The organism is Amycolatopsis sp. TNS106, from assembly GCF_019330265.1.
In the GTDB taxonomy this organism is placed as follows: Bacteria; Actinomycetota; Actinomycetes; order Mycobacteriales; family Pseudonocardiaceae; genus Amycolatopsis; species Amycolatopsis lurida.
This window is the reverse complement of record NZ_CP024972.1, coordinates 678,645-1,140,017: the sequence shown is the minus strand read 5'-3', so window position 1 is coordinate 1,140,017 and position 461,373 is coordinate 678,645. Positions and strand designations below refer to the sequence as shown.

Below are 461,373 nucleotides of genomic sequence, written 5' to 3'. Positions count from 1 at the left end.
CCGGTCGACGCCTTGACCAGCCCGGCTTTCGTCCCGATGGCGAGGATCGAGCCGCGTCTGCGGTCGACGGCCGAAGCGGAGAGCGGCAGGGAAGCCGATTCCTCACGGGTGACCGCGTATTCCCGCACACCGAGAACCGTGGTGAGGTATTCCCGCAAAGCGGTTCGCTGTTCCTGCGGATACGCCACACCCCGCGACCGGGGCGGCGCGAAGGACGTGTACTCGACCAGGGCTTCTCGCGGACCTCGCGGCAAGACGTAGACGAAGCTCGCGGCGCGGTTCTGGGAGGTACGGAAGTCGAAGAAGGTGGGCACGGCCGAGTCGAACGCCGGTTCGGCCGTGCGCACGTGCCAGCCGCGGAAGATCAGCCAGCCGTCCACGCGGGCCGGGTGGGGCCGATGAACGCTGTCGAAGATCCAGTCGGCCCTCGACACTTCACCGTCCACAATGGCTTCCGCGCCTTGACCCGCCTGCCGGATGTCGGTGATCCGGCCGCGGCGGAAGACGACGTCACCGCGTCTCGCCGCGGCCTTGCCGACCGCCGCCGCCAGATCGTCGCCACGGACGAAGCGGTACTTGTACCGGCCGAGACCGACGACCCGGCTGCGCCCGGCCGCGTGCACGTGGAACCGGTCGAACGTACGCGAAACCGCTTCATCGAGGAGTCCCGGCTCGACGGACCAGGACGCCCAGCCCGCGGTCGCGAGCGGCCGGCGACCGTCGTCCACGACGATGATCGGCCCCAAGGGTTCCGGCCGCGCCACCAGATGGGCCGCGAGGCTGAGGCCGCTGAGTCCTCCGCCTGCGATGAGGATCGTCATCGATCGAGTGAACGGCTCCACGGGCCCGCGCGCCAGTGACCAGAGGCGCACCCGAGGTCCCGGGAATCCGGGACCAACGGCACCGGACCGCGTATCCGCCGCAGCTTAGCGTTGCCGTGCAGGGCCGTTGCGAGTGGAAAGAGCCGATGATGAACCGAACCCTCCGGCTGGCCGGGCCGATCGTCGTCGGCGCCGACGGATCCACCGGCGCCCGTGCCGCCGCCACGTGGGGTGTGCAGGCCGCCGACCGGCACGAGACCTCCCTGGAACTGTGGCACGCGCTCGGGATACCGGACTACTACCTCGGCAGCGTTCCGCCGTCGGACGAACTCCTGCGCAAGGTCAAGAACCGCGGGGAGACCATCCTTCGTGAAGCAGCGGACACCGTGGGGCGCGCGTACGGCCCCGTCGTCCGGACTCACCTCTCCGACGACTCCGCGGCCCCAGCGCTGATCGAGGCCTCCGGCATCGCCCGCCTGATCGTCCTCGGTGCCACCGAGCACAACCGCTTCACCGCGCTGTTCGGCGGATCGGTGACGACCACGCTCGCCGGGCACTCGCACTGCCCCGTCGTGTCGGTACGGGGCCACACGTGGGATCTGCCCACGGCGTGGAGACAACCCGTCGTGGTCGGCGTCGACGGAAGCCCCACCGCCGGAACCGCGATCGCCGCCGCCTTCGACGAGGCTTGCGCCCGGGGAGCCGATCTGGTCGCGGTGCACGCCTGGGAAGACGTCTCTGCTTCCCGCTCCTTCGGTGATCCCGCGGGCAACTACGGCTGGGACGCGTTCACGGAGTCCGCTCGGCGGATGCTCACCGAGCAGGTGTCGAAGTTCCGCGACGGCTATCCCGACGTCGAGGTGCACCAGGTGGTCGTGCACGACGAACCCCGCCAGGAACTGCTGCGCTGGAGCGGCAAAGCGCAGCTGATCGTGGTCGGCGACCGGGGCCGCGGCGGGTTCCGCGGTCTCCTGCTCGGCTCGACCGCGCAAAGCCTGATCCACCACGCCGCCTGCCCGGTGCTGATCGCCCGCACCGCGGCTTCCTGACAACGAAGGAGCGCCCCCATGTGCACCACCGTTTCCGAAGTCATGACCACCGACCCGGTCACCGTCGCGCCGGACACCGGGTACAAGCAGATCGCCGCTTTGCTGGCAAGGCGGCGGATCAGTGCGGTGCCCGTCGTCGACGAGGGCGGAGCACCGGTCGGCGTGGTGTCCGAAGCGGATCTCCTGGCCCGGTTCCGCGCTCCCCGGCCCGCCCTGTTCGCCGGTCACCATTCGAGGGGCGAGGCGCGCAAAGCGAGGGCGTCGCGCGCCGAGGACCTGATGACCTCACCGGTCGTGACGATCGACGCGGGCGATTCCGTCGCGGCCGCGGCGGTACGCCTCGCCAAGAAGGACGTGCGGCGGCTGTTCGTCGTCGCGGACGGGAGACTCGTCGGTGTCGTGTCACGCCGGGATCTGCTGTCCGGGTTCCGGCGTGCCGATGAGGACATCCGCGCCGAGATCGACCGCGACGTCCTTGCCCGCACCCTGCGGGTCGCACCCGGGCAGGCGTCCGTCACGGTCGCCGACGGGGTGGTGACGCTGCTCGGCAGGCTGGACAACCGCGGCGCGGTCGAACGCGCCGGCGCCCTCGCCGGTGAGGTCCCCGGCGTGGTCGACGTGCGGAACCGGCTCGACTTCGTCTGGGACGACGACGCCATCCGGCCCGCTTCCCTCGGTAGCTGAGCCGCGGGACCTTCGGCCTGTGCTCCGGGGAATCCCGGCGGACCGAAGGGCCACTTCGCCCGGGGCGTCCGCCTCATTCGCGTCTCCGACGAGGCGAGCACGCTGGGCGTACAGGTCGGAAACCCGCGGATCGGAAGCGAGGCGCCTCCCATGTCGGCCACGAACAACCACCAGGAACCGACTCCCCTCGCCCGCTATGCGGATCTGAAGGATCGACGGCTCGCGCTCACCTTGTCGCGTGAAGACCTCGAGGAAGAGCACGACCGTGATCCCCTGGAGCGGATCACCTGCCGGACCCATCGCCGCTGGCTGCACCAGTGCGTGTCCTCGCCGCTGCACGTCATCATCGTGACCGGCCACCGCTGGTGCCGCTCCTGCTCTCTCGCGCTTTCCGTCGCGGTCGACGAACTCGCCGGAGACGTCACCTTCTCCTGCCCGGGCTGTGGGCGGGCGGCGCCGACCAGGGCCACCCGTCAGCTGATCCGAGCATGCCGGGCGAGTCTTGCCGCGGCGCATGACGATGGCCTCGCGTACCCGGGCCTTTCGGCCCCAGAGCCGCGTGCCGTGTCGTAACACACTCGAATCGACCTCGAAACACCGATCAGAGGAGAGTTCCATGACCACCACCGAAAGCGGGCATCGACGCAGTGTTCCCGTCGAACATCCGGAAGTCCATGATGGACGGTCACGGGGCGCCGCGAGTCTCGCCGTGCTCCGCGTCGCCACCGGTCTGCTGTTCCTGTGGGCGTTCTTCGACAAGACCTTCGGTCTCGGTTACGCCACTGCCTCCGGCAACGCCTGGATCAACGGCGGTTCGCCGACGAAGGGTTTCTTGAGCCGGGTCGACGTCGGCCCGTTCGCCGAAACCCTCCGCTCCTGGGGCGGCACCTGGTGGGCGGACTGGTTGTTCATGGCGGGCCTGCTCGGCATCGGGCTCGCGGTCACCGTGGGCGTGGGACTGCGGCTCTCCGCCATCACCGGCAGCGTGATGATGCTGCTGATGTGGGTCGCAGAGTGGCCGCCCGCCCGGACGAACGGCGCGGGCGAGCCGACCATGTCGACCAACCCGATCATCGAATACCACGTGATCTACGCGCTGGTGCTCATCGCGCTGGCCGCGACGGCCGCCGGGAACACCTGGGGGCTGGGAAAGCAGTGGCGGCGCCTCTCCTTCGTGGACCGTAACCACTGGCTTCGATGACCTCTCCGAACAGCCGTCCCGGCACCGTCGACCCCCCGGTGCCGGGATTTCGTTCGCTCACAGCCGGCGAAGATGGTGATCGTTCCATGGCCGTTGCCGGACGAGGACCCGGACGGCGCCCGGGTCGGCTCCTTCCCGCGACACGAATACCGGGTCGAGGTCCACGTCGACGACCTCCGGCACCAGCTCCATGATCCGGTCGGTCCGCAGGAGCAACTCCGAGAGCGCGGCACGGTCGAGGGCGTTGCTCGCACCGAACAGCGCCTTGCTCGCGTGCAGGCTGTCGACCAGAGCCTCGGCATCGGTGGTGCTGAGCGGTCCCAGACCGGTCGACCGGTCGTCGAGCAAGGCTCCGTCGATACCGCCGAGTCCCAGGACCACGACCGGGCCGAACACGTCGTCGGCCTGGCCGCGGATCAGCAGCTCGCGATCACCGAACCGGCGCCGGGTCACCCGGATCCCGAAACAGGCGAGCAGATCCTCACCGTCCTTCCGGGACAGCCACCCACCACCCGGATGCGCGGCGAGGTACTCACCCACCAGCCGGGTCGCCGTCGCGAGATCGATACCGGCGAGATCAGGCCTGCCCCTCTCCCCCGCCTCGAGCCAGCGGGTTCGTTCGGACAACTTCGCCAAGACGGCGGCGGCTTCCTCGACATCGGCGTAGCAGGGAATCCCGTGGTGCGGGACGACCGACTCCAGCTGGCCGAGCCGCACGGCGAGGACGGTCTTGCTCTCCGGCACCGCGACCAGCCCGGCCAGCGGATCGCCGACGCCGGTGGGTACGCCGGCGGCGATCACCGCGTCCACACCTTCGTCAGCCAGGACCTCGGAGACGCAAGAGGCGAAGGTGTCGGCCGTGACTGCGGCGCTCGTGTCGAGCGGGTTGCCCACGCTCGCGTGTTCGGGCAGCAGCCGCCGGAGAGCATCCTGAGTCCGCCGGTTCAGTCCGGGCAGGAGCAGGCCATTGCGAACGCATGCCTCCGCACCCAGGACCGCGGCGCCGCCCGCGTTGCTCACGACGACCACCCGTGAACCGGATGGCAACGGCTGCCACGAGAGCGCGGCGAGCAGTCCGAGTACCTCGGTCACCGTGTCGACGACGAGGACACCCGCCTGGCCGAACAACGCGAGTTTGGTCGCGGCCGGGACCGCTCGCGCGGCCGTGTGCGCCGTTGCGGCCCGCTGCGCCGCCGCGGTGGCGGCCCCGCGGATCGCGACGACCGGCTTATCCCTGGCGAGAGCGCGCGCCAGCCTGCTGAACTTCCTCGGATTGCCGAAGGATTCCAAGTACAGCACGGCGATGTCGGTTTCCCCGTCACCGCGCCACCACCGCAGGAGATCATTGCCGCTCACGTCGTACTTGTCGCCGGTGGAGACCAAAGTGGACAGACCGAGTCCGAGGCAGGCGAGCGCGTCCATCAGCGCGATCCCGAAACCGCCGGACTGGGTCACCACCCCGACGCGGCCTCGCCGAGCGGCCCGGTGAGCGAACGTGGTGTCGAGACGGGCCGACGGAGAGGTGTTGGCCACGCCGAAGCAATTGGGGCCGACCAGGCGAATCCCGTACCTGGCGACGAGCTCACGGACACGGTGCTCCAGCGGCGTCCCGGTCAGCCCGGCCGTGACGAGCACGATCGCTCGCACGCCGGCGCGCCCGCAGTCTTCGACGACGCCGGGAACCGACTCCGCGCGAACACAGATCACCGCCAGGTCGACCGTCGCGTTCAGGGCGGACACCGAGGGACCACAGGGAACGCCGAGGATCTCCTTGGCGTTCGGGTTCACCGCGTACGCGTCCCCGGTATAGCCGGCGTCGAGCAGGTTCCGCAGGATCGCCCTGCCCACCGAGTCGTCACGCCTGCCCGCCCCCACGACGGCCACCGAGGCCGGGGCCAGCACCGTACGGAGGCTCGCCACGTCGGCGAGTCGTTCCCGCTCCTCGATCCGCTCGAGGTATCGGTCGGGCTCGCCGAGTTCGATCTCGACGTCGAGCTCCGGCCCTCCCCGTCCGATGACGTACGGGAGGCCGAGGTCGGAGAACACCTTGATCATCCGGGTGTTCTCCGCGAGCACCAGCGCGACGAAACGGTGGATGCCCTGCGCCAAGGCCAAGGACACGAGATGTTCGAGCAGCAGGGTGCCGACCCCGTGTGCCTGGGCCGCGTGGTCGACGACCAGCGCGATTTCGGCCGAGTCGTCCTCGGACCATGGGCGATAGTGGGCGATCCCGATGAGTTCGTCACCTCGGAACGCTCCGATACCCGGGCCGTCGATCGCCAACCGGCTCAGCAGATCCAGCCTCCCCGGATGGGCGGTGAAGAAGCGCAGATAGCGGTCGCGCTCGTCCAGCCGCTGATGCAGGTTCAGGACGGCGTCGAAGTCCTCGGTACGCAACCGGCGGACGGTGACCATGTCGCCGTCCGCCAGCAAGGCACTCGTCCCGGCCGTCATGTCGCCGCCGGATTCCCGGTGACCAGCACGACGGCGACCACGCCCGGCACCGTGCGGGCGAGCGCGTCGAGCACCCGCCGTTCGGCCTCGTCCCGGAACTCACCGGCGATGTTCACGTAGCCGCCATCGACCTTGACCGTCCACTTCGGACGATGTCCGGCGTAGTCACTGATCAGGCCGTGCACCTGTGCGGCGATCGCGTCATCGGGCCGGACGAGCGGCCGGAGCAGGTCACGCCTGCTCACCACACCGACCAGGACGCCCTCCTCGACGACCGGCAGGCACCGCAGCCGGTCGGCCAGCATCCGCCTGCCGATCTCCGCCACCTCGGTCGACGGCGAGATCACCTCCACCGGCGTGGACATCAACGCCCCGACCGTCATCCCGTCACCGCCCGCCCGGATTCCCCGCAACGCGTCGAATTCGGTGAAGGTCCCCAGGACCCGGCCTTCGTCGTCGACGACCGGAAGGCCGGCGAAGCCCTTCTCGGTCAGCACCGCCACCGCCTCGCGAAGTGGTGTCGCGGGAGTGGTCGCCACTGCCGGACTGGACATGATCTCCGAAGCACGCATCGGATCCTCCTTGTGTTCGTTCGTCAAACGCGGTTCCGCAGGAACGCCCCGCACGCGTCGAAGAGGTCTTCCGGCGGGCAAGCCGTGGCACGGTGTTCGAAACCTGGTGGGACGACGGGGGCACCCGTGCCACCCGATGTGGTCATCACGACCGGGACCCGCGCCCGGAGTGCGCACACCACACCGAATTCGCGTGCGGTCAAGGCGGCCTCGGTGCCGCGGACGTCGACGGCGAGATCCGGCCGATCCTCCTCGTCCAGCGGGCAGGTCCCGCCGGACGCAAGAGCCCGGCACACTCCGGACCGGACGTGGCACGGGCTGACCCGGCAGCCCAGGTCCCGCAGCGCGGCCGCGATCTCGCGGGATTCGTCGAAGCCGGCCTCGGTGAGCAGGATTCTCATCTTCTTCTCCGTTCAGGCGGTGGGCCGGTCTTGGGTCATCCGTTGCCATTCGCGTGCCCACTCGGCGGCACGGCCGCGGGCGAGCGCCGCCCGGCACACCAGGAAGACCCCCGTGACCAGAGCGAGCCAGCCCAGCCACAGTCCGGCGCCGACGCCGATGCCCCGGCTCAGGGCATCGGCGTCAGTGGCCGGCGCCTCGACGGGATGCCCGCTCGCGTCGAGCCAGATCCGCACTTCGTTCCCGGTCGCCGACCCGGCGTCGACGGTCACCACGCCTTCACGGATCAGCCCGCCGGGCGCGGCCCATCGGGCGATCGCTTCGACCTTCTCGTCCAGGGGCACTCCGTCGAGACGCACTCGTACAGGCGGGGCGTCGGCGAGCAGGACGGCGGTCGTCTCCTGCCGGTTCGCCGCTTCCTCCGCCGCACGTTTCCGCCCTTCGGCGTAGGCCTCGGAACCCACCGCCGCGGCGAAGGGGATCGCCAGCAGCGTCAGCAGGACGACACCGATCACGAGCGCGGCTTCGAGCCGGTCCGACCACCGGATGAGCGGATTTCGCGTGAACCAGAGTCCGTGACGCGCTTTCATGGCTTTCTCCTGTGTCCGGGTTCGCTCAGATGATCGGGCCGGGCTCGTACGCGACAGAGGTCAGCAGCCGGCCGAGCCTGTTTTCCGGAGCCGTGGCGGGCGGCGGGATCACCACCACCGGGCAGGTCGCGTGCCGCAGCGCCGTCTTGCACACCGAGCCGACCAGCAGTTCACGGAGCTTGCCCGTGCCATGGCTGCCCAGCACGAGCAGCGAAGCGCCGTTCGACCGCTCGACGAGCGTTTCACCGGGGTCTCCCTGAGGAACGTCATAGGTGACATCGAGCCCCTCGTGGGCATCGAGGACCTTGGCGGTCGCGGCTTTCAGCGCCTTCAAATGGACGTCTTTCGCCTCTGCCACGGTCCGGCCGGCCGACGCGTCGTCCAGCATCTCGTCATGGACCCACACGGTGACCACCTGCAAGACGGCGCCCTGCCTGACCGCCTGGTCGGCCGCCCAGCGCACCGCCGCGGCAGAACCCGCCGAACCGTCCATGCCGACGACGATCCGGTTCTCCGTCGCACTGTCCGTCATGACGTCCTTCCCTTCTGTGCCGGTGTTTTCCGAGGTTCTTCGACCACGACGACCGCTTGGGGGAAGCCGGGCACACCGTCGATGCCGACGAGCGCCCCACGGATCGCGGGGGCATCGAAAGGCTCGCTGAACGCCGTGGCGGCCAGGCTGTACTCGGTGGCCGCGAGCAACAACCGCTGTGCGGCCATGCCCGCCCGGACCAGCTGTTCCCGGGTTTCCGTGGCCGTGGCGACGAGGAAGGCGATCCAGGAGGCTTCCGGAGTCACTTTCCTCCTGATCTGCCCGCCTACCTTGGGCAGCTGACGGACCCGAGAAGGCGTGAGCACCCGGACTCGGATGCCGTCGCCCTCGTTCGCCTCGGCGATCTCCCGCCCCCACGTCTCCACCGAGCAGGGAGCCGGCCTGGTCGGCCGCCCCGGCAGAGCGGCGAAACGGGCGAAATCGGCCGCCACGGGGCGGATCCGGCGCCGCGATCCGAGCCGGGCGATCCGGTCCAGGGCGAGAACATCGCACCTCAGGTCGATGAGCGGCGCCCAGCCCAGGATTCTGATCGCACAATCGAGATTCGCCAGCACGGCACCGCAGACGATCAGTCGCGCACGCCCACCCCGGTCCCGTACCCCGAGCAGGTTTGTGACTCGTTCGTACAAGTCGAGTGAGTCCTCATGGACCGACAGCGTCCACACGTCGTCGATCCATCGCTTCGGTACCTGGCGCGCGGCCGCCACGAGGATCCGTTTCTCCTCAGTCGACCAGACATGCGCCGGGATTCCGGTGAGAGAAGCAGTCATGGCTGCTCCTCCTCGCTCCGGTCGCGGGTGACCGCTTCGATCGGGCGCCGTGGCGTCTTCACGCCCGGACAGCCGTAACCGAGCCTGAACACGGTCTGGGGATGACCGGCGCCACCGAGCAGGTCACGCAGTTCGTCACGGATGGCGGGGATCTCGATCGGCTGGGAAGAGAACGAGGCGCTCAGTCCGGCGTCCGTGGCGGTGAGCAGGACCCGCTGCATCGCGCATCCCGCGCGGACCTGGGAGATCGGCGCGTCGTTCGGCATCGTCAGCACCGCGACGAGCGGGTCCTGCTCGAAGACGCGAGGAGCACCGTCCTCGTTGACGTACCGCCCCGGGAGCAGCCCACCCGCGGAGCGAGGGCCGCCCGCGGAGGCGGGAACACCGTCGTCCTCACTGGTTTGCCTGGTCCATGCCCGGAGTTCTCGCTGGAAAGCCGCGTCAAGGTGCTGGATGTGGTCGGCGCGGCGAATGAGCCCCGCGGTCGCCTCCAGAAGCCCGGCCTCGTCGAGCAGGACCAGCCGCGCCCCCTCCTCGCGGGCGGCCTCGCGCACGGCGGTCCGCAGGCGGAGCGGCACCGGCTCGTCCGTGAAGGGGCGGCGGTTGCTGTAGCGCCGCGGAATCGCCGCGGAGAGACGGCGTTCGGTCGTGGTGGGACGGTGACGGGGACCCAGCGTGACCCGCGCCAGCAAGGAAGGCCTCGCCCGTTCGGGCGCCAGCTCGACTTCGCTGATTCGGCCCGCGGCGGCGATGGCGAGCCGCAAGTTCAGCAAAGCCGCCCCACAGGCCAGCCGGGCCTCACGCGCTTCCGGATCGCAGGCGCCGAGGATCCGGCTTTCGTCGAGCACCACGTCGATCGTGTCCGGCGCCAGCTCGAAGATCCACGGCTGGGTGTTGTGCGGCGACGGCGCGCGCACCGCGGCGCGCAGCGCGTCCGCGACGACGGGCGAACGAGTGAGGACCATCCTGCTACACCTGCCTTTCGACGATCTCAGCGTCTCGCTTGGCGGACGGGGACGGCAGTGGCCGTGGGCCCGGTGTGCCGGGACCTTCGGCACCGCTAGCGGGGCGCGAACTCGCGCCATTCCTCCTGCCACCGCGCCCATCGGGCCCGGTCGAGCAGGAGCCGGCCGCAGCGCTGGGCTACCAGCACGACCACGCTGGAGGCGAGCCAAAGGCCCACCCCTGTGCCGACACCGAGAAGACGGGCGTCGAGGACGGTGGTGGGCGCGTCGACCGCGTTCCCGGACTCGTCGAGCCAGACCGGCACCTTCGCGCCGGCCAAGGTCCCTCGCGTTGCTTGGACCTCGCCGACTCGGGTGCCCCTGTCACGAGTGACCCACATGGCCTCCGCGGGCGAGGTGTCTTGCACGGCACCCGCCCGGCCCCCGATGGCGATGGGCGCGCCGTCTTCGAGCAGGGTCGCTTCCCCGCGATATCTGGTGGCCTGCTCGGTCGCCGCCTGCTCGGAACGGGCCGCGAAGACACCCGAAGCCACCGCCGCGGCGACCGGCAGGGCGACGATCACCAGCACGATCGCGAGAACCACCGTGAACGCCTCGACGCGGTCTTCGCGGCGAGCGAGCGGGTTTCGCCCTGGACGGACCAGACGCCAGGCGCGCGACCAGTGAGACGACGTGTTCATGACCTGGACCTCCGCTGTGGATCGCCGGGAATATGCCGCCACCATCACCCGGCGATACCGCCCCGCAGGAGAGGCGACGGTCCCGCCCGGCCGGGACCTCCAGCCGTATTCCCGGCCCGCCCGCCGGATCGAGACTGGCTGCATGCGAGTACGTGATGTCATGACCACCCCGGTCGTCGCGGTGACCCCGGCGGCCACGATCGGCGAAGCGATCGCCGTGCTGACCGGCAAGGGAATCACCTCGCTACCGGTCGTCGGCGACACCGGCGAACTGCTCGGAGTGCTGCTCGAAGAGGATCTGCTCCGGGCGCGTTACCTTCCCGGCGGTGACCCGGACAGCGGCGTCATGCTCAGCGGTCACACCAAAGTGAGCGCGCTGATGCGGCGGACGGCGGCCGGTGCCCATCCCGATGGCGACCTGACCGAACTGACGGCGAAGATGCTGGAGCGACGGCTCCGGTCCGTCCCGGTCCTCGAACACGGCCACGTGATCGGCGTCATCACCTGGCAGGACCTGCTCCGTGCCGGGCCATCCGCGCAAAGGAATGAGCCATGAACACGAATCCCGGCAACACCCGCCACCTGCTCGTCGGCGCCGACGGCTCTGCCGAAAGCGAAGAAGCGATCCGATGGGCCATCGCCGAAGCCGCCGCCGTCGGTGACGACGTCGAAGTCCTGATGGTTCTTCCGAGGGAAGAACTCCTTCCCGGCACATCGTTCGCCCTCCAGCCCCACGGCAGGGTTCCGGTGCGGAAGAACTACTCGCTCGACGACGCGGTCGCCCGGATCCAGAGCGAGCTTCACACGGACGTCGAGGTGAAAACCTCGCTCAGGCAAGGAAACCCGACGTCGGAACTGCTCGCGGCGGCACACGAAGCAGACCTTCTCGTGCTGGGCACCGGCACGAAGAGCGCGGTCGGCAGGCTCGTCTTCGGCAGTGTTTCCACGGCGTGCGTCAGGCACGCGATGTGTCCCATCGTGCTGGTGTCGCCGCAGGCGATCCACCGGTTCAGCCCGGCCGCTTCCTGACAAGTCCGTGAAGGCCTCCTTGAGGGACTCTGGGTCTCTCAAGGAGGCCTTCACGGACTTGTCATACGTGCTCCACCGAGAGCACCGCCTCGGCATCCCGCGCCAGTTCGACGTCCTCACCCGTTCCCATGGCGAAGACGGTCACCGGCGCGCCGTCCGGGCTGAGCACCCGGTCGCCGTCACCGAGACAGCGAACCGGATCGACGGTGATCCCGAAGACGCCCAGCCGCACGGCCAGTCGCGTGATCAGGTCGGGTTGATGCTCGGTGACCCCGCCGGTGAACACGACGGCGTCGATCCGGTCGAGGCTCGCCGCCATCGCGCCGATCTCGCGGCGGATCCGGTGCAGATAGACGGCGACAGCCGAAGTCGCGTCGGGATCCCCCGCCGCCTCGCGTGCCAGGACGGCTCGAAGGTCCCCGTTCGTCCCGCTCATCCCGGCGAGACCGGACCGGTGATACAGCGCGTCTTCCATCTCGTCGACCGACATCGGCGCGGTTCGCATGACGTGCAGCACCAGCCCCGGATCCACCGAGCCGGACCTCGTCGCCATCGCCGGCCCTTCCAACGGGGTGAAGCCCATACTCGTGTCGACGCTCCGGCCGCCGCGGATCGCGGTCACCGAGACACCGGCGCCGAGGTGGCAGCACAAGAGCCGTGGCTCGCCGTCACCCAGCAGTTCCGCCACCCGACGCGCCGCGTGACGGCAGGAAAGACCGTGGAAACCGTAGCGACGCAAGCGCCCTTGAGCGGTCCATTCCCGTGGTAGCGCGTATCTCGACGCTTCTGCGGGAAGATGGGAGTGGAAGGCCGTGTCGAACGACGCGATCACCGGCAGGCCAGGGCGCAGCCGGAACACCTCCCGGGCGAGACGGACGGCCTGCGGCTGGTGAAGCGGCGCGAACGGGCCGAGCTTTTCGAGCGCGTCCACGACGTCCGGGGTGAGCCGGACCGGGCCGGCCCTGGAACCCCCGTGCACGAACCTGATGGCCACCGTGTCCACAGTGGACCATCGATCGAGAGCCTGTCGTGCTGCGTCGTCCAGTGTCATGGCGGCCCACCCGACCGGCGTGCCGTCGACGACCAAGGACGATTTGAGGCTCGAAGAGCCGGGATTCAACGTCAGGACACGCATGAAGACTCCTTCGGGCACAGGGCCGGGCGGGCGCGCCCTGGGGGCGGCGCGCCCGCCCGGCCGGAGAGGGTCAGCCCTTGCCGACCTCGATCTTGACCTGCTTCTCCTGCGGTTTGTCCTCGACCGGCATGGAGATTTCCAGGATTCCGTCCTTGTACGCCGCGGTGATCTTCGCCGTCTTCGCACCGGATGGCAGGGAGACGGTCCGGCTGAACTTGCCGTAGTAGAACTCACTGCGGCCATGCTCCACGGTCCTCGCCTCGCGTTCGGCGGTGATCGTCAGCAGCCCCTCGTGCGCGGTGACCGAGATGTTCTTCTCCGGGTCGAAACCGGGAAGCTCGGCCCGGACGAGGTACTTGCCCTCCTCGACGGACTCTTCGATGCGCACCGGGTTGTGTTCGGCGAACGGCCACGGATTCTCCAGCCAGGCCGCGATACTGGGCAGGGTCAACCGGGAACCGGGTACGAGAGTTGTCATATCCGTACTTCCTTTCCTTGTCATGCTTCCCAAGTCCAGTCACGGATTTCGGGAAGATCCTCGCCGTGTTCGACGATCCATCTCCGGTGCCGTTCACGCGCGTCCGTCATCCGTTGCCGGATGGCGCCTGCCCGGGCGAGCAGTCCGGGCACCCGGTCGATCACGTCGGTCACGAGCTGGAAGCGGTCCATGTTGTTGCGCACCAGCATGTCGAACGGTGTCGTCGTGGTTCCGTGCTCGATGTACCCGCGCACGTGCATGTCGTCATGGTTCGTTCGCCGGTAGGCCAGCCGGTGGATCAGCCAGGGATAGCCGTGATAGGCGAAGATCACCGGCCGGTCGGTGGTGAACAGCGCGTCGAACTCGCGGTCGGTCATCCCGTGCGGGTGTTCCGCGGCGGGTTGCAGGCGCATGAGGTCGACCACGTTCACCACCCGGACCGCCAGTTCGGGCAGGTATTCCCGCAGCAGCTTGGCCGCCGCGAGCACCTCGACCGTCGGCGCGTCACCGGCACAGGTGAGGACGACGTCCGGTTCCCGGTCCGGATGGGTACCCGCCCATTCCCACATTCCGGCGCCGCGCGCGCAGTGCACCGCGGCCTCTTCTTCGTCGAGCCAGACGGGGCTGTCGTTCTTCCCCGCGACGATCACGTTGACGTAGTCCCGGCTGCGCAAGCAGTGGTCCGCGACCCACAGCAGGGTGTTCGCGTCCGGCGGCAGGTAGACGCGGACCACTTCCGGGCTCTTGTTGGCGACATGGTCGACGAAGCCCGGATCCTGATGGGAGAAGCCGTTGTGGTCCTGCCGCCAGACGTGCGAGGTCAGCAGATAGGTCAGCGACGCGACCGGCCGCCGCCACGGGATCTCCCGATGTACCTTGAGCCATTTGACGTGCTGGTTGAGCATCGAGTCGACGATGTGCACGAACGCCTCGTAGCAGGAGAAAAGCCCATGCCGGCCGGACAACAGGTAGCCTTCGAGCCAGCCCTGGCAGAGGTGTTCCGAGAGCACCTCCATGACCCGGCCGTCCGCGGCGAGATGCTCGTCGACGGGTTCGGTCTCGCACAGCCAGGTCTTGGCCGTCACGTCGAACACCGCGTCGAGCCGGTTGGAAGCGGTCTCGTCCGGCCCGAACAACCGGAAGTTCGCGGCCTTTCGGTTCAGCGCGAACACGTCGCGCAGCCATCGTCCGAGTACGCGCGTCGGTTCCGCCGTCGCGCCGCCCGGCCGGCCGAGCGGGATCGTGTGCGGTGGCACCGCCGGCAGCTCCAAGGGCCGCAACACGAGACCGCCGTTGGCGTGCGGCGACGAGCCCATCCGGAGATCGCCGTGCGGGATCAGCGCGATGACCTCGGACGTCGGCCTGCCGTCCTCGTCGAAGAGCAGCTCCGGCCGATAAGAACGCAGCCATTCCTCCAGCTGCCGCAGATGCTCGGGGTTTCCGCGCGCGTTCGGGACCGGGACCTGATGCGAGCGCCAAGTGCCTTCGACCTGCTTTCCATCCACAATAGACGGTCCAGTCCAGCCCTTGGGGCTGCGCAACACGATCATCGGCCAGCTCACCGGCCCCGTCGGCACACCGGCGGAGCGGGCGCGCACCTGGATTCCGTCGATCTCGTCCAGCGCCCCGTCCAGCGCCGCGGCCATCGCCTGGTGCATGACGGCCGGGTCGTCGCCCTCGACGTAGTGCGGGGTATACCCGTAGCCGCGAAGCAGCTCGTCGAGTTCGGCGCCACTGATCCGCGAAAGCACGGTGGGATTGGCGATCTTGTACCCGTTCAGATGCAGGATCGGCAGCACCGCACCGTCGCGCACGGGATTGAGGAACTTGCCCGAATGCCAGCTCGTCGCCAGCGGGCCGGTTTCGGCCTCACCGTCGCCGACGACGCAACCGACGACGAGGTGCGGGTTGTCGAACGCGGCACCGTAGGCGTGCGCGAGGGAGTAGCCGAGCTCGCCGCCCTCGTGGATCGACCCCGGGACCTGTGGCGCGACATGACTGGGCACCCCGCCGGGGAAGGAGAACTGCCGAAACAGCGTCCGCAGGCCGCCCTTGTCGTAGGGGACCTCCGGCCACGCCTCCGAGTAACTGCCTTCGAGCCAGGTGTTCGCGTAGAGGGCAGGACCACCATGACCGGGTCCGGTCACGAACATCGCGCTCAGGTTCCGCCGCACGATGGCCCGGTTGAGGTGGGCGTACACGAAGTTCAGCCCCGGGGAAGTCCCCCAGTGCCCGAGCAGACGCGGCTTCACGTGCTCGGGCTTCAGCGGCGATTCCAGCAGCGGATTGTCCATCAGGTAGATCTGGCAGGCGGCGAGATAGTTCGCCGCCCGCCACTGAGCGTCCACTTGGGACAACTCGGCGCGAGTCAGCACCGCGGGCGCGGCGGGAGCACTGAGAACGGTCACCGCGACTTCTCCGGCCGGACCACCAGCACCGGGCATTCCGCGTGGTGTGCGAGCGCCTGGCTGGTCGAGCCGAGCACCTGACCGGTGAACCCGCCCCGGCCCCGACTGCCCACGACCACCAGCTGCGCCTGGGCACTCCATTCCAGCAGGGCATGCCTCGGCCGGTCCTGGACGAGAACCCGCTCGACCTTCACGTCCGGATACTTCTCCTGCCAGCCCGCGAGCCGCTGCGCCAGCAGGCGGCGCTCCTCGTCTTCGATCGACTCCCACTGCACGACGAGCCGTGCCATGCCGTAGGCGTCGTCATAGGTGACGTCCCGCCACGCGTGGACCACGACGAGGTCGGCCTTCCGCCACGCGGCCTCTTCGAAGGCGATCTCCAGTGCGCGCTCGCTCAGCGGGCTGCCGTCGATTCCCACCACGATCGGCCCTTCCGCCGGATACGCGGTGGTGTTCTTGCGGCCACGCATGACCACCACGGGGCAGTGGGCGTGGGCGACGACCGCCGACGCCGTCGAACCGATCGTCATCTCGCCGAAGAAGCCCTTCCCGGTGCCGCCGACAACCACCATCGCCGCCGACTTCGACGCGTCGATCAAGGTGGGCACCGGCGAGTCCGCCGGCATCCGCGTGTCCACGTCCACTCCGGGAGCCACCGAACGCGCTTCCGAAACGGCCTCGTCCAAAACCCGCTGACCTTCCTCGGCCAGCACGTCGTACCAGGGCGTGGGGCCGCCCAATCCGGCTCCGTAGGCCAGCTTGTCGACGCGAAGCGCGTGCACGACGAGCATCTTCAGCAGCCGTTCTTCCGCGACGGCGGCGGCCCACCGGACGGCGGCCCGTCCCGGCTCTGTCCCGTCCACCCCCACGACGATCTTCCGGTCCGGCGCGTTCATCGTTCGTCCTCCTGATAGGTCACTTTCGCTTCCACCACACCCGGAACCGCCTCGGCCAGGAGCCTGGCCACATGACGATCGGTGTCGTTGTCGTAGGCATCGCCGATCCGCACGACCCCGTCGCGCGCCTCGACCGTCCACCGGCCCGGGCCGCCGTAGATCGCCAGGTGGTGGCGGACGTCCGCGGCGATCGCCTCGTCGGAACGGGCGAAGGCGCGCACGAAGTCGCCTCGCGTGAGGATTCCGACCACCCGGGAACCGTCCACGATGGGCATCGCGCGAATACGTCCGTCGAGCAGAGCCCGGCCGACGTCGGCGGCGTCCGCACCGGTACTCATGCCCGTGGCCGGTGACGTCATCACCTGGGCGACGGTCAGCCCCGGCCTCGGGCGTGCCTCGTGGTCCGGTCCCGAACGCAGGTCGTGCGGGAACCGGTTCCGGATGAGATCCGCCTCGGTCACGATGCCTATCAGCCGGTCGTCCTCGTCCACCACCGGCAGTGCGGTGAAACCCTTCTCCGTCAGCAGTTCGGCCGCGTGTTTCGCGGTGGTCCCGGGCGTCACCGTGACGACCGGCGCGGACATCAGATCCCGTGCTCGCATGGTGCGCTCCTCACTCGCTTTCTCGTCCGCTCGCCGCCGGCCGAACGACGGCCACCGGGCATTCCGAATGCGCGACGAGCGCCTGGCTCGTCGAACCGAGCAACATCCCCTGGAACCCGCCGCGACCTCGCGACCCGACGACCAGCAGCTGGGCACGTTCGCCGAAACCGAGCAGGGCACGAACCGGGCGGCCGCGGGCGACCACCGTCTCGACGCTCAGGTCCGGGAACTTGGCCAGCCAGGGCGCGAGTTGCTCGTCGACCGCTCGCCGCTCCGCCGACTCGACCGTGTCCGGGTCGACCGCCAAGGCGTGCGCCCGCACCGACTCGTGGTCGGTGACCTCGTTCCACACCCGCACCACGATCAGGTCCGTGCCACGGAGCGACGCTTCGTCGAAAGCGAAGGCCAGGGCCGCGTCACTCGATTCGGAACCGTCCGTGCCCACGACGACGGGGCCGTCCTCCGGTGGGACGTCTTCCGGGCGTTTCCCTCTGGCGACGACGATCGGGCAATGACCGTGTTGCGCCAGCGCCACCGCCGTCGATCCGACCAGCAGGCCGGTGAAACCGCCGAGGCCGCGCGAACCCAGCACGATCAGGGTCGCCGTCTTCGATTCCTGGATCAGCGTGGCCACCGGTGCCCATTCGCGTGCCGCGGTCTCGACGACCAGGTCCGGATGGCGCGCGGCCACCGCCTCGCAAGCTTCGGCGAGCCATCGCGCTCCCTGTGCCTCGAACGCCGATCGGATCGCGTCGGCCGACGGCACCACTCCTGGCATCCTCACCGGCGGAACCGTGTACACGTGCACCAGCCGAAGCCGTTTCCCTCTCTTCGCGGCCTCTCCCGCCGCCCACACCGCGGCCCGCCGGGCGGACCCCGAACCGTCGATCCCCACGACGACAGCGCCTTCAGCCACGCTCGACATGTCCGCTCACCTCACTCGTCAGGGCAGGCTTCAAGGCGGCCGCGACCTCGCCCGCCCAGGCCCGAACCGCCGGCCAATCCCGGTAGTCACCGTCTTTGACCCGGAGCGCCGTCACGACCGCTCGTTCGGCGAACCGCAGCAGGCTCCGCTCGATCCGGCCCGGGAACACCACGTGCCCGCGGGCGCCGGAGAGCGTCATCAGCCGGGTCACGTCCACCGGATCCTCCGCGGGCTTCGGCGGCGTCCCCACCGGGCCGCTGGAGAACAGCCACACCTTCTTGGTCCTGAGGATCTCGGCGCGCCCGCCGATGAGATCTTGCGCCGCCTCGAGCCACTGCCCCAGGTACACGCCGCTGCCCACCAGAACGACGTCGAACTCCTCGACCGTCGTGACATCCTCGGCCCGCGACACCCGCACGACGGCATATCCGCGTAGCTCCGAAGCGAGGGCGAGGCCGATCTCGTCCGCGATCTCCCAGGTCCCGCCGTGGCGGCTGGCCGCCGCTACGAGGATCTTCATTTCGTTCTCCTGTCTGGTCTGTTCCCAGCTTCGACCAGTGAGGAGCCCAGGAGGAGAGACCGAAGTCCCGGCCGGCCGGGCCCACAGTCCCGGCTCGATCGCTCGGCGGCCGTTAGCCGGTTCGAGGAAGGACCTTCGTCTCTACGACGCCCTCGATGCCGACCAGATCATCGGTGGACCGAAGGACGACAAGGGAGACGATCATGACGGTACGGCTCGGGATCAACGGCTTCGGCAGGATCGGGCGCGACATCCTCCGCTGTGTACTGGAGTCGCCGGAAAGCCCGATCGAAGTGGTGGCGGTCAACGACATCACCTCGCCCGAGATGCTGGCGCACCTGCTGGTCCACGATTCCACGTACGGAAGGCTCCGGACACCGGTCGAAATCGTCGACGGCGAAGCGCTCCGCGTCGGCGACCATCTGATCCAGGTCAAGGCGGAGGCCGATCCGGCCCGCCTGCCGTGGGGCGAGTACGGCGTCGACGTCGTCGTCGAGTCCACCGGCAAGTTCCGGACTCGTGAAGCCGCCGGCGCGCATCTGGCCGCCGGCGCCAGAAAGGTCGTGATCTCCGCGCCGGGCAAAGACGTCGACGCGACGATCGTGCTTGGCGTCAACGAAGGCGACTACGACGCCGCGGACCACCACGTCATTTCCAACGCGTCGTGCACGACCAACTGCGTCGCACCGATGGTTAAGGTTCTTCACTCGGCTTTCGGTATTCGTCGCGGCCTGCTCACCACCATCCACAGCTACACCGGCGACCAGGCCCTGCTGGACCGTCCGCACAAGGACCCGCGCCGAGCCCGGTCTGCGGCGGTCAACGTGGTGCCCACCAGCACCGGCGCCGCCAAGGCGATCGGACTGGTCATCCCGGAGCTGGCGGGCAAACTCGACGGGGTCGCCGTGCGCGTGCCGGTCGAGGACGGCTCGCTCACCGATCTCACCGTCGAACTCGATCGCCCGGTGACCCCCGAGCAGATCAATCACGTGTTCGCCGAGGCCGCGGACGGCGCGCTCAAAGGGATCCTGCGCTACACGGAGGCGCCCGTGGTGTCGCGTGACATCATCGGCGATCCCGCTTCGTGCGTGTTCGACGCCCCGCTGACCAAGGCCGACTCGCATCTGGCGAAGGTCTTCGGCTGGTACGACAACGAATGGGGCTATGCCACCCGAACGGTGGAACTGGTCGAGCTGATCGCGCGCACACTGCCGCCGCGATGAAGCGGCTGGGTGTCGCCGACGCCTTGGTGGACGCGAGCCATCGCGCCGGGATCGACGCGGATCCCGGCCTGATCGCCGATCCCAGCCACCTGGCTCCCGAGGCGATTCAGCCGGCGTTCCGGGCGGCTGCGGGCCGGATCGTCCTGGTCACTGACGGCGTCACCCGCCGTGCCGACAGCACGCCGGCCGGTACGACCATCACCTTGCTCGATGCCGTCCGGCACGCCTGCGACATCGGCATCACCACCGAGGCGGCCGTCAACGCGGCCACCCGCACTCCCGCCAGGTTGTATCCGGGAGCAGGCATCGGCCTGTTGCGGCCCGGGGACCGCGCTGATGTGCTGGTTCTCGACGAAGCCATGCGGCTCCGGAGCATCTTTCACCGGGGAAGACCGGTCGAGCCTCGGGCGCCGTCGTCGAGCCGGATGAAGGAAAGGGGCCGATTCTCGTGAAGAAGTCCTGGTGGATCGCGTCGACGGCGGGGGCTTTGGTGGTCGTCGCGGCGGTGGTCTTGGTCGTGCGGCAACTGTCCGGCCCGGCGAACGGGACGGACCCGGATCCGGCTCCGTCGTCCAGCGAAGCCGCCACCCCCGATCGCCGGGCGGTACTGGCCGTCAAGATCGACAACGTGGCCGCCGCCCGGCCGCAGACCGGTCTGAGTGCCGCCGACCTCGTGTACGTGGAACCCGTCGAGGGCGGGCTGACCCGGCTGCTCGCGTTGTACCGGGGCCGCCCGCCCGCGGTGATCGGCCCGGTGCGCAGCGCGCGAGCCACCGACCTCGGCCTGCTGGCGCAGTACGGACGACCTGCCCTCGCCTATTCCGGCGCCGCACCCGAGCTGCTGCCGTCTCTGCGTTCGGCCTCACTGACGAGTGCTTCGCCCGCGGAAATCCCGAACGCGTACTTCCGCGACGATTCCCGGCCGTCACCGCACAATCTCTACCTTCGCCCGCATCAGGCCCCCGACAGCGAGGTCGCGCCCGAAGGCGCGTTTCCCGCGGCGGGCGCAGCACCGGAATCCGGCACGGCGGCCGCCACCGCGGCGATCCGCTATCCGGCGGCCGCGTTCACCTTCACCTGGTCCCAGACCATCGGCAGGTACCTGATCGGCCTGGACGGCACGCCGCTGACCACAGTGGACGGTGGCAGGCCCGGGGCGGCGACGATCGTCGAACAGCGGGTCGCCGTCCGTCTAGGCGAACGCGGGGAGACCGGGACGGTTCCCGACTCCCCCATCGCGCAGACGGTCGGCAGCGGGCAGGCAAGGGTGTGGCGCGACGGAGAGCGTTTCGAGGCCACTTGGAACCGTGCGTCGGCGACGGCGCCGACCCGGTTCACCACCGTGTCCGGGCAGCCGCTTCCGGTGTCCGATGGTCCTTTGTGGATTCTGCTCGTTCCCGCGTGAACGGCGCGGCGGTCAGCTCACCCGCAGCACGGCCGCGCCGTCGACCCGGTCCGCCGCCAGATCCGTGAGCGCTCTGTCCGCCCTGGCCAGTGAGTACGGCACCGTACTCACCTCGAGGTGGTGGGCACCCGCGAACGCCAGGAACTCCCGTGCCTCGTCGCGCGTGTTGGCCGTGACGCTGCGCACCTGGCGTTCCTGGAAGAGGTGCCGCTGGTAGTTCAGTGACGGGATGTCGGAGAGGTGGATCCCGGCGAGTGCCAGCGTCCCGCCCCGATCGAGGGCCTCGAGGGCGGGCGGGACCAGTTCGCCGACGGGTGCGAACAGGATCGCCGAGTCCAAAGGCTCGGGCGGCGGTTCGGCGGCCGCGACCGCAGACGCCGCTCCGAGCGCCAAAGCCAGCTTCCTGGCTTCCTCACTGCGGGTCATCACGTGCACGATGGCACCACGGGCGATCGCCACCTGGGCGGTCAGGTGGGCGCTCCCGCCGAATCCGTAGATCCCCAAGCGTCCACCTTCGGGTACTTGCGCCCGCTCCAGCGCGTGGTAGCCGATCAGCCCGGCGCACAACAAGGGCGCGAGCTCGTCGTCGGTGTAGCCATCGGGCAGAGGGAGAGCGTAAGCGGCCGGTACGACCGCGAATTCGGCATATCCCCCGTCTACGTCCCAGCCGGTGTAACGCGACTCAGGGCAGAGGTTCTCCCGGCCGCGAAGGCAGAACCGGCACCGGCCGCAGGTGTCGCGCAACCAAGCGATTCCGACCCTGTCGCCTGCACGGAAGGCGGAGACGTCGTCTCCCACGGCGACCACCTCACCGACCACCTCGTGGCCCGGAATCACCCCCGCCCGATGAACCGGCAGGTCACCCTCGGCGACGTGCAGATCGGTGCGGCAGACCCCGCACACCAGCACCCTGACCAGCACCTCGTCGCCGGCCGGTCGCGGGACGGGCACTTCCGCCCAGTCGAGCGGGCCCGACGACATCGGGCCGGGCCGGGTGACCTGCCATGCGCGCATCTTCACGATCGGCCTCCTCCGTCCGAAAGTCCTCCGTCCAGGATCGTGCGCCTTTCGGCCGCGGGGAAGGACCGAAGGTCACTGCCGCTCGGCGAGCCGAAGCCTCACCGTGGAAGCGGAAGGGAGAGAGAACCATGACCGTGCAGAAAGAAGAGCAGCAAGTGACCGCATCCGCGGCACCGAAGAAGCCGAGCGAAGTGTTCACCGAAAAGGTGCACCGGCTGGTTCGCGAGGGCAACGCCCGGCGCATCGTCGTCAAGGACACGCAGGAGCGGGTGATTCTCGATGTCCCCGTGAACGCCGGCCTCGTCGCCGCGGTTTTCGCACCGGTCGTGACCGCGGCCGGCGCGATCACCGCGCTCGCGGGCCCTTGGTCCATCGCGGTCGAACGCCGCGGCGACCCGGCGCCGGAAGAGAAGCCGTCGTGAAACCCGTTCGCTTCTGGGTCGGGCTGGTCTTGGTGGCTCTGGGCGTGTTGGGGATCCTCGACGCGACCGGCGTCCTCGAAACCGGCGGCTTGCTCAGCGCCTGGTGGCCGGCGAGCTTGGTCGGCCTCGGCATCGTCGCGATGCTGTCCCAGCGGCGGATGTCGATCGGACCGGCCGCCGTGACGGTGATCGGGCTCATCCTGCTCGCGGGCACCCTGGACCTGGCGGAAGGCGGCCTGTGGTGGCCGGCCCTGCTGGCGGTGGCGGGATTCGCCGTGCTCGCCGGGCTGCGCCGGGAGCACAGCACCAGGACGCCGCTCGTGATGTTCGGTGGAGCGACCACCAGGGAACAGTCCCGCCACCTGCGGCACACCGACGTATCGGCGATCTTCGGCGGTTCGACGCTCGACCTTCGTCAAGCCCGGATCGACGAAGGTGCGACGGTGGACGCCTTCGCCTTGTTCGGCGGCGTCAAGGTGCTGGTGCCGCGGGGCTGGCGGGTCTCGCTCGGCGGTCTGCCGTTCATGGGCGGCCTGGAGGACAAGACCGACGGGACAGGTGATCTCCCGGCGGACGCTCCTGTACTCGCCGTGAACGGGACGGCGATCTTCGGCGGCGTCGAGGTCACGAACACACCGGAGAAGTGACGAAGTGACTGCGCGGTGCCGTCGCGGCCCAGATGTCGCGCCGGTACCGCGGCAGCCGAGCCTTCAGGGGGACAGGGTGGTGGACGCGCCGCCGTCGGCCTGGGTCCCGGTCACGAACCGGCCGTCCTCTCCGGAATGGACTCCTCCCCCGCTCCCACCACGGCCCGCCGGCCCTCACCGCAGGTCGTGATCGAGTTCGATTCCGGTCAGCAGGGAAATCACCCTCCATCGACGCTGGGGCTTCCACCGGCCACTTCGGACGGCCTCGACCGACCGCGGATGCCATAACTTCGTCCCTCGCGCTAACTCCACAACGGACGAAGAGCACCGCGGAGATCACGCCAGGCCCTCGGCAGCTCGTCCACACATCGATCGGCGTTGGCCGTCTCCTGCGTCCGTACCGCCGTCAAGATCCCGTTCGCGACCTCCAAGGCACTCAAGAGGTCGCGGGCGACAACAGCGTCTTGGAATTCTCCGAGAAGGTTCTGGAAGGCGCGCGATGCGGGCTTGGCGTCGACCGGCAGTGCTTCGGCACCGGCCTCCAGCGCGTACCGCAGCCGCTTGGCCGCTTTCCGCACGTCGTGAACGGCGCGGTCGCGTTCCGGACCGGCTGGTAGCGCGGCGACCCGGGACACGCGAGCGTCGACCTTCTCGGCCACCGTGCGAGCCAGGTGAGGGAGTATTCGCGCGGCGGGGCGTCGCGCCACCGCGGGCCAATGCCGACGGGGTTTCTCACTCAGCACCACCTCGAGAACGTCCAGGGCGGTGAGCAGCTGGAGGTATCGACGACCGTCGAGCGCGCACCGGACCCGCTCGCGCGCCTCTTCCGAGAGAACGGCGAAGCAGGCGTTCGCCCGCTCTCCGGTCCATGGCCGTGCGCGAGCCCACTGGACCTCGACATCCCGCGCCGGGCCGAGTTCCCCGCCGAGCCAACGCAATTCGTCACCCACCGCTCTGAGAAGCCGCCGTCCGCCCAGCACCCGGGCGTAGGCGGAGAACACGCCGCGCAGCCGACGGGTTGCCACCCGCATCCGATGCACCGCGTCCGGCTTGTCCTGCCGGACCGCCAGATCCGCGGCGGCGAGCGCCGCGATCTGCGCACGCACGTAGCGGAGGACCATCCCCCGTGCGGAGTCGTCGGGAGGTCGGGGCGATCGCACGATCCGGTGATCGAGCACCGCGTGGAGTTCGCTCGTCCCGCCGTCGCCGACGCGCGCGACGGGCACCAGGTCGTCATCACGGGTATACGCACGAACCAGCCGGGAAAGGGTCGGCGGGACGGCCAGGCTCGAACCGGCGAAACGGATCGGGCCATCGGGTGTTTCGAGGCACCAGGATCCGTTGTCGACACCCAGCGTCAGGTCATTTCTGAGCAAGCGCAGCGAAGCCGTGTCGAAGTACACGGTATCGGGTGCGGTCGCGACGGTCGCGCTCATGGACTTGCCTCCTTCAAGGTCGCCGCGTGGTCCGGGACGTAGGTCTGCAGCAGCCGGTCGGGACGGCAATAGCCGTTCGATTCCGGACGCGAGGGGAGCGAAATCGCCTCATGGAAGACGTCGTGATAGGGCACGCTCGAGAGAAGGTGCGCGATCATGTTGAGCCGCCCGCGCCGCTTCTCCTCGCTTTCGACCACGTACCACGGAGATTCGGCGGTATCGGTATGCACGAACATGTCGTCCTTCGCCCGCGAGTACTCCTCCCATTGCGTCACGGACCGCAGGTCCATCGCGGAAAGTTTCCAGCGGCGCATCGGATCGTCGATCCGGTTTCGGAACCGCCGCTCCTGCTCGTCACGGCTGACCGAGAACCAGTACTTGCGCAAGAGGATTCCGTCGTCGACGAGCAGCCGCTCGAAGATGGGGCACTGCTGCAGGAACCGCCTGTGCTCTTCGGGAGTGCAGAAACCCATCACCCGCTCGACGCCGGCGCGGTTGTACCAGCTGCGGTCGAACAGCACGATCTCACCGGCCGCGGGTAAGCATTTGATATAGCGCTGGAAATACCACTGCGTCCGTTCACGATCGGTAGGCTTCGGCAGAGCCGCGATCCGCACGACGCGCGGGTTCAGATGTTCGGTGACCCGTTTGATCGTGCTGCCCTTCCCCGCCGCGTCCCGGCCCTCGAACACCACCACCAGCCGGGCGCCCTCGTACCGCACCCACTCCTGGAGCTTGACCAGCTCGGCTTGCAGGCGCAGCAGTTCCCGTTCGTACACCACGCGCGGGATCCGCGCCCTTTCCCTGCCCGCCATGGCCTCCACGGTACGAATCCAGGCGACATGGGGCTTCGGCCGTACGTCGACGCGGCAGAGGTCTTTGGTCATCAGCGACCAGAGGCATCAGACCCTGTCTTCACTCTCCACTGTGGACGGTACCGGTCCACGTCTCGCCCCCACGTGCGGAAGGGGCAAAGGACCCTCGGCTCCGTCACGCCCAGTGGGGTCGTTCGCCCCTGTGCTCGCGCTTCGGAGCCGGTGAGCATGAAAACAGTCCGATCCGAGGAGGAGAGCGATGGATCTGCCCGACGCGTACACGGTGAGGGCGGCCGTCGCACTCGCTGTACGCGCCCCTTCGGTGCACAACAGCCAACCTTGGGACTGGCGGTTCAGCGGCCGCATGATCGAACTGCGCGCGGACACGGGCCGCAGGCTGCGGCAGGCCGACCCGGAGGGCCGCGATCTGCTCATCAGCTGCGGGTGCGTGCTCCATCACTTCAGGACCGCGGCCGCCGCGCTCGGTTGGGCCGCCCGCGTCGACCGGGTACCCGAGCCTGACGTGCTGGCCCGGATCGAACTCGTTCCCCATGAACCGAGTGAAGAGGACATCGCGCTGGCCACGGCGATACCGCGACGCCGGTCGGATCGCCGCCGGTACACCACTCGGCCGCTGACGACCTGGGAGAAGAACCGTCTCGCGAGAAGCGCGGCAGACCACGACTCGATGTTGCGATTCGTCGACGACGCCCCGCGGCGTTCGGCGTTGACGACCGCCGCGGCGGAGGCTCAAGGTCTGCACCGCGCCGACCCGGACTACGGAATCGAACTCGCGTCCTGGAGCGGACGGCGGTACGCGACAGACGGCGTACCCGCACGAAACGCGGTCCTGGCCACCGCGGCACCGCTGGTACGAGACTTCTCCGACGCCCTGCTCACCGACACCGAGGCCCGGGACGGCGCCGCACTGACCGTACTGTCGACCGGGGACGACACCCCGCTCGACAGGCTACGAGCGGGCGAAGCCGCCAGCGCCGTAGTGCTGACGGCGACCCGGCTGAACCTTGCGTCCTGCCTGGTCACGGAGCCGTTGGAACTTGCCTGCACCCGTGGGCTGATCCGTGACTGCGTCGTCACCGAGAGAGCCGAGCCTCAGGCCGTCGTGCGAATCGGTCACCTGCCCGACGGCGCTCCCCCGCTCCCTGCGACTCCACGACGTCCGATCGCGGAAGTCCTTCGGCCACTGGGCCACTACGGGATCGGCCTGCCGATACCGGTACCGGAGCACAACAGCTGACACCTGCCGCACCTCGACCCCGGGAGCACATCATGAACGTCGACGAACTGCTGAAGAAGGCCAAAGACGGTCTCGAAACCAAAATGGTCTACGGCGAGCCGTACCACGCCGATGGGGTGACGGTGATCGTGGCCGCCTCGGTCGGCACTGGTGGCGGCGGTGGCGACAGCCGTGACGAGAAGGGGCGTTCAGGCGAAGGTGGCGGGTTCGGCCTGTCGGCCAAGCCGGTGGGCGCGTACGTCATCAAGGACGGCAAGCTGCGCTGGGAACCCGCCATCGACATGAACCGCCTCTTGGCCACGTTCGGCATGATCGCGGTGGCGGCACTGTTCGCGGCCACGCGTTTCGCGAGGCTCAAGCGGGACAACGAGCCGGAGCTTCGCTGACAGCCGTATCGGTGGCAGCGCACAGCGCGCAGCCTTGCGACCAGCATGGAACAGCGGAAAGCCGACCAAGCCGAGATATCTTTCTCGGACCGAGTACACACAGCACTGACGACGCCGGGGCCGGAGGCGGCACTGCCACCTCCGGGCCCGGCAATCACGAAAGGCCGACACGGCCCTGGTTCGTCAGGAGCATTTCCAGGTGGCGGGCAGCCACGTCCGGCCGTCCGCCGAAGGGTGTTTCCCGGCGAGTTCGTCGGTTTCCGTCACCACGCGGACCCCACGTTCGGTGGTGATGTTTCCGAGGAACGTCGCCCCGCGCCACACACCCAGTTCCCGCTCGGTGCCGCCGATCGGAGTGTACGAAGCGACCATCAACCCGTTCGAGTTGACGCTCCTCGGAGACGGACGATCCTTCGCCTCGTACCGGTGCACCAAAGCCCCCGTGGTGTCCCACTTGTGCAGGCCGGTGTAGTCACCGAACGCCTGACCGAGCGCGTAACCGCCTTGGAAGACCCGGACTTGGAGATCGGGCGAACCGGCGAGCCGGCGGGTGGTGCCGTCCGGCGACCACACCGAACCCTTCTCGGTCACCACGGTGCCCGCTTTGTCGATGCCGATCGCCACGCCGTCAGCGACGATCTGATAGGTGCCCGGCTGGTTCCGCTTCCACACGACAGTGCGGTAGGGATCGGGGAAGGCGTAGGCGGAACCGACGACATCACCCGAGTCGTTGACGCCCGCGGCGTAAACCACGGTCCCCGCGGGGGCGGGCAACGTCTGGAACGCACCGTCGCGGTACACGAAAGCCGAGCTCGAACGCCCGTCGTACCCGACGATCTCACCGCTGCCGTTGACCCCGGCGACACTGATGGACGTGCTGACCGGGGCGTTCACGGCGACAGGCTGGCCGTTGCGCCACAGCAGCAACCTTCCGTCGGACGCCTGACCCGCCAAGTAGCCGTTCGAGCCCGCCGCGTCCACCGACCCGCCGGTCACCCCTGCGGGCAACGGGAGATACGACGACGTCCAGGTGCACTGGTCCTGCGTTGGCGCCTGGGCGAAGACCGGCGACGCCGCGACGATCCCTCCGCCTGCGATGATCACACCGACGACCGCCGCTCTCGCCAGCCGCGCTCGAAACCTCAACCCCATGGGTCCTCCAGTCAGAAGTTCGATCTTCATCCAGAACACGCCACGCACCGCACGGAGTTGTCCCGACCCCACGAGCGTTACCTATTAGATATGCGCCGGTCGCATCACCGCAGGTTCCATGCGAGCAGGTCGATCTGCGCGCCGGCCATGGTCTTTCTCGGCTGGGACGCGGTGGCGAGGCCTGAAGTCACGCGCCCGAATTGGTCACCGGCGTCCGCGCGCCGTTTCCCCTCCACTGGAAGAGATCCTGTTCTTTGTCGTGATCCCGATCTGCGGGATGCCGACCTCCCGGTCATGCGGATCGGATCACCGCGCGGCGCCGCGACATCTCGAGCGACACCGCCTAGGCGGTGTCCTGTAAGTCTGTTCGATGGGCTCCGTGATCCAGGTGGTTCCTGGCGGTGCGGGCGGATCGGCCTCGTACCGGGTCGTACTCGGCCGCATCCGCCCGTGCCGCCAGGGGCCGCCTGGGCGCGAAGACCGCGAACACGACTTGCAGGACACCGCCTAGGCCGTACGGGCGCATCGACCGGCAGTTTCCTGGCTTTCGGTCGCGTCGGCGACTGGGGGTCACATAGTTTGCAACCGGCGCACTTGTCCGTCCACAAGTAACCGGCGAGAGCAACTGGTCACCCCAGGCGCATCGCAGCGGCCGGGCTTGCCGCCTCGACCGTGGGTGGCCGGGTGCTCCTCCTGACCGACACCGCTCTCCTTGCCCAGTAAGGGATTCAGCATGCGCAAGTGGATGACCAGATTACTTGTGGCGGGCGTGCTCGCCACGACCACCGCGGCCGCCGTCACGGCGGTCGACACGGCCGTCGCGGCCGACGGTGTCTCAACCGCGGCCGCCGAGTCGACGTTCCCGCTCGCCGACCCGGACACCGTCCAGGCGAAGGACGGCTCGTACGTCACATACGGCACCACGGTCGGAGCCGACGTCGGCGCCCGGTGCGGCGTGACCGGCAAACTGTTCGTGCCGGTGCTCGTCCACGGCTCCGGCAACACCGTCGGCGTGGGGACCTGCGCGTCGGCCGACGCACTGCCCAACGGGCCGGGCAGCTGGGCCGAGGGCAACATCTGGGCGCCCGGCGTCGTCCGCTTCGGCGACACGTACTTCATGTACTACACCGCGTCCAAGCGGGGCAGCGGCCAGAAATGCCTCGGCCGCGCCGTCTCGGGCAGTGCACGGGGGCCGTTCACCAACCCCGTCGAGTGGGCGTGCCCGGGCAACGGCCGCTGGGCCATCGACGCGAACCCGTTCGTTTCGGGTAGCGACATGTACGTCGCCTACCGGGACGACGCGATCACCTCGTACCCGGAGACCGGCATCTCGGTCGTGCGCACCCACTCCAACGGCATGGCGGACTGGGCCACCCGCCGGGACGCGTTGAAGAGCACCGACATCGGCTGGGAGACCACCCGGATGAGCGGCGGCACGCACGTGGTCGAGAACCCGTCGATGTTCAAGTCCGCCGACGGTTACTGGTACCTGGCCTACTCCGGTAACAACTGGGACAGCGTGCGGTATGCGACCGGCATCGCCAGGTGCGGCACCGGCCCGCTCCCGTCGACGCGCTGCACACCACGGCAGAACGGGGCCGAGCGGCCGTACTTCGGTTACACCGGCACCGGCGGCCTCAACCCCTACCGCGGCATGCCCGGCAACCACCCCGGCCCGGGCGGGATGGACTTCTTCCAGGCGGCCAACGGCCAGTACCACGCGGTCTACCACTGGTGGAACGGCACCAGGCGATTCCCGATCGTGGCGGTGGTCCTCCGCAACGACGGTGGGTTCTACCTCAATTAAAGAGCTCCCCGATCCGGACGTGGATTGAAAAGGGTTTCCACACCACACCCCCGGTTTGTCGTGAACGGCGCGTTCAGCATGCCCACCACCCTGAACGCGCCGTTCACCTATACCGGCCACTGCCGTATCCGGGCGTGTACCGAAAATGCTCGTAGTACGGTGAGCAATCCTCACCAATCGCGGTATCCGGGACATCGGGTAGGTGCGCTCCGCGGGGAACAGCCGCTGAGCCTTGGTTGCACGCCCGGTCTGTGAGCGCGTCGAAGATCTGACGCACCAACCCCGCAGCGACCGGTCGCGTCACCTACCCCACGACCACGCCGTGCTGATTCACGGACTCGGCTGCCGGAGCGGCGATCAAACCGAGGCCGAGTGGCGTGCACCAATGCAGGACGGCCTTGCCGTCGCGATGGGTGGTGATCAGCCGGGCGTCGCGCAGGGTCCTGGCTTGCATCGAGGCCGCGGGCACGGAGACGTGCAGGGTGCGCGCGAGTTCGGTCGTGGTGTGCGGCTTGGTCAGAGCACGCAAGGTGTCCGCTCGCGTGCCGCCCAGCAGGGCTGCCAGAGGATCGCCGGCCGTGTCGGCGTCGTGCAAGGGAAGCGGCGTGAGGGCCGGGTAGATGACCAACGCCGGCCCTGCAGGCTGCGGCGCCACGAGAACCCTGCCGGTCCAGAACAGTGACGGCAGGAGCACCACACCTTCGCCGCGCAACGTCACTTCCCTGTCAACGCCGGGCGAATCGATTTCCAGGCTCATACCGCGCCACCGCAACCCGGCGGACAGACCAGTGAAGGTGCGCTCGAGTCCGTGCCGGGCAAGGAAATGCGCGCGCCAGGCCGCTTCGGCGTGAAAGGCGACCTGGAGCCGTGGCCACTCCACGGCCAAGATGTGCCTGTGCGCTTCCCTTACGGCGTGCTCGAGGATGTGCCAAGCGTGGCGATCCCGGACGGCAAGCTGCCGAATCCAGGCGGTCCGCGGCCGGTCGACCGCGCAGATCCGTCGCAATTCCGCCTCGACGACCGTTCGGTCGGTAGCGAGGACCCGAGCCAGGCCATCCTCCAGCCCGGCACTCGGCGGATCGAGGAACAGCGGTCCGATACCGTTGGGAGCCAACAACTGCAGTAGCGGCTCGGCCTGTACGGGCAGACCGCGTGCCGTCCGTCTTCGCCAGCCACCGAAGACGTGGCGATCGTCGCGGCGCTGCAGCGTCATCAGCGCGAGGACCAGTTCCATCAGCGGAGCGGGAGTGTCCGCCACGGTGACCTTCAGCAGGTCTTCTGCGGTGAAAAACACCTTCAGCACGTCATCCCCCAGACGCGGCTCCGCCGCACGTTTCAGTTGTGGTTGAACACATGGCAGCACAGTCGAGAGTGCCAGACACTGGTCATGCGATCCACTGGATCGAGTTCCCAAGATGGGTTACGCCTCTACTGGGGCCATCGAATGATTTCCATTGCGCCTTCACGGCGCCGCATTCACATCGGAAACGAATGATCGCGAGGGAGAATGATGAGAAAATCGCTGAACCGCGCCTTGCTCGTACTGCCTGCCGTGGTCGCGGCGACACTGGTCAGCGTCAGCGGGACAGCCACGGCCACATCCGCAGGAACGCGAACCGACCCTGTTCCGACCGTGGACTGCAGTCACTCGCATTCGAACAAGGACAGCGGCTCGGGCCGGACGACAACGGTGCTGCGCTACCGGACCGGGCCGCACACCACCTGCGAGGCACTGGGACAAGCCGGTGACAACACGCTGATCTACTACCACTGCTGGACTTCCGGCGAATCGGTCGGCGGCGTAAGTACCTGGACCTGGGGACGTGTCGCGGGCACACAGCGCGCGGGCTGGTTCTCCGACAAGTACCTCAGCAACGGCGGCTCCACGAAGAAGTGCTGAGCTGAGACCGTGGTGCCGAGCCTCCGCCCGGCACCACGGTCACCCCCCGGCACGGCAAAGTTCTGGCTTCACCCGGAACGCGGCCCATCGGTCAGGTAACTGCCAAGGCCCAAGATGCCTGCCCGGTGGCCAGGCCGACCTCGGGTGGGCGCGCGACTCGGCCGCTCCGTCCGGTTCCGAGCTTCCGGAGACTGGGCTGACCGTGACAGGCGACATCCTCGACGATCGTCGGCCGCTCGGTCCCCTCCGCGCTTGCGGCTGAGGACCGGCAAGGCGGCGTCCGGCCTCTCGGTCGTGACAGGCGCACTTTGCTGGTCACTCGATCCGGTGGTTCTCGCGAGGAAGGTCTTGATCTGCTCGTAGCTCGTGGCGGCCGGCTCGCCGGTACCCGGTGGACGCGGCGCCGGCGTAGAAAGCGGTCCCGCGTACGTTCTGTCTTCGTCGCGGATCGCATCGCGCGGCGCGACTGCCCGGCCTCGAAGGGCACGCCGATGGTGGGACGCACGGTGGAGCCTGTCGAATTGACCACCGTTCTGCGCGATGATTCGAGATGTGACCGACGACTCCACAGGAACACCTCCGTCGTTGCCGCGCTCCCGCCCACCCGTGCCGCGGCCGTTGTTGTCGCCCTGGACGGTGCCAGTGGTCTCTGTGGTCGTACTGGCGGCGGCAGGGGTGGTGGGGTGGCTGCTGTGGAGCTGGATCGACAGCCTTGCCCTGGCCGACCCGGAAAAGAAGGCCGCAGCGCAGTTGGACGCGGTGAAGATCTCGGCGTCGGTCCTCGTGGCCGGGGGCGGCTTGTTCGCCCTGTACCTGGCAGTTCGGCGACAGCGGACACAGGAGCTGGAGCTGGAGGCGCGACACGCCGAACTACGCCATCGACAAGCCGAACTCAGCCAGCGCGATCGCACCCAAGACCATGCCGAGCAGGTCGCCGAGACCAATCGATTGCACTCAGAACGCGTCGCGGACGACACGAAGAAGGATGCCGACGCACGACGGGTGACCGAGCTGTACAGCACGTCGGTCGGGCAGTTGGGCTCGGATCACGCGGCGGTCCGGCTGGGCGCGATGTACGCCCTGGAACGCCTGGCCCAGGACGACCCGCCACAACGGCAGACCGTAGTCAGCGTCCTGTGCGCCTATCTGCGCATGCCTTATGCCGCGCCGACCGACACGCCGCCCGGGGTGAGCGATCAGGATCATCTCCAGGAGCGTCAAGTTCGACTCACCGCTCAGCGCCTGCTCCATGGCCATTTGATTCCCCACTACCGTGGGCAGGACGGGGCCACCTACCCCATGCCGAGCTTCTGGGCCGGCATCGATCTCGACCTCACCGGCGCGACTCTCATCGATTTCACTCTCACCGGATGCGCCGTCCGCACTTTTCTGGCCGACGGGGCGAAATTCACCGGAGACACCCTGTTCGACTGGACGGCATTCAGCGGCCCCGCCCAGTTCAACAAGGCGACGTTCACCGGACCCGCCCGGTTCAGCAACGTCATGTTCGCCGGGCCGACCAGCTTCACCGGATCGGCGTTCGAAGATGACAGTCCCTTCGGATTCGGCGACGGAGGCCACGCCAAACCCCGCGGCAACAGTTTCAGCGATGCGACGTTCGCCTCCGACACCTGGTTCAACGAGGCGACTTTTGCCTCTTTGACCTCCTTCACGAGAGCAACGTTCATCGGATCAGCACAGTTCGACAAGATCACCTTTTCAAGTCATGCCACTTTTACCGAAGCGACCTTCGGCGACATCGATTCGCCGTTGAGAAGCAAGTCATTCATACTCGGAACAAAAGTCGACCACTCTTTCCGTTCGGTCACCTTCGCCGGGGTCGCCGACTTCCGCAAAGCAAGGTTCGCGGATCTCACCTGGTTCACCAAGGCGACGTTCGGCGAAACCGCCCTCTTCGACAACGCCTTGATCGCACAGGCCGTTGTGTCCCACCATTCCGAGATTGCCGAATCACTCGAGCGGATCCAAGGTGTCGACAGGACGTTATGGCCGCCGGGATGGCGCCTCTCGCCCGACCACGCCACCGTCAAGGGCCTGAAGGACACGTGGCATACCTTTCAGCGCACCGAACCCGAGCCCGACGATCGGCACTCGGCCTGACCGTAGCGATGTGCACTGCGAGCGCTCAGCGGCAGATCACTGCGGCGCCGGTTCTTTCGAGTGCCGTCCCAGACTGCCGATCGCGGCCATGATCAGCACGACACCCACGACACCGGCCACCGTCAGCCTCTCCCCCAGGAAGACGACGGCGATCACGACGGCGGTCACCGGCTCGAGCAGTGTCGCCACCACCACCGCCCCGCTGGGTGTGGTCCTCAGGCCGGCGAACAGGAGCGCGTAGGCGAGCGCCATCGTCACGGCCCCCAGATAGCCGATCAGCGCCCATGACCCGATGTCCGTCGTCAAGATCCGCTCGCCGCTCGCCCAGGGTATGACCAGTCCGGCGGGAACGAGGACCATCGCGGCGACACAGGTTGTCGTCGTGGTCATGGTCAGCGTGTCGAGCCTCAGGGACAGCGGCGCGGCCGCTTCGGCGGAGAGGGCGTAAGCGGCTCCTGACACAAGTGCGGCGAACACGCCTAGAACCGGATACGGCGCTTCGCCGACAGGACTGCCGAGGACACTGACCAGCAGGAGCCCTGCCACCGCGACCGCGACCGTGAGGAACTGGCCGGCGGAGGGACGGCGACGACGCCGGACGCTGCCGGTGATCAGCAACAGCACCGGCGCGAACCCCAGGCACACCACGGTGGTGATGCTCACCCCGGTCCACAGGACCGCCACGAAGAAGAACAACTGGAAGATCGCCGTCGAGACCCCGACCACCGTCACTCGCCGCCAATGCCGCCTGCCGAGCCGCGCGCAGTCGCGCGACCGCCGCATCACGGCGGCGGCGATCACCAGGACGACAACGGCGAAGAACGCCCGGTACCCGCCGATGGCCAGCGGTGAGAGGTCCGAAGCCTCGTGGACGACGGGGATCGCCGGACCGATCGTGCCCCAGAGCACGCCGGCCAGGCACACCAGGACCAGCCCTCTGCCCTTGCCCGCGGCCGCCTGAACAGGCTCGGTTTTCGTTGTCGCCATGCCGGCAGCATGCCAAAGCGGTTCACGGCGGTCCGCGTTCGGCAAGCAGTCGCCCTGCCCTGCTGTCCACGTCGGTCAGCGCCCCTCAACCGGGCAGCCGGCCCGCCGTGATCGAGGTGCAGGTGGCCACGACCGGCGGGCCGGTGCTGCTGTACATGACTTCCTCCTCACAGGCGAGGTCGCGGCCTCAGGGCGCGCAAGCGTTCGGGTTGTCGAAATGGCCGGGCGTGGTCGGGAACGCCGGTCCCGTGCCGTGGTCCTTCATATCCGGCTGGTACACCAGCGCCAGTTCGTCGTAGGCCGACGTGCCTTTCGTGGTCACGTCCCCGGCCGCCTGACCGGCGCCCAGCGAGTACGCCCACCGCTGCAGGAACTCCTGATGCGTCGGACTGTGCTGCCGGACGTCGTTGTAGCCGCCGTAGGCCGCGTTGCAGTGCGTGTAGAGGTTGTACGCACCGCCCCAGTCGAGCAGCCGGTCGCCCTGGTTCGGCCCGTTGTCGGCGACGTCGGCCTGCAGCACGTCACGGTCCCAGCCGCCGTAGATCCAGTCGATGCCCTGGTGGTGCTGGTTGTCCGCGACGTCGGCGTTGTCGAGATTCGTCATCTCGAACCACGAGCACGGGTCGACGGTGACCGCGTTCTTGCCGTTGCCGAACGTCTGCGGCCACGCGTTCGCGGCGCAGGTCGTCTGTCCCGGTGCGCCGTAGGTGCCACGTGGGCGCCAATCGAGGAGGTCCGAACCCAGCGCGCCGGTGTCCGGGTCGACCGACGGACCGGACGTGGCGCCCTTCCCGCCGATGAGGTGGTCGACGAGCGAGTCGTTGACACCCCGGTCGTTCGGGTTGGCCGGGTCGGTCCCGCCCTTGCCGCCCCACAGTACGTCGGCGCCGTCGTCGCCGAAGACGATGTCACCGCCCGAATCCCCGTTGGCCAGGTCGTCGCCGAAGCCGCCGTGGATCGAGTCGTGGTCGTCGCCGCCGCGGATGCGGTCGTCGCCGCCTTCGAGGTCGCCACGGTGCGGCATCGCCGGGGCGTTGCCAGGTGCCGCGAAGGTGTCGCCGTTGACGTCGTGCTGAAGATCGACCTGCCGCGTGACCGAGCCCGCCAGGAAGCCCTCGTAGTGGATCGCGGGCACCTGCGGGTTGTCGATCACGAAGTGGTTCGACCCGTTCTGGTAGACGTCCACGATGCCGCCGCGGTCACCGACCATGGCGTCTTCGCCGCCGGTGCCCCACATCCGGTCTCCGCCCAGCTCGCCGTACATGTCGTCGGCGCCGTCACCCGGAGCCGTCGTCGTGCCGGTGTCGCCGTACATCAGGTCGTCGCCGTCCTGGCCGTACTGGGTGTCCTCCCCCGCGTCGCCCCACAGGTTGTCGCCGCCGGAGGCGCCGAGTGCCTCGCAGGTGGCCTGCGTGGTGGTGCAGAAGCGGGTCGGTGCGCCGTTGACGCCGTGGCGGACGAACGCCGCGCCGGCAGGCGGAGACGCCGAGTAGCGCTTCGCGTAGATCCGGTTCGTCAGCGGCAGCGAGACCTTCGACAGGTCGTCACCGAGCACCACCGGTTTGCCGGTCTGGTCCACGATGTCCCGCACCGCGGTGCCATTGTCGCCGAGGATGAAGTCGGCGGCGCCGTCACCGTGCACGTCGTCGGCCGTGTCGCGGAAGAACTCCAGCGAGCTGCCGCCGATCAGGTCGTCCTGACCGTTCGGTGCGGAGACGTCGCCGAGGTCGTCCGACGCCGCACCCGGCCACGCCGGCTCCGGTGAGGTGATCGCGATCCCGGCCTCCGCGAGGGTGCGGTCGCCGAACATCGTGTCGTGCCCGCCGTTGCCCTCGGCGTAGTCGTCGTGCGCGCCACCGGAGATCTGGTCGTCGCCGTCCTGGCCGAACATCACGTCGACGCCGCCACCACCGGACAGCTGATCCCCGCCCGCCACCGGACGGGCCGGCGCACCGAGGAATCCGTTGCTCCACGAGAGATCGAGCAGCCGCAGCGAACGCTGCGTCTCGAACGTCCCGTTGCTGCCCACGCGCAGCAGATACGGCGAAGGCGACGCGATCCGGTCGGTGATGGCGTTGTCGCCGAGCACCACGTCGTCGCCCGTGCCACCGAAGACCACGTCGGCGGTGTCCGGCTGGCCCTGGGTGGTCAGCGCGGTGTCGTCGCCGTGGATCGTCGAGCTGCCGCCGACGAGGTCGTCGTCGCCGTTGTTCCCTTCGATCCAGTCGCGGCCTGGGCCGCCTTCGGCGTGGTCACCGTCGTTGCCGCCCTTGATCCGGTCGTTGCCGGACTGGCCGAGGACCGCGTCGCACCCGTTGTCACCGGTGATGTCGTCGCCGCCGGAGGTGTTCGGCACCGGCGTGTCACCGAGGTCGTACAGCTGGATGCTGCGATGCGTCATCGGGAGCGCGCCGGGCAGGTCCGTGTCGAACCGGCCCTGGGTGATCGGGCTCTTCGGAAGGCCCGCGTCCCTGGTCACGAGCGCGTTGTCGCCGGTGATCACGTCCGCGTCCTCGCCGCCGGAGATCACGTCTCCGGTGTCGAGCTGGCCCACGGTGCCCTGGCCGCCGCCCATCTCCACGGCGGAGGAACCGCCGATGAGATCGTCCTGCCCGGAGTCGCCGAACAGTTTGTCGGCGTCCTGATCGCCTTCCACGTAGTCGTCCCCGGCGTCGCCGTGCACGGTGTCCGTTCCGGACTGCGCGTAGACGACGTCCGTGGCGTTGCCGCCGGAAATGGTGTCACCGCCGGAGTTCACCGGGTTCGGGGCGTGGCCGAGGTCGAACAGCACCACGTGCCTGCCCGCCGACAGCCCGCGGCCCCGGGTGACCGGGTCGCCGGAATCCGCGCCACCGGTACCGGTGATCGTGGCGTTGTCACCGGTGATCACGTCGTCGGCGTCGCCGCCGGAGATCGTGTCGCCCGCGTCCGGATAGCCCGCCGCGTTCTTCGCCGCCGGGTCACCGGGCGTCTGGTGGCTGCCGCCGATGATGTCGTCGGCCTCGGTCTCGCCGTTCAGCGTGTCCGCACCGGGGTTGCCTTCGATACGGTCCGGATCCTTCCCGCCGGAGACGGTGTCGTTCTCCAGCCCGCCGTACAGCGCGTCGGTGTCCAGGCCACCGCCGATGGTGTCGTCGCCGCCCAGCGCGGCGTCCGCGCTACTGGCCAGGTCGAACACCGGCCCGCCGGCCGCCGCCGGATCGCCGTTGTCACCGAGGATCGTGTCGGTGCCGCCGTCGCCGAACAGCTTGTCGCCGTCGTCGGGCTGCCCGGCCGCCCGGGTGCCACCGACGATCACGTCGCCGGCCAGGCCACCGGAGATCCAGTCCTTGCCGTTGTTCCCTTCGATCGTGTCGGGGTCGTCGCCACCGAACATCGTGTCGACGCCGTCGTTGCCGTACAGCGTGTCGGTACCGGTGTCGCCGTAGACGGCGTCGTCGTCCAAGCCGCCCCAGACCTGGTCCGCGTCGCGGCCGCCGTGCAGGACGTCCCTGCCCTTCTCTCCGCACACGAGGTCTTCGTTCGCCTCGGCGTCGACATTGTCGTCACCGCCGCCGGCCCGCACGTTCTCCACTCCGGCTCCGCCGATGACGCGGTCGTTGCCGTCGAGCGCGTCGTTCACCGTCTCGTCGACCGGGGTCGACGGGAGCGGCGCACCGGCCTTGCACGGTGTCGTCTGCTTGTCGCCGTACACGTCCGCACCGCCGTCACCACCGATGATGTGGTCCCGGCCGAGGCCGCCGACCAGCGTCTTGTGCGACGGGCTCACTCCCTGCGGGAGCGGTGTGTGCGTGACGAAATAGAGCGGCCCGTAGTCGTCGGTCTTCGCCGGGTCCGGGAAATCCACAGTGGACGGTTCGGCGATCACGTAGTCGTCGTCCGGCCCGCCGTAGAGGGTGTCCGCCCCGTGGCCGCCGAACAGGATGTCGTTGCCGCCACCACCGCGGAAGTCGTCCTTCTGCGTCTTCGTCGAATGGCCGGTCACCCGGTCCTGTCCCTTGCCGCCGAACACCTTGTCGTCACCGGAGCCGGTGTCGACGGTGTTGATCGGCCCACCTGCGGGGCCGCCCGTGGTGTTCGCGTCGTCCGAGCCGTGACCGTCGACCCCGGGGTCGAGCTTGCCTGCCGTGTAGATCTCGTCCGCTCCGGTGCCGCCGGCGAAGCGGTCGCTACCGTCGCCGCCGATGAGGATCGCTCCCGGGGAAACGAAGAGCGACCTCGGAAGCGTCGGCACGTCCTTCAGCGGATCGTCGGCCGCGACACCGAGCGTGTCGTCACCGCCGTTGCCGAAGGCGGTCGACTTCGCGAGCCCGACCTTGATCGTGTCGCCTCCGTCGCCGCTCCCGGTCCCGCCCGCCGGATCGGGCAGGATCGCCCAGTTCGGCACGGAGACCGTCGGGCCGCCGGCGCCGTCCGCGAGCGGGTCGCCCCCGTCGCGGCCGTCGTTCTTCAGTTCCTTCAAGCCGATCGAGGTCAGCGGAGGCGCGCCGAGACTCGAGTCGCCCGCGACGATGTCCTCGCCGTTTCCGACGGTGATGCTGTCGACGCCGGGACCGCCGGCGACCCGCGCCTTCGCTCCATTTCGGACATAGCTCTTCCGGTCCGCGGCGAGCACGGTGCGGTCGCCGGTGACGATGGTGTCGTCACCCTTGCCGCCATCGACCCACGAGTTGCCGATACCGGTCTTGATCTGGTCGTTCTTGTCGCCGCCGAACACGATCGCGTCCCGGTCGAACTGCGCGGTCGGCGGCGGTGGGCCGTCCTTCGCGGTGTCCGCCTTGGCGTCCCCGATGAACGTCACGCTCATCGGCTTGCCGTAGCCGCGGCCGTCCACGACCACCCGCTCGATATTCGCGTTCCGGAACTCGCGCCGGATCCCGAGCATGTCCACGGCCACGCCGGTGAACGCGGGGTTCGCCGGGTTCGCGTAGTCGTGCAGCGACGTGATCTTGACGGTGTCCTTCTCCTGCTTGTCCGACTCGTACGGGTCACCCGCGCCGCCACCGCGCTGGGCGGTATGGCCGAGCGCGGCCGCGTACACCACGAGTGTCTTGCCGTCACCGCTGAGCCCGCCGAGTTTCGGTGGTGGTGGCGTGCAATTCGGTGTCGCGGTGAAGTCGAGCAGCGTGACGTCGACGATCGTGAAGCTGAACGACACCGAGAACGGGCCGAAGCCGACCGTCACGTAGAGCTTGAGGAAGACATAGAGCCGCCCCGACACGGTGAACAGGCATATCGGGTTGTTCAGCGCCGTTTGCAGGAACTCCGTGATCCGGAACTTCCCGTCGTGGTTGGGATCGTTCCACAGGAACGAGACCGTGAGCCCCACCCCGCCCTCGATGCCGACGGTGATGACCACCGCCGTGACCGCCGCCCCGGCGGCGAGTTCGCCGGTGAACGACACCACCGGGATCGGCTTCCCGTTTTCGGTGGTGTAGAAGAACAGGCTCTGCAGGAACGCCTGCCCCACGGTCGCGAGGTCGAGTTCGCCGGCACGAGCCGCTTCGAACGCCTTGCGGATGCCGAAGGTGTCGAAGCCCGCGACGATGCGCAGCGTCACCGACGCTGAACCGTGCAAGGTGATCACCACCGGCGGCGGCGCGTACACCGGCCCGAACTGCTGACGCCAGTCGAAGCCGAGGCGCAGTGGACCGGAGTCGAACTTGACCAGATCCACGTCGCCGCCGAGCAGCACGTTGAACAGCGAAGCGGGTTTCTCGAACACCGGGAAGCTGAACCCGGCCGCCGACGCCTGTGTGGTCATCGGGCCGACCGACTTCGGGTTGGAGTTCTTGCCGTTGATCGCGCCGAGGATCGGCGCGAACCCGGTGCCGCCACCGGCGTCCTTCTTCGCGCTGATCAGGCTCTCGGTGTTGTCCGGTGTCACCGTGGTGTCGAGCGCCTTCTGGCCGCCGAGTTCGAACGACCCGAGCGGGATGAGGCATTTGTCGGTGCAGGTCGGGAAGTTGTTGATGAAGTTGACGACCCCGGCGATGGTGTCGACGAACTTCAGATCCGGGCCGCCGGCGATCGTGCTGAACGCCTTGCCGATCGACACCATCGTGACGTCACCGCCGCCCGCCAGGTGCGACAGGTCCGAAAGCACCGGGATCGGCGCGTACAGCGTCTTGATCACCGGGTCGAGCGGGCCGGTCACCTGCTTGATCTTGTTCACGATCGGGCCGAGGATCTTGCCGAAGATCTCGCCGCTGTCGATGGCCACCTTGTCGAAGGCCAGCGTCAGCGGGGAGTTGCCGCCGTCGGCGCTGTTGGTCCCCGGTTTGACGTTGTTCCACGCCCAGTGCAGCCGGAAGTTCGCCTGGATACCGGGGAATCCGGCGTCGTCACCCGGCCGGGCCTTGAGCAGCCAGTTGATGTCCGCGCTCGCGTGCAGCTTGACGTCGGCGAGGCGGTCCAGCCCCGCGTTCTGCAGATCGGTCAGCCGCAGTCTGCCGTTGGTCGGGTCGTCCGGTGCGATCAGGTCGATCTTGAACGCGCCGCCGAACAGCGGCGGGACACCCGCGTCGTTCGCCGGGGCGGCCGCGTGGTCGCAGTCGTCCGCGCTCTTCTGCTTGGTGCAGTTCTCCGCGGTGATGTTGATGAACGCGAGCTGCGCGTCGATCTTGCCCGGCAGCCTGACGTTCAGCCCGACCGCGAATTCGGGTTGCGGGGAGTCCTTGGTGCTGACGAAGAATCCCTCGCTCCGGCTGATGCCCATGGCCAGATGCAGCCGCCAGCCGAGCTGGACCTCCGGGCCGGCGCCGCCGTCGGCCTTCAACGAGAAGCCGGGGATGCCCAGGTCCAGCGGCACGGTCTTCTTGAGGCATTCGTGGCCGGACGGCAGCCCGGCGCAGTTCAGCAGGTCGCCGCTGAAGTCACCTTGGCTGACGTTCAAGCTGATCGTGACCGCGTCGAGGTCGTTGTACGAGCAATCGTGCGGCCGTGGGTTCTCGGCAGGGTTCTCCGGCGCTCCGCCGATCGAAGCGGCACCGACGTCGGTGAACTTGGCGTCGGTGACGTCCGCGATCAGCTTGAAGGCGCCGCCTTCTTCGCGGAACACCTGATAGCCGGACGCGTTGGTGACCGGTTCCCAGGCGATATCGAGTGAGTCCGTTGTGGACAGTGCGGCCGGGCCGGTGGTGATCTGGCCGGGATCGCTCGCCTTGGCCTGTTTCTTCGCGCCCTCGATCGTCACATAGGACGCGACGACGTAGCGGTAGGTCTTGTCCGCCGCCGTGGCGCCTTCGTGCAGCTTGACCGTGGGCGCGCCGACGGTGCCCAACGGCGTCTTGCACACCGTGTCCACGGTGACCGTGTCCGGGTTGAGACCCGCGGCGGCGAGCTTGCCGCCGAGCTGGTCGTTGACCCAGCCGCGCACCGCCGCCATGTCGGTGAAGTGGCCGTTCGCCGGCAACTGGTCCAGCGCGTTGTGGATCGCGGTGCGCAGTTTCCCGATGAAGTCCGCGCCCTGCTGGAGATCGTCACCGAGCAGCGGCAGCTTGCCACCGAAGCTGGCGGTGTTGAGCGCCTGCTCCACCAGGTTGAGGTAGCTGTCGAGGCCGTCGAGCCTGCCGAAGTCGATCAGCTTGGCCGCGAGCGCGTCCGCCAGCAGCGCCGGATCCGGGGTCTCCAGCCGCGGATGCCCGTCGATCGCCGCGCCGCCGAGGTTGAAGTAGTCGTCGGCCGCGGTCGCCTTGGGCAGTCTCAAGGCGAAGTTGTTCGACTTCGTGGCGTCGGTGATCACCTTGCTGTAGGTCGTACCGCCGTCCTCGCTGATGTACAACGGCAACTTGGCGCACAGGGCCAGCGGTGTACCGCCGTCGAGCCCGCAGCCGACCGCGGTGCTCCCGGCGTTGATCGTCGGGCCGACAGCGCCGAGGAAGTCGGTGAAGCTGACCGGCGCGCCGGTACCGCCGCCCTTGGCGAGGTCGATCGAGTAGGACGCCTTAGCGGTCGCCTTGTCCGCCGACTTGGGGTCGCCGAGTGACACGCTCAGCGGGCCCAAGGTGGTCGCGATGGTGGTGTTCTCCACGGTGGCGTCCAGTTTCACGCCGATCTTCGAGTCGTCGAGCACGCGCAGCGCGTTCGCGTCGGCCGGGCCCGCACCGGGCTGCAGCGGGACGACCAGGCCCATCTTGACCTGACCGCCGACGCCGAGCGAGACCGAGCCGTCGCCCTGCACGCCGGCGACCCGCTGGCTGCCGGACGGCAGGCTGAAGTCGAACTGCACCGGGGTGCTGGTGTGGTACGCGCGCTTCCAGTCCAGCCGGATGATCAAGGACGGCGTTCCGCCGGGTTCGGCGTACTCGAACGTCACCGGGACGCTGTCCTTGAACCGGGTGTTGATCGTCTGGACGAGACGTTGCAGGTTGTCGGACGGTGCCGCCTCCAGCATCGAGATCACGTCGTCGAGTTCGGACCGGATCACGTACGCCGTCGCCGGGGCGGGCCGGCTAGCCCACGGTCCGGCCAGGACGAGCGTGTCCGGCGTGACACTGCCGACGATGCCCACCTGGGTGCCGGCGACGACCGTGCGACCGACGAGGGAGGGCGGGAACGCGTTGCCCTTTTCGACGGTGCGCGCGGTGTCCTTCACGGAATTCGGGCCGTAGCTCACGGTCGGGCCGGAACCGGATTGGTCGGCCTTCAACAGGTCCTTCAGCGAACGGCCGACAAGGGGGATCTTGGTCCCGAACACCGCGGCGCCCGACGGTGAGGCGTCACTGATCGACGCGTTGAGGGTCTGCAAGGTCTTGAGGAGGATCGAGAAGAGCGCCTTGGGGTTGGCCGGGTCGAAGTCGAAGTTCACCAGCTCGGACAGGTCGCTCGTGCTGAACTGCGGCCCGTCGGGACCGGTGAGCTTGGTGAGGTCGTTCCAAGTGAATCCCGCGTGGGCGGAGGCGCCCTTCAGGAAGTCCCCGGTACCGGGCGCGCCGGCGTCGACGCCACCTGCACCGCGGACGCGCACCTGGAAGTCGAGCAGCGCTCCCGGGTCGTGCAGCAATTTGTCCACGACCGCGCCGAAGGTCAGGTCACCCAAGTCCTTGAGTTTCACCTGGACCATGTGATCGTCCGCGCCCGGTGTCCCGGCACAGTCGGCACCCGCGTTCGGATGGCAGACGTGTGCCGCGCCCTTCAACTGCACCTGGAGGAATCCGGCGTTGGCGAACAGGTCGATGCCCGCGTCCATCGGGAAGTCGGCGGTGAACAGCGACGGAGCGCCGGAAGTGCGCAGCAGCACCCGATCCGGCCCGGTCGGCGTCGCGCCGACCACTATCGTGCTGCCGTCCGGGTTCTTCTGCTCGATCGGCGGGTTGTGCACGGTCGGGTTCCGCAGGTCGAGCACGAGGGTGACCGCGGCGTCGTAACTGGGCTTGACCTTCGCGGTGGCGTTGACGGCGTTGGCCTCGCCAACGCCGCGCCCGCCGGTCTTCAGATCGTTGCCGAGTTGGACGATGCCGACGTCACCCTGCATCCCGGAAATCGTGTACGGCGCGTTGGCGGCCGGGATCACCGGTGTCCAACCCGGAGCCTGCAGGAAGAGCGTGTTCCCGTCGTTGTTCTCGACGGTCGCCCCCGCCGCACCGGCGACGACGCGCCGTCCCGCGAACTCCCCCGGCTTCCAGGTCTGGTTCTCGTCCTTGAGGGTGGTCTGCGTGTAACTGGTCTTGGCCGGGTTTCCCGCCGGCCCGGACGCCGCGGCCGCGGCCGCGTTGAGGTCCACGGCCGTCGCCGGAGCCTTACGGGACAACGTGATCTTGAAGTCGAGTTTGGTCGAACCCGGCGGGAAGTGGACGTCGGAGATGCCGATCTTGCCGCCGCCGGGCAGGTTCGCCGCGGTGTTGAGCTTGTCGAACATCTGCTGCAGCGACACGAACAGCGGTTCCCCCGCCTGCGTCGGGTCCGCCGCGGACTTCGTGTTGTCCTGCAGGAACTTCTTGATCGACTCGTTGAGCTGGATCGCATCGGCCAGGGTGCCCTTGAGGAACGGCAGGTCGAGGTTGCCGATCGGGTTCGCGGCGTCGCCCCACTTCGCGCGCTGGATCGAGGTCAGCGTCGTCGCCAGCTGCGCGAGTCCGGTGGCCAGGTCGCGTGGGGTCAGGTTGAGGAACGGGCCGACGGTGCCGATGCCTTCCGGCGTGATCTGCGGCGAACCGGTGGCGATATCCGGCCAGCTGAGGCCGATCTTGGCGTCCACCGCGGGCAGGTCGAGGGAGAAGGAAGCGGCGGGCGCGGCCGCCAGGTGCAACGAGCCGTTCAGCGAACCCGCCGGGCTGGCGAAGCCGAAGCTGACCAGACCGGCCAGGGAACCGTTCTGGGCCAGCTCGCCCGCGGTGCCGTCGTTGTTGACGAACGCCAGCCGCCCGTCGTTGTCCGGGTCGTTGATCGTGGCGGCGAAATGCGCCTTCATGTCCAGCGAGGTGTCGGTCTCGACGAGCCTCACCCCGAGGACACCGATGGCGGCGTTGACGGACTTGATGGCGTTCGCGTCGGGGAAGCCGGCGGAGGCGTCGACGGTGAACGACGGCGTCGTACCGTCGTTGAGGATGTAGGCCTTGTCGTGCGCCTTGTCCCAGATCAAGGTCAGCTTCACCGTGGTGCCGACGGTGAGCCGCACGCCACCGGTGGAGGAGAACGCCGACTGAGGGGCGTTGCCACCCTCCCCGATCGGGACCGGGATGTTCAGCGCCTGGTTCTGCAGCACGCGGGAGACGGTCAGGGTGAGGTCGAGTCGCTTGTCCTCCCCCACGGTGCTCAGGGTGGTCTTGAGCGTCCCGGCCCGGTCGGCCGACAGCGTGATCGGCTGATCGATGTCGAGATCGGCGTCGTCGACCGCGGCGGAGAGCTTCTTGGCGCCGGTGGTGAACGCCTCCTGGGCCAGGGTGTCGAACCCCAGCGCGGCGCCGGGGCTGGTCTGCACGGCGGGCAGCGCCTTCGCCAGCTGCCCGATCGTGCCGAGCCCCTTGCTCCAGGTGGCGAAGCTGTTCGAGGGCCCGGCCAACGCGTTGACCAACGTGCCGACGCCAGGGCTCGCCGCCCGCGCCGGAGCCGGGGTGACCACCACGCCCATGCCGACCGTGACGACGAACGCCGTCGCCAACGCGAGCAACCTGGAGCCGGCACGTGAGCCCATCGGGCACCTCCCCGTTCACGGGCGCGCGACGACGCGCCGTTCACTCGGAGAAGGCTGACCAACTGTGAAATCCACGTGAAGAGGGTGGTCCGCTCAGCGGACTGGTGACTTCCCGGCCGTCAACGGGCGGATTCGGTCAACTCGCGACCGGCTTCCAGCGCGGCGGCGTCGACCAGCCGCCGCATCACCGCGAGGTCGTTCCCCGCGATGGACAGCAAGCCGATCGCGGCCACGGTCCGGCCTTCCGGGCATCGGATCGGCGCCGCGGCACCGTGCTCGACACCGCCGAGCAGCACCCCGGCCACCGCGGCCGAGGACGGCAGCACCGCACCCGGCGAGACGGCGGGCACGCTCGCGGAGTGGCCCGAGACCGCCGCGACCACCACGACGTCGGACCCGGACAGCACGCAGACCGCGACGTCGGTCCTGGTCAGTTTCGCCAGCCGGATCGCCGGTCGCCCCACCGCGGCGCGGATCCTCGCGTGCAGCCGACCCCGGCCCTGGACGAGCCTGCCCGCCAGCGGGCCGACGACGTACCCGCGGAACAGCCGTTCGACCGCGCCGATCCCGCACATCTGCTCCAGGAGCCGATGGGCCGTCGACTTGGGCAGGCCCGCGCGATGAGCCGCCTCCGTCAACCCCAGGCCCGCACCGGCGTCGGCGTCGGCGAGCACCTCGAGCAACGCGAACGCACCCTCGAGCACCGAGCGACCGGGCACGCGTGCCATCCCCATCGGGAGACCCCCGACGGCGCCGGTCACATCGTCCGTAAGCATTCAGTGACCTCCACCGCGGTCGCCTGCACCGATCGGCTCTTCGTGCCTGAGTTGTCGTCCACCCGCGACAAGGCGTTACGGCGAACGGCCGTATCGGCCGCACCAGGTCAGAGGTCCGGGGCGTTCTCGATCAACTTTCGCACGGGTTCGCTCAGCGCGGCGCCGCTCAGGTCCAGGGTCACGAGCTCCTCGTTCATCGTTCCCCGGCTCGTGACGCTGAAGATGGTCCCCTTCCCCGTGGCGGGATCGAAGTTCCGCAGCCACGGACCCCCGCTGGAACCTCCGGCGAGGTCGCAATCGGTCTTCCACGAAATGCTGACCGAGTTCGCGTCGAGTGTGGCGGGTCGTGCGCAGGAGAACAACGCCTCACCGCCCGCCGCCTTCGACACCGGGTAGCCGAGGAGCGTCGCGTCCACAGGGGACGGTGGTGCCTCGAACGAGATGTCCTGCGTGCCCGCGACCTCGGCGACATGGCGGCCGCCGACCGGGTCCAGGGCGAGCACCGCGTCATCGTCGATTCCGCTGGAGGGGCCGGGATAGGTCGCGGACCAGGCGAACGCACGCGCCGCGAACACCCCGTGCGGCGCCTCGCCGTGGTCGTAGCCCGGAACGAACACGACGTTGAGGATCTTGATCGGATTGTCGTGGCGGTCGAATCCGCCGTTGACGCAGTGGCCCGCGGTGAGCGCCACATCCTTGGTGGCACTGGGGATCACCGTCGCCGTACACGATCCGTCGACGCCCGGTTCCGCGGTGAAGAACAACCGCCCGACCCCGGCCGGTACCGGTCGCTCCCATTCGCGGCCGATCTTCTCGGCAGGCGGCAGCTCGTCGTCACCCACCCACTGGCGCATCCGCTCCGGAGTCCAATACGCCAACGCCGCGGCCCGCTCGGCCTCGCTCACCCGAGTCACCACCTGATCGCCGGCCGCCGACGCCGGCACGGCCACGGCGGCCAGTACGGCGCCGAGGATCCCCGTCGACGCGACGATTCGGCGACATACGAGCTTCAAGTCCATGATCAGGGGACGCGCCGGCGGCAAGGAAGGTTGTCCGGCAGGACGCCCGAAGATCATCCGGCAAGCCCTCTTCCACGCCGACCACATCGACGGCGAGCCCCGAGCAGCCGCGCGTTGACCTGATCCCGGCGGCTCAATCGTGGTCGGGGATCCCGTGCAGGTGATGGTCGGCCGCGTTCATGACCTCCGCCAAGAGACGACGGACGTGTCCGCCGCGGGCCCGGTAGAGGATCCGACGGCCGTCCCGGCGTTGCGAGACCAGCCCGGCCAGCTTGAGCTTGGCCAGATGCTGGGACACCGCCGGGCGCGCGATGGCGACCGCGGCCGACAAGGACGCGACGTCGTACTCCTCGCCGCTGAGCAACCACAGCATCCGCATCCGGGTCGGATCGGCCAGCATCCGCAGCGACGTGGACGCGACCTCGATCCGGTCATCGGGTGGCAGCCGGGTCCACTGATCGCCTGATTCGTCATGTGCGTACATGAGCACCTATCATGGAAGGAGGGGCGGCCAAGAGGAGCGGCGGAGCGTGTCGTTGTTCGGTCATCGGGACTACCGGCATCTGTTCGGGGCACAGCTGGTCGCGCTGTTCGGCACTGGATTGACGACCGTAGCGCTCGGCCTGCTGGCCTACGACCTGGCGGGCGCCGGCGCCGGCGCGGTGCTGGGCACCGCGCTGGCGATCAAGATGATCACCTACGTCACGGTCGCGCCACTCGCCGGGGCCTACGCCGGCCGGGTGCCACGGCGGCTCTTCCTCGTTTCCCTCGACGCCGTCCGCGCGCTCGTCGTCCTCGCCCTGCCCTTCGTCGACCAGGTCTGGCAGATCTACGTCCTGATCGTGGTCCTGCAATCCGCGTCGGCGTCGTTCACCCCGACCTTCCAGGCCGTCCTGCCGGACATCCTGCCCGACGAACGCGACTACACGAAGGCACTCTCGCTCTCGCAGCTGGCCTCGACGATGGAGAGCCTCCTCAGTCCCCTGCTGGCCGCCGCCGCGCTCAGCCTCGTGTCCTTCTCTTGGCTGTTCACCGGGACCTCGATCGGGTTCGCCGCCTCCGCCGCGCTCGTGCTGAGCACCCGCATCCCCGAAGCGACCCGCAGCCACCGTGGCGGACTCCGGGACCGCACCCTCGCCGGGATCAAGATCTTCACCGCGACCCCGCGCCTTCGCGGAACACTCGGCCTCGACGTGACGGTCGCCGCCGTCGGTTCCGTCGTCATGGTCAACACGGTCAACTACGTCCAGGACACCCTCGGCCGATCCCCGGCCGACGTCGCGCTTCTCCTGGCGGGCAACGGCGTCGGCACCATCGTCGTCGCGCTCCTGCTCCCCCGCGCCCTCGACCGGATCCCCGAACGCACCGTCATGCTCACCGGCGGCGGAACCCTCCTCGCCGGAATGACCGGCGGGATCGCGTTGTCCACCGCCGAGACCGGCGGCTGGCGATGGGGCGCCGCGCTCACCGTCTGGGCGATCATCGGCCTCGGCACCGGTCTCGTCCTCACACCCGTCGGCCGGGTCCTGCGCAAGTCCAGCCACCCCGGCGACCGGCCCGCGATCTTCGCCGCCCACTTCTCGCTGTCACACGCCTGCTGGCTGCTCGCGTACCCCCTCGCCGGCTGGCTCGCCACCACCGCCGGATTCACCACCACCTGGCTCTTCCTCGGCGCCCTCGCGCTAATCGGACTCACCGTCGCGATCCGCGCCTGGCCGCGCCGCGACCCCCTTCTTCTCGACCACACCCACCACGGGCCCGTCGATCCCGCACACCTCGCCGACGCCGTCCGAACCGACGACGGCACGTGGCGGCACAGCCACGAGTTCGTCATCGACCAGAACCACCACCGCTGGCCCGTCGACGTTCGTAATTGAGGCGAGTCGACCGTGGCGTGGCTTTCGCGACGTCAGCGGACTGCCCAGGTGGGTTGAGCGCGTGTTGCGAAAGCCACTTTCACAGCACTGAACGTTGGCAAAGCCACTTTCGCAACCCCAGCCGCCACCCACGCGAACCGAGCACATGTCGCGAAAGCCACTTTCGAGACGCGTGATGTCCCGAAAGCGGCTTTCGCGACACCAAAGCCGCCGACGGGCCGGGAGCGGACTGCCCACCCAGAAGACACCATTCCTCAACAAGTGTCCGGCTTGAGCATATGAAAGCCCGCACGGCCGCCGGGGTTCCTTGAGCCTTCGTCACGGCCGGCGTTGCACCCCGGCCCCGAGGGCGACCGGCACCGGCCCGTCGCCCTCGAGCGCCGAGCCGGCTCAGGTCATGGCGACCAGGATCCGCCGCTTGCCGGTGAACGGCTGGCGTCCATGCGCCATCAGCATGTTGTTGATCACCATGATGTCGCCCTGCTGCCACGGGAACGTGTAACTGACCTCGTCGTACGCCGCCTTGATCGTGACGAGGTCCGCCTGCGGGATCGGCGAGCCGTCGGCGAAGAACGCGTTGCGGGGCAGGTCTTCCTCGGGGTACAGCTCCAGCAGCGCCTCGCTGACCTCCTCCCCCAGGCTCGAAACGTGGAACAGGTTGGACTGGTTGAACCACACCGTCGCGCCGGTGTGCGGTTCCTCGACGAAGGACGGACGCACGTGCCGCGTGCGCAGGCCCTCGTCGGTCCACTCGTACGTCTGCCCGTTGCCGGTGCAGTAGTCCTCCACCACCTGGCGGTCGTCGGTCTGGAACGCCTCCTGCCAGGTCAGCCCGAGGCCTTCGCGGAACGCCCGGGTGTAGGTGACGCCGCCCGCGAACCGCTCGCGCAGGTCCGGCGGCAGCAGGCGGTACATCGCACGGCTGTCGGCGATCGGCGTCGCGCCGCCGGTTTCGGCCGCCGTGTCGCACAGGAAGAACAGGCGGTCCGGCCAGTGCGCCGAGTACGAGTTCTCGTTGTGCATCGGGATCGACTCGGCCGCCGGGTACTCCGTCGAGGTGTAGATGTTGCCCGAGACCGCCGAACGCGGCGTCGACCGTTCCGTGTATGTCAGCAGCGAACCGCCGATCTCCTCGGTGACCTGGTTGAACACCGCCAGGTCGGCGGGCATCCCGCGCAGCAGGATCGCGCCGTGCTCGCGCAACCGGTCCTGGAGCACTTCGCGGTGCTCGCGCACCCAGTCCAGGCCCGTGGCCGCGTATACGGTGATCTTCGTGTGTTCGTTGCCCTCGACGTAGTGGGCGCTGTCGAGGTTCGCCGCGAGTTCGGTCATGACTCCTCCAGTTCGAATCGGATCAGCTTGGCGGCCTCGGCGTGCAGCGCGGCGAGGTCTTCGGTGTCGGCGAACCCCGCGGCGAGGACGTTCACCGCGTAGATCTCCTGGTCGTCGGTGAGCAGCTGGCCGGGGCGCACGATGGTGACGACCTCCAGGACCTCGGGCAGGTCGGCGACCTCGTCCGTGCCGTCGACGCGGACCAGCCGCCCGGTGCCCTCGGCGTAGAAGATCAGGTAGCCCACCGGCACCGGCAGGCCCACACCTCGCGCCGGCGGTGGCGTGCCCAGTGCCAGCGACACGGCCTCGGCGATGACGTCGATGCCGGTCGCGAGCTTCAGCAGCACCGGCTGGGCGCCGCCTGCCGGGCGGCCCGCGTTCACCTCGACGATCGTCGGGCCCAGCTCGGCGTCGTCGATCAGCTCCAGGTGCGCGCAGGTGTTGTCCAGGCCCAGGGCGAGCGCGGCGGCCGTCGCCGCCGCGAACAGCCGTTCGGTGTCCTTTTCGGACAGTTCGAGCGGTGGGCAGACCATGCCCAGTTCGAATTTGCGCTCGTCGATCAGCGGCTTTTCCACCACGGCCACCGGCTCCGCGACGCCGTCGCGAACCAGGACGTCGACCGCGTATTCGGGGCCGCGCAGCAGGCCTTCCACGAGGAACACCTTCAGGGGGTCGATCGGTGACGGTCCGCCACCGACGAGCCGGTGGTACCGGGCGTCCTCCGACAGCGGCAACCGCTCGGCCAGCAGCCGGTACGCCGCCGCCAGCTCGTCCACAGTGGACACCGTACGCACGAGATTGCTCGCGGCGCCGTTCACCGGCTTGATGATCGCCGGGAGCCCGACCGCCGCAGCCACCGACGCCGCCTCGTCCGCCGACGAGATCAGCGCGCAGCGCGGCCCCGGCAACCCGGCCGCGGCCAGCACCTGCCGGACCGCGAACTTGTTGTGCGTCACGGTGAACACCGACACCGGGCAGCGTGCGACGCCGAGCAGCTCGGCCGCACGCGCGACGCTCGCGATGATCCCCTCGGCGGCGGTCACCACCCCGGCCGGCCGCGCGGTCCGCGCCCGGATCGCCTCGGCGACGGCTTCGGCGTCACGGACGTCGTCGACGAAAACGAAGCCGTCCACGACCTCCGTCAGTTGTGCCTGCTCGGCCGGCTCCAGGGGCTGCGTGACCAGCTCGGCCCCCAGCCCGGCCGCGCGTACGGCGGCCACGAAGTCGGCGATCCACTGCCCGGTGGTCTCGCAGACGACGAACGCGGTGTTCACACTTCCTCCAGTTCCAGCCGGACGAGCTTGCTCGCCTCCGCGTGCAGGGCGGCGAGATCGTCGTGATCGGCGAACCCGGCCACGACGAGGTTGACCGCGTAGGTCTCCTGTTCGTCGGTGAGCACTTCCCCCGGCGAGACGGTGGTGACGACGTCGATCACCTCGGGCAGCTCGGCGATCTCGTCGAGCCCGCCGATGCCGGTCAACCGGCCCGAACCGGCCGCGTAGAGGATCAGCATGCCCAGCGGGATCGGCAGTTTGGCGGGTTCCCGCACCGGCGGCGGAGCGCCCACCGCGAGCGTCGCCAGCTCGGCGAACACGTCGATACCGGTGCGCAGCTTCGCCAGCAGCGGCATGATCGACCCGGCAGGCCGTCCGGCGTTGACCTCGACGATCGTCGGGCCGTGGTCGGCGTCGTCGATCACCTCGACGTGGGCGCAGGTGTTGTCGAGACCCAGCGCCCGGACGGCGGCGACGGCCGCCGCGGTGACCAGCTCGGCCCGGTCGCCGGTGAGCCCGGCGGGCGGGCACGACAGCGCCAGCTCGAACTTCCGCTCGTCGATCAGCGGCTTGTCGAGGATCTCGACCGGCTCGGCCACCCCGGCACGGACCAGCACGTCCACCGCGTACTCCGGGCCGGACAGCAATCCTTCGACGAGGAACGTCGCCGAAGGGTCCAGTGTCCCCAGTGGACGGTGGTAGCGCGGATCCGCGGACTCGGGCAGTCGCGCGGCAAGCAGCTCGTACGCGGCCGCCAATTCGTCCACAGTGGACACGGTGCGGACGAGGTTGCTGCCCGCCCCGTTGACCGGTTTGACGATCGCCGGGAGCCCGACCGCCGAAGCGACCGATGCCGCCTCGGCGGCCGACGAGATCAGGGTGTGTGCGGGGCCGGGGAGCCCGGCCGCGGCCAGCGCCTCCCGGACGGCGAACTTGTTCGCGCACAAGGCGAACACCGACGCCGGGCACCGTGCCACCCCGAGCAGCTCCGCAGCACGGGCGGTGCTCGCGATGGCGCCGTCCGAGCCGGTGAAGATACCGGCCACCGCGTCGCCGGCGATCTCCCGGACCTTCGCCGCGACGGCTTCCGGGTCGTGGACGTCGTCGAGCGCGACGACGTCGTCCACCAGGCCGTCCAGCGCGGCCCGCTCGGCCGCGTCCATCGGCGGGGCGAGCAGCACCACGCGGTGCCCGGCCGCCCGTATCGCGGGCGCGACCTCGCCGACCCAGTGCCCGCGGGCCTCCCTGACCAGCACTGCCGTACTCATGCGGCTTCCTTCCCCGCGAGCTTGCGCTCTCGTTCCTGCGCCCCCACCAGGTCGTCAGGCAGCGAATCGGGCACTTCGGTGTCGAAGCGGCGCAGCAGCCGCATCGAGAACCCGCCCACGTTGATCAGCAGCAGGATCAGCGCGAAGACGACGTAAGCGAGCCCGATACCCCGGGTCTCCCCTGTGCCGAGCACGGCGCCGACCGAACCGGTCAGCGCGCCGCCCGGCGCCAGCAACGGCGAGAACCAGCCGACGGCCAGCGGCGCCAGCACGGCGAACCCGATCGGCAGCGTCGACCACGTGATCGTCTGGTTGATGGCGAACACCCGGCCGTGGAACCGCTGCGGCACCTTGACCTGCACCAGCGTCGCGTAGATGCCCTGCGACACGGACATCGCGGCGGCGAGGAGGAACACCCCGGCCGCGACGACGATCAGCGACGGCCGCAGGCCCATCACCAGGCTGCCGAGCGCGATCCCGACGTTGCCGACGAGCACGCCGACCATCCGCCGGTGCCGCGGGCCGCCCCACAGCGCCATCCCGATGCCGCCCGCGACCGCGCCGACGGCCTCGGCCAGCGCCACCTGCGCGACGTCGGTGACCGAGCCGAACGACAGCACGAGCGGTGAGAGCAGCACCAGCGCTGGGGCGAGGAAGACGTTCGCCAGCGCGAAGTACAGCAGCATCGTGCGGAAGCCGCGGTGGTTCCACGAGTACCGCAACCCGCCCGCGATCGCCGTCAGCAGCGGTTCGCGCGGGCGCCAGCCCAGCATGTCCGGGAACCGCACCAGCAGCAGGCCCACGATCGCGAACGCGTAGCTCGCCATGTCCAGGATCAGGATCCCGGACAGCTGGATCGTCGCCAGCAGCCCGGCCGCGATCACCGGCATCAGCAGCTGGGCGAATCCGGTGGACAGCTGGGCGAGACCCATCGCGTGTCCGAGGTACTGCTTCGGCACCAGCTGCGCCACCGACGACTGATAGGCGATGCGCTGGAACGAAGCGGCCACCGACCCGAGTGGGATCAGCACGTAGAACAACCACAGCTGGACGTGCCCGGTGATCAGCAGCAACGCCAGTATCAGCTGGATCCCGCCCGCGACGCTGCTGGCCGCGATCATGATCCGCCGCCGGTCACCGCGGTCGACCAGTGCACCGGCCACCGGCAGGACGAGCACACCGAACAGCAGCGCGAGCGCCCACAGCAGGCCGAGGTCGGCGACCGACCCCGTGCGGGTGTAGAGCCAGATCGGCACGGCGAACGACGTCAGCGCCGAGCCGGTCGAGGACACCAGCTGCCCGATGGTGATCGTGACGAACCGGCCCATGCTCGGCCGCACCGCGGGCTTGTCGTCCACGGTGGCCCGATGGGTCTCGTGCACCGCCCAGCCCGCGTCTTCGCCGCGGACCCGGACGTCGAGTTCGCCGGGATCGTCCAGCGCCGGATGCACGCGCGTGACGATCTCCGCGAGTTCCTCGGCCCGGTAGCGCAGGAAGAAGTGCCCCGCCTGGTCGAGCACCACGAGCCCGGTGGTGTCGGTGAGGAACTCCCATTCCCGGTACCGCTCGGCGTAGAAGTCGGTGACCGGGTCCTCGGAGCCGACCACCGACACGATCGGCGCGCGCAGCTTGGCCACGCGGGCGTCGAGCAGGCCGCTGAAGTACTCCTCGGCGGCGCGGCTGTCGGCGCGCATGTTCGTGATGATCCGGTCGGCCTGCGCCGGGTCGAGGTCGTCGGTGTCGACGCCCATGCCCTTGAGCCAGTTCGAGTAGTACCGGTTGCTGCGCAGCTTCTCCAGCCGGGTGCGCAGCGTGCCCACCGGACCCTTCATGCGGGCGAACGGGAAGATCGCGCCGATGTAGACGACTTCCAGCTCGCGGCCGCGCTCTTCGAGCAGCCGGGCGACGGCGACGGCGAGCGCGTTGCCGACCCCGCAGTGGCCGTAGATGGCGAGCGGGCCGTCGACGCGGTCGAGGATCTCGTCGGCCAGCCGCTCGACCAGGTCGTCGAAGGGCAGGGCCTCTTCGGACAGCCCGACGTCGTGGCCGGGGATGGCGACCGAGTAGAGCGAGTAGCCCTCCGGAAGCGCGTCGGCCAGCGGCTGGTAGACGATCGCGCTGCCGCCGCCGTAGGGGAAGCAGACATAGGTCAGCGTCCGCCGCGTCGTCGGCTTGGTCAGCTCGTACAGCAGGTGGCGCGGCCGGTCGGCGTCGTCACCGTCCATGAAGGACGCCAGTTCGCGGATCGTGCGGTGCTGGAACAGGTCCATGACGCCGACCTGGCCCGCGCCCGCCTTGCCGATCCGCGCCACCACCTGGGTGGCCAGCATCGAGTGGCCGCCGAGATCGAAGAAGTCGTCGTCGACGCCCAGCTCGTCCACTTTGAGCACGTCCCGCCAGATTTCGGCCAGCAGGGTCTCGACCGGGGTCGACGGCGCGACCAGTTCCTTGGTCGCGTCCCGTGCCGCGACCGGGGCGGGCAACGCCTTGCGATCGAGCTTGCCGTTCGGGGTGAGCGGCAGCTCGTCGAGCGCGGCGAACGACGGCGGGACCATGTAGTCCGGGAGGCCCTGCTTGAGCGCCGTCCGCAGCACTCCGGGCTCGGCGTCGCCGACGATGTACCCGACCAGCCGTTTGTCTCCCGGCGTGTCCTCGCGGACGATCACGACGGCGTCGCGCACACCCGGCTGGGCGCGCAGGGCAGTCTCGATCTCCCCCAGCTCGATGCGGAGGCCGCGCAGCTTGACCTGGTGATCGATCCGGCCGAGGAACGCGATCGTCCCGTCCGGGCGCCAGTGCGCGAGGTCACCGGTCCGGTACATCCGTCCACTGTGGAACGGATCGGGCACGAACCGCTCCGCCGTGAGCTCCGGGCGGTTGTGGTAGCCCAGGGCGAGGCCGACGCCCGCGATGTGCAGTTCACCGGGTACGCCGACCGGGCATGGCCGCCCGGCACGGTCGAGGACGTAGATCCGGATGTTCTGGATCGGCGCCCCGATCGGCACCGACGCGACCTCGGCGAGCGCGGCGGGGGTGCAGTGCCAGGCGGTGACGTCGATGGCGGCTTCGGTCGGACCGTAGAGGTTGTGCAGCTCGCAGTCCGGCAGGCGCCGGACGAACTCGCGGGCGGCGTCGAGCGGCAGTTCCTCGCCGCTGCACACGACCCGCCGCAACGCCGTGCAGGTCTCGACGCCTTGTTCGGCAAGGAAAAGCGTGAGCATCGACGGCACGAAGTGCGCCGTGGTGATGCCTTCGGACGCGAGCAGCTCCCGCAGGTACGCGGCGTCCTTGTGGCCACCGGGTTCGGCGAGCACGAGCCGCGCACCGGTGATCAGCGGCCAGAAGAACTCCCAGACCGACACGTCGAAGCCGGCCGGGGTCTTCTGCAGCACCGAATCGGTGCCGTCGAGGCGGTACGCGCGCTGCATCCAGTCGAGCCGGTTGGCGATGCCGCGGTGACCGTTGGGCACGCCCTTCGGCTGCCCCGTGGAGCCCGAGGTGTAGATGACGTACGCCGGGTCGTCCGGACCGGCGAGCGGCTCGGGCGGCCCTGCCGTCTCGGCGAGGTCGGCAGTGTCGTCTACGACAACGACGATCGAGTCACCCGGCGGCAGCGTTTCGCGCAACGCGGCCTGCGTCACCACGACAGGCGCGGCCGCGTCCCGCAGCATGAACGCCAGCCGGTCGGCCGGGTACTCCGGGTCGAGCGGGACGTACGCGCCCCCGGCTTTCAGCACGCCGAGAAGCGCGACGACCAGCTCGAACGACCGCTCCGCGAACACCCCGGTGAGCACACCCGGCCCGACGCCGAGGCCACGCAACCGGTGCGCGAGCCGGTTGGCCCGCTCATCCAGCTCGCGGTAGGTCAGCGACGCGCCGCGGAAGGCCACCGCGGGCGCGTCCGGCGTCCGAGCGGCCTGCTCCTCGACGAGCGCGTGGAGCGTGGTCTGCGGGAACTCGGCCGTCGTGGCGTTCCAGCGCTCCAGGACGAGTTCGCGCTGCCCGGCGTCGAGGATGTCCAGTTGGGACAGCCGCCGCTCCGGGTCGGCGACGATCGCGCGCAGCAGCGTGACCAGCCGCCCGGCCATCCCGGCGACCGTGTCCTCGGTGAACAGCGCGGTGTTGTACACGAGCTTGCCGATCAGGCCGCGTTCGACCTCGATCGCGTGGAACTCGAAGTCGAACCGGGTCGCGGGCAGGTCCATCGGCAGCCAGCGGAAGTCCACTTCGGACTCTCCGGCCGTGCCCATCCGGCCCATCTCGTAGTTCTGCAGTACGAACATCGCCTGGAACACCGGCGAGCGACTGACGTCGCGGGGCACGCCGAGCGCGTTCACCAGCCGCTCGAACGGGACGTCGGCGTGCTCGAACGCGTCCAGCACATGCCGCCGGGTCCGTTCGAGCAGCTCGGCGAACGTCGGGTCGTCCGCCAGCTGGGCACGCAGGGGCAGCATGTTGATGAACATGCCCGCCACACCCTCCAGCTCGGGCAGACCGCGCCCGGCCGACGACGAGCCGATCGCGAAGTCCTCCTGGCCCGAGTACCGCGCCAGCAGGACCTGGTAGGCGGCCAGCAGGGTCATGAAGAGCGTGACGCCGTTCCCGCGGCTCAACTCACCGAGTGCGCCGGCGAGCTCACGCTCGACGAAGAACTCGTGGATCGCGCCGTCGAAGCTCTGCTTGGCGGGCCGGGGCCGGTCGGTGGGCAGCTCCAGGGGCTCGACGCCGGCGAGCTGCGCCTTCCAGTGCTCCAGCTGCCGGTCGAGTTCGCCACCGGTGAGCGTGCGGCGCTGCCAGTGCGCGAAGTCGCCGTACCCGATGCTCAGCGCGGGCAGCTCGGCCGTGCCGCCGGTGCTCAGGGCGTGGTACTCCGCGGCGAGGTCACGCAGCAGCAGGTCGACCGACCAGCCGTCGCCCACGATGTGATGCGTGCACAGGACAAGCAGGTGTTCCTCGTCGGACACCCTGGCCAGGGTCGCCCGGAGCAGCGGACCCGTTGCCAGGTCGAACGTCTCGGCCGCGGCGGCGTCGACCGCGGCGCGGGCGGCTTCCTCGCCGCCTGCGTCCACTATGGACAGAGTGACCGATACCGACGATTCGATGTGGACGGTCGGCTGCCCGTCCTCCCCTTCCGGGAAACGCATCCGCAGCGCCTCGTGCCGCGCCGGGAGGGTGTCCAAAGCGGACTGGAGCGCGGCGACGTCGAGCCTGCCGGTCAGCCGGATCGGCACCGGGATGTGGTAGGACCCGGTTCCCGGCGCGAACTGCTCCATGAACCAGACGCGTTCCTGCTGATAGGACAGCGGGACGACGGAGTCGGCGGGGCGCGGCGTGATGGTCGCGGCAGGCTCCGCGCGCCGTCGCAGCCGTCGTTCGAGCAGCGCGCGGCGCGCGGCCGCGCTGGTCTCGTCGATCGCGGTCATGAGAGCTCGCCTTCGGCCAGCTGGCGCTGGACCTCTTCGTCGCTGAGCTGGTCGAGGTCTTCGGAGAGCCGCCGCTCGATCTCGGCGGCGAGCCCGGCGACCGTGGTGAGGGTGAACAACCCCCGCACCGGGATGTCGACCTCGACCTGTTTGCGGATCCGGGCCATCGCGCGGATCGCCAGCAGCGAGTTGCCGCCACGGGCGAAGAAGTCGTCGTCCGCGCCGAGGTCGTCGATGCCGAGCAACTCGCCGAGCACTTCGGCGACGAGTTCTTCGGCCGCGGTCCGGGGGGCGACGTAAGCCGGCGCCTCTCCGGGTTCGGGATCCGGCAACGCGGCCCGGTCGAGCTTGCCGCTCGCCGCCATCGGCAGCGCGTCGAGCGACACGAACCGGGTCGGCACCAGGTAGTCCGGCAACGTCTTCCGCAGGGCGTCGGCCGCGCCCTCGGCGCCGCCGACGACGTAGCCGACGAGCGTGTCGCCGCGAACCGCCACGGCCGCGTCCCGCACTTCCGGCAGCTCACGCAGCGCCGCTTCGACCTCGCCGGGCTCGATGCGGTAGCCGCGCAGCTTCACCTGCTCGTCGATGCGGCCGAGGTAGTCGAGCGTGCCGTCGCGACGCCAGCGGACGAGGTCGCCGGTCGCGTACATCCGGCCGGACGGTCCCTCGACGAACTTTTCGGCGGTCAGGTCCGGCAGCCCGAGGTAACCGCGGGCGAGCTGCGGGCCGGCGACGTACAGCTCGCCCGGGACGCCCGGCGGCACCGGCTGCCGCCGCTCGTCGAGGACGTACACACGGGTGCCGGGCACCGGACGGCCGATCGAGACGGGTCCGGACGGCAGCGTGTCCCCCGGTTCGATCCGGTGCACGACGCAGCCGACGGTGGCCTCGGTCGGGCCGTATTCGTTGACGACGAGCGTGCCGGGGTGCCGCTCCCGCCACGGCTGGACGGCCTCGGCGGTCAGCGCTTCACCGCCGAGCACAAGCTCACCCGTCGGGAACAGCTCCTCGGCGAGGACGGCGAGGTGCGTCGGGGTCGCCTTGACGAACGTCGGGCGGCCGCCGTCGACCACCGCGCCCCCGGCGGTGAGGGTGCCGAGCAGCGTCGTCACGGTGAGGTCGAACGACGCCGACGTGTGCAGCAGCGCCCGTCCGGCCAGGCCGGGGTACGCCTCACGAGCCCACGCCAGATACGTGTCGACGGCCTGGTGTTCCACCTCGACGCCCTTGGGCCGCCCCGTCGAGCCCGACGTGTAGATCACGTAGGCGACATCGCCCGGTCCGGCCGCCGGTTCCGGATCCTCGGTGGCCGCGACCGACCACTCCGCCGGGTCGTCAAGGGCCAGCGTCTTGGTGTCCAAAGAGGACTCACCGGTGACCAGCACGAACGGGACTCCCGCGTCGGCGAGGATCAGCGCCTGCCTCGGGGCCGGGTTGGCCGGGTCGAGCGGGACGTAGGCTGCGCCGCTCTTCAGCACACCGAGCACACCGGTCAGCAGCTCCGCCGAGTTCGGCACGCACACGCCCACGACAGTGCCGGGACCGGCGCCCAGCTCACGCAGCCGGTGGGCGACGCGGTTGGCTCGCGCGTTCAGCTCGGCATACGTCAAGCGAACCCCGCCGAAGTCGACGGCGGGTGCGTCCGGGGTCCGCCGCGCCTGGTCCTCGAATCGGGCGTGCACGGTCTTCGCGTCCGAAGTGGACACTGCCGGGTTCCACCCGGTCAGGACCAGTTCACGCTCGGCGTCCGACAGCAGCGGCAGTTCCGCGACCGACTGTGCCGGGTCGGCGACCGCCGCGCTCAGCAGCCGCACGTAGCGCTCGGCCACGGCTTCGGCGGTCTCGCGGTCGAACAGGTCGGTGCGGTAGACGAGCCTGCCGTCCACAGCGGTCAGGTCGATCGCGATGTCGTCCTTCGCGGTGGCCGAGCGGATCGGTTCCAGCCCCGAGTCGGGCAAAAAGTTGAACCCCAGCTGGTACAGCGCCTGCACGCCGGGATCTCGTTCGGCCCCGACCGCCTCGGCGACCGCCTGGAACGGCACCTGGCTGTGGTCGATCGCCTCCAGCACCGTGGTCCGCACCCGGCCGACCAGCTCGGCGAACGCGGGCGCGCCCGAGCAGTCGACGCGCACGGCCATCTGGTTGACGAACATGCCGATCAGGTCGGCAAGCTCGGGCAGGTCGCGGCCCGCGACCGGGACGCCGACGACGATGTCGTCCACTCTGGACAGTCGTGACAGGAGCGCCGCGTAGCCGGCCAGCAGCACCATGAACGGCGACGCCGACAGCTCCCGGCTCAGCTCGCCGACCCGGTCGATGAGACCGTCCGGGAGGGTGAAGTGCACCTGGTCCCCGGCGAACGTCAGTTCCGACGGCCGCGGCCGGTCGGTGGGCAGACCGTGCACCGGCGGCAGCCCGGCGAGCTGCTTTCGCCAGTAGTCCAGCTGTCCGCTGGACGTTTCGAGCTGCCCGCGCTGCCAGGCCGAGTAGTCCGGGTACTGGATGGACAGCTCGGGCAGCTTCGGCTCACGGCCCTCGAACACGGCATCGCACGCCTCGCCAAGTTCCGTGCCGAGCACCAGCACCGAGCCGGCGTCGAACACGGTGTGGTGCACGACGAACGTGAGCACCCACTCGTCGTCGGCCATGCGGCACACCTGGGCCCGCCACGGCGGCGGCGAGTCGAGCGGGATGGCCTCGCGCGACACCTCACCGACGAGTTCGGCGAGCCGGTCGTCGCGGGCGCCGTCGGGCAGGTTGCGCAGGTCGTGCACCTCGGGCTCGATCGGCACCTCGGCGTGCACCACCTGCAGGAGCGCGCCGCCGTCCATGCGGAACGACGTACGCAGCGCTTCATGCCGCCCGACGATGAGGCCGAGCGCGGCGCGCCACTGCTCCGCGGTCAGCGGGCGGTCCAGCCGGGCCTGACAGTGCAGGTTGTACACCGGGGACGCCGGGTCGAGCTGGCCGGACAGCCAGATCCGCTCCTGCCCGAACGAGGCCGGGAACGTCCATTCCTTCGTGTCGCTCATGATTTCCTGTTCTCAATGTCTGTTGGTGAACCCGCGCTCGCGATCGAGAGGTGAGTCAAAGGTGACGTCGATTGGGGGGTGTGTGGAAACAGGGACGTTGAGTGTCCCTATTTCCACACACCTCTCCTGAACCGGTCGTGACAGGGACGGTCTCGCCGGACCGTGTGGATTTCGGGTCGGCCAACGCACCGAAATCCACACAGTCCGGCACCGCACCCGAACACGAGACCTTCGCTTTACCCTCGATGACCTTCATCGCTTCAGCGTTCGAGCTTCGGGATGGTGGCCCGGGCGGATTCGACCGGCGCCTCGGCCTTGTCGGCGCGCAACTCCTCGATCCGCTCGACCAGGGTGGCCACTGTGGACGCTTCGAACAGCGTCTTCATCGCCAGCCGCGTGCCGGTGGCCTTGCGCACCTGGGCGATGAGCTGGATGGCGACCAGCGAGTTGCCACCGAGGGCGAAGAAGTCGTCGTGGATGCCGATCCTCTCCACGCCGAGCAGCTCGGTCCACTGGCGGGCGATCTCGGCCTCCAGGTCGGTGCGCGGGGCGACGTAGTCGTCCTCCGACACCTTCACCGCCGCTTCCTCGGGTTCGTCCAGCTCCTCGACGGTGACTTGCCGCTCGATCAGCTCCCGCACCGGCAGCGTGCTGATCACCACCTGACCGCCGAGACCCGGTGACAACGCCCGGACGAACGCCTCGGCCCCGTCCACCGGCCGGATCCCGGTCGACGTCTTGTCCACAGTGGACACAGTGGTCACTGTCGACGTCGCGGCCAGGCCGCCGCCGACGGCCTCCTGATCCACTTGCCGCAGCACGAAGTCCTCGATCGTGACGAGCACGCGGCCGGTCTCGTCGCACAGCGAGAGGTCGGCCGCCACCACCTGGTCGCCGCCGGAGTCGCGGTAGCGCAGGTGGCTGCGGAAACTCGCCGGGAGCGCATCGTGCACGACGATCCGGCCGTAGCTCATCGGCAGGTAGGTGCCGCTCCCCCGGCCGCGGCCGAACGCGGTCGCGACGTCCAGCAGTGCCGGGTGCAGACCCCACGAGCCGACGTCGCCCGCCGCCGCGCCGGGAGCCGTGATCGTGGCCAGCTCTTCCTGTGCGCCGATGCGGTGTTCGCGCAGCGCCGCCCAGCGCGGGCCGAAGGTGACCATGCTGGTGCGGCCGGAGCCGAAGCCGTTCCCGTCGTCGATCGGCTCGGTCCGTCCGGTCACCGCCTCGATGTCCACTGTGGACGTCGAGCCGCCGGCGACCCATCCCGCGGAACCGCGCACGTGCGTCCGGCTCGCGCCGGCGACGTGGCTGGTCACGGTGAAGTCGTCGCCGTCGAACTCCACGCGGTACTCCGCGGTGGCACCGTCCGGGACCCCGAACGGCTCGAGGAACGCGACGTCCCGCAGCTCGACGACGTACCCGTCACCGGGCTTCGGCAGCGCCGCGGCCACCGCCGCGCGGACGATCTCCAGGTGTCCCGTCCCCGGCACCACCGGCACCCCGGCGATCCGGTGCTCGTCGAGCAACCAGTGCGTGGCCGCCGAGACGAGCCCGTGCGCGCCGTCCTCGGTGCGCGTGGTGAGCACCGGATGCTCGACCGGGCCGAGTGCCCGTGACCGGGCGGTGCGGATCGTGGTCGGCGCGGCCACTTCCGCGGCCATGCCGACCTCTTCCCAGCCACCCCAGGCGTGCGAGACGAGCCGCGCCCGCCAGCCGTGGCCGCCCCGCGCGTAGGCGTCGAGGAAGTTGTTGGCGGCGCAGTAGTCGACCTGCCCGATGCCGCCCGCCACCGCGGTGATCGACGAGCACAGCGCGACGAAGTCCATCGGCAGGTCGGCGAACGCCTCGGCCAGCGCCAGCGTTCCGGCGATCTTCGGGGCCAGCACGGCCTCCGCCGCGGCCCGCTCCTTCACCTCGGCGACACCACCACCGGGCAGCCCGGCGGCGTGCACGATCCCGTCGAGGCCGCCGAACTCGCGCTCGGCCAGCTCACGCACCTCGCGCAGGCGCGCCGCGTCGGTGACGTCGGCGGCGGCGACGTGCACCACCGCGCCCGCGGCCTCCATCCGCCGCACGGCGAGCATCGTGCGCCCGGCGCGGTCGGTGCCGCCGTGCGCGGCGAGGTGCGCGTCCCACTCCTCCCGAGGCGGCAGCCCGGTGCGGGCGAGCAGCACGAGCTTCGCCCGCACCCGGCGGGCGAGATCCTCGGCGAGCGTGATGCCGATGCCGCCGGTCCCGCCCGTGATCAGGTACCGGCCGCCGTCCCGCAACACCGGCTCGGCGGCCGCGGGCAGTTCGAGCTGGGTGTAGTCCAGCACCCAGCGACGGCCGGAGCGCAACGCGACCTCGGCCGCCGCGTCGGCCGGGCGGAACAGTTCGGCGATGGTGTCCGGCACGCGGTCCGCATCGATCCGGCGCACCACGGTGCCGGGGATCTCCAGTGGCACCACCCGCGCGATACCGGCGAGGGTCGCGTGCTCGGGGCGGGTCAGGTCGGTGCCGGTGACATCGGCGGTGCCGGTGCTCACCACGTCGATCCGCACCGGCTCGCCCCAGGCCTGGACGAGGTTGAGCAGGCTGAAGAAACCGTGGTCCTGTGCGGCCATGCCGCGCTCTTCCCCGGCCAGCGTCCAGGCGTGCACGACCCGCTCGGGCCGGGCGGGCAGCGCGGCCACGAGCGCGTCGTAGTCCTCGCGCACCCCGGGCCGGACGGTGAACCCGGTCTCCGTCGCGGCGAACCCGTCACCGGGACGCACCTCGGTGACCGTCACGCCTGCGTCGCGCAGCAATCCGGGCAGGACGTCGTCGGCGGCGAAAACGAGGGCGTTCGCGAAGGGCTCGCGTCTCAGGTCCGGTTCCGCCTGCCGCCACGCCGGGACCGCGAACCACTCGGACAGGGGCAGCGGACCGCTCCGCCGCGCGGGCTGGGTGGCCGTGGCCGGGTCCGGATCGACCCAGTACCGCTTGCGCGCGTACGGGTAGCCGGGCAGCGGTACCCGATGGCCGGGTGCGCCGAACATGCGCGGTTCCAGGGAAACCCCGTTCGTCCACAAGAGACCGGCGGCGCCGTACAGCGTTTCGACGTCGCCGATCCGCTCGGTGCGGCCCGGCAGGCTCGGCTGCGGCGCGGGCATGCCCTTCGGCACCTGGCCGCGGGCCAGCCCGGACAGCTGATGGCCCGGGCCGCATTCGAGGAGCGCCCAGCGGCCGCCGCGCGCGAACAGGTTCTTGACGCAGTCGCCGAACCGGACGGCCTGACGCAGGTGGGACGCCCAGTAGGCGGGGTCGGTGGCCTGGGCGTCGGTGATCCAGTCGCCGGTGACGTTCGAGAGGAACGGCCGCGCGGGCGCGGTACGGGTGACGGCGGCGACGGCCGCGGTGAACTCGGCGAGGATCGGGTCCATCATCGGCGAGTGGAAGGCATGCGACGTCACCAGTTCGCGGCACTGGACGCCGCCGGCCTTGAGCGTCGCCGCGAAGTCCGCGACCGCGTCCGACGGCCCGGCCACGACGCACGTGCCCGGCCCGTTCACCCCGGCGACCGCGAGGGTGTCGGGCAGCCGAGTAGCGACACTCTCCTCGTCGAGCTGGACGGCCAGCATCGCCCCGGCGGGCATCGACTGCATCAGACGGCCGCGCGTGGCGACCAGGTTCAGCGCGTCCGGCAGGGTGAAGACCCCGGCGACGGTGGCGGCGACGTACTCGCCGACCGAGTGGCCGATCATCGCCGTGGGCCGCACACCCCAGCTCTGCCACAGCCTCGCCAGCGCGTACTCGACGACGAACAGCGCGGGCTGGGTCACGCGGGTTTCCCGCAGCGCCTGCTCGCCACCGCGACCGAAGATCAGCTCGCGCAACTCCGGCAGCTCGGATTCGAGCAGCCGCAGGCACTCGTCGACGGCCGCGGCGAACACCGGCTCGGCCTCGTACAGCTCCGCGCCCATCCCGGCGTATTGGGAACCCTGGCCGGGGAACAGGAAGGCCACGTTCGTCTCCGCGGCCTGCGCGGACACCAGGCGCCGCGGATCCCGCAGCCCGTCGACCGCGTCCTCCGTGTCACGGGCGACGACGACCGCGCGGTGCGGGTACTCGGTGCGCCCGGCGGCCAGCGTGTGGGCCACGTCGGCGAGGTCGAGGTCGACGTCCCCGGCCAGCCGCTCGGCCAGCCGGTCGACCGCGGCGGAGAGCGCTTCCGCGGTGTTGGCCGACACCCGCAGCAGGTGCGCCGGGTGCGGTGTCCGGGACCAGTCGAGGACCGGCGCCTCCTCCAGCACGACGTGCGCGTTGGTGCCGCCGACGCCGAAGGAGCTGACGCCCGCCCGCCTCGGTGCCTGGCCCGCCTCCCACTTCGTCACCTCGCGCGCCGGGTAGAACGGGCTCGCCGGGAAGTCGATACCCGGGTTGGGCTCGTGGTAGTTGATGGTCGGCGGGATCAGCCCGTGCTCCATGACGAGTACGGCCTTGATCAACGAGACCACACCGGCCGCCTGCGACAGGTGCCCGATGTTGGACTTCACCGAGCCGATGGCGCACCAGCCGGTGTCCGCGACCCTGTCCCCGTACACAGTGGACAGTGCGGTGATCTCCATCGGGTCGCCCAGCGCGGTCCCGGTGCCGTGCGCCTCGACGTAGCCGATGGTGCGCGGATCGACACCGGCCATGCCGACGGCCTGCGCGATCGCCTCGGTCTGCCCGGACACGCTCGGCGCGGAGAAGCCCACCTTGGTGGCGCCGTCGTTGTTGATCGCGTTGCCCAGCACGACGCCCCGGATGTGGTCACCGTCCTCGATCGCCTGGGACAGCCGCTTCACCAGCACGACGCCGACACCGCTGCTCCAGACCGTGCCGTTGGCGCCGGCGTCGAACGTGCGCACGTGGCCGTCCGGCGAAGTGAAGCCGTCGACGCCCATGTAGCCGACGCCGTGCGGCATCTCCAGGTTGACCCCGCCCGCCAGCGCCATGTCGCATTCGCCGTTGCGCAGCGCCTCGCAGGCCAGGTGTACCGCGACCAGGGACGTCGAGCAGGCGGTGAACACCGCGAGGCTCGGGCCGCGCAGGTTGAGCTTGTACGACACCGAGGTCGTCAGGTAGCTCGGCTGGTTGCCGGTCGAGATGCCGATACCGCCGTGCTGAGAGGCGAGGAGCCGCTCGTTGCGCATCAGGTTCTCGGTCAGGTATCCGGTGCCCCCGGATCCGCCGTAGACGCCGATCGCGCCGTCGAACCGGGCCGGGTCGTAGCCCGCGTCGGTCAGCGCGGCGTGGCACGACTGGAGGAACAACCGATGCTGCGGGTCGGTGATCTCGGCTTCGCGGCTGGTCATGCCGAACAGCTCGGCGTCGAACTCGTCGAAGCCGTCGACCATCGCGGTGGCGTTCACCCAGCTCGGATCGTCCACGGTGTCCGGTGCGGCGCCGCGGGCGATCATCTCTTCACGGGTGGCGGGCACGATCGACTCGACACCGTCGACGAGGTTGCGCCAGAACTGCCGCGCGTCACGCGCGCCGGGCACGCGAATGTCGAGTCCGACGATCGCGATCGGTTCGGCTCCGGGATCGCCGGCGCCGGTTTCGGGAAGGTGGGTCACGGTGGTGCTCCTATCAGGGGCCGGCCGGGCCGGCGGTGCGACGGGGTCTTCTGGTCTGGGTCCGGCCTCGGCGAGCGGCGACGCGCTCGGCGGCGCGGGCCAGTTCCGGGACGGCGGCGCCGCCGGAGTGCAGGTGCGCGGCGAGGGCGCGGACGGTGGGGTGGGTGAACAGGTCGACCAACGGGATCCGGCGGCCGAGCCGGGCGCAGACCTGGGCGTGCACCCTGGCCAGGGCGAGGGAATTCCCGCCGACGTCGAAGAAGTTGTCGGTGTGCCCGACTTCGGCGACGCCGAGGACGTCGCACCAGGCACGCGCGATCACGGCTTCGGTCGCGGCCGCCGCCGGATCCGCGGCCACCGACGGCGGCCGCGCCCTGGCGCGGGTCGACGCGGCAGACGCGGCGGTGCGGACTTCCGCCCGCGGCAGCTCCGGCACGCTCGTCCCGACCGGTGCGTCCGGTGCCGCGGCCAGCGCGCCGAGCAGCGCGACGTAGTCCTCGGCGAGCCCGGCCATCCGGGCGTGGTCGAACAGGTCCGGGTTGTACAGCAGTTCGACGCCGTCGTCGTGGACGTACACCGTGAGATCGAACGGCGACCCCGGTTTGTCGACCGGCAGCCACGCCGACCGCACACCGGGCAGGTCCAACCGGGGCTCGGTGAAGTTCAGGACGTTGAACATCACCTGCACGAGCGGGGCGTGCGCGGGATCGCGGGGCACGCCGAGCGCCTCGACGAGCCGCTCGACCGGCGCGGCCGGATGCGCGGTCGCGGCGAGGAGTTCCGCACCGCCGTCGCGGACGTGCGTCGCGAAGTCCGCGGCGTCGTCGGCCCGCAGCCGCACCGGGACGATGTCCACGAAGAATCCCGCGATCTCCTGGCATTCGGCGAGCTGCCGGTCCGCGACGACCGTGGCGACCAGGTGGTCGGCGGTGCCGGTGAGCCGCCTCAGCAGCTGGCCGAACGCGGCGAGCAGCACCCCGGCGCGGGTCGTGCCGGTGCGGGTGGCCAGTGCCCGGACCGACTCGGCGACACCGTCCGAAAAGGACTGACGCAGGCTCGCGCCGCGGTAGGTCTGCACAGCCGGGCGCGGCCGGTCCCGTGGAAGGTCCACCGTCGTCGGCGCACCGGCGAGATGTTCGTTCCACCACGCTACGTCCACGGCCTCCCGGCGTTCGTCGCGTCCTGCCCGCCACACCGCGTAGTCCGCATAGGACGCCACCGGCGGTGGCAGCGGTTCGCCCCGGTAGGCCGCCGACAGGTCGGCGCACAGCAGGTCCTGCGACCAGCCGTCGAACACCGCGTGATGCAGCGTGAAACCGAGCACGTGTTCCGTCTCGCCGAGCCGGTACAGCCGCACGCGCCAGGGAGCCTCGCGGTCGAGACGCACCGGCGTCGCGGCGTCGGCGGCCAGCCTGGCGCTCAGACCGTCCTCGGTCACCGGCGCCACCGGCAGCGGGACATCCGACGGCGGCAGGAGATCCGCCAGCGGCGCGCCGCCGACGGCCCGGATCCGCCAGCGGAGCACGTCGTGCCGCTCGGCGACCGCGCGCAGGGCGCGGCGCAGCGCGTCGACGTCCAGCGCGCCGGTCAGCCGGAACGCCATCGCGATGTTGTACGGCGCGGCGTCCGGGGCGAGCTGGTCGAGGAACCACAGCCGCCGCTGCTGCGGGGAAAGCTCGGGCGCGTGCCCCGTGGTCAGCCCCGGCCCGGTCAGTGGCGGCGCGGCCGCGACTCGCCGGGTGAGCCCGTCGAGCGTGCCGCTCGCGAGCACGTCCTCCGTGGCGACGTCCGCGGCCAGCTCCGCCCGCAGCGCCGCGACCAGGCGCATCGCGGCGATCGAGTTCCCGCCCGAGGCCAGGAAATCCGTCCCCGCTCCGTCGCCGAGCACTCGCCGCCAGATGGCCGCGACCGCGCGTTCGGCCGGGGTGCCGAGCGGGCCGAGGTCCTCTCGGCCTTCCGCCAGTGCCGTTTCGGCCAGATCGCGCAGCGCGGGCCGGTCGATCTTGCCGGTGACCGGGTTGACCGGCAGGCGGTCGAGCACCCGGACGGCGGCCGGGCGCATCGCCGCGGTGAGCAGGCCCTGTCCCAGAATGTCCACATCGGACGGTGCGGACGCCGGTGCCAGGAAGGCCACCAGCCGGGTGCCGCCCGGCCCGGGGACGGCCTCCACGGTGGCGGCATCGACGCCGGGATGGGTCGCGAGCGCGGCCTCCACCTCGCCGAGCTCGATCCGCTGGCCGCGGACCTTCACCTGCCGGTCGGCGCGGCCGGCGAACTCGAGACGGCCGTCGGGCAGCTCGCGGGCCAGGTCACCGGTGCGGTAGAGCCGCTCCCCCGGCATCATCGGGTCGTCGACGAACTTCGCGGCGGTCAGCTCCGGGCTGCCGAGGTAGCCCCGCGCGAGGCCCGGGCCGCCGATGAGCAGCTCGCCGATCTCGCCGGGGGCGACCGGCCGCAGCTCCGCGTCCACGACGTACGCCCGGTGGTTCGGTGTCGGACGGCCGAGCGGCAGCGGATCGGCGGGAATGCCGGTGACCTCGTCGGTGACGACCACGACGGTGGTCTCGGTCGGGCCGTAGGCGTTGAAGAACCGCCGTCCCGGCATCCAGCGCGCGGCGAGTTCCGCGGGCACCGGCTCGCCACCGCAGGCGATGACGCGCCAGCCGGGAACGGCCGCGGGATCCACCATGGACAGCAGCGTCGGTGTGACGAAACCCCACTCGACGTCGTGCTCGACGAGGAACCGCCGCAGCCGTTCGGGGTCGGCCCGGTCGGCGGCACCGGCGAGCTGGACCGATCCGCCGTGCGCCAGCGGGACGAACACGTCCATGGTGAAGGCGTCGAAGCCGGGCGAGGAGATGCCGAGCGCCCGGGCGCCGGGCCGGATACCGAGGGCGGCGGCGAACCCGGTCACGAACGCGACCACGTTGCGGTGACTCGTCAGCACGCCCTTGGGCCGCCCGGTGGAGCCGGAAGTGTAGAGAAGGTGGACGAGGTCGTCCGGACCGGCGGGGCACTCGACAGGGCCGTCTGCGGGCGGGGGCACATCGAGCGCCTCGATGCCTGCCGTGGCACCGAATTCGGCCCGCGCGCGATCACCGACGACAAGGGAGATCCCGGCGTCGGCGGCGATCTCGGCCAGCCGCGTCTTCGGGCCGCCGGGTTCGAGCGGCACGTAGGCGGCCCCGGACAGCAGCACACCCACGACGGTCGGGATCAGCTCCGGCCGCCGGTCGGCGCAGACGCCGACGCGGGTGCCGGGCCCGGCACCCCGGGCCCGCAGCAGCCGCGCGACACCGGCCGCCGACGCGACCAGCTCGCGGTAGGTGAGCCGGGCGTCACCCTGCCGGACCGCTACGGCGTCCGGCGTACGCGCGGCCTGGGCGAGGATCAGCCCGGTGATCGTGGTGTCCGGATAGGACAGTGGCGGGCCATGGCCTCCCACGACGGGCAAGGTGTCGGTCACCGAGGGATCTCCTGGTCGGTTGTGTGGTGATGCGGTGGCTCGATCCAGTGCCGCTCCCGCTGGAACGGATAACCCGGCAAGGGGACGCGGCCGGGATCGCCGTCCGTTCCCCCTGCGATCTCGCCGCCTGCGGCCCAGTGGGCGGCCAGGTCTCGCTCCGCCCCGGCCGGGCCCTCGACGTCGGTTCCGTTCGCCAGCAACGCGTCGAGCGCGGCGACCGCCGACGGGACCGAGTCCGCCACCACGGCGGCCCGGCACGCGAAGGCCCGCCGCGCCGAAAGCGTGAACGCCGTGTCCCTGAGGTCCGGCGCGTCCGTGGCGAGCCGGTCGCGCAGCCGGGACACCGCCTCGCGTAACGCCTTCGTGTCACGCGCGGACACCGGCAGCACGAACGGGCCGCTCGCCGCCTGCCGTGGCGGGACGGCCGGGGCCTCCTCCACGATCACGTGCACGTTCGTGCCGCCCATGCCGAACGAGCTGACCCCGGCCACCCGTCGCTCGCGGACGGGCCAGTCGGTGGCCTTCGCCGGGACGTACCAGGGGCCGCCCGCCAGGTCGACCTCCGGGTGGGGGGCCGTGAAGTGCAGGCTCGGCGGGATGACACCGTGCCGCACGGACAGCACGGCCTTGATCAGCCCGGCGATACCGGCCGCCGCGTCGAGGTGCCCGATGTTCGTCTTCACCGAGCCCAGCGCACAGGTTTCCGGCGGTGTGCCCCCGTAGACGCGGTTGAGCGCGGCCACCTCGATCGCGTCACCCAGCGGGGTGCCGCTGCCGTGGGCTTCGAGCAGCGCGATCTCGTCCGGGGCGACCTCCGCGACGGCCAGTGCCTCGGCCACCGCGGCCGCCTGTCCGGCCGGACCCGGCACGGCGTAGCCCGCGCGGTCCGGGCCGTCGTTGGTGATCGCCCAACCCGGTAGCACGGCATAGACGTGGTCGCGGTCGGCGAGTGCGTCGGACAGCCGTCGCAGCACGACCACGCCGGCGCCCGAGCTGAACCCGGCGCCCGCCGCGGCGACGTCGAACGCGCGGCACCGGCCGTCCGGTGAGGCGAGCCCGCCACTGCGGTACCGCGGCCAGGTCACGCTCGCCCCGCCTGCCAGCGCGACGTCACACCGGTAGTCCGCGAGGCTCTGCGCGGCCAGCGCCACCGCCGCGAGCGAGCTGGAGCACGCGCTCTGCACGGCCACCGCCGGCCCGGTCAGCCCCAGCCGGTAGGCGACCTGGCCGGGCAGGTGGTCGGTGAGCTGACGGCCGGTCAGCCGCCCCTCCCAGTCGTCCGGGTCGACGTCGCCGGTCACGGCCGGATTGCCGAACAGGTGGAACAGGAAATAGCGGTTCACCGAGGCGGCCGTGAACACCCCGACCGGCCCGGTCTCGGCGGCCGGGTCGCGTCCCGCGTCCTCGAGTGCCTGCCACGCCGTTTCGAGGAAGAGCCGGTGCTGCGGGTCGGTTCGCGCGGCCTCGTCGGCGGTGAACCCGAAGAACCCGGCGTCGAACTCTTCGACACCTTCGATCCGGCCTCCGGCACGCACGTACGCCGGGTCGGCACGCAGGCCCGGTCCGATGCCCAGCGCCGCCAGTTCTTCGTCGGCGTAGTCGTGGATCGAGTCGACGCCCGCGCAGAGGTTCCACCAGAATGAGGCGGCGTCCGGCGCGCCGGGGAACCGGCAGGCCAGGCCGACGACGGCGATGAGATCCCCGGCGGGCTCCTCCCCGGTGACCGGCGGCGGAGTGTCCGAAGTGGACTCCGTGAACCAGGCGGCCTGCCCGGCGATCGTCGTGCGCTCGAACAGGGCGAGCAGCGGGACGTCCACGCCGAACTCGTCGGCCAGTCCCGCCTGCACCCGGCCGAGCCGCAGCGAGTCGCCGCCGGCGTCGAAGAACGCCTCGGTGCGCCCGACCCGGTCACGGCCCAGGACCGCGCACCAGATCCGGTGCACGCGTTCCTCGTCCGGGGTCAGCCGCTCGGCCGGGACGGTCGCCGCCGACCTCGGGTCCGGCAGCGCCAGTTCGTCGAGTTTTCCGGTCACGGTCAGCGGAAAAGCGTCCAGCACCGCCACCGCCGAGGGAACCGAGTGACCGGGCAGGACGCCCGCCAGCGCGGCGCGCAGCATCCGGCCGTCCGGACGCGGCCCGGCCGCGGTCACGTAGGCGAGCAGGTCGCCGTCGCGCACGATCGCGCGGGCCTCGGCCACGCCGGGCTGTTCGGCGAGCCGGGCCTCGATCTCGGCCGGCTCCACCCGGAAGCCGCGGACCTTGACCTGCCGGTCGAGCCGTCCGAGGCAGACGACGTTGCCGTCCGGCAGCAGTCTGCCGAGGTCGCCGGTCCGGTAACGCCGGTCGCCGTCGGCGGTCACCCCGAACGCCGGGCTCGGCTGGTCGAGGTAGCCGTCGACGAGGTGCCGTCCGCGTACCTCGATTTCGCCGCTGTCCAGCACGGACAGCCTGAACCCGGGGAGCGCGCGCCCGATCGGCAACGGCCCGTCGGCGTCCGGGGCCAGCTCGGCGGCGGTCGTCCGGTAGTGCGCGGCGAACGTCACCTCGGTGGCGCCGTAGCCGTTGACGAACACGCACTCCGGCGCGAACCGGCCACGGCGGACGTCGGCGTGGGTCGCCTGCTCGCCGCCGAGCAGTACGGTCCGCACGAACGGGAGGCCGGTCTCGCCGAGGACGTCGAGCAGGTGCCGGTAGACCGTGGGCGTCGAGTGGTAGACGGTCACCTCGTGCCGGGCCAGCTCGCGCGCGGCATGGGCGACGCCGTGCGCACGCAGGTCGATCGGTACGAGCGCGGCGCCGGTGAGCAGCGCCGGGTAAAGGTCCGGGATCGCCGCGTCGAAACCGAACGACGCGAGCAGGCTGAGCCGGTCGGCCGCGGTGATGCCGAGCGCGGCGATCTGGTTGTCGACGACGTGCAGGAGGTTGCGGTGGGTCTGCGCGACCGCCTTCGGCCGTCCGGTGGACCCGGAGGTGAACAGCACGTACGCCAAGCCGTCCGGATCGGATTCGGGCACCGGGAGCGGCGCGGTCTCCGTACCCGAGCGCACGAGCCGCGCGGATCCGGTGCTGCACAACGCCTCCGCGAGCTCGACGTACTCGGGATCCGCGAGCACGACGGTCACCCGCGCGGCCGTGAGCTGGTACTCGAGACGCTCGCGGGGGAAGGTCGGGTCCAGCGGGACGTAGGTGCAGCCCGCGGCGAGGGTGCCGAGGATCGCCGCGATCGCGGCGCTGCCGTGTCCGGTGACGAGCCCGACCCGCTCCCCCGGCCGGACACCGGCGTCGCGCAACCGCAGCGCGCGGCCGCCCGCGAGGCCGGCGAGCCGGGCGTAGGTGAGCTCGGTGCCGTGCTCGAAGACCGCGATCCGGTCGGGCGACCGCCGGGCATGTGTATCGAATCGGCCGACGCAGCCGGAATGTGTCATCGGGCGTCGAGCAGTCGCTCCGAGGTTTTTCGGGCGCGCGACAACAACTGCGTGGACTTCATCTTGCTCCCCAGTGCAGATTCAGGTGAAGAATCACGCAAGGTTATGACGACCGGCCGCGCCGAGGAATACGATTTCAGCGGATTTAGTCCGAACGATCCATCCATATTGGACCATACGCCGCAGTTCCCCACGATCCAGGCCCGAATCCGTTCCCTGGACGGTACTTCGCGACCATCGTTCGGCCACCAACGACACTCGGTCGATCACATTCGGTGACACGTCGGATATTAACCGACACCGTGTCATCGAATTCGTTCACGAACAACCGCAGGGCAGATTTCCGCAATCGATTCAGAAATACGACATTCAATACCGCGGCGGTGACGTAAAGCGTTCAGAAGATTGCCCGGCGTCCACTGCCGGCCTTGAGGTCGCCGACCGCGGCCCGGGCCGTCATGCCGACGCCGATGAGCGTGGCCGAGGCGGGGCCGGTCCAGTCGCCGTAGCCGAGCAGGTGCAGCCGGGGCTCCGCGACGGCACGGGTGCCCTCGGTGGGGATGCGGCCGCGGGTGGTGCGCAGCCGCAGCGGGGCGAGGTGGCCTAGCGCGGGCCGGAAGCCGGTGCACCAGATGACCGCGTCGGCGTGCCGGCGGGTGCCGTCCGTCCACACGGGACCATCGGTGCCGAGTCGCGCGAACATCTCGCGGGGCCGCAGCAGGCCCGCGTCACGGGCCTCACGGACGGACGGGACGGCGACGATGTCGCCCAGCCCGGCGACGCCCGCGGTGTCGGCCTGCCCGGTTTCGAGGGCTCGGCGGCGCCGGGTGGCGACGTCGAAGAGGGCCTTGCCGTCGATGTGGTCAGGCAGGTAGCGGGGTGGGCGGCGGGTGACCCAGGTCAGGTTCGCCGTGCCGGCGAGGTCGGCGGCGATCTGAGCGCCGGAGTTGCCGCCGCCGACCACCACGACATCCTGGCCCGCGAACTCCTCCGGACCGCGGTAGTCCACCGTGTGCAGCTGGCGGCCGGTGAACCCACCGGGCATCAGCGGCAGGAAGGGACGCCACCAGGTGCCGGTCGCGCTCACGACCGCCCCGGCGCTCCACTCCCCCGTATCGGTGCGCACCGCGAATCGGGTGCCGTCGTGGGACACGGCGGTGACCGTCTCGGCTCGGCGGATCGGCAGCTCGTAGCGTTTCTCGTACGCGGCAAGGTACTCGACGACATGCCCGGCGGTCGGATACCCGGGTCCCGGAAAGGGCGGCATCGGCCACCCCGGCAACGAACTGTGCCTCGCCGGGGAGAACAGGCGCAGCGAGTCCCAGCCGTGGCTCCAGGCACCGCCCGGCTGGGCCTGGGCGTCGAGAATGACGAAGTCCAGGCCGGCGCGGCGCAGGTAGTAGCCCGCGGCGAGACCGGCCTGTCCCCCGCCGATGACCACTACCTGCGCGGTTCCGGTCACTCGGTGGTCCAGCGTTTCCGCAGCCAGAGGCTGACGTAGACGAGCGCGACCAGCACCGGGACTTCGATCAGTGGCCCGACGACCCCGGCGAGTGCCTGCCCGGAGGTGACGCCGAAGACGCCGATGGCGACGGCGATCGCGAGTTCGAAGTTGTTGCCCGCGGCGGTGAACGCCAGTGTCGTGGTGCGCTCGTACGACAGCCCGGACGCCTTGCCCAGCAGGTAGCCGCCGATCCACATGATCGCGAAGTACACCAGCAGCGGCAGCGCGATCCGGGCGACGTCGAGCGGGCGGGAGGTGATGTTGTCGCCCTGCAGGGCGAACAGGATCACGATCGTGAACAGCAGGCCGTAGAGCGCGATCGGGCCGATCTTGGGCAGGAACGTGCCCTCGTACCAGTCGCGGCCCTTGCTCCGCTCCCCGACGCGGCGGGACAGGTAGCCGGCGGCGAGCGGGATCCCGAGGAAGATGACCACGCTGAGCGCGATCTCCCACGGCGAGAAGTCCAGCGTCGTCGTGTCCAAGCCCAGCCAGCCCGGCAGCAGATCGAGATAGAACCAGCCGAGCACGCCGAACATGATCACCTGGAACACCGAGTTCAGCGCGACCAGCACCGCGGCGGCCTCGCGGTCACCGCAGGCGAGGTCGTTCCAGATGATCACCATCGCGATACACCTCGCGAGCCCGACGATGATCAGCCCGGTCCGGTACTCGGGAAGGTCGGGCAGCATCAGCCAGGCGAGCGCGAACATCAACGCCGGGCCGAGAATCCAGTTGAGCACCAAGGACAGCACCATCGTGCGCTTGTCCTTGGTCACGGTGTCGAGCTTGTCGTAGCGGACCTTCGCCAGCACCGGATACATCATCAGCAGCAGACCGAGCGCGATCGGCAGCGACACCTGCCCGATCTTCACCGCGTCCAGCACGCCCTGCAGGCCGGGGATCACGCTGCCCAGCAGCAGTCCGGCGCCCATGGCGACGATGATCCAGACGGGGAGGAAGCGGTCCAGAAAGGACAGTTTGTGCAGGACGTCGGTGTCGGCCGGGGTGCCGGCCTTGTCGGCGGTTTGAGTCACGGGCTGGGTCTCCAGAGGTCGGAAGCGAGAGGTCAGGCGTCGAGGATTTCGGCGACCAGGCCGCGGACGCGGCGGTCGATCTCGTCCCGGATCGGGCGAACGGCCTCCACACCCTGCCCGGCCGGGTCCTCCAACGGCCAATCGAGATACCGCTTGCCGGGGAACACCGGGCACGTGTCACCACACCCCATGGTGATCACCACGTCGGACGCTTCGACGTCCTCTGTGGACAGCTTGCTCGGCACCTCGGCGGTGATGTCCAGGCCCCACTCGGCCAGCGCCGCCGCGGCCGCCGGGTTCACCTTGTCCGCGGGCTCGGACCCCGCGGACCGCACCGCGATCCGCCCGAGCGAATAGTGCTGCAGCAACGCGGCGGCCATCTGCGAGCGGCCGGCGTTGTGCACGCAGACGAACAACACCTCGGGCGTGCGGGTCATGGCTCTCCTCAGGGCGGGGGCGAGATCTGGATCGAAGTCCGTGAATCCAATTCAACGGCCTGTATCGACGTTTGTCAATCCAGTGGGTACGCTCGTCGTCACAGGTCACACGAACCGAGGAGGGCACATGGCGACCGAGAACGGCCGCACCCGGAAGCCGGTGCCCATCACCCTGCTGATGGCCGAGCCCGCGGCGGTCGTGGCCCAGGACGAGGCGGAACACGCGGCGAAGCTGTTCAAGGCACTGTCGGACCCCGTGCGGATCCGGCTGCTCTCCCTGGTCCGCTATTCACCGGGCGGCGAGGCGTGCTTCTGCGACCTCGCCGAGGAGTTCGACATGCCTCAGCCGTCGCTCAGCCATCACCTGCGCGTCCTGGTCACGGCGGGCATCCTCGAACGGGAGCGCCGGGGAACGTGGAGCTGGTACAGCATCGTTCCCGAGCCACTGCGGACCTTGGAGGCCTTGCTGACGACCGGCGGGCCGCTGGCCGACCGGGCCGCACCGCTGTCGGCCGGGCAGCGGGCCACGCGCTGCTAGCGGCACTTGCCGATCGGAAGAACGATCGGCCGCACCATCGGATTCGGTTTCGCCCTGACGAAAAGGCGTGTACGTGGTCCCCGCCCAGCGGAACAGCGGGCGAAATTCCGCGAAGACGGGGGATCGACCATGTTCAACCTGCGATATGGCGGTTTCGCGGCCGCGGCGCTGATGACGTTGGGCGCCGGATCGGCCTCGGCAGGTACGACATCGGCGCCGGCCGGTGAACCGGAGGGGCAGACCGAGGCCTCCGTAGCCCAGCGCCGCGGTCAGACCTTGCGTCCGACCCCGGCGTAGACGTCGTCCGGTTCGACGTCTCGGAGGCCGGGTTCCGGGTGCCACAATGGCGCGCTCACCACACCGGGGTCGACCAACTCCAGTCCGTCGAAGAGAGCGGCGACATCGGCGTAGGGGCGGAAGTACATGGGGTCCCTGCTGTTCTTCATCGCCTCGGTGACCGCCGCCATCTCCCGTGGCGCGTGGTCCGCGGTCAGATGCGACAGCGCGACCAGGCTGCCTGCCGGCAGCGCCTCCCGATAACGGGCGACGATCTCGGCGGGGCGCAGGCTGTCCGGGATGAAATGGAACACGGCCACCATCAGCAGCCCGATCGGCAGCCCGGCGGCCAGCAACGCCCGCACCGCCGGTGAATTCAGGACCGCCTGAGGCTCGCAGAGGTCTTCCTCGACAACGGCGGCGTTCGGGTTGCCGTCCAGGATGAGGCGGCTGTGGGCGACGGCGACCTTGTCGTAGTCGACATAGACCACCTGGCATCCGGGATCCATGTCCTGGGCGATTTCGTGCACGTTGCCGACCGCCGGGATCCCCGATCCCAGGTCGAGGAACCGGGTGATGCCCTGCCCGACCATGTACCGCACGGCGCGGCGGAGGAACGCACGGTTGGACGCGGCGACCTGACGGCCCGACGGCAGGACCGCCATGACCTTTTCCCCGACAGCGCGGTCGGCGTCGAAATTGTGGCTGCCGCCGAGAAGCCAGTCGTAGACCCGTGCCGCACTGGGCACCCGGATGTCGACACCCTCCGGAACCCGTCCACCCGCCACGGACACCCCACACCTCGCACTGTCTCGGCTCGGCACACCCCTGTCGCCAGTACGGTACCGACTGCGATGCCTCACTCGAAACCATCGACCCCGCCGGCCCACAAAAGCATCGTTTTAGATGTATCGTTATCGATGTGAAGGCCAGTGAGTTGTATCTTCTCGGCAAGCATCTGATGGAGCTCGCCGCCCGGGGCATGCGTGACGACGCGGATCCGGAGACCCCGGAGATCTATGACGTGCTGATTTCGGTACTCGTCGGGGGGCCGGGTATGTCGATCGGGGAATTGACCGCCCGTACCGGTTTCGCGCAGAGCCACGTCTCCGGCGCCGTCGCCCGGATGCGGGCGGAGGGCGCGGTGGTGACGCGCCCCGACCCGGCGGATCGCCGCCGCACCTTGGTCGTCCCGGTCGACGCGTTGGTCGAGGCGGTTGCCCTGCGCCAGCAACGTGCCGCCGAAGAGATCCTCGCCTCGGCGCTCGCCGAACTCGATCCGGACCGGGATTCGGTCGCGGACCGCGCGGCACGGCTCACCCGGGCGGCGGAGGAGCTGTACCGGCTGCTCACCGCTCGCGCGCTGGGGGTGGACGAGGATGCCGCGCTGACACCGTTGCACTCGCTGGCCGAGAAGACGACCGGAAGACCGAGGAACGGAGAGAGAACATGACTGGGGCAGCCGAATACCCATTCACGGACACGGAACCCTTGCGGTGTCCCGTGGAGTTCATCCGCCGTCAGGACGAGGAGCCCGTCGGCCGGGTGCGCCTGGCCACCGGCGAGGACGCCTGGCTCGTCACCCGCTATGCCGACGTCCGGGGATTGCTCAGCGATCCACGATTCCGCCCCTGGATGCCCGGGACCGGCTCGGCCGACGGCGGAGGATTGCTCTTCACCATGTCGGGCCCCGAGCACGCGCGGCTGCGGCGCATCGCCGCCAAGGCGCTCACGCCGCGCCGGATCGAGCTGTTGCGCCCGAGCCTGGAAGCCGTCGCGGCGGAGTCGGCCGCGAACCTGATCTCGCAAGGCCCGCCCGCCGACGTGCTGAACGAGTACGCGATCCCCTTCGCCCTCACCGCGCTCAGTGAACTTCTCGGTGTCCCGCAAGCGGCTCGCGACGAGCTGCAGGGTTGGACCGACAGCATCGTCGCGGTGTTCACCGCGCCGAACTACGAGGAAATGGCCGAAGCGGCCCAAAAACTGGGTGCCTACTTCGCGGAACTGGTGGAGGCCAAGCGGAACGCACCCGGCGAAGATCTGCTGACCGGCCTGATCGAGGCCCGCGACGACTCCGGCGACTCGCTGCGCCCGGAGGAGATCACGCAGCTCGCCTTCGCGATCATCATCGCCGGATACGTCCCACCGGCGAACGCGTTGGCGCAAGCCGTACTGCGGCTGGCCGTCGAACCGGCACTCCCCCGCGATCCCGCCGGGATCCCCGCACTGGTCGAGGAACTCCTGCGACAGGACCAGGGTTCGGCCGCGGACCAAGGGCGGGTCGCCGTCGAGGATGCCGAGATCGGCGGAATTCCCATCCGTGCGGGCGAATTCGTCCTCGCGCCCTTGCGGGCAGGCAACCACGATCGCCGGCGCTTCCCGGAACCGGACCTCGTCGATCTCTCCCGTAAGCCCGGCCACCTCACTTTCGGGCACGGCCCACACCATTGTCTCGGCGCCGCACTGGCCCGCACGGAGCTTCAGGTGGGTATCACCGCGTTGCTCGCCGCCGCACCACGGCTGCGGCTTGCCGTGCCGTTCGACGAACTCGCCTGGCGGCCGATGTTCCTCACCCTCCGCGGCCCCGTCACCGTCCCGATCACCTGGTGACACCCTCGTCGCCGACGGGTTGCCCCTGACGCAGGGTCAACCCGTCAGCATGCTGCCATGAGCACGCACGACAGCCATTTCACGGTCCACCACGACGGCGTCACGATCCAGGTCTCCCGCGGCGGCCAAGGACGTCCGCTGGTCCTGTGTCCCGGGCTTCTCACGACACAGGCCGACTTGTGCGAGCTGATCGAGCTCCTGCGCCGCGACCACGATGTGGTGGCCTTCGACCTCAGGGGCCATGGCCTCTCCTCACCCGCCGACCGGTACACCTTCGAAGCGTTCCTCGGCGATTTCGGCGCCGTCGTGGCGGAGTCGGATCACCGCGCGCCCCTGCTCGTGGGACATTCGCTGGGCGCGGACCTGGCCGTGCACTACGCCGCCGACCATCCGGACGCCGTCTCCGGGCTCGTCCTCGTGGACGGCGCGAACCCGGTGCCCGAACCGTTCCTCACCGAGGCCGATCTGCCGGAGTTCCGTGCGATGGCGGAAGGACTGCGACACGAGTTCGAGCGGGTCGCGGGCACCGCGCGTCAGGTGCTGCTGACTCCTCAGGACTTCCTCGACCTGAACATCGAGATCGAAGCGGTGCGTTCCGGCATCCTCGACCGGTACCGGGAGATCGGCTGCCCGATCCACCTGATCATGTCGACGTCGATGGCCGGGAACGGCGACGACGATCGAACGCGGTGGCGTAACGAGAACTGGCTGGCGGGAGCCGAACGGCTCGCCCGCGAACGACCGCACCTCTCGACGTCGTGGCTCGACGCCGATCACCGGCTCGTCGTCACCCACGCTCCGGAGATCGCCCGGTTGATCCGCGACGCCGGCGAGGTGCCCTTCTGACCGGCACGCCGGTCGAGGACACTGGGCGGATGTTGACCATCGGTGAGCTGGCGTCGTACGCGGGGGTGACGGTGCGCGCGGTACGGCACTATCACGCCAAGGGCCTGCTGCCGGAGCCCGGACGCGACCACTCCGGCTACCGGAGGTACGACGCCGGTGCCGTGGTCGAGCTGGTCAGGATCAGGACTCTCGCCGAAGCCGGGGTCCCGCTCTCGCGAGTGCGGGAACTGCTCCGGGCCGGGGAGGAGGACTTCGCCGCGGCGGTCACCGACATCGACGAGCGGTTGCGAGCCGAGATCCGGCAGCGGCAGCGGCATCGCGAGCGGATCGCCCGGCTCACCTCCGGGGACGGTCTCGTACTGCCCCCGGAGGTGGTCGAGATCCTCGATCGGCTGCGGGCGCACGGTGTCGACGAGCGGATCGTCGAGGTCGAGCGGGACGGCTGGATCCTGCTGGCGGCGCACTCACCCGAGCGGGTCCCAGAGTGGGCGGCGCGCAAGCGGGAGCAGATCGCCGACCCACCGCTCATCGCTTTCTACCTCACCCTGGGGCAGGCTCTCGACCGGCCGGGCGACGATCCCGAGCTGGTCGAACTCGCCGACGAGCTGGCCAGGTACATCACGCGGATGGCCGACGAGCGGAACGAGGCCGATGTCGGCGATACCGAGGTCGCCCCACCGTTCGCCGAACTGATGGACACCCTGGCCTTCGACACCGCCCCGCCGGCCCGCCGCCTGATCGAGCTGTTGAGAACGCGAGGCTGGACCGGCTGGACGAAGCTCGAACGCATGGCAGTTCACCCCCGCGAGTTCGGCCCCGGATAGCTGTCGCGAACGGCGAAGGTCACTTCGCCGACCAGCGCACGAGCCGCGCCCAGGGCGCTGTGGAGCGTGTCGACGTCGCATTCCGTTCCGCGCCGCCGAAGTTCGATCAGGGAGACAGCACAGGTGAGGGCGCTGTCGACCGCGGCCATCAACGGATCACCGGACACTCTCAGCACGCTCCGTGCCCGTTCGACCGCGTCGAGGGCACGTCCTACCTCGCCGCCGGTCTCGACGAGAATCTCCCGCCGCAAAGCCGATTCATCCTGTCGTACGACCACACCGTCACACTCCCACCAAGGCGATGACTCCGAGTCCCAGCAAGATCACGCCCACGACCGAGTCCAACGATCGCTTGACCCGCGGCCGATTCAGGAACGGGTGGAGGCTCCCAGCCGCGAACGCGAACCCGAACAGCCACAGGGCGCTCACCGTGACATAGATGGCGAAAAGCACGAGCTCGGCGCCGAGGGCCGACGCCGACGAGCCCGGGAGGAACTGCGGAAGAATCGAGAGATAGAACAGGCCGATCTTCGGGTTCAGGCAGTTCATGAGCAGCCCGCGCAGGAAGAAACCCGTGTTCCCCCGCTCTTCCCGTTTCGGCGCGGGAGCAGGCGGCGAGAACGCGGACCGCAGGGCCATGATCCCGAGCCACATCAGGTAGGCCGCTCCGATCACGGTGACGACCCGGAAGGCCACACTGCCGTTGGCCAGCAACGCCGACAGCCCCACCACCGAAGCGACACCCCATAGGACGATGCCGAGCAGGACCCCGGCGGCGGTGCGCACCGCCGCCGGGCGTCCGGCGGCGGCACTCGTCTGGAGCAGCAGCGCCTGATCCGGCCCCGGAACGATGACGATGACCGCCGCCGCGGCCGTGAAAGCGAGCAGAGTGAAAAGGGTCAAGCGGTCCCCCACGTCGTTCAGTCGAAAATGTTCACCGAGCCGATTGCCCGGAATCCCGGTAGATCCATTCCAGGATCGCGACCGCGCTGCCGTACTTCATCCGCGCCTGCTCCCAGGCGATCGAACGTTCTCCGTCGAGCACCGATCCCTTGACCTCGTCGCCACGGTGCGCGGGCAGGTCGTGCATGAAAACCGCCTCCGGCCACCGGGCCATGACCTCGTCGTCCACATGGAACGGACGGAAGTCCTCCCGCCAGTCCGCGCTCGGCTTCGCCGTGCCCGTGGTCTGCCAGCGAGTCGTGTAGACGACGTCGGCCGTGATGCCGACCGTATCGAGATCGTGGGTCTCGACGAACCGTGAACCCGACTCCGCGCCCTTCTCGCGCAACGAATCGAGCAGCGCGGCGTCGAGCCCGTATCCCTTCGGGGTGGCGAAAACCACCGTGACATCGCGATAGGTGCTCAAGATCTTGCCCAACGCCACGGCGGTGTTGTTCCCCTCGCCGACGTACAACACCGACAAGCCGTCCACCCGGCCGAAGTGCCGGAGCATCGCCGCGGCGTCACAGACACCCTGAGTCGGGTGTTCCTGGGCGGCCATCGCGTTGACGACGGGCAATCCCCCGCTGCGGGCCACCACCCGCATGTCCTCGAGCGGGCCCGCGGTGCGCATCACCAGTCCGTCGAGCATCGCGCCGAACATCCGGCCGGTGTCGTGCAGGGATTCACCGGTGTTGAGCTGGAGATCGCCGGGACCGTATTGGACGATCGAAGCCCCGAGCCGCAGCGCGGCCGTCGAGAAAGCGGTCCGCGTCCGCGTCGAAGTCTTGGCGAAGTAGACACCGAGTACCTTCCCGGACAACCTTTGCTCCAAGGGCTCCGGCTGGTCGAGCACAGCGGCCGACCGTCCGACGATCTCGTGCAGCTCGTCGGTGTCCACGTCATCGAGAGAAAGAAAACCCACCATGCGAAGTACCCCTGTCTTCAGAGCAAGACCAGCGAATTGTCCACGACCCGCGCCGAGCACACCTCGGGGAATTCCATGTCCGCCCGCGCGGTGAGCTCCTTCGCTCGGCGCCAGCCAGGTGAATAGATCGTGTCCTCGTATCGGTCGCCGCCGTCCGGACAGACGACGACCACGTGCTCCGCGCCGAGCCCCTCGCGGATCCACCGCACGGCACCGGCCACGGCGGCTCCCGAGCTGCCGCCGACCCGGACACCCAGTTCGCTCGCGACCCAGTCGCACGCGGCCACCGCTTCGGCGGCGGTCACCTTCACGTTCAGGCAGGCCCGCCCGTCGACGAAGGACGAGCTCCGGCTCGCGCCGATCCCGTTCAGGCAGCGAGTCGCCGGCGGACCACCGAGCGCGACGGATCCCACCTCGTCCACCGCGACGCACCGCCAGGACAGCCTGTTCCGCTCGACGTAGTCCGTGAACCCGCGAACGGTCCCACCGGTCGACACACCGAGGAAGACATCGAGTTCGCCCCGGGGAACGGTGGAGAAGATCTCCGGCGCGGTCCCTTCGGAATGCGCGCGGGGGTTGGCCGGATTCTCGTACTGGTTCGGCCACACGAGCAGATCCTCGACGGCCATCCGGTCACGGATGTAGGCGAGCCGGGAAAGCAGGTAGCCGCCCGTCTCGTCGGGTTCGGTCACTTCCACGATCTTCGCGTCCGCGCTCCGCATCTGCCGCACGAGCTTGCGCGACGTCCGCGGATCGACGACGGCCGTGAATTCCACGCCGCAGATCTGGGCATACCTCGCCAGCGCGACGCCCAGGTTTCCGGACGTCGACTCGATGATCCCTCCGCAGAGCACACCCGACTCGAAGATCGAGGAAAGCAGCGAGTACGCCACTCTGTCCTTGATGGACCCGAATGGATTCTCCTGTTCCAGTTTCAACCAGAGATTCGTCGTCCTGCCGCGATACCTCGTCACGGCGTTCAACGTCGGGGTTCTGCCCGGCACCGGGCCGTGCAGTTCAACGGGCAACGTCATTTCCTCCCCCTCGTACCAGGATCACTGGTCACGTCCGGTTCGTTCGATCTCCATTGCCGACGCCCTTCGCCCAGATATGGCTGCCGTCGCAGAACGGCTTCTGCAGTGAACGTCCGCACCGGCAGAGCGCGATGGTCTTGCGCTGCGGATCTATCGGTTCGTCGGTCTGGCTGCGCAGGTCGTAGTCCCCGCGGATGATGACCGGGCCGTCCTGGCACACCACGACGGTGGCCGGCGCGGGCCGCCGCCCTCCCTGCCCGTCCATCAGCCGGCGGCCACGGAGGCCGCGCCGCGGAGAGAGGACTCACCGCGTTCCCAGGACGAAAGCATGTGTTCGTTGGCCCGCGCGCCCAGCTCGGCCGTCACGACGGCACCGAAGACCATGTCGGACACCTCGCGCGGATTGTCCCGTACGAAACGGCCGCACATGTCGTAGGCGGCGAGCTGCTCGTGGACGGCGTCGGCCACGATGTGCTCCTGGAAGAACAGCCACGAATCGTCCGAGCCGTTCAGCCGCTGCAGCCCGTTCCGGAAATTGCGATTCACGTAGTGCGAGCCGATTTCCGTCATCGCGAGATTTCCGAGCATCGCACCCCGGTGCCGACCGTAGGTCCCGAAATACGATATCACGTTCACCGTCGTCAGCGAACAAGCCGGGACGTCCTCGAAGTACGAGCCGAATTCGGTGAGCATTCCGAGCTCGTTCAGCGTCAGCTCGAACAATTGGGAATGCAGGCGGCCGGGGATCCCGCCCCCGTACTCGTCGGCCTGGATCTCCACCAGTGCCGGTTTGCCGCCGCCGCGGACGCGCGGGATGACGAGGCTGTGGTGGTCCGCTTCCATGAGACTGTAGACGGAGCGGTGCATGAGGAACTCTTGGAACTGCTCCATCGTCGCGTCCTGCTTGAGGTAGCGCGAAAGAGAACGGCCAGGGCTCGGCTTCCCGAGGTCCATCAGAAACTCGGGAAGCTTCTCCACGTCCACCACCGGGAGCTGTCCCGCGGTTTCCCTGAGTTCGCGGGCGAAGCGGACTTCCAGCCGCTTCCGCAACCCGATCAGGGAGGTCTCCCATTCCCAGTGTTGCGCCGTTTCGCCGAACAGGCAGTACTGGAGCCCGTAACACAGGAACAGACTCAGCTGCAGATCCTCGTCGGAGAGGGATTCGATCTCGCTCGCCGAAATCGCCTCCAGAGCCGATTCGTCCTCCGCCTCCGGCGGGTGATGGAAGGCACGGATGAGGATTTCGCTCACCGGGCCACGTTGGTTGGGCAACCGCACCTGAACTCCCCTGTGAAATCGATGACGGTGAAGGTTCCGACGGGCCACGACGGCCCGGTCAGACGAGCTCCAGGACCTGGCCGATACTCGCGCTGCTCGCCCGGCGCAGTACCGCACCGAACAGCGCGACATCGAGAATGCCGAGCCCGAAAGGATTCACGACGACGTAGCCGGTGTCCGGCCGCTCCGAGAGCATGTCGCCGGAGAGCAGTTCGCCGATCGTCGCGGTGATCGAGGGCCGGTCCGCCTGCGCCTTCGCGGCGATCCTTCCCTCGTTGATCAGCCGCCCCAGCGGCCGCCGCGGATTCTCGACGATCAGCTGAACGTCGTCGACGACGAGGGCGGAGGCGCCGGCGAGGACCTCGTCGGTCAGGTCGCCGAGCGAGACGTTGAGCAGAAGCGATCCGGGACGCACCCAGTCCGGCCGCACATACCCCTCGGAGACGGTGGTCAGGAACAGCGCCATTTCCGCGTCGGCCATCGCCTCGGCGGGGGTGGCCGCGACGGAGAACGAAACTCCCGGGTGCCGGGAAACGAGTTCACCGGCGAGGTTTTCGGCCACCGGCCGTCGCACGTCGCACAAGGTGATCCGCCTCAGCTCCGGGCATCTCGCGAGCAGCAGGGCGAGATGCACCCGCGCCTGCGTTCCGCACCCCACGACGGCCAGCGAGCGAGCCGACCCGTACCCGGTGGCTTCGACGGCGATCGCGGTCACGGCGGCCGTCCGCACGGCGCTGAGCACGCCGACCTCCATCACCGCGGTGACCCGCGCCGTCCGCGGATCGAAGCAGAGCCCGAGGCCACCGGCCCGTTCCAGGCCGAACTCCGGATTCGACACACTGGCGTTGATGATCTTCATGCCGTAGGCGGCTTCGCCGCCCTGTTCGAGCACCGCGCCCGGCATGCCGATCGAGCGGCTGTAGGCGCCGTGCTGATTGGTCCAGGACAGGTACGCCTCACTCGGCAGGATCGTCCGGCCGTGGTGATGACTCACCAGCGCGTCCTTGACCGCGGCCACGACGTCGATCCGTGCCAGGCATTCCACGACCTCGGCCCGGCCCAGGAACCGCACCGACTCCGGAACGGGCCTGGCGAGTACGTCCGCGAGCCACCGGTTCTCCATCTTTCCTCCCGTCGGGACGATCACGAGTTCCACTGCTCCCGGTACCACTGGGCGAGGCTCAAGGCGGTTTCCAGCGGGTTGCGCCGGAGCTGGGTGTCGAAGTGGCCCTCGGGCCTGCTCAACAACTCGCGGAGGGCTCCCGCGTCGACGATGTCCAGCGCCGGTGACCGGTTTTCCGCGAGCAGGGTGCCCACCCGCCGTCGCAGATCCCGTTCGTACCGGGTGTCCGCGGTGGTGGGATACGGGCTCTTTTTCCGGTTCAGGACCGAGTCGGGCAGCAGTCCCGCCGACGCGCCACGGAGCACACTCTTTTCCCTGCCGTCGTAGGTCTTGATCTTCCACGGGATGTTGTGCACGTACTCGACCAGCCGGTGGTCGCAGAAGGGCACCCGCACCTCGAGACCGGCGGCCATGCTGAGCCGGTCCTTGCGGTCCAGCAGGACAGGCAACCAGCGCGTGAGGTGCAGATGACCGAACTCGCGCATCCGCCGATCCTGCGCGTCCTCTCCCGGCAGGTACTCGACTTCGCCGATCGCCTCCCGGTAGCGATCGGCCCGGTACTCCCCGAACCTCGTGTGCTCGCGGAACTCGGCGGTCAGCATCCGCTCCGGGACGAACTGCATGGTGCTGAGCCAGGGAAAGTCCGCCGTACCGACCACGCGCGGATCGTGGAACCAGTTGTAGCCGCCGAACACCTCGTCCGCGGATTCGCCGGACAGCGCGACGGTCGACTGTTCGCGGATGGCCGAGAAGAGCAAGTACAGCGAAGTGTCGACGTCGCCGAAGGTGAGCGGAAGGTCGTGCGCGCCGAGGACGGCGTCGCGATTTCCGTCCTCGGTAAGGGCTTCGTCCGCCAGTTCGATGGTCCGGTGTGCCGTACCGAGATGGTCGACGACCTGGAGCGCGTACGGATTGTCCCGTTCCGGCCGGAATTCACTGGCCCGGAAGTGGTCCGCGCTGCCGACGAAGTCCACGGAGAACGAACGGACCGGCCCCTCCCCCGCTTTGCCGAGGACGTCGGTGGCGATGGCCGTCAGCGCACTCGAGTCCAGGCCACCGGACAGCAGGGTGCACAGTGGTACGTCGGTGATCAGCTGCCCCCGCACGATGTCGAAGAGCAGTTCTCGAACGTGGGCGACCGTGTCCACGATGTCGTCTTCGTGCGGAATGGTCGGCAATGCCCAGTAGCGGGTCAAGCGGCTGCCGTTGCCGTCGACGGTGAGGACATGACCCGGCGGCACCTCGTACAGGTCGCGGAACGGGGTCACGCCGGGAGTCTTGACCAGCCCCAGCAGATCGGCGAGCCCCTGGTGGTCGAGCCGGGCGGTGAACTCCGGGTGGGCGAGCACCGCCTTCGGCTCGGACGCGAACAGCACCGCGTCGCCGGTCCGGGCGTAGTACAGGGGTTTGATGCCCAGCCGGTCCCGGACGAGGAGGAGCCTCCGTGCACGGGGGTCCCACAACGCGAAGGCGAACATCCCGGTGAGCCGTTCGACGAAGCTCTCGCCCCACTCCAAATAGGCGTTGAGCACGACTTCGGTGTCGCCATGGGTTCGAAAGACGTGCCCGCGCGCCGCCAGTTCCGACCGCAACTCACGGAAGTTGTAGACCTCTCCGCTGTAGCAGAGCACGGCGTGGGGCTGCTCGGCCGAGCCCGCGATCATCGGCTGGACGCCCCTGCGCACGTCGAGAACGGCCAGCCTGCGGTGGCCGAGTCCCACATGCTCGTCCGCCCACAGCCCTTCGTCGTCCGGGCCGCGGCGGACAAGCGTACGGGTCATGCGTTCGAGATCCGCTTCCTTCCACTCGGTGGGACGGCTGAGATCGATCCAGCCGGCGATTCCGCACATGACGCTCCCTGTCTTAGAGGCATGCTGGGTCTGTTCGATTCGCCTGTACGCAGCCACGATGAGTCGTTCACCTTCGCGACACGTCTTATTGGCTCGGCGCGACCGGGCGAACGAAAGTGGGTGTTTCACCGACCAGGGCGGCGATATAGTGCAGACGAGCGCACGCCGACGACTGCCGGTAATTCATCTGGCGAGGACTGTACTCAGCGCCCAACAGGGCCCGTACCGCCACCAGAGTGACGTCGGCGGTGATTGGGACAACCGGCGATGACTCGCCGGACAACTTGCGACAGTTCGGTGTTTAGTGCTAAACTCGACCGGCGATTGAATCGCCATGGGGACACGAGCGGATCATCGATTGAGCTTTATTTCCTGGGGAGGAATTGTCCTTGATCATCAACAGCAGCGATCGCTTGCGGCTGATGGAGCAGGCAGGGAACGAGATCCGCGAGCAGCAGCGGAGCCTGCCGGAAAAAGACTTCTACCTGCGAAAACTCGCCGAAACCTGGCGGCGGGCAGGACAGACCGAAGCCTACGCCGGCCTGCCGGCGTACTCCTTCACCAGGTTCGAAGAACTCGGCACGACCAGCAAGCGTCACCTCAAGGAAAACCCGCATGAATTCCTTGCGGCCTCGGTCGACGCGGCGGCGAAGTATTATGAAACGACCGGCACCACCGGGCTGCCGACGCCGACGCCGAGACTGGCGGAGGACATAATCTGGAACACCGTTTCGGTGGCGGAAGCATGGCGAGATCTGTTGCCGGAAAATGAACGTGTATTGATTATGCTGCCCTCGGACATCGTGCCGGTGGCGGACCTTATCGTCGGTGTCTGCGAGTACCTCGGGCGGCCGCACACCCGGGCCTATCCCTTCGCGACCGGGATCTCCGACTGGGACCGGCTGATCGGACTGTGCCGGTCGTTCCGGCCGACCACCGTTTTCGCCGCGCCCGGAGTGGCACTGCAGTTCAGCAGGCTGGTCAAACAACGCGGGCTATTGGCGGAACTGAGCGCCGACGTGCACCGGATGATGCTGCTCGGCGAGGTCAGCACCGCGCCGTTCCGGACCCGTCTCGGCCGGTGGTGGGACGCCTCCGTACTCGACGCGAGCTACGGCAGCACGGAGACCGGCACCCTCGCCGCCGGCTGTACCCGGGATCGCTTGCATCTGCTGACCGCGACCAACTACTTCGAACTCGCCGACGACGACGGAACGGTCCGCCCCCTGCCGGAAAGCGGCACCGGGCGACTCGTGGTCACCCCGCTCAATCTTCATGCCCGATGCGTGTTGCGGCTGGACACCGGGGACGACGTGCGGATGGGCGTCCGCTGCGGCTGCGGTGACGAGGCCCCGGTGATCGAAGTCGTCGGGCGCGGTTCGGACGCCGTGGCCGTACGCGGCGCGAAACTCACCGTGCGCGCGGTCGAAGAGGTGGTCTACGGCGAGACCGAGGCGACCGGCTACCTGATGGAGACCGACGCGCCGGGGGCGTTCGCCCGGTTGATCCTGGAACGGGACGTGCACTGGGACCGGGCGGGGGAAGCGACGATGGCCGACCGGCTCCAGCACTCTTCCCGCGAGGTGCTTGGCCTGGAATGGGACGAAGTGCTCTTCGTCAACCAGCTGCCCGCCAGTACCAAGAGCGGGGCGTCGCAGAAGAGCTGGAAACGGTCGAACTTCCGGGTAGTGGGGGCGCGCGGATGACCGTGCGCCTCGCTCCCCACGCACCGATCGGGAGCGCCGTCACCACCGGTGAAGCGGATCTGTGGTGTACCTACGCCGCCGTCCGCACGGCTTCGTGGCTGGATCGGACCGCCGACCTGCCCGGCCGCGCCGCCACGCTGGACTATCTTGGCAGCCGCCGCAACACCGACGGCGGTTACGCCTGGAGCAAGGGCATGGCGTCCGACGCGTGGGCGACGTTCTACTGCACCCAGGCGATGGCCGAGCTCGGTGCCGAGATCCCCAAGCTGGGCACGACACGCGACTGGCTGCGCCGGACCTGGTCCGGTGCCGCGTACGCCATGCTGCCCGGCCAGGCCCCCGATGTCTGGGCCACGCATTTTTCGGTGCGCACCATGGTGGAAGTGTGCCGGGAGGCGCCGCCGGACCCGGATCGGCTGGTGAGCTGGCTGCGAGCGCTGCAGGCGCCGGACGGCGGTCTCGGCTGGTCGCCCGAGCACGCCGGAACGATGGCATCCGACGTCCGAGCCTGCTTCTACGGCGTGATGTCCTGGCGGGCTTTACGGGCCGTGGAACCGGATGTGCCCTTTCCCTGGGACCGTCCCGCGCTGGTGCGCTGGCTGAGGGAACAGCAACAGGCCGAGGGCGGATTCCGGTTCGGCCCGTCGGCGGACACCCCGTGCCTGTGGGCCACCTACCGGGCGACGGCCGCGCTCGAAACGCTGGGCGCGGCCCCGGCCGAGCGGCAACGCTGTCTCGACTGGATCCTCGACCGCCGGTCGTCCGACGGCGCGTTCGTCCGATGGGCCGGTTACGACGTCGCCGACGTCTGGGCCTCCTTCTGCGCGATCGGCTCGCTGCGGGCCCTGGGCGCGGACACCGGCCCGCACGCCGGCCCGGTACTCCACCGGCTGCGCGAGCTGGCCTGCCCCTCCGGTGGGTTCACCTATCGCGAACCGGAACACGCCGGGGACGCGTTGAGCACCGCGGCCACCGCCTTGCTGTCGCCGGGTGAAGACCCGCGACAGCACGAGTGGCGTACCTGGCTGGCCGGCTGCCGTCTGCCGAACGAGGGCGGGGTCATGTACATGCCCGCCCGCGGCAGCGAAGTGCGATGCACGCTGTGGGCGATCGCGGCGGGCGCGGCCGAGGCCGATCCCGCCGCGCCGCGCGAGATCGCGGACTGGCTGGCGACGCTGCAGAACCCGGACGGTGGTTTCGGCTACTGGGAAGGCCGGGGATCGGATCTGGTCTCCACCGCGGCGGCGGTGGAGACCTTGCGGCTGCTCGGGATCCCGGTCGCCGAAGTGCTGTCCGCCGAGCGGCTGGCGGAGTTCGTCCTCGGCTGCCGTGACGAACACGGGTATCGGCACGTGCCGGGCGCGCTTCCCACGCTCCGGGCCGGGTTGCAGGCGTCGCGGGTCCTGGAACAACTGGGCCGGACCACGCCCGGCGAACTGGCCGACCTGCTCGACCGGCACCGGGTGCGCAGCGGCGGATTCGCCAACGAGGGTTCGCGGATGCCGGATCTGCTGAGCACCTACGAAGCGGTGGTGACCGCGGACCGGCAGCGGGTTCCCGTGGATTTCGCCCGGCTGAACGTCTTCCTGGACCGGCTCACCAGGCCGGACGGGACCGGGTGGACGCCGCTCGCTCCGGCCGGTGGCGGAGTGCTCGCCGACTGTCTCGGCGCGCTGCTTCGCGAACGGAGCACCGGGCGGCGGGCGGACCTTCCCGCGCTCACCCTGTCCTGAGGGAAATCCTTCCATCCTGGGGAAATCATGCCCACCATCACCATTCGCACGACGGCGCTGTCCACTGTGGAACGCCGGGCCATCGCCGTCCGGCTGACCCGATGGTTCGCCGAACACGACAGCGACCGCAGGCACGTGGTCGTGCGGTTCGAACGGACCGAGGAGGGCACGGTGTTCGTCGGCGGCCTGCCGATCGAAGCCCTTCCGCACGAAGACGAAGGTTTGCACCACGCGAGTGTCGTCTGCTGCGTGTCCGTCGGACGCGACGAAGCCTTCTACGAGGAACTGGCCGCCGTACTCGCCGACTCGCTCGGCATGACCACCGGAACTCCGTTCTTCTACCTGGAATTCCGGCCCACACCCAAGGAATCCGTGTACTTCGGCGCCGAGGGACGACTCCGTCGCGCGGACGCCACACTGAGGGGAAACCGATGACCTTATCCTCCGTGCCCACCCTCGAAACCCTGCAGACCCGGACGAGGGCCGTACTGGCCGCTTTGTTCGGCCCGGAGATCAACGACCTTCCCGCCGACGCGCCGCTCCCGGAAACACTCGGCGACCGCTACGACAGCCTCGGCGCGATGGAATGCGTCACCGCGATGGAAAAGGAATTCGACATCGAGGTCGACTTCGTCGAACACGATGTCCGCTACACCTTCGCGCAACTGGACCGCATCGCCGAATTCGTCCACTCCCAGCTGGAAGACCAGGCCGTGTTCGGAGGGCCTCGATGACCTCGACGGAAATCGAGTTCCGCACCTCCGGGCACACGGGTTCACCAGCCGTGTGGCTGCGCACCCCCGGCCAGCTCCGGGCCGAGGCGGAGCTCATCGCGGACGAACTCGTCGGCGAGATCGAGCAGATCGTCAGCTTCGCGCCGGTAGAGCATCTGTTCGGCCGGTTGTTCGCGCAGGTCCTGCCGGAGATCCGCGGCGTTCCCGTGCATCACCTCACCCACGCGCCCACCGGATTGCCACCGGAGGTGGAGAAGAAGCGGACGCTGTTCGTCTGCCTGCCGTCGAGCTGGCTGGTGCTGCGTCATCTGCTCGGCCAGCTCGAGGCGCTGCCCTCGGCGGTCGCCCTACACGGGACCGGGCCGACGGTGCAGGCCACCGGCGAGGTGGTGTCCGCGTTGTCCGGCACCGGTTTCCGCGCGGTCGAGCTGTTCGGGTCGACCGAAACCGGTGGGATCGCGTACCGGGACATCGCGCCCTCGGGCGCCGAGGCGGGGCGCTGGCAGCTCCTGCCCGACGTCGAGTTCGCCGATCCCGGTGAGAGTCCCGGACAGTGGCTCCACATCCGGAGCCCGCGGCTGGCCCGCCGCAGCGACATGACGGTCCGGCCGGAAACGTGGCGGCTGCCCGACGTGATCCACCGTGACGAGCGCTCGTTCGAGTTCCACGGACGGGCCTCGGCGCTGATCAAGGTGAACGGGGAGCGGGTGAACCTGGAAGAACTCGCGACCGCGCTGCGGAACTCGGTCGACGGCCTGGACGTCGCCTGCCTGCCTGTGCACGATCCCGTCCGCGCCGAGCATTACGAACTGTTCTACAGCCTCGATCGGGAGCTCTCCCGCCGTCAGCTCGTCGAGCGGCTGCGGACGGTCATGCACGACGTCACCCCACCGCGCGCGATGCACCAGGTCCGGCGCATCCCCCGGACCGCGACCGGGAAGATCGCGGTCACCGCCTTGTACGCGCTCACGCAGCAAGAACCCGTGGCGGCGCTGGAAGGGGCGAGCCGATGAGCGCGGCGTCCCGGCCGCTCCCGTCCGATCCCGCCTCGTCGCTGAACGGCTACGCGGAGAACGCCGGTATCACCTACCCGGACGACCGGCCGGAGCTGCCCGATCTGCTGGAGCTGCCCCTCGCCGAACGATGTGAGCTGCATGACCGGGGCGAGTGGGACGACCGGAAATGGACGGAGCAGAACGAAACCTGGTACTCCGTGGCCGACGCCCGATACCGGGCCGTCACCACGAGGCGGACGCCGAGCGCGGGTACGCCGCTGATCCGCGTCGGCGTCAAGGACACCATCGACGTCGCCGGCCTGCCCACTTCGCTGGGGCTGCGCCACTACCGGCACCATCCGGCCGCGACGGCACGGGCGCTCTCCCGGCTCGCCGGTGTCGAGGATCTGGTGATCGGCAAGGTCGTGAGCACCGAACTGAACATCGGCGTCGGATCCGGCTGCGTGAACCCCTGGTTCCCGCATATCGACCCCGCCGGTTCGAGTACCGGCGCGGGTGTCTCCGTCGCCGCCCATCTGTGTGATCTCGCGATGGGCACGGACGTCCTCGGATCGGTGCGGTGGCCCGCCGGGCACTGCGGCACCGTCGGCTTGCGCATGACCCACGATCCTGGGCTGCTGCACGGCATCTTCCCGTTGTCACCGCCGATGGACGCGGTCGGCTGGGTGGCGCGCACGGCCGAAGACCTCGCGTTCCTGTGGCAGCGCCTGGGTATGGGCTCCCTGCTCGGCTCGGCCGGGCAGCCGACGCCCGCCCGGTACCGCATCGGCGTGCCCGCCAACGTGCGAGACGGCTCATGCGCCCCGGAGATGCTGGAAACCCTCGATCTGGTCGGCGCCGCGCTGGCCGACGACGGCCACGACCTGGCCGACCTGCGGGTGGACGACGAACTCTGGCAGCGCCGGGGCGACGCCTGGCAGCTGTGTGCGCGGCAGGCGTGGGACGGCTACCGGGAGTGGCGGCACTGGATCACCGTGCCGGTGCACGAAAGCACCGAGCAGGCGCTGGAAGTCGGCGCACGGGTGTCCGACGGCCAGTACACGGAGATCCTCGACGCGATGCACTCCTGCCGTCAGCGGAACGCCGCCCGCTTCGGTGAGCACACGCACGCCTGGCTGCTGCCGCTGGATCCCTCTCCCCCGCCCGATCTGCGGACCGGCCGTCCCGTGGCCACCACCATTCCCGCCCCTGGCGAAGCCGATTACGACCGGCGGATCGGGTACACCCCGATCGCCAGTTTCGCCGGATTGCCCGCCGTCGCCGTGCCCGCCCGGCTCAGCCGGGTGAACCGCGCGCCGCTCGGGGTGCAGATCGTCGGCCCGCCCGGCAGCGAAGAACGGCTGATCGAGCTCGCCCGGCGGGTACAGCGGCGCCTGAAACCGCCCGGACTTCGCCCCGCGTGATCACCACCCACCACATCAGGAGACCGTGATGCTCCCCCACGCAGTGCTGGAAATCGCCGCCGCCCACCAACCCGACTGGTCCGCGCCGGAGGAGCTGGCCGCCGTGCGGACCGCATTGCGCGCCAGGCCGCCGCTCGTCGACGCGCATTCGTGTTACGCGCTGGCAGGCGAACTCGAGTTCGTCGCCCGCGGGGAAGCCGTGGTGATCCAGGCCGGGGACTGTGCCGAGCTGTTCTCCGACTCGGCGCGGCACCGGGTCCAGGCCAAGGCTTCCCTGCTGCACCACCTCTGCGAAACCGCCGAATCCGCCGGAGTGCCGACCGTCCGGATCGGCCGGTTCGCCGGACAGTTCGCCAAACCCCGTTCCTGCGCCACGGAAATCCTGCCGGACGGCACGGAAATCCCGGTCTACCGCGGCGACGCGGTGAACGGCGTGAGTCCCACCGCCGCGGCGAGGCGAGCCGATCCGGCGCGCATGCTGACCGCCTACGACCTCGCGGCGAAGGGCCTGGACGCGTTGTTCATGCGGCAGCTGCTGCTTTCCGAAGGCGGTAGCGGAATCAGCTCGATGCTGGCACCGACCTACATCAGCCACGAAGCCCTGCTGCTGGATTTCGAGCACGCGCTGCTCCGGCAGGATCAGGCCCGCGGCGGCATCTACGCCTCGTCTGCCCACATGGTGTGGATCGGTGAACGCACCCGGCAGCTCGACCACGCGCATCTCGCGTTCGCCAAAGGGATCACCAACCCCGTCGGAGTGAAGATCGGCCCGAACGCGACCCCGGAGGAACTGATCGCGATCGTCGACCGGCTGACCACCGGGCATCGCCGGGGCAGGCTGAGCCTCATCATCCGCATGGGCGCGGAGAAGATCGCGGGCAGGCTCCCCGCGCTGGTGGCCGCGCTCGGCACGGCGGCCGGGCAAGTGACCTGGCTCTGCGATCCCATGCACGGCAACACCAGGAAGACGGCGGCCGGGCAGAAGACCCGGGTGGTGACCGAGATCCAGGCCGAGGTCGGGCACTTCTGCCGGATCTTGCGAGAGCACGGGGTCCACCCCGGCGGGCTCCACCTCGAAGTGAGCCCCGATCCGGTGACCGAATGCGTGGACACGGCGGCCGAGCTGACCGGCACGCTGGAGCTGGACAGGTACGAGTCGGCCTGCGATCCCCGCCTGAACCCGGTTCAGGCGCAGCAGGTCGTCCGGCATTTCACCCGGTTGCTCTGAATCCCCTGCGTGGCGGGTTCAGAGCGCCGTACCGACATCGCCGACGTGGGAGACGCCGTGATCGTCGCAGCGGCTCTGGACCTCGGCGAGCAGCACCCGCAACAGTGAGGCGAGCTGGGCCCGCTGCTCTTCGCTCAGCCCGGAGACCAGTTCGAGTTCCCGCTCCAGCACCCGATCGACGGTCTGCTCCACCAGTGCGTGCCCGGCCGGGGTCAGTGTCACGTACACACTCCGGCCGGGCGGTTCGGTGTGCCGCTCGACCAGTCCCTCGCGTTCCGCGCGGGCCACCCGCTGCGAGATCGCTCCCGCCGTGACCAGGGTCAACCTCGCCAGCTCCCTGGTCGTCAGCGAGTACGGCGGGGAACTGCGCCGGAGCACGCTCAGCAGGTCCAGGGTGGCCGAATCGACATCGGAGTCGAGAAGGACGCGGCGACGGTCCTCGCCGAACAACTTGGCGAGCTGCCACACCCTGGTCACGATGCCGATGGATTCCGTCGACGTTCCGGGCCGCTCGCGCTGCCACGCCGCCTCGATCTCGTCCGCGGCGTCCGGCGTGGGGTCCATTTCGGACGCTGTACTCATCCCAGACCTCCACCGCGGTTGTCGGCTGCTCGGCGCACAGCCTATCATTTAGGCCTAAACGTGAGTTTGGACCGGCGAACACGAAGGAGGCTAGATGACTCGGACAATCCTGGTCACCGGTGGGGGCACCGGCATCGGCAGGGCCGTGGCGGCGCGATTCGCGGCGTCGGACGCCGTCGTGCACATCACCGGACGGCGCAAGGACGTACTGGTCTCGGCTGCGGCCGAGCTGGGCTCGTCGGTCCGGCCGCTCGTCTGCGACAGCACCGATCCCGAACAGGTGACCACCGCGCTCGCCGAACTGGACGGGCCGATCGACGTACTGGTCAACAACGCGGGCGGCAACACCGATTTCGATCTCCCCGACCAGGAGGGACTCGCCGGAGTCCTCGCGCACTGGCGGGCCAATCTGGATGCCAACCTGATCAGCGCGGTGCTGACCACCACCGCGGTGGAGAGCAGGCTGGCCGAAGGCGGGGCGGTGATCCACATCGGGTCCATCGCCGCCGACCAGGGCGCCGGATCCTACGGCGCGGCCAAGGCAGGGCTGGCGTCGTGGAACGTCGACCTCGCCCGGCGGCTCGGCGCCCGCGGGATCACCACGAACGTGGTCGCGCCCGGCTACATCCGGGAGACCGAGTTCTTCCGGGACAAGCTCCCCGCCGAACGGGCCGGGCAACTGGTCGACGCGACCTGCACCGGCCGTGCCGGGGTTCCCGTCGACATCGCCGAAACGGTGTACTTCCTCGCTTCCGCCGGCGCCCGGCACATCACCGGGCAGACCCTCGGGGTCAACGGCGGCGCGCACACGACCAGGTAAGGACGAGAATGGTTGCCGTCGCGGACACCTCCCCCTCCACCGTGCCGAGTCCTCGTGACTGGGCCGGGATCGGGGTGGTCCTGCTGGCCACGTTCATGGGCCAGATCGACATGTTCATCGTGAACGTGGCCAGCCCGCCGATCCAAGCGGATCTGGGCGCCAGTTTCGGCCAGATCCAATTCGTCATCGACGGCTACGTGATCGCCTACGCGGCCGGCATGGTGACCGGCGGGAAGCTCGGCGACCGCTTCGGCCGCAAGAAGGTCTTCCAGTACGGCGTCGCGGCGTTCACCGTCGCCTCGGTGCTGTGCGCGGTGTGCCCCACGGCGAATCTCCTGATCGTGGCGCGGGTCCTGCAGGGCGCGGCGGCGGCCGTCCTGATGCCCCAGGTGCTGTCGATCATCCAGGGCACCTTCGCCCGGCGAGAGGACCGGCAGCGGGCGATCGGCGCCTACGGGTCGGTGATCGGGCTCGGGGTCGTCGCCGGGCTGATCGGCGGCGGCCTGCTCCTGAACGTGGACGTCGCCGGGCTGGAATGGCGGACGATCTTCCTGATCAACGTGCCGATCGGGTTGCTCATCCTGCTGGCCGCGCCGTCGACGGTCCGGGAGAGTCGAAGCGAGGTCGCCGCGCCGCTGGACATGGTGGGGACGGTGCTCACCGCGTCCGTGCTGCCGATCCTGCTGATCCCGTTGTCGCTCGGCCCGGAACACGGCTGGCCGCCGTGGATCTGGCTCTGCTTCGCCGCCGCCGCGCTGCTGACGTTCTGCCTGTTCCGCTACGAGAACAGGCTGGCCGCGCGCGGCGGGGATCCGCTGCTGCCGGCTCGTGTCCTTCGCGGGCGCGGGTTTCCGGCCAGCATGGCGACGGTGACGGTGTTCTTCGCCGGCAACGCGGGCTACTTCCTGGTCCTGACGTACTACCTCCAGTCCGCGCTGCACCTGGACCCGCTGGCCACCGGCGTGGTGTTCGTGCCGCTGGGCGTCGGGTTCGCGGTGGCGTCGGTGGCCGGACGCCGGCTGGCCGAGCGCTACGGAACCCGGGTGCTGATCACCGGCGCGCTCCTGATGACCGCGAGCTTCCTGCCGATGCCGTTCATCGTGCAGACCGGCGCCGGCACCCAGGCGATCGCGCTCGCGGTCACCATCGGGCTGTCCGGGATCGGGCAGGGACTGGTGGTCTCACCGCTGGTCGGCATCGCCATGGCCCAGGTGCCCGCCGATCTGACCGGGGCGGGTTCGGGCGTGCTGAACACCGTCACCCAGGCCGCGATGGCCGTCGGGATCGCGGGTATCGGCACGGTCTACCGCGCCGCGCTGGGGCGCAATCCGCAGGACACGGCGTCGATCCCCGCGGCCGAGTTCGGCGACGCGTTCGTCGTGACCTGCGCGGTGCTGGCGATGCTCGCCGTGGCGACAGCGGTGCTGAGCTGGGTGCTCGGCCGTTCGAGGACGGCGGCCGAGCTGTGACGGAGGGAGCGCGACAGGTGGTCGAACTCGACGGCGAAAGCCTGGACCTGGCCGGTGTCCGCCTGATCGCCGAGGGCGGAGCGCCGTGCGCGGTGCCGCCGTCCGCGCTGGCCACCGTCGAGGAGAACCGGAAGTCGTTCGAGAAGCTGGTGAACCAGGGCGTTCCCGTCTACGGCGTCACCACCGGATACGGCGAACTGGTGCACCATCCGGTCGGGGCGGGCGACGAGGTCGCGTTGCAGACGAACCTCGTCCGCAGCCACAGCACCGGCGTCGGACCACTGTTCGCCAGGGACGAGGTCCGGGCGATGCTCGCGGCCAGGCTCAACGCGCTCGCCAAGGGCTACTCGGCCGTGCGCCCGGCCGTCCTCGAACGGCTGGTGTCCTACCTGAACCTGGACATCATCCCGGCCGTGCCGGAGATCGGGTCGCTGGGAGCCAGCGGGGACCTCGCGCCGCTCTCGCATATCGCCTGCACCTTGATCGGCGAGGGCCATGTCCTCGAAGACGGCGTACGGACACCGGCAGGCCCCGTCCTCCAGCGGCACGGGCTCGTGCCGCTGGAATTGCGGGCCAAGGAAGGTCTCGCGCTGATCAACGGCACGTCGGCGATGACCGGGCTCGGCGCCTTGGTGGTCGGGCGCGCGCTGGACCAGGTTCGGCAGGCCGAGATCATCGCCGCGCTGGTCGTGGAGGTGCTGCGCGGCTCGACGAGCCCGTTCCTCACCGACGGGCACGAACGAGCCCGGCCTCACCGCGGTCAGATCGACACCGCGGCGAACCTGCGCCTGCTGCTGCGGGGCAGCGGGCTCGCGGTCGGCCACGCCGAACTGGCACGGCAGGCCCGCCGCGGTGACGGCGAGGTCTACCTGCAGAAGGCGTACACCCTGCGGGCGATTCCGCAGGTGCTCGGCGCCGTCCGCGACACCCTCCGGCATGCCGGAACCACCCTCGAAGTCGAACTCAATTCCGCCAACGACAATCCCCTCTTCTTCGGCGAATCCGGCGAAGAAGAGATCTTCCACGGCGCGAATTTCCACGGCCAGCCGGTCGCTTTCGTGCTGGACTACTGCACCATCGCGCTCACCCAGCTCGGCGTGTTCTCCGAACGCCGGACCCATCGGCTGCTCAACCGGCATCTCAACGACGGGCTGCCCGAGTTCCTCATCACCGCCGATCCCGGTCTGCACAGCGGGCTCGCCGGAGCGCAGTATCCGGCGAGCGCGCTGGTCGCCGAGAACCGCACGATCGGCCCGGCGAGCGCCCAGAGCGTGCCCGCCAACGCCGACAACCAGGACGTGGTCAGCATGGGCCTGATCGCGGCGAGGAACGCCCGCCGGGTGCTGGCGAACAACAACTGGATCCTGGCGGTGGAACTGCTCGCGGCCGCGCAGGCCGTCGACGTGTCGGGCCGGTACTCGCGCCTCGGGCCGCTCGGCCGGATCACCCACGATCAGGTCAGGGCGACGGTCCCGGCGCTGGACCGGGACCGCTGCCTGAGCGACGAGATCGGAGCGCTGGCCGCCGCGCTCTCGCGCGGGGACTTCCTCGACGCGGTCGTCCGTCACGGAGCCACGCCTCGGTGACGGTGGCTCTCTTTGCGGAAGAGGTTCGCGGGCAGGACCGATGACCAGCCGAAGGCGCCGGCCGCACCCTGACTGTCCACAAAGGACACTTTCCGCAGGTTATTGTACGATTGATGAATTTATGTACGGTTTCACGAGGGGGTCGTGAGTGGCAGGTGTCGTTTCTAACCGCACTTACCACTCACGACCCCCTTCGCAAAGCAGGCGCCGGTCCGGCAGAGGCGTCCCTTGTGGACAGCCGAGAACGTCGCGGCCGCTTCGACGAGTCAGAACCTGGCGGCGGAGCCACAGGTGCGCCGGGGAAACGACCGAATGTGCGAACCCGCCAGACACTCAGTTCGCTCCGACCAGAGAGGGGTCTCGGTGCCGTACGACGATGTTCTGCCCACCCGCGTTCTGGGGGCCGACGGCCCCATCGTGTCCGCGCTCGGGCTCGGCTGCTTCGGGATGAGCCAGGCCTACGGCTCCGCGGACGACGCCGAGTCGATCGCCACCGTCCACCGGGCGCTCGACCTCGGCTGCACGTTCTTCGACACCGCGGAGGTCTACGGCCCTTTCGGCAACGAAGAACTGCTCGGCTCCGCGTTGCGCCACCGGCGCGACGAAGCGTTCATCTCCACGAAGTTCGGCTGGGAGTACGCCCCGGACGGCACGCGGGGCGCGCTGAACAGCAGGCCCGGCCATATCCGCCGGACCGTCGACGCGATGCTCGTCCGGTTGCGCACCGACCGTATCGACCTGCTGTCCCAGCACCGGGTCGACCTCAAGGTCCCGATCGAGGACGTGGCCGGCGCCGTCGGTGAGCTGATCGCCGCGGGCAAGGTCCGGTATTTCGGTCTTTCCGAAGCCGGAACGACCACGATCCGCCGCGCGCACGCCGTCACCCCCGTGACCGCCCTCCAGACCGAATACGCCCTGTGGGAGCGCCATATCGAGGCCGAGATCCAGCCTCTCCTGCGCGAGTCGGGCATCGGTCTGGTCGCCTACTCCCCGCTGGGCCGCGGTTTTCTCACCGGAACCGCCAAACCGGCCGAGGAGTACGCCTGCGACGACTACCGCAGGCGGGATCCCCGGTTCCAGGGCGAGAACTTCTCCGCGAACGCCGCCGTAGTCGAAGTGGCCGCGGTCGTCGCCACCCGTGTCGGCGCGAGTCCCGCGCAGGTGTGCTTGGCGTGGCTGCTGGCCAAAGGCGACGACATCGTGCCGATCCCGGGTACCAAACGCCGTCGCACGCTCGAAGAGAACCTTCGAGCGGCTTCCCTGCGGCTCGGCCCCGAGGACATCGCTCTGCTCGACGCGGCGGTACCGGCGGGCACCGCGAAGGGCGAGCGGTACCCGGAAGACGCCATGCCCTTGAACGGCCTTTGACGGTTCAGGTACCCCGGTACAGGCCGGCGGCGAGAGCGGTCAACGTGCGGTGGCAGGTCTTGCCGGTGCGGCCCAGCGGAAGCTCGGGACGGTGACCAGGAACTCCGGCAGCTTGCGCACGGCGAGGCCTTCGACCTGCTGGTTTACCTGGCAGCGGGACGCGAACCGGGGTGGCCGTCCTGACCGGCAAGTACCCGAGCGGAAGCGCGTACCCCGGGGTTCATGTCGCGAAAGTGGCTTTCGCGACATGCCCGTTCCCGCTCTCGAGGCGCTCCCGCACCGCGCTACGAAAGCGTGAAGCCCAGTTCCCTGCCCCGCGTCACGAGTTCGTCCCGGGCCGTCGGATGCGCGACGTGGTCGATGATCTGCTGCGCCTGGTCACTCGAATCGTTGCCCCAGATGGTCGCGACACCGTGTTCGCTCACCAGGAAACTGTGCTGGAACGACGTCACCGGCCCGGCCAGCCGCGGCACGACCGTCGAGACGTCGGCCTTGGGATGCCAAGACGGCAGCGCGATGATCGCCCGCCCGCCGGGTGAATGCAGTGCCCCGACCACGAAGTCGGTCTGCCCACCGAATCCCGAGTAGATCGCCCCTCGCACCCGGCTCGCGTTGGCCTGCGCGAACAGGTCCACCTCGAGCGCGCTGTTCACCGACACGAGACCGCGCTGGCGGGCGATCACGGCGGGATCGTTCGTCTTTTCCGTGCGCAGCAAGCGGACCCGCGGATTGCGGTCGAGCCATCGGTACAGCTCCGCGGTACCGAACACGAACGACGCCGTCACCGGCACCGCCGGGTCTAGAGCACCGGCGCGGTCGAGCGCGAGTACGCCGTCGCTGAACATCTCGGACCAGATCGCGAGGCCGCGTCGTCCGGTCACCGCGGCCAGTGTCGCGTCCGGGATCCCGCCGATGCCCAGTTGCAGGGTCGCGCCGTCCTCGACCAGGCCGGCCACGCGCTCACCGATGGTCCGCGCCGTGTCACCCACCGTCCGCGGAGCCGGCGACAGGAGCGGCTCGGCGGCGTCGAGGGCGTAGTCGATTTCGCTGACCGGAAGGAGCCCGTCGCCGTGGACGAACGGCATCTCCGGATTGAGTTGCGCGACGACCAGGCCACCGCGCGCCCGGACCGCCTCGACGGCCGCGGGCAGGATGTTCACCTCCGTGCCCAGCGACACCACGCCGTCCACCGGCACCGAGGTGTGCACCAGGACGACGTCCGGCGGCAACGCGGTCTTGAGCAGTTGCGGCACCAGCGACAACCGCGAGGGGAAGTACCGCAGCCCGGCGCGGCCGCGCATCCCCGCACCCACGAACGGCGTCTCCAGCAGCACCCCTTCGCGGTCCGGCAGTCCGGCCTGCGCGTTCAGCGCGAACAACCGGTACTCCGCCAGCGCCGCGTCCAGCACCTTCAGCGCCCGCATGGGGGTGGCGAAGTTCCCGCTCACCACCACCCGGGGGCATGCCGCGGGAACGCCCGCGAGGACGGAACCGAGCTGACTCTCCGACAGAACACGCATGAGCCGATCATGCCCGAGGGGTCGTGCGGCGGGTCCGGAGGATGTCCCGCACGGCTGCGTCACCGGCGCCTGTCACCTCCGCGGTCCCGAAAAGGAACGGGAACGGCCCGCCCGCGGGAGAACCCGCGGCCGGGCCGAGCTTCACGGTGCCCGCCGGGTCACTCCCGGACGGCGGCCGAGGCCGTGTCCCGCGCGGGTTCGGGATCCACGGGCATGGACGGCACCCCGGCCGCCGGCCTGCCCCGTCGCCTGCGGATCTCGAATCCGACGAGGATCAACGCGAGCGTCACCGCGCTGAGCCAGAACTGCGAACGCGTCGACGGCAGGAGCGCCATCGCCAGGATCACCGCGGCCATCAGCGCGATGGTCGCGTAGCTCAGCCACGGGAACAACCACATCTTGAGCGTGAGCTTGTCCGGATCCTCTCGCTCCAGCCTGCGGCGGAGCCGCACCTGCGCCAGCGCGATCGACAGGTACACGAACAGCGCGACGGCGCCGTAGGAGTTGACCAGGAACTGGAAGATCAGGTCCGGCGAGGTGTAGGCGGCGATGACGGACACGTACCCGATCGCGGTCCCGGCCAGGATCGCGCGCCGCGGCACACCGCTGCGGGAAAGCCTGGTGAAGGCCTTCGGCGCGTCACCGTTGCCGGTGAGCGCGAACAGCATCCTCGACGAGGTGTACAGCGCCGAGTTCAGGCAGGAGAGCACCGCGGTCAGGACGATCGCGTTCATGATCGTGGCGACGGCCGGGATGCCGAGCACCTCCAGCACGGCCGCGTACGGGCTCACGGCGGTCGCCGGATCGTCCCAGGACTTGATCGCGACGACGAGGAACACCGAACCGACGTAGAACAGCACCACCCGGAAGATGATCGACCGCATGGCCTTCGCGATCGCCTTCTTCGGTTCCGCGGACTCGGCGGCGGCGATGGTGACGATCTCCGCGCCGGTGTAGAAACCGATGCACGGGACCACCGCCGCGAGTACCGCGCCGATACCGAGTGGCGCGAAACCGCCGTGCGAGACCAGATTCGACACGCCGCCCTGAGCGCCCGGCCAGAATCCGAAGAGGTATAAGGCTCCCACGACCAGGAAGACGACGATCGCGACGACCTTGATCGAGGAGAACCAGTATTCGAACTCCCCGTAGGACCGCGCCGAGACCATGTTGGTGCCGGTGAGGATCAGGAGCAGGCCGAGGCTGAGCACCCACAGTGGCACGTCCGGTACCCACAGCTGCAGGATCCGGCCGCCCGCGACGGCTTCGACCGCCACGACGATGACGAAGAAGTACCAGTACATCCAGCCGACGGCGAAGCCCGCGCGGTTGCCGAGTGCTTCCCTCGCGTAGACGTAGAACGAGCCGAGCGCGGGTTTGGCGATCGTCATCTCCGCGAGCATGCGCATGATGAGCACGGTGATCAGGCCCGCGATGAGGAACGAGACCACCGCGGCCGGACCGGCCGACTGGATGACCACGCCGCTGCCGACGAACAGCCCGGCCCCGATGACGCCGCCGAGGGCGATCAAGTTCATATGTCGCTGCTTGAGCCCTGGTTTCAGGCCGCTGCTCTGTGCCGGGTCGGACGCTGAAGTCACGTCTCCTCCTTCTCGCACCCACCGCCGGGGCGGTGGCGCTGGGAGCTCCATTGTGGTTCCGGTCACCGTAGGAACAAGTCGGGCGCTGAGCGAGTGCCAGTTACGATGTGGGAAAGGGGTCCAGTTCCACTCAGGACGGCTTGCGCGTCGCCAAGGCCAGCAGTTCCGCCGCCGGGCCGTCGAGACGACGTCCGGCGGGCCACACCGCGCGCAGAACGCGACCGAAGTGGACACCCTCCACCGCGACGACCACGAGACCGTGTCCCGGACGTCCAGTGCGCTGATCACCGCGGGGCCCGCGCCCGCGAGCACGGCGTTGCGGACGGCGGACGCGGACCCCAGCTCCAGCAACGGTTCCACCGGGCCCACCCCGGCCTCGCGCAAGGCGGCGTCGACGGTTTTCCTGGTCCCGGAACCGTGTTCCCGAACCACGAGCGGTGTGCTCGCCAGCTCCGCCGGGGTCAGCGGCCGACGGGCACGCGCCCAGGGATGGGTGCCGGAAACGACCACCACGAGATGGTCTCCCGCGACTTTCCGTGACACGAGACCTGGCAGCGCGCCGGGCGACTCGACGAAGCCGAGGTCGACCTTGCCCTCGCGGGCCAGTACGGCCACCTGATCCGAATTCGTGACCTGGAGGCCGAGGTGGAGGCCGGGGTTCGCGCGGTTGAGCTCGCCGATCCAGCCCGGGACCAGATGCTCGGCCAGTGTCATGCTCGCCGCGACGCGGAGTCCGGCCGTGTGCCGGGTCCGCAGCGCCTGGGCGCCGTCGAGCAGCCCGTCGAGTTCGGTGAGCACGCGGCGCGCCCAGCCCGCGATCACACGACCGTCCGGGGTGAGTGCGGAACCGCGGCGGGTCCGGTCCATCAGCACCAGGCCGAGCCGTCGTTCCAAAAAGGACAGACGTTTGCTCGCTGACGGCTGCGCGAGCCCGAGGACGGCCGCGGCCTGGCCGATGCTGCCCCATTCGCCGACGAGGACGAGCAGGCGCAACGAGTCCAGCTCCGGCACGGTCATAGCCGAACGGCATGACCTACCCGCCGTATTCCCGGCTACCGCCACTGTCCTCTCCGGACGACGCTCGTCACCATGAGCACCACGTATGCGCGGCGGACGAAGCCGCATCTGACCGGTCTCGCCGTCACCGCCCTCGGTGTGGCCGTCGCGTACCTGCTGAGCACCGCCGTTCCCGTGCTCAGCGCCCTCACGCTCGCGGTCGTGCTCGGGGTGCTCGCCGGCTCGCTGCCGGTGCTTTCGGACGGCACCCGGCAAGCCATCGCGAAGGTGACGAAGAAGCTCCTGCGCGCCGGCGTCGTCCTCCTCGGCTTGCAACTCGCGCTCCCTTCGGTGCTCTCGCTCGGTCCTGGCACACTGCTCGCGGTCGTGCTGACGGTCGGTCTCACGTTCCTCGGCACGCTCGGGCTCGGCAGGCTGATCGGCGTTCCGCGCGGTCTCGCGATGCTGGTCGCGACCGGGTTCTCCATCTGTGGCGCGTCGGCGATCGCGGCGATGGAAGGCGTCGTCGAACGGGAAGACTCCGACGTCGCGACCGCGGTCGCCCTGGTCACCTTCTACGGCGGCCTGGCGATCGCGGCGGTTCCGCTGCTCGGCGGCTGGCTGGGCATGGACGCGTTGCGGATCGGCGGCTGGGCCGGGCTGAGCGTGCACGAGGTCGCGCAGGTCGTCGCGGCCGCCACCCCGGCGGGGACCGCCGCCGTCGCGGTCGCCGTGGTGGTGAAGCTGAGCCGGGTCGTCCTGCTGGCCCCGATGGTCGCCGCGGTCAGCGTGCACGAACGCCGTCGCCGCCCGTCCGCCACCGGGAAGCGCGCGCCGCTCGTCCCGCTGTTCGTCCTCGGCTTCCTGGCGATGGTGGGGGTGCGGAGCACCGGGATCCTGCCGGGTGTCGCGCTCGACGTCGCCAAGGTGGTCTGCACACTGCTGCTGGCGGGTGCGCTCTTCGGACTGGGCTGCGCGGTCCGGATCGGCACCCTGGTCCGCACCGGCGGCCGGGCGCTGCTGCTCGGCCTGCTCTCCACGCTGCTCGTCGGCACCATCGCCTACGTCACCCTTGCCCTGCTCGGCTAGCTTGGACGGCGGTCAGGACCGCGAGCGTCTCGATGTCGGAGGCGGAGCAGCCGCGAGAGAGGTCGTTGAGCGGCGCGGCGAGGCCCTGGAGGATCGGGCCGAGCGCGACGGCTCCGCCGAGCCGTTCGGCGATCTTGTACCCGATGTTGCCCGCGTCCAGATTCGGGAAGACGAGGACGTTCGCGCGCCCGGCGACCGCGGATCCGGGTGCCTTGGCCGCCGCGATCGAAGCCACCAGCGCGGCGTCGAACTGCAACTCGCCGTCCACGGGAAGACCCGGTTCCCGCTGCCGCACCAGCGAAGTCGCCTCGCGCACGACGTCGACGCGCTGATGAGCGGCACTCCCCTGCGTGCTGAACGACAGCATCGCGACCACCGGGTCTTCCCCGGTCAGGCCACGATGGGTCACCGCGGCGGCGAGGGCGATCTCCGCCAGCTGCGCCGCCCCCGGCTCGGGTACCACGGCACAGTCCGAAAAGGTCAGCCGCCGACCGTCCGGGAGCAGCAGGAGAAAGCAACTGCTCAAAGTGGACACTCCCGGAGCGAGGCCCACCACCCGCAGTCCCGCGCGCAGGACATCAGCGGTCGGCCGGGTCGCGCCGGCGACACAGGCGTCCACGACGCCCGCCCGCAAGGCCGCGGCCGCCACGAACACCGGATCTCGCCGGGCGGCGTCGAGGTTCTCCGGGCGGCGCGCGAATCCCGCCGCCAGCGCGGCCTCGATCCCGTCGTCGGCGAGGGCGTCCGCGACGTCCACGATCAGGTCGTCCGTGGCCCCTGCCGCGCGAAGGCGCGCCCTGTCACCGAAAAGCAGCGGCCGCACGATGCCCTCGTCCCGCAACGTCAGTGCGGCACGGACGGCGCGCTCGTCGTCGCCGTCCGGCAAGGCGACGCGGAGATTCCGGCCGCGCAACGCCTCCCGCCAGCCGTCGAGCGTGGCGTCCGGCGTGACCTCGGTGGTCAGGCTCATCGAAGTACCTCCACGAACGAAACGGGGGCCGCCGGAAGACGGCGACCCCCGCCCGGTGAAAAAGGATCAGGGCTGGACGGCCTTCTCGACGTCGTTGAGCATCGCGTCGACGCCGTGGAGAAGCTCGGTGAGCACCTCGCGATCGGCGACGAGCGGCGGCGAGATCATCAGCATCGTCGCGCCGCGATCGTCGCCGCGGAGGATGACGCCCGTGCGCCGGAACGCCTCCGGGAGCACCTCGCGAAGCACCTTCAACGACTCGGCCTCGGTCAGCTCCCGGCCGCTGTCGCGGTCGGCCATCAGCTCGATGGCGTAGAAGAACCCGGTGCCGCGGACGTCCTTGACGCAGCGGTGCGCGGACTTGAGCGAGTTCAGCGCGGCGAACAGCTCCGGGCCCTCGGTGAGCACGTTGTCGAGCACCCGCTCGTCCCGCATCGCGGTGAGGTTCGCGACGGCGACGGCGGTGGCGACGGGATGCCCGCCCCACGTGGCGCCGTGGGTGAAGACGCCGCCCTTCGGCGAGTCGTACAGCTCGGTGACCAGCTTTTCGCGCACGATCACCCCGCCGAGCGGCGCGTATCCCGACGTCGATCCCTTGGCGAAGGTGATCAGATCCGGCACGACCCCGGTGACCCCGTGCCCGAACCAGTGCCCCAGCCTGCCGAACGAGCAGATGACCTCGTCCGAGACGAGCAGGATGCCGTACTTGTCGCACAGGGCACGCAAAGCGGGCCAGTATCCCTTCGGCGGTACCAGCGCGCCGCGGCCGTTCTGCACCGGTTCGGCGAACAGTGCCGCGATCGTCTCCGGCCCTTCCTCCAGAATGACCCGCTCGATCGCCGCGACACAGTCCAATTCGGACGCCGGACCGCAGTCTCCCAGCAGCCCCAACGTATTCGGTACATGCCGGACACCCGGCATGAGCGGGCCGAAGGGCTCCTTGATCTTCGCCAGCCCGGTCACCGAGAGGGCGCCGATGGTCGTACCGTGGTAGGCCATGTCGCGGCTGATGATCTTCGTCCGCTCGGGCTGCCCCTGGCTGCGGTGATACTGCCGGGCGAACTTCAGCGCGGTTTCGACCGCCTCCGAACCCGAGCTGACGAAGAACGTCGTCCCGAGGTCGCCGGGCGCGAGTTCGGCCAGCAACGTGGCCGCCTCGATCGCCGGGGTGTGCGCCGAACCCCAGTTGCTCGCGTAGGCCAGGGTGCCGACCTGGTCGGCCGCGGCCTTGGCGATGTCGGCGCGCCCGTGGCCCATGTTGACGCAGAAGAGCCCGGCGAGACCGTCGAGATGGCGGCGTCCTTCGGTGTCGATCAGGTAGCTTCCCTCGCCGCGTACGAACACCGGGAAATCCGAGGCCCAGGTGTCCTTGCGGGTGAAGTGCGGGCCGAGATGCCGTCGAGCCTGCGCTCGCAGCTGGGTGACGTCCACCGGAGACCTCCTTCGAGACACGAGTCTGTGCGTCGACTTTCGCAACCCGGCCGGCACCGGCCCAGCACCAGAGCGGCGGTGATCGATGGGTCCAGTTGGCCGGGACCGGTGCGCGTGTCGCGAAAGCCACTTTCGGGACGTCAGACGTCGCGAAGGTGGCTTTCGCGACGCGCCCCCGGACCAACACGAACGCGCGTGAAGGCCCCTTTCCCTCGGCTGAGCCGAGGGAAGGGGGCCTTCACGCGCGAAAGCGGGACCTACACGTAGTCCTTGTACTTCTCCAGGAACCGCACCGGCTTGGACAGCGCGTCCCGGCGGAACGGGTCGCCCAGCTCGCGGGTGCACATGATCTCGATGACGGTGGTCTTGCCCTCGTTCATCTGCGCGTCGACGGCACGCTGCAACGCGGGGCCGACCTCGTCGAGCTTCTCCACGACGATGCCTTCCGCGCCCATCGCCTTGGCGATCCCCGCGAAACTCTCGCTTTCCAGTTCACCCGCGACGAACCGCCGGTTGTAGAAGTCGACCTGGTTCTTCTTCTCCGCACCCCACTGCCGGTTGTGGAACACCACGGCCGTGACCGGGATGTCGTGGCGGACCGCGGTCATGATCTCGCCCATGCTCATCCCCCACGCGCCGTCACCGGCATAGGAGATCGCGGGCCGGTCGGGCGCGGCGGCCTTGGCGCCGATGATGGTCGGCAGCGCGTATCCGCAGTTGCCGAAGCTCATCGGGGCGAAGAAACTGCGCGGCTCCTCGAAGCGCAGGTAGCTGTTCGCGACCGAGTTGATGTTGCCGATGTCGGTCGACACCATCACGCGCGGCGGCATCGCCTTCTCCAGCTCCCGCAACACTTCCCGCGGGTGCAGCCAGTTGCCCTCCTCGCTCTCCTGCTCCGCGATCATGTCGAGGCTGAACGGGTCGGTCTCGTGGGTCCAGGCGTCGAGCTCGGCTTCCCACGCGTCCTTCTCCGCCTTGATCTTCGCCGCGCGAGCGTCCTTTGTGGAGTCACAGGCCAGCGTCCGGTCCGCCAGGCGATTGGTCAATGCGACCGCCGCGTCCTTGGCGTCACCGCAGATGCCGACGGTGATCTTCTTGACCAGGCCGAGCATCTTGTGGTCCGCGTCGATCTGGATGATCTTCGCGTCCTTGGGCCAGTAGTCCATGCCATGCTGCGGCAGCGTGCCGAACGGGCCGAGGCGCGAGCCGAGCGCGATCACGACGTCCGCCTGCGAGATCAGCTTCATCGCGGCCTTGGAACCCTGATACCCCAGCGGTCCGCACCATTGCGGATGGCTCGCCGGGAACGAGTCGTTGTGCAGGTAGCTGTTCACCACCGGCGCGCCGAGACGTTCGGCGAGCGCCTTGCACTCCTCGACGCCGTCGGCCATCACGACGCCGCCGCCGGAGATGATCACCGGGAATTCGGCCGTGGCCAGCAGCGCCGCGGCCTCGTCGAGGCTCCGCTCGCCGCCGGGGCCGCGGTCGAGCCGGGCGGGCTCCGGGATCTCGGCCTCGATCTCGCCGTAGAAGAAGTCACGCGGGATGTTGAGCTGCGTCGGGCCGAGTTCGGAGTGGGCCCGGTCGAAGCAACGGCCGGTGTACTCGGCCATCCGCCTCGGGTTGTTGACGTGCCCCTGGTACTTGGTGAACTCCTGGAACATCGGCAGCTGGTTGGCCTCCTGGAAGCCGCCGAGACCGGTGCCCATCGTGCCCGCCTCGGGCGTCACGATGACGACCGGGCTGTGCGCCCAGTAGGCGGCCGCGATCGCGGTCACGCAGTTGCTGATGCCGGGGCCGTTCTGCCCGATGACGACGCCGTGCCTGCCGCTCACCCTGGCGTAGCCGTCGGCCATGTGCCCGGCGCCCTGTTCGTGCACGACCGGTACCAGCCGGATGCCCGCCGGCGCGAAGATGTCCATCGCGTCCATGAACGCCGACCCCATGATGCCGAAGATGTCGGTGACGCCGTTCGCCACGAGCGTCTCGACGAAGGCCTCGGACGGGGTCATCTTCTTCCGGCCGCTGACGACCACGCGGCCGTCACCCGTCTTCCGTTCCGTCATGTTCCGCTCCTTCGACAGGCGAGATTTACAAAAAACGATACGTGGCGTTCCTGAAATCAGGATGCGACCGACGATAGGACGCGGATCGCCGAGCGTCAACGCTGGATTCTGAAAACCGAGACAACATGTGCTACTTTCCGGAACATGGAGCTGCTTCGCGAACCCGATCCGATCAACGGGGACACGCCGACCATGCGGCTGTTCTCCCTGCTCGAGCTGATCGCCGCCAAGGACCAGCTGGTCTCCCTGCAGGGCCTCGTCGAAGAGACCGGCCTGCCGAAACCGACTCTGCACCGCATGCTGCAGCAGCTCGAAGGGGCGGGCCTGCTGGTCCGCCAGGCCGACGGCCGCCACTACGGCACCGGCCACCGGCTGCGACGGCTCGCGGAGAACCTGCTCCTCAACGCGACCCACCACGGCGCCCGGCACGCCGTCCTGCGCCATCTCGTCGACGAACTCGGCGAGAGCTGCAACGTGACCACGTTGTCGGGCAACGAGATCGTGTACCTCGACCGGGTCGAGACGCCGGAACCGCTGCGGTTCTACCTCCGGCCGGGCTCGCGCGTGCCGATCCACTGTTCGGCCAGCGGCAAGATGATCCTCGCGCAGATGAGCCCGGCACAGCGGCGGAAACTGCTCGCGCACGCGCCGCTCAAGCAGTACACGAACAAGACCCTCACCGATCTCGACGCGCTCGAAGCCGAGTTCACCCGGATCCGCCGCGACGGGTTCGCGCTCGACGACGAGGAGTTCCTGCCCGGCTTGGTGTGCGTCGCGGTCCTCGTGCCGGGGCGCGCCAACCTCTGCGTCGCCGTGCAGGCGCCCGTCATGCGGCTGACTCCGGACAAGGCGCTCCAGACGCTGCCCGCACTGCAGCGCGCGGCAGAGGCGATCAGCCGCGTCGACGCCGAGGGCGCGTCCGAACCGGAAAGTGTTCCGTCGTAAGGAGTTCTCATGGTCCCCGAGCTACGGCTCCCGGTACGCGAAGTCTTCGGCATCGATTCGGACCTCGTCGTCGGCGCGTTCCGCGAGCGCGGCGAGCACGTCCCCGAGATCGACGAGGCATACCGCTTCAACCCGGACGTGACGCTGGCCCTGCTCGCCGGATTCACCCGCGACCGCCGGGTGCTGGTGCAGGGACTGCACGGCACCGGGAAGTCGACCCACATCGAGCAGGTCGCCGCACGGCTCAATTGGCCGTGCGTGCGCGTCAACCTGGACGGTCACCTCAATCGCCTCGACCTCGTCGGCCGCGACGCCGTCGTCCTGCGCGAGGGCAAACAGGTCACCGAGTTCCAGGAGGGCATCCTCCCGTGGGCGCTCCAGCGGCCGGTCGCGCTCGTGCTCGACGAGTACGACGCGGGCCGTCCGGACGTCATGTTCGTGCTTCAGCGGGTCCTCGAACGCGACGGCAAGTTCACCCTCACGGACCAGAACCGCGTTCTGCGGCCGCATCCGTCGTTCCGGCTGTTCGCCACCGCCAACACGGTCGGGCTGGGCAACCTCAACGGGCTCTACCACGGCGCGCAGCGGCTGAACCACGCGCAGATCGACCGCTGGAACATCGTCGCCTCGTTGAACTACCTGCCCGCCGCCGAGGAGATCGCGATCGTGCGGGCACGGGTCCCCAGCGTCTCCGAATCGCTCGCGGCGTCGCTGGTCGCGGTGGCCGCCTTGACCCGCAAGGGTTTCCAGGCCGGTGACCTGTCCACGTTGATGTCCCCGCGCACGGTGATCACCTGGGCCGAGAACATCGAGATCTTCGGTGATCCCGCGACGGCCTTCCGGCTGTCCTTCGTGAACAAATGCGACGAAGCCGAGCGGGATCTGGTGGCGGAATTCTTCCAGCGCTGCTTCGACGACGAGCTCAGGCTTCTCTCGGCATGACCACGGCGCAGGCGGAAACCCGGCGTCGCAACCAGGTCGAGGAGCTGTGCGCAGCCGCGATCCGGGCGCTCAGCGGCGATCCGGCGCTCCATTTCCGGGCACGGCGGCTGCACCGCGGACGCGAACCGCTCCCCCCGCACGCGCCGCATCTTCGCCAGTCGGCCGACGACGATCTGCCGTCGTCCCGCGGGATCGCGGACGGGACGGCGCTGCGCCTGACGTCCTCCGACGCCGCCCTGCACCGGAGCCTGTGCCCGCGAGACCCCGCCGAACGCGGGATTTTCGAGCTACTGGAACAGTTCCGGGTCGAGTCGCTCCCGCCCGCGGAACTGCCAGGAATGCGGCGGAACCTGCGTCTCCGTCATCTGCGCTGGTCACTGGAGTTTCACCGCTCCGGGCTGACCGAGACCGCGCGCGGGCTGCTGCTGTACACGATCGCGCAGATCTGCCGGTCGCGGATCACCGGCGAACCGGTGGTCGAGGAGACCGAGGACCTCATCGAGGCGACCAGGTTCGCGCTGGCGCCTTCGCTCGGCCACGACCTCGCCGGCCTTCGTCGGCATCGGACGGACCAGAAGGCGTTCGCGGAACACGCACTGGCGATCGCCCGGACGACCGGCGCCCTGCTCTCCGGGACCGAACAGGACGCCGAGGACGGCAGTGACCCCGCCGATCCCACCGACCCGCGCTTCAGCCTCGTGATCGACTTCGACACCGGCCTCGGCGAGCAGATTCCCTCCGCGACCGCCGGCACCAGCAGGACGTTGGGCGAATCCGGTGCGGCGTACCGGGTTTTCACCACGGCGTACGACCGCGAACGGCACGCGGCGGACCTGGTGCGCCCCGGATTGCTGGCCGAACTCCGCGAACGGCTCGACCGGCGCGTCGGCAGGCAGGGCGTCGGCGCGGGACGGCTGGCACGCGACCTCAAGGCGGTGCTCGCCGAGCCCGCGCGCGACGGCTGGGACGGCGGCCAGGAGGAAGGCCACCTCGACGGCCGCACCCTGGCGCAGCTGATCAGCTCCCCCACCGAACGCCGGATCTTCCGCACCGAGCGGATCGAACCGGTGGCGGACACCCTCGTGACGTTCCTGATCGACTGCTCGGGTTCGATGACCGCGCACGCGGAACCCGTCGCCGCGCTGGTCGACCTCTTCGCGCGCTCGATCGAACTCGCCGGTGCCTCCTGCGAGGTCCTCGGCTTCACGACCGGCGCCTGGAACGGCGGCGGCCCCGGGCGGGACTGGAGACGAGCGGGACGGCCGCGCCATCCCGGCAGGCTCAACGAACGCCTGCACCTCGTGTTCAAGGACGCCGAAACCCCCTGGCGCCGGGCGCGCCCGGATCTCGCGGCACTGCTGAAACCCGATCTGTTCCGCGAAGGGATCGACGGCGAGGCGGTGGCCTGGGCCTGCGACCGGATGCGCGCGCGAACGGAGTCACGCCGGATCCTGCTCGTCCTCTCCGACGGCAGCCCCATGGACGGCGCGACGAGCCTGGCGAACGATCCGCACTACCTGGACGAGCATCTGCGGGAAACGGTGCTGCGGGAGGAGAACACCGTCGAGATCCGCGGGATCGGCGTGGGGCTCGACCTCAGCCCCTTCTACCGCCGCTCCCGGGTTCTCGACACCTCGGTCACGTCCGGGTACGCGCCGTTCCGGGACGTCCTCGGGCTACTGACCCTGCGGTGAGTCCTGCTGTCCTTCGCCCGGCTGCTGCTCGCCGCCGGACTCACCGAGGTAGTCCTTCGCCTTGTCGGCGGCCGAGTCGATCCTGTCGGAGTGGTCACCGAAGCGGGATTTCGCGAAATCGGCGGCCTTGTCGACGTGCTCCCCGCTCACCTTGTCCTTCATGCCTTCGAAGTCGATACCCATGAGAACTCCTCGCTTATTGTGAATACGCCGACCACCGGCGCATGACTCCCATCAAAGCTCCTTCGCGCTCCATCGCAACTTGAGCCGGACGGTTGGGTGAGTCGCGTGAACTTCACCTCATTTACCCTTTGCAGGTAAGGAAATCGGACTCGACCACCAGGAACGCGTATCGCCGGAGGTAGCTCACTCGGGTGTATTCGACACCGCTCCGCCGGATCACGATTGGCGCTTTTAGCTCTTTCGTGTTCGTATCCCAGGGGTCAGCCAATGCGGACACGGCCAAAGGGAGTTCGAACCTCATGCGCAGGAATATTGCCCGGACGGTAACGGGCGTGGCGATCGTGGCCGGCCTGGTCGCCGCGTGCGGCTCCGAAAGCGAGAACGGTGCGGCTGGAACATCTGGCGCGAATGGAACCGCTTCAAGCGCGGCCGCCGCGCCGTCATCCGGCGACGGAGCCCAGGCTTCTTCGGGAGCGGACGCGGGTCAGGCCGGCGGCGAGGCGGCGCAGAAGGTGACCGCGGCGATCCAGCAGGCTCTCCAGCAGTCACCGATCACCTTCACCACGGAAAGCGCCGAACTGTCCGAAAAGAGCAAGGCGGCACTCGGTGAGATCGCCAAGGGTATGCAGGGCAACGATGTGAAGATCATGGTCGCCACCCACGCGGGTTACCCCGACGCGGAAAAGTCCAAGGCGCTCTCCGAAAAGCGCGCCGAAGCGATCACCACCGCGCTCGAAGGAGCGGGCGTGGCCAAGGACCGGGTCAAGACCGAGGCGACCGGCAACGAAAAGGCCCAAGGCGACAAGGCGTTGGCCACGCAGATCACCGTCGCACAGTGACCTCCGATGGAAACCGACGTCCGGCTGGACACCCACTCGCCGGAACCCGCGCAACTCACGTGATTGGAACCGTAACTCGCGTGCTTGGAACCGTAACTCGCGTGCTTGGAACCGTAACTCACGTGCTTCCGGACGGATGACACGCGGTGCGAGAGTTACGCCTCCAAGCACGCATGTTACGTCTCCGAACACGCGAGATACGCCGTATCACCGGCTGAGCGACGGAACCGCCTCCGGGTCCGGGGTGCTGTCGGCAGACCGCGCCACCGGAACCCGGGCCTTGTCCGGCGCCGCCAGGCTCCAGATCGCCACCACGGCCAGGTTCACCCCGAGCGACACCAGCCCCGCGTTGAAACCGCCGAACGTCGCGCCGGTGACGTACAGGGCGATCGCCGTGAGCACTCCGGTGACCATCCCGGCGGCCACCGCGGCGGTTCGCACCCGGCGCACGAACAGTATCGCGAGCCAGCCGGGGACGACCTGGGCGAGCAGGTTGTAGGTCAGGTTCAGGATGGTGAGCATCAGCGTCGACGCGACGAGCGTCAGCACCGCCGCCAGCACCAGGAAGCTCGCCACCGCGACGACCGTCCACCGGCGTTGCGCCGCGGCCGGGACGTTCGGCGCGATGTTGCGGCAGACCATGCCACCGATGGTGAGCGCGGTCGCGGCGAGCACCAGCACGCCCGACAGCGCGGCGCCGGCGGCGACGAGGCCCAGCAGCCAGTCCGGCAGCAATCCCTTGGCGGTCACCATGAACACCGTGTTCGGGTTCTCCAGATCCGGATGCGCGCGCACGCCGTAATAGGCGGCCAACACCAGGAACGGGTAGATCAGCATGTACATCGGCATCCACACGGTCGAGCTCTTCACCGCACGTTCGGAACGGGCCGGGAACACGTAGGCGCCACCGAAACCGAGGTAGAACACGATGCTCTGGAAGAGGATCGTCGTCATCGCGAAGGTGAGTTCCGAACCGCCCATGGTGGTCTGCGCCGCGCTCAGCACCTCGGGTCCGCTGACCTTCGCGGTGCCACCGGCGGCGATCACCACGGCCACCCCGACGAGCACGACGCCGAGCAGCATGAAGAAATCCTTGAGGATCGAAACGAACGCGGGCGACCGCACCCCGGAGACGGCGATGTAGACGAACGCCACGATGCCGGCCAGCACCACGCACTGCACGGGATCCAGCGGCAGTCCCAGATTGCCGAGCACCACCTGGAGACCGATGAACTGGTACTGCCCCCACGGGATCAGCGCGATCAGCATCGTGACGCAGGTGATCAGCTCCAGCCGCCTGCTGCCGAAATGCCGTCCGAACACGTCGGGCACGGTCATCGCGTCGTACCGTTTCGCCGCCCGCCACACCAGCGGCGCCAGGAAGTAGCCCAGCGAGTACGCGAGCAGGATGTAGCCGAGGAACCAGATCCCGTAGCTCGCGCCGTGCGCGTAGATCCCGCTGGGGAACCCGATCATCGTCCCGATGCTGTACACCTCGCCGACCGCGAGGAAGTACACCAGCCACGCCGGGAACGACCGGCCGCCGACGAGGAACTCGGAGATCCCGCCGCCGCGCGTCGACCGTCCCGCCCACACCGCGAGCCCGATCGAACCCGCCATCACCACCGCCACGATCGCGATCAGCATCAGTCGTCCTCCGGGTAGTGGGCGCGGTCGAAGAAACGCCAGCTGATCCACAGGCACAGGGTGGTCAGCGGGCAGCAGCAGAAGACCCAGAAGAACAGCACCGGGATGCCCAGCACCGATGCCGTCGATCCGGAGAACAGCAGGATTCCCGCCAGCAGGGCGAAAGCGGGGACGAACAGTCCGATGAGGACACTCGGCCAGCTGCGGATCATCGCCGTGCTCCCGTCGTCTCGCGCCGCCAGACCACCTCGCCGCCGCTGACGGTGGCCTCCACGGTCAGCTCGCGGATCCGGTCCGGGTCGACCGTGGTCGGGTCACCGGACAGCACCGCGAGGTCGGCGAGCTTCCCGACTTCCAAGCTGCCCTTGACGTCCTCCTCGCCCGCCAGGTACGCGGCGTCGATCGTGTAGCCGCGCAGCGCGGCGTCGACGTCCACGGCCTGTTCCGGGCCGAGTACCTTGCCCTGTCTGGTGATCCGGCGTACCGCGCACCAGATCCCTTCCAGCGGCGGCACCGGCGTCACCGGGGTGTCCGAATGCAGTCCGAAGTGGATTCCGCGCGAGCGGGCCGAAACCAGCGGGCTGATCCGGCGGGCCCGTTCGGGGCCAAGGAAGACGTCACGATGCCGGTCTCCCCAGTAGTAGACGTGTTTGACGAAGAACGACGCGAGGACGTCGTGGGCGGCCATCCGGTCCAGCTGGTCTTCGCGCACCGTCTGGCAGTGCTCGATCCGGTGCCGCCTGCCCGTTCCCCGCGGTGAACCCAGCCGCGAGTAGCCGTCGATGATCGCGTCGATCGCCGCGTCCCCGTTGCCGTGCACGGCGACCTGCCAGCCCGCCGCGTCGAGCGCGGCGATCCGGCGGCCGAGGTCGGCCGGTTCGAGCAGCATCATGCCGTGCTCGTCCGGGTCGCAGGTGTAGCCCTCCGCGAGGCATCCGGTCTTGCCCTGGATCGACCCGTCCGCGACGATCTTGACCCCGGTCATCGCGAACTTGTCGTCCGCGGTGCCTTCCGGAGCCTCCGGTTCGCCTTCGTCGAGGCCGGGAAGAAGACCGTCGAACAGGTAGCCGCGCACCCGGACGCGCAGTTTTCCCGCCCGCCGCAACAAGGCGTACGCCTCGAGTTCCGCTGCTCCGCCGATGAGGCCGATCCCGGTGTCGTGCACGGAAGTCACGCCGTTGGCGAGGTATTCCTCGTCCGCCAGGAGCAGGGCTTCGGCCAGTTCTCCCGCGCTCTGGCCGGGCAGCCGGGACGTGACGAGGAAGGCCGCTGTTTCGACGAGCACCCCCGTCGGCTCGCCGCGGGCGTCGCGCACGATGAGCCCGCCGGGCGGATCCGGGGTCTCGGCGGTGATCCCGACTTCGCGCAGGGCGAGCGAGTTCGCGGTGCAGAAATGCCCGGAAACGTGGGTCAGGACCACAGGATTGCGAGCGGAGACGGGATCGAGGTCCGCGCACGTCGGATGACGCCCGTCCGCGAGCAGCGTGTCGTCGTAACGGAAACCGCGGATCCACTCCCCCGGCCCGACCTCCTTGGCCGCCTGGGCGACCCGGCAGGCGATGTCGGCGATGGTGTCGTTCGGCGGGCTGCCGGCGTCGACCGGCGCGGCCAGTGTCATCCCGAAGAACGCCGGATGGTTGTGGGACTCGACGAAGCCGGGGATCACCGTGCGCTCGGCGAGGTCGAGCACGGTGGTCTCCGGGCCGATCAACCGGGAGATCTCCCGGTCGGAACCGAGTGCGGTGATCCGCCCGCCACTGGCGGCCAGTGCGCGGACCCGTCTCCCGGCCGCGTCGAGGGTGAGGACGGTGCCGCCGAGCGCGGCGAAATCGGCTACACGCTGGGGATCTTCTCGAAGGAACTCCACACAGGCCTCCCGGGCTCACGAGGGATCCCCAGACAGTGCGGCACGTCTGGCCGCCTGAACAGGTCCAGAACGCTCCGGTGCGGTGGTACCAGTCGCGGGTTCAGCCGCCGAGCAGGTCGCGGCAGGCTTCGCCGAGCAGCCGGATACCGGGGTCGATGTCGCGCAACGGCACCGCCGCGAAACCGATCCGGAAGTGGTTGCGCGGCGGGTCTTCCCCGACGAAGAAGATGTCCCCGGGCTCGATCAGGACGCCGTCGCGCTCGGCGCGTTCCATCAGCTCCCGGCAGTCCAGTTCGGGCGGCCCGGTCATCCAGAGGCTGACCCCGCCCGGCGGATACGCCGTCTGCGTCCACGGCAGGTGTTCGGTGACCGCGGCGCAGGTCGCCTCCCATTTCCGCATCAGTTTCGTGCGGTAGCGCCGCAGGGACCGGTGGTACTCGCCGCTGTCGATGAGGAGCGCCAGTGCCCGCTGGAGGTGACCGGGCGGATGCCGCAGCACGTACCGCCGGATCTCGCGCAGCTCCCGCACCAGCTCGCGGGGGCCGACCAGGTAGCCCAGCCGAAGGCCGGGTGAGAGGAACTTCGAGAAGGTGCCGAGGTAGATCGCGTCGCCGGTGCCGTCGAGCGCCTTGAGCGCGGGCGTGGGACTGCCGTGGTACCGGAATTCGCTGTCGTAGTCGTCCTCGACGAGCACCGTGCCCGCGCTCGCGGCGAGGCTGAGCAACCGACGGCGGCGGCCGATGCTCAGCGTCGCGTTCGTCGGATGGTGATGGCTCGGGGTGAGGTAGAGCAGGTCGACGCCGTCGAGTGTCTCCGGCGGGCGCAGGCCGCTCTGGTCGACGTCGACACCACGCAGCCCGGCACCGGTGCGAAGGAAGATGTGCCGGGCGTCGAGGTACCCCGGGTTCTCCATCGCCACGACGCTGTCCGGGCCGAGCAGCGCGCGGCCGAGCAGGTCGAGCCCCTGCTGCGAACCGACGGTGATCAGCACCTCGGAAGGGTCGGCTTCGATCCCGCGTGCGGTGAGCAGCTGACGGCAGATCAGGTCGACCAGCATCGGATCGTCCGAGCCGACGCTGTCCTGCAGGCTCGGGAACACGTGCGGCCGGTACAGCGCGTCGCGCAGGCAGCGGGTCCACGACCGCGCCGGGAACGCGGTGACGTCGACCTGGCCGGCGAGGAACGGGTACGGGTAGGTGTGCCAGTCCGGGCGTTTCTCGATATGCGGCACCCCGGCGTCCGGGTACCGCCGGACCCGCGCGCTCCAGTCGATGGCCGGGGTGGTGCCGCGTTCCTGCACCGCGCAATGCGGCCGCATCTCCGCGTTGATGAACAGCCCGCTGCGCTCCCGGCTCTCCACGAACCCTTCGGCGACCAGCTCCTGGTAGGCGAGGTTGATGGTGTTGCGGGAAACGCTCAGTTCGGCGGCCAGCTCACGTGAACTCGGCAACCGGTGCGCCGGGTCGAAGGTGCCGATCGCGATGCCGTGCTCGATCGCGCGCCGCACCTGCCGGTAGAGCGGCTCGGCGGACGTCCGGTCGATTTCGATCAACGTTCGCGGCAACGGCACCTCCCTCTCGGCGTCAGGGCCGGGATCTGAACCTAGCTCCAGATCCCGGCCGACACCACCTAGCCGAGCACGCCGTCGAGCGAAACGGAGTCGATCCCGAGTGCCTCGCCGACCGGCGCGGACGTCAGCCGCCCGTCCACCGTGCTGACCCCGCCGCGCAGTTCCGGGCAGCGCGCGAGGGCGCCGGAGAGACCGTTGTTCGCCAGCTCCAGCGCGTACGGCAGCGTGACGTTCGTCAACGCGTACGTCGAGGTGTGCGGGACGGCGCCGGGCATGTTGGCGACGCAGTAGAACACCGAGCCGTGCACGGCGAACGTCGGTTCCGCGTGCGTCGTCGGCCGCGTGTCCTCGAAGCAACCGCCCTGGTCGACGGAGATGTCGACGAGCACGCTGCCCGGCTTCATGCGGGACACGAGCTCGTTCGAGACCAGGCTCGGCGCTTTGGCTCCGGGCACGAGTACCGCGCCGATCACGAGGTCGGCTTCGAGCACGGCCTCTTCGATCGAGTACGCGTTGGCCGCGGCGGTGCGGATCCGGCCCTGGTACATCCGGTCGGCGGCGCGGAGCTTGTCGACGTTCTTGTCGAACAGGATCACGTCGGCCCAGGTCCCGGCCGCGCCGGCGACCGCGTTCATGCCCGCGACACCGGCGCCGAGGACGACCACCCGCGCCGGGGCCACCCCGGAGACGCCGCCGATGAGCACACCCCGGCCGCCGTTGGCGCGCATCAGCGTCTGCGCGCCGACCTGCGGGGCCAGCCGTCCGGCGACCTCGCTCATCGGGAACAGCAGGGGCAGCGAACCGTTCGGCAGTTGCACCGTCTCGTAGGCCACCGACGTCGTGCCCGCGTCCAGCAGCGCCCGTGTGCACGGCTCGCTCGCGGCGAGGTGCAGGTACGTGAACAGCAGCTGATCGCGCCGCAGGCGGTGGTACTCCTCGGCGATCGGCTCCTTGACCTTGAGCACGAGCTCTCCGGTCGCCCAGACGTCGTCGGCGCTGTCGAGCACCTTCGCCCCGGCCGCGGCGTAGTCCTCGTCGCGCACGGAGGAGCCTTCGCCGGCACCGCGCTCGACGAACACCTCATGCCCGGCCGAAGTGAATTCGTGCACGCCCGCGGGCGTCACCGCGACCCGGTACTCGTGGTTCTTGACTTCACGAGGGACACCGATCTTCATCTCACGCTCCTGTCTGTTCCCAAGGCAATGACGCTGAGCGTGCGGCACGGCTGGAACGGCCAGAAGTGCCAGAACCCGCCCGATCGACGGGTCCAGTTCGCGAGAGGCACCCGTCGGCCAAGGTCATAACGGTGGGCTATGACGTTCCCGCCAAGCGACGGCTACCGGCGTTCGAGCACTCGTTCCACAATGGACTGGTGGGAACCCTGGCCATGACCTCACTCGCGGCGGCGGCCGGGGTCGTCGCCCAGCGCCTTTCCGGGATGGGGCTCTCCCTGCTGTGCGTACCGTTCCTTGCGCTGGCCCTGGGCCCGCTCGACGCCGTCCGGCTCACCCTGCTGCTCGGCTTCCCGGTCTATCTCGCGGTCGCGATCACCCATTGGCAGGCGATCAGATGGACGCAGGTCGCGTGGCTGACGGTGCCCGCGGTGGTGTTCACCCCGGTCGTCGCGGTCGTGGTGCGCGGCGTTCCCGAGCGTCCGCTGCTGCTCGCCGCGGGTGGCTGCTGCGTCCTCGCGGTCGGCATCCTGGCGAGCGGCGTCACCAGCAGACGGCTGGCGGGCAGGACGGGCGCAGTCGGCGCGGGCGTGCTGAGCGCCGCGATGAACTCCGTCGCCGGGCTCTCCGGTCCCGCCGTGGCCGTGTACGGGGCGAGCGCGGGCTGGGGCGCGGACGAGACACGCGGAACGCTGTCGATCTACTTCTTCCTGCTCGGCCTGGTGGCACTGCCCAGCCTCGGCTGGGTGGAGGTGCCGGTGAGCGTCCTCGTCGCGGTGGCTGGCGCGGCTCTCGCCGGTGATCTCGTGGGACGGGCGCTGAGCCGCCGGGTCGGCGAACGGTCCGTCCGCTGGTCCGTTCTGCTGCTCTCGGCGGCGGGTGGCACGCTGACGCTGGCGCATGCCATGTGAGGGCGCGGCTCGGCCCCGACCCGCTCAGCATCCGTGTCGCGAAAGCCACTTTCGCGACGTCTGATGTCCCGAAAGTGGCTTTCGCGACACGCCTCGGCCAGCGATCCACCAGGACCACCGCCGACGTCCGTGAAGGGCCCCTTCACTACCTTCAGGGTAGGCAAGGAGGCTTCACGGACCTAGCAACCATCCTCACAGAAGTTTCCGCAACGCCTCCCGCAGCGCGGCGAGAGCGGCTTCGGGCTCGTCCCAGAAGATCATGTGCCCGGCCCCCGCGATCTCGACGAGCTCCGCCGACGGATTGCGCTCGGCCGCTTCGGCCGCGCCTACGGCGGTGACGACCGGGCTCGCTCCGCCGTACAGGAAGTATGCCGGGGCGGGCACCTTCGGCCAGTCGCCGAAGAAGTCCTCGCTTTCGAAACCGGCGTGGGTCGCGGCGATCGCGGATCGAGAGCACGAAGACAGCCAGCGGGCGCGCAATTCCTGCTCCCGGCGCGGCCATCGCGGCCAGGAGCGGGCGACCTCGTCGGCGTCGGTACCCCGGCGGGCCTGCGCGAGTTGCCTGAGGAACGCGTCGAGGGTGGTGGGGTACGGCGCCCGTCCGGGACCGCTCAGCGGAGGGTCGGCCAGCACCGTGCCCCGGAACGGCCGAGTGGCGGCGGCCCGGGCGGCGATCCGGGCGCCCATGGAGTGTCCGAAAAGGATCGGATCGCGCAGCCCGAGCCCGTCCACGACCGCCTCGACGTCCGCGGCGTAGCTCGCCAGGTCGTACTCCGGCGCGCCGTCGGACAGGCCGCGCCCGCGGACGTCGAGTACGAGCGGGCGCACGAGGTCGGTGAGTTCCCTCGCGACGAAATCCATCGTGACCGCCGGGCTGGTGATACCCGGCAGCACGACCACCGGAACACCGTCGGACGGCCCGTAGTCCAGCACGTGCAGCCGGACCGACCCCGAGCGCACCCAACGGCTGGTGGCCGGAACGTCGCCGAGATCCGCCAACGCGACCTGACCGAGCGTGCGGGGATCCTGATCCGCGAGGTACGCCAAGGCATCGTCGAGCCCGACGACGTCGGCGTACTTCGCCTGGAGATCGAACAGCGCGGCATCGTGCGGCCCCTCGGCCCGGTCTCCGCAGGCTTCCCGCACAACAAGGGTGTTGAAGCCGGACTGGACCGCATCGACCGCGGTCGCGCGGACACATCCCGAAGTCGTCGCGCCACAGACGACAACGGTGTCCGTGCCCAGGCTCGTGAGGAGCGCCGCCAGCGAGGTCCCGTGGAACGCCGACGCGCCCTTCTTCAGGATCAGATGGTCGCCCTCGCGGCGTTCGAGGCGGGGGTCGAGGGCGACCGCCTCGCTTCCTTCGCGCAGCGCCCGCATCCCAGGGGCTTTCCGGAGCCACGCGACGGCATCACCGTCCGCTTCTGCGGGTGTGTAGGAGATCGCGGTGTAGATCACCGGTATATCCCGACGACGGGCCTCGGCGACGAGGGCGGCGGTCGCCGACACTTCGGCGGTGAGGTCGGCTCCGGACGGGAAACCGGGTTCGGTGAACCCGCGGGTCAGGTCGACCACCACCAGGGCGGGGCGCGATCCGCGCGGAACGCTCGCGCCGAAACCGGCTCGGTCGTACACGCTGTCGATACGGTCATCGGCGGGCACGCTGCAACTCCTTGATCAGTTTGTCCTGAGTACGGATCCGGCCCAGCAGCCAGCCCTGGAACAATCCGAGGGCCGCGGCGGCCGCGATCACGCCATAGCGTTTGACGTTGCCGGGCACCAGCATCGCCAGACCGTCGAGAGCCTCGCCGCCGTCCGCCGGAGCGGGTTTCGCCACCGGCGCGGGCCGCCCTTCCAGCTGGTCGGCGAGATTGCGGGCGAACTGGTCGAGCAGCCGGGTGGAGACGGCGCCGATCGCGCCCTTGCCGAACTGGGCGAGCTTGCCGCGTATCGACAGATCGGTGCGCAACTCGATGGTGGCGCCGCCGGGTGCCTCGCGCACGGTCAGCGTGACGTCGGCCTCCGCGTCACCGTTGCCGTGGGCGTCCGCTCCCCTGGCCACGAGCCGCAGGCTGCGGTCGGCGGGGGTGACGTCGGTGAACCGCACGGTGCCCGAGTAGGCGGCGGTGATCGGGCCGACCTTGACCTTGACGCGGCCGAGATAGGCGTCGTCCTGCCGCCCGTCGAGGGTCGCGCCCGGCAGGCAACCGGCCACCCGTTCGACGTCGTTGATCAAGGCGAAGACCGCGTCGGGTCCGGCCGGGACGGACAGTTGGTTTTCGAGGATCACGCTGTCGCCTCCTTCTTCGCGGCATGGCACCGGCGGGTCGCGGTCGCCTCGATCGCGTCGACGATCGTCTGATAACCGGTGCAGCGGCACAGATTCGCCGAGACGGCCTCCCGGATCTCCTCGCGCCCCGCGTCCGGCCGCTGGGCGAGGAATCCCTCGGCCAGCATGAGGAACCCGGGCGTGCAGAACCCGCACTGCAGGCCGTGGTGCTCGCTGAAAGACCGCTGCAGATCGGAAAGTTCGCCGTCCTGCCCCAGCGATTCGACCGTGCGGACCTCGGCCGACTCCGCCTGGACGGCGAACATCAGGCACGCCCGCACCGGTTCCCCGTCGACGAGGACGGTGCAGGCGCCGCACACCCCGTGCTCGCAGCCGACGTGGGTGCCGGTGAGGCCGAGGTCGTGACGCAGGACGTCGAGCAGGGTCTTGCGCGGTTCGACGAGCGCCTCGTGCGCCTCGCCGTTGACGTTCAGGACGATCAGGTGCCGGTCGCTCATGAGGGGACGCTCACTTCCTGGTGGATCTCCGCGTCGAGCGCGGCGAGCACGGTCTGCGGATGGACCGGGGTCGTGTCGAGTTCGACCCTGGTACGGCGCAGCGCGTCGTTGATCGCGTTCAGCACCGCGGCAGGTGCGCCGATGGTGCCGCCTTCCCCCGCGCCCTTCGCGCCGTTTTCCGTGAAGGCGCAAGGGGTTTCGAGGTGGGTGACGGTGATGTCGGGGATCTCCGTCGCGGTCGGGACGAGGTAGTCGATGAAGCTCGCGGCCGACGGTTCCCCGTTGCCCGCGTAGGTGACCTCCTCGAACAGCGCGCCGGCGATGCCCTGCGCGATCCCGCCGCGGCACTGGCCGTCGACGACCTGCGGGTGGATCACCACGCCGCAGTCCTCGACACAGGCGTAGCGCAGGATCTTGATCTGCCCGGTGCCCGGATCGGCCTCGACGACCACGGCGTGCGTGGCGTTGGAGAAGGTGCCGTCGCCGGGAACGTCGAAGCTCGCCGTGGCCGTCAACGTCGGTTCGACGTCCTTGGGCAGCAGGTGGCTGCGCAGGTAGGCCACGTCGGCGATCTCCTCGAACGACGCCCGCCGCTCCGGGTCGTCGATCTGGACGACGCCCCCGTCGCCGTCGAGCCGGACGTTGTCGGGACTCGTTTCGAGCAGGTGCGCGGCGATCCTGCACAACAGTTCGCCGAGCTTGCCGGCCGCCAAGGACACCGCCGAACCGCCGATCGTCACCGAGCGAGACGCGAAGGTCCCCCATCCGTAGGCGATGCGCTCGGTGTCGCCCTGGCGGAGCTTGACCTGGTCGAGGTGCAGCCCCAGCCGGTCGGCCACGATCTGGGCCAGCGTCGTCTCGTGAGACTGGCCGTGGTTCATGGTGCCGCTGGTGACCACGACGGCTCCGGTGGTGTCCATCCGGATCTCGGAGATGTCGAAACCGGGGACCACCGCCATCTTCCGCTTGGCGAAGGCGCCCGAGCCGTATCCGGTCCGCTCGGAGAAACAGCAGTAGCCGATGCCGATATGCCTGCCCTCGGCGGCGGCCCGGTCCCGGATCTCGTACCAGCCCTCGTCACGGATCGCCGCTTCGGCGAGTTCGAGCGATTCGCGATAGGTGCCGGGGTCGTAGGTGATGGCGTTGACGCCGGTGTACGGGAACTGCGTGATCACGTTGCGCCGCCGGATCTCGACCGGATCGAGGCCGAGTTCCCTGGCCGCGCGTTCCATGACCCGTTCGATCGCCATCACGTACTGGGGGCGGCTGACGCCACGATAGGGCGCCGTCGGCGCCTTGTTGCTCGCGATGGCGCGGGCACGGACGCGGTATTCGGGCACCTGGTACACGCTGGGCATCTCGGCCGACGCCATCAGCGGCTCGATCCCCGCCGTGAACGGGTAGCACGAGTAGGCGCCCATGTCGCAGACGACGTCGACGTCCAGCGCGGTGATCCGCCCGTCCTCGTCGAACGCCGCCAGCGTGCGGTAACGCTGTTCCCTGGCAAGGAATCCGGCCGTGAGCGCCTCGCGACGGTCTTCGATCCATTTCACCGGCCGGTTCAGCCGCCTGGCCGCCGCCGCGACCGCGATCTCCTCACGGCCGACGACGCATTTCTGGCCGAAGCCCCCGCCCATGTCCGGGACGGTGACCCGCACGGTGCGTTCGGGGACCCGCAGCGAACGGGCCATCGCCGTGCGCACCTGGTGCGGCACTTGGGTGCACATCTGGACGAGCAACTGGTCGTCGTGGTCGTCCCAGGAGGCGACCACTCCCCGCGTTTCGAGCGGGAGCGCGTTCTGCCGTCCGCTCTTCGTGACGACTTCGACCACGCGGCCGCCGCCCGCGCGGGCCGCCTCGAACGCCGCGTCGACACCGGGCGTGTCGAACATCGACACGTCGACCAGCACGTTGCCCGGCGCTTCGTCGTGGACGAGCGGCGCGTCCGCGGCGAACGCCGATTCCTCCGACACGATCGCCCCGAGTGGCTCGTAGTCCACCACGGCGGCTTCGACGCCGTCCTCGGCGGTGTACGGATCGCGCGCGACGACCAGCGCAACCGGTTCGCCGGTGAACCGCACCTTCTCCCTGGCGAGGATCGGCATCGCGGTCGGCGAGAACTCCTCGGGCGGACGGTCGAGCAGGGCGACGATGTCCCCGAGGTCCAGGTCTTCCGCCGTGTACGCGGCAACGACTCCTTCGACCGCCAGGGTGGCCGAAAGGTCGATCCCGGTGATCGTGCCGTGCGCGACCGTCGAACGGACGAAGGCCGCGTGCAGCATCCCGGGCAGCTGGATGTCGTCGACGAAGCGGCCCCGGCCGGTGAGGAACCGGGGATCCTCGCGCCGGGGCACGGACGCGCCGACCCAGCGGCCGTTGCGCCCGTCGAACCGCGCGGTCATCGCGTTTCTCCTTTCTCCCAAGCCTCGTGCAGCGCCCGGGTGACGAGGGTGCGCGCCAGACGACGGCGGTAGGCGGCACTGCCCGCCGCGTCGTCGGGCGGATCGATGGCCGCCGCCGCGACCTCCCCGCACGCGGCGAACAGCTCCGGGCCGGGTGCGCCGCCGTCGAGCAGCGCCTCGGCCTCGGGCACCCTGACCGGCGCGGGCGCGACGCCGCCGAGCACGACCCGGCCACCGCGCTCCGCGTCGATGCTCACGGCGGCGTCGACGATCGCGAAATCGCCGTGGCGGCGGGCGAACTCGGTCAGCGCGGCCCGCGGCGACGGGCGGGTGAAGCGCACCGCGGTCACGACCTCGTCCGGTTCGACGGCCGTGGTGTAGAAGCCGTGGAACATCTCCTCGGCCGGGATCTCCCTCGGCCCGCGCGGGCCTTCGGCGACGATCACCGCGTCGAGCAGCAGGGCCAGCAGGCACCACTCGGCGGTCGCGTCACCGTGGACGACGCTGCCCGCCACCGTGCCGCGGGACCGGATCGGCAGATGCCCCACCCACCGCATCGCGCGGGAGAGCACGTCGAAATCCGGCCCGAACTCGGACACCTCGACCGTCCGGTGCGTGACCAGCGCGCCGATCGTGAGGCTGGAACCGTTACGCCGGACCGAGTTCAACGCCGGTTCCCGGCGCAGCGGTCCCAGATCCACCAGCGCCGTCGGCCGGGCGAGCCGGAAGTTCATCATCGGCATCAGGCTCTGCCCGCCCGCGATGAGCTTCGGGTCCTCGCCCGCCGCGGCGAGCTCGCCGAGCAGGCCGACGGCGTCGGTGACGTCGTGGGCCCGGTGGTACCGGAACGCGGCGGGCTTCACAGAGCCGGCCTGGTCTCGGCGGATGGCTCGACCGGGTCGACGATCCGGTCGAGTTCGCGGCCGCGGGTCTCCGGCGCGCCCGTCATCATGAACAGGACCGCGGCCACCACGAGGACACCCAGCACGGCGAAGGTGAGGGGCAAGCCGAGCACCGGCCACAGCACGCTCCCGAACAGCAGCGGCGCGAAACCGGTGATCGCCCGGCTCGACGACGACGCCCAGCCGAATCCCGAAGCCCGGAGTTCCGTCGGGTACAGCTCGGACACGTAGGCGTACATCACCGGGATGACCACCAGCGCGAACAGGCCGAACGCGCCGATCGCCACGACCGCCGCGGCAGGCGTGTCGAGCAGCAGGGAGAACACCACGAGCGACAGCGCGGTGAGCGGGCCGGCGACCATGATGATCCGCTTGCGGCCGACCTTGTCGACCAGGAGCACGGCCACCGCGACACCGACGATGCCGGTCGCGTTCATGAGCGCGGTCGACGCGAAGGCGGCGATCTCGCCGAATCCCTGAGCCCGCAGGATCGACGGCATCCAGCTGAGCGCGGCGTAGTAGACCAGCATGACGCTGATGAACAGCGACCACGCCACCGCCGTGATCCGCGGGTTGAACGCCCACACCCGGCGCAGCTGGTCGAACGCGGCCGCGACCGCGCCACCACGGGTGTCCTCGACCACCGCGGGCGGGACCGAGTACGGCTCCGGTGTCGCGCCCGTGCGGCGCACGAGATCGTCGATCACGGCCCGCGCCTCCGCCTCGCGGCCCTTGCGCACCAGGTACAGCGGTGATTCCGGGACCCCACGCCGCACCCAGAACAGCAGCAGCGCCGGCAGGATCATCAGCACCAGCATCCAGCGCCAGTTCCCCTCGACCGGGAGCAGCAGCGTCGCGGTGACGGCGGCCAGCGTGGTCCCGATCGGCCACCAGCCGTCCATCGCGGACAGGACCCGGCCGCGATGCTTGCGCGGGGAGAATTCGCTGACGATCGCGTAATCGACCGGGATGCAGCCGCCGAGGCCGATCCCCGCCAGGAAACGCAGGGCCAGGAACGTCTCGACGTTGGGGGCGAACGCCCCGAGCACGGAGAACAGCGCGAACAGCAGCAGCGTGACGCTGAACGCCCGTTTCCGGCCGATCCGGTCCGCGATCGTGCCCCAGACGACCGCGCCGACGGCCATGCCGATCAGGTTCGCGGTGGCCACCAGGCCCTTCCCGCCGGCGGACAACCCGAATTCCGTCCCGACCAGCGGGGTGAGGAATCCGTTCAGCGCGACGTCCCAGGCATCGAACATGTAGCCCAGCCCGCCGATGAGGAAGATCTTTCCCTGCACGCTCCAACGCCAGGGCAGGTCCTGGACGATCTGATCACCAGTACGCATGAACCACTCCGATGCGATTGCCGGCCAGCTCGCCTCAGCGGGCGAACTGGTAGTGGATGGACTCGGTGTCGGGGTCGGTGAGCGGGCTGCCGTTCCACAGCCAGTCGTAGGACACGTCGGATTCGCCGTCGAAGCGCCGCAGCTTCTCGTCCCGTTCGCGCTGCTCGGGACCGTCGGGCAGATGGTAGAAGTCCATGTTCTGCAGCGAAGCGTCCTGGACCATGCCCGCGTGCTTGGCACGCCGGTCCACGTAGCGGACCAAGGCTCCGTCGATCCCGTCGCGAGTGACCCGCCCCAGCTCCTCGGCCAGCACCGCGGCGTCTTCCATCGCCTGGGACGCGCCTTGCGCCTGGTACGGCAGCATCGCGTGGCACGCGTCGCCGAGCAGGGCGACCCGGCCGTCGACCCAGACCGGGTCACGGCGGCGGCGGTACATCGCCCACACCGAGACGTCCTCGTCCTTCGCCTTCGCCAGCATCGTCGGAACCCGATCGTCCCAGTCGTGGTACTCCGCGGCGAGTTCGGCGGCGGTGGCCGGGCCGCTCCAGTCCTTGGCCACCGTTTCGGTGCACGGCACGATCGCGACCACGTTGAGGTACTCCCCGCCGCGAATCATGTAGTGCACCAGGTGTTTGTTGGGGCCGTACCAGATCGTGGAGTGGTACCGGTCGACCAGGAACCGGGTGGCGGGATCCTGCGCGATCAGGTCCCCGGAGATCAGGGCACGGTAGGCCATCTCGCCGGAGAACGCGAGGGTGTCGTCGAAGCCGGCGAGATCGCGCACCGAAGACCGGATGCCGTCCGCTCCGACCACGATGTCACCGGTGAACCGGCGTCCGTCGGCGGTGATCACCGTCGGCCGGTCCGGCACCGACCGGTCGAGGTCGACCACCCGCGCGCCGGTCGCCACCCGCACCACCGGACCGGGGACGTCCGGATCGAGGCAGGCGTCCAGCAGCACTCCGTGCAGGTCGGCGCGGTGATAGTGCCAATAGGGCGCGCCGTACTGGTCGATCACGCGCCTGCCCAGCTCCAGCTGGGCGATGATGCTCCCGTCTGCCCAGCGACGGCGCACCTGGTCCTGCGGCTCCGTCCGCACCCGCTCGAGCCGGGCACGCAGGCCGAGCCCGATGAGGATCCGGCTCGCGTTCGGCGCGGTCTGGATGCCGGCGCCGATCTCGCCCAGTTCCGGGGCGGCCTCGACCACGGTGACGCGCAGACCCCGTTGCCGCAGGGACAACGCGGCGCAGAGCCCACCGAGCCCGCCACCGACGACAACGACCTCAAACGACTGACTCGCGGCCATGCCCGCCTCCCGTCTTCGTCATAGCTTTCGCGCCACTGAGCAAGCTGCCGGCACCGGGCACCCAAGGCTCCACGCCGAGTTCCGAGAGGATCCGGAACGTCGTGGCCGTCGCCGCCGAGAGGACCGGGAGCCCGATCTCGTCCTCCACCGGCTGGATCGCGGGCAGCGAAGGCATCTGGACACAGGCGGAGAGCACCAAAGCGTCCACATCGGACAGATTCAGTTCGCGGTGGTGCTCTCGCAGCCCCGCGGGATCCAGCCGGGCGACGGCGAGGTTGTCCGCCACTTCGAGCGAAAGCGCGTCGGCGACCTCGAACCCGGCGTCCTCGATGTACTCCGCCACCGCCTTGGTCAGCGGCTTCATGTACGGCGTGATGATCGCGACCTTGCGGGCGCCGAGCGCGCTCAGCCCGGACAACAGCGCGCCGGCGCTGGAGACGACCGGTGACTCGCAACCTTCTTCGCGCAGCACGCGCGTGATGTCGTCCTCGGCGGTGCAGTGATAACCGGGTCCCTGGGCCATGATCGCCACCAGGCACGCGGTGGCGACCACGTCGGGCTTGGCGTCGGCGAGTTCGGCCGCCGCGCGCCCGGCCTGGGCGTTCATCGCCCGCAGTTGTTCGGGTTCGACGTGCCGCATCCTGGCGCGCGCGGAGTGGAAGACGAACCGGTCCCCTGGCTCGGCCTCCTCCCTGGCGCGCAGCATCCGCGGCAGCTCGGTCTCCATGGTGAGGTTCGAACTCGGGACGATCATCCCGATGTGGTGGTCGCTCATCGGCGGGCCGCCGGACGCATCTCGGCCACGGTCAGCTCACCGTTGTCGACGATCAGTTCGTCGTCCAGGTAAAGGGAATTGCCGCGCATCGGGATGTCGAAGTGGCACGGCGTGTCGTTCGGGCCGCCGAGTTCGTTGTTGGGGCCGATGGAGAACATGACGTTGCCGTAGAAACTCCGCAGTTCCATCCCCATCCCGCCGGGGAACTGGGTCAGGCCGTGCCAGTGGGCGCGCTCGTCGAGCCCCCAGCCCACGTGGCTCATGCCGTAGCCGCGCGGATCGTCGAAGCTCTCGATGTACGAGCGCAGCAGATCCGCGTCGAGCCCGGACGACCCGGCCCCGCCGCGGATGTCCCGGATGAATCCCTGCTCGATGGTGATTTCCACCGGGGTCTGTACGTAGGTGTTGAACGGCAGCAGGACATCTCCCGGCGAAAGGACGATCTTCCCGTCGACGCCGTCGTCGGCGCCGCCGGTGAACACGAACGCCGCCGGCCAGTGGTCCCAGCGGCCGGGAGTGTCGGTGTAGCCGTATTCGGACAGCGTCGGGTACACGCCGAGCTGATAGGTGACGTCGGTACCCGCGGGGCTGGTGATCCGCATCGTGCCCGCCTTGGCGAGCAGTTCCGCGCCGATCTCCACCCGCTCGCGCAGTTCCTTCGTCGGCATGAGCCTGGCCAGCAGCTCGGGCGGTTCGACGGCGGTGAGGATCCGGGTGCCCGCGTCCTGGATGGCGAACTGTTCCTTGCTGAACAACAGGAACGTGCAGTCGACCACCATGTCCACGCTCTTGAGCGCCTCGACCGCCAGCGGGATGTTCCCGAGCCCCGAGTCACCGACCGCCCACGCGCCCGCGGCGCTGACGGGCGACGGCAGCCGCATGTGGTACGCCGAGGCGCCCAGCTGCTGGGCGGCCCACAGGAAGGCGTCGGCGTACTCCGCCCGCTCACCGCCGCGGGTCAGCACCACCACGGTCTCGCCCTCGTGCACCCCCGAGAACGTCAGCTGGCGCAAACAGATGTCGTTGAACAGGTTCCGGTCCATCGCCGACCACCTCCATATTGATCCGAGCACGTACTATCCGGGTACGGAAGACCGGCCTTCATACGAACACGTACTATCCGGATACGCAAGAGATGGCGGAGGACAGATCTCGGCCACCTTCCCGTGAGCGACCGTCCGGACACGTAGGATCACCGCGGGGGCCCGGGCAGCGGGTTGGAGCCGACAAGGAGCAACGATGGTTGAATCGGCGCGCACGGGCCGGCGCAGGGACGACACGCCGGCCGTCACTCCCGCGACGCCGTCGGACCTGCTGGCGGCTCCCGGCTACGGCGCGCGCAGGCTGTACCAGGCGTACCTCGCCGCGTGGAACCGCCACGTGGATCCGGTGCTGACCGGTCCCCAGTTCGCGGTCCTGTCGGCGGTCCGCGCCTATCCCGGCAGCGACCAGAGTTCCCTCGCGGGAGCCGTCGCGCTCGACACCTCGACGATGGCCGACCTGTGCCGCAGGCTCGAACGGCGGGGTCTCATCCAGCGCGTCGAATCCCCGCACGACGCGCGCCGCAAACTGCTTTCGCTCACCGACGAGGGCAAGTCGGTCCTGAGCCAGGTGAACCGCCGGGCCCGCCGCCTGGACAAGGCGCTCCTCGACGGCGACGACGACGTCGACATGGCGGCGTTGCTCAACGCGCTCGGTGCCCGCTGGGAGCGGATCGCCGAGGTCGACAAGCTGCGCTGAGGCCGACACGCCGGGTCCCGGCGCTCCGGGGTTGACCTTGACATCGTGACAAGGTCTTCACTGAAGCGCAGGAGGTGGTTCCCCATGAACCCGACCACGGACACACCGCTGCTCGACGCGCTCGGAGCCGAGGACTCGTCAATGAGGCTCAAGGCCGCCATGGCCGCGGGCACCCGGCCCGACGCGCGCTTCACCGACGCCCTCGTCGCCCGTTGCGCGATCGAGCCGGACTTCTTCGTCCGCGACATGCTCACCTGGGCACTGACCCGTCTCCCGCCGTCGAGCACGGTGCCCCGGCTCCTGGTGGAGCTTCGATCCGGGCGGGCACAGGCACGGAGTCAGGCGTTGCACACCCTGTCGAAGATCGGGGACCGCGCCGCCTGGCCCGCGATCACCGGCTCCCTGCTGCACGACGCCGACGACGAGGTGGCGCGAAGTGCCTGGCGTGCGGCCGTCATCCTCGTGCCGGAGGGGTTGCGAGCCGAACTCGCCGCGGAGCTGGCCACCGAGTTCGGCCGTGGTGACCGGAACCGGCGGCTGAGCCTCAGCCGGGCGCTCGTCGCGCTCGGGGACGCCTGCGAGCCTGCCCTGCGGAAGGCCTCGGAGAGCCGCGACGACGCGGTGCGCGCACACGCCTTCGCCACGGAGCGGCTCCTCCGCGACCCGGAGGCCGGGTTCGACGTGACCGCGGACGAAGCGAAACGGATCATCGCGCTCGGTCCGCAACGGACAGGAGGATCGGCGTGCTGATCGGCGAGGTGGCGCGGCGTTCGGGGGTGAGCTCCCGGATGCTGCGCCACTACGACTCCCTCGGGCTGGTGCGGCCGACGGGACGCACCGTCGGCGGCTACCGGGAGTACCAGGACGAGGACATCCGCCGGATCTTCCATGTGGAGAGCCTGCGCTCGCTGGGATTGTCGCTGCGCCAGATCTCGCGCGCGCTGGAGGACCCGACCTTCACGCCGTCGGCGCTGGTCGGCGATCTCATCCGCCAGGCGGAAGACCGGTTGAACCAGGAACAGGAACTGCTCGCGCGGCTGCGCACGGTCGACGCGTCCGCGCCCTCGGACTGGCAGGACGCCCTTCGCATCGTGGAACTCCTGCGAGGGCTCACTTCGCCTCACGCTGCGCGCCGCCAGCAGGCCGCACTGAACCCGGCCGAAGACCTGCCGGTTCCCGCCGACCGGATCGCCGGCGCGATCCTGACCGAGGCCGATCCGAATGTCGCCGGTGCCCTGCGCTGGGCCCTCGCGCGGGCGGGCGGCGACGGGGTGGCCGAGGTGGCGGCAGGCTTGCGCGCCGACGACGCCGACGTCCGGCAGCGCGCGGTGCTGGCGCTCGCCGAGATCCCTGGCGAGGAAGCGGGCAAGGCGCTCACGGAGGCGCTCGGGGACTCCGACGCGAGAGTGCGCGGGCCCGCCGCTCTCGCCTTGGGCGGAAGGGGCACGACGGCGGCCATCCCCGTCCTGGTCCGCATGGTGGTCGACGGCACGAACGACGTCGAAGCCGCGGAGGTCCTGGGCGCGCTGGTGGAGAACCCACGCTCGGAGGAACGGATCGTGGCCGCCTTGGCCGACGCGCTCACCGAGGATTCCGCGGTCCGGATCCGCGTGGTCCAGGCCCTGGCGGAGATTCCCGGGACCAAGGCAGGCGGCATGCTGGAGCGGCTCGCCGGGGACGCCGATCCGGCTGTCGCGCTGATCGCGGCCGCCCTGGCCGGCCGGGACCGGCCTGGTGAGGGATAAGCGGCCTTGTTCGTCCACAAGGGACACTTCATGGGGTCCGCTCGTGGCCCCGCCGGCTTTCGGGACAAACTCGGCTCACGCGGCGCTTGCGGCGGCACGCTGGGGTTCGGGTGTTCCCAATGTCGCATTAGAGACACTCAGCGTCCCAAATGCGACATTGGGAACACCCGAGCGGCGAAACGACGTCGCGAAAGCCACTTTCGCAACACGCCACCTTTGCCTCACCCCTGAGTCAATCGCCTGAATCGGGCGCTTGCTCATCCACGCGGCTCGTACCGTTCGTGGTGCAGCACGGCGTCGAGCGGAAGCCGTTCCCGCCAGCCGTGCCGCTCCAGATCGGGGACGGTGGGCAGGTCCCGCACCGGGCCGACGCACAACCACGCCACTGGACGGACATTTCCGGGGAAACCGACCAATTCGCGCAGGAACTCCTCACGATAGAAGCTGACCCAGCCGACGCCGAGCCCTTCGGCGGTCGCCGCCAGCCAAAGGTTCTGAATGGCCAGACACACCGAGTACAGGCCGGTGTCGGCGATAGCGTGCCTTCCCAGCACGTCGGGCGCACCGCGTGCCGGGTCGTAGCCGACCACGATCCCGGCGGAGGACTCGACGATCCCCTCGATCTTGATGTTCGCGAAGACACCGGCCCGTCCGGCGTCCAGCCGATCCTCGAAAACCTCCCGTTCGGCCAGCACGTGCTCGCGAAACCGCTTTCGAAGGTCCACATCGGACACCACGACGAAATCCCAGGGCTGCGACAGGCCCACACTCGGCGCGGCGTGGGCCGCGCTCAGCACACGGCGCAGCACCTCTTCCGGAATCGGCTCCCCGGTGAACTCGGCCCTGGTGTCCCGTCGCCGGAAGATCGTGCCGTACAGCGAACCGTCCTCTGCCTCACGCGTCATGCGCTTGATCGTGCCTGGGACTCAAGGGACGGCGAGGAACGGGGTCAGCAGGCGGAGCAGTTCCGCGGGCCGGTCCAGCGGGATGATGTGGCCGCAGTCCTCGATGAGGTGACCGGTGAGGTCGTCGGCGACGGGACGCAATTGCCGTTCCAGCGCACTGCCGACCGGGTCGGCGCCGATCGTCATCGTGGGCATGGTGAGGCGACCGCCCGCCACTGCTTCGCCGATCTGGCGCGCGGAGTCCGGCATGGCGCGATAGTAGGAGAAGGCGCAGCGCAGGGCGTCCTGCCCGGTGTAGGCGTCGACGAAGGCGTCGCGGATCTCGGGCGGCACGCCGCGCCCGAGCGTGCCCGCCTCGATGAACCAGTCGATGTACTCCGCCTCGTGCCCGATCAGGACCTTTTCGGCGAGGCCGGGAACGGCGTGGAAGCCGAACCACCACGGCGGGCCGCCCGCCAGGAAGTCCTCTGCGCCAGGCAGCGCACCTGCCAGCGACTCCATCACGACGAGCCGCCGAACCAGATCCGGCCGCCGCAACGCGAGCAGGAGGGCGACCGGTGTGCCGGCGTCGATGGCGACGACGTCCGCAGTGGGTTCGCCGAGGGTGTCGAGGATGCCTTCGGCGTCGGCGACCAGCGTGCCCGCGTCGTAGCCGTCCGCGGCGCGGGTGCTGCCGCCGAGCCCGCGCAGATCCGGGGCGATGACCCGGTGGTTCCCGGCCAGCGGGCCGATGACCTCGCTCCAGAGCCGCCAGGTGTGCGGGAAGCCGTGGAGCAGCAGGACCGCGGGTCCGCTGCCCGCGACGGCCACGTCGACCTCGATGCCGTTGATGCCGATCCGTCGTACCTCGGGCACGTCGCCTCCACTGTGGTTACCATTGGTTACCAGAAAACCGTAGGTAACTTCCGGCGTGCCGCCAAGTCGGCACTTTCCCCACAGGTGGTGAGCTCCAGGTGACCTCCGAGCGGACACGGCGCGGCGATCTGTTCGACCCCGAATGCCCCACTCGCCGTCTGCTGGACCGCATCGGCACGAAATGGACGTCGATGGCGGTCAAGGTCCTCGCGGAGGCGGCTCCGGGCGAGGTCCGATTCGCCGAGTTACGGCGCCGGATTCCCGGTGTGTCCCAGAAGATGCTGTCGGTGACCTTGCACAGCCTGGTCCGTGACGGCCTCGTCGCGCGCCGGGTGGAGCCCACCGTGCCACCCCGCGTGCACTACCGGCTGACCGACCTGGGCCGGTCGCTCGACGTCCCGCTGGCGGCGCTCCGGAACTGGGCCGAAGAGCATATGGCCCGGATCGACGAGGCCAACGCGACGGCGGACGACTCCCCGGCTCAGAGCGGCTCCAGATAGGACCGCTCGGACCAGTCGTCGTCCTCGTCGTCACGGGGGCGGGGTTTCCGCGCGGGCGGTTCCGGCGCCGGCGCGGACAGCTTTTCCAGCTCCGCGACGGCGTCGTCGACGTCCAAAGTGGCCAGTTCGCCGACCTGCCGTTCCAAGGACGACCAGGCTTCGCCGGCGAGCCGCTGACGTTCCTCGGCGGGCAACGCGTCGATGATCCGCCACCAGCCGCGCGCCTCCTGGACGAATTCGTCCAGGACCGGACCGTGGGCCAGCAGTTCGTGCGGCCGCCGTCGCCCGGCGAGCACCTCCCCCGCGAAGTCCCCGGCGGCGCCGCCGGTCGCCGCCAGCAGCCGCATGGCCGTCTGCCGTGCCCGCTCGCCCTGCTCGGAGCCGAAGAGCTCGTGTCCCGTCACAGCTTCACCCGCCTGCTCTTGGCCGGGCACTCGGCGTCCCGGTGTTCGTAGTCCTGCGGCCACTGCGGCGGTTCGCCCATCGCGATGGTGGCTTCCAGCAGTTCGTCGAGCGTCTTCTCCCCCGCGAAAGCGTGTGCCAGCCCGAGCGCGGCGCTGATCCAGGTCTGGATGATCCCGACGATCTCGTTGAACGACAGCACCAGGTGGATGATGTCGCGCAGCTCGGGATCCTGGAAGATGTTGACGAGCTTGCCGCGGCGTCCCAGCTCGGACAGTGCTTCGCTGATGATCTCCGCCACCCGGACCCCGCGCTCCAGCCCGAGTTTCTTGCCCTTGGTGAGGATCAGCAGCGCGATGTCGATCGCCGAGCTGTAACCGTGCCTGATCTCCTGCATCATGTGGTACGCGAGCTTCGCCAGCGCCTGGATCGCCCGGCACGCGCCGTGGAAGTACTGAGCCAGCTGCAGCACGCAGGCGCGGTAGTCGGCCAGCCAGTTCTTCGCGCGGTCGGCGGCCTCCCCCGCCCACACCCCCTGGATCCCGAACCGGCCCTGGTCGATGTTGGCCGCGATGTTCTCCAGCCCGATCGCGGCGTCGTGGTAGAGCACCGCCTGCTCCTGCAGCACGGTCCAGTCGCCGACGAGCAGGTCGGCGAGCATGGTGATGAAGTCCTTGTCGGACCCGGTGAGCATCTTGATCACCTCGGCGACGTCGCCCAGCGACCCGCCGAGATCGAGCAGCTTCTCGCGTTCCTGCTCGGCCTTCACCGGCCACCAGGACGGATCGGTGATGGCCGTCGGGTCGGGTCCGCCGTATCCGACCAGGACGGCGTCGCGGAACGCCGCGGCCCCCGCCGGGTCGCGCACTTCGTCCGCCGGGATCCGCGCGGCGTCCGGCTCCGGGTTGAGCCGGTCCAGCAACTCGGCCGCGCGTGCGTCCACCACGCCGTACCAGTGCGCGACGCACCGCAGTTCGTGTCCGCCGCCCGCGGCGAGATTGGCCGCGAACCCCGACTGGGTCAGCGCCGCGCGCTGCCACTCGTCCAGTTTCGGCCAGGCGGCGGCCAGGAAACCTTCGCCGCGTTCAGTGTCGAACCCGGCCCCGACCAGCCGTTCGAACCAAAGCCGATAGGAGTCGGCGCCCGCGCTCGCCCGCAGGACCAGGTCTCCCAGCGCGCGCACCGCGGCCGGCTCGACCGAGAACCCCTGCCCCATTCGTCCCCCTCGTACTCCGGAAGTGTTCCTTCGACGCTCCCGAAGTCTGACAGGTTGCCATGAAATGTCACATCACTGGAACGGAGTACCGCGTGCGAAACTGACCCGATCATCGACGAAAGGAGATCACGCTGTCTCGCCAAACGGCTCGGGCCTGGCTGTCCGAGCGCCGCAGGAGCGGCTTGAGCGCCGCGTTCGCGCTGGTCGTCGCCGCGTCGGTGGCCGTGCTGGGCGAAGACGTGCTGTCGTTCACGATGGTGGACGCGAGCGTTCTGGTCCTTCTCGCGTATCTCGTCGGCTACCTCGTCGTGACGGTGGCCGCGTTCGGCGCGGCGACCTCCGAACAGATCCACGACTGGGCGAGCCGGGAAAGCCGCGGCACGTTCGCGCAGCGGTACATCTTCGGGACCGCGCCGGGGCCGGGGGTGTCGATCGTCATCGCGGCGGCCGCGCTGGCGGTGGCGGTGGTGTGGATGCCGGGATTCGGCGGCGAGAGCCTGCCGGCGGGCGCGCGCGTCGGCGTCGCGGTGGCACTGGTCGTCGTCGCGTGGATCTGCGTCCTGGTGTCGTTCGCGATCGCCTACCACGCGGACGACGTCGTCGAACAAGGCGACGCCCTGCGGTTCCCCGGCGACGGTCCCGCCGAGTGGTCCGACTACATCTACTTCGCGGTGTCCGTGATGACGACCTTCGGGACGACAGATGTGGACGTCGTCTCCCGGGAGATGCGCCGGACCGTGACCACGCACGCGGTCATCGCCTTCGTGTTCAACACGGTGACCGTGGCGGCGGTCGTGTCCACTTTGAACGGCGGCTGACGCCTCAGCCCAGTTTCAGCAGGATCGGGCTGCCGGTGACGGTGACCTCGGCACCGGGTTCCACCGGCGTGACGGTTCCGTCGAGGTCCTCGACCGACGTGGCGCCCTGAACCGCCGGGATCCGCTCGGACCGGTCGATGGCCCACCAGATCAGGAAGGCCTTGCCACCCTGATCGAAGCGGCACTGCCACAGGTGATCGGGCAATCCGGCCGCGCGCCCTTGCCCGCAGGAATGGATCCGGCTGCCCGCCAGCCAGGTGTGCAGGCGTTCCACATGTCGTGCCGCCTTGGTCTGCGGACCGCCCGCGGGCTGCAGCACGATGGGGATCTTGGCGCTGCCCCAGTTGTAGAAGTACATGCGGCGGTATTGCGCGTAGAGACCGGAAAGGAAGAACCGGACCGCGTGCTGCGCGCCCCGATCGGCGTCGACGGACCGTTGCCTGTTCACGTCATAGGCCGAGCCGGTGCTCCACAACCTGATGCCGACGCCGGCTTCATGCAATACCTTCTCGATCTCCTGTGCCAGCGGCAGCATCGTCTCCGGCGGGTCGGAGTCGTTGCGGGGAGCCAGTTTCATCGCGGCGGCGTCGCAATGGTCGTAGCCGTCGAGCTTCGCGAACCGCCGGAATCCGTCGAACGCCGCGGGATCCCAGAGCTCACCCATCGACGGGCAGACCACGGTGGCGGCGGGGTCGGCGGACTTGATCACCTGGCTCGCCCTGCGCGTCATCTCCACCAGCCCGGCCATCGAACCGGAAAAGAAGTCCGGATGATTGGCCATGTCCCAAAGTTCATAGGCGTCGATCCGGCCGCGATACTGCTCGACCACGGACCGCACGAAACGTTCCCAGTCGGCGAGGTCGTCGGGCGGTCCGGTGCGGGAATCGTCGGTGTAGACGGACTTCGGGCTGGTGGGGCTCGCCCACGACGGGGTGCCACCGAAGGTCATGGTCACCGGGAAACCGGCACCACGGGCGCCGTTCACCAGCCGTTCGAGTGTTTCCCAGTCGTAACTGCCGCGGACGGGCTCCAGGTTCTGCCACCGCGTGCGCGTGTTCCACAACCGGACCGATCCGACCCGGAACGCCGGCATCAGCCCGGTGTTGGAATTCGCCGTCACCCCGACGAATTCCGGGTCGAGCGGGCGTGGCGCGCTCGTCCACATCGCCGCCTGGACGGCGGGCGCGGTGACCGGCGCCCGCCGGTCCGGCGGGTTCGCCATGGCGCCTCCGGCGAGCAGGACGGCTCCGAGGACCACGACGAGCGCGATCCTGGTCAGCGGCCGCCCGCCAGCGGGCTCCGCCGCGTCGCTTTCCCGGATGACCGGCGGCTCGGGGAAGGTGGTACCGCCCAGGTCCGCGCGCTCCCACACCCGGTACAGCTTCGCGAGATCCTCCCGGCTCGCGCCGCACACCGTCGCGATCGCCTCGACCGGCGCGAACGTCGTGGGAACGTTCCTTCCGGTGCAGTAACGGTGCACGGTCGACCGGCTCGAACGCACCTTGCGCCCGAGCTGTTCGTAGCTCAGCCCGCTCCGCTCCTTGTACTCGGTGAGAAGTGCCGCCAGCGTGGCAGCCGCCCCACTCGCCATCCCACTGCGCCCCCTCCGCGCCATGTCCCGGACGGATAACAGTGTCCCATCGTGGGCCTGTCGCCGCGCGAATTCGTGAGATCACGTCTCCCGGACCGGCGTCACCGCAGGTCAAAGGCGCGGCCCTTGGTTCCTGATGGGCCGGGTTGCGAAAGCCACTTTCGCAACATTGAAGGTTGCGAAAGTGGCTTTCGCAACGCCTCCGGCCAGGCACGGCGCCCAGCTCCAGCACGACGAGTACGTGAAGGCCCCCTTCACTGCGCCTGGCGCAGTGAAGGGGGCCTTCACGTACCTCGAGCGGGCAACCGCCCGTCCACTCACGAGGGCTCAGGGCCGCCAGGTGTCGTTCAACGCCATCGTGCAGCCACCCGAAGCGGTGCCCGCCCGATTCGCGCCCGATTCCCACGTTACGGCGCCGCCCTCCTTGCGGATGTACTTGTACTGGAAGGCCGCTCCCTTCGGCAGCGTGACGTTCGCCGTCCACAAAGGATAGTCGGCCGACGACATCGGGACCGCGTTCGCCGGGTTCCACGCACCGAGTTCGGGCCGGTCGCCGACGACGAAGATGTTCTGGCCCCACGAAGTCGTGGCGTTCACCGTGAACTTCGCCGAAACGGCGGAGCACGCCGCGCTGTAGCGCTGCTTGACCACCGACGGCGTCTCGACCGGGGCCCCCGCGTCGATCGAGTGAGCCAGCCGCACGAACTGCGCCATCGACCAGGCCAGCGGCGTCGCCGAGCCGGTGCCTTCGCCGAAGGTGAACCCACCGGCGCTCTGCCGGTCCCAGACCTGTTCGGGGATCAGGTAACCGGGATTCGCCGAGGCGGCCATGGTCGCCAGATGCGTCGTCGCCGGTCGGCCGTTGGCCAGCTCGTACTCCCCGCGCTCACCGGTGAGCAGCGGCCACAGCCGTCCGACACCGGCACCGGTGTACGGGCCGCCGGAAGCGGTTTCGCCGTAGCCGTCGTGGTTGTACCGGTACCACATCGGGCCGTTGGGGGTGTTTACCTTCAGCGTGGAGTCCACTTCGGACAGAGAGGCGGCGACGTCCGGATCGGCCGCCGGTTTCACGCCGAGGCGGACGAGGTCCAGGAAGCCGGCGTCGATGATGGCGCGTTCGTCGTGGTTTCCGCCGCCGTTCTGCAGGAAGACGTTCTGGCCGTCGTCGGGATTGCCATTGCCGTCGATGCGGTGGAAGTACCGGCCGTCACCGAGCGGACCGGACGTGGTGAACGTCCAGGCGCTGACCTGCGCCTGCCACCGGTCCGCGGTTTCGCGGTACCGGGCGGCCGCCGTCGTGTCGCCGTTGCGTTCGGCGATGTCGGCGGCGCAGATCAGCCCGGCGATCTCCGCGGCGATGGTGGACGGCGAGTAGCCGCCGTTCTCCTCCCAGCGTTCCTGCGGGGTCGAAGGACCGTTCGCGACGAGGAAGTCCGCGGACTTCTTCACCTTCGCCCACATCCCCGCGTCGGACCGGCCCAGCTGCCACGCGAGCACGATCGGGAAGGCGACCTCGTCCATCTGCAGGCTGGTCCAGCAATTGGTGCCGTCGAGCCGGGTGTTCTGCGGGAACGAACCGTCCGGCCGCTGCTGGACGGTGAACAGGTAGTCGACCGAACGGTGGGCCGCCGCCGAATCGCCCGCCGCGATCTGCGCGGTCGAGACCTGGTAGAGGTCACGGGACCAGACCGCGTGATACCCGCAGTCCCCCGTGCCGTTCGCGTCTTTCGCCTCGCCCCAGGGGTTGGTGAGCGAGGCGACGTTCGCCCCCGAATAGGTCTTGTCTTCGTGGGCCTTGAGCGTCATCAGCGCCACGTTGTACTGCGTGGTCAAGCCGGCGCCGGTGATCGAACGGGGCACCGCGGCCAGCGAGGAGAGATAGCCGCTCCAGCCGGACCGGTACGCGGTGTCCGCCGCCCCGAAACCACCCGCGAGCGAGGCCGACGCGTTCGCCGACGCGGCGCCGCGATCACCGCCGAACCCGATCGCGAGGGTGAAGGTGGTGTCGGCCCCCACGGGGATCTGCCCCAGCTGCACCAGGTTCCCCGGTGTCGACGCCGTGTCGTACTGCGTGCCGAGAACGTGATCACCGCTCAGGTCGACGTAGCCGTCGCTCGCGGTCCCGCTGTAGCCGCTGGTCGCCTTGACGAAGCCGGTGGAGGCGGCCAGGGCGCTGGAGACCGGCCCGTCCGAAGCGACCAGCTGCCCGCCAGCGGTGGCGCCGGTGTCCCCCATGCCGCTGTTGTTCAGGGACGGGTTGTACAGCGCGTACAACCGCAGCGGACCACCGCTGAGCACCTCGAACCTGGTCTGGATCAGCACCGTGGACCGGGCAGGATCGGCGGTGTGGGTCTTGGTGATCCGGTACCGCCCATTGGTGGCGGTGTTGATCTGCCGGTAGCTCAGGGAGCGCGGGTCGGTGAGCACCAGCTGTTTGGTGGTGTGGTCGCGTTCCAACTGCGTGAACCCGGCACCGTCGGACACCACGTACTGCAGGTCCTGGACGTTGGCGACGTCCACGGTCGGGTAGTAGATCTCGTGATTGATGCCCTGGCCGAGGGTGAACCAGACCTTCGACGCCGCGTTGGTGGCGGTGCCGAAACCTTCTTTGCCCCCGGTCGTCCAGGCCGCCCCGGTACCCGGTGCGCCGGGCGCGTCCGCCAGCGGTGCGGCGCTCACCGGCGTGGACGCCAGGAGCGCCGCCGCGGTCAGCAGCGCGACTGTCGCGCGACGCCGCTTCGGAGATTTCATGTCGATCCTTCCCACAGGCTTCTTCGACGGCAGGATTTGTTGTTAGCGGCAACTTATTCGCTGGCCGCCTCAACCGGCAGGGCCGATCGGAGTAACCCGGACCACTCGCGCCGGTGGTCCGGTCATGGATCCGGCCCCGCCGCGAGTGCGACGGGGCCGGATCAGGGTTTCCGTGGGGTCAGCCCACCGGACGCGGCTTCAGGTTCACCTCCACCGTGTTGCCGGGGCCGGCGGCGACACCGCTGACGATGTCGTTGAGGAACCCGCAACCCTGCAACGGCGGCAGGGTGTAGGAACCGGTGAGCTTGCCACCGGCCAGCGGGTCGAAACCGGCCTTCGACTGGAGCGGGATCTGGGCCGGCGTCTTCGTCTGACAGGCCGGGCTCGCCGAGACCGGGAAGCCGAAGACGCTGATCCGCGGCAGCTTGACCGTCACCGCCGAGGTCGACTTGAGTACCCCGTTGGCCAGGGTTCCCGTGGTCTTGCCCGCCGCAGCGAACTCGATCTTCGCCTTGACCGGGACGAATCCCCAGAGCGTGAGGTTCGCGCTCGTCGGGTTCAGCGTCAGGTCGGCGTCGAAGGTCCCGTTCGCCAGCGTGATCGCGGCGTTGATGCCGCCGCGCAAGTCGATCGGGCCCGTGAGCTTCTTCAGCTGCGTTTTACCGGTCAGGTCGTAGCTGTACTTGACGACCGGGGAGGTGTTCGGCTGGGTCTTCGCCGTGACCGGCGCGCTGGCGGCCGACTTGTTCCCCGCGGCGTCCTTGGCGACCACGGTGAACGAATACTCCGTGTCCGGCGCGAGACCGTCCACAATGGCCGAAGTACCCGTCGCCGACTTCACCAGCGTGGAGCCGTTGTAGACGTCGTACCCGGTGACACCGACATTGTCCGTCGCCGCGTCCCACTCGAGGCTCACGCTGGTCTGCGTGGTCCCGGTCGAGCGCGGGTTGCCCGGCACGCTGGGAGCCACCGCGTCGGGCGCGGCCTGCGTCCGGACGGTGATGGCGGCACTCGGGGTCGACAGGTTGCCGGCCGCGTCCTTCGCGACCACGGTGAACGAATACTCCGTGTCCGGCGCGAGACCGTCCACAGTGGCCGAAGTCCCGGCCACCGACTTCACCAGCGTGCCGCCGTTGTAGACGTCGTAGCCGGTGACACCGACGTTGTCCGTCGCCGCGTTCCACTCGAGGCTCACGCTCGTCTGCGTGGTCCCGGTCGAGCGCGGGTTGCCCGGCGCGACGGGGGCCTGGGTGTCGGGCGCGGTCTGCGTCCGCGCCGTCGCCGCGGCGCTGGCCGCCGAAGCGTTGCCCGCGGCGTCCTTCGCGACCACGGTGAACGAGTACTCGGTATCCGGCGCGAGACCGTCCACAGTGGCCGAAGTTCCCGTCACGGTCTTCACCAGCGTGGAGCCGTTGTAGACGTCGTACCCGGTGACACCGACGTTGTCGCTCGACGCGGTCCAGGACAGCGCGACGCTGGACTGGGTGACGTCGGTCGTGACGAGCCCCGCCGGAACGCTGGGCGCTTCGGTGTCCGGGACCGTGGCGGTCCGGGCGGTCACCGCCGCGCTGGGCTCCGACCTGTTGCCCGCCGCGTCCTTGGCGACGACGGTGAAGGTGTACTCGGTGTCGGCGGCGAGACCGTCGACGGTGGCGCTGGTCTCCGTCACCGACTTCACCAGCGTGCCGCCGTTGTAGACGTCGTACCCGGTGACACCGACGTTGTCACTCGACGCGTCCCACGCCAGGCCGACGCTGGAGGCGGAGGTACCGGTCGCGTGCAGGTTGCCCGGCACGCCGGGAGCCTGCGTGTCGGGCGCGGCCTGCGTCCGCGCCGTGACCGCGGCACTGGCCGCCGAAGCGTTGCCCGCCGCGTCCTTCGCGACCACCGTGAAGGTGTACTCGGTGTCGGCCGTCAGACCGTCGATCGTGGCCTGCGGTTCCGTGACCGACTTGACGACCTCGGTGCCCTTCAAGACGTCGTAGCCCGTGACACCGACGTTGTCACTCGACGCGTCCCAGGCCAGCGTCACGCTGGTCTGGGTGGTTCCGGTCGAATGCACGTTCGCGGGAGCCGTCGGGGCCTGCGTGTCCGGGGCCTTCGCGGTCCGGGCGGTGGCAGGCGCGGTGGCGGGCGAGACGTTGCCCGCGGCGTCCTTCGCCTTGACGGTGAACGCGTACTCCGTGTCGGGGGTTAGGCCGTCGACCGTGGCCGACGTTCCCGTCACGGACTTGACGAGAGTCGCGCCCTGGTAGACGTCGTAGCCGGTCACGCCGACCTCGTCGGTGGCGGCGCCCCAGGACAACGCGACGCTGTTCTGGGTGACTTCGCCGACCGTCACCGCACCGGGGGCCGACGGCGGGGTCGTGTCCGCGGCCTCGGTGATGGTGAAGGTGTGCAGCACGTTGGCCTGGCCGCTCGCGAGCGTGCAGTCCGCGACGAACGTGCCGAGTCCGGTCTCCGCGCCGGAAGCGGTCAACGGCGTCATGGTGAGCGCCAGATCGTGCACCGACAGCGTCGCCGTCCCCGGCTTGTCGAACCGCAACGCCGGCGCCGCGCCGCTCGCGTTGACGATCAGGTCGTTGCCCGTCGGCGGGATCGGCTGCAGCGGGACGGGTGTCGGCACGCCGACCGCGAGATGTCCCTGCGGGCTGGAGACGAGCGAGGTGGCCAGCGCCGATCCCTTGATCTTCTCGGCGCCCACGAGCCGGAGCCCTTCGGTCGCGGTCTTGCCCGCGTTGGAGACGGCCGTGATGTCGATCTTGGGCGTGAACTGGCCGACCGGGATCGTGTCGGGCAGCGTCGCGTTGATGTCGACCGTGACATCCTGGTTCCCGATCAACGGGAACGGGCAGCTGAAGACCTGCCGCAACGGCGGACGGTTCCCTGTGCCGACAACGGCTTCCGGGGTGACCGGAGAGCCGGTCACCGTGTAGGTCTGCAGGACGGTCGCGGCCCCGGCCGCCAGCGTGCAGTCCGAGGTGAAGGTGCCGAGACCGGTGGGGGTGCCGTCGGCCTTCAGCGGGGTCATCACCAGCTGGAGGCCGGTCACCGCGAGCGACGCGGTGCCCGGCTGGTCGAACCTCAGCGCGGGCGCGCTGCCCGTGGCGTTCACGACGAGGTCGTTGCCGGCGGGCGGGATGGGCTGGTTCGGCACGTCGGAGTCGACCTTCACCGTCATCGTGCCCTGAGTGCCGGGCATCGTCACGGTCGAGGTCGCCTTGGCGGTGCCCTTGATGGACTCGGCACCGACGAGCCGAAGACCTTCCGTCGCCGTCTTGCCCGCGTTGGACACGGCGGTGATCTCGATGGCGGGAGTCAGTTTCCCGGTCTCGATCGTCGAAGGCTGCGTGGTCTTGATGGTGACCGAGACATTCTGATTTCCGATCAACGGAAACGGACACGAGTAATTCTGCGTGAGCTCACCCGGAGCCGCGGCACTGGTGCCCGACCCTATCGCGAGTCCCAGTGCCACCAAGGCCGCCGTGCTGACGACGACGATGCCCCCTGTGGCCAGTCTTCGACTACGTCTTCTGTGTTTCACAGGTACCTCTCCAACACATGGACCACGCCGGCCGAAACCACGGACAAACGATTAATGCCCGCTTTCGCGGGCTCTTCCCGGCAGGCGCGTGCACATATTCACGGGTATGCCACAGGGAATTAACACACCCGTGAGGCACCCCAGGCAAGCAAAATCACAGAGACCGCGCGACCATTCTTGGTCTTTGTCATACGCGGTCGATTCACCGTTCGCGAATCTGTCAGCCGCACCCCCAAAACGCCCGACCTCGTCTCGGCGGGGGTGGTTACTGGCCAACAGGGCCGCGATCGAGTCGGCCTACTTGACGCGCCAGGGCGGGACCCAGCCGAGCCGTTTGCAGACCGTGGTGAGGTCGGGATCGGTCAGGCTCCGGCGGTCGGAGAGGTTCGCCGACCGCGGTCCGAGGATCTGCATCCGGTCGACCGCGGTACCCGGATCGCCGATGTCCTTGCGGACCTCGATCAGGAAGTCCGCGTAGAGCCGGAACTGGATGTCGGCAGGCGCCCCGGCCGGCAGCGCCTGCATGAGCCGGGAGTACGCCTGGACGATGCCGTCGGAGCCGTACACGTTCACCCAGGTGTCGAAGCGGCGCTTGTGCGCCAACTCTTCTTCCGTGGGCAGGTCGTCGCTGGTGAACATCCGGTCGAGCATGTCGACGACGGGCTCGCACATGGCGCGCTTCTGCTCGGAGATCCGTTCGCGAACCTGGTCGGCGCTCTGTACCCGGGCTTCGAGACGGCGCGCGGCCAGCGCGAACATCCCGGCGACCACGGCCGCGGAGACCGACGCGACGGCCGCGATCACGGCGACGACGATGGCGGACATCCGCCGATCCAACCACGGATCGACGACGGGCCATCAGCGAATGGCCAGGATCCCGGCCAAGACGCGACGGGCGTTCACCGCTTCCTCGTCGGCGCGGCCCCGCGTCCGGGCACAGGTGACCAGGGTCTTCCACAGCGCCCAGCCACGCCCGCGCTCCCATTCCAGGCTGTCGACCGAAAGCCGCTCGCGAAACGCCCGTCTGCCGTCGTCCGTCAGCACCGTCCAGGCGATGGCCAGGTCGCAGGCCGGATCGCCGACCCCGCAGGTACCGAAATCGATGACGGCCGCCAGTCGCCCGCCGTCGAGCAGAAGGTTTCCCGGTGCGACGTCGCCATGGAACCAACGATCGACGCCGTCCCAGGGAACGTCCAGCGCCGACTTCCAGAGATCCCGGGCCGGACCGATGTCGATTTCGCCGTCCAGCGCCGTGAGCGCGCGCTCGGCGAGCGGGTCGAAGGTGCGCAGGGTGCCGCCCCGGAACCAGTTGTGCTTACCCGGCTGAGGGCCGTCCGTGGCATCGACATTCCTCAACTCCACCAGGAATCCCGCCAGTTCGAGAGCGAACCGCACCGGGTCGGTGATCTCCTCCGCGCTCGCCGGTTCGCCCTCGAGCCACCGATTGATCGACCAGGAGAAGGGGTAGCCGGCGCCGGGATTCCCCTTCGCCAGCGGGACCGGGACGGGCAGCGGCAGCCGCGGAGCGAGCACCGGAAGCCACCGCTGTTCCTTGTCCACCGCCAGGGCGTACTCGGCGGCGCTCGGCAGCCGCGCCACCATCTCGTCGCCAAGCCGGAAAGTCCGGTTGTCCCAACCGGATTCGGCCACCGGCCGGATCGGGAGAGCGGCCCACTCCGGGAACTGTTCCTCGATCAGGCGGCGCACCTGTGCCACGTCGACGGTGATTCGCCGCGGCGGCGGTCCCAGATCCGGCGTACTGCCCAAGACGACTTCCTTCGCTCGATGGTCCCCGCACCGAGTCTGGTCCTGCCGTCCAGTGGATATTCGGCGGCGCCTGGCCGCCAGCCGTTGCGTGAAGTGCGCCCGGACGTGTCGCGAAAGCCACTTTCGGGACATCAGAGGTCTCGAAAGTGGCTTTCGCGACATCCCGCACCGGCCCCGACCGGAGCGCGTCGGCCGCTAGTCGAGCGTCCAGTACACCGCGTGGGACTTTCCGGCGGCGTTGGAGGCGGTCCCGACCACACGGCCGTTGTCGGTGATCCGGTAGCCCTGGCTGCGGGTGCCGCCGGGCAGCGTGCCGAGCTGCCTGCGTTCCCCGTCGAGGAACCAGACCGTCGCCCGGCTCCGGAAAGTGCCTGCGACGGTGCCGTGGGCGTTGACCGACTCCGCGTCGGCGCCGAGACCGTCGTCAGGCAGCGCGGCGACGTCGCCGTCGAGATCCCAGATCAGGGCCGATCGGCGAGGCGGGTTCAGGTAGCCGGAACCGACCACATAGCCGGTGGAACCGATCCCGTAGATCCAGACCGAATGCGGGCTGGGCCAGTCCAGGGGATGGAGCACGCCGTCCCGACCCCACTTCGCCGGGACCGGGGGCCCGCTACTGGTCCCGCGGAAGGATCCGGCGGCCACGCCGTCCCCGTTGACCCGGCTCGCCCCGCTGCTCACACCCTGCGGTGCCAGTTCGGTGATCGGCCCGCCGTCCACCCACCGCACGGCCTGGTTCGCCGCGGAGCGAACGGCGCTGCCGACGATGATGGTGCCGTCGGCGGAGATGCCGTCGGCCATGCTCCAGGTCTCGCCGGGCAACGTCCCGAGGTCCGTCACCGCCCCATCCGGATCCCAGCGGAACCCGTGGTACTGGTCGTCCGGCGTCAGCCAGCTCCCGACGACGACGTCGGTGTCGCTGATCGCCCACGCGGTGGCGTTGTGATGGCCGGGTGGAAGCTGCAACAGGGTCGCCTGGCCCGCGGCGTCCCAGCGGGCAGGCACGGCGGTGGTCGCGGTCAGTACGTAGCCGGCGGACACCCCGAGGCCGTTGATGGCACGGACCTGCCCCTCGGTGCCGCCCGGCGTCGGCAGCGCCATGATCTGGCCGGTGGCGTCCCACCGGACCGGATGGCTGCGTTTCGGGACCGGGCCCGCCAACGACAGCCCGACCATCTCCCCCGCCTCGTTGACCGCCAGGACCGTACTCTCGTCGTCCCCGGGCAGCGTCCCGAGATCCACCGGTCCCCCTGTGGTGGCCTGCGCGGTCCCCGTCACCGCGCCGGTGGCCACGGCGAGCGCCGCTACCAGCGAAAAGATCCGTCTTCGAGCAACGGGCACACTATTCCTCATCACGATGACTCCCCGATCCCGATCAGTGGTGTGTCATGCGCGGACCCCGCTGCGACAGTAATGCACACGGACAGCCCTGCGGCTTCGTCGCCGAAAAGGTCGTCCGGAAGTACAAAAAACCGCGCAACCGTAACAAAATCCGGCCGTCAGGTGCTCGCGCCGAGCCGGTCCGCCCGCACGAGTTCGGCGAGGAGCGCGGTCTGTTCCTTCCGGTAGGCCTCGACGTTCGCCAGTTTGACGTCCTCGTAACCGCGGACCAGATCGGGCAGTTCGGCCAGCGCCAGAAGCCTGCCCCGGTCCGCGCCCTCGGCGCCGAAAGCGGCGAGGATCGTTTCCCGGTACTGCCCGACGAGTTCCCGCTCCACCTTCCGGACATGGGCCTTGCCGAACGGGTCCCAGCGGGTGCCGCGCAGTTTCCTCGCGGCGCGCAGCGCGACGAACACCGGGCGGAACTTCGGACCCAGCGCGATCTTCCGCTTCATTCCCAGCGCGCGGAGCACGGGCGGGTGCAGGCGGTAGGCGTACCGGCTGCCGACGCCGAACTCCGCCTCGATCCCGGCGAGCACGGCGGGATCCAGCGACAGGCGCGCGACCTCGTACTCGTCCTTGTAGGCCATCAGTTTGTGCAGGTTTCGCGCCACCGCTTCGGTGATGGCGGTCGAGTCCCCTTCCAGGACCCGGATCCGCTCGACGAACTCGGCGTACTCCCGCGCGTAACGAACGTCCTGGTACCGGACGAGTTCGGGCACGCGGATGTCCAGCAGCCGCGCGAGTTCCGACCCCGGCTCGGCCTGGACGAGCGCGCGGGCGCGCAGCGTGGCCGCCGACGGGGCGGGGGTCGCGGCGACCGTGGGCGGCGCGACCGCGGCGTGCAGTCCGTCGGGATCGGCGACGAGCTGCCTGCCACGCCGGAACGCCTGGAGGTTGCCCGCGACGGCGACCCCGTTGAGTTCGATCGCGCGCTCCACGCTGGCCGCGTCCAGCGGGATGGCGCCGGTCTGGAGAGCCGCGCCGAGCTGGAGGATGTTGGCGAACTGGTCGTCGTCGAACAGGGTCTCCGCCAGTGCCCGCGCGTCGAGTGCCACGGTCCGCGCCGCGCTGTCGGAGATCGCGCTCCGCACCGCCGCCGCGTCGGGGAACAAAACGGTGGTGTCGACGACCATCCGGCCGGTCGGCACCTCGGTCGTGGAGACCACGGCCGTGGTCCGGCCGGGGTCGGTCACCGTCAGATTCGCGGGGTCCGCGCCGACGAGGACGTCACAGGCCAGGTAGAGATCGCACTCCCCGGCCGCGAGTTTCGGGGCCTGCGGCGCCGGGTCGGCGGTGATCTTCAGATCCGAGACGACGGCGCCGCCCTTCTGCGCGAGCCCGGTCTGATCCAGAGTCCGGACCTGCTTGCCTTCGATCACGGCGGCCGTGGCGAGGATCTGCGCGACGGTCACCACACCGGTCCCGCCGACCCCGGTGATCCGGACGGTGAAGTCGGTGCCGGAGGTCTCGGGCTCGGGCAGTTCGGCCGCGGTGATGTCCGCGAGCCGCGCCCGGTGCTTGCGCCCGGTGGGCACCACCGTCAGGAACGACGGGCAGTCCCCCGCCAGGCACGAATAGTCCACATTGCACGAAGACTGGTGGATCGTGGTCTTGCGGCCGAATTCGGTGCTGACCGGCTGCACCGACAGGCAGTTCGACTTCTCGCCGCAGTCGCCGCACCCCTCGCACACCCGCTCGTTGATCACGACCTTGGTGGCGGGGGTGTCCAGTTTGCCGCGACGGCGTTTGCGGCGCTTCTCGGCGGCGCATTCCTGGTCATGGATGAGCACGGTGACCCCGGGAACGCGGGCCAGTTCCTCTTGTGTGCTCAGCAATTCGTCGCGATGCCGGACCTCGACGCCGTCGGGCAGGCGGACGCCGCGGAGCCGCTTCGGCTCGTCACTGGTGATGACCACCTTGGCGACGCCTTCGACCAGCAGCAGCGACGCCAGCCGGTCCACCGAGAGCCCGCCGACGGCGTCCTGACCGCCGGTCATGGCGACGGTCGCGTTGTAGAGGATCTTGTAGGTGATGTTCACCCCGGCGGCCACTGCCGCCCGCACGGCGAGGCTGCCGGAATGGGTGAACGTGCCGTCGCCGATGTTCTGGACGAAATGCGAGGCGTCGACGAACGGCTCCATCCCGAGCCACTGCGCGCCCTCGCCACCCATCTGGGTCAGGCCGACCACGTCCCCGACCTGTTCCGGTTCCATGAACAGCGCCATGGCGTGGCAGCCGATACCGCCGCCCACCACGGTTCCCTCGGGCACCTTGGTCGACGAGTTGTGCGGGCAGCCGGAGCAGAAGTACGGCGTCCTGGTCAGCAACGGCACCGAGATGCGCTCTCGGCGGCGCCGCTGCCGCCACGCGGTCACCGAGGGGATCTCGTGGTGGTCGCTCAACCGGGCGGCCAGCGCCCTGGCGATGGCGTCCGGGTCGAGCTCGCCGAGTTCGGTGCACAGCGTGCGGCCGTCCGGGCCGGTCTTGCCGTACACGGCGGGCGCGGCGGTGGTGCCGTACAGCACCTCCTTGATCGCGGACTCCACGAAGGAACGCTTCTCCTCCACCACCACGATCTCGCTCAGGCCATCCGCGAACCGGCGGACGATCGACGGTTCGAGCGGGTGGACGACGCCGAGTTTGAGGATCCGGATCCCGTGCCGGGACAACGCCTCGGCGTCCAGGCCGAGCAGCCGCAAGGCTTGCATGAGGTCCAAATAGGACTTTCCGGCGGTGACGATGCCGACGCGGTCCGCGGGGCCTTCCTGAACGATCCGGTTGACCCCGCTCGCGCGCACGTATTCGACGGCCAGCGGCAGGCGTTCGGTGTACAGGCTGCGTTCGAGCGCCATCAGCGTGGTGCCGAGCAGCCGGGAGCTGGGCTTGTGCCGGTACGCGGGCAGCGCCAGCTCCGGCGCCGTCCACCGAGGGCGGACCTGGGCCGTGCTCGCGGCGTCGGCCACGTTCGCCACGAGTTTCATCGACGACCACAGCCCGCTCGCCCTGGACAGCTCGACCGCGTGCAGGCCGAAGTCCAGCACGTCCTGGGAATCGGACGGGAAGAACACCGGCATCGCCAGGTCGGCCAGCGCGAGCTCGGAGGCGCACGGCACCGACGAGGACTTGGCGTTCGGGTCGTCGCCGACCAGCGCCACCGCACCGCCCGCCGGATCGGTCCCCGCGAGATTGGCGTGCCGCAGGGCGTCCGTCGCCCGGTCAAGGCCGGGTGCCTTGCCGTACCAGAACCCGGTGACCCCGCCGCGGGACGAGCCGACCGACGCGGTGAGCTGGCTGCCCATGACCGCCGTCGCGGCGATCTCCTCGTTCAGGCCGGGGCGGTGCACGACGTCGTGCTTCTCGAGCAGGACGGAGCGGCGGCCGAGTTCGAGGTCGTACCCGGCGAGCGGGGATCCCTCGTAACCCGAGACGAACACGGCAGGTGAGGCCCCGGCGGCGCGGTCGTGCCGCACCCGGTCGAACAGCATCCGGACCAGGGCCTGGACGCCGCTGAGGTAGACGGTGCCGTCCTCCCGCAGATACCGGTCCTCCAACGTGAACTGCTCCACCAGACCTGCCTCCTTCGGCACCCCCGCGACGTCACGACAGGAGACCCGACCTCGCGGGCCGCCGCAACAGGCGGCAGTCTATTGGCACCCGGCACGCAAAAAATCCGGCCCATCTTCTCCGGTAGCCGAGATCCGTTGCGTCTGCGTACCATCCTGGCCCATGGCGGACCAGCTCATCGACGAGACCGATCGCGAGATCCTCGAACTGCTGCGGGAGGACGCCCGGCGCACGCTGGGCGACATCGGGGCGCGTGTCACGCTGTCGACCGCGGCCGTCAAACGCCGGATCGACCGCATGCAGGAGAACGGTGTCATCGTCGGCTACACCGTCCAGATCGACCACGCCAAACTCGGCTGGGCCATCGAGGCGTTCACCGAACTGCGGTTCACCGGGACCACCAAGGTCGGCGAGATCGTCCGCACCACCACCCGGATGCCGGAGGCCCAGGCGGTGTTCACCATCGCCGGCGACCCCGACGCGCTCGTCTGGCTGCGGGTGCGGGACATGGGCCACCTGCAGCAGACCATCGATGAGATCCGGCGCCATCACCAGGTCACCGGCACGAAGACGCTGATGGTGCTGGACTCGTGGACGCGGGGGCAGCAGTGGCCTCATCCCTCGTGAGTGTTAAGGACGGTTCTAACCGTCCTTACCACTCACGAGACGTGCGCCCCCGCATCAGCCGCTCCCCCTTCCGCGCGAGGTACTCGCCGAATTCGGCGGGTTCCTCCACCGTGAACCCGATGTCGGTGAGCAGGAGGACGACGGCCAGCCACTCGAAGGAGTCGACCTGGGCGACATACCGGCACCTGTGGTCGCCCAAGGCTTCGAAACTCCCGTCGACCCGATGCAGCCGGGCCGCGGCCTCGTCCGCGCCGACATCCAGGGTCAGCGTGATCCGGAGCGATTTCGGGCTGTGAAAGCGTTCCTGAAGGTGTGCCGCGACGTCGTCGACCGGGAGCTCACGCGGCTCGAACGCCACCTCCGTCGTCTTCGGCCCGGCGATGCGGTCGAGGCGGAAGCTCCGCCAGTCCCGCCTGCCGAGGTCCCACGCGTACAGATACCACCGCTTGCCGAGCTGGACGAGGCGCATCGGCTCGACCGTCCGTGACGACGGGCCGTCTTTCGCCGTGTACGCGAACTCAAGGCACCGGCGAGCCGCGATCGCCGCGGCGAGGACGTTCAGGACGTCTTGGGTGACCCGCGGCTGCTCTCCGCTCCCGAATTCGACCGCGGCGAGCATTTCGTCGGTCCGCCTGCGCAGTGCCGCCGGCAGGACGCGCCGGAGTTTCGCCGCGGCGCGGTCGGCCGATTCGGCGGTCAGGTCGACGCCGGTGCCACCCGCCGCGGCGAGCCGTAACCCGAGCACGGTGGCGATCGCCTCGTCATGTTCCAGCATGAGCGGTGGCAGCGCGGTTCCCGCGACGAGCCGGTAGTTGCCGCCAGGGCCGCGGCTGCTCTCCACGGGGTACCCCAGACCGCGAAGGTGGTCGATGTCCCGGCGAAGCGTGCGCGGCGGGACTTCCATGGCCGTCGCGAGTTCGGCGGCGGGCCACGCCCGGCCGGACTGCAGGAGCGACAACAGCCGCAGCATCCGTTCCCGTGGTGCCGTCACGACGCCTCCCGCTAGTTGTGGCCGAAAACCGGCCACAACTCATCGTAACCTCGATTCATGGCGAAAGTTCAAGCTGACCGTGGCCGGTGGATCACCGTGGAAGGAGCCCGCACGCACAACCTCCGCGACGTTTCGGTGCGGGTGCCGAAACACCGGCTGACCGTGTTCACCGGCGTGTCCGGTTCCGGGAAGTCGTCGCTGGCCTTCGACACGATCGCGGCCGAAGCCGAGCGGCTGGTCACCGGCAGCTACCCCGCCTTCGTGCGGAACCGGCTGCCCCAGCATCCGCCCGCCGACGTCGACCGGATCGACGGGCTGGTGTTCACCACGATCGTCGATCAGCGGCGGTTCACCGGAAACGCGCGGTCCACCGTGGGAACGGCGAGTGACATCGCGCCGCTGCTGCGCCTGTTGTTCTCCCGCGTCGGCGAACCGAACGCGGGGTTTTCGCCCGCCTACTCGTTCAACGATCCGGTCGGGATGTGCCCGCGCTGCGAGGGGCTCGGCGTGGTCGACGAGATCGATCTCGACCGCTTGATCGACCGCTCGCGAAGCCTGCGTGAGGGCGCCGTGCGGTTCCCGACGTTCGCCCCCGGCACCTACCGATGGAAACGGCTCGTCCACTCCGGACTCGTCGACCCCGATGTCCCGTGGGAACGTTTACCGGCGGCGACGGTCGAAACCCTGCTGCACGCCGAAGGACTCCCCCTCGACGATCCGGGCGACGACTACCCCAAGCACGGTCTCTTCGACGGGATCGTTCCGCGGTTGCGTGACGCGTACCTGCGCAAGACGCCGTCGCGGCTCACGGCCGAGGAACAGGAAGGGCTCGCCGAAGTCGTCACCCGCGGCGTCTGCCCGGAGTGCGCGGGAACCCGCCTTTCCGAGGCGGCGCGCGGCAGCCTGATCGACGGACGCTCCATCGCGGACTGGTCGGCGCTGCCGATCGGCGAATTGCGGGACGTCGTCGCGAAAGTGTGCGATCCGTCGGTGGCACCGCTGCTGCAGGCGATCCGCGACCGGCTCGACGCCCTGGACTCGGTCGGTCTCGGTTACCTCAGCCTGTCGAGAGAGTCGAGAACGCTGTCCGGCGGCGAAGCCCAGCGCGTCAAGATCGTGCGCCATCTCGGCAGCGCGCTCAGCGACGTCTGTTACGTGTTCGACGAGCCCAGCACCGGACTGCACCCGCACGACGTGCACCGTCTCCTCGAACTGCTGGCCAAGCTCCGCGACGCGCACAACACGATCCTCGTGGTCGAGCACCATCCCGCGGTCATCGCGGCCGCGGATCACGTCATCGATCTCGGGCCCGGCGGCGGTGAGGGCGGCGGGCGGATCCAGTTCGAAGGCAGCCCCGGCGAACTCGTCGCGGCTGGCACCGACACCGGCCGGATTCTCGGTACCCCGCTTCACTTCCGGGAGCGGACGCGCGCCGCGCGCGGCGTCGTGACGATCTCCGGCGCCCGCAGCCACAACCTGCGTGACGTCACCGTCGACGTGCCGCTCGGCGTCCTGACCGTCGTCTCGGGGGTCGCCGGCTCCGGCAAGAGCACCCTGATCACGGGCGAACTCCCCCGGCAGCATCCCGATTTCGTCGTCGTCGACCAGGCCCCGCTGCGCGGTGGCATCCGTTCCACGCCCGCCACGGTGCTGGGCGTCGCCGAGCCCATTCGCGAAGCTTTCGGGAAGGCCACCGGGAAACATCCGTCGTGGTTCAGCGCCAACGGCCGCGGCGCGTGTCCGGTCTGCAAGGGAAAGGGCGTCATCATCACCGATCTGGCGTTCCTCGACGACGTCCAGACCGGCTGCGACGCCTGTGGCGGCACCCGGTTCAACCCGGACGCGCTCGCCGCGCGCCTGAACGGCCGGACCATCGCCGACGTCCTGGCGATGAACCCGGCGGACGCCGCCGCCCTGTTCGGCGAGCGGTCCGCCATCGGGCAGCGGGCGCGCTGGCTGGACCGGGTGGGCCTCGGCTACCTGACCATCGGACAGAGCCTCGATACCCTGTCCGGCGGCGAACGGCAGCGGCTGCTGCTCGCCCGCCATCTCGCCGACGCCGGCCCCGCGGACGAACTGCGCCTGGTCCTCGACGAACCCACCGCCGGACTGCACGGCAGCGACGTCGACCGCTTGCTGGCCCTCTGCGACAAACTCGTCGACGGCGGCGCGACGCTCGTCCTGATCGAACACGACCAGCGAGTGATCGCGCACGCCGACCATGTCATCGACATCGGCCCGGGCGCGGGGGCCGAGGGCGGGACGGTGGTGTTCGAGGGCAGGCCGTCGGCACTGGCCGAGGACTCCGCGTCGATCACCGGGCGGCATCTGCGAACGCGTTCCCGGCGCCGGACGGCGCCGGGAACACCCACCCGCCCGGGAACAGTTCCCGGGCGAGCGCGATGATTCCCCATCGGGCTTTGCCCGACACGCCGGTACCGAACAGTTCTCCGCCTTGTTCCGGGTGATCTGGCCGACAGTCCCGCTACTCGATCGCGGCCCGGCGACCGGTCTCCTCCTCCCGGTCGACGATCCTGGTGAGGAAATGCTGCTGTCCCAGGGTCCACACGTTGGTGGCCAGGAAGTACAGCAGCACCCCGATCGGCACCGGGAAGAACGCTCCCGACACCAGCATGCCGACCGGCGCCAGGTACATAATCAGTTTGGTGATCCCCGCCGTCTCGGGGGCCGTCTCGGTCTGCCGGGTGAGCCCCGAGCGCAGGGAGAAGAACGTGGCCAGGCTCGCGATCAGCATCAGCGGCACCCCGACGGCGATCATGTGGACGTGATCCGTGCCGAACGCGGCCAGCTCCGCGGCCGGCTGGGAAAGCCAGTTGCCGAGTTTCGCGCCGAAGAGGTCGGCGTTCAAGAACGATCGCACCCCGGCGTCGTCGAACACGTGGTTCGACTGCGCACCCGGGGTGAAATCGCGCAAAACCCAGTACAGGGACAGGAATACCGGCAGCTGGATCAGCGCCGGGAGGCATCCGCCCAGCGGGTTCGCCCCGGTTTCGGCGTGCAATTTCCGGATCTCTTCCGCCAGCCGCCTGCGATCCTTGCCGTACTTCTCCTTGAGCTGCCGCATCCGCGGAGCGAGCGCTTGCATGCGGCGGCCCGCGCGCAGCGCGCCGAGGGCGGGTTTGACCAGCAGCAGGCGCAGGGTGAAGACGAGGAACACGATGGACAGCACCCAGGCCACGCCGGAGTCGGGACTCGAAACGGCGCCGAAAACCTTGTGCCAGAACCAGAGAATGGCGGAAACGGGGTACAGGAAGACATCGAACATGACCAGGTCACTCCGTCGGTCGAAGGTATGCGGGCAGGAGTGACTGCCTCACCTTCGAACGGAAGGTCAGGCAGTCGCGATGCCCACTGACGGAGCTCGGGGCCGCACGCGGCCACGCGCGTCGGGATCGCGCAGGCTCAAGAACAGTTGCGCGCGTTCGCGCAGGCTGATGGCGCGCACCCGCATCGCGGCGGCGGCCGGTTCCAGGCGGAAGTGCACCGCCAGCGCGAGCAGGACGGCGGCGAGGGACGCGGTCAAGGCGGCGGCGAGGCCGAGAGGGTTGGCGACCGCGACCGACGCCGTCAGTGCGGTGGCCAGGCTCAGCGGGTTGGTCCCGCCGACGACCGGGAGCACGACGAACAACTCGGGCAGGAACAGCGCAAGCATCAGCTTGAGCCGTACGCCGAGGTAGGTTCGCTCCACGTCACCGACGTTACCGGAAATATTGCGTTGCGTGATTCCCGAGGACGCGGGCAGTCTGTCGAAATGGGTCACGTCGAGGTCGCGCACGTCGAGTACCACCTTCCCGACGGGCGACTGCTCCTCGACGACGTCTCGTTCCGGGTCGGAGAGGGCAGCGTCTGCGCGCTCGTCGGGGCCAACGGGGCGGGCAAGACGACGTTGCTGCGACTGATCTCGGGGGAGCTCTCCCCCACCGGCGGCTCCGTGACCATCAGTGGCGGGCTCGGGGTGATGCCCCAGTTCGTCGGCTCCGTGCGCGACGAACGGACGGTGCGGGATCTGCTCGTGTCGGTGTCGCCGGAATCGCTCCGCGCCGCCGCCCGCGCGGTCGACGACACCGAACTCGCCTTGATGGAACGCGACGACGAAGCGAACCAGATGGCGTACGCACAGGCGCTCGGCGATTGGGGCGACGCTCGCGGCTACGAAGCCGAAGTCGTGTGGGACAAGTGCACGACGGCGGCGCTCAACCTGCCGTACGAGAAGGCGCGCTGGCGCGAGGTGCGCACGCTGTCCGGCGGCGAACAGAAGCGGCTGGTGCTGGAAGCGCTGCTCCTCGGCGGATCCGGCGTGCTCCTGCTCGACGAGCCGGACAACTACCTCGACGTCCCCGGCAAGCAGTGGCTGGAAGAGCGGCTGCGTGAGACCCAGAAGACCGTCCTGTTCGTTTCGCACGACCGGGAGCTCCTCGCCAGGGCGGCGAACAAGATCATCAGCGTCGAACCGGGGCCCGCCGGCGGCGACGTCTGGGTGCACGGCGGCGGCTTCGACAGCTACCACCGGGCGCGTGCGGAACGGTTCGAACGCTTCGAGGAACTCCGCCGCCGCTGGGACGAAAAGCATGCCCAGCTCAAGAAACTCGTGGCCGACATGCGGCAGTACGCCGCCCGCAGCGACGAGATGGCTTCGCGGTATCACGCCGCGCAGACACGGTTGCGGAAGTTCGAGGAGGCCGGAGCACCCGCCGCTCCCCCGCGCGAACAGAAGATCACGATGCGCCTGCGCGGCGGCCGGACCGGTGTCCGCGCCGTCACCTGCGAAGGGCTCGAACTCCGCGGCCTGATGAAACCCTTCGATCTGGAGGTCTTCTACGGCGAACGGGTCGCGGTGCTCGGCTCGAACGGCTCCGGCAAATCACATTTCCTGCGGCTGCTGGCGGGCGAAGAGGTCGCGCACGACGGGCTGTGGAAACTCGGTGCCCGCGTCGTCCCCGGCCACTTCGCGCAGACGCACGCCCATCCCGAACTGCTCGGGAAAACGCTCGTCGACATCCTCTGGACCGACCACGCCCGAAGCCGCGGGCCCGCGATGAACATCCTGCGCCGGTACGAACTCGACGGCCAGGGCGACCAGCGGTTCGAGAAGCTGTCCGGCGGTCAGCAGGCGCGGTTCCAGATCCTGCTGCTGGAGATCGGCGGCGCGACGATCCTGCTCCTGGACGAACCGACCGACAACCTCGATCTCGCCTCGGCCGAAGCGCTGCAGCAGGCGCTGGAAGCCTACGAAGGCACCACGATCGCGGTGACGCACGACCGGTGGTTCGCGCGCTCCTTCGATCGGTACCTCGTGTTCGGCTCGGACGGGCACGTGCGCGAAACCGCGGAACCGGTGTGGGACGAGCGGCCGGTCCAACGCGCCCGGTGACTCACTCGGGTCGGGAAAAGCGACACACCAACGAGAGGTCGCCTGCGGCGGCTCCGTCATGTGTTTGAATGCCGCCGCACCGCGTGCCGACACCCGAGTGCCCGCGTCGTCCCCAGGCTGGAGTTGTCGTGAAGGCCGCTGCAATCCCCTTCGCCATCGCGGCCTTGTGCTGTGCGGCGTTCCTCGTGAGCTTCCTTCGCGACCGGCGCCGGTTGCGAAACGGCTTCTATCTCTTCTTCGCGTTGCTGTTCCTCGGCGTGACGTTCATCGCGCTGCTCGCGTCGGTGTCGCCCGAGGCGGCGGGTTTCGTCGCGGTCGGGGTGATCCTGCTGATCGTCCCGACGGTCCTCGCGCTGACGGTCTTCTTGATCTGCAACGGGATCACCATGCTACGCCGAGAGGGACGCAGGCTGGCCAACGTCCTTTCACTGCTGACAGGGCTCGGCATCTGCGCGCTGATCGTCTTCAACGCGACGGTCACCCAGCTCGCCTGGGAGCCTCTCGACATCGTCCGGGGCATCCTGAACGGACTCGTCGTCTACTTCTCGTTCCTTTTCGTCTGTTTTCTCCTGTACTCGATCGTCTACGGCCGCATCCGCACCGAGAAGGGCATCGACTTCGTCGTGGTGCTGGGTTCGGGTCTGCTGGACGGGCACCAAGTGCCGCCGCTGCTGGCGAGCCGCCTGAACCGGGCCAAACGCGTCATCGACGCCGAAGCCCGCCGTGGCCGGGAGCCGATGGTGGTCACCTCGGGCGGACAAGGACCCGACGAAGACCTCCCGGAGTCCCACGCCATGGCCGGCTACCTGGTCGAGAACGGGGTGGCGAAGGAGCGGATCCTCCTCGAAGACCGCTCGCGGACGACGTTCGAGAACCTCACCTTCAGCGCAGAGATCATGGAGCGGCGGAAGGCGGACTACCGGTGCACGGTGGTCACGAACAACTTCCACGTGCTCCGTGCCGCCCTCACCGCCCGCCGCGCCAAGGTGAACGGGCAGGTCATCGGATCGCCGACGGCCTGGTACTTCTGGCCGAGCGCCACCCTCCGCGAATTCGTGGCCATCCTGGTGGACCACAAGTACAAGAACCTGGTCGTCTGCGGGCTCATCGTGCTTTCGCAGATCTCCCGCGCCTTCTCGTGAGGCGTGATCGGACGGACGACACGCGTGTTGGGATGGACGACACGCGTGATTGAACGGACGACTCTCGGGGGCACCCTGGCCATGCGCGTGTCGTCCGTCCAGTCACGCGTGTCGTCCGTTCGATCACGCGAAATCACCGGTATCGGCGCTGTGCATCGTCGAGGGTGTCGGCGCAAGAAACCGGCACCCCGGCGCGCATTCCGGGCACCGTCGCCCGGAGCGTCGTGACAAAACCCCCGCATCCGTTTGACAACACCGTTTTCACCGGGTCATCGTCCTGCGCATGAGCGCTTACACCCGGCAGGCGATGGCGCGGCTGTTCGACCGGACGGCGGAGACCTACGACGCGCTCGGCGTCGACTTCTTCGGCGCGTTCGCCACCGAACTGCTCGACCGGGCCGGGCTCGTCCCCGGTGAGCGCGTGCTGGATGTCGGCTGCGGACGGGGCGCGGTGCTGTTCCCGGCGGCCGAGCGGGTCGGCCCGGAAGGTTCGGTGCTGGGTATCGACCTTTCCGCGGAAATGGTCGAGCGCACCACGAAGGACATCGAGGCGCGCGGAGTCAACGCCTCGGTTTCCCTTATGGACGCCCAAGAACCGACGCTGGACGACGCCGCCTTCGATGTCGTCCTCGCGTCGTTCGTGGTCTTCTTCCTGCCGGATCCGGTCGCCGGCCTGCGGTCGTGGCATCGCCTCCTGGCGCCCGGCGGCCGACTCGGCGTCACCACGTTCGGCGCCGACGATCCCCGGTGGACGGCCGTGCGCGAGGTGTTCAAACCGTTCGTTCCGCCGGAGCTGGCCTGGACGCTGGCCGTCAGGGCGGGCCTGTTCGCCACCATCGAGGGATTCGGCCAGGCCGTGGAGTCGGCGGGCTTCACCGGTGTCACGTCCGTGGAACGCGTCTATCCGGTGAAGTTCGCCGACCCTGGCCACTGGATCACCTGGTCCTGGTCGCACGGCCAGCGGATGTTCTGGGAGCTGATCCCGGAAGACCGCCTCGACGCCGTGCGCCAGGCCGTGCTCGCGGAACTCGAACCACTCCGCGAGCACGACGGGAGCGTGGTGCTCGCGCAGACCGTGCGCTACACCCTCGCCCACCGCGGTTGACGGCTCACAACGCGAGCCTCGGCCAGGACTCCGTGTCCCGCGACAACTGCCGGTCGTGCGTGGCGATCACCACCGCGGCCGGCGTCGTTTCGAGCGCGGCGGTCAGCTCGTCGACGAGTGTGGCGGACAGGTGGTTGGTCGGCTCGTCCAGCAGCACGACGTGCGGACGGCGAGCGAGCACGAGCGCCAGGTCCAGCCGTCGCCGGGCACCGACCGACAGTTCGGCCACCGGCCGATGCCGGTCGTAGCCGGCGAGCAGGCCCAGTTCGCCCAACCCCGGCCCGGGGATCCCGGTCCTGGCGAGCTGTTCGTCGTACAGCTCCATCGCCGTCCGCCTGCCCGGCGGCTCGGATTCCTGGCCCAGCCTGCCGATCCGCGCGGACCGCGAACGCGTGACCGTGCCGGTCCCGGGCGCCAGCTCCCCGGCCAGCACGGAGAGGAGCGTCGACTTCCCCGCGCCGTTGCGGCCGGTGACGACCAGCCGGTCGCCGCTTTCCAGCGCCAGATCGACCGGACGCGCGAGCCGACCGGCCACCGTCACCCCGGCGGCACGGAGGAGTGTCGCGCCTCCGTGCGCCGGTAGCTCGGGCATGGCGAACCGAGCGGGTGGCGGCGGGACTGCGACCACGTGCCCGGCCAGTTCTTCCTGCCGCCGGTGGACCGCGCGGACCAGCCCGGGCGCGCGGGTGGCGCGGACGTGCCTGCCGGTGCCCTTGGGCGGCCGCCAGTTGTCCCGCAACCGGTTCCGCGCCGCGGACAGGTCGTCGGCCAGCCGTTGCCGCTCGGCGATCTGGTCGGCGTGCGCCGACTCCCAGCGGGCGCGTTCGGCTCGACGGGCCTCGACATAGGCCGCGTACCCGCCGCCGTAGACGCGCGGCCGTCCGTCGCTCGACGGATCGAGGTCGACCACCGTGGTGGCGACGTCCGCGAGCAGGGCCCGGTCATGGCTGACCAGGACGACCACGCCCGGATGCGCGCGCAACCGCTCGGTGAGATGGTCGAGCCCCGCCGCGTCGAGATGGTTGGTCGGCTCGTCGAGCAGCAGCACCGGGTGCCCGGCGCCGAGCAGGCAGGCCAGCCGGACCCGGTGCCGCTGCCCGACCGACAGTGTCCCAAGGGGACGGTCACGGTCGTCGACGGCGTTCAAGGCCGCCAGTGACACTTCGACGCGCCTGTCGGCGTCCCAGGCGTCGAGCGCCTCGGCTTCTTCGAGTGCGGCGGCGAACGCGTCTTCGGCTCCGGAAAGTCCGTCGCTGAGCGCCTCGGTGGCGGCCTCGAGCCGGGCCAGCGCGCCGCGGACGGCGGCCAGTTCGAGGTCGATCAACGCGCCGACGGTGTCGGTCGCCCCGAGCGGGAGCTGCTGGTCGGCGACGCCGGCCGAACCGGAACGGTGTACCTCGCCGCGGTCGGCGGCCAGGTCACCGGCGAGCACCCGGAGCAGTGTGGTCTTGCCGCGCCCGTTCTCCCCGACGATGGCGACACGCTCGCCGGCGGCGGCGGCGAGGTCGACCCCGGCGAGAACGGGCCGTCCCCCGAAGGAGAGATGGACGCCGGACAGGCGGACGTGCGCCGCGCGCACCGGCGCGGACGAAAGAGGGGATGACATGAAGGAACTGCCTCCGGTGAAAGTGATGAGCAGGAAGAACGAAGTCCGGTACCGCGGCTCGCGGTACCGGTGGAGGCGTCGTCCCTCAGAGGAACAGCAGTTGCTGCATCACGATCACGAGGGTAAATCAGGCCCGGAGCACGCCGCATCCGATTTTCGGGACCACACGTTCGCGCCATCCCCCACGACCGCCGGTCACCCCACCGGCATCCCCTTTCACCTGCGGCGACACGCAACGCCTAGCCAGCGATCGCGGCTTCAAACCACCACTTTCCGGGGTCACCCACAGGGGCACCACGACGGTTGCCATGATCACCGGCCCGTCCGACGGTGGGTTTCTCAGCAGGCATCTTCCGAGAGGAGCGGGACCGATGGCGAAGACCATGCAGCCGCAGGAACTCATCGACAGTGCCGTGGTCGACCCGACCGGCAACAAGCTCGGCAAGGTGGGCAACGTCTACCTCGCCGACGCGACGCGCCAGCCGGAATGGATCACCGTCAAGACGGGCCTGTTCGGCACCAAGGAGAGCTTCGTCCCGCTCTCCGGAGCACACGCGGACCGGGACGGCGTGCACGTCCGCGTCGACAAGGACGCGGTCACCGACGCACCCCGGATCGAGGCCGACGGCCATCTGTCCGCCGAGGAGAGCGCGCGGCTCTATCAGCACTACGGGCTGCCGATGCCGCGGACCTCGCCGGACGGCCGGATGGACGACCGGGCGCAGGGCCGGGGCCGCGGCCAGGACGAGGCCGGCCGGACCAGGGCCGGCATGGACGCGGGGAAGGACGCCGGCCGGAAGAACCGGGACGCCGAACCCACGATGACGCGGTCCGAGGAGCGGCTGAACGTCGGCACCGAGCAGGTCGAGACGGGCCACGTCCGGCTTCGCAAGTACGTCGTCACCGAGGAACAGCAGGTCACCGTTCCGGTCAGCCACGAGGAGGTGCGCATCGAACGCGAGCCGATCACGAACCCGCGTGGCGAGCGCGCCGAGATCGCCGAGGACGAACAGGAAGTCGTGCTCCACGCCGAGAAACCGGTGGTGAACAAGGAAACCGTCGCGGTCGAGCGGGCGAGGCTCAAGACCGAGACCGTCACCGAGGACCAGACGGTCTCCGGCAAGGTGCGCAAGGAACAGTTCGAGGTCACCGACGACGAAGGCAAGCACCGCAAGTCGTGACCCAGGAATCGAGGGCGGCCGCCCGTGCCTCAGCGCGTGCGCCGGGCACGGGCGGCCGCGACCACGAAACCGGTCGCCACCGCACCCGCGAGTGAACAGCCCACGCCGAACAGCACCGCGGGCTCGTGCACTCGCAGGACCGATACGCACAGCCACGCCGACGCGCCGAACAGCAGGCCGAGCACCGGGCCACCGACGAGGGCACCCCGCCAGCGGTGACCGTTGCGGATGGTTCGCAGCCCGGATTCCAGGTACGCCAAGGCGAACAGGGCGAGGATCAGGCTGCCCGCGCCGAGCGCGCTGGCGAGCGGATGCTGCCGCGTGACGACGGCGAAGGTCCTCGGGACGCCGTCGGCCGTCACGGTCGCGGTGACGGCTCCGCCGACGATCCAGCGGGTAAGCCCGGGAAAAGCGAGATCGGCACGGAAACCGTCACCCTCGGGCTTCGGCACCGCCGACGCGGATCCGAGCGGGATCCCGGCGGCCGAAAGGGCGAGGGTCACCTGTTCCGGGCGCCCCTCCCCCGTCACGGCGAACGTCTTGCTGAGATCCACAGGCGCGGACGAGGCGGCGACGCCGTCGATCTTCAGTGTCGTGGCCTCGTGCGGCAGGCGTTCCGGCGTGAGCAGGGTGAGCACCACGAGCGCGATCGCGGCGGCCGAAGCGGCCAGTCGGAACCAGAGCACCGCACCGGACCGGGACTCGGGCTCGAAGCTCGCACGGGTCGCCGACAGCGTCGGATCCGGTGCGGGGCGCCGCACCGGCCGTGTCGGGCCGTCTCCGGCCGGGACCTGCGTGCCGAAAGCGGAGATCACCCGAGGGGTGAGGTGCCGTACCGGCACGCGGGAGCGTTCCAGCCAGCCCGGTCCGTACACGGCGGTGGCGGCCGAGGCGAGGTTGGCCGCGAAGGTCTCCGCGTCACGGTACCGGGAGTCGAGCTCCCGCGAGAGGCTGCGCATGACGACCCCGGCGAGCGGCGACGGCACGCCTTCGATCGGGCGCGGATCGGTGAACATGTGCTGGCGCATCATGCTGATCGCGCCGCGGGTGTTGTCGAACGGCAACTTCCCGGACAGCAGTTCGTAGAGCACCGTGCCCGCCGAGTAGACGTCGGCCGCCGGGCTCAGCGCGTTGCCCATCGCCTGCTCGGGCGCGATGTAGGCGGGTGTGCCGAGAACCTCGCCGCCGTGGGTGACGAGGGTGGCGCCCTCGCTGATCACCTTCGCGATGCCGAAGTCGGCCACCTTCATCACACCTTGGGTGGTGAAGAGCAGGTTCTTCGGCTTGACGTCCAGATGCAGCACGCCCGCTTCGTGCGCCGCTTGCAGCCCGGCGAGCATCGCCAGCCCGATCGCGCAGGCCTGTTCCCCGCCGATTTCCCCGCTGCGGAAGCGGCTGTGCACAGTGCCGCCGTCGAGGCGTTCCATCACCATCAGGTGCTCGCGGCCGGTGCGCACGTAGTCGTACACGGGCACGATGTGCGGGTGGTCGAGGCTGGCCAGCACACGCGCTTCGCGGTCGAAGAGCTCACTGCTGGCGGCGTGGTTCAGCACGTCCCACGGCAGCTGTTTGATGGCGACGTCGCGGCGCAGCGAACGGTGGACGCCGGCGAAGACGACCCCCATCCCGCCCTGGCCGATCGCGGGTCCGATCTCGTACTGCGGCAGCGCGGCGACGACCTCGGCGGGTGCGCTCATCGAGTGAATTCCTTGGTGGAGTCGGGAAGCCGGACCGTCTCGTCGTCGGCGGGCCCCGGCGCGGGATGCGGGGTCAGGTAACCGAGCAGGAACGCGATGACGGCGGCGCCGAGGACCACCGGGATCTCGATCGCGGGCTCCGGCGGGACGAGCCGCAGCACCGACAGCGAGACGACGGCGACGAGCCCTGTGCCGAATCCGGCGGGCAGGAAACGCAGGCCTCGGCGCCACCGGTTGGCCGGAAGACGATGGCGGGCGAGCGCGAGGAGGGCCGTCAGCCACGCCAGCACGGTGAGCACGAGCATCGCGAGCCCGAAAGCGCCGTAGACGGACCAGAAGGATCCGCGGATGTCGGCGACCGTGGTCGCCTCGCCGAGGGTGCTGCGCTGGGCGTCCAGGAGTTCGACCGTCGAGGGGAGCAACCCGATCGCCTGACCGGAGAGGTCGGCCATGTCCAGCACGAAGGTCCTGGTGACGCGACTGTGTGCGGGGACTTCGAACGGCGCCGTGGTGTCGTAGGCGAAGAAGGTCAGGGCGAGCGCCACGCCGGACACCCGCACGCTCCGGACCTTGACCGCGGTGCCGCCGCTGTTGGTCGCCGTGACGGTGAGTTCGAGTGGTTTCGCCGGATCGACCACGACCGTGGCGTTGCCGATCGGCCGGTCGTCCAAGGTGACCGCCAGGTCGAGCCCGCCGCTGTCCGCGACGGCCGGTGGCGAGCCGAAGAGGACCGCGCACAGACCCAACGCAACCCCTGCCGCGATGACACGTCCCATTTTGCGCATCCCCTGTTTTCCCGAGCCGACTGGTCCGGAATGCTACAGCGAGTACTTACCGGAGAGGGACGTCCCAATGCGTATCGTGGTTCGCCTGATATTCGGCACCGTGACCGGGTTGTTGTTCCTGGTTTCCCAGGTGGGAGCGGGAAACGCGCAGCAGTCCCCTTATCAGTCCACGGTTGGTTTGAAACCTTCGAGCGGCCCCGCGGGGAGTTCGTTCACCATTTCCTGGAATTTCTCTCCGTGCAAAGGCCCGATTTCTTTCACCTGGGAAGGAGCGGCCCTTACCTCGGTCAGCGCGCCCAGCGGAGAGGTCGGGGCGACAGTTCCCGGTAACGCGACGCCCGGCGGCCACCCGGTCACGGGGACCTGCACGAACGCGCGGACCGGTCAGCCGTTGACCGGAAGCGCGACCTTCCGGGTGACCGGGACCGTGACGACGGCACCGCCGACGACGAAGGTGCCCCCGACGACGAAGCCGACCGTCCCGGTGACCACCCCGACCAGGCCCGGAACGACCACCACCCCGGTCACCACGACGACGCCGCCCACGACCACGACCACGCCACCGTCCACAACGGACACTCCCCCGCCGCCGACGGACGTTCCTTCGTCGAGCGGTACCCCACCGAGGCCGGACGACCTGATCCTCGACCGGCCGAGCGTGCACCCCGGCGACCCGTTGTCCGCGACCGGCAAGGGGTGCGTCCCCGGTGAGCGGGTCACGCTGACGTCGGGCGGCGAACGTGTCGGAGGCGCCTACGCCGACGGCACCGGCGCCTTCACCGCGGCCGTCGAGTTCACCCGGATCGAGGCGGGCAGGCACACCGTCGTCGCCGATTGCGGCGTACGGCTGACCGGTGCCGTCGACCAGGTGGTGACCAGCTCGTCCGGCGGGTACGGCGGCACCCTGGTGGTGCTCGTCTTCTTCGTGCTCGCCGGGATCACCGTGATCCGCTTCCCCTGAGTCAGCGCGGCAGTTTCACCACGGTGACGAAGAAGTTGTCGATCTGGCGCACCACGTCGATGAACCGGTCGAAGTCCACCGGTTTCGTGACGTAGGCGTTGGCGTGCAGGTCGTAGCTGCGGAGGATGTCCTCTTCGGCCTCGGACGTGGTGAGCACGACGACCGGGATGGTGCGCAACTCCGGCGACGCCTTGACCTCGCTGAGCACTTCACGGCCGTCCTTGCGGGGCAGATTGAGGTCGAGCAGGATCAGCCCCGGCCGTTGCGCGTCCTCGTACGGTGCCTCACGGCGCAGGAACTGCAGTGCCTGCTCGCCGTCGGAGACGACCGAAAGCGTGTTGCGGATCTTGTGGTGCTCGAACGCCTCCTGCGTCATGAGGACGTCACCGGGGTCGTCCTCGACCAGCAGGATGTGGATCGGTTCCAGTGACTCGGTCATGGTCGCTCGTTTCCTTCGTCGGCATGCTGGGCTGCGGGCAGGGTGAAGCAGAAGCGGGTCCCGGCCTGGACGGTGGTGTCCAGCCAGATCCTTCCGCCGTGGTGTTCGAGGATCTTGCGGCACAGGGCAAGACCGATCCCCGTGCCCGGGTACTCCCCGCGGCCGTGCAAGCGCTGGAAGATCACGAAGATCCGCTCGGCGTACTCGTCGTTGATGCCGATTCCGTTGTCGGTGACGGAGAATCGCCAGTCCTCGCCGTCACGCTCCGCCGCGACCTCGACCTCCGGCGGCTTCTCCCCGCGGAACTTGATCGCGTTGCCGACGAGGTTCTGGAAGACCGCTGTCAGGAGGGTTTTCTCCCCGTGGACGACGGGAAGTTCGCCGTGGGTGACACGGGCACCGGACTCGGTGATCGCGTCTTCGAGGTTGCCCAGCGCGGTGGCCAGCAGATCCCCGGTCTCCAGGAGGACGTTCTCCCCCGGACGGCGGCCGACGCGCGAGAAGGCGAGCAGATCGTTGATGAGCGCCTGCATCCGTTTCGCGCCGTCGACGGCGAAGCCGATGTACTGGTCCCCGCGTTCGTCCAGTTTCCCCTGATACCGCTTCTGGAGCAGCTGGCAGAAGCTCGCCACCTTGCGCAGCGGCTCCTGGAGGTCGTGCGAGGCGACGTAGGCGAACTGCTCCAGGTCCGAATTCGACCGTTCCAGCTCGCGGGTCCGGGTCACGATCAGTTCTTGCGCCCGCTCCAGTTCCGCGACCTCGTCGAGGATCCGCGAGCGCAGCGACTCCACATCGGACGCGAGTTCGCGCATCTCCTTCGGACCGGAACCCCGGACCGCGCGGTGGATGTCGGTCTGCGCGACGTCACGGACCTCGACGGCCAGTTGCCGGATCGGCCGGATCAGTTTCCGGTGCAGAACCAGGAAAACCAGTGCCAACGCGCCGCAGAGCAGGACCGCGATCACGATGAGCATCACCCGCAGGACATCGGCGGAGGACGACAGATCGTCGCGTGCGTCCAGCCGTTCGGCCTCCAGCCGGTTCTGCAGGACGCCCAGCGAAGCGCGGACCTCGTCGAACAACGGTTTGCTCGCGTCCACCAGCGCGCCGGTGGCCGGAGCACCGGCGAGCACGGGTTCGATGATCGTCGTCCGCCAGGTCGTGGCGGCGCCCAGCACCCGGTCCAGATCGTCACCGGCCGCCGTGCCCGGAACGGCGCCGAGCCGGCGCAACTCGGCGACGGCCGCGTCCTGTGCCCGCAACCCGTCCCGGTACGGCTCCAGGAATTCGCTCCGCCCGGCCAGGATGTAACCACGGACACCGGTCTCCTGGTTCAGCATCGCGGTCGCGAGAGAGGCGGACTGCAGCACCTGGGGACCGGTGACGTCCAGCAGTCTGGCGCGTGACTCGGTGAGGTTGGTCAAGGCCAGCGACCCGGCCGCGATCGCGCCGCCGAGCAGCAGGCCGGCGATCACCCCGGACAGGGCGGCCCAGCGGCTGATCGACCAGACGGACTTCATCGAGGCGGCTCCCCGGAGTCGAACGTGAGCAGCGCCAGCGCGACGTCGTCGTCCAACGGCCCGCCGTGCAGGACGTCCATCTCACTGATCAGGTGGTCGAGAGCCGAGTCGGAACCGGCTTCGGCCTTCAGGCTCTTCAAGGCGGCGGCGGCCATCCGTTCGAGCCCGACCCGCTCCCGGCTGCCTTCCACACGCCCTTCGAAAAGACCGTCGGTGTACAGCAGCAGTGACCATCGCGGCCCCATCGGCACCGTCAGCTCCTGCCAGCCGATCCCCGGCACGACGCCCAGCGGCGGGCCGAGTTTCTCCCGTGACAGCAGCCTGCCGCCCGACTCGTCGATCAGGAGCGGCTGCGGATGACCCGCCAGCGCCATCTTCAGCGACCGGCGGTCCGGGGCGACCGTGATCATGCAGACGGTGGCGAACAACGGGCCCAAGGCCTCGTGCTCCAGCATTTTCTCCACCATCGCCAGGGTTTCCGCCATCGGCAGGCCGGCGAGCACGACCGAACGCCAAGCGATCCGCAGCGCGACACCGAGCGCCGCCTCGTCCGGACCGTGGCCGCACACGTCCCCGATGACCAGTTGCACCGTGCCGTCGGGGAGCTCGACGGCGTCGTAGAAGTCACCGCCCAGCAAGGCTCCGTTCCGCCCCGGCCGGTACCGCACCGCGAGCCCGAGGCGGGGGTCGGCCAGCAGCGGGGTCGGCAGCAGGCCGCGCTCCAGACGCGCGTTCTCCCTGGCCAGCAACTGATGCTGCAGCAGTTGCTGCTCGATGCGTTCGGCGCGGCTGCGTTCCCAGGAATACCGGAGCGTCCGTGCCAGGAGCCTGCCGTCGACATGCTGTTTGACCAGGTAGTCCTGGGCGCCGGCCCCCAGCGCCGCCACCCCGGTCGCCTCGTCCTCCTGGCCGGTCAGCACGATCACCGCGGTCGACGGCGCGTGCTGCCTCAGCCTGGTCAGACCGGTCAGACCGGTGGCGTCGGGAAGCTGGAGGTCCAGCAGCACACAATCGGCCGTGATCCGGCGAGCGAGGGCCTGGTGAAGCGTGGTCACCCTGTCGAGCACGACCTGTTCCAGGCTTTCGGCGGCGTCCGCGAGCATCTCTTCGACCAGGAGCGCGTCGCCGTCGTCGTCCTCGATCAGCAGGACACGCAGCCGGGTCGGCTGGGAGGAAGATCTACGAGGCGGAGACTGCTCGCCGTGACGCACGGCGTTGGACACGGACAGCCACCTTCCTCACCGGCTTTCCGGCGCGCGAACAGAAGACGGCTGTCTTCTCAACCGTCGCGAGCCTACCGGCAGTACTGGACCCGCCGCCGGTCCGGACACCCGGTCTGCCCGCTGTCACACGGTCAGGGTCCGCGCGGCGGCCGCGGTGGCCGCATCGCCGCGAAGACCAGAAGCAGCGCGGCGAGGAAGAGGGCGGCGACCGCCAGGTCGAGCAGGAAACCGACGACGAGTGTGGTGATCATCGCTCACTCCTGTGCCGTCCTGGCGGCTTCACGGCGGCGCGCGTACAGGCTGGTGAACGAAACCGTGACCAGGACGGCGACGATCACGCCCAGCGAGGCCGGGGTCGGGACCTGCGGTACCGACGGCCAGACCCCGTGGGCCCAGTGCAGGACCAGCTTCACCCCGATGAAGGCGAGGATGATCGCGAGGCCGTGGTTCAGGTGGACCAGTTTCGCGAGTGCCGAGTGGAGCACGAAGTACAAGGCGCGCAAGCCCATCAGCGCGAAGGCGTTGGTGGCGAACACGAGGTACGGGTCTTCGGTGATGCCGTAGACCGCGGGCACCGAATCGACCGCGAACACCACGTCGGTGGCGAACACCGCGACGACCACGACCGCCAGCGGGGTGAGCGCGCGGCGTCCGTGTTCACGCACGGTGAGCCGGGTGCCGCGATAGTCGTCGGTGACCGGCATCAGCCGTCGCAGCAACCGGACCGACCGCAGCTGCGAAAGATCCAGCTCGTCCTTGCCGCCGGACATGGCCTCCCGCAGGATCTTGATCGCCGAGACGAGCAGGATCACGCCGAACACGAGGAACGCCCAGGTGCCCGCCGACAGCATCGCCGCGCCGGCCGCGATGAACACGCCGCGAAGCACCAGCGCGCCCACGATCCCGTACAGCAGCACGCGTTGCTGTACGGCCGCGGGGACCGCGAAGGCGGCGAGCAGCAGCATGAAGACGAACAGGTTGTCGACCGACAGGGACTTCTCGACGACGAAACCCGTCATGAACTCGAGCGCCTGGCCGCCACCGAACTCGAGCCACAGCCAGAACCCGAACACGACCGGGAGCGCGAGGTAGAAGACCGACCAGCCGACGGCCTCCCGCATCGACACCTCGTGCGGACGGCGGGTCACCACGAAATCGGCGACGAGCAGCGCGAGCAGGACGGCGATGCTGATCGCCCACAACCCCGGCGATCCCACGGTTGCCACGGACTCGGGCATGAAGCCTCCTCGAACTCGAAGTTCGAGGTCTCCTTCACCCCTGCGGGGCGGTCTCCCGGGGACACCAGCGGAGCGTCCGTATTGACCGGGCAGACCTTTGGGAAGTACTCCCCTCGTCGGACCAGTATCGCACTTGGTAAAGAGTAGTTAAAGGGTGGGTCAAGCCGGGCCCTCCCGCAGCACACCGCGCACCGCGTCGACGGACAGGTCGTCCCACGGGAATTCGGCCATCCACCAGGTCGCGCCCGCCCGTTCATAGGGCGCGAGATCCGTACCCGCGGGGACACCGATGGCGAAGTCGTACGGCTTCCCGTCGTCCTCGCGCAGCGCGGTGATCTTCTCGACCGCCTCGGCGAACTCGTCCGCGTGCGGCAGGTTCACCGGGAAGAACCCGTCGTACCGCGCGGCCCTGCGCATCGGCTTCGTCTTCCCGGGGAAGCCCGCCAGCCACACGGGGATCGGCCTCGCCGGACGAGGCAGGAAGGTGACGTCGTCGACCGTGTAGTGCAAGCCGTGGTGCCGCACGGGCTCCCCCGACCAGGCGGCGGTGAGGATCTCGAGTGACTCGTCGAGCATCTCGCCGCGTTTGCGATCGTCCACTTCGTCGCCGGTCTTCGAGAACTCACCGCCGAAGCGGTCGCTGCCGAGCCCCGCGCCGAGGATCAGCCTTCCGCCGCTCAACTGGTCGAGGGTGGCCGTTTCGCGCGCCAGCTTGACCGGACGACGCCTGGCCAGCGGCGTGACCATCGGGCCGATGGCGAGGTTCTCGGTGGCGGATGCGACGGCGGCGAGAGTGATCCACGGATCGGCGATCGCCCGCACCGGCTCATGCCACCGGACGTGGTCCCACACGAACAGGCCGTGCCAGCCCGCTTCCTCGGCTTCGGCGGCGAGACGCGCGATGATCGCCGGATCGGCCAGTTCGTCGAAAATCGGCAGCCAGAGTGCCGAGCGCAGAGTCATGAGTGCGACCGTACTGACCGGCACCGACCCTCGCGGCGAGTTCCGGACGTGCGCCAAGCCGTAACTCGCGTGCTTCGAGCCGTAACTCGCGTGCTTGGAGGCATAACACACGGCACCACGCGAGTTACGCCTCCAAGCACGCGAGTTACGCCTCTGATCACGCGAGTCGCGCCTCATCACTTGACACGACCACTAGAGTTCAACCAGTACGTTGATTAACCTTGTGGTTGATTGCCCCTGCGGAAGAGACTTCGATGACCGACCTGACGATCACCCGCCTCCTCGACGCTCCCCGCGAGCTCGTCTTCCGGGTCTGGACCGACCCGGACCACCTCGCTCAGTGGTGGGGCCCGACCGGGTTCACGGCCACTTCCTGCACCGTCAATCTCACCGAGGGCGGCAAGTGGCGCATCTGCATGAGCGACGGCGAGACGGAATTCTGGGCGTCGGGCGTCTACCACGAGATCGTCCCGCCGGAGCGGCTCGTCTTCAGCTTCGCTTGGGAAGAGCCGGAAGGCTCCCGCGGGCACGACACCCTCGTCACGGTCACCCTCTCCGACCTCGACGGGAAAACCGAGATGTCGTTCCACCAAGCGATCTTCGAGACCGTGGCGGAACGCGACAGCCACAATGAAGGCTGGCAGTCCTGCTTCAGCCGCCTCACCGCGCACCTCGCGGAGCAACGCTAGCCGAGTTTCCGCAGGACCTCCCGCGCCCGCGCCACCCCGTCCTCCTCCCGCAGCCGTCCGGCGACGTACTGAGCGCCGCGGCGGAACAGCAGGTTGCCGGACAGTTCCAGCAGCCGCGCGGTCATCGACTCCGCGGTGAGATCCCGGAGCGGCAATGGTCGCGGCCCGGCACCGAGCCGGAACACCCGGTCTCCCCAGTAGGGCTGGTCGGAGAAGACCGGGCAGACCAGCGACGGGACACCCGCGCGCAACGCGGCCGCGGTCGTGCCCGCTCCTCCGTGGTGCACCACCGCCGCCGTGCGCGGGAACAGCCACGCGTGCGGGACGTCGCCGATCGTCAGCAGGTCATCGTCGTCGGACGCGGCGTCGGTACCGAGCAGGCCGCGCAGCCCCGCGCGGCGCAACGCCGTGCGGACCGCGGCGAAAATCCGCTCCGCCTCCGACGGCCGCATGCTGCCGAAACCGACGTACACCGGAGGCGGCCCGGACGCGAGGAAATCCCGCAGGCGCGCGTCCGGCCGCCAAGCGGCGGGCGCCTCGAGAAACCAGTACCCCGTGACGTGCACCCTCGCGGGCCAATCCTTCGGCCGCGGCACGACCGCGTCGGAAAAACCGCACAACACCGGGGTTTCCGAGCGCCGGGGCCCGCGGAGACCGGCCGCGGACAAGCCCAGCGACCGCTCGCGCCACCGGTCCACCTCCGGCCTCAGCACCTGCCACGCGACGGTGTCGACAGCGTGGAAACTCAGCCGCCTGCCACACGGCCCGGTCTTGCCGGCCCAAGGCACCAGTGGATGCGCGAACGCCCTCGTCGGCACGCTGGGCTGGTAGTGCAGTTCGACGTCGGGGACGCCGAGCGAGGCACCCAGGTGGGCGCCGAGGAATCCGAGCGTCGGGGCGAGAACGAGATCGGCCCCGGCCGCTCCCTCGCGGACATCGGCGAGCAGACGTTCCATCACCGGAGCCAGCGCACCGCGCAGCCCGCGCAGGAAAGCCGCGGGCGTGCGTCCCTCTGTCCATTCGCGTCCCCCGTCCGAACCGAGGATCTCGCTCGGGTCGGCGGAGAGCGGTGCGAAGTCCAGGCCGTGCCCGGTCACCAGGGTGCGGAACCGCTCGGCCGCCAGCACCCGCACCCGGTCGCCGTCGAGACCACGCCCCAAGGCGATGCACGGCTGGACGTCTCCGCGGGAACCCGGAGCGACGATCACGACGAGCCGGGTCATCGCTTCGCCGCCGTCAACCGATAGCGGAGGCGGAACGGCAGCTTCGCCAGCACCGCCGCGATCTGCGCGTCCCTGCCGACCAAATACCGCGGCGCGACCCGCCGGGCGGTCAGCGCGTGGACGACGACCCGCGCCGCCCGCTCGGGCGGCACACCGTTCCGCGCGGACCGCTCCGCACTGCGTTCGGCCTCGTCCAGTTGCGCCGCATACCTTTCCCGCGCGGCTTCCGGCAGGGCGGCACGCACTTCTTCGGCGGCGGCGCGGGCGCGAGGCCAGATCGCCGTGGCGACGGCCCCGGGCTCGACGAGGACGACGCCGATCCCGGACGGGGCCAGTTCGGCGCGCAGGCTGTCGGTCAAACCGACCAGGGCGAACTTCGACGTGTGATACGGCCCGACCATCGGCCCGGCGATCCGCCCGCCCATCGACCCGACCGTCACCACCCTGGCGGCGGACGCGGCGCGCAGCGCGGGCAGCATCGCCTGCGTGACGGCCAGCTGACCGGTGACGTTGACCTCCAGCTGCTGCCGGAAGTCTTCGAGCGGGACGTGTTCCAGCGGTCCCGGCCTTGCCATCCCCGCGTTGTTCACCAGACCGCGGAGCGGACCCGCCGCCGCGACCTTCTCACCGCACGCCGCGATCGACTCCGGATCGCGGAGATCCATCCGCAGTACGGTGACGGCCTCGCCGTGCACACGGGCGAGTTCCGTTTCGTCCGTGTCGGTCCGCACACTGGCCCAGACGTGGGCGCCCCGCCGGACGAGTTCGGTCACACACGCCCGGCCGATCCCGCTCGACGCTCCGGTGACCACAAAGGACGGACGGGTCACGACGCCTCCCCCGCCTTCACCGGCGCGGAAAGCGCCCGCAGCATCCTCGGCCAGGTCTTGTGCAGCTGGTCCTGCCAGTACGCCCAGTGGTGCGTGCCCGGCCCGTAGAAGTCCGTCATGACCGGGACGCCGAGCCGGTTCAGCCGGTCCGCCATCGCGGTGGTCTGGCCGGAGCACAGGAATTCGAGCAGCATCGCGCCGGGCAGCACGTCGATCGGGAGTTTCCCGTCGAACGGCCCCGGCAGGCCGTTGCCCGTGGACAGGTACAGCTCGGTGCCGCGAAGGCGGTCGGCGTTCACCAGCGGATCGTGCGCGTCCCAGCGGGACGACTCGCGTCGCCGGTCGCCCCAGAGCGCTTCGGGATCCTGCCGGGCCGAGGCGACGATCGCGCTGGTCAGCAGCTCGCCGTACGGGCCGGTGGGATTGAGATTGCCACTGAACGACCCGGCGAAGCGAAACACCCCCGGCCGCCGGGCGGCCAGTTCCACCGCGCCGTATCCGCCGAGCGAGAGCCCCGCCGCGACCCGTCGCCCGTCCCCGCGATAGCCGCGGTCGATCAGCTGCGGGATCTCGACCGCGGTGAACGTCTCCCACTGATTGAGCACCACGTCCTTGCCGTAATTCCACCAGTCGGAAAAGAACCCGGCGGAACCGGAGCCCGGCATCACCACCAGCGCGCCGGCGTCGTCGGCGAGTTTCCGGATGTCGGTATTGGCGGTCCAGCCGCGGTAGTCCTGCAGGCGGGTCTCCCCGGCGAGCAGATACACCGCCGGCCACTTCCGCTCCGGTTCGGCTTCCCACCGCGACGGCAGGATCAGCCGGACCATCGCGTAGCTCCCGACGCCGACCGAGCGCACGGTGAGATCCAGCATCCGCGGGTCACCGTCCACAGTGGTCTGGGCGACGACGTGCGAGCCGTCGTCGGCACGGGCGTCCGGGATCCCGCTCTCGGCCCGCGCCGGTGCCGCGGTGACGCTCGGCAGCAAGCACGCCGCGACCGCCAGCGACGCGACGGCCCGCAGCCGCCTCGAAGTAGTGCGCATACGTAATCCTTTGTCCCGGTCGTTCGATCGAATTCGAAAATGTGACGGCGATTACCCGAGAAAGAAATCGAAGGTGGCGACACGTTAAGCGGACGGACCCCTTCCAGGCAATTGTCCTGCCCACAATCCGGGAGGACAATGTGAATGCCAGGGAAACAAGAAATGCCCGCACATCCCCCATCAGGGTGACCCGTCGCTCACGGACAGTGAAGAACTGTGGCACGGGAGTACCAGACCGGGCTCGCATACCAGCGAGAATCCCGAAATCCGCAGGTCACACCCTGTACACGAAGGACATTTACGTTCTCTTGACACCTACCGGTATTCGATTTCCCGTCGTAGCCTTCGACGTGCCGCCCGGGTTCGGCGTCCCCTCACGCGACCCGGCGCCCCCGTGTCCCACCGAAGGGACCAGACCCCATCAGGACCCTTCCGAAAGGGCTATTCATGGCTGCCCGAATTCGCGCGCTCGTCTTGTCGGCCGTCGCCTTGGCGACCATTTCCGGCGCATCCGGAGAATCGATTCAGGCGGCGCCGGCTCCGCCTTCCCCCACCGTTCCGCCCGCCGCCCTGCTGCCGCCGGAAACCGTCCCGGGCGCTTCCGCGCGTGACGGTTTCGACGTGGCCTCGGCACTGTCCACCTCGGACCGCGGGCGGAGCGGCAGGGTCGACGTCGGAGGATGCGAGGACGTCGTTCACGGCAGGCTGATCGGCGCCGGCGCCACCGGTCAGGGCTTCCAGTCCGCCGTACCCGGTGGCCAGGTCTCCGAACTCGTCGCGCGTACGACGAACCCACCCGATCTGGCGGCATGGGCCGGTCAGGCCGGGCGGTGCTCGAAGGTGACGGTCGACGACGCGGCCGGTACCGCGGTGTCGACCGTCACCGTCCACCCCGCTCCCGCCGTTCCCGGGGCGAAAACCCTTTCCTACCAACAACTCCTGACGCTACCCGGACAGCCCCCCGAGCTGCCGGGACTGCGTCTGCGCACCGTCGCCATCGCCGCCGACGACGTATTGGTCGTGCTTCGTGACGCCGGAACGACCGGCCTCGATCTCGACGCCCTCGCGGTCGACGCCTGGCGGCACGCCGCCGGTCCGCTCGGCCGCTGATTCCCGCACCACCCCCGCCGAACCCCGAGGAGACGCCATGTCCCTGGCCCCCGAAAACCTGCCCGCCACGGCCGGCCCCACCCTCCCCGCCTGCCTCCGGCATTGGGCGGACACCGACGGCGACCGGCCCGCGCTGACCTTCGCCGACTTCGCGACCGACCGCGCCGGACGCCGGAAGACGTTGAGCTGGAAGCAGCTCCAAGAGCGCGTCGACGCCGTCGCGGCGGCCTTGCCCGTCGGGCCCGGTGACCGGGTGGCGGTGCTGTGCCCGCAGAGCGCCGAGTACGTCGTCGCCTTCCTCGGCGCGATCGCCGCGGGCGCGATAGCCGTGCCGCTGTTCGACCCCGGGCTGCCCGGGCACGCCGGACGGCTCGCCGCGGTGCTGACCGACTGCTCCCCCACCGCGGTGGTCACCACGTCCGCGTCCGTGGACGCGGTCCGCGAGTTCCTGGTGGGCCTTCCCAGCGGCGAAGACGTCGCCGTCGTCGCGGCCGACAAGCCTGCCCCTGGGCCCGGCCGCGCCTGGCCCGCCCCGGCCCCGGCGCCGGACGACGTGGCGTACCTGCAGTACACGTCCGGTTCGACCCGCAGTCCGGCGGGAGTGGTGCTGACCCACGCGAACGTGCTCGCCAACGTCAGCCAGGCGGTGCGCGGACTCGGGATCGACCCGGCCGGGACCACGGTGTCGTGGCTGCCGCTGTTCCACGACATGGGTCTCGTCCTCGGCCTGATCACGCCGCTGGCCATGGGCATGCGGTCGGTGCTGATGGACCCGCTGGCCTTCATCGAGCGCCCGGTGCGCTGGCTGGAGTTGCTCGGCGACCACAACGCGAGCTGGAGCGCCGCCCCGAACTTCGCGTTCCACTACGCCGCGAGCCGGGTGCGCGAGGAGGACCGCGCCAAGCTCCGCCTCGACCGCGTCGCCGCGATCGTCAACGGCGCCGAGCCGATCAACCCCGGAGTGCTCGACCGGTTCCATGACACCTTCGCCGGATCCGGGTACACCCCGGACAAGACGCGGCCCGCGTACGGGCTGGCCGAGGCGACCGTCTTCGTCACCACCGGCCCCGGCGTCCCCCCGCGGATCACCACGTTCGACCGCGTCGCGCTGGGCGCGGGAACGGCACGGCAGGCGGACGACGGGCTCCGGCTCGTCGCCTGCGGTGTCCCGGTGGGCCAGCACGTCGCGCTGGTCGACCCGGAAACCGGCGTCGCGCTCGAAGACGGCGCGGTCGGCGAGATCTGGGTCCACGGCCCCAACGTCGGCACCGGCTACTGGCAGAAACCGTTGGAGAGCACCGAAACCTTCGGCGCCCGGTTGACCGGCGACCACGGGGATCTGCCGGTGGGTCCTTGGCTGCGCACCGGCGACCTCGGCGTCCGCCACGAAGGCGAGGTCTACATCGCGGGACGGATCAAGGATCTGCTCATCGTCGACGGCCGCAACCACTACCCGCAGGACGTCGAAGCGACCGCGGCCTCGGCCGACCGCGACATCCGCCCCGGCAGTGTCGCCGCGTTCGCCATCGAGGGCACCGACACCGAAGCCGCGGTGGTCGTCGCCGAGCACCGCGGCCACAGCGCGCTGAACACGGAGGACGAACGCGCCCTCGCCGTGTCGATCCGGCGGCTGGTTTCCGACGCGCACGGCCTCGCCCTGCGTGACGTCGTGCTCGTCCCGGCGGGACTGGTCCCGCGGACCTCCAGCGGCAAGATCGCGCGGAGTGCCTGCCGCGACCGCTACCTCGCCGGCGATTACGGAAAGGCCTTGGTGCGATGAGAAACCCGACGTTCGACACCCCGGCACTGCGCCGCTGGCTGCTCGACACCGTCGCCGGGCACACCGGCGTCGACGTGGCCCGGCTCGAAGCCGACCGCCCGCTCAGCGACTACGGCCTGTCCTCCCGCCAGGCCGTCGGCATCGCCGCCGACCTCGAAGAACTGCTCGGCACCCCGCTTCCGGCCACGCTGCTGTGGGAAAGCCCGACCATCGATCACCTGGCCCGCTCGCTCACCGGCGGCACGGACCCCGAACCGGAGCAGACGGGCACCGACCGCCGCCGGACCGACCCGATCGCCGTCGTGGGCCTCGGCTGCCGCTGGCCGGGCGCGGACGGCATCGACGAGTTCTGGGATCTGCTGCGCAGCGGACGAGACGCCGTCCGGACCGCGCCACCCGGCCGCTGGGACGCCGACGCGGCCCCGATCGTCGGCGGTTTCCTCGACGACGTGGCCGGTTTCGACGCCGACCACTTCGGCATCACCCCGCGCGAGGCGTCCACGATGGACCCGCAACAGCGGATGCTGCTGGAGGTCGCCTGGGCCGCGCTCGAACACGCCGGGATCGCCCCGGCCTCCCTGCGCGGAAGCCGGACCGGCGTGTTCACCGGGATCTCGACCCACGACTACGGGCATCTCACGATGTCGCGCGGTGGTGTCGATCTCTGGACCGCCACCGGTGCGGCCGGGAGCATCGCGGCCAACCGGCTCTCCTACGTCTACGACCTCCGCGGTCCGAGCATGGCGGTGGACACCGCCTGCTCCTCGTCGCTGGTCGCGGTGCACCACGCGGTACGCGCGCTGCGCGACGGCGAGGCGGATCTGGCCTTGGCCGGCGGGGTGAACCTCATGCTGCTGCCCGGTCCGACCGCCGCGTTCGCCGCCGCCGGCCTGCTGGCCGGGGACGGGCGGTGCAAGACGTTCGCCGCGGAGGCCGACGGTATCGCGCGTGCCGAAGGCTGCGGCGTCGTCGTGCTCAAGCGGCTGGCGGACGCCGAGTACGACGGCGACCGGGTGCTGGCGGTGATCCGCTCCACCGCCGTCAATTCCGACGGCCGGTCACAGGGCATGGCGGCCCCGAATCCGATCGCCCAGCAGGACATGCTGCGCACGGCGTACCACGGCGCCCGGCTGGATCCGTCCACTGTGGACTACGTCGAGGCGCACGGCACCGGCACGTTGCTCGGCGACCCGATCGAGGCCCGCTCGCTCGGCGCCGTGCTCGGCAAGGACCGCCCGGCCGACGCCCCGCTGCTGATCGGCTCGGTGAAGACGAACATCGCGCACGCGGAGGCGGCCGCGGGGATCGCCGGGCTGATCAAGGTCGTCCTCGCGATGACCAGGGACGAACTGCCACCACAGCTGCACTTCACCGCTCCCAACCCGCACATCCCGTTCGACGACCTCCGCCTGAAGGTGGTCACCGAGCCGACGCCGTGGCCACGCCACTCCGGCCGCGCCACGGCGGGAGTGTCGGCGTTCGGCTTCGGCGGCACCAACGCGCACGTCGTGCTCGAACAGGCGCCGGCGCTGGAACCGGCGCCGGATCGCGCCGACGTCCGGATCGGGCTGCTGTCCGCCCGCACCCGCGACCGCCTCACCGAACGGGCGACGCAGCTGGCGGACTGGCTGGACTCCACGTCGTCGCTTTCCCTCGCCGACGTCACCCACACTCTGTCCCGGCGTGACAACGGCGGACCGCACCGTGCCGCCGTCGTGGCGGGCGACACCGCCGAACTGGCGGCCCTGCTGCGCGCCGTCGGTTCCGGCGCCGATCCGCTGCCCGCGGGCGCCGTCACCGGCACCGCCGGGAGCACCGACGGCCCGGTCTTCGTGTTCTCCGGTCACGGCTCACAGTGGCCGGGTATGGGACAGGGGCTGCTGCGCGCCGAACCCGCGTTCGCCGCGCAGGTCGACAAGCTGCACGACCTGTTCACCGAGCACACCGGCCGCTCGCTGCGCGCACTCCTCACCAGCACGGATCCCCTGTCCCTGCCCGAAACCCAGACGGCCATCTTCGGGACACAGGTCGCGCTGGCCGCCCAGTGGGAAGCGCTCGGGGTCCGGCCCTCGGCCGTCGTCGGGCACTCGCTCGGCTCCGCGGCCGCCGCCGTGGTGAGCGGCGTGCTCACCCCCGACGAGGCCGTCCATCTGGTCGCGACCCGCGCCCGGCTCCTGGGCACGCTCGGCCCTGGTGGCGCGATGGCGGCGGTCGAATTGGCGCCCGAGGAGCTGGAGCTGTATCCCGACATCGAACTCGCCGTCGAATCCGCGCCGGGGCAGCTGACCGTGGCCGGGGACGCGACCGTGCTCGACCTGCTCGTCGCGGAACTCGAAGCCGCCGGCCTGACCGCGCGACGGCTGCCGGTCGAGGTCGCCGGGCATTCCGCCCGCGTCGACCCGGTGTTGCCCGCGCTCCGGGAGGCGCTCGTCGAACTGGGCGGCCGCCGCCCGACGGTGCCTTGGTACGACACCGTTCTGGCCGATCCGCGGGAACTGCCGGACTTCGACAACGGGTACTGGGCCGCGCATCTGCGCCGTCCGGTGCGGTTCCGCCAGGCCGTGGCGGCCGCCGCCGCGGACGGGCACCGCGTCTTCCTCGAGGTGTCGCCGCATCCGATCCTGCGGGGCTCGGTGGCGAGGACGCTCGAAGCCGAGGGCGTCCACGACGCCCTCGTCACCGGAACCCTGCGCCGAGGCCAGGACGAGGTCCGCACGCTGGGCGCCGCCGCGGCCGAGTTGTACTGCGCGGGCACCCGGATCACGACAGCCGATCCCGACGACGGTGCCCGGCTGGTCGACGTCCCGCCGATGCCGTGGCGGCACGAACGTCACTGGTACAGCACCACCGAAGAACCGCCGTCGTTCGCGGCACGCGCGCCGGAGCCCGAACCGGTGCGGACCGCCGGAGGCGACCGGCTGACGGAGATCGTCGCCGCCGTCATGGGGCTGCGTCCCGATCGCCTCGACGCCGACGTCCCGCTGGTGGAACTCGGGCTCGATTCCCTGATGGCGAACCGGATCAAGGAAAGCGTCCGCCGGGAGTTCGGTACGGAACCCGACGCGGTCAGCGTGCTCCGCGGCGCCACCCTCGCCGATCTCAGCCGCGATCTCGCACCCCGGGAGAACGAAGAACCGCTACCGTCCCGGGGCCGGGCCTGGGACGCGGCGGATCGCCTCGTCCTGCGGCTGTGGCAGGAGCACACCGGGACCGAGGCGACCGGCACGCAGGTTCGGCTGACCGAGACCGGCACCCCCGACCGGCTGGCCGAACTGCTCGCCGAAGGGCTCAGCACCGAACTCGACACGCCGGTCACCGCCGCCGAACTCCGGCGGCACGACTCACTCGCCGCCATCGCCGACGTCGCCCGCGCCGTCCTCGACACGCGGGAGGAGCGGGGTCCGGTGCACGTTCTCGCTCCCGGTGAAGCGGGAGTCGCGCCTTTGCTGCTGTTCCATCCCGGCGGCAGCACCTGCACCGTGTACCGGCCGCTGCTGGACCGGCTGCCCACCTCGGTGCCGTGTGTCGGATTCGAACGCGTTCCCGGCGTCAGCATCGAGGACCGTGTCGAGCGGTTGCTGCCGCTGGTACGGGAACAGCGTCGCGGCCGGCCGTACCGGCTGGCGGGCTGGTCGTTCGGCGGGGCGCTGGCCTACGGCGTCGCCGCGCGGCTCGCCGAAGAAGGGGAAGAGGTCGAGTTCGTCGCGCTGATCGACACCATGCTCCCACTCCCGGAGCCGGACCTCGACCCGAGGGCGTCGTCCGCCCGGCGGTTCCTGCGGTTCACCGGCTATGTCGAGGGCACCTACGGCCGCGAAGTGCGACTCGGCCACGAGGAGCTGGCTCCGCTGCCCGAAGAGCAGCAGATCGAGCTCACCATGCGGCGCGTCGCCGAGGCCGGCTTGCTCAGCCCCGGCGTGCTCCGGCACCAGCGTCAGTCCTTTTTGGACACGCTGGCGGCCGAACGCGGTACGCCCCGCCGTTACGACGGACGGGTCGTGCTCTACCGGGCGACCGAACAGTACGCGGCCGGGCTGGCGATGGAACCCCGGTACTCGCGCACGGATCTGGCGGCGGGCTGGGCGGAGCTGTGCCCGGGACTGGAGATCGTGCCGGTCGAGGCGCATCACCTGTCGGTGGTCGACCCGCCCTGCGTCGATGTCGTGGCGAGGCATCTGACGGGACTCCTGTGACCACGGCCCGGGCCGAGCGAGCGGTCGACCGCGCCTGGCCGCTGCTGGCGGTACTCGGCGCCGGGCTCTTCCTCGTGGCGGTCGACGCGACCGTGCTGCACGTCGCGTTGCCCGACCTCGTCCGGCAGTTGCGGCCCGGCGCGTCGGCTCAGGTGTGGATCGTGGCGATCTACCCGCTGACCGCCGCGCCGCTCCTGCTGCCGTTCGGCACCCTCGGTGACCGGTACGGGCGGCGTCGCGTGCTGGTCGCCGGGTACGTCGTGTTCGGGATCGCGTCGCTCGGCTGCGCGTTCGCGCCGAACGTCCCGGTACTGCTGGCGTTCCGCGCGTTGCTCGGCTGTGGCGGCGCGATGATCATGCCGGTGACGATGTCGCTGCTCCGCGAACTGTTCCCGGAGCAGCGGCATCGCCGCACGGCGATCGCGGTGTGCAGCGGTATCGCGGGCACCGGGTCGGTGTTCGGGCCGATCCTCGGCGGAGTGCTCGTCGAGGCGTGGGGCTGGCGGGCGACGTTCCTGCTGAATCCGCCGGTGATCCTGGCCGCGGTCGTGCTGGCGCTGCGCTGGCTCCCCCGGAATCCACCGGGCCGGGGCTCCTGGGACGCGCTCGGCGCCGCCCTCGCCGCGGGCGGTGTCCTCGGGATCGCGTTCGCCGTCGGGCATCCGGGCGCGTGGCCCACCGCCGTCGCCTCCGGCGTCACCGGCTGTGTCCTCATCGGACTGTTCCTGCGCCGCCAGCGCCGGACCGATCCGCCCTTGCTGGACCTCACCCTCTTCCGGCGGCCGGGCGTGCGGGCCGCGGTGGGCGGGGTGCTGCTGGTGATGAGCACGCTCGTCGGGCTGGGCCTGCTGTTCGCCCAGTATCTGCAGGTGGTGCTCGGGCTTTCGCCCACCGCGGCGGCGGGCCGGTTGCTCCTGGTGCTGGGCGCTTCGGCGGTCGGCAGTGTCGTGACCCCGTCGCTGCTGGGACGCTTCGGCAACGCCCGGGTCCGCACGGCCGGGTTCATCGTGGCGGCGGTGTCGTTGCTGGTCCCGGCGGCGGGGCCGGCCGCGCTGACGTCGCCGGTACTGCTGGGCGCCGGGCTGACCGGGCTGGGCCTGGGGATGGCGCTCGCGCTCACGTCGAGCACCGACACCCTGCTCTCGGCGACCTCGGCGGACCAGGCGGGCGGCGCCGCCGCGGTCGAGAAGACGGGCTACGAACTAGGCGCCGGTTTCGGGACGACGGTGTTCGGTTCCCTGGCCGCCGCGGTGTACGCGGGACACTTGGCCGTCCCGTCCGGCGTGCCGGAACCGGCACGGTTGCTCGCGCTGTCGGGACCGGCTCAGGCAGAGACAGCCGCGTCGGGCCTCTCCTCGCAATTAGCCGACGAATTGCTCGATGCCGCGAAGGCCGCCTGCACCACAGGACTGCAACTGTCGGCGGCTGTCGCTTGTGGACTGTTCGTGGTGGCCGTCGCCGTCAGCGCGGGCGCGCCTCGTCGGTGAACTGCCCGGCGAACTCGCCGGTCGGCGGGATCTCCTGGATCACGTCGATCAGCACGCCGTTGGGGTCGGCGACGATGAAGTGCCGCTGCCCGAACTCCTCGCTGCGCAGGGAAAGCGCCTCGGGAAGGCCTGCCTCCACGACCAGCCGCCGGTGCTCGGTGTCCACGTCTTCGACCTCGAAGTTCAGCAACAGTCCCTGCACGGGTTCGCCCGCTCCGGCGGGAATGGTGTCGTGCCCGGGAGCGAGGATCGCCAGCTCCCATGCGCCGCGTTTGAGGCTGACGTACCAGTCGGCTTCGAACGTGGGCTCGAAGCCGAAGTGGCGGCAGTAGAAGTCCCGTGTCTCGGCGATCTTCTCGGTCATGAGAACGGGGTAGAAGCTGGTCAGACGCATGAGGCCACCTTGTTCGTGAACAATACCGACCGTCGGTTTGTTTCTTCGAAGTTAGCCAACCGACGGTCGGTATGTCAAGATTCCGATCATGGCCCGCACGAAGCAGCAGCAACGCGAAGAGACGATGGAGGCGTTGACCGCCACCGCCCGGCGGCTGTTCGCCGAGCACGGCTACGGCAAGGTCGGGCTGGAGACCATCGCGCAGACCGCGGGTGTGAGCAAAGGCGCGCTCTACCACCACTTCAGCAGCAAGGCGGAGCTGTTCCGGCACGTGCTCGGCGTCGTGCAGCACGACGTCGGCGAGCAGATCGCGCGGGCCGCGGACGCCGCGCCGGATTCGTGGGCCGGGCTGCTCGCCGGCTGCCGCGCGTTCCTCACCGCGGCGACCGATCCGGACACCCAGCAGATCATGCTGCTCGACGGTCCTTCCGTGGTCGGCTGGCAGGACTGGCGCGAGCTGGACGAGGAGTCGTCCGCCCGCCACCTCGCCGAAGCCCTGACCGAACTGATGACCGGAGGCGTCCTGGCTGAGCGGCCCGTCGAACCGTTGGTACGCCTGCTTTCCGGCGCGATGAACGAGGCCGCCGTCTGGCTCGCCCACTCCCCCGACCCGAAGGCCGACCTCGCCGCGACCATGGACACGCTGACGCCGATGATCGAGGCACTGCGGCTTCCGGCCTCGTTGCCCGCTTGAGGAAGGGGTTGCGGATCCCGTCGCGCACTCCAGGCCCATTGCGCGTGAAGGCCCCCTTCCCTCGGCTGAGCCGAGGGAAGGGGGCCTTCACGCGCAGCTGTCCAACCACTCACGAGACGCAAAAAGGCCCCACCCTCGCCGGGTGGGGCCTTCACTGCGGTGGGCGATACTGGGATCGAACCAGTGACCTCTTCGGTGTGAACGAAGCGCTCTCCCCCTGAGCTAATCGCCCGCGGTACGAACTTCGGCTCACCGGGGAAGTGAACCTGGTGCGCGATACTGGGATTGAACCAGTGACCTCTTCCGTGTCAGGGAAGCGCTCTCCCGCTGAGCTAAACGCGCGTGGTGTTTCGTTCGTACTGACGATAGCTTAGCGGACCCCGTTTCCGGGCCGTCACAGGGGTTCCCCTATCCGCGAAGCTCAAGGTTTCGGCAGCCGCGAGGCGATCGAGCCCGCGATCTCCTTCGCCCGGCCGCACGGGCTTCCGCTGCCCTCGCGCCCCAGCAGCCGGACGGCGACGTGTTCGGCTTCACGGTCCGGCAGCGGGCGATGCTGCCAGGTGACGGCGCAGTTCGAGTCACCGAACTCGCGCATGTCGCCGGTGACACCGCTGCCGAGGTCGACCGGCGAACCCTCCGGCGCGTAGGAACCTCGCTGCAATTCGACGGTCAGCGTGTCCCCGCCGCCCAGCCACTCGCAGATCCGCAACGTCCGCGGGGCGGACTGAGCGTTGGGCATGGTCTTGTCGAGCACCGCCGGATCGGCGATCGTGCACGGGTCGAGCGGGAGGAGGCTCGCCGGTTCACCCGCGCGGTCGACCTCGTGCGTGCGCAGCCGGGTGAGCGCGGCGGTCAGCATGTCGTCGGCGGCCTTGCAGGGGTCGCCTTCCCGGCCCGGATGGGAGACGACGACGCCGAGCCGCCGGTCCGCCGGCAACTGGGCGACCGAGTCGCATCCGCCGCTGATCGTGCTGCGCAGCAACGGAAGTCCTTCGGCCGTGCGGTCGGTCCGTTCGAGACTGCTGGTGGACACGCCTTCGCCAAGCCGCAACTCGAAGCTGACGCCCTTGAGACCGGTGTACTTGCAGCGAGCCGGGTAGATCGGGCCCGTCTCCGGTTTCAGGGTGCCGAACTCCGGCACGAACCGGCCCGCGAGCACCTTGCACGGATCCACCAGGCGCAGGCGCTCCGCGCCGAGCGCCTCGCTCGCCGACAGCGAGGTCGTCCCAGGGCTCTCAGGTTTGGCGTGCTCGGCGATGGTGAGGCCGAGCGCGACCATCCCCGAAACGACGAGCAGGACGACCGCGGCGAGCGAGCCGAACAGGATCTTCTTCGTGCGTGGCGCCATCTTCTTCGGAGGCGGGCGCCAGATCGGCAGCGGCAGGGCCAGCACCGAGCGGACTTCCGCGTCCTGGTGCCGGATCCGGGCGTGCACGGCGGGCGGCCACGGCGCCGCGCCCGGCGGCACGGGACCGAGGAAGTCCAGGATCTGTTCCGGAGTCGGCCGTCGCGCGGGATCCTTGGCCAGACAGGGCTCGGCGATCCGCCGGATCTCGTCCGGAACCGCGCTGAAATCCGCCGCGGCGTGCACGACGTTATACAGGGTCTGCGGCGCGGTCGGGCCGGTGAAGGGGCCGCGGCCGGTCGCGGCCATGACCAGGATCGCGCCGAGGGAGAACACGTCGCTCGCCCCGGTGATCTGCCCGCTGCCCGCCTGTTCCGGGGACATGAACGCGGGCGACCCGATGATCGCGCCGGTCCCGGTGAGATCCTGCGCGTCCTCGGCCACCTGCGCGATGCCGAAGTCGATCACCCTGGGGCCGTCACTCGTCAGGATGATGTTGCTGGGCTTCAGATCCCGGTGGATCAGCCCGGCACGATGGATCTCGGTCAGCGCCGCGGCGAGCCCGGACGCCAGCAGCCGCACCGACTCGACGGGCAGCGGCCCGGCACCGTCCACGGCCTCCTTCAAGGACGGTCCGGTGACGAAGACCGAAGCGAGCCACGGGGTTTCCGCTTCCGCGTCGGCGTCCATGACGGCGGCCGTGTAGGCGCCGGAGACCAGCCGCGACGTGGCGACCTCGCGCCGGAACCGTTCACGGAAGCGTGGATCGTGCGCGAACTGGGCGTGCAGCTGTTTGACGGCGACGAGCCTGCCGTCCGGAGCGAGGCCGAGCACGACGCGGCCCATCCCGCCTTCACCGAGTTCGGCGATGATCCGGTACGGGCCGATCTGCCGGGGTTCGCCGGGGTTCAACGGTTTCACTGGTCAGCCCTAGGGTTTCGGAAGTTTCGGCAGCAGCGCCCCGGCGAAACCCTTCGCCTTTTCGCAGGCTTCGTCGGCGGTCATCTTCGTACCACTGGTCCCGACCGTCAGCTCGACGTTCTCCCCGTCGCGGTCGCTGACGGACCGGTGCTGCCAGGTCAGCGAGCAGGTGGAGCGCGCGATGCCGTCGTCCACCTTGGCCAGGTACACCTTGGCACCGCCGAGATCCAGGGTGGCGGTCGCCGTGTAGTACGAGTCCTTCGATTGCGCGGGCGGGTACGCGCGCACGAAGCTCAGGCGGACGTTGCCCGCCGCGTCGTACCGGCATTGGTGCAGGTGTTCGCGGATCGTTTCGACGACCGGGCCGATCAGCCGGTCCGTGGTCGCGGGGCCGAGCAGCGCGCACGGGTCCAGCGGAGCCAGTGTGCCCGGCGGGAGCTCCCGTTCCTGGCCTCCGGCGCGGATCCGCTTGACCGCGTCGGCGAGCGCGGCCTTCACCACGGAACACGCTTCATCCTTTGTGGACATCGAGTTGACGTCGACGCTGAGTTTGGTGTTCGGCAGACCGGTGACCGGGACGGCGACCGCGCACGCGTCGTCGGAGCCCTTGATACGCAGCGGAAGCCCTTCAAGCTCGCCGCCTGCTTCGCCTTCGATCAGGTCGCCGCCGACGGCCAGCTCCAGCCATTTGCCGTCGGGCGAGGAATACGTGCACGAGTCGAACTGGATGTCGATCTCCGTGCTCAGCTTGCCGAACCCGGGCACGTCCCGGCCCGCGAGCACCTTGCACAGGTCGACCCGGCGCAGGTTGTCCGGGCCGAGCGGATCCCGGTTGACCGGGGTGGCGACCGGTTCGTCCGGCTGCGGTGACGAACTCGGCGCGATGGCGGCCGGAGGCGAGTCGTCCCCGGACAGCGAGATCGCCGCGACGGTGCCGCCGGCCAGCAGCACGACGGCGGCCGCGGCCAGTCCCGCGTACCGGCCGCGGCGGGATCGTTTCGGCGGCGGTGGGTTCAGCAGCCGCCGGACCTCGGCCTGCTGCGTCTCGATGAGATGCGACACCGCCGGCGGCCACGGGCTGGTCACCGGCGGGATCGGGCCGAGCCGCTCCAGCACCCAGGCGGGTGACGGCCGGTCCGCCGGGTTCTTCGCCAGGCACGGCTCGACGATCTGCCGCAGTTCCGGCGCCAGTTGCCGTAGGTCGGGCTGGAGGTGCACGACGTTGTACAAGGTGTGCGGAGTGGACGTTCCGGTGAAGGGGCCGCGTCCGGTCGCGGCCATCACCAGCAGCGCACCGAACGAGAACATGTCGCTCGCCGGGGTCAGCGGCTTCCCTTCGGCCTGTTCCGGGGACATGAACCCGGGCGAACCGATGACCGCGCCGGTGTGCGTGAGTTCGGAGTCGCCTTCGACGGCGCGCGCGATCCCGAAGTCGATCACCCGGGGGCCGTCACCGGTGAGGATGACGTTGCTGGGTTTCAGGTCGCGGTGGATCAGTCCGGCACGGTGGATGTCGCCCAGCGCCAGCGCGAGCCCGGCGGCGAGATGACGGACGGCCATCGGCGGCAGCGGACCGCCGGCGGAGACCGCGTCCGACAGCGCCGGTCCGGGCACGAACACCGACGCCAGCCACGGGGTCGGCGCGTTCGGGTCGGCGTCCATGACCGGCGCGGTGTACGCGCCGGACACCAGACGGGAGGTTTCGACCTCCCGGCGGAACCGCTCGCGGAAGCCGGGGTCGTGCGCGAAACCCGGGTGGACCTGCTTGATCGCGACCAGGCGCCCGTCGGCGGAGATCCCGAGCAGCACCCGCCCCATCCCGCCCTCACCGAGCGCGGCGAACACCCGGTAGCGCCCCACGCCGGTGGGTTCGCCGGTGTTCAACGGCTTCACGAAGGCCCCCCTTGTCCCGAGGGGCGATGGTACAAAACCACCCGCAAGTGTCACGCGGCGCGTCGGTCCGCCCGGCCGAAGTCCTTGAGCCGGAGGCTGTTGGACACGACGAGCACCGAGGACAGCGACATCGCCGCCCCGGCGATCAGCGGGTTCAGCAGGCCGAGCGCGGCCAGCGGGATCGCGGCGACGTTGTACCCGAACGCCCAGGCCAGGTTGCCCCGGATGATCCGCAGGGTGCGGTCGGCGAGCCGGATGGCGTCGGGGACCACGCGCAGGTCTTCGCGGACCAAGACCATGTCGGCCGAGCGCACCGCGATGTCACTGCCCTGTGCCATCGCCATGCCGAGATCCGCGGTGGCCAGTGCCGGGCCGTCGTTGATCCCGTCGCCGACCATCGCGACCCGCGCTCCCCCGGCCCGTAGTTCGTCGATGACCGCGGCCTTCTCCGCGGGCAGCACGCCGGCACGCACTTCGGAGACGCCGATCTCGTCCGCGACCACGCGGGCGGCGGCTTCGTTGTCACCGGTCAGGAGCACGGTCCGCAGGCCGAGCGCGTGCAGGGCGTCGACGGCGGCTCGTGCCGACGGCTTCACGACGTCCCGGATGGCCAGCTGCCCGGCGACCCGGCCGTCCACCGCGACGAGGATCGCCGTGGCGCCGTCCTCCGCCGTGAAGTCGCCGGGGACGGCGATCCCGCGTCCGGCGAACAAACGCGCGTTGCCGACAAGGACCTCGTGCCCCTCGACCTCGCCCTTCGCGCCGAGTCCTGGCAGAGCGCCGAACTTTTCGACCGAGGGCAGATCCGGCAGTTCCGCCCTCGCCGCGGCCACCACGGCCGCCGCGATCGCGTGCTCCGAACCGGCTTCCACGGCACCGGCGAACCGCAGCAACTCGCCGAGGGTGAACCCGTCGGCGGGACGGCACGCGGTGACGGTCATCTTCCCGGTGGTGACGGTGCCGGTCTTGTCGAGTACGACGGTGTCCACCGTGCGGCTCGCCTCGAGCGCGTCCGGCCCCTTGATGAGGATGCCGAGCTGAGCGCCGCGGCCGACCCCGGCCATCAGCGCGGTCGGCGTCGCCAGCCCGAGCGCGCACGGGCAGGCGATGATGAGGACGGCGACGGCCGCCGCGAAACCCTCACGGGCGGGTGCCCCGCCGAGCAGCCAGGCCGCGAGCGTCAGCACGGCCACGCCGAGCACGGCGGGAACGAACACCGCGCAGATCCGGTCGACCAGCCGTTGCACCGCGGCCTTGCGGGCCTGCGCGCGTTCGGCCAGCGCGGTCATCTGGGCCAGCTGGGTATGCGCGCCGACCGCGGTCGCGCGGACGACGAGCCTGCCGTCCCGGTTCACCGAAGCGCCGACGACCCGGTCTCCGGTGGCGGCTTCCGCGGGTACCGGCTCACCGGTCACCGCACTCACATCCACAGTGGACAGTCCGCTGTGGACGACACCGTCGGCCGCGATCGACTCCCCCGGCTTGACCACGAACAGGTCTCCGACGGCCAATTCGCCGACCGGGACCATGCGCTCGGCGCCGTCCCTCAGCACCCGGACGTCCTTCGCCGCCAAGGCGTCCAGCGCGGCCAGTAGCCCGGCGGCGCTGCGCCTGGACCGGCTCTCGAAGTACCTGCCTGCCAGCAGGAAGGTGGTCACGCCGGCGGCGACGTCGAGGTAGATCGCGTCGGCACCGGCCGCCGTCGGGCCGAAGCCGATCCAATACCCGGGCTCCGTGCCGCCCGCGAAGGCGGACCACGCAGACCACGCGAACGACGAGAGCACGCCCAGTGACACCAAAGTGTCCATACTGGACGAACGATGGCGAAGGTTCCGCAGCGTGGCACGGTGGAACGGCAGCGCGGACCAGAACACCACGGGGATGGCCAACGCGAGGCACAGCAGTTCCCAGCTGGGGAACCGCAGCCGCGGCACCAGCGCGAGGGTGATCGAGAGGTTGCCCAGCGGGATCGCCAGCAACGCGGCGACCACCAGCCGTCGACGGAGATCCCGGACGCGGGCGAAGCCGAGGTCCGGATCCTCTTCGCCACGGAGCTCCGCCGTGTAGCCGGATTTGCGGACCCGCTCGATGAGGACGTCGTCATCCAGCGCTTCGGGCACCTGCACGGTGGCGCGCTCGGTCGCGTAGTTCACCGACGCGCGGACCCCGTCCAGTTTGTTCAGCGTGCGTTCCACCCGCGCCGAACAAGCGGCGCAGGTCATCCCCGACACGGTCAGTTCCACCGTGCGGACGGCGGCCTCCGGCGCGGAAATCGTCATTTCGTGGCACTCCCGGGATTCACCAGCGGTTCCTCGGTGGCGGAACAGGTGGCCGGGTCGTGTCGCGAGGGAGATTACCGCCGCCGGGAACCGGAGCCGCCATCGGCCCGACTACTGCGGTGGTGGTGGAAACAGGTGCCGGGGAGCCGGTCGTGAGTGCTCGGGTGCCGGTGCACCGGCGACGGTTTCGCGTGCCTGGATGGACGACACATGTGTCGGGATGGACGACACGCGTGATTGAAGGGACGACACGCGTGATCGGACGGACGACTCGCGGCCGAACCTTGGCCACGCGTGTGTCGTCCGTCCAGTCACGCGTGTCGTCCGTCGGATCACGCGAAACCTCTGTACGCGAGGCCTCTCCGGCAGGCCGATGTCCGTTTTACGCTTATATGCGCGGTTTGGCGGGGGGGGTCGTGCAACGCCCGAGCAGGGCACGATCACCCCAGAGGCGCCCCTGGTGGACAGTCAAGAAGCGTCAGACCACTGTGACGGATCCCTTCAGGGGATAGACGACTTTGCCGGTGCGTGATCAGCGCGGCGTCAGCGCGAGTTCGAAGGTGTTGCCGTCTCCCTGGACCAAAGTGCTCACGTAAGAGGTGAAGGCGCCGCAGCCGGTCAGCGGCGCCAGCGAATAGGTGCCGCTGAGCGAGCCGCCCTTCGCCATGGTGAAACCGTCGCCGGTACGCAGTTCCGCCGTCGACGGGGCCGACGTCCGGCAGCCCGGCCCGGTGCTGACCGGCATGCCGACGAGCGTCACCAGCGGGAGGACGGTGGTGAACCGGGATCTCGCGACGAAACCGGTCCCGGTGAGGTCGCCGCCTTGCGGCCCGTCGGCGGCGAACTGCAGATCGGCCGAGCCCGGAAGGAAGCCGAACAGCCGGAAGTCGGCGTGTGCCTTCTCGAACACCGGGCCGCCGCTGAACACCGTCGCCGCGGTCGGGCTCAGCTCGAAGGTGCCGGTCAGCGGCGCGTCGGCACCGAGTGCCTTGACCCCGGTCTTCCCGGCGATCGCGAACCGGTGTCCCGCGGGCTTCTCGCCGAGTTCGAAGGCGAGCAGGACCGGGTCCTGGCCGGGGTCGAGCGTGCAGTCCGAGGTGAAGGAACCGAGCCCGGTGAAGGAGCCATCGGCCTTCTTCGGCGTGAGACGGGTGGTGAAGTCGCCGACGGTCAGCGTCGTCTTGCCCGGTTTCGCCAGCGTGATGGTGGGCACGGGGCCGGTCGCCACCGGGCTGAACGTGCCGGACGGCGGAATGTCGGTCTTGGCGACGGTGAGCGGAAGGCGGACCGGAAGCGGGTTCGCGTCGCCGTTGACCAGGGTCACGCCGGCCGCCGCGGTGCCCTCGATGGTGGTGGCGCCGACGAGGTTGAGCCCGCGCGCCGCCTTGTCCGGCACGGTCACGGTGATGGTCAGCCCGGACGTGGTGAGCGTGCCACCGGGCGCCGCCGGGACCTCGAAGTCGGCCTTGATGTTCACGTCGAGCTTCTGCAGCCCGATCAGCGGGAACGGGCAGGTGAACGACAGTTTCTTGTCGACGGGCGTACCGGCCGCCGCGCCGCGGACGGCGACGAACAGCAGGCAGCCCGCCGTGAGCAGGACGGTGAGGCCCGCCGCGAGCAGCATCCGGACGTTGATGCGAAGGGGCATGGTCGCCTTCCTGGACGGCACGGAAACGGCACCGGTCCCCGTCACGGAACGCGACGGGGACCGGCTGCCTGACTTACTTCTTGGTGAGGTTCAGATCGAGCGTGTTGCCGTCGCTCTTGGCGAACGCGCTGACCCAGTCGTTCAGCTGACCGCAGTTCTGCAGGGCGGACAGCGAGTAGGTGCCGGTGAGCTTCCCGCCCTTGAGCAGGTCGAAGTCCGGACCGGTGGTCATCTCGCTGGTGGACGGGCTGACCGTGCCGCACTTCGGGTCGTTGCTGATGGGAATCCCGAAGATCTGCACGCTCGGCAGGAACACGTTGAACTTGATGTGCGCCTTGAACCCGGTGCCGACGAGCTCACCGGTCTGCTTGCCGACCTGCTCGACCTTGATCTCGGAACGGCCGTCGATGAACCCGAACAGCTTGAACTGGGTGGACGACGGGTCGAGCTTCAGGTCACCGGTGAACGTCTTCGACGCGAGGTCCACGTTCGCGTCGAAGCCACCGTTGATCGCCGCGGTGCTGCCGAGCGACTTCAGCGCGGTCTGCCCCTTGATGCCGAACGCGTACTTGATCCCGCCGCCACCGGGGGTGGTGGTAGTGGGCGGGGTCGTCGGCGTGGTCGGCGTCGTGGGGGTGGTGGTGGGCGTGGTCGGGGTGGTGGGCGTGGTCGTGCCGCCACCGCCGTCACCGATCTTGATCGTGGCCAGGGTGTTGTTCTGACCGGGATCCTGCGTGCACGGCGCGTCGATCGTGCCGTCCGGCGTGATGCCGGTGACCGAACCGTCGGCCTTGCGCGGGGTGACCTTCAGCCGCAGGTCGCCCACGGTGATCTTCGCCTCGCCGGGCTGGTTGAAGGTCAGCGAAGGCGTCTTGCCCGCCGCGTTGACCGTCATCTCGCCCGAGGTGGGGATGTTCTGCTTGGCGATGTCGTTCGGGACGTTGACCGGGAGGTTGAGCCCCGGTGCCGCCACGGTCGCCGCGGCGACGGCCTGTCCTTCCAGCGTGGTCGCACCGATCAGGTTGAGCCCGCTGACCGTGTCCGCGTTGATCGTGGAAACGGCCTTGATGTCGAACGTGCCGGTCGGCTGACCGGTCTTGACCGACAGCGGAAGATCGGTGTTGATCACCACCTTCAGCGACTGCGACCCCACGAGCGGCAGGTCGCAGTGGTAGTTGAGCGGGAGCGAGATCGGATCGGCGACACTGGACTGCGCCCCGACCACGAGTACCGCGGCGGCAAGCCCCACGGCACCGGCAGCGGCGGCGGCGACCGCCTTCTTGGTTCCTCTACGGTGACTCACGATCGTCCTTCCGTGGTATCAACGATGATACGAAACGGCGTACAATTCCCCAGAGCAATGAATATCGGCCCGAGAGAATTCTCCGGGTAGCGACGATGTCTGACGGATCGCAACCAAACAGTAAACTAACGACGCGTCCACACCGCTATCAAGTGCTTCGCCGGAAAAGTTCACCGGTCGCGGGTAAATTGTCACGCAGGCACGGTACGACCGGATGGTTCCTAGAAGCGACACATGGGTTTCCCCAGTTCAGAGCCAGGCGAGACCACCCACGGAACCGCTGACGAGAGTGACAATCACACCACTGGAAACTATCTCACGCGTGCCAATCACCCTTTTCGAGCCCGCTGCCTCCTTGCTTGCCGGAATCTTTCGTGAGTAACCTCGCGGTTCAGCAAGCCGGTCACCGCCGACCATCGCGGAATCCCGCTCGTCGCGGGCGGGGCAGGCCCTCTTTCGCCGAATTCGACGGGGAAACCATGAAAAGAATGCGCCGCACGGCAGCGCGAATCGCGATCGCCGCCGTCTCCACGACCGCCGCGGCGGTCCTGTTGAGCGCCTGCGGGTCCGACGAACCCGCCGACGCCGGCAGGCACGCCGACCCGGCCGCGCTCGCTTGGGTGGACAAAGTGTGCTCCGGCGTCGCGACGGGTTCGGCGAAGCTGGCCAAGCCGCCCGCGTTCGACCCCGCCGACCCGCAGGGAACCAAGACCGCCATGGTGGGTTTCCTGAACTCGCTTTCCGCCGCGCTCGACGACATGGCTGGCGGGATCCGGAACGCCGGTGTGCCACCGGTTCCGGATGGACAGTCCGCTGTGGACAAGGCCACCACCACGCTCGGCGAGACCAAGTCGAAGGTGTCCGCCACCCTGACGCGGATGCAGGACGCGAAGGTCACCGACCAGGCCAGCCTGCAGAAGGTGGTCGCCGACGCCGACAGCACGATGAGCGGGTTGAGCGAGCCGGAAGGTCCCATCAAGCATCTGCGCGCCAACCCCGAGCTGGAGCTCGCCTTCGCCGAGTCCACGACCTGCCGCCAGGTCTACGGCGGCAGCGCCTGAGTACCGTGCCCGGCGCGGAAGCGGTGTCGCGAAAGCCACTTTCACAACCATCAAGGTTGCGAAAGTGGCTTTCGCAACGCGTCGACGCCCGGGGCCGGCCCGCTCGCGAACAACCCGAATCCGACATTCAGTCCATCCGCCCTGGAGGCCCGGCCGTGCCGACCCCGTTCCCCCGCCCATCCCGCCGGACGCTCGCCGTCGCACTCGCGATCGTCCTGTCCGCCGGTCTCCTGACCGTGCTGAGCGGGAGCCCGGCGAGTTCCGCCGCCCCTGCGGTGTCCGACGACTCGTTCTACACCCCGCCGTCCCCGCTCCCGGCGGGCAAACCGGGTGACATCATCCGCTCGCGTGTCTCGAAAGCCGGTCCGCGTAAGGATTCCGTCAACGCGTGGCAGGTCATGTACCTGTCGACCGACGCCCTCGGACGGCCGGACGCGGTGACCGGGACCGTGCTGGTGCCGAAGAACGTGGACCCGGCGAAGGCGCCGATCGTCTCGTTCGGCGCCGGTACGCACGGCCCGGCGTTCCACTGCACGCCGTCGAAGATGATCGACATCGGCGCCTTCTACGAGCAGTCCGGCCTCGACGACGCGCTCGACGCCGGATTCGCCGTCGCGCTCACCGACTACGAGGGCTATCGCCAGGATCCGAAGACGACGTACGTGGTCGGGCGCTCCGAAGGACCGGCGATGATCGACGCGGTCCGCGCCGCGCAGCGTCTGCCGGAGGCGAACCTTTCCACCGACGCCAAGGTGCTCTTCCGCGGATACTCGCAGGGTGGCGGGGCGGCGGCCTGGGCGGGCGAACTGCAACCCGCGTACGCGCCGGAGCTGAACCTCGTCGGTGTCGCCGCCGGCGGTGTACCCGCGGACCTCGTCCAGGTCACCTTGCAACTCGACGGGAAGTTCGGTTTCGGCGTCTTCGCCTACGCCTTGATCGGCCTCGACCACGCCTATCCCGAACTGAAACTGGACTCGTTCCTCAGCGACAACGGCCGTGTGAAGCTGGCAGAGATGCAGAAGAGCGCGTGCACGTTCGAGCTGCTCACCACCTACGCGAACCAGAAGATCGCCGATTACACGACCAGCGCCGGGTACGTGCGGCCGGAATGGGTGAAGCGGCTCAACGAGAACAAGCTCGGCGGCACTCCGCCGAAGGTCCCGGTGTTCCTCTACCACGCCACCCAGGACCAGCTCGTGCAGTTCGCCCAGGCCGAGGCGCTGCGCAAGGCCTACTGCACCGCCGGCGTCAAGACGACCTGGAAGGCTTTTGACACCGACCACATCACGGCGGTCTACACCGGCAACGCCGACGTGCTCGCCTTCCTCAAGGACCGGGTCGCGGGCGCCCCGGCGACGTCGAACTGCTGAGCGGGCGGTGCTCGGAACCGCTCCGAAATCCTTTGTGGACGACGGTGCGCGAGCCGGGAAGCGGCGTGAGCTGCTCCGGTTCGCCACCGTCGGCCTCGCCGCGTTCGGGCTCACGCTCGTGGTCGGCTACGGGCTGAAACTCACCGTCCTGCGAGAGAAACCGGTCACGGCGCTCGCGATCGCGACCGTCGTGGCGACCGCCTTCGCCTATCTGCTGTCCCGGAGCTGGGCGTTCCGCACCCGCGGCGGCAGACGCGGCTTCCCGGAAGCGATGCTGTTCCTCGTCGTGAACGCGATCGCCGTGACGATCACCCTGTGCCCGCCGCTGATCTCACGCTACGTCCTGCGGCTCGAGGTGCCCGAAGTCAGCTTCCTCGTCCAAGAGATCGCCGACTTCGTCAGCGGGATGCTGCTGGGCACCGCGGCGGGTTCGGCGTTCCGCTGGTGGGGCTACCGCCGCTGGGTGTTCCCGGTGGCGCGTCAGACGTCGGCGGGGCGCAGCCGTTCGGCGCGCAGCGCCAGTTCGATCCGCAGCCGCTGATCCGGATCCTCCAGCCGTTCGCCGAACAGCTCCGTGAGCCGCCGCAACCGCGCCCGCACCGTCTGCGGATGCACGGCGAGCCTGCGGGCGATCTCGGGTGCGCTCCCCCGCGTCTGCACCTGCGTGAGCAGGGTCGCCGCCAGTTCGTCGTGCTGGCGCGGTGCCAGCCCCGACAACGGTTCGAGCGCCTCTCCGGCCAGCCGGTCGAGCAGGAACTCGTCGGCGAGCAACAGCAGTGTGGTGATGTGCTCCTCGCACCACAGCACCGGGCCGACCGTCGTGATCATGCCCCGCTGGGTGAGTTCTGCCGCGCGCCGCGCGATCCGGAACGATTCGGCGGCCTGCGCGACAGGGACGGGCACCCCGACCGTCGCCGACCAGCCGGACGGCAGGTCCCGCAGCCCGCTGAGGTCGGCCTCCGGACAGGCCACGAGCGCGCCGGGCGCGTCGGAGACCAGATCCACCGGAACCCCCGAGGGCAGCAGGCCCGGCGGGAACGAGGGCGCACCGGGCGCCGCGGTGAAGACGACCGCGGTGATCCGTTCCGGGATCCGCCAGCCGATGGCGACGGCGAGCGCGCCGGCGTCGGCCTGGCTGTACCCGGAGCCACCGGTCAGCAGCCGGAACAGCCTGGCCCGCTGCTCCGCGGGCCCCGTCGCCTCGGCTTGGGCGGCGTTGTACCCGTCCGTCAGCGCCATCGTCACTTCGACGACGTCACCGAACAGGCATTCCGCCGCGCCGTAGAGGACGTCGCCAGGCAGCTGGAGCTGGCGGCCGACAGCGGCGATCGAACGCCACAGCACCCGGCTCGAAACCCGGAACGCCGCCTGTGCGGCTTCCCGGCTGAGTCCTTGCTGGAACGCGATCCGCCCCTGCGCGCGGAAATCCGCCAGGAGATCGTTCTGCAGAAGTTCGGGGACACCGACCCGGTCGATGGCGCGTTCGATACCGCGCCTGGTCAGCTCGACGGCCGCGGCACGGGCCTCGCCGTCGCTGAACACTTCGGCGCATTCGCTCACCTCGGACACCACGCCTTCGACACAGTGCCGGGCGATCGCCGGGATCCGCGGACGGATGGCGTCACCGAGTTCCCTCGGCAGGCGTTCCCACAACACGCCAACGGGCTGCCAGCTCACGTGTGCGATCCCCCGCTGTGAAGTAGGCCGACGATTACGGGCACCCATTCCCTTTCGTCCGCGCGCCACCGGCGCACTCGAATGCACGGAGCGTAGAACCGTTGCCACATCCGTGTCAAAAGACGTCACACCGAAACGCCCGCTCGTTGTCACGCGGCTGAGCGTCGCGACTTTCCGTCGCAAATTCCACGTCACATTCGGGGTACACGTCGTCCGCCGATCCAGTACAAACGGCCCGCACCGTTCCCGTCGATCCGACGTGGTTATGCAAACGGATTCATGTTTCCCTTCCCTGCTTCGAGGAAAATCAAAGGGTGATCTTGGTGGTCCAGTACCGCGGTTTCGGCATGCTGGCGACGCTGCCGCGTTCGCTCGGCGAAGAACTGCGTCCGTATACCGGTCACGCCGCGGCCGCCATGGTCAAGCAGGTGCAGCATTCGGTCACCGCGTACTCGCGACCGTTGCGCGGTGTCTTCGGCCGTGTCCTGGTCGTCTCCTGCGAACGGGCGGTGCGGCACTACGTCGAGTGCATCGGCGATCCGGACGTGCCCCACGACCGCTGGATCGACTTCTACCGCATGCGCGGGCGGATCGAATTCACCGAGGGCCGCAGCCTGGAACCGTTGCACGACAGCGTGACCATCGGCGCACGGGCGGCATGGCGGGCGATGCGGCCCATCGTGCGCGGGCTCGGTGTCGGCCTCGACGTCATCGCGCTCGCGGCCGAATCCGTCTTCGTCTACGTCGACGAACTGTGCGCCACGACGATCGAGGGGTACCAGGAGGCGGAAGCCAGGGCGGCGGGCGCGATCCCGCTCCGGCGACGGCGTCTGCTCGAACTGATCTCTCAGGCGCCGGAAGGGTCCGCGTGCAGCATCGCCAGCCTCGCCGACGGCGCCGGCTGGCGGGTTCCCGGGGCCGCGGCCATGGTGGCGCTGCAGCGCGCTCCCGGCGCTCCCGCCTTCCCCGGCCACCTCCTGGACACCACCGTGCTGGCCGATCTCGACACGGCCGAGCCGTACCTGCTCACGGCGGATCCGGACACCGATCTCGCCCCGCTGAAGGACGCGCTGGACGGCTGGCGGGTGGCGGTCTCCCCCGTCGTGCCGCTCGCCGACGCCCCGGCCGCCCTCCGCACCGCCCGCCGTGCGCTACTGCTGAACAGCGAGGAGGCACCCGGCCCGATCATCTGGTGCCGGGATCACCTCGCCACGCTGTGGCTGCTCGCCGAGGACTTCCTCGGCGCCGAGCTCGCCAAGCAGAGCCTCGACCCGTTCACCTCGCTCAGCGGAAAACAGCAGGAGCGGCTCAGCGAAACCCTGCTGGCATGGCTGGAAACGCGTGGCGGGGCGCCGGAGATCGCGCAGCGGCTCGGCGTGCATCCGCAGACCGTGCGGAACCGCCTCCGTCAACTGGAGGATCTGTTCGGCGACCGCCTCAAAGACGCCGACGACCGGCTGAACATGCAACTCGCGCTCCGCGCGCGGCAGCTCATGCGCGCCCACCGCCGCGCCGAAGGGACGCCAGGGAGCTGACCCGCCGGACCCGGCGTTCCGGTGGCCGGACGGTGGGAAGCACCCAGCGGAGGCCGCGGCGGGCACGCTTCGCCCTCGGCTGATCGACGTGGAAGTCCGCCCGGCAGGCCATCGCGTTCTCCGTCGTTACGGGTGTTTACCGACGCTTTCCTGAATACCGGGACAGCGGGAGAAAGTCGATGCGCAATTGCCCCGCACGCACGGTTTTGGCATCCGGCTCGGGGTCTGTCCCGGCATTCTTGTCACCCGGGTCGCAATTGCCGGACGTGTTCGGCGACACGCTGACACACCCGGCGTTCTACACGTTATTTTGACGCCTGACAACGGAAAGGCTGGACATGGCCCTCGAAGCGCGCACACTGACCCTGCACGGGCGGGAAATCCGGCTACGGGAATACGTTCCGTCCACAAAGGACGCCACGAGCGAGCCGCTCGTGCTGCTGCACGGGATCTCCGGCAGCAGTGAGACCTGGGTCCCGTTGCTCGACCACTTCGAGCGAACCGGGTTCGGGCGTCACGTCCTCGCTCCCGACCTGCCGGGCCACGGCGATTCGGCCGCACCTCGGGCCGATTACGGTCTCGGCGCGATGGCCAGCGTGGTCCGCGACGTCCTCGCGCTCACCCGGAACCGGCACGCGACCATCGTCGGGCATTCCCTCGGCGGCGGGATCGCCATGCAGTTCGCCTACCAGTTCCCCGAGATGTGCGCCCGGCTGGTGCTCGTGGGCAGCGGCGGGCTCGGCCCACAGGTGACCCCGGTACTGCGCGCGACGGCGCTGCCCGGGGCCAACGCGGCACTCACCCTCGCGGTCAACCCGGCGACCGTCGCGATCGCCCGCGGAATCGCCGCCGCCTGCCGCTCGTTCGGCGGAAAGCTCTCTCCCGAGACCCGGGAGCTGATCCGTCACTTCGCGTCACTGGCCGACCCGGGCAGGCGACGGGCGTTCCTGTTCATCGCGCGCAGCCTGATCGACCTCAGGGGCCAGCGCGCGAGCGCGATCGACAAGCTCTATCTCGCCCGGGAGGTGCCCACCCTCGTCGTCTGGGGCGCGCACGACCCGCTCATCCCGGTCGCCCACGGCCGCAAGACCGCCGAAGTGCTGCCGGACAGCCGATTGACGGTGTTCGAAAATGCGAAACACTTTCCACATGTGGCCGACCCGGCCCGGTTCGGTGACGAGCTCGAACGCTTCCTCACCGGGACCGCGCCGGCCCGGTTGACCCTGGACGAGGTCGTCGAGGTGCTCATCCGCGCCAGCGAGGCGGCGGAAGCGCCCGGAAACGTCCCGGAAAAATTGTCATCCGGACGCCATCTCAGGCCTGCCTAAATGTCACCCACCATCGGATCGGACCACCCGTTCGGGTGTAGTCCATCCAGGTGGCCGATCAAGCTCCCGCCAGCCGTTGACAGTGCACCCGGGCGATTTTATGTTGCGTGAGCCACAAAATCTGGATCGGCTTCACCGTTGAAGAGGCTGATTTTGTTGCCAGCAAGGATAAAAACATGACCGACTTGGATACCGGATTCTCGCGGCACGATCTGCGGTCCGCACGGCCCGAACCCGGCGTGCGTCCCCCCGCCACCCCGCTCCGCCAGCCACCGGGTCCGGTCCAGCGACCGCGCGCCTTCACGCCGGCACCGAGAACCCCAGTGGAGAACCGACCTGTGCGCAGCACCGGTGCGAATGGACTGTGGGCTTCACTGCCCAGAGACCTTGGCGAGCGGTTCCGGCCGCGGGCCGACCCCTTGGCACGAGCCATCCTGCAGGAGGTGCAACGAGCCGTTCCCGAGTACGCGCAGCCGTTGGAAGGCGCGTTCGGACAGATCATCACGCAGGGTATCCGGCAGGCGATCCTGCACTGCCTCGATACCGTCGGTCAGGGGACAGCGCCGCTCGACAAGTGGTCGGCGGTGTTCCGCAACCTCGGGAAGGTCGAATTCAACGAGGGCCGCAGCCTCGACTGCCTGCAGACGGCCTACCGGGTCGGCGGCCGCGTCGCGTGGCGGCACGTTTCGGAGTTCGGGCAGGCGATCGGAGCGGACGCCGATCTCCTGTGCACCGCGGCCGAAGCGATTTTCGCTTACGTGGACGAGATTTCCGCACTGTCCATCGAGGGCTACACGGCCGCGCAGGAGCGGGCCGCGGGCACCAGAGCCAGACGCAGGCGCAGGCTGCTCGAACTGATGCTCTCCGATCCCCCGTCCTCACCGCAGTCCATCGCGTCCCACGCCGCCAACGCGCAGTGGGCGCTGCCCACCGAGATCACGGTCGTCGCACTGGAGCGACGGCTCGGCCCGCTGGACCCCGACAGCGCCGACCTGGACGCCGACGTCCTCGTCGACTTCGAAGGTCCCAAACCCTGCCTGGTCACCGGCGACCCGGACAAGCACCTGAAGGATCTCGCGGAACGGCTACCCGGCTGGCGCGCGGTGATCGGCCCGGCCGTGCGGCTCACCGAAGCGCCGCGCTCCCTGCTGTGGGCCCGCCGCACACTGCGGCTGATCCAGCGAGGGGTTCTTCCGGACAATCCGGTCACGCGGTACAGCGATCACCTGTCCACCCTGTGGCTGCTCGCGGACGAGTTCCTGGTCCGTGAACTGTGCACGCGCAGCCTCGCCCCGTTCGACGACCTCACCCCCAAACAGCGGGCGCGGCTCGGCGAGACGTTGCTGATCTGGCTGCAGTCCCGGGGCAGCGCTCCGGAGATCGCGAAGAAACTCAAGGTCCACCCCCAGACCGTCCGGTACCGCATGCACCAGCTCATCGATCTCTTCGGCGACCGGTTGAACAACGCCGACGACCGGCTCGACATGGAGATCGCCCTGCGCGCGGAGGCCTTGCTCGCGGAGGACTGACAGATCAGCGTTTCCCACTCACAACGAGGTGACGAGGTGACCCGACCGCAGGACGCCCGCAGCGGGGTCGAGGCGACGTACGGTCCGCTGCTCACGCCTGCCCGGCCGGGTGGGCCGAGCGGGCGCCCGGTGCAGCTCTGGGCGTTGCTGCCGAGAGAACTGGCGACGGTGTTCAGACCGGTGCTGGCCGACGTGGCCGGGGAGGTGGTCCGTGAGATCCAGCGGACCATCCCCGACTACGCGCGACCACTGGACGGCGCGTTCGGGAAGGCGCTCAAGACCGGCGTCCAGATGGCGTTCCTGCAGTTCGTGGAGCGGATCGGGAACCCGGATGCGCCGTCGGAGGACCGCCGGAGTGTGTTCCTGAGCCTGGGCGTCCAGGAGTTCCAGCAGGGCCGCAACGTCGACGTCCTCCAGGCGGCGTATCGCGTCGGCGCCAGGGTGACCTGGCGCCGGGTGGCCGAAGCGGGCCGTCGCGCGGGAGTTCCTTCGGCGACGCTGTGCCTGCTCGCGGAAGCCATCTTCGCCTACATCGACGAGTTGTCGGCGCTCTCGGTCGAGGGTCATGCGGAGGCACGGGAAAAGGCCGCCGGCGCTCTGGAGCGCCGGCGGCACCGTTTGATGGAACTCCTGCTCGCCGAGCCGCCGTCACCGCCCGACGTCGTCAAACACGCCGCCGACCTGGCCCGCTGGCAACTACCGGACCTGCTTGTCGCCGTCGCCCTCGACCGGCCGTCGGACGAAGCACCGACAGCCGCGCCGAGGGCGCTGGCCGACTTCGAGAGCGCCTCCCCCTGTCTCCTGCTCCCGGCCCCCGAACCGGACGAACGGGACCGATTCGCCGAGGAACTGACCGGCTGGCGGGCCGCGATCGGGCCCGCCGTCCCACCCGTTTTCGCGGCACGTTCGTTGCGCGCCGCGCGCGAGGCCCTGCGGCTCGTCGACTCCGGCGCGCTCGCCGACGAGCCCGTGACGTGGTGCGTCGACCATCTTTCGCGTCTGTGGCTGCTCAAGGAACCGTTTCTGGCGACCGAGCTCGTCCGGAAACGCCTCGGGCCGCTGGCCGGGTTGACCGGGAAGCAGCATTCGCGGCTGGCGGGGACGCTACTGGCGTGGCTGGAGACCTGCGGGAACGTCCGCGAGGTGGCGGAACGGCTGGCGGTGCACCCGCAGACCGTGCGGTCTCGCGCCCAGGAACTGGAGGCGTTGTTCTCGGACGGGCTGCGGGATCCTGAGCGGCGGTTCGAGATGATCCTGGCCCTGCGGGCCGCCCCTACTTGAGGTCCGTGGAAGCGCGGGGTGTTCCCAATGTCGCATTTGAGACGCTGAGCGTCTCAAATGCGACATTGGGAACCTTCCGAGATCCCGTGCACGGCACGCGTGAAGTCCCCCGGAGCCTTCCGGAGCGCGGGCGGTGTCGCGAAAGCCACTTTCGGGACACCAGACGTCGCGAAAGTGGCTTTCGCGACGCGATCGCGTCCCGCTCGGTCTCCCTCGCGGGGCCTTAGTGACATTGAGTGAGGGATGTGTGGAAATAGGGACACTCAACGTCCCTGTTTCCACACACCCCGCGCAGAACGAACCGGTCAGGCCGCCGCCAGTGCGGTCACCCGCCACTTCCCCTCGGCCCGTTCCGCACTGACGCTCAGCTGAGCCGCACCGGTACTGCGTTGCCCGTCCCCGCGCACACCGGTCTGGTCCAGGAACACCAGCAGCGACGCCCGGTCCCCGTCGAGGACCTTCACCCCCGAGACCACCGCGGTCGAGGTCACGACCAGTTTCTGCTCCGCCGCGAGCCCACGGACTTGCGCGAACAGTTGGTCGTACTGCCCCAGCGCCGGCCCGGTGAGGACTTCTTTCGCGGCTTGCTCGCTCTTGGCGGGATCGTCGTAGCGGTACGAGAAGACCGTGCCGAGTGCTTTGCCGATCTGGTCGCTCACCTCAGCGGTGGTGGCGACGTCGGTCAGCGCCGTGTTGTGCGCCAGCACAGCCGTGGCGTCCTTGGCCTCGATGGCGAACCACCCCGCGAGGCCCGCCATCACGAGTGCGACCGCGCCGAACACCATCGCGCCCCGCCGCCGCACGGGAGCGACGACGACCGGGGTCTCCTCGGCGGGCGCTTCGAGAACCTTTGTGCCACCGCCCATCTTCCCGGCGACCTTCACCGCGCGCCGCGCCGGTTTGACGGCTCGTTTCGTGGTCATCCCGTCCTCCGTCAGGGCTTTCCGGTGTCGGTCACCGGCACCTGGCCGAGCGACGTGACTCGCCACCCGTCCGGTGTCCGGTTCAGGCCGGCGCGGAACCGGTTGTGCTTGGTCACCGCTTCCCCGCCTTCGGGCCGCACCTCGAGTTCGACCGAAGCGATCACCTCGGCCGTTCCGCCGCCACTGTCCACTTCGGTCACCGCGGCGTCGACGACCCGGCCGGTGGTGACGGTCTTCGCCTGGCCGATCCGGCCGAGCCCGCCTTCGCGGTCGCGCGCCAGTTCGTCGTGCAACGCGCCGCCGGACAGGTTCAGCCAGTTCTGGTAGCCCTGCTCAGCCTGCCGATAGTCCAAAGTGGTCAGAGCGGCGACAGCCTGTCTGCCCACTTGCAACGCCTCCTCGCGGACCGTCGCCCGAGCGACGCCGTCGTCGTGGCTCGCGTCCCACCACGAGTAGCCGAACCAAGCCGCCAAAGCCGTGGCGGCCGCGGCGAGGAACGCGGCGATTCGAGTCATGGCCTTCACCTTCCCGGCACGTTCTGCGAGCCACGCACGTTCGTGGGGTTGCCCTTGGGCAGGGCACAGCGCGCCGCGGTGTTCAACGGGCGCGGCGACGTGTCGAGTCCGTCGCGGTAGACGGTCCCGTAACCCGTGACACACGGCGGCGGATCGAAGAACGTCAGCGAGAGGCCGACACGCGCGCCGTCCGGTCCCATGATCGCGTGCCCCGCGGCGACCGCTTTCGGCGCGGTGACCAGCAGTTGCTCGATGCCGTCCTGACGCGTTTCCAGGACGTCCGCGGTGGTCAGCAGGTTGGCCAGCAGGATGCCGAGACTAGGCCCGCTCTCCCGCAAGAGCGTGCTGACCTCGTTCGCGGCCGCCGGGACAGCCGGGATCAACCGCCGCAGATCGCCGTCGGAGCTCTTCAACGTCGCGGCGAGCAGTTTCGCGTTGGCACCGAACGAGCGGATCGCGTCCGCCTGCGAGACCTGGGTGTCGAGCACGGTCTGCGCGTCGGTCACGAACCTGGTCACCGGTCCGACATGCGCGCTCGCCTCCCGCACGAACTCGATCCCCCGCCCGACGAGCTGGTCCAGCGCCGGGCCGGCGTCGGACGTCGCCTTGTACAGTTCGTCGACCACGGTCCGCAGGGCGGGCTTCGGCACCGAATTGGCGAACGAGTCCACACTGGACAGGACGATGTCCACGGGCAGCGGGATCTTCGTATCCGCCTCGCTGATCACCGAACCGTCCTGCAGCATGGCGCCGTCGCCGCGCCGGGGCCGCAGGTCGACGTACTGCTCACCGACGGCCGATCGGTTGGCCACCACGGCTTCGGTGTCCGCGGGCACTTCCGGGCCGCCCGGCTCGATTTCGAGATCGACCTCCATCCCGGAGGCCGTCAGCCGCAGCTCGCCGACCCGGCCGATCGGCACGCCCCGATAGGTGACCTCGGCGTTGCTGAAGATGCCGCCACCGGTGGCGAGCCGCACTTTGACGGTGTACCCGCGATCGAGCACCAGTTTGTCCAGGCCCGCATACGTCGCGCCGACGTACGCGACGCCGAGGACCGCGATGGTCACGAAGACCACCAGCTGGACGCGGACGAACTTGGTCAGCATCAGCGGCCACCACTGTTCTTGAAGGTCAGGAAGGTGTTCAGGTAATCGCCGCGGATGGCCTCCAGCGCGGCGTCGGGGAACGGGAAGGTGAAGATCATCTCCATCGCCTTCGGCAGCTTGTCCCCGGACTCGGCCAGTTTCCGCAGCAACGGTTCGAGCGCCTTGAGGTCGGCGACGAGGTCGTCCTTGCTGCGGTTCACCGTGTCGACCGCGACCGAGGTGAGCCCGTCCAGCGACTTGAGCATCCCGACCAGCGCCTGGCGCTGCTGGTTCAGCACCTCGATTCCGGGGGTGAGCCCGTTCAGCGTCGCCTTGATCTCCCCGGTGTTCGCGTTCAGCGTCGCCGCGAGCTTGTTGACGCTCTCGATGGCACGGGTGATCTCGGCCTTGTGCTCGTCGAGCCCTCGCACGAAGGTGTCCAAATTGGACAGAAGACTGCGTGCCGCGCTTTCCTTGCCGCCGAGCGCGTCGTTGAGTTCGCGGGTGATGTTCTGCACCTGCGCGACACCGCCACCGTTGAGCAGCAGGGACAGCGCGCCGAACACCTCCTCGATCTCCGGGGTCAGCGAAGAACTGGCCAGCGGGATCACCGCGCCGTCGACCAGCCGCCCGCTCGGCGTCCCCTCGGGCGGCGGCGCGAGCTCGACGAACTTCTCGCCGAGGATGCTCGCCTGCCGCAGCCGCGCGACGGAGTTGGCAGGCAGGTTCACGTCCCCGTTGACGAGCAGGCCGACCACCGCGCTGCGGCCGTCCGGCGCCAGCTCGACGGTCCGCACCTGGCCGACCGGGACGTCGTTGACCTTCACCCCGGACTGGGGCACGAGATCCAGCACGTTCGTGAAACTCGCCGTGACGTGGATCGGGCGCTCACCCAGCGCGGCCCCGCCCGGCAGCGGGATGTCGTAGACGTCGACACCGCCGCTGCAACCGGTGGCGGCCAGCACTAGGACCAGGACCGCGGCGAGCCGGGTTTTCATTTCGCCCCCGAGAATTCGGTGAGGTTCCCTCGGCCGTCCAGCGTGCCCGCACCCTGGTTGTACGCGCCGAGCACGTTCGCCAGCGCGTTCGGCGCGGCGTCGAGTGCTTCGCTCAGCGACGCCTTCTGCCGAGTGAGCAGCTTGGTGATCTCGGCGAGCTTGTCCACATCGGACTTGACCTTGCCCCGGTTGTCCTTGATGAAGCCCTGCACCACGCTGAGCGCCTCGGTGAGTTCGGTCATCGCGCCGGAGAACTGGTCCCGCTGATCGGCCAGGATCTTGCTGAGCGAGGAGATCTGCTGGATCGCCTGTTTCACCTTGTCGTCGTTCGACGCGAGCATCGCGGTGAACTTGCTGATGTTGTCGACCGAGTTGAACAGGTCGTCCTTGGAATCGCTCGCGGTCCTGGCGAACTCGCCGAAGTTCTTGATCGCCTCGCCGAGTTTGCCGCCGTTGCCGTCGAGGTAGGCGGCGGCCTTCGTCAGGACGTCGCTGACCGCTCCGTCCCGGTTGGCACCCTTCGGCCCCAGCGCGGTCATCAGCTGGTTGAGGCTGCCCAGTAGTTCGTCGACCTCGACCGGGGTGACGGTGCGCTCGGGCGGGATCCGCCCGTCGTCGCCCAGCTCCGGCCCGCCGACGTACACCGGGGTGAGCTGCACGTACCGGTCGGCGACCAGGCTCGGCGTGATCACCACGGCGCCGACGTCGGCGGGCAGCTTGACGTCGGGCCGGACCGTCATGGTCACCTCGACGTTCGTGCCGCGCGGCTCGACCTTGGTCACCGAACCGATCGGGACGCCGAGCACCCGCACCTCGGTGTTCGGGTACACCCCGACGGTCGCGGTGAAGAACCCGGTCAGGACGCGGTCGGCCTGCCTGGTCAGCAGCGGCCAGGCCGCCGTCACGAGCAGTCCGGCGACGACGGCGAGCGCGAGCCGCCGCACCCAGGCCCGCCGCCGGGCCTGTCCGCCGAGATCGGCCAGCGTGCAGTGGCGCCCCATCAGCGTCCCCCCTTCCTCGAAGGCATGCAGCTGCCCGGCGTGCCGCCGGTCGGGACGAGCCCGCAGATGTAGGTGTCGATCCAGCGGCCGTTGCCGACCGCGTTGCCGAGCAGGCGGTAGAAGGGACCGGCCAGCCGCAGGCTTTCGTCGAGCTTGTCCTGGTTCCGCAGCAGCACGGTGGCGACGCGATCGAGCTGGTCGAGCGCCGGGCCGAGCGTCTTCTGGTTGTCCGCCACCAGGCCCTTGAGCTGGATCGACAGGTTCTTCACCCCGCTGAACAGCTTCGCGATGGCGTCCTTGCGCGCGTTCAGCTCCGTGAGGAGGGTGTTGCCGTCGCGGATCAATGCCTCGATCTGCTGCGAGCGGTCCCCGAGCGTCTTAGACACCTTGTTCGTGTTCTCGAACAACTTCACCAGCTCCTCGTCACGGGAAGCGAGTGTCTTGGACAGTGCGGTGATGCCGTCGAACGCGGTCCGGACCTCCTGCGGGGTGGAGGCGCCGAGCGTCTCCGACAAGGTCCCGAACGCCTTCGCCAGCTGGTCGGTGTCGATCGCGCCCACCGTGTTCGCGAGGTCGTTGAACACCGTGGTGACGTCGTAGGGCGAACTCGTGCGCTGCACCGGGATCGGCTCGTCCGGATCCAGTTCCGCGTTGCCGACCGGGTCGAGGACCAGGTTCTTCTGCCCCAGTAGCGTCTTGATCTTGATCGCGGCGGTGGTGCGGTTGCCGATCCAGGTGTCCCTGACCCGGAACAGGACCTTGACCCGGCCACCGTCCAGCAGGACGTCGGAGACCTCGCCGACCTTGACCCCGGCCACGCGGACCTCGTCGTTGCGTTTGAGACCGGCGGCTTCGGTGAACTCGGCCGCGTACGTGGTCCCGCCGCCGAGGAGCGGGAGATCGTCGGAGAAGAAGGTCGCCGAGCCCGCCACCGCCATCAGCAGCGCCGTGACGGCTCCGACGACGATCGGGTTGCGGCTGCGGAAGGGTTTGATCCTCGGCGCTTTCACCGGCACCGTCCCTGGGTCAGCGGGATACCGACCGGCGGGCCGCCCGGGGCGGGCGGCGCGTCCGATTTCACCGAGCAAAGGTAGAAGTTGAACCACGAGCCGTACGAGACCATCGAGCCGATGCGATCCAGCTTCTTCGGCAGGTTCGCCAGGAACTGCTCGAACACCGGGGTGTTGTCGGCGAGGTTCTTCGACAGGTCACCGAGAGTGTTGATGCTGTCCTTCAACGGCGCGCGTCCGTCCTGGAGCAGATTCGCGGTGGCGGTGGTGAGCTCGCCGAGCCCGCCGATCGCCTGCCCGATGGGTTTCGCGTCGCCGGCGAGCCCGGAGACCAGTTGCGCGGTGACATCGACGAGTTTGTCGAACTGGTCGCCCTGGGAGTTGAGCGTGTCGAGCACCGTGTTGAGGTTCCCGACCACCTGGCCGATCACCTCGTCCTTTCCCGCCAGGGTGTTCGTGAGGGACGCGGTGTGTTCGAGCAGGCTGTCGATGGTGCTCCCCTCGCCCTGCAGCACCTGGACGATCTCGAACGACAACTGGTTGACGTCACTCGGCGAAAGCGCCTGGAACAACGGTTTGAACCCGTTGAACAACGCGGTCAGATCCAGTGCCGGCTGCGTCCGCTCCGGCGGGATCAACGCGTCCTCGGCCAGGACCGCCGGCCCGTCCGGGCCGGGGTCGATCGAGAGATACCGCTGGCCGACGAGGTTGCGGTACCTGATGGTGACCGTGGCCCCGGCGGTGAGGCGGCGCTTGTTCTCGACCGAGAACCGCACGTCCGCCAGCCGCCGCTCGACCACGCCGACCGAATCCACCTGGCCGATGCGGACACCGGACATCCGGACCTCGTCGCCGGGGTTGACCGACGTGGCGTCGGTGAACCTGGCGGTGTAGCCGACCGTCGTGCCGACGCCGGAATTGGCGATGGTGATGGCCAGGATCCCGGTCGCCACCACGGTGATCACGAAGAAGACCAGGCCTTTGATCGCCGGTCCCGCGACACCCCTCATCGGACGGTCACCTCCGTACCGCGCATGGCCGGGCCGACGAGCACGCTGCTCCAGTCCGGGACCTCGGCCGGCTTCATCCCGAGCGACGGCGCCAGCAGCTCGGCGACCAGCCCCCGCTCCCCCTTCGAATTGGCCGGGCCGAGGTCCCCATCGGCGGCGAACGCCACCCCCGCCGAAGTCCCGCCGCCGCCATAGCAGCGCGGCCCGCCCTTCTGGTCGAACCTGGGATCGTCCCGGCCCGGCACGTACTTGTCGCGCGGATCGTGGACGGACAGCGTCACGTGCAGCCCCGGCTCCCCGGTGCCCTTGCCCAGTGCCTTCTCCATCGCCGGCTTGAGCCGGTTCACCGCGTCGAACAGGCAAGGGAATTCGGGTGAATAGCGCGAAAGCAGCTCGAGCGTCGGCCTGCTCTTCACGCTGACACCGATGATGTTGTCCTTGTTCTGCACCAGGAACTTGTTCAGGTCGCCGCTCGCGGTGGTGACGCCGGTGTACAGCTTGTCGAGGTCCGCCCGGGTGTCCACAATGGTCTTCGCGGTGGTGGAGAGATCCGAAAGCGCCTTGAGGATGTCCGGCGCGGCGCCGGTGTAGAGGTCCGCCACGTCGGCGAGACCGGTGACGTCGGCCTTGAACTGCGGCATCAGCGGGTTCACCTGGTTGAGGAGGTCGTTGAGCTGGACGATGCTGTCCCCCAAGGACTTCCCGCGGTTGTCGAGCGCGAGCGAGATCGCACCCAGTGAACTGTTCAGCTTCTGCGGCTGCACCGCGCGCAGCAGCGGCAGCAGATCTCCGAGGACGCGCTCCAGCTCGATCGCGTTGGAAGACCGGTCCTGGCCGATGACGTCGCCGTCGCGCAGCGAGCCACCCGCGGGCCGCTCCGGGAGGACGAGGTTGACATAGCGCTCGCCGAACACCGTCTTCGGCAGCAACCGCGCCGAGACGTTGCGCGGCAGCTGATCGATCTTCGCCGGGTCGATGGCGAGATCGATCTCCGCGCCCTCCGCGGTGCCCCGCACCGCCCTGACCTCGCCGAACGGCACACCGCGGACCTTGACCTCGGCGGGCGGGGCCAGCTGGTTGCCGACCCGGTCGGTCTTGAGCGTGACCAGTTCCGCGCGTTCGAAGTCCTTGTTGAAGATCGCGACGGCGAGCCAGCCGAGGAGCACCAGGATGACGAGGAAGACCACCCCCGCCGCCTGTGTCCGTGCGCGCGCGCTCATCCGGACACCTTCACCGTCGTGGTGGCGCCCCAGATCGCCAGGCTGAGGAAGAGGTCCAGCACGCTGATCAGCACGATCGACGTCCGCACGGCGCGGCCGACCGCGACCCCGACGCCGGCCGGGCCGCCCGCCGCGCGATAGCCGTAGAAGCAGTGCGTGAGGATGACGCCGACGCTGAAGACGAGGACCTTGGCGAACGACCACAGCACGTCTTCGGGCGGTAGGAACAAGGAGAAGTAGTGGTCGTAGGTTCCGCCGGACTGCCCGAAGAAGACCACCGTCGTCACCCGCGAGCCCAGGTAGGAGATCAGCAGGCCGATCACGTAGAGCGGGATGATCGCGATGAATCCGGCCACGATCCGGGTGGTGACGAGGTACGGCATGCTGCGTACGGCCATCACTTCGAGCGCGTCGATCTCTTCGGAGATCCGCATGGCGCCCAGTTGCGCGGTGAACCCGGCGCCGACCGTCGCGGACAACGCGAGCCCTGCCGACAGCGGCGCGATCTCGCGGGTGTTGAAGTACGCGGTGAGGAAGCCGGTCATCGCGGAGATGTTGATCTGATTCAGCGCGCTGAAACCCTGCAGTCCGACGGTGATCCCGGTGAACACGCACAGGCCGACCATCACGCCGACGGTGCCGCCGATCACCGCCAGGGCCCCGCTGCCGAAGGTCACTTCCGCGAGCAGGCGCACCACTTCCCGGAAGTAGCGGGTGACCGCCATCGGGATCGCCGCGAGCGCGCGGATGTAGAACAGCAACTGGTCGCCCAGCTCGAAAAGACTGTTGCCGGGGCGTTTGAACGCCTCGCGGGCCCGTTCGGGGACGCTGGTCACGGGATCAGGTTCCCTTCGCGGGGACGAGCTGCAGGTACAGCGCGGTCAGGATCGTGTTGACGAAGAACAGGAGCAGGAACGTGATCACCACCGACTGGTTGACGACGTCGCCCACGCCTTTGGGGCCGCCCTTGGGGTTCAGGCCCCGGTAGGCCGCGACGACGCCGGCGAGGAAACCGAAGATGAACGCCTTGATCGAGCTGACCACGAGGTCGGGCAGCTGGGCCAGCGCGTTGAAACTCGCGAGGTACGCGCCCGGCGTGCCGCCCTGCACGATGACGTTGAAGAAGTAGCCGCCGAGGACGCCGACGACGCTGACCAAACCGTTCAGCAGCACCGAAACGCCGATGGCCGCCTGTACGCGGGGCACGATCAGCCGGTGGATCGGCGAGACACCGAGCACCTCCATCGCGTCGATCTCCTCGCGGATCGACCGGGCGCCCAGATCCGCGCAGATCGCCGAACCGCCCGCTCCCGCGATGATCAGCGTGGTCACGATCGGACTGGCCTGCTGCACCACCGCGAGGACACTCGCGGCGCCGTTGAACTGCTGCGCGCCGATCTGACTCGTGAGCGAACCCAGTTGCAGCGAGATGACCGCGCCGAACGGGATCGACACGAGGATCGCGGGGGTGATCGACACGCTCGCGATGAACCAGAACTGCTGGATGAACTCTCGGACCTGCACCGGGCGGCGGAACATCGCGAGGACGACGTCGATCCCCATGGCGCACATGCGGCCGAACTCGCGCAGGCCCGCGGCGGCCTTCTCCGGCGCGCGGGCGAGCAGGGCGACTGGACTGGCCATCGTCAGGCTCCACATCCGTTGGGCGGCGGGCCGTCGCCGACGCATCGCAGCCTGAGGTTGGTGACCAGGGTGTTGCCCGGGCCGGAGACCAGGCCGGTGAGCAACGGGCTCAGGTCCTCACGCACCCCGCAGCCGGTGAACCCCGGTGTCGTGAAGGTGCTCGTGACCTTCACCGGCGGGGCGGGGAACGCGAGCGGCACCAGGGCCTTGATGTTCACCGCGACCGATTGCGCGGTCCGGCAGTTCGGGCCGACGTCGAGGACCTTTCCGTCCACTTTGGCGTTCGAGAGCTTGATGAACACCTTGTTCGTGACGTCGGTGTGCGCGCAGATGTTGGTGCCGACCTCCTTGCAGTCGCCGGTGGCGCCGGTCTTCACGAGGACCGTGCCGGTGGCGTCGCCGTCCGGGATGAGTTCGACGTCGCCGGTGGCGGGCATGAACCGGAAGGACACGAAATAGCTCGACGTCGGCGGGATGGCGAGTTTGCCGGTGATCGGCACCTGTCCGGTGAAACCGAGGATCTTGCCGTCGAACCGGCCCTGCGGGAAGGTGATGTCCGAACCGAGTTTCGCGACGCGGCTGGTGGTGGGCTGTTGGTCGTCACCGACGTAGAAACCGAACGTCAGCCCGGCCTGCGCGATGGCGGGTTCCTGCGCGAGGGCTTCTCGTGTCTGGAGTGTCCGCGCGGGATCGGCGGAGGCGGAAGCCAAGGAAAGCGCCCCCAGCCCCAGCACCGCCGGGAGCAGGAGGGCGCGCGGAACGCGCCCGGTCAGCACTGACATTCGGGCTTCCTCATTTCGACTTGTCCGGCCGAACGGCCAACTGGAGCAGCACGCTACTGACGGAATGCCAGGGGGACAAGCAATTCGGGAATGGAGGGTCCGCGGCGGGAAAAGATTGTAATGGGCGTAACTGTTTTGCGTCCGGTCTCGTGAGTGGTAATGACGGTTCTAACCGTCCTTGTCACTCACGAGCCTCTGGGCATTGCGGCCGCACCGAAGGCCCCGCTACGTTCGGCGAATGGAGCAGGCTGCCATCGAGGTGTCCGGCCTCGCCAAGCACTACGGTGAAGTGACGGCCCTCGCCGGCGTCAGTCTCCGGGTCGGCCGCGGCACCGTGCTCGCGGTGCTCGGCCACAACGGCGCGGGCAAGACGACGTTGATCGACATCCTGAGCACGCGCGTCGAACCGGACGGCGGCAGCGCCAAGGTCTGCGGTTTCGACGTCGTGCGCGCCGGCCATCACGTCCGGCGGCGGATCGGGGTCACCGGCCAGTTCGCGGCGGTCGACGACGCGCTCTCCGGTCGCGGCAATCTCGAACTCGTCGCCCGGTTACTGGGCGCGAACCGGCGCCAGGCCAGGGCCCGCGCGGCCGAACTGCTCGCCATGTTCGGCCTCGACGACGCGGCCGACCGGCCCGCGCGGACGTACTCCGGCGGCATGCGGCGGCGGCTCGACCTGGCCGCCGGGCTCGTCGGCTCCCCCGACGTCCTCTTCCTCGACGAACCGACGACCGGTCTCGACCCGCTCAGCCGCGCGGGGCTCTGGGACGGCGTCGAACGGCTCGCCGCGCGCGGCACCACCGTCGTGCTCACCACGCAATACCTCGAGGAGGCGGACAGACTGGCGGATCACGTCATCGTGCTGGGGCTGGGGCACGTCACCGTTTCCGGGCGGCCGTCGGAACTGAAGGCCCGGCTCGGGGAACGGACCGCGACCCTGACCTTCGGCACGGATCTCGCCGCCCGCCGCGCGCTGGCCGCGGTGCACCGGCTCGGCATGAGCTGCACGACGTCGGCCTCCGGGCTGGTGCTCGGTGTCGCGCTGTCCGGGCCCTCCGACATCACGGTGCTGGTGCGCGCGCTCGACGCGGCCGGCGCACCGATGAGGGACCTCACCGTCGCGGAGCCGACGCTCGACGACGTCTACCTTTCCCTGCACCGGAATCCGGCGGTCACACCATGACCGAGGCACGGCATCGTGCGCCGTCCCCGCCGGTGCTGGGTGATCCGGCGACCTGGCCGCCGAGCAGCTTCGCCACCCAGGTCCGGGTGCTCGCCGCCCGCTCGCTGAAGACCGCGTTCGGCGACCGGCGGCTGGTGTTCTTCGGTCTGCTGCAACCGATCGTGCTGCTCCTGTTGTTCAGCCAGGTGTTCAACGGCGTCAGCACGCTGCCCGGTGTCGCGGCTTACCAGGGCTACGTGAATTTCCTCGTCCCGGCGACGCTGGTGAACATCGCGATGACGACGGCGATGAGTTCGGGGGCGGGTCTGCTCGCGGAGATCTACAGTGGATTCACCGGACGGCTCCGCTGCATGCCCATCAGCCTTTCGGCCGTCCTGGTGGCGCGCACCATCTCCGATTCCGCCCGGCTCGCCGTGCAACTGCTGGTGACCGCGCTCGCCAGCGTGGTCCTGCTGGGTTTCCGGCCGACCGGCGGCGTTTTCGGTGTCACCGCTGCTCTTATGCTCACGCTGGTCGTCGGCTGGTGCCTGAGCTGGATCTTCGTCGCCATCACGACCTGGCTGCGCAAGGCCGAAACCCTGCAGATGGCGTCGTTCGTGGTCATGTTCCCGCTGATGTTCTCGTCCAGCGCGTACATGCCGCTCGAGACGATGCCGACGTGGCTGCGGGTGGTCTCGGCGCTCAACCCCCTGACCTACGCGATCGACGCGACCCGCGCGCTCGCGCTCGGACGGCCTTCCGGCTGGTCGGTCCCCATTTCGCTCGCGATCGCCGCCGTGGCGGCCGCGGCAGGCGGGTGGGTCGCGGCGAGGACGTTCCGCTCGCCGCGAGGCGTCACCCCGATGGCCTGAAACCCGCACTCGCGTGATTGAAGGCGTAACTCACGTGATTGAAGGCGTATCTGCGTGTTACGCCTTCAATCACGCGAGTTACGGCTCCAAGCACGCGAGTTACGCCCAACGGAGGGTCAGCGCGGCAAGGCTTCCAGGTGGTCCGCGGCCGCCACGACTCCCCCGGCCGCCGCGAACGAGGCCCGCACCCGGGCGGCCGCGGCGGCGTAGGCGGGTTCGGTCAGCACCTCGGTGACCGTGTCGCGGATGTCGGGTGCCTTCACGCGGTCGAAGCGCAGCCGCAACCCGGCGCCGGCGGCCTCGACCTGCTGCGCCAGCATCGACTGGTCGTCCCGGATCGGCGCGATCACCAGCGGCAGGCCGGAGGCGAGGGTCTCACTGACCGTGTTGTGCCCGCCGTGGCAGATCACCGCCGCCGCCTTCCGCACCACATCCGCCTGCGGGATCCTTTTGACCACCAGTACCTCGTCGCTGAGCAGCTCGCCGGTGGGATCGACGACGAGGCCTTGCACCTCCGGCATCCCGGCGAGCGCGTCGACGCATTCGGACAGGAAGCGACGGCCGAGAGCGGCGTTGGCGGTGCCGAGGGTGGCGAGGACGAGCGGACGGCCGTCGAGCCGGTCCCACGAGAAGCCCACCGGGGGCGCGGGGGCCAGCGCTGGGCCGACGAACCGGACCGCACCCAGGCCGGCGATCGGCCCGGTCAGGGACACGGTGGTGAAGGCGAGGATGAGATCCGGTGAGAAACGCAGGTCCCCGCAGGACACTTGGTGCCGCGCACGCAGGCCTTCCTGCAACCCGTCGACCCAGGCGGCGATCTTCGGCATGGCGCCCAGCGGGTCCCCGAGTTCGGTGGACGTCGACGCCGACGTCACCCACGGCAGCGCGCGGCGGCTCGCCACGAGGGCGCCCGCGAACGCCTGCTGGTCGGCGAGCACGACGTCCGGCCGGAACTCGCCCACCGCCTTCTCGACCCCTGGCACCATCGCGTCCGCGAGCGGAACCAGATACTGCTCCCAAAGGTATTTCAGCGCCGCGAACCCGCGCAGGCCCTCGGGACGGCGCTCGACGGCGAAATCCAGCGCGTCCCCGGCCGCGTACACCCGGCCCGCCCGGGTCAGCTCGGACGTCGTGGGTTCCGGACCGCACCAGGCGACGTCGTGGCCACGCCCCACCAGCTCGGCGGCCACCGCGCGCAACGGCGCCACGTGCCCGGTGAGCGGCGGGACGACCAGCAGGAACTTCATCCGCGTGGCCTCCCGTGCCGCGAGATCCAGTCGATCAGCAGTTCCCGGACTTCCCGGTGCTGTTCGACGAGCACCGAATGGCCCTGCCCCTCGAACACGTGCAGCTCGCCGCGGGGCAACAAGGACGTCAACGCGGTCAGGTCGTCGGCCTGATAGCCGTGACTGCCCAAAATGGACAGTACCGGGCAGCCGATCCCCGCCACCTGGTCCCTGGTCAGCAGCGGACCGAGCGGGACCTCCTCGGCCATCGACGTCGACATGATCCGTTCGGCCGCCATCCGCGCCAGCCGGCGGTGATGCGCGCTGTAGTTGGCCTCGATCCAGTCGAAGCTTTCCTCGACCTTCAAGAAGCTCACGGTGTGTTCGAGGATCCGCGCCATCTTGCCCGCCCACAGTTCCGTGGCGGGCTCCGACTCGATGCACACGATGCTGCGCACCCGTTCCGGTTTCGCCACGGCGTAGCTGTAGGCGAGGGTGCCGCCGAAACTGTTGCCCACCAGGTGAACGGGCCGGTCGAGGTCGAGCTGGTCGAGCAGGTCGTCGAGGTCGTCGACGAAATCCCCGATCGTGTACCCGCGTTCGGGACGTTCCGTCTTGCCGTGCCCGCGCAGGTCGTAGCTGATCACGTCCACCCCGGCGGCGGCGACCGGCGGCGCGAGCGTCAGGTAGAAGCTCGCGAGACTGTCGGTGCCCATGCCGTGCAGGAACACCACGGTCTCCGTGCCCCCGCCGGGCACGAGCTGCACGTTGGTGCGCAGCCCGTTGACGGTCATCGTCGGCATCGCCCTACGCCCGTTCGCCGAGGCGGGCGGCCACGTAGTCGGCGATGTCGCCGACCCGGAGCCCGATCACGTCGTCGAGGTCCTTCTCCGCCAGGAACTCCGCGAGGTTGACGTCCGCGCCGAAGAACTCGGCGAGGATGCTCGCGAAGGTCACCAGGTCGATGCTCTCCAGCTGGAGATCCTCGTGAAAGGTGGTCTGCGGGGTGATCTCGATGCCGAGGACGTCGGTGTCCCCGACCAATTCCTTCAGCAACTCGGCCACGGTGCCGAAGACCGACGCCGGGCTCTGCTGTTCGATCGTCATGCTCTGCTCCTTGCTCTTACCCGCGGTTCCAGGCCACCACGTGCCCGGGGATTCCGGCGAATTCCGCGCCGATACCGATCTCCTCGGCGAGCCCGGCGAGCTCGCCTTCCACCCGGATCGCGATCCTGGGCGGCGTCGCGCCCGGTTCGCGGACGAGGGCGACCGCGACCTCTCCCGTCGTCGCGACGGCCACCTCCAGTGGTGGCACCGTCCGGCCGTGGAGCCCGGTCACCCTGGTCCCGTCGGCGCTCACCCGGAGTTCCGCCGGGTACACGCCGTCCAGGCCGAGTTTCGCGCGGACCGCGTCCTTGATCGCGATCCGTTCCAGCAGCCAGCCGCGTTGCCGCCGGGGCGCGCAGGCGGCGAACTCGGCACGTTCCGCCGCGCCCAGGTAGACGCCGGCGTAGATGTCCCGCGCCGCCGGGCTCGGCCACCGGTCGGTGACCAGGGTCCACCCGCCGTGGTGGTCCTCGGAAAGCCGGTTCCGGTCCGGGAAGGCGTACACCCGGTGGGCGGGCCGGTCGCACGGGAACCGGATGTCGCGCCACTGCTCGATCCTGGCCAGCACGGCGCCGTCCAGCACGAGTTCCGCGTCCATCTCCAGCACGTCCGGCCGGGGCAGCCGGACCCGCACCACGCAGCGCAGCCGGGTCCCCGGCGCCGGTTCCGGCGCGTACCAGGTGATCCGGCCCATCGACGTCGGGAACGCCAGCAGCGCGTCCGCCTTGGTGGCCATCAGCCAGCAGCCCAACAGCTGGCCGACGTTGTCCAGCAGCGCGCCGGGCGCCGTCGGCACGACGAGGTCGCCGCGGATATGCCGTTCACCGAGCCCGATGAGCTTGTCCAGCCCTTGGTACGCGGGGCCGTGGAACATCTCGCGGCGGGTGTAGATCTCGGCGGCGCTCAACGGCGGCGCGGTTTCCGGCCCCGGCGGCGGGGACGGCCGGGGAGCCGCCGGATACCGCTGTGCCAGATGGACGTCCATACTGGCGTGCGGTCCTATTTGGACACTGATCAGGTCGCCTTCGCGGGTCATCGAGAGCGGCACGCGCGCGGCCGGGGCGGCGATCAGCCACCGGGAGAACGCCGCGTTGCTCACCCCGGTCGCGACCGTACCCGGCCACGCCCGTTCCGCTTCCCGGCAGGCCAGGTCGACCAGCGTCGTCGCCGGGACGGTGGGACGGAAGTCGGCTTCGTCGGGCCAGTCCACGCGCTGACGGAAGAACCGATGGTCCACCAGGTACGGCATCGTCGCGAGTGAGACGTCCACAGTGGACTCGACGGTGCGCCGTGCCGCGGCGTTGGCGACGCTGGCGGCGGCCTCCCTGGTCTCGGCGAGCAGCGCTGTGAACTCCGCGACGATCGCGTCCGGCACGCCGTGGACCAGCTCGGGAACCGCGCCGTCGAACATGCCTTTGACGTCACCCTCGACCGAGAGCAGTGAACCCGCCGTGTCGATCCGGGTGCGGCGCGGCTCCAGTGCTTCGAACGCGGGCCGTCCGCCTTCCACCCAGACCGCGGTGGCGACCCTGCGCAACTGCGCGAGACCTGGCCTCGTACCGGACGACGCCGGAATGACCAGATGCGGCCGCGAGCCCAGGGTGTCCGACACGAACGAACCGAGCTGACCGGCGCCCGCCTGCACGAAGACCCTCGCGCCATCGGCGTAGAGCGCGTCGACCAGCTCCCGGAACCGGACCTTGCGCACCAGGTGTGCCAGGTACAGCTCACGGACCTCCACCGGATCCGCGGGATACGGCCGTGCCGTGGTCGCCGACCAGACCGGGATCCGCGGCGGCTTCAGGTCGAGTTCCGCCACGAGCCGGGTGAACGGGCCGAGCCGGGACCGCATCAGCGGGGTGTGGAACCCGGACCGGAACGGCAGTGTCCTGGCGACGACGCCGTGCTGCGTGCACAGCTTGGCGAGCCGGGCCGCGGCCGCCGGGTCACCGCAGACGATCGTCTGCCGTGGCGCGTTCTCGTGCGAGATCATCAGCTCCGGTTCGGCCGCGAGCAGCGCCTCGGCACGCTCGGCGGAGCAGCCGAGTACGAGGAACTCGGCATCCGGCAGCGTGAATCCCTGCGGCCAGTACCGGTTCAGCATGTCCTCCGTGGACTGTCCCGGGTACATCCCCGCCGCCTGCATCGCGGTCCATTCGCCGACACTGTGCCCGGCGAGCAGATCCGGTTTGATGGCGAGTCGCCTCAGCGCGGCGTCGAGCAGCAACCCGACCTGGGACACGCTCGAAGCGCGCGAAAGCACGCTCGCCGTCGACCACTCCGGCCGGTCCAAGCCGAAATGCCCGGCGACGTCGGCACAGCGTGGTTCCGCGTCCGCTTCCAGTCCCGGATAGACGAACGCGGTCTTCGCCCCGGCCTGGTCCAGCAGGGGCGCGGTCGTGCACCAGATGTCGTTGGGGCCGTGCCAGGAGCCGCCCTCGGCCGCGACCTTGGCGAGCACCCTCCGCGCGACTTCGAGCCGTTTCCCGTCGGGCCGGACGAGCCCGATCCGGCACGGGCCGTGCCCACCGGATTCCGGCTCCGGGCGGTCGAGCAGGGCGCGCAGGTCCCCGGGTGTGGCCGCCGCGAGCAGCAGGACGCGCTCGGGTTCCCCGGTCACCTTGGCCCGGCGCGGCCGCGCGGGTGCCGGGTCGGCCTCCTCCAGCACCACGTGCGCGTTGACACCGCCGAAACCGAAGGCGTTGACCGCCGCCCGGCGCGGGACGTCCCCCGAACGCCAGCGCTCGGCGGTGGCCAAGGTACGGAACCGTGTCTTGTCCAGGAGGGGGCTCGGATCGGCGCAGTTCACGGTCGGCGGCAGGATCGCGTGGTGCAGGGCGAGCGCCGCCTTGACCAGCCCGGCGGCCCCGGCGGTCGGCATGGTGTGACCGATCATCGCTTTCACCGCGCCGATCGCGGCGCGTGGTCCGTCCGGCGGGCCGAACACCTCGGCGAGGGTGGCCAGTTCGGCCGCGTCCCCGGCAGGCGTCGCGGTCCCGTGCGCCTCCAGCAGGCCGAGCGCACCGGGCACGGTGGGATCGAGGCCCGCCGACGCCCACGCGCGGCGCAGCGCCAGCGTCTGACCGGCGACGGCCGGGCTGAGCAGGCTCGCGCCCTTCCCGTCGCTCGACGTCCCCGAACCGCGCAGCACCGCGTAGACCCGGTCGCCGTCGCGACGCGCGTCGTAGAACCGCTTCAGCACGACGATCGCGGTGCCTTCGCCGATCAGCAGGCCGTCGGCGTCACGCGAGAACGGGTTGATCCGCTGGCTCGGCGAGAGGGCGCCGAGCTGGGTGAACATCGACCAGAGCGTGTCGTCGTGGCAGTGGTGTACGCCGCCGGCCAGCACGACGTCACAGCGGCGCCGGGCGAGTTCACCGATCGCCTGGTCCACGGCGAGCAGCGACGACGCGCAGGCCGCGTCCACCGTGTACGCCGGGCCGCCGAGGTCCAGGCGGTTGGCGACCCGCGACGCGGCGAGGTTCGGCACCAGCCCGATCGCGGTGTCCGGCCGGAACTCGCCGAGCGGTTCCAGCAGTGCGTCGCGGAGCCGGTCGAGCATCTCCGGTCGCGCCGACGGCAGCAGCTCCCGGACCGCGCCGGTGATCTGGCGGACCGACCGGACCCGCTGGTCGAACCGCTGGAGCCCGGGTGAGAGGTAGCCGCCCCTGCCGAGGATGACGCCCACGCGTTCGAGGTCACCGAGCCGTCGCAGGCCACCTGCGTCGTCGACCGCGGAAGCGGCCACGGCCAGCGCGACGAGCTGGTCCGGCTCCATCCCGGCGACGCTGCTGGGGGCGATGCCGAGCGCCGTCGCGTCGAAGTCCAGGCTGTCGGCGACGAACCCGCCGCGCCTGCCGTAGGTGCGGTCCGGCGTGCTGCCGTCGCCGTCGTGGAAGCTCGGATCCCAGCGGTGCGGCGGGATCTCGGTGATCGCGTCGGTGCCCGACTCGATGTTCCGCCAATATTCGTCCACAGTGGACGCGCCGGGAAGGAACACGCCCATCCCGACGATCGCGACCGGCTCCTGGTTCACCACAGCGACGCCGTGTAGAGCACCGAGCGGACGTCGGCCGGGCCGTAGGCCAGCTCACGCAGGAGCGCGGCGGTACCTTCGTCCGGGTCGATCAGCGCCACCTCGCGACGCTCGTACTCGCGCGCCAGCTCGGGCGAGACCATGCCCGCGTGATCGTCCGAAGGCGCCCACGGCCCCCAGTGGACGGTCAGCGCACGGCAGCCGGTGCGCTCCGCCCACTGCTCGCCGAGGGTTTCGAGCGCGTCGTTCGCCGCCGCGTAGTCGGTCTGACCCCGGTTTCCCAGCACCGCGGCGATACTCCCGAAGAAGGTCACGAACGCGGGCCGCACGCCGAAATGCTCCAGCGCGTCGAGCAACGCCCGCGCACCGTCCACTTTGGTCCCGTACACCGTGCGGAACGACTGCTCGTCCTTGTCGGCCATCAGCTTGTCGTCGATCACCCCGGCCGCGTGGACGACGCCGTCGATCCGGCCGTAGCGCGTGTGCAGATCCTTGACCACCTGCCGGACGGCCGCGGCGTCGCGCACGTCGAGCGGCCGATACGCGGCGACACCGCCCGCCGCCCGGATCTGGTCGAGCGTCCGCGCGATCTCGCGCTGGGCCAGCACGGTGCGCACCCGGCGTTCGATGTCCGCCAGCGAACCCCCACGCGCGGCCAAAGCCGAGCGCATCCCCGGTGCGTCACCGGGAAGGTCCTCGTCGCCGGGTTCGGCCGGCCACGGGGTGCGGCCCGCCAGTTCGATGCGGCATCCGCTCGCCGCCAGCGCGACCGCCGCCCGCGCGGTGATCCCGCGGGCGCCGCCGATCAGCAACAGCACCGAATCCGCGTCGAGGCCGAGCGCCTTGGCCTCTCCTCCGCCGGGACCGGCGCCCGCATACGCGATCGAACCGAGCGAGCCCGCGGAGGGCTCGAACGCCGCGCGTCCCGCGGTGTCGTAGCGAACGGCCACCGGGCCGTCCGCGATCACCTCTTCCAGCACGATTCGCGCTAGGTCCACAGTGGACTCCAGTTCGACGAGCCTGGTCGGCTCGCTCCGCTCCCGCGCCGCCGCGCGGATGAGACCGCGCAGTCCGGCGGTGTGCGCGGTACCCGGCCTGGCCACCACGAGCACCGCACCCTTGGCGCACTTGAGCAGGCCGAACACCTGCGCCGCGACGGGTTCCTCGGCGTCCGACAACGGATTCAGCACGACGACGAAGTCGGCCTCGCCCCGCTCCCCCGGCGACGCACCCGCGTCGGCGAACACCGCGCGGACCGACTCGGCCAGTTCCTCCTGACCGGGCTCGAAACTCACCGCGACCGATTTGCCGTTCACCTCGGCGAGGTCGGGCGTGCCGAGCGGCGCGGAAACGCGGTCCAGCAGGTATCGCCCGGGTGCCGTTCCGACCGGTGTCTCGGCGGGAACCGGCGTCGCGGCGACCGGCGCCGCCGGTTCGAGCCACTTCCGAAGCCGTGCGGCCAGCGCGCTCGCCGTCCGGTCGCGGCTGAGCTGATCTTGGGCGTCGTCGTGCACCCGGCCGGTGAGGCCCAGCTTCGCGAGCAGCGAGCCCGCGATCTCGGTGCGTTTGATCGAGTCGATGGAAAGATCCGCTTCCAGATCGAGATCGGCGTCGATCATCTCGGCCGGATAGCCGGTGCGTTCGCTGATCGCGCCGATCACGGTGGCCAGGACGTCCGTGACCGCGGCCTCGGCGACCGGTTCCGGCTCGGGTACGACGACCGCCGCCTCGACCGGTGGCACCAGCGCCGGCACGACCGGAGCCCGCACCGGAGCCGGGGCGAGCGGCGTGGTGCCGAGGTACCCCAGCATCACGTCCCGTTGCGCCGCCAGCAGTTCGCGGCTGGTGCGGAGGAATTCGACGACGGCCTGGTCACGTCCGGGCGCGGGCTGGTTCATGGTCGTCCTCGGGATTCGTCGGGCGGGCACGAGCCCATGGGCGGGGACCTCGCCGCCGGGTGCGCGGACGGTCTGGCCGTCCACGGTCCAAGCGGGTTTGGGGAGCGGGCCGACACGGACACGGCCGCGGAAGAGCCGTTCGGTGCGCACGTCGACGCCGGTGAGGGCCAGGCGCGCGAGCGCGGTGAGGAACCCGCGCAGCCCCGGCCCGCCGGGGTCGCACGCGATCACGGTGTACGGCCGGTCGCCGAGGATGTCCTTGACCAGCCGGGAAAGCACCTGCCCGGGGCCCGCTTCCACGAACGTGCGCGCCCCTGCCGCGTACATGTCCTCGATCAGTTCGACGAAGCGCACCGGCGAGCCGATCTGCGCCGCGAGCTCGGCACGGACCGCTCCGGCTTCGTACGGCCGGGCGGTGCGGTTCGACCACACCGGCGGACCCGGCTCGCCGATCTCGGCGTTGTCGAGATCGACGGCGAACACGTCGCTCGCCCCGGCGACCAGCGGGCTGTGGAAGGCGCAGGCGACCGGGATCCGTTTCGCGCCGATTCCCCGTGCTCGCAGTTCGCGGACCGCCTCCTCGATGGCGGCCGTCGGTCCGGAAAGGACGGTCTGCCCCGGCGCGTTGTGGTTGGCCAGAACGACGTCCGGGTGGTCGAGGGCGGCGCCCAGCTCCTCGCTGGACGCCTTCACCGCGGCCATCGCGCCCGGGTCCGCGCCCGCGACTTCGGCGATCGAGCGGGCCCTGGCCCGGCTGAGCGCCACCAGGGTCGGCGTGTCGAACGCGCCGGCGACCGACAGCGCGGTCAGTTCGCCGTAGCTGTGCCCAGCCAGCAGATCCGGCCGGACGCCGAGGTCGGCGAACAACCGGCAGACGGCCGACTCGACGAGCCCGAGCGCGGGCTGTGCGACCCGCGTGTCCTTGAGCGCTTCCTCCTGCGCGGCGCGGGCGTCTTCGGTGAACGCGCGTGACGGGAACGCCGTCGCGGCGACGTCGGGAGCGAGCTTCAGGACGTCGGCCACTTCGGGGAAGTGCACGAACAGGTCCGCCAGCATGCCCGTCCGCTGACTGCCTTGGCCGGGGAACAGGAACGCGACCGCACCGGCTTCGGTGTCCTCCGCGACAAGACCTCCGCCGTTCTCGGCGGCCTCGCGCAGTTCCGCGACGTCACTCGCGACGACCGCGAGCCGCACCGGCGCGGAGGCTCCCGATTCGGCGGCGAGGGCCGCGATCTCCCGCACCGGACGGCCTTCGTTGGCCGCCAGCAGATCCCGCAGGGTGGCACGGGCGGCGTCCACGTCGGTGCCGCGGAGCAGGACCAGCTCGGCGTCCCAGTCACGCGGGCCGTGCCGCCGCGACGGCGGCACTCCGGGGGCGGCGAGCACCGCGTGGAAATTGGTCCCGCCGAACCCGAACGCGCTCACTCCGGCGAACTCGCGTCCGCGCGGAACCGGCATCGGCCGGGCGCCGGTGGAGAAGGTGAAGGGACTGGTCCCGACGTCCCAGGCGGGGTTCGGCCTGCTCAGGTGCAGCGTGGGCGGCACGACCTCATGCCACAGCGCCAGCGCCGCCTTCATCAGGCCTGCCAGGCCCGCGGCGCATTTCGTGTGCCCGATCTGGCTCTTCACCGAGCCCAGCGCGCACGTACCCGGTTCGGCGCCCGCGGCGAGGAAGAACTCGGTGAGCGTGGTCAGTTCGGTGGCGTCACCGACGACCGTGCCCGTACCGTGCGCCTCGACGAGCGATACGTCCGCCGGGGACACGCCGGCGTCGCTGTACGCGCGGGCGAGGGCTCGTCGCTGCCCCTCGGGACGCGGCGCGGTGAGACCGAGCGCCTTGCCGTCACTGGCAGCGCCGATGCCCTTGACCACGGCGTAGACGCGATCGCCGTCGCGTTCCGCGTCGGACCGCCGCTTGAGCACGAGACAGGCGACGCCCTCGCCGAGGGCGATCCCGTCCGCCGCCGCGTCGAACGGACGGCACCGGCCGGTCGGCGACAGGGCGCCCGCCGAGGTGAACATGAGGTAGTCGTTGACGCCGTTGTGCAGATCGACCGCGCCGCACAGGACCATCGAACTCGTCCCCGCCCGCAGTTCCTTCACCGCGAGGTCCAGCGCGGCCAGCGAGGAGCCGCACGCGGCGTCCACGGTGTAGTTGGCGCCGCCGAGGTCGAGGCGGTTGGCGATCCGGCCGGAGATGACGTTGGCGAGGGTGCCGGGGAAAGAGTCTTCGGTCAGCTCCGGCAGCTGGGCGAGGAGTTCTTCCGGGACGTCCTCGAGGTAGCTGGGGAGCAGCGCGCGCAGCACTCCGGCATTCGCCAGATCTCCCCCGGCCTCGGCGCCGAAGATGACGCTGGTGCGCTCGCGGTCGAAGCCGCCTTCGCCGTAACCGGCGTCTTCGAGGGCGCGGCGCGCGGTTTGCAGGGACACGAGCTGGGCCGGGTCGATACTGCCCATCGACTTGGGCGGGATGCCGTAGGCGAGCGGATCGAAGTCCACCGCAGGCAGGAAACCGCCCCATTTCGACGTCGACTGGTCCGCGTAGATCTCCTTGTCCCAGCGCTGATCCGGCACCTCGGTGACGGCGTCCGCGCCGCGCAGGACGGTGGACCAGAAGGCCGGGAGATCGGGCGCCCCCGGGAACACGCAGGCCATTCCGACGATCGCGATGTCACCGTCCACAACGGACTCCTCGGCGGGAACGCGGGCGGCGAGCAGTGCGGCCGCGCCTTCGGTGACTTCCCGGTGCAGGGCGGCGATGTCGGTGCGGTCTTCGCGCAGGACGGTCACCTGTCCCGCCATGTACATCCCCTCGGCGAGCTGACCGAGCGTGTCGACCTCGACGAGCGCGTCGCCTTCCCGCCGGATGCCCTTGCTCGCGATCCGCAGCCGCCCGGTGTTCAGCTCTTCGAGCCGCTGCCAGGCCTCCTGCGGCGGGACGCCGTCCGCGCGGAGCCCGGCCTTCAGCGCGGCGAACTCGTCGGTGTACGGGCTCGGCAGGCAGCGGGTCAGATGTCCGGGCGCGGTCTCCAAGGTGACCGTGGAGGCGGCGTCGAGCACCCGGGTCTGGAAGGTCCCGGTGATGGCGCCGTGGGTCACGGCCTCTTCGGTGAAGAGGTACGCGGTGCCCATCAGGACACCGACGCCCGTGAGCGGCTCCGCCATCGCCGACACCATCGCGGCGGACCGGGCGTCGTGGATGCCGCCCGCGAACAGGATCTCGACGTCATCGGCGCCGTGTTCGCGCAGGACGTCCAGCTGCTGTTCCCACAGCACGAAGCTCGACCGCGGACCGATATGCCCGCCGCATTCGGCGCCCTCGAAGACGAACCGGCGGATCCCGGCGTCGAGGAACTGCCGCAGGAGGATCGGCGACGGCACGTGGAGGAAGGTCGCGATACCGTCGGCCTCCAGCGTCTTGGCCTGCGCCGGTTTCCCGCCCGCGATCAGCACACATCGCGGACGGGCCGCGCGGATCGCCGCGAGCTGTTCGGCGCGCAGGGCCTCCGGGACGAAGCCGAGGATGCCCGCGCCCCAAGGTCGTTCGCCGAGGGCTTCGGCGGTGCGGCCGAGCAGCTCGGTGGTCTTGGCGCCGTTCGCGGTGGCGACCGCGACGAAGGGGAAGCCGTCGTTCGCGGCCACGGCGGCGGCGAAACCGGGCTGGTCGCTCACCCGCGTCATCGGGCCCTGTACGACCGGCAGGCGGGTTCCCAAGGTGCGGCACAGCCGGTCACCCTGGTCCGCGGGAACGGCCGTCGGCACCGCGAGCGACCGCACGACCGAGCGGACAGCGCTTTCGGCGTCCTCGAAGCGATTCGCGAGCATCGCGCTGAGCCCGTCGTCGGCCCTGGCCAGTTCGGTACGGTCCTCGGCGGGCACGTCGGCCTCCGGGAACAGGCCGAGCCCGTCGAGTACCACGCCCGCCGCGCCGCCGGCGATCGCGGCCACCGCCGTCCTCGGCCCGATGCCCCCGTACGCCCACACCGGGACACCGTCACCGAACCGCGCCAGCAACCGTTGCAGCAGGACGAAGGTGGTGAGGTCCGAGCCGCCCGCCTCGGCTCCCCTCGCCACCAGACCGGAGGCGCCGGCGTCGAGCATCCGGACGGCCTGCTCGACACCGGTCACCTCGGCCAGCACGGGGAGGCCGGCCCTGCCCCGCCAGACCGCCCCCTCGGCCAGCAGGACGAGCCCCGCGCCGCTTTCCCGTACCTCTTCGTCCCGCACGGGACGTCCAGCGGGGATCCGGACGCCGAACGGGAACCCTCCGTCCACTATGGATCCGATCGGCAAGATCCCGAGACCACCGCCCCTGGCGACGGCGGCCGCCAGCCCCGGATCGGGACGTCCGAGCGGATTGACGCCGAGTACCCGCGTGCGCGCCGTCGCATGACTCACCGGCGGACCTCCTGTTCGGCTGGGCTGGTCGAACCTCGCCGGGTTCGGCGATCTTTCAGCGGGATTCCCAAGAAATAACCTACTTGCCGCAGAGAGCGCAATACTCTCGTGCGAAAACTCGGAAAACAAGGGAACGCATGCTAAAGTCCGGCGCCGGAAACAAATATGTCGACACGCGCAGAACAAGCCTCTGACCTGCACTTTTATCATGCACATCGCATATTTCGACAACGCGTTGCTCACCGGCGTAACAAAACAGAAGAATTGTCACCGAAAGCAGAATCGATAACCATGGAGCGCATGTGGAAGTAACAGGACGAGTCGTCGTGCTGACCGGCGCGGCACACGGTATCGGCGCCGCCATGGCCAGGCGGTTCGCCGCCGAGGGCGCCGCCGGGGTGGTGGTCTCCGATCTCGATCTGGACGCCGCGGAGGAGGTCGTCGCCGGGATCACCGCCGCGGGCGGTGCGGCGATCGCGCGCCATGCCGACGCGTCGTCCAAAGAGGACTTGAAGATGCTGGTGACCGACGCCCGCTCGGTGTTCGGCGCGGTGGACCTGTTCTGCTCCAACGCCGGCGCCGCGTTCGGGACGGGCGTGCACGCCGCGGACGAACAGTGGACCCGCTCGTGGGCGATCAACGTCATGCAGCACGTGCACGCCGCACAGGTCGCGCTCCCCGCGATGTTGAGCCGGGGCCACGGATACCTGCTGATCACGGCGTCGGGCGCGGGCCTGCTGGGCACCCCGGGCGACGCGCCGTATTCGGTGACCAAACACGCGGCCGTCGGGCTCGCCGAATGGCTGGCCATCACCTACCGCCCGCGCGGGATACGGGTCAGCGCGCTGTGCCCGCTCGGCGTGCGGACCGCGCTGCTGGAACCCGGGATCGCGGCCGGGCACCCCGCCGCGCTCGCGATCGCCGCCGCCGCGCCCTTGCTGGAACCGGAGGACGTCGCCGAGTCCGTCGTGCACGGGCTGGCGACGGAGGAGTTCCTGATCCTGCCGCACGAGTCGGTACGGGAGACCTACGCCCGCAAGGCGGCAGGCCTCGACGAATGGATCGACCGCACCATCCTCGAAACCGGCGCGCGGAAGAGGTGACCATGGAGTACCGAAGGCTCGGCGCGAGCGGGCTGTCCGTCAGCGAGATCTCCTACGGCAACTGGCTCACCCACCACGACGGCGCGGAATGCGTGCAGGCCGCGCTCGACGCGGGCGTCACGACCTTCCACACCGCCGCCGCCTGGGACGGTGGCGCCGCCGAGGAAAACCTCGCCGCGGCACTGAGCCACGCCCGCCGCGACGATCTCGTCCTGTGCACCGGCGTCTTCTGGCCGGAAGGGCCGGGCGTCAACGACGCGGGCCTCAGCCGCAAACACCTGGTCACGTCGCTGCACGGCTCGCTCCGGCGGCTGCGCACCGACTACATCGACGTCTACCAGCTGCTGCGGTTCGACTACCGCACTCCGCTGGAGGAAACCTTCCTCGCGCTGTCGGATCTGGTGCGGCAGGGGAAGATCCTCTACGCGGGCACCGCGGAATGGACGGCTGAGCAGCTGCTCGAGGCACGGCCGATCGCCGAGCGGCACGGCGTCCCGCTCATCGCGAACCAGCCGCACTACTCGATGCTGTGGCGAGTCGCCGAGGCACAGGTGATGCCGGTGTGCGAACGCTCCGGGATCGGGCAGTTCGCGTCGGTACCCCTCGCGCAGGGCGTGCTGACCGGCAAGTACCGGCCGGGCGAGATCCCGCCGGGCTCACGGGCCGCGAAGGCGGTCGAGACGCGGCCGTTGCTCCTGCCGGACCTCCTCGAACGCGTCGGCATGTTGCGCGGCGTCGCCGACGAGGCCGGGCTGACCATGGCTCAGCTGGCGCTCGCGTGGACGTTGCAGCACAACACCGTCGCTTCCGTGGTGACCGGCGCGAGCACCGCCGCCCAGGTGACCGAGAACGCGAAGGCGGCAGGCGTGGTGCTGGACCTCGACGCGCTGACGCGGATCGATCACCTGCTGGGCAGTTTCGTGCAGACGGATCCGCGCCTGACCTGGTCACCACCCGCGACCACGTAGGCCGCTCCCGAGTCCGTGAAGGCCTCCTTGAGGGACCCAGAGTCCCTCAAGGAGGCCTTCACGGCGCTTTCGCGTGCTTGGCTGGACGACACTCGCGAGGCCTGGTCGCGAGTCGTCCATCCGGACACGCGTGTCGTCCGTGGGATCACGCGTGTCGTCCGTCCGATCACGAGACCACCGTCTGAGGGCGGCGGGCCTTCACGCGCGATCAGGTCATGAGGGCAGCGCGGTCCGCAGGATGGCCTCGAACCGTTCCGCCGTCGGCGGCTCGTCGCGCAGCAATCCCTGCAGCAGTACCCCGTCCACCAGCGCGACCAGCATCTCGACCCGCACCGGGTCGGCGGTGTAGCGGCGGGCGAAGTCCGCCAAGGCCGCCATCCAGCGATCGGTCGACTCGCGGAGCTTCGGTTCCCTCGCCGCCAAGAGGTACAACTCGTACTCCGCCAGCAGATGCCCTGGTTCGGCGACGACCTCGGCCATCAAGGCGGCGAACCTCCGTAGTGCGTCCTCGCCACCGTCGGCCTCGGCGGCGAGAACCCGCATCCGTTCGGAGTCCTCGTCCATGCACTGGGTCAGCGCGGCGGTCAGCAGGTCATCGATCCCCCGGAAGTGGTACGCGGCCGCCGTCGCGGGCAACCCCGCCTCACGGGCGACGGTGCGATGACTGACCCCCGACACGCCCTCCCTCGCGACGATCCGCAGGGTGGCTTCGATCAGTTCCCGTTTGCGTTGCTCGCCCTTGGCAAGGCGGCCGTCGGTGCTCGGCTCGTTCAGCGTGCCGCCTCCTCGCTGATCGCGGTCTTCCTGCGCAGCAGAGGATACGAGAGCAGGGCGACCAGGACGATCAAGCCACCGGCGACGACCGCCACGGCGAATCCGCCGTCCGGCCCGAAGCGGTCGACGACCTCGCCCGACACCGCGGCGCCGAGCGCGACACCGATGCTCAGGCCGGTGATCGCCCACGTCATCCCCTCGGTCAGCTTCTCCGCCGGGACCACCTTCTCGATCATCCCCATGACGACGATCATCGTGGGAGAGAAGAACAATCCGGCGACGAACACCACCGCGCACAGGCTCACGACGCCGTCGACGACCAGCAACGGCACCACACTCGCCGCCGTGCCCGCGGTGCCGATCAGGAGCAGTCGAGGCGGTGTCATGGCCGGCTTGAGCGTCCCGAAGACCAGACCCGAGATCGCGGAGCCCACAGCGTAGACCGAAACGACGACACCCGCGGCCGACGGCGACCCGACGTGCCGGGCGAACGCCACGCTGACGACGTCGACCGTGCCGACGATGACGCCGCCCGCCACCAGCGTCAGTACCAGCACCCGCACCGCGCCCAGCCGGATCGCCGAACTTCCGGCCGACCCGCTCGGCGGCAGCACGGGCGGTTCCGTCTCGCGCTGCGCGACGAACAGCAGCACTCCGACAGCGAGGAACACCACGGCGACCAGCGGCCCGGCCTCGGGGAAGACGGTGGTGCACAACGCCACCGACAACGCGGGGCCGATGACGAAAGTCAGTTCGTCGACCACCGATTCCCACGCGAAGGCGGTGTGCAGCCGGGGCGAGCCGCGATACAGCCGCGACCAGCGTGCCCGCACCATCGCCGCCATGCTGGGCATGAACCCGGCGAGGATCGCGGACACGTACAGCGTCCAGACCGGCGCCTCGAAGCGTGCGCAGAGCAGGAGCGCGCCGAGCGCCATCACGCTGATCCCCGTGACGGGCACCAGGACACGGCTCTGCCCCCGGCGATCCACCAGCCTCGACACCTGCGGCCCGAGCAGCGCCATGGACAGCGTGAACACCGCCGAGACCAGACCCGCGAGCCCGTAGTCGCCCCGAGTCTGCGCCAGCATCGTGATGATCCCGATGCCCATCATCGGGACGGGGATCCTCGCGACCAGTCCCGCGGCGGAGAAGGCGACAGAGCCTTTCGCGGCGAACAGCTCTCGATAGTGACCCGGCACGGCATCCCCCACAACTTGAACGATCGTTACATTTTGAACGTTCGTTTCACTTTATACACGGGTCCCGCTACGAACGCGAGCGCTTCGGTCAATCCAGCCGCCTCGTCGTCGCGAGCCACCAGGAGCGCGCGACCGTCCTCGGACGCCGGCGGCAGCGGGCTCACTTTTGTCGACGATCGGGACTTCGCGACCACGATGACCGGCTCGGTACCGCCCGCCGCTCCCTGAAGACGCGAAAGCCACTTTCGCAACCTTGAAGGTTGCGAAAGTGGCTTTCGCGTCATGCCTCGCCGGAACCTCAGCGACCAGAAATCAGCTCAAACTCGAGCAACGCCTCGCGTCAGGGTCCTGCGCCCCCTTGGGCACCCACCGCACGTTGGCGAACGAAGCGGAGAACTTGCCGTCGGTGTACACCAGGAACGGCGTGTTGACGTTCTCCAGATCCAGCCCGTTCGCGAAACAGGACACCGGGATCTTCACCGTCGACTTCGGCGCCCCCGCCAGATCGGTGAACAGCTTGGTCGCGTTCACCTCGGAGAAGCACGGGTAGACGCAGTGCATGCTGATCACCGTCCGGTTGGCGGGCGCCTCGTGCACCACGGTGTCGAACTCCACTGCCGCGTCGGCGTTGAGGTAGCCCCGCAGATCGTTGGTACCGGCCGGGTTCTGGAAGTAGAGCTGCGCCGGCCCGGTGCCGGTCCAAGTCGCCTTGAGACCGTCCTGCTGGACGTTCACATCGGACTGGACGACGCCGATCTCAGCGTGTGAAGCGGTGCCGTCCGGGCCGATCTCGGTACCGCCCCAGTTCTCCGCCGAACCGATGAAACCCTTGTACGGCGCGACATCGGTGCGGTTGAACACCTCGAGATCCTCGGTCGCCGTGCCGCCGCCACCGGTCGAGCCACAGGTCACCGGCCCGGCCGTCTCGTCCAGCTGACCGACGGTGACGCGCTGCCCGGTTTTGAGGCCGTAGCCGAGTGCGAACAGCGGGTCGTAGTCGGCCGAGCCCGCGTTCAGCGGCGTCTGGCACGCGCTCTTCGGCCACGAATACGGCAGCTTGCCCTTGAAACCGCCCTTGAGCAGGACGTCGGCGACGCCGCCGCCTTCGGTGCCGGGCAGCCAGGCCGCGACGAACGCGTCGGAGCGGTTGATCTCCTTGTTCATGTACAGCGGGCGGCCGCCGACGTAGACGGTGACGACGGGAGCGCCCTTCCCGCGAACCTTGTCCAGCAAGGCCAGATCCTCGGGGTAGAGCTTCGAGGCCTCCAGCGTCTTCCTGGTCAGGTCGCCGACACCTTCCGCGTACGGGGTCTCACCGATGACGGCGATGACCGCGTCGTAGCCCTTCGGGTCCGTGTCGCCCTTCTCGTCGAAGGTGACGTTGACGTCGCCTAGCTGCTGCTTGAGCCCGGCGAGGATCGACGTGGCGTTCGGGAAGTCGGCGTTGGTGTTGCCGGTCCCCTGCCAGCTCAGCGTCCAGCCACCGGTCTGGTTCTGGATGCTGTCCGCGCTCTTGCCGACCACGAGGACCTTCGACTTCGGCTTCAGCGGCAGCACGTTGCCGTTGTTCTTCAGCAATGTCTGCGACGAACGGACGGCGTCGCGCGCCAGCCAGGTCTCCCTCAGCGCCTCATCGGAGTTCGCGTAGGACCGGTCCGACGGCTTCTGCGACTCGTACAGTCCCGAGCGCAGCTTGACGCGCAGGATCCGGGTCACCGCGTCGTCGATACGCGAAAGGGGGATCTGGCCGCCCTTGACCTGGTCGACGGTGTTGGCGATGAACGCCTTCCAGTCGTTCGGCACCATCACGATGTCGATGCCGGCGTTGATCGCCTGCGGGCAGGAAGCGTTGGTGCAGCCGGGAACCTGGCCGATACCGTTCCAGTCGGACACGACGAGGCCGTCGAAGCCTATCTTGCCCTTGAGGATCTGGTTCAGCGCCTTGTCGCTGCCGTGCAGCTTGCCCTCGTCGATGCCGAGTTCGGCGTTGGTCCAGCTGTTGAACGACACCATCACGGTCTGAGAGCCCGCCGCGAGCGCGCCGTAGTAACCCTGGCCGTGCAAGTTGATCATCTCGGCTTCGGAGGACGGGTTGACGCCCTGGTCCTGGCCCTTGAGGGTGCCGCCGTCACCGATGAAGTGCTTGGCGGTACCGATCACGCCGTTGTAGCCGATGCGTTTGGTCGAGCCGTCCTGGAGACCGTTGATCGCCTCGTAGCCGTAGGCCCTGGTGATCCGCGGGTCCTCGGAGAAGCCTTCGTAGGTGCGGCCCCAGCGGTCGTCCTTCACGACGGCCAGCGTCGGCGCGAAGGCCCAGTCCTGGCCGGTGGCGCGGATCTGCCGGGCCGTCGCCGCGGAGATGTCGCGCACCAGGCACGGGTCCTGCGCCGCGCCGAGCCCGATGTTGTGCGGGAAGACGGTGGCGCCGTACACGTTGTTGTTGCCGTGCACGGCGTCGATGCCCCAGATCACCGGGATCTTCGTCCGGCTGCCCTGCGCGGCTTCCCAGTAGGCGTCCGCGAGCTTGAGCCAGTCCTGCTGGGAGGCGTGCTTGTCCTTGTTCGGCCACGAACCGCCGCCGTTGAGGACCGAGCCGATCGAGTACTGCCGGACCTCGTCGGGGGTGATCGCCGCGATCTCGGGCTGTGTCATCTGCCCGACCTTCTCCTCCAGGGTCATCCCTTCGAGGATCCGGGCGATCCGCTGCTCGTCACCGCCCTTGCCCTTGAACCGGCTCTCGACCTTCGGCCAGTCGGCGAGCGCCGGCAGGCTCTTCTCGATCCGGGCGCAACCGTCCCGGTCGAACGCGGGCTTCCCGATCACGGGCTGTTCGGCCGCGACGGCGGCGGGTGTGGCCGCCACGGCCCCGCCGAGCAGCGCGAGACTCATCAAGGCGATCAGCGGACTTCGGCGCGCACGGGCACGTCTTGCCATGGTCTGGTCCATTCTGCGGAAGGCGGGGACCGGCCGATCCTCACCGGCCCCGGCGGCCGCGTCAAGAGTTTCGGGCCGGTATGCCGAGTGTTAATTTTTGCCATGAACTAAGACTCGGCGAGTCACCCGGCCACGCGCTCCCGGTTCCACCGCTTGGCGGTATACGACAGCGCGAACAAGAGCGGGCTCCCACTTGACCTCCACATTACTTGAGCTTCTACCGTCGCGGAAAACGAAGGGAATCACCCATGACCGTCTTGGTAACCGGAGCCACCGGGAACACCGGCCGCCACGTGGTGGCCGAACTCGTCCGCCGCGGGGAACGCGTCCGGGCGCTCACCAGGAACCCCGCCGAGGCGAGGCTTCCGGCGGGCGTCGAACTGGTGGAGGGCACACACACCGCGCCGGAGACCCTCACCGATGCCTTCGAGGGCGTCACCCGGCTGCACATCACCGTGACGGCGGGGCTCGCCGACGTCGGTGCCGATCTGGTCGAACGCGCCGTGGACGCGGGGGTGCGGCGGATGACCATCGTCTGGGGCGGCTATGTCGGGCCGACGGAACAGGCCATGGCCGAGTCCGGAGTGGAGTGGACGCGGCTCGAGCCACAGGAGTTCATGTCCAACGCCCTGACCTGGACCGATTCCATCCGCACCGGGAAGGTGGTCCATGAGCCGTTCGACCTCCCGAGCGCGGTGGTGCACGAGGGCGACATCGGCGCCGTCGCCGCCACGGCGCTCGTGGAGGACGGGCATTCGGGCAAGGTCTACAACCTCACCGGCCCGGAGGCGCTGACCACGAGCGAACGGATCGCGATCCTCTCCTCCGCACTCGGCCACGACATCACCCTGGAGCGGATCACCCGGCAGCAGGCGATCGACCGGCTGCTGGCCGAAGGCGTCTCGGTCGCGGACGCCGAATACGTCGTCGGCTGGCACAGCGATCCGCCGGTGGAGGCGCGCACGGTGGTCGACACGATCGAGAAGGTGACCGGACGGCCTGCCCGCACTTTCGCGCAGTGGGTCGCCGAACACGCCGACCGGTTCAAGCCGTGAGCGGGCCGACCGCCTTCACGATCTCCAGCACCGGCGCGGTGTGCACCGTGTGGATCGCGCGGTGCGCGCCCAGCCGGTGCGTGAGGTAGTGGTGTAGCGCGGCGGGATCCGGGCACAGCGCCTGCGCGGCCAGGTTGGTGGGCCCGGTCGTGGCGACGACGACGGCGAGCTCCTCGTGAGTGGCCAGCGTCGTCGCCACCTCGTCGAGGTCCGCCGGCGCGACGGCCATCCACAGGAACGCCTGCGTGGTCACGCCGTACAAGGCGGCACTGATCTCGACGTCGAAGAAGAGCGCGCCCCGGGCGCGCAGGTCCGCCAGGCGACGGGTCGCGGTCGCCGGGGCCAGCCCCGCCGCCGCGGCGAGATCCGCGACGCTCGCTCGGCCGTCGTGCCGGAGAGCGGCGATCAGCGCGTGGTCCGCGGCGGTCGGCGGGGTCTCGTCGGCGACGGGTTCCGGCGGCCGCAACGCCTCCTGCTGGTCCTCCGTCAGCGCGGCGACCCGCCCGCGCCACGCCGTCGGTCCGCCGAGGTAGGTGTGCAGGATGAAATGCGCGGACACCGCGGTGACGCTCGCGGTGCGCGGGATGTCGTGCAGCAGCATGGCGCTCGGCATCGGGCTCGTCGTGTACCCGCTGATCGACAGGTGGAGCTGGATTCTCTTCACCACCGGCGCCGCCGTGCTGGTGCTGTTCGGATTCCACCAGCGGAACCGACGGCATCCCCTCGTCGAGCCGAGCCTGTTCGCCCACCGCGGCTTCCCCGCGGCGCTGGCGGCGTCGACCCTGTTCTTCGCCGTGATGAACGGGGTGATGCTCGTGGTTGTCCTGCACCAGCAACTCGACGAAGGGCGCGGCGTACTCGCGTCCGGGCTGACACTGCTGCCGTGGTCGGGCGGACTGGCGCTTTCTTCTTGGATGGCGGGCAAATGGTTCGTGCCCCGGTACGGCACCCGGGTCGCCTTCGCCGGTCTGACCCTGCTGCTCGCGGGAATCCTGCTGGCGATCGCGGGTCCGCTGCCGGTCGCGCTCGGGATCGGCGGACTCGGCCTGGGACTGTTCACGGTGCCGTTCTTCACCGCGGCACTGTCCGTCGTCCGTCCACAGGAGACCGGATCGGCGGCGGGACTGCTGAACGCGGTGCAGCAAGTGGGCGCGACGCTGGGTATCGCGGTGTTCGGCACCGTCTTCCTGCACGGCCGCTCTTCGGCACAGGCGTTCTCGCTCGCGGCGGTGCTGGTGGTGGCGACCATGGCCGCGACCGCGCTGATGCCCCGGACTCGCTGAGCTGCCGGAGCCGGTCCGTGAAGGCCTCGCTACCCCTCGGCGGCCTTGAACCACGCGCCGATCCCGGCGAGCGCGCCCGGACCGTAGTCGCCCCTGACGTCGTCGGCCAGATCCGCGATCGTGACGGCCCGCAACGCCGCCCGCCACTGGACCTCGGCGTTCGCCATCGCGCGACTGATGGCGCACGGCGCCGTGCACGCCTCGGGCGGGGTCGCCATCGGACCGCGCTGCCGGATCTCGGTGCAGAGGAAGGCCGGGCCGGGACCGTCGATGGCCTCGACGACGTCGAGCACCGTGATCTCCGAAGGCGGCCGAGTGAGGACGTAGCCACCGGCTTTCCCCTGCACCGACCGGATGAGGCCTGCCCGGGAAAGCGCCTGGAGCTGCTTCGCGAGGTAACTCGGCGAGACGTCGTGCAGCTGCGCCAGGCGCGCGGCGGGCGCGGGTTCGTCGACCGAGGTCAGCACGACGCAGCAGTGCAGGGCCCACTCGACCCCACCGGACATCTTCACCCGGATGACTCTAACCCGCCTCTTGACTCGGATACAACGTGTCCGAGTATTATCTCGGATAGAAGTTGTCCGAGTTAACCGGACGCCATCGACGAAGGGCACAGGGTCATGAAATTCGCGATCATCGGCGGGACCGGGCTGATCGGTTCACAGGTCGTGCGCAACCTGAACGAGGCCGGCCACGAGGCCGTACCGCATTCGCCGTCCACCGGGGTCGACCTGCTCACCGGCCAAGGACTGGACAGCGCGCTCGACGGCGCCGACGTGGTCGTCAACCTCACGAACTCGCCGACGTTCGACGACGCCTCCCCCGCGTTCTTCCGGACGTCGATGGACAACCTCGTCGCGGCCGCGAAGAAGGCGGGCACCGGCCACTTCGTGATCCTGTCGATCGTCGGCGTCGACCAGGTGCCCGACCTCGACTACTACCGGGCGAAGACGCTGCAGGAGGACATCCTCAAGGAGAGCGGCATCCCCTACTCGATCGTCCGCGCCACCCAGTTCATGGAATTCGTCGGCGCGGTCCTGTCCTGGACCTCCGACGAGACCGCGGTCCGCCTGCCCACCACCCCGATCCAGCCGATCGCCGCGGCCGACGTCGCCGCCGCCGTTTCCGAGGTGTCGGCGGGGAAGCCGCTGAACGGCACCCTCGACGTGGGTGGCCCGGACGTCTACCCGCTCGACGAACTGGGCCGGATCACGTTGTCCGCCAAGGGAGACACGCGTCCGGTGACCGTCGACGAGACCGCGGGCATGTTCGCCGCCGTCAAGGGTGACGTCCTCACCACGAAGGACGGCGCCCGCATCGCCGGGACCCGCTACCTCGATTGGCTGAAGTCATGACCGCCGATCACCTCCACCACCTGGAGAATCCGGGGTCGGCCAAACCGCCGCCGAAGATCGAAATGGTCTCGTCGGTCCCGGCGCCGCCGATGCCTTACGACGCCGAGGCGATGACGATCCTGGTCACCCTGCCGCCCGGGTGCGAAGGCGCGCCCCCGCACCGGCATACCGGTCCCGCGTTCGGGTACGTCCTGAAGGGCGCGATCGTCTTCGAACTCGAAGGCGAGCCGGAACGCGTCGTCAAGGCAGGGGAATCGTTCTGGGAACCGGGTGGCGACGTCATCCACTACCAGGACGGCAACCACTTCGACGACGCCGAAAGCCAGTTCGTCGTCACGATGTTCGGCGAGCCTGGACAGCCGATGCTCATCCCGGTGTCCGCGGAGGAACTCGAAGAACGGCGTGACCGGCGGGCACCGCGCCCCTGACCGCGGTCCGGCGCGGTCAGCCGACGGCCCCGACCGCGCCGGACTGTGCCGACAGCGGCGACGCGACGTCTTCCAGCGATCGCCTCGCCGCTTCGACACCCAGCACCAGTTCGGCCACCCCGCCCAGGATCATCACCGCGGCCCCGAGGCAGTACCCGAGCGCGACGTTGCCCACGTCGCCGGTCTCGACCAGCACACCGAACAGCAGCGGCCCGATGATGCCGCCGAGCCCGGTGCCCACCGCGTAGAACAACGCGATGCACATCGCCCGGATCTCCATCGGGAAGATCTCCGACACCGTCAGGTAAGCCGCGCTCGCGCCCGACGAGGCGAAGAAGAAGATCACCGCCCAGGCGAGCGCGAGCGTCCAAGCCGAAAGCACGCCTTCGGAGAACAGCCAGGCGGTCACGAGCAACAGCGCGCCCGAGCCGAGGTAGCTCACGCTGATCATCGTGCGGCGCCCGATGGAGTCGAAGAACCTGCCCAGCACCAACGGCCCGATCAGGCTCCCGACGGCCAGCGGCAGCAGATAGAGCCCGGACTGCGCGCTCGGGATCTTGAAGAACGTCGCCAGCACCAGTGCGAAGGTGAAGTAGACGGCGTTGTACAGGAACGCCTGCCCGACGAACAACGCGAGCCCCAGCAGGGTCCGCCGGGGGTAGGTCTTCAGCAGGGTCCGCGCGATCTCCCCGAAACCGGTGCTCTTCCGCTGCTTGACGCGCAGGCTCTCGTGCACCGGTTCCAGCGGCGCACCGGTTTCCTTCTCGACCCGTGCTTCGATGGAACCGACGAGTTCCTCGGCTTCGTCGTTGCGCCCGTGGGTGTACAGCCAGCGCGGGCTCTCCGGGAGATGCCGCCGCACCAGCAGGATCACCAGCCCGAACACGGCACCGAGGCCGAACGCGACCCGCCAGCCGACATCGGCCGAGAACACGGCGGGATCGAGCAGGATCAACGTCAGTGCCGCGCCGGCGGCGGCGCCGCCCCAATAGGAACCGTTGACGGCCAGCGAAACCGTCGCCCGCACCCTGGCGGGGACGAGTTCGTCGATCGCGGAGTTGATCGCCGCGTATTCACCGCCGATCCCGGCGCCGGTCAGGAACCGCATGGCGACGAAGAACCAGACGTCGAAAGAGAAAGCCGTCGCGGTCGTCGCGGCCAGGTAGAGCCCCAGCGTCACCAGGAACAGTTTCTTGCGGCCGAGCCGGTCGGTCAGGTAGCCGAACACCAGCGAACCGACGACAGCACCCGCGACGTACAGCGCGGCGGCCAGTCCCACCTGTGAATCCGTGAGGACGAGGCCACTGTCCGGTTCGGTCAGCCGCTCGGCGAGCGCCCCGACGATGGTGACTTCGAGTCCGTCGAGGATCCACACCGTGCCGAGCCCCGCCAGCACCACCCAATGCCACCGCGCCCAGGGCAGCCGGTCCATCCGTGCCGGCACGTCCGTTTCGACCGTGGTGAGCGACCGCTTTCTTGCCATGCCGGGGAGTTACCGGCGCGGCCCCGGCCGAAACCTCCGACCGGGGCCGCCCGTGATCAGCTCGGCAGCAGCGCCGGAGCCGCGAGACGGCTGGCGTTGGCCGCTTCGTCGTCCGGCTGGGCCTGGGCGGAGCGCTCCGCCTCCACCCGCGCGAGGTAGTTGGCGACCTCGCGCTCCTGCTTGTGCGAGTCCCAGCCCAGCAGCGGCGCCATCAGCTCGGCCACCACCGGCGCCGCCGTCACCCCGCGATCCCGCTCTTCGATGGAGATGCGGGTGCGCCGCGTCAGGACGTCCTCCAGGTGCAGCGCGCCCTCGTGCGAAACGGCGTAGACGACCTCCGCCTTCAGGTACTCCGCCGTCCCCGGGATGGCCTCACCCAGTTCGGGACGTTCCGAGATCGACTCCAGGATGTCCTCGATCGCGGTGCCGTAGCGCTGGAGCAGGTGCTCGATACGGGCGATCGGCAGCCCCGTGCGCTGCACGAGCGAGTGCCGGGCGCCCCACAGCTCGTGGTAACCCGTCGCGCCGACGATCGGCAGCCGCTCGGTCCACGACGACGGCGCGGGACGGCCGAGATCCTCGACCGCGACGTCGACGGCGTCGGCGGCCATCACGCGGTACGTCGTGTACTTGCCGCCGGCCACGATCACCAGACCCGGCACCGGATGCGCCACGGCGTGCTCCCGCGAGAGCTTCGTCGTCGACGTCGCCTTCGCGGCCAGCAGCGGCCGAAGCCCCGCGTACACGCCTTCGATGTCGTCGGCGGTGATCGGCGTGCGCAGGACCGCGTTGAGGTGATCGAGCACGTAGTCGACGTCCGCCTGGCTGGCCGCCGGGTGTTCGCGGTCGAGGTCCCATTCGGTGTCGGTGGTGCCGACGATCCAGTGCCGTCCCCACGGGATGACGAACAGGACGCTCTTCTCGGTGCGCAGGATCAGCCCGGTGTCCAGGTCGATCTTCTCGCGCGGCACCACGAGGTGGATGCCCTTCGACGCCCGCACGGTGAACGGCGCGGGGATGCCCGCCGCTTCGGCCATGTCGTCGCTCCACACGCCGGTCGCCGCGACGACCGTCTTCGCCCGGACCTCGATCTCCGCGCCGCTCTCGCGGTCGACGACCTTGGCCCCCACGACACGTTCGCCGTCGCGGATCAGCGACGTGACCCGGGCGCGGGTGAGCACGGAGGCGCCCTGCTCGGCCGCGGTCCGCGCGATGGTCATCGTGTGGCGCGCGTCGTCGACCTGCGCGTCGTAGTACTGGATGGCGCCGATCAGGGCGTCGTCCGCGAGACCGGGAGCGACCTTGCCCGCGCCGCGCTTGGACAGGTGCCGGTGCCGCGGCAGGGCCCGCGCTCCGCCGAGGGTGTCGTAGAGCGTGACACCCGCGCCGATGTAGCCGCGTTCCCAGACGCGGTGCTTGAGCGGCACGAGGAACTTCACCGGCCGCACCAGATGCGGCGCGAGGGTCTGCAGCAGCAGGCTCCGCTCCTTCAGCGCCTCACGGACCAGCTTGAAGTCCAGGTTCTCCAGGTAACGCAGCCCGCCGTGGATCAGCTTGGACGATCGGCTGGACGTGCCCGCGGCGAAGTCACGGGCCTCGACGAGCGCGACGGAGAGCCCGCGCGACGCCGCGTCGAGCGCGACGCCGGCACCGGTCACTCCCCCGCCGACGACGAGGACGTCGATCTCCTCGCGTGCGAGCTTGCGCAGCGTCTCGGCACGGTAGACCGGGGAAAGCGGTACGGGTGTCACTCTGTTCCTCCTGTTCATCGGGCTCACTCGACCTCGACCCAGTCGAGCGTGCGGCCGACGGCCTTCTGCCAGCCCGCGTAGCCCTCGGCGCGCTGTTCGTCCGTCCACGACGGCTCCCAGCGCTTGTCCTCGTTCCAGTTCTGTTCCAGCTCGTCGGTGCTCTTCCAGAACCCGACGGCGAGCCCGGCGGCGTAGGCGGCGCCGAGGGCGGTGGTCTCCGCGACGACCGGCTTCGACACCGGCACACCGAGGATGTCCGCCTGGAGCTGCATGCAGAGTTCGTTCGCGGTCACGCCACCGTCCACACGCAACACGTCGAGCGTGACGCCCGAGTCGTTCTGCATGGCCTCGACGACGTCGCGGGTCTGGTAGCAGATCGCTTCGAGGGTCGCCCGCGCGAGATGCGCGTTGGTGGTGGCCCTGGTGAGGCCGACGATCGCCCCGCGCGCGTCGGAACGCCAGTACGGCGCGAAAAGCCCGGAGAACGCGGGAACGAAGTAGACGCCGCCGTTGTCCTCGACCTGGCGAGCGAGGCTCTCGCTCTGGGACGCGCCGCTGATGATGCCCAGCTGATCGCGCAGCCACTGGACGGCGGAACCCGTGACGGCGATCGAACCTTCCAGCGCGTACACCGGCTTCTCGTCGCCGAACTGGTAGGCCAGCGTCGTGAGCAGGCCGTGCTTCGACCGCACGACCTCGTGCCCGGTGTTGAGCAGGAGGAAGTTGCCGGTGCCGTAGGTGTTCTTGGCCTCGCCGGGGCGGAAGCACACCTGGCCGACGGTCGCCGCCTGCTGGTCACCGAGCACACCGGTGATGGCGACCTCGCCGCCGAGCGGGCCGTCCGCGCGGGTGACACCGAACCGGCCGTTGTTCGACGACGGCGCGATCGACGGCAGCATCTGCTTGGGGACACCGAAGAACGACAGCAGTTCGTCGTCCCACTCAAGCGTCTCCAGGTCCATCAGCATCGTGCGGGACGCGTTGGTCGGGTCCGTCACGTGGACGCCGCCGTCGGGCCCGCCGGTGAGATTCCAGATGAGCCAGGTGTCGGTGGTGCCGAAGAGCGCGTCGCCCTTTTCGGCGTCTTCTCGGACGCCCTCGACGTTCTCCAGGATCCACTGGAGCTTGCCGCCGGAGAAGTAGGTGGCGGGCGGCAGACCGGCCTTGCGGCGGATGACGTCGCCCTTGCCCTCGCGTTCGAGCGCCGAGGCGATCCGGTCGGTGCGGGTGTCCTGCCACACGATGGCGTTGCAGTACGGGCGCCCGGTCCGGCGGTTCCACACCACGGTGGTCTCACGCTGGTTGGTGATGCCGAGCGACGCGAGGTCGGCGGCGGTCAGTTTCGCCTTGTTGAGCGCGGTGGCGATGACCGAACGGGTCCGCTCCCAGATCTCGGTGGCGTCGTGCTCGACCCAGCCCGGCTTGGGGAGGATCTGCTCGTGCTCGAGCTGGTGGCGGGCGATCTCGTTGCCGCCGTGGTCGAAGATCATGAAGCGCGTGCTGGTGGTGCCCTGGTCGACGGCGCCGATGTAGTCAGGCATGGTTTCTCTCCTTAGGAAACGCGCTCGATGTCTTTGGCGGGCAAGGATTCCGGCGCCGGGTCGGCGGGCAGGTAACGCTCGATGAAGAACTTGTAGATCGCACCGCCGATCACCGCGCCGATGACCGGCGCCACGATCGGGATCCACCAGTACGGATAGCCGTATTGGTCGGTGAACGCGGTGTCGTAGCCGGTGAGCCAGGACATCAGCCGCGGGCCGAAGTCGCGGGCGGGGTTGATCGCGTAGCCGGCGTTGGTGCCCCAGGCCATGCCGATCGCGACCACGAGGAAACCGACGACGACCGGGGCGAGGTTCGCGGCGGGCGCGGTGTTGCGGAGGTCGGTGATGGCGAAGATCACCAAAGCGAGGATCGCGGTCCCGATGATCTGGTCACGGAACGCGCCCCAGTCACCCACCGGCAGGGTTCCGTTACCCGGAAGGGTGGAGAAGACACCCTGGGTCTTGATCGTCAGGCCGGGGTCGGCGGCGTTGAGCACCTCGGTGTAGTTCCAGCGCACCAGCAGCGCGCCCAGGAACGCGCCGGCGGTCTGCGCCAGGGCGTACGGGGCGACCTTGCGCCACGAGAAGCCCTTGAACACCGCGAGCGCCACGGTGACGGCGGGATTCAGATGCGCGCCACTGATCCTTGAAGCCACGTAGATACCGAGCGTGACACCGATTCCCCACGCCCACGCGATGCTGTCGTGGTCCCCGATGCCCGCGGCGACGACTTGAGCCACCACCCCGCAGCCGAACAGGATGAGGATCATCGTCCCGACGAACTCCGCCGCCAGTTCGCCCGCCAGTCCGCGAGCCTTGAGGTTTCGCACCATTGCTTCCTCCACAAAGGACACCGTTGCCCTGTTGAGGCCGAAGTTAAGTTCGCGGAAACGCGGGGTCAACGCACGCCGGTCGGCATTGTCGAACGCCCGAAGACGATGTTCGACATTGTCGAATCAGGGCCGGTCGGGCTACGGTTGAGCCGTGCCCGGTCCGATCCAGTCCATCGAGCGCGCCGCCGCGATCCTGCGGTTGCTGGCGCGCGGTTCGGGGCGTCTCGGGGTCGGCGAGATCGCCGATTCCCTCGAACTCGCCAAGGGGACGGCGCACGGGATCCTGCGCACCCTGCAAGGGGTCGGCTTTGTCGAACAAGACCGCGACACCGGGAAATACCAACTGGGCGCGGCACTCCTGCACCTCGGCACGAGCTACCTCGACGTCAACGAGCTCCGGTCGCGCGCGATCAACTGGGCCGACGCGCTGGCCGCGCGCAGCGGTGAAGCCGTCCGGATCGGCGCGCCGCTGGAAGGCCGGGTCCTGGTGGTGCACCACGTTTTCCGCCCCGACGACAGCCTGCAGACCCTCGACGTCGGAACACTCCTGCCGTTGCACGCGACGGCGCTCGGAAAAGTACTTCTGGCCTATGACACCGGTCTCGTGGCATCGTTGCGCACCGGCGAGCCGGAGGCCTACACCCGCCGGACCCTGGTCACCCAGACCGCGATCAAACGCGCCTGTGGCAAGGTGCGCGAGGCGGGCTGGGCGAGCGAGAACGGCGAGATGATCACCGGTGAGGCCGGGATAGCGGCGCCGATCCGCGGCCACGGCGGCATCGTGGTCGGCGCGATCGGGGTGTCCGGCGCGACTGAACGGATCTGTGAAGCCGACGGCAGCCCGATCCCCCGGCTGCTCGGCCACGTGCGCGACGCGGCACGGGCGGTCTCCCGCGATCTCGGCGCGTCCCGATGGTGATGGAGGTGCTCGCGTGGTCCAGCGCTACGTGATGTCGATCGACCAGGGCACCACCTCGACGCGGTGCATCCTGTTCGACGCGCGCGGCAGGCTGGCGTCGGTCGCGCAGCGCGAGCACCAGCAGCACTTCCCCCGGCCGGGCTGGGTCGAGCACGACGCGACGGAGATCTGGCGCAACGTCGGCCGGATCGTGCCGCAGGCGCTGGCCGACGCCGGCGTCGAACCAGCGCAGGTGGTCGGCCTCGGCATCGCGAACCAGCGCGAGACGACGGTGCTGTGGGACCGGCACACCGGCAACCCCGTCGGCCGCGCGATCGTCTGGCAGGACACCCGCACCGACGCGATGCTCGAACAGCTCGCCCGCGAGCCGGGCGCCGACCGCGTCCGGCGGCTGTGCGGGCTGCCGCTGGCGACGTACTTCTCCGCTCCCCGGATCCGCTGGATGCTGGAAAGGACCCCTGGCCTGCGGGAACGCGCCGAGCGCGGTGACGTGCTGTTCGGGACGGTCGAGAGCTGGCTGATCTGGAACCTGACCGGCGGGCCAGACGGCGGCGTCCACGTCACCGACGTCACCAACGCCTCGCGCACCATGCTGATGAACCTGCGGACGCTGTCCTGGGACGACGAACTGCTGGAGTTCTTCGACGTCCCGCGCGCGATGCTGCCGCGGATCCGGCCGTCGACCGAGGTGTACGGGACGACGTCGCGGGTGGTGCCGGGGATCCGGATCGCGGCGGCGCTCGGCGACCAGCAGGCGGCGTTGTTCGGCCAGACCTGCTTCGCGCCCGGCGAGGCGAAGTGCACGTACGGCACGGGCAGCTTCCTGCTGCTCAACACCGGTCCGACGCCCGTGCTCTCGACCCACGGCATGCTGACCACCGTCGGGTTCAAGATCGGCGACGAGCCCGCCGTGTACGCCCTCGAAGGGTCGATCGCCGTCACCGGATCGCTGGTGCAGTGGTTCCGGGACGGGCTGGAACTGATCGGCAGCGCGCCTGAGATCGAGACGTTGGCCCGCACGGTCGAGGACAACGGCGGCTGCTACATCGTGCCCGCCTTCTCGGGCTTGTTCGCGCCGCACTGGCACAGCGAGGCGCGCGGCGTGATCGCCGGGCTGACGTCGTACATCACCAAGGGACACCTGGCCAGGGCAGTACTGGAGGCGACCGGCTGGCAGACCCGTGAGGTCGTCGACGCGATGAACGCCGATTCGGGGCTGGCGCTGACGACGCTCAAGGTGGACGGCGGGATGACCGCCGACAACCTGCTGATGCAGTTCGTCGCCGACGTCCTCGACGTGCCGGTGGTGCGCCCGATGGTCGCCGAGACCGTGTCTCTGGGCGCGGCGTACGCGGCCGGGCTGTCGGTCGGGTACTGGCCGGACCTGGAAGGCCTGCGGCGGAACTGGCACCGCGCCGGGCAGTGGCTGCCGACGATGGACCCGGCCCGCCGCGACAGCGAGTATTCGCACTGGCGCCAGGCCGTGGAACTGACGTTCGGCTGGATGCGCCCGGGCCCGACCGCCGCTCCCCCGGGCTCCGACCTGGTCGAGGTCGTCCTGGCCGACCACCGCCGGATCGAACAGCTGTTCCGGGACCTCCGCAACGACGAGGCCGACCGTCCGGCACTGATCGCGGAACTCTCGGCGGCGCTGGTCGCCCATGCCACCGCGACCGAACGGATCGTCCGTCCCGACGCGACGGAGAGCGGGCTCGCGGACGAGCTGCTGGCCGTGCTGGAAGCCGCCGATCCCGAGAAAGCCTTGGTGGCCCTGGAGAATTCGGTGGACGCGCATATCCGCGCGGAGGAGCGCGGGTTGCTCAACGAATTGCGGCGCACGCTGTCCACTTCGGACCGCACTGGCCTCGGGAGGGCGTTCGTGGCCGAACGACAGCGGCAGCTGGACCTCGACTGCGGCTCCGCCGCGCATGTCCGCGAGCAAGGTTCTCGGCTGCGCCTCTCGTGACGTGCTAGCCTGTCGCCGTGCGCCGCTGGACTCGACTCCGCTTTACCCGACTCGTAGTCAAGCGCGCCGGCTGAACCAGGTCGCCGGCGCGCATTCCGGCGACCCCTCGATACGGGGCATCTCCCGGGACCTGGCCCTCCATGGCCTGTACGTTTCCCGCCCTTGGAGTCCACGATGTCGATCACCGCCTTCCAGGTTCCCGCCCCTCGTTCGTCCATGCTGGTCCGCCGCCGGATCGCGACCTACTTCGTCGGCGGCGTCGAGCAGATCCCCGGCCTGGTCGCGGCACTCGGCTGCTTGGTCCACGACCTGTCCGTCGACGTCCGCGACGGAGTCCGCGAAAGCACCATGACCTGCGCGGTCCTGATCGACGCCGACGAGGTCGAGCCGCTGCTGGAGCGCCTGCGCGGACTGACCTCGGTCGTCTCCTCGGAACTGGTCTGACCCGAAAGTCGTAACTCGCGTGATCAGAGGCGTAACTCGCGTGCTTGAAGGCGTATCTCACGAGTTTCGGCTCTGATCACGCGAGTTACGTCTCCAAGCACGCGAGTTCGGCGTAAACGTCCCCTATGCCCGAAGTCGCTGCACGGTTCCGTGCAGCCGGTCAAGGAAGAACCAGCTACGTATTGACTTGGTTAAGAAGCCTTCTTAACTTCGGCTTCATGACCGAAACTCCACGGAACAGCAGGTCTCAAGCCTATCGTCGGCTCAGTTTGGCCGAAAAACACGACAAGTTCGTCAATCAGTACTCGCGGCGGACCCTGTTCCGGGTGGGCGCGGTGAGCGGCGCGGTACTCGCCGCGGGCAGCGTCCTCCTCCCCGGATCGGCCGCGGCCTCCCCCGGGCCGACCGTGCTGCTCAACGCCGACAAGGTCGCGGGGTCGGCGCTGCGCCCGTTCGGACGGCACATCGCCTTCGGGGCCGACCCGTCCCAGCAGGTCGCGGTCTCCTGGCAGGTGCCCGCGGCGGTGACCGCGCCGTTCGTCCGGATCGGCACGGTGCCCGGCGACTTCAGCCCGCCCATCCCGGCCGAGGTCCGGGCGCTGACCAGCCAGATGTCCTGGCAGCACCCCGTCGAGGAAGTCCCGCCGAACAGCCCGAAGTCGATCACCCAGTACTACCTCCACGCCCGGATCGACCGGCTCCTGCCCAACACCACGTACTACTACGTCGTCGGCCACGAGGGTTACGACCCGGCCACCAGGCTCGGCGAAATGGCGAGCTTCCGCACCGCTCCCGCCCCCGGCGGCGACGGCACGTTCTCCTTCACCGCCTTCGGCGACCAGGGGGTCGGCTACAACGCCGTCGCGACCAGCAGCCTGATCGCGGGCCTCGATCCGGCCTTCCACCTCGCCATGGGCGACCTGAGCTACGCCCTCGAAGGCGAGGGCGGGCACCCGGAGGAGGACAAGTACGACGCGCGGCTCTGGGACTCCTTCTTCGTGCAGAACGAGCCGGTCACCGCGGGGATCCCGTGGATGATGGCGCTCGGCAATCACGAGATGGAGGGCTGGTACTCCGCGGACGGGTACGGCGGCGTGCGGGCACGCTTCACCATGCCGGACAACGCCTGGGACGGCTCCACCTGCATCTACTCATGGCGCTACCAGAACGTCGGACTGATCAGCCTGGACGGCAACGACGTCTGCTACAACAGTCCGTCCAATCTGGACTACACCAAGGGCAGGCAGCTCAAGTGGCTCGGCAGGACACTCGCCGCGTTCCGCGCCGATCCCACGATCGACTTCATCGTCGTCTACTGCCACCAGTGCACGTATTCCACCTGCCATTCCAACGGTGCGGAACTCGGCGCGCAGAAGGACTGGGCTCCGCTGTTCGACAAGTATCAGGTCGATCTGGTGCTCAACGGCCACAATCACATCTACGAACGCACCGACCCCATCCGGGCGGGCAAAGCCGTCAAGAAGGTGCCGTCGCGCGGGACGACCGACCCGGTCAAGGACGGGACGACCTACATCACCGCGGGCGGCGGGGGCGGCAGTGTCTCCGAATTCCCGGCACCGGACACCTACCTCGGCCACGAGACCGCCAACGACACCCCGGTCCCGATGAAGTACTCGGAACGGGACGGCCAGGACCGCACCAAGAAGGTCACCTGGTCCCGCGTCCGGTTCCGCGGCTACAGCCTGGTCTCGGTCGACGTCATCGCGGGCACGGGCACCACACCGCCCAAAATGGACGTCCGCGCGATCAGTGCCGACGGCAGCCTGGTCGATCAGATCATCGTGCAGCGTTCCTGAGCACGAGGGGATGTGGACGCCCAATTTCACCGAAGCGAGAAAGGGCTTCATCGGATGCCGGCGAAAGCGACGACGCCGTCGCCAGCACGCTCTGGAGCCGAAACGGCGTGCCCGCGATCGTCACGAGGACGGTGGCCGCGACCTTGGCTCCCCGTCCGCGGAGGTGACTTCGGCCGCGTTCTCCACGGTCGTTCTGAAAGCGCTTACCAGAAGCTCGGCAAAACAGGCCAGTGGAGCCCCCGATACACCGCCGGTCTGGGCTTTGAGCGCGGCCAGTTGCTCGCCCGCCAGCGGCGCGACCCGGTCCATGAACTGCCCGAGAAACCGCAGCGTCACGGCGGGCGGCACCCCGGCTCCGGCGAGCTCCGCCACCGCGCGCGAAACCGACGGGCGCACGACGGACGGCGCCCCCGTGTCGTCCCGCCCGAGCACGCCGTGCCGCTCCAGGCACCGGGCGACAGCGGGCTGGTCACGGGCGACGTCGGCGATCGCCGCGGCCAGCCGCTCGGCGCCGTCCACTGTGGCCGTTCCGAGCATCGCGGCGATGGACACCAGATTGAAGCCCTGTTTCTGCAGCATCGTGATCCGCCGCAGGCGCCGCAGGTGTGCCGGACCGTAGTAGGCGGACCGCCCGTGCCGCACCGGCGGGGCGAGCAGGCCCCTCGTCTGGTGGGCCCGGATATTGCGCGCCGACATGCCGACGATCGTGGAGAGTTCTTCGATCGTGTATCCGGCCGGTCTCGGCGAAAAGGGCTTCACGCCGACCAGCTTAACCAATGGTCGGATGAGTACACCATGAAGCCGGTGCAATGGCACCGCCACCGTCAACCGGCTGAATCAACTGGTTGCCATAAGTTGATCGGTTCGCGGACCCGAACACAAGGTGAGCGCCCGATTTACCTGGTTTCCTGTCAAGTAATGCCGGTTTTGGGGCGTTCCACGCCCGCCGATTGCTCCAGTCAGGCGATCTTGATGGGCGATGGGCTCCCCTACCGTTTAAATGCAGCTGAGACATCTGATGTCTCAGCTCTGTCGACACCCCGAGGAGCGCCGCTGAACCCGACGGTCGGTCGTCAAAGTTTCAACTTTTTCCCAGGAGGTTTCAATGTTCTGGAAACGGATCGCGGTCGCGGCCGTGGCCGCGACCGGTCTGGCCACGGCGCTGGTGGTGTCCCATCAGGACAGTCCCGCCGTCGCGGTGGAGCCCGCCGCGGCGGCGGTGCCCGCGTTCGACCACATCGTCCTCGTGATGTTCGAAAACAAGGACTACAAGGAGATCAGCGGCAGCTCGAAGGCGCCGTACTTCAACCAGCTCGCCTCGCAGGGGGCCAAGTTCACCAAGGCGTACGGCACGACGCACCCGAGCCAGCCCAACTACATCGCCCAGTTCGCTGGCTCGACGCACGGTGTCGACAGCAACAAATGCCAGGATCTCGGGAACAAGGAGAACATCGCTTCCCAGCTGGCGGGAATCGGCAAGAAGTTCGTCGGCTATGCGGAGAGCATGCCTTCGGACGGCTACACCGGCTGCACGAAGGGAAAATACGCCCGCAAGCACAACAGCTGGGTCAGCTTCGGCAATGTGCCGTCGTCGGCGAACAAACGGTTCTCGTCGTTCCCCAGCGACTTCACCAAACTGCCGGACGTCGCTTTCGTGACCCCGGACCTGTGCAGCGACATGCACGACTGCCCGGTCGACACCGGGGACAAATGGCTGAAGAAGAACCTCGACGCCTACGCGCAGTGGGCCAAGACGCACAACAGCCTGCTGATCGTCAATTTCGACGAGGACAGCGGGACGTCGGTGAACCAGATCTTCACCACGTTCGTCGGTGCCCACGTGAAGCCGGGCAGCTACAGCGAATCCATCAACCACTACTCGATCCTCCGCACGATCGAGGCGGCGTTCGGCCTGCCGGGCATCGCCAACGCGGCGAACAAGCCGCCGATCACCAGCGTGTGGCAGTGATCGGGTGAACTCCGCGGGCGTGTCCACTGTGGACGCGCCCGCGGGCGGCCTTGCCGGGCGGTAAGGCGACGGTGCCGGGTGCGGATGCCGGCCGGGCACATCCCGGACCAGATCCGGAACTCGCCTTACCCCACAACAGATCTTTGGCTCCCCGCAGGAAGGCCCGACCGTGAACACCCGCACCCGCGTCCTGATCGCCGTCACCGGAGCACTCACGCTGATCGCGGCCGCCGTGATCTACGTCGGGATGGCGGGCGCGCGCAACCAGGACACCGCGTCGGCGGGCACCAGCGACGCCGTCAGCCTCGACGGCCCGCGGTTGCTGTTCCTCAGCACCGCCGACGCCGACCGCGGCCACGTGTCCAGTGTCAGCGCGGCCGACCCGGGCGGGGCACGTGCGGTGTCGACCGTGTCCTGCAGCCGGGTCCACGCCGCCGGCGGCACCGGGATCTGCCTGCGGCCGGAAACCGGGCTGACCACCTACCAGCTGGCCGTGCTCGACCGCCGTCTCGCGGTGACCCAGGAGATCCCGCTGGTCGGGGTGCCCAACCGGGCGCGCGTCTCGGCCGACGGGCAGCGGCTGGCGTGGACGGTGTTCGTCACCGGCGACTCCTACAACGGCGGCCGGTTCTCCACCCGCGCCGGCACCCTCGACCTCACCACCGGCGAGGTCGAGGGCACGCTCGAAGAGTTCGCGGTGACCGTGGACGGCAAGCCGTACAAGGCGGCCGACGTCAACTTCTGGGGCGTCACCTTCACCCGGCGGCCGAACCGGTTCTACGCCACCATGTCGACGGGTTCCCACCGCTACCTCGTCGAGGGCGACTCGAAGGCCCGCACCGTGCGGACGTTGCGGGACAACGTCGAATGCCCGTCCCTCTCCCCCGACGAAACCCGCATCGCCTACAAGTCCGCCGTCGACGGCGACCCCGCGAAGGGCTGGCGGGTCTCGGTGCTCGACCTCGCGAGCGGCACGGTGACCCCGCTGGCCGAAACCAGGAGCGTCGACGACCAGCCCGCCTGGCTCGACGACCGCACCGTCGCCTACGCCCTCGCCCGCGCGCAAGGACACTCCGACGTCTGGGCCGTCCCCGCCGACGGCACCGGAACGCCGCGGCTGCTCATCCCGGAGGCGGAGTCGCCCGCCGCCCTGCCCTAGGCTGCCGCCTATGAGGGCCGCGCTGCTGATCGTCGACATGCAGGAGATGCTCGTTCCCCTGGTCTGGCGCGGCGAGGAGCTGGCGGCCCGGATCGCCGGGCTCGCCAGGCAAGCCCGCGCGAACGGCGTTCCGGTGATCGCGCTGCGGCAGATCGGCGCTCCCGGCACCGACTTCGATCCCTCGTCGCCGGGCACCCGGGTCAGCGCGCTGCTCGGTCTCGAACCGGTCGACGTCGTGGTCGACAAGACGGCGACGGACTCCTTCTACCGCACCGGCCTGGCCGGTCTGCTGGTCGACCGGGGCATCGACGCCGTGGTGCTGACCGGGCTGGCCACCGACTACTGCGTCGACGCGACCGCCCGGGCCGCGCAGAGCCACGGGCTGGACGTCGTGCTGGTCGCCGACGGCCACGCGCCGTCCGCCGACGGAGACCCCACCACGGGACTGACGGCCGAGCAGGTCATCGCCCGGCACAACCTGCTCCTGAGCACGGCGATCCATCCCGGCGGACGAGTGCGCGTCGTGCCGTCGGCGGAGGTCGGGTTCACCGGCTGAGCGAGACAGGGAAGCCCGTCGTGAGTGGCAAAGAGGGTTAGAACGACACTTACCACTCACGACCCCCATCAGCCATCGGCCAGCCCGGAACCACGCCTCTCCCTCTGTACGATCGGCGCGCCATGATCACGAACTTCCTGCTCGACCACTCCGCCCTCGTGCCGGTGGCGATCCTGCTGGTCGCACTCGTCTGCGCCGTCCTGGGCCGCCTGTTCGCGGGCAGGCAGCGGTTCCTCTGGGCGCTCGCCGGGGTGTCCTTGCTCCCGGTCTTCGCACTGACCTTGGTGCCGACGGCGCACACGATCGACGGGATCCTGTGCACCGTCCAGTTCTCCGTGCCCACGCTGGGCGCGGTCGAACTCCTGGCCAACGTCGCGCTGTTCCTCCCGCCGGTCTGTTTCGCCGCGCTGGCGTCCCGGCGGCCGGTGACGATGCTCGCGGCGGGTTCGGCGCTGTCCGCCGTGCTCGAGACGCTCCAGGCGCTCGTGCCCGCGATCGGCCGTGCCTGCGACACCAACGACTGGCTGATGAACACCATCGGCGCGATCCTCGGCGCTCTCCTCGCGGCGGGCACGGCCCGGCTGGTGGACCGCCGCGCTCAGTCGGACAGCTCGACGGGCGCGATCTCGTCGTAGACGTCGCCCGGCCCCGGGTTCGCCGGGTCGGTCTCGCCACCGAAGTGGTGGAGAACGCCCCACACCGCGTTCAGCGCCGTCTGGACGGCGCCTTCGGCCCAGCCGGCCGTCCACGAGACGTCGTCGCCCGCCAGGAAGAGACCACGGTGGCGCTCCTCGAGCCGGTCCTGCTTGAAGTGGGTGAACAGCCGGTGCTGGTAGCGGTAGTGGCCGGGCAGGTTGGCCTTGAACGCGCCCATGAAATGCGGTTCGGCCTCCCAGGACACGGTCACCGGGTCGCCGATGATGTGCCGCCGGACGTCGACGCCCGGATAGATCTCCTTCAGTGACTGCAACATCACCTCCACCCGCTCGGAGACCGAGAGCGGCAGCCACTTCAGCGAGTCGTCGGCCCAGGTGTAGGACAGGCAGATCACCGCGGGCGCGTCCGGGTCGTCGCCGAGCAGGTACGTGCCGCGCGGCATGCGGTCGGTCAGCGTCATGCTCATCGTGTCGCGGCCGGTCTCCGGGTCCTTGTCCAGCCAGAAGGGCCGGTCCACCGGGACGAAGACCTTCGAGGACTCCATGTAGTGCGTGCGTTCGATCGCCGTCCAGTGGTCGATCGGGAACAGCGCCTCGTCGCAGGCGATCTTCGACAGCAGCATCCAGCTCTGCGCGGTGAACACCGCCGCCGGATAGGTGCGGATGCGGCCCTCGGTGTCGGTCACGGTGATGTTGTTCGGCGCGGTGCGGTGCAGCCTGGCGACGCCGGGGTTCGGGCTTCCGCCGTGCAGTGAGCTCAAACTCGTTCCGGCGGGCCAGAACGCGATGTCCTCGGGCGCGTGGTCCCACAACCGCAGCGGAAGCTGCCTGCTGCCGCCGACGATGCTGCGGTGCTCGTCGTCGGCGCCGGTGTAGACCACCCGCAGGATCTCCAGGATCGAGTTCGGGAAGTCGGTGTCCCAGCCGCCGGTCCCGAAGCCGACCTGCCCGAAGATCTCACGGTCACGGAACGAGGCGAACGCGGGCGAGTCGCAGAGGAAGCCGTAGAACGTCTGGTTGTCCAGACGCGGCACGAGCTCGTTCCACAGCCGCTTGATCGTCTTCACGTCGCGTTCGCGGATCGCCTTCTGCATCTCGGTGAACGCGGCCTGTTCGGACAGCGTGCTGTCCCAGGCGGCCGCTACCTTGCCGAAGACGGCGGGAAGCTCGTCCGCCGTGCGCGCGTAGTGGCTCTCCCCCTTGAGGTCGACGACGGTGCTCGGCGTGCCCTCCGCGAGCGGGTTCGGGAACGGAGTCGTCTCCAGACCGACCTTGTCGATGTAGTGGAAGAGCGCGGTCGACGACGGGGGGAAGCGCATCGCGCCCATCTCCGCGACGACGTCGTCCGGGCAGCCGGGGAAGTTCACCGTGCGCAGGCGGCCGCCGATCTCGGCGATCTCGTAGACGACCGGCCGCAGGCCGAGTTTCATCAGCTCGTACGCGGTGACGATGCCCGAGAGGCCGCCGCCGATCACCGCCACGTCGGTGCCGTGGCGTTCGGCGGGGAGTGAGCCGAGTCCGGCGGGGTGGGCCAGGAAATCGTCGTAGGCGAACGGGAAATCGGGCCCGAACATGGTGATCGGGCGGCCTGCCGGTTCGTCGTGGTGGATCGCGGTCGGGAGAGCGGAGGTCATGCGGAAAGTCCTCGGTACAGATCGGGCCTTCGGTCGGCCAGGTGGGTGTTCTCCAGACGCGACGCGACGAGCGCGTCACGGGTGATTTCGGCACTGATCAGCTCCGGACCGGCGCCCGCGCGGGCGAGCACTTCGCCGGTCGGGGCGACGACGCAGGAGCGGCCGCAGTAGGTCAGTTCCCGTTCGGTGTCGCAACGATTCGCGTAGGCGACGAACAGCTGGCTCTCGTAGGCGCGGGCCGGCACCAGCGTGTCGGCGACCAGTTCGTAGGGGCTCATCAACGCGGTCGGCACCACGAGCAGTTCGGTCCCCGCCAGCGCGTGCGCCCGCACCAGTTCGGGGAACTCGACGTCGTAGCAGATCAGCAGGCCGATCCGGAGGCCGTCGAGCTCGGCCTGCACGACCGCCTCGGCGCCCGGTTCGAACCAGTCACGGTCGATGTCGCCGAACAGATGTGTCTTGCGGTAGTTCGCCAGGCGCCGTCCGCCGGGGCCGATCAGCTGGACGCTGTTGCACACGCGGCCGTCGGCGGTCTCGGGGTACCCGTAGGCCAGTGCGACACCGGTTTCCCTTGCCAGCGCGGACATCCGCTCCGCTGTCGGCCCGTCGGCCGGTTCGGCGAGCTCGTGGGAACGGGCGCCGATGTGGTAACCGGTGGTGATCATCTCGGCGGCGATCACGAGATCGGCGCCCGACGCCGCGACGGCGGACGGCAGCTCGGCGTACGAGCCCTGATGGACGGCGACCCTCATAGTGACGACGATATCCGCCGTTCCGATGCGCCGATAAGGGCTGATCGTTGCACAAAATGTTGACAGACCATCGAACCAGTGCAGCAGTACGCAATCCAACGGCGATTTGTTGTCTGGATCACCCGCCGGGCGGCGGTTCCTCCGTGTGATCGTCCGCCCAGCCGAGCGCCTCGGTGATCGCCTTCTCCGCGATGGCCGACATCGTCGACATGTAGGTACCGCTGACATGGTTGTCGTCGAGGTAGACGAGCACGTTGCCGATCACCGGCGGGCAGACCTCGGCCGTGCAGAAGTAGTCGCTGAAATCGACGAACCGCACGTTCGGCGGCAGATCCGGCAACGTCTCGTACGGCGGCTCCGCCGCATAGAGATCGTGACGCGGGGTGGCGCATTCGGGTGCCTCCGCGCCATGGCTCTCGACACACGCCGACGGCGACTGGCCGAAGCGCGGGTTGTCCCGCACCGCCAGCACCGGGATGCCCGCCTCGTCGACTTTGCGCCACTGGGCGACGTAGCCGGCGGGAACCCGTTCCTCGACGCCGACCTTCACGTCCCTGGTGCCGATCGTCATCACCGCGTCGGGGCGGGTCGTGACGATCTCGTCCACCACGGCGGTGTTCCAGTCGATGCAGGACTGGTCCCCCGGCACGGTGTCCGAGTCGGTGGAGAACGGGCAACCGCCCCGGAGGATCGACGTGACCTCCCAGTTCTTCTTTTCGGCGATCGGGAGAAGCGCGCCGAGGAACTGCCCGGCGTGGGAATCGCCGGTGACCACGATCCGGCGAGTGGGATGGCCGGAGGTCTGCGAGGTGCAGACCTCGAGATCGGCGTTGCGCGGGGAAGCACCGCAGCGGGCGGGGTCGATCCCCGCCCAGTCTTCGGACACCGCGACGAACGACGGGACGAGCGTGGCGTCGGTGGCACCCCAGTAGGTGAATCCTTCGGTGTGCGCCAGCGCGCCGGGGTGGTCGGGGTCGTCGACCGCGATCGAGTAGCCCTCCGCCTGGTTCACGCTCACCCACTGCCAGGCGCCGGCCGCGGCGAGCACGGCCGCGAGCGTCGCGGCACCGAATCGGTAAGCGCCCCACCGGTGCGCGGTCCCGATCGCGGACACGCGGACCGGTTTTTCGACCAGGTGATGGGTGAGCACGGCGAGGACGAAAGCCAGCGCGATGATCACCGCGCCGCCGCTCAGGCCCACCTCTTCACGGTCACGGGCGACGAGGTAGAACACCAGGACCGGCCAGTGCCAGAGGTAGAGCGCGTAGCTCAGGTCGCCCAGGTACTTCAGCGGGCGGCTGCTGAGGAAACGGTCGGCGCCGCCGTCGAACGCGGTGTCGCCCGCGAGGATCACCAGCGCGGCGGAAAGAGTCGGCCAGAGCGCGAGATAGCCGGGGAAGACCGTCCCGACCTGAAGCACCAGACCGCAGGAGACGAGCCCGGCGACCCCGGCCCAGCCGAACACGACACGCGCCGGCCGGGGCACCGAAACCCGGTCGAGCACCAGCGCGAGCAGACCGCCGAGCGCGAATTCCCAGACCCGCGTCAGCGAATCGAAATACGCCAGCGGCTGATCGACCGCGGTCGACCACACCGAATAAGCCAGCGAAGCCGCGAACAGCGTGCCGAGTACGCCGAGGAGCATCGGCCGGACGTTGCGGCGTGTCCGCCTGGCGACCAGCAGCACCAGGCCGACGAGCAGCGGCCAGACCACGTAGAACTGTCCCTGGATCGAAAGCGACCAGAAGTGCTGGACGACGCTGGCCGAGTTGTGCTGCGCGAAGTAGTCCGTGGAATCCGCCGCCAGCTGCCAGTTCTCCAGGTACAGGGCGGAAGCGGCGACCTCCTTGATCGTCTGGAACCAGCGGTTCTGCGGCAGCAGCACCACGCTCACCGCGACGACCAGTAGCAGCACGGTGAGCGCGGCCGGGAACAGCCGCTTGATCATCCGGCCCCACATCGGGCGGTACTCGATCCTCCCGCGCACCGCCGCGCGGTAGAGCTGGCCGGTGACGAGGAAGCCGGAGATCAGGAAGAACGCGTCGACGCCGCCGGAGATCCGGCCGAGCCAGACGTGATAGACGACCACCAGAACGCACGCGAGTGCCCGTAGTCCCTGGATTTCCGGGCGGAACCGCCGCTCCGTCTCCCGCACACAACCACCACCAAGATCACCGGTCGCCGACGGGCGGGGACCCTACGGCAGGAAGCTGTGAGCTACCTATGCCCCCTCGTGGGCGCGGGCGGTCACCTCGGGGCCGGGCGGGTAGCGCAAGCGCCCTGCCCAGGCTGAACCGAAGGCGCATGATCTGGGCGTGGGTGTCGCGAAAGCCACTTTCGAGACGTGTGAGGTCCCGAAAGTGGCTTTCGCGACGCGATCGCGCGACGGTCAGGTCGATTTCTGGCCGTCGATGCTCTCCCGCAGGATGTCGGCGTGGCCGGCGTGCTGCGCGGTCTCGGCGATGACGTGCGTCAGCACGCGGCGCACGCTCCGCACCGCGCCCGGCGGGTTCCAGGGCGCCTCCGGCAGCGGGTGTGTCGCGGAAAGGTCCGGAATCGACGAGACGATCTCCTTCGTCCGCGCGGCCACCTGTTCGTAGCGCGCGAGGATCCCCGCGAGCGTGTCGCCGGGCAGCATCCTGAAGTTGTTCTGGTGGTCGATCGCCCACTGCGGGAACTCGCGGGCGGTCCCGGCGCCGAGATCGGCCCAGGTGACGCCCTCCGGCAGGTCGTAGGTCATCGCGGACGGGCCCTCGACCGCGAAGCGCAGCCACATCTCCTCGATCGAGGCGACGTGTTTGATCAGGCCGCCGAGGCTCAGTTCGCTGACCGTCGGATGCGCGTCGAGCTGCTCGTCCGTGAGCCCCTGGACGGTGGTGATCAGCGTGGCGCGGACGGCGTCGAGGGCTTCGAGCAGGTCGGCGCGCTCGGCGTCGAGGATGGTGGCGGTCATCGGGCCCTCCGGGTTGTCGTTTTCTGGCACAAGACGACTCTCGCAGGGGTAGAGGACAGGTTGTGGCCTCTACTACAGGCATCATGGAAACATGCCGAAGACCTCCGCGCGCCTGCTGTCGATGCTGTCGTTGCTGCAGGCCCGCCGCGACTGGCCGGGAGCGCTGCTGGCCGAGCGCCTGGACATCAGCCCGCGCACCGTACGGCGCGACGTCGACAGGCTGCGCGAACTCGGCTACCCCATCGCGACCATCAAGGGCCCCGACGGCGGGTACCGGCTCGACGCCGGGTCCGAACTGCCGCCGCTCCTGTTCGACGACGACCAGGCGGTCGCGCTGGCCGTCGCGCTCCAGATCGCCACCACCAGCGGCGCGGGGATCGAGGAAGCGGCGATGCGGGCGCTGCACACCGTGCGGCAGGTGATGCCCTCCCGGCTGCGGCGCCGGATCGACACCTTGCGGGTCACCGCCGTCGAGTCGCCCGCGAGCCGGTCGGAACCCCGCGTCGACGGCGACATCCTGCTCGCGCTCGGCGCGGCCGTGCACGCCCGCGAGATCCTGCGGTTCGACTACGCGGACGCGCCGCGCCGGGCGGAACCGCATCACCTCGTCACCTGGCACGGCCGCTGGTATCTCGTCGCCTGGGACACCGATCGCGCGGATTGGCGCACCTTCCGGGCCGACCGGATCTCCCCGCGTACCCCGACCGGCCCGCGGTTCACGCCCCGTGAACTACCGGCCCCCGATGTCGCCACCTTCGTCGCGAGCCGCTTCCGTGGTGCGTCCGAATCCGGCGAATGGCCGTGCCGTGGGGAAGTCGTCCTCGATCTTCCCGCGGCCACGGTGTCCCACTACGTCCGCGACGGTGTCGTGGAAGAACTCGAGCCGGATCGGTGCCGTCTGACGCTGGGGTCGTGGTCGTGGGCCGGACTCGCGGCGAGTATCGGCCGGTTCGACGCCGACATCGAGGTCGTCGGGCCTCCCGAACTCAAGGAGGCCTTCGCCGTCCTGGCCCGACGCTATACGAAGGCCGCCCGCTGAGCACGGGTACGACGCCGGGCTCGCCCAGGGTCTGGGGACGGTGCCCGACGTCGCCGACCGCCCGGGGTCCGGAGGCGGTGCCCTCCGGTACCGGGACCGCCCGGGATCCCGGTTACCGAAGCTTCGATGCTCCTCACGCCTTGTGGTGCACCTCCTGGAGGCCGTACACCGGCGTCGGGATGCCCTCGTAACGCGCTTTCAGTTGCAGCGCGAGGTAAAGCGAGTAGTGGCGCGACTGGTGCAGGTTCCCGCCGTGGAACCACAGGCCTTCCTTTCGCGTGGGCTTCCACATGTTGCGCTGCTCCCCTTCCCACGGGCCGGGGTCCTTCGTCGTCCCGGAGCCGAGGCCCCAGCATTTGCCGACGAGGTCCGCGGTCTCCTGCCCGACCAGATCGGCGACCCAGCCGTTCATCGAGCCGTAGCCGGTGGCGTAGACGACGAGGTCCGCCTTCAGTTCCGTGCCGTCGGACAGCACCACCGCGTCCCGGGTCAGATGGTCGACCTGGCCGTGTGCCAGCTTGATCTTCCCGTCGGCGACCAGTTCCGACGCGCCCACGTCGATGTAGTAGCCCGAGCCGCGGCGCAGGTACTTCAGGAACAGGCCGGATCCGTCGTCACCCCAGTCGTGCTGGAACCCGGCGGCTTCCAGCCGCGCGTAGAAGTCCTTGTCCCGCTCACGGATCGCGTCGTACACCGGGATCTGGAACCGCGGCATGATCCGGTACGGGATCGACGCGAAGATCATGTCCGCCTTGTCGGTGGTGATCCCCGACCGCACCGCGCGTTCCGAATAGAGGTCGCCGAGTCCCAGGTCCATCAACGAATCCGACTTCACGACATGCGTGGAGGACCGCTGCACCATGGTGACGTCCGCGCCGTGCTCCCACAGGGCCGCGCAGATGTCGTGCGCGGAGTTGTTGGAGCCGACCACGACGGCCTTCTTGCCCGCGTAGGAGTCCGGGCCGGGGTGCTGGGACGAATGGTGCTGATCGCCCTCGAAAACGTCCATCCCGGGGAACGACGGGAGATTCGGCTTGCCCGACATCCCGGTCGCGAACACGACATGCCGTGGCGTGAGCACCAGCTCCTCGCCCTCGCGGACCACGGTCACCAGCCACTGCCGCTTTTCCTCGTCCCAGGACGCCGAAGTGACCTCGGTACTGGTCCAGTACGGCACTTCCATGAGCCGCGTGTACATCTCGAGCCAGTCGGCGATCTTGTCCTTGGGCGCGAACACCGGCCAGTTGTCCGGGAACGGCAGGTAGGGCAGGTGGTCGTACCAGACCGGGTCGTGCAGGCAGAGGTTCTTGTACCGCTTGCGCCACGAATCGCCCGGCCGTTCGTTGCGTTCCAGGACCAGCGTCGGCACGTCGAGCTGCCGCAACCTGGCGCCGAGCGCGATCCCGCCCTGTCCGCCGCCGATGACGACGACGTACGGCTGCTGCGCATAGCCGAGCCGCGTCTGCTCCTCCTCGCGCTTCTCGGCCCAGGACTTCCGGCCGCGCACGACGCCGTGCTCGACGCCCTTCGGCCGTTGCTCGTTGCGACGTTCCTCGAATCCCTTGAGCTCGCGCAGACTCGTCAGCAGCGTCCAGGCTCCTTCGTCCTTCAGCCTCAAATGCCCCTTCGCGCGTCCGGTCGCGGTTTCGAATTCGAGCCACGCTTCGGTCACGCCGTCGGCTTCGGTCGGCGTCTCGGTCGTGCGGAAGCCGGACGGGTCGATCCGGTCGAGGCACGCGCCGAGCAGGCCGGCCACCTCGTCGCGCCCTTCGACCGTCTTGATCGTCCACGTGAAGGCGACCAGGTCACGCCAGTAGCTGTCGACGGCGAAGAGCGCCGCGGCGGCTTCGACATCGCGGGCGGCGAGTGCCGATTCGAATCGGCTCAACCAGGCGTCCACCCGAGCCTGCGGCGAGCCCGTCGCCTCGATCCGGTCCACCGTCTGTGTCATGGCCACTCCTGAACGTCGGCGTTCGGCTGTTACCCCGATCACACGCCTCAGGTGGGTACGGGGGCAAAGGTTGCAGCGTGTTGCACCTCCGGCTCCTTGGCGCGCCTCGGCGGCCGGTCCTATGCTGGTCAGTCGACGCGATGGTGCGGAGGTGGCCTGTGAGCCTGCACAGCTCGGTCCCGCCCGGCGTCGACCTGCCGATGCACGCCCGGGACCTGATCCGCATGCACGAAGCCGTCATCGGCGGCGGCAGCCCGCGGGTCCGGCCGCGGCCGCTGGTGTCGCGGTCGTGGTCACGGATGCTGCGCCTCGGGCTCGCCGCCGACGGGGTGAACACCCGGGATTCGGTGCCGTTCGACGAGGTCACCCGCCGTCGCCGCGCCTCCCCGCTGCGGCTGGTGGTGGAGGATCTCGGTCAGGTGGTCGGCGCGACGGCCGACACCGCGAACATGCTGCTGGTGGTGACCGACGCCGACGGCGTCATCCTCTGGCGGGTGGGTTCGTCCGCCGTGCGGCGCCGGGCCGACACCTTGGGCTTCACCGAAGGCGCCGTCTGGACCGAGACCAGGGTCGGCACCAACGCGATCGGCACCGCGCTCGCCGAGGCCGCGCCCGTGGAACTGCTCGCCGGGGAACACTTCGAACAGGGCCAGCATCCCTGGTACTGCACCGCCTCGCCGGTCCACGATCCGCGCACCGGTGAACTGCTCGGCGTGATCGACGTCAGCGGTCCGGCACTGACCCTGCATCCGGCGATCGGCGCGCTGGTGGAGACCGGCAGGCGCCTGGTCGAAGCCGAACTCTGGCGGCACCATCAGCAGGGTCTCGACCGGCTGCGCCGGACCGCCGAACCGGTGGTGACCGGCGTGGGCGGCCCGGTACTGCTGGTGGACGACGACGGCTGGGTGGCCCACTCCGCCGGGGTCGCCTCCGGCGCGCGAATCGCCGCGCCCGCGGAAGGACAGATCCTGGCCGTGCCGGGACTCGGCGCTTGCCTGCCCGAACGGCTGGCCGACGGCTGGCTCGTCCGCCCCGCCGACACCGCGCGCCGCGTCCGGCTGGATCTCGAACTCGGCCACGCGCCGATGCTGCGGATGGCGTCGGGCGACGTCGGCTGGGTCCGCACGGTGACACCGCGGCACGCGGAGATCCTGGTGCACCTCGACACGGCGGGAACGGCCGGGCTTTCGGCCGAGGCGCTCAGCCGGGCGCTCTACGGCGACGCCGAACATCTCGTCACCGTCCGCGCCGAGGTCTCCCGGCTGCGACGGCTGCTCGGCGCCATTGTGGACACGCGGCCGTACCGGCTGGCCACCGGCGTCGCCTTGACGGTCCACAAAGGACTTGAAGTGGGCGGCTGAACCTCGCCCGGTTGCCGGAGGCGCGGGCCGGGTACTCCGCGCGAATGGAGATCTTGCTCGCCGGGGCAGGCGTTCTGGCGTTGTGCGCCGCCGTGCTGCCGAACCTGTTGCACGAACGCGCGCTTTCGATGCCGCTGGTCCTTCTGGTGGGCGGTCTCGTTTTCGGACTGCTCCCGTTCGGACACCCCTATGGTCAGGGTGTCCTCGATCCGCGGTCGCATGTGGGCGCCGTCGAAGTGATCACCGAGCTCGGCGTGCTGGTGTCGCTGGTCGGCGCGGGACTGAAATCCGACCGGTTGTTCGGCTGGCGGTCGTGGAACTCGACCTGGCGGCTGCTGGCGATCACTCTGCCGCTGTCGGTCGGCGCGGTCGCCCTGCTCGGCTGGTGGGCGCTCGCCCTGTCCCCCGCCGCCGCGCTGCTGCTGGGGGCCGTGCTGTCGCCGACCGACCCGGTGCTGGCGAGCGACGTCCAGGTGCCCGCGCCGCATACCGAGGACGGGCGAGGCTCGGACAACGAAATCAGGTTCACGCTGACCTCGGAAGCCGGGCTGAACGACGGCCTGGCGATGCCGTTCGTGCTGCTGGCCCTCGTCTTGGCCGGGACCGCGAGCACGTCACCGGTCCCCTGGCTGCTGACGGAGGTCGTCGTCCCGCTCGCGGTCGCCGTACTGGTCGGCCTCGTCTGTGGCCGGTTGCTGTCGTGGCTGATGTTCCGGGTGCGGCACGAGAGACTGCGCCTTGGCGAATACTCCGACGGGCTGGTGGTGCTGGCCATCGCGTTCCTGCCCTTCGCGCTCTGCGAATGGCTGGGTGGCATCGGCTTCGTCGCGGTGTTCACCGCGGCCGCGATCATCCGCGCCAGCGAACGGTCGCACGAGTACCACGGGGTGCTGCACGAATTCGGCGATCAGCTGGAACGGCTCTTCGTCGCGCTGGCCTTGCTCGGTCTCGGTGTCGCGATGGGCGACGGGCTCCTGGACGGGCTGAAGCTCGTCGAAGTGCTGGTGGCGGTGGTGGCCGTGGGCATCGTCCGCCCGTTGTTCGGTGGCTTGGCCCTGCTCGGCGGCACGACCACCCGTCCGGCGGCGACGGCGATCGCGTTCTTCGGCATCCGCGGGATCGGCAGTCTCTACTACCTCTCCTACGCGCTGGGGCACGGCGATTTCCCGATGGCCGACTCGCTGTGGCGGGTGACGGCGCTGACGATCGCGGTTTCGGTGCTCGTGCACGGACTGCTGTCCGGTCCGGTGATGCGCAAACTGGAGAACCGGGGAATGCAGAACTTCGAGAACGGCTGAGGCGGCAAACGTGTCCGGTGAGCAGGCAGTCTGCTCGCGTGTCATCGACACCATCTGGGCAGCCGCTGCGTTGCGAAAGCCACTTTCGCAACGTTGAAGGTTGCCTTAACCTCGATGACCTGAATCGCCACTCCCGAATCGCTGTGCCGAGTCGGCCATTTCGCGTGCCTGGACGGACGACACGCGTGATCCGACGGACGACACGCGTGATCGGGCGGACGACACGTTCGTGGCCGGGTCACGCCGAATCGGCCAGCGGGGGAAACGACTACGTCAGCGGTGCCATTCCCGGCCCTCCAGCCGGGCCTTGACCCGCTCCAGCGTGGCGGCGATGTTGGCCCGGTTCGTCCCGGCTCTGTCCGGCTCGCCGGTGATGAGGATGGCGATGGGGATGAACCACGGTGGCACCCGCAGCCAGTTCTTGACGACGAGACGGGTGCCGTCGCCGTCGGGGACGATTTCGTACTCCCACCGGGAAATCGGCACGAAGAACGGCGTGCGCACCCGGTAGGCGAACCGGTGGCCGGGTTCGGCCTCGGTGATCTCGGCGTGGGTCACCCAGCGCCGCCACCCGTTGCGGTTGCTGCCGGCGAACCAGTTCCCGACGCGGGCCTCGGTCGCGCCGCGGATCCACCGCGCTTTCCGGAGTTCTTCGGTGCACTCCGACATCGCGACCGGATCACTGACGAGCCGGTACACCTGCTCGGGGGCGGTGTCGATCGTGACCTCCCCGGTCGCGATCGGTTCGCTGTAGGTCAGGCTGTCCCTCGGCTTCGTCACCATCGCGCCTCCCAGTCGACTTCGCCAGCCCACCAGCACGAGCCCGTCCGGTCAAGAGCGGCGGGGTGAGCACCGCACGGACGCGGAATCATCGTGCGGCGGTGAGTGCCCGGGGAGCACTTTGCTTCATCCGCGTACGAAGCCTGGCCGGTCTCCTGTTCGTGATCCTGGACCGGGGGCGCGGAGGTCAGGTGGCGGGTTCCGTCGCGAAGGTGACCTCGAAGCCCAGCCCTCGGAGCAGCTGCGTGAGCATCGCCTTGGTGTTGCTCTTGGCACGCTCGAGCAGGCCGGAGTGTTGCGCGGCTTCACCGATGCGTTTCTCCGCGGCGAGGTAGAACGGCCGCTGGTCCTGCACGGAAACCAGGGCGCCGAGCCGATCGAACAGGCCGCGCTCCTGGCCGAAGACGTAGCTGCGTTCGTTGTCCAGATTGGGCTTCGCCAGCTTGGGCTCGGGAAGCCGGACCTCGACCGATCGCCGGTCTTCGGAGACGGTCAGCGAATTCTCCACGAGCGGCCCGAAGTCGACGTACGCGTCGACAGAGCCCGCCGCGACGAACAGGGTGCGTTCCCCGGCGATGCTCGCGGGTACCCACTGGACGTCCTTCTCGATGTCGACGACGACCTGGTAGTCGCCGACCGCGGCGTGATACTGGCTCAGATCCCGGACCGCCTGGAGCACCGCGGGCTGCGATCGGTCCACAGTGGACGTTCCGAACGGGTCGAGCTTCGGCAGCAGCCCGGTGATCTGCAATGCCGCCGCGACGATCAGGAGCCCCGCCAAGCCGAACGCCCCGAGACGCACCCAGCGCTTCTTCACGCTCACCACCGCCTCTCCACGGCGTGGGGTACCCGGCGGACGCGGCCCCGAAGCGTCGCGACCGGCTTCCCCTACGTTCGGCGGAATCGAATTTCGCAGTTGGAGTAGTTTGGCCGCATGCAGAACGTCTTGCCCGCGCCGGAGAAGACCGGGCTGAACATCTCGGCGTTGCACTGGGCGGGTTTCCTCGGAATCGCCGTGCTGGCGCTGGTCACGTCCGGGATCGGCCTGCCGTCGGTGCTGGTGGTGGCGCTGGGTGTCGCCGGGATGGCGACCCTCGTGCTCTCCTGGCTCGGCATCGGACGGCTCGCCGCCGGGTTGCCCGAACGACGGCTGTACTGGATCGCGGTCTCGTGGTGCGCCCCGCTGCTGGTCGCGCGCCCGCTGTTCAGCGGCGACATCAACAGTTATCTGGCACAGGGCTTGATCGCGGCCGAGGGATTCGACACCTACCTCGTGGGGCCCGCCGAGGCGCTCGGCGCCGGTTCGCCGGTGACGATGGCGGTCAGCCACTACTGGCGGGACACGCCCGCACCCTATGGTCCCGCGTTCGTCGCGCTGGCCCGCACGATCGCCCACGTCGCCGGGGACGCCTTCGTGCCGACGGTGCTGCTGCACCGGCTGCTGGGGCTGATCGGAATCGTGCTGATGGCGTGGGCGCTCCCCCGGCTCGCCCGCCGCGTCGGCGTCTCGCCGTCGATCGCGCTGTGGCTGGCCCTGCTCAACCCGTTGGTGCTGTGGCACGTCGTGGCGGGCGTGCACAACGACGGGCTCATGGTCGGCCTGATGGTCGCCGGGCTGGAACTCGTTCTCCTGGGCGCGGCGAAGACCGGCGTGGGCCGGCCCGCCCTGATCGCCGCCGGCGTGGTCGCGGTGAGCGCCGCCGCGAACATCAAGATCGTGGCGGTCGCCGGCCTGCTGTTCGTCGGCGTCGCCCTGTTCCGCCGGGCGACTCCCGCGGGCCGGGTGGCGGTGGCGCTCGGGCTGCCCGCCGGATTCGCCGCCGTCACGGTGGCGATCTCACTCGGCAGCGGGCTCGGTTTCGGCTGGATCCGGGTGCTGTCGGGGGTTTCCGGCCAGGTCCACAGCTGGATGGCCCCCACCAACGAACTCGGCTTCCTCGTCGGCGGGGTGGGCAAGATCTTCGGGGCCGACCTGACCGACGGCGCGATCGAGGTGTTCTCCCTGATCGGCGCGATCCTCGGCCTCGCCGTGGGCGCCAGGCTGCTTTGGCTCACCTACCGCGAGAAGCTGCACCCGCTCTACGCCGCGGGACTGACCTTCGCCGCGATGCTGTTCCTCGGACCGGTCGTCCAGCCCTGGTATCTCTTGTGGACGGTCGCCCTGCTGGCCGTGAGCCTGACGACCGACCGCGGCCGCTGGATCCTCGCCGTCGTCAGCGCCGTGTTCGGCGTTCTTCTCCCGCCCGCGAACGGCGGCGCCGTCTCCCTGGCACTGGGTTACCTGATCGCCGTCGTGCTCATCGGCGGCACTTTGTTCGCACTCAAGCGAAAGGGCCTTCTGCCGGAGATCAGGCTCCGCAAGAGCCGGACGTAAAGGCTCCATCGCGCGGGCTTCTCGACCGTGCCGGTGAGTTCGAGCTCGGCACGGTCGAGACAGTCTTCCAGCAGCGCGTCGTGCATCGGCCGCCACAGCAACGGATAGGTGAACCACGCCGGGTGCCGAAGCCGCAGCACCATGAGGTGCGCGAGTTCGGTCTCCCCCGTTTCCGTCGCTCGCAGCGTGAATTCGTGGAACCCGTCGAAACCGCGAGGCGCGCTGAACCTGAACCGCACGGACCTTCCAGGCTCGTAGGACTCGACGTGATACCGCACCGGTCCGTGCCCGCCGTCGGCGCCCACCCCGAGTGGCCGGTCGAACCGCAACGGCGGCCACGCGTCGACGGGCCAGAGCCTGTCGCCGTCCGCGGACAGAGTGTCGATCAGCGCGCCGGCACGGTCCTGTGCCACGCCGACGATCCGGTGATGCCTGTTCCACACGCGCATCGCGCCTCCCAGTTCTAGAGACCTTCCCCTAAAACCATAGTAGAGGATAGTCTCTGAAAATGGGACGGCCACCGCGGCACACCGCCGACGACTTCCTCGACGCCGCCGTGCGGATCTTCGCCACCGAAGGGGCGGCCGGGGTGACCATGTCGGCCGTCGCCCGCGAGGTCGGCGCGCCGAGCGGGTCGATCTACCACCGCTTCCCCGGACGTCCGGCGCTGCTCGCCGCCGTCTGGCTCCGCACGGTGACCCGCTTCCAGCAGGGCTACCTCGAAGCACTCGGACAGGAACCGGTGACCGAAGCCGCCGTCGAGGCCGCCGCACAGGTCGTCCGCTGGTGCCGCGCCCATCCCGCCGAGGGGAAACTGCTCTACGGCGGCGACAGCGCGCTCGGCGTCGACGACTGGAGCGACGAAGACCGCGCCCGCGTCGACGCCGCCAACCAGCGCCTCGACGTGGCGATCACCAAGGTCGTGCGACGGCTGCGTCCGCTGACCGGCCGGAGCACCGACGAACTGATGCTCGCCTTGGTGGACCTTCCTTACGCGGCGGTGAGGCGCCATCTCGACCGCGGCGAGGCCCCGCCGCCGCGCACCGTCGACCTGGTGTCCAGGACGACTCGCACGCTGCTGGCGGGCTGACCGGCGGCGCCGGGTGGTGACCCTCGTCAAACCCGCGGGCACCCCGCGCGGCGGTGTGCCATCCTGGTCGTGGAACCTCCTGATCGAGGTCCCCGGACGAGTGGGTGCCGTACCCGGCCAGCGACAAGACGGCGCTCTGGGAGCGCGTCATGTCGTGGCTTGTCCTGATCGTTTCGGGTGTGCTGGAAGCCGTGTGGGCCACCGCCCTCGGCAAATCCGAAGGGTTGTCCCGGCCGATACCGTCGGTGATCTTCGGCGTGACGCTGGTCGCCAGCATGGTGGGCCTCGCGTACGCGATGAAGGATCTCCCCGTCGGCACCGCCTACGCGGTCTGGGTCGGGATCGGGGCCTCGCTCACCGTCGCGTACGGCATGTGGTCGGGCGCGGAAACCGTTTCGGTGGCCCGGATCCTGCTGATCGTGGGGATCGTGGCCTGCGTGGTGGGCCTCAAGATCCTGCACTGAGCCGTAACTCGCGTGATCAGACACGTAACTCACGTGATCAGACGCGTAACTCGAGTGTGCGGCGTCTGATCACGTGAGTTACGCCTTCAATCACGCGAGTTCCGTGTCCCGTCACGCGAGTTACGCCACGAAGAGGGACCGCCCCCGACGCACGGACGACGTCGGGGGCGGTCGGTCCGGGCGCACCCCTGCGTGTGGCCCGGACGGCTAGGCGGTCAGGCGCGCGCCCAAAGCGCTGGGACGTTCGGCGGCTCCCAACCTGCCTGAGCGGTGTGGCCCTGCAGGGCCCGGTAAGTGGCACCGCCGTAAGTCACCGTCGCGCCGACGGCGTAGGTGGTGCCCGCCGCCCAGGTTCCGCCGGGCGGGTTGTTCGACGTCGTGGTGGTCGGCGTCGTGCTGGAGGGCGGGTTCGAACCCGAGGTCACCAGGCGCAGGTTGTAGACGCTCAGGATCTCCGAGATCGGCTGGAAGTAGAACGTGCCGCCCGAACTGCAGTTGCCGGAGCCACCGGAGGTGACGCCCTGCGCCTGGTCGCCCGCGAGCCACGAACCACCGGAGTCACCCGGCTCGGCGCAGGCGTTGGTCCGGGTGAGGCCGGAAACGGTGCCCTGCGGGTAGTTCACCGAGGCGTTCTTCTGCTGGATGGTGCCGCAGTGCCAGCCCGTCGTGGAACCGGAACGGCAGACCGACGCGCCGATCGCGGCCTCCTGCGAACCGGCCACCGGCACGGTGCCCGGGTAGCGGTTCACCAGCGGACGCGGGGTGTTGCCCGCGTCCACGCGGACCCACCCGTAGTCGTTGCCGGGGAAGCTGGAACCCGCGACGCTCCCGCTCGGGTTCGAAGTCCGCGTTCCCGTGGTGCCGCAGTGTCCCGCGGTCACGAAGCCGCCCTCGACCGAGAAACCGATCGAGCACCGGCCTGAGCCGAAGGTGTAGGCGTTGCCGCCGATGACGTCGATCAGCGGAACCGGGCTTTCGGCGCTGGTCTCGACCCGCACCGCGTCGGCACCCACGCCCGCCGCGGTGGCCCACGATTTCGCGGCCGCCTCGCCACCGGCGTTGGCCAGCACCACGATCGAGTTCGTGGTGGCGTCGACGTACCAGCCGGGCACGGTCTTCGGAGCGCTGGTTCCCTTGGTGTCCAACGACAGCTTCGCCGCGTCGAGCTGCGCGGCACTCCGCGCGACCGTCTTCGGGGTCGCGCCCGCCGCACGGACGACACCCTCCAGTGCCGCGTCGGTGACCGCGACGGTCAGCGTGGTCCCGGCCGCGTCCAGCCAGGATCCGGCGTAGGACGAGCCAAGCCGGGATTTGAGGTCGCTGTCGGCGCGGGCCGCCTTCTGCTCGCCGTCGAGGCGGGTCCTCGCCTGATCCGGACTGATCTTCAGGTCGCGCGCCAAGGCGGCGACGATCTCCGAACGGACCTGGTCGGCGGCCGGCGCGGGCTGGCCGGCGCTGGCGCTCGGCGTCAGCGCGATGGCCGTGACCAGGCCCGCGCCGGTCAGGGCCGCCGCGGCGGCCGCTACGATCTTTCGGTTCATTTCAGGCGTTTCCTCACCGCGTTCCGGAAGAAGATCTCGTCCAGACCGTACGAGGCACCTGATGCAAATGGTACATACCATTTAGGTCATATCCACCCCAGTGGACTGGACCTATTGACCGCTTCCCCGCAGGTCAGCGCATCCCGGCGTCCGTGTAGTCCACGCCGTACCCCGGGTTCAACTCCAGATACTTCGAGTAGGCCGGCCGCCGGTCGATCAGTTCGCCGTACACCGCGCGGGACAGGGCGATCATCTCCGCGGCGAAGGGCCCCATCTCCCCGCGCTCCGACCAGCCGACGAGGTTCCGCCAGCTCAGCGGATTCCCCGCGATCGGGACCGCGACGATGCCCGGGATCTCGTGGAACAGCGGCTGGCACAGCACCACCGCGTGTCCCGACTCGACCATCTCGATGCAGGTCAGCACATCGGTTTCGTACAGCGAACGCGGCGTGAACCCCGATCTCGCGCAGGCGGAGGCGAAACAGTCGCCGAAACAGCCGTCACCCGGCGTCGCGCACCACCGTTCGTTCGCGAGCGCGCCGAGTTCGACCTCGGGCCGCTGCGCCCGCTCGTCCCGCGCCGACATCAGCACGAACACCGGATGATGCGCGAGCGTCCGCCAGCGGAGACCGGGCTCGGGCGGCGGCGCGGCGTCACCGCAGACGCCGACGAAGGCGAAGTCCAGCGCGCCCTCGGCGGTCATGTCCGCGAGTTTGTTGGCCGACCACGACGTATGCGTGGCGACATGGATGTCGGGATGGGTGGTGCCGAGGCGCTGCAGGAGCGCCCCCAGCATCGGCCCCGTCGCCGAGCCCAGCCGCAGGGTCACCGGCTCGCCGGTACCGGCGTGCTGGGCGAGCCGCGCCGCCTCGTCGTGCAGCGACGACACGGCGGGGAGCACCATCTTCGCCCTGTCGAGGACGAGGAGGCCGAGCGCGGTCGGCCGGGTGCCCGTGTGGTCGCGCAGGAACAGTTTCCCGCCGAGGGTCCGTTCGATGCGCTTCAGTTGTGCTGTCAGTGCAGGCTGCGCCATTCCGAGCGTGTTCGCCGCCTTGGTGATACTCCCGAGTTCGGCGATCGCGCACATGATACGCAGGTGGCGCAGTTCCAGCTCCATCCCTCTACGTTAGTAGACATAACTGGACTGGACCAGACAAACGCATGAGCCAAATGGCTTCGTATCGCTTGGTTCGGCGATGCCATCGATGTCAGGAATCCAGGACACGCCAGGGCTCCGGCCGATACCGTGTCCACGGAACCGACGACGAGGGGGTTCAGTGGCGGAGCGTGGACGGATCCGGCGATCGCTGGCGCGCGTGATCACCGACGACAACCTGGATCTGTACGTACTGGGCACCGTCGCACTGGCGTTCACCGTCCTGGGCGCGACCGGGATCTCGGACGTCAAAACGCTTTCGTCCGTGGTGACGGCGTTGCTGGCCCTGCTCGCCTTCTCCCAGATCCGCTCGCGGCGGCTGACCGAACAGGTCCGCGACGCCAACCGGGGTGGCCCGGCGTCGTTCTTCGAACCGGAATTCCCCGCGGATCTCATCTCCCGGCGTGCGGCGGCGTTCGACATCCTGCTCATCGGCCATTCGATGACCAGGACCGTGCAGGGAATGCGCAGTGACATCCGGTCGATCCTCGAATCGGGCGGACGGATCCGGGTACTGGTGCTGGATCCGACCGACGAAGAGCTCGTCGCCATCGCCGATCGCCGGATCTCCCAGAGCCTCGGACAGGGGCGGCTACGGCAACGGATCCTGGCGACCCTGGACGAGCTGACCTCCTTGAAGAGCAGGACCGGCGGCAGGCTGGAGATCCGGGTGTCGTCGCGGATCCCGTCCGCCGGGTTCAACTGTCTCGACGTCTCCGGCAAACGGGGCCTGATCTGCGTGCAGCACTACGAATACCGGCCGAGTGCCGAGGCCGCGCCGGTGTTCACAGTGGAACCGAAGGACGCTCCCTGGTACCGGCACTTCGCCGACGAGGCGGAACGGCTGTGGGAGGACGGCACACCCTGGCCGCTGTCTCCCGCGGACCAGGTCGCGCGGGCGCGCCGCCCGGTGTTCAGCGAGGACTTCGGCCCCGCGCTCACCGAGGCGATCGACGGCGCGAGCGAACTCCTGATCACCGGGATGGCCCGGAACACCCTGGTGAACAACAGCTACGGCCAACTCGAAGAACGGTTGCGCGCCGGGACGAAGATCCGGTTCGTGCTGATCGACCCGCATTCGCCCGCGATCGACACGGCCGCCTCCCGCTACCACGCCGTGCGTTCGCCGGAAAGCGCGCGGGAGCGGGTCCTCCACACGCTGCGGGTGCTGGCCGAACTGAACCGCTCGACCGGCGGCGACCTCGCGGTCCGGCTCGTCGCGCATCCCATCGCGATCGGGGTCATCGCCACCGGCTCGGCACTGTTCGCCGAGTACTACACGTACCAGGCCGGTGATCCGAAGTTCGTGCTGCAGCCCGCGGACGGCTCGGCGTACAGGACGTTCCTGGGCGAGGCGGAGGCGTTGTGGAACAGCGCCGAGCCGTACGACCTCACCGTGGACGACGTGGAGACGGCGGACAACTGAGCCGATAACGGTTCGGAAACGACGCCCACTTCTCCCGTTTCCACTCTCCTAAAGTGCCTTCTTTCGCGCCCAGGGGAGGGTTCGTGCACATCCACGCCAGACGTCGTTCCATCAGCTTCAGCGGCCGGACGATCACGATCAAGGCCGCGGTCAAGGGACTCAACTACAAGAAGCACACTTTCACCGTCGAGAAGATCAGCGGTATCAAGAACATCCCGCCGACGGCGTTCAAGCCGGGAATGCTCGTCTTCGACGTGAACGGGGCGTCCAAGACGATCGTCGAAGACGTGCCCATGTACGCCGACAAGGTCGACATGAACACCTTCACCTACGGCGGCATGAATTCGAAGCACGTGAAAGAGCTCGAGGCGGCCATCAGGAAGGCGATGAGCGGCTGACCGGGGCCTTACGGCGACACCAAGGGTCAAGACCTCTTCGACTTGCGGTTCAGGAACGCCGAGGCCCCGACACCGTGCGCGGCGACGCTCAGCAGCACGGTCACCGCCATGACGCTCAACGCGACGTCCGCCGCGTCCCCGTCGAGTGAGTTGAAGGCGAGCAGGCCGAACACGATCGACGCCGCGCCACGCGGGGCCAGCAGGCCGATGGTCATCCGGTCCTTCCACCGGAAGTCCGTCCGCAGCAAGGTGAGCAGCACCGGGATCAGCCGCGCGACGGTCAGTGCCACGACGCTGACGAGCACGATGCCCCAGGTGAGCCCGAAGGACAGCACCAGCACCGCGGTACTGCCGAACACGAACCACATCAGCAGCCCGCACAGCGAACTGACGTCTTCGGCGAGCCCGAGTTCGTCTTCGCTCGGATGCCGCGCGGTCTTGTAGGCGATCCCGCAGATGAACGCGGCGACGAAGCCGTTGCCGCCGATGGCGACGGCGGCGGTGTAGGTCAGCAGCGGCAGGGCGACGGCCGCGACCCGCGCGGAGTGCCGGGTCGACCAGCCGTGCCTGGCCGTCACGTTCATCGCCACCGCGGCCACCGCCCCGATGACGGAGCCCGCCAGCACGGCCAGCAACGCCGCCGGGATCGCGGTCTGCAGCGCCTCGCCCGGCGTGTTCGCCTGGTGATGGCTCCCCGCGAGGGTGAGCGCGAAGATGAACACCGGGGCGACGACGCCGTCGTTGTAGCCGCTTTCGACGTTCAGTAGATGCCGCACGCGTTCGGGCACCCGGACGTCGTGCACCACGGACGTCGCCGGCGCGAAGTCCGTCGGGGCGATGATGCAGGCGATCAGCAGGACCGCCGCCCAGCCGAGGCCCGGCAGCGCCAGCAGGCCGACACCCATGACGATCAGGATGGTCAGCGGCAGCGCGATCAGCAGCAGCCGCACCGCGGTCTTGGCGTCGTGGCCGAGATAGCCGCCCTTGACCGCGGTGGCGTCCACGAACAGCAGCAGCGCGAGGATCAGTTCCGCCGCGTTGAGCGCGATCTCGGTGTTGAGCCCGTTGCCGAGATCGTTGCGGGTGCTGAACCCGATCGCCAGCCCGGCCGCGACCATCGCCATCGGCGCGGTGATCTGCCACCGCTCCAGCCGCGCCGCCGTCATCGTCCAAGCCAGCACGACGACCGCGCCGACGAGCACGCTCTGGATCATCTCCCCGCCCCTCGTTCCCGGTGGACTCCCTGCCACCGGGAACGAGCTTAGAGGCCGGACCGAGTGCGGCGGTCCACAAAGGAACGTCGATCACACCACCGCGCCGTTGTCGTCCCGCTGTCGTGCGGGCGACGCCTTCCGGACGGGACGTGCGGCCCCTGGCCACCGCTGATCGAGCAGGATCGCGACGGGACCGGCAGTGGCCACTGTGGACACTGTGCCCGCGACGAGACCGAGCAGGAGCGCGAGGGCGAAGTCGGCCAGCGATCCGTCCCCGAGGAACAGCAGGGCCCCGAGGACGAACAGCACCCCGATCCCGGTGTTGATCGTCCGCGGCAGCGTCTGCAGGACCGCCGTGCCGACGACCCGCGAGAACGGCTCCTTGCGGCGTTGCCCCCGTACTTCCCGTACCCGGTCGAAGACCACCACCGAGTCGTTGACCGAGTAGCCGATCACCGTCAGCAGCGCGGCGAGGAAGACACCGTCCATGGACTTGCCCAGCCAGGCGAAGATCCCGAGGATGATCAGGACGTCCTGCGCGAGCGCGGCCACCGTGGCCACGCCGAGCCGCCAGTCGAACCGCACCGCCAGGTAGATCAGCTGCGCCAGGACCGCGAGGCCGAGCGCGAGCACCGCCTTGGTGCGCAGTTCGGCGCCGAGACTCGGGCCGATCTGCTCGTCGCGGATCTCGGTCGCGTCGCCCGCGACCCCGGCGACGGCGGCCCGGATCCGTTCGGTGGCGTCCTCGCCGATCGGTTCGGTGCGGACGGAGATGTCCTTTTCCCCGGACGTCTGCACGACGGCACGGGGGAATCCGGCGTCGGAGACCGCGTCCCGGACCCGCTCGACGTCGGCGGGCGCCGAGGTGCTGTATTCGATGACCCGGCCGCCGGTGAACTCGACGCCGAGGTTCGGGCCCGCCACGAACAGTCCCGCGATCGCGACGATGACGAGCGCACCCGCGACCATCAGCCAGCGCTTGGGTTTCCCGAGGAACCCGGGATCACGGCGGTTCACCCACCGCCGGACCCGGCCCTCGTGGGTGAGCCCGGACAGCCGTGGTTTGCGCGCGACCACGCCTCGCATCGTGAGGTGCAGCAGCAAACGCGTGAGCACGAGCGAAATGAACAACGCCACGACGACACCGATGGACAGCGTCACCCCGAATCCGCGCACCGGGCCGGACGCCAGCCAGAACAGCAGCCCCGCGGCGAGCAGGGTGGTCACGTTCGAGTCGACGATCGCCGACAACGCGCCGCTGAACCCGCGGCTGACCGACCGCGGCAGCGAACCTCCCTGCTTGACGGAATGTTCTTCTCTCGCCCTTTCGAAGACGAGCACGGTCGCGTCGACGGCCATGCCGATCGCCAGGACGAAGCCGGCGAGACCCGGCAAGGTCAGTGTCGCGCCGACGGCGAGCAGCGCGGCATAGGACACGGCGGCGTACGCCACGAGTGCGCCCACGGCGATCAGCCCGGCCAGGCGATACACCGCGAGCAGGAACAGCGCGGTCAGCGCCAGGCCGATCACCGCGGCGCGAGCGCTGGCGTCGATGGCGGCCGCGCCGAGGGTGGGCCCGACGGTCCGCTGCTCGATGATCTCGACCGGTGTCGGCAGCGCGCCCGCGTTGATCAGCAGCGCCAGGTCCTTGGCTTCGGCGGGCGAGAACCGCCCGGTGATCTGCGTGCTCCCGCCGACGATCCCGACCCCGCAGGCGACCTGTGGGCTCACCTGCGGCGACGAGATCACCTTGTCGTCGAGCGCGATCGCCACCCGCCTCGCCGGATCGCCCGGCGGCGAGCAGGCGGCCTGCCCGGTCAGCCGCTCCCAGGCACGGCCGGAATCCCCTTTGAAGTCGACGGAAACCAGCCAGCCGCCGCCTTGGGAATCGATCGACGAGAGTGCCTCGTCGACGCCCTCGCCGGTCAGCGCGGCGGGTCCCAGGGTGATCGGCTGCCCGCTCTCGTCATTGAGGACACGGGAGTCGCCTGAAGCGGTGGCGAGCACGGGATGGAAGGACAGCTGCGCGGTGCGGCCGATCACCTCGACGGCCTCGCGCGGATCCCGCACGCCGGGCAGTTCGACGATGATCCGGTTGTCGCCGGAGCGGGCGAGCATCGGCTCGGCGACGCCGAGCGCGTCGACCCGGCGGCGCAGCACCTCGAGTGTCCGGTCGGTGGTCTGGGCGTCGGCGGTGACGGTGGGCGAATCCTTGGTCTCCAGCACGATCTGCGTGCCACCACGCAGATCGAGCCCCAGGCGCGGGGCGGTGGTCAGCAACAGGTACAGGGTCGCGGCGAGGACGACCAGCGAGACGACGGCTCGCCCGGTCATGCCTCGCCGCGCGGTTTCGCGCGGCACGAAGTTCTCCTCGAGGGGTTCCCGGTTCGGGCACGCGGACCGCGCGCCCGTTCAGCTTCAGAGGGCTGCCGGGAAAGGAGGAGCGCGATCCCCCAGCGCGAGGCGGTTCGCCGAGCGCGAGGGAGGGGTGACGTCGTCGTGGAGTTCGCTGAGGCGGAGCAGCGTCGTGGACGCCGGTCCGTGCGGGACGGTGCCGAAGAGAGGCAGGTCACCGTGACCGTGCACACCCAGGAGCGCGGGTTCGGCGGCGAGCCTGCCCGCGGCGCGCACCGGCGCGACGGCGTTGGAGACCGAGGAGTCGACCGTCGCGTCCGCCCCGCGCGGCTCGTCCGCTGACGCGGGACCGCCCGTGTGGAGCGCGAGGAACAGGCCGAGCGCGGTCAGCACGGCGGCGAGCAGCGCCGGCACGGCCTGCCTGGCCGTCCGATGCTTCCGGCTCTCCACCTTCATCGACACACTCCCGGGTCTCGCCGACACCCTACTGGGATCCGGCCCGCCGCCACAGGCGCGTGATCCCGGCGCGGACGCGGTCCTCTCCCAGTTCCGGCAGCAACGCGGTCAGATGTTCGGCCGCGAGCGGGGCCAGCAGGGCGTGCGCGGCGTGCTCGGGGTCGGGTGTGCCGTCGAGCAGCAGCGCGACGTGCCGGTGCCAGAACCGGTAGGCCCCGATGCGATAGCGCGCCCCTGGCGCGGCGGTCTCCGACATCCGCACGAGCGGCAGGTGTTCGAGCACGTAATCGACGTACGCGTCGGCGAAGGCGACGAGCCGTTCGACCGGCGGAGCGCCGGGGCCCAGCGGGGGCGGGCCGTGCAGGATCCCTTCCTGGAGCCGTCGTTCCCGCGCGTCCAGCAAGGCGACGGCGAGCCCCGCCTTGTCCCCGAAGCGACGGAAGAGCGTGCCCTTGCCCACGCCGGCGGCCGCCGCCACCTGATCCATCGACACCGCTTCGACGCCGTGCTCGGCGAACAGCGCCGCCGCCGCGTCCAGGATCGCGGCCCGGTTGCGGGCGGCGTCGGCGCGCTCCTTGGGCGGCGGCGTACGCAGGAGTTCCAACGAGGTTGCAGAAGCGGACTGCGGTCCGTTATGGTCGAGAGGCACATCCGGACTATAGTCCGATTAACTGGAGGTAGCGACATGACCGCACTCATCACCCGTGACGAACTGAAGGCCGCGATCGACGCGAAGACCGTGACGGTGGTCGACGCACTGGGTGGCGAGTACTACGCCAAGCAGCATCTGCCAGGCGCTGTTCCCCTGGTCCTCGCCGACGTCGACGCGCACGCCGCGACCGTGCTGCCCGATCGCGGCGCCGCCATCGTCACCTACTGCTCGAACCCCGCCTGCCCGAACAGCGGCCAGGTCGCCGACCGGCTCACCGCCCTCGGTTACACCGACGTCCGCAAGTACCGGGAGGGCATCGAGGACTGGGCAGACGCGGGCCTTCCCCTCGAGTCTCAGTCCTGAGAAAGGACCCGCTTCCGCAGGATCGGGACCCCGTCGCCGTCGAGTTCGTCAAGGTAGGCCGCCCGTCCGGTCATGACCATGATCAGTGCCAAGGTCGTTCCCGAGACGAGCGGACCACTCCCGGTGGCGAAGGGGCCATCGGTGGCTTGCAGCCGCAGCCCGCCGATGCGCCCCTTCGCCATCACCACCAGGTCCGACCCCTGGTAGTACTCGGCCAGCGCGGTGAGGACGTCGATCGGGTGATCGCGGCGGATGCCGAGCGGACGACGGATGTCCTCGCCGTGGACGATCGTCTCGCCGAGCATCGCCGGCTTCGGCAAGGGCGGTTTCGTCGTACTGGTGACGACACCGCGGAACCGCTCCAGCGTGTCGGCGCCGTCGTCCCCCATCTGCTCGGCCAGCCGCATGGCGACCTGCTTGTCGAAATCCCACCGGCAGCGGATCACGCCCGCCAGCCACCGCAGCGGGGTGAGACTCGCGGCCGAGGTGAGATGCGCCAGCACCTCGCGCACCGATAGCCCCGCGCACAGCGACGGTGTTCTCCACTGCTCCTCGGTGAGCTCCGCGAGGTCGTTCGCCAGTGCCGCCCGCTCGGCGTGGATCAGCGGCCAGACCTCGGTCTTCGTTCCTGAATCCGTCATCCGGAGTCCCTCCAGTAGTCGTCGTCCGGAGGTGAGACTCCCGCCGCGCCCCGGAATCATCGGTACTTTGGAGGCGATTTCCTTGATGAACGAGAGGGGACCGATGATCCAGCGCTGGAATCCGGAGACCGTGGCGGCGCCGATCGGCCCGTACAGCCATCTGGTCCGGTTCCCGCCGATCACGAACTCGTCGTCGTGGCCGGTCAGATCGGTGTCGGCCCCGACGGCGAACTCGCCGGGCCCGACGCCGAGTCCCAGACCCGGGCGTTGCTCGTCAACCTCGAGCGGCTGCTCGAGGCCGCGGGCGCCGGACCGGAACACCTGGTCAAGGTGTTCAGCATGCTTTCCGGCACCGAGCACCTCGCCGGGTTCCGCACCGCGATGCGCGAGACCTTCACCCGGTGGTACCCGGAAGCGGACTGGCCTGCCCAGTCGCTGATCGTGGTGGCGGCACTGGCGAAGCCGGAGCTGGTCGTCGAAGTCGAAGCGCTGATCGCGGTACCGAAGACCGCGTGACGGTCGCGCTGGGGTCGTGAGTGGTAATGGTCGTTCTAACGCTCTGTCCTGTTTCAGGACTTCGTGAACAGATGTGTTTCAGGACTTCGTGAACGGTTTCTGGTTGGTGAGACGTTGGTAGCGTACTGAGCGGTTGAGTGTGAGCTGGTGGGTGACCGTGTCGCCGATCATGATGGTGATGCGGTCGCCTTGCCAGAACACGGTCGCGGTGTGGCCTGCCCAGCGTCGGCCGAGGACGATGGAGCAGCCGGAGAACGCGATGACGCCGGTGGCGGATATCGGCCGCTGGGTGGTGCCGCTGGGGGCTTGCCGGTTGGTGGATGGCGCGGTTTTGGGGCTGGCGTCGTAGCGTTGCTGCGGGGTCTGGCCGTCGAGGCTCTGGTGCCGTCGCTGGGTGTTGTAGGTGTGCCGGTATTGGTCGAGAAGGTGTTGCAGGGCAACGAGGTTCTCGGCTGGGGGTCGTGCGGCGAGCCACTTTTGCAGGGTTTGGTGGACGCGTTCGTTCTTCCCGCAGGTCTGCGGGTGATAGACCGAGGAGGCGATCGTGGTGACACCCTCTCCGGCGAGGTGGCGTTCCAGCTCGACCATGAGGCCACGGTGCTTGCCGGAGAAAGCCAAGCCGTTGTCGGAGAGCACTTTCACCGGTACTCCGTAGCCGGCGAAGGCCTGCTGCAACGCCGCCCAGGTGTCAGCACTGTTCTCGCTGGCCGCGGCGTAGGTGCCGACGTCGAGGCGGGAATGGTCGTCGAGGATCTGGATGATGCAGACCTTCTGCCCATCGGCCAGGTAGTACTCCATGCCATCGATCTGCCAGCACCCGTTGGGGTCGGCGTATTCGAACCGGCGCCTCGTGCGGGGCCTCTTTCGCGGCTCCGGGGTGATCTGGCCGCGATCACGCAGGATCCGGTAGATCGCCGACCGTGACGGCAACGGCTCGAACCCGGCGTCTTCCAGCCGCCAGTGGATCGAGATCGGCCCGTTGTCCCAGCCCTCGTCCTCGAGCTCTTTGCGGGCCCGCAGCACCGCCTCGGCCACTTCCGGCCCGAACGCGGTCGGATGGTGACGCGGAGCGGTGCTGCGGCGGATGAACCCATCCACGCCCTCGGCTTTGAACCGGGTCACATACTTGTGGAACACGCCCCGGGAGATGCCGCGGTCACGGCAGAACCCCGAAATGTTGATCTTCTCGCCCGCGGCGACCCGCGCAACCGCGGCGACGAACTCAGGATCCATCGAAAACCCTGTACTGCCCATCGCCGGATGATCACCACAAACACCCTGGTCATCACGCCGACAGGCCGGTCAGTGTTCACGATGTCCTGAAACATCAACTGTTCACGATGTCCTGAACTCAGACAGGTCGTTCTAACGCTCTTTATCACTCACGACCCCGGCGCCTAGGACTCCCGGCGCCTCCGTCCGGCGAGGAGCAGCAGCGCGCCGATGGCCAGCATGCCCAGCGCCAGCACCGTCATCGTCTTCACCGGTGAGCCGGTCACGGCCAGCCCGGGCGGACGCGGGGTCGTCGGCGGTTGCGGGTTGGGCTTGTCCGGCGGCTGCGGCGTCGGCGGCTCCGGCGGCACCCGGGTGTCGGTGCCGCAGTCGGGGTTCGCCGAACCCGGCGGGCAGTTGCCGCCCGGCGTGTCCGACGTGACGACGTTGCGGAGGCGGTGGTCACCGATCGCCGGCTTCCGCACGGTGACGGCGTAGGTGACGGTGGCCTTCTCCCCCGGCTTGAGCACGCCCTTCCAGGTCAGCCTGGGCGCGGAGTAGGTGACCGCTCCCGTACTGGCCTTCGCCGTGCCGTCGAAGGTGGCGTCGTCGAGCACCTGGGTCAGATCGTCGGTGAACGTCGCGTCGTCCACTGTGGCCTGTCCGGTGTTCTCCACCGTGACGGTGTACGTCACGACCTCGCCCGGTTTCGCCTCCGCCTTGTCGACGGTCTTCTTGATCTTCAGGCTCGACAGCGGTGTCGTCGTCCCGCACTTCGGATCCTTGCTGCCCGGCGGGCAGTTGCCACCCGGAGTGTCGGTGGTGATGACGTTGGTCAGCTTGCCGTCGCCGTCGGTCTTGGTCACCTTGACGCTGTACGTGACCGTCGCCGTCTGCCCGATCTCCAGGTCACCGGTCCAGGTCAGCTTCGGTTCCTCGTAGGTCACCGAACCGATCGTCGCCGTGCCGTCCTTCTGGAACACCGCGTCGTCGAGGACCTCGGTGAGGTCGTCGGTGAACGTCGCACCGGTCAGCTTCGTCTTGCCGGTGTTGCGCACGGTCACCGTGTACTTCACGACGTCGCCCGGGTTCGCCGTGGCCTTGTCCGCCTTCTTCTCCAGCGAGATGCCGGGAACGGGAGTGACGGTCGAGCACGCCGGGTCGTCGGACTGCGGCGGACAGGTGCCCGGGGTGTTGGTGCTGACGGTGTTCCGCAGTTCGTGGTCGCCGGTCACGGGGTTCTTCACCTTCACCGAATACTTCAGCGTGGTCGAAGCACCCACCGGGAGATCGCCCGCCCACACCAGGTTCGGCGCGGTGAAGGCGAACGTCCCGGCGACCGGGGCCGCCGCGGCGTCGTCGGCGTAGTCGGCGTCGTCGAGCACCTCGGACAGGTCGTCCGTGACCCGTGCGGCATCCTCGCCGACCAGGTCGACCTTGCCGGTGTTGGTGACGGTGACCGTGTAGGTGACGACGTCACCCGGGTTCGCGGTCTGCCTGTCCGACGTCTTCTTGACCGTCAGTTCGCGCGACGGCACGTCCGCGACGCAGTTCGGATCGGTCGAATCCGGCGGGCAGTTGTTGCCCGGAGTCTCCGAAGTGACCACATTGGACAGTTTCTTGTCGCCGGTGTCCGGGTTCTTGATCTTGACCGTGTAGGTGACGGTCGAGGTCTGCCCGATCTCCAGCGAGCCGGTCCACGTCAGCTTCGGCGCCGCGTACGTGACGCTGCCGATGGTCGCCGCTCCGTCGTTCTGGTACTCGGCGTCGTCCAGGACTTCGGTCATGTCGTCGGTGAAGGTGGCCGCGTCCTGCTTGGTCTGCCCGGTGTTGGTGACGGTGATCGTGTACTTCACCGTGTCGCCGGGGTCGACCGACTTCTTGTCGGCGGTCTTCTTGATGAGCAGCCCGGAGATCGGGGTGGTCGTGCCGCAGTCCGGATCGGTCGAGCCCGGCGGGCAGTTCCCGCCCGGGGTCTCCGACGTGACGGCGTTGACGAGCTTCTTGTCTCCGTCGCCCGGATTCTTCACCTGAACCGTGTAAGTGACCGTCGAGGTCTGCCCGATCTCCAGCGAGCCGGTCCACGTCAACTTCGGCGCCGCGTACGTGACACCACCGACCGTCGCCGCTCCGTCGTTCCGGTAGACGGCGTCGTCGAGCACCTGGGTCAGATCGTCGGTGAAGGTGGCGTCGGTCAGCTTCGTCTGACCGGTGTTCTTGACCGTGACCGTGTACTTCACGATGTCGCCGGGGTTCGCCGACTGCTTGTCGACGGTCTTCTTGATCTCCAGACCCGAAACCGGGGTTTCCGTGCCGCAGTCCGGATCCGTGGAGCCCGGCGGGCAGTTCCCGCCCGGCGTCTCCGACGAAACGACGTTCTTGAGCCGGTTGTCGCCGGTGTTCGGGTTCTTGACCTTGACCGTGTACGTGACCGTCGCCGTCTCGTCGACGCCGAGGTCACCGGTCCACGTCAGCTTCGGCGCCGCATACGACACATCGCCGACCGTCGCCGCACCATCGTTCTGATAGTCCGCGTCGTCCAGCACCTGCGTCAGATCGTCGGTGAACGTCGCACCCGTCAGCTTCGTCTGACCAGTGTTGGTGACGGTCACCGTGTACTTCACGATGTCGCCGGGGTTCGCCGACTGCTTGTCCACGGTCTTCTCGATCGACAGACCCGACACCGGCGTCGTCGTGCCGCACTTCGGATCCGTCGAACCCGGCGGGCAATTACCACCCGGAGTCTCCGAGGTGACCGTGTTGATGAGTTTCTTGTCGCCAGAAGCGGGATTCTTGACCTTCACCGTGTACGTCACCGTCGCCGTGGCACCGACTTCGAGATCACCGGTCCACGTCAGCTTCGGCGCCGCATACGACACATCGCCGACCGTCGCCGCACCGTCATTCTGGTAGTCGGCGTCGTCCAGCACCTGCGTCAGATCGTCGGTGAACGTCGCACCGCTCAACTTGGTCTGGCCCGTATTCCGCACCGTGACCGTGTACTTCACGATGTCGCCGGGGTTCGCCGACTGCTTGTCCACGGTCTTCTCGATCGACAGACCCGACACCGGCGTCGTGGTCCCGCACTTCGGATCCGTCGAACCCGGCGGACAGTTCCCGCCCGGAGTCTCCGACGACACCGCGTTCTTGAGCAGGTTGTCGCCGGGGTTGGGGTTCTTGACCTTCACGGTGTAGGTGACCGTCGATGTCGCACCGACTTCCAGGTCACCGGTCCACGTCAGCTTCGGCGCCGCATACGTGACACCACCGACCGTCGCCGCACCGTCATTCTGGTAGTCGGCGTCGTCCAGCACCTGCGTCAGATCGTCGGTGAACGTCGCACCGCTCAACTTGGTCTGGCCCGTGTTCCGCACCGTGACCGTGTACTTCACGACATCGCCCGGGTCGGCCGACTGCTTGTCGACCGACTTCTCGATCGTCAGCCCGGACACCGGCGTCGTGGTCCCGCACTTCGGATCGGTCGAACCCGGCGGACAGTTCCCGCCCGGAGTCTCCGACGACACCGCGTTCTTGAGCAGGTTGTCGCCGGGGTTGGGGTTCTTGACCTTCACGGTGTAGGTGACCGTCGATGTCGCACCGACTTCCAGGTCACCGGTCCACGTCAGCTTCGGCGCCGCATACGTGACACCACCGACCGTCGCCGCACCATCGTTCTGATAGTCCGCGTCATCGAGCACCTGCGTGAGATCGTCGGTGAACGTCGCATCGGAAATCTTCGTCTGCCCCGTGTTCCGCACGGTCACCGTGTACTTCACGACATCGCCCGGATTCGCCGACTGCCTGTCCACCGACTTCTCGATCAACAGACCCGACACCGGCGTCGTGGTCCCGCACTTCGGATCCGTCGAACCCGGCGGACAGTTCCCGCCCGGAGTCTCCGACGACACCGCGTTCCTGAGCACGTTGTCGCCCGTGTTCGGGCTCTTGACCTTCACCGTGTACGTCACCGTCGCCGTGGCACCGACTTCGAGATCACCGGTCCACGTCAGCTTCGGCGCCGCATACGTGACACCACCGACCGTCGCCGCACCATCGTTCTGATAGTCCGCGTCATCGAGCACCTGGGTCAGATCGTCCGTGAACGTCGCACCGCTCAACTTGGTCTGGCCCGTATTCCGCACCGTGACCGCGTACTTCACGACATCGCCCGGATTCGCCGACTGCTTGTCCACCGACTTCTCGATCAACAGACCCGACACCGGCGTCGTCGTGCCACACTTCGGATCCGTCGAACCCGGTGGGCAATTACCGCCCGGGGTCTCCGACGTCACCACGTTCTTCAGCCGGTTGTCACCGGTGTTCGGGCTCTTGACCTTCACCGTGTAGGTGAACTCGGCGCTCGCCCCCGCGGCGAGCGTGCCCGTCCAGGTCAGCTTCGGCTCCACATAGGACACCGCACCGGGCGACGCGGTGGCGTCGTTCTGGTAGACCGCGTCGTCCAGCACCCCGGTCAGATCGTCGACGACCTTGAGGTCCGCCGCGGTGACCTTTCCGGTGTTGGCGACGGTGACCTTGTAGCGCACGACGTCACCGGGGTTCGCGGATTCCTTGTCCGCGGTCTTCGTCACCGTGTACGACGGTGACGGCACCTCGGTCTTCGCGCACGCGGCGGCGGGATCGTCCGGGCAGCGGTTGTCCGGCGGGACGACCGGCGGCGGCCCGATCGGGACGTTCGCGCGGTTCACCAGCTCCTTGCCGATGGCGGCCTCTTCGACCTTCACGCGCACGGTCAGCGTGGCCGTCTCTCCGACGGCGAGGCCGTTCACGGCCCAATCGATCGGCCCGGTACCGGACGCGGTGCCCTTCGAAGGACTGGACGAAACGTAGGTCGTTCCCGGTGGCAAGGTGTCGCGCACCGTGAACGCGGGCACGGGGATCACGCCGGTGTTCCGCACGGCCACCTGGTAGGTCAGGGTGTCACCCGGGATCGCCTCGGCGAGGTCGACCGTCTTCGTCAGCTGGTATCCCGGCGAGGCGACCGTGTTCCGCACCGTGTTCGACGTGCGCTCCTGCGGCCGCCCGGTGTCCTCGCCGCGGAAGGTCACCTTGCCGGTGTTGTCGAGTTTGGTGCCGTCCGGCACCGAGGCGCCGACCTTGACCTTGAAGTCCACCTTCTGCGCTTGCCCCGGCCTCAGATTCCGCAGGTTGCAGGTGACCAGCTGCCCGGCCGCCGAACAGTTCGGATTGGACCCGGCCACGAACGTGACGCCGTCGGGCAAGGTGTCGGTGAGCACCACGTTCGTCGCGGTGTCGAGATCGGTGACACTGCCGTCGGCGTGCCGGTTGGCGACGTCGAAGCTGTAGGTGATCTCGCTGCCCTTGGTGACGTAACCCGGCGGATTGTCGTCGGTGTTGCCGACCGGGTCGTTGGCCTTGGTGATCTGGAGGTCGGGTTCGAGCGCGTCGGTGACGAGCCAGATCGTCTGCGGGTACAGCGCGTCGCCGACGGTGCCGATCTTCACCTGGAGCGCGGTGGTCCCGGCGGGGACCTTGCCGGTGATGTCGATGCTGCGGGAGTCGTAGCCGACGTTGTTCACCGGATTGGGGTCGCGCGACGTGACATTCGTGCCCGAACCGGTGGCCGTGACCCGGTCGATGCGGCTGCTGAACGCGTTGTTGGTCACCACGCCGCCCGGCGCGGGCATGGCGATGGTCTGGAGGCTGGACGCGTCCGGGCCGACCTGGAGATAGTCACCGGTGATGGGCGCGTCGCCGTCACCCGCGACGATACCGAGTTCGACGTTGGGCTGGCGCGACGTCGGCGCCTTGATCCCGCTCAGGGCGATGGTCGCCGAACTCGGCGTGCTGCCACCGGCGACTCGCTGCAGACCGTCCCACACCTGCAGGTAGCGCAGCGGCTCGCTGGGCAGTTCGTAGGCGACCACCAGTGACCAGCCACCCCAGCAGCCGAGGTTCGTCCCGCTGATCGACTGGCCCTGGCAGGCCTGGATGTCGGCCACCGTGTACTGGCCGGTGCCGGCGTTCGCCACGAGAGACGTGACGTCGGCGGCGCCACCGTAGGCGTACAGGGTCGGGAAGCCGCCCGTGGTGGTCGCGGGGAACCAGTCGTAGGTTTCGGCGGTGATCCGCTGGTAGGCGTTCGAGCCCGGGGTCTTCATCGAGACCTGGTTGCCCCGGTTCCCGTCGCCGGAGGTCCCGCTGCTGGCGACGGGGTTGAACTGCCAGTACAGCCGGGCGTTGAGCACCTTCGCGCCGGCCGGGACGTTCAAGCTCGCCGCGGACGCGGTGTTGCCGGGCGCGGCCGGGTCGGTCTTGATCCACGACACCGGGCTCGCGTTGCTCGCGGACTCGTTGCAGACCACGCCGACGCCGCACTGGACGACGGAGTTGGCGGCCATCGTGATGCCACCGTGCGCCAGTCCGGAATACACCGGTTCCGGCCCGATCGGCCGCTCGGTGCCCGCTCCGCGAGGCTGGATCTGGGCGTTCGCGGGTACCGGGGCATTCATCAGCAAAGCCACGACGATCGTCGTGAGCACCGCCATGCCCCGGCGCCACCGATTCCGCCCACGACGTTCCGCCATGCCGCCTCCGCCTCACCCCTCGCTTCCGTCGGCCCAGGTCAGGACGGCGGCGACAGCGAGCTCAAGTCGTGGTCATCCTGGAGTGGCTTGATCGTCGAGGGCAACCGGGGCCGCCGGTGTCGCCTGGATAAAACCCGTTGAGTGGCCTCGAAACCCCCGGACGGGTGATGAATCACTGTCCACAACGGACGAGACCGGCAGTGGCGTTTTCGCGCGAAAAGTGCCATCGTCGAACACGTGATCGATCTTCCTTATCGCGGCTCCGGCCCTTATTGCTACGCCCATTCCCTCGCGATGATGCTCGGCCCCGAGGCTCCGGGCGCCGACGTACTCGAAACCGTGACCGGCAGCCCCTTCGGCATGCAGCTGATCGGCGGTTCGCTGCCCTTCTTCGACGCCTTCGGCTGGGATCCCGATCTCGGTATCGGCGAGGCCCTCGACGTCCTCGGCTGGCGCGCGGAAACGGCGAGCGAGCCGGATCCGGACGCCGCCTTCGCCCGGCTCGTGAAAAGCCTCGCCGACGGCCCGGTCCTGCTCGGCCCGGTCGAAATGGGGCACCTGCGCCACCAGCCCGGGATGACCGGCCCGATCGGCGCCGACCATTTCCTGGTCGCGCTCGGCGCGGACGACGAGTCCGTCACCGCCCACGACCCGCAGGGATACCCGTACGCACGGATCCCGCTGGCGGATTTCGCCGCCGCCTGGCGCGCGGAAACGGTCGCCTACGGCAAACCGCACACGATGCGGACGAAGTTCGTGCGGCACACCGTCGTCGAGGACGAGGCCGCGATCGTGGCCTCGCTCCCCAGGGCGATCAGGCGGCTCAGCGGGGAGAACGACACCGGGCTCCCGCCCGGCACGCTCGGCAACGGCGACGCGGCACTCGCGCTCGCCGACCGGATCGCCCGCGGCGGCGACGCGGACCTGCGGGGACTGCTCGTCCATTTCGTCGTGCGCCTCGGTGCTCGACGGACGGCCGACGCCGCGGCGTGCCTGCGCCGGGTCGGCCGCGAAGAGGCCGCCGCCGTCCTCACCATGCAGGCCCGGCTGATCGGCTCGTTGCAGTACGACCTCGTCGTCGAGAATGACGCGCGTGCCGCCGCGACCCTCCGGGCGCTCGCCCCGACCTACGAAGGACTCAGGCGTGCGCTGACGTCATCCTGACGATTTCGCGGACGATCACATCGGGCTCGGTCAACGGGACGTAGTGGCCGGACCGCTCCGCGATAACGTGCCTGCCACCGGGCGAGAGGCTCACCCGGTGAGCATGGGAGGCGTTCGCCCGAGCCCTCATGCCGTCGGAGAATCCGCCTCCGCCGAGTCCGCCGGACACCACGGTGACCGGGATGTCGCCGAGTACCGGCGGATCCTGCCGCCAAAGGGCCAGTTCGTCGAGGAAGGTGCGGGCCTGTTCCCGCTGGGTCCGCACCGTCCCGGCGGTGAACGCCTCCCGTTCGAGGTCGCGGCGGACGTCGTCCGGGATCCCCCGCAGCAGGCCGCGGAAGACGACCTTGAGCAGGCCCAGCCGCGCGAGGAGGGCGCCGACCAGAAGCATGGCGCGTTCACCGGTGCGGAAGGCGCGGCCGAAGAGGACGTCCGCCGCCTCGTCGGTCGGGTCGACCAGCACCAGCCCGGCGATCCGCTCCGGGCGGCGGGCGGCGGCCTGCCGCACGATCGGACCGCCGGCGCTGTGCCCGGCGAGGACGTACGGCCCCTGGCCGAAATGATCGAGGACGTCGTTGAGGTCGTCGGCCATCCGCCGCAGCGTACGGCCGCCGGTGTCGGGGGCGCTGCGGCCGAGCCCGGACCGGTCGTAGACGATCGCTCGGGCGTATCGGGCGACCTCCGGCTGAACCGTCGCCCACGACGACCGGGTGGCGGCGGCGCCCGCTTCGAACACGACCGTCGGCCCGGTGGCGCCCTCCGGCCCCGGGTGCACCATCGCGTGGAGCCGTCTGCCGTCGCGGGTCACGACCCATTCCGGCGCGCCTTGGGTGTGGGTCATCTCGCGGTGATCCTCCAGCCGGTGGCGTCGATCTGCCGTCGCCAGAACTCGGCGAAACGGCCCTGTTCCGCAAGGAGTCGTTCGACGGTGCCGTCTTCGGAGATCCGCCCGTCTTCGAGGAAGAGCACCCGGTCGGCGTGCCGGATCCCGGCGATCCGATGGGTGACGATCACTCGCGTCCGCGGCACGGGATCGGCGCCGGACGGCCACCGATCTTCGGCATCTCGCCCCCCTTGGAAAGTTATAGGGGGAAACTAAGGGTGGGCTTAGTTGGTGTCAATGCGCAGTTCGGCCGGTGGCCGGAAGCTGCCAAGGGGTTGCCGGACCAGGGCCGGGGCATGTTGCGAAAGTGGCTTTCGCAACCTCGCCGGGTTGGGCAGCCCGCTTGCGGGGAACGTCGCCTGCGTGAGGTGCCCAGGCGGACGAACATCGGCGGGACCGCCGAAGCGGCCCCGCCGATGCTTTCCCTCCCCGCCCTGCCGGCGAGTCTCAGTGGGTTCAGAACGTGATGGTGAACCCGTCGATCGAACCGGTGTCGAACCGGTAGACGTCCTGCGCGCTCAGCTTCCAGGTACCGTTGGCCGCCTCACCGGACGCGTCGACCGTGAAGGTCTCGTGCACACCGGCTGCCGAACCGACACCACCGGACTCCTTGAGCCGGTAGGCCCTGCCACTCGGCCCGATGAGGTCGAGCACGAGGTCCGCGGTGTAAGTGTGCGAGATGTCCACCTTAACCGGCAGCGACGCGGAAGCCTTGCCGTCACAGCCTTCCTGGGTCACGGAGCTGGTCACCGCCGCCCCGGCGTCCGGAATGGACACCGGCGTGGTGTTCGACCTGGCGCCGCATTGCGGGCCGGGGCCGCCGCTGCCGATCGACGAGACGTTCAGCAGTTTGTTCGGCGAGCCGCTGCCCGCGTTCTTGACGACACCCGCGGTCGCGCCGTTCACCAGCGCGTCCCGCACCTGCTGCGGAGTGGCGCCCGGGTTGGCCGACAGGTAGAGCGCGGCCGCGCCGACGACGTGCGGTGTCGCCATCGAGGTCCCGTTCATCACCGCCGAACCGCCGCTGCTCGGGCTCAGCGACGTGATGTTCGAACCGGGGGCGAAGATGTCGGTGCAGCTTCCGTAGTTGGAGAACGAAGACCGGTTGTCCGAGGAATCCGAGGCGTTGACCGTGATCGCCTCGGGCACCCTTGCCGGGCTCGTGTTGCAGGCATCGGTGGAGGCGTTGCCCGCCGCCACGCCGTAGACGACGCCCGACGCGATCGACCGCTTCACCGCGTCGTCCCCGACTCCGGGGGCGTCCATGGTCAGGCTCATGTTCGCCACGGCGGGTTTCTTGGCGTTGGCCGTCACCCAGTCGACGGCGTCGATGATGCCCGAGTCCGGTCCGGAGTTGTTGCAGCCCAGCACCTTCAGCCCGACGATCTTGACCTTCTTCGCGACGCCGTAGGTCTTGCTGCCGATCGTGCCCGCGGTGTGGCTGCCGTGTCCGTTGCAGTCCGTGCCGTCGCCACCCATGAAGTCCTTGCCGAGGCTGGCGCGCCCCTCGTACTCCGGATTCGACGGGTTGATGCCGCTGTCGAGGTCGTACGCGGTGACGCCCGCGCCCTCGTTGGGGTAGGTGTAGGCCTTGTCGAGCGGGAGGTTCTTCTGGTCGATCCGGTCCAGACCCCAGGTCGGGTTCTGCTGGGTTCCGGTGCCGCGTGCGGTGCCGTCTTCGTACACCGCCTTGACCGACGGGTCCGCGGCGAGCTTCCGCGCTTCCGCGGGGGTCATGCTCTTGGCCGAGAACCCGCGGATGGCCGCCGTCCAGACGGAACGGACCTCACCGCCGTACCGTTTCGCCAGATCGGCCGACGCCGACTGTCCCGCGGCGGCGACGTCGTGGAGGACGACGATGTACTGGTCGCCGTAGTGCTCCTTGGCGGGGATCACCACGCCTTCGGCCTCGGCGGCGACGGCCGTTCCGGCGCCGAGGGCGAGCAGCGGGCTCAGCAGGCCGAGCGCCAGCAGGGTCTTCGTCTTGTCACGCATGGGAAATCCCCTCTGTTTCGATGACGGTCACTGGACGGTGAGGGTGTACGTGGTGGTCGCGGTCTTGCCGCCACTGTCCTTCGCGGTCACCGTGATCGGATACGTGCCGGGCTGGTACGGCGCGAAGACCTGCATGGTCGAACTGCCGCCGCTCGACACGGTCCGCGGCGAGAACATCGGGGTGATCGGCAGCCCGGATCCACTGGCGGACAACGTGATCGAACCGGTGCCGCCGGTCGCGGTGACGGTGGCCGTCACCAGCGAACCCACGCGGCCGGATCCCGAAGACGGGTTCACGGTCACCTTCAGGTCGCCGACGGGAGGTTCACCGGCGCCGACGGTGAGCGACAGGCCCGCGGTGGCCGTCTCGGTGGTTCCCTTACCGGAAATCGTGACCTGGTAAGCCTTTTCCGGGGTCCCGGTGGCGGTCTCGATGGTCAGCTTCGCCACTTCGCCCGCCTTGATCGTGGCGGGCTGGAACGTGGCCTTGGCACCTTCGGGGAGTCCCGAGGCCGACAGGGTGATGCTCTCGGCGCCGTTCTTGCCCGGTTTGCTCGTGACACTCGCCGACACGTATTTGCCCGGCAGGACCTTCACCGACGAGGGCGAAGCCGCGAGGGTGAAGGCGTCACCAGGCTGCTGGCCGCCGATCTGCTCGGCGACCCAGTCCCCCATCTCGTTGTTGAGCCTGCTGTAGACGCTGTACCAGCGGAAGTCACTGCGGCTCCAGGACGCCACCCCGACGACCTTCCCGCCGACGACGAACGGTCCTCCGCTGTCCCCCGGCAGGATGGTCTTGCGGCCATCGGAGTACCCGGCGCAGATCATCGTCTTCGGGTCGACGCCGTTCTCCACGCCGGTGCACTGGCTCGCGTTCACGATCGGCAACGTCAGCTTGTGCAGCGTGACGTCCTGAGTGGAGTCGTTGATGTCCTTCTTGCCGTACCCGAGGCTGAACCCGTCCTTGCCCGGCGTCTCCAAGCCGGTGTCGGCGGACGTGGCGACCTTCGCGTAACCACCGGGCGGGACCGGGATGTCGCCGTCGACGGTGATCACCGCGACGTCGTAGCCGTTCCAGGGCTGGGTGAACCTGGGATGGACCTGGTAGTCGACGGCCTTCAGCTGGGTGCCGCCCGCGCTCCTCAGGTCATCGAGTCCATAAAGGACACTCTTCTCGCCCGCCAGCTCCTTGCAGTGGGCCGCGACCAGGACCTTCCGCGGTGCGATGACGGAGCCGGAGCAGCTCTGCCCCCTCGGCCGCGAACCACCCTCCCGCAGTGCGGCGATGACGTACGGGTGGTCCTGCACCGAGGCCGGGGTGCCGCCGATGCTCTGACCGTGGACACCGCCCGTCGGCAAGGGCGCGGCGTCGGTCGGGCTGATGGCGTGAAGAGGGTCGGCCGGTGCCGCACCGGCGAAGCCCGCCGCCGGCGCCAGCGCGGCCATGGTCAGGACGACCACGCCGAAGATCCGTTTTCTGCTCACGGTGATTCCTTTCAGGGAAATCGCGACTGCCCGACAACTGTCGATCGGCGGCGGAAACGGAACAATAGTGGAGCGCGGCGGACGGCCCACTATTTAAAGAAAGCGCCTCTCACCTGCGGTTTCTCTCCGGCGTACCCAGCGAATCAGCGAATACGGGCACTTAGGGAATGTCGCTGAGCAGGTCCTCGGTCAGGACGGTGCGCGAAGGCAGGCCCAATTTCCGGAGCGCCCGTCCGACGTGGATCTCGACCGTCCTCGGCGACAGGAACAGCCGCTCGCCGATCTCCCGGTTCGTGAGGTTCCGGGCGGCGAGCCGGGCGACTTCGAGTTCCCTGGGCGACAACGCTTCGCCGTATCCCTTGCGGCCGCGCCGCGGCATCTCCGGATCGCATCGCCGCAGCGAACGACGGCAGCGGAGCGCGTCCACGGCCGCGCCGAGCCTCGCGTACGTCGTCTCAGCGGTGGTGAAGGACGCGACGGCCCGCGCCCGCTCCCCGGCTTCGGAGAAACATCCGGCCGCGAGCTCGCCGGCATAGGCGGCGAAATACGGGAGAGGCAGCGCGCTGTAGGCCTGCGCGGCACCGAGCAGCAGGTCACCGGCGGCGAGCGTTTCGCCACGCGCCTCGGTGAGCATGCCCCGGCACAGCAGCGCCGACGCGTTCGCGACCGGGGCGTCCTTGCCGTCGATCCCCTGCCGGTACTCCGCGAGGAGTTCCCGCGCCTCGACGTGCTGTCCCAGCCCGAGCATGGTGCGCACGGCGAACGGCATCAGTTCGGCCGCCCAGACCCAATTGTTCTTGCGGCGCACGGTCTCCAGGCCGAACTCGGCGAGGCGCCTCGCCGCCTGGAGGTCCTTGCCCGCCTGATGGACCGCCACGCGGCCCGCGTACGCCGAAGCCTGCACCGGGACGCTGCCCGCGGAAAGCGCGAACGCCGCGTCGAAACTGCGCAGTGCCGCCGTCGGCCGGTGCTGCCCGTACTCGTACCAGCCGAGCACCAGCAGCGGCTCGGCCGCCAGTGAACCGTCCTTGTCGACCCGCGTCAGCATCGCCCGCGCCTTCTCCGCGACGCTCGCCCACTCCCCCATCGCGAGATCCAGCCGCAGTTCCGTGCCGTCGGCCAGCGCGTCGAGATAGGGCTGGTGGTCGTCACGGATCAGTCGCCGCGCCGTCGTCAGATAGGCCCGCGCCACCGGGAAATGCCCGTTCCACGCCACCGCGTCGGCCAGGTTGATGTAGGTGCGGGCCACCTGGCGGCAGACCTCGGCCGACTCCGGAGCCCGTGGCAGGTCGGCGACGTCGTCCCAGGCCTCCGGATCGGCGATCTGCATCCGCGCCGAAAGCCGGTTCGCGGCGATCGCGGCCAGCAGCCCGGCGTCGTGTTCCCCCTTGCTCACCTGTTCGGCCTCGTCGAGCCAGCGGAAGTTCTCCTCCACCGGGACGGTGCCGATATGCGGGAGCGCCAAGGTGACCAGCCCCCTGGCGAGCAGCGCCTGGCGTCTGCCGAGGTCGGCCGCGCCGAGTTCGATCTCGAGCCTGCCCGCTTCGACCTTGCCGACCTGGTTGATCAGCACCTGCCCGAGATGGACCCGGATCTCGCCCCGCGCGGCCTTGCTCAGCGGCCATTCACGCAGGATCTCCCGCAGCAGCCGGACCGTACCGGCGTGCGCGATACTGCGCGGCAGTTCCCTGCCGAGCCGGACGGCGAACGATTCGCGCGCGGTCCGTGGGAGCTCCGTGTCCCGCAGAGCCGCTTCGAGCAGGCGGCTCGCTTCCTCCGTCCGGCCGTCTTCGATGGCGTTGTCGACCGCCACACCCGTCCACTGTGTCCACGCGGCGATGTCGCCTGCCAGCCGCGCGTGACGGGCGATGAGGGACGCGAAAGGTTCGGCACTAGCGGCTAGCCGGGCTGCGGCCCGTCCGTGCATCGCGCATCGCTGAGGTCCGGCAAGCAACGCGTAGACCGCTTCGGCGATCAGCGGGCTCCCCGGGACATAGCGGCCACGGCCGAGATCCCGCAGCAGTCCCGCCTCCACCGCTTCGGTGATCGCGCCGGAGATCGCCCCGGGCGAAGGTGCCGCGACCGCGTCCAGCTCCGGTTCGCCGGCGGGCGATCCCAGCACCGCGGCCGCGCGGACGACGTCTTGCGCGGCCGGGCCGAGGGCCGTCATCAGGCCGGACACCCGGCTTCGCACGAGCGGCGGCACGGTCGCCGACGCCAGTCTGTCCGCCGTAAGCGCCTCGGCCGTGTCGCCGATGCTCTGGACCAGAGCCGTCAGGTCGACGGCGATCCCGGACGTGCGCCGGTGCGCGGCTTCGGCGAAATCCGGCGCGCAGCGGCCGAAGGTCGCGTCCACCAGCATCCGCACCTGGACCTCGGTGAACGCGGCGAGCGAGAAATGCGCGGCGGTCTCGCACAGCGGAGAGAATCGCCGCGGTCCGCACGCGGCCGCGCTCACCACCACGCTCAGCGATGGCGCCGGGGACGCCGCGAGCCCGCGCAGGAACTCCCACGTGTCGTCGTCGGCGAAGTGGACGTCGTCGAGTACCAGTACCGCCGGACCGCTGCCGGTCAGCACTTCGCGCACGGCGCGGAACTCCTGCTGCCGGACGGTCTCGGCGTCCGCGTTCTCCGGAAAGGGCGGCAACCACGGGGACCATTCGGGGAGCAGTCGTCGCAGGACCCCTGTCACCGGCGAGAAACCGGCCGCGTGGGCGGCGGCGACGTCGCTCTTCCCGAGCAACGCGTCGACCAGCGGTGCCAGCCGGCCCGGCCGGGTGAAGGACCCGCACCGGGCGGACCAGACCACCCGCGACGCGATCCCGGGATGGGCGGCCAGTTCTCGGAGCAGACGGCTGCGGCCCACACCCGGCTCGCCCTCGACGACGGCGACCGACGGCGGGCGCGAGGCGACGCGCACCAGTTCGGCCAGTTCGGTGTCGCGGGCCACGAACACCGGTGCCGCACCGATCGTCGGCATGCTCGGGACCATACCGATCGGACACCCGCCGAAAGGCGGGAACACGAACAGTGACCGGGGTGCGCGTGCTTTCCGCTGGTCCACACCACGGGAGTCACGACCCCTCCGCGCCGTTAACTCGAACGGGCGACGCCGACCTGCGGTGACGGCGGCACTCGCTTCGGCAATACGGACCCTTAGGTATTGCCGCGAACCTTGCCACGAGGCCACCAGAGGGTGAATCTCAGACTATTCGCAGTGCCCCTCTGTCACCTCGCCACAGCGCACGTCCCCTGCTCGCGCCGGTCGGTCACCCAGTCGGGTAGCCGAAGTCCCCACCTGTCCCTTACGGGTAGCCGCCCGCGCTTGCTTCGCGTTCGACCATCCAGTTAGGAGTGTTCCCACGGTGAAGACCTCATTCAGGCGCGGGCTGGCCACCGCCTTCGCCGGTGTCGCCGCGTTGGTCGCCTTGCAGGCGCCCGCTTCCGCGGCACCCGCCGTCACGGCGGCCACCACGATCCCGATCAGGATGCAGGCACAGGAGAAGAGCAACTGGTGCTGGGACGCCAGTGGCAACACGATCGCCGCGTGGTGGGGGCACTCCCTCACCCAGACGAAGTTCTGCCAGATCGCGCACAACGAATCCGGAACGGACTGCGCGAACAACCAGGGCTACCTGAGCGATCAGCAGCGGGTGTTCCGCTGGCTGGGGTTCAGCAACGTCGGCACCTACAGTTCGTCCGGCCAGACGCTGAGCTTCGCCTCCATCAAGAGCCAGGTCGACGCGCGGCAGCCGATCGGCACCCGGATCGGCTGGCGCAACGGCGGCGGGCACATGCACGTGCTCTACGGCTACGACAACACCAATGGCGCGACGACGGTGTACTACGGCGACCCGTGGGGCTCGAGCCCCCGCTACAACCAGATGAGCTATAACGCCTACCGGTCCAACAACTCGTTCACCTGGACCCACACCGTCTACGGGATCAAGGACTGAAACCATGAAGCGAACCTTCCTCGGCGCCACGATCCTCGCCCTCGGACTGTCACTGGCGCTCGGCGGCCAGGCCTCCGCCGCCGACGCACCCAGCGGCGCGCCCACCGCCGCCGACCTCGCCGCAGTGTCCACAGTGGTCACCAGCGATGCGACCACGCAACGGCTCGCCAAGGCGCAATTCCCCGGCGCGGCCAAGGCGGACACGGCCGTCGCCGCCAGGACCGCCAAGGCCGATCCGCGGACACCGGTCGCGGTCTACCAGCCGACCGCGGCCTTCATCGCCGGTACTTCCTCCGTCCCGGCCGAACTCGCCTATGTCGCCACCCCCGCCACCCTGGGCAACGGCGACGCCGCGACCGTGTGGTCGCAGCGCGAGGGCTCGGGCTGGTCGGTCTACAACGTCGCCTCGGGTGACGTCGAAAAGCGCCTCGCGGCGAAGGCCGGCAAGGGTTACCTCCTGAGCGAACCTCAGGCGGGCGCCTGGTACGCCGTCGACGGGGACACCGTGACCGTCCTCGATGGCTCGTCGGTGGCGAAGACCGGCGAGACGATGACCCTCGCCGCCTACCGCGAGGCCCTGCAGAACCGTTACGGCGACAAGCTGCCCGGCTCGACCTACGACCGCACCGGTGCCGCCGGTGGTTACGGCGCCACTCCGGTGGGCGACACCGAGGTGCCGTGGTGGCCGTATGCGCTCGGCGCGGTCTTCCTCGCCGCCGCGGGCGCGGCCGTGACTCTGCGGCTCCGCAGGCAGTAAACGTCTCGTGAGTGGTAAGGACGGTTCTAACCGTCCTTACCACTCACGAGCTGAAGGTGTAGTCCTCAAGCGGGAAGCTCCCGGCCTCCTTGATGGCGTTCAGCGTGGAGGAGGGGCGGAGCAGCGTCGCCTCCCCGTGCGGGTTGAAGTAGTAGCTGTTCGCCGGAGCGCAGTTCCCGAGCGTGAAGATCGAGTCGCCGAGGCGTTCCGTCATCCGGTCGAGGAACGCGTCATTGGCCTCCTGCGTGACCTCGAACTCGGTGGCGCCGCGCCGCCGCATGGCGCCGAAGAGCCGGTCCATATGCCGCATCTGTGTCTCGATGGTGGTGAAATAGGACAGTCCCGAGTAGGAATACGGGCTGTTGAGCGAGATGAAGTTGGGGAACTTGGGGATCGCCACCCCCTCGTAGGCCTGGAAACGGTTCTCCCGCCACCATTTCCCGAGGTTCCGGCCGTCGCGCCCGATGATCTCGATCGCCGGGAAGTTCGCCTCCCACAGGTCGAATCCGGTCGCCAGCACCAGGACGTCGATTTCCCGGCGCGCTCCGTCGGCGGTCTCGATCCCGGTTTCGTCGATCTTCGCGATCGAAGTCGTCTCCAGGTGCACGTGGTCCTTGGTGAAGGCCGGGTAGTACTCGTTGGAGAACGTCGGACGCTTGCAGCCGAACGAATACCGCGGCGTCAGTTCCGCGCGCAGCCGCGGATCCCGTACCTGACGGCGCAGATGCGCCTGGCACCACAGCTTGCCGAGCCGGTTCGCCATCGGCAGTTGTTTGTAGTGCAGGACACCGGACACCATCATCAGTTCCAGCAGCGCGGTACCGGTCAGCCGGGCGGCCCGCTGGGTGAGCGGGACCGCGGCGAACGCGCGCCGGACCGCCTTGGGCACCGGGAAGTCGAGTTTGGGGCTCACCCAGATCGGCGTCCGCTGGTACACGGTGAGCTCACGCGCGGTCTTCGCGATCTCGGGGATCAGCTGGACCGCGGTCGCGCCGGTGCCGATCACCGCGACGCGCTTGCCCGCGAGGTCATACTCGTCGTCCCAGGCGGTGGTGTGGATGACCTTGCCGCCGAACGTGTCGATCCCGGCGATATCGGGTTTCTTCGGCTGGGAAAGGAATCCCGTCGCGGTGAGAAGATACTTGGCGGTGACCGGCGCGCCCTCGGCGAGCGAGACCGTCCAGTGCGCGTTCGCCTCGTCCCAGACCGCGCCGGTGACCACCGACCCGAACCGCATGTAGCGCCTCAGCCGGTATTTGTCCGCGACGTGCTCGGCGTACCGCTTGAGTTCCGCGCCGGGCGCGAAGAGCCGCGACCAGTGCGGATTCGGCTCGAACGAATACGAGTAGGTGGCCGACGGGATGTCGACGGCCAGCCCGGGATAGCGGTTCACATGCCAGGTGCCGCCGATACCGGACTCGCGTTCGAGGATGAGCAGGTTGTCGTAGCCGAGCCGGTTCAGCTGGATCGCCGCGCCCATCCCGCCGAAACCGGCCCCGACGACGACGGCGTCGTACTGCGCGTTCATGCGTTTTCCTCCCGGTGGGTGTCCTGGTCGAGGCGGGCGCGGTAGCCGTCCCGCTCCGGTGAATCGGGCCGCAGGGCGCGGTCGTCGCGAACCAGCCGCCGGACCGCGTTGAGCGCCGGTTCGGGTGTCACGGCCGCGAGAGTGGCGAGCGCACCGACGTAGCCGGGCACCGCGATCTCCGCCGCGCGGGTGCGGACGGAAGCCACGACGGCGTCGGCGATCCGGCCCGGTTTCACCTTGGGGATCGGCCGCATGTCGAGCCCCGAAGCGAGGGCTGTGTCGACCGCCGACGGCAGCACGGCGGAGACGCTCACGCCGTGCGGCGCGTACTCCAGCCGGGTCGCCGCGGTCAGCCCGACGACGGCGAACTTGCTGGCGTTGTAGATCGCCAGCCCTTTGACGGGGAACTTCCCGGCCAGCGAGGCGACGTTGACGATGTGGCCGCGGCCCCGCTCCAGCATGCCGGGCAGGGCCAGCCGCATACCGTGGACGACGCCGAAGACGTTGACCTCCATGGTCGCCCGGTTCAGCGCGGCGGAGAGGTCGAGGAAACCGCCGTTGGGCATGATCCCGGCGTTGTTGACGAGCACCGCGAGCGGCCCGTTCGCCTGCTCGGCATCACCGAGGAAGGTGGCGAACGAGGCCGGATCGGCGACGTCCAAGAGGTGCGCGGTGCCACCGACGTCGGCCGCGGTCCGTTCCGCGGCTTCCAGGTCGAGATCGCCGATCGACACGCGCGCGCCGAGCGCGGCCATGCGCTCCGCCGTCGCGCGGCCGATGCCCTGCCCCGCACCGGTGATCGCCACGTGCGCGCCGTCGAGATCGAGCTCCGGGTACTTGCTCACGCGCGCACTCCTTCTCGTTCGAAGGCGTCGGCGACCAGGCCCGGCGCCGTCCTCAGCGCCGTGGCGAGCACGTGCTCGCGTCGCCGTCCGTCCATGAAGTTGGCACCCATGGCGGCGAGATCGGCGGGCCCCGGTTCGATCCGGACCACCCGGACACCTGCCGCGCGCAGCCGCCTTGTCTCGTCGTCGACACGTCTGGTCATCGCCGTCCGCAGCAGGCGCTCGAACCGGGCCGGACCGCGTGCCGGCGCCCCGCCCTCGCTGCTCATCGGCGCGATGAGCACGACCTCGCCGACGTCCTGCCCGAGCAGGAAGTCGGCCGACGTCGGCGAGACCGTGCCCCCGTCCACCAGCGGCCGTCCGTCCACGATGGACGGCGGGAACCAACCGGGGATCGCCCACGACGCGGCGATCGCCTCACCGAGGCGCGCGGGCGGCGCTCCCGGGGAGCCGAGCGCGATCCGCTTTCCCGTCAGGTCCGCGGCCATCAGCCAGGTCGCGGGATGCGGGACCCAGCCGCCGGGCGCCAGCGCGTCACCGAGTTCGCGCAGCCAGCCGGCGTCTCCCCCGCCGCGCGGCAGAAGACCCGCGAGACCGGCGAGCGGGTCGACGTCCCGGCGCAGCGCGGCCCGAACCAGTCCGGTGGCGGGCCAGCGCGGAGACGGCACCGGCGGAAACCTGCCCGGCACCCGCGCTACATGCGCGGCGACGACAGCGTCTCCACCGGGCGCGCCGGCGACCGCGTCGAGGATCGCCTTCGCCGGGATGCCCGCCCCGAGCATGGCCACCGCCTCGGCCCCCGCCGACGTCCCGACCAGGACCTTCGCCTCGCGGGGATCCCAGCCGAGCGCGTCGAGGACCGCGGCGGTCCAGGCGAATCCCAGGGTCCCGCCGCAGCCGAGCACCAGCGCTCTCGCGGAATGACGTGTCATTTCCGGAACGGTATGTCATTTGTCCGCGCCGGGCAATAAGCTGGCGGGATGACGACGGAGACCCCGGTCAGCAGGGCCGCACGGAAGAAGCAGGAACTACGGCGCGAGATCGTGGAGACCGCGTTCGACTGCTTCGCCGAACGCGGCTACCACGCGACGGGGATCGCCGACATCGCCGCCCGGCTGGGCATCGGGCACGGCACCTTCTACCGGTACTTCCAGAACAAACGGGACATCGTCGACCACGTCATCACTGACCTGGTCGAGAAGGTGGTCGGCGCGCTGGCCGCGGACAACGCGCCGGACGCGGTCAGCAGCCTCGCCGAGTACCGCAAGCAGAGCGCCCGGATCGGCGACGCGCTCGCCCGGATCTTCGGCAGCGACCCGCGGATGGCCCGGTTCCTCCTGCTCGAAGCGGCGGGTATCGACGCCGAGATGCGGGAGCGGGTGCTGGACTTCTACGAGACCGCCGCCGAGCTGACCGCCGGTTACCTGCGGCACGGCGTCCGCCTCGGCTATCTGCACGAGGACCTGGACATCGACTCCACCGCCCGCGCGATCAACGGGATGATCCTCGCGTCGATCCTGTCCGAGCTGCGGGACCCGTCGCCGGAGCGGCAGGCCGCCATGAGCCGCGCGGTCCGCCGGGTCATGTACGACGGGATCGCCGCGGCGCCCCGTTGAGGGAACCGGCCGGCCGGTTCGGTCTGACACACCGGTGAGCGGGGGCCGGGCCCACCGGTGGTCAGGATTCATGGAACAGGGTCCGCGCGCGCCGGGCCAGCGGCGAAAACGCACACTCGCACCGACGAAAACGAACTTCAGGGTCTCCGCAGAGTGCTGCCCGGGGATTCACCGAACGCGGCGCGGTACTGCGCGCTGAACCGGCTGCCGTCCAGGAACCCCCATTTCGCCGCGACCCTGGTGACCGTCGCACCGTCGCCGGGGACGGCGGCGCGGAGCTCCGCTCGCACCTGGTCCAGCCGGACCCGGCGCAGGTACGCCATGGGGGTGGTGTCCAGATGCCGCCGGAACGCCAGCTGCAGGGCACGCACCGAGACCCGGCAGGCGCGGGCGATGTCGGCGACACCGAGGTCGAGATCCGGATTCGTCTCCAAGAAAGTGATCCCGCGGCGCACAGTGGCCGGGAGCGTGTCCCGCCGGTCGCACGGGCGCCCCTCGCCTTCGCCCGTGGTGAAGGTGTCCAAGGCCATGGCCGCCATCAGCCGTCCCACCGCGCCGAGCACCAGCGGTCCGCTCTCGACCCCCGGTTCGGAGAACAGCCCGGCCACGTATTCGACCGTCTGGCACCATCGTCGTGCCTTCTCCGGACACACCGGTTCGAACCACAACCGCTCGATCGCGGCGCCGTCCTGCGCCGGGTCGGTCCCGGTGAACAAAGCCAGATCGATACCGGTGACCTGCAGCCGCGTACCGTGCATACGCGTCCGATAGTCGTGACCGGGATGCGGGCCGGCGAACACGTCCCCTGGACCGAGCCTGCGGTCGTTGATGCCGTCGTCGATCTCGATTTCACCGCCCAGCACCCGCAGCAGCACCATCCGGTCGAGCGGCTGGACGGCGACCTCCGTGGTCAGCGTGTTGTGCAGGAAATCGATGTGCACATCCCCGAGATCACAGCGGTTGTGCTCGAACCGGTAGTTTTCGACGCTGCCCCGGACCCGTAACCGGTTGTCGCGGTACGCCTCGGCGATCAGGGCACACGCCTGCTCCGGATCGGTGGTCGCGAACTCCGTCAGTACCGGTTCGTGCATGGGACCACGCCTTCTTTCCGTTCGCCCGTAACGAAAAGTCCGCCGGCCGGAACGCTACCGCCACTCGGCGGGCGCTACCAGGGCCAGATCGGCGTCATCCGGCCGGCCGGAACGGGCCACCCGCGCGATCGAGGATGGCCCTGGCCCTTGCTTCGACCGGTTTGTCGACCATCTGACCGCACGCCACGGCCACCGAACCGTCGCCGGCGTGCGCGAGCACGTCCCGCGCCCACTCGATCTCGCTGTCGGACGGGGCCAGCCCGTGATTCGCGGCGGCGACTTGGCGCGGGTGCACGCAGAGCTTCCCGGTGAACCCCAGGGTCTTGGCGTGGCCGATATCCGCGGCGAGCGCGGCCTGGTCGTCGAGCGCCGTGGTGACACCGTCGATCGGGGCCGCCCTGCCCGCGGCGGCCGCGGCGACGACGAGGGCCGACCGCGCGTACCGCAACGCCTCGTGCGACCGGTGGTCGACCCCGAGCTGCGCGGCCAGGTCCACGCTGCCGAAGGCGGGCCGCACCACCGCGTCCGCCCGGCAGACCTCCACCGCGCCGGCGATCCCGGCCGCGGTTTCCACCAGCGGGAGGATCGGGACACCCGGCAGCCGCCCGGCGAGGGAATCGATCTCCGCACGGTTCTCGGCTTTGGGCAGCATCACCGCGAACGCGCGTCCGATACTCGCGACATCCTCGTGGTACCAGGCGGTTCCGGCGGCGTTCAGCCGGACGACCGCCTGATGGCCTTCCGCCAGCCACGCCCGGACGTGCGCACGGGCGGCCTCTTTCCGATCGGGCGCGACGGCGTCCTCCAGGTCGAGGATGACGACGTCGGCACCGCTCGCCTCAGCCTTGGCGAACCGGTCCGGCCGGTGTCCGGGAACGAACAGGAAGGTCTTCGCGCTTCTCAGGAGATCGTTCATCGGCGGAGGCTCCGTACCGTTCCGGTCGCCGTCCGCCGTCCGTGGCGATCACGCACCGCGGTGCCCGTGTCCTCCGCTCGCACGATCATGCCCTGATGGTCGAACAGGGGCGAGACGAGCCGATAGTCGAAGGCCAGCCTCCCACCACTCCCCCGCCTCCGGGCTGCTTCGGCCATCGCGAGCGCCTGCAACGGGCCGTGGGTGAGCAGCCCCGGGTAACCCTCGACGTCGCGGGCGTAATCGCGGTCGTAATGGATGCGGTGAGCGTTGTAGGTCAGTGCCGAGAAGCGGAACAACAGTGTCGGTGACACGTCGATCTCCCATTCTTCGTCGGCCACCGGCACTTCCGGTTCCTCGACGGGCGCGTCGGCCTGCCTGGAAGCGGCGTCGCGGTAGACGATGTCCTGCTCCTCTTCGACCACGACCTCACCACCCTGGACGATCTTGTGGCCCGTCACGACGAAGGTCAGGCGGCCGGTGCGGCCTTGTTTCTCCTGGGTGGAAAGCACTTCCGTCCGCCGTTCGGCGGGCAGTCCGCACCGCAGCGGGCCGAGCGTCCGCACCCGCCCGCCCGCCCACATCCGGCGGCGTCCCGGCTCCGTGCCACGGAGCGGATGCCCGTCCGGCCCCAGGTCGGCCTGCGCCGGCCGGTCCAGCAGGTAGAACCAGTGCCACAGCAAGGGCAGGCCGTCGCGGTCCAGATCCGGCGACTCGACGTCGAGCAGCGACGCCAGCGCCTCCGCGGGGCCGGGCTGCAGGACTTCCTTCACGTTCGCACCTCCTGGCGGGCACCGAACTCGGCCCGGATCGACTCGTTGTGCGCCCCCAGCGCGGGCACCGGCCCCATGACCGGTTCCCGGCCCGCGACTTCGACCGGCGGAAGCAACGCCTCCAGCGGTCCGGCGGGGGTTTCCACCGCACGCCAACGATTCCTCGCGGCCAGCTGCGGATGGCGGGTGAACTGCTCCGGAGTCCGCAACCGGGCGTTGGCGATCCCGGCGCGCTCCAGCAGGTCCCCGACCTCGTCCGCGGTCAGGCCGCTGAAGGTCTCCTCCAGGATCGCCGTGAGTTCGCCGTCGTTGCCGACGCGGTCGTCGTTGCTCCGGAAGCGCGGATCTTCGACCAGCGCCTCCTGTCCCAGGACATCCCGGCACAGCACGGTCCACTCGCGTTCACTTTGGACACTCAGGAAGATTCTGTCGTCACCGGTGCGGTACGGGCCGTACGGCGAAATCGACGGATGCGCCGCCGCCGTGCGCCGTGGCGGCTCCTGGCCGTAGCGGGAGAAATAGGCGGGCTGGCTCATCCATTCGCCGAGCGAGTCGATCATCGCGACGTGCAGGCTCGCTCCCTCGCCGGTGCGCTCGCGGTCGTACAGCGCGGTGAGGATGCCGCTGTGGGCGTACATGCCGGTGGCGATGTCGGCGATCGAGATCCCCGCCTTGGCCGGTGTCTCCGGGGTTCCGGTGGACATCACGAGCCCGGTTTCGCACTGCACCAGCAGATCGTAGGCCTTCTTCGTCCGATATGGACCTTCCGGGCCGTAGCCGGAGATGGAACAGTGGATCAGTTCCGGACGTTCCGCGCGCAGCGTCCCGGCGTCGAGGCCGAGCCGGTCCACCGCGCCGGGCGCGAGGTTCTGGAGGAAGACGTCCGCCTTGCCGATCATCGCGCCGAGCAGCGCCCGGTCCGCCGGATCCTTGATGTCGAGTTCCACGCTTTCCTTGCCCCGGTTGAGCCAGACGAAGTAGCTCGACTGGCCGTGCACGGTCCGGTCGTAGCCGCGGGCGAAGTCGCCGACGCCGCGGCGTTCGATCTTGATGACACGCGCACCGAGGTCGGCGAGCTGCCGGGAGGCGAACGGAGCGGCGACGGCCTGTTCCAGCGCGACGACGGTGATTCCCTCTAGTGGTTGGCGCATACTGCCTTCCTCGGTGTTCAGGACGGGATGCGGTGCCGTTCGACCAGCTGGCGGGCGATCACGCCGCGCTGGATCTCGTTGGTGCCCTCGCCGACGATCATCAGTGGCGCGTCACGGAAGTACCGTTCGACGTCGAACTCCGTCGAGTAGCCGTAGCCGCCGTGGATGCGGACCGCGTCGAGCGCGATCTCCATCGCGGCCTCGGAGGCGAACAGTTTCGCCATCCCCGCCTCCAGGTCCGCGCGTTCGCCCGAGTCGTAGCGTCGCGCCGCGTGGTGCGTCAGCTGGCGGGCGGCCTCGAGTTTGGTCGCCATGTCCGCGAGATGGTTGCCGATCGACTGGTGCTGCCAGATCGGCTTGCCGAAGCTCTCGCGTTCCTGGGCGTAGCGCAGGGAATCCTCCAGCGCGGCCCGTCCGACGCCGAGTGCCCGGCAGGCGACCTGGATCCGGCCGATCTCCAGGCCGCGCATCATCTGACCGAATCCGCGTCCTTCCACCCCGCCGAGCAGGGCCGTCGCCGGCGCGCGGAAGTCGTCGAAGGAAAGCTCGCAGCTCTCGACACCTTTGTAACCGAGTTTGGGCAGATCCCGCGAGACCTCGAAACCCGGCCCTTTCTCCACCAGCAGGACGGAGATCCCCTTGTGCGCCGGTTCGGCGGCGGGGTCGGTCTTGCACAGCAACGCGACCAGCTGGGACCGGCGCGCGTTGGTGATCCACGTCTTGCTGCCGTTGACCACGTACTCGTCGCCCTCGCGCCGCGCCGTGGTGCGGAGTGCCTGCAGATCCGAGCCGCCACCGGGTTCCGTGAGCGCCATCGTCGCGCGGATCTCACCGGTCGCCAGCTTCGGCAGGTAGGCGTTCTTCTGCTCCTGAGTGCCATATGTGGCAAGGAGTTTCACGACGACGGTATGGCCGCCCATCGCGCCGGCGAGGCTCATCCAGCCACGCGCCAGCTCCTCCGTCACCAACGCGTAGCACTGGGCGGAGACCTGAGTCTCGCCCCAAGGCTCGGGCACGGCGAGCCCGAAGACACCCATCGCCTTCATCTGGTCGATGAGTTTCCCGGGATAGGTGTTCGCGTGGTCGAGCTCCCGCGCGACGGGCCGGACCTCGCGATCCACGAACCCGGCCACGAGCGCGACGATCTCGGTCTCTTCCTCGGTCATGTGGTTATCATGAGCGATGATGTGACGGTCTGTGAAATACCGAATCATGATGGTCGCATACCGGACCGCGATGAGCAGGAGCGAAGGTGGACTTCAAGCAGCTCAAGGCGTTGGTGACCGTCGCCGAGGTCGGCAGCGTGACCCGCGCGGCCGAGCTGCTGCACCTGGTCCAGCCCGCCGTCACCCGGCAGATCCGTACCCTGGAACAGGAACTCGGGGTGCCGTTGTTCGAACGGACCCGCCACGGGATGCGCCCCACCGAGGCGGGCGCGACGCTCGTCGAACGTGCCCGGCGGGCGCTCACCGAACTCGACCGGGCCCGGGCCGAGCTGGCCCCGCAACCCGGCGTGGTCACCGGGATCGTCACGGTCGGCCTGCTGGAGAGCGCCGCGGAACGGCTCGCCGCGCCGCTGACGACGGAAGTGCTCCGCGAGCATCCGGGCATCGAACTGCGGCTGCTCACCGCGTACTCCGGGCACCTCCAGCGGTGGATCGACGACGGCGACGTCGACCTGAGCCTGCTCTACAACTTGACCAGTACGCCGTCGCTCAACGTCCGTCCGCTGGTCCGGGAACGGCTGTGGGCGGTCGCTCCCCCGTCGGCCGGGCTCGATCCCGCGCAGCCCGTCCCGTTCGCCGAAGTGGCCGCGCATCCGCTGGTGATGCCCTCCGAGGGTCACGCGCTTCGCACTCTCATCGACGGCGCGGCCCGCGAGGCGGACGCCGAGGCGGAGGTCACCGTGCAGACCAACGCCATGACACTGCAGAAACGTCTCGTGCTCGGCGGGCACGGCTGGACGATCCTGCCCGGCATCGGCATCGCGGCGGACGTGTCCGACGGCGTGCTGAGCGCTGCTCCGGTATGTGAACCGGAGATCTGGCGCACCGTCGTCCTCGGTACGCCCAGGACGGGTCGCGTCACGCCCGCCGTCGACGCCGTCGCGCGGGCGCTCGTCCGGCAGATCCACCGGACCGTGCGGGAGGGCGAATGGCCCTCGGCACGGCTCTGGGAAGACCGAACAGGAGAAGAATGAGCACGCTCACCGGCAACGCCGTCGCCGCCGACGGCACCCGGCTGGCCTACCAGTGGCACGGCACGGGCAGGCCGCTCGTACTGCTGGCCGGGCAGGCGAACGACCATACGTGGTGGGATCGCACGCGCGGGGACTTCCCGAGCACGATCACCATGGACTACCGCGGTACGGGCGGCAGCGACGCGCCCGATTCCGCTTATTCCACACCGGGTTTCGCGGACGACGTGCTCGCGGTCCTCGACGAACTCGGCGTCGGCGAGGCCGATGTCTACGGCACCTCGATGGGCGGGCGCGTCGCCCAGTGGGTCGCCGCGCGGTATCCCGATCGGGTGCGGCGGCTCGTGCTCGGCTGCACCTCGCCGGGCGGCACGCACGGGGTCGAGCGGTCGAACGACGTGCGGCTGGCCCTGGCGCGGCGGTCCTCCGCGGAAGCGCGGGAGACGCTGGAGGATCTGATGTACACCCCCGCCTGGCGTGCGGCCAATCCCGGTCCGTACCGGGTATTGGGCGCACACGGCATGCCGCCGCACGCGGTGCGCGGGCATCTGGTCGCGAGCAACACGCACGACGCCTGGGAGGTGCTTCCGGAGATCACCGCGCCCACCCTGGTCCTGCACGGTGACGACGATCTGCTCGCACCCGTGGCGAACGCGCCGTTGTTGACGGACCGGATTCCCGACGCGCGGATGAGTCTCTTCGCCGGGGCGCGCCATGCCTACTTCGACGAGTGCCGTCCCGAATCGAGCGATCTGGTGAACGACTTCCTCGGGTAGACCATGCCGACCGGGTATGTGCCCATCGCGGATTTCTATTTCTCAACCGCAGGGATCACAGCTCATGATGGTCGGCGTTCCCGGAGCGAAGGAGCTTCCCTTGCCGCACAAGAAACCCGGTGTCGTCGCGAACGTGGTCCGCGGGTGCCTCGGCAACCTGGTCGAGTGGTATGACTGGTTCGTCTACGCCTCGTTCAGCATCTACTTCGCGGCCAGCTTCTTCCCCGAGGGAAATCTGACGGCCCAGTTGCTCTCGACCGCCGTCGTGTTCGCCGTCGGCTTTCTGATGCGCCCGCTCGGAGGCTGGCTTCTCGGCCTCTACGCGGACAAGTTCGGCCGCCGGGCCGCGCTGACCCTGTCCGTGACGCTGATGAGCTTCGGCTCGCTGGCCATCGCCCTTACTCCCGGCTATGCGTCGATCGGCATCCTCGCGCCCGTGATCCTCGTGGTCGCCAGGCTCGCGCAAGGTCTCTCGGTGGGCGGTGAGTTCGGTTCGAGCGCGACCTATCTGTCCGAGATCGCCACTCCTCGGCGACGCGGTTTCTACTCGAGTTTCCAGTACGTCTCGATCACCGTCGGGCAGCTTTCGGCCCTGCTGGTGATGATCGTGATGCAGTCGCTGCTCACCGAAGCGCAGATGTACGCGTGGGGCTGGCGGGTGCCGTTCGTGCTCGGCGCGATCGCCGGACTCGTGGTGATGTACCTCCGCCGCACCATGATGGAATCGGAACACTTCCAGCGCTCCGCGACTACAGGCTCGCCTTCCCGTGGCGGACTGCGGGTCCTGCTGCGCGAACACCGCCGCCAGGTTCTCGCCGTTCTCGGCCTCGCCATCGGCGGCACGGTGGCGTTCTACACCTTCACCAGCTACCTGCAGAAATACATGGTGAACACGGCGGGCATCCCCAAGCCGACCGCCTCACTCATCGGCTTCGCCGCCCTGTTCCTGTTCATCTTCATGCAGCCCGTCGCCGGCGCCCTTTCCGACCGCTGGGGCCGCCGCCCGGTCATGTTCGGCTTCTCCGTCGGCGGCATGGTGCTGACCGTGCCGATCATGACGCTCGTGGGCAGGACGGGGAATCCGTGGGTCGCCTTCCTGCTCATGATCACCGCCATGATCTTCCTCAGCGGCTACACCGCTTTGTCGGCCATCATCAAGGCGGAAATGTTCCCCACCCACGTCCGCGCGCTGGGAGTCGGACTGCCGCACGCCCTGGCGACCGCCGTCTTCGGCGGGCTTGCGGAACCGATCGCGCTGGCCTTGAAGCAGGCCGGACACGAGAGCGTGTTCTTCTGGTGGGTCACCGGCTGCATCGCGCTGACGTTCGTGGCGACTCTGGTGGTGCGGGAACCTTCGCGTGACTCTTCCCTGGAGATGGGCGAGGCGCCTGCGCGGGATTCCGTGGCGAGGTGATCGGGACTGGGTTGGTGTTGCGCGGTCTTCGAGGGCTTGTCCTGGCGACTCCGGTGTTGCCGAACTCCCCAAGATTGGGAGGAGTGCTCAGGGTGTTCCGGGACGATGCTCTGAGCGGAGCAGACCGTAGACGAGCACATCGACATACTCGCCGTGTTGGAAGGACCTGCCGCGCATGACCCCTTCCCGGCGGAACCCCAGGCGTTCGAGGGCTTTCTGCTCGCCGAGGTTACCGCCATTGGTGAGGGCTTCGATCCTGTTCGCAGTCGTGCGGCCGAACAGGTAGTCCACGAGCAGCCTCTGCGCCACCGTGCCTACCCCCTGTCCACGATGCTCGGGTAGCACCCCCACGCCGATCTCGTAGGTGACACCCGACGGGAAGCCGCGGGGCTTCCAGGTGGCGATGCCGTTAACCGTGTCGTCGGCCCGCGCGATCGCAACCGCCGCGGACTCGGCGGAGATGTACCCGTCGATCTCCCATCGCTTGCGGCGTGCCCTCGGATCACCGAATCCGGGCCACTCGAACTCGCCGAGCGCATCGGGATCCGTGCAGAGGCGGTCGAGAAAGGCGAGGTCGGCCTCGGTGAACGCCCTCAAGCGGACTTTGTCCGGGCGGTTCGCTGGAGTCATGAAGCCAGTATCGCGCCCGGGTGCTGAATGTGGTGAAGCTCCTGACAGAGGAGTTCACGACCAAGATCGCTCGCTCGACCAGGAGCTACGCCATGCTTGGCCACCCATCCGAGAACGAGGTACTCGGTGGCGCGGGCCACCGGTGCACCGTCAGGTACTGCTCGTGCTCGCGCACCTGCGCGGCGGGGATACCTGCCGCCAGTTTCGGGATCGGCGTGGCCACTGCCTCTCGCTACATCCGCGAAGCAGTCGACCCACTTGCCGCGCTCGCGCCCAAGTCGGCCGACGCGATCCGGCAGGCCCGGCGGATCTCCTTGGTGGATCCTGGACGGCACGCTCCTGCCGATCGACCGGATCGCCGCCGGCATCCGCTGCTGGGCTGACAAGGGCTACCGCGGCGCCGACGGCACCGTGCGTGTGCCCTACCGGGGGCGGTGGGCGAATCTCTCCGCAGGCCAGCCGCTCACATACCCGGATCCGGGCCGATGCAGACCACCCGGATCGCCAGCCTGGTCAAGCCGTGACGGTCCTTCACGATGTCGCCAGGACGGGAAGTTGAAAAGGGCTCCGTGACCGAATTTCGGCAACGGCAGTTGCGGGGTTTCTCCAACTGGAAGATTGTGGCGCTCTGGGTACCGCAGGACCGACAGGGCCCTGTCATGATTTCCGTGTAAGCCACGGATGATTGTGTGGTTATTTTAGTGGATTGGTAGGCGGTCGGGGAAGAGTACGACGAGGGTGTTGAGTGCTTGTTTCCATCCCCAGGTTCCGGTTCCTGATGGTCCTCCGCGGTGGCTGGTGATGTTTCGGAGTCCGAGGTAGAGGAGTTTCATGGCGGCGGCGTCGCTGTCGAAGTGGCCGCGGTTCTTGGTGAGTTTCCGGAGCTGGAAGTTGATGTTCTCGATCAGGTTTGTCGTGTAGACAACTCGGCGTAGCTCGGCTGGATAGTCCAGGAATGGGGTGAATTCGTTCCATGCGTGCTGCCAGACTTGGACTGCGGCGGGGTATTGGGTGCCGAATTCTTTGTCGAAGTTCTTGAGTGCGATCTCGGCGGCCTCGAGCGTGGGTGCGGTGTAAATGGATCGCATTCCGGCGGCGACTTTCTTGCGGTCACCGTAGGAGACGAACCGCATCGCGTTTCTGATCACGTGGACCACGCATGTTTGGACCACGGTGTCGGGAAAGACGCCGCGGATCGCGTCAGGCAGTCCGGTCAGCCCGTCGCAGCAGGCGATCAGGATGTCCCGCAGGCCCCGGTTGCGCAGGTCGGTGACGACCTTGGCCCAGAACTTCGCGGCTTCGCTGTCGGCGATCCACAAGCCGAGGGCATGCTTGCGGCCTTCGACGTCCACGCCGACGGCCAGGTGGGCGACCTTCGTGGTCACCACGCCCTTGTCCTTGATCCGCAGGCGGATGCCGTCGACGTAGAGAATCGGGTAGACCTCGTCCAGCGGACGCGTCTGCCACAGTGTGATCTCGTCGGCGACCACCTCGGTGACATTGGAAATCAGTTCCCGTGAGGCGTTCACGCCATAAACTTCATGAAGGTGTGATTCAATATCACGGGTCGTCATTCCACGGAAATACAGCGACAGGATCACCTCGTCGATATTCCCGAGGCGACGCGCGCGTTTCGGCACGATCGCCGGTTCGAACGAACCGTTCCGATCGCGGGGCACCGCCAGCTCGACCGGCCCGTTGGTTGTGGACACCGTTTTCGTCGACCGGCCGTTTCGGGAGTTCCCGCTGCCGTTTCCGGCGGGATCTCCTTTCTCATACCCGAGATGATGGGTCATTTCGGTATCCAGCGCGCGTTCGAGTACAGCTTTCGTCATCTGATTCAGCAATTCCTGCACACCCAAAGAACCGCCGCTCGCGTGCGCTTCTTTGACCAGCGCGTCCAATACCCCCGGCGGAAGCGCTCCGGCAAGCACTTCAGCCGACGACGAGCCGGCCGGGCGTGATGTGTTCTCCGTCACAGAAAGGGCCTTCCTGGATCGCCAACGACGATCCGATCTTGGTCCATCCGCGGCTTACACGGTTGTCATGACACGGCCGTACCGCAGAACCGACAGCAGCGCACCCACTCTCGCAGAAGCCCACCCCACCCGGCCTGGGCATTGCCGAATTCCGGCAACGGCAGTTGCGGACTTTCCCCACCTGGAAGGTCGGGGCACTCTGGGCACCGCAGAACCGACAGCAGCGCACCCACTCTCGCAGAAGCCCACCCCACCCGGCCTGGGCATTGCCGAATTCCGGCAACGGCAGTTGCCGGGTTCCCCCGCCTGGAAGGTTGTGGCGCTCTGGGCACCCCAGAACCGTCAACAGTGCGCCGACTCTCGCAGAACCCCGCCCCACCAGCCCGGGCATTGCCGAATTCCGGCAACGGCAGTTGCGGACCTTCCCCACCTGGAAGGTCGGGGCACTCTGGGCACCGCAAAACCATCACCAGCGCACCCACTCTCACAGAACCCCACCCCACCAGCCCGGGCATTGCCGAATTTCGACGACAAGCGGTCACAGCAACTCCCCAACTGGAAGCGTGAGACCACAGCGACAGTCGCCGTGGCGCCGGTCCAGACGGAGCCTGTCCGCGCACTCAACCGTCGTCGTAGTTCGGTCACGGACTACGTCGAGCAGCGTCCTACGGCTGGCTCCATAGTCGTTTTTCGGCAATCGGTTCAGAACGGTGGTTCCTCGGCGCGGGGTTCGTGCAATGGCGGTGGCGTGCTGTCGTAGCTGTGCCCCGTAGGCGTGGTGATGGTGAGAGTGCCGTCCTCGGCCAGCCGGTAGATCCAGCCGGGTTCGTCCTTGAGCCGGTGGTCGCGGCGGCACAGGTCGACCAGCTCGGTATCGGCGGTGTGACCACCGTGCTGCCACGGCACCGAATGGTCGAGGTCGCAGGCTTGGGCGGGGCGGTGGCAGCCGGGTCTTCGGCATTCCCGGTCCCGCACCCGCACGAACTCACCCAACCCCGCCGTCGGCCGATACCGATCCCGACCCAAATCCAGAACCTGCCCCGACAAAGGGTCGGTGATGATCCGCCGCAACACCGTGTCCGGCCCGGACGCGATCCGCCGAGCCAGCGACGCCGGGATATGCCCATGCCCGGCCAACTCAGCCGGATCCTCGTTCACCCCGAGATAGGTATCCAAATCCATGTAGAGGAACACTTCGGACCGTTCGCTCTTGCCGCCCTGGCCGCCCAGCATGAGATCGAGGGCGATATCGGCGCGGAGTTGATCCAGGGTGCGGGTCTCCCCGCCCGTTTTGAGGGCGCGTGCTTCACGATCAATACGCGTGTAGGCGGCGGCCACTTTCTCGACGGGGCCGTCTTCGACCTCGATCGACGCCACCCCCGCCTCACCCTGCCGGATCGACAACCGCCGCCCCTCACGGTGCCGTTCCGCACGCCGGGCGGCACCCTCGCGGTCGGCCATCATCGCCGCGTGGTTCGCCGCTTTCCGGATCTGCTCGGAGTTCCGCCCCGGTAACCGGTCCTCCAGGACCTCGTCCACCGCGCGGGCGTCCTCGTCCGACAGCCACGCGGTGGCGGTAGCGACCTTCATCGCCCCATAACCGCCCACCAGGCCACGGTCCAGCAACCCCAGCGTCCGAGGCAACCGCGTGGTCAATGCCGCCGCCGTCGACACCAGACCGGCCGCGTGACCGTCCACAACGGACAGAGCGAACGCGACCTCCTGCACCACGCTCGACGCCCCGCCCCGGTGCCGGCTCAGCTGCGCCAACGCACGGAACCGGACCGCCTCCAACCGCGCGATTCCTTCCGATGCCGCGACGGCAGCGTCGACGGCATCGTTGTCCTCCAACGAATCCAGTGAAGCATTGACCTCCTTCAACACATCAGCAGCAGTGATTTCCTGGAGTAGCGCCACAATGGCGTTGCGTGTGTCCACACACAGAAGCTACAACCGACCACCGACAGTTTTCGAACTCAAGAGCGTTTCCTTTATATAGCAACAAAACGCAGTGCGGTTTAACCGGGTTTCAGCAGGGGATCTTCTCACGAAGGCCAGCAGCGCCGGACCATAAATATTTCCTTACACGCCAAAGCTAATCGACGTCGAGCAACCCCTGAGCACCATTCTCCAGCCGCCGCGCGACTTCCTCCCATCCCGGCACCATGGTCTTCTCGTAACGGGCGACACCCTCACCCAAGGAGCCGGAGTCAGCCAGCGCGAGGGCGAGTTCGCACGCGTCGACCATGGCCAGATTGACGCCGACGCCGAGCGGCGGCATCAGGTGGGCGGCATCGCCGAGCAAGGTCACCCCTGGCGTGTGCTCCCAAGCGTGCGGGACGGGCAGGACATACAACGGGCGGTCGACGTACGGGCCGTCGTTGTCGGTGATCATCCGTAACATCGACGGCGACCAGCCGGAGAACTCGGCGAGCAGCCGGCCGCGGACCTCCGAACTCGACCCGATCCAGTCCGACGGCAGCCGCTGGATGATGTAGACCCGGATGTGGTCTCCGCTGTTGCGCTGAGCGAAAAGGCACCGCTCGCCGTCGGCCGCCATCGCGCTGCCCTGGCCGACGAGTTCGGCGAGTTCGGGGTGCGCGTTCTCGACGTCGTCGAACCACGCCTCCAGGAAGGTGATCCCGGCGTATTCGGGTACGGCCGCCGAAACCGCCGGGCGGACCCGTGACCACGCGCCGTCGGCACCGATGACCAGTTCCGTCTCGACCGTCGTGCCGTCCGTGAACCGCAAGCGCCCAGGGGCCTCGACCCGGTCCAGCGTCGATCCCCAGTGGACGGTGCCCGGCTCCAGCGAGTCAAGCAGGAGCGCACGAAGCTGACCGCGGTCGATCTCGGGTTTGAACATCTCCCCTGCGGCGGGGACATGGTGCGCCAAGAGACGCCCAAGAGGATCCAGTTTGCGCATCTCCTGCCCTTCCGGGCGGGCGAGGGCGAGGAACTCGTCGAGCAGGCCGGCTTCGCGCAGGGCCAGCTGGCCGTCGTCCGCGTGAAGGTCGAGAGTGCCTCCCTGGTTGCGCGCCTGAGGATGCGGGTCTTTGTCGTAGACCGTCACAGGGACACCGTGTTTCTGCAGGATACGAGCGCAGGTCAGACCTCCAGGGCCCGCTCCGATGATGCTGATCGTCATGACCCCAGAAAAGCAGAACGAGTTAAAAAGTGCAATGAGTCAACTTAGTGACCGTGACAACCCATACGGTAGGGTGCGCTCATGGAGACACCGGGACGGCGCGAACGCAAGAAAGCGGCCACTCGCCAGGCCCTGGCGGACGCCGCGCTGAAGTTGTTCCTGGAGCGGGGTTACGACCAGGTGAGCATCCGCGACATCGCGGAGGCGGCCGACGTCTCGACGACGACGTTGTTCAAGCACTTCTCCGGCAAGGAGGCGCTGGTCTTCGACGAGTCCCAGGACCGCGAAGAACGCTTGGTCGCCGCCGTCCGGGAGCGGGCAGAGGGCCAGGGCATCGTCGAGGCGCTGCGTGAGTACGTGCTCGCCACCTGGCTTCCGCTCACGACGCATCCCCAGTACGCGGAGTTCACCGCGCTGGTGACCTCCACCCCCGCACTGCAGGAGTACGGCGAACGCATGTGGACCCGGCACGCCGCGGCTCTCGGCACCGCCATCGCCGAAGACACCGGCGCGGATTCCGACGACATCGCCTGCCACGCCCTCGCCCGCTTCGTGCTGGACATTCCGGCCCTCACCCGGGGCCGCCCGGACCCGCGGGAGGACGTCGAGCGGATCTTCGACCTCCTGGGACGAGGCTGGCGTTAATCCTCTTCGGAAGCGTGGCGGGATCCGCGCAGTGAACCCGGATGCGCCTTGGCGGACGGATCCTTGCGCGTCTTGAGCAGGCTCGCCACCGTCACCACGACCAGGATGCCGATGATCACCGACAGGCTGACCGGCGTCGAGATCTCCGGAACGCTCTCGTCGATGTCCACGTGTGCCCAGTGCAGGATCAGCTTGACCCCGATGAACCCGAGGATCACCGCGAGCCCGGCCGACAGGTACACCAGGCGATCGAGCAGGCCCTTCACCAGGAAGTACAGCGCCCGCAGGCCCAGCAGGGCGAAGGCGTTGGCCGCGAAGACCAGGTACGGCTCGTCGGTGACGCCGAAGACCGCGGGGATCGAGTCCAGCGCGAACAGCAGGTCGATCCCGCCGATCGCGAGCAGCACCACGACCAGCGGCGTGCCCACCCGCTTCCCGTCCACGCGGGTGACGAGTTTGCCGCCCTCGTATTCGGTGGACAGCGGCAGCAGACGGCGCGCGGTCCGCACCACCACGTTGTTCTCGACGTCCGGATCCTCGTCGCGATGCCGGAACAACTGGATGCCGGTGTAGATCAGCAGCAGCCCGAACAACAGGAACATGAAGGAGAACAAGGAAAGCAGCGTGGCGCCGAGCGCGATGAAGATCGCGCGCATGATCAGCGCGACGACGATGCCGAACGTGAGCACCTTGTGCTGATGTTCTTCGGGTACCGCGAAGGTGCTCATGATGATCACGAAGACGAAGAGGTTGTCGACCGACAGACTCTTCTCGACGATGTACCCCGCGAAGTACTGCTGCCCGAAGTCGCCACCGTGCGCGAGCGTCAGCCAGACACCGAACGCCACCGCGACCAGGATGTAGCCGACCGACCAGGCCACCGCCTCGCCGAAACCGACCTTGTGCGGCCGCACCGCCGCGAGGATGAGATCGAGTGCGAGGAGCCCGAGCACCAGCCCGATCGTGACGGTCCAGGTGAGGGCATCGATCTGGAGCATCCGCACCCTGTCTTTCCTTCGACGGCTGGTGCCAAGATCCTAAGTGCGACTCCCCCGGTCCGCATTCGCATGACCCGGCGCGGCGTCCAGCAATGCGGCGAGCACGGTCTTGAGCAGTGGATGGTCGGCGCTCCCCCGCCGGACGGCGGCGAACACGCGGCGCAGCGGCGGCTCGCCCCGCAACGGGACGGCGACAGCGCCGGGCACGGCGGCGAAAGCGTTACGCGGCACCAGCGCCACGCCCTCGCCGGCGGCGACCAGGGTGGTGATCGCGCGGAAATCGTCGGACACGTGCCGGATCGCCGGGTTGGCGCACACGATCATCAGCACATCGCGGCACGGATTCCCGGGTTTCGGCGCGATCCATTCGTCGTCGGCGAGTGCGTCGATATCCACTTCGGACGCTTCCGCGAGCCGGTGCGCGGTGGGCAGCACGACGTCGAAGGGCTCCACGTACAGGGGGAACCGGGTGAGCCTGCTTTCATCCGTCCGTGGCGAGAGCCGGTACTCCTCGGTGATCGCCAGATCGACCTCGCCGTCGAGCAGCAGCGGAATACTCGCGTGCCCTTCGACGTCCTGCACCTGCATGGTGACCCCGGGCGAACCGGCACGCAGGGAGGCGATCACCGGCGCCACGACCATCGTGATCGCGGAGGCGAAACTCGCCAGCCGCACCATGCCCTGGACGCCGGAATCGAGCGCGGCCAGCGTGGCCCGCGCCCGTTCCAGTTCGGCCGCGACGGCGTTGGCGTGCACCACCATCAGTTCACCCGCGGGGGTCAGCGAAACCCGCCTGCCCCGGCGGCGAAGCAGTTGCTGGCCGCACTCGGCTTCGAGTGCGGCCAGCTGCTGGGAGACCGCGGACGGCGTGAGGTGCAGCGCCTGGCCCGCCGCCGTCACGGTGCCGTGGTCGGCGAGGGCACGCAGCACGCGCAGCCGTCGCGGATCGATCATTCGTCCATCATGGACCTTGCGGTCACGAACGCGTCGACGGCCCGGTTGACGTCGTCGGTCGAATGCGCCGCCGACATCTGGGTCCGGATCCGGGCCTTGCCGTGCGGAACCACCGGATAGGAGAAACCGATCACGTAAATGCCCTGGTCGAGCAGCAGATCCGCCATCTTGCCCGCCTTGGCGGCATCGCCGATCATCACGGGGATGATGGGGTGCTCACCCGGGAGCAGGTCGAACCCGGCCTCGGTCATCCGGCGCCGGAACAGCTCGGTGTTGGCACGTAGCTTGTCCAGCAGCTCGCCGGAGGAGTCCAGCAGTTCCAGCGTGGCGAGCGCGGCCGCGGTGATCGACGGCGCCAGCGAGTTCGAGAACAGATACGGCCGCGAGCGCTGCCGCAGCATCTCGACGATCTCCGCACGGCCGGAGGTGTAGCCACCGCTCGCACCGCCCAGCGCCTTGCCGAGGGTGCCGGTCAGCACGTCGACCTTGTCCTGCACACCGAACAGCTCCGGCGTACCGCGGCCGGTCGGCCCGGTGAAACCGACGGCGTGCGAGTCGTCGACCATCACCAGCGCGTCGTACCGCTCGGCCAGCTCGCAGATCTCGTCGAGCGGCGCGAGGTAGCCGTCCATCGAGAACACGCCGTCGGTGGCGATCATCCGGTAGCGCGCGCCGGACGCCTCCTTCAGCCGGGCTTCCAGATCCGCGACGTCACGGTTGCGGTAGCGCATCCGCTTCGCCTTGCACAGCCGGACACCGTCGATGATCGACGCGTGGTTGAGCTCGTCGGAGATGATGACGTCCTGGTCCGTCAGCAGGGTCTCGAAGAGCCCGGCGTTGGCGTCGAAACAGGAGCTGTAGAGGATCGTGTCCTCGGTGCCGAGGAACTCCGACAGCTTCGCCTCGAGCTCCTTGTGCGGCTGCTGGGTCCCGCAGATGAACCGCACCGACGCCATGCCGAAGCCCCAGCGGTCCAGCGCCTCTTGGGCGGCCTTGATCAGCTTGGGGTGATCGGCGAGGCCGAGGTAGTTGTTGGCACAGAAGTTGAGGACGTCGCCGTCGCCGACACTGACCGAAGCCCGTTGCGGCCCCTGGATCACCCGCTCACCCTTGTACAGCCCGGCTTCCCGGATCTCGGCGAGCCCGGCCTTGAGGTCGTCGCGCATCGCGCCGTACATCAGTTCTCCGTCCAGTCCAGAATGACCTTGCCGCAGCGGCCTTCCCTGGCCGTCGCGAACGCCTTCTCGTATTCGGTGTAGCCGAAGCGGTGGGTGACCACCGGTGAGATGTCCAGCCCCGCCTGCAGTAGGACGGACATCGAGTACCACGTCTCGAACATCTCGCGCCCGTAGATCCCCTTGATCTGGATCATCTTCAGCACCACGGACGCGATGTCGACCGACACGTCGGAAGCGGGGAGGCCGAGCAGCGCGACGCGGCCGCCGTGCGACATGTTCGCGATCATGTCGCGCAGCGCCTCGGGCCGCCCGCTCATCTCCATGCCGACGTCGAAGCCTTCGGCCATGCCGAGCCGCTCCTGCGCGTCGGCGATGGTCGAGGAGGAGACGTCCAGCGCGAGATCGACGCCGACCTTGCGGGCCAGTTCCAGCCGGTGCTCGCTGACGTCGGTGACGACGACGTTGCGCGCGCCCGCGTGGCGCGCGATGGCGGCGGCCATGATGCCGATCGGGCCGGCCCCGGTGACCAGCACGTCCTCGCCGATGACGGGGAAGGACAGCGCGGTGTGCACGGCGTTGCCGAGCGGGTCGAAGATCGCGGCGATGTCGAGGTCGACCTTGGTGCGGTGCACCCAGGCGTTCATCTCGGGCAGGACGGCGTACTGCGCGAAGGCGCCGTCGGTGTGCACGCCGAGGCCCTTGGTCCTGGCGCACAGGTGGCGCCGCCCGGCCTTGCAGTTGCGGCAGCTTCCGCAGACGAGGTGGCCCTCGCCGCTGACCAGGTCGCCCACCTTGACCGTCGTCACCGACCGGCCGATCTCGACCACCTCGCCGACGAACTCGTGCCCGATGACCAGCGGCGCGGCGATGGTGCGCGCCGCCCAGTCGTCCCAGGAGTCGATGTGCAGATCGGTGCCGCAGATCCCGGCGCGCAGCACGCGGACGGCGACGTCGCCGGGGCCGACGGCGGGGTCCGGCACGTCGGTGAGTTCCAGCCCGGGTGCTCGGTCGGCTTTGACCAATGCCTTCATGGCGCGAAGTCTGGCCCGGCCGTGCTGTTCAGTCCATCGCGAGTTTCTGAAATCCCTCGTTAGAGCAACTTCACAAGGAATCCGGGACCCGGACCGACACGAAGTCCGGCCGCGGCACCACCTCGAAACCGATCGACCGGTAAAGCCGGATCGCCGAGGTGTTCGTCGCCGCCGCGTGCATCATCGGGCGTTCGCCGCGCGCCCGGATCCCCGCCGCCACCGCGCGGATGAGCCGGGACGCCAGCCCTTGGCCGCGATACGCCGGGTCCGTGCAGACGGCGCTGATCTCGGTCCAGCCGGGTGGGTGCATCCGCTCCCCCGCCATCGCGATGAGCTCACCATCCCGCCGGAAACCCAGATATGTCCCCAATTCGATGGTCCGCTTCCGGAACGGCCCCGGTTTTGTCCGGTCCACGAGGTCGAGCATCTCCGGGACGTCGTCCGGCCCCAGCACGACGGCTTCGGGATCTGCGGCGGCTTCGAGCGCGACGTCGACCAGGCGGACCCCGGCGACCCTGCCGAGGACTTCCCAGTCCGCCGGGACGGGCAACGCGTTGTGGACGACGACCGTCTGGCCGGGTCCCGCCAGCGCGGCGACATCGGCCCACACGCCGTCGTCCGGCTCGGGCGGCAGGGCGATGAAGGGCGCGACATCGACCTGATAGCGCAACACCTGTCCGCGGCGTTCCGCGAAGTGGGCGTGCGGCCCGGTCAGCGAAGCCCAGGCCGGGTCGTCGAAAGGGGTGACCATGACGGCTCCGACATCGGGCGGCGGGTTTTCATTCCCGCTCCCGCATCCTGAGCGCTCAGGCGCCCGGCACCAGCAGCGGCGAGTGCGGATCGAGTTCGATCCCGCGTTCACGGAGTGTGTCGTCGATGACCCGCCAGATCCATCGCACCAGCAGGGCCGCGAGCTCCGGGAGCTCGATGCCGCACGGGTTCTCCAGCCAGCGCGCGGCACTCGTGTCGACCAGGCCCACCAGCCCGAAGGCGAGCGGTTCGGCGATCCGGCCGTCGAGGTCGAAGGTGTCGAGGTAGTGCTTGAAGAGGATGGACAGCTGCCGGGCGATCATCGTTTTGACGTCGGTGATGGCGTCGCCGCCGCTTCGTCCGGCCTGGGAGTGCCTGGCGAGATAGCGGTAGAGGTTCCCGTGTTCGGCGAGCCAGCCGGTATGTGCGCCGACCGCCATGGTGATCAGCTGCATCGGCGTGCCGCTCGGATCCCACAGCGGGGCCAGTTCGGCGGTGATGAGCCGGACGGCGCGGTCGGCGATCGCGCGCTGCAGGTCGGCCGCGTCGTCGAAATGCTTGTACACCCGCGTTCTCGCCACCCCCGCCTCGTCGGCGATCTGTTCGGTGGAGACCTCCGGACCGTTCGCGGCGATCGCGCGCAGCGCCGCGTCGACGAACTCCCGTCGACGGCGCTCACGCTGTCCCGCCCAGCGCGCCGCGCGGCCGTCCGGCCGCGGCGCGTCGGCTTCAGGCGTCATCCCCCAGAGTTTATCGGCGGCCGGTTAACAGGTACACTGCCGTACCCGTTACTTTGGGTAGCCAGATCGGCCCGTCCGGGAGACCGCGATGAGGGAAGACGTCGACACCACGGCGGACGCCACGCTGCTCGACGCCTTCCGCGCCGGTGACATCGCCGCCGGCGAGACCCTTTTCCGGCGGCACGCCGAGCCGCTCCGCCGGATCGCCGCGGGCTGGGTCTCCGAACCGGCCGAACGGGACGACCTCGTGGCCGAAGCCTTCGTACGTGTCCTGAGCGTCATCCGCGACGGCGGCGGCCCGCGGGAGAACCTCCGCCCCTACCTCGCGGTCACCATCCGGAATCTCGCGGCCAAGTGGAGCCACCACCACAAGCGGGTCGAGTTGTACGGCACGACCCCGGCGGTCGAAGAGGCCGCCGGGACGATCGGCGCGGAGGAACTGTTCATCCTCCGCTCGAACGCCCGGCTGGCCTGGACCGCCTACTGCGCGCTCCCCGGCCGCTGGCGGACGGTGCTTTGGCGGACCGAGGCGGAAGGCGACTCGCCGAAGGTGGTCGCTCCGCTGTTGGGAGTCTCGCCCAACGGCGCCTCCGTCCTGGCACTGCGGGCCCGCGAAGGACTCCGCCAGGCGTTCTTGCAGGCGCAGGTCCCCGAAGCGGGAACGCCGTGCTGTCAGGAGGCTCGACGCCGGATGGGCGCGTGGCTCCGCGGCGGCGTTCCGGTCCGCCGGGCGGACCGGATCACCGCGCATCTGGCGGACTGCGAGCCCTGCCGCACCGTCGCCACCCGGCTCGACGAGGTCAACCGCGAGATGCCGCCGGGGGTCCGCGCCGTCTCCGCCTAGGAGATCAACCGGGCACCGGAGCACCCTCCCCCGCGATCCGCAGCGCCTCCACCAGTTCCCGGTACAGCGTGTCGGTGGCGAGCAGGTGCTCGTGGCTGCCGCTCGCCCGGACACGACCTTCCTCCATCACCACGATGGTGTCCGCGTCGATCACCGTGGACAACCGGTGCGCCACGGTGACCACGGCGCCCTCGCGAGCCAGCCGCCGGATGCAGTCGTGGATCGCGCTCTCGGTCCGGCCGTCGACCTGTGCGGTCGCCTCGTCCAGCAGCACCACGTCCGGCGTGCGCAGGATCGCCCTGGCCAGCGCGATCCGCTGGCGTTCCCCACCGGACACCGACGTCGACGAAAGCGGCGTGTCCAGCCCGTCGTCCAGCGCGGCGATCTTGTCGCTCAGCCGGACTTCTTCGAGCGCCCGCCGCAGCTCGTCCTCGGACGCGTCGGGATGGGTGAAGAGCAGGTTCTCCCGGATCGTCCCCGGCACGATCGGCGTCTCCTGCTCGACGTAGGCCAGCCGGGCCCGCACGTCCGCGTACGGCAGGTCCGCGTATTCGCTTCCGTCCAGCAGCAATGAACCGGACTCCGGCCGCACGAATCGCATGATCAGCGACAGCATCGTGGTCTTGCCCGCGCCGGACGGCCCGACGATCGCGGTGTGCCCGCGTCTGGGGATCTTCAGCGACACGTCCCGCAGTGCCGGATCGCCGCCGTAGCCCGCGGTCACCCCGCGCAGTTCCAGCACCGGGCCGCTCTGCTCGCCCGACGGTTTCGTCCGGACGGGCACCCGGTCCTCTTCCACCTCCAGCGCGTCCATCTCCCGGATCCGCCCGGCCGCGGCGATCCCCGCCTGCAACGCGGTCATGTTCTGGCTCAGCTCGGTGATCGGCTCCATCAGCGCGAACGCGTACAGCAGGAACGCGATGAGGCTCGACACTTCGAGCAGGCCCGCGCCGACCCGCCAGGCGCCGAGGCCGAGGATCACCAGGGTCGCGGCCTGGATACCCGTCCAGGCCACCACCCAGGCGACGGCCTCCCGTCGCACCGCGCGGACACCGTGCGCGGTGGCGGCTTCCGCGTCGACCAGGATCCGCTCGGACTGCCGGGCTTCGGCACGGCTGGCCTTCACGGTGCGGATCGCCCGCAGCGCGCCTTCGAGGACGCCGCCGAGACGGCCTACACGGTCCTGCGCCTTCTCCTGCTCCTTCGCGATGGCCGGCATGAGCCACGTGAACAACGCGATCACCACGAGCACCGCCGCCACCGTCGTCGCCAGCAGCACCGGGTCGAGCACGCTCATCAGCACCAGGGTGCCGACGAGCATCACCACGCCGTTGATCAGGCCGATCACACTGGACGACGCCGCCTCGCGCAGCAGCACCGTGTCCGACGTGACACGCGTGACCAGTTCCCCCGTCGGCCGTTTCGTGATCGCCGGGATCGTCGCGCGGAAGAACCGCCGCACCATCGATTCCCGCGCCTTCAGCACCACCCGCTCGCCGACGGTGCCGAGCAGGATCCACTGCGCCAGCCAGATCACCGCGCCGATCACCATCAGGCCCGCCAGCGCCAGCACCGGGCCCGCCAGCGACGCCGACGAACCGAGCGAGTCGAGCACCCACTTCGTGACCATGGGCGTGGCGAGACCGGCCGCCGAACCGAGCAGGGCGAGGACCAGGCCGATCGCGAGTGCCCCCTTGTACGGTCGCGCGAACGACCACAGCACCTTCAATCGTGGAGTGTTCATGGTTCTCAATGGAACACGAGTGTTCTAAAATCGTCAAACGGGTTCCATATCGGGAGCGAGGTACGGTACCGGCCATGAGTGAGGGTGTGGTCACCGAGACGGGTGTCCGGGCGAGGACCCGGCGCGCGATCCTGGACGCGGCCATCGAGACGTTGACCAAGCAACCGGGCGCCTCGCTGGCCGACATCGCGGCGGCGGCGAACGTCGGGCGCACCACGGTGCACCGGTACTTCGCGGAGCGTTCGGACCTGATCGACGCGATCAGTCACGACGCCCTCGACAAGATCTCCCAGAGCACCGAGCGGGCCCGGCTCGACGACGGCCCGGTCCCCGCCGTGCTGGCACGGTTGTGCCAGGAGTACTTCGAGCACGCCGACATCTTCCAGCTGCTGTTCACCATGCCGGATCTGGTGACCCGGCCCGAATGGGAGGAGGAGAGCGACGACGACCGGCGCCTGCTCCGGCTCATCGAACGCGGGCACGCCGAGGGCTCGATCGATCCGGCGATGACGAAGGAGTGGTTGGTGCAACTGCTCTGGAGCATGCTCTACACGGCGTGGGAGCTGGTGCGCGACAAGACGCCCAAGCACGAAGCACTCACGTTGTGCCTGCGCAGCCTGGAAAAGGTCATCGCGGTCGGCTGAAGTCCTCCGAAGTGATGACGCGGACTCGCGCCGCTTCGAAGATCCTGGCCCGGTGACAGAAAAACGAGTGCCCGTTCGGGGGATCCTCTTCGGCGGGCTGGCGGTGTTCGTGGCCGCACCCGCACTGCTGCTGGTGACCGGGCACGACACGCTCAAGCCGTCCGCGGATTCGGACAAGGCACTTTCCCTGGCCGGAGCCTTGCTTCCGGCGCTGGCCGGGATGCTGCTGATCCACGGGATCCCGCTCCACGCGCCGAAACTGCTCCCCGACGCGGCCGACCGGACCAGGCTGCGCAAGCAGGCGACGGCCTTGGTGCTGATCGCCTTCCTGTGGCCGCTGGCGTTGTTCGTCGTTTCGGCGGCGGGACAGCAGGCTTTGGTCCGCGACATCTGGGGACTGGCCAAGCCACTCGTGTTCTTGGTACTGCCGCTGCTGCTCCTGCGCAGGCGAGGGGAACCCGATCCGTTCCGGCTCACGTGGTGGCCGCGGGAGACCTGGCGATGGCTCGCGCCGATTCCGGCGGTGCTCGTGTTCGGCTGGCTCTCCGTCCTCGGCCCGCTCGCGCCGCCGCTTCCCACCGCGGAGGACTATCCCGACCCGGTGTATCTGGCCGTCGGCGCCACGCTGACCTTCTTCACCGCGAACGTCCTCGAAGAGGTCTTCTTCCGCGGCATGCTGCAAACGCGACTGGAGGCACTTTTCGGGCGGTGGCCGGGAATCCTGCTGGCGGCCCTGCTGTTCGCGTGGCTGCACCTGCCGACGCACGGACAAGGGTCGCTCCCGCTCACCCTGGGCGCGATCGTGGCCTTCCAAGGGTTCTTCGGCCTGTTCACCGGCTACCTGTGGTCGCGCTACCGCAACCTGTGGGCGCCGATCGCCGCGCATACCGCGATGAACACCTTGCCCCTGCTGCTGATGTGAACCCGCGGCCGTCCGTGAAGGCCTCCTTGAGGGACTCTGGGTCCCTCAAGGAGGCCTTCACGGACTTGGTAATCGTCACGTTCGGCCCACCGGCGGCCTCAGGGTTGCGGCTCCGGAGGTGGTGTCGCGAAAGCCACTTTCGGGACGTCTGATGTCTCAAAAGTGGCTTTCGCAACCCCGGCCAGGGCCCCAGCAGCCGGTCGGGTCAGGCGCCGATGGTCGCCGCGTCGATGACGAACCGGTACCGGACGTCGCTGTTCTCGACGCGGTCGTAGGCCACGTTCACCTGGTCGGCCGAGATCGTCTCGATCTCCGCGCCGATCCCGTGTTCGGCGCAGAAGTCGAGCATCTCCTGGGTCTCGGCGATCCCGCCGATCATCGAACCGGCGAGCACCCTGCTCCCGCCGAGCAGCGAGAAAGCGTTGTAGGACAACGGTTCGCCGGGTGCGCCGACGTTCACCATCGCCCCGCCGACCCGCAGCATGCCGAGGTAGGAGTCGACGGGCAGCGTCGCGGAGACGGTGTTGAGGATCAGGTCGAAGCGGCCGCGCAGCTGCTTGAACGTCGACGCGTCGCCGGTCGCGAAGTAGTCCTTCGCACCCAGCTTCAGGCCGTCTTCCTGCTTCTTCAGGCTCTGGCTGAGCACGGTGACCTCGGCACCCATGGCGACCGCGATCTTGACCGCCATGTGGCCGAGGCCGCCGAGGCCGACGACGGCGACCTTCTTGCCCGGCCCGGCGCCCCAGCGGTTCAGCGGCGAGTAGGTGGTGATGCCCGCGCACAGCAGCGGAGCGGCGACGTCGAGGCCGATCCCCTCCGGGATACGGCAGACGAAGGCGTCCTTCACGACGATCTGCCTGCTGTAGCCGCCGTAGGTGTTCTCGCCGTCGAAACCGACACCGTTGTACGTCTGGATGTTGCCCTTGACGCAGAACTGCTCGGTGCCCGCGAGGCAGTATTCGCACTCACCACAGGAATCGACCATGCAGCCGACCCCCACACGGTCGCCCACCTGGTACTTCGTCACGTCGGAGCCGACGGCGGCGACGACGCCGGCGATCTCGTGACCGGGCACCATCGGGAAGATCGCGCTGCCCCAGTCCTCCTTCACCTGGTGGATGTCGCTGTGGCAGATCCCCGCGTACGCGATGTCGATCAGCACGTCGTCCGGACGCAGGTCGCGACGCTCGATCGTCGTCGGCGACAGTGCGGCGCCCGGGGACGGCGCGGCGATGGCGTGCGTGGTCGTCGTCATGAAACCCTCCGAGAAACAGTGAGACCATGTAAGAGGTCACTTACAACTAGCGTAAGAGGGCTCTTACATATTCCGCGACCGGGACGGTGTGATCCACGACATGGGCGGCAAGTACCATCACGGCGACCTTCGCGCCGAACTCGTGCGGGTCTCACTGGATCTGATCGCCGAGCGGGGACTCGGCGCGTTCTCGGTCGCCGAGGTCGCCCGGCGCGCGAAAGTCAGCCCAGGCGCGCCCTATCGGCACTTCCCGGACAAGGAGAGCCTGCTGGCCGCGATCGCGGCCACCGTCGCCTGTCAGCTGGCCGACAAGGTGCAAGAAGCCATCGAGGCCGAGAGCGAACCCGTCGCCGCGCTCGCCGCGGCCGCCGGCGCGTACACGGAATACCTCATCGAACGCCGGGCCGGGATGAACGTCATCTACTCCGACGGCCTCCAGGGTCCCGAGCACGCCACCCTCCACGAGCAGACCCGCCGCCTGACCGACCAGTTCGTCATGCTCTGCCTGACCGTCGCGGACCGGCCGCAGGACGGACTCGAACTGATGGAGCAGTTGTTCACCCAGGCGCACGGCTACGGCACGTTCTACCTCGACGGGGTTTTCACGAAACAGGGCTATTCCACGGAAGTCGTCGTCCGGAAGTCGGTCGAGGCCGCCCGCGCCGCCATCGAAGGCCGCACGAAGATGTGACGTGATTCACGTCTGATTTGTCCGATTACCGGCGCTCCCCGCGCCGACAAGATGCGAAGCGCAATCCTTTCGACAGCGAGGAGAATCGCGTGAGCATCGGGCAAGAAGCCGGATCGTGGCGGGAACTGGGCCGCCATACGAGTACCGCGGCGGTACTGGCGGGTGGCGTGCTCGTCGGCGCCATCACCATCTACGTGGCGGCGAGCCTCCTGCCGACCGCCGTCCAGGAAATCGGCGGGCGGTCGCTGTACGCCTGGACCATGACGGCGTTCCTGGTCGCCCAGGTCGTCGCGACCATGGCGGTGGGCCAGGCCCTTTCCCGTTTCGGTGGCAAGGCTTCCTATCTGCTCGGCTTCGCTGTCTTCGCCGCGGGCTCGGTCCTGTGCGCGGCGAGCCCGTCGATGCCGATACTCCTGATCGGCCGCGGAACACAGGGACTCGGTGCCGGCCTGCTGACCGGGCTGGGCTTCGCGCTGATCCATTCGGCGTTGCCGCGACGACTGTGGAGCCGGGGCAGCGCCCTGATCTCCGCGATGTTCGGAGTGGGGAACTTCGCGGGCCCCGCGCTCGGCGGGTTCTCGGCGCAGTTCGGATCGTGGCGGTCGGCGTTCGTGATCCTCGCCGTGGTGGCGGGAATACCGGCGATTTTCGTGCCCCGTGCGCTTCCCGCCGGCGAGCGCCCGGAACAGTCGCCGCCGGTCCCGGTCGTTTCGCTGGCCCTGATCGTCGGCGCCGCCGGGGCGGTGAGTGTGGCCGGGATCCTGTCCGACGTCCTCGCGATGGCGGCCTTCATCGCACTGGGTCTCGTGCTCGTCGGCGCGTTCCTGATGACGGAAAACCGTGCGGCGGCGAGTGTTCTGCCCGCTTCGGTCTACCGGCGGGGTTCACGGCTGCGGTGGATCTACCTGACCGTCATGGTGCTGGCGTCCGGCGTCGCGGTGGAGACGTTCTTGCCACTGTTCGGCCAGCGGCTGGGCGGGCTTCCGCCCGCGGCGGCGGGATTCTTCGCCGCCGCGTTGTCCTTGGGCTGGTCGGTGAGCCAGCTCGTCAGCGCTTCGTCGCGCAAGACACGACGGCTCGTGGTCGCCGGGCCCGCCTGCCTCGCCGCCGCGTTCGCGCTGCTGGGACTGCTGCAGAGCGAGCAGCCGTCGCTGCCGGTCGTCCTCGCCTGGCTGCCGGTGCTCTTCCTCGGTGGCACGGGAATCGGCATCGCGATGCCTCATCTGTCCGTCGCGGCGATGACCTCCGCCCCGGACGGCGAGGGCGGGCAGGCGGCGGCCGCGATCGCGACCATCCTCACGATGTCGACCGCGTTCGGTGCGGCGGTCGCCGGTCTGCTCGTCAACTTCGGCAGCACTTCGGTGGTGACGTCGGCGAGGTGGCTGTTGTTCGGGTTCGCGGCCATCTCCGCGCTCGGCCTGCTCACCGCGCGCCGCGCGGTCTGAGTCCGGTCAGTTCCGGGAGCGCCTCGTGCGCACGCGCGGAAGCGCTTCCGGACAGCCGCCGCCGCACCGGATGTGCGCCCAGACGATCTTCCCGCCCCGCACCGACTCGCGCCGGACGCCCCACTGCACCGCCACCCCGTCGACCACGAGCAGCCCGCGGCCGCGGGGATCCTCGATCTGCGAACACCGCGCCCTGGGTTGCTCGACACTGACGTCCGCGACCTCGATCCGTACCGCACAGGGAGTCACGCCGCGCCACAACTGGATGTGGCGCGCGCCACCCCCGTGCACGTAGGCGTTGGCGACGAGTTCCGTCGCCGCGAGCAGGACGTCGTCGAGGTGCTTCTCGCCGAGATCGGGAAGGCATCTGACCACCCAGGCACGCATGTCCGGCAACGCCCGTGGCGTCGTGGCTCGCAGGTCAAGCACCCAGGTTCCCGGCACCGGATGCTCCGCGATACTGATCATGGAGCCACCCTTCCCGTCGCGCGCGCGACCTCCCTGCTGAAGTCGCACATCCGGGTTACCCAGAACGCCCGCCGATCAACCCGTGCCGGAGCTCATCGGGCCGCGATACCCTCCAGCACCGTCCTGACCACGGCTTCCACCTCCGGCGAAGTGGTCACCGCCGGGCCGTGCGGAAGCAGCACGGAGAGCACCGTCTCGTGGCAGACGCCGACCAGCATCGCCGCCGCCGCGTCGACATCGCCGTCCAGCCTGCCGAGTTCCTTTTCCGCCCGCAGGTATCCGGCGAGACGATCGCGCCAGCTCTCGCCGTCCCCGGCCCGTTCCCCGAACCGCGCGAGCACCACGGGACGGGCGAGGAGCCCGGCGAAAGCGGGCAGGATCTCCTTGTGCAGAGCCAATCCGTACGCCAGCTGGGCGCGGAGATTGGCCTCGACCGTGGCCGAACCGGGTTCGGGCAGGTCGCCGAGCCCGCCTTCGACCCTCCGCACGTGTTCCGCCAAGGCGTCGGCCAGCAACTCCTCCTTGTCGGCGAAATGGTTGTACAGCACGCCATCGGCGACTCCCGCCGCCCGCGCGATCGCCCGCACCGTGAGTTCCGCGGTGCCGTGCGCGGAAATCAGGTCCGCGGCGGTACCGATCAAGTGCTCGCGCAGGCTCCGGCCGTCTTCCGTGTGCCGCAGGGCCGCCGCTTTTCTCGGTGACATCAGGATTTCGCCCTGACCAGCCAGGCGGTGCCGCGCAACCGGACACCGCCCGCGCCCTCGAATGGCCGCAGCGCGGCCGAAAGTGCTTCTCGCGCCCCCTTCGCCGCATCGGCGCCTGCCAAGTCCAGGTGGTACTTCACCGGCCCCCAGTCCGCGATGAACCCGGCCGCGTCGGGAACATCGCTTCCCCAGACCTGGTCCGCTTCGACCCGGTCACAGGCGACGTCGGCGAATCCGGCGGCGGTCAGCACCGAGCGGACCCGCGCCGGGTCGGCGAACGCCGTCGGCCCCGTGCCGTCCTCGCCGGTCGGGGCCGGCAGAAACGGTGCCAGCGCGCCGAAAACGGTACCGAGATCGGTTCCGGCGAGTGCGGTCATGCACAGGAACGCGAGCTTCCCACCCGGCCGCAGCGCGCGGTGCACGTTGGCGAAAGCGGCGACCGGATCGGCGAAGAACATCACCGCGAACCGGCTGAGCGCGACGTCGAAAACCCCGTCGTCGAACGGGAAGACCTGAACATCTCCCTGCTCGAACACCACGTTCGCGACACCTTCGGCCTCCGCGCGGGCCCGCGCCGTCGCGAGCATCGGCGCGGACAGGTCGATCCCGGTCGCTCCTCCGAGCGGAGCACGGACGGCGGCGAGCCTGGTCACCTGACCGTTGCCGCAGCCGATGTCGAGCACCCGGTCCCGCTCGCCGATTCCGGCCGCGTCGAACAGGAATTCGTTGAACCCGCTGTTCACCGCGTCGTAGCGTTCGTCGTGCTCGGCCCAGTGCCGCCCCTCGTAGCCGTTCCACGCTTCCGCCTGCGCGGTGTTGACGATGCCGGACATACCAGAACCTCCTCCGTTATGAACGTGCGTTCATGAACGCTTGTTCATACTGGAGGAGGTCCGGTCCGCTCGTCAAGCGGCGATGCTCCGGAACCCGCGCAGGCGCAGGCTGTTGAACACCACGAAGACCGAGCTGAAGGCCATCGCGGCGCCGGCGATCATCGGGTTGAGCAGGCCCGCCGCCGCCAGTGGCAGCGCGCCGACGTTGTAGGCGAAGGCCCAGAACAGATTGCCCTTGATGGTGCGCAGCGTCCGCCGGGAAAGCCGGATCGCGTCCACCGCGGCCCGCAGGTCACCGCGGACCAGGGTCAGGTCACCGGCCTCGATGGCGACGTCGGTGCCGGTGCCCATCGCCAGGCCGAGGTCGGCCTGTGCCAGCGCGGCCGCGTCGTTGACGCCGTCGCCCACCATCGCCACGACCTTGCCCTCGCCCTGGAGCCGCTTGACGACGTCGACCTTGTCCTTCGGCAGCACCTCGGCGATCACCGTGTCGATCCCGACCTCGGCGGCCACCGCCTTGGCCACGGCTTCGTTGTCGCCGGTCAGCAGGACCGGGGTGAGCCCCAGTTCACGCAACCGGGAGATCGCCTCGGCGGACGACGGCTTCACGGTGTCCGCGACGACCAGGACCGCCCTGGCTTCGCCGTCCCAGCCGACCACGACCGCCGTGCGGCCGAGTTTCTCCGCCGCCGCCTTGGCTTCCGCCAGCTCGGGCGTCAGGCGGTGACTCCACTGCTCCAGCAACGCGCTCCGGCCGACCAGCACCGCCGAACCCTCGACGATTCCTTGCACGCCAAGGCCTTCGAGACTGGTGAACTCTTCGACGGCCGAGAGCTCCCCGGCGCGTTCCCGAGCGGCACGGGCGATGGCCTGCGCGATCGGGTGCTCCGACGCGTTCTCCAGCGCTCCGGCCAGCCGCAGCGTCTTCTCCTCGTCGACACCGTCGGCGAGGTGGACCGCCACCAGCGACATCTGCCCCGTCGTGACGGTGCCCGTCTTGTCGAGGACGACCGTGTCCACCGCGCGGGTCGATTCCAGCACCTCCGGGCCCTTGATCAGGATCCCGAGCTGTGCGCCCCGCCCGGTGCCCACGAGCAGCGCGGTCGGTGTCGCCAGGCCGAGCGCGCACGGGCAGGCGATGATCAGCACGGCGACCGCCGCGGTGAACGCCGCCGCCACCGAACCGCCGGTGCCGAGCCAGAACATCAGCGTGCCGACGGCGAGCGCGATCACGATCGGCACGAAGACCGCCGAAACCCGGTCCGCCAGCCGCTGAACCTGCGCCTTCCCGGTCTGTGCCGCCTCGACGAGTTTCGCCATCTGCGCCAGCTGCGTGTCGGCGCCGACCCGCGTGGCCCGGACGACGAGCCTGCCGCCCGCGTTGACCGTCGCGCCGGCCACCGTGTCACCGGGGACGACCTCCACCGGAACGCTTTCCCCGGTCAGCATGCTCGCGTCGACCGCGGAGGCGCCTTCGGTGATCACGCCGTCGGTCGCGATCTTCTCCCCCGGCCGCACCACGAATTCCTCGCCCACCGCGAGTTCGCCGATCGGGACACGCACTTCCCTGCCGTCGCGAAGCACCGCGACGTCCTTCGCACCGAGTTCGAGCAGTGCCCGCAACGCGGCACCGGCCCGCCGCTTGGACCGCGCTTCGAAATAGCGTCCGGCGAGGATGAACGTCGTGACGCCGGCGGCGACCTCGAGATAGATGTTGCCGTCGCCCGCCATGCGCTGGACGGTGAGCTCGAAGGGATGCGTCATCCCCGGTGTTCCGGCGGTGCCGAACAGCAAGGCGTACAACGACCACAGGAACGCGGCGAGCGTGCCCATCGAGATCAGGGTGTCCATCGTGGCCGCGCCGTGGCGCAGATTCGCCCACGCCGCCTTGTGGAACGGCCACGCCGCCCACACCAGCACCGGCGCGGCCAGCGTCAGCGAGATCCACTGCCAGTAGGTGAACTGGAGCGCGGGCACCATCGCGAGCACGATCACCGGCACCGACAGCACCGCGGACCCGATGAGCCGCTGCCGCAGCGGCGCGATCGGATCGGTCGCTGCGTCCGGTCTGACGGGTTCGTCCTTCTCCACCGCGGGCAAAGCGGCCGAATACCCGGCCGCTTCGACCTGTTCGACCAGCTGCCGCGGCTCGATGCCGGCCGGGTAGCTGACCTTCGCCTTCTCCGTTGCGTAGTTGACCGTGGCCGTGACCCCGTCGAGCTTGTTCAGCTTCCGCTCGATGCGCATGGCGCACGAGGCGCAGGTCATGCCGGTGATCGCGAGTTCGACCTCGGAGTTGGACGCTGTGGCCACCGAGGTGGTGTCCGTGCTCATCAGTGGCTCCCTTCCCCTGTCGTGACGGTGAATTCGGCGGTGCGGACCTTGCCCTCGTGCTGGAAGTCCAGGAACAGCCGGTAGGTGCCCGCCGTCGGGACCTCGGCGAAGAACGTGACCGCGGGACCCGCCGGGGTCCGGCCGTCACCGGGTTCGCCGTCCGGGTGGACGTGCAGGTACGCGAGGTCTCCGCCGCGCAGCGCGACCAAGTGTCCGTAGGCACCCAGGTACGGCTGGAGATCGGTGACTTCACGGCCGTTCTTGGTGACGGTGAGGGTCACCTTCGACGACGTCCCCGGCTTGAGATCGCCGTCGAGGTGGACCTGGTAACCGTCGACCTCCGCGACGTGCGCGCTCCGGTACTCGGCGGGCCGGAAATCCCCGCCGGCGAAGAGGTCCGCACCCAAGGTGATCGCCTCACCGCCGCTGGGCTTGAAGTCGGCGAAGACGCGGTAGACCCCCGCGTCCCCGACGGCCAGTGGCACGGACCAGGTTCCGTCCGCACCGAGTTCGGGGTGGATGTGCTGGAAACCGGCGGTGTCGCGGCGGACGACGATGAGGTGCATCCGCTTCTCGTGTTCGACGTCGTAGGCGGTCACCGGCGCGCCGTCGGCGCCGAGGATCCGGAAGGTGAAGGGAGCGGTCTTCCCGGGGGTGAGCGTCGTGGTGGTGGGCGTGAGGGTGTAGCCGCCCTTGGACGACGCGAGCCCGGCGGGTTCGTGCTCCTGCTTGCCGTGCGCCGCTTCCGCGACGGTGCCGCCGTGAGTGTCCGAGTGCCCGGCGTCCTCGCCACCGGGCACGCCGGCCGCGCCGGCGAACGGACCGACAGCCGTGCCCGCCACCCAGCCGCCACCGGCGACCAGGGCGAGTACCACACCGTAGGCGGAAAGCTTCGCTGCTGTGTTCATCGTAGGAGTCCTTAGTGCGGGTGCCACCCGCGATCGTGGAGCCGCTCAGGCGGTCAGGTGATATCCGGCTTCTTCGACGGCGGCGCGCACGTCCGCCACCGCGGGTTCACGGGAACCGGTGACGGTCACGGCGCCGGTCGGCAGATCGACCCGGACGTCGGTGACGCCGTCGATCTTGGAGACCTCTTCGGTGACCGAGGTCGCGCAGTGGCCGCAGGTCATCCCGGTGACGGTGTAGGTCGTCTCGCTCATCGTGACTCTCCTCGTGATCCAGGCGGCTCGTGCGCCGCTCATGGACTCAACGTACATACCCCAGGGGGGTACCGCAACCACCTGACGGTACCTGGAGGGGGTATGGGGCAGCGACGTGCGTCACATACGGGGTGGGGGTAAGCCTGGGCCGGGCCGTCCGTCCAGGACCGGCCTACGCCAGCCGAAGCTCCCGGCCTGGCAAGGAACGCCGCCGATCCGTCACCAGGATCATCGCCAGCGTCCCGATTCCCAGCCACACCACCAGCTGCACGATCCCCGACGTCAGGCCGTCCGACCCCGTCAGCAGCGAGCGCAGCGCGACCAGCGCGCCGTTGGTCGGCAGGATCCCCAGCACGGTCCCGAAGAATCCGGGCACGGTCGAAACCAGCGAAGCGCCGACAGTGAGCACGAGGATCGCGAGGGCGGCGAAGCGGCCAGGCCGTTTGAAAATCGCCACCAGTGCTTGGTTCACCACGGTGAACGTTCCCGCCACGAGGACGAGAAGCACCAGCAGGGTGACGGCCTTTCCGAAACTCAGGCCGAGGAACACCCAGAACACGCCGGTCAGGATCAAGGCGGTCAGCACCGCCAGCGTCGCGCCGGGGACGGCCGCGGCGAGGATGATCCGCCAGCTCGGTTCGCGGGTGGTGAGCACGCTCGGCGGCACCGCCTGGATCACCTGGTACGTCGCCAGCGCGCACACCCACAACGCCAGTACGAGGATCAGCGCCACCGCGCCTTCGCCGAAAGTGCCCGAACCCGACGCGTCGGCGATCGCGGGTGTGGCGGCGACCTGTTTGAGGTGATCGCGTTCGGCCTGGCTGTAGTCGGGCACCTTGCCCCGGCCGTCGTCGAGGCCCTTGGCCAGCTCCGAAGCACCGGCTTCGGCGCGTTCGGCGCCGTCGGCGGCGGTGCGGGCGCCGGTGGCGAGTTCCCCCGCGCCGGTCGAGAGGGTGGTCGCGCCACCGGCGAGCTGACCGGAACCGTCGGCGAGCTGCCGCGCACCGGAGTCGGCGGCCCTGACGCCGGCGTCGAGTTTCCGCGCGCCGTCGGCCGCCGTGCCGATGCCGCCCGCGAGTTCCTTGGACCTGTCCGCGAGCTGTTCGTTCCCGTCGGCGACCTTCTGGGAGCCCGCCGAAAGGTCCTGCACCGCCTTCTTCGTCCGCACGACGGCGTCGCGGATCTCGGCGCGTTTGCCGTCGAGGATCGCGGCATCGGCCGTGAGCTTTTCCGAAGCGGCCTTCAGATCGGCGCAGAACCTGGTGTCCTGATCGCATTTCCGCGCCAGCTCGGCGAACTTCCGTGCCGAATCGCCCGCCGTGGGCAACGCGTCGATGATCCGCACGACCTTGTCCGCCAGCGGCGAGATCTTGTCGGCCAGCTGCTTGTTGCCGTTCGCCACCTGCTGCGCCCCGTCGGCGAGTTCCCTGGTCAGCCGGGGAAGTTGCGCGGTGTCCTTCTCCGCCTTGGTCAGTCCCGACGACAACCGGCCGGATCCGGTGGCGAGCTGCCCGGTCCCGTTCGCGAGCTTGCGCGCCCCGTCCGCCAGCTGACCGGCCGCGCCGCTGAGCTTTCCCGCCCCACCGGCGAGTTCTCCCGCTCCCGCGGCCAGTTTCCCGGTTCCGTCGGACAACTGACGCAGCCCGACGACGAGCCGGTCACCGCCGTCGGCCGCGGTCACGAGCTGCTGATGGATCGAGGAGAATCCGACGTACAGATTGTCCACATAGGTCTCGACGATCTGGCGGTTCAGCGCGGTGAGCGTCGCGTTCGCGACTTCCCGGCTCGCCACCGGGTCGACGAGGCCGGTGCGCTGCGATGTCTCGACGCGCATGATCGCCTGCTTCGCGTCGAGCGGCTTCCCGGTCGTCGACGTGGCCTGCGCGGAGAAGTCCGGCGGGATGGTGACGACCGCCGAATACGTCCCGTCGGAAATGCCTTCCTTCGCGTCCTCGGCGTCGGTGAGCACCCAGGTGTACGCGGAATCCTCGCCGTGCACGAGATTTCCGGCCAGTTCCCGGCCGAGCGGGAGCACCTGGCCGTTCACCGTCACCGGCTCGTCGTTGTTGACCACGGCGGCCTTGGCCGCACCGTGGTCGCCGTCGGGCGACCAGAACGCCCACGCCAGGCCGAGTGCGACGATCACCGGGACGAGAACGATCCCGAGCCAGGTCTTCCAGGTCAGCGGGCCGAAGGCGGTCGCACGGGCGGAGCCGGTGAAGAAGCGGGACATCAGCGGACCTCGGCGGGGACGGGGGCGGGCGCCATGGCGAGGCCCGCGACGGCGGTGGTGGGCAGCAGATCCCGCACGATCGCGAGACTCTGGCAGGACACGGCGAACGTCGCGGCCCTGCTCGCGAACGCCGCTCTCAACCCGGCACGCTGCGCGGTGGCGACGACGGTGTCCAGGTCGTCGACGAAGACCAGCCCGACGCCGTCGTCGAGCGCGCGGCGGACCTCCCCGGCCGGGTCGTCGGTCTCCTTGCAGGCGACGAAGGCTACGTTCCGGCGGACCGCGTGCGCGTGCTGTGGCAGCACCCGGCCGAGGACCTTCAAGTCGCCGCGCACGTGCGGGACCCGACCGGCCAGCGCGTAGAGCAGGGCAGTCTTGCCCGCCGGGCCGGAACCGTGCACGGCGAGGATCTCCCCCGGGCCCAGGTGCAGCTCGACGTCACGGAAGACGGCGCGCCCGCGGTCGTCGTCGACGCTGAGACCGGCGGCGCTGATCACTTCCGCCGAGCCGGGTGCCGGCCAGTCGGCGAGCCGGAGTTCGTGGACGAGGCCGTCGCCCTCGGCGTCGAACACCGGGAGCTTGCGGTCCAGCCACGGCGGCAGGCCCCAGGCGCGCGGGCCCAGCAGCGCGAGGATCGCCGGGACGAGGGTCATCCGCACGAGGAAGGCGTCCACGAACACGCCGACGGCGAGACTGAACGCGATCGGTTTGATCGTGGCGCTGCCGTCGGGCACGAACGCGGCGAACACGCCCAGCATGATCACCGCCGCCGCGGTCACGACCCTCGACGCGGACACGAAACCCGTCTCGATCGCCTTGTGCGCGTCGCCGTGGTGGACGTAGTCCTCCCGGATCCGGGACACCAGGAACACTTCGTAGTCCATGGCGAGTCCGAAAAGGACACCCATGAGAATGATCGGCAGGAAGCTGATCACACTGCCGGTGCGGGTCACCCCCAGCGCCTCGGCCAGATGTCCTTGCCCGAACACGAACGACGTGGCGCCGAACGCGGCACCGATCGACAGCAGATACCCGAAGGTGGCTTTCAGCGGGACGAGGATCGAGCGGAACACCATCGCCAGCAGCACCAGCGAAAGCCCGACGACCAGGATGCCGAAAGGCAGCAGCGCGTCACCGAGCTGCGTGGACACGTCGATGCCGACGGCGGTGAACCCGGTGACCGCGGTCCGCACGCCGTACCGCTCCTGGAACTGCCCTTCCATCGCGCGCAGCCGTTCGACGAGGTCGTCGGTCGCCTCGTCGTAGGCGCCGGTGGCCGGCACGACCTGGATGATGGCGGTGTCGCCCTTGGGGTTCGGTGTGGCGAGCGGGACGACGGCGACCCCGGGCACCTTGCGGATGTCGTCGGCGATGCCGTTGGTGATCCCGATGGGGTCGGTGGTCGACAGGATGTCCGCGGTGACCACCAGCGGGCCGTTGAAGCCGGGACCGAAATGTTCGGCGACGGCGTCGTAGGCGACGCGGGCAGGCGTGCCGTCCTCGTCGGTTCCGTTGTCCGGCAAGGCGAGCCGGAGATCCAGCGCGGGCGCCGACGCCACCGCGAGCACCCCGACGATCAGCGCGATCGTGACCCACGGCGATTTCGTGGCGAGCCGGACCCAGCGGAGGCTGAAGCGCGTCTTCTTCTTGGTCTTCCGCGCCTTGCGCGGTTTCCTGGGCCGCAATCGCTCGCCGGCGAACGCCAGCAGCGCGGGGATGAGCGTGATGGCCACGATCACCGCGACGGCGACACCACCCGCCGCCGCGACACCCATCGTGGTCAGGAACGGGATCCCCGCGACGAACAGGCCCAGCAGGGCGATCACCACGGTGAGCCCCGCGAAGATGACCGCGGACCCCGCGGTGGCGGTCGCCCTCGCGATGGACTCTTCGACTTCGAGTCCCTCGGCGAGCTGATCCCGGTGCCGGGAAAGCAGGAAGAGCGCGTAGTCGATGCCGACGGCGAGCCCGAGCATGACCGCGAGCATCGGCGCCGTCGAGGAGACGGTCGCCACCGAGGTCGCCGCGTAGACCAGCGCCACCGAGACCCCGACGCCGAGGATCGCCGTCAGCAAGGGCATTCCGGCCGCGATGAACGAACCGAACACCATCAGCAGCACCACGAGCGCGATGACGAGCCCGATGCCCTCGGTGGGACTGAGCTTCGGCACCTTGTCCGAGAACGCGTCACCGCCGGTGAGCACCTCGGTGCCGTGGCCGATCCGGCTCTCGAGGTCCTGCGCGATCCCGGCGAGCGCGGTCCTCGTCGACGGCTGGATGTCGGCGAGCCCGACGTCGAGCTGCACGGTGACCAACGCGGCGCGACCGTCCTTCGACACCGCGTCGTGCACGTTCGGGTCGAAGGGATTCACCACCGTCGCGACCTGCGGAGCCCCGGTCAGCTCCGGCACCACGGCGGAGACGGAGTCGCGCACGACGGCGGAATCGGCCCGCTGCCCTTCGGGAACGAGGACGACCAGCTGCGCCGAAGTCCCGCTCACCTGAGGGAAGACCCGCCCGAGGTGGTCGAGCGCCTCCTGCGACTCGGAGCCGGGGATCGCGAACGTGTCGTCGGTGCCCTGGCCGAACAGCAGCGCCGCGCCACCCGCGACACACAGCATGACCAGCCACAACGCGGTGACCAGCACGCGCCCGCGAGCGGCCAGCCTGCCGAGGCGGTAGAGGAATGACGACACGAGCGGCTCCCGGCAGTCGTTGGATACACGGCGTATCGTAATGCACGGTGTATCCGATTCACGATGTATCCTGTCCCACAGCCGGGTGAACCGGGCCGATGCGAAAGAATGGCGAGATGACCGAGGAGCGGGGCGCCACCATGACCCGGCGCCGGGCGGACACCCGCCGACGGCTGATCGACGCGGCGTACGAGGCCTTCTCGGAACGCGGCATCCGGGACACCCCGGTCGAGCTGATCTGCGAGCGCGCCGGCTTCACCCGCGGTGCCTTCTACTCGAACTTCAGCTCGAAGGAAGACCTCTTCCTCGCCCTGTTCCAGGAGGAGAACACCCTCCGGCTCGAACGGTTCCGTGAGGCCACGGAGAGCGTGCTCGGCGCGGCCACCGTCGGCGAGCACGAAGACCTCTCCCCCACGCTGGGGCGGATCGCCGAACTGTTCATGGTCGCGCTCAACGCGGACAAGGACTGGTACCTGCTGTGCGCGGAATTCCGCACACAGGGCCTGCGGCAGCCGGAGATCCGCGACCGGATCGGCGCCGCGTTCCGGCATTTCCACACCGAACTGGGCGCGATCCTGGTCGGCACGCTCGACCGGATCGGCAGGCGGCTGACGATCTCCGCGGACGACGCGGTGCTCGTCCTGGTCGCGCTGTACGAGCAGGGGCTGCAGAACTACCTGCTGGACGGCAGCGAACTCCCCGCGGACGGCCGGTTCGTCAGCGAGCTGATCCCGAAGGTGATGGCCTCGCTCATCGTCCCGGCGAGCTGATCCGTCACGTCCGGGCAAACGGCCTGACCGGCGACGATCGCGGTTCCAGTGCCGGTTCGACGACGGCAACGCCGAGCCCTGCCCAGTCGCTCACTGGACGGCCGGCGTCACGGCTGCGCATAGCCGCCGGCCTGCGCCGATCTTGACCGTCCATAAGGGACACCAAGGCCCGCTGGCGCCCTGCTTGGGCGCTTTACCCAGGGGTCGTGAGTGGCAATGGTCGCCTTAACCTTGTGGACACGTCGCACCGAGGTCAGCCCGCAAGTCAGTCCGGAACCTGCCGTCCAGAACGGCGACCTCATCGCGAAGCCGGCGAAGACGCTTTGCCACTCACGACCCTGCGTCGCTGGCCAGTGCCCTTGTGGACACTCGGGGCCTTAAACCGCCGGCGTTCAGAGCCGGCCTGCGCTATCTCGACTTCGCCGAGACCCCTGGCCCCTCAAGAACCACTCTCGAGGCGCAAGCCTCGTTTCATCGGGATTTCATGGCTCCGCTTTACGGTTCCGGCACCGATCCGCGGCCGCGGGCCGGAGGTCCACGAGGAGACATGCATGAGCCCGGCGAGCCGGACCCCGTACAACATGGTGCTCCCCCGGGACGACGCGCCGAGCCCCGGGGAACGGGACGGGCTCGCCGGACCGGGCTGGAGCTGGGCGGCGTTCTCCACGCCGTGGGCCGACGGCCGCCCGTCGCCGAAGTACCGCTGGACGTTGTTCGAGACCGCCGCCCACGCCGTCGAAGACCTCCGTCGCTGCCTCGACGACGGCAGCATCGGCCGGCGCGGGGCTCTCTGCGCATCCGTGCTCCGCAAGCGCGGGGCACCGCGGGAACTGGTGCTGTGCGACGGCGCGGAATGGGCTTACGTCGTCCACGAGGTCCGCGCCGGGGTACACCTGGCCGACGCGGCCGACGCCTACTTCGCGCGCCGGCGGACGAGCATGGCGGGGCACCGCTTCGCGATCGTCAACGCCGGCGTACCGACTGTCTGGTGAGGTCCAGACCTTCCAGCGCGAGGGTGCGCTGGAGGGGATCACCGTCGGGGCCGATGGTGGTGAGCACCCACTCGAAGTGTTCCCTGGCGGCCACCGGATCACCCGCGGCGAGATGGGTGCGGCCCAGCCGGTTGCGGATTTCGGACTCCATCCCGACGACCGTCTCCTCGGTGACCGCCGTCAGCGCCCGCCGCTGGAGTTCGAACGCCGCGTCGAGGTTCCCCAGCTCCAGTTCCGCGGCGCCCAGGCGGGCGAGAGCGGTCGCGATCAGCAGGCCGTCCGTGGTCTCCTCGGCGAGTTCGACTGACCGCCGGAAATCCAGCGCCGCTTCGGCGAAACTGCCGGTCTCCAGCCGGACCGTGCCACAGTGGCACAGCACCCTGGCCAGCATCCCCGGGCTGCCGATCTCCTCGCTCAGCTCGCGAGCGCGGCCGAGGTGGCCGAGCGCTTCCTCGTGCTCGCCTTGCAGGTACGCGAGATACCCCAGGCCGGACAACGAGCGTTCGGCGAGCCAGCCGTCTCCCACCTCCTCGGCGAGGACCATCACCCGCCGCATCCCGTGGATGGCGAGATCGTGCCGTCCGGCGATCAGGTCCGCCATGGCAAGCCCACCCCGTGCCCGCGCCTCCACCCCGCGGTCTCCGGATGCCTGGCCCGCCTGGAGCGCCTCGTCGAACCAGCCGCGCGCCCGGTCGAGTTGCCCCTGCATGGCATAGGCGTAGCCAAGGCAGAACCGCAGCGACGAGACCAGGCGTCCGTCTTCGGCCTGTTCGGCGAGCGGCAGCGCGATCTGCAACGCCGTCCGGCATTCGTGGTATCGCTGCTGGCGCCCGAGATAGTCGACCAGGCCCTCGGCGACCGAGCACGCGAGGTCGGCCAGCCCGGCTTCGGCCGCTTGCGACACCACCTCCGGCAGGTCACCGGCCGCGTCGAGCCAGGCGGAAGCGTCACGCTGCCCGGTGAACGGTCCCCCGGTCTCCGACGGGAAACGCGCGACACCCCACTCGCTCGCCCGGCGAGCGGCGCTGAGGTAGAGCCGGTACACCCGTTTGCGAGCCGCGTCGGCGGCGTCTTCGGGCATCTCCCCGGCGAGCCGCCGGGCGTAGACCGCCACCAGATCGTGCAGCCGGTAGCGGCCGCTCCCGGGCTCCTGCACGAGGCTGGCGTCGACCAGGCTTTCCAGCCGCCGCTCGGCTTCGGCGGGCGAGCAGTCCAGCAGGGCGGCGACCGTCAGCCGGTCGAATTCGGTCGTCGGCGACAGGCCGAGCACGCTGAACGCGTCCTGCTCGGCGGGCCTCAACTGGTCGTAGGACAGGCGCAGCGCCACCTCGACGCTGCGATCCTCGGCCGTCAGCTCGCCGAGCCTGCGCTCGTCGTCCGACATCCGGTCGACCAGGTCCTTGAACGTCCACATGGGACGGTTCTGCAACCGGGCGCCCGCGATCCGCAGCGCGAGCGGCAGCCGCCCGCACAGCCCGGCGAGGGCGCGCACGGCGAACCGCTCCCCCTCCGCCCTCGGCGCTCCCACGATACGGCTGAGCAGCCGCTCGGCGGCTTCGAGGCCCAGCGCGCCAAGGGAAACGCGGCGATCCGCGTCCACCCCGGACAGCCGGCGGCGACTGGTCACCAGCACGCGGCTACCCGGCCCCGACGGCAGCAGCGGCCGCACCTGCCCGGCGGACTCGGCGTTGTCGAGCACCAGCAGCAACCGCAGCTGCGCGGTGGCCGCCCGCCATGACGCGGCCAGTTCGTCGAGATCGTCCGGCATCGCCCCGTCCTCGACACCGACCGCGCGCAGCAACCGCCGCAGCGCTCGCTCCGGCGTCACCGGCTCGCGGCCTTCGGTGTAGCCGTGGAGATCCACGAACAGCGCACCGTCCGGATAGGACTCGCGGAGCCGGTGGGCCGCGCGCACCGCGAGCGTGGTCTTCCCCGCCCCGGCGACACCGTCGACGGCGTCGACCGAGACCGACTCCGGATCGCCGTCTTCGACGAGCAGCGCGAGTTCCCGGTCCCTGCCGACGAGTTCGCCGTTGGTGGCGGGCAGTTCGTTACGGATCCGGCGGGACGGCTCGCGGCGCGGCGCGACACCGAGCCGCGTCTCGTCCCCGCGCAGCACCGCTTCCTGCACCTGCCGCAGTTCCTCACCCGGTTCGACGCCGAGCTGCTCGATCAGCCGCTCGCGGACGTCGGTGAACACCTCCAGCGCCTCCGCCTGCCGCCCGCCACCGTAGAGCGCCCGCATCAGCAACGCGGCCAGCGGCTCGCTCGGCGGATCGGCGGACACCAGCGCCGACAGCTCGCCGATCACCTCGTCGAATCGCCCGAGCTTCAGCTGGGCCCGCAGTTTCCGGCGCAGCAACAGAAGCCTGCGTTCCTCCAGCCGTCGCCGCTCCCCCTGGACGAACGCACCGGGCAGCCCGGTCAGCGGCTCGCCGTGGAACAGCCGGAGCGCGTCGGCGAAGGTGTCCACCGCGGCGACGAGGTCGCCCGACTCCTCGGCGGCGCCCGCGACGGCGGCCATCTCCTCCAGCCGGACGACGTCCAGCCGGACCCCGCCGCTGGCGAACCGGTAGCCACCGCGATCGGACACGATCACCGAGTCCCGGGGCTTCTGGCCCGAGGTGTCCAGGCATTGCCGCAGCCGCCGGACGTACACCGGCAGCACGTTGGACTCCGGCGGCTTTTCCCAGAGCCCGTCGGTGAGTTCGTAGTGGCTGACGGTCACGTCCGGGCGCAGCAGCAGCGCGGCCAGCACGGCCTGCTGCCGGACCGGCCCCAGATCCAGCCGGGTCTCCCCGTGCCAGGCCCGCAACGGGCCGAGCAGTTCGAAGCGAAGCCGCGAGTCCGGCATGATCCCCCCATCGTTGCGCATCAGCCCGGCACCACGATCCCGTGGTCGAACGCGTACACGATCGCGGCCGCCCGGTCCCGCAACTGGAGTTTGGTGAAGATCCGGCCGATATGGCTTTTCACGGTCACCTCCGAGATGACGAGAGTCGCGGCGATCTCCGCGTTGGTCAGCCCGCGGCCGATCGCCCTGAGCACGTCTTGTTCCCTCGGGGTCAGCAATTCCGGTGAGCGTCCGCCGCTGCCGTTCCCGGCGGCCTGCCGGTACGCGGCGAGCACCCGCCCGGTGACGCCGGGATCGAGCCACGCGTCGCCCGCGGCGACCGCCCGCACGGCCCGGATCAGGTCCTCGGCCGGGGAATCCTTGAGGACGTACCCGGCCGCGCCCGCACGCAGCGCGTCGGCCAAGAGGTTGTCGTCGTCGAAGGTGGTCAGCGCGAGCACCGGCGGATGACCGCCGGACCGCCGCAGCCGCCTGGTCGCCTCGACCCCTCCGACGTTCTTCATCCGCAGGTCCATCACGATGACGTCGACCTCGTGCGCGGCCAGCGCCGACGGCACTTCCGAGCCGTCGCCGCATTCCCCCGCGATGACGAACCCGTCGCGGCGCCGCAGGATGCGCCGCAGCCCGGACCGGACCAGCTCCTGGTCGTCGACCAGCAGCACCTGGATCTCGGCGGCGGTCACGGTTTGGCCCCCGGCACGGTGACCTGCACGATCCACTGCCTGCCGCTGGGCCCCGCGCTGAGATCGGCGCCGAGCTGGGCCGCGCGGACGGCCATCCCCGCCAGACCCGAACCGTCCTCCGCCGCGCGCCGGACGGTCGTGGGAAGCGTGTTGCTGACGATGAGCTTCACCCCCGAGCGGCCGGCGTTCAGCCGGACCTCGGCGGTCGCTCCGGGGGCGTGCTTGACGACGTTGACCAATGATTCCTGCACGATCCGGTAGAGGCCCAATCCGTCCGAGGCGCCTACCCGGCCGAGGTCGCCTTCCTGTGTATAGCGCACCGCCAGTCCGGCGCTGCGAGTGCGTTCCACCAGCGTGGCGATGTCCTCGACCCCCGGCAGCGGGGCGCTGCCCGACGGGGAGTCGGCGAGCAGGCCGACCGTGCGGCGGATGTCGGCCATCGCGGCCCTTCCCACCTGCTCGGCCTCGGTGAGCGCTTCGATCGCCTCGTCGACATCGCGGTCCTGCTGCAGCGCGTGCCGTGCCCCGGTCAGGTGCAGCAGCGTGATGCTGAGCGAATGGCCGACGACGTCGTGCACCTCGCGCGCGATGCGCTGCCGTTCGGCGAGCAGGGCCTTGTCGCGGGAGGCGTCCCGGTTGCCGCGTTCGGCGTCCAGCACCCTGGTGTACCAGCGGACCATGAGCCCGCCGCTGAGGCCGAGCAGGATCGCGACCATGTACACCGGCCCGCCGATCAGCCCGCCCCAGATCCCCGCCACGACCAGAACGGCCTCGCCCGCGATGGTGACGAGAGCGATCCCCCACGTCGTCCGCAGGACACTGCCCGCTTCGGTGGCCGCGACGAGCAGCAGCAACGGCGCGAAATCCGGGAGCACGGGCTCGATGAGCAGCACCGAGGCGGCGATGATCAGCGCCGTCATCCGCACCCACGGCATGATCCAGTTGGTGATCGTCCAGATCACCGACGGCGCGATCACGATCAGGCCTGCCAGCGCGATCGGCTCGGGCGGTAGCAGCGCGTCCCGCTGCACCAACGCGACCGCCGTGAACACGAAGCTCACCGCGCTGGCGCACAACGCCCCCCACCACGGCAGGGTCAGCCCGACACGGGTGAGACTGGCCTGCACCCGTGCCCGGAACCGGTCCCGCAAGATCCTCAGCACGGCATCAGCCTAGGAAGTGCCGGGAAGCGCGTCATCGTGCGGCGGGCGGCATCCGTCTCCGCCCACGGTAGGAGGCCGGACGAGCATGGTCGGATGAAATCCCGATGAAACCCCGGCGCTCATTCCTGGCTGAGCGCGACCCAGTTCAGCTTCTCCTGTTCCCGTTTCGGCAGGCCCGCGACGACCAGGTCGTAGGAGTCTTCGATCATCTCCCGGATGAAGGCGTCGGTCAGCGAGCCGTCCAGTTCGACGGTGTTCCAGTGTCTTTTGTTCAGGTGGTAGCCGGGAATGATCGCCGGATGCTCGGCGCGCAACCGGACGGCCAGGTCGGGCTCGCATTTGAGACTGATCCGCAGCGGCTTCGCCTTGAGCGGGCTGAGCGCGAACACCTTGCCCGCGACCTTGAACACGCTGTTGTCCTCCCCGAACGGGAACTCCTCGCGGGCACCGGGGAAGCCGAGGCAGATCTTCCGGAGAGCAGCAGGTTTCATGGCGTTCAGGCTAACGGCCCCCACCGACAGAAACCTGTCCTGTCCAGGGCGTTGACCGGTTGCCGGTGATTCCTTGACGATGAGTGGAGCCGACTGGTTGGAGGTGAACCGACATGCGCGTGAAGTATCTCGCCGTAGCGGGAATCCTGGCGCTGGGCTCGATGCCGAGTGCCGCGGCCGCCCCGATGGAGGGCTCCGCCACCAGCGGCTGGGTGGGCACCTGGGCGGCGGCGCCCGCGGCCGGGGTGGCCGGGACCGACAACGGCTATCCGAACTTCTCGATCCGCAACATCGTGCACACCAGCGCCGGCGGACACGAGGTCCGCGTACGGCTGTCCAACGCCTTCGGCCGTGCTCCGGTGCTGTTCGGCCGGGTGACCGTCGCGGTCGCCGCGGGCCCGGACACCCCGCAGGCCGTGCCCGGCACGATGCGCACGCTGACCTTCGGCGGGGATCGCGAGGTCACCGTGCCGGCGGGCGCCGACATCGTCAGCGACGGCGCGGCGCTGACCGTGCCGAGGGACGGCGACCTGCTGGTCACCACGTACACCCCGACGCCGTCGGGACCGGTCACCTACCACCCGCTCGCGCTGCAGAACTCGTACTTCACCCGGAACGGCGACAAGGCGGCCGACGAGTCGGCGGCCGCGTTCCCGGAGAAGACCGCGGTCTGGCACTACGTGTCCGGAGTGGACGTCCGCGGGACCGGGTTGCGGGGCAGCGTCGTCGCGATCGGCGACTCGATCACCGACGGGGCGAATTCGACCTGGGGTGCGAACCTGCGCTGGCCCGATCAGCTCGCCGACGAGATCAGCGCGCGCCTCGGCGTGCTCAACGCCGGGATCAGCGGGAACCGCCTGCTGCTCGACGGCGGCGACTACGGGGTCAACGCGCTGGCCAGGCTGGACCGGGACGTCCTGAACCAGTCCGGCGTGCGGACTGCGATCGTGTTCGAAGGCATCAACGACATCCAGCAGACCCCGCACCAGGCCGATCCGGACAAGATCATCTCGGCGCTGAAGCAGATCGCGACGAGGGCGCACGACCGCGGCCTGCGGGTACTGGGCGCGACGATCACGCCGTGGAAGGGCTGGGGTTCGTACACTCCGCGGCTCGAGGAGACGCGGCAGGCGGTGAACCGGTTCATCCGGACCAGCAGGCTCTTCGACGGCTGCATCGACTTCGACGCGGCGATCCGCGATCCCGCCGACCCGCAGCGGATCAAACCCGAATACGACTCCGGCGATCACCTCCATCCCGGCGACAAGGGCTTCGCCGCCATGGCGAACGCCGTCCCGCTGCCCGGACTCCGGCACGAATAAGGGCTGCGCCAGGCGGTTCCGTGGGGCACGATGAACTGATGGCGATCAGGAATGACTAGCGGAGACAGCGGTACCCGATCGACGGCGCGGCTGGTCCGGTTCGCCGAACACGACGCACGCGCCGAAACACTCCGCGCACAGCTCGCGGATCTCCACGGGACGATCCGGCTGGCGAAGCGGACGTCGAACCTGTTCCGGGCACGGACGGCGACCACCACACCGGGTCTGGACGTCTCGGGATTCACACATGTCCTCGATGTCGATCCCCTGGCGCGCACGGCCGACGTCGAAGGCATGGTCACCTACGAGCAGTTGGTGGACGCGACCCTGCCCCACGGGTTGATGCCGCTGGTCGTGCCGCAGCTCAAGACGATCACGCTCGGCGGCGCGGTCACCGGTCTCGGCATCGAGTCGTCCTCGTTCCGCAACGGGCTCGTGCACGAGTCGGTGCTGGAGATGGAGCTGCTCACCGGCGACGGGAGGATCGTCGTCGCGCGGCCGGACAACGAGCACAGCGACCTGTTCCACGGCTTCCCGAACTCGTACGGGACGCTCGGCTACGCGCTACGGCTGAAGATCGAGCTGGAGCCGGTCAAACCGTACGTGCGGCTCGAGCACGTCCGCTACGACGACACCGAGGAGTACTTCGCGGCGCTGGGTGAAGCCTGCCGTACCGGGTCGGCCGACTTCGTGGACGGAACGGTCTTCGGGCCGGGCGAGCAGTATCTGACTCTGGGCACGTTCACCACCTCGGCGCCCGCGACCAGCGACTACACCTGGCTCGACATCTACTACAAGTCGATCCGCTCCCGCGAGACGGATCATCTGAGCGTCCGCGATTACCTGTGGCGCTGGGACACGGACTGGTTCTGGTGCTCGCGGGCGTTCGGCGTGCAGCACCGGCTCCCCCGGCTGCTGCTGGGCAGGCGGTTGCTGCGGTCTTCGGTCTATTGGAAGGTCGTGGCGCTCGACCGGCGGTTCGGGATCGCCGCGAAACTGCTCAAGCTGCGCGGGCTTCCCCCGGAAGAGACCATCGTCCAGGACATCGAGGTGCCGCTGTCGCGGGCCGCGCAGTTCCTGGACTTCTTCCGCCGCGAGATCCCGATCAGCCCGGTGTGGATCTGCCCGCTGAAGCAGCGGCCAGGTGGCGTGAACTCGCCGCTGTACGAACTGGACCCCGAAACGCTGTACGTCAACTTCGGGTTCTGGTCCGCGGTCCCGCTGGACCCCGGCGAGGAGCCGGATACGCACAATCGGCTGATCGAGGCCGAAGTGACCCGGCTCGGCGGGCGGAAGTCGCTGTATTCCGACAGTTTCTATACCGAAGACGAGTTCTGGCGGCTGTACAACGGCGACGCCTACCGGAAACTCAAGACGGCCTACGACCCCGACGGCCGACTGCTCGACCTGTACGCGAAATGTGTGCGGCGGCGGTGACCCGGGCCGGAAGAAGAGAGACGACCATGGCTGAGACGACGACCGTCGGCAAGATCTTCGAGCGGTTGCTCGGCCCGAGCACCGAAGTGTCCATCACCGCCTACGACGGCAGCACGAGCGGGCCCGCGGGCGCGCCCGTGTCGATCGAAGTGCGGTCACCACTGGCGTTGACGTACCTGATGTCGTCGCCGGGCGACCTCGGTCTCGCGCGGGCCTACGTCGCCGGCGCGCTCGACGTCGACGGCGACCTCTACACGGCGTTGCGTGCGCTCGTTTCCCAGGTCGACCAGCTCAGCGCCGCCGACCGGTTGTGGCTGCTGCGCAAACTCGGCCCCACGCACCTGCGCCGCGTCGCCCCGCCCGCCGAGGAGCTGCCGAGCCGCCTCAAGCGCACCGTCGACGGGCTGCGGCACTCGAAAGCACGTGACAGCAGCGCGATCTCCAATCACTACGACGTTTCGAACCGGTTCTACGAGCTGGTGCTCGGGCCGTCGATGGCCTACACCTGTGCCGCGTATCCGTCCGCCGACGCCTCGCTGGAAGAGGCACAGGCGCACAAATTCGACCTGGTGTGCCGGAAACTCGGCCTCCGGCCGGGGATGCGGCTGCTGGACGTCGGCTGCGGCTGGGGCGGGATGGTGGAGCACGCCGTCGCGAACTACGGCGTCGAAGCGCTGGGCGTGACCCTTTCGCGTGAACAGGCGCTATGGGCACAGAAGGACATCGTGACCAAGGGGCTCGCGGACAAGGCCGAGGTACGGCATCTCGACTACCGCGACGTCACCGAAACGGACTTCGACGCGGTGTCGTCGATCGGGCTCACGGAGCATATCGGCGCTCGCAACCTGCCGTCGTACTTCCGTTTCCTCGCCGGGAAACTGAAGCCGCACGGACGTTTGCTGAACCACTGCATCACCAATCCGGACACCTCCGTCGCGCACCGGTCACGCGGGTTCATCGACCGGTACGTCTTCCCCGACGGCGAACTGGAGTCCGTCGGGGAGATCGCCACCGCGATGCACGACAGCGGGCTGGAGGTGCGGCATTCGGAGAATCTCCGCGAGCACTACGCCACCACCCTCGGCGCGTGGTGCGCCAACCTCGACGCGAACTGGGACGCGGCCGTCGCCGAAGCGGGCGCCGGGCGGAGCCGCGTCTGGGCGCTGTACATGGCCGCGTGCCGTCTCGCCTTCGAGCGGCGGGAGATCGAACTGCACCAGGTGCTCGGGGTGAAGGTCGGGCCGGACGGTGACTCGGGCATGCCGCTGAGGCCGGACTGGGGCGTTTAGCGGGCTCAATGCCGGAAGGCTTCGGCGAGCCACCACGAGCCGCCGTCGTCGGCGATCTTGGCGTCGACGACGAGCGGCGCGTCCCGTGGCCCGCCGAGCCATTCCGTGACGGCGGCCAGGTCCTCGACCGACCGGACGGTGATTCCGGCGCATCCGAAACCGCGCCCGATCGCCGCGATGTCGGTGTCGGGGAACCGGACCGTCGTCATGTCCGCGTCCCCGAAATGGTGGACCTCGGCGCCGTACGCCGCGTCGTTGTACACGATGACGACGAGCGGGATCCGTAGCCGCACGGCGGTTTCCAGCTCGGAAACGGCCATGTGGAAGCCGCCGTCGCCGATCCCGAGCACCGGCAGCCGATCCGGCCGGGCCAAGGCCGCGCCGATCGCCGTGCCGAAACCGAGCCCGATGCTTTGGAACGCCTGGGTGAAGCAGAAGCCGTTCTCGTCGGGGACGGACAGGTACGCGCTCGGGTAGCCCATGAAGTTGCCGGAGTCGATCGAGACCACGCGTTCGGCGGGCAGGATCTGGTCGAGACGGCGGCTGAGCGTGCGCGGATCGATCCTCCCGTCGCCGGATAGGTCGTTATACGGCACATCGTTCCAGCGTGTACTTTCGAGGTCTTCGCGGCTCCTCCGGTGGCCGCGCTCTTCGAGTTCGGCGTGAACGTCCACGGCCGTGCCGGCGACGTCGCCGACGACGCCCAGGTGGATCGGCCGGTGCGCGCCGAGCGCGGCCTGGTCGACGTCGACCTGGACCAGCCTCGCGTCCGGGCCGAGGAGTGTGCCGTGCCGGGTGGTCCACATGTTCAGCGCGCAGCCCCAGCCGATCACGAGGTCGGCGTCCCTGATGAGTCCCGTTGCCCGGGGCGACGAAAAGCCGCCCGCGATCCCGATCGAGTAGGGATCGTCGTGGAAGAGGCCGTGCGCCACCGCCGATGTCGCCAGCAGCGCGCCGGACAGTTCCGCGAGTGCTTTGAGGGGTGTGGCACTCTCGCGTGCACCGCGACCGGCGATGAACACCGGCCGCCGTGCTTCGACGAGAAGGCCTGCCAGCTTCGCCACCGCCTCGGCGTCCGGCCGGATCGGTGCCGGACCGGGGATCTTCGGGATTCGGACCGCTTCGGGCGCCTCCTGGGCTTGGACGTCGAGCGGCAGATTGAGCAGGACGGTCCGGCGTTGCTGCACCGCCGTCCGGTAGGCGCGGACGGTGTCGGCGACCGCGGTACGCGCGCCATGCACGCGTACCGGAACGGCACCGACTGCCGACGCGAGCGCGTCCTGGTCCACCCGGAAGTTGGAGAGCATGGCGGACGCCGCGGTGTCCCCGGCCAAGACGATCATCGGGGTCCGGCTCTTGGCGGCCTCGGTGATCCCGGTGAGCGCGTTCGTCAGCCCGCAGCCCTGATGGACACTCAGCACCGGCACCCGGCCGCTCATCCGCGCGTACGCGTCGGCCATGCTCGCCGCGCCGCCCTCGTGCCGCGCGGCGGCGAACCGCACCCCGCCGGAACGTAGTCCGTTGGTGGCCTCGAAATTGCCGCTGCCCACCACCCCGAACGCGGCGCCCACCCCGAGTTCCGCCAGCGTGCGGCCGACCAGCTCCGCGACGTTCATGCCCGTTCGACCAGCGCGTACACCCTGGCGGGGCTGCCGGAACCGCCGACGATCGGAAGCGGGCTGACGACGAGAAGCGATCCGGTGGGCGGCAGGCTCGCGAGGTTTCGCAACTGGGTCAGGCCATGCTTTCCGGCGCCCAGAAGGAGTTCGTGGCAAGGGAAGGCCGGTTCGAGTGCCAGCGCCTGCCCCGCGTCGGTGCCCACGGTCTCCACCCCGAACCCGGTGATCGGCGCCTCCTCCGCGAGCCAGCGGGCACACTCCGCCGAGACGCCCGGCGAATGCGGGCCGTTCTCGTCGTTGTTGAGGAAGGCCTCTTGATCATGCGACCGGGCGTCCCAGCCCGTGCGGTAGAGCAGCCAGCCGCCCTCGGGCAACGGCCCGTGCTCGCGCTCCCACTCGCGGATGTCGTCGATGGACAGCAGGTAGTCCGGGTCCTCGGCCGCGCGGGCCGTCGCGTCGAGCACCACGGCCGGGGCGACCAGCGTGCGCAACGGCACCTCGGAGACGTCGTGTCCGTCCTTTCCCGACACCCAGTGCACGGGAACGTCGAGGTGGGTCCCGGTGTGCTCGCCGGTGTGGATGTTGTTCCAATACCAGCGCGGCCCGCGTTCGTCGTAGCGGCTGATCTCCTCCAAGCCGAACGGGATCGTGTTCGCGAACGGCTCCGGCAGCTGGAGGATCGGGGTGCTCGCGCTCAACGGGGCGGTGAGATCGACGACTTCGATCGTGCCCGTGGTGATCGCGGTGTTCAGCTGGGCCAACAACGACATGCGTGCCTCCCGGGTGACTACGGCGTCTTCGGTCACCTTAGGCGGATTTCGGGTTTGATGACATGGTCGAGGTACGACCTTTGTACGCCCGCGCCGCCAGCGACAACCTCGGATCGCTTCGGATTTTGCTTCAGTGTCACCGGCATCGAGACCGCCTACGCGTCGGCTCGGGACGCCGAAATCGAAGAAATCGTTCTGCTCCTTGAGCTTTGAGAGGTTGACATAGGTGCGCGGGGGAAAGCTCTTTTGTCCTGAGCTACCAGCCGAGGAGGCCTTCGCAACCCGCCATCTAAACACACCCGGGTCGACCATCCCAACCCTAAACGGAACGCGAAAACAATTCGAGAGCGCCTTTCACATTCGCTCACGTGTTCGAATACTGGTATTATTGCGGGGTGTCCAGTCAACGCATCCTCGAACCACCACACGAGTTGCGGCGTGCCGGTGCGCGGGAACTCGCGCACGGTGTGGTCGAGCGGTTGTCGGTGGCACGTCAGGCGTTGGCGGAGGTCGGGCAGTTCCTGGTCGAGATCGAGTCCCGCGGTCCGATGGAACTGTTCGGGCATGGTTCGACCGCGGGCTGGTTCGCCGAGACCGCCCGGATCAGCCCCAAAGAAGCCAGCGCCACCGTCGCCCGGGCGCTGGCGTTGAACGAGAGCCGGAATCTGGATGGCACCCCCGCCCCCGCGTCCGCGCCGATCGCCGGGGCCGCGGCCGCGGAGGGCGACCTCGGGCATCAGCAACTCGACCCGATCCTCGCCGTGCTGAAGAAAATCCCGGCCGAGGTGTCGACCGAGGACCGGTCCGGCGCGGAACGGATCCTGGTCAACCTCGCCCGTCACGCCGGGCCCCAGGAGATCACCAACGCCGGCGCCGATCTCCTGGCGCACCTGGATCCCGATGGGAACGAGCCGAAAGACGACGACCTCACACCACCGTCCCGTGAGGTGTCCCTCCGCAAACGCGACGACGGCTGGTGGCGACTCAACGGCCTCCTGGATCCCGAATTCGGAGCCCGCGCGAAGGCGTTGTTCGACACCTGGGGACAACGAAGACCCATCGACGAGGACGGCAACCGCGACCCCCGCACCCCCGGCGAACGCCACGGCGACGCGTTGTTCGACGCGATTCATTACGCCATGACCAACAGCAAGGCCCCCACCCTGTCCGGAGACCGCACCACCGTCGTGGTCACCATCCCTCTGGAGTCTCTGAACTCCGGACTCGGAGCGGCCTGCATCGACGAGGTCACCCAGATCACCGCACGGCACGCGCGGATGCTCGCCTGCGACGCGAAAATCATCCCCGCCGTCCTCGGCACCGACAGCGAACCCCTCGACATCGGCCGCGCCACCCGCACCGTCACCCCCGCACAACGACGCGCCCTCAACCTCCGCGACCACGGTTGCGCCTTCCCCGGCTGCCGGCGCAAACCCGAACACTGCGAAGCCCACCACATACTCCCCTGGGGCCAACTCGGCGACACCGACCTGAACAACCTCTGCCTCCTCTGCCGCTACCACCACCTGGTCATCCACGGCCACTCCGGCTGGAAAGTCCAAATCACCAACAACCGACCCGAATTCATCCCACCCCAATACCTCGACCCACTACAAACCCCACGCCGCAACCACCGCTGAAACCCGAAGAGCCTGCCGCCCACACCGGCGACGGGCCCTTCGGCATGCCCTCGTTCAGTTGAACCAGGTTCCGAACATCGAGCTCTGCGACCGGCCCGCCAGTCGCTTCCCGAGATCGACGGCTTGCGCTTCGGTGAGCAGGCAGATGTAGTCGGTGACGGCCCTGGCGCACCGGGCCGCCTTGTTGTCATCGAAGGTCCCTTTCGCCTCATCGTCACGCTTGATGTCGCGGTAGATCACGCGGAGCTGGATGGGGATCTTCGGGCTGTTCGGCGACTTCTCCAGACACATGAGCAACCGGTCGAAGAGCGAACCGATGATCCTCTTCTGACCTTCCTGCTGGATGGCCAGCGGCGGCCTGTCGATCACGTAGAACCACGTGAGCTCCTTCAGCGCGGCCACCCGGTACTGACACTCTTCATCGACCTCGACGTAGGGGGCTTCGTCCACGAGCCGGACCGCGTCCACGAGCCTGGTGAGATGTTTGCTGGTGATCAGGTTCATTTGAACCCGGTTCTCGCGAGTGTCCCAGCACTGTGACCTGAGGCTTTCACCGAACTCGCCGACGATCGCGTCGATCTGCTCCCGGAAGCGATATTCGTTGAAACCGTTGATCTTCTTCAACCGTCGGCGACCATGCTGGAGTATGCGGTTGTTGTCGATCGCGAGATTGTGCAAGGGGATCAGCCCGGCCCGGAAGTAGTCCTCGAGGTCGTGCGTCGCGTAGCTGATGTCGTCGGCCCAGTCCATCAGTATCGCGTTCGCGGATCTCAACTCACCGTGGCTGAATTCTCTCGCCCACTCGAAGTCCTTCCGTTCGGTCTGATATGCGCCCCATTTCTCGCCGTAGCCACGGTCGATCCACGAAGTCGTGGCCTTGGCCGAATCCCGCGGCTTGAGGCGCGGGTACTTGAGGATCGCGTTCAGCGTCGCCCGAGTCAGGTTGAGGCCCATGTGTTCCTCCTTCCGCCTGGCCAGTTTCGTCACCACCCGGAAGGACTGTGCGTTCCCTTCGAAGCCTTCCAGCCCGGCGACCTGGGCGAGACGCTGGTTCAACACCTCCTCGGCGACGTGACCGAACGGTGGATGGCCGATGTCGTGCACGAGTCCCGCCGTCTCGACGACATCCTCGTTCAAATCCGATCCCGATGGGAACACGCCCGATTGAGCGCGCAGATGCTGCACGAGTCTTCGCCCCATCTGCGCGACCTTCAAGCTGTGCGTGAGCCGGTTGTGCAGCACCAATTGCTCACTGACCGCGGCTACCTGAGTCACTCCGGCCAGCCGCCGAAACGCGGATGAATAGAGCACTCGGTCCCGGTCGCGCTGATACGCGTCCCGGTAGGTTTCCTTCTCCCGCACTTTGTGGCGCCGGGCAGTTCCTTCCGACATGGTCCCCTCCTCGTCGTGACTCAAAGAGCTTCGAAAAGAAGGCGGACCACGACAGAAGGCCGTTAACGAATCCGGCGAAGAGACGGAACCATCGGTATTCTTTCGCGACCGAACCGCAACCCGGTTCAGTCCACTATCACCAGATCCAGCCCCCGCAACCGTTCCCGATCCGCGATGACGTCGATCTCGCTGATCTTCCCGTCCACGAAGGCGAACGCGAGCACCACCGAAGGCCGTCCCTCGTCGGCCATGACGAGACCGATGCCGCCGTTCACCAGCGCGAGCTGAGTGACCGCCGCCCGCACCGAAGCAGCGGCCGCACCACGAGCCACCACATCGGCGCCCCGCAGGAAGATCGGCGCGCGCGAGGGGGCTGCCGCCTTGTCGGCGCGGAGGACGACGTCGGGGTGCAGGAGCTGGGAGGAGCGCGTCGAAGTCGCCGCCGCGGGCCGCGGCCAGGTAGGCGTCGACAACTTGGCGTCGTCGTGCGACGTCCGGTTCCGCCGCGGCGGATCGGCCCTGGACACGGCGCCGGGCGCGGCTCGCGAGTTGCCGGGTGGCGGCCGGGGTGAGGTCGATCAGCGGGGCGATCTCGTCGAACGGCACCGCGAACATGTCGTGCAGGACGAACGCGAGCCGTTCGGCGGGCGCGAGCGTGTCCAGGACGACCAGCATCGCCAGCCCGACCGAGTCGGCGAGCACCGCGTCGGCGGCGGGATCGGCCGAGGAGTCGGCCGGCTCGGTGAGTTGGTCGTCGAGCGGTTCTTCCCGGCGATGGTCGCGCGAGCGCAGCACGTTCAGGCACACCCGCGCCACCACCGTGGTCAGCCAGCCGCCGAGGTTCTCGATCTCCCCCGCGTCGGTGCGGTCGAGCCGCAGCCAGGTCTCCTGGACGGCGTCTTCGACCTCACTGAGCGAACCCAGCATCCGGTACGCCACCGCACGCAGCCTGGTCCGGTGCTCCTCGAAACGCTCAGTCAGCCGATCCACGGCTCATGTCTAACAGCCGCCGAGATCGTCGGCGAACCGCACACCCGAGGACCGGTACGACGCGGCCCGTTCGGCGGCGGCCTGCGGCGTCAGGACCTCGTTCTTCGCGTAGTAGACCCAGTCCACCTGTTCGAGGTAGGTGCTCGTGCCGCCGCTGTGCTGCGTGAGGTCGATGAACCACTGGTTGAAGTTCAGGGACATGTTCTGCCGCGGATACACGTCGAACGGCCCGCTCCGGTCATGGTCGGCCACCAGGGCGCCGTCGATGTAGTACCGCACATGGCCGTCGGACACGGTCGCCGCGACGGAATGCCAGCCGTCGATGCTGCGGCGCTGGCTGTCGCTCTTGTTCTCGGCGTACCACGGATCCGGCGTGTACGTATGCCAGCTGGTCTGGAAGTTCACCGGCCCCGCCTCGCCCCATCCGCCGTTGGGCAGGTACTCCGAGAAGTCCAGCTCGCTGTAGATCGGGTCGTTGTCGTAGCGGAGCGGGCTGATGGTGAAGAACGTCTGGTTGATCCGGTCACCGTCCGGACCGGACACCGGAGCGTCGGAGAAGCGAATCCGGGCGGCGTAGGTCCCCTCGAAGAACCGCCGGGCGGGTTGCATGATCTCGGTTTGCGTCGTGCCCGCGGGCGTGCCGTCGGTGGTGGAGGCGAGTTGCAGCACCTTGTCCCCGTCGGACGTCGGGAAGGTGATGCCCTCCGGAGCCCAGCGCGCACCGCCGACGCCGGGGCCGCCGGCGCCGGATCGCACCTGCCAGCCGTGCTGGGCGAGGAGTCCGTCGGTGTGCGAGCCGTAGTGGAAATCGTCGAACAGCGCTCCGCAAGCGGCCGCTCCGGCCGCGGCACCCGGCGCCACCGCCAGCGCAGCAACCGACAACGCCGCGACGGCGGCGACGCGAAACTTCCCTGAGGTCGACATCGTCGTCTCCTTTACCACTGGTCAGTTTCTTCCACCGTCTCCCCGCGAAGTGGTAAAGTCAATAGGTCTAGACAACTTGTCCACCAGCCAATTCACCCCGACCACTGGGTAGGCTGTGGTCATGCGGCGAACAGAGGTCAAGGACCGGCTACGCCAGCTCATCGAGCGGCGGCAGCCGGGCGAGGTCCTGCCTTCGGAACGCGCGCTGAGCAGTGAAATCGGCGTCTCGCGCCCGACTCTGCGGGCCGCGATAGACGAGCTGGAGCGCGACGGTCTCGTGGTGCGCGAACACGGCCGCGGCACCTTCACCGCGCCGCGCAAGATCTCCCAGGACCTCGTTCCCGCCACCGGCGGCGAGCAGTTCGCCCCGCCAGCGGAGGGGCACTGGACCAGCCGGGTGATCGAGTTCGCCACCACGCCGGCGGGCGCCCGGCTCGGCAAGCGGCTCGAGGTGTCTCCCGGGCACACGCTGGTCGCGGTCACCCGCGTGCGCGTGGTCGAAGACGCGCCGATGGCGATCGAACGGATCCTGGTCCCCCGCGACCTGGTGCCGGACATCACGGCCGCGGGCTTCGAGTCCGGTTCCTTCTACGAACTGCTCCGCACGCGGTACGAGGTCCTTCCCGCGACGGCCGTGCAGGTCATCGAGCCGACCGTCACCGACGCCGACGAATCCGGCCTGCTCGGCGTCCCGCAGCACTCGCCCGCGCTGCTGTTCGAACGCACCACCCGCGACGCGAGCGGCCGCGTGATCGAGTACACCCGCTCGATCTACCGGGGCGACCGTTACCGGATCACCTCGCATCTGAAGTTCGACCACACCTCCGGCTGACTCCGGCGCGCCGGGACCGTCCATCCGGGAGTCCGTGCGAGACTCCCGGGCGATGTACACCCCGTCCGATCTCGCCGACCTGCTCGAATGCGAGCACCGCAGCCTCCTGAACCAGGCGCTGGCCGCCGGCCTCCCGGGAGCGCCGCGGCCGGGTTCCGGACCGGACCAGCTGGCGGTCACGCACGGGCGCGCGCACGAGGCCGCGACGCTGGACAAGCTGCGCGGCGAACGGAGCGCCGTCGTCGAGATCGACGAACGCGACCCGGTCGCCGCCGCGAAGGCCACCGAAGAGGCGCTACGGGCCGGCGCACCGGTGATCTACCAGGCGGTCTTCCACGACGGTGAGTTCTCCGGCCGCGCCGACTTCCTGATGCGGGACGACGAAGGCCGTTACGAGGTCTACGACACGAAGCTGGCCAGACACGCGAAGCCCGCCGCGGTCGTCCAGCTGACCGCGTACGCCGACGCGCTGCGCCGGGCGGGCTGGCCCGCGGGTCCGCGGATGCATCTGCTGCTGGGCGATCACAGCACGCGGTCGTTCCGCGTCGACGACTTCCTCCCGCTGGTGGACCGGCTCCGCGCCCGGCTGGAGAACCGGCCGCCGACGCTGCCAGTCCCGCTGTGGGCCGACGAGCGGCCCGCGTGCGGCGGCTGCTCCTACGCCGCGCACTGCGCGAGCGCCCGCGAGGCCGATCGCGATCTTTCGCTGGTCGCGGGGATGCGTGGCGACCAGCGGCGCAAACTCGTCGCCGCGGGCCTCGGCACCATCGACGCGCTCGCGGCCGCCGCGCCCGAAGACCGGCCGCGCGACATCTCGGCGACGTCGTTCACCACGTTGCGTGCCCAGGCCGCGATCCAGGTCCGGCAGGACGACACCGGGCAGATCGCCTACGAGGTCATCGATCCGGACGCGCTGGCCGAGCTCCCGCCGCCCGCCCCTGGCGACGTCTTCTTCGACATGGAAGGCGACCCGTACGCCCTGGCCGGCGAAGGGCTCGAATACCTCTTCGGCGCCGTAACCGCCGAAGACGGCACGAAGTTCACGCCGTTCTGGGCGCACAACCGGGCGCAGGAGAAACGGGCCTTCGAGGAGTTCGTCGACTTCGCCACCGCGAGGCTCGCCGAGCATCCCGGCTCGCACGTCTACCACTACGCCCCGTACGAGGTCACCGCGATCAAGCGGCTCGCCGCCGTGCACGGGACCCGCGAGGACGCCGTCGACCATCTGCTGCGCAGCGGCGGCCTGGTGGACCTGTATTCCGTGGTGCGCAAGGCACTCCGGGTCTCGCAGCGGTCGTACTCGATCAAGTACCTCGAACCGCTCTACATGCCGGAAGCCCGCGACGGCGACGTCAAGACGGCGGTTTCGAGCATCGAGGCCTACGAGGAGTACTTGACGCTCACCGCCTCCGGCGAGACCGAGCACGCGGACGAAGTGCTGCGCGGGATCAGCGACTACAACGAATACGATTGCGTCTCGACGCTGCGGCTCTTCGAGTTCCTGCACAAGGTCCGTGCGGAGGAAGGGATCCCGCTCGCCGAGCCGCCCGAAGAGTCCGATGTGGACGCTCTGCTCCGGCAGACCGAGGAGGATGTCGCCGCCCAGAAACGCGCCGAACGCGCGGCGCAGCTGGCCGCGCTGGTCGATCCGCTGCTGGACGGGCTTCCCGACGATCCGGCCGAGTTCACCGGCGAGGATCGCGCCCGCGCGCTGCTGGCCGCGTCCGTCGGCTACCACCGCCGCGAGACGAATCCGGCGTGGTGGGAGTACTTCCGCCAGCTGGCCGCCCCGCTCGGCGATCTGGAGACCGACAACGCCTGCACCGTCCCGGTCTCGCTGGAGGCCGGGGAATGGGTGCCGCCGTCGGGCCGGGTCCGCAAGGCGAAACGCTCGCTGATGCTCCGCTGCGACCCGGACCGGCCGCATCCCTTCGCCCCCGGCGACGACGTCCGCCTGCGGTATGGAGCGGCCGCACGGGACGCGAAGGTCGTCTCGGCGACCGCCGTCGAGCTGACCCTGGAAGAAAGCTGCCCGCCCGACGAGACCACCGCCGACCGGCCGGTGGCGGTGCTGCCGGGGAGCCCGGTCCGCCCCTCGCCCAAGGACGACGCGGTCGCGGATCTCGCGCGCCTCGTCGTCGACACGCTGCCGGTGCTGCCCGCCCATCCCGGCGTCGATCTCCTCCGGCGTACGACGCCGCGGCTGCGCGACGGCCGGAGCCTGCCCGAAGCCGGGTCGGATCTGGTGAGCACGGTGATCGAGGCCGTCGAGGCGCTCGACGGCTCCACGCTCGCCGTCCAGGGCCCGCCCGGCGCGGGCAAGACGTACCTCGCGGGCAGGCTCATCGCGAAACTCGTGCGCGCGGGCAAGACGATCGCCGTCACCTCGACCAGCCACAAGGCCGTGGAGAACGTGCTGTCCGCCGCGCTCAAGAACGCGCCCGATCTGCCGTGCGCCAAACGCGCCAAACGGACCCCGGATCCGGCGGCGCCCTGGGAGCAGCCGAAGACCAATCCCGCCCTGGTGAAATGGCGCGAGGAGCACGACACCGGCCATCTGGTCGGCGGGACGGCCTGGACGTTCGCGAACGCCGCGATCCGGGAAGAGCCGTTCGACCTGCTGATCATCGACGAGGCGGGCCAGTTCGCCCTCGCCGACGCGCTCGCGGTGTCGATGTGCGCCAGGAATCTCCTGCTGCTGGGCGATCCGCAGCAGCTGCCGCAGGTCGTGCAGGGAACGCATCCCGCGGGCGCCGAAGCCTCCGCGCTCGGGCATCTGATCGGCGAGGCGGACATCATCCCGGCCGAGCTCGGGTACTTCCTCGACGAGACCCGCCGGATGCATCCGGCCGTCTGCGCGCCGGTGTCGCGACTGTCCTACGCGGGCCGCCTGCACTCGCATCCCTCGGCCGCCGAGCGGGCGATCGACGGGGTCGAGGCGGGCCTGTACCTCGCCGAGGTCGACCACCACGGCAACACGACGCGGTCGGTCGAAGAGGCCGAGGCGGTCACCGCCCTCGTCGCCGAACTCCACGGTCGCGCCTGGACCGACCACGGCGAGCCCAGGCCGCTCGGCGATGAGGACATCCTGGTCGTGGCGCCGTACAACCTGCAGGCCAGGGTCGTGGCCCGCGCGCTGGACGAGGCCGGGCACCCCGGCGTCCGGGTGGGCACCGTGGACCGGTTCCAGGGCCAGGAGGCGCCGGTGGTGATCACCACGATGACCTCGTCCTCGGCGGTCGATCTGCCGCGTGGCCTGGACTTCCTGCTCTCCCGCAACCGGCTGAACGTGGCGCTCTCGCGGGCGCAGGCGCTCGCGATCGTGGTCTGCTCGCCGCGGCTGGTCGAGGCCGACATCCGCACGGTCGACCAGATGCGGCTGGTTTCGGGCATGCTCGGGTTGATGACCGAAGCCGTGCCGTGGCACGCAGGACGGAGTGGACGATGACCGAGAACAACCCGGACAAGGAAATCCTCGACGCCGAGATCGTCGAAGAGTCCCCGACCGCGCCCGTCGAAGTCCCTGAGCCGGATTACAGCGAGGGCGGCGTGCCCTCGTTCGACCACGTGCGGGACCGCATCGAACAGCGCTACACGACGTCGCTGGGCTCGACCGAGCTCGCCGGGCTCGGCGGCAAGGAAGACGTCGCGTCGCTGGACAAGAAGATCGCCGACCGCGACAAGGCCGCCAAGGACAAGCTGGCCGAGATCCGCCGCGCGATGCGGGAGCAGTGAGCTAACCCCAATGCGGTGAACCGGCCTTCACCGCGATGGCCCGCGCCTTCCGATGGTGCTCGGCGGCCGCTTCCCTCCGGCCGAGGGCGGTGGCCAGCTCGCCGAGGTAGTACGCGACCGGGCGGAGGGTGAGCATCCCGCTCCCGGCCCCGGCGATCTCTCCTTCGGCGGGCAGGAGCTCGGCGTAGAGACGTTCCATCGTCGTCCGGTCTCCGAGTCCGATCGCGACGACGGCGTGCAGACAGGTACGGCCCTCGAACAGCAGATCCCGTGGCGAATCCGGGATCGGGAGCACCGGGCGGCACCAGCTTTCGTAAGCGCCGTAGTCGTCCTCCAGCGCTTCGGGCGGCAGACCACGCTGGAGCCGGTCGCAGTACAGGGCGAGCGCGAGGATCCCGTTGTCCACACCGGACATGGCCGTTCCCGCGAGCCCCGCCGCCGCGGCCCGGTAGGCGGCTTCCCCGCCGGGGCCGGTCATCGCGGTCCGCATCGCGTGATACCACCGGGTGAACACGCCGACGAGCGGAAGGCCGTAGCGGTCGCCGAGTTCGTCCGCCGCCGCGGCATGCCGGTCCACTGCGGCGAAATCCGCGAGCGCGCTCTTCGCCTGCAGGAGCACGAGGTGCCCGAGCACCTCGAACGTCACGAGCCCGTGCCGCGCGGCGAGGTCGACCAGTTCGGCGCCGATCCCGGCCCGCTGGGGGGCGAGACCGGCGCGGTCGAAGGATTGCAGGAACCGGGCGTTGAGCGCGAACGCCAGCAAAGCGGGATCTTCCAGCCTCCGAGCGATCGTTTCGGCTTCCCGGGCCGCCTCACGCGCTCGCCGGCCGCCCGCGTTCCGCATCTCGACGGCGAGGGTGGCCAGCAGGCGGCACCGTTCGGCCCGGTGTTCGGCGGGCAAAGCGGCGAGGGTGCGCTCGACGGTTTTCGCGATCCGCGAAGCGAGTTCCCGGTCGTCGCTTTCGGTCCAGCTCGCCGGAATGTCGAAGGCACCGATCACCCGTGCGGTCAGCAGGGGGTCGTCCAGCTTTTCCGCCAGTTCCAACGCTTCGGCGCGATGCTTCCGTGACCGGTCGAGCCCACCGGCCACGGCCGAAGCCCGGGCCTTGCCCATGATCAGCTCCAGCCGCTTCGCCGTGTCGGAGGCGCCGGAGCGGTCGTACGCGGTGAGCGCGGCGTCCCAGAGACGCGCCGCTTCCGTTGACGCGAAACGACTTTCGGCCCGTTCGGCGGCGGCCTGCGCGTACCGCGCGGCACGGTCGTCGTGCTCCTCCGACAGGAGGAAATGGTGTGCCAGGGCGTCGACGTCGTCCGGGCGGAGATGTTCCAGCGCCTCGGCGATCTCACCGTGCTCGCGGGCCCGCCGCGAACGGGAGAGATCGTGGTAGAGCGTGTCCCGCACGAGCGCGTGCGCGAACCGGAACCGGCGCGGCGCCCGCTCGGTCAGGAACCCCCGCCGGACCGCGGTCTCGGCGGCGTCGAGCGCGGTTTCCCCCACCAGGGCTTCGAGAACGTCCAGATCGACGTCCATCCCGAGCACCGCCGCCCGCCGCACCACGCCGCCGACGTCGTCCGGCAGCGCGTCCACCCGATGGCGGACGACGTCGCGGACGCCCGGCGGCACCGCGGCCAAGGCTCCCACGCCTTCGGCCGCGAGGAGGCGGGCGAGTTCACGGACGAAGAACGCGTTCCCGCCGGTGCGCCGATGGAGCACCGCGGCGGTTTCCGGATCGATCTCTTCTCCGGTCGTGGCCCGGACCAGTCCGGCGACTTCGGTCCGGGGCAGGCCGCCGAGATAGATCCGCGCCGGCTCGTGGCGAGCGGCCCTGGCGAGGAAGTCGGTCAGCCGGGCAGGCGGATCGGTCCCGCGATAGGTCGCGATGATCGACACCGGCTCGGCCAGCACCGAGGTCAGCAGCGCCAAGGTCTCTTCGCCCGCCCAATGCAGGTCGTCGAGGACGAGCAGAAGCGGCGCGGCACCGGAAAGATGAGCCGCGACGGCGCGATGCCAGCGCCAGCGCGCGGCCAGTGGGTCTTCGGTCCCCGGCTCCGCCGTCGGCGCCGGGCGGTACCCGGCGTCGGCGAGCGTGGCCAGGATCCGGGTCCAGGCGTAGGCGGGCGGCGCGCCCTCGTCGTCGGGATCGCTTCCCCAGGCCGTCGTCCAGCCCCGCGCGGCCAGACGGGCCGAGAACGCTTCGGCGAGCGCTGTCTTCCCCACCCCGGCGTCGCCGGAGACGAGCACCAGCCGCGACCGCGTCACGGCTTCTTCGAGCTCGGCCAGCTCCGCGTCGCGCCCGATCAGTGGCCGCTCGGCCGGCTTGGGCGCGGACGGCTCCAGGCTGGGAGCTTGCGCCAGGATGCTGGCCTCCAGGTCCCGCAGGCCCGCGCTCGGATCGATACCGAGTTCGTCGGCGAGGTGTTCGCGCGTCGTGCGCAACACGGCCAGCGCGTCACCCTGCCTCCCGGATCGGTAAAGCGCGAGCGCCAGCAGCCGGGAACCGTTTTCCCGCAACGGATGCTCGCGGACCAGCGGTTCCAGCTCCGGGATCGCCTCGGCGGCGCGCCCGAGCGCGAGGAGCGCTTCGGCACGGAGTTCTCCTGCCAGTGACCGGAGTTCGGTCAAGCGGGAGACTTCGCCGACGGCCCAGCCCTCCTCGGCGAATTCGGCGTACGCGGGACCACGCCAGAGTCCGAGCGCGGTGTCCACTTGCGACAGTGCCGCGTCCGGCCGGTGGGCGTCGAGCAGTTCACGAGCCGCGGCGACGGCGGCCTCGAAGTCCCACGCGTCGACGGAATCGGCGCGCAGCGCGTAGCCGCGGGCGACCGTGACGAGCAGCCGCGCGGGCTCGCGGGGCGCGCGATCCGGCTCGAGGGCCCGGCGCAAGGCCCCGACGAACGTCTGCACGGCGCCGACCGCGCCCTCCGGAGGGCGTTCCCACAGGTCGTCGACCAGGCGTTCCACCGGCACGACCCGGCCGCGGGCGATCAGCAGCCTGGCCAGCACCGCGCGATGCCGCGGGCCCTTGAGCCCGGCTTCGCCCCGCGCGTCCTCGGCCACGAGCGGGCCGAGCACTCCGAACCGCATCGTCACCTCCTCGCTTCACGGACGGTGATCATCGTGCCCCGGCCGCTCGGTCGTCGCTGACCGGGTGCTGATTCGGGCCGGGAACGCTGGCGGTCAGCACCGAACGACCAGGAAGGTACCCATGCGCATCACCGGATTCGACTACCAGCGTGTACCCGTCGCGGACGACGTGGCCCTCAACGTCGCCGTGGCCGGGTCGGGCAGCCCGATCGTGCTGCTGCACGGTTTCCCCGAGACCCACCTCATGTGGCGGCACGTCGCGGCGGATCTGGCGGCCGATCACACCGTCCTCTGCCCTGACCTGCGAGGATACGGCGAAAGCGACAAGCCCGCCGACACCGGCGAGACCTACTCGAAGCGGTTGATGGCGGCCGACGTCGTCGCCGTCGCGAAGGCCTTCGGTCACGACCGGTTCGCCCTCGCCGGGCACGACCGCGGCGCGCTGGTGGCGCTGCGCGCGGGCCTCGACCACCCGGACAAGGTGAGCCATCTCGCGATCCTCGACGTGCTGCCGACGCTGGACATGTGGGACGTCCTGCACGGCACCACCGCCGCGGTCGGCTTCCACCTCTACCTGATGGCCCAGCCGCCCGGACTGCCCGAACAGCTGATCGGCGCCGCGCCCGACGCGTTCTTCGGGAACTTCCTCGACGCGTGGACGCAGCGCGGCGACGCGATCCCCGCCGACGTCCGGGCCGCGTACCTGACGGCGTCACGGAACGCGGTGACCTCGATCGTCGCCGACTACCGCGCGTCGGCGGGCATCGACGTCGAGCACGACCAGGCGGACCGCGCGGCGGGCAACCGGCTCACGATGCCGCTCACCGTGCTCCAGCAGGACTGGGGCGCCGCGCTGGGCTACGACGCCGTCGCGCTCTGGCAGGCGTGGGCGACGGACCTGGACCACCGGACGGTCACGGCGGGGCACTTCATGGCCGAGGAATCACCGGTGGAGGTGGTGAAGGCGCTGCGAGACCTGCTGACGCGCTAGGCAACCGCAACCGCCATCCGACGTAGTCACGTGCGATCCGTGCCAGCCTGGTGGTCGTGGCGGCCTTGTAGTTCCAGAGCCCTGCGACGTACACGGCGAACGCGGTGACGTCCTCTTCCGCGGCCTCCCGCCAGCGTGTGTTCGCTGCCGCCCAGGCCTCGGCGTCCGCTACCGGATGGCCCGCTCCGATCAGGCGAAGCACCATGAAGGCGGGATCGACCCAGGCCGCGCCTTGGGCGGGCCATCCCCAATCGACGACGCGGACGTCACCGGTCCCGGAGATGAGGAACTGGTCGGCGTGAAGATCGGTATGGAGCAGGGAGTCCCCGGCAGTGAGCGCCGGGGCCCTCTGCTCCCACGCCGTCAACTCGTCGATGTCCCAAGCACCGACGATCTCCGGCCGTTCCCGGGCGAGCCTGGGCCACCACGCCGACTTCCAGCGCTGTTCCAGCGGTTTGAGGCCGGGCGCCGCGATCTCGCCGATCCTGTCGAGCGTGTCCGCGACTCGTCTGAGGTCCAGCGAGCCCGGCCGGAGCGACGCTCGCCGGCCGGGCACGTATTCGAATCCGACGACCAGCCAGTCGTCGATGTCGGCGGCGAAGTGCACGGTCGGAGCGATCCCGGCCGCGAGTGTGCCGAGTTCGGCCTCGTTCCGAAGCCAACGCATCGCAGGCGATACCCCCTCCACCCCCTTGACGAACAAAGGCGTCCCTTTGTCGCGATGGACGACCGCGGCGAAATTACTGCTTTGACCGACCTCGATCTCCCCGACCCTGCCTACAACACCGGCATGCTTCAGAATGGCTCGCCTGACGGGTTCCGGGAGCTCGCCCCAGCCGTACCGCTTCACTCGATCGTCCCGTCCTGGCGCTACTTGCCGTTTGTGTCGGTGTTCTCGTTGCCGTCCTTGCCCGACGCCCGGCAACCATCGTCGCCGTCGCTGCACTTGACCTTGGAAGTCAACCAAAGGTCCGTGTCGACCGCGAAACCGAGAGCGCGAACAGCCTCGGTGGTCCGGGCGATCAGATCTTCCGGATCGGCCGGACCTTCGCCGTCGTCGTTGGGGACGTGGTGGATGAACCGGCCCGCCACCCGTTCGCAGAAGGACGCGTAATCACGGGTGTAGAGGAGGAAGATGTGCCACCCGATGTCCACCGGCTCCGAGGGGACGAGCGGCGCGCGGCGATCTTCGCCGCAAGCACGCAGAAACGCCAGCGTTTGGTCCATGATGCGCGCTGCGAACTCATGCGGCACGTCGTGCTCCTTGGCGATGCGGTTCACGAGCCGCCCGAACAGCTCGCCGGGGACGAGGCTACGGCCCGCAAGATCCTCAACGACGATTGCCCTGCCCACTCCTCTTCGGTTCTGTGGTCATTGCCGAGTCCGGTCGAGACAGGCTGCCGCATATCGTGGGCCCGGTCGGCCGCCCGACCGGCAACTCCACCTGGGTGGCCCGCCAAGTGGCCATGTCGTTTTAAGGCGAGGTCGGACGACCGGTCAGAACTTGGGCTTCGGCATGGACTTGCTCGGCGCCACCGTGGCGATCCGCCCTTGCGTCTCCATCGGTGCCCGAGCGTTCGGGTAACCGGCGTAGTAGCCAGGCACGACCCGACCCACCATCAGCTCTTCGAAGGGGACGAACTCCACGTCGGCCGACTTGAGCCGCTCCAGCGTCGGGCTATCGACTCGTTCCGCGGCAAGCGCCACGGCGAGGTTCTGCTCGGCCGCCGCCCAGGACGACGAGCCGAGGTAGAGGAGCTTCACCGGCACGGCCAACGCGGCCAGGCACCAAGGGCCGACTCGCCACGCCAGGACGGCGATGAGGAAGACCAGCGGCAAGAAAAGTCCGATGCGCAGTGAGCCTTCGGCGTTCTGCCGGTCGTATTCACCGTAGAGCTGGTCTTCTTTCCCCAGCAGCCTGGGTCCGACGTAGTCCAGATCTTCCTTGGCCGATTCGACGTAGACGTCGAGCCGCACGACCGTTCCGAGGAGATGCCACCGATGGAGGTAGTCGTCCATGGCCCGGCGCCGGTGTTCGTCACTCCGGGCACCGGCGATGATCTCCGGCGGTTCTTGCCCCACCCGGCGGGCGAACTCCTGAAGACCCCGGATGTGGGTCAGCACCTTGTCACGGAAGTCCTCGTCCGTGAGGAACCGGTCGGACAGCTTGTTGACCACGGCATCGCGCAGGGCGCGCAGGATCCGGCGCCTGCCGCGGTATTTCGGCTCCAGCCAGGCGACGCTCCGGAGTCTCGGCGCGCGGAACAGCGGGGTCACGACGGTGTCCAGCCAGTGCATGACGGCGAGGGACATGGTGCCGAGCAGGTAGGCGGCGAAAGTGGCGGCCGCGAATACCGCGGCCTTTCCCGCCCAGGTGCCCAGGTCCAGCAGGTCCCGGTAGACACCGGACGCCTGACCCGGTGGAGGCAGGCCAGGCCGCAGGGCGAGCCAGAGGCCGAGGAGCCAGACGTATCCCGCGGCGAGCGGTGCCCGGAGCTCCCGCAGCCCGGGGAGAAGACTCGACAGCATGGCCCTCCGCCCGCCGACGACCGGTCGCACCAGGCGTCGTCTTCCGGACGCTCGCCGTTACAGAACCCCCGATGTGAGCCGAACGGCCCAACCCTCACCTCCCACCGGCGGTAATCGGCCGCCATTCGGGTTTGACCGTCACTCGAACGGGTATCGGGAGGCGCACGCCGAACGAGGGGCCCGACATGACACCCACTGCCAAACGCGCGCACACCGTCGCCCGCGATCTTCTCTCGCTCACCAGATCAGGTGAAGCCGACCGGCTCGCCACCGCGCTGGTGTCCACCGCTTCGTCCACCCGGCGCGCACCGGCGCTCGGCGACGTCGTCGGACGGCTGGTCGACACATTCTCCTTGGCGGCCAAGGATCGCCGCCGATCGCTGAGGATCGGTGAACCGTTCACCCTGCGCCTGCGGGATCACGCGGGCAGGACGGTCCGGCCGGACCGGCTCGATCCCGGCGTGGCCGCGATCGTCCGCGCCATCGCCGCCAGCGTCCGCGACGACCGGGACACCTGCGCCGACCAGATCGGCGAGGCCTGCGAGAACGCCGACCTCGACCAGCGGATCGGGGTTCTCGCGCATTGCCTGGTCTGGACGTCGGATTTCCTCAGCACCGACACCACCGCCTATCCCCCGGTGCTGTCCTGCTTCAAGATGGCGCCCACTCATCAGTGTCCACAGTAGACATTGCGCGGTTCGGATGACTTCCGGCCCGTCGTGTGGACATCCCTCACCCGGAACGGCAAGCTGGACCACCGCGCACGAAGTCCCAGTCCCCGATGACGGGCGCACCTTGGCGACCAGTTCCCCTGAACCAGGAGTGCAGACTTGGACGAGGTAGCGCCATCGACGGTCCCCGCGGATTCCCGTGCCGCGGCAACGGCGGGACGGCTGCCCAACCCGGACAGCCGAGTGGTCCGGGCGGCCGTGGCCGGTGATCCGGATGCCATCCGCGAGTTGAGCCGTTTCCTTTGCCCGCACGTGTTCCGCTACTGCGCGAGCAGGCTCGGGAGCGGCGGAACGGGCGCTTGCGACGCACAGGACTGCGCACAGGAGGTACTGCAGGCCGTCCTGATCGCCTTGCCCCGCTACCGGTACCGCCCGGACCGGTTCCTCGCGTTCGTCCTCGGGATCGCCGGGCACAAGGTGGCCGATCTGCACCGGCGCCGCTCCCGCGAACCGGTCACCTCCGTCCCGGAGATCGGCGACGGGCTGCCGCTCTGGGCCCGCCGCGACCCGGACGAGATCGAGCGCCTGGAACACCGGCTGCAGGCCGGCGGCCTGCTGGCGAAAGTGCCGATGCCGCACCGGCAGGTGCTCGCGCTCCGATTCGTGTTCGGGCTTTCGGCCGAAGAGACGGCCGAACGGCTCGGCCTGCCGAGCGCGGGAGCGGTCCGCGCGGCCCAGTTCCGCGCGCTGGCGCGGCTTCGGACGCTCCTCACCGAGCGGAACACCCGGTACGCGAGTGATGTCCCGATCATCGGACCGGTCGCCGAACCGGAGCTCGTCCCGGTATAGAACCGTCCACTTCGGACGATCGTCTTCTTGTACGCGCCTTGTACGGGGATCCACCATCCTGTCCCCCTATTCGGGGAACCCACTGGAGGACAGAGATGAAGATCCGATCGAGGATCGCCAGAGGCGCGATGGGCACGATCGCCCTGGCCGGGGCGATCATGCTCGGCGGCGCGGGTGAGGCGCTCGCGGCGACGGGCACGGTGAACACCGACTCCGGGGCGGCGGTGACCGTGCGGTCGAGCCCGAGCACCACCGCGAGTTCGGTCGGCACCGTCGCGAGCGGCACCGCCGTCACGATCGACTGCCAGACGAACGGCTCGACGGTGACCGGGAAGTACGGCACCACCGACATCTGGGACTACGTGCCGTCGAAGGGCGGCTACATCAGCGACGCCTACGTCTACACCGGTTCGGACGGCCGCGTCGCTCCGGACTGCGCGGGCAGCACGCTCTCCTGCTCCACCGCCGGCACCGGCAACCCGCGGACCTGCGCCGAAGCCATCGCGTGGGCGAAGGCGCACGTGCACACCCACAACGACCCCGACTACTACCGCTGGTGCGACCGGATCAACGCGTGGGCCTATGGCTGGAGCGCGAGCGGCTCGGAAACGGCCTACGTCCACTGGACGCAGATCCCCGGCTCGTTCAAGCACCCCGGCGACACCCAGGTCCCCGCCGGCGGGCTCGCCTTCTTCAGCAACGGTGGGACCGGCCACGCGATGTTCTCCATCGGCGGCGGCAAGTTCCTGTCGAACGACATCCACGGCCCCGGCAGCTTCACCGAGACCACGATCGCCGAGATCAAGAACACCTGGGGCTACACCTACCTCGGCTGGTCGCAGCCCTGGTTCAAGATCAACCACTGACCGCGCGAGTGGCCTCGAAACGCTGCCGGACGAAGGGGTCCGCGTCCGGCGGCGTTTCCTCCGCCCGCCAGGAGAAACTCTCGCGGGTCAGCTCGGAGAAGATCCACCGGCGCCGGACGCCGTCGGTGTCGGCCTCGATCTCGAAGCCGTCTTCCGTCCGCTTGCCGAGGAACGGGATCACCCAGCCGTTGCCGGGGCCGAGCCAGGTCGACCGGAACGCGCCGATCTTCTCGTCGTAGAAGCGCAGGCTCATTCCCCACTCGCCGTCCACCCCGTCGCCCCGGCTCGGCCGGGCGGGGCTGATCCACACGTCGGCCAGCGCGCGGCCGTCGAGCGCCCAGCCGAAATGCCATTCCCCGTCGACGGTCCGGACGGTCCCGTCCTCGGCGTAGTTGTGCACCACGAGGTCCCAGCTGCCGATCAGCGGCTCGAACACGGCCAGCCGCCCGGCGAGTTCGGGACGCGGCCCCGGGGCGGTGAAGACGGCGGCGATCCGTTCCATGACGTCCATCCGGCCAGGATGACCATTTGACAGTATGCTGTCAAATATGACCGATCTCGTCCACGACTACCGGCTGCTGATCGCCGACGTCTACGAACTGGCGGGACTGAGCCGCCGGATCAGCGAGCGGGAGGCCGCCGGACAGGGCACGACGGTCGCCCGCTGGCACGTGCTCAGCACGGTGTCCGAAGAACCGCTCGCCGTCCCCGCCATCGCGCGACGGCTCGGCCAGGTCCGCCAGGCCGTGCAACGCGTCGCGGACGACCTCGCCGAGGCGGGCCAGCTTCGCGCGGAGCCGAATCCGGCACATCGCCGGTCGCCCCTATATGCCATCACGCCCGAGGGCACGCGGCTGCTGGAGCGGCTGTGGGACGCGAGCGGATCCCGGCGGCGCGACCTGCTCGCCGGCAGCGGTGTCACCCCCGATGAGCTGCGGCAAGCCCGCGACACCCTGCGCAGGTTGTCAACCGCGCTCAGCTCGTGAAACCGCCCTTTCGTCGCATCGTGATAAAAAGCGGCCACGGATGCGGGTTAGAGTTGACGGATGGGCACCGAAGCTCTCGCTACTCCCGCACCCCGGGAGCAGCGTGTGCTCATGCAGGCGATGCTCACCCGGCTGCCCGAGTTCAGTGACCGTCTGGCCCGGCTCCTCAGCGACGAAGACGAGTTCTATCACCAGGTGGACAGCACCGCGCCGGACGAGTTGCGCAAGGTCTGCCGGGCCAATCTCGAACGGGCGCTGACCGCGCTCGTCGAAGGCCGCGGGCTTCCGCTCGACGCGGCCCGCAAGACCGGCCTGGCGCAGGCCAGGCAGGGTATCCCGCTGCCGTCCGTGCTCCGCGCGTTCCGGATCGGCGGGATCTTCGTCTACGAGCGCCTGCTGGAACTGGCGGGCCCCGGCTTCATCAACCCCGCCCGCACGGTGGAGATCAACTCCAACGTGTGGAAGACCATCGACCTCTACTCCGACGCGCTGACCACCGCGTACAGCGAGGTCGCCGCCGAACTCTCCCAGGAGAAGCTCGCCCTGCTGGACGGCCTGCTGCACGGCCGGTTCGCCACCCAGAGCGAACTCGAGAACGCCGCCAAGGAACTCGACCTCCCGGCGGCGGGCACGTTCGTCGCCGTCGTGACCGAGTCCGTCGACCCGGACGAACGCCCCGGCGTCGAGGCCCTGCTGCGAGCACGCCGCTGGAAGTCGGCCTGGCGGCCCGGCGCCGAGGTCGGCCTGGTCGTGATCGACCGCGTCGAGGACGTCCGGCGGCTGCGCGACGTACTGGGCACCCTGCCGCTGGCAGTGGGGATGAGCAGGCCGTTCAACGGATTCCTCGAGGTGCCGGACGCGGTCCACCGGGCCCGGATCGCCCGCCGCTCGCTGACCACCGGCGCCGCCGGTGTCGCCGTCTTCGGCGACTCCCCGGTCACCACGCTGGTCGCGAGCGCGCCGGAGATGTCGCGGGACGTCCTGCGCTCGGTGCTCACCGGGGTCCTGGTGCTGCCCAAGGCGGAGCGGCAGGTCCTGCTCGACACGCTGGTCGCGTGGTTCGCCGGGCACGGCTCGGCCAAGGAGGCCGCGGACCGGCTGATCGTCCACCCGAACACGGTCCGGTACCGGCTGCGCCGCGTGCAGGAACTGACCAGACGCGACCTGTCCGACCCGGTCGACGTCGGCGAACTCTATGTCGCGCTGGAGGCGGTCCGGCTGGCGGACGCCTAGCCCCTTCTTTCCGGCGCCATGTCGGCGTCGATGATCCTCGCCAGGTCCAGCAGCGTGTGCCCGAGACCGGGCCGCGCGGTGAGCCGCACCGCGAGGGTCCGGCCGCGCGCGGTCGTGGCGACCGGCAGGGTCACCTCGGGGTTCGCCGATCTCGTCCACTGTGGACGTCTTCCGGCCGCGGACAGGACGATGTCGGGATGCGGGGACCGCCGCCCGGGGCGCCACCGTGATCTCCTGGCGTCGAGATCACGGATCACGTTGCCGTGCAACGAAAGCAGCGCGGCGACGTCGGCGACGGCATCGCGGAGCTCGACGTCGGTGATCGAATCCGAGTAGGCGCCGATGTCCAGCGCGCGGGGATCGTTCGGGTCCTGCGGCACAAAGTTCCTTTCCACGCACCGGAAGTCGTCCGATGGTGGTCCCGCTCACGTTGTTCCCGGGAACAAACATGTTTGGCTGCCTGGGCCGAATGGCGGCGCGCGTACCGCCTTCCGGTCGCACGCGGTGCCTGTGACCGTGGGTCACACCTTTGACGCTGACCTGCCGAGGAGCCAGTATCTGGCGACTGATTACCGATGGGTAATGTGTACTGACCAGGAGGACCGTTGCGTCGAGCGTTGAGCCTGATCTTCTTGGCACTAGGGGTGTTCGCCGTCGCCGGCGCGGTGTTGCTGCCGACCTACGTGAAGCCCGAACTCGCCAAGGTGCCACTGAACCAGGAATCGACGTCGGTCCTCGAAGGCACCGCGTCCAAGGTGCTCGCGGTGAAGACCGCAGGCGGCAAGACCGTCACGGAGATCCGGGACAACGCCAAGCTGAAGGCGACCGCCCGCGTGGTGGCGAACTTCTCGCCGCCGGAGATGCGGGAGGGCACGGACGTCGCCGTCTGGCTGATGGCCGTCTCGGTCGTCGACACCAGCGATCAGACCGTGGTCAGCGCGAGCAAACGGCAGGTCTGCTTCGACCGCCGCACCGCGGAGGGCTACGTCCCGCCGGGCGGCGACCAGGAGGCGAAGTGCTCGGCCAACAGCAGCTTCGTCACCAAACTCAAGGAGAAGCCCGAAAAAGAGGGCGAGAAGCCCGAGGAGGTCCAGGAGTACAAGCCGCAGCCCGGCCTGAACTTCAAGTTCCCCTTCGGCACCGAACAGAAGGACTACCAGGTCTACGACGACAACACCGGCCGCGCCGTCCAGGCCCGGTTCAAGGGTGTCGAGGACATCAAGGGCGTCGAGGTCTACAAGTTCGTCCAGGAGATCCCCGCCACGAAGATCTCGACAAAGAAGGTGCCGGGCTCGCTCATCGGCGCCACCGGCGACTCCGTCGAGGCGGGGCAGTTCTACCAGGGCACCATCACGAGCTGGATCGAGCCGGTGACGGGGATCCAGGTCAAGCAGGAACAGCGGTCGCACCAGGAACTGCGGTCGGCCGCGAATCCCACGCCCACCGTCGTCTTCGACGGCACGCTCGCCTTCACCGACGCGACCGTCGACGCGATGGTCAAGCAGGTGGACGAGAACAAGGGCAAGCTGGACTTCATCGGCAGCACCGGGCCGATCGTGCTCGGGATCGGCGGCGCGGCCTTCCTCGCGCTCGGAGTCTTCTTGCTGGTGAAGCGGCGCCCTGCTCCCTCGCGTCACTGACGCTTGCGCAACACCATCACGAGGTTCCACGACGCGACTTCCCGGACACCGGGGACGTGCGCGATCCACTGGGCCCAGGAGGGGTGGTAGCGCGGGTAAACCTCCTGCAGATCGGCGTACGGCGCGGCCTTCCCCCATCGGATGGCCGCGCCCGCCGAAAAGGCGAAAAGGCTCTCCCCGAATTTGTTCTTCGGCTCCTTGCCGTTCTTTTCGAGATAACGCCGCCGGGCGTAGTGGCCGCCGAGGAAATGCCACGGCGCCGTCTCGTGGCCACCCCACGGCGAATACCACGGCGTGAACGAGGCGAAAATCGTGCCGCCGGGTTTGGTCACCCGGCACATCTCGGCGAGCATGACCTCGGGTTCGGAAACGTGTTCGAGGACGTTCGACGAATAGCAGACGTCCACGGACGCGGTGCGCACCGGCAGTTTCGTGCCGCTGCCGCGGACCATGTTCTCACCGGCCTCTCCCCGCGCCGTCAGCTCGCCGACGTCGGGATCTATGCCGAGATACGTGGCTCCGGCGGCACGGAAAGCGTCGGAGAAATAGCCCGGCCCACCACCGACGTCGACGATGATTCGGCCGTTCAACGGAGTGTGCTGCGCCACTTGCCGGACCGAGTCTTCGGCGAGCACCGAGTAGAAGCCGTCCGGATCCGTCTGTTCGGTGAGAAAGGCCCGGAACAACGTCACCGATCGGCGCAAAGTGGCGCGATGAGGCATCGTTGCTGGGGTCACCGACCGATTACCGACCATCGAACCATCGCTTTCCGAGAATGATTCCTCTACCGTGTACGCACCGGTAACCTAGCATTGTCGCTAACAGGTTGGGAGAACCACGATGGAACGGCCACGTGTGCTGCTCGTCAACTGGCGCGACACCGGGCATCCGGAGGGCGGCGGCTCCGAGCGGTACGTCGAGCGAATGGCCGAGGGTCTCGCCAAAGCCGGATACCGGGTCGAAATCCAGTGCGCCGCGTACCCGGGCGCGAACGCGGGGGAATGGCGTGACGGCGTCCGTTATCGCCGCCGTGGCAACAAGTTCGGCGTCTATCTCCACGCCCTCCGGGCGATCCGGAAGGCACACGCCGACCTCGTCGTCGACGTCCAGAACGGGATGCCGTTCTTCGCCAGGCTCGTCGCGGGCTGCCCGGTTCTCGTGCTGGTGCACCACGTCCACAAGGAACAGTGGATCAGCGCGCTCGGCGAGACACTGGGCCGCATCGGCTGGTGGATCGAGTCGCGGCTGGCGCCGTGGCTGTTCCGGCACTGCCGTTACGTCACGGTTTCCGAGATCACCAAGGGCGAACTGGCCGGGCTCGGTGTCGAAGGCTCGCGAATCACCGTGGTACCCAACGGGTTGGACACCCCGCCGCGCGGCAAGGCCGTCCGCGAGACCGAGCCGACGCTGGTCGCGGTCAGCAGGCTGGTGCCGCACAAGCGGATCGAGCACGCGATCGACGTCGTCGCGGAACTGAGCCGGCGCTGGCCCACGCTGAAGCTGGAGATCGTGGGACAGGGACCGTGGGAAGAGGTCTTGCGCAAGCACGCCCGCGACCGAGGCGTCGAAGACCGCGTGCTGCTGCACGGCTGGGTGAACGAGGCCGAGAAGCACCGGATCCTGGAGCGGTCCTGGCTGCACCTGTGCCCGTCGGTCAAGGAAGGCTGGGGAATCGTCATCATGGAGGCCGCCGCGCACGGCGTGCCCTCGGTGGCCTACCGGGCGGCCGGCGGGGTGGCCGAGTCCATTGTGGAGGGCAGGACCGGGCTGCTGGCCGACGACTTCGCCGATTTCACCGCGCAGGTCGACAGCCTGCTCGCCGACCGGGTGCGGCGGACCGAAATGGGCAAGGCCGGCATCACGTGGGCGAGCCTGTTCGACTGGGAACACAGCGTGAACCGCTTCGAATCACTCGTGCGCGACGTGGCCGGGGTGGCCATCCCCCATCCCAGGGTCCTGACGCCACAGGGCTTTCACCAGCCCGTCGGCCAGGTCGGCCGTGGCGGCGTCGTCGAAGTCCTTGCGGCGTGCGCGCACGGTGACGGTGCTCGTCTCGCCGACGGTCACCGCGCCGAACGCCACGCCTGAGCGGCCGCTGGCGGCGGGATAGAACGCGATCGACGTGACCGCGTCCGCCGCCGAAACGACGCCGAGATTGGAAACCAGGTAGGTCGAACCGAGCCTGCTCGCCAGCAGCCGGGTCCCCAGCCGGGCGATTCTGCTGCTGCGGGCGGGGAAGTCGGGTTCCGGCGGCTGAGCGGCCAGCAGCGCGCTCACTTCGGCGACCGTGGGTTTCCCGCCGAGCCGCAACCGGAAGAACGCGCTGTCGTGCAGGGGTTCGGGCGCGGCTCCACCGCGCCAGGACGCGCCGACCGCGGCCACCACCCTGTCGGCTTCCTCACCGTGCCGGGCGTTCCACGTCTCGGTCAGGTTGGCGGCGGCCGCCGCGAAGGCCGAGGAACCGAACCGTGAGCGAGGGAGAATCCTCGCGCTGAAAACGTCTCCTGGGCGACTTTCGGCCCGTTCCGGGGTGATTCTCGCCGGAGGCGCGAAAAGCGCTTCAGCGAGACGCTGGAAGGCGGACACGAGGAATGACCGATCGGCCGTGCGTGCGCCGATTCCCTTGGCGGCGGAAGAGATCGGGACGTCGAGGGCCAGCCCGAGGACGGAGAGCAGGCCGAGCCCGTCGAGGGCGCCGTGATGCGCGGCGATCAGCACGACGGGCTCGTCGACGCCGACCGCGACCCGGAGCAACGGCGCGCCGCGCTCGTACGAGGTCCCGGCGAAACGGTCGCGGATCGCCGGAAGTTCTTCACCGGAGACGGCCACGACTTCGGGAGCGGCTCCGAGCCACGGCCGTTCCTCGACCGCGACCGCCAGCCGCATCCGCGCCTTTTCCGGCGTCAGCGACGAAGACAGCCTCGCTTCCAGGAGGATGCTCCAGGAAACGGTGGGGTCACCGTAGAGCCCGACGACCCGGCCGGCGTGGTCGGAAGCGAGCTCGGACACCGGCTCAGCGGTTGCCGTAGATAACGTGCTCGGGGCTCGGGTTCGGGTTGAACTGCTCCTTGATCTTCGCCTGCACCTGGGGTGCGGCGTCCGGGTCCGCGGTGTTCGTCAGCGCGTAACTCCCGCCCGCGGCCGTCGCGAGCCCGATGATGACGGCGGCTGCCGCGCCGATGAGGGTGCCCAAGACCTACTCCTTCCGAGACAGGGAATTCCTGCGTCGGCTCAATGTACGCACCGGTAACTTGAGGCACAACAGTGCGGCGGCGATCGAGAGCAGCGCTACTCCGTTTGCCAGCACCACGGGAATCGATGATCGCGTCCCGGTCACGGCGGGCTCACCGGGAGTGCGGTAAAGCGTGAGCCAGTCACCGGACCACACCTGTTCCGCGCCGGTCAGCAACCGCGGGTCGACCCGCCCCGGCGTCCCGTGTTCGACCAGGATCCAGCCGATTCCCGCCGCAGACAGGTCTTCCGGCGACTTCGCGGCGCGGACACGGTCCATTCTGGAATCCTCGCCCGCGATCTCTTCGCCGCCGACGCGCAGGGTGTCGTCGACGAGGACGGTCTCGGGCAGCGCCCGCGGCGCCGGGTCCAGCTGGGTCCGATGATCGTTCCAGGCGAAACCGCGGAACGTGGACAGCGGCAGCGCGACGACGTCGCCGGGCCGGTCGTCGTCCGCCAGCACCTGGTGGACGGCGTTCCAGTCGTCCGGGTAGCGCACCGCTTCGAGCCTTCCCCAGCCGCCCCAGGCGAGATCGGGCATGGTGAGCAACGGAAAGAGCGCGGCGGCCACGACGAGTGCTCCCCTCGCCGGCCTGGTCCGCAGGCGCGCGGCGGCCGCTTCGACCGCCAGCGCGAACCCGAGCGCGACCGGGAGCGCCCACCAGGCCACCCATTTCTGCGCGTCCCGCAGCAGTCCCGCGCCGGGAACGTGCCCCATCGCCCAGGAGAGCAGGGGTTCGCCGAACGGCAGCGTCGCCAGGGCGGCGAGCACGACACCGAGAACTCCCAGCAGCAGCAACGCTCTCGCCGGCGGCGTTCCCCACCTTCGCGCGAGAGGGCGGAGCCCGGCCAGCGCCACGGCGACCGTGACGAGGATCAGAACCGGGGCCATCGGCGCGCCGCGGCTGCCGGGAACGACATCGCCGTTCCAGATCCCGCCAAGCCCGAGCACGCTCAGGATCGCCGGGCCCCAGCTTTCCGCGCGGGCGCTGAAGGCGGCCACCCCGGCGGGATCGGACAACGTGCCGCCGTCGTGCAGGAGCGTCGGGACGAGCCACGGCAGGTTGAGCACGACGGCGAGACCGAGGGTGTGGCCGAGTTTCCGCGGCCCGGCCAGCGTGATCGCGGTGAGCGCGGCCAGCACACCGCCGGGTGGCGTGAGCACGGCGGGGGCGCAGGCGAGCATCAGTCCCGCGAGCGCCCTCGGTTCGTTCCGGCGCAGGGAAAGCGCGGCGCGCACGATCCACGGGAGGCAGGCGTAGGTGAGCAGGAGCGGCCAATGCCCGATGAACAACCGCTCCGCGAAATAGGCCGTCCACGCGTACCCGGTGGCCGCGACGATCCGCGTACCGAGTTGCTCCGCCGGGACCAGCCGCCCTGCGCCGTATGCCGCAAGGAACAGCGAGAGCAGCAGAACGATTTTCTGGACGACGTCGCCGGGAACGATCGCTGTCGCGAGCGCGATCACGGCGTCGGCGGGAACCGATCGCGGCAGGGCGGAACCGAGTCCGAGCGCGTCCGGGATCAGCGACTGACGCTGGGCGAACACCATGTCGTAACTCAGGACGAAGCCGCGTCCGAGCACGGGCAGGAACACCAGCGAAGCCAGCCCGGCCGACACCGCGGCCAGGACGAGACGTTCGCGCCGTGCGTCCAACTGCCCTTTCCTTTCCGCCGCGATCCCGGTTATGGTCGCTCGATTACCCGCCGGTAATGGGAGCACCGTTGAGCGTAGACGTCGAGGTCGAGGAGACCAGGACCGACAAGCGTGTCGCGGCGATCCTCATTTCCCTCGTGCTGGCGGCCAACAACGCCGGCGCCTACGTGCTGAGCATCATCGCCGCCCGGCTGCTCGCGCCGAGCGCGTTCGGTGAGCTGAGCTCGCTGCTGGCGGTACTGGTGATCGGTGTCGTCCCCGCGATGGGGCTGCAAACCGTGGTCGCGCTGCGGGTGGCCCGCAAACCGCAGGACAGCGGGACACTCCTCGCGCTCGGCCTCACGACGAGTGCCATCGTCGCGGCCATCGGCCTGCTCCTGGCGCCGGTGCTGGTCTTCGTGCTGCACCTGGATTCCGTGGTGCCCGCGCTGCTGCTCGCCGTCACGCTCGGCCCGCTGACGCTGCTCGGCCTCTTCCACGGCCTGCTGCAGGGCAGCGGCCGCTTCGCCCGCCTGGCCGGACTCATGGCGCTCGAAGGCGCGGGCAAGGTCGGCGGCTCGCTGATCGGCCTGCTGATCGGCGGCGACGCCACCGGCGCGCTCGCCGGGACCGCGATCGGCTCGTACCTGGTGATCTTCTGCGGCTGGGTCCTCTGTGGACGACAGCGGCCGCGGAAGGCGGGCCAGCACGCGGGCGAAGTCCTGCACGCGGCACAGGCGATGCTGGCGCTGGTCCTGCTGGTGAACCTCGACCTGGTGTTGGCGCGCCACACCCTCCCCGCGACCGAAGCCGGCGAATACGCGCTCGGCGCGATCGTCACGAAGATCGCCTACTGGCTCCCCCAAGCCGTCGGTGTACTGGTGCTCCCCCGCTTCGCGAACGGCGACGACCGGCGCCGCATCCTGCCCGCCGCCCTGGCCGTCTGCGCCGCCCTCGACGCCATTGTCCTCTTCGTGTGCCTCGCTTTCGGATCGCGCTTGCTCTCGTTCATCGGGGGCTCCGGCTACGCCGCCAGCACCATGCCGGTCTGGCCGTTCGCCCTCGCCGGCTCGATGCTCGCGCTCGTGCAGATCCTGCTGTTCTCGCGCCTCGCCGCCGGCGACCGGCGGGTGACCGTGCTGATGTGGACGACCGTCGTGGTGGAAACGGTGCTGGTGACCGCTTGGCTGCACTCGTCGGCTGTCCAGGTGGTGACCGTCGCCGCTTGCTGTGCCGGTGGTTTGGCTCTGTCCGGCGCTGTGTTGGAGTGGCGGTCGCGGCGGAGGTGACCGGCTCATCCGATGTGCACGTCGGGGCGCGGACGCCGCTGGGCGCTGCGAAACGCCGCTCTGAGTTCGTCCAGGACCACGTCCGGTTCGGTACGGAGACGAGATGGCAGCGTCTGGAGAACGACGATCCCGGCCGCGGCATAGCGCGCGTTTCGCGCGAGGGTCGCACGGAAGTCGTCGCCCTTGGCGTGATGGCCACGGGAATCGACTTCCCAGGCGAAACCGACCTCGTCGCACCAACCGTCCGGCTTCGCGACGAACCGGCCTTCCGCGTCGAAGATCTTCACGTTCCAGCGGAGCGCCGGTAATCCCGAACGCGCCCACAGGCTCCACGCGTCGGCCTCGGCGACAGAATGCGCGCCGCCCAGTATCGGCGCCACCGCCCGTAGCAGTCTCGGATCGAATCGAGAACGCTCATCGATCTCGACGGCGAGCGCCTGCGGCAGGCAATGCCGTTCTTGTACCGCTTCGGCCATCATCGCCACGATCGAGTCCGAATCGGGTGTCCGGCGTGCCGCGTCGATCACCGCTCGCGGCACGGGAGCGGTGGGAACACCGGCTCTGAGCCGCGGCACCGGCAGGCGTCGTGTCCGTTCGACCTGGACGAACCCGGTACTGGCGATTGCCCGCCCGGCCGGTACGAGGACATGCACGTCGCCGAAATCCGGCAACTTTCTCAGGCCGTAACGCCTGAGGGCGGGCACGCCGGTGAGCATCGAACCTTCACGCGCGTGAAGCAGGCTCGCCTCGATCCGCTGTTCGTCGGTCGGCTCGCCGTTTCCGAGCAGCACGACTCCGGGCAGCAGCATCCGCCAGACACCACCGGGCTCACATCGGCGCCAGATGGGCCTCCTGGGCACGCCGAGCTCTTGGAGCCGCTTGACCCCGACCACGGCCGGGCCGCTCGTCATCAGTGGGTGCTGTGCCCACTCCCCTCTTCGCACCTGGCCAGCTTGAGCCAGGCCACCGACAGAAACCGCGGGCTCACGTCGTGACCGGTCCGGTGAAGCGGGGGTGTGTGGAAACAGGGACATTCAACGTCTCTATTTCCACACACCTCTCACGCTCTGTCACCCTCGGGCTCGCGTCCACCGAACCAAGGCACACACGTCGCCACCATCGCCGCGGCCGCCAGCAGCAGCGAAGCCTGGGTCACCGGACCGTAGGCCCACTCCTGACCGTGCCCCAGCAGCCGCCCGGCCACCGCGGTGACCGTTCCCACGACCATGCCGCCGAAAGCGAGGTACCGTGGCGCGCGTTCGCTGAACTGGCGGGCGAGCAGGACGGCGATCAGCAGCACGATCGGCAGCATTCCGCCCAGGACGGCCAGCAGCCCGATGAGCACCACCGGGACCACTCGCCCGGAGCCCGCCTCCACCGAGACACGTCGCCGACGGGCCGGCCACAGGGCGCCGATCAGCACCAGCAGGATCGCGACCGCGCCGATCAGCAGGCCCGACCGGTACTTCCAGTCCGGGGTGAACTCCAGCCGCACGACACCGCCGGAGCCGGCGGGCAGGATCCACGCCTGCTGCCAGCCGTCGACGCGCGTCTTCACCAGCGGAGTCCCGTTCAGCGAAGCGGTCCAGCCCGCGTTCGCGTTCTCCGGAACGGCCAAAATGGACTCGTCGCCGCCCGCCACGGTGACCGAGCGGGACGTCGCGTCCCAGGACTCCACCGTGACGGCACGATGCGCGGCGGGCGCGACGGCCCGACCGGCGGGTTTCAGCCAAAGGTCCTGGACCACAAAGGACTCGGACCGGTCGGTCCGCAGTTCGTGGCCGCCCGCCGCCAGGTCGACACCGCCCGCCGAATCGGGGCACGCGGACAGTGTGAGCGGCCGGTGCGCGACGAAGTCGGCGAGTGTGCCGCGGACGGACGTGTCGTAGTCGAAGCCGTCCAGGCGGACGTTCGGACCGGATCCGCAGGGCAGTGTGAATTCCGCCGCCGGGACAGGAAGTTCGGCGCCGGTCAGGGACAGGCTCCCGATGCCCAGAGAGTTCCTCGTCCGCTGGTCGTCGTCGAGGCCGGCGAACGCGATCTTCAGCTGCGAGGTCTCCAGGGGCGGGAACGTCGCCGTGCCGGAAGCATCGAGTTCGACGGAGCGGCTCGACGTCGGTGTGGTCAGTTCCAACCGCGCGGGCGCGCCCGTGTCGGCGGCGACGCGGATCCCGGAGATCGTCTGGGGTTTCGCCCAGTCCAGGGTCAGCGTCGGCCGCAGATCGGTGACGTCGGGCAGCCAGGTCGTCGCGGGATTCCCGTCCACCGCGGCGAATCCGCTCGCCGAGGGATCACCGCCCAGCTGCGAAGTCGCCGACACCCGCACGCCGGGCAAGGTCACCGGGAACCGGCCGCCGCCGGCGGGCAGCACGGTGCCGCCGAACTCGTAGGCGCTCTGCGCGGTCGTCGAGAACAGCCGCCGGATCCCGTCCGGTTCTTCACCATCGCGACCCGCGTTGGCATCACAGCGGATGTGTCCGCCGTCGGGCACGCACGCGTAACGTGGCTGCGCGCCCCGGGTGAACGCGAAGCCCGGCGCCGGGCCAGGACCGAGATCGGCGGGGACTTCGAGCGCGCGTTGCGGGTCGACGTCGGGGATCTTCAGCTCCGAGATGCCGACGTTGCCGTCCTGCCTGCCCACCACGAGCGACAGCAACGTGATCCGCACCTTGCGCGTCACTCCCGGCGGCGCCGGGTAGGTGTGCGCCCCCGCTCCCCGCACGACCTGGTGATCGACGGAACCGTTGTCCGTGGTGATCCGGATCCGGGTCGGTGGCCAGCCGACACGGATGTCGTCGACCATCGCGAGATCGACCGAGTTCACCAGCCTCGGCGTAGCGAGTTCGACTTCGAGCCACTCGCCGATCGGACCGGTGAAACTCGACGAATGCCAAGCGGTGCGCGGATCCCCGTCCAGCGCGGCGAACGGCTGATGGCTCGGGTCCGAACCGCCGAACGCGTCCGCGAACGACGCCGCCGTCGACGCGTTGACCGAACGGATCCCCCGGTACGCCGCCACGGTCTGATGCTGCTCGCCGGGAAACGGCAAGACGTCCAGCGCGGCTCGTTGCTGCCGCGCGGATTCCCCGGCGGTCAGGGTCTGGCTCAGGTTGTCCCGCACGCCGCCGACGTTGCGTTCGGCGCGACGCAGCCCGTCGGTGACCAGTCTCGGCCCGGCCGGCGAACCGCCGTCCCCGGTCAGCACCGTCGGCGTACCGGGGTCGAGCTGCCCGGAGTTCAGCAACGGCAGCAGGTTCTCCGGCCCGCCGCTCACCGTCGGGACGTCCTTCGCGGATGTCGCGGTGACGAGCGGCACCGGCCGTTTCACCTCGAAGATCTCCAGCGGCCCGAACTGGGCGGACTTCTCGATCCCCGGCGATCCGGCCAGCCCGGCGCGCAACGTCGTGAAATCGGGAGCGCCGACCTTGGCGCGGTCGATGTCGCCGCGCAGCACCAGGAACCGATATCCCGATCGCGCGAGCAGCGCCGCGAGACCGGGATCCCCTCTGCCGTCGGCCAGCGCCGCGTCGACGGAGTCCATCAAGCGGGTGTTGCCCTCCGAGCCCAACGGGACCTGATTTCGCACCGCCCAGGGACTGTCCGCGATGGCCTGCGCCGGTTCGTCCACCGTGCGGCCCCAGTCGTACTCGCCGAATCCGGTCGCGGGCAGCAGCAGCGTCCGCGCCGTCGGATCGGTCTTGGCGACGTGCCCCATAGCGTCGTACCAATATCCCGGTACCTCGTCCCAGCCCGGCCCGGGCCGCAACGTCAGCAGCCACACCGGCGCGGCCATCACCACGACCAGCAAAGCGCCCAGCGCGGGCCGCAGATTGCGCCGCAGCGCGGGCGCGGCGCTGGTGATGCCGTGGACGAACGCCAGCATCAACGGCAGCCGCAGCACCGGTTCGAACTTGTGCACGTTCCGCAGCGGCGCGAGCGGGCCGTCGAGCAGTTGCCGCACCGGTTCCGCCAGCGGGCTGTCGAGCGTCCCGACATAGCCGACGGTCAGCAGCGTCAGCCCGGTCAGGACGCCGAGCACCAGGAAACGCCGTTCGGGCAGGCCGCGCCGCGCGAGGCCGAGCAGACCCACCGCGGCCACCAGCCCGGTGGCCGCCATCAGCACGGGATTGTCGATCAGCGCCCAGCCCGACGGCCACCACGGCGTGCCCTGCACGACGTAGGCGACCCACTGGTTCGTGCCGCGCAGCACCTCGAACAACGACATCGGCGCCGTGGTGTTGGTCGCGGATTCGATGTAGTCGAGGAACGGCAGGCTGTACTGGCCGAGCAGCACCAGCGGCAGGAACCACCACAGCATCACGCCGACGACGAAGACGAACCACCAGATGACCAGCGTGACATGTGTGCTCCGCCATTTCCGGGTCAGCAACCACAACCCCGGGAGCACGAGCGCCATCACGACCATCGCGCCGTTGATCCCGCCCATGCACAGCACGGCGAGCGCGGACAACCCGGCGGCACGACGCGGTGAGCCGATGCGATCGGCGAGGATCAACGGCAGCAGTACCCAAGGCAGCAGGACGGCGGGCAGCATCTCCGAGGACAGCGAACCGATTTCGGTGACCATCCTCGGCGCGAGGGCGTAGCCGACTGCTCCGATCAGCCGAGTCCGTTCGTTCCCTATTTTCAGCGCGCGGGCCACCAGCAGCGCGCCCCCGAAGGCGACGGAGAGCAGGATCGCGCACCACAACCGCTGCGCGATCCACACCGGGATCCCGGCCGCCTGGCACAGCGCGAAGAACGGCCCCATCGGGAACAGATAGCCGTACGCCTGGTTCTGCAACTCCCCCGCCGTCGCCTGGGGATTCCACAGGTGCAGCGCCCTGCCGAGGAAGGCGAGCGGATCCACGGCGAGATCGAGTTTCGTGTCGAAGGTGGTCCTGCCGGGACGCTGCACAAAGGACAGCACGGTGAGCGCCAGCACGATCCACGTGCTCGGCCGTTTCACAAGCGCCCCGGGGGTTACCATCCGGTAGATACTAGGCGGAAACGTGGCTACTATGCGCCCTATGGCAGACGGTTTCGAAGATGCGTGGTCGCTCGCCGAACCCGTCAAGGGCTGGATGACGCGGGAGCAGGGCCTGGCCTTGTGGAACGCGGCGTGCCGCCTCGACAAGGGCGACCTCGTCGTCGAAATCGGCAGTCACCAGGGTCGTTCGACGATCGTGCTCGCCAGTGCCGCCCGCACGGTCGGCGCGCGGGTGGTCGCCGTCGACCCGTTCGTCGACGGCCGCTTGTTCGGCGGATCGCCGACACGCCAACGGTTCGAGGCGAACCTGCGGAAGGCGGGCGTCGAAGACGTCGTGGAGCTCGTGGCGGAGTACAGCACGAAGCTGCGGCCGAGCTGGGACCGTCCGATCCAGCTGCTCTACATCGACGGCAAACACGACTACTGGACCTACACCGACGACCTGCGCTGGTCGGCCAACCTGACCGACGGCCGGGAAATCCTGGTCCACGACTGTTTTTCGTCGATCGGTGTCACCCTCGGCACGATCGCGAAAGTCCTCTTCGGACGGCGCTACACCTATCTCGACCGCGCGACGTCGCTGGCGCGGTTCCGGCTCTCCCCGCCGTCGTTCAAGGACAGGCTGCGCGTGCTCGCCCAAATGCCGTGGTTCCTGCGCAACGTCGGGATCAAGATCCTGCTGCGGCTCCGGCTGGCGCCCGTGGCGCGGGTCTTCGGCCACGACAGCCCATACGACCCCTACTGAGTGAGCGGCCTGCCGACGTCGACCTTCGCGAGACAGACAGGAGCACCCTTCGCGGACAGCTGAAAGCCGATCTTGTCGAACAAGCCCTCGATCGGCAGGTACATGGTGTGCAGGCCGGGCTGGAACCACACCGGCACGCGGGTCCCGTCGCGGTCCACGAACCCTTCTCCGCCGTCCGAGGTGAAGTAGTCGATCCGCAGCAGGTAGCGGCCGAGAACGGGCGTGTCCAACGGAACTCGGACCAGCTGCTCCCCGACGGTGTACCCGCAGCCTGTCACGGGGCCGGGAACGCCGCGGGAAACCGGTTCCACGCCGATGATCGTCCGCGCGGTGCCCGTATCGTCCAAAAGGGACATCCGGCTCGTCGGCCGGTCGAACAGGAAACCCGGGATCAGCCCGACCACCCGTGATGTGCGGGCGTTTTCGCCGAACCAGCCGTGCAAGACGTCATTCGGTACCGCCGTGTCGAACAGCACGAGATCGGGGTCCCGATCGATCGAGGCCCGCGCGTTGGCGAGGAACTCCCGGGAGTGATCGAACCGTAGTCCGGGCGCCAACCGGGAGAACCCCACGGCGGAACTCGCGATCAGGGCAAGGCACAACACCAGTGCGATCGGCCGTTTCGCCGGGGACGGCACGGTATCCGAAGGCCGGTCGAGAGGTTTGGGTTCCAGGAAGGCGAAAGCGAGACACAGCGCGACGACGAGCGCCAGGTCGGCGACGTAGCGGGGATCGCTGCCCAGTTCCGGGCCGACCTCGGTGAGCCGGGTGGCCGCCGAAAGCCCGATGTCCGCCACGAACACCAGTCCCAGCAGCAGCCACGCCTTCTTGGCCCGGAGCCCGCCCACGCGGATCCCGGCGACCAGCACCACGACGGCCAGGAGCAGCAGCGGAATCCGCACCGCCACGGGTGAGGCGGCGAACGTCGCACCGGGACCCGGGCCCGACCAAGGCCCGCCCACGAGTCCGGGGATCAGGGTGTCGCCGAGCATCCGGCCCGTCATGTCCGCGACCGTGCCGACGGTGACCGCACCGCCGCCCTGCCCGACCTGGCTCGTGGTCAAGGCCAGGAAAACGACGGCGTAGCCCGCCAGGACGGCGGCGAGGACACCCATCAGCACGAGGTGACGGCGCAAGGAAATCCCGAGCAGCACGGTGATCCCGGCGAGCAGCACCGGGATGAACACGGCCTTTTCGTAGAAGGCCAGCCCGAACACGGTCCAGGCCACGGTCGCGATCGCCCAGCGGCCACCGTCCGCGAGATACCGCACGTGCGCGTGGAGGGCGGCGGTGGCGGCCAGCAGCACGGGCGCGATCTGGATGGCGTACGCCCACCACAACGTCGGGACGAGCAGCAAGGTCGACGTCGTGAACATCGTGAACGGGACGAGAATCCCCCACCGTCGCCCGAAGCAGCGCACCAGTGCCGCCCACAACAGCACGGAGGACGCCGCCTGCATCACCAGGACCGGCGCCATCAGCACGGCGAAGTTCAGCGGGGCCCACGCGGTCAGCACGTCGGCGAGCAGGAATCCGCCCGGCGCGAGATGGCCGTGGTAGTCCTGGAAAAAGTAGCCGAAGTCGAACGGACCCGACTTCGCGGCGTGATACGTGATGACGAAATCGTCTTGCGCGAGGCTGCCACGCAGCGCGGCCCACGCGTGCAGGACGAACGGGATCACGCCGGCCGCCGACGCGGCGAGCGTGACCGGCGAAGGTCTTTTCCCCCGGAGGAACACGGGTCGCCTCAATTCTTGCAGGTCGGCGGCTGGCACATGATCTTGCTCAGCGCCTGGTAGAAGACGTCCGAGATCTTCCTCGGATCGGGGGTGGTGAACGAATCGCCGCCGGTGGCGGTGGAAACCTGCCGCAGTTCGGACGCGTCGATATCCGGCCCGATGCCGATTCCGATGACGGGCAACGGTTTCCTCGGGTCCTGGAGTTCGCCCAGTTCCTCCAGCAACCGCGGCAGCCCGATCGTCTCGCTGTCCTCGTTGCGCCCGTCGGTGAGGACGACGACCAGGTTGATCCGGCCGGGTTTCCAGTTCTGCCTGGCGTTCTGATAGGCGGCGAGGATCGAGTCGTAGAGCCCGGTCGCGCCACCGGCTTTCGGCCGCACGGCCTGCAGCCGCTCGACCCCGCCCGACGACTTCTGCTCGGCGATCGTCTTCATCGGCAGCAGGACCCGGTGGTCCTTGTCACCGTCCAATTTGGTCGAGAACAGCCACAACCCCAGCTCCGTGGAGGGTTTGAAGAGCCCTAGCCCCTGCGTCGCGGCCTGCAGGGTGAGTTCCATCCGGCTCTTCCCCGTACCCGGCACTGCGGCGACCATCGACCCGGAGACGTCGAGCAACACCTGGACCCTGGCACTCAGGTTCGTTCCCGCCCAAGCCTGCAGCGCGGCGTACAGATCCGCCACCGGTGGAGGCCCGGGTGGACGCGGTGCCGGATCGATCCGGCCGTCCTGCGCACGCGGCACGGCGAACTGACCGTCGGGGGCCCGGAATCCCTCATCGGCGAAGATGCTCCCGGCCAGCGGATCGAGCAGCAGCCGCAGAAAGCGCTCCGCCGCCGTCCTCGACGCCTCGGATGCCTTGGGCAGCACGACGAACGGATAGTCGAATCCCTGCACCGGGACACCAGGGTACGCGGCCACCAGATTCCGTGCGAGTACCGCCTGTTCGGTCGTCGGGGCCTGCCCCGACGCGGGATTCAGTTTGCGCATGGCGGCGGTGAAGGCCGCGGCCGGATCGGGCTCCTTCTCGGTCAGCTTCCGCAGGGCGAGCAGGGTGGCGACGCCGAGCGGATCGCGCGCCGGCTCCGGGATCCCGAACGGCGAGTCGTCGAGGATCTCCTGCCAGGAGGGAGCCTTCCCCGGCCAGCCGAGGCGCCGCGCGGTTTCGTCGGGAAGTCCCAGCACCACCGGGGAATTCGCCACCGACTGACCGGATTCCGGCAGGTTCCACGCCCCGGCGTCCCTGGCCTGCGACAACATCGTGCTCGACTCGGGAACCCAGACGTCGGGCCCGCCGGAGGCGGTGGTCCCGAGCAGATCGGCGACTTCGGCCGACTCCCTCGCGGTCACGTTGACACTGAAGCATTCTTCCTGCGGCACGGTCTTCGCGAGCCGGGTGAGCACCGGTGCCACGTCGGGTGCCGCGGTGATCTCGACCGGCGTCAGCGCGTCACAACCGTTGCCCGCCAACCGTGCCCGCAGATAGTCCACGCCCCACCAGGCGCCGAGCGCGATCACCAGCAACAGGCTCAAGACGACCACGGGCGCGTTGAACCGCCCGCCACGCCTCGGGCCTACCTGCATGTGCATGCCTCCGAGGTGCGGGGTGAGGACCTGGGATGTTGCCCAATCCGCCCGCGAACGTCAACCCTCGGGTAACTTAGCGCCTTCCGCTGCGGCAAACGGCCTAACCGAACCCGCGACTCGCGTGATCGGACACGTAACTCACGTGATCAGAGGCGTAACTCGCGAGTTACGCCTCCGATCACGTGAGTTACGTCTCTGAGCACGCGAGTTCGGCCGAACGACCTAACCGAAATACCGTCCGGCACCGATATGGGCCCCGGCGGTCCGCCACCATCCGGCGTCGCCGGTCGAGTCGATCCCGTCGGCGATCACCGTCGCGCCCGCCATGGTCGCGGTGTCGATGAGATTCCGCAGCGAACGTTCCGCCAGTGGTTCCGTCCGCCGCTCCGCCAGCCGGGGCGCGATCCGGACCGTCCGCACGGGCACGTCGACGAGACAGACGACGTCACCGGCGGCACCGAAGTCCTGCAGTTCCGCGTCCACCCCGATCTCGGCGAGGAGATGCAGGTTGTCGACGGTCTCGCCGAGTTCGGCGAGCACGGCGCCGGCGGGGAAACCGAGCCGCAGCCGTGACGGCCCGATTCCGGTCGCGGTCAGGATGTTCCGCACCGACCCGACGAGATCGGGGTCCGCGGCCTGATGCGGCGTCAGTCCCACGACCATCGGGAGCCTGTCGTCCGCCTCCTCGCAGGCGGCGCGGATGAGCCATTCGCCCAGCGGCGCGATGAGCCCGGTCTCGTCGGCGAAACGCACGCAGGTGTCGTGACCGATCCGCCCGTGGCGCGGGTGGTTCCACGCGAGCCTCGCCTCGATACCCGCCGGCCTGCTGTCCGCCAGCCACGTCAGCGGCCGGAAGCCGACCTCGATCTGGCCCGTCTCCCAGGCTCCGGCCATGGAAACGGCCAGGCCGAACTCGTGCCGTTCCCTGGTGTCGAGCACGGAGTCGGACAGCGCCCACTGGCGGTAACCGTTGGCCTGCGCCCGGCGCAGTGTCATACCCGAGACGCGCAGCAGCTCGTTCGGCGCGATGTCCCTGGGTGGCCGGTGCACGACCCCGATACAGGCCGAGACCGCCACCCCGTTCCCGCTTTCGAGGTAGACCGGTTCGGAGAGCTCCTGGTTGATCATGCCGATGACGGTGGCGACGTCCGGGCTGGCCGCGGTGTTCTGGATGAGGACGCCGAATTCGTCGCCACCGATCCTGGCGACGAGCGCGTCCTCCCCGCCGACGACCGCCCGCAGCTTCGCGGCGACGTTCTTCAGCAGGTCGTCGCTCTGTTTCTGGCCGAGCCCGCCCGCGATCAGGGAGAAACCGTCCAGGTCGAGGTGGTAGACGGTGACGCCGAACGACGGGTCGGCGTGCCGCAGCGCCCGTTCCAGCCGGGTGCCGAAGCACTGCCGGTTCGGCAGGCCGGTCAGCGGGTCGTGCAGGGCCTGACGGCTCAGCTGCCGCTGCAGCAACGAGACGTCCGTGTCGCCGGCGACCAGGGTGATCAGCTGCTGGGCCTCGCCAGCCGGGTCACGGATGACGGCGCCGGTGAAAGCCGCCCAGATCGGCTCGTCGTCCTCGGCCACGAGTCTTCGCGACAGCTCGAGCCGCTGGCTCTCGCCTTCGAGCAGTTTCCGATAGCCCTCGCGCAGTTCCTCGGCGTCGTCCGGGTGCAAGAGGTCGTAGAAGTTGAGCCCGACCAGGTCCGCGACGGGCCGGTTCAGCAATTCGGCGAACGCGGGGTTCACCCGCTGGACGCGGCCGTCGACCCTGGTGACGGCCACGCCGGTGGCCGAACCGGTGAAGAGCTGCTCGAAACGTGCCTGGGTCAGCGCCAGTTCACGCCGGGTCTCGCGTTCGAGCGTGACCAGGGTGCGGCTCAGATCCTCCTGCTGTGTCTGGATGCTCTCGCGCAACGCCTCGCCGTAGCCTGCCGCGAGCGCGCCGAGCACCTGCAACACCCGTTCGGGGAGCGACTTCAGGCTCCGCAACTCCGGTTCGTGCAAGAGTCCCTTGCCGAGTACCTCCATCGTGCGACGGAGGCTGTCCGGGCCGACGCATCTGAGCGCGACGAGCCGCGCGCCGGCTTCGGAGGCCTGCGCCGGTTCGGCGTCTTCACTCAGCACCGCCGCGAAGACCTCGTCCAGGAGGGCGGCGAAATGCTCTTCGATCTGGGCGTGGGTATACGGAAGATACGCCGTACCGGTGACCAGGTAGGCCCACTTTCGGGCCAGCGTGGCGCGGGTCGGCGCGGTGTTCTTCCGCTTCGGGGATGCGGAGGATGAAGTTCTCTTCGGGGCGTCCGGCGATACGGGGAACTCATCGCCGTCCGGAAGTGGGGCAGTCACGTCCGCCGGTCCTGGGGTCGCTTTCGTAATTCGTGGTGGAGAACCATCTTCCACGATTCTCTAACCGTACTCACGGTTCACCGATCATCCAATCGGGTGGTCACCCTACGGTACTGCAACTCCCACCTTGTCCCTCAGCCAAACGCGGGTGGCGTCCCGATATTCGGACGCGTTGCGGTGTAAGGCCAGCGAATGTCCGGCACCGGACAGAACATACGTGGAAAGCTGCGCCTCGGGCCGGTAGAACGGCGCTTCCGCCGGACGCAGCGTCTCCCCGCTCGAACAGTCCCGAAGCGCGAAAAGGCCGCAGAACAGGACGTCCTTCGATCCGACCGCCTGGAGAACCGGCACGCGGATCGCTTTCGTCGCGGGCAGCACGATCCCGAACACGGCGACCGTTCCCATTCCCGGGACCGAAACCTGATCCTTGGTCGCCTCGTCGGCTTCGATGACCCGCGGGTCGGCATTTTCCGTCGCGTAGAACAGTCCGGCACGTGCTCCCGGTTTCGTCGTGAAATACAGCGGATCGCTACCGAGGGAACCGAGCGCGCCGTCCGTGAACGCGGGTTGCAGGCCGAAAAGTACCCCGAGGGTCAAGGCGGGGACCGACGGCAGATGCGTCATTCCGGTGAGGATCACGCCGTCCACGTCCTGATACGTCGAGGCCTCGGCCGCGACGATGCCGGAACCGACCGAATGCCCGACGATCACGACCTTCTGGAACGGCGTGCCGCCGACCCGGCCCGCGCGCAGATGGCCGATCACCTCGTGCATCGAGCGTGCCAGCACCGGCAGCAGGAGCGGAAGGCTGGGTGGTTTGCTGCTCCCGCCCGTGCCGAGCTGGTCCGCGGCGAAGGTCGCGTAACCGTGCTTGGCCATGTCCCGCTGGTACGAATAGCGATCCGGGTCGTAGGGCAGGTCCCAGTAGGCGCTGTTGTAGGTACCGCCGTGCACCAGCAATTGCACCGCGCCGGGCGCCGGACCGCCGGGCAGGCAGAGCCGGCCGTGGACCGTGGCGGGTTCGCCGAGCGGGCCGGTGACCGGCAGATCCAGATCGGAACAGCGGACGTCGACGGCCTCGGCCGGGGCCGCGACCAGGAAACCGCCGAGGAGCACGCAGCAGGCGGCCACCGCCGTGGCCAGTTTGAGCGGCATTCTCACAGAACCCTCTCCGGAATCGGGACGCTCGGAAGGAGCATGAACCCTACACGGGGTGATCGGACACTCACGGTCAGCCCGGGGTTCTCGGCCGCGCGATCATCGGCAACCGATTCGGCTGCATCGTCGCTTTGATCTTGGGAAAGACCTTCACGCCCGGTACCGGTTCCAGCCGCCACCGGGCGCCGATCGTCGCCGCCACCAGCGCGATCTCCGTGGGCGCGAACTGATGTCCGGGGCACAGCCGGGCACCGGCACCGAACGGGATGAACGCGCCCTTCGGCACCTCCGCCGCGCGCTCCGGCTCCCAGCGATCCGGATCGAAGCGGCCGGGATCGGGGAACCAGCGCGGATCGCGGTGCACCGTGTGCTGGCTGACCGCGACCTCGGTCCCCGCGGGGATGCGCACACCGCCGAGTTCGACGTCCTCCCGTGCCCGGCGCATCAGGATCACCGGCGGGGTACGGCGGACGACCTCGTTGATGATCCGGTGCGTGTAGACCAGGCGCGGCAGGTGCTCGAACCGCGCGGGTCCGCCCGCCAGCACCTCGTCGACCTCCGCGTGGAAGCGGCGTTCGATCTCCGGCCGCGCCCCGATTTCGTGGAAGAACCACGCGAGCGCGACGGCCGTCGTCTCGGCGCCGGTGGTGAGGATCGTGATGACCTCGTCCTCCACCTGGCGGTCGGTCATCTTCTCGCCGGTCTCGTCGTCTTCGGCCAGCAGCAACATGGACAGCAGATCGCCCTGGTCTCCGCCCTTCTCGCGCGCCCGGACGACGGCGTCGCCGATGACCCGCCGCAGCCGTGCGGCCGCCGCGTCGAACTCGCGGTTGGCCGGGATCGGCAGGCGTTCCACGAACTTCGGCGAGAACGCCCTGACCATGACGTATTTCAGCATGATCGGGATCGACCGCCGGATCTCGGTGAGCGCGTCGTCGCCGAGTTCGGTGGAGAACAACGTGCGCCCGGAGACGGTCAGGGCGAGATCCTGCATGCGCCGGTCGAATTCGACCACCTCGCCGGGTTTCCACGTGTCCGCAAGGTCTACAGCGGCTTTCGTCATCGTCGTCTCGGCGTAGAGCGCGATCCGGCTTCGCTGGAAGGCGGGCAGCATCATCCGCCGTTGCCGCTGGTTGAAGGCACCGTTGGAGGTCGCGAGCCCGTCGCCGAACAACGGCCGCATCTTGTCGAACACGATGCCTTTGTCGAACTTCGCCGCGTCGACGGCGAGCAGGCGCCAGGCCAGTTCCGGTGTGGTGACCAGGTAGACCGGCATCGGGCCGAAGTCGAGCCGCACGACGTCGCCGTACGATCGCAGCGAGGACAACAGTTTCACCGGATCACGCAGCATCGGCACGGTATGCCCCAGCACCGGCCACCGGCCTGGTGCGACGGCGACGTCCGGAGGTGGTGCCATCGTGCTCGTCTCCCGGTGCCTGGGCGCTGAACCCGGCCACCTTAGGACCGCGGGACCGCGGACGGGGTTCCATCGCCGGACATCCACACGATCGGACGATGGCGGCCCGTGCCCGTGAGCCCGCTAGACTCCTGTGCCCCAACGGATCCTCGACCGAACGGCGGCGACGACGGTGACTTCGAACCTGAGCTGGGTACCCCCCGAGGTCGACACGACCGTGCCGAATCCCGCCCGGGTCTACGACTACTGGCTCAACGGCGATCACAACTTCCAGGCCGACCGTGTCCTCGGCGACCAGATCCTGAAGATCATGCCGGGGATCCGCGACGCGGCCCGCCTCAACCGCGCGTTCCTCCGGCGCGCCGCGCTGCACATGGTGGACGCCGGCGTACGGCAGTTCCTCGATATCGGCTCCGGTATCCCGACCGTCGGCAACCTCCACGAGATCGTCCAGCGGATCGACCCGTCCTGCCGGGTGGTCTACGTCGACCGCGAGTCCGTCGCCGTGGCCCACGCCAAACTGCTGCTGCGCGGCAACGACCGGTGCGCGGCGATCCAGGCCGACCTCCGCGACGTCAACGACATCCTCGACGCGCCCGAAACGAAGGAACTGCTGGATCTCGACCAGCCGGTCGGCCTGTTCATGTTGCTGCTGCTGCATTTCGTGCCTGACTCGTGGGAGCCGCACGCGATACTGGCCCGCTACCGGGAACGGATCGCGCCCGGGAGTTTCCTCGCCCTCTCGCATGTCGCCGCCGACGCGAACTCGAGCGGCCTCGACGAGGCCATCGAGGCGTACAAGAGCACCCAGAACGACCCCATCCCCCGCACCCACGACGAGGTGCTGTCGTTCTTCGCCGGATTCGACGTCATCGAACCCGGCGTCGTCGGCTGCGCGATGTGGAATCCCCAGGGCGCCGGCGACATGTCCGAGGATCCGGAGATCAACGCGTTGCCGTACGCCGGGGTGGGCCGGAAACCGTGAGGCAGCCCTCGTGAGTGGTAAGGACGGTTAGAACCGTCCTTACCACTCACGACCCCCTCAGGGCAGTACGTCGGTCACGGTGTCCTTGATGACCTGCCACTTGCCGTGCTCACGCACCAGGGTCAGGCTGATCGTGTAGTGCCGGTCGATGTTCTGCGACGGAGCCTTGTAGTACGCGTCGAGGATCGCGAAGCCCATCTTGCAGCCCTCGACGACGGTGTGGGTCACGGTCCACGGCATGCTCCACTCGTACGGGAGCTTGAACTGCACGTCGACCACCGGATCCACGTTGGCGTCGTAGCCGATGATCGTCTGGCCCTTGCGCCCGATGGTGACCATGTTCTCGTGGATGATCGCCCGGTAGCGGGCCTCGTCGCGTTTGTTGAAGCTGTCCATGTCCTCCCAGACCGCGTGGTCGAACGCGCGCTGACAGGCCTGCCGTTCGGTCTCCGCCCGCTGGTCACTCGCCGCCGCGGCGGCAGGTACGCCGATTCCCGCCGCGGCCACGGCCAGCCCGGCCAACGCCGCGTAATACCGCTTGCGCATGGGGTTCTCCTCATCACGTCCCGTATTCCGTCCCCAGCAGGCTGGCCCGGCGGCGCATCACAGCTGCATCACTTCCGCACCGATGCGGGCGGACGGCCGGTTAACCTCGCGGCAGGGGGTGTGATGGAGTTTCGGATACTGGGTCCGGTGCAGTGCCGCAGCGGCGAGCGGGCGCTGAAGCTGGCGGGCTCGCGGCAGGAGCGGATCCTGGCCGCGCTGCTGCTCGGTGCCGATCGCGTCGTCTCGGTCTCCCGGCTGGTGGACGTCGTCTGGGACGAGGATCCGCCCGCCACGGCCACCCGGCAGATCCGCAATCTCACCACCGCGCTGAAACGCGCACTCGTCGCCGAGGGCGCCGCCGATGACATCCTGACCGCCGAAGGGCCCGGTTTCGTCCTGCGCCCGCGCGCTTTCGACCTGCGCTCATTCGAGGAGCTCGTCTCGCGCGGCGACTTCCGTGCAGCGCTCGGATGCTGGCGCGGACCGACTCTGTCCGGTGTGGACAGTATGGCGCTGCGGGGCGAGGCCGAAGAACTCGACGAACGTCGTCTGTCCGTTGTGGAGCGTTGCCTCGACGAGGAGATCTCCGCCGGGGAGGACACCGTCGCGGAACTGACGGCACTGGTCGCCGAACACCCGCTCCGCGAGCCGTTCGCCGGGCTGCTCATGCGCGCGCTGCACCAGCAGGGCAGGCAGGCCGACGCGCTGAACGTCTACCGCCAGGCGCGGACGCGGCTGGTGGAGGAACTCGGGATCGAACCCGGGCCGAAGCTCCGCGAACTCTACGAGCGGATCCTCCGCGACGAGCCGGAATACGGCAAGACCCGGTGCTTCCTCCCTTATGACGTCCCGGATTTCACCGGCAGGGAGGCCGAGATCGGCCGCCTGCTCGACGCCGTCCGGCTCGGCCGCCCGGTGGCCGTCGACGGGATGGCCGGCGTCGGCAAGACCTCGCTCGCCGTCCACGCCGCCCACCGGCTCGCCGCGGATTTCCCTGACGGGCAGCTGTTCGTGGATCTGCACGGGCATTCCCCCGCCCGAGAACCGCTCTCGCCCGAGGCCGCGCTCGAAGCCTTGCTCGGCCAGCTGGACGTCCCGGCGAGCAGGCTCCCCGGCGGCGTGGACCGCCGGGCCGAGCTCTGGCGCGCCAGAACGGCGGGCCGGTCACTGCTCGTGGTGCTCGACAACGCCGCGAGCGCCGAACAGCTGAGGCCGCTGGTGCCGGGTTCCGCCACGGTCGCGCTCGTGGTCACCGGCAGGCGCCGCCTCGCCGCCGTGGACGGTGCCGCGTCGATCAGCCTCGAAGTCCTGCCGGACGAACAGGCAGGCGCCCTGTTCGCGGCGGCGTCCGGGCGACCCGACTCGGGGGTGGCCGCGTTGTGCGGGAACCTGCCGCTGGCGATCCGGATAGCGGCGGCACGTTTGCAGAATCGTCCACAGTGGACTGTGGCGGACCTGGCCGAACGGCTGGGCTCCGAACACGACAGGCTGGCCGAGCTGAAGGTCGCCGGACGCGACGTGGCCGCGGCCTTCGCACTGTCCTATCGGGAGCTCGACGCCGCTCAGCAGCGCATGTTCCGTCTGCTGGGGCGGAACCCCGGCACCGACATCGGGATACCCGCGGCGGCCGCGCTGGCAGGCACCGGCGAGCGCGAGGCAGAACGGCTGCTGGAAGACCTGCTCGACGCCCACCTGCTCAGGCAGCCCGCGCTCGGCCGCTACGCGTTCCACGACCTGATCGCCGAACACGCCCGTACCCTCGCGTGCGACGAGGAATCGGGTCCGGCGACGACCAGGCTGCTCGATCACTACCGCGACGGCGATGGCGACGGCTGGTACCGCGAGGAGCGGGCGAACCTGGTCGCGGTGACACGCCACGCGCTCGACGCCGGTCTCGACGAGCACGCCTGGCGGATCGCCGCGGACACCACGGAACACCTTCGGGAGAGCGGGCATCTCGACGAGTTGCTCGCCGTGGCGCGGGCCGGGGTCGCCGCCGCCCGCCGGATCGGCGATCCGCACGCGATCCAGCTGAGCCTGGCGAGCCTCACCCTGGCGTACTGGGAGAACGGGCGGCTCACCGAGGGAATGGACTGCGCCCTGGAGCGGCTGGACGTCGTCCGGGCGTCCGGCGATCGGGCGGCCGAGGCGATCGCGCTGTCCCGGGTGGGCGCCCTGCACGGCATGCTCGGCCACTACACCGAAGCCATCCGGTTCTATCGCGACGGCCTGGCCGTCGCGGACGGCGGCACCGACGCCGCCGCGACGCTGTGGACCAACCTCAGCAACACCCAAGAAGTCCTCGGTGACCTGGACGACGCGCTGACGTCGGCCCGCCGGTCGGTGGCGCTGCGCGAGGACGACCGCGGCACGATCCTGAGTTCGGCCCAGCTCGGCCTCGTCCTCGCGAGGCTCGGTCACTTCGACGAGGCCTTCGAGACCATCGAACGTTCGGTCACCGCCTCACGGGACCTCGGTTATCCGTTCGGCGAGGCGTGGAGCCGGATCGACCTCGCCGACGCGCTCCTGCTCGCCCACCGGCCGGGCGCCGCGCGTGAGCAGGCCGAGCGCGCGTGCGCGATCCTCTCCCGGCTCAACCATCCGTTACTACTGGCCATGGCGGCGAACAGCCTCGGCACCGCCTGCCTCGCCCTCGGCGAGACGACGACGGGCCTCGGACAGCACCGGCTCGCGCTGGAAACGGCGAGACGGATCGGCTACCGGCTGCAGGAGGCCCGCGCGCTGGCCGGATTGGGACACATCCGCGCCGCACGGGACCTTTACGCCGCGATGGGCCTGCCCGCCGCGCCCACCAGCAAGGCGACCAAGGCGAGCGCCGCCGCGCTCCACAGCACCGGCAGGACGCCCGCCCCCTCGACGACCAAGCCGCCGGCGAAAGCGCCGAGGGCGATCGCACCGGTGAACACGCCGACGTAGAGACCGGTGAGATGCTCGACGCGGTCGGGTGCGATCGCGGTCATCCACAGTTGCGCGCCGACCGACAGCCCGCCGTAGGCCATCCCCCACAGGGCGATCGTGATCCCGGCGGCGAGCGACGAGGCACCGAAAAGCGCCAGAAGCGCGATCGCGACGGCGATTCCGCCCGCCAGCAGCAGCACGGTCAGGCGTGGCCTGCGCCCGGCGACGGCACCGGCCACGAAGTTGCCGATCAGGCCGAACACGCCGTAGAGGAGCAGCAGCAGGGCGATCCCGTCCGCGGTCATCCGGGAGAGTTGTTCGAGAGCGGGACGCACGTAGGTGTACGCGGCGAAGTGCGCGGTGACCAGCAGCGCCACCACGATCAGGCCCGTGACCACGGCGGGGCGGAACAGCGAGCGGCGTCGTCCGCCGACGGTCTCCTCGACGACGGCGGGACGGCGCAGTGTGGGCAGCGCCAGCAGCAAGGCGGGGACGAGCAGCAGCGCGAACACGGTGAGCGAACCGAAGGCGGCCCGCCAGCCGAAAGCGTTGCCCACGAACGTGCCCAGCGGCACCCCGAGCACCGAGGCGGCGGCGACACCACCGACGGCGAACGAGACCGCGAGCGCACTGTCGCGGGGCTCGACCAGCCGGACGGCCACGGCCGAGGCCATCCCCCAGACGGCGCCCATGCCGATACCGAGAACGACCCGCGAGACCATGAGGAGCCCGAAATCCCCGGCGATCGTGGTCAGCCCGTTCCCGGTGGCCAGCACCACCACGGCGACGGCCAGCACCCCGCGCCGATCGAGATTCCCGAGCAGCCGCGGCACCACGGGAGCGGTGGCCGCCGAGACGAGACCGGTGACGGTCAGGCTGAGGCCCGCCGCGCCGGGGGAAACACCGAGGCCGTCCGCCATCGGGGTGAGCATCCCGACCGGCAGCATCTCGGAGGTCACCACCAGGAACGTGCTGAGGGTCAGCATGCCGACGGCGACCCATCGCGCGGGGGAAGTCCGCCGCTGACGGACGGGATCGGAGGAGGACAGGGAAACACTCATGCCGCCAGCCCATCACCGCCGAACCCCGGGAACAACGACGTTCTCCTCATCGATCGATGAGCCAGGCTCATCGATGCGGTGCTATCGTCCGGAGATGGGCGACGCGCTCCCGACCATGCACCAGGCACATCTGCACCAGATCGAATGCCTGCTCACGCTGGCCGAGGAACTCCACTTCGGACACACGGCCGAGCGGCTCGGCTACTCGCAATCGCGAGTGAGCCAGCTCATCGCCGCACTCGAGGCGGGGGTCGGCGCCCGGCTGGTCGAGCGCACCAGCCGGAAGGTCGCCCTCACCCGCGTCGGCGCGCAGTTCGTCAAAGAGGTCCGCCCCGCGTATCGCTCCCTGCTCCGCACGTTCGATCGTGCCCGCGAGCGGGCGATGCGCGGCGCCGTCGAAGAGCTGCGAGTCGGTTTCACCGGCATGGTCTACGAGGAGGTCACCTCGACGTTCCGCGCGCTGCGCGATCAGCACGGCGTGGCCGTGCACACCCACGACATCCCGCTCGGCTCACCGTTCACCGCCGTGCTGGAGGGCGAGGTCGACGCCGTCATCGCCGAACTCCCCGTCCACGATCCCCAGCTCACGGTCGGCTTCCGCTTCCCGCCGCAGGACCAGTACGCGATGGTCGGTGCCGGCCATCCCGTCGCGGAGCGGGAGTCGATCGACATCGAGGAACTCGCGGAACTCGACCTGCTTCACCGCGCCGGTGACGGACCCGGTTACTGGAAGGCCGCGCGGACCCCGCCGACCACTCCGTCCGGAACCCCGATTCGCTCGACGGCGGGGATCACGACCGTCCAGCAGGGGATGGCGCTGGCGGCTTCGGGGATGCACGCGATGCTCGTGTGCCGTCCGCTGACCGAACAGCACACCCGCACCGATCTGCGCTACGTCCCGGTCCGCGGCCTGGAAGGCACCAGCCAGCTCGGGCTCGTCTGGCGGACCGGCCACGCGACCCCACCGCTGACCGCGTTGGCCGGGCTGCTCGGCCAAGCGAGCCGTCCGGAAGCCGTCACCTGAGGAATCCGGTGAGCAGGCCGCGCAAGGTGTCCGGCTGGTGGAGGACGCCGTGGTCCTGCCCCTCGACGGTGGCGTAGCGGGCTCCGGGGACCGTGTCGGCGACCGCGCGGGCACCTGCCCGCATCCAGGCGTCGCTCTCCCCGCCGTCGATGACGAGCGTCGGGGCCGCGATCTTGGCCAGCCTGTCCGCGGGCAGCACGTTGCCGGGACCGCAGAGCGCGAGGTCGTAGGGCAAGGTGTGGGCGAGTCCGGTGAACCAGGCCCAGAACGCGTCGTCCCGCATGCCCTTCACGACCTCGGCCGGGGTGGCCGTCCCTTCGACCAGGAAGAGCTCGGCCGCGCCGTCGCGGTCGCCGTCGGCGATCAGCGCCTGGACACGATCGAAGAGGTCGGCCGCGGGCCGCGTACGGCTGTCATCGACGACGTACGGCGGCTCGTACACGGCGAGGCTGGTCATGGCGACGCCTCTGGCCGCGGCCTCCAGCCCCAGTACCGCACCCGACGAGTGCCCGAACACCGCCGCCGACCCGCCCACGTGCTCGATCAACGCGGCGAGATCTTCGACCTCACGCTCGACCGAATAGACCGCGCCGGCGCCGCTGTCGCCCCGGCCGCGACGGTCGTAGGCGAGCACGGTGAAGTCCGCGGCCAGCGTCGCGGCCAGCCCGGCGACGGTCGTCCGGTCGTTGAACGCGCCGCCGACCAGGATCACCGGTGCGCCCTGCCCGGTGCGATCGAAGGCGATCGAGGTGCCGTCGGCCGAAGTGACGGTCTCGAACGAGGTGGTCATCAGGTCCTCCAAAGGGTCTTTCGCACTTTAGCTTCGTCCCTGGGTCGGAGCCGACGACCACCGCTCGACATCACTTCCGGAGATTTCCGAAGAATTCCCGGAGCTCGGCCACCACGTCGTCCGGGACGGCCATCGCGACCATATGGCTGGGGCTTTCGTGCTCCGCCCAGCGCACGACGTCGTTCTTGCGGGAGGCGATCGTGCGCAGCGCGGACGGCCCGCCGTGCGAGACGCCGGTCGGCACCGCGGTCTGGTCGATCGGCATCGCGGCCGCTCCCTCGTAATAAGGCCACAGCGACGTGCCGCCGGTCCCGGTCAGCCAGTACAGGGTCGCGTTGGTGAGCAGCAGGTCGCGGTCGATCGGCTCGGCGGGCGACCCGCCCTCGGGCCAGCCGTCGAACTCCTTGAACCGCTCGACCAGGTACGCCAGCTGCGCGACCGGCGAATCGAGGAAGCCGAAACTGAGCGTCTGCGGCCGGTTCGTCAGGTACGGCGCGTATCCGCTGCCGCCCGCGAAGCGTTCCAGGAGCCCCGCGAGATCCGCCTGATCCCGTTCGGTGAGCCCCTCGAACTCGGCCGGATCGCCGGTCGGCACGCCGAGCCCGGACGTGATGTGCGAACCGATGACGTGTTCGGGCGCGTGCACCGCGAGGCATGGCGTCACCAGCGCTCCGGCGTCGTTCCCGTGCGCGCCATAGCGTTCGTAACCGAGACGGCTCATCAGTTCCGCCCAGGTCCGCGCCACCCGCGCGATGTCCCACGGCCGCTCGTCGGCAGGCTCGGGGAACGGAGAGAAGCCGAAGCCCGGCAGCGACGGCGCGACGACGTGGAAGGCGCGCGACGGGTCGAGGCCGTGTGCTCGCGGGTCGGTGAGCGGCCCCAGGACGTCCAGGAACTCGGCGATCGAATTCGGCCAGCTGTGCGTCATGATCAGCGGGATCGCGTCCGGCTCCGGCGACCGGACGTGGAGGAAGTGCACGCGCTGACCGTCGATCTCGGTGATGTACTGCGGAAAGTCGTTGAGCCGCTTCTCGTACGCGCGCCAGTCGTAGGCGTCTCGCCAGTATTCGGCCAGCTCCTTGAGGTACGCGACCGGTACGCCCCTGCTCCACTCGGCACCGGGCAGTGCCGACGGCCAGCGGGTGCGCGCCAGCCGGTCGGTCAGGTCGTCCAGCTCGGACTGCGGGATGTCGATGCGGAACTGCTCGATGTCGGTCATGAGGTGACCGTAAAGGCCATTCAGGCCAGATCCTGACCTAAATGGGCGAGCCGGTCTCGCAATTCGTCACCTAAACGCGGAAGACCTGCGTGGCGCCGAAGGTGTCCTTCACCGGCACCTCGACGGTCTTGCGCCGCACGGTCACGCGCAGGACGTCCTGCCGCTGCGTCGGGTCCGAAACGGCCAGCCGCCAGCCGTCGCCGGCCCGGCCGAGCGCCACCGACGCCGGACCGGACACCGACACCTCGTCGACGGAGCCGGCGGCGAAGAAGTTCGCCAGCAGCGTCGCGTCCCACAGCCGGACGGCCTGCACGGTCGCGGTGTTGGATCGCACGCGCCACGACCAGGCCGAGGCGATCGTCTCCAGCACCGACGCGGTGGGAAGGACCGCGTAGGCGTAGCTCGCGTTCGAGGGCTTGGCCCCGTGTTCGATGACCAGCTTCTGGTAGCGCCGGGTATAGGGCACCGTGGTGCCCTTGGTGTTGGCGCCCTTGTCGATGTCGCGCCAGGTGCCGGTCCGGTCCTCGCGCAGCGCGGTGACCTCCGCGTCGTCGAGCAGGACGTATCCGCCGACCTTCTCCAGATGCAGCCATCGCTTGCGCCGCAAGGACTCCGATCCGCCGACGAGGCGGCCGTCGGCCAGCAGGACACAGGAGCCGTTCTCCCCGAGGTTGCGGTTCTCGATCGTGGTGCGGACGCGCTCACCCGAGGAGTCGGTGATCCCGGCACCGAGGCACAGCACACCCGACGGAGTGAAGAACCACGACTTTTTCGCGGTCAGGGTGCCGTCCTGGGAAACGAAGTCGAGCGCGTGCGCGCCGTGCCGCGCGTCCCAGCGGACACCGCCGCAGTGATCCTTGCTCGTCGACGGCACCGGCTCCAGCTTCGGGGTCGGGCCGGTTTTCGTGGTGGTGCCCGGCAACAGAAGCGGGTCCACCGTCGGCCAGTAGGCGTCGGTGAAATGCCCCTTCGCCTTGGGCAGGAACAGATACAGCGAGCCGTCGCCGACGTACCAGCCGTGCAGGTTCATCGAGTTGATCGACTCGTACCGCGAAATCCGGGTCGAGGCGACGCCGAGCGAGGCCGACCAGCCTTCGGTGATGTGCACCATCCGGTCCTGCTGGCCGAACACGCGATGCGTCGCGACCGTCCGCGCCGGCCGGATCCCGGTCGCCAGCAGTTCCTGCGCGAACTCGATGCCGGGGATGCCGACGAGGTCCGGCCCCGGCGCGAACCGTTCGGGATCGGGGATCTCCAGATACGGCGCGAAAGTGTCTTCGGTGATCCACTTCGCGGCGAGGCCGCCGAGTTCGTCCTTGCGCTTCCCGCTCGCCGACCGCGCCAGCAGGACCACCGCTCCGGTGAGCTGGTGTCCGATGTCGTGCGCGGATTCCCCTTGCCGGGAAAGGAACCGGCCGCGGACCGACTCCATCATCGCGCCCGCGTGGACGAACGGTGCGAACGTGTCGGAAACCAACGCGTACGTCGCGTCGCGCACGTCGGCGGGCAGTGCGAACTCAGTGCCCTGCGTGACATGGATGGCGGACGCGACGGCGGTGAGCAGGATGATCCCGTAGTGCCCGGGATACGGCACCGAGTCGTGTTGCAGGAAGGAGCCGTCGGTGTGGAAGCCGTCGCCCGCCGAGCGGTGGAGCTTGGCGATGACACTCGCCGCTCCCCCGCCTTCGACGTCGGTGAACGCGCCGACGCCCCGTTTGATCCGTTCGACGTCGCCGAGCATCGCGCCGGACACCAGGGAGATCATCGACTTGTCCGCGCGGTTGGCACCGGTCTCGACGACGCTCGGGTTGTTGGTGCGGCGGTTCGGATCGCCGGAGAACTTCAGCACCGGCTTGAGGTACTTGGCTAGTTCGTCCTGCGTGAGCTCGTCGGCGACCGTCGCGAGGATGTGCAGCAGATAGAGCGGGACGCCGATCTCGTAGGTGTACCAGTTGCCGATCTCGGCGGTCTTCTCGCTGTACTGATCGCTGGTGTACAACAGTTCCAGTGCCGCCTTGATCCGGGCGAGCACGGCCGGATCGCCCGCCAGCGCACCGCCTGGCGTGCCCCAGTTGACCGCGATCGCGCGGAGCCGGGCGTACATCGACGTCGTGAACTCACTGCCGGGACCGAGCGGAAGATCCTTCCACAGTGGACCTTCGCCGACCGTCATGCTGTCGTGGTAGGCCTTCGCGACCCGGTCCAGGTTCGCCAGCGCGGCGGTGCGTTCCGCCGACGGCCGGTCGATCCCGGTCTGCAGTTCGCGATAGCCGGAGACGATGGAGGACGTACCGGGAGCCGCGGGCCGCGCTGACGAAGGGCTCGCGAGAGCGGTCGTGAGCGCCACCGAAGCGGCCGCGGCCGCGCCTCCCCGCAAAGCCGTTCTCCTGTCGAAGTGACCGAATCCGGACATGACGGTGCCTCCCAAGGGGGTCGAGACGGGATCAAGGGGCGGCGGCGTGTGGTGGGTCTCGTGAGTGGTAAGGACGGTTAGAACCGTCCTTACCACTCACGAGGTTTCTAGCGTTTCCCGTCGATCCTGCGGGGCAGGTCCCACGGGTTGTTCTCCTGCAACGGTTCCGGCAGCAGCGCGTCGGGGAAGCCCTGCCAGGCGATCGGTCGCAGGAAGCGTTCGATCGCGGCGGTGCCGACCGAGGTGCTGGTCGGCGCGGTGGTCGCCGGGTAGGGACCACCGTGTTCCTGTGCCCAGGTGACCGTGACACCGGTCGGCCAGTCGTTCCACAGCAGACGGCCGGCGACCCGGGTCAGCGACGGGAGCACCGGGCGGATCCAGTCCACATCGGACTCTTCACCCTGGATGGTCGCGGTGAGACCGGGTTCCATCACGCCGAGCAGGCTGATCAGTTCGTCCTGATCGGCGTAGGTGACGATCAGCGACGCCGGACCGAAGCACTCCTCGGTGACCGTGTCGCCGTCGGCCAGGAAGGCCTTGGCGGTGGTGGCGAGCAGGGTCGCGCCGTGCGAGATCCCTTCCGCGCCACCGGATTCCGACAGCACCTCGACGCCGTCGACCTCGCTCAGCTTCGCCAGACCTTCGGCGAATCCGGCCGCGATACGCTCGTTGAGCATCGGCTGCGCCGGGGTCGCCGCGACGGCCTCGCGCAGCGTGTCTTCGAGGCCGTGGCCCTCCGGCAGGAACAGCAGCCCCGGCTTGGTGCAGAACTGTCCGGCACCGAGAGTGAACGAACCCGCGTAGCCCTTGGCGATCGACTCACCGCGAGCGTCGATCGCGGCCTGGGTGACGACGACCGGGTTGACGCTGCCGAGTTCGCCGTAGAACGGGATCGGCGACGGCCGCGAGGTCGCGATGTCGAACAGCGCGCGCCCACCGGGCACCGAACCGGTGAACGACGCCGCCTGGATCCGCGGGTCCTTCAGCGCCGTGACACCGTTCTGCTGGCCGTGGACGACCGCGAAGATCCCCTCCGGCGCACCGGCCTCGACCAGCGCTGCACGCAGGACCTCACCCGTGCGGGCGGACAGCTCCGGGTGTCCCGAATGCGCCTTGAGCACGACCGGGCAGCCGGCGGCCAGCGCCGACGCGGTGTCCCCGCCCGCGACACTGAACGCGAACGGGAAGTTGCTGGCGGCGAACACCAGCACCGGACCGATCGGGGTGAGCAGCCGACGGATGTCCGGCCGCGGCCCCATCGGCCACGCGGCGTCCGCGTGATCGACCGTGGCACCGAGAAACGAACCGTCGGCCAGCACCTCGCCGAACAGGCGCAGCTGGAACGTCGCGCGCTTCAGCTCTCCCTGCAGGCGCGGCGAGATCGGGAGATGCGTCTCCCGGTTGGCCAGCGTGATCAGCTCGTCGGCAGCCGCGTCGAGGGCGTCCGCGGCCGCGTTCAGCCATCCGGCGCGCTGCGCTGGGGTCGCGGCCGCCGCCGTGCCTGCCGCAGCGGCGGCGGCCGCGAGGATCTGGTCGAGCGTGGCGGGATCCGTTGCCTGGCTCATGGTTCTTGTGTCTCCTAGAGTTCTTGCGCGGCGCTGACGGCGGCGATGAGATCCGCCCAGCGCCCCGGGCCGGCGAGGCCGAGGTGGTACAGGTGCAGCTCGGTGGCGCCTGCCTTGCCGAGTTCGGTGGTGTAGGCCTCGATGTCGGGAACCGGGCTGGCCGCCACCGCGGTGATGTAGCTGCCGACGGCGACCTTCTCCGGCAGTTTCGCCCGCGCCGCCGCGACCGCGCCGACGCTGGGACGGCCGGGTACCCAGTTCTGCAGCACCACCGCGTCGACGTCGTCCGGGGCCGACGGCGTCAGCCCCGGCAGCGCGCCGGTGACCCACGGGTCCATCGCGCCGTGCAGCACGATCCGGGGCCCGGACGGGATCTTCGCGAGGACCTCGCGCCGGAGGGCGTCGGTCGCCCGCTGCCGCGTGTCGAGCAGGACCTGCCGCAGGGTGGGCAGGATCTTGTCCTCGGTCGCCCGGAGGTCACCGCTGTCGATCAGCCGCCGGACCTCGGCCCGCAGCTTGCCCAGCGCCTTCCCCGGGTCCTGCCCCGCCGCGGCCCAGGTGTCGAGACACTCGTCGCAGCAGCAGATCGAGAGCAGCCGGGCCACCGCGGGCGACCAGACGCCGTCGGTCTTCTCGTGCTGGTGCTGGTGCACGGCGCCGAGCGGACCGCAGGCCTCGAGGACGACCGAGGCGAAGTCGAGCCCGGCGAGGCTTTCCGCCGTCACGTTCGCGGCGTACTCGCGGACGGCGGGCTGACCGGGGCACAGCGCCCAGGGGTACCGCTCGCCGAAACAGTTGCGCACGGTGTAGTCCGGGAACTCCGTGCCCAGCTGCGAATTGTGGGTCAGCACGAGCCACGCCGCCACCGGGACGCCCGCCTCGTTCAGCATCCGGACGGCGTCGCCCGCGCTGTCGCGGCTTTCGACCCAGTCCGGTTCGGCGGGTTTCAGCTCACCCCACCCCTCCTCGCGCACCGGCCGGTACAGCGCCGCGTGGCGCGCGACGACCGAAGTGCGCTCGGGCGACCAGGGCGTCGCCGCGCGGGCGCTGTGGTACGACACGGCGACGGCGACCTCGTCGACGCCGAGCTCCCTTACCCGCTCGACGAAGCCGGGATCGTCGACGACGTCCCAGGGGTAGGCGTATCCGGTGACCTTCACCCCGTCACCACCGTGCCGTATTCGGTTCGAAGCTTCCGACGAACTTCCGCATATAGGTCACGTCATCCCGTTTTGTCTGTCCACTTCGGACATAATCTTCATGGGCCCGCGCCAGCGCGTCGGGGTCGAGTTCGACCCCGAGCCCGGGCTTGTCGGGCACCGCGACCGCACCGTCGGCGAACTCCAGCGCACCCGGGGCGATGACGTCGGCCGTCTTCCACGGCCAGTGGGTGTCGCAGGCGTAGGTCAGGTGCGGCGTCGCCGCGGCCACGTGCACCATAGCGGCCAGGCTGATCCCGAGATGACTGTTCGAATGCATGGAAAGCCCCACGTCGAAGCATTCCGCCGTGGTCGAGAGGGCTTGGGTGTCCCGCAGCCCACCCCAGTAATGATGGTCCGAAAGTATTACGCCGACCGCCCGCTGCCGGAACGCCGGCTCGATGTCCGCGAAGCGCACGACGCACATGTTCGTGGCCAGCGGCATGTTCGCCTTCTCCGCGACCCTCGCCATGCCCTCGATGCCCGGCGTCGGGTCTTCGAGGTACTCCAGGACGCCGTCGAGTTCTTCGGCGACCCGGATCCCGGTCTCGACGGTCCACGCCGCGTTCGGGTCGATGCGGAGCGGGTGGTCCGGGAACGCGTCGGCGAGCGCGCGGATCCCGGCCATCTCCTGGTCGGGGTCGAACGCGCCGCCCTTGAGCTTGATGGAGCCGAAGCCGTACTCCTCCACCATGCGGCGTGCCTCGCCGACGAGCGCCTCCGGCGTGGTCACCTCGCCCCACGAGTCCTCTTCGGCGCCGATGTGAGCGCCGAACTTGTAGAACAGGTAGGCGGAGAAGTCGACGGCGTCGCGTGCCTTGCCGCCGAGCAGGTCCACCACCGGCCTGCCGAGATAGTGGCCCTGCGCGTCGAGCGCGGCCACCTCGAACAGCGAGTACACGCTGGCGACGGTCTTGCTGACGGAGAAACCGCCGGTGAGCCCGTGCGCGTCGGCGAAGACGACCTCGCCGAGGGTGGTGGCGACCTTGCGGCGAAGGCCGGGCAGGTCGAACACGTCGTGCCCCTTGAGTTCCGGAAGCACCTTCCGGACCTGGTCGAGGAACGCGAGGTCACCGTAGGACTCGCCGAGGCCGACCACGCCGTCCTCGCAGATCAGCTGGACGACGCCGCGCAGCGCGAAGGGCTCGTGCACGCCCATCGCGTTGAGCAGCGGAGGGTCGGCGAAGGCGACCGGGGTCAGGACGACGTCGAGAACCTTCATCTTCAGGCACCGGCCTCGAGGGACTTGAGGGCCGCGAACCCGTCGTCGATGATCTTCTCCAGGCGGGCGATCTGGTCCGCGGTGGGCTCGACCAGCGGCGGCCGGACCGAGCCGACCTTGTCACCCCGCAGGCGCGCGGCGGCCTTGACCAGCGACACGGCGAAGCCCTTCCCCTCGTCCCGCAGCGCCACCAGCGGCAGGTAGAACCCGGCGAGGAGCGCCTCCATGACGGCGTCGTCGTTTTCCGCGAGCGCGCGGTGGAACCGGGCCGCGATCTCGGGGGCGAAGCAGTGCACGGCCGAGGAGTACCGCGCCACGCCGACCGCGGCGTAGGCGCGCGCGGAGACCTCCGCCGTCGGAAGACCGTTGAAGAACAGGAAATCCCTGGCCCGATCGGTGCCGACGGAGCGGATCGTGGTGATGATCCGGCTCATGAGCTCGACGTCGCCGAAACCGTCCTTGATGCCGACCACCGACGGGATGCCGAGCAGGTCCACGGCCGAGTCCGGGGTGAACACGCCGGTGGAACGGTGATAGACGATCACCGGGATCGAGGACTCCCCGACGGCGTACCGGACGTGATCGACGAGCCCGGACGGCGGGCCGGTGACCAGGTAGGGCGGCAGGAGGAGGACACCGTCCGCGCCGCCCGCCTCCGCCGCCGCGATCCCGGCCCGGGCCGACGCCGCACCGCCGCCCGCCCCGACCCACACGGGCACCCGCCCGGCGACGACCTCACGAGCCTTGCGCAGGATCGCTGCGTGCTCGTCCGGGGACAGCGAGCTGAATTCGCCCGTACCGCAGGCGACGAACAGCGCGCCGGCTCCGGCGGCCACGTGGCTCTCGACGGTTTCCGCGAACGCGTCGAGGTTGAGTTCCAGCCCCTCGGTGAAGGGGGTCAAGGGGAACGCCAGTAGGCCGTCGAGTTCGATCTTGGGCTGTGCCATGGATTTCTCTTTCGTTCTTTGTGGATGGTCCCGGGTACGGGCCCGGTCAGGCGGGCACGGTGGTGCCGTCCTGCGACTTGCGGGGTAGGACGTCGTCGTCGCGGTCGATCGTGTCGATGAGCTCGTCGGTGGTGGCCTTGCGCTCGGGCATGAGGTAGCCGAGCCCGATGAAGAGCCCCAGCGAGACCAGGATCGGGGTGGACACGGTGACCGCGAGGGTGGCCTTGTAGCCGTAGTAGGCGATCGCGTAGGCGATGAGACCGCCCGCCCACGAGATCAGCGCCGCGCGGGAGCCGGATCGGCGGAACCACGGCAGCATGCCGAGCAGCAGCGGCACCGAGATCGGGCCCATCAGGGCCGCGACCCAGAGCACCACGATCCCGAGCACACCGCCGAGTTTGGGGGCCTGCGTGGCGACCGCCATGGTCAGCACGATGAAGATCGCGGTCGTGATGCGAGCGGCCAGCAGACCCTGCGCCTCGGTCCATCGCCGGGTCTTCTTGATCAGCACGGGCAGCATGTCACGGGTGATGACCGCGGAGATCGCGTTCGCGTCGGACGACACCATCGCCATCGTGTGGGAGAAGATGCCCGCCAGCACCAGCCCGATCAGGCCCGGCGGCAGGAACGTCGTCGTCATGATCGCGTACGCGTTGTCCGGGTTCTCGATGTTCGGGATCAGCAGCGGAGCCGCGAACATCGGGAACATCATGAACAGCGGCCACACCAGGTACAGGATCGAGGAGAGCCGCGCGCCCCGGCGTGCCGCGTGCGTGTCCGGCGCGGCCATGTAGCGCTGCGCCAGGTTCCACATACCGCCGTTGTACTCCAGCGTCTTCACCAGTACATAGACGAGCAACACGACCGTGGTGAACTTCGACGTGGTCGGGTTGAGGTGGCTCGGCGGGAGATCGCCCCACATCGTCCACAGACCCGAGACGCCGCCGAGTTTGCCCAGCACCACCCAGAGCATGGCGATGGCCGCGATGGCCTGGATCACGAACTGGCCGAAGTCGGTGAGCGCGTCGGCCCAGAGACCGCCGACGGTGCAGTAGACCAGCGTGACCGAACCGGTGATGATGATGCCCCAGGTGTAGTCCACCCCGGCGAAGACGTTGAGGATCGTGGCGATCGCGAACCACTTCGCCGCGATGTCGAAGATCTTCAGCAGGCTTCCGCTCCACGCGAGGGCCTGCTGGGTCGGGACGTTGAACCGCCGCGCGAGGTACTCGAGCGGGGACGCGACCCCCAGCTTCGACCGGAGCCGGTTCCACCGGGCGGCGAACAGCCAGCTGCCGATACCGACGCCGATGCCGATGCTGGCCATGCCCCAGAAATAGACGGTGATCCCGCTCGTATAGGCCACGCCCGCGTAGGCCACGAACAGCACCGCGCTGTAGCCGGACATGTGATGCGAGATCCCGGTCAGCCACCAGGGCATTCGGCCGCCGGCGGTGAAGAAGTCCTTCACATCGTGGATCCGCTTGTGCGACCACCAGCCGATCACGACCATCAACGCGAAATACGCGCAGACCATCGCCCAGTCGAGTACGTGCACCGTTGACTCCTCTCCGCGTTCACGAAGGCCCAGCCCGACCTGTTCACATTCATGAACGGAGTCTGTTATAGTGATTATGTTCATCCATAAGAACGCTGTTCGGGACGCTAATATGGCCGGAGTCACAAGTCAACGGCCGGATGGAGGAGCGCGGATGCCCCAACAGGAAGCCGCTGTCACCGTGGCGAACGGCGCACCCGCCGCCGAACCCGTCGGGGTCAAATCGGCCCGGCGGGCGATCGACCTCATCGAGACCTTCGCCGCGAACGACGTGTGGCTTTCCCTGTCCGATCTCCACGCGCGGACCGGATTTCCCAGGTCGAGCCTGCACGGGCTGCTCCGCACCCTGCTCGAAGCCGGCTGGCTGGAAGTGGACACCAACACCGCCCGCTACCGCCTCGGCGTCCGCGCGCTGATCTGCGGCACGGCCTATCTGGACCGCGACCCGGTCGTCCCGTACGCGACCGAGGCACTGGAACGGATCCGGGAGAAGACCGGCTACACCGCGCATTTCGCGCGCCGCGAAGGCACCGACGTCGTCTACCTGGAGACGCGCGAGTCCCGGCACTCGACGCATCTCGTGTCGCGCGTCGGCCGCACGCTGCCCACCCACGCGACCGCACTGGGGAAGGCGTTGCTGGCCGAACTGACGCACGACGAGATCGACGGGCTCTTGACCGGAGAGCTGGCGGCGCTCACCCCGAACACCATCACCACCGTCGAAGCGCTGCACGCCGAATGCGCGAAGACCCGCGAACGCGGCTATGCGGCGGAAATCGAGGAAGGCAGCCTCGGCGTCCGCTGCGTCGCGGCCGTGATCCCGTACCGCATCCCCGGCACCGACGCGATCAGTTGCTCCATGCCGGTCACCGAAGTCACCGACGCCGACGCTCAGCGCGTCGGCGAGCTTCTCGCCGAAATCACCGCGGAACTCGGCCAGCAACTGCGCCGCGCCGGCATCCGCTGATCATTCCGTACTTCCTTCACTGACAAGGGGTTCACATGGCAGACCAGCGCGTCCTGATCACCGGCTCGGCGGGTATCGTCGGCACCCTGATGCGGCCGCGGCTACGCCGTTCCGGCCGGGTGCTGCGGCTGCTCGACCTGGCCGCGCAGCCCGAAGCCGCGGGCGGCGAGGACGTCGAGCTGATCACCGCTTCGGTGACCGACCCTGAGGCGATGGCGGAGGCCTGCGCCGGCGTCGACGCGCTGATCCACCTCGGCGGGCACAGCCGCGAGAACTCGTGGGAAGCCACCCTCGACGTCAATATCAACGGCACCCACACCGTCCTCGAAGCCGCGCGGGCCGCCGGTGTACCGCGCGTGATCCTGGCTTCCAGCAACCATTCCGTCGGCTTCCGCCGCAACGACGAGGCGGGCGAGAACGGCCTCCCCGCCGACTCCACGCCCCGGCCCGACACCTACTACGGCGTCAGCAAGGCGGCCATCGAAGCGCTCGGCAGCCTGTACCACTCGCGGTTCGGCATGGACGTGATCGTCATCCGGATCGGCTCCTGTTTCGAGGATCCGCTCGTCCTCGGCCCGCGCGGCCTGACCACCTGGCTCTCCCCCGACGACGGAGCCCGCCTGTTCGAGGCCTGCCTGAGCTACCCCTCCCCCGGCTACCGGCTGATCTGGGGAGTCTCGGACAACACGCGCCGGGTCTACTCGCTCGCCGAAGCCGAGGCGCTGGGCTACAAGTCGCTCGACAACGCGGAGACCTACGCGGATCAGCTGGCCGACAAGCCCGCGCCGACCGGGATCGCGGCGGAGTACGTCGGCGGCCCGTTCTGCACCGCGCCGCTGGGGGCGTACAACCCGCTCTGACGCTGGGTGAGGGGCGTGTGGAAAGAGAGACGTTGAACGTCCCTGTTTCCACACACCCCTCTCCCGATCAACCGGTCAGCCGCGCGCCGGGTCGAATATCGCGGTCTGCCGCTGGTCGTAAGGGACGCCGGTGGCAGAAGTCGGCGTCCCGGTACGCGACGTGATGCGGATAGTCGGCGTCGGCCTGCCACGGAGCACGATCGGTCATGCCGCTCAGGTGTACCCGACCTTTGTCTTTCCCTGAACCCGCCACATGAAGCGTGGCACCACCTAGGATCACCTCGGCGCGGTCCGGACGTCACGAGCTCCGGCGGAAAGCTGTGGAAGGCAGGCATGTCAACCTTTACGTTCGCGAGCATCGACGTCGTCCCGCGGGTAGTGCAGCTCGTCGTGGGCCTGCTCGGCTTGATCCTTTCGATCAAAGCCCGCTCCCGCGGAGTCTCCGGCCTGATGGTGGGCGCCTTCGTGCTCATGCTCGTCGCGACGGCGGCGGGCATCATCTGGCGGTTCGTGTCGGTGAACGTGCCGTCCTGGGCCTCGTCCGGCGGCCTTTCCGTCGACGAGATCCAGTGGATCTTCATGGGAGTCGGCATCCCGCTCGACGCCGTCGCGCTGCTTTCCTGGCTCCTGGTCGCCATCGCGGTCGCCAAGAGCGGCCACCCGCCGCGGCACCAGGCAGGCTTCGCGCCGAACCCCGGGCCGGTCAACTACCCGACGGGACCACAGCCGGGGTTCCAGCCGCCGCAGCCTGGCTACCCGCAGTCCAACCCGCCGACTCAGCAGCCGCCGAGCTAGAGCGCGTCATGGCGCGCCTGATCCACCTCAACGGACTTTCACGCGTGGGGAAATCGACTCTCGCCCGCCGCTACGCCGACGAGCACCCCGGAACGCTCGCACTCGATCTGGATGTGCTCGCTGGGTTGATCGGCGGATGGCAAAAGAACTTCTTCGCGGCCTTGGAATGGGCTCGTAGCCACGGGCGAGAGTTGGCCACACGGCACCTGAGCCAGGGATACGATGTGATTCTCCCGCAACTGGTGACCGTTCATGACCGCGATCCGGATCCGGCCTTCGAAGCAGCGGCCCGCGCAACTGGAGCCACCTATATCGAAGTGGCCCTCCTCGTCGACGCCCGCGAGCATCTACGGCGCGTGCGCGACAAGCGTCCGATCAACGCTGTCGAGGCGCGGCTCCAAGCGGTTCTGGAAGATCCCGATTCCGACCTGATCGACAGGATCCGCGGTCACCTCGACGAGTATCTGGCCAAGCGCCCGCACGTGATCCGGCTCGACACGACCGGCATCGGGGAAGACCAGTCCTACATGCGCCTCAGGGAAGCACTCGACGCGACTTGAGACGTCCGTCCCGTTGCACAAAGCGGCACTTCATGGCTCGCACAGGCGGAGCCACCCCCTTTCAGCGCCGTGACCTGCGCCGATACGCCCGCAGCCGAGGAACAAGTCCGCGAAGGACTCTTTCTGTTGCCTGACGCGGAATTTCGTGCCCCCATGAGCACGTCGATAACTTCGAATTCATGGAATCGAGCTTTCAGACGGCCGAAGAAATCATTGCCGCGTTACGCACCGGTTCGGTGACATCGACGGAGCTGACCGACGAGGTGATCGCCCGTATCGAGCGCGAAGACGAGGTGATCAACGCGATCTGCGTGCCGGATTTCGATCGCGCGCGGGCCGCCGCGCACCATGCCGACCGGGCACGCGCGCGCGGTGAGGACCGGCCGCTGCTCGGCGTCCCGGTGACGGTCAAGGAGTCGTACGACATGGCCGGGCTGCCCACGACGTGGGGCATGCCGGCGCACCGTGACCACGTGCCCGCCGAGGACGCGGTGCAGGTGTCGCGGCTCAAGGCCGCGGGCGCGGTGGTGCTCGGCAAGACCAATGTGCCGTTGGGGCTGCAGGACATCCAGAGCTTCAACGAGATCTACGGCACCACCGTCAACCCGTGGGAGCACGATCGGACGCCGGGCGGGTCCTCCGGCGGGTCGGCGGCGGCGCTGGCGTCCGGGTTCGGCGCGCTGTCCATCGGCTCCGACCTCGCCGGCTCGCTGCGTACACCCGCGCATTTCTGCGGCGTCCACGCGCACAAGCCGACACTCGGACTGGCGGCCACCCGTGGCATGGTCCCGCCGTCCGAGCCTGCCTTCCCGGCCGACTTCGATCTCGCCGTCGTCGGTCCGATGGCGCGCTCCGCCCGCGACCTCGCGCTCCTGCTCGACGTCATGGCCGGGCCGGACCCGTTGACGCACGGCGTGGCGTATCGTTCGGCGCTGCCACCCGCCCGCCACGAGCGCCTCCGCGATTTCCGGGTCTTGATCCTCGACGACCATCCGCTCATTCCGACCGGATCCGCCGTGCGGGCGGGCGTGCACCGAGTGGCCGACGCGCTCGTTGACGGTGGTGCCCGCGTCGCCTGGCGCAGTCCGTTGCTGCCCGACCTGACCGAGGCCGCGACCCTCTACATGGAGTTGCTGATTTCGGGGTCCGTCGCGCGTTTCCCCATCGAATCGCTCGAGCAGCCGCAGGCCGGCGCGGACGACCAGAGCCTTGACGCCGTACGGCTGCGCGCCATGCTGTTCAGCCACAGCGACTGGATGGAGGCGGACAAGCGCCGGGAGGTCCACCGCCACGGCTGGCGGCGGCTGTTCGCCGAGTTCGACGCCGTGGTGTGCCCGATCACGCCGACGCCCGCGTTCCCGCACGACCACCACCCCAACCCGATGAAACGGCGCATCGACATCGACGGCGTCGACTACCCGTATTTCGATCAACTCGTCTGGGCGGGCCTGGCCACCATGCCCGGCCTGCCCGCCACCGCCATACCCGCGGGCCGGTCCCCCGAGGGCCTGCCGGTCGGCGTACAGCTCATCGGCCCGATGTTCGAAGACCGCACCCCGTTGCGACTGGCCGAACTGCTCGAACGGGAGATCGGCGGCTTCCGGGCACCGGGCAACGGCGTGCGCTAGGTTGCCGGCCATGACGAAGCTCGATCACGTCGCCTGGCCGCCTGCCCCGATCAAGACCGAGCGGCTCGTGCTTCGCGGGTCCGAAGCCCGGGACCGTGCGACGTTCATCGAGCTCTTCGCCTCGCCAGAAGTGGGCACGTACATCGGTGGCGCTCGACCGCGTGAGGAGCTCGAGCGCACGAGCCCCGCGATTCCGGGGCGGCGACCGGGACTGTTCGTCATCGAACTCGACGGGTCGCTGATCGGCATGATCACGCTAGACCAGCGTGACGCGGAGCGCCCGGGACATATTCGGCCGACTGGCGGGGAAACCGAGCTCGGCTACTTGATCCTGCCGCAGGCGTGGGGACGCGGGTACGCCGCCGAGGCCTGCGCGGCGGCCCTCGACTGGTTCGCCGAAGTGCTTCCCGGCGAGCCGGTGGTGCTCTGCACGCAGACTGCCAACGAGCGCTCGATGCGCGTCGCGGCGAAGCTCGGCTTCGTTGAGGTGGAGCGGTTCGAGGAGTACGGCGCCGAGCAGTGGTTCGGCGTCCGGCACCCGCCATCTCGCTGAGCGCACGAAAACCCGGTCCGTGAAGGCCTCCTTGAGAGACCCAGATTCCCTCAAGGAGGCCTTCACGGACTCGAGGATCGCCACTCGCGCCGCACCTGCGGCAGGAGTTCCCGTGGCAGCGCGTGAAGGCTCCCTACCCTCGCCTCAGCCCACCGCGATCGACTGGAACGTCACCGGGATCCGCGGCGGCCCGGTCCCGTCGCCCGGACCCTTCTCGTCGTCCACCCCTCCGCGAGCGACCTTGTCCAGGGTCTGGAGGCCGGTGTCCGTGATACTCCCGAACACCGTGTACTCCGGCGGCAGTTCCGCTTCACCGAACACCATGAAGAACTGGCTGCCGCCCGTGTCCGGCGCCTGCTTCTTCGCCATGGCGAGGATGCCCCGCCCGTACCTGAGGCCAGAGAAGACCTCGTCCGGAACGGTGTATCCCGGCCCGCCCATTCCGGATCCTTCCGGGTCACCGCACTGGAGCATCTGCAGTCCCGTCGTACCGAGCCGGTGGCACGAGGTTCCGTCGTAATAACCCTGCTGCGCCAGCGAGAGGAAGTTCGCGACGGTGCACGGCGCGAGCCCGCGGTCCAGTGTCAGCCCGACTTCACCCGCCGTCGTCTTGAGGGTGACGGCCATCGTGCCGGACGCCGGGGTCGGGCCCGCCGCGGGCGGGTTCACCTTCTTCGGCACCGGACCGGAGGTATCCGCCGGGAACGCGCAGTCCGTCGGATCCGCCAGCGGAGTGCTGCGCTGCGGCACCGGAACCCTGCTCGCGGGGACGTTCACCGGGCTCTGTATCGCCGTGTCCTCCGTACTGGAAGCCGGAGCCGACGAGGACGACGAAGCGGCCGTGCTCTTGCCCTTCGAGTCCGGCAGGAAGAACCCCGGCGCCACGAAGCCGGTGATCGCCACGACCGCGACGATCACGACGAGTCCCAGCGCCCCCAGGCCCACCCAGAGCACCGTCTTGTTCGACGACGGCGGCGGCTGTTGCGGCGCGCCGTACCAGCCTTGCTGCTGGTACGGCTGCTGCGGATAGGGCTGCGGATACTGCTGCTGGGGAGGTTGCCCCTGCGGAGCCCCGGGATCGGGCGCCTGGCCTTCGGGCTCGCCCGGCTGCGGCGGCTGGGACATCTGTGCTCCTGTCGTCCGGAGGAAGTACAGGAACACTCTCGCGTATCGCCGCTCACGACGTCACGGCATCCCCCATGGCGCACTGGCCCCGTTCGCCGGGACCGGCCGGATTTCCAGGTCCGGCCGGTCGTCCGCGCGGTGCACGACGGCCTCCTCCCCACGCCGCAGGTCGAGGTGGACGTCGCCGTTCGGCAGCCGCCGCCACCGTTTCGGCCGCCCCCACCGGTCGCGGACGGTCAGCTCCCCGGCCATGTCCGTCCGCAGCACGCACGGCGCCCCCGCCTCGCTGATGACCTTGACCCAGCGTGTCTTACCTGCCTGCCGGGAGGCGCTGAGCAGGAACGCGCCCTCCGTACGGAAGTCGCGCAACGCCGCGTCGGCCCATTCGGCGGGCACGGCCGGGAACAGCCGGATCACCCCGCCCCAGCTCTGCACGAGCATGTCGTGCAGCGACTGCGCGGCCGAAAGCGGCGTCTCGATCACCGGACCGGATTCCTTGTACATCGTGTTCGGCTGGATGTAGCGCCGCTGCAGTTCGCCGAGATAGAACGCCGCCTTGTCGCCGCGCAGCATCTGCGCCGACATCGACGCGGCGCCGGTGAAGGTATAGCCCTGCAACGCGCCTTCGAAGCCCACCCAGTGGTCGAGCGAGGTCTCGATGATCCGCCGGTGCTCCGGCCGCTCCCAGGTGATCTCGTACAGCGGGTAGATCTGCAGCAGATGCGAGTAGTGCCGGTGTGATTTCGCGAACGGCACGCCCGCGCCGATCATGTAGCCGTTGGCGTCGGCCGGATACGGGACCAGCCTGGCCAGCACCTCCCGCCACCGCCCGGCGAGCGGGTCGTCGACGCGCAGTTCCGCCGCCGACTCCAGCAGGGTCTTGCAGCCCCAGCGGATCAGCGCGAGGTCGTAGTTGCAGTCCGGCGCGGTCACGCCGTACTCCGGGGAGAACGTCGCCGGTAGATGCAGTTTTCCGTCCTGCCCGGGCGCCAGGAAGTGGAGGTAGTAGTTGATCGCCTTGCGCAGCAGCGGGAACAGGGTTTCCCGCAGGAGGCGCCGGTCCATCGTGTGCCGATAGGACAGCCAGACGTTGTGCAGCGCCCAGGTGAGATTGCCGACCTCCGGAGTCGGCGTCTCCTTGCCGGGGATGCCCACCGGGAATCCCGCGTTCGTCCCGGCCGCGCCGTTGAGCAAGGTCATGTCCGTCGTGCGCGGGATGCCCGCCGAATCGTGCTGGTAGGGTTCGGCGACCTGGCTCGTCAGGTTCGCCCGGAACTTCCCGAGCGCGTGGCTCACCGCGTCCAGTTCGAGGTGATTGGACCCGTGGATGAGCCAGTACTCCAGCTGGACGTTGAGGTTCCACCAGGTCGCGGGCCACGGGGTCGGCTCCAGCCACGGTCCGCAGGTCGCCATCACCGGCGCTTCCCGGCGCGCGGCGGAGGCGATCTTGTACAGCTGGATCCAGTAGAAGCTCTGGAGCCGGGTGTCCGGAACGGACAGGAAACCGTGCCGATAGTAATCGTGCCACCAGCGACGATGCCCGGCCGCCAACGCGGAGAACGGTTCCGCCCGGCGGACCGTCTTCAACGCCTCCCGCGCCGCCGTCCGCTTCGGGAACGACCACGCCACGGACGTGTACAGCGTCCGCTTCGATCCGCGGACGACTTCACGCCACGCCGTGACGTGCTCACCGCCCGACAGGAGCGTTTGCACGGAAAGCCTGCTGTCACCGCTGCTTTCCAGGCTCGGGGGCGGGTTGGCGACGTACCCGGCCGGCGGCGGCTTCCCGAACTTCGGATCCGTTCTCGGGCTCACCGCCTCGGCCGGGTGGAAGATCCACGCGAAGCCGCGCTCACCCTCGGACGGCTCGATCTCGACGGCCAGCAGCGACTGTCCGGTATGGACGATCGCGCGCAGCGAGAGACTGCCCGCGGAGGTGGTGATCGTGCCTCTGAGTTCGGCGTTCCAGAGGTCCATCCGCCAGTCGACCCCGGTGACGGCGCCGACCGGTTCGAGGGTGAAGTATCCGATCGGCAGCCGCGCGAGCCCGAACAGGGAACCGAACTCCGGGCGGTGATCCTGTACCTCGCTGTGCTGGACGGTGAAGCGGACGGCGTTGTGGCCCGGTTCGGCGTAGATACCCGAGCCGAGGAAACCGTTGCCCAGGAAGGGACCTTCGTACCAGGCCTTCGGCATGCGCCGCCAGATCAGGTCGGCCGCGCCGAGGAAACCGGCCCAGTCGAGGCCGCCGAGCGCGAAGTCGTTCTCCGCCGCCGACGCCGGTGGCGCGAATCCGGCCGCCGCCACGCCCGCCAGCGTCCCGCCGAGCATCGTCCTGCGCGTGATGTCCATCTTCAGACCCCCCATGCCGGAGTTCCCCGATCACCAGGAACATCCCGTGGTTCCAGCGCCGGACGCACACCGCGTCGCGTGACGACGGCCGTCCCGCCGCGGCCGAGCGGGATCGAGATCGTGCCGGGACCCGCGTGCCGCCAGGGAAGCCGCCGTCCGCGCCCGTCACGGACCTCGATGTCACCGGCGATCCCGTGCCGCAGGGTGAGCGGCTCCCCCGCCTCACTGTGAACGCGGATCCATTCGGTCGCGCCGTTCGCGCGGGAAGCGTCCACGAGGAAGGCGCCCTCCGCGCGCAGGCTCTCGAAGGACGCGTCCGGCCACGTCGACGAGACCGAGGGGAACACCTTGAGCACTCCGTGATCCCCCTGCAGCAGCATGTCCACTATGGACTGTGCAGCGGTGATGGGGCTTTCGATTGCGAGGTTCGCGCCCTCGCGGTACATCGTGTTCGGGGTCAGCTGCGTGTCGGCCACGACGGTCCCGCCGAGGAAGATCTTCAGATACCGCAGGGCTTCCTCCGGCGCGTCCATCACGGAACTCATCGACGACGCCGCCGCGAAACTGTAGCCGTGCCATTTCGCCTGCGCACCGGCCCAGTGCGCGAAAGTGCGGCGCATGATGTCCCGATCGCCGGGACGGTCCCAGAGTTTCTCCCGAAGCGGATAGAGCCAGAGCAGATGCGAGAAGTGCCGATGCGAGTCGGCCAGCGGGACACCATCGCCGATCAGCACGCCCTGCCCGGGATCCTGGTGGTACGACACCAGTTTGTCCCCGATCTCCCGCCACGCCGGCACCCGCGGGTCGTCGATCCGCAGCTTGGCCGCCGACTCGACGAGGGTGCGCGCGGCCCAGCGGATCAACGACAGGTCATAGGTGCAGTCGGCCGCGTCGGCGTACTCGGGTGACCTCGTCATCGGCAGGTGCAAGGCGCCGTCCTGTCCGCTCGCGAGGAAGTGGCGGTAGTAGTTGAGCGCCTTGGCGAGCGTCGGATACAGCACGTCGCGCAGGACGCGGACGTCCATGCTGTGCCGGTACGCGAGCCAGACGTTGTGCAGGCCCCAGATCAGGTTGCCGGTCTGGTCGTTCTTGGTGGCGGGCCCCGGAACGCCGACCGCGCGGGTGCCGCCGGGCCGCAGGCGCCAGTCCCCCGGATGCGAGAGGGCGTATGTTTCGCCGTCCCGGTAGTCGGGAGGGACCGAGAGTTCGAGGTTGGCGTGGTCGCGGCGGAGGGTCGCGGTGACGGCGTCGAGTTCGGGATGGTTGCTGCTGTTGACGATCGGGTACGTGACCTGGACGTTGAGGTTCCACCACACCGCCGTCCAGCTGTTGCCGACCTCCGGGAACCACGGCCCCCATTCGGCGACGACCGGTCCGTTCGCGCGGGTGGCGCAGGCGGTCTTGTACAGCTGGATCCAGTAGAACCGCTGGACCCGCTTGTCCGGAACGGATACGAAACTGCGGTGGTAGAAGGCGTTCCACCAGCGTCGATGGCCGGCGACGAGCCCGTCCGGGTGCACCGCCGACGCGCGATCGACCCGCCTGATGGCCTCGGCGCCGTGGGTCGGTTCAGGGAAGGTGTACGCGACCGTCGCCGCCAAGAGCCGCCGCGTGCCGATCGTCCGCTCACGCCACGCCGTCGTGTACCCGCCGCCCGCGTGGAGCGGCTGCTCGCAATACCGGACATCGCCCGCACTGGCCAGCTTCGGGACGGGATTGGCCGTGTACTCGGGCGGTTTGCGGATCGTCCTGGTCGTCGCCGATTCGAGCGGTGTGAATCCCCATTCCGCGGACGCCTCCCCGGTGAGCGAGACGAGGAGCAGATCCTGGTCGTTGTGGACCAGCGCGGAGAACCGCACCGAGCCCCGGGTGGTGGTGATCGTGCCGCCGAGTTCGGCGTTGTACAGGTCCAGATGCCAGTCCACCGCCGTGATCGCGCCCTCGAAGGTGAGGGTGAGATAGCCGACCGGGAGCCGCGAGTACCCGATACCCGCTTCCCACTGCCCGCGCTGGTCCTGGACCTGGGAATGGCTGAGCATGACCTTGAGGACGTTCGGCTGCGCGCCCGCGTAGAACTGCACGCCGAGGAAGCCGTTGGCGAGGAACGGGCCCTCCTGCCAGTTCTTCGGCATCCGCCCCCAGCGCATGCACGCGTCGTCGACGATCCGGCGGTGGACGTCCTGTCCGGCGAGCGCCGGCGAAGCCCCCTGAGCCCAAACACCACCGAGCGCGGCCGCCCCCGCCGCGACCCTCAGCATCGATCGCCTGGACAGCTCGACCATGGGGCCTCCAGATTCATACTACGTTTACCGCAGATCAAGTCCTGGCGACCGGCATGTTTCCAGAAATAGCCGAGCTTTGACCACCCCCTTCACTCGCGCAGCGGTATATACATCGGATGTCTTATCGGACAATTCCTCTGTCGTTGAGTAAATTTCCGCGGAGTGCCCTGACCGCCGCGTCGGACACGCCACGTTGCCGCGCCCAGCCCGCGAAACCGCCGAAGTCTTCCTCGACGGTGTCCAGCAAGGCGTTGATCGTGCCCTCCGTGCACCGGAACAGTTCCTCCGGCAATCCGAGCGACCGGAACCGCGCGATCACCCGGGGCAGGCTGTACGCGCTGCGCAGGTAGTCGCGGACGATCATCTCCCGCGGCGCCCCGGCGAGGCCGAGCGCGAGGGCCGTGACGATCCCGGTCCGGTCCTTGCCCGACGCGCAGTGCACCACGACGGGCCGGACCAGCAGGACCGCGAGGATCTCGACGGCGACCGTGAGGTTGTCGTCGTGCCGGAGGTGATCGGCGTAGATCTCCTCCAGCGCACTCGATCGTCCTTTTTGGACAGCGCGGAGCGGCACGTTCACATAGCGGACGCCGGGCAGATCCGCCCGGCCCTCGCTGACGGTCTCGGCGCTGGAGCGAAGGTCGATGACCCCTTCGATGCCGAACCGCTCGAGCAGGAGTTCCTTGTCGGTCGCGGTCAGCGCCTGCAAGGTGTCGCTGCGGAACAGCCTTCGCCGCCGGATCGGCCCGCCGCCGGCGTCGCGGAAGTTGAACGCGCCGGTGAGCGAGGAAGCGACCGCCGTCACCGCGGCTCCTTCCCGAACCTGATCGTCCCCGCCGAACCGTCGACGGTGATCACCTGCCCGGTGGTGATCAGCGCGGTCGCGCCGGGAACGCCGACCACGGCCGGGATCCCGTGTTCCCTGGCCACCGTGGTGCCGTGCGAGATCATCCCGCCCGTTTCGGTCACCAGCGCGGCCGCCGTCAGGAACAGCGGCGTCCACCCGGGATCGGTCGTCGCGGCGACCAGGATCTCGCCCGGCTCGACACGCGCCCCGTCAGGATCGTGGATCACCCGGGCACGGCCCGTCACCACCCCGGCCGCCGCGGCCAGTCCGGTGAGCCCGCCGCCCGGATCGGATTCGACGGCGGGCGCGGTGCCGTCGGAGAGCACGACCGACGGCACCCTGGGCCTGCGGGATTCCCGCTCCCACAGCCGTCGGCGCCGCGCCACGGTCGCCCGGTGATCCCTGCTGCCCAAGGCTTCCCTGACTTCGGCGAGATCGAGGAACATCACGTCGTCGGCCCGCTCCAGCCGCTCCGCACGGACGATCTCCTCTCCGACGAGGAGCAGCTGCGTCCGGAGCGCGGCGAAACCGCGCATCAGGCAGAATTTCGGGAACTCGCGTAGTCCACGCAACCGCCTAGACCTGCGGAGCAGGAAGCGCGCGAGGACCGCTCGATGCAGTTCGGTCACCGGGAGACGTCGAGTGAGTTCGACGATCCGCGCTTCGGCCGCCGCGGCCGCGTGTTCGAACCGGGCCTCCGCGTCCTGCTCTTCGCCCTCCGCGCGGAGCAGATTCGACAGCATCGCGAAAACCGGCTCGGGATCCTCTGCCCAACGGGGCACACCGAAGTCGATCTCCGAAGTGGCCCGGCAGCCGAATTCCGTCAGGAACGCGGCGACGCCCTGCTGGATCACGTCCGGCAGAGTCCCGGCGAGCTGTTTGGCGGCGAGTTCGTCGGGCGCGGTCTCCAGTAAGAACCGGAGGGCCTCCTCGTCACGCCGGATCGCCGTCGCCACCTTCCACAATGCCAGATCCATCTCAGTGGTCGGATTGTGCGGAACGCCAAGGAAAACGGCGGCCACCTCGGACTCGTCCACATGACCACGCAGCAGCCGCCCGGCCAGCTGCCCGCCGGTCGCGCCCGCGGTATTGGCGTCACGAGGGAGATCCGCCTCGATCCGGCAGACGTCGCGCCGGACGGATTCCACAAAGGACAATCGTTCGTCCGCGGTCGCCTCGGCCCGCCCCGCGAAGGCGGCGATCCGCCGTTCGGCGTCGCGGACGACCTTGGCACGAGCCCGATCCGGCCACAGCCACGCGAGAACCATCCGTTCCCAGCGGCGGCGCGGCTTCTTCGGCGGAACACCGCGGCCCGAAGGCGCTGACAGGAACCGGCGATCACGACCGAGCTGCTCGACGATCCGGCCCGACGGCGCCGCGAGGCTGTCGGCGAACGCGGCCATCTTCGACCGCTTCGCCGGGTTCCGCACGCCTTCGGTGATGTCCCAATACAGCCACCCGTCCACATCGGTGATCTCGTCGGAGAAGCCGAGCGCGGTCAGGTAAACCGCCATTCCCCGCTGACGCTCCCGGATCATGGACGCGCCCATCGGCGTGAAGGGACGGCTGATCCCCTGGTAGACGTTGACCGACCAGTACGCGCGCAGTTCCTTGCTCTCCGGGACCGGGAACAGCGTGGTGATATGCCGCGACTGGGTCAGCCAAAGCTCGCCCTCGCCGTCGAACGCCCACTCGACGTCCTGCGGCGCGCCGAAATGCCTCTCCAGCTCTCCGCCGACCGCCGCGAGCGCGCTCAGTCGCGACGGTGTCAGGCAGCCGTCGTCTGGCCCCTCCACGGTTTCACCCTCGGCGTCCAGCCGATAGTGATCCGGAGTCACCGCACCCGATACGACCGCTTCGCCCAGTCCGGGGGCGGCGTCGACGATCACTTCGGATCGTTTGCCCGACACCGGATTCGCCGTGTACAGGACGCCGGCGCATTCGGCGTCGACCAGCCGCTGCACGATCACCGCGATGGCGGGAGCGAGATCGGTGTCGTGCGTCGCGCGGTACCTCACCGCCCGGTCCGCCCACAGCGACGCCCAGCAACGGCGCACCGCGGCGAGCACCTCTCCGGCGCCCCGCATGCCGAGGAAAGTGTCGTACTGACCCGCGAAACTGGCGTCCGGCAGATCCTCGGCGGTCGACGAAGACCGCACCGCGACCGGCCCGTCCGGCGAAAGCCTTTCGTACGCCTCGACGATCGCGGTTTCGAGCCGCTCCGGGATCGGCACGGTCAGCACATGGGCCCGCAACCGGCTCGCCAACCTTCCCGCGTCGTCGGGCGGCCCACAGGTCAGCTCACCGAGCAACCGCGGCCCCTCTCCGTCGGCCAGCACCTGCCGATACGCGGCGGTCGTGACGCAGAAACCCTCCGGCACGGGAAAACCCGCCGAAGTCATCTCCGCGAGATTCGCCGCCTTACCGCCGACGAGGTCGCGCGGGCAGCCTCCCGCTTCGGCGAGCTCGAGAATCACTTTCGTTCCTCCCAGGGGATGTTCGCTTGACTCAAGCCTGCATCCTCAACCGGGGTTGAGTTCAACTGCCGAGCCTCAGCGGCCAGATACGCCGCGCGAAGCTCTGCCGCCACTTCCTCAGGCTCTGTCCGGAGACGGCTGGGCAGGGTCTGGAGCAGCGCGATCCCTGCCGCGGCATACCTGGCGTTTCTGTCCACAGTCTTCGCATAGTCCTCCTTCGCGAAGTGGAAGTCGTAGGAGTCGATCTCCCAAGCGAGCCGGATCTTCTTGAAGTAACCATCGGGGGTTCCGATGTACTCGCCGTTTCCGTCCCGGAGTGGCTGGTTCCAGACCGGTTCGGGCAGACCGGAGAGCCGCCATACGGTCATCGCGTCGATTTCGGCGACCGAGCGGGCTCCCCTGATGACGTCACGCAGTACCTCGCGCGGCAACGCACTGCCTCGATCACTTCCCGCATCCAGTTCCCGGATAAGGACCTCGGGTTTCAGCCGCCCTCGCTGAACGGCCTCGGTCAGCAAGGCCCGGACCGGATCGTGCGTGGTCGACCGTCGACATTGATCAAGGACCGCCCGGACGAGTGGCGCCATCGCCACCCCGTCCACGACGACCGGCCGGGGCATGCGCGTGGTCCGCTCCACTGTCACCGGACCGACGCTGCTGACTTTGCAGGAGGCGGGAACCAGCAGTTGGATTCCGTTGGCCGCGATTCCCGACCCCCGCAAGCCCTGACGGCGGCAAGCTTCGAGACCTGTGACGAGTGCCTGCGTCCCGCCGTAGAGGAGGGCTCCATCGACCCACTGACGCCGGGTCGGGCTACCGGAACCGAGCAGGAGGACTCCCGGAAGCAAGCGCTGCCACGGCTGCCCTGGCCGACATCGCCGGTAGCACGTCTTCCGGGGAACGCCGAACTCCACCAGGCCCGCGACAGTGATCACTCCACCACGACTCAGCTCCCACAGAGCCTCGCGATCGTCTCGCCATTCGCCGGTCAGTACCACATACGCGATCGTGGATGTCCCGGCCGATTCCGCGCCAGCCCTGATCCGCAAGCCTGTGGACAACTCACCCCACCGGCACTCCCTGTGGACAACTCCCGAGGGGTTCCCAATGTCGCATTTGAGACGATGAGCGTCTCAAATGCGACATTGGGAACCCACGAGCGGGCGCATCAAGGCAAAGCAGGCAGCGCCGGAGCATCCAGCCAAGCCGCGAAGAACCCGGCCAGCGAGCGACCGGCGAAGCGTTCGGCAAGCGCCACGAAAGCCGCAGTGGTCACCAGACCGTGCCGGTTCTCCACCGCCCAAGCCTTCACCAGCGGGAAGAACACCGCGTCGCCGACGGTGCGACGCAAGGCGTGCAACAGAAGGCCGCCGCGTTTGTACACGCGCTCGTCGAACATCCGCGCCACGCCGGGGTCGGAAAGACGCAGATCCGCGGGCTTCACCTTCATCCGCGCGTGCCAGGTCTTCGCCCACTCGTGCGCGCTCTGCCCGCCGGATTCCTCAGACCAGAGCCATTCCGCGTAGGTCGCGAAGCCTTCGTTGAGCCAGATGTGCCGCCAGTCGGCGACGGTCAGGCTGTTGCCGAACCACTGGTGCGCCAGTTCGTGCACGACAAGTCGTTCGTGGGTTCGCCGCCCGTCGACGTGGTTGGCGCCGAAGATCGACATGCCCTGTGCCTCGATCGGGTCGTCGAGGTCGTCGTCGGTGACGACCACGACGTACTCGCCGAAGGGGTACGGCCCGAACAGTCGTTGCAGCGAGTCCATGATCCGGGCCTGCCGCCCGAAATCGCGGGAGAACGCCCGGCGCAGGCGCGGCGGCACGGCGGCCCGTTGCGGGACCGAGGTGACCACGGAGCCACCGTCGAGGTTGATCCGGAACGCCTCGACGGAAGGTTGCGAGAACCAGCCGGGCTGGGGACCGGAGACGAGTTCGACGTCGTCGTAGCGTCCTATTTGGACACTCATCAGGTACGTCGGCGTCGGCTCGGGCCGTTCGAAGACCCACTTCGTGGTGCTCGCGCGTTCGTGTCGCGCCACCAGGTTCCCGGTGACGGCCACGAGATACGGCGACGACGTCGTCAGCGCGACACGATAGGTCGCCTTGTCCGAAGGGTGGTCGTTGCACGGGAACCACGACGGCGCCCCGACCGGCTGGCTCGCGACGATCGAACCGTCGGTCAGTTCGTCCCAGCCGATGTCGCCCCACAGCCCCGGAAGCGGCCGGGGGTTGCCGACATAGTGGACCTCGACCACGAACTCGCTGCCGAGCGCCAGGGACTTCACCGGCTTCACCTGGAGCTTGTGCGCGCGCCGCGTGTACTTGGCCGGTTTCCCGTTGACCAGCACGCGGTTGATCCGGAACTCGCCGAAGTCGAGCGTGAGCCGCGACAACGCCTGCGTCGCCTCCGCGGTGATGGCCGCGGAGGCCGACAGCCGGTTGGGACCGATCTTGTAGTCCAGCTCCAGATCGTAGTGCCGGACCCGGTAACCGCCGTTACCGTGACGGGGCAGATAGGAGTCGCCGGAAACGTCCGAGCCGGGCGAGGGCTGCGCGGAGGCCTTCGAAATCACCCGCGAACGAACCCCGCTTCCTACTTGGTCCAGGCCGAGATCGGATTACCCAGCCAGCGTGAGTCGGCGGGAACCTCATCGCCCCGGGTCACCAAAGAGCCCGGTCCGACGGTCGTCCGCGCGCCGATGCTCGCGCCAGGCAGCACGATACCGTGCGGCCCGAGCGTCGCTCCCTCGTCCAGGGTCACCGGCGACATCGTCATGATCCGGTCGTGGAACAGGTGCGTCTGCACGACGCAGCCGCGGTTGATCGTCGCGCCGTCGCCGAGGCTCACCAGGTCCGACTCGGGCAGCCAGTACGTCTCCAGCCACACACCGCGGCCGATTTTGACGCCCATGGTCCGCAGCCAGGCCGGCAGCAGCGGCGTGCCGCCGAGGGAACCGATCAGCCAAGGCACGGCGAGCGCCTCGACGAAGGTGTCGGCGAGTTCGTTGCGCCAGACGAACGAGCTCCACAGAGGATGGTCGACCGCGCGGAACCGGCCGACGAGCAGCCACTTCATCGCGGTGGCGGTCAGCGCGGCGGCGGCACCGGCGGCGAGCAGCAGCGGCCCGCCGAGCAGCACCGCGACCAGGAAGCCGTACGACGCCGCCAGCGCGAAGATCCCGGCGGCCACCAGCACGGTCAGCGCGACACCGCACATCACCGGCACGATGCGGCACAGTTCGACGAGCGCACGTGCCGCCTTCAGCCGCAGCGGCGGCGTGTACGTACGGCTCGTGTCGGCCGCGCCGACGGACCGGCGGACCGGCAGCGGCGGCATCCCGAGGTACGACGAGCCCTTCTTCGCCTTGAGCGGGGCCGACGACAGCACCCCGACCAGACCGCGTTTCGGCACCGAACGTCCCGGCGCGGCCATCCCCGAGTTGCCGAGGAACGCCTGCTTGCCGATCCGCGCCGGCGCGACGTGCAGCCAGCCGTGGCCGAGTTCGTAGGTGGCGACCATGGTGTCGTCCGCGAGGAACGCGCCACTGTCCACCTGGGTCATCTTCGGCAGCGCGAGAACGGTGGACGCCTCGACGTTGCGGCCGACCTTCGCCCCGAGCATCCGGAGCCACACCGGGGTGAACAGGCTGGCGTACAAGGGGAACAGCCCTTCACGCGCCATGCCCATCAGCCGCTCGGTCGCCCAGACCTGCCACGCGACACGCCCGTGCACGGGGTGGTAACCCTCGACCATGCCGATGCTCAGCGAACGGACGCCGACGAGCACGAGCAGGGCGTAGGACAGGAAGTACGCGATGGTCGCGAGCGGAGTGAACAGCAGCGCCTGGCCGAGCGCGGCGCCCAGCGAAGCCGTCCCCGCGATCGCGTAGCCGAGCACCGCGACCGCCGGAAGCGCGGCGACAGCGGGCAGAAGACCGAGCGCGACCGAGGTCGCGCCGTAGACCGAAGCCCAGAAGCGCGAGCGCGGCGGTCGGCTCGACGGCCACTTCAGCGAGTCCTTCGTGGCACGGGCGGCGGGGGCACCGGCCCAGCGCTGCCCGGCCGGCACGTTGCCGCGGACGGTCGACCCGGCCGCGATCTCCGCGCCCTTGCCGATCCGGGCGCCGGGGAACAGCGTGCTGCGCGCGCCGATCCGCGCGTCGGCGCCGATGCGGATCTTGCCGATGTGCACGAGATCGCCGTCCACCCAGTGCCCGGTCAGGTCGACCTCGGGTTCGATGGCGGCACCACGGCCGAGTTTCAGCATGCCGGTGACCGGCGGCGGGGAATGCAGGTCGACGTCCTTGGCGATCCGCGCGCCGAGAGCCTTGGCGTACGTCGTCATCCACGAAGCGCCCGCGACACTGTCCGCGCCGCTGAACTCGGCGAGCTTCTCGGCCGTCCACAGTCGCAAGTGGACGCTCCCGCCGCGCGGGTAGCTGCCGGGACGGACTCCGCGCAGCAGCAGCCGTGAGCCGGTGGCGGAGATCGCGATCCGGCCGGCGGGGCTGAACAGCACGATCCACGCGACGGCGATCCACGCCCAGTGCAGCGTCGGCGCCCAGGCGAAACCGGCCAGCGAAAGCACGTTCGACAGCGTCGCGGCGATCGTCGTCCACCGTAGGCCGACCAGGCCCATCAGCGGGACCATCAGCAGCGACTGGATGATCCCGGCCTTGCGCGGGGTGGACGCGATGTCGCGGCGTTCGGTCTTCTCGCCGCTCAGCGCGTCCAGCAGCGAAGCGAGCGCGCCGAGCTTCGGGTTGGCGTAGATGTCGCTCACCGACACCTGCGGGTGGCGGGTGCGGATCCGCGCGATCAGTTGCGCGGCGGTCAGGCTTCCGCCGCCGTTGGTGAAGAAGTCGGCCTTCGGGTTGTCGACCGAGACGCCGAGGATCTCCGCCCAGCCTTCGGCGAGCCAGCTCTCCGTCGGGGACAGCCCGGATTTCGCGGCGTCCACAGTGGACAGCGGCCAGGGCAGCGCGTTGCGGTCGACCTTGCCGGAGGTGCGCGTCGGCAGATCGTCGATCAGGGCCAGCAGCGGGACGAGCGCGGCGGGCAGCTGCTCGCGCAGCCGGGTCGCGGCCTCGTCGTGGTCGAACTCGACGCCTTCGGCGGGCACGACGTATCCGACGAGCACCTGGTTTCCCGCCTTGGTGCGGCGGACCGCGGCAGCCGCGCCCTGCACGCCGGGAAGCGCCTGGAGCGCCGCGTCGACCTCGCCGAGCTCGATCCGGCGGCCGCCGAGTTTGACCTGCTCGTCGAGACGGCCGAGGAACAACAGGCCCTCGGCTTCGGCACGGACCATGTCGCCGCTGCGGTACGCGCGGCGCCACCCCAGCGAGGGCAGCGGCGCGAACTTCTCGGCGTCCTTCTCCGGGTCCAGGTAGCGGGCCAGGCCGACGCCGCCGATGACCAGCTCGCCGGTCTCCCCCATCGCGACCGGCTCACCCGCCTCGTTGACGACGGCGAGCTGCCAGCCCACCAGCGGCAGGCCGATCCGGACCGGCCCCTCGCCGGTCATCTGCGCGGCGCAGGCGACGACGGTGGCCTCGGTCGGGCCGTAGGTGTTCCAGACTTCGCGGCCTTCGACGGCCACGCGTTCGGCCAGTTCCGGCGGGCACGCTTCGCCGCCGAAGATCAGCAGGCGGACGTCTTCCAGCGCGTCGGCGGGCCACAGCGCGGCCAGCGTCGGCACGGTCGAGACGACGGTGATGCCCTGCGCGACCAGCCAGGGGCCGAGGTCGACACCGGTCCGCACGAGCGAACGCGGCGCCGGCACCAGGCAGGCGCCATGACGCCAGGCGAGCCACATCTCTTCGCACGACGCGTCGAACGCGACGGACAGGCCGGCGAGCACACGGTCACCGGGGCCGATCGGCTCCTCGGTCAGGAACAGTTGCGCTTCGGCGTCGACGAAGGCGGCGGCCGAGGCGTGCGAGACCGCGACGCCCTTCGGCTTTCCGGTCGAGCCGGAGGTGAAGATGATCCAGGCGTCGTCGGTCGGCGCGGGGGCGCCTTCGACGCCGCTGGGCGAGCCGACGACGGCGATCGCGCCGCCGTCGGAGACGACCGCGGCGACGTCGGCCTCGCCGAAAACCAGCTCGGCGCGCTCGTCCGGGTCGTCCGCGTCGACCGGCACGTAGGCGGCGCCGACGGACAGGATGGCGAGGATCGCGACGTAGAGCTCCGCGGTGCCGGAGGAGATCCGGACGCCGACCCGGTCGCCGACGCCGACGCCGTTGGCGGTCAGCTTGCGGCCGTAGGCGTCGATCTCCTCGACGAGCTTGCGGTAGGACAGCGTGGTCTCGCCGTCGTCGATGGCGCCCGCGTTGGGGTGGCGGGCGGCGGTCTCGGCGAGGATGTCGAGCAGGGTGCGCTCACCGGCTCCGAGACCGGACCAGAAGAGGGCCCGGTCGGCGACGGGGGCGGGCGAGGGAGCGACGGTGACGTCGGCGACACAGGCGATCGGCCGGGAATCGGCGGTCAGTGTCATCGGGCGGTCACCACGGGCAGGACGGAACCATGGGCGCTCAAGCCCATCACACACCTTTCGCGAAGTGCGTCATTCGGGCTCGCTCTCCGAATGAGGCGCCCGCTAGCAGACCTATGACTTTACCGCAGGTGAACGGCATATCTCGGGAGGGTCTCGGCAGAGTGTCGAAACTCACCGGCGGACACGCCGAAACCCGAGGTCATCGGCGTGTCCACCCAGTGAAATATTCACCTACATCGTGAGAAATCAACGCGCTTTCGGTTTACCCGCCGACTTTCCGGCCGCTTTTCCGCCTGCCTTGGGCCTTTGCTTCTTTTCGCGAACCCGGACATTCACCCGGACGGGTGTGCCTTCGAAACCGAACCGCTCACGGAACTTCCGTTCGATGAACCGCCGGTAGCCCGCTTCGAGGAAACCGGTGGTGAACAGGACCAGCGTCGGCGGCCGGATACCGGCCTGGGTGGCGAACAGCACCTTCGGCTGCTTGCCGCCGCGCACCGGCGGCGGGGTCGCGGCGATGAGGTCGGCCAGCCAGCCGTTCAGCTGGCCGGTGGGAACCCGCTGGTCCCAGGACTTCAACGCGGTCCGCAGCGCGGGCGCGAGCTTGCGCACGGACCGGCCGGTGAGCGCGGAGATGTTGACCTTGTCCGCCCACGGCACCCGCACCAGGCCGCGGTCCAGTTCGCGGACCATGGCGTGGCGGCGATCCTCGTCGACGAGGTCCCACTTGTTGAAGGCGAGCACGCAGGCGCGGCCCGCCTCGACGACCATGGTCAGCACCCGCAGGTCCTGCTCGGAAAGCGGTTCGGCGGCGTCCAGCAGCACGATCGCGACCTCGGCCGCGTCGATCGCGGTCTTGGTCCGCAGCGAGGCGTAGTACTCCGCGCCGTTGGCCGAGTTGACCCGCTTGCGCAGGCCCGCCGTGTCGACGAACCGCCAGGTCTCGCCGTCCAGCTCGACCAGCGAGTCGACCGGGTCGACGGTGGTGCCGGCGACCGAGTCGACGACGGACCGCTCCTCACCGGACAGCTTGTTGAGCAGGCTCGACTTGCCCACGTTCGGCTTGCCGACCAGCGCGACGCGGCGCGGGCCGGTGGTCGCGCGGTCACCGTCGCGCGGCATCTCCGGCAGCGCCTTGACGATGGCGTCGAGCAGGTCGCCCGAGCTGCGGCCGTGCAGCGCGCTGACCGGGTACGGCTCGCCGAGGCCGAGTGACCACAGCGACGCGGTGTCGGCGAGCAGACGGTCGTCGTCGACCTTGTTGGCGGCGAGCAGCACCGGCTTCTTCGAGCGGCGCAGCACCTTGGAGACGGCTTCGTCGGTGGCCGTCGCGCCGACACTGGCGTCGATGACCAGCAGGACCGCGTCGGCGGTGGCCATCGCCATCTCGGCCTGCGCGGCGACGGAGGCCTGGAGCCCGGTCGCGTCCGGCTCCCAGCCGCCCGTGTCCACCAGGGTGAACCGGCGGCCCGCCCAGAAGGCGTCGTAGGCGACACGGTCCCTGGTCACGCCGGGGACGTCCTGCACGACCGCCTCGCGGCGGCCGAGGATGCGGTTGACCAGGGTCGACTTGCCCACGTTCGGCCTGCCGACGACGGCGAGGACCGGCTGCGCGAGCTGCGCCTCCTCCTCGGCCTCGCCCGCGGCGATCTGTGCGTCGAGCGCGGTGAATTCGGACTCGTCGGACCAGGAGCCGTCGATCTCGCCGACGCCGTCGAGCCCCGCCGACGTACTTCCCCCCGCGGAGGCGGAGTCAAATCCAGTCATTTTCTTCAATCCTGTCGCGTGTCTTGAAGCCCGTGCTCCAAGCGCCATTCGTCCAGTGCCTTCACGAGGTCCGCGAGCGCGACGCGAAGCCGCTCGGTTCCCTCCTCCAGCCCTGTCCTTCCCTTCCCGATCGCGGGAGTGAAAGGTTCGCCGACCACGATGTCGACGCGTGGCCGCCAACGCCTCTTGGCGCCGGCGGGTTTGTACGTCCCCCGAGTGGCGACCGGAACCACGGTCGCGTTCCCGGCGCGGACCAGGAAGGCCGCGCCGCGCTCGAAGTTTTCGGCGTCACCGAGGCCGCGGGTGCCTTCGGGGAAGATCCCCACCGCACCGCCGTCCTCGAGCACCTTGACCGCCATCATCAGCGGTTTGCGGTCCACCGCACCCCGTTTCACCGGGATCTGGCCCAGTTTCGGGAAGAACCAGCCGACGAACCCCCGGAAGAGTTCCTCCTTGACCAGGAACGCCGTGCGGCGCGACAACATTCCGAACAGCAGCTGCGGTTCCACCATCGAGCTGTGGTTGGCGATGAACACCACCGGACCCGACGACGGCACCCGCTCGCCACCGTGGACCCGGACCCGGAAGGCGGGCCGGACGATGAACTTCGAGATCCCCCTGCCGAAGGTGTGGATCGGGCCGCTCGCGCCTTCGGGCAGTCCCTTCGCGCTCACCTGGCGGCCTCGGCGGGGCAGCCTTCGAGGAGCCCGCGCTGCAGTGCCAGTTCCGCCAGCGCGACGATCACCTGGTCGATGTTGAGCGCCGAAGTGTCCACCTCGACGGCGTCCTCGGCCGCGCGCAGGGGCGACGCCGTCCGCGTGGAGTCGAGGTGGTCGCGCCGCTCGACCGCCGCCTTCGCGACATCCACGGTGGACTCGCGGCCGGCCGCGGAGTCCTGCGCGCTGCGCCGCGCGGCGCGGACCTCGGCCGAAGCGGTGAGGAAGATCTTGAGCGGGGCGTCCGGCGAGACGACGGTGCCGATGTCGCGCCCCTCGACCACGATGCCGCCGACCCGGCCGAGCACCTCGGCGATGATCTCGCGCTGCCGGGTGACCAGCAGTTCACGGACCGCCGGGACGGCCGAAACCGGCGACACCGCGGTGGTGACGTCCGAGCCGCGGATCTCGGCGGCGACGTTCTCCCCCGCCAGGGTCACGGTCGCCTCGTCGGGGCTGGTCCCGATGCCGAGTTCGGCCTTCACGGCGACGTCGGCGACCGCGTCCGCGTCGGCCGGGTCGACCCCGGCGCGCAGGACGGCGAGGGTGACCATGCGGTACATCGCGCCGGTGTCGAGGTAACCGGCGCCGAGCTTCGTCGCGAGCTTCCGCGAAACCGTGGATTTCCCGGTTCCGGACGGGCCGTCCATCGCGACCACACCACGCAGGGCTCCCGTCACCGGAACTCTCCTCAACTCATTCGTCGCTCACCTGATCGACGACCATTCTGCCTGGTGGCACGCGACACGCCTCAGCCGCCCACGGCGAACCGGTCGACGAGCATGCCGATCCGTTCCGCGCGTGCGCCCGCCGGGAGGCGGCGGCTGCGCTCGAGAGTGACCAGGCCGTGCAATGCCGCCCAGAAGGTCTCGGTGTAGAGGCCGGGATCGTATTCGCCGGAGACCGGGCCCACGACTTCGAGCAGCGCACCGAACGCGTCCTTGAGCGGCTCCGGGCTGTCCGGGCTGGCGAAGCTCAGCTCGCTGGCGAGAGTGAAGATCGCGTCGTAGAGCGCGGGTTTCCGGTCGGCGAAGTCGAAGTAGTTCTCGGCCAGCCGCAGCAGCGCCTCCCGCGAGCCCTCCGTCGTCTCGGCACCCTTCCGCATGTCGGCGGCCATTTCGGTGCAGCCCTCGAGCGCCGCGGCCGCCATGATCGCCCCCTTGCCGGAGAAATGGCTGTAGAGCACGGGCTGGCTGTACTCGATCTTCGCCGCCAGCCGTCGGGTGGTGACCGCGTCCCAGCCCTCTTCTTCGGCGATCTCGCGGGCGGTGGTGACGATCAGCTGTTCGCGTTGCGAGCGGTCCCGCTCGCGCCGGGGATTGGTGACCATACGAACATGCTAGCACCGCTAGACAAGCTAGCAGTGCTAGCGCTAGTCTCCGTCTCGTTCCTAGCGCTGCTAGCTTTTGGAGTCGGAGATCATGACCAGAATCAAGATCGCTTACGTCCTGTCCGCCGCCCTCGTGCTCTTCGTCCTCTACTTCGGGAGCGGCTACGTGTTCTTCCCGGCGACCCAGACGGGCGGATTCGGACTGCCGGTGATGCCGTCCGAGGGTGACCCGATCCTCGCCGTCAAGGGAGTCCGCGACATCGGCACGGCGCTCGTGGTGCTCGCTCTCCTGCTGTTCCGGAACGCCCGCGCACTGGGCTGGGCGATGCTCGCGCTGGCGTTCATCCCCTTCGGCGACATGCTGATCGTGTTGACCCACAACGGATCCGTGGGCGCCGCGCTCGGTGTCCACGGCGCGACATGTGCCTTGATGCTCGGGATCTCGGCGCTGTTCCTGATCCGTCCCGCGCGAAAAGAACAGTGAGTTACTGTTGTTCATGTGAACGTCGAAGTGACCCCGCTCCCCGGAATTGGCGTCCGCAAGGACTTCGCCACCCGCAACGGCCGCCGCGTGGGCGTGGTGACCCATCGCGACGGACACGTCGAGCTGATCGTGTCCAAAACGGACGACCCCGACGCCTGCCTGGCCTCACTTCCGCTCACCACCGACGAGGCGGGCGCGCTGGCGAACCTGCTCGGCGCGCCCCAGCTCGTCGCCCAGCTCACCGAAGAGCACCGGGATCTGCCCGGTATCAACACCAAGCAGCTGCCGGTCAAGGCGTCGTCGCCGTTCGACGGCCGGACGCTGGGCGACACCGCCATGCGGTCCCGCACGAGCGTTTCGGTCGTCGCGGTGATGCGGGCCGGGCAGGTCCACCCCTCCCCCACGCCGGACTTCAACCTCACCGCGGGCGACGTCCTCGTCGCGGTCGGCACCTCGGAAGGTCTCGAGGCCGCCGTCAAGATCTTGAAGTACGGCTGATCGCGGATGGATCACACCGCACTGTCCTTGATCGAACTCGGGGCGGTCTTCTTCGGGCTGGGCGCGTTGGGCCGCCTCGCGGGGAAGATCGGGATGTCCCCGATCCCGCTGTACCTGATCGGTGGCCTGTGTTTCGGGCAGGGCGGGCTGATCCCGCTCGGCGACATCGGCGACTTCACCCACCTCGCCAGCGAGATCGGTGTCGTCCTGCTGCTGCTCCTGCTGGGCCTGGAGTACTCGGCGGCCGAGCTGTTCACCGGGCTGAAACGCTCGTGGGTGGCGGGTGTCGTGGACATCGTGCTGAACGCCGCACCGGGCGCGATCGTCGCGCTCATCCTCGGCTGGGGGCCGATCGGCGCGCTCGTCATGGCGGGCGTCACCTACATCTCGTCGTCCGGGATCATCGCGAAGGTGCTCGGCGACCTCGGCAGGCTCGGTAACCGGGAAACCCCGGTGGTGCTGTCGATCCTGGTGTTCGAAGACCTGGTGATGGCGCTGTACCTGCCGATCCTCACCGCGGTACTCGGCGGAGTGAGCTTCCTCGGCGGCCTGAAGGCGGTGGGGATCTCGCTGATGGTCATCACCGTGGTCCTGGTGATCGCGCTGAAGTTCGGCCGGTACGTCTCCGCGGCGGTGGACAGCCCGGACCGCGAGGTGTTCCTCCTCAAGGTCCTCGGCGCGGCGTTGCTGGTCGCCGGCGTGGCTTCGGCGATGCAGGTTTCGGCCGCGGTCGGCGCGTTCCTGCTCGGCATCGCGATCTCGGGTTCGACGGCGGAGAACGCGACGCACATGCTCGAACCGCTGCGGGATCTCTTCGCGGCCGTGTTCTTCGTCGTGTTCGGGCTCAACACGAACCCCGCGTCGATCCCGCCCGTGCTCGGCTGGGCGGTCGTCCTGGCGGTCGCCACCACGCTCACGAAGGTCGGCACCGGCTGGTGGGCCGCACGCAGACAGGGCATCGGGAAGATGGGCCGGGCTCGCGCCGGAGCCGCGTTGGTCGCGCGCGGCGAGTTCTCGATCGTCATCGCCGGGCTGGCGGTGGCGGCGGGAGCGGTGACCGGCGAACTGGCGGCACTCGCGACGGCGTACGTCCTCCTGATGGCGATCCTCGGCCCGACGGCCGCGCGGATCGTCGAGCCGGTGGCGCGCGCTCTGCAGCGGAAGCCCTTCGGTTCGAAGACCGCCGCTTCCTCGACCGGCTGACCCCTCCCACCCGCGCTATGAACGGGCCGTTCCTTGGAAATTTTGCAAGGAACGGCCCGTTCATAGCATTCGCCTAGCCCCGCTCGAGCAACTGAGCGGCCAACGTGTCCTCCACCCAGCGCTCCCACATGTCCAGCGGCCAACCGCGATCACGGGTGAGGATCAGGAACATCTCCGGGCTGAGGAGCGCGTAGAGGACGTCCGCCGCCCTGTCGACGTCGAGACCGGCGGCTGCGCCCGGTTTCCCCACAAGGGCCTTCACCGCCGCGACGTGCACGGTGTGGCGAGGATCTTCGCGATCAGGCCATAGTTCGCGCAGCTCGGGATGAGCCGCGATCGCCGTGCGGACCATGTCGTTGACAGCCGCGACACGTTCGAGCACGGCCCGGCTGCCCACGATCAGAGCGTTGAGCGCCTCACGCGCGTCCGGCGCGTCCACCACCCGCGCGAACCACGGCCGCTCCATCGTCGCCAGTGGACCGTCGTCACCGGCGATCGCGACGTCGACCAGTTCCTTCAGCAGGGTCGGCTTGTTGCGGAAGGTGAAGTAGATGGTCTGGACCGCGACTCCCGCCCGCTCCGCGACCTGCTGAAGCGTGGTCGCGCCGTAGCCGTCGGCGAGGAAGAGCTCCTTGGCGGCCGTGATGATCCGCCGCCGGGTTCGCGCGGCCCGCTCGGACCGGGCGCCCTTGACACCACTCATGGCTGGAGTCTATCTCTAGAGTCAAACACTAGAGTCCAACTCTAGTAACGACGGATGGGGTGCCCATGACGGCGATCGTCAATCAGCAACAGGCCGAGGCATGGAACGGCTGGGAAGGCAGGCTCTGGGCGGATCGCCCGGACCGCTACAACGGGATGATGGAAGCCTTCGACGCGCCGCTTTTCGCCGCGGCGGACATCCGTGACGGTCACGCCGTCCTGGACGTGGGCTGCGGCACCGGGCTCACGACCCGGATATCCGCGAAGAAGGCCGGGAGCGGGCACGCTCTGGGTATCGATCTTTCGGCGCCACAGCTGGAAAGGGCTCGTCTGGACGCGGCGGCCGAGGGAATCACCAACATCGCGTTCGAGCAGGGCGACGCGCAGGTTCATCCGTTCGACGGGCCCGGCTTCGACGTCGTCATCAGCCGGGGTGGCGTGATGTTCTTCGCCGATCTGGTCGCGGCGTTCACGCATCTTCGCGAAGCGATGGCGCCGGAGGGGCGGCTGGCCTTCGTGGGACCACGGTCCGGCGACGTCGACAGCGCCTACGCCCGCGCGACGGCGGCGCTCGCGCCCTACCTCCGCGAACCCTCCCCCGCCGCACGGGGAATGGGTTCACTGCTCGCGCCCGAACGGATCACCGAAGTGCTGACGGCGGCGGGCTTCCGCGACATCGGCATCAGCCCGGTGGACGCGGAAATGGGCTTCGGGGCGGACACCGCCGACGCGACGGATTTCGTCTTCTCGATGGCCCCCATCCGGCACAACCTGCGCGATGTGGATGCGGCCTCCGTCGCGAGCCTCCGTGACCGGGTCCGGGAGGCACTCGGCGAATTCGAAACTTCGCGGGGAGTGCGGATCCCCGGCGGGGTCTGGATCGTCACCGCCGGACGCTGACGCCATGAACGGGCCGTTCCTTGCGAATTTCGCAAGGAACGGCCCGTTCATGGCTATCCGCGATCGTGCCGGCCCGCGCAGCACTCGCGAGTTACGCCTCCGATCACGCGAGTTACGCCCTCGATCACGTGTGTTCGCCGAATCAGCACGACGAGTTCGTGCGGCAGGTCCGGACGGTGCGCGTGATCGGGCGCGGAACTCGCGTGATCGAGGACGTAACTCGCGTGCTTGGCGGCGTAACTCGCGTGATCACACGGATGACGCGAGGGTCCAGCGCCGAGACCTAGCCGCGCTCAAGTCCCGAAACGGTCGCCGGTGCGATCTGTGCCGGAGCCGCCGGAAGCGGAGCCGGTACCGCCGACGGTCCCGCGCCCGCGACAGGCAGCGCCAGCGAGGTCTTGCCCAGATCCACCGTGATCTTCGGGTACTGCGCCGGACCGGAGATGAACGAACCGTCCGTACCGCCGATGATCAGCGCGAGCTGATGTCCCGCCGGGACGACATGGTCCGTACTCGCCAGCCGGAACGTCATCGTGTACGGCTGTCCCGGCGTCAGCGGCGACTCCTGGCTCAGCGAACCGTGGTTGGCCAGATCCGCCCAGCCGCGACTGATGATGTTCAGTCCCACCGAGACCGCGTCGGTGCTCGTGTCCAGGTAGCAGGCGTCGTTACCGGGCGCACTCGCGCCCCAGCACGACTGCGTCAGCTCGTTCTTGATGCCTTCCTTCGATCCGGTGTAATTCCGGATCGTCGCCGGGCCGTAGTCCACCAGGATCGCCGAAAGACGGGCCGTGGACGTCGACGGCGTCGCGGTCACGGTCACCTTCGCCGTCCCGGAGACATGCAGGTCCTTCGCCAGCGCGCCGGTGCTGAACAGCACGCGCCCGCTCGCGGTCTCCGTCGGCTTCGCGGCCCAGCTGTTCGAAGTCTGACCGGACGAGTCCGTGAAGGAGACCGTGCCCGTTCCCGCGGTCGTGCCCAGCGTGCCGACACCCGGTGTGCTCCCGGCCGCGGGGCGCAGGGTGACGGCGCTGCCCGCGGGCCACGCCGGCTGGTCCACCCAGACGTCGGGCTCGCGTTCCACACTCGCACCCGGGGTCTTCTCGATACCGTTGTCCACGCCGAGCAGGTAGTGGTCGAACCACTTGTGCAGGGTGTCGACCCAGGCCGACCGCCGGTAGTCGAACGGATCGACGTGGCCGGCCTGCGTCAGCCAGATCTTGCGCTCGACGTTCAGCGCTTCCCACCACTGCCCGAAGTTGATCGTCTTGACGTTGAGGTCACCGAGGCCGTGCGAAGCGAGCACGCTGGCCTTCACCTTCGAAGCGCTCTGCACGTGGTCCCGGTCCAGCCAGAACGCGTTGTAGTCGCCGTTCGCCGTCGCGCCCGCGGTGAGCTTCTGGTTCGCCGCACCGCAGTTCTGCCCGCCGTTGCGCCGGGACACGGTCTGCGCCAACCCCGCCGGGCTGCCCTGGCGCAGGTTCGCGCCGTCGGAGCGGTAGTAGTCGTACCAAGAGCTGATGGCGCCGATCGGCACGATGGTCTTGAGCCCGTCGACGCCGGTCGCTGCGACGCCGTTGGCCACCGTGCCGTCGTAGGACTTCCCGATCATGCCGACCGCGCCCGTCGACCAGGTCGCGTTCGTCCTGGCCGGGCCGGTCGCCGTCGTGTAGCCGTTCGCGCGGCCGTTCAGCCAGTCGACGACCTTGCGCGCCGAATTGACGTCCGACGGCCCGCCGATGTCGGTGCAGCCGCGGGACTTGTTGGTACCGGCCAGATCGACCAGGACCACGGCGTACCCGCGCGGGACGAAGAAGTTGTCGTAATAGAGCGGGAAGCCGACCGGCCTGCCCGCCGAGTCGTAGGTCTTGAGTTCGCTCTCGTTGCCCCGCCCGCAGCACGAGTAGTACGGGCTCGCGTCCATGATGACCGGGACCTTCTTGCCCTGCGCCGCCGGTTCCTTCGGCCGGATGATGTCCGCGGCGACCCGGTCCGACCGGCCGTCGCCGTCCCCGTCGAGACCGATGTCCACCCAAGCCGTCTCGCGGACGGCCTGGGCGAAATCGTAGACCGGTTCGCTGCTCCGCGGTTTCGCCGCGGCCTGCGGTGCCGCGACCACGGCCGCGGCGACCGCCAAGATCCCTGCCAGCACGACTGTTTTCACGGTTGAGCCCTTCCCCGTCGGCTGAAAGCCCGTCAGAGAGAGCTAAACGCGGAGATCACCCGTGCAGTAGAGCGGAAAGTCTTGGTTACAGATCGACGGCGCGGTACAGCGAACCGACCTCACCGCGGTTCAGCCGACGGATCGAGCCCGAGCGCTGGGCACCGAGCTGGACGTCGCCGAGCGCGGTCCGGACCAGTTTGCGCACCGGGTGCCCGGTGGCCGCCATCAGCCGCCGCACGATGTGCTTGCGACCCTCGTGGATGACCAGTTCGATCTGGGTGCGCCCGGCCAGCATGTCCTTGACCCGGAACTGGTCGACCTTGACGATGCCGTCCGGCAGCTCGAAGCCCGCCCGCAGTTCCTTGCCGAGCCCGCGCGGGACGATGCCCTCGACCTCGGCGAAGTAGGTCTTCAGCACGCGGAACGACGGGTGCATCAGCCGGTGGCCGAGGTCGCCGTCGTTGGTGAGCAGCAGGAGGCCTTCGGTGTTCTCGTCGAGCCTGCCGACGTGCACGATGCCGGGCGTCTCCTCGTACCGGCCGCGCAGGTAGTCGCCGACGCACGGACGCCCGCGGTCGTCGCTCATCGTGCTGTGCACGCCCTTGGGCTTGTTCAGGAGGAGGTAGACGAGGTCCTCGCGGACCTGGACGCGGGTGCCGTCGACGTGGATCACGGAGTTGTCCGGATCGACCCGGCGGCCGAGCTCGGTGACCACCTTGCCGTCCACGCTCACGCGACCGCGCACGATCAGGTCCTCGGCCGCGCGCCGCGAGGCGACGCCCGCCTGCGAAAGGACCTTCTGCAGCCGAATGCCGTCGGGATGCGGGTCAGATGTCATCGATGGTGTCCACTTCGGGTAGCAACGGAGCGATGGGCGGAAGGTCGGCCAAGGACGAGAGGCCCAGTCGCTCCAGGAACAGCTCGGTCGTCACGTACAGCGTGCCTGTGGTTTCGGGGTCGGTCCCCATCTCCTCGATCAGGCCGCGCGCCAGCAGCGTCCTGATCACCCCGTCCACGTTCACCCCTCGGACGGCGGCGACCCTGGCCCTGGTCACCGGCTGCCGATAGGCGATCACGGCGAGGCTCTCCAGTGCGGCTCGCGTCAGCTTGGAACGCTGGCCGTCGAGCAGAAGCTTCTCCACGAACGGGGCATAGACGTCCCTAGTGTAGAACCGCCACCCTTCGCCGACTCGGCGCAGGTCGATTCCGCTGGTCCGCTCGGTGAACTTCTGCGCCATCGTGCGCAGCGCCACGGTCACCCGCGACACCGGCTGGCCGACCGTGTCGGCGAGCGATTCCTCGTTGATGGGCGAGTCGACGACCAGGAGCAACGCCTCCAGCGCCGCTTCGAGCGCCTCGTCGGAGGTGACGTCGGGATAGTCGCCGTCGCCCGCCGCGACGAGACCTTCGTCGGCAGGCGGCTCCGCCTCGGACTCCGGCTCGACGGCAGGGGCCTCGGCCGCCTCCGGGGTCGCTTCGGGCTCCGGCGTCTCCACGGTCTTATCGGTCTCTTCGGTGTTTTCCGGGCTCACCCGTACTCCTCGTCCTCGGCGGCGGCGCGATCGTGCTCGGCCGCCACCGACGCCTCCTCCACGGACCCGCCGGTCCAGCGCACGTGCAGTTCGGCGAGCGCCTCCAGCTGTTCGAACTGGACCGAGGCCTCCCGGTACAACTCCAGCAGCGCGAGGAACCTCGCCACGATCTCGACGGTGTGCTCGCAGTCTTCGACAAGCTCACCGAAGGTCGCTTCGCCTCGTTCCGCGAGCTTGAGCCGCAGCAGCGCGGCATGTTCGCGCACCGAGACCCGGCCCATGTGGATGTGCGCGATCGACACCGTCGGCGGCGGCTTCGGTTTGAAGACCGCGACCGCGATCTCGGCGAACTTCGCCGGGTCGACGCCGAGCATCACCTCGGGCAGCAAACCCATGAACCGGTCTTCGAGCGCGACCGACCGCGGATACCGTCGCAGCGCGCCGGCCTCCAGCTCGCCGAACAGCGCCGCGACCTGCTTGTACGCGCGATACTGCAGCACGCGCGCGAACAGCAGGTCTCGTGCTTCGAGCAGGGCGAGGTCGTCTTCGCTCTCCACCTCGGCGGCGGGCAGCAGCCGTGCCGCCTTGAGGTCGAGCAGGGTCGCCGCGATGACCAGGAACTCGGTCGTCTCGTCGAGGTTCCACTCCGTGCCGAGCGCACGGGTGTAGGCGATGAAATCGTCCGTGACCTGGTGCAACGCGACTTCGGTGACGTCGAGCTGGTGCTGCGAGATCAGCTGGAGCAGCAGATCGAAGGGGCCCTGGAAGTTCGACAGGTTCACCTTGAACTTGGACGTGCTCAGCTCTTCGCTGGCCAGTCCTTCGGGGACCATCCCGCCGTGCACGGTCTCGTGCACGACGGGGGTCTCGTCTGCCTCTGTCCGCTCGACCGGCTCTGAGCCGCTGGGAGCAGCCGCGGCCGGGTCGTCCATCAGCTCTCGGTCTCTTTCCCGTCCTCGCTGCCCGCCCGCAGACGCTGGACGAGGACCGAATCCTCGCCCGCCGCGTCGAAGTCGGCCAGCAGCACGGCCACCGCCTCGCGGACCAGCCTGCCGCGATCCAGAACGAGACCGTGCTTCGCCCGGAGGTTCAGCCTGGCTTGCTCCATCGCCAGCAGTTCGTCACCGGAGACGTAGACGGTGATCTTCGCGTCGTGCTTGGTCCGCCCCGACCCGCTGCGCGCGGCACGGGCCAGCTGTTCCTTGTGCGCGTTCCCCGTCTCGTTCCCGGAACCGTTCCCGTTGCCGTTCCCCTTCGAGGGGGCGGGCTGCTCGGGCGCGGGCGGGAGATCGAGGGCGGGGCTGGAGGTGATCCTGAAAAGTTCGGACGCTCCGGGCAGGGAAGCTCGCCTGCTCACCGAGCGATCACCTCACGGGCAAGCGCGCGGTAGGCCGCCGCGCCCGCTGATTTGGGAGCCCAGGTCGTGATCGGCTCGCCCGCGACCGTCGTCTCGGGGAACCGCACGGTGCGGTTGATCACCGTGTCGAACACGGTGTCGCCGAATGCCTCCACCACTCTCGCCATGACCTCCTTCGAGTGCAGGGTTCTCGGGTCGTACATGGTGGCGAGAATCCCGGTGATGTCCAGTTTGGGGTTGAGGCGTTCCTGCACCTTCTCGATGGTGTCGATCAGGAGCGCTACGCCTCGCAGACTGAAGAACTCGCACTCCAGCGGGATGATCACACCGTCCGCGGCGGTCAGTGCGTTCACCGTCAGCAGGCCTAGCGAGGGCTGGCAGTCGACAAGAACATAGTCGTAGTCGTTCATGACCGGACGAAGGACCCGTAACAAAGTGTGTTCGCGCCCTACCTCTGCGACCAACTGGACCTCGGCCGCGGACAGGTCGATGTTGCTAGGCAGCAGGTCGACGCCGTCCACCCTGGTCTTCCGGATGACGTCGGTGATGGCGACCGAGCGCTCCATGATGACGTTGTAGACCGTCTGGTCCAGCTCGTGCGGCTGAATGCCGAGGCCGACCGAGAGCGCGCCCTGTGGGTCGAAGTCGACCAGCAGCACCCGGCGGCCGCATTCGGCCAGCGCCGCGCCGAGGTTGATGGTCGAGGTGGTCTTGCCGACCCCGCCCTTCTGGTTGCACATGGCCATCACCAGTGCGGGACCGTGCCGGTCCAGCGGCGGCGGATCGGGGATCTCGCGGTACGGACGGCCCGTGGGGCCGATCCCGTCCCTCTCGAGTTCTTGCTGCTTGGTTTCTTTGGCGCGCTTGGCCTTGCGGCCGCGGGAAGAGATCGTGTCCTCCGACGGTTCGTCGCCGTCGTGTTCGGCGGGGGTTGCGATGGTCACCTGGCTGAGGCTCGCCGCGGCCGAACCGGCGGACGCGGACGGCTTCGCCGGCTCGTTCGGTGTCGACATGGCGCGAAAGCTCCTCTTCGGCAGGATCCTCGGCAGCCTATGCGCGATCCGCGAGTCGAGCCAACGAGGCACGCCGGGACCGACCGGGTCGTTTAGGCGAGCGCCCGGGGATGTGCCGTCGCGTAAACCTCGCGGAGCGTGTTGACCGTGACCAGCGTGTACACCTGGGTGGTGGTCACCGAAGCGTGGCCGAGGAGTTCCTGCACGACCCGGACGTCGGCGCCGCCTTCGAGAAGGTGCGTGGCGAAGGAATGGCGCAGCGTGTGCGGCGAGACGCCCGCCGTGATCCCCGCCGATTCCGCGGTGTCCTTGAGGACCTGCCACGCGCTCTGCCGGGAAAGCCTGGAACCGCGGGCGTTCAGGAACATCGCCGGCGTCCCCCGCCCGTGGGTGGCGAGCGCCGGCCGCGCGCGGACGAGGTACGCGTGCACCGCTTCCAGCGCGGGACGGCCGATCGGCACGATGCGCTGTTTGCCGCCCTTCCCGTCGAGCAGCACGGTCCGTTCGGCGTCGTCGATGTCGTCGACGTCGAGCCCCACGGCCTCGGAGATCCGCGCGCCGGTGGAGTAGAGCAGCTCCAGCAGGGCCCGGTCCCGCAGCGGGCGTTCGCCCTCGGGCGGCGGGGTTTCCAGCAGTTTCAGCACGTCGTCCACCGGCAGCGCCTTGGGCAGCCGTTTGGCCGCGGCCGGCGGGCGCACCTCGCGGGCCGGATCGTTCTCGGTGATGCCGTCGGCGTGCGCGAACTTGTGCAGCCCCCGCACCGCGACCAGCGCACGGGCCGCCGAGGACGCGGCGAGCGGCCGATGCTCTTCGTCGCCTTCGCGCAGCGCCGCGCCGAAGGAGGTGATGTGCGCCGAGGTGACGTCGCTGAAGCGCTCGACATCGGCGGCGCCGAGGTACGCGGTGTACCGGCGCAGGTCGCGGGAGTAGCTGTCGAGGGTGTTCCTCGCGGTTCCGCGCTCGACCACCAGATGGTCGAGGTAAGCGGCGACCACCTGGGCGACTCCGGTACCGCCTGCCCGTGACACACGGACACTCTAGGACCACCGCGACCCGTTCGGGGGTACGCCGCGCGTACCGCGTCGCGGGTGTGAAACGGGCTACCTTGGGAGCATGTCCCAGCAACCGGACCCGGACGAAATGCGCGTCGGCACCGCCGAGCGCGAGGAGGCGGCACGGCTGCTCGCCGACCACTACAGCCAGGGAAGGATCACGCCGGACGAGTACGAGGGCCGTGTCCTCGCCGCGTACGAGGCGGTGACGTTCGGCGAACTCCGGCCGCTGTTCCAGGACCTGCCCGCCCCGCATCCGGCGTACCTGGCGCCGCGGTTCGACCCGCCGCCGTTCGTGCCCGTGTACCAGCAGCCTGCCGCGGTCATGCCGTATTCACCGAAGTCGAAGGTCGCCGCCGGGGTGCTGCAGATCGTGCTGCCGTTCGGGATCGGGCGCTTCTACACCGGCCATGTCGGACTCGCTTTGGGGCAGCTGGCGGTCGTGGTGGTCACCTGCGGCGTCGGGGTGGTCTGGCCGATCGTCGACGGGATCGTGCTGCTGGCGAACGGCGGCACCGACGCGCAGGGCCGCCGTCTCCGCGCCTAGAGCCTCGTGAGTGGTAAGGGCGGTTAGAACCGTCCTTACCACTCACGAGCGTCAGAGGCCGCGCGAAGCGAACTTCGTCGGCCTGTCCTCCCAAGGCGCGTCGGCGGGCCGCGACGAAGCCGCCCCCGAAAGCACCGCGTGCGCGGCGAGCACGCCACCGACGGTCGACCCGTTCACCAGCTCACCGGCCAGCGCCATCCGGACCGCGTCGGCGAGCGGGAACTTCCGCATGACGAGGTCCGCCTCCTCGTCGCCGAGGACCTCCCTGTCCACTTCGGACAGGCCGCGGGCGAGGTAGACGCGGACGACCTCGTCGGTGAAGCCGGGCGACGCCGCGACGTCGACCAGGGTCTCCCACCGCTCGGCGCTGAGCCCGACCTCCTCGACCAGCTCGCGTTTGGCCGCCTCGACGGGGTCCTCCCCCGCCTTGTCGATCAGCCCGGCGGGCAGTTCCCACAGCCGCCGCCCGATCGGGTGACGGTACTGGTGGATCAGCGTCACCATGCCGTCCGAGTCGAGCGCGACGACGGCGACCGCGCCGAGGTGCTCGACGACCTCACGGCGGGCGGTGCCGCCGCCGGGCATCACGACCTCGTCGACCCGCAGCCCCACGACACGTCCGATGTGGACGTCCTTTGTGGACGCGACGGTGAACTCGTGCTTGCCGGGCTCGCTCACCGGGCCGCCGTCTGGGCGGCTTCGGGCAGCTCGACCGGCAGCCGCTCGGCGACCTTGCGGTCGACGACGGCCTTCACGAACGCGCTGAACAGCGGGTGCGGGCGGGTCGGGCGGCTCTTGAGTTCCGGGTGCGCCTGGGTGCCGACGAAGAACGGGTGCTTGTCGGCGGGCAACTCCACGAACTCGACCAGGTGGTCGTCGGGCGAGGTGCCCGAGAACACCAGACCGGCGTCGGAAAGGCGCTTGCGGTAAGCGTTGTTGACCTCGTAGCGGTGACGGTGCCGCTCGGATACCTCGGTGCTGCCGTAGGCCTTCGCGACCTGCGAGCCGGGCTTGAGCTTGGCGACGTAGGCGCCGAGCCGCATGGTGCCGCCCATGTCGCGCTCGCCGGCGACGACGTCACGCTGGTCGGCCATCGTGGAGATGACCGGGTTCGGGCCGTCCTCGAACTCGGCCGAGTTCGCGTCCTTGATACCCGCCAGGTTCCGCGCCGCGTCGATCACCATGCACTGCAGGCCGAGGCACAGGCCCAGCAGCGGCAGCCCGTGGGTGCGGGCGTAGGCGATGGCGCCGACCTTGCCCTCGATACCGCGGACGCCGAAGCCGCCCGGCACCAGCACACCGTCCACATCGGACAGCGCCGCGGCCGCACCGGCCGGGGTCTCGCAGGAGTCCGAGGGGACCCAGGAGATCTGGACCTTGGCGCGGTGGGCGAACCCGCCCGCGCGCAGCGCCTCGGTGACCGACAGGTACGCGTCCGGCAGGTCGATGTACTTGCCGACGAGCGCGACCCGCACCGTCTCCGACGGGTTGTGCACGCGGTCGAGCAGGTCGCCCCACACGGTCCAGTCGACGTCGCGGAACGGCAGCCCGAGGCGGCGCACCACGTAGGCGTCGAGCGCCTCACGGTGCAGCACCTTCGGGATGTCGTAGATCGACGGCGCGTCGGGGCAGGCGATGACGGCCTCGGTGTCGACGTCGCACATCAGGCCGATCTTGCGCTTGAGGTCCTCCGGCAGCTCGCGGTCGGCGCGGCAGACGAGCGCGTCGGGCTGGATACCGATGTTGCGCAGCGCGGCGACCGAGTGCTGGGTCGGCTTGGTCTTCAGCTCACCCGACGGGGCGAGGTACGGGACCAGGGAGACGTGGAGGAAGAAGCACTGGTCGCGGCCGACGTCATGGCGGACCTGACGGCAGGCCTCCAGGAACGGCAGCGACTCGATGTCGCCCACGGTGCCGCCGACCTCGGTGATCACGACGTCCGGGCTGTTCCCGTCCTCGTCGGCGCCCGCCGCGGCGGTGATCCTCGCCTTGATCTCGTCGGTGATGTGCGGGATGACCTGCACGGTGTCGCCGAGGTACTCACCGCGGCGCTCCTTGGCGATGACCTCGGAGTACACCTGCCCGGTGGTGACGTTCGCCTTGCCGTCGAGAGCCCGGTCGAGAAAACGCTCGTAGTGCCCGATGTCCAGATCGGTCTCGGCGCCGTCGTCGGTGACGAACACCTCACCGTGCTGGAACGGGTTCATCGTGCCCGGATCGACGTTGAGGTACGGATCCAGCTTCTGCATCGTGACCCGGAGCCCACGTGCGGTAAGGAGCTGACCCAGGCTGGAAGCCGTGAGTCCCTTACCCAGAGAGGAGGCAACGCCTCCGGTGACAAAGACATACTTGGTAGCCCGCGACTGAAGTCCCACGGGCTTCCACCTTATCGCACGCCCGCCGGGGCGCTCACCGGCCACGCCGCAAGCGTCCGATGGAGTGGAAAACCGCTACCCTCGCGACGTGACAGACGCGCACGACACCTGGACCGCACCGGTCGCGGAAGGCCCGCTCGACGCGGACATCCGTGTCCCCGGTTCGAAGTCGATCACCAACCGGGCCTACGTCCTCGCCGCGCTCGCCAGCGCGCCGACGCGGGTGCGGACCCCGCTCGACTCCCGGGACGCGCGCCTGATGCTCGGCGCCATCTACGCCCTCGGCGCCCACTCGCAGGGCAGCATCGGCGGCTACCTCGTGCACCCGCTCGGTCCCGGCCGCGTCCATCCCGACGAGACAGTCCGGGTCGAACTCGGCAACGCGGGCACGGTCGCCCGGTTCACCCCCGCGCTCGCCGCCCTGGGCACCGGCCCGGCGCTGTTCGACGGCGACGAGGCCATCCGCCGCCGTCCGATCGGGCCGCTGCTGAAGGCGTTGCGCGATCTCGGCGCCCGCATCGACGACGACCGCCGCGACGCGCCGCCCTTCACCGTCCACGGCGAAGGCGGCTTGCGGGGCGGCAGGGTCGACCTGGACGCCTC

367 protein-coding genes, 2 tRNA genes, 6 pseudogenes and 1 riboswitch (2 of these 376 running past the window's edge) are annotated in these 461,373 nt (G+C 69.5%); of the genes and pseudogenes, 138 read left to right on the top strand and 237 right to left on the bottom strand.

The window, feature by feature from the left end:
• Positions 1–821 carry the 5' portion of a lycopene cyclase family protein gene (locus tag CVV72_RS05160; protein ID WP_219151276.1) on the bottom strand. Its footprint begins 304 nt before the window's first position, so only the first 821 of its 1,125 coding nucleotides appear in the window; it begins with the start codon at positions 819–821; its stop codon lies off the left edge, out of view.
• A gap of 149 nt (positions 822–970) precedes the next feature.
• Between CVV72_RS05160 and CVV72_RS05155 the strand changes: the two genes are divergently transcribed.
• The 4 genes from CVV72_RS05155 to CVV72_RS05140 all read left to right on the top strand — a co-directional run bounded on the left by CVV72_RS05155 (position 971) and on the right by CVV72_RS05140 (position 3,755).
• Positions 971–1,870 carry a universal stress protein gene (locus CVV72_RS05155; protein WP_255632532.1) on the top strand — a complete coding sequence of 300 codons (900 nt, stop codon included), beginning with the start codon at positions 971–973 and terminating at the stop codon, positions 1,868–1,870.
• A gap of 18 nt (positions 1,871–1,888) precedes the next feature.
• Complete coding sequence (locus tag CVV72_RS05150; RefSeq protein WP_219151274.1) at positions 1,889–2,554, top strand: CBS domain-containing protein; 666 nt, start codon at positions 1,889–1,891, stop codon at positions 2,552–2,554.
• 150 nt (positions 2,555–2,704) lie between these two features.
• Positions 2,705–3,127, top strand: coding sequence for a hypothetical protein (locus CVV72_RS05145; RefSeq protein ID WP_255632531.1), 423 nt, complete (start codon positions 2,705–2,707; stop codon positions 3,125–3,127).
• Between the two features lie 43 nt (positions 3,128–3,170).
• Positions 3,171–3,755: a DoxX family membrane protein gene (locus CVV72_RS05140; protein WP_219151273.1), complete on the top strand. Its 585-nt coding sequence runs from the start codon at positions 3,171–3,173 to the stop codon at positions 3,753–3,755.
• A 57-nt stretch (positions 3,756–3,812) separates the two neighbouring features.
• On the opposite strand, the gene CVV72_RS05135 is transcribed toward CVV72_RS05140, so the two are convergent.
• The 8 genes from CVV72_RS05135 to CVV72_RS05100 all read right to left on the bottom strand — a co-directional run bounded on the left by CVV72_RS05135 (position 3,813) and on the right by CVV72_RS05100 (position 10,738).
• Positions 3,813–6,209, bottom strand: a complete 2,397-nt coding sequence (locus tag CVV72_RS05135) for a GNAT family N-acetyltransferase (protein ID WP_219151272.1) — start codon at positions 6,207–6,209, stop codon at positions 3,813–3,815.
• Positions 6,206–6,781, bottom strand: coding sequence for an HPP family protein (locus CVV72_RS05130; RefSeq protein ID WP_219151271.1), 576 nt, complete (start codon positions 6,779–6,781; stop codon positions 6,206–6,208). The genes CVV72_RS05135 and CVV72_RS05130 overlap by 4 nt, the downstream gene beginning before the upstream one ends.
• 23 nt (positions 6,782–6,804) lie before the next feature.
• Entirely contained in the window at positions 6,805–7,182 is a 378-nt protein-coding gene (locus CVV72_RS05125) for a hypothetical protein (RefSeq protein ID WP_219151270.1), read from the bottom strand.
• Between the two features lie 12 nt (positions 7,183–7,194).
• A complete protein-coding gene (locus tag CVV72_RS05120) occupies positions 7,195–7,770 on the bottom strand; it encodes a hypothetical protein (protein WP_219151269.1) in 576 nt (191 codons plus the stop codon).
• A 25-nt stretch (positions 7,771–7,795) separates the two neighbouring features.
• Positions 7,796–8,302: a universal stress protein gene (locus CVV72_RS05115; RefSeq protein ID WP_219151268.1), complete on the bottom strand. Its 507-nt coding sequence runs from the start codon at positions 8,300–8,302 to the stop codon at positions 7,796–7,798.
• Positions 8,299–9,093, bottom strand: coding sequence for a hypothetical protein (locus CVV72_RS05110; RefSeq protein ID WP_219151267.1), 795 nt, complete (start codon positions 9,091–9,093; stop codon positions 8,299–8,301). The genes CVV72_RS05115 and CVV72_RS05110 overlap by 4 nt, the downstream gene beginning before the upstream one ends.
• Entirely contained in the window at positions 9,090–10,058 is a 969-nt protein-coding gene (locus CVV72_RS05105) for a nitroreductase family protein (RefSeq protein WP_219151266.1), read from the bottom strand. The genes CVV72_RS05110 and CVV72_RS05105 overlap by 4 nt, the downstream gene beginning before the upstream one ends.
• A 95-nt stretch (positions 10,059–10,153) precedes the next feature.
• Positions 10,154–10,738, bottom strand: a complete 585-nt coding sequence (locus CVV72_RS05100; RefSeq protein WP_219151265.1) for a hypothetical protein — start codon at positions 10,736–10,738, stop codon at positions 10,154–10,156.
• A gap of 142 nt (positions 10,739–10,880) precedes the next feature.
• Here CVV72_RS05100 and CVV72_RS05095 point away from each other — a divergent pair, with 142 nt between their 5' ends.
• Both CVV72_RS05095 and CVV72_RS05090 read left to right on the top strand, forming a co-directional pair.
• Complete coding sequence (locus tag CVV72_RS05095; RefSeq protein ID WP_255632530.1) at positions 10,881–11,294, top strand: HPP family protein; 414 nt, start codon at positions 10,881–10,883, stop codon at positions 11,292–11,294.
• A complete protein-coding gene (locus CVV72_RS05090) occupies positions 11,291–11,767 on the top strand; it encodes a universal stress protein (RefSeq protein ID WP_219151264.1) in 477 nt (158 codons plus the stop codon). The genes CVV72_RS05095 and CVV72_RS05090 overlap by 4 nt, the downstream gene beginning before the upstream one ends.
• Before the next feature lie 61 nt (positions 11,768–11,828).
• Here the strand turns inward: CVV72_RS05090 and CVV72_RS05085 are convergent, their stop codons facing one another.
• The 7 genes from CVV72_RS05085 to CVV72_RS05055 all read right to left on the bottom strand — a co-directional run bounded on the left by CVV72_RS05085 (position 11,829) and on the right by CVV72_RS05055 (position 18,731).
• Complete coding sequence (locus CVV72_RS05085; protein WP_219151263.1) at positions 11,829–12,902, bottom strand: acetate/propionate family kinase; 1,074 nt, start codon at positions 12,900–12,902, stop codon at positions 11,829–11,831.
• 70 nt (positions 12,903–12,972) lie between these two features.
• On the bottom strand, positions 12,973–13,380 hold the full coding sequence (locus CVV72_RS05080) for an Hsp20/alpha crystallin family protein (RefSeq protein ID WP_219151262.1): 408 nt from the start codon (positions 13,378–13,380) through the stop codon (positions 12,973–12,975).
• Between the two features lie 20 nt (positions 13,381–13,400).
• The gene (locus tag CVV72_RS05075; protein WP_370641860.1) at positions 13,401–15,824 is read right to left on the bottom strand and encodes a phosphoketolase; all 2,424 of its coding nucleotides are present in this window, start codon (positions 15,822–15,824) and stop codon (positions 13,401–13,403) included.
• A complete protein-coding gene (locus CVV72_RS05070) occupies positions 15,785–16,684 on the bottom strand; it encodes a universal stress protein (protein WP_219151260.1) in 900 nt (299 codons plus the stop codon). The genes CVV72_RS05075 and CVV72_RS05070 overlap by 40 nt, the downstream gene beginning before the upstream one ends.
• Positions 16,681–17,286, bottom strand: a complete 606-nt coding sequence (locus CVV72_RS05065) for an HPP family protein (RefSeq protein WP_219151259.1) — start codon at positions 17,284–17,286, stop codon at positions 16,681–16,683. Before CVV72_RS05065 ends, CVV72_RS05070 begins: the two co-directional genes overlap by 4 nt.
• Positions 17,287–17,296: 10 nt before the next feature.
• Positions 17,297–18,211 (bottom strand): universal stress protein, encoded by a 915-nt coding sequence (locus tag CVV72_RS05060; RefSeq protein WP_219151258.1) that lies wholly within the window; start codon positions 18,209–18,211, stop codon positions 17,297–17,299.
• Positions 18,195–18,731, bottom strand: coding sequence for a flavodoxin domain-containing protein (locus tag CVV72_RS05055; protein WP_219151257.1), 537 nt, complete (start codon positions 18,729–18,731; stop codon positions 18,195–18,197). Before CVV72_RS05055 ends, CVV72_RS05060 begins: the two co-directional genes overlap by 17 nt.
• Before the next feature lie 203 nt (positions 18,732–18,934).
• Here CVV72_RS05055 and gap point away from each other — a divergent pair, with 203 nt between their 5' ends.
• The 3 genes from gap to CVV72_RS05040 are packed head-to-tail and all read left to right on the top strand — an operon-like array spanning position 18,935 to position 21,359.
• The gene (gene gap, locus CVV72_RS05050; RefSeq protein WP_219151256.1) at positions 18,935–19,954 is read left to right on the top strand and encodes a type I glyceraldehyde-3-phosphate dehydrogenase; all 1,020 of its coding nucleotides are present in this window, start codon (positions 18,935–18,937) and stop codon (positions 19,952–19,954) included.
• The gene (locus tag CVV72_RS05045; RefSeq protein ID WP_219151255.1) at positions 19,888–20,406 is read left to right on the top strand and encodes an amidohydrolase family protein; all 519 of its coding nucleotides are present in this window, start codon (positions 19,888–19,890) and stop codon (positions 20,404–20,406) included. The genes gap and CVV72_RS05045 overlap by 67 nt, the downstream gene beginning before the upstream one ends.
• Positions 20,403–21,359, top strand: a complete 957-nt coding sequence (locus tag CVV72_RS05040; protein WP_219151254.1) for a DUF3048 domain-containing protein — start codon at positions 20,403–20,405, stop codon at positions 21,357–21,359. The genes CVV72_RS05045 and CVV72_RS05040 overlap by 4 nt, the downstream gene beginning before the upstream one ends.
• A gap of 12 nt (positions 21,360–21,371) precedes the next feature.
• Here the strand turns inward: CVV72_RS05040 and CVV72_RS05035 are convergent, their stop codons facing one another.
• The gene (locus CVV72_RS05035) at positions 21,372–22,373 is read right to left on the bottom strand and encodes a zinc-binding alcohol dehydrogenase family protein (RefSeq protein ID WP_219153831.1); all 1,002 of its coding nucleotides are present in this window, start codon (positions 22,371–22,373) and stop codon (positions 21,372–21,374) included.
• 134 nt (positions 22,374–22,507) lie between these two features.
• Between CVV72_RS05035 and CVV72_RS05030 the strand changes: the two genes are divergently transcribed.
• Positions 22,508–22,801, top strand: a complete 294-nt coding sequence (locus CVV72_RS05030) for a DUF4342 domain-containing protein (RefSeq protein ID WP_219151253.1) — start codon at positions 22,508–22,510, stop codon at positions 22,799–22,801.
• Positions 22,798–23,448: a LiaF domain-containing protein gene (locus CVV72_RS05025; protein WP_219151252.1), complete on the top strand. Its 651-nt coding sequence runs from the start codon at positions 22,798–22,800 to the stop codon at positions 23,446–23,448. Before CVV72_RS05030 ends, CVV72_RS05025 begins: the two co-directional genes overlap by 4 nt.
• A 302-nt stretch (positions 23,449–23,750) precedes the next feature.
• On the opposite strand, the gene CVV72_RS05020 is transcribed toward CVV72_RS05025, so the two are convergent.
• Positions 23,751–24,884, bottom strand: coding sequence for a CHAD domain-containing protein (locus CVV72_RS05020; RefSeq protein WP_219151251.1), 1,134 nt, complete (start codon positions 24,882–24,884; stop codon positions 23,751–23,753).
• Positions 24,881–25,699 carry a polyphosphate kinase 2 gene (gene ppk2, locus CVV72_RS05015; RefSeq protein ID WP_219151250.1) on the bottom strand — a complete coding sequence of 273 codons (819 nt, stop codon included), beginning with the start codon at positions 25,697–25,699 and terminating at the stop codon, positions 24,881–24,883. Before ppk2 ends, CVV72_RS05020 begins: the two co-directional genes overlap by 4 nt.
• Before the next feature lie 259 nt (positions 25,700–25,958).
• Here ppk2 and CVV72_RS05010 point away from each other — a divergent pair, with 259 nt between their 5' ends.
• Positions 25,959–26,957 (top strand): hypothetical protein, encoded by a 999-nt coding sequence (locus CVV72_RS05010; RefSeq protein WP_219151249.1) that lies wholly within the window; start codon positions 25,959–25,961, stop codon positions 26,955–26,957.
• Between the two features lie 32 nt (positions 26,958–26,989).
• Positions 26,990–27,343 carry a spore germination protein GerW family protein gene (locus CVV72_RS05005; RefSeq protein WP_219151248.1) on the top strand — a complete coding sequence of 118 codons (354 nt, stop codon included), beginning with the start codon at positions 26,990–26,992 and terminating at the stop codon, positions 27,341–27,343.
• A gap of 183 nt (positions 27,344–27,526) precedes the next feature.
• On the opposite strand, the gene CVV72_RS05000 is transcribed toward CVV72_RS05005, so the two are convergent.
• The gene (locus tag CVV72_RS05000; RefSeq protein WP_219151247.1) at positions 27,527–28,495 is read right to left on the bottom strand and encodes a hypothetical protein; all 969 of its coding nucleotides are present in this window, start codon (positions 28,493–28,495) and stop codon (positions 27,527–27,529) included.
• Between the two features lie 745 nt (positions 28,496–29,240).
• Here CVV72_RS05000 and CVV72_RS04995 point away from each other — a divergent pair.
• Positions 29,241–30,302 (top strand): family 43 glycosylhydrolase, encoded by a 1,062-nt coding sequence (locus CVV72_RS04995; protein ID WP_255632529.1) that lies wholly within the window; start codon positions 29,241–29,243, stop codon positions 30,300–30,302.
• A 304-nt stretch (positions 30,303–30,606) separates the two neighbouring features.
• On the opposite strand, the gene CVV72_RS04990 is transcribed toward CVV72_RS04995, so the two are convergent.
• Positions 30,607–31,605: a helix-turn-helix domain-containing protein gene (locus CVV72_RS04990; RefSeq protein ID WP_219151246.1), complete on the bottom strand. Its 999-nt coding sequence runs from the start codon at positions 31,603–31,605 to the stop codon at positions 30,607–30,609.
• A 207-nt stretch (positions 31,606–31,812) separates the two neighbouring features.
• Between CVV72_RS04990 and CVV72_RS04985 the strand changes: the two genes are divergently transcribed.
• Both CVV72_RS04985 and CVV72_RS04980 read left to right on the top strand, forming a co-directional pair.
• Positions 31,813–32,202: a hypothetical protein gene (locus CVV72_RS04985; RefSeq protein WP_219151245.1), complete on the top strand. Its 390-nt coding sequence runs from the start codon at positions 31,813–31,815 to the stop codon at positions 32,200–32,202.
• A gap of 552 nt (positions 32,203–32,754) precedes the next feature.
• Positions 32,755–34,323 carry a pentapeptide repeat-containing protein gene (locus CVV72_RS04980; RefSeq protein WP_219151244.1) on the top strand — a complete coding sequence of 523 codons (1,569 nt, stop codon included), beginning with the start codon at positions 32,755–32,757 and terminating at the stop codon, positions 34,321–34,323.
• A 36-nt stretch (positions 34,324–34,359) separates the two neighbouring features.
• Here the strand turns inward: CVV72_RS04980 and CVV72_RS04975 are convergent, their stop codons facing one another.
• From CVV72_RS04975 to CVV72_RS04955, 5 genes are all read right to left on the bottom strand, one after another.
• Positions 34,360–35,310, bottom strand: coding sequence for a DMT family transporter (locus CVV72_RS04975; RefSeq protein ID WP_255632528.1), 951 nt, complete (start codon positions 35,308–35,310; stop codon positions 34,360–34,362).
• A gap of 187 nt (positions 35,311–35,497) precedes the next feature.
• Positions 35,498–46,444, bottom strand: coding sequence for a calcium-binding protein (locus CVV72_RS04970; protein WP_219151243.1), 10,947 nt, complete (start codon positions 46,442–46,444; stop codon positions 35,498–35,500).
• Between the two features lie 119 nt (positions 46,445–46,563).
• The gene (locus tag CVV72_RS04965; protein WP_219151242.1) at positions 46,564–47,220 is read right to left on the bottom strand and encodes a helix-turn-helix domain-containing protein; all 657 of its coding nucleotides are present in this window, start codon (positions 47,218–47,220) and stop codon (positions 46,564–46,566) included.
• 107 nt (positions 47,221–47,327) lie between these two features.
• Entirely contained in the window at positions 47,328–48,239 is a 912-nt protein-coding gene (locus tag CVV72_RS04960; protein ID WP_219151241.1) for a serine protease, read from the bottom strand.
• A gap of 133 nt (positions 48,240–48,372) precedes the next feature.
• Complete coding sequence (locus CVV72_RS04955; protein WP_034307973.1) at positions 48,373–48,723, bottom strand: metalloregulator ArsR/SmtB family transcription factor; 351 nt, start codon at positions 48,721–48,723, stop codon at positions 48,373–48,375.
• On the opposite strand from CVV72_RS04955, the gene CVV72_RS04950 reads away from it, so the two are divergent.
• Positions 48,722–50,116, top strand: a complete 1,395-nt coding sequence (locus tag CVV72_RS04950; protein ID WP_219151240.1) for an MFS transporter — start codon at positions 48,722–48,724, stop codon at positions 50,114–50,116. The two genes, CVV72_RS04955 and CVV72_RS04950, sit on opposite strands and share 2 nt — an antisense overlap.
• Positions 50,117–50,506: 390 nt before the next feature.
• On the opposite strand, the gene CVV72_RS04945 is transcribed toward CVV72_RS04950, so the two are convergent.
• The 11 genes from CVV72_RS04945 to CVV72_RS04895 all read right to left on the bottom strand — a co-directional run bounded on the left by CVV72_RS04945 (position 50,507) and on the right by CVV72_RS04895 (position 77,896).
• On the bottom strand, positions 50,507–51,448 hold the full coding sequence (locus tag CVV72_RS04945; protein ID WP_219151239.1) for a TauD/TfdA family dioxygenase: 942 nt from the start codon (positions 51,446–51,448) through the stop codon (positions 50,507–50,509).
• Positions 51,445–52,722, bottom strand: coding sequence for an ATP-grasp domain-containing protein (locus tag CVV72_RS04940; protein WP_219151238.1), 1,278 nt, complete (start codon positions 52,720–52,722; stop codon positions 51,445–51,447). The genes CVV72_RS04945 and CVV72_RS04940 overlap by 4 nt, the downstream gene beginning before the upstream one ends.
• Positions 52,719–53,990, bottom strand: a complete 1,272-nt coding sequence (locus CVV72_RS04935) for an ATP-grasp domain-containing protein (protein ID WP_219151237.1) — start codon at positions 53,988–53,990, stop codon at positions 52,719–52,721. The genes CVV72_RS04940 and CVV72_RS04935 overlap by 4 nt, the downstream gene beginning before the upstream one ends.
• Positions 53,987–59,413 carry a non-ribosomal peptide synthetase/MFS transporter gene (locus CVV72_RS04930; protein WP_219151236.1) on the bottom strand — a complete coding sequence of 1,809 codons (5,427 nt, stop codon included), beginning with the start codon at positions 59,411–59,413 and terminating at the stop codon, positions 53,987–53,989. The genes CVV72_RS04935 and CVV72_RS04930 overlap by 4 nt, the downstream gene beginning before the upstream one ends.
• A complete protein-coding gene (locus CVV72_RS04925; protein WP_219151235.1) occupies positions 59,410–62,445 on the bottom strand; it encodes a non-ribosomal peptide synthetase in 3,036 nt (1,011 codons plus the stop codon). The genes CVV72_RS04930 and CVV72_RS04925 overlap by 4 nt, the downstream gene beginning before the upstream one ends.
• Positions 62,446–62,705: 260 nt before the next feature.
• Complete coding sequence (locus CVV72_RS04920) at positions 62,706–68,030, bottom strand: type I polyketide synthase (protein ID WP_219151234.1); 5,325 nt, start codon at positions 68,028–68,030, stop codon at positions 62,706–62,708.
• 13 nt (positions 68,031–68,043) lie between these two features.
• Positions 68,044–71,496, bottom strand: coding sequence for a non-ribosomal peptide synthetase (locus CVV72_RS04915; protein WP_219151233.1), 3,453 nt, complete (start codon positions 71,494–71,496; stop codon positions 68,044–68,046).
• Positions 71,493–74,921: an AMP-binding protein gene (locus CVV72_RS04910; RefSeq protein ID WP_219151232.1), complete on the bottom strand. Its 3,429-nt coding sequence runs from the start codon at positions 74,919–74,921 to the stop codon at positions 71,493–71,495. The genes CVV72_RS04915 and CVV72_RS04910 overlap by 4 nt, the downstream gene beginning before the upstream one ends.
• 397 nt (positions 74,922–75,318) lie before the next feature.
• Complete coding sequence (locus CVV72_RS04905) at positions 75,319–76,383, bottom strand: ArsO family NAD(P)H-dependent flavin-containing monooxygenase (RefSeq protein ID WP_219151231.1); 1,065 nt, start codon at positions 76,381–76,383, stop codon at positions 75,319–75,321.
• The gene (gene arsB, locus CVV72_RS04900) at positions 76,380–77,459 is read right to left on the bottom strand and encodes an ACR3 family arsenite efflux transporter (protein WP_304511369.1); all 1,080 of its coding nucleotides are present in this window, start codon (positions 77,457–77,459) and stop codon (positions 76,380–76,382) included. Before arsB ends, CVV72_RS04905 begins: the two co-directional genes overlap by 4 nt.
• 32 nt (positions 77,460–77,491) lie before the next feature.
• Positions 77,492–77,896 carry an arsenate reductase ArsC gene (locus CVV72_RS04895; protein ID WP_219151230.1) on the bottom strand — a complete coding sequence of 135 codons (405 nt, stop codon included), beginning with the start codon at positions 77,894–77,896 and terminating at the stop codon, positions 77,492–77,494.
• A gap of 127 nt (positions 77,897–78,023) precedes the next feature.
• On the opposite strand from CVV72_RS04895, the gene CVV72_RS04890 reads away from it, so the two are divergent.
• Positions 78,024–78,434, top strand: coding sequence for a helix-turn-helix transcriptional regulator (locus tag CVV72_RS04890; RefSeq protein ID WP_219151229.1), 411 nt, complete (start codon positions 78,024–78,026; stop codon positions 78,432–78,434).
• 269 nt (positions 78,435–78,703) lie between these two features.
• Here the strand turns inward: CVV72_RS04890 and CVV72_RS04885 are convergent, their stop codons facing one another.
• Positions 78,704–79,504, bottom strand: a complete 801-nt coding sequence (locus CVV72_RS04885; protein ID WP_219151228.1) for an SAM-dependent methyltransferase — start codon at positions 79,502–79,504, stop codon at positions 78,704–78,706.
• 128 nt (positions 79,505–79,632) lie between these two features.
• Between CVV72_RS04885 and CVV72_RS04880 the strand changes: the two genes are divergently transcribed.
• The 4 genes from CVV72_RS04880 to CVV72_RS04865 are packed head-to-tail and all read left to right on the top strand — an operon-like array spanning position 79,633 to position 82,990.
• Positions 79,633–80,163, top strand: coding sequence for a MarR family winged helix-turn-helix transcriptional regulator (locus tag CVV72_RS04880; protein ID WP_219151227.1), 531 nt, complete (start codon positions 79,633–79,635; stop codon positions 80,161–80,163).
• Positions 80,164–80,213: 50 nt separating this feature from the next.
• Positions 80,214–81,320: a cytochrome P450 gene (locus CVV72_RS04875; RefSeq protein ID WP_255632527.1), complete on the top strand. Its 1,107-nt coding sequence runs from the start codon at positions 80,214–80,216 to the stop codon at positions 81,318–81,320.
• A gap of 57 nt (positions 81,321–81,377) precedes the next feature.
• Entirely contained in the window at positions 81,378–82,166 is a 789-nt protein-coding gene (locus tag CVV72_RS04870; RefSeq protein WP_219151225.1) for an alpha/beta fold hydrolase, read from the top strand.
• A 29-nt stretch (positions 82,167–82,195) separates the two neighbouring features.
• Positions 82,196–82,990 (top strand): MerR family transcriptional regulator, encoded by a 795-nt coding sequence (locus CVV72_RS04865; RefSeq protein WP_219151224.1) that lies wholly within the window; start codon positions 82,196–82,198, stop codon positions 82,988–82,990.
• Here CVV72_RS04865 and CVV72_RS04860 read toward each other — a convergent pair.
• The 8 genes from CVV72_RS04860 to asnB form a co-directional block, all read right to left on the bottom strand.
• Entirely contained in the window at positions 82,963–83,268 is a 306-nt protein-coding gene (locus CVV72_RS04860; protein WP_219151223.1) for a hypothetical protein, read from the bottom strand. The two genes, CVV72_RS04865 and CVV72_RS04860, sit on opposite strands and share 28 nt — an antisense overlap.
• A gap of 4 nt (positions 83,269–83,272) precedes the next feature.
• Positions 83,273–83,893 (bottom strand): LysE family translocator, encoded by a 621-nt coding sequence (locus CVV72_RS04855; RefSeq protein ID WP_255632526.1) that lies wholly within the window; start codon positions 83,891–83,893, stop codon positions 83,273–83,275.
• A gap of 31 nt (positions 83,894–83,924) precedes the next feature.
• Complete coding sequence (locus CVV72_RS04850; RefSeq protein ID WP_370641859.1) at positions 83,925–84,833, bottom strand: ornithine carbamoyltransferase; 909 nt, start codon at positions 84,831–84,833, stop codon at positions 83,925–83,927.
• A gap of 44 nt (positions 84,834–84,877) precedes the next feature.
• Positions 84,878–85,894 carry a pyridoxal-phosphate dependent enzyme gene (locus CVV72_RS04845; protein ID WP_219151221.1) on the bottom strand — a complete coding sequence of 339 codons (1,017 nt, stop codon included), beginning with the start codon at positions 85,892–85,894 and terminating at the stop codon, positions 84,878–84,880.
• 28 nt (positions 85,895–85,922) lie between these two features.
• Entirely contained in the window at positions 85,923–86,159 is a 237-nt protein-coding gene (locus tag CVV72_RS04840) for a CDGSH iron-sulfur domain-containing protein (protein ID WP_219151220.1), read from the bottom strand.
• On the bottom strand, positions 86,159–87,145 hold the full coding sequence (locus CVV72_RS04835) for an iron-containing redox enzyme family protein (protein ID WP_219151219.1): 987 nt from the start codon (positions 87,143–87,145) through the stop codon (positions 86,159–86,161). The genes CVV72_RS04840 and CVV72_RS04835 overlap by 1 nt, the downstream gene beginning before the upstream one ends.
• A gap of 85 nt (positions 87,146–87,230) precedes the next feature.
• Positions 87,231–88,295: an ornithine cyclodeaminase gene (locus CVV72_RS04830; RefSeq protein ID WP_219151218.1), complete on the bottom strand. Its 1,065-nt coding sequence runs from the start codon at positions 88,293–88,295 to the stop codon at positions 87,231–87,233.
• Positions 88,296–88,315: 20 nt separating this feature from the next.
• Positions 88,316–90,145 (bottom strand): asparagine synthase (glutamine-hydrolyzing), encoded by a 1,830-nt coding sequence (gene asnB / locus CVV72_RS04825; protein ID WP_219151217.1) that lies wholly within the window; start codon positions 90,143–90,145, stop codon positions 88,316–88,318.
• A 389-nt stretch (positions 90,146–90,534) separates the two neighbouring features.
• Between asnB and CVV72_RS04820 the strand changes: the two genes are divergently transcribed.
• The 7 genes from CVV72_RS04820 to CVV72_RS04790 are packed head-to-tail and all read left to right on the top strand — an operon-like array spanning position 90,535 to position 97,965.
• Complete coding sequence (locus CVV72_RS04820) at positions 90,535–91,851, top strand: phenylacetate--CoA ligase family protein (protein WP_219151216.1); 1,317 nt, start codon at positions 90,535–90,537, stop codon at positions 91,849–91,851.
• A complete protein-coding gene (locus CVV72_RS04815) occupies positions 91,848–93,584 on the top strand; it encodes a prenyltransferase/squalene oxidase repeat-containing protein (RefSeq protein ID WP_219151215.1) in 1,737 nt (578 codons plus the stop codon). The genes CVV72_RS04820 and CVV72_RS04815 overlap by 4 nt, the downstream gene beginning before the upstream one ends.
• Before the next feature lie 27 nt (positions 93,585–93,611).
• A complete protein-coding gene (locus tag CVV72_RS04810; protein ID WP_034314916.1) occupies positions 93,612–94,019 on the top strand; it encodes a hypothetical protein in 408 nt (135 codons plus the stop codon).
• Complete coding sequence (locus CVV72_RS04805) at positions 94,016–94,318, top strand: acyl carrier protein (protein WP_219151214.1); 303 nt, start codon at positions 94,016–94,018, stop codon at positions 94,316–94,318. The genes CVV72_RS04810 and CVV72_RS04805 overlap by 4 nt, the downstream gene beginning before the upstream one ends.
• The gene (locus tag CVV72_RS04800; RefSeq protein WP_219151213.1) at positions 94,315–95,331 is read left to right on the top strand and encodes a class I adenylate-forming enzyme family protein; all 1,017 of its coding nucleotides are present in this window, start codon (positions 94,315–94,317) and stop codon (positions 95,329–95,331) included. Before CVV72_RS04805 ends, CVV72_RS04800 begins: the two co-directional genes overlap by 4 nt.
• A complete protein-coding gene (locus tag CVV72_RS04795; protein WP_219151212.1) occupies positions 95,328–96,737 on the top strand; it encodes an amidase in 1,410 nt (469 codons plus the stop codon). Before CVV72_RS04800 ends, CVV72_RS04795 begins: the two co-directional genes overlap by 4 nt.
• A gap of 28 nt (positions 96,738–96,765) precedes the next feature.
• Entirely contained in the window at positions 96,766–97,965 is a 1,200-nt protein-coding gene (locus tag CVV72_RS04790) for a 3-deoxy-7-phosphoheptulonate synthase (protein WP_219151211.1), read from the top strand.
• An 18-nt stretch (positions 97,966–97,983) separates the two neighbouring features.
• On the opposite strand, the gene CVV72_RS04785 is transcribed toward CVV72_RS04790, so the two are convergent.
• Positions 97,984–98,547 carry a MarR family winged helix-turn-helix transcriptional regulator gene (locus CVV72_RS04785; RefSeq protein ID WP_034314923.1) on the bottom strand — a complete coding sequence of 188 codons (564 nt, stop codon included), beginning with the start codon at positions 98,545–98,547 and terminating at the stop codon, positions 97,984–97,986.
• A gap of 94 nt (positions 98,548–98,641) precedes the next feature.
• Here CVV72_RS04785 and CVV72_RS04780 point away from each other — a divergent pair, with 94 nt between their 5' ends.
• The 4 genes from CVV72_RS04780 (at position 98,642) to CVV72_RS04765 (ending at position 103,790) form a co-directional block, all read left to right on the top strand.
• Positions 98,642–99,367, top strand: a complete 726-nt coding sequence (locus CVV72_RS04780) for an SDR family NAD(P)-dependent oxidoreductase (protein WP_219151210.1) — start codon at positions 98,642–98,644, stop codon at positions 99,365–99,367.
• Positions 99,368–99,375: 8 nt separating this feature from the next.
• Positions 99,376–100,836 carry an MFS transporter gene (locus tag CVV72_RS04775; RefSeq protein WP_255632522.1) on the top strand — a complete coding sequence of 487 codons (1,461 nt, stop codon included), beginning with the start codon at positions 99,376–99,378 and terminating at the stop codon, positions 100,834–100,836.
• Between the two features lie 17 nt (positions 100,837–100,853).
• Positions 100,854–102,422, top strand: a complete 1,569-nt coding sequence (gene cmdF, locus CVV72_RS04770) for a tyrosine 2,3-aminomutase (RefSeq protein WP_255632521.1) — start codon at positions 100,854–100,856, stop codon at positions 102,420–102,422.
• A gap of 363 nt (positions 102,423–102,785) precedes the next feature.
• Positions 102,786–103,790 (top strand): aldo/keto reductase, encoded by a 1,005-nt coding sequence (locus CVV72_RS04765; protein ID WP_255632520.1) that lies wholly within the window; start codon positions 102,786–102,788, stop codon positions 103,788–103,790.
• A 284-nt stretch (positions 103,791–104,074) separates the two neighbouring features.
• Here CVV72_RS04765 and CVV72_RS04760 read toward each other — a convergent pair whose 3' ends face one another.
• From CVV72_RS04760 to CVV72_RS04750, 3 genes and pseudogenes are all read right to left on the bottom strand, one after another.
• Entirely contained in the window at positions 104,075–105,310 is a 1,236-nt protein-coding gene (locus CVV72_RS04760) for an acetyl-CoA hydrolase/transferase family protein (protein WP_219151207.1), read from the bottom strand.
• Between the two features lie 158 nt (positions 105,311–105,468).
• Positions 105,469–106,848 (bottom strand): amino acid permease, encoded by a 1,380-nt coding sequence (locus tag CVV72_RS04755; RefSeq protein ID WP_219153825.1) that lies wholly within the window; start codon positions 106,846–106,848, stop codon positions 105,469–105,471.
• Between the two features lie 193 nt (positions 106,849–107,041).
• Positions 107,042–107,928 (bottom strand): annotated as a pseudogene (locus tag CVV72_RS04750) (LysR family transcriptional regulator).
• 72 nt (positions 107,929–108,000) lie between these two features.
• Here CVV72_RS04750 and CVV72_RS04745 point away from each other — a divergent pair.
• Positions 108,001–108,996, top strand: a complete 996-nt coding sequence (locus CVV72_RS04745) for a YeiH family protein (protein ID WP_219151206.1) — start codon at positions 108,001–108,003, stop codon at positions 108,994–108,996.
• On the opposite strand, the gene CVV72_RS04740 is transcribed toward CVV72_RS04745, so the two are convergent.
• From CVV72_RS04740 to xsc, 3 genes are all read right to left on the bottom strand, one after another.
• Positions 108,974–109,966: a phosphotransacetylase gene (locus tag CVV72_RS04740; RefSeq protein ID WP_219151205.1), complete on the bottom strand. Its 993-nt coding sequence runs from the start codon at positions 109,964–109,966 to the stop codon at positions 108,974–108,976. The two genes, CVV72_RS04745 and CVV72_RS04740, sit on opposite strands and share 23 nt — an antisense overlap.
• 66 nt (positions 109,967–110,032) lie before the next feature.
• Positions 110,033–111,397: an aspartate aminotransferase family protein gene (locus CVV72_RS04735; RefSeq protein ID WP_219151204.1), complete on the bottom strand. Its 1,365-nt coding sequence runs from the start codon at positions 111,395–111,397 to the stop codon at positions 110,033–110,035.
• A 257-nt stretch (positions 111,398–111,654) separates the two neighbouring features.
• Positions 111,655–113,463: a sulfoacetaldehyde acetyltransferase gene (gene xsc, locus CVV72_RS04730; protein ID WP_219151203.1), complete on the bottom strand. Its 1,809-nt coding sequence runs from the start codon at positions 113,461–113,463 to the stop codon at positions 111,655–111,657.
• 144 nt (positions 113,464–113,607) lie between these two features.
• Here xsc and CVV72_RS04725 point away from each other — a divergent pair, with 144 nt between their 5' ends.
• The 3 genes from CVV72_RS04725 to CVV72_RS04715 are packed head-to-tail and all read left to right on the top strand — an operon-like array spanning position 113,608 to position 117,044.
• Positions 113,608–114,408, top strand: a complete 801-nt coding sequence (locus CVV72_RS04725) for an IclR family transcriptional regulator (protein WP_219151202.1) — start codon at positions 113,608–113,610, stop codon at positions 114,406–114,408.
• Between the two features lie 9 nt (positions 114,409–114,417).
• Complete coding sequence (locus CVV72_RS04720) at positions 114,418–115,350, top strand: AAA family ATPase (RefSeq protein ID WP_219151201.1); 933 nt, start codon at positions 114,418–114,420, stop codon at positions 115,348–115,350.
• On the top strand, positions 115,347–117,044 hold the full coding sequence (locus CVV72_RS04715) for a cobalt chelatase (RefSeq protein ID WP_219151200.1): 1,698 nt from the start codon (positions 115,347–115,349) through the stop codon (positions 117,042–117,044). The genes CVV72_RS04720 and CVV72_RS04715 overlap by 4 nt, the downstream gene beginning before the upstream one ends.
• Here the strand turns inward: CVV72_RS04715 and CVV72_RS04710 are convergent.
• Positions 117,027–117,227, bottom strand: coding sequence for an antitoxin (locus tag CVV72_RS04710; protein ID WP_219151199.1), 201 nt, complete (start codon positions 117,225–117,227; stop codon positions 117,027–117,029). The genes CVV72_RS04715 and CVV72_RS04710 overlap by 18 nt on opposite strands.
• Before the next feature lie 191 nt (positions 117,228–117,418).
• Here CVV72_RS04710 and CVV72_RS04705 point away from each other — a divergent pair, with 191 nt between their 5' ends.
• Positions 117,419–118,066, top strand: a complete 648-nt coding sequence (locus CVV72_RS04705; RefSeq protein ID WP_255632519.1) for an OmpA family protein — start codon at positions 117,419–117,421, stop codon at positions 118,064–118,066.
• A gap of 207 nt (positions 118,067–118,273) precedes the next feature.
• Here CVV72_RS04705 and CVV72_RS04700 read toward each other — a convergent pair whose 3' ends face one another.
• The 5 genes from CVV72_RS04700 to ald form a co-directional block, all read right to left on the bottom strand.
• Entirely contained in the window at positions 118,274–119,713 is a 1,440-nt protein-coding gene (locus CVV72_RS04700) for a sodium:solute symporter (RefSeq protein ID WP_219151198.1), read from the bottom strand.
• Entirely contained in the window at positions 119,713–119,925 is a 213-nt protein-coding gene (locus CVV72_RS04695) for a DUF3311 domain-containing protein (RefSeq protein ID WP_219151197.1), read from the bottom strand. The genes CVV72_RS04700 and CVV72_RS04695 overlap by 1 nt, the downstream gene beginning before the upstream one ends.
• Complete coding sequence (locus CVV72_RS04690; protein WP_219151196.1) at positions 119,922–121,580, bottom strand: amidohydrolase; 1,659 nt, start codon at positions 121,578–121,580, stop codon at positions 119,922–119,924. The genes CVV72_RS04695 and CVV72_RS04690 overlap by 4 nt, the downstream gene beginning before the upstream one ends.
• A gap of 100 nt (positions 121,581–121,680) precedes the next feature.
• On the bottom strand, positions 121,681–123,144 hold the full coding sequence (locus tag CVV72_RS04685) for a PLP-dependent aminotransferase family protein (RefSeq protein WP_219151195.1): 1,464 nt from the start codon (positions 123,142–123,144) through the stop codon (positions 121,681–121,683).
• 65 nt (positions 123,145–123,209) lie between these two features.
• On the bottom strand, positions 123,210–124,325 hold the full coding sequence (gene ald / locus CVV72_RS04680; RefSeq protein WP_219151194.1) for an alanine dehydrogenase: 1,116 nt from the start codon (positions 124,323–124,325) through the stop codon (positions 123,210–123,212).
• A gap of 131 nt (positions 124,326–124,456) precedes the next feature.
• Here ald and CVV72_RS04675 point away from each other — a divergent pair, with 131 nt between their 5' ends.
• Positions 124,457–125,233 (top strand): sulfite exporter TauE/SafE family protein, encoded by a 777-nt coding sequence (locus CVV72_RS04675; protein WP_255632518.1) that lies wholly within the window; start codon positions 124,457–124,459, stop codon positions 125,231–125,233.
• 192 nt (positions 125,234–125,425) lie between these two features.
• Here CVV72_RS04675 and CVV72_RS04670 read toward each other — a convergent pair whose 3' ends face one another.
• From CVV72_RS04670 to CVV72_RS04630, 9 genes are read right to left on the bottom strand one after another with little or no spacing between them, the layout of a single operon-like run.
• Positions 125,426–126,895: an isochorismatase family protein gene (locus tag CVV72_RS04670; RefSeq protein ID WP_219151193.1), complete on the bottom strand. Its 1,470-nt coding sequence runs from the start codon at positions 126,893–126,895 to the stop codon at positions 125,426–125,428.
• The gene (locus CVV72_RS04665; protein WP_219151192.1) at positions 126,882–127,523 is read right to left on the bottom strand and encodes an SRPBCC family protein; all 642 of its coding nucleotides are present in this window, start codon (positions 127,521–127,523) and stop codon (positions 126,882–126,884) included. The genes CVV72_RS04670 and CVV72_RS04665 overlap by 14 nt, the downstream gene beginning before the upstream one ends.
• The gene (locus CVV72_RS04660) at positions 127,520–128,020 is read right to left on the bottom strand and encodes a (2Fe-2S)-binding protein (protein ID WP_219151191.1); all 501 of its coding nucleotides are present in this window, start codon (positions 128,018–128,020) and stop codon (positions 127,520–127,522) included. Before CVV72_RS04660 ends, CVV72_RS04665 begins: the two co-directional genes overlap by 4 nt.
• Positions 128,017–130,422, bottom strand: a complete 2,406-nt coding sequence (locus CVV72_RS04655; RefSeq protein WP_219151190.1) for a xanthine dehydrogenase family protein molybdopterin-binding subunit — start codon at positions 130,420–130,422, stop codon at positions 128,017–128,019. Before CVV72_RS04655 ends, CVV72_RS04660 begins: the two co-directional genes overlap by 4 nt.
• Positions 130,419–131,285 carry a xanthine dehydrogenase family protein subunit M gene (locus CVV72_RS04650; RefSeq protein WP_219151189.1) on the bottom strand — a complete coding sequence of 289 codons (867 nt, stop codon included), beginning with the start codon at positions 131,283–131,285 and terminating at the stop codon, positions 130,419–130,421. Before CVV72_RS04650 ends, CVV72_RS04655 begins: the two co-directional genes overlap by 4 nt.
• Positions 131,282–132,670 carry an MFS transporter gene (locus tag CVV72_RS04645; RefSeq protein WP_219151188.1) on the bottom strand — a complete coding sequence of 463 codons (1,389 nt, stop codon included), beginning with the start codon at positions 132,668–132,670 and terminating at the stop codon, positions 131,282–131,284. The genes CVV72_RS04650 and CVV72_RS04645 overlap by 4 nt, the downstream gene beginning before the upstream one ends.
• A 34-nt stretch (positions 132,671–132,704) precedes the next feature.
• Positions 132,705–133,976 carry an FAD-dependent monooxygenase gene (locus tag CVV72_RS04640; RefSeq protein ID WP_219151187.1) on the bottom strand — a complete coding sequence of 424 codons (1,272 nt, stop codon included), beginning with the start codon at positions 133,974–133,976 and terminating at the stop codon, positions 132,705–132,707.
• Positions 133,954–134,751, bottom strand: a complete 798-nt coding sequence (locus CVV72_RS04635; protein ID WP_219151186.1) for an aspartate/glutamate racemase family protein — start codon at positions 134,749–134,751, stop codon at positions 133,954–133,956. The genes CVV72_RS04640 and CVV72_RS04635 overlap by 23 nt, the downstream gene beginning before the upstream one ends.
• Positions 134,748–135,794 (bottom strand): hypothetical protein, encoded by a 1,047-nt coding sequence (locus tag CVV72_RS04630; protein WP_016335108.1) that lies wholly within the window; start codon positions 135,792–135,794, stop codon positions 134,748–134,750. Before CVV72_RS04630 ends, CVV72_RS04635 begins: the two co-directional genes overlap by 4 nt.
• 196 nt (positions 135,795–135,990) lie before the next feature.
• On the opposite strand from CVV72_RS04630, the gene CVV72_RS04625 reads away from it, so the two are divergent.
• From CVV72_RS04625 to CVV72_RS04615, 3 genes are all read left to right on the top strand, one after another.
• Positions 135,991–136,491: a MarR family winged helix-turn-helix transcriptional regulator gene (locus tag CVV72_RS04625; RefSeq protein ID WP_219151185.1), complete on the top strand. Its 501-nt coding sequence runs from the start codon at positions 135,991–135,993 to the stop codon at positions 136,489–136,491.
• A gap of 84 nt (positions 136,492–136,575) precedes the next feature.
• Positions 136,576–137,241 carry a HEAT repeat domain-containing protein gene (locus CVV72_RS04620; protein ID WP_219151184.1) on the top strand — a complete coding sequence of 222 codons (666 nt, stop codon included), beginning with the start codon at positions 136,576–136,578 and terminating at the stop codon, positions 137,239–137,241.
• Entirely contained in the window at positions 137,235–138,236 is a 1,002-nt protein-coding gene (locus tag CVV72_RS04615) for a HEAT repeat domain-containing protein (RefSeq protein WP_219151183.1), read from the top strand. Before CVV72_RS04620 ends, CVV72_RS04615 begins: the two co-directional genes overlap by 7 nt.
• A 257-nt stretch (positions 138,237–138,493) precedes the next feature.
• Here CVV72_RS04615 and bluB read toward each other — a convergent pair whose 3' ends face one another.
• Both bluB and CVV72_RS04605 read right to left on the bottom strand, forming a co-directional pair.
• On the bottom strand, positions 138,494–139,141 hold the full coding sequence (bluB, locus tag CVV72_RS04610; protein ID WP_219151182.1) for a 5,6-dimethylbenzimidazole synthase: 648 nt from the start codon (positions 139,139–139,141) through the stop codon (positions 138,494–138,496).
• 21 nt (positions 139,142–139,162) lie between these two features.
• Positions 139,163–139,996 (bottom strand): alpha/beta fold hydrolase, encoded by an 834-nt coding sequence (locus tag CVV72_RS04605; RefSeq protein WP_219151181.1) that lies wholly within the window; start codon positions 139,994–139,996, stop codon positions 139,163–139,165.
• A 98-nt stretch (positions 139,997–140,094) separates the two neighbouring features.
• Between CVV72_RS04605 and CVV72_RS04600 the strand changes: the two genes are divergently transcribed.
• Positions 140,095–140,496 carry a helix-turn-helix domain-containing protein gene (locus CVV72_RS04600; protein ID WP_255632517.1) on the top strand — a complete coding sequence of 134 codons (402 nt, stop codon included), beginning with the start codon at positions 140,095–140,097 and terminating at the stop codon, positions 140,494–140,496.
• Here the strand turns inward: CVV72_RS04600 and CVV72_RS04595 are convergent.
• Positions 140,478–140,900 carry a hypothetical protein gene (locus CVV72_RS04595; protein WP_255632516.1) on the bottom strand — a complete coding sequence of 141 codons (423 nt, stop codon included), beginning with the start codon at positions 140,898–140,900 and terminating at the stop codon, positions 140,478–140,480. The genes CVV72_RS04600 and CVV72_RS04595 overlap by 19 nt on opposite strands.
• Positions 140,897–142,114: a hypothetical protein gene (locus tag CVV72_RS04590; protein ID WP_219151180.1), complete on the bottom strand. Its 1,218-nt coding sequence runs from the start codon at positions 142,112–142,114 to the stop codon at positions 140,897–140,899. Before CVV72_RS04590 ends, CVV72_RS04595 begins: the two co-directional genes overlap by 4 nt.
• A 182-nt stretch (positions 142,115–142,296) precedes the next feature.
• On the opposite strand from CVV72_RS04590, the gene CVV72_RS04585 reads away from it, so the two are divergent.
• Entirely contained in the window at positions 142,297–142,932 is a 636-nt protein-coding gene (locus CVV72_RS04585) for a DUF1345 domain-containing protein (protein ID WP_219151179.1), read from the top strand.
• Positions 142,933–142,936: 4 nt separating this feature from the next.
• Here CVV72_RS04585 and CVV72_RS04580 read toward each other — a convergent pair whose 3' ends face one another.
• From CVV72_RS04580 to CVV72_RS04550, 7 genes are all read right to left on the bottom strand, one after another.
• On the bottom strand, positions 142,937–144,523 hold the full coding sequence (locus CVV72_RS04580; RefSeq protein WP_219151178.1) for a helix-turn-helix domain-containing protein: 1,587 nt from the start codon (positions 144,521–144,523) through the stop codon (positions 142,937–142,939).
• A 327-nt stretch (positions 144,524–144,850) separates the two neighbouring features.
• Positions 144,851–147,274, bottom strand: a complete 2,424-nt coding sequence (locus CVV72_RS04575; protein WP_219151177.1) for a glucan 1,4-alpha-glucosidase — start codon at positions 147,272–147,274, stop codon at positions 144,851–144,853.
• 178 nt (positions 147,275–147,452) lie between these two features.
• Complete coding sequence (locus CVV72_RS04570; protein WP_255632515.1) at positions 147,453–150,665, bottom strand: fibronectin type III domain-containing protein; 3,213 nt, start codon at positions 150,663–150,665, stop codon at positions 147,453–147,455.
• A gap of 450 nt (positions 150,666–151,115) precedes the next feature.
• Positions 151,116–151,643: a hypothetical protein gene (locus CVV72_RS04565; RefSeq protein WP_219151175.1), complete on the bottom strand. Its 528-nt coding sequence runs from the start codon at positions 151,641–151,643 to the stop codon at positions 151,116–151,118.
• Positions 151,644–151,676: 33 nt separating this feature from the next.
• A complete protein-coding gene (locus CVV72_RS04560; RefSeq protein ID WP_255632514.1) occupies positions 151,677–152,585 on the bottom strand; it encodes an aminoglycoside phosphotransferase family protein in 909 nt (302 codons plus the stop codon).
• A gap of 195 nt (positions 152,586–152,780) precedes the next feature.
• The gene (locus tag CVV72_RS04555) at positions 152,781–153,938 is read right to left on the bottom strand and encodes an HAF repeat-containing protein (protein ID WP_219153820.1); all 1,158 of its coding nucleotides are present in this window, start codon (positions 153,936–153,938) and stop codon (positions 152,781–152,783) included.
• A 146-nt stretch (positions 153,939–154,084) separates the two neighbouring features.
• On the bottom strand, positions 154,085–157,534 hold the full coding sequence (locus CVV72_RS04550; protein WP_219151173.1) for an indolepyruvate ferredoxin oxidoreductase family protein: 3,450 nt from the start codon (positions 157,532–157,534) through the stop codon (positions 154,085–154,087).
• Between the two features lie 160 nt (positions 157,535–157,694).
• Between CVV72_RS04550 and CVV72_RS04545 the strand changes: the two genes are divergently transcribed.
• Entirely contained in the window at positions 157,695–158,159 is a 465-nt protein-coding gene (locus CVV72_RS04545) for an Lrp/AsnC family transcriptional regulator (protein WP_034315034.1), read from the top strand.
• Positions 158,160–158,184: 25 nt separating this feature from the next.
• Here CVV72_RS04545 and CVV72_RS04540 read toward each other — a convergent pair whose 3' ends face one another.
• Positions 158,185–159,150: a YafY family protein gene (locus CVV72_RS04540; RefSeq protein ID WP_255632513.1), complete on the bottom strand. Its 966-nt coding sequence runs from the start codon at positions 159,148–159,150 to the stop codon at positions 158,185–158,187.
• Positions 159,151–159,207: 57 nt separating this feature from the next.
• Between CVV72_RS04540 and CVV72_RS04535 the strand changes: the two genes are divergently transcribed.
• The gene (locus CVV72_RS04535) at positions 159,208–161,556 is read left to right on the top strand and encodes an excinuclease ABC subunit UvrA (RefSeq protein ID WP_255632512.1); all 2,349 of its coding nucleotides are present in this window, start codon (positions 159,208–159,210) and stop codon (positions 161,554–161,556) included.
• A 79-nt stretch (positions 161,557–161,635) separates the two neighbouring features.
• Here CVV72_RS04535 and yidC read toward each other — a convergent pair whose 3' ends face one another.
• The gene (yidC, locus tag CVV72_RS04530; protein ID WP_219151172.1) at positions 161,636–162,436 is read right to left on the bottom strand and encodes a membrane protein insertase YidC; all 801 of its coding nucleotides are present in this window, start codon (positions 162,434–162,436) and stop codon (positions 161,636–161,638) included.
• Between the two features lie 66 nt (positions 162,437–162,502).
• Positions 162,503–162,946 (bottom strand): DUF6412 domain-containing protein, encoded by a 444-nt coding sequence (locus CVV72_RS04525; protein WP_255632511.1) that lies wholly within the window; start codon positions 162,944–162,946, stop codon positions 162,503–162,505.
• On the opposite strand from CVV72_RS04525, the gene CVV72_RS04520 reads away from it, so the two are divergent.
• From CVV72_RS04520 to CVV72_RS04510, 3 genes are all read left to right on the top strand, one after another.
• On the top strand, positions 162,923–164,542 hold the full coding sequence (locus CVV72_RS04520; RefSeq protein ID WP_219151171.1) for an ABC-F family ATP-binding cassette domain-containing protein: 1,620 nt from the start codon (positions 162,923–162,925) through the stop codon (positions 164,540–164,542). The genes CVV72_RS04525 and CVV72_RS04520 overlap by 24 nt on opposite strands.
• A 128-nt stretch (positions 164,543–164,670) precedes the next feature.
• Positions 164,671–165,684, top strand: coding sequence for a YdcF family protein (locus CVV72_RS04515; protein ID WP_219151170.1), 1,014 nt, complete (start codon positions 164,671–164,673; stop codon positions 165,682–165,684).
• Positions 165,685–165,967: 283 nt separating this feature from the next.
• Positions 165,968–166,789 (top strand): class I SAM-dependent methyltransferase, encoded by an 822-nt coding sequence (locus CVV72_RS04510; RefSeq protein ID WP_219151169.1) that lies wholly within the window; start codon positions 165,968–165,970, stop codon positions 166,787–166,789.
• A gap of 4 nt (positions 166,790–166,793) precedes the next feature.
• On the opposite strand, the gene CVV72_RS04505 is transcribed toward CVV72_RS04510, so the two are convergent.
• Positions 166,794–168,395: an ABC-F family ATP-binding cassette domain-containing protein gene (locus CVV72_RS04505; RefSeq protein WP_219151168.1), complete on the bottom strand. Its 1,602-nt coding sequence runs from the start codon at positions 168,393–168,395 to the stop codon at positions 166,794–166,796.
• 371 nt (positions 168,396–168,766) lie between these two features.
• On the opposite strand from CVV72_RS04505, the gene CVV72_RS04500 reads away from it, so the two are divergent.
• Entirely contained in the window at positions 168,767–169,576 is an 810-nt protein-coding gene (locus tag CVV72_RS04500; RefSeq protein WP_219151167.1) for a DUF2382 domain-containing protein, read from the top strand.
• A gap of 29 nt (positions 169,577–169,605) precedes the next feature.
• Here CVV72_RS04500 and CVV72_RS04495 read toward each other — a convergent pair whose 3' ends face one another.
• The 3 genes from CVV72_RS04495 to CVV72_RS41490 form a co-directional block, all read right to left on the bottom strand.
• On the bottom strand, positions 169,606–171,273 hold the full coding sequence (locus CVV72_RS04495; RefSeq protein ID WP_219151166.1) for a serine/threonine-protein kinase: 1,668 nt from the start codon (positions 171,271–171,273) through the stop codon (positions 169,606–169,608).
• Complete coding sequence (locus tag CVV72_RS04490; RefSeq protein ID WP_219151165.1) at positions 171,270–172,049, bottom strand: hypothetical protein; 780 nt, start codon at positions 172,047–172,049, stop codon at positions 171,270–171,272. The genes CVV72_RS04495 and CVV72_RS04490 overlap by 4 nt, the downstream gene beginning before the upstream one ends.
• A 393-nt stretch (positions 172,050–172,442) precedes the next feature.
• Entirely contained in the window at positions 172,443–172,628 is a 186-nt protein-coding gene (locus tag CVV72_RS41490; protein ID WP_255632510.1) for a hypothetical protein, read from the bottom strand.
• Positions 172,629–172,716: 88 nt separating this feature from the next.
• Here CVV72_RS41490 and CVV72_RS04480 point away from each other — a divergent pair, with 88 nt between their 5' ends.
• Positions 172,717–173,019 (top strand): hypothetical protein, encoded by a 303-nt coding sequence (locus tag CVV72_RS04480; protein ID WP_219151164.1) that lies wholly within the window; start codon positions 172,717–172,719, stop codon positions 173,017–173,019.
• 1 nt (position 173,020) lies between these two features.
• On the opposite strand, the gene CVV72_RS04475 is transcribed toward CVV72_RS04480, so the two are convergent.
• From CVV72_RS04475 to CVV72_RS04455, 5 genes are all read right to left on the bottom strand, one after another.
• Entirely contained in the window at positions 173,021–173,458 is a 438-nt protein-coding gene (locus CVV72_RS04475) for a response regulator (RefSeq protein ID WP_126734288.1), read from the bottom strand.
• Positions 173,455–174,978: an ATP-binding protein gene (locus tag CVV72_RS04470; RefSeq protein ID WP_219151163.1), complete on the bottom strand. Its 1,524-nt coding sequence runs from the start codon at positions 174,976–174,978 to the stop codon at positions 173,455–173,457. The genes CVV72_RS04475 and CVV72_RS04470 overlap by 4 nt, the downstream gene beginning before the upstream one ends.
• Complete coding sequence (locus CVV72_RS04465; RefSeq protein WP_219151162.1) at positions 174,975–176,201, bottom strand: PP2C family protein-serine/threonine phosphatase; 1,227 nt, start codon at positions 176,199–176,201, stop codon at positions 174,975–174,977. Before CVV72_RS04465 ends, CVV72_RS04470 begins: the two co-directional genes overlap by 4 nt.
• Before the next feature lie 254 nt (positions 176,202–176,455).
• On the bottom strand, positions 176,456–177,439 hold the full coding sequence (locus CVV72_RS04460) for a TerC/Alx family metal homeostasis membrane protein (RefSeq protein WP_219151161.1): 984 nt from the start codon (positions 177,437–177,439) through the stop codon (positions 176,456–176,458).
• Between the two features lie 159 nt (positions 177,440–177,598).
• Entirely contained in the window at positions 177,599–178,402 is an 804-nt protein-coding gene (locus tag CVV72_RS04455; protein ID WP_219151160.1) for an LLM class flavin-dependent oxidoreductase, read from the bottom strand.
• Positions 178,403–178,656: 254 nt separating this feature from the next.
• Between CVV72_RS04455 and CVV72_RS04450 the strand changes: the two genes are divergently transcribed.
• Positions 178,657–179,091: an SRPBCC domain-containing protein gene (locus CVV72_RS04450; protein ID WP_219151159.1), complete on the top strand. Its 435-nt coding sequence runs from the start codon at positions 178,657–178,659 to the stop codon at positions 179,089–179,091.
• Here CVV72_RS04450 and CVV72_RS04445 read toward each other — a convergent pair.
• The 3 genes from CVV72_RS04445 to CVV72_RS04435 are packed head-to-tail and all read right to left on the bottom strand — an operon-like array spanning position 179,088 to position 182,187.
• Positions 179,088–180,314: a glycosyltransferase gene (locus CVV72_RS04445; protein ID WP_219151158.1), complete on the bottom strand. Its 1,227-nt coding sequence runs from the start codon at positions 180,312–180,314 to the stop codon at positions 179,088–179,090. The genes CVV72_RS04450 and CVV72_RS04445 overlap by 4 nt on opposite strands.
• On the bottom strand, positions 180,311–181,144 hold the full coding sequence (locus CVV72_RS04440) for an SDR family oxidoreductase (protein ID WP_219151157.1): 834 nt from the start codon (positions 181,142–181,144) through the stop codon (positions 180,311–180,313). Before CVV72_RS04440 ends, CVV72_RS04445 begins: the two co-directional genes overlap by 4 nt.
• A complete protein-coding gene (locus CVV72_RS04435; RefSeq protein WP_219151156.1) occupies positions 181,141–182,187 on the bottom strand; it encodes an alpha/beta hydrolase family protein in 1,047 nt (348 codons plus the stop codon). The genes CVV72_RS04440 and CVV72_RS04435 overlap by 4 nt, the downstream gene beginning before the upstream one ends.
• Positions 182,188–182,634: 447 nt before the next feature.
• Between CVV72_RS04435 and CVV72_RS04430 the strand changes: the two genes are divergently transcribed.
• From CVV72_RS04430 to CVV72_RS04415, 4 genes are read left to right on the top strand one after another with little or no spacing between them, the layout of a single operon-like run.
• Positions 182,635–183,297, top strand: coding sequence for a hypothetical protein (locus tag CVV72_RS04430; RefSeq protein ID WP_219151155.1), 663 nt, complete (start codon positions 182,635–182,637; stop codon positions 183,295–183,297).
• Between the two features lie 37 nt (positions 183,298–183,334).
• The gene (locus tag CVV72_RS04425) at positions 183,335–185,077 is read left to right on the top strand and encodes a fatty acyl-AMP ligase (protein WP_219151154.1); all 1,743 of its coding nucleotides are present in this window, start codon (positions 183,335–183,337) and stop codon (positions 185,075–185,077) included.
• Positions 185,074–189,270 (top strand): type I polyketide synthase, encoded by a 4,197-nt coding sequence (locus CVV72_RS04420; RefSeq protein ID WP_219151153.1) that lies wholly within the window; start codon positions 185,074–185,076, stop codon positions 189,268–189,270. The genes CVV72_RS04425 and CVV72_RS04420 overlap by 4 nt, the downstream gene beginning before the upstream one ends.
• Positions 189,267–190,757, top strand: a complete 1,491-nt coding sequence (locus CVV72_RS04415) for an MFS transporter (RefSeq protein WP_219151152.1) — start codon at positions 189,267–189,269, stop codon at positions 190,755–190,757. Before CVV72_RS04420 ends, CVV72_RS04415 begins: the two co-directional genes overlap by 4 nt.
• Here CVV72_RS04415 and CVV72_RS04410 read toward each other — a convergent pair.
• A complete protein-coding gene (locus tag CVV72_RS04410) occupies positions 190,732–191,151 on the bottom strand; it encodes a VOC family protein (RefSeq protein WP_219151151.1) in 420 nt (139 codons plus the stop codon). The genes CVV72_RS04415 and CVV72_RS04410 overlap by 26 nt on opposite strands.
• An 88-nt stretch (positions 191,152–191,239) precedes the next feature.
• Between CVV72_RS04410 and CVV72_RS04405 the strand changes: the two genes are divergently transcribed.
• Positions 191,240–191,845, top strand: coding sequence for a TetR/AcrR family transcriptional regulator (locus CVV72_RS04405; RefSeq protein ID WP_219151150.1), 606 nt, complete (start codon positions 191,240–191,242; stop codon positions 191,843–191,845).
• A gap of 160 nt (positions 191,846–192,005) precedes the next feature.
• Here CVV72_RS04405 and CVV72_RS04400 read toward each other — a convergent pair.
• The 7 genes from CVV72_RS04400 to CVV72_RS04370 all read right to left on the bottom strand — a co-directional run bounded on the left by CVV72_RS04400 (position 192,006) and on the right by CVV72_RS04370 (position 201,234).
• Positions 192,006–192,077, bottom strand: a tRNA-Val gene (locus CVV72_RS04400).
• 35 nt (positions 192,078–192,112) lie between these two features.
• Positions 192,113–192,187 (bottom strand) — tRNA-Val (locus CVV72_RS04395).
• Positions 192,188–192,266: 79 nt separating this feature from the next.
• A complete protein-coding gene (locus CVV72_RS04390) occupies positions 192,267–194,111 on the bottom strand; it encodes a serine/threonine-protein kinase (RefSeq protein WP_219151149.1) in 1,845 nt (614 codons plus the stop codon).
• 9 nt (positions 194,112–194,120) lie between these two features.
• Positions 194,121–196,004: a serine/threonine-protein kinase gene (locus CVV72_RS04385; RefSeq protein ID WP_219151148.1), complete on the bottom strand. Its 1,884-nt coding sequence runs from the start codon at positions 196,002–196,004 to the stop codon at positions 194,121–194,123.
• A 50-nt stretch (positions 196,005–196,054) separates the two neighbouring features.
• Positions 196,055–198,283: a cation-translocating P-type ATPase gene (locus tag CVV72_RS04380; protein ID WP_219151147.1), complete on the bottom strand. Its 2,229-nt coding sequence runs from the start codon at positions 198,281–198,283 to the stop codon at positions 196,055–196,057.
• A gap of 532 nt (positions 198,284–198,815) precedes the next feature.
• Positions 198,816–199,931 (bottom strand): DUF6801 domain-containing protein, encoded by a 1,116-nt coding sequence (locus tag CVV72_RS04375; RefSeq protein ID WP_219151146.1) that lies wholly within the window; start codon positions 199,929–199,931, stop codon positions 198,816–198,818.
• 73 nt (positions 199,932–200,004) lie between these two features.
• Positions 200,005–201,234 carry a DUF6801 domain-containing protein gene (locus tag CVV72_RS04370; protein ID WP_219151145.1) on the bottom strand — a complete coding sequence of 410 codons (1,230 nt, stop codon included), beginning with the start codon at positions 201,232–201,234 and terminating at the stop codon, positions 200,005–200,007.
• Positions 201,235–201,722: 488 nt separating this feature from the next.
• On the opposite strand from CVV72_RS04370, the gene CVV72_RS04365 reads away from it, so the two are divergent.
• The 3 genes from CVV72_RS04365 to CVV72_RS04355 all read left to right on the top strand — a co-directional run bounded on the left by CVV72_RS04365 (position 201,723) and on the right by CVV72_RS04355 (position 204,206).
• Entirely contained in the window at positions 201,723–202,295 is a 573-nt protein-coding gene (locus tag CVV72_RS04365; protein ID WP_219151144.1) for a hypothetical protein, read from the top strand.
• 155 nt (positions 202,296–202,450) lie between these two features.
• The gene (locus CVV72_RS04360) at positions 202,451–203,665 is read left to right on the top strand and encodes a lipase family protein (protein ID WP_219151143.1); all 1,215 of its coding nucleotides are present in this window, start codon (positions 202,451–202,453) and stop codon (positions 203,663–203,665) included.
• A gap of 7 nt (positions 203,666–203,672) precedes the next feature.
• The gene (locus tag CVV72_RS04355; protein ID WP_255632509.1) at positions 203,673–204,206 is read left to right on the top strand and encodes a GtrA family protein; all 534 of its coding nucleotides are present in this window, start codon (positions 203,673–203,675) and stop codon (positions 204,204–204,206) included.
• On the opposite strand, the gene CVV72_RS04350 is transcribed toward CVV72_RS04355, so the two are convergent.
• The gene (locus tag CVV72_RS04350; RefSeq protein ID WP_219151142.1) at positions 204,146–205,342 is read right to left on the bottom strand and encodes a helix-turn-helix domain-containing protein; all 1,197 of its coding nucleotides are present in this window, start codon (positions 205,340–205,342) and stop codon (positions 204,146–204,148) included. The two genes, CVV72_RS04355 and CVV72_RS04350, sit on opposite strands and share 61 nt — an antisense overlap.
• Positions 205,343–205,656: 314 nt before the next feature.
• Here CVV72_RS04350 and CVV72_RS04345 point away from each other — a divergent pair, with 314 nt between their 5' ends.
• The 4 genes from CVV72_RS04345 to CVV72_RS04330 all read left to right on the top strand — a co-directional run bounded on the left by CVV72_RS04345 (position 205,657) and on the right by CVV72_RS04330 (position 211,015).
• Positions 205,657–206,877 carry a helix-turn-helix domain-containing protein gene (locus CVV72_RS04345; RefSeq protein ID WP_219151141.1) on the top strand — a complete coding sequence of 407 codons (1,221 nt, stop codon included), beginning with the start codon at positions 205,657–205,659 and terminating at the stop codon, positions 206,875–206,877.
• Between the two features lie 338 nt (positions 206,878–207,215).
• Positions 207,216–208,205, top strand: a complete 990-nt coding sequence (locus CVV72_RS04340; RefSeq protein WP_219151140.1) for an alpha/beta fold hydrolase — start codon at positions 207,216–207,218, stop codon at positions 208,203–208,205.
• Between the two features lie 338 nt (positions 208,206–208,543).
• Positions 208,544–209,734, top strand: coding sequence for a helix-turn-helix domain-containing protein (locus tag CVV72_RS04335; protein ID WP_034315108.1), 1,191 nt, complete (start codon positions 208,544–208,546; stop codon positions 209,732–209,734).
• Between the two features lie 36 nt (positions 209,735–209,770).
• Positions 209,771–211,015: a CdaR family transcriptional regulator gene (locus CVV72_RS04330; protein WP_219151139.1), complete on the top strand. Its 1,245-nt coding sequence runs from the start codon at positions 209,771–209,773 to the stop codon at positions 211,013–211,015.
• A 305-nt stretch (positions 211,016–211,320) separates the two neighbouring features.
• Here CVV72_RS04330 and CVV72_RS04325 read toward each other — a convergent pair whose 3' ends face one another.
• From CVV72_RS04325 to CVV72_RS04275, 11 genes are read right to left on the bottom strand one after another with little or no spacing between them, the layout of a single operon-like run.
• Positions 211,321–211,938: a hypothetical protein gene (locus tag CVV72_RS04325; RefSeq protein WP_219151138.1), complete on the bottom strand. Its 618-nt coding sequence runs from the start codon at positions 211,936–211,938 to the stop codon at positions 211,321–211,323.
• A gap of 11 nt (positions 211,939–211,949) precedes the next feature.
• Positions 211,950–212,453, bottom strand: a complete 504-nt coding sequence (locus CVV72_RS04320) for a hypothetical protein (protein WP_219151137.1) — start codon at positions 212,451–212,453, stop codon at positions 211,950–211,952.
• 5 nt (positions 212,454–212,458) lie between these two features.
• Positions 212,459–213,559: an MCE family protein gene (locus tag CVV72_RS04315; protein WP_219151136.1), complete on the bottom strand. Its 1,101-nt coding sequence runs from the start codon at positions 213,557–213,559 to the stop codon at positions 212,459–212,461.
• Positions 213,559–214,536, bottom strand: a complete 978-nt coding sequence (locus CVV72_RS04310) for an MCE family protein (RefSeq protein WP_219151135.1) — start codon at positions 214,534–214,536, stop codon at positions 213,559–213,561. The genes CVV72_RS04315 and CVV72_RS04310 overlap by 1 nt, the downstream gene beginning before the upstream one ends.
• Positions 214,533–215,537 (bottom strand): MCE family protein, encoded by a 1,005-nt coding sequence (locus CVV72_RS04305; RefSeq protein WP_219151134.1) that lies wholly within the window; start codon positions 215,535–215,537, stop codon positions 214,533–214,535. Before CVV72_RS04305 ends, CVV72_RS04310 begins: the two co-directional genes overlap by 4 nt.
• On the bottom strand, positions 215,537–216,547 hold the full coding sequence (locus CVV72_RS04300; RefSeq protein ID WP_255632508.1) for an MCE family protein: 1,011 nt from the start codon (positions 216,545–216,547) through the stop codon (positions 215,537–215,539). The genes CVV72_RS04305 and CVV72_RS04300 overlap by 1 nt, the downstream gene beginning before the upstream one ends.
• Positions 216,544–217,557 (bottom strand): MCE family protein, encoded by a 1,014-nt coding sequence (locus tag CVV72_RS04295; protein ID WP_219151133.1) that lies wholly within the window; start codon positions 217,555–217,557, stop codon positions 216,544–216,546. The genes CVV72_RS04300 and CVV72_RS04295 overlap by 4 nt, the downstream gene beginning before the upstream one ends.
• Positions 217,554–218,777 (bottom strand): MCE family protein, encoded by a 1,224-nt coding sequence (locus CVV72_RS04290; RefSeq protein WP_219151132.1) that lies wholly within the window; start codon positions 218,775–218,777, stop codon positions 217,554–217,556. The genes CVV72_RS04295 and CVV72_RS04290 overlap by 4 nt, the downstream gene beginning before the upstream one ends.
• Positions 218,774–219,613: an ABC transporter permease gene (locus CVV72_RS04285; protein ID WP_034315131.1), complete on the bottom strand. Its 840-nt coding sequence runs from the start codon at positions 219,611–219,613 to the stop codon at positions 218,774–218,776. Before CVV72_RS04285 ends, CVV72_RS04290 begins: the two co-directional genes overlap by 4 nt.
• A 4-nt stretch (positions 219,614–219,617) precedes the next feature.
• Positions 219,618–220,421 (bottom strand): ABC transporter permease, encoded by an 804-nt coding sequence (locus tag CVV72_RS04280; RefSeq protein ID WP_219151131.1) that lies wholly within the window; start codon positions 220,419–220,421, stop codon positions 219,618–219,620.
• Positions 220,422–220,423: 2 nt separating this feature from the next.
• Complete coding sequence (locus tag CVV72_RS04275) at positions 220,424–221,203, bottom strand: hypothetical protein (protein ID WP_219151130.1); 780 nt, start codon at positions 221,201–221,203, stop codon at positions 220,424–220,426.
• A 238-nt stretch (positions 221,204–221,441) separates the two neighbouring features.
• Between CVV72_RS04275 and CVV72_RS04270 the strand changes: the two genes are divergently transcribed.
• Positions 221,442–222,386: an ATP-binding cassette domain-containing protein gene (locus tag CVV72_RS04270; RefSeq protein WP_219151129.1), complete on the top strand. Its 945-nt coding sequence runs from the start codon at positions 221,442–221,444 to the stop codon at positions 222,384–222,386.
• Complete coding sequence (locus tag CVV72_RS04265; RefSeq protein WP_219151128.1) at positions 222,383–223,237, top strand: ABC transporter permease; 855 nt, start codon at positions 222,383–222,385, stop codon at positions 223,235–223,237. Before CVV72_RS04270 ends, CVV72_RS04265 begins: the two co-directional genes overlap by 4 nt.
• Positions 223,238–223,353: 116 nt before the next feature.
• Here CVV72_RS04265 and CVV72_RS04260 read toward each other — a convergent pair whose 3' ends face one another.
• From CVV72_RS04260 to CVV72_RS04240, 5 genes are read right to left on the bottom strand one after another with little or no spacing between them, the layout of a single operon-like run.
• Entirely contained in the window at positions 223,354–224,484 is a 1,131-nt protein-coding gene (locus CVV72_RS04260; protein WP_219151127.1) for a glycosyltransferase, read from the bottom strand.
• A complete protein-coding gene (locus CVV72_RS04255; RefSeq protein WP_219151126.1) occupies positions 224,481–225,266 on the bottom strand; it encodes an alpha/beta fold hydrolase in 786 nt (261 codons plus the stop codon). The genes CVV72_RS04260 and CVV72_RS04255 overlap by 4 nt, the downstream gene beginning before the upstream one ends.
• 4 nt (positions 225,267–225,270) lie before the next feature.
• Positions 225,271–225,570: a phosphopantetheine-binding protein gene (locus CVV72_RS04250; RefSeq protein WP_034316630.1), complete on the bottom strand. Its 300-nt coding sequence runs from the start codon at positions 225,568–225,570 to the stop codon at positions 225,271–225,273.
• Positions 225,571–225,586: 16 nt separating this feature from the next.
• A complete protein-coding gene (locus CVV72_RS04245) occupies positions 225,587–229,609 on the bottom strand; it encodes a beta-ketoacyl synthase N-terminal-like domain-containing protein (protein WP_219151125.1) in 4,023 nt (1,340 codons plus the stop codon).
• Positions 229,603–235,902 carry a type I polyketide synthase gene (locus CVV72_RS04240; protein WP_219151124.1) on the bottom strand — a complete coding sequence of 2,100 codons (6,300 nt, stop codon included), beginning with the start codon at positions 235,900–235,902 and terminating at the stop codon, positions 229,603–229,605. The genes CVV72_RS04245 and CVV72_RS04240 overlap by 7 nt, the downstream gene beginning before the upstream one ends.
• Before the next feature lie 302 nt (positions 235,903–236,204).
• Here CVV72_RS04240 and CVV72_RS04235 point away from each other — a divergent pair, with 302 nt between their 5' ends.
• Both CVV72_RS04235 and CVV72_RS04230 read left to right on the top strand, forming a co-directional pair.
• Complete coding sequence (locus CVV72_RS04235; protein WP_219151123.1) at positions 236,205–237,005, top strand: SDR family oxidoreductase; 801 nt, start codon at positions 236,205–236,207, stop codon at positions 237,003–237,005.
• A 2-nt stretch (positions 237,006–237,007) separates the two neighbouring features.
• Entirely contained in the window at positions 237,008–237,973 is a 966-nt protein-coding gene (locus tag CVV72_RS04230) for an aldo/keto reductase (RefSeq protein WP_219151122.1), read from the top strand.
• Between the two features lie 213 nt (positions 237,974–238,186).
• Here the strand turns inward: CVV72_RS04230 and CVV72_RS04225 are convergent, their stop codons facing one another.
• The 3 genes from CVV72_RS04225 to CVV72_RS04215 form a co-directional block, all read right to left on the bottom strand.
• Positions 238,187–238,651 carry a TetR/AcrR family transcriptional regulator gene (locus tag CVV72_RS04225; protein WP_255632507.1) on the bottom strand — a complete coding sequence of 155 codons (465 nt, stop codon included), beginning with the start codon at positions 238,649–238,651 and terminating at the stop codon, positions 238,187–238,189.
• Positions 238,652–238,743: 92 nt separating this feature from the next.
• Positions 238,744–239,961, bottom strand: a complete 1,218-nt coding sequence (locus CVV72_RS04220; RefSeq protein WP_255632506.1) for an MFS transporter — start codon at positions 239,959–239,961, stop codon at positions 238,744–238,746.
• A 300-nt stretch (positions 239,962–240,261) separates the two neighbouring features.
• On the bottom strand, positions 240,262–242,838 hold the full coding sequence (locus CVV72_RS04215) for an exo 1,3/1,4-beta-D-glucan glucohydrolase (protein ID WP_219153812.1): 2,577 nt from the start codon (positions 242,836–242,838) through the stop codon (positions 240,262–240,264).
• A gap of 293 nt (positions 242,839–243,131) precedes the next feature.
• Here CVV72_RS04215 and CVV72_RS04210 point away from each other — a divergent pair, with 293 nt between their 5' ends.
• On the top strand, positions 243,132–243,938 hold the full coding sequence (locus CVV72_RS04210) for an NmrA family NAD(P)-binding protein (RefSeq protein WP_219151121.1): 807 nt from the start codon (positions 243,132–243,134) through the stop codon (positions 243,936–243,938).
• On the opposite strand, the gene CVV72_RS04205 is transcribed toward CVV72_RS04210, so the two are convergent.
• Positions 243,928–244,551, bottom strand: a complete 624-nt coding sequence (locus CVV72_RS04205) for an Lrp/AsnC family transcriptional regulator (RefSeq protein WP_219151120.1) — start codon at positions 244,549–244,551, stop codon at positions 243,928–243,930. The genes CVV72_RS04210 and CVV72_RS04205 overlap by 11 nt on opposite strands.
• Here CVV72_RS04205 and CVV72_RS04200 point away from each other — a divergent pair.
• A complete protein-coding gene (locus CVV72_RS04200) occupies positions 244,538–245,221 on the top strand; it encodes an MFS transporter (RefSeq protein ID WP_219151119.1) in 684 nt (227 codons plus the stop codon). The genes CVV72_RS04205 and CVV72_RS04200 overlap by 14 nt on opposite strands.
• A gap of 29 nt (positions 245,222–245,250) precedes the next feature.
• Here the strand turns inward: CVV72_RS04200 and CVV72_RS04195 are convergent, their stop codons facing one another.
• On the bottom strand, positions 245,251–245,733 hold the full coding sequence (locus CVV72_RS04195) for an Rrf2 family transcriptional regulator (RefSeq protein WP_370323588.1): 483 nt from the start codon (positions 245,731–245,733) through the stop codon (positions 245,251–245,253).
• A 108-nt stretch (positions 245,734–245,841) separates the two neighbouring features.
• Here CVV72_RS04195 and CVV72_RS04190 point away from each other — a divergent pair, with 108 nt between their 5' ends.
• Together CVV72_RS04190 and CVV72_RS04185 are read left to right on the top strand one after the other, a co-directional pair.
• A complete protein-coding gene (locus CVV72_RS04190; protein ID WP_219151118.1) occupies positions 245,842–246,576 on the top strand; it encodes an SDR family oxidoreductase in 735 nt (244 codons plus the stop codon).
• Complete coding sequence (locus CVV72_RS04185) at positions 246,573–247,004, top strand: cupin domain-containing protein (RefSeq protein ID WP_219151117.1); 432 nt, start codon at positions 246,573–246,575, stop codon at positions 247,002–247,004. The genes CVV72_RS04190 and CVV72_RS04185 overlap by 4 nt, the downstream gene beginning before the upstream one ends.
• A gap of 16 nt (positions 247,005–247,020) precedes the next feature.
• On the opposite strand, the gene CVV72_RS04180 is transcribed toward CVV72_RS04185, so the two are convergent.
• Genes CVV72_RS04180 through CVV72_RS04165 form a run of 4 tightly spaced genes read right to left on the bottom strand, consistent with a single transcriptional unit; the run spans position 247,021 to position 252,612 of the window.
• Positions 247,021–248,487: an MFS transporter gene (locus tag CVV72_RS04180; RefSeq protein WP_219151116.1), complete on the bottom strand. Its 1,467-nt coding sequence runs from the start codon at positions 248,485–248,487 to the stop codon at positions 247,021–247,023.
• 56 nt (positions 248,488–248,543) lie between these two features.
• A complete protein-coding gene (glpD, locus tag CVV72_RS04175; RefSeq protein WP_219151115.1) occupies positions 248,544–250,256 on the bottom strand; it encodes a glycerol-3-phosphate dehydrogenase in 1,713 nt (570 codons plus the stop codon).
• 5 nt (positions 250,257–250,261) lie between these two features.
• A complete protein-coding gene (glpK, locus tag CVV72_RS04170; protein WP_125692820.1) occupies positions 250,262–251,779 on the bottom strand; it encodes a glycerol kinase GlpK in 1,518 nt (505 codons plus the stop codon).
• Between the two features lie 11 nt (positions 251,780–251,790).
• Positions 251,791–252,612, bottom strand: a complete 822-nt coding sequence (locus tag CVV72_RS04165; protein ID WP_219151114.1) for an MIP/aquaporin family protein — start codon at positions 252,610–252,612, stop codon at positions 251,791–251,793.
• Positions 252,613–252,763: 151 nt separating this feature from the next.
• Here CVV72_RS04165 and CVV72_RS04160 point away from each other — a divergent pair, with 151 nt between their 5' ends.
• From CVV72_RS04160 to CVV72_RS04145, 4 genes are all read left to right on the top strand, one after another.
• A complete protein-coding gene (locus tag CVV72_RS04160) occupies positions 252,764–253,531 on the top strand; it encodes an IclR family transcriptional regulator (RefSeq protein WP_007033228.1) in 768 nt (255 codons plus the stop codon).
• A 13-nt stretch (positions 253,532–253,544) separates the two neighbouring features.
• The gene (gene glpK, locus CVV72_RS04155; RefSeq protein ID WP_219151113.1) at positions 253,545–255,497 is read left to right on the top strand and encodes a glycerol kinase GlpK; all 1,953 of its coding nucleotides are present in this window, start codon (positions 253,545–253,547) and stop codon (positions 255,495–255,497) included.
• A gap of 174 nt (positions 255,498–255,671) precedes the next feature.
• Entirely contained in the window at positions 255,672–255,941 is a 270-nt protein-coding gene (locus tag CVV72_RS04150) for a hypothetical protein (protein WP_219151112.1), read from the top strand.
• 269 nt (positions 255,942–256,210) lie between these two features.
• Complete coding sequence (locus tag CVV72_RS04145) at positions 256,211–257,758, top strand: metallophosphoesterase family protein (protein ID WP_255632505.1); 1,548 nt, start codon at positions 256,211–256,213, stop codon at positions 257,756–257,758.
• A 120-nt stretch (positions 257,759–257,878) separates the two neighbouring features.
• Here CVV72_RS04145 and CVV72_RS04140 read toward each other — a convergent pair whose 3' ends face one another.
• A complete protein-coding gene (locus CVV72_RS04140; protein ID WP_219151110.1) occupies positions 257,879–258,517 on the bottom strand; it encodes a MerR family transcriptional regulator in 639 nt (212 codons plus the stop codon).
• 346 nt (positions 258,518–258,863) lie between these two features.
• Here CVV72_RS04140 and CVV72_RS04135 point away from each other — a divergent pair, with 346 nt between their 5' ends.
• From CVV72_RS04135 to CVV72_RS04120, 4 genes are all read left to right on the top strand, one after another.
• On the top strand, positions 258,864–259,727 hold the full coding sequence (locus CVV72_RS04135; protein ID WP_219151109.1) for an alkaline phosphatase family protein: 864 nt from the start codon (positions 258,864–258,866) through the stop codon (positions 259,725–259,727).
• 169 nt (positions 259,728–259,896) lie between these two features.
• The gene (locus CVV72_RS04130; protein WP_219151108.1) at positions 259,897–260,886 is read left to right on the top strand and encodes a hypothetical protein; all 990 of its coding nucleotides are present in this window, start codon (positions 259,897–259,899) and stop codon (positions 260,884–260,886) included.
• A gap of 10 nt (positions 260,887–260,896) precedes the next feature.
• Complete coding sequence (locus tag CVV72_RS04125) at positions 260,897–261,442, top strand: isochorismatase family protein (protein ID WP_219151107.1); 546 nt, start codon at positions 260,897–260,899, stop codon at positions 261,440–261,442.
• Between the two features lie 122 nt (positions 261,443–261,564).
• A complete protein-coding gene (locus tag CVV72_RS04120) occupies positions 261,565–262,077 on the top strand; it encodes a VanZ family protein (protein WP_219151106.1) in 513 nt (170 codons plus the stop codon).
• On the opposite strand, the gene CVV72_RS04115 is transcribed toward CVV72_RS04120, so the two are convergent.
• The 4 genes from CVV72_RS04115 to CVV72_RS04100 form a co-directional block, all read right to left on the bottom strand.
• Positions 262,041–263,732, bottom strand: a complete 1,692-nt coding sequence (locus CVV72_RS04115) for an NAD(P)/FAD-dependent oxidoreductase (protein ID WP_219151105.1) — start codon at positions 263,730–263,732, stop codon at positions 262,041–262,043. The genes CVV72_RS04120 and CVV72_RS04115 overlap by 37 nt on opposite strands.
• Positions 263,729–264,484 carry a carbon-nitrogen hydrolase family protein gene (locus tag CVV72_RS04110; RefSeq protein ID WP_219151104.1) on the bottom strand — a complete coding sequence of 252 codons (756 nt, stop codon included), beginning with the start codon at positions 264,482–264,484 and terminating at the stop codon, positions 263,729–263,731. The genes CVV72_RS04115 and CVV72_RS04110 overlap by 4 nt, the downstream gene beginning before the upstream one ends.
• A gap of 118 nt (positions 264,485–264,602) precedes the next feature.
• Positions 264,603–266,639 (bottom strand): acyltransferase family protein, encoded by a 2,037-nt coding sequence (locus CVV72_RS04105; protein ID WP_219151103.1) that lies wholly within the window; start codon positions 266,637–266,639, stop codon positions 264,603–264,605.
• A 234-nt stretch (positions 266,640–266,873) separates the two neighbouring features.
• Positions 266,874–267,437, bottom strand: a complete 564-nt coding sequence (locus tag CVV72_RS04100; RefSeq protein WP_219151102.1) for a DinB family protein — start codon at positions 267,435–267,437, stop codon at positions 266,874–266,876.
• 91 nt (positions 267,438–267,528) lie between these two features.
• On the opposite strand from CVV72_RS04100, the gene CVV72_RS04095 reads away from it, so the two are divergent.
• Positions 267,529–268,476, top strand: a complete 948-nt coding sequence (locus tag CVV72_RS04095) for a YafY family protein (RefSeq protein WP_219151101.1) — start codon at positions 267,529–267,531, stop codon at positions 268,474–268,476.
• Positions 268,477–268,609: 133 nt separating this feature from the next.
• Here the strand turns inward: CVV72_RS04095 and CVV72_RS04090 are convergent, their stop codons facing one another.
• Complete coding sequence (locus tag CVV72_RS04090) at positions 268,610–270,427, bottom strand: NAD(P)/FAD-dependent oxidoreductase (RefSeq protein WP_219151100.1); 1,818 nt, start codon at positions 270,425–270,427, stop codon at positions 268,610–268,612.
• Positions 270,428–270,585: 158 nt separating this feature from the next.
• Here CVV72_RS04090 and CVV72_RS04085 point away from each other — a divergent pair, with 158 nt between their 5' ends.
• Positions 270,586–271,788, top strand: a complete 1,203-nt coding sequence (locus CVV72_RS04085; protein WP_219151099.1) for a GAF domain-containing protein — start codon at positions 270,586–270,588, stop codon at positions 271,786–271,788.
• A 44-nt stretch (positions 271,789–271,832) separates the two neighbouring features.
• Positions 271,833–273,086, top strand: coding sequence for a sodium:proton antiporter (locus CVV72_RS04080; protein ID WP_255632502.1), 1,254 nt, complete (start codon positions 271,833–271,835; stop codon positions 273,084–273,086).
• 273 nt (positions 273,087–273,359) lie between these two features.
• Here the strand turns inward: CVV72_RS04080 and CVV72_RS04075 are convergent, their stop codons facing one another.
• Positions 273,360–273,869 (bottom strand): SRPBCC family protein, encoded by a 510-nt coding sequence (locus CVV72_RS04075; RefSeq protein ID WP_219151097.1) that lies wholly within the window; start codon positions 273,867–273,869, stop codon positions 273,360–273,362.
• A gap of 184 nt (positions 273,870–274,053) precedes the next feature.
• Complete coding sequence (locus CVV72_RS04070) at positions 274,054–274,689, bottom strand: DUF4230 domain-containing protein (protein WP_219151096.1); 636 nt, start codon at positions 274,687–274,689, stop codon at positions 274,054–274,056.
• Between the two features lie 111 nt (positions 274,690–274,800).
• Between CVV72_RS04070 and mptB the strand changes: the two genes are divergently transcribed.
• The gene (gene mptB / locus CVV72_RS04065; protein ID WP_219151095.1) at positions 274,801–276,240 is read left to right on the top strand and encodes a polyprenol phosphomannose-dependent alpha 1,6 mannosyltransferase MptB; all 1,440 of its coding nucleotides are present in this window, start codon (positions 274,801–274,803) and stop codon (positions 276,238–276,240) included.
• Here the strand turns inward: mptB and CVV72_RS04060 are convergent.
• On the bottom strand, positions 276,144–276,689 hold the full coding sequence (locus CVV72_RS04060; RefSeq protein ID WP_219151094.1) for an SRPBCC family protein: 546 nt from the start codon (positions 276,687–276,689) through the stop codon (positions 276,144–276,146). The genes mptB and CVV72_RS04060 overlap by 97 nt on opposite strands.
• A 59-nt stretch (positions 276,690–276,748) precedes the next feature.
• Here CVV72_RS04060 and CVV72_RS04055 point away from each other — a divergent pair, with 59 nt between their 5' ends.
• Both CVV72_RS04055 and CVV72_RS04050 read left to right on the top strand, forming a co-directional pair.
• Positions 276,749–277,330 carry a TetR/AcrR family transcriptional regulator gene (locus tag CVV72_RS04055; protein ID WP_219151093.1) on the top strand — a complete coding sequence of 194 codons (582 nt, stop codon included), beginning with the start codon at positions 276,749–276,751 and terminating at the stop codon, positions 277,328–277,330.
• Between the two features lie 69 nt (positions 277,331–277,399).
• Positions 277,400–277,468, top strand: a riboswitch (guanidine-III (ykkC-III) riboswitch).
• A gap of 11 nt (positions 277,469–277,479) precedes the next feature.
• Positions 277,480–277,794: a multidrug efflux SMR transporter gene (locus tag CVV72_RS04050; protein WP_219151092.1), complete on the top strand. Its 315-nt coding sequence runs from the start codon at positions 277,480–277,482 to the stop codon at positions 277,792–277,794.
• A gap of 215 nt (positions 277,795–278,009) precedes the next feature.
• Here CVV72_RS04050 and CVV72_RS04045 read toward each other — a convergent pair whose 3' ends face one another.
• Positions 278,010–279,335, bottom strand: a complete 1,326-nt coding sequence (locus CVV72_RS04045; protein WP_219151091.1) for an alpha-lytic protease prodomain-containing protein — start codon at positions 279,333–279,335, stop codon at positions 278,010–278,012.
• Positions 279,336–279,468: 133 nt separating this feature from the next.
• Positions 279,469–280,452 carry a LysR family transcriptional regulator gene (locus tag CVV72_RS04040; protein WP_219151090.1) on the bottom strand — a complete coding sequence of 328 codons (984 nt, stop codon included), beginning with the start codon at positions 280,450–280,452 and terminating at the stop codon, positions 279,469–279,471.
• A gap of 160 nt (positions 280,453–280,612) precedes the next feature.
• On the opposite strand from CVV72_RS04040, the gene CVV72_RS41485 reads away from it, so the two are divergent.
• Positions 280,613–281,917 carry a hypothetical protein gene (locus CVV72_RS41485; RefSeq protein ID WP_255632501.1) on the top strand — a complete coding sequence of 435 codons (1,305 nt, stop codon included), beginning with the start codon at positions 280,613–280,615 and terminating at the stop codon, positions 281,915–281,917.
• Between the two features lie 83 nt (positions 281,918–282,000).
• Positions 282,001–282,315, top strand: coding sequence for a hypothetical protein (locus CVV72_RS04030; protein ID WP_219151089.1), 315 nt, complete (start codon positions 282,001–282,003; stop codon positions 282,313–282,315).
• A 26-nt stretch (positions 282,316–282,341) separates the two neighbouring features.
• On the opposite strand, the gene CVV72_RS04025 is transcribed toward CVV72_RS04030, so the two are convergent.
• From CVV72_RS04025 to CVV72_RS04010, 4 genes are all read right to left on the bottom strand, one after another.
• Positions 282,342–283,529 carry a sodium:proton antiporter gene (locus CVV72_RS04025; RefSeq protein ID WP_219151088.1) on the bottom strand — a complete coding sequence of 396 codons (1,188 nt, stop codon included), beginning with the start codon at positions 283,527–283,529 and terminating at the stop codon, positions 282,342–282,344.
• 90 nt (positions 283,530–283,619) lie between these two features.
• Positions 283,620–285,890: a protein translocase subunit SecD gene (gene secD, locus CVV72_RS04020; RefSeq protein WP_219151087.1), complete on the bottom strand. Its 2,271-nt coding sequence runs from the start codon at positions 285,888–285,890 to the stop codon at positions 283,620–283,622.
• Between the two features lie 57 nt (positions 285,891–285,947).
• The gene (locus CVV72_RS04015) at positions 285,948–286,340 is read right to left on the bottom strand and encodes a hypothetical protein (protein WP_255632500.1); all 393 of its coding nucleotides are present in this window, start codon (positions 286,338–286,340) and stop codon (positions 285,948–285,950) included.
• Between the two features lie 28 nt (positions 286,341–286,368).
• Positions 286,369–286,944, bottom strand: a complete 576-nt coding sequence (locus tag CVV72_RS04010) for a TetR/AcrR family transcriptional regulator (RefSeq protein WP_219151086.1) — start codon at positions 286,942–286,944, stop codon at positions 286,369–286,371.
• A gap of 81 nt (positions 286,945–287,025) precedes the next feature.
• On the opposite strand from CVV72_RS04010, the gene CVV72_RS04005 reads away from it, so the two are divergent.
• On the top strand, positions 287,026–287,355 hold the full coding sequence (locus tag CVV72_RS04005) for a rhodanese-like domain-containing protein (protein WP_219151085.1): 330 nt from the start codon (positions 287,026–287,028) through the stop codon (positions 287,353–287,355).
• Here CVV72_RS04005 and CVV72_RS04000 read toward each other — a convergent pair.
• Positions 287,346–287,996 (bottom strand): maleylpyruvate isomerase family mycothiol-dependent enzyme, encoded by a 651-nt coding sequence (locus CVV72_RS04000; RefSeq protein ID WP_219151084.1) that lies wholly within the window; start codon positions 287,994–287,996, stop codon positions 287,346–287,348. The two genes, CVV72_RS04005 and CVV72_RS04000, sit on opposite strands and share 10 nt — an antisense overlap.
• Positions 287,997–288,099: 103 nt before the next feature.
• Between CVV72_RS04000 and CVV72_RS03995 the strand changes: the two are divergent.
• A pseudogene (locus tag CVV72_RS03995) lies at positions 288,100–288,512 on the top strand (RidA family protein).
• 78 nt (positions 288,513–288,590) lie between these two features.
• Here CVV72_RS03995 and CVV72_RS03990 read toward each other — a convergent pair.
• Together CVV72_RS03990 and CVV72_RS03985 are read right to left on the bottom strand one after the other, a co-directional pair.
• Positions 288,591–289,745 carry an IS481 family transposase gene (locus CVV72_RS03990; RefSeq protein WP_219145817.1) on the bottom strand — a complete coding sequence of 385 codons (1,155 nt, stop codon included), beginning with the start codon at positions 289,743–289,745 and terminating at the stop codon, positions 288,591–288,593.
• Positions 289,746–289,909: 164 nt separating this feature from the next.
• Positions 289,910–296,290 carry a DUF11 domain-containing protein gene (locus CVV72_RS03985; protein WP_219151083.1) on the bottom strand — a complete coding sequence of 2,127 codons (6,381 nt, stop codon included), beginning with the start codon at positions 296,288–296,290 and terminating at the stop codon, positions 289,910–289,912.
• Positions 296,291–296,527: 237 nt separating this feature from the next.
• Here CVV72_RS03985 and CVV72_RS03980 point away from each other — a divergent pair, with 237 nt between their 5' ends.
• On the top strand, positions 296,528–297,454 hold the full coding sequence (locus CVV72_RS03980; RefSeq protein ID WP_255632499.1) for a hypothetical protein: 927 nt from the start codon (positions 296,528–296,530) through the stop codon (positions 297,452–297,454).
• On the opposite strand, the gene CVV72_RS03975 is transcribed toward CVV72_RS03980, so the two are convergent.
• The 5 genes from CVV72_RS03975 to CVV72_RS03955 all read right to left on the bottom strand — a co-directional run bounded on the left by CVV72_RS03975 (position 297,429) and on the right by CVV72_RS03955 (position 304,797).
• Complete coding sequence (locus CVV72_RS03975; RefSeq protein WP_219151082.1) at positions 297,429–298,295, bottom strand: alpha/beta fold hydrolase; 867 nt, start codon at positions 298,293–298,295, stop codon at positions 297,429–297,431. The genes CVV72_RS03980 and CVV72_RS03975 overlap by 26 nt on opposite strands.
• Positions 298,292–298,483, bottom strand: coding sequence for a hypothetical protein (locus CVV72_RS03970; RefSeq protein WP_304511368.1), 192 nt, complete (start codon positions 298,481–298,483; stop codon positions 298,292–298,294). The genes CVV72_RS03975 and CVV72_RS03970 overlap by 4 nt, the downstream gene beginning before the upstream one ends.
• Before the next feature lie 310 nt (positions 298,484–298,793).
• Complete coding sequence (locus tag CVV72_RS03965) at positions 298,794–300,332, bottom strand: S8 family serine peptidase (protein WP_219151081.1); 1,539 nt, start codon at positions 300,330–300,332, stop codon at positions 298,794–298,796.
• A gap of 27 nt (positions 300,333–300,359) precedes the next feature.
• A complete protein-coding gene (locus CVV72_RS03960) occupies positions 300,360–301,817 on the bottom strand; it encodes a trypsin-like serine protease (RefSeq protein WP_219151080.1) in 1,458 nt (485 codons plus the stop codon).
• Between the two features lie 160 nt (positions 301,818–301,977).
• Positions 301,978–304,797, bottom strand: a complete 2,820-nt coding sequence (locus CVV72_RS03955; RefSeq protein WP_255632498.1) for an AAA family ATPase — start codon at positions 304,795–304,797, stop codon at positions 301,978–301,980.
• A 385-nt stretch (positions 304,798–305,182) separates the two neighbouring features.
• Here CVV72_RS03955 and CVV72_RS03950 point away from each other — a divergent pair, with 385 nt between their 5' ends.
• Both CVV72_RS03950 and CVV72_RS03945 read left to right on the top strand, forming a co-directional pair.
• Entirely contained in the window at positions 305,183–305,773 is a 591-nt protein-coding gene (locus CVV72_RS03950) for a papain-like cysteine protease family protein (RefSeq protein WP_034316771.1), read from the top strand.
• Positions 305,774–305,777: 4 nt separating this feature from the next.
• Positions 305,778–306,530: a hypothetical protein gene (locus CVV72_RS03945; RefSeq protein ID WP_219151078.1), complete on the top strand. Its 753-nt coding sequence runs from the start codon at positions 305,778–305,780 to the stop codon at positions 306,528–306,530.
• 43 nt (positions 306,531–306,573) lie between these two features.
• Here CVV72_RS03945 and CVV72_RS03940 read toward each other — a convergent pair whose 3' ends face one another.
• The 3 genes from CVV72_RS03940 to CVV72_RS03930 are packed head-to-tail and all read right to left on the bottom strand — an operon-like array spanning position 306,574 to position 309,835.
• Positions 306,574–308,058 carry an NAD(P)/FAD-dependent oxidoreductase gene (locus tag CVV72_RS03940; RefSeq protein ID WP_219151077.1) on the bottom strand — a complete coding sequence of 495 codons (1,485 nt, stop codon included), beginning with the start codon at positions 308,056–308,058 and terminating at the stop codon, positions 306,574–306,576.
• Positions 308,055–308,903 (bottom strand): SDR family oxidoreductase, encoded by an 849-nt coding sequence (locus CVV72_RS03935; protein ID WP_219151076.1) that lies wholly within the window; start codon positions 308,901–308,903, stop codon positions 308,055–308,057. Before CVV72_RS03935 ends, CVV72_RS03940 begins: the two co-directional genes overlap by 4 nt.
• Positions 308,900–309,835, bottom strand: a complete 936-nt coding sequence (locus CVV72_RS03930) for a patatin-like phospholipase family protein (RefSeq protein ID WP_255632497.1) — start codon at positions 309,833–309,835, stop codon at positions 308,900–308,902. The genes CVV72_RS03935 and CVV72_RS03930 overlap by 4 nt, the downstream gene beginning before the upstream one ends.
• A gap of 48 nt (positions 309,836–309,883) precedes the next feature.
• On the opposite strand from CVV72_RS03930, the gene CVV72_RS03925 reads away from it, so the two are divergent.
• Positions 309,884–310,519 (top strand): TetR/AcrR family transcriptional regulator, encoded by a 636-nt coding sequence (locus tag CVV72_RS03925; RefSeq protein WP_219151075.1) that lies wholly within the window; start codon positions 309,884–309,886, stop codon positions 310,517–310,519.
• A gap of 137 nt (positions 310,520–310,656) precedes the next feature.
• On the opposite strand, the gene CVV72_RS03920 is transcribed toward CVV72_RS03925, so the two are convergent.
• The 5 genes from CVV72_RS03920 to CVV72_RS03900 form a co-directional block, all read right to left on the bottom strand.
• Entirely contained in the window at positions 310,657–311,610 is a 954-nt protein-coding gene (locus CVV72_RS03920) for a helix-turn-helix transcriptional regulator (protein ID WP_219151074.1), read from the bottom strand.
• Between the two features lie 94 nt (positions 311,611–311,704).
• Positions 311,705–312,526: a CoA ester lyase gene (locus CVV72_RS03915; protein ID WP_219151073.1), complete on the bottom strand. Its 822-nt coding sequence runs from the start codon at positions 312,524–312,526 to the stop codon at positions 311,705–311,707.
• Positions 312,523–313,296 (bottom strand): mesaconyl-C4 CoA hydratase, encoded by a 774-nt coding sequence (locus CVV72_RS03910; RefSeq protein WP_219151072.1) that lies wholly within the window; start codon positions 313,294–313,296, stop codon positions 312,523–312,525. The genes CVV72_RS03915 and CVV72_RS03910 overlap by 4 nt, the downstream gene beginning before the upstream one ends.
• Positions 313,293–314,447 (bottom strand): CaiB/BaiF CoA-transferase family protein, encoded by a 1,155-nt coding sequence (locus tag CVV72_RS03905; RefSeq protein ID WP_219151071.1) that lies wholly within the window; start codon positions 314,445–314,447, stop codon positions 313,293–313,295. Before CVV72_RS03905 ends, CVV72_RS03910 begins: the two co-directional genes overlap by 4 nt.
• A 17-nt stretch (positions 314,448–314,464) precedes the next feature.
• A complete protein-coding gene (locus CVV72_RS03900) occupies positions 314,465–315,613 on the bottom strand; it encodes an acyl-CoA dehydrogenase family protein (protein ID WP_219151070.1) in 1,149 nt (382 codons plus the stop codon).
• Between the two features lie 86 nt (positions 315,614–315,699).
• Between CVV72_RS03900 and CVV72_RS03895 the strand changes: the two genes are divergently transcribed.
• From CVV72_RS03895 to CVV72_RS03885, 3 genes are all read left to right on the top strand, one after another.
• Positions 315,700–316,647: a LysR family transcriptional regulator gene (locus tag CVV72_RS03895; protein WP_219151069.1), complete on the top strand. Its 948-nt coding sequence runs from the start codon at positions 315,700–315,702 to the stop codon at positions 316,645–316,647.
• Positions 316,644–317,420: an alpha/beta fold hydrolase gene (locus tag CVV72_RS03890; RefSeq protein WP_219151068.1), complete on the top strand. Its 777-nt coding sequence runs from the start codon at positions 316,644–316,646 to the stop codon at positions 317,418–317,420. Before CVV72_RS03895 ends, CVV72_RS03890 begins: the two co-directional genes overlap by 4 nt.
• Before the next feature lie 64 nt (positions 317,421–317,484).
• Positions 317,485–318,834: an MFS transporter gene (locus CVV72_RS03885; RefSeq protein ID WP_219151067.1), complete on the top strand. Its 1,350-nt coding sequence runs from the start codon at positions 317,485–317,487 to the stop codon at positions 318,832–318,834.
• A gap of 87 nt (positions 318,835–318,921) precedes the next feature.
• Here the strand turns inward: CVV72_RS03885 and CVV72_RS03880 are convergent, their stop codons facing one another.
• Positions 318,922–319,431, bottom strand: coding sequence for a GNAT family N-acetyltransferase (locus tag CVV72_RS03880; protein WP_219151066.1), 510 nt, complete (start codon positions 319,429–319,431; stop codon positions 318,922–318,924).
• A gap of 142 nt (positions 319,432–319,573) precedes the next feature.
• Here CVV72_RS03880 and CVV72_RS03875 point away from each other — a divergent pair.
• Positions 319,574–319,923 (top strand): annotated as a pseudogene (locus tag CVV72_RS03875) (transposase family protein); the annotation flags it as partial.
• 239 nt (positions 319,924–320,162) lie between these two features.
• Here the strand turns inward: CVV72_RS03875 and CVV72_RS03870 are convergent.
• The 3 genes from CVV72_RS03870 to CVV72_RS03860 form a co-directional block, all read right to left on the bottom strand.
• The gene (locus tag CVV72_RS03870) at positions 320,163–321,443 is read right to left on the bottom strand and encodes an IS256 family transposase (protein ID WP_370641858.1); all 1,281 of its coding nucleotides are present in this window, start codon (positions 321,441–321,443) and stop codon (positions 320,163–320,165) included.
• 702 nt (positions 321,444–322,145) lie between these two features.
• Entirely contained in the window at positions 322,146–323,381 is a 1,236-nt protein-coding gene (locus CVV72_RS03865; protein ID WP_255632496.1) for an HNH endonuclease signature motif containing protein, read from the bottom strand.
• A gap of 157 nt (positions 323,382–323,538) precedes the next feature.
• Positions 323,539–324,591 carry an NAD(P)/FAD-dependent oxidoreductase gene (locus tag CVV72_RS03860; protein WP_219151064.1) on the bottom strand — a complete coding sequence of 351 codons (1,053 nt, stop codon included), beginning with the start codon at positions 324,589–324,591 and terminating at the stop codon, positions 323,539–323,541.
• A gap of 81 nt (positions 324,592–324,672) precedes the next feature.
• Here CVV72_RS03860 and CVV72_RS03855 point away from each other — a divergent pair, with 81 nt between their 5' ends.
• Positions 324,673–325,236 carry a TetR/AcrR family transcriptional regulator gene (locus CVV72_RS03855; protein ID WP_219151063.1) on the top strand — a complete coding sequence of 188 codons (564 nt, stop codon included), beginning with the start codon at positions 324,673–324,675 and terminating at the stop codon, positions 325,234–325,236.
• Here CVV72_RS03855 and CVV72_RS03850 read toward each other — a convergent pair.
• The 6 genes from CVV72_RS03850 to CVV72_RS03825 form a co-directional block, all read right to left on the bottom strand.
• Positions 325,233–326,234: a TerC/Alx family metal homeostasis membrane protein gene (locus tag CVV72_RS03850; RefSeq protein ID WP_219153806.1), complete on the bottom strand. Its 1,002-nt coding sequence runs from the start codon at positions 326,232–326,234 to the stop codon at positions 325,233–325,235. The genes CVV72_RS03855 and CVV72_RS03850 overlap by 4 nt on opposite strands.
• Before the next feature lie 39 nt (positions 326,235–326,273).
• Positions 326,274–327,188 carry a LysR family transcriptional regulator gene (locus CVV72_RS03845; RefSeq protein ID WP_219151062.1) on the bottom strand — a complete coding sequence of 305 codons (915 nt, stop codon included), beginning with the start codon at positions 327,186–327,188 and terminating at the stop codon, positions 326,274–326,276.
• Entirely contained in the window at positions 327,185–328,366 is a 1,182-nt protein-coding gene (locus CVV72_RS03840; RefSeq protein WP_219151061.1) for a glycine C-acetyltransferase, read from the bottom strand. Before CVV72_RS03840 ends, CVV72_RS03845 begins: the two co-directional genes overlap by 4 nt.
• Positions 328,366–329,397 (bottom strand): L-threonine 3-dehydrogenase, encoded by a 1,032-nt coding sequence (tdh, locus tag CVV72_RS03835; protein WP_034316818.1) that lies wholly within the window; start codon positions 329,395–329,397, stop codon positions 328,366–328,368. The genes CVV72_RS03840 and tdh overlap by 1 nt, the downstream gene beginning before the upstream one ends.
• Before the next feature lie 70 nt (positions 329,398–329,467).
• Complete coding sequence (locus tag CVV72_RS03830; protein WP_219151060.1) at positions 329,468–330,148, bottom strand: GNAT family N-acetyltransferase; 681 nt, start codon at positions 330,146–330,148, stop codon at positions 329,468–329,470.
• Between the two features lie 55 nt (positions 330,149–330,203).
• Positions 330,204–330,887 carry a TetR/AcrR family transcriptional regulator gene (locus CVV72_RS03825; protein WP_219151059.1) on the bottom strand — a complete coding sequence of 228 codons (684 nt, stop codon included), beginning with the start codon at positions 330,885–330,887 and terminating at the stop codon, positions 330,204–330,206.
• An 88-nt stretch (positions 330,888–330,975) separates the two neighbouring features.
• On the opposite strand from CVV72_RS03825, the gene CVV72_RS03820 reads away from it, so the two are divergent.
• A complete protein-coding gene (locus CVV72_RS03820) occupies positions 330,976–331,731 on the top strand; it encodes a sigma-70 family RNA polymerase sigma factor (protein ID WP_219151058.1) in 756 nt (251 codons plus the stop codon).
• A 4-nt stretch (positions 331,732–331,735) separates the two neighbouring features.
• Here CVV72_RS03820 and CVV72_RS03815 read toward each other — a convergent pair whose 3' ends face one another.
• Positions 331,736–333,475 (bottom strand): ABC transporter ATP-binding protein, encoded by a 1,740-nt coding sequence (locus CVV72_RS03815; protein WP_255632495.1) that lies wholly within the window; start codon positions 333,473–333,475, stop codon positions 331,736–331,738.
• Between the two features lie 74 nt (positions 333,476–333,549).
• Here CVV72_RS03815 and CVV72_RS03810 point away from each other — a divergent pair, with 74 nt between their 5' ends.
• Together CVV72_RS03810 and CVV72_RS03805 are read left to right on the top strand one after the other, a co-directional pair.
• Positions 333,550–334,119 carry a TetR/AcrR family transcriptional regulator gene (locus CVV72_RS03810; RefSeq protein ID WP_219151057.1) on the top strand — a complete coding sequence of 190 codons (570 nt, stop codon included), beginning with the start codon at positions 333,550–333,552 and terminating at the stop codon, positions 334,117–334,119.
• Positions 334,120–334,171: 52 nt separating this feature from the next.
• Positions 334,172–335,041, top strand: a complete 870-nt coding sequence (locus tag CVV72_RS03805; protein ID WP_219151056.1) for a CPBP family intramembrane glutamic endopeptidase — start codon at positions 334,172–334,174, stop codon at positions 335,039–335,041.
• 205 nt (positions 335,042–335,246) lie between these two features.
• Here CVV72_RS03805 and CVV72_RS03800 read toward each other — a convergent pair whose 3' ends face one another.
• Complete coding sequence (locus tag CVV72_RS03800; protein ID WP_219151055.1) at positions 335,247–336,296, bottom strand: NAD(P)-dependent alcohol dehydrogenase; 1,050 nt, start codon at positions 336,294–336,296, stop codon at positions 335,247–335,249.
• Between the two features lie 88 nt (positions 336,297–336,384).
• Here CVV72_RS03800 and CVV72_RS03795 point away from each other — a divergent pair, with 88 nt between their 5' ends.
• Complete coding sequence (locus CVV72_RS03795) at positions 336,385–336,987, top strand: TetR/AcrR family transcriptional regulator (protein ID WP_219151054.1); 603 nt, start codon at positions 336,385–336,387, stop codon at positions 336,985–336,987.
• An 89-nt stretch (positions 336,988–337,076) separates the two neighbouring features.
• Positions 337,077–338,432: an MFS transporter gene (locus CVV72_RS03790; RefSeq protein WP_219151053.1), complete on the top strand. Its 1,356-nt coding sequence runs from the start codon at positions 337,077–337,079 to the stop codon at positions 338,430–338,432.
• Positions 338,433–338,438: 6 nt separating this feature from the next.
• On the opposite strand, the gene CVV72_RS03785 is transcribed toward CVV72_RS03790, so the two are convergent.
• From CVV72_RS03785 to CVV72_RS03750, 8 genes are all read right to left on the bottom strand, one after another.
• Positions 338,439–338,900, bottom strand: a complete 462-nt coding sequence (locus CVV72_RS03785; protein ID WP_034316847.1) for an ATP-binding protein — start codon at positions 338,898–338,900, stop codon at positions 338,439–338,441.
• Between the two features lie 92 nt (positions 338,901–338,992).
• On the bottom strand, positions 338,993–339,604 hold the full coding sequence (locus CVV72_RS03780) for a TetR/AcrR family transcriptional regulator (RefSeq protein WP_219151052.1): 612 nt from the start codon (positions 339,602–339,604) through the stop codon (positions 338,993–338,995).
• Positions 339,604–340,437: a class I SAM-dependent methyltransferase gene (locus CVV72_RS03775; RefSeq protein WP_219151051.1), complete on the bottom strand. Its 834-nt coding sequence runs from the start codon at positions 340,435–340,437 to the stop codon at positions 339,604–339,606. The genes CVV72_RS03780 and CVV72_RS03775 overlap by 1 nt, the downstream gene beginning before the upstream one ends.
• A gap of 72 nt (positions 340,438–340,509) precedes the next feature.
• The gene (locus tag CVV72_RS03770) at positions 340,510–342,771 is read right to left on the bottom strand and encodes a cation-translocating P-type ATPase (protein WP_219151050.1); all 2,262 of its coding nucleotides are present in this window, start codon (positions 342,769–342,771) and stop codon (positions 340,510–340,512) included.
• On the bottom strand, positions 342,771–343,679 hold the full coding sequence (locus tag CVV72_RS03765; RefSeq protein WP_219151049.1) for a hypothetical protein: 909 nt from the start codon (positions 343,677–343,679) through the stop codon (positions 342,771–342,773). The genes CVV72_RS03770 and CVV72_RS03765 overlap by 1 nt, the downstream gene beginning before the upstream one ends.
• Positions 343,680–343,724: 45 nt before the next feature.
• Positions 343,725–343,931, bottom strand: coding sequence for a heavy-metal-associated domain-containing protein (locus tag CVV72_RS03760; protein ID WP_192741762.1), 207 nt, complete (start codon positions 343,929–343,931; stop codon positions 343,725–343,727).
• 172 nt (positions 343,932–344,103) lie between these two features.
• Entirely contained in the window at positions 344,104–346,164 is a 2,061-nt protein-coding gene (locus tag CVV72_RS03755) for a YhgE/Pip domain-containing protein (protein WP_219151048.1), read from the bottom strand.
• Positions 346,164–348,860 carry an MMPL family transporter gene (locus CVV72_RS03750; protein WP_219151047.1) on the bottom strand — a complete coding sequence of 899 codons (2,697 nt, stop codon included), beginning with the start codon at positions 348,858–348,860 and terminating at the stop codon, positions 346,164–346,166. Before CVV72_RS03750 ends, CVV72_RS03755 begins: the two co-directional genes overlap by 1 nt.
• Before the next feature lie 116 nt (positions 348,861–348,976).
• Between CVV72_RS03750 and CVV72_RS03745 the strand changes: the two genes are divergently transcribed.
• A complete protein-coding gene (locus tag CVV72_RS03745) occupies positions 348,977–349,630 on the top strand; it encodes a TetR/AcrR family transcriptional regulator (protein WP_219151046.1) in 654 nt (217 codons plus the stop codon).
• A gap of 551 nt (positions 349,631–350,181) precedes the next feature.
• A complete protein-coding gene (locus CVV72_RS03740; protein ID WP_219151045.1) occupies positions 350,182–350,622 on the top strand; it encodes a hypothetical protein in 441 nt (146 codons plus the stop codon).
• Here CVV72_RS03740 and CVV72_RS03735 read toward each other — a convergent pair.
• From CVV72_RS03735 to CVV72_RS03720, 4 genes are all read right to left on the bottom strand, one after another.
• Positions 350,594–353,497, bottom strand: coding sequence for a BTAD domain-containing putative transcriptional regulator (locus CVV72_RS03735; RefSeq protein ID WP_219151044.1), 2,904 nt, complete (start codon positions 353,495–353,497; stop codon positions 350,594–350,596). The genes CVV72_RS03740 and CVV72_RS03735 overlap by 29 nt on opposite strands.
• The gene (locus CVV72_RS03730) at positions 353,497–354,159 is read right to left on the bottom strand and encodes a response regulator transcription factor (RefSeq protein WP_219151043.1); all 663 of its coding nucleotides are present in this window, start codon (positions 354,157–354,159) and stop codon (positions 353,497–353,499) included. Before CVV72_RS03730 ends, CVV72_RS03735 begins: the two co-directional genes overlap by 1 nt.
• Positions 354,156–355,322, bottom strand: a complete 1,167-nt coding sequence (locus CVV72_RS03725; protein WP_219151042.1) for a sensor histidine kinase — start codon at positions 355,320–355,322, stop codon at positions 354,156–354,158. Before CVV72_RS03725 ends, CVV72_RS03730 begins: the two co-directional genes overlap by 4 nt.
• A 119-nt stretch (positions 355,323–355,441) precedes the next feature.
• Positions 355,442–355,813 carry an MmcQ/YjbR family DNA-binding protein gene (locus CVV72_RS03720; RefSeq protein WP_219151041.1) on the bottom strand — a complete coding sequence of 124 codons (372 nt, stop codon included), beginning with the start codon at positions 355,811–355,813 and terminating at the stop codon, positions 355,442–355,444.
• A 113-nt stretch (positions 355,814–355,926) separates the two neighbouring features.
• Between CVV72_RS03720 and CVV72_RS03715 the strand changes: the two genes are divergently transcribed.
• Genes CVV72_RS03715 through CVV72_RS03705 form a run of 3 tightly spaced genes read left to right on the top strand, consistent with a single transcriptional unit; the run spans position 355,927 to position 359,861 of the window.
• Entirely contained in the window at positions 355,927–357,135 is a 1,209-nt protein-coding gene (locus CVV72_RS03715; protein WP_219151040.1) for an SGNH/GDSL hydrolase family protein, read from the top strand.
• Positions 357,136–357,186: 51 nt separating this feature from the next.
• Positions 357,187–358,572, top strand: coding sequence for an FAD-binding oxidoreductase (locus tag CVV72_RS03710; RefSeq protein WP_219151039.1), 1,386 nt, complete (start codon positions 357,187–357,189; stop codon positions 358,570–358,572).
• Positions 358,573–358,598: 26 nt separating this feature from the next.
• Positions 358,599–359,861, top strand: a complete 1,263-nt coding sequence (locus CVV72_RS03705; protein ID WP_219151038.1) for a class I SAM-dependent methyltransferase — start codon at positions 358,599–358,601, stop codon at positions 359,859–359,861.
• A 5-nt stretch (positions 359,862–359,866) separates the two neighbouring features.
• On the opposite strand, the gene CVV72_RS03700 is transcribed toward CVV72_RS03705, so the two are convergent.
• Both CVV72_RS03700 and CVV72_RS03695 read right to left on the bottom strand, forming a co-directional pair.
• Positions 359,867–361,477 (bottom strand): thiamine pyrophosphate-binding protein, encoded by a 1,611-nt coding sequence (locus CVV72_RS03700; protein WP_219151037.1) that lies wholly within the window; start codon positions 361,475–361,477, stop codon positions 359,867–359,869.
• Positions 361,474–362,250, bottom strand: a complete 777-nt coding sequence (locus CVV72_RS03695; RefSeq protein WP_219151036.1) for a cyclase family protein — start codon at positions 362,248–362,250, stop codon at positions 361,474–361,476. The genes CVV72_RS03700 and CVV72_RS03695 overlap by 4 nt, the downstream gene beginning before the upstream one ends.
• Positions 362,251–362,645: 395 nt before the next feature.
• Here CVV72_RS03695 and CVV72_RS03690 point away from each other — a divergent pair, with 395 nt between their 5' ends.
• A complete protein-coding gene (locus CVV72_RS03690; RefSeq protein ID WP_219151035.1) occupies positions 362,646–363,890 on the top strand; it encodes an HNH endonuclease signature motif containing protein in 1,245 nt (414 codons plus the stop codon).
• Positions 363,891–363,944: 54 nt separating this feature from the next.
• On the opposite strand, the pseudogene CVV72_RS03685 reads toward CVV72_RS03690, so the two are convergent.
• From CVV72_RS03685 to CVV72_RS03675, 3 genes and pseudogenes are all read right to left on the bottom strand, one after another.
• Positions 363,945–365,171, bottom strand: a pseudogene (locus CVV72_RS03685) (deoxyguanosinetriphosphate triphosphohydrolase family protein); the annotation flags it as partial.
• Positions 365,172–365,407: 236 nt separating this feature from the next.
• Positions 365,408–366,272, bottom strand: a pseudogene (locus CVV72_RS03680) (sigma-70 family RNA polymerase sigma factor).
• Between the two features lie 9 nt (positions 366,273–366,281).
• Positions 366,282–367,196: a glycoside hydrolase family 16 protein gene (locus CVV72_RS03675; RefSeq protein ID WP_219151033.1), complete on the bottom strand. Its 915-nt coding sequence runs from the start codon at positions 367,194–367,196 to the stop codon at positions 366,282–366,284.
• Positions 367,197–367,317: 121 nt separating this feature from the next.
• Here CVV72_RS03675 and CVV72_RS03670 point away from each other — a divergent pair, with 121 nt between their 5' ends.
• Genes CVV72_RS03670 through CVV72_RS03660 form a run of 3 tightly spaced genes read left to right on the top strand, consistent with a single transcriptional unit; the run spans position 367,318 to position 371,763 of the window.
• Complete coding sequence (locus CVV72_RS03670) at positions 367,318–368,028, top strand: GntR family transcriptional regulator (protein ID WP_219151032.1); 711 nt, start codon at positions 367,318–367,320, stop codon at positions 368,026–368,028.
• Between the two features lie 52 nt (positions 368,029–368,080).
• On the top strand, positions 368,081–371,476 hold the full coding sequence (locus CVV72_RS03665; RefSeq protein WP_219151031.1) for a TM0106 family RecB-like putative nuclease: 3,396 nt from the start codon (positions 368,081–368,083) through the stop codon (positions 371,474–371,476).
• Positions 371,473–371,763, top strand: coding sequence for a hypothetical protein (locus tag CVV72_RS03660; RefSeq protein ID WP_034323652.1), 291 nt, complete (start codon positions 371,473–371,475; stop codon positions 371,761–371,763). The genes CVV72_RS03665 and CVV72_RS03660 overlap by 4 nt, the downstream gene beginning before the upstream one ends.
• 1 nt (position 371,764) lies before the next feature.
• On the opposite strand, the gene CVV72_RS03655 is transcribed toward CVV72_RS03660, so the two are convergent.
• Positions 371,765–374,848, bottom strand: a complete 3,084-nt coding sequence (locus tag CVV72_RS03655) for a BTAD domain-containing putative transcriptional regulator (RefSeq protein WP_219151030.1) — start codon at positions 374,846–374,848, stop codon at positions 371,765–371,767.
• A gap of 121 nt (positions 374,849–374,969) precedes the next feature.
• Here CVV72_RS03655 and CVV72_RS03650 point away from each other — a divergent pair, with 121 nt between their 5' ends.
• Complete coding sequence (locus CVV72_RS03650) at positions 374,970–375,839, top strand: alpha/beta fold hydrolase (protein ID WP_219151029.1); 870 nt, start codon at positions 374,970–374,972, stop codon at positions 375,837–375,839.
• On the opposite strand, the gene CVV72_RS03645 is transcribed toward CVV72_RS03650, so the two are convergent.
• The 3 genes from CVV72_RS03645 to CVV72_RS03635 all read right to left on the bottom strand — a co-directional run bounded on the left by CVV72_RS03645 (position 375,778) and on the right by CVV72_RS03635 (position 378,368).
• Positions 375,778–376,506 (bottom strand): hypothetical protein, encoded by a 729-nt coding sequence (locus CVV72_RS03645; RefSeq protein WP_255632494.1) that lies wholly within the window; start codon positions 376,504–376,506, stop codon positions 375,778–375,780. The genes CVV72_RS03650 and CVV72_RS03645 overlap by 62 nt on opposite strands.
• A gap of 203 nt (positions 376,507–376,709) precedes the next feature.
• Entirely contained in the window at positions 376,710–377,192 is a 483-nt protein-coding gene (locus CVV72_RS03640) for a hypothetical protein (protein WP_219151027.1), read from the bottom strand.
• Positions 377,193–377,336: 144 nt separating this feature from the next.
• Complete coding sequence (locus CVV72_RS03635; RefSeq protein ID WP_219151026.1) at positions 377,337–378,368, bottom strand: hypothetical protein; 1,032 nt, start codon at positions 378,366–378,368, stop codon at positions 377,337–377,339.
• A 185-nt stretch (positions 378,369–378,553) separates the two neighbouring features.
• Between CVV72_RS03635 and CVV72_RS03630 the strand changes: the two genes are divergently transcribed.
• From CVV72_RS03630 to CVV72_RS03620, 3 genes are all read left to right on the top strand, one after another.
• Positions 378,554–379,054, top strand: coding sequence for a hypothetical protein (locus tag CVV72_RS03630; protein WP_219151025.1), 501 nt, complete (start codon positions 378,554–378,556; stop codon positions 379,052–379,054).
• A gap of 144 nt (positions 379,055–379,198) precedes the next feature.
• On the top strand, positions 379,199–379,888 hold the full coding sequence (locus CVV72_RS03625; RefSeq protein WP_219151024.1) for a sigma-70 family RNA polymerase sigma factor: 690 nt from the start codon (positions 379,199–379,201) through the stop codon (positions 379,886–379,888).
• A gap of 95 nt (positions 379,889–379,983) precedes the next feature.
• Entirely contained in the window at positions 379,984–380,754 is a 771-nt protein-coding gene (locus CVV72_RS03620) for a hypothetical protein (protein ID WP_219151023.1), read from the top strand.
• Here CVV72_RS03620 and CVV72_RS03615 read toward each other — a convergent pair.
• Positions 380,744–381,265, bottom strand: coding sequence for a hypothetical protein (locus tag CVV72_RS03615; protein WP_219151022.1), 522 nt, complete (start codon positions 381,263–381,265; stop codon positions 380,744–380,746). The two genes, CVV72_RS03620 and CVV72_RS03615, sit on opposite strands and share 11 nt — an antisense overlap.
• Before the next feature lie 37 nt (positions 381,266–381,302).
• Between CVV72_RS03615 and CVV72_RS03610 the strand changes: the two genes are divergently transcribed.
• Entirely contained in the window at positions 381,303–381,740 is a 438-nt protein-coding gene (locus tag CVV72_RS03610) for a MarR family winged helix-turn-helix transcriptional regulator (protein WP_219151021.1), read from the top strand.
• Between the two features lie 60 nt (positions 381,741–381,800).
• Positions 381,801–382,973 (top strand): CdaR family transcriptional regulator, encoded by a 1,173-nt coding sequence (locus CVV72_RS03605; protein WP_219151020.1) that lies wholly within the window; start codon positions 381,801–381,803, stop codon positions 382,971–382,973.
• Here CVV72_RS03605 and CVV72_RS03600 read toward each other — a convergent pair.
• Positions 382,970–383,353, bottom strand: a complete 384-nt coding sequence (locus tag CVV72_RS03600) for a hypothetical protein (RefSeq protein ID WP_219151019.1) — start codon at positions 383,351–383,353, stop codon at positions 382,970–382,972. The genes CVV72_RS03605 and CVV72_RS03600 overlap by 4 nt on opposite strands.
• 225 nt (positions 383,354–383,578) lie before the next feature.
• Here CVV72_RS03600 and CVV72_RS03595 point away from each other — a divergent pair, with 225 nt between their 5' ends.
• The gene (locus CVV72_RS03595; RefSeq protein WP_219151018.1) at positions 383,579–384,613 is read left to right on the top strand and encodes a DUF3068 domain-containing protein; all 1,035 of its coding nucleotides are present in this window, start codon (positions 383,579–383,581) and stop codon (positions 384,611–384,613) included.
• Here CVV72_RS03595 and CVV72_RS03590 read toward each other — a convergent pair.
• Complete coding sequence (locus CVV72_RS03590; RefSeq protein ID WP_219153804.1) at positions 384,607–385,305, bottom strand: class I SAM-dependent methyltransferase; 699 nt, start codon at positions 385,303–385,305, stop codon at positions 384,607–384,609. The two genes, CVV72_RS03595 and CVV72_RS03590, sit on opposite strands and share 7 nt — an antisense overlap.
• Positions 385,306–385,468: 163 nt before the next feature.
• Between CVV72_RS03590 and CVV72_RS03585 the strand changes: the two genes are divergently transcribed.
• Positions 385,469–386,701 (top strand): glycosyltransferase family 4 protein, encoded by a 1,233-nt coding sequence (locus CVV72_RS03585; protein WP_219153803.1) that lies wholly within the window; start codon positions 385,469–385,471, stop codon positions 386,699–386,701.
• Positions 386,702–387,626: 925 nt separating this feature from the next.
• Here the strand turns inward: CVV72_RS03585 and CVV72_RS03575 are convergent.
• Together CVV72_RS03575 and CVV72_RS03570 are read right to left on the bottom strand one after the other, a co-directional pair.
• On the bottom strand, positions 387,627–387,806 hold the full coding sequence (locus CVV72_RS03575) for a hypothetical protein (protein WP_219151017.1): 180 nt from the start codon (positions 387,804–387,806) through the stop codon (positions 387,627–387,629).
• 3 nt (positions 387,807–387,809) lie between these two features.
• Entirely contained in the window at positions 387,810–389,501 is a 1,692-nt protein-coding gene (locus tag CVV72_RS03570; RefSeq protein WP_219151016.1) for a hypothetical protein, read from the bottom strand.
• Between the two features lie 68 nt (positions 389,502–389,569).
• Here CVV72_RS03570 and CVV72_RS03565 point away from each other — a divergent pair, with 68 nt between their 5' ends.
• A complete protein-coding gene (locus CVV72_RS03565) occupies positions 389,570–390,769 on the top strand; it encodes a lipopolysaccharide biosynthesis protein (RefSeq protein WP_219151015.1) in 1,200 nt (399 codons plus the stop codon).
• 5 nt (positions 390,770–390,774) lie between these two features.
• Here CVV72_RS03565 and CVV72_RS03560 read toward each other — a convergent pair whose 3' ends face one another.
• Entirely contained in the window at positions 390,775–391,680 is a 906-nt protein-coding gene (locus tag CVV72_RS03560) for a hypothetical protein (RefSeq protein WP_219151014.1), read from the bottom strand.
• Between the two features lie 149 nt (positions 391,681–391,829).
• A complete protein-coding gene (locus CVV72_RS03555) occupies positions 391,830–395,759 on the bottom strand; it encodes an alpha-(1->3)-arabinofuranosyltransferase (protein WP_219151013.1) in 3,930 nt (1,309 codons plus the stop codon).
• Between the two features lie 40 nt (positions 395,760–395,799).
• Between CVV72_RS03555 and CVV72_RS03550 the strand changes: the two genes are divergently transcribed.
• A complete protein-coding gene (locus tag CVV72_RS03550) occupies positions 395,800–396,504 on the top strand; it encodes a class I SAM-dependent methyltransferase (RefSeq protein WP_219151012.1) in 705 nt (234 codons plus the stop codon).
• On the opposite strand, the gene CVV72_RS03545 is transcribed toward CVV72_RS03550, so the two are convergent.
• The 5 genes from CVV72_RS03545 to CVV72_RS03525 all read right to left on the bottom strand — a co-directional run bounded on the left by CVV72_RS03545 (position 396,498) and on the right by CVV72_RS03525 (position 404,738).
• Complete coding sequence (locus CVV72_RS03545; protein WP_219151011.1) at positions 396,498–398,243, bottom strand: hypothetical protein; 1,746 nt, start codon at positions 398,241–398,243, stop codon at positions 396,498–396,500. The genes CVV72_RS03550 and CVV72_RS03545 overlap by 7 nt on opposite strands.
• Positions 398,244–398,251: 8 nt before the next feature.
• Positions 398,252–399,823, bottom strand: coding sequence for a substrate-binding and VWA domain-containing protein (locus CVV72_RS03540; protein WP_219153802.1), 1,572 nt, complete (start codon positions 399,821–399,823; stop codon positions 398,252–398,254).
• 225 nt (positions 399,824–400,048) lie between these two features.
• Entirely contained in the window at positions 400,049–402,163 is a 2,115-nt protein-coding gene (locus CVV72_RS03535) for an EAL domain-containing protein (protein WP_219151010.1), read from the bottom strand.
• Positions 402,164–402,268: 105 nt separating this feature from the next.
• Complete coding sequence (locus CVV72_RS03530) at positions 402,269–403,318, bottom strand: alpha/beta hydrolase (RefSeq protein ID WP_219151009.1); 1,050 nt, start codon at positions 403,316–403,318, stop codon at positions 402,269–402,271.
• A 76-nt stretch (positions 403,319–403,394) separates the two neighbouring features.
• Positions 403,395–404,738, bottom strand: coding sequence for a cytochrome P450 (locus tag CVV72_RS03525; RefSeq protein ID WP_219151008.1), 1,344 nt, complete (start codon positions 404,736–404,738; stop codon positions 403,395–403,397).
• A 172-nt stretch (positions 404,739–404,910) separates the two neighbouring features.
• Between CVV72_RS03525 and CVV72_RS03520 the strand changes: the two genes are divergently transcribed.
• On the top strand, positions 404,911–405,723 hold the full coding sequence (locus CVV72_RS03520; RefSeq protein WP_219153801.1) for an SAM-dependent methyltransferase: 813 nt from the start codon (positions 404,911–404,913) through the stop codon (positions 405,721–405,723).
• Between the two features lie 57 nt (positions 405,724–405,780).
• Here the strand turns inward: CVV72_RS03520 and CVV72_RS03515 are convergent, their stop codons facing one another.
• A complete protein-coding gene (locus tag CVV72_RS03515) occupies positions 405,781–406,269 on the bottom strand; it encodes a hypothetical protein (protein ID WP_219151007.1) in 489 nt (162 codons plus the stop codon).
• A 123-nt stretch (positions 406,270–406,392) separates the two neighbouring features.
• Here CVV72_RS03515 and CVV72_RS03510 point away from each other — a divergent pair, with 123 nt between their 5' ends.
• Positions 406,393–409,206 (top strand): BTAD domain-containing putative transcriptional regulator, encoded by a 2,814-nt coding sequence (locus CVV72_RS03510; RefSeq protein WP_219151006.1) that lies wholly within the window; start codon positions 406,393–406,395, stop codon positions 409,204–409,206.
• A 20-nt stretch (positions 409,207–409,226) separates the two neighbouring features.
• Here the strand turns inward: CVV72_RS03510 and CVV72_RS41480 are convergent.
• A pseudogene (locus CVV72_RS41480) lies at positions 409,227–410,120 on the bottom strand (MFS transporter); the annotation flags it as partial.
• A 223-nt stretch (positions 410,121–410,343) separates the two neighbouring features.
• On the opposite strand from CVV72_RS41480, the gene CVV72_RS03505 reads away from it, so the two are divergent.
• Positions 410,344–411,273, top strand: coding sequence for a LysR family transcriptional regulator (locus CVV72_RS03505; RefSeq protein WP_219151005.1), 930 nt, complete (start codon positions 410,344–410,346; stop codon positions 411,271–411,273).
• On the opposite strand, the gene CVV72_RS03500 is transcribed toward CVV72_RS03505, so the two are convergent.
• From CVV72_RS03500 to CVV72_RS03465, 8 genes are all read right to left on the bottom strand, one after another.
• Positions 411,266–412,063, bottom strand: coding sequence for an alpha/beta fold hydrolase (locus CVV72_RS03500; RefSeq protein ID WP_219151004.1), 798 nt, complete (start codon positions 412,061–412,063; stop codon positions 411,266–411,268). The two genes, CVV72_RS03505 and CVV72_RS03500, sit on opposite strands and share 8 nt — an antisense overlap.
• A gap of 70 nt (positions 412,064–412,133) precedes the next feature.
• Positions 412,134–413,282 (bottom strand): epoxide hydrolase family protein, encoded by a 1,149-nt coding sequence (locus tag CVV72_RS03495; protein WP_219151003.1) that lies wholly within the window; start codon positions 413,280–413,282, stop codon positions 412,134–412,136.
• 70 nt (positions 413,283–413,352) lie between these two features.
• A complete protein-coding gene (locus tag CVV72_RS03490; protein ID WP_219151002.1) occupies positions 413,353–415,695 on the bottom strand; it encodes a polysaccharide lyase 8 family protein in 2,343 nt (780 codons plus the stop codon).
• Between the two features lie 107 nt (positions 415,696–415,802).
• On the bottom strand, positions 415,803–417,260 hold the full coding sequence (locus tag CVV72_RS03485) for an aldehyde dehydrogenase (NADP(+)) (protein WP_219151001.1): 1,458 nt from the start codon (positions 417,258–417,260) through the stop codon (positions 415,803–415,805).
• Between the two features lie 14 nt (positions 417,261–417,274).
• Positions 417,275–418,420: a hypothetical protein gene (locus CVV72_RS03480; protein WP_219151000.1), complete on the bottom strand. Its 1,146-nt coding sequence runs from the start codon at positions 418,418–418,420 to the stop codon at positions 417,275–417,277.
• A 4-nt stretch (positions 418,421–418,424) separates the two neighbouring features.
• Complete coding sequence (locus tag CVV72_RS03475; protein ID WP_219150999.1) at positions 418,425–419,681, bottom strand: glucarate dehydratase family protein; 1,257 nt, start codon at positions 419,679–419,681, stop codon at positions 418,425–418,427.
• 2 nt (positions 419,682–419,683) lie between these two features.
• Positions 419,684–420,628 carry a 5-dehydro-4-deoxyglucarate dehydratase gene (locus CVV72_RS03470; protein WP_219150998.1) on the bottom strand — a complete coding sequence of 315 codons (945 nt, stop codon included), beginning with the start codon at positions 420,626–420,628 and terminating at the stop codon, positions 419,684–419,686.
• A 46-nt stretch (positions 420,629–420,674) separates the two neighbouring features.
• Positions 420,675–422,186, bottom strand: coding sequence for a sodium:solute symporter family protein (locus tag CVV72_RS03465; protein ID WP_219150997.1), 1,512 nt, complete (start codon positions 422,184–422,186; stop codon positions 420,675–420,677).
• Between the two features lie 154 nt (positions 422,187–422,340).
• Between CVV72_RS03465 and CVV72_RS03460 the strand changes: the two genes are divergently transcribed.
• Positions 422,341–423,153, top strand: a complete 813-nt coding sequence (locus tag CVV72_RS03460) for an IclR family transcriptional regulator (protein WP_219150996.1) — start codon at positions 422,341–422,343, stop codon at positions 423,151–423,153.
• 35 nt (positions 423,154–423,188) lie between these two features.
• Positions 423,189–424,013 (top strand): NAD(P)-dependent oxidoreductase, encoded by an 825-nt coding sequence (locus CVV72_RS03455; RefSeq protein ID WP_219150995.1) that lies wholly within the window; start codon positions 423,189–423,191, stop codon positions 424,011–424,013.
• A 67-nt stretch (positions 424,014–424,080) separates the two neighbouring features.
• On the opposite strand, the gene CVV72_RS03450 is transcribed toward CVV72_RS03455, so the two are convergent.
• Positions 424,081–424,221: a hypothetical protein gene (locus CVV72_RS03450; protein ID WP_219150994.1), complete on the bottom strand. Its 141-nt coding sequence runs from the start codon at positions 424,219–424,221 to the stop codon at positions 424,081–424,083.
• Positions 424,222–424,346: 125 nt separating this feature from the next.
• Here CVV72_RS03450 and CVV72_RS03445 point away from each other — a divergent pair, with 125 nt between their 5' ends.
• The 4 genes from CVV72_RS03445 (at position 424,347) to CVV72_RS03430 (ending at position 427,549) form a co-directional block, all read left to right on the top strand.
• The gene (locus CVV72_RS03445; protein ID WP_219150993.1) at positions 424,347–424,808 is read left to right on the top strand and encodes a hypothetical protein; all 462 of its coding nucleotides are present in this window, start codon (positions 424,347–424,349) and stop codon (positions 424,806–424,808) included.
• Positions 424,809–424,816: 8 nt separating this feature from the next.
• Positions 424,817–425,368 (top strand): AAA family ATPase, encoded by a 552-nt coding sequence (locus CVV72_RS03440; RefSeq protein WP_219150992.1) that lies wholly within the window; start codon positions 424,817–424,819, stop codon positions 425,366–425,368.
• 179 nt (positions 425,369–425,547) lie between these two features.
• Positions 425,548–426,996: an amidase gene (locus tag CVV72_RS03435; RefSeq protein ID WP_219150991.1), complete on the top strand. Its 1,449-nt coding sequence runs from the start codon at positions 425,548–425,550 to the stop codon at positions 426,994–426,996.
• Positions 426,997–427,006: 10 nt separating this feature from the next.
• On the top strand, positions 427,007–427,549 hold the full coding sequence (locus CVV72_RS03430; RefSeq protein ID WP_219150990.1) for a GNAT family N-acetyltransferase: 543 nt from the start codon (positions 427,007–427,009) through the stop codon (positions 427,547–427,549).
• A 144-nt stretch (positions 427,550–427,693) separates the two neighbouring features.
• On the opposite strand, the gene CVV72_RS03425 is transcribed toward CVV72_RS03430, so the two are convergent.
• The 12 genes from CVV72_RS03425 to CVV72_RS03370 all read right to left on the bottom strand — a co-directional run bounded on the left by CVV72_RS03425 (position 427,694) and on the right by CVV72_RS03370 (position 446,943).
• On the bottom strand, positions 427,694–428,674 hold the full coding sequence (locus tag CVV72_RS03425) for a peptidylprolyl isomerase (RefSeq protein ID WP_219150989.1): 981 nt from the start codon (positions 428,672–428,674) through the stop codon (positions 427,694–427,696).
• 60 nt (positions 428,675–428,734) lie between these two features.
• Positions 428,735–431,026 carry a glycoside hydrolase family 95-like protein gene (locus CVV72_RS03420; RefSeq protein ID WP_219153800.1) on the bottom strand — a complete coding sequence of 764 codons (2,292 nt, stop codon included), beginning with the start codon at positions 431,024–431,026 and terminating at the stop codon, positions 428,735–428,737.
• Positions 431,027–431,028: 2 nt separating this feature from the next.
• Positions 431,029–433,308, bottom strand: a complete 2,280-nt coding sequence (locus tag CVV72_RS03415; RefSeq protein ID WP_219150988.1) for a glycoside hydrolase family 95-like protein — start codon at positions 433,306–433,308, stop codon at positions 431,029–431,031.
• A gap of 121 nt (positions 433,309–433,429) precedes the next feature.
• Positions 433,430–434,113: a tyrosine-protein phosphatase gene (locus tag CVV72_RS03410; protein WP_219150987.1), complete on the bottom strand. Its 684-nt coding sequence runs from the start codon at positions 434,111–434,113 to the stop codon at positions 433,430–433,432.
• Entirely contained in the window at positions 434,110–436,632 is a 2,523-nt protein-coding gene (locus tag CVV72_RS03405; RefSeq protein WP_219150986.1) for a PEP/pyruvate-binding domain-containing protein, read from the bottom strand. The genes CVV72_RS03410 and CVV72_RS03405 overlap by 4 nt, the downstream gene beginning before the upstream one ends.
• The gene (locus CVV72_RS03400) at positions 436,629–437,276 is read right to left on the bottom strand and encodes a hypothetical protein (protein ID WP_255632490.1); all 648 of its coding nucleotides are present in this window, start codon (positions 437,274–437,276) and stop codon (positions 436,629–436,631) included. The genes CVV72_RS03405 and CVV72_RS03400 overlap by 4 nt, the downstream gene beginning before the upstream one ends.
• Positions 437,277–437,800: 524 nt before the next feature.
• The gene (locus CVV72_RS03395) at positions 437,801–439,207 is read right to left on the bottom strand and encodes a M1 family metallopeptidase (RefSeq protein WP_219150985.1); all 1,407 of its coding nucleotides are present in this window, start codon (positions 439,205–439,207) and stop codon (positions 437,801–437,803) included.
• Between the two features lie 20 nt (positions 439,208–439,227).
• Positions 439,228–443,130: a Pls/PosA family non-ribosomal peptide synthetase gene (locus CVV72_RS03390; protein ID WP_219150984.1), complete on the bottom strand. Its 3,903-nt coding sequence runs from the start codon at positions 443,128–443,130 to the stop codon at positions 439,228–439,230.
• A 246-nt stretch (positions 443,131–443,376) separates the two neighbouring features.
• Complete coding sequence (gene der / locus CVV72_RS03385; protein WP_091599524.1) at positions 443,377–444,897, bottom strand: ribosome biogenesis GTPase Der; 1,521 nt, start codon at positions 444,895–444,897, stop codon at positions 443,377–443,379.
• 5 nt (positions 444,898–444,902) lie between these two features.
• Positions 444,903–445,571, bottom strand: a complete 669-nt coding sequence (locus tag CVV72_RS03380; RefSeq protein ID WP_219150983.1) for a 1-acyl-sn-glycerol-3-phosphate acyltransferase — start codon at positions 445,569–445,571, stop codon at positions 444,903–444,905.
• Positions 445,568–446,272, bottom strand: a complete 705-nt coding sequence (gene cmk, locus CVV72_RS03375; protein ID WP_219153798.1) for a (d)CMP kinase — start codon at positions 446,270–446,272, stop codon at positions 445,568–445,570. Before cmk ends, CVV72_RS03380 begins: the two co-directional genes overlap by 4 nt.
• 92 nt (positions 446,273–446,364) lie before the next feature.
• A complete protein-coding gene (locus CVV72_RS03370; RefSeq protein WP_219150982.1) occupies positions 446,365–446,943 on the bottom strand; it encodes a TetR/AcrR family transcriptional regulator in 579 nt (192 codons plus the stop codon).
• Positions 446,944–447,034: 91 nt separating this feature from the next.
• Here CVV72_RS03370 and CVV72_RS03365 point away from each other — a divergent pair, with 91 nt between their 5' ends.
• Genes CVV72_RS03365 through CVV72_RS03355 form a run of 3 tightly spaced genes read left to right on the top strand, consistent with a single transcriptional unit; the run spans position 447,035 to position 449,128 of the window.
• Positions 447,035–447,427 (top strand): DUF4267 domain-containing protein, encoded by a 393-nt coding sequence (locus CVV72_RS03365; protein ID WP_219150981.1) that lies wholly within the window; start codon positions 447,035–447,037, stop codon positions 447,425–447,427.
• 15 nt (positions 447,428–447,442) lie between these two features.
• A complete protein-coding gene (locus CVV72_RS03360; protein WP_219150980.1) occupies positions 447,443–447,925 on the top strand; it encodes a cation:proton antiporter regulatory subunit in 483 nt (160 codons plus the stop codon).
• 6 nt (positions 447,926–447,931) lie between these two features.
• The gene (locus CVV72_RS03355; RefSeq protein WP_219150979.1) at positions 447,932–449,128 is read left to right on the top strand and encodes a cation:proton antiporter; all 1,197 of its coding nucleotides are present in this window, start codon (positions 447,932–447,934) and stop codon (positions 449,126–449,128) included.
• Positions 449,129–449,201: 73 nt separating this feature from the next.
• On the opposite strand, the gene CVV72_RS03350 is transcribed toward CVV72_RS03355, so the two are convergent.
• Positions 449,202–449,831, bottom strand: coding sequence for a TetR/AcrR family transcriptional regulator (locus CVV72_RS03350; RefSeq protein WP_219150978.1), 630 nt, complete (start codon positions 449,829–449,831; stop codon positions 449,202–449,204).
• 65 nt (positions 449,832–449,896) lie between these two features.
• On the opposite strand from CVV72_RS03350, the gene CVV72_RS03345 reads away from it, so the two are divergent.
• Complete coding sequence (locus CVV72_RS03345) at positions 449,897–450,730, top strand: class I SAM-dependent methyltransferase (RefSeq protein WP_219150977.1); 834 nt, start codon at positions 449,897–449,899, stop codon at positions 450,728–450,730.
• Positions 450,731–451,013: 283 nt separating this feature from the next.
• Here CVV72_RS03345 and CVV72_RS03340 read toward each other — a convergent pair whose 3' ends face one another.
• The 7 genes from CVV72_RS03340 to xerD all read right to left on the bottom strand — a co-directional run bounded on the left by CVV72_RS03340 (position 451,014) and on the right by xerD (position 457,791).
• Positions 451,014–452,882, bottom strand: coding sequence for a Xaa-Pro dipeptidyl-peptidase (locus CVV72_RS03340; protein WP_219153797.1), 1,869 nt, complete (start codon positions 452,880–452,882; stop codon positions 451,014–451,016).
• 97 nt (positions 452,883–452,979) lie between these two features.
• Positions 452,980–453,732: a pseudouridine synthase gene (locus tag CVV72_RS03335; RefSeq protein WP_005153474.1), complete on the bottom strand. Its 753-nt coding sequence runs from the start codon at positions 453,730–453,732 to the stop codon at positions 452,980–452,982.
• Positions 453,722–454,426 (bottom strand): SMC-Scp complex subunit ScpB, encoded by a 705-nt coding sequence (scpB, locus tag CVV72_RS03330; RefSeq protein ID WP_219150976.1) that lies wholly within the window; start codon positions 454,424–454,426, stop codon positions 453,722–453,724. The genes CVV72_RS03335 and scpB overlap by 11 nt, the downstream gene beginning before the upstream one ends.
• Entirely contained in the window at positions 454,423–455,358 is a 936-nt protein-coding gene (locus tag CVV72_RS03325; protein ID WP_219150975.1) for a ScpA family protein, read from the bottom strand. Before CVV72_RS03325 ends, scpB begins: the two co-directional genes overlap by 4 nt.
• A complete protein-coding gene (locus CVV72_RS03320; protein ID WP_034322300.1) occupies positions 455,358–455,783 on the bottom strand; it encodes a hypothetical protein in 426 nt (141 codons plus the stop codon). Before CVV72_RS03320 ends, CVV72_RS03325 begins: the two co-directional genes overlap by 1 nt.
• Positions 455,780–456,796, bottom strand: a complete 1,017-nt coding sequence (locus CVV72_RS03315; RefSeq protein ID WP_126736754.1) for a ParA family protein — start codon at positions 456,794–456,796, stop codon at positions 455,780–455,782. Before CVV72_RS03315 ends, CVV72_RS03320 begins: the two co-directional genes overlap by 4 nt.
• Before the next feature lie 92 nt (positions 456,797–456,888).
• On the bottom strand, positions 456,889–457,791 hold the full coding sequence (xerD, locus tag CVV72_RS03310; protein ID WP_219153796.1) for a site-specific tyrosine recombinase XerD: 903 nt from the start codon (positions 457,789–457,791) through the stop codon (positions 456,889–456,891).
• A gap of 118 nt (positions 457,792–457,909) precedes the next feature.
• On the opposite strand from xerD, the gene CVV72_RS03305 reads away from it, so the two are divergent.
• Positions 457,910–458,395 carry a DUF1707 domain-containing protein gene (locus CVV72_RS03305; protein ID WP_219150974.1) on the top strand — a complete coding sequence of 162 codons (486 nt, stop codon included), beginning with the start codon at positions 457,910–457,912 and terminating at the stop codon, positions 458,393–458,395.
• A 51-nt stretch (positions 458,396–458,446) separates the two neighbouring features.
• Here the strand turns inward: CVV72_RS03305 and CVV72_RS03300 are convergent, their stop codons facing one another.
• Both CVV72_RS03300 and CVV72_RS03295 read right to left on the bottom strand, forming a co-directional pair.
• Positions 458,447–459,073 (bottom strand): NUDIX hydrolase, encoded by a 627-nt coding sequence (locus CVV72_RS03300; protein ID WP_219150973.1) that lies wholly within the window; start codon positions 459,071–459,073, stop codon positions 458,447–458,449.
• Entirely contained in the window at positions 459,070–460,770 is a 1,701-nt protein-coding gene (locus CVV72_RS03295; protein ID WP_219150972.1) for a CTP synthase, read from the bottom strand. Before CVV72_RS03295 ends, CVV72_RS03300 begins: the two co-directional genes overlap by 4 nt.
• An 88-nt stretch (positions 460,771–460,858) precedes the next feature.
• Here CVV72_RS03295 and aroA point away from each other — a divergent pair, with 88 nt between their 5' ends.
• Positions 460,859–461,373 carry the 5' end (the start) of a 3-phosphoshikimate 1-carboxyvinyltransferase gene (gene aroA, locus CVV72_RS03290; protein ID WP_219150971.1) on the top strand. Its footprint extends 772 nt past the window's final position, so the window shows 515 of its 1,287 coding nt (coding positions 1–515); the start codon lies at positions 460,859–460,861; the stop codon falls past the right edge of the window.

Coding starts and splice junctions, on each gene's coding strand:
- CVV72_RS03350 (WP_219150978.1), bottom strand. CDS start 449,831: ATGAGTGGTGTCAAGGGCGCCCGGTCCGAGCGGGCCGCGCGAACCCGG.
- CVV72_RS04215 (WP_219153812.1), bottom strand. CDS start 242,838: ATGAGTCTCGCGCTGCTCGGCGGGGCCGTGGCGGCCACACCCGCCGCC.
- CVV72_RS03550 (WP_219151012.1), top strand. CDS start 395,800: ATGGCAGACGGTTTCGAAGATGCGTGGTCGCTCGCCGAACCCGTCAAG.
- CVV72_RS03800 (WP_219151055.1), bottom strand. CDS start 336,296: ATGACGACGACCACGCACGCCATCGCCGCGCCGTCCCCGGGCGCCGCA.
- CVV72_RS04510 (WP_219151169.1), top strand. CDS start 165,968: ATGAGCGCTTACACCCGGCAGGCGATGGCGCGGCTGTTCGACCGGACG.
- CVV72_RS03855 (WP_219151063.1), top strand. CDS start 324,673: ATGGAGACACCGGGACGGCGCGAACGCAAGAAAGCGGCCACTCGCCAG.
- CVV72_RS04970 (WP_219151243.1), bottom strand. CDS start 46,444: ATGGGCTCACGTGCCGGCTCCAGGTTGCTCGCGTTGGCGACGGCGTTC.
- CVV72_RS03745 (WP_219151046.1), top strand. CDS start 348,977: ATGACCGAGGAGCGGGGCGCCACCATGACCCGGCGCCGGGCGGACACC.
- CVV72_RS03695 (WP_219151036.1), bottom strand. CDS start 362,250: ATGTCGTTGTTGGCCCAGCTGAACACCGCGATCACCACGGGCACGATC.
- CVV72_RS03900 (WP_219151070.1), bottom strand. CDS start 315,613: ATGACCGAGGAAGAGACCGAGATCGTCGCGCTCGTGGCCGGGTTCGTG.
- CVV72_RS03470 (WP_219150998.1), bottom strand. CDS start 420,628: ATGGCACAGCCCAAGATCGAACTCGACGGCCTACTGGCGTTCCCCTTG.
- CVV72_RS04755 (WP_219153825.1), bottom strand. CDS start 106,848: ATGAACTTGATCGCCCTCGGCGGCGTCATCGGGGCCGGGCTGTTCGTC.
- CVV72_RS03355 (WP_219150979.1), top strand. CDS start 447,932: ATGGATCACACCGCACTGTCCTTGATCGAACTCGGGGCGGTCTTCTTC.
- CVV72_RS04255 (WP_219151126.1), bottom strand. CDS start 225,266: ATGCCGACGATGACCGTCAACGGGCTGCGCACCAACGTGCAGCTCGTG.
- CVV72_RS03920 (WP_219151074.1), bottom strand. CDS start 311,610: ATGCACGAACCGGTACTGACGGAGTTCGCGACCACCGATCCGGAGCAG.
- CVV72_RS03860 (WP_219151064.1), bottom strand. CDS start 324,591: ATGACGATCAGCATCATCGGAGCGGGCCCTGGAGGTCTGACCTGCGCT.
- CVV72_RS03845 (WP_219151062.1), bottom strand. CDS start 327,188: ATGATCGATCCGCGACGGCTGCGCGTGCTGCGTGCCCTCGCCGACCAC.
- CVV72_RS04295 (WP_219151133.1), bottom strand. CDS start 217,557: ATGAGGGGTGTCGCGGGACCGGCGATCAAAGGCCTGGTCTTCTTCGTG.
- CVV72_RS04545 (WP_034315034.1), top strand. CDS start 157,695: ATGGCGGACCAGCTCATCGACGAGACCGATCGCGAGATCCTCGAACTG.
- CVV72_RS04740 (WP_219151205.1), bottom strand. CDS start 109,966: ATGAGCCTGACCACCGAGGTCACGCCGGACGCCACGCTCGACGGCTGG.
- CVV72_RS04460 (WP_219151161.1), bottom strand. CDS start 177,439: ATGCCCGAGTCCGTGGCAACCGTGGGATCGCCGGGGTTGTGGGCGATC.
- CVV72_RS04955 (WP_034307973.1), bottom strand. CDS start 48,723: ATGTACGCACATGACGAATCAGGCGATCAGTGGACCCGGCTGCCACCC.
- CVV72_RS04575 (WP_219151177.1), bottom strand. CDS start 147,274: ATGAAATCTCCGAAGCGGCGTCGCGCGACAGTCGCGCTGCTGACCGCG.
- CVV72_RS04760 (WP_219151207.1), bottom strand. CDS start 105,310: ATGCGTGTTCTGTCGGAGAGTCAGCTCGGTTCCGTCCTCGCGGGCGTT.
- CVV72_RS04115 (WP_219151105.1), bottom strand. CDS start 263,732: ATGACCTCCGCTCTCCCGACCGCGATCCACCACGACGAACCGGCAGGC.
- CVV72_RS03435 (WP_219150991.1), top strand. CDS start 425,548: ATGGAATCGAGCTTTCAGACGGCCGAAGAAATCATTGCCGCGTTACGC.
- CVV72_RS04795 (WP_219151212.1), top strand. CDS start 95,328: ATGAGCGCGGCGTCCCGGCCGCTCCCGTCCGATCCCGCCTCGTCGCTG.
- CVV72_RS03445 (WP_219150993.1), top strand. CDS start 424,347: ATGTCAACCTTTACGTTCGCGAGCATCGACGTCGTCCCGCGGGTAGTG.
- CVV72_RS04840 (WP_219151220.1), bottom strand. CDS start 86,159: ATGGACGGGCAGGGAGGGCGGCGGCCCGCGCCGGCCACCGTCGTGGTG.
- CVV72_RS03780 (WP_219151052.1), bottom strand. CDS start 339,604: ATGTCACCGAGAAAAGCGGCGGCCCTGCGGCACACGGAAGACGGCCGG.
- CVV72_RS04945 (WP_219151239.1), bottom strand. CDS start 51,448: ATGACCGAACTCGCGGCGAACCTCGACAGCGCCCACTACGTCGAGGGC.
- ppk2 (WP_219151250.1), bottom strand. CDS start 25,699: ATGGCGGGCAGGGAAAGGGCGCGGATCCCGCGCGTGGTGTACGAACGG.
- CVV72_RS04120 (WP_219151106.1), top strand. CDS start 261,565: ATGATCACGAACTTCCTGCTCGACCACTCCGCCCTCGTGCCGGTGGCG.
- CVV72_RS04620 (WP_219151184.1), top strand. CDS start 136,576: ATGAACCCGACCACGGACACACCGCTGCTCGACGCGCTCGGAGCCGAG.
- CVV72_RS03540 (WP_219153802.1), bottom strand. CDS start 399,823: ATGCAGGTAGGCCCGAGGCGTGGCGGGCGGTTCAACGCGCCCGTGGTC.
- CVV72_RS03645 (WP_255632494.1), bottom strand. CDS start 376,506: ATGCGTTGGCTTCGGAACGAGGCCGAACTCGGCACACTCGCGGCCGGG.
- CVV72_RS05045 (WP_219151255.1), top strand. CDS start 19,888: ATGGGGCTATGCCACCCGAACGGTGGAACTGGTCGAGCTGATCGCGCG.
- CVV72_RS04025 (WP_219151088.1), bottom strand. CDS start 283,529: ATGATCCAGAGCGTGCTCGTCGGCGCGGTCGTCGTGCTGGCTTGGACG.
- CVV72_RS04640 (WP_219151187.1), bottom strand. CDS start 133,976: ATGGCCGCGAGTCAGTCGTTTGAGGTCGTTGTCGTCGGTGGCGGGCTC.
- CVV72_RS03370 (WP_219150982.1), bottom strand. CDS start 446,943: ATGGTCACCAATCCCCGGCGCGAGCGGGACCGCTCGCAACGCGAACAG.
- CVV72_RS04445 (WP_219151158.1), bottom strand. CDS start 180,314: ATGACCCGGCTCGTCGTGATCGTCGCTCCGGGTTCCCGCGGAGACGTC.
- CVV72_RS04800 (WP_219151213.1), top strand. CDS start 94,315: ATGACCTCGACGGAAATCGAGTTCCGCACCTCCGGGCACACGGGTTCA.
- CVV72_RS03455 (WP_219150995.1), top strand. CDS start 423,189: ATGGCAGACCAGCGCGTCCTGATCACCGGCTCGGCGGGTATCGTCGGC.
- CVV72_RS05095 (WP_255632530.1), top strand. CDS start 10,881: ATGCGAGTACGTGATGTCATGACCACCCCGGTCGTCGCGGTGACCCCG.
- CVV72_RS03925 (WP_219151075.1), top strand. CDS start 309,884: ATGACGACGGAGACCCCGGTCAGCAGGGCCGCACGGAAGAAGCAGGAA.
- CVV72_RS03560 (WP_219151014.1), bottom strand. CDS start 391,680: ATGACGAGCGGCCCGGCCGTGGTCGGGGTCAAGCGGCTCCAAGAGCTC.
- CVV72_RS05140 (WP_219151273.1), top strand. CDS start 3,171: ATGACCACCACCGAAAGCGGGCATCGACGCAGTGTTCCCGTCGAACAT.
- CVV72_RS03810 (WP_219151057.1), top strand. CDS start 333,550: ATGAGTGAGGGTGTGGTCACCGAGACGGGTGTCCGGGCGAGGACCCGG.
- CVV72_RS04710 (WP_219151199.1), bottom strand. CDS start 117,227: ATGGGTATCGACTTCGAAGGCATGAAGGACAAGGTGAGCGGGGAGCAC.
- CVV72_RS03305 (WP_219150974.1), top strand. CDS start 457,910: ATGTCCCAGCAACCGGACCCGGACGAAATGCGCGTCGGCACCGCCGAG.
- CVV72_RS04555 (WP_219153820.1), bottom strand. CDS start 153,938: ATGAGGAATAGTGTGCCCGTTGCTCGAAGACGGATCTTTTCGCTGGTA.
- CVV72_RS03700 (WP_219151037.1), bottom strand. CDS start 361,477: ATGAACGTCGCGGAGCTGGTCGGCCGCACGCTGGCGGAACTCGGGGTG.
- CVV72_RS04435 (WP_219151156.1), bottom strand. CDS start 182,187: ATGCGCACTACTTCGAGGCGGCTGCGGGCCGTCGCGTCGCTGGCGGTC.
- CVV72_RS03675 (WP_219151033.1), bottom strand. CDS start 367,196: ATGTCGACCTCAGGGAAGTTTCGCGTCGCCGCCGTCGCGGCGTTGTCG.
- CVV72_RS04805 (WP_219151214.1), top strand. CDS start 94,016: ATGACCTTATCCTCCGTGCCCACCCTCGAAACCCTGCAGACCCGGACG.
- CVV72_RS04380 (WP_219151147.1), bottom strand. CDS start 198,283: ATGACGATTTCCGCGCCGGAGGCCGCCGTCCGCACGGTGGAACTGACC.
- CVV72_RS04410 (WP_219151151.1), bottom strand. CDS start 191,151: ATGCGTCTGACCAGCTTCTACCCCGTTCTCATGACCGAGAAGATCGCC.
- CVV72_RS04425 (WP_219151154.1), top strand. CDS start 183,335: ATGTCCCTGGCCCCCGAAAACCTGCCCGCCACGGCCGGCCCCACCCTC.
- CVV72_RS03440 (WP_219150992.1), top strand. CDS start 424,817: ATGGCGCGCCTGATCCACCTCAACGGACTTTCACGCGTGGGGAAATCG.
- CVV72_RS03530 (WP_219151009.1), bottom strand. CDS start 403,318: ATGCCGCTCAAACTGGCCACGGCGGTGGCCGCCTGCTGCGTGCTCCTC.
- CVV72_RS03515 (WP_219151007.1), bottom strand. CDS start 406,269: ATGCGCAAGCGGTATTACGCGGCGTTGGCCGGGCTGGCCGTGGCCGCG.
- CVV72_RS03720 (WP_219151041.1), bottom strand. CDS start 355,813: ATGAAACCTGCTGCTCTCCGGAAGATCTGCCTCGGCTTCCCCGGTGCC.
- CVV72_RS04645 (WP_219151188.1), bottom strand. CDS start 132,670: ATGCGTACTGGTGATCAGATCGTCCAGGACCTGCCCTGGCGTTGGAGC.
- CVV72_RS03495 (WP_219151003.1), bottom strand. CDS start 413,282: ATGACCGACATCGAGCAGTTCCGCATCGACATCCCGCAGTCCGAGCTG.
- CVV72_RS03615 (WP_219151022.1), bottom strand. CDS start 381,265: ATGGACGTCATGGAACGGATCGCCGCCGTCTTCACCGCCCCGGGGCCG.
- CVV72_RS03335 (WP_005153474.1), bottom strand. CDS start 453,732: ATGACATCTGACCCGCATCCCGACGGCATTCGGCTGCAGAAGGTCCTT.
- CVV72_RS04925 (WP_219151235.1), bottom strand. CDS start 62,445: ATGAGCGACACGAAGGAATGGACGTTCCCGGCCTCGTTCGGGCAGGAG.
- CVV72_RS04075 (WP_219151097.1), bottom strand. CDS start 273,869: ATGGTGACGAAGCCGAGGGACAGCCTGACCTACAGCGAACCGATCGCG.
- CVV72_RS03975 (WP_219151082.1), bottom strand. CDS start 298,295: ATGACCCACACCCAAGGCGCGCCGGAATGGGTCGTGACCCGCGACGGC.
- CVV72_RS04060 (WP_219151094.1), bottom strand. CDS start 276,689: ATGCGCGTGTGGAACAGGCATCACCGGATCGTCGGCGTGGCACAGGAC.
- CVV72_RS04535 (WP_255632512.1), top strand. CDS start 159,208: ATGGCGAAAGTTCAAGCTGACCGTGGCCGGTGGATCACCGTGGAAGGA.
- CVV72_RS04320 (WP_219151137.1), bottom strand. CDS start 212,453: ATGACTCGAATCGCCGCGTTCCTCGCCGCGGCCGCCACGGCTTTGGCG.
- CVV72_RS04260 (WP_219151127.1), bottom strand. CDS start 224,484: ATGAAGTTCCTGCTGGTCGTCCCGCCGCTCACCGGGCACGTGGCGCCG.
- CVV72_RS04430 (WP_219151155.1), top strand. CDS start 182,635: ATGGCTGCCCGAATTCGCGCGCTCGTCTTGTCGGCCGTCGCCTTGGCG.
- CVV72_RS04270 (WP_219151129.1), top strand. CDS start 221,442: ATGGAGCAGGCTGCCATCGAGGTGTCCGGCCTCGCCAAGCACTACGGT.
- CVV72_RS05020 (WP_219151251.1), bottom strand. CDS start 24,884: ATGAGCGCGACCGTCGCGACCGCACCCGATACCGTGTACTTCGACACG.
- CVV72_RS04790 (WP_219151211.1), top strand. CDS start 96,766: ATGCTCCCCCACGCAGTGCTGGAAATCGCCGCCGCCCACCAACCCGAC.
- CVV72_RS04040 (WP_219151090.1), bottom strand. CDS start 280,452: ATGGAGCTGGAACTGCGCCACCTGCGTATCATGTGCGCGATCGCCGAA.
- CVV72_RS05055 (WP_219151257.1), bottom strand. CDS start 18,731: ATGAAGATCCTCGTAGCGGCGGCCAGCCGCCACGGCGGGACCTGGGAG.
- CVV72_RS04495 (WP_219151166.1), bottom strand. CDS start 171,273: ATGAGCGCACCCGCCGAGGTCGTCGCCGCGCTGCCGCAGTACGAGATC.
- CVV72_RS04870 (WP_219151225.1), top strand. CDS start 81,378: ATGAGCACGCACGACAGCCATTTCACGGTCCACCACGACGGCGTCACG.
- CVV72_RS05145 (WP_255632531.1), top strand. CDS start 2,705: ATGTCGGCCACGAACAACCACCAGGAACCGACTCCCCTCGCCCGCTAT.
- glpK (WP_125692820.1), bottom strand. CDS start 251,779: ATGCCTGACTACATCGGCGCCGTCGACCAGGGCACCACCAGCACGCGC.
- CVV72_RS04180 (WP_219151116.1), bottom strand. CDS start 248,487: ATGGCAAGAAAGCGGTCGCTCACCACGGTCGAAACGGACGTGCCGGCA.
- CVV72_RS03710 (WP_219151039.1), top strand. CDS start 357,187: ATGACTAGCGGAGACAGCGGTACCCGATCGACGGCGCGGCTGGTCCGG.
- CVV72_RS04655 (WP_219151190.1), bottom strand. CDS start 130,422: ATGACCGCGCGGTTCGACGGGCGCAACGGCCGCTGGGTCGGCGCGTCC.
- CVV72_RS03785 (WP_034316847.1), bottom strand. CDS start 338,900: ATGATCAGTATCGCGGAGCATCCGGTGCCGGGAACCTGGGTGCTTGAC.
- CVV72_RS04935 (WP_219151237.1), bottom strand. CDS start 53,990: ATGAGTACGGCAGTGCTGGTCAGGGAGGCCCGCGGGCACTGGGTCGGC.
- CVV72_RS04125 (WP_219151107.1), top strand. CDS start 260,897: ATGAGGGCCGCGCTGCTGATCGTCGACATGCAGGAGATGCTCGTTCCC.
- CVV72_RS04985 (WP_219151245.1), top strand. CDS start 31,813: ATGAGAAAATCGCTGAACCGCGCCTTGCTCGTACTGCCTGCCGTGGTC.
- CVV72_RS05090 (WP_219151264.1), top strand. CDS start 11,291: ATGAACACGAATCCCGGCAACACCCGCCACCTGCTCGTCGGCGCCGAC.
- CVV72_RS05000 (WP_219151247.1), bottom strand. CDS start 28,495: ATGGGGTTGAGGTTTCGAGCGCGGCTGGCGAGAGCGGCGGTCGTCGGT.
- CVV72_RS04000 (WP_219151084.1), bottom strand. CDS start 287,996: ATGACGGATTCAGGAACGAAGACCGAGGTCTGGCCGCTGATCCACGCC.
- CVV72_RS04200 (WP_219151119.1), top strand. CDS start 244,538: ATGGCGCTCGGCATCGGGCTCGTCGTGTACCCGCTGATCGACAGGTGG.
- CVV72_RS04250 (WP_034316630.1), bottom strand. CDS start 225,570: ATGACGATCGAACAGCAGAGCCCGGCGTCGGTCTTCGGCACCGTGGCC.
- CVV72_RS03430 (WP_219150990.1), top strand. CDS start 427,007: ATGACGAAGCTCGATCACGTCGCCTGGCCGCCTGCCCCGATCAAGACC.
- CVV72_RS03650 (WP_219151029.1), top strand. CDS start 374,970: ATGCGCATCACCGGATTCGACTACCAGCGTGTACCCGTCGCGGACGAC.
- CVV72_RS04375 (WP_219151146.1), bottom strand. CDS start 199,931: ATGCCCCTTCGCATCAACGTCCGGATGCTGCTCGCGGCGGGCCTCACC.
- CVV72_RS03555 (WP_219151013.1), bottom strand. CDS start 395,759: ATGGTAACCCCCGGGGCGCTTGTGAAACGGCCGAGCACGTGGATCGTG.
- CVV72_RS04090 (WP_219151100.1), bottom strand. CDS start 270,427: ATGACACAGACGGTGGACCGGATCGAGGCGACGGGCTCGCCGCAGGCT.
- CVV72_RS04015 (WP_255632500.1), bottom strand. CDS start 286,340: ATGAAGGTGGAGAGCCGGAAGCATCGGACGGCCAGGCAGGCCGTGCCG.
- CVV72_RS05155 (WP_255632532.1), top strand. CDS start 971: ATGAACCGAACCCTCCGGCTGGCCGGGCCGATCGTCGTCGGCGCCGAC.
- CVV72_RS04845 (WP_219151221.1), bottom strand. CDS start 85,894: ATGACGTTGCCCGTTGAACTGCACGGCCCGGTGCCGGGCAGAACCCCG.
- CVV72_RS05075 (WP_370641860.1), bottom strand. CDS start 15,824: ATGCCCGGTGCTGGTGGTCCGGCCGGAGAAGTCGCGGTGACCGTTCTC.
- CVV72_RS04365 (WP_219151144.1), top strand. CDS start 201,723: ATGCGCCGCACGGCAGCGCGAATCGCGATCGCCGCCGTCTCCACGACC.
- CVV72_RS04050 (WP_219151092.1), top strand. CDS start 277,480: ATGTCGTGGCTTGTCCTGATCGTTTCGGGTGTGCTGGAAGCCGTGTGG.
- CVV72_RS05150 (WP_219151274.1), top strand. CDS start 1,889: ATGTGCACCACCGTTTCCGAAGTCATGACCACCGACCCGGTCACCGTC.
- CVV72_RS04890 (WP_219151229.1), top strand. CDS start 78,024: ATGGCGACCGAGAACGGCCGCACCCGGAAGCCGGTGCCCATCACCCTG.
- CVV72_RS03930 (WP_255632497.1), bottom strand. CDS start 309,835: ATGACACGTCATTCCGCGAGAGCGCTGGTGCTCGGCTGCGGCGGGACC.
- CVV72_RS04100 (WP_219151102.1), bottom strand. CDS start 267,437: ATGACCGCCACCATCCTCGACGCCGAGCGCGCCGACCTGCTCGAAGCC.
- CVV72_RS03735 (WP_219151044.1), bottom strand. CDS start 353,497: ATGCGCAACGATGGGGGGATCATGCCGGACTCGCGGCTTCGCTTCGAA.
- CVV72_RS04325 (WP_219151138.1), bottom strand. CDS start 211,938: ATGACCACGAAACGAGCCGTCAAACCGGCGCGGCGCGCGGTGAAGGTC.
- CVV72_RS05060 (WP_219151258.1), bottom strand. CDS start 18,211: ATGTCGAGCGTGGCTGAAGGCGCTGTCGTCGTGGGGATCGACGGTTCG.
- CVV72_RS05085 (WP_219151263.1), bottom strand. CDS start 12,902: ATGCGTGTCCTGACGTTGAATCCCGGCTCTTCGAGCCTCAAATCGTCC.
- CVV72_RS03890 (WP_219151068.1), top strand. CDS start 316,644: ATGAGCACGCTCACCGGCAACGCCGTCGCCGCCGACGGCACCCGGCTG.
- CVV72_RS03705 (WP_219151038.1), top strand. CDS start 358,599: ATGGCTGAGACGACGACCGTCGGCAAGATCTTCGAGCGGTTGCTCGGC.
- CVV72_RS04815 (WP_219151215.1), top strand. CDS start 91,848: ATGACCGTGCGCCTCGCTCCCCACGCACCGATCGGGAGCGCCGTCACC.
- CVV72_RS05120 (WP_219151269.1), bottom strand. CDS start 7,770: ATGAAAGCGCGTCACGGACTCTGGTTCACGCGAAATCCGCTCATCCGG.
- CVV72_RS03620 (WP_219151023.1), top strand. CDS start 379,984: ATGAAGATCCGATCGAGGATCGCCAGAGGCGCGATGGGCACGATCGCC.
- CVV72_RS04315 (WP_219151136.1), bottom strand. CDS start 213,559: ATGCTGACCAAGTTCGTCCGCGTCCAGCTGGTGGTCTTCGTGACCATC.
- CVV72_RS03425 (WP_219150989.1), bottom strand. CDS start 428,674: ATGTCCCAGCCGCCGCAGCCGGGCGAGCCCGAAGGCCAGGCGCCCGAT.
- CVV72_RS04695 (WP_219151197.1), bottom strand. CDS start 119,925: ATGATCCGCAGCTGGCCGAGTGTCCTCATCGGACTGTTCGTCCCCGCT.
- CVV72_RS05100 (WP_219151265.1), bottom strand. CDS start 10,738: ATGAACACGTCGTCTCACTGGTCGCGCGCCTGGCGTCTGGTCCGTCCA.
- CVV72_RS03415 (WP_219150988.1), bottom strand. CDS start 433,308: ATGGTCGAGCTGTCCAGGCGATCGATGCTGAGGGTCGCGGCGGGGGCG.
- CVV72_RS03420 (WP_219153800.1), bottom strand. CDS start 431,026: ATGGACATCACGCGCAGGACGATGCTCGGCGGGACGCTGGCGGGCGTG.
- CVV72_RS05035 (WP_219153831.1), bottom strand. CDS start 22,373: ATGCGCGCATGGCAGGTCACCCGGCCCGGCCCGATGTCGTCGGGCCCG.
- yidC (WP_219151172.1), bottom strand. CDS start 162,436: ATGTTCGATGTCTTCCTGTACCCCGTTTCCGCCATTCTCTGGTTCTGG.
- CVV72_RS04005 (WP_219151085.1), top strand. CDS start 287,026: ATGACCGCACTCATCACCCGTGACGAACTGAAGGCCGCGATCGACGCG.
- gap (WP_219151256.1), top strand. CDS start 18,935: ATGACGGTACGGCTCGGGATCAACGGCTTCGGCAGGATCGGGCGCGAC.
- CVV72_RS04580 (WP_219151178.1), bottom strand. CDS start 144,523: ATGGCGAGTGGGGCGGCTGCCACGCTGGCGGCACTTCTCACCGAGTAC.
- CVV72_RS04505 (WP_219151168.1), bottom strand. CDS start 168,395: ATGTCATCCCCTCTTTCGTCCGCGCCGGTGCGCGCGGCGCACGTCCGC.
- CVV72_RS03965 (WP_219151081.1), bottom strand. CDS start 300,332: ATGCGTGACAAGACGAAGACCCTGCTGGCGCTCGGCCTGCTGAGCCCG.
- CVV72_RS04700 (WP_219151198.1), bottom strand. CDS start 119,713: ATGCTGATCGCGATCGTGGCGGTGGTGATGGCGGGTTCGATCGGGCTC.
- der (WP_091599524.1), bottom strand. CDS start 444,897: ATGACTGGATTTGACTCCGCCTCCGCGGGGGGAAGTACGTCGGCGGGG.
- CVV72_RS03885 (WP_219151067.1), top strand. CDS start 317,485: ATGATGGTCGGCGTTCCCGGAGCGAAGGAGCTTCCCTTGCCGCACAAG.
- CVV72_RS04965 (WP_219151242.1), bottom strand. CDS start 47,220: ATGCTTACGGACGATGTGACCGGCGCCGTCGGGGGTCTCCCGATGGGG.
- CVV72_RS04055 (WP_219151093.1), top strand. CDS start 276,749: ATGGGACGGCCACCGCGGCACACCGCCGACGACTTCCTCGACGCCGCC.
- CVV72_RS04500 (WP_219151167.1), top strand. CDS start 168,767: ATGGCGAAGACCATGCAGCCGCAGGAACTCATCGACAGTGCCGTGGTC.
- CVV72_RS03630 (WP_219151025.1), top strand. CDS start 378,554: ATGACACCCACTGCCAAACGCGCGCACACCGTCGCCCGCGATCTTCTC.
- CVV72_RS04865 (WP_219151224.1), top strand. CDS start 82,196: ATGTTGACCATCGGTGAGCTGGCGTCGTACGCGGGGGTGACGGTGCGC.
- CVV72_RS03655 (WP_219151030.1), bottom strand. CDS start 374,848: ATGCGGTTCGGAGTGCTCGGCCCGCTCGTGGCCGAGGACGCGCGGGGC.
- CVV72_RS04930 (WP_219151236.1), bottom strand. CDS start 59,413: ATGACCGCGATCGACGAGACCAGCGCGGCCGCGCGCCGCGCGCTGCTC.
- CVV72_RS03345 (WP_219150977.1), top strand. CDS start 449,897: ATGACGGCGATCGTCAATCAGCAACAGGCCGAGGCATGGAACGGCTGG.
- CVV72_RS03500 (WP_219151004.1), bottom strand. CDS start 412,063: ATGACCACCTCGTTCGAGACCGTCACTTCGGCCGACGGCACCTCGATC.
- CVV72_RS04450 (WP_219151159.1), top strand. CDS start 178,657: ATGACCGACCTGACGATCACCCGCCTCCTCGACGCTCCCCGCGAGCTC.
- CVV72_RS04420 (WP_219151153.1), top strand. CDS start 185,074: ATGAGAAACCCGACGTTCGACACCCCGGCACTGCGCCGCTGGCTGCTC.
- CVV72_RS04290 (WP_219151132.1), bottom strand. CDS start 218,777: ATGAGCGCGCGCGCACGGACACAGGCGGCGGGGGTGGTCTTCCTCGTC.
- CVV72_RS04995 (WP_255632529.1), top strand. CDS start 29,241: ATGACCAGATTACTTGTGGCGGGCGTGCTCGCCACGACCACCGCGGCC.
- CVV72_RS03945 (WP_219151078.1), top strand. CDS start 305,778: ATGAAGCGAACCTTCCTCGGCGCCACGATCCTCGCCCTCGGACTGTCA.
- CVV72_RS05005 (WP_219151248.1), top strand. CDS start 26,990: ATGAACGTCGACGAACTGCTGAAGAAGGCCAAAGACGGTCTCGAAACC.
- CVV72_RS03390 (WP_219150984.1), bottom strand. CDS start 443,130: ATGACACTGACCGCCGATTCCCGGCCGATCGCCTGTGTCGCCGACGTC.
- CVV72_RS04975 (WP_255632528.1), bottom strand. CDS start 35,310: ATGGCGACAACGAAAACCGAGCCTGTTCAGGCGGCCGCGGGCAAGGGC.
- CVV72_RS03460 (WP_219150996.1), top strand. CDS start 422,341: ATGCCCCAACAGGAAGCCGCTGTCACCGTGGCGAACGGCGCACCCGCC.
- CVV72_RS03605 (WP_219151020.1), top strand. CDS start 381,801: ATGGGCACCGAAGCTCTCGCTACTCCCGCACCCCGGGAGCAGCGTGTG.
- CVV72_RS03985 (WP_219151083.1), bottom strand. CDS start 296,290: ATGGCGGAACGTCGTGGGCGGAATCGGTGGCGCCGGGGCATGGCGGTG.
- CVV72_RS03915 (WP_219151073.1), bottom strand. CDS start 312,526: ATGAACGATCTCCTGAGAAGCGCGAAGACCTTCCTGTTCGTTCCCGGA.
- CVV72_RS04660 (WP_219151191.1), bottom strand. CDS start 128,020: ATGAGCGACCGGCACCTGATCGTCCTGAACGTCAACGGCGAGGCGCAC.
- CVV72_RS04110 (WP_219151104.1), bottom strand. CDS start 264,484: ATGAGGGTCGCCGTCCATCAGGGCTCGTACGCCGAGCTGCCGTCCGCC.
- CVV72_RS05115 (WP_219151268.1), bottom strand. CDS start 8,302: ATGACGGACAGTGCGACGGAGAACCGGATCGTCGTCGGCATGGACGGT.
- CVV72_RS03740 (WP_219151045.1), top strand. CDS start 350,182: ATGAGCCCGGCGAGCCGGACCCCGTACAACATGGTGCTCCCCCGGGAC.
- CVV72_RS05080 (WP_219151262.1), bottom strand. CDS start 13,380: ATGACAACTCTCGTACCCGGTTCCCGGTTGACCCTGCCCAGTATCGCG.
- CVV72_RS05070 (WP_219151260.1), bottom strand. CDS start 16,684: ATGAACGCGCCGGACCGGAAGATCGTCGTGGGGGTGGACGGGACAGAG.
- CVV72_RS03990 (WP_219145817.1), bottom strand. CDS start 289,745: ATGGATCCTGAGTTCGTCGCCGCGGTTGCGCGGGTCGCCGCGGGCGAG.
- CVV72_RS04045 (WP_219151091.1), bottom strand. CDS start 279,335: ATGAACCGAAAGATCGTAGCGGCCGCCGCGGCGGCCCTGACCGGCGCG.
- CVV72_RS03850 (WP_219153806.1), bottom strand. CDS start 326,234: ATGCTCCAGATCGATGCCCTCACCTGGACCGTCACGATCGGGCTGGTG.
- CVV72_RS04080 (WP_255632502.1), top strand. CDS start 271,833: ATGGAGATCTTGCTCGCCGGGGCAGGCGTTCTGGCGTTGTGCGCCGCC.
- CVV72_RS04165 (WP_219151114.1), bottom strand. CDS start 252,612: ATGGTGCGAAACCTCAAGGCTCGCGGACTGGCGGGCGAACTGGCGGCG.
- CVV72_RS04715 (WP_219151200.1), top strand. CDS start 115,347: ATGACCACGGCGCAGGCGGAAACCCGGCGTCGCAACCAGGTCGAGGAG.
- CVV72_RS04895 (WP_219151230.1), bottom strand. CDS start 77,896: ATGACCCGCACGCCCGAGGTGTTGTTCGTCTGCGTGCACAACGCCGGC.
- CVV72_RS04265 (WP_219151128.1), top strand. CDS start 222,383: ATGACCGAGGCACGGCATCGTGCGCCGTCCCCGCCGGTGCTGGGTGAT.
- CVV72_RS03450 (WP_219150994.1), bottom strand. CDS start 424,221: ATGACCGATCGTGCTCCGTGGCAGGCCGACGCCGACTATCCGCATCAC.
- CVV72_RS04275 (WP_219151130.1), bottom strand. CDS start 221,203: ATGTCAGTGCTGACCGGGCGCGTTCCGCGCGCCCTCCTGCTCCCGGCG.
- CVV72_RS03715 (WP_219151040.1), top strand. CDS start 355,927: ATGCGCGTGAAGTATCTCGCCGTAGCGGGAATCCTGGCGCTGGGCTCG.
- CVV72_RS04470 (WP_219151163.1), bottom strand. CDS start 174,978: ATGAAGTCCGTCTGGTCGATCAGCCGCTGGGCCGCCCTGTCCGGGGTG.
- CVV72_RS05135 (WP_219151272.1), bottom strand. CDS start 6,209: ATGACGGCCGGGACGAGTGCCTTGCTGGCGGACGGCGACATGGTCACC.
- CVV72_RS04205 (WP_219151120.1), bottom strand. CDS start 244,551: ATGCCGAGCGCCATGCTGCTGCACGACATCCCGCGCACCGCGAGCGTC.
- CVV72_RS04340 (WP_219151140.1), top strand. CDS start 207,216: ATGGCCCTCGAAGCGCGCACACTGACCCTGCACGGGCGGGAAATCCGG.
- CVV72_RS04950 (WP_219151240.1), top strand. CDS start 48,722: ATGAGCACCTATCATGGAAGGAGGGGCGGCCAAGAGGAGCGGCGGAGC.
- CVV72_RS03760 (WP_192741762.1), bottom strand. CDS start 343,931: ATGAGCGAGACGACCTACACCGTCACCGGGATGACCTGCGGCCACTGC.
- CVV72_RS04625 (WP_219151185.1), top strand. CDS start 135,991: ATGGTTGAATCGGCGCGCACGGGCCGGCGCAGGGACGACACGCCGGCC.
- CVV72_RS03510 (WP_219151006.1), top strand. CDS start 406,393: ATGGAGTTTCGGATACTGGGTCCGGTGCAGTGCCGCAGCGGCGAGCGG.
- CVV72_RS04210 (WP_219151121.1), top strand. CDS start 243,132: ATGACCGTCTTGGTAACCGGAGCCACCGGGAACACCGGCCGCCACGTG.
- CVV72_RS04780 (WP_219151210.1), top strand. CDS start 98,642: ATGACTCGGACAATCCTGGTCACCGGTGGGGGCACCGGCATCGGCAGG.
- CVV72_RS04280 (WP_219151131.1), bottom strand. CDS start 220,421: ATGGCCAGTCCAGTCGCCCTGCTCGCCCGCGCGCCGGAGAAGGCCGCC.
- CVV72_RS03840 (WP_219151061.1), bottom strand. CDS start 328,366: ATGTACGGCGCGATGCGCGACGACCTCAAGGCCGGGCTCGCCGAGATC.
- xsc (WP_219151203.1), bottom strand. CDS start 113,463: ATGACGGAACGGAAGACGGGTGACGGCCGCGTGGTCGTCAGCGGCCGG.
- tdh (WP_034316818.1), bottom strand. CDS start 329,397: ATGAAGGCATTGGTCAAAGCCGACCGAGCACCCGGGCTGGAACTCACC.
- ald (WP_219151194.1), bottom strand. CDS start 124,325: ATGAAGATCGGTGTCCCTCGTGAAGTCAAGAACCACGAGTACCGGGTC.
- asnB (WP_219151217.1), bottom strand. CDS start 90,145: ATGTGCGGAATCGCCGGCTGGATCGATCTCAGCCGTCCCACCGAGTGG.
- CVV72_RS03830 (WP_219151060.1), bottom strand. CDS start 330,148: ATGGTCACCCCTTTCGACGACCCGGCCTGGGCTTCGCTGACCGGGCCG.
- CVV72_RS03610 (WP_219151021.1), top strand. CDS start 381,303: ATGACCGATCTCGTCCACGACTACCGGCTGCTGATCGCCGACGTCTAC.
- CVV72_RS04810 (WP_034314916.1), top strand. CDS start 93,612: ATGCCCACCATCACCATTCGCACGACGGCGCTGTCCACTGTGGAACGC.
- CVV72_RS05010 (WP_219151249.1), top strand. CDS start 25,959: ATGGATCTGCCCGACGCGTACACGGTGAGGGCGGCCGTCGCACTCGCT.
- CVV72_RS04095 (WP_219151101.1), top strand. CDS start 267,529: ATGCCGAAGACCTCCGCGCGCCTGCTGTCGATGCTGTCGTTGCTGCAG.
- CVV72_RS03775 (WP_219151051.1), bottom strand. CDS start 340,437: ATGTCCGGCATCGTCAACACCGCGCAGGCGGAAGCGTGGAACGGCTAC.
- CVV72_RS04830 (WP_219151218.1), bottom strand. CDS start 88,295: ATGGAGAACCGGTGGCTCGCGGACGTACTCGCCAGGCCCGTTCCGGAG.
- CVV72_RS03665 (WP_219151031.1), top strand. CDS start 368,081: ATGTACACCCCGTCCGATCTCGCCGACCTGCTCGAATGCGAGCACCGC.
- CVV72_RS05065 (WP_219151259.1), bottom strand. CDS start 17,286: ATGCGAGCACGGGATCTGATGTCCGCGCCGGTCGTCACGGTGACGCCC.
- CVV72_RS05125 (WP_219151270.1), bottom strand. CDS start 7,182: ATGAGAATCCTGCTCACCGAGGCCGGCTTCGACGAATCCCGCGAGATC.
- CVV72_RS03905 (WP_219151071.1), bottom strand. CDS start 314,447: ATGCGCCAACCACTAGAGGGAATCACCGTCGTCGCGCTGGAACAGGCC.
- CVV72_RS03820 (WP_219151058.1), top strand. CDS start 330,976: ATGAGGGAAGACGTCGACACCACGGCGGACGCCACGCTGCTCGACGCC.
- CVV72_RS04630 (WP_016335108.1), bottom strand. CDS start 135,794: ATGGACCGGAACCTGTTCAACGACATCTGTTTGCGCCAGCTGACGTTC.
- CVV72_RS03525 (WP_219151008.1), bottom strand. CDS start 404,738: ATGGCACCACCTCCGGACGTCGCCGTCGCACCAGGCCGGTGGCCGGTG.
- CVV72_RS03815 (WP_255632495.1), bottom strand. CDS start 333,475: ATGAACACTCCACGATTGAAGGTGCTGTGGTCGTTCGCGCGACCGTAC.
- CVV72_RS03365 (WP_219150981.1), top strand. CDS start 447,035: ATGACCAGAATCAAGATCGCTTACGTCCTGTCCGCCGCCCTCGTGCTC.
- CVV72_RS04135 (WP_219151109.1), top strand. CDS start 258,864: ATGTTCTGGAAACGGATCGCGGTCGCGGCCGTGGCCGCGACCGGTCTG.
- CVV72_RS03315 (WP_126736754.1), bottom strand. CDS start 456,796: ATGTCGACACCGAACGAGCCGGCGAAGCCGTCCGCGTCCGCCGGTTCG.
- CVV72_RS04490 (WP_219151165.1), bottom strand. CDS start 172,049: ATGGGACGTGTCATCGCGGCAGGGGTTGCGTTGGGTCTGTGCGCGGTC.
- CVV72_RS04960 (WP_219151241.1), bottom strand. CDS start 48,239: ATGGACTTGAAGCTCGTATGTCGCCGAATCGTCGCGTCGACGGGGATC.
- CVV72_RS04405 (WP_219151150.1), top strand. CDS start 191,240: ATGGCCCGCACGAAGCAGCAGCAACGCGAAGAGACGATGGAGGCGTTG.
- CVV72_RS03955 (WP_255632498.1), bottom strand. CDS start 304,797: ATGCCGACGATCGGTGCGGCACCGGTGTTCGTGGCCCGCGACACCGAA.
- CVV72_RS03660 (WP_034323652.1), top strand. CDS start 371,473: ATGACCGAGAACAACCCGGACAAGGAAATCCTCGACGCCGAGATCGTC.
- CVV72_RS05105 (WP_219151266.1), bottom strand. CDS start 10,058: ATGGTCCTCACTCGTTCGCCCGTCGTCGCGGACGCGCTGCGCGCCGCG.
- CVV72_RS04590 (WP_219151180.1), bottom strand. CDS start 142,114: ATGGGGCAGGGGTTCTCGGTCGAGCCGGCCGCGGTGCGCGCGCTGGGA.
- glpD (WP_219151115.1), bottom strand. CDS start 250,256: ATGAACAGGAGGAACAGAGTGACACCCGTACCGCTTTCCCCGGTCTAC.
- CVV72_RS03475 (WP_219150999.1), bottom strand. CDS start 419,681: ATGAAGGTTCTCGACGTCGTCCTGACCCCGGTCGCCTTCGCCGACCCT.
- bluB (WP_219151182.1), bottom strand. CDS start 139,141: ATGACGCGTGAGGCAGAGGACGGTTCGCTGTACGGCACGATCTTCCGG.
- CVV72_RS03505 (WP_219151005.1), top strand. CDS start 410,344: ATGGGCGACGCGCTCCCGACCATGCACCAGGCACATCTGCACCAGATC.
- CVV72_RS05030 (WP_219151253.1), top strand. CDS start 22,508: ATGACCGTGCAGAAAGAAGAGCAGCAAGTGACCGCATCCGCGGCACCG.
- CVV72_RS04310 (WP_219151135.1), bottom strand. CDS start 214,536: ATGAAAACCCGGCTCGCCGCGGTCCTGGTCCTAGTGCTGGCCGCCACC.
- CVV72_RS04635 (WP_219151186.1), bottom strand. CDS start 134,751: ATGAGCGACCACCACATCGGGATGATCGTCCCGAGTTCGAACCTCACC.
- CVV72_RS03765 (WP_219151049.1), bottom strand. CDS start 343,679: ATGAACACAGCAGCGAAGCTTTCCGCCTACGGTGTGGTACTCGCCCTG.
- CVV72_RS04305 (WP_219151134.1), bottom strand. CDS start 215,537: ATGGGGCGCCACTGCACGCTGGCCGATCTCGGCGGACAGGCCCGGCGG.
- CVV72_RS04520 (WP_219151171.1), top strand. CDS start 162,923: ATGGGTCACGTCGAGGTCGCGCACGTCGAGTACCACCTTCCCGACGGG.
- CVV72_RS04150 (WP_219151112.1), top strand. CDS start 255,672: ATGTCGATCACCGCCTTCCAGGTTCCCGCCCCTCGTTCGTCCATGCTG.
- mptB (WP_219151095.1), top strand. CDS start 274,801: ATGCAGAACGTCTTGCCCGCGCCGGAGAAGACCGGGCTGAACATCTCG.
- CVV72_RS03940 (WP_219151077.1), bottom strand. CDS start 308,058: ATGAACGCGCAGTACGACGCCGTCGTCGTCGGGGCCGGTTTCGGCGGG.
- CVV72_RS03490 (WP_219151002.1), bottom strand. CDS start 415,695: ATGTCCGGATTCGGTCACTTCGACAGGAGAACGGCTTTGCGGGGAGGC.
- CVV72_RS04455 (WP_219151160.1), bottom strand. CDS start 178,402: ATGACTCTGCGCTCGGCACTCTGGCTGCCGATTTTCGACGAACTGGCC.
- CVV72_RS05110 (WP_219151267.1), bottom strand. CDS start 9,093: ATGACTGCTTCTCTCACCGGAATCCCGGCGCATGTCTGGTCGACTGAG.
- CVV72_RS03825 (WP_219151059.1), bottom strand. CDS start 330,887: ATGACGCCTGAAGCCGACGCGCCGCGGCCGGACGGCCGCGCGGCGCGC.
- CVV72_RS03635 (WP_219151026.1), bottom strand. CDS start 378,368: ATGCTGTCGAGTCTTCTCCCCGGGCTGCGGGAGCTCCGGGCACCGCTC.
- CVV72_RS04475 (WP_126734288.1), bottom strand. CDS start 173,458: ATGACCGAGTCACTGGAACCGATCCACATCCTGCTGGTCGAGGACGAC.
- CVV72_RS04720 (WP_219151201.1), top strand. CDS start 114,418: ATGGTCCCCGAGCTACGGCTCCCGGTACGCGAAGTCTTCGGCATCGAT.
- CVV72_RS03485 (WP_219151001.1), bottom strand. CDS start 417,260: ATGAGCCAGGCAACGGATCCCGCCACGCTCGACCAGATCCTCGCGGCC.
- CVV72_RS03670 (WP_219151032.1), top strand. CDS start 367,318: ATGCGGCGAACAGAGGTCAAGGACCGGCTACGCCAGCTCATCGAGCGG.
- CVV72_RS04910 (WP_219151232.1), bottom strand. CDS start 74,921: ATGACACATTCCGGCTGCGTCGGCCGATTCGATACACATGCCCGGCGG.
- CVV72_RS04190 (WP_219151118.1), top strand. CDS start 245,842: ATGAAATTCGCGATCATCGGCGGGACCGGGCTGATCGGTTCACAGGTC.
- CVV72_RS03325 (WP_219150975.1), bottom strand. CDS start 455,358: ATGGACGACCCGGCCGCGGCTGCTCCCAGCGGCTCAGAGCCGGTCGAG.
- CVV72_RS04775 (WP_255632522.1), top strand. CDS start 99,376: ATGGTTGCCGTCGCGGACACCTCCCCCTCCACCGTGCCGAGTCCTCGT.
- CVV72_RS03755 (WP_219151048.1), bottom strand. CDS start 346,164: ATGTCCCGCTTCTTCACCGGCTCCGCCCGTGCGACCGCCTTCGGCCCG.
- CVV72_RS04745 (WP_219151206.1), top strand. CDS start 108,001: ATGAGCACCACGTATGCGCGGCGGACGAAGCCGCATCTGACCGGTCTC.
- CVV72_RS03770 (WP_219151050.1), bottom strand. CDS start 342,771: ATGAGCACGGACACCACCTCGGTGGCCACAGCGTCCAACTCCGAGGTC.
- CVV72_RS05130 (WP_219151271.1), bottom strand. CDS start 6,781: ATGCGTGCTTCGGAGATCATGTCCAGTCCGGCAGTGGCGACCACTCCC.
- CVV72_RS04185 (WP_219151117.1), top strand. CDS start 246,573: ATGACCGCCGATCACCTCCACCACCTGGAGAATCCGGGGTCGGCCAAA.
- CVV72_RS04725 (WP_219151202.1), top strand. CDS start 113,608: ATGGAGCTGCTTCGCGAACCCGATCCGATCAACGGGGACACGCCGACC.
- CVV72_RS04565 (WP_219151175.1), bottom strand. CDS start 151,643: ATGTCCGCCATCGTCGTCGCCGTGATCGCGGCCGTCGCGTCGGTCTCC.
- CVV72_RS04230 (WP_219151122.1), top strand. CDS start 237,008: ATGGAGTACCGAAGGCTCGGCGCGAGCGGGCTGTCCGTCAGCGAGATC.
- CVV72_RS04785 (WP_034314923.1), bottom strand. CDS start 98,547: ATGAGTACAGCGTCCGAAATGGACCCCACGCCGGACGCCGCGGACGAG.